This is a genomic window from Terribacillus saccharophilus (genome assembly GCF_002272745.1).
Lineage (GTDB): Bacteria > Bacillota > Bacilli > Bacillales > Amphibacillaceae > Terribacillus > Terribacillus saccharophilus_B.
Genome location: NZ_NPBD01000007.1, coordinates 57,672 through 519,044 on the forward strand (window position 1 = coordinate 57,672; position 461,373 = coordinate 519,044).

Annotated in this window: 431 protein-coding genes, 4 pseudogenes, 4 riboswitches and 3 other annotated features (2 of these 442 running past the window's edge); of the genes and pseudogenes, 286 read left to right on the forward strand and 149 right to left on the reverse strand. The window is 42.5% G+C overall.

Annotated elements, in window-relative coordinates:
- A protein-coding gene (locus tag CHH58_RS07620) for a peptidoglycan D,D-transpeptidase FtsI family protein (protein ID WP_095227316.1) crosses the window boundary here: on the reverse strand, positions 1–43 show its start. It extends 2,012 nt beyond the left edge of the window; the window shows 43 of its 2,055 coding nt (coding positions 1–43); its start codon is at positions 41–43; its stop codon lies beyond the left edge, outside the window.
- A 142-nt stretch (positions 44–185) separates the two neighbouring features.
- Here CHH58_RS07620 and CHH58_RS07625 point away from each other — a divergent pair, with 142 nt between their 5' ends.
- The 9 genes from CHH58_RS07625 (at position 186) to CHH58_RS07665 (ending at position 11,037) form a co-directional block, all read left to right on the forward strand.
- Positions 186–554: a DUF956 family protein gene (locus CHH58_RS07625; RefSeq protein ID WP_095262288.1), complete on the forward strand. Its 369-nt coding sequence runs from the start codon at positions 186–188 to the stop codon at positions 552–554.
- A 383-nt stretch (positions 555–937) separates the two neighbouring features.
- Positions 938–1,903, forward strand: coding sequence for a mannose/fructose/sorbose PTS transporter subunit IIA (locus CHH58_RS07630; protein WP_095262289.1), 966 nt, complete (start codon positions 938–940; stop codon positions 1,901–1,903).
- Between the two features lie 41 nt (positions 1,904–1,944).
- On the forward strand, positions 1,945–2,745 hold the full coding sequence (locus CHH58_RS07635; RefSeq protein WP_249275118.1) for a PTS mannose/fructose/sorbose transporter subunit IIC: 801 nt from the start codon (positions 1,945–1,947) through the stop codon (positions 2,743–2,745).
- 18 nt (positions 2,746–2,763) lie between these two features.
- Entirely contained in the window at positions 2,764–3,675 is a 912-nt protein-coding gene (locus tag CHH58_RS07640) for a PTS system mannose/fructose/sorbose family transporter subunit IID (RefSeq protein ID WP_095262291.1), read from the forward strand.
- 411 nt (positions 3,676–4,086) lie between these two features.
- Positions 4,087–4,263: a class II bacteriocin gene (locus CHH58_RS18910; protein ID WP_430980836.1), complete on the forward strand. Its 177-nt coding sequence runs from the start codon at positions 4,087–4,089 to the stop codon at positions 4,261–4,263.
- 832 nt (positions 4,264–5,095) lie between these two features.
- Entirely contained in the window at positions 5,096–7,279 is a 2,184-nt protein-coding gene (locus CHH58_RS07650) for a peptidase domain-containing ABC transporter (RefSeq protein ID WP_095262293.1), read from the forward strand.
- Positions 7,280–7,801 (forward strand): HlyD family efflux transporter periplasmic adaptor subunit, encoded by a 522-nt coding sequence (locus tag CHH58_RS07655; protein WP_095262294.1) that lies wholly within the window; start codon positions 7,280–7,282, stop codon positions 7,799–7,801.
- Positions 7,802–8,454: 653 nt separating this feature from the next.
- On the forward strand, positions 8,455–9,471 hold the full coding sequence (locus CHH58_RS07660; protein ID WP_095262295.1) for an oxidoreductase: 1,017 nt from the start codon (positions 8,455–8,457) through the stop codon (positions 9,469–9,471).
- A 150-nt stretch (positions 9,472–9,621) separates the two neighbouring features.
- On the forward strand, positions 9,622–11,037 hold the full coding sequence (locus CHH58_RS07665; RefSeq protein ID WP_095262296.1) for an amino acid permease: 1,416 nt from the start codon (positions 9,622–9,624) through the stop codon (positions 11,035–11,037).
- An 81-nt stretch (positions 11,038–11,118) separates the two neighbouring features.
- On the opposite strand, the gene CHH58_RS07670 is transcribed toward CHH58_RS07665, so the two are convergent.
- Positions 11,119–11,823, reverse strand: coding sequence for a DUF421 domain-containing protein (locus CHH58_RS07670; protein WP_095227328.1), 705 nt, complete (start codon positions 11,821–11,823; stop codon positions 11,119–11,121).
- Between the two features lie 368 nt (positions 11,824–12,191).
- On the opposite strand from CHH58_RS07670, the gene CHH58_RS07675 reads away from it, so the two are divergent.
- Genes CHH58_RS07675 through CHH58_RS07685 form a run of 3 tightly spaced genes read left to right on the forward strand, consistent with a single transcriptional unit; the run spans position 12,192 to position 16,378 of the window.
- Positions 12,192–14,039 carry a beta-glucoside-specific PTS transporter subunit IIABC gene (locus CHH58_RS07675; RefSeq protein ID WP_095262297.1) on the forward strand — a complete coding sequence of 616 codons (1,848 nt, stop codon included), beginning with the start codon at positions 12,192–12,194 and terminating at the stop codon, positions 14,037–14,039.
- A gap of 5 nt (positions 14,040–14,044) precedes the next feature.
- Positions 14,045–15,499 carry a glycoside hydrolase family 1 protein gene (locus CHH58_RS07680; RefSeq protein ID WP_095232022.1) on the forward strand — a complete coding sequence of 485 codons (1,455 nt, stop codon included), beginning with the start codon at positions 14,045–14,047 and terminating at the stop codon, positions 15,497–15,499.
- Positions 15,500–15,529: 30 nt separating this feature from the next.
- Positions 15,530–16,378 carry a BglG family transcription antiterminator gene (locus CHH58_RS07685; protein WP_095227340.1) on the forward strand — a complete coding sequence of 283 codons (849 nt, stop codon included), beginning with the start codon at positions 15,530–15,532 and terminating at the stop codon, positions 16,376–16,378.
- A 166-nt stretch (positions 16,379–16,544) separates the two neighbouring features.
- On the opposite strand, the gene CHH58_RS07690 is transcribed toward CHH58_RS07685, so the two are convergent.
- On the reverse strand, positions 16,545–16,928 hold the full coding sequence (locus tag CHH58_RS07690; protein ID WP_095227334.1) for a RidA family protein: 384 nt from the start codon (positions 16,926–16,928) through the stop codon (positions 16,545–16,547).
- Positions 16,929–17,033: 105 nt separating this feature from the next.
- On the opposite strand from CHH58_RS07690, the gene CHH58_RS07695 reads away from it, so the two are divergent.
- The 6 genes from CHH58_RS07695 to CHH58_RS07720 all read left to right on the forward strand — a co-directional run bounded on the left by CHH58_RS07695 (position 17,034) and on the right by CHH58_RS07720 (position 23,601).
- Complete coding sequence (locus CHH58_RS07695) at positions 17,034–17,372, forward strand: winged helix-turn-helix transcriptional regulator (RefSeq protein ID WP_095232385.1); 339 nt, start codon at positions 17,034–17,036, stop codon at positions 17,370–17,372.
- 535 nt (positions 17,373–17,907) lie between these two features.
- A complete protein-coding gene (locus CHH58_RS07700; RefSeq protein WP_095232023.1) occupies positions 17,908–18,906 on the forward strand; it encodes a LacI family DNA-binding transcriptional regulator in 999 nt (332 codons plus the stop codon).
- Between the two features lie 114 nt (positions 18,907–19,020).
- Complete coding sequence (locus tag CHH58_RS07705; RefSeq protein ID WP_249275065.1) at positions 19,021–19,992, forward strand: substrate-binding domain-containing protein; 972 nt, start codon at positions 19,021–19,023, stop codon at positions 19,990–19,992.
- Positions 19,993–20,070: 78 nt separating this feature from the next.
- Positions 20,071–21,576, forward strand: coding sequence for a sugar ABC transporter ATP-binding protein (locus CHH58_RS07710; protein WP_095262298.1), 1,506 nt, complete (start codon positions 20,071–20,073; stop codon positions 21,574–21,576).
- A 1-nt stretch (position 21,577) separates the two neighbouring features.
- Positions 21,578–22,555 (forward strand): ABC transporter permease, encoded by a 978-nt coding sequence (locus tag CHH58_RS07715; RefSeq protein ID WP_249275066.1) that lies wholly within the window; start codon positions 21,578–21,580, stop codon positions 22,553–22,555.
- Positions 22,556–22,566: 11 nt separating this feature from the next.
- Entirely contained in the window at positions 22,567–23,601 is a 1,035-nt protein-coding gene (locus CHH58_RS07720; RefSeq protein WP_095232026.1) for a Gfo/Idh/MocA family protein, read from the forward strand.
- A 121-nt stretch (positions 23,602–23,722) separates the two neighbouring features.
- Here CHH58_RS07720 and CHH58_RS07725 read toward each other — a convergent pair whose 3' ends face one another.
- Complete coding sequence (locus tag CHH58_RS07725; protein ID WP_093880861.1) at positions 23,723–24,337, reverse strand: GntR family transcriptional regulator; 615 nt, start codon at positions 24,335–24,337, stop codon at positions 23,723–23,725.
- A gap of 218 nt (positions 24,338–24,555) precedes the next feature.
- On the opposite strand from CHH58_RS07725, the gene garR reads away from it, so the two are divergent.
- The 4 genes from garR (at position 24,556) to CHH58_RS07745 (ending at position 29,130) form a co-directional block, all read left to right on the forward strand.
- Positions 24,556–25,449, forward strand: coding sequence for a 2-hydroxy-3-oxopropionate reductase (gene garR / locus CHH58_RS07730; RefSeq protein ID WP_095262299.1), 894 nt, complete (start codon positions 24,556–24,558; stop codon positions 25,447–25,449).
- Positions 25,450–25,453: 4 nt separating this feature from the next.
- A complete protein-coding gene (locus CHH58_RS07735; protein ID WP_170937610.1) occupies positions 25,454–26,887 on the forward strand; it encodes a four-carbon acid sugar kinase family protein in 1,434 nt (477 codons plus the stop codon).
- 61 nt (positions 26,888–26,948) lie between these two features.
- Positions 26,949–28,265 carry a gluconate:H+ symporter gene (locus CHH58_RS07740; protein WP_095262300.1) on the forward strand — a complete coding sequence of 439 codons (1,317 nt, stop codon included), beginning with the start codon at positions 26,949–26,951 and terminating at the stop codon, positions 28,263–28,265.
- Positions 28,266–28,290: 25 nt separating this feature from the next.
- Positions 28,291–29,130, forward strand: coding sequence for a class II fructose-bisphosphate aldolase (locus tag CHH58_RS07745; protein WP_095232030.1), 840 nt, complete (start codon positions 28,291–28,293; stop codon positions 29,128–29,130).
- Between the two features lie 262 nt (positions 29,131–29,392).
- On the opposite strand, the gene CHH58_RS07750 is transcribed toward CHH58_RS07745, so the two are convergent.
- The gene (locus CHH58_RS07750) at positions 29,393–30,019 is read right to left on the reverse strand and encodes a GntR family transcriptional regulator (protein WP_051748261.1); all 627 of its coding nucleotides are present in this window, start codon (positions 30,017–30,019) and stop codon (positions 29,393–29,395) included.
- Positions 30,020–30,263: 244 nt separating this feature from the next.
- Between CHH58_RS07750 and CHH58_RS07755 the strand changes: the two genes are divergently transcribed.
- The 6 genes from CHH58_RS07755 to CHH58_RS07780 all read left to right on the forward strand — a co-directional run bounded on the left by CHH58_RS07755 (position 30,264) and on the right by CHH58_RS07780 (position 37,082).
- Positions 30,264–31,538 (forward strand): four-carbon acid sugar kinase family protein, encoded by a 1,275-nt coding sequence (locus tag CHH58_RS07755; RefSeq protein WP_095262301.1) that lies wholly within the window; start codon positions 30,264–30,266, stop codon positions 31,536–31,538.
- Between the two features lie 10 nt (positions 31,539–31,548).
- Entirely contained in the window at positions 31,549–32,133 is a 585-nt protein-coding gene (locus CHH58_RS07760; RefSeq protein WP_212551792.1) for a class II aldolase/adducin family protein, read from the forward strand.
- 91 nt (positions 32,134–32,224) lie between these two features.
- On the forward strand, positions 32,225–33,496 hold the full coding sequence (locus tag CHH58_RS07765) for an SLC13 family permease (protein WP_095232034.1): 1,272 nt from the start codon (positions 32,225–32,227) through the stop codon (positions 33,494–33,496).
- A gap of 65 nt (positions 33,497–33,561) precedes the next feature.
- A complete protein-coding gene (locus CHH58_RS07770) occupies positions 33,562–34,953 on the forward strand; it encodes a homoserine dehydrogenase (protein ID WP_095262302.1) in 1,392 nt (463 codons plus the stop codon).
- A gap of 338 nt (positions 34,954–35,291) precedes the next feature.
- The gene (locus tag CHH58_RS07775; RefSeq protein ID WP_249275067.1) at positions 35,292–36,395 is read left to right on the forward strand and encodes a hypothetical protein; all 1,104 of its coding nucleotides are present in this window, start codon (positions 35,292–35,294) and stop codon (positions 36,393–36,395) included.
- A 54-nt stretch (positions 36,396–36,449) separates the two neighbouring features.
- Complete coding sequence (locus tag CHH58_RS07780) at positions 36,450–37,082, forward strand: copper homeostasis protein CutC (RefSeq protein ID WP_095262303.1); 633 nt, start codon at positions 36,450–36,452, stop codon at positions 37,080–37,082.
- A 42-nt stretch (positions 37,083–37,124) separates the two neighbouring features.
- Here CHH58_RS07780 and CHH58_RS07785 read toward each other — a convergent pair whose 3' ends face one another.
- The 3 genes from CHH58_RS07785 to CHH58_RS07795 all read right to left on the reverse strand — a co-directional run bounded on the left by CHH58_RS07785 (position 37,125) and on the right by CHH58_RS07795 (position 40,951).
- Positions 37,125–37,721: a pyroglutamyl-peptidase I gene (locus tag CHH58_RS07785; RefSeq protein ID WP_257000931.1), complete on the reverse strand. Its 597-nt coding sequence runs from the start codon at positions 37,719–37,721 to the stop codon at positions 37,125–37,127.
- A 15-nt stretch (positions 37,722–37,736) separates the two neighbouring features.
- On the reverse strand, positions 37,737–39,722 hold the full coding sequence (locus CHH58_RS07790; RefSeq protein WP_095262304.1) for a S9 family peptidase: 1,986 nt from the start codon (positions 39,720–39,722) through the stop codon (positions 37,737–37,739).
- A gap of 101 nt (positions 39,723–39,823) precedes the next feature.
- Entirely contained in the window at positions 39,824–40,951 is a 1,128-nt protein-coding gene (locus tag CHH58_RS07795; RefSeq protein ID WP_095262305.1) for an amidohydrolase, read from the reverse strand.
- A gap of 188 nt (positions 40,952–41,139) precedes the next feature.
- Between CHH58_RS07795 and CHH58_RS07800 the strand changes: the two genes are divergently transcribed.
- From CHH58_RS07800 to CHH58_RS07840, 9 genes are all read left to right on the forward strand, one after another.
- On the forward strand, positions 41,140–41,586 hold the full coding sequence (locus CHH58_RS07800) for an Lrp/AsnC family transcriptional regulator (RefSeq protein ID WP_095227356.1): 447 nt from the start codon (positions 41,140–41,142) through the stop codon (positions 41,584–41,586).
- Between the two features lie 15 nt (positions 41,587–41,601).
- On the forward strand, positions 41,602–42,660 hold the full coding sequence (locus CHH58_RS07805; protein ID WP_095262306.1) for a M42 family metallopeptidase: 1,059 nt from the start codon (positions 41,602–41,604) through the stop codon (positions 42,658–42,660).
- A gap of 64 nt (positions 42,661–42,724) precedes the next feature.
- Positions 42,725–43,573 carry a M55 family metallopeptidase gene (locus CHH58_RS07810; RefSeq protein ID WP_095262307.1) on the forward strand — a complete coding sequence of 283 codons (849 nt, stop codon included), beginning with the start codon at positions 42,725–42,727 and terminating at the stop codon, positions 43,571–43,573.
- A 34-nt stretch (positions 43,574–43,607) separates the two neighbouring features.
- Positions 43,608–44,534, forward strand: a complete 927-nt coding sequence (locus CHH58_RS07815) for an ABC transporter permease (protein WP_095262308.1) — start codon at positions 43,608–43,610, stop codon at positions 44,532–44,534.
- Position 44,535: 1 nt separating this feature from the next.
- Complete coding sequence (locus CHH58_RS07820) at positions 44,536–45,480, forward strand: ABC transporter permease (protein ID WP_095262309.1); 945 nt, start codon at positions 44,536–44,538, stop codon at positions 45,478–45,480.
- Positions 45,481–45,488: 8 nt separating this feature from the next.
- On the forward strand, positions 45,489–46,511 hold the full coding sequence (locus CHH58_RS07825; protein ID WP_170937556.1) for an ABC transporter ATP-binding protein: 1,023 nt from the start codon (positions 45,489–45,491) through the stop codon (positions 46,509–46,511).
- Positions 46,508–47,464, forward strand: a complete 957-nt coding sequence (locus tag CHH58_RS07830; protein WP_095232043.1) for an ABC transporter ATP-binding protein — start codon at positions 46,508–46,510, stop codon at positions 47,462–47,464. The genes CHH58_RS07825 and CHH58_RS07830 overlap by 4 nt, the downstream gene beginning before the upstream one ends.
- A gap of 21 nt (positions 47,465–47,485) precedes the next feature.
- A complete protein-coding gene (locus CHH58_RS07835) occupies positions 47,486–49,087 on the forward strand; it encodes a peptide ABC transporter substrate-binding protein (protein WP_095232044.1) in 1,602 nt (533 codons plus the stop codon).
- A 73-nt stretch (positions 49,088–49,160) separates the two neighbouring features.
- Positions 49,161–49,529 (forward strand): DUF3899 domain-containing protein, encoded by a 369-nt coding sequence (locus CHH58_RS07840; protein WP_095232045.1) that lies wholly within the window; start codon positions 49,161–49,163, stop codon positions 49,527–49,529.
- Positions 49,530–49,622: 93 nt separating this feature from the next.
- Here the strand turns inward: CHH58_RS07840 and CHH58_RS18360 are convergent, their stop codons facing one another.
- The 3 genes from CHH58_RS18360 to CHH58_RS07850 all read right to left on the reverse strand — a co-directional run bounded on the left by CHH58_RS18360 (position 49,623) and on the right by CHH58_RS07850 (position 51,565).
- Entirely contained in the window at positions 49,623–49,766 is a 144-nt protein-coding gene (locus CHH58_RS18360) for a hypothetical protein (protein ID WP_164072082.1), read from the reverse strand.
- A 16-nt stretch (positions 49,767–49,782) separates the two neighbouring features.
- Complete coding sequence (locus tag CHH58_RS07845) at positions 49,783–50,820, reverse strand: tetratricopeptide repeat protein (protein WP_095232046.1); 1,038 nt, start codon at positions 50,818–50,820, stop codon at positions 49,783–49,785.
- 208 nt (positions 50,821–51,028) lie between these two features.
- Positions 51,029–51,565, reverse strand: a complete 537-nt coding sequence (locus tag CHH58_RS07850) for a PadR family transcriptional regulator (protein ID WP_095262311.1) — start codon at positions 51,563–51,565, stop codon at positions 51,029–51,031.
- Positions 51,566–51,829: 264 nt separating this feature from the next.
- On the opposite strand from CHH58_RS07850, the gene CHH58_RS07855 reads away from it, so the two are divergent.
- From CHH58_RS07855 to CHH58_RS07905, 12 genes are all read left to right on the forward strand, one after another.
- Entirely contained in the window at positions 51,830–52,591 is a 762-nt protein-coding gene (locus tag CHH58_RS07855; protein ID WP_095262312.1) for an alpha/beta family hydrolase, read from the forward strand.
- Positions 52,588–53,478, forward strand: coding sequence for a COX15/CtaA family protein (locus CHH58_RS07860; RefSeq protein ID WP_095262313.1), 891 nt, complete (start codon positions 52,588–52,590; stop codon positions 53,476–53,478). The genes CHH58_RS07855 and CHH58_RS07860 overlap by 4 nt, the downstream gene beginning before the upstream one ends.
- A 133-nt stretch (positions 53,479–53,611) precedes the next feature.
- Positions 53,612–53,788, forward strand: a complete 177-nt coding sequence (locus CHH58_RS18365; protein ID WP_170937557.1) for a hypothetical protein — start codon at positions 53,612–53,614, stop codon at positions 53,786–53,788.
- Between the two features lie 133 nt (positions 53,789–53,921).
- The gene (rlmH, locus tag CHH58_RS07865; protein WP_093726097.1) at positions 53,922–54,401 is read left to right on the forward strand and encodes a 23S rRNA (pseudouridine(1915)-N(3))-methyltransferase RlmH; all 480 of its coding nucleotides are present in this window, start codon (positions 53,922–53,924) and stop codon (positions 54,399–54,401) included.
- A 138-nt stretch (positions 54,402–54,539) separates the two neighbouring features.
- On the forward strand, positions 54,540–55,124 hold the full coding sequence (locus CHH58_RS07870) for a hypothetical protein (RefSeq protein WP_095262314.1): 585 nt from the start codon (positions 54,540–54,542) through the stop codon (positions 55,122–55,124).
- A 560-nt stretch (positions 55,125–55,684) separates the two neighbouring features.
- A complete protein-coding gene (locus CHH58_RS07875; RefSeq protein ID WP_095262315.1) occupies positions 55,685–57,166 on the forward strand; it encodes an ATP-binding protein in 1,482 nt (493 codons plus the stop codon).
- On the forward strand, positions 57,150–59,795 hold the full coding sequence (locus CHH58_RS07880) for a Z1 domain-containing protein (RefSeq protein WP_095262316.1): 2,646 nt from the start codon (positions 57,150–57,152) through the stop codon (positions 59,793–59,795). The genes CHH58_RS07875 and CHH58_RS07880 overlap by 17 nt, the downstream gene beginning before the upstream one ends.
- A 26-nt stretch (positions 59,796–59,821) precedes the next feature.
- Complete coding sequence (locus tag CHH58_RS07885) at positions 59,822–60,844, forward strand: PD-(D/E)XK motif protein (protein ID WP_095262317.1); 1,023 nt, start codon at positions 59,822–59,824, stop codon at positions 60,842–60,844.
- A gap of 3 nt (positions 60,845–60,847) precedes the next feature.
- Positions 60,848–62,659: an AIPR family protein gene (locus CHH58_RS07890; protein ID WP_095262318.1), complete on the forward strand. Its 1,812-nt coding sequence runs from the start codon at positions 60,848–60,850 to the stop codon at positions 62,657–62,659.
- A 472-nt stretch (positions 62,660–63,131) separates the two neighbouring features.
- On the forward strand, positions 63,132–64,895 hold the full coding sequence (locus CHH58_RS07895; RefSeq protein ID WP_095262319.1) for a DNA cytosine methyltransferase: 1,764 nt from the start codon (positions 63,132–63,134) through the stop codon (positions 64,893–64,895).
- 398 nt (positions 64,896–65,293) lie between these two features.
- Positions 65,294–66,304, forward strand: a complete 1,011-nt coding sequence (locus CHH58_RS07900) for a DUF3883 domain-containing protein (RefSeq protein WP_170937558.1) — start codon at positions 65,294–65,296, stop codon at positions 66,302–66,304.
- Between the two features lie 128 nt (positions 66,305–66,432).
- Entirely contained in the window at positions 66,433–69,009 is a 2,577-nt protein-coding gene (locus tag CHH58_RS07905) for a Z1 domain-containing protein (RefSeq protein WP_095262321.1), read from the forward strand.
- A 500-nt stretch (positions 69,010–69,509) separates the two neighbouring features.
- Here CHH58_RS07905 and CHH58_RS07910 read toward each other — a convergent pair whose 3' ends face one another.
- Positions 69,510–70,100, reverse strand: a complete 591-nt coding sequence (locus CHH58_RS07910) for a TetR/AcrR family transcriptional regulator (protein ID WP_249275068.1) — start codon at positions 70,098–70,100, stop codon at positions 69,510–69,512.
- Positions 70,101–70,318: 218 nt separating this feature from the next.
- Here CHH58_RS07910 and CHH58_RS07915 point away from each other — a divergent pair, with 218 nt between their 5' ends.
- Positions 70,319–71,425 carry an NAD(P)-dependent alcohol dehydrogenase gene (locus CHH58_RS07915; RefSeq protein WP_095262323.1) on the forward strand — a complete coding sequence of 369 codons (1,107 nt, stop codon included), beginning with the start codon at positions 70,319–70,321 and terminating at the stop codon, positions 71,423–71,425.
- Between the two features lie 241 nt (positions 71,426–71,666).
- Here the strand turns inward: CHH58_RS07915 and CHH58_RS07920 are convergent, their stop codons facing one another.
- From CHH58_RS07920 to CHH58_RS07935, 3 genes and pseudogenes are all read right to left on the reverse strand, one after another.
- Complete coding sequence (locus CHH58_RS07920) at positions 71,667–72,116, reverse strand: SMI1/KNR4 family protein (RefSeq protein WP_095232055.1); 450 nt, start codon at positions 72,114–72,116, stop codon at positions 71,667–71,669.
- Between the two features lie 15 nt (positions 72,117–72,131).
- Positions 72,132–73,719, reverse strand: a pseudogene (locus tag CHH58_RS18610) (T7SS effector LXG polymorphic toxin).
- Positions 73,720–74,030: 311 nt separating this feature from the next.
- The gene (locus CHH58_RS07935) at positions 74,031–74,993 is read right to left on the reverse strand and encodes a bile acid:sodium symporter family protein (protein ID WP_095232057.1); all 963 of its coding nucleotides are present in this window, start codon (positions 74,991–74,993) and stop codon (positions 74,031–74,033) included.
- A gap of 535 nt (positions 74,994–75,528) precedes the next feature.
- Between CHH58_RS07935 and CHH58_RS07940 the strand changes: the two genes are divergently transcribed.
- Positions 75,529–76,989: a sensor histidine kinase gene (locus CHH58_RS07940; protein WP_249275071.1), complete on the forward strand. Its 1,461-nt coding sequence runs from the start codon at positions 75,529–75,531 to the stop codon at positions 76,987–76,989.
- An 86-nt stretch (positions 76,990–77,075) separates the two neighbouring features.
- On the opposite strand, the gene CHH58_RS07945 is transcribed toward CHH58_RS07940, so the two are convergent.
- Entirely contained in the window at positions 77,076–77,786 is a 711-nt protein-coding gene (locus CHH58_RS07945; RefSeq protein WP_095262324.1) for a class I SAM-dependent methyltransferase, read from the reverse strand.
- A gap of 109 nt (positions 77,787–77,895) precedes the next feature.
- Here CHH58_RS07945 and CHH58_RS07950 point away from each other — a divergent pair, with 109 nt between their 5' ends.
- Entirely contained in the window at positions 77,896–78,678 is a 783-nt protein-coding gene (locus tag CHH58_RS07950; protein WP_095262325.1) for a DUF2268 domain-containing protein, read from the forward strand.
- 88 nt (positions 78,679–78,766) lie between these two features.
- Here the strand turns inward: CHH58_RS07950 and CHH58_RS18370 are convergent, their stop codons facing one another.
- Positions 78,767–79,060 carry a hypothetical protein gene (locus CHH58_RS18370; RefSeq protein WP_095260199.1) on the reverse strand — a complete coding sequence of 98 codons (294 nt, stop codon included), beginning with the start codon at positions 79,058–79,060 and terminating at the stop codon, positions 78,767–78,769.
- Positions 79,061–79,320: 260 nt separating this feature from the next.
- A riboswitch (glycine riboswitch) is annotated at positions 79,321–79,399 on the forward strand.
- 121 nt (positions 79,400–79,520) lie between these two features.
- Between CHH58_RS18370 and CHH58_RS07960 the strand changes: the two genes are divergently transcribed.
- On the forward strand, positions 79,521–80,867 hold the full coding sequence (locus CHH58_RS07960) for an amino acid permease (protein ID WP_095262326.1): 1,347 nt from the start codon (positions 79,521–79,523) through the stop codon (positions 80,865–80,867).
- 449 nt (positions 80,868–81,316) lie between these two features.
- Here the strand turns inward: CHH58_RS07960 and CHH58_RS07965 are convergent, their stop codons facing one another.
- The 5 genes from CHH58_RS07965 to CHH58_RS07985 form a co-directional block, all read right to left on the reverse strand.
- Positions 81,317–81,790 (reverse strand): SMI1/KNR4 family protein, encoded by a 474-nt coding sequence (locus CHH58_RS07965; RefSeq protein WP_095262327.1) that lies wholly within the window; start codon positions 81,788–81,790, stop codon positions 81,317–81,319.
- A gap of 401 nt (positions 81,791–82,191) precedes the next feature.
- Positions 82,192–82,650: a DUF600 domain-containing protein gene (locus CHH58_RS07970; RefSeq protein ID WP_095262328.1), complete on the reverse strand. Its 459-nt coding sequence runs from the start codon at positions 82,648–82,650 to the stop codon at positions 82,192–82,194.
- Positions 82,651–82,686: 36 nt separating this feature from the next.
- Positions 82,687–82,944: an Imm30 family immunity protein gene (locus tag CHH58_RS07975; RefSeq protein ID WP_095262573.1), complete on the reverse strand. Its 258-nt coding sequence runs from the start codon at positions 82,942–82,944 to the stop codon at positions 82,687–82,689.
- Positions 82,945–83,018: 74 nt separating this feature from the next.
- Complete coding sequence (locus tag CHH58_RS07980) at positions 83,019–83,429, reverse strand: immunity protein YezG family protein (protein WP_095262329.1); 411 nt, start codon at positions 83,427–83,429, stop codon at positions 83,019–83,021.
- A 15-nt stretch (positions 83,430–83,444) separates the two neighbouring features.
- Positions 83,445–85,100, reverse strand: coding sequence for a T7SS effector LXG polymorphic toxin (locus CHH58_RS07985; protein WP_170937559.1), 1,656 nt, complete (start codon positions 85,098–85,100; stop codon positions 83,445–83,447).
- 253 nt (positions 85,101–85,353) lie between these two features.
- Between CHH58_RS07985 and CHH58_RS07990 the strand changes: the two genes are divergently transcribed.
- From CHH58_RS07990 to CHH58_RS08000, 4 genes are all read left to right on the forward strand, one after another.
- On the forward strand, positions 85,354–86,037 hold the full coding sequence (locus tag CHH58_RS07990; protein ID WP_095232066.1) for a hypothetical protein: 684 nt from the start codon (positions 85,354–85,356) through the stop codon (positions 86,035–86,037).
- Between the two features lie 185 nt (positions 86,038–86,222).
- Positions 86,223–86,351, forward strand: coding sequence for a hypothetical protein (locus CHH58_RS18755; protein ID WP_255220207.1), 129 nt, complete (start codon positions 86,223–86,225; stop codon positions 86,349–86,351).
- A gap of 78 nt (positions 86,352–86,429) precedes the next feature.
- Positions 86,430–86,939, forward strand: a complete 510-nt coding sequence (locus CHH58_RS07995) for a hypothetical protein (protein WP_095232067.1) — start codon at positions 86,430–86,432, stop codon at positions 86,937–86,939.
- A gap of 726 nt (positions 86,940–87,665) precedes the next feature.
- Complete coding sequence (locus CHH58_RS08000; protein WP_095232068.1) at positions 87,666–87,869, forward strand: helix-turn-helix transcriptional regulator; 204 nt, start codon at positions 87,666–87,668, stop codon at positions 87,867–87,869.
- Positions 87,870–87,884: 15 nt separating this feature from the next.
- Here the strand turns inward: CHH58_RS08000 and CHH58_RS08005 are convergent, their stop codons facing one another.
- Genes CHH58_RS08005 through CHH58_RS08015 form a run of 3 tightly spaced genes read right to left on the reverse strand, consistent with a single transcriptional unit; the run spans position 87,885 to position 90,968 of the window.
- Positions 87,885–89,099, reverse strand: a complete 1,215-nt coding sequence (locus CHH58_RS08005) for an ABC transporter permease (RefSeq protein ID WP_170937560.1) — start codon at positions 89,097–89,099, stop codon at positions 87,885–87,887.
- Positions 89,086–89,781: an ABC transporter ATP-binding protein gene (locus CHH58_RS08010; RefSeq protein WP_095232070.1), complete on the reverse strand. Its 696-nt coding sequence runs from the start codon at positions 89,779–89,781 to the stop codon at positions 89,086–89,088. Before CHH58_RS08010 ends, CHH58_RS08005 begins: the two co-directional genes overlap by 14 nt.
- Positions 89,782–89,783: 2 nt before the next feature.
- Positions 89,784–90,968, reverse strand: coding sequence for an efflux RND transporter periplasmic adaptor subunit (locus CHH58_RS08015; protein ID WP_095262332.1), 1,185 nt, complete (start codon positions 90,966–90,968; stop codon positions 89,784–89,786).
- A gap of 206 nt (positions 90,969–91,174) precedes the next feature.
- Between CHH58_RS08015 and CHH58_RS08020 the strand changes: the two genes are divergently transcribed.
- The 6 genes and pseudogenes from CHH58_RS08020 to CHH58_RS18615 all read left to right on the forward strand — a co-directional run.
- Positions 91,175–91,423, forward strand: coding sequence for a hypothetical protein (locus CHH58_RS08020; RefSeq protein ID WP_095232072.1), 249 nt, complete (start codon positions 91,175–91,177; stop codon positions 91,421–91,423).
- A gap of 64 nt (positions 91,424–91,487) precedes the next feature.
- Positions 91,488–92,954, forward strand: a complete 1,467-nt coding sequence (locus tag CHH58_RS18375; RefSeq protein WP_095262333.1) for a hypothetical protein — start codon at positions 91,488–91,490, stop codon at positions 92,952–92,954.
- Positions 92,929–93,453, forward strand: a complete 525-nt coding sequence (locus CHH58_RS18915; RefSeq protein WP_430980837.1) for a stage II sporulation protein M — start codon at positions 92,929–92,931, stop codon at positions 93,451–93,453. The genes CHH58_RS18375 and CHH58_RS18915 overlap by 26 nt, the downstream gene beginning before the upstream one ends.
- A 591-nt stretch (positions 93,454–94,044) precedes the next feature.
- Positions 94,045–94,773: an ABC transporter ATP-binding protein gene (locus CHH58_RS08040; RefSeq protein WP_095232076.1), complete on the forward strand. Its 729-nt coding sequence runs from the start codon at positions 94,045–94,047 to the stop codon at positions 94,771–94,773.
- 87 nt (positions 94,774–94,860) lie between these two features.
- Entirely contained in the window at positions 94,861–95,028 is a 168-nt protein-coding gene (locus tag CHH58_RS18380) for a hypothetical protein (protein ID WP_170937561.1), read from the forward strand.
- A 92-nt stretch (positions 95,029–95,120) separates the two neighbouring features.
- A pseudogene (locus tag CHH58_RS18615) lies at positions 95,121–95,564 on the forward strand (DNA/RNA non-specific endonuclease); the annotation flags it as partial.
- Between the two features lie 95 nt (positions 95,565–95,659).
- On the opposite strand, the gene CHH58_RS08050 reads toward CHH58_RS18615, so the two are convergent.
- The gene (locus tag CHH58_RS08050) at positions 95,660–95,857 is read right to left on the reverse strand and encodes a hypothetical protein (RefSeq protein WP_095262335.1); all 198 of its coding nucleotides are present in this window, start codon (positions 95,855–95,857) and stop codon (positions 95,660–95,662) included.
- Between the two features lie 182 nt (positions 95,858–96,039).
- Between CHH58_RS08050 and CHH58_RS08055 the strand changes: the two genes are divergently transcribed.
- Complete coding sequence (locus tag CHH58_RS08055; RefSeq protein ID WP_095262336.1) at positions 96,040–96,480, forward strand: GNAT family N-acetyltransferase; 441 nt, start codon at positions 96,040–96,042, stop codon at positions 96,478–96,480.
- A gap of 78 nt (positions 96,481–96,558) precedes the next feature.
- On the opposite strand, the gene proS is transcribed toward CHH58_RS08055, so the two are convergent.
- A complete protein-coding gene (proS, locus tag CHH58_RS08060; RefSeq protein WP_095262337.1) occupies positions 96,559–97,995 on the reverse strand; it encodes a proline--tRNA ligase in 1,437 nt (478 codons plus the stop codon).
- 40 nt (positions 97,996–98,035) lie between these two features.
- Positions 98,036–98,253, reverse strand: a binding site (T-box leader).
- 143 nt (positions 98,254–98,396) lie between these two features.
- Between proS and CHH58_RS08065 the strand changes: the two genes are divergently transcribed.
- The 8 genes from CHH58_RS08065 to CHH58_RS08100 all read left to right on the forward strand — a co-directional run bounded on the left by CHH58_RS08065 (position 98,397) and on the right by CHH58_RS08100 (position 107,349).
- Positions 98,397–99,080, forward strand: a complete 684-nt coding sequence (locus tag CHH58_RS08065; RefSeq protein WP_249275072.1) for a hypothetical protein — start codon at positions 98,397–98,399, stop codon at positions 99,078–99,080.
- Between the two features lie 243 nt (positions 99,081–99,323).
- Complete coding sequence (locus tag CHH58_RS08070; RefSeq protein ID WP_095262338.1) at positions 99,324–101,021, forward strand: methyl-accepting chemotaxis protein; 1,698 nt, start codon at positions 99,324–99,326, stop codon at positions 101,019–101,021.
- Positions 101,022–101,163: 142 nt separating this feature from the next.
- On the forward strand, positions 101,164–101,862 hold the full coding sequence (locus tag CHH58_RS08075; protein WP_095262339.1) for a response regulator transcription factor: 699 nt from the start codon (positions 101,164–101,166) through the stop codon (positions 101,860–101,862).
- Positions 101,859–102,833, forward strand: a complete 975-nt coding sequence (locus tag CHH58_RS08080) for a sensor histidine kinase (protein WP_095262340.1) — start codon at positions 101,859–101,861, stop codon at positions 102,831–102,833. Before CHH58_RS08075 ends, CHH58_RS08080 begins: the two co-directional genes overlap by 4 nt.
- Before the next feature lie 57 nt (positions 102,834–102,890).
- On the forward strand, positions 102,891–103,817 hold the full coding sequence (locus CHH58_RS08085) for an ABC transporter ATP-binding protein (protein ID WP_095232088.1): 927 nt from the start codon (positions 102,891–102,893) through the stop codon (positions 103,815–103,817).
- Positions 103,810–104,502 carry an ABC transporter permease gene (locus tag CHH58_RS08090; protein ID WP_095262341.1) on the forward strand — a complete coding sequence of 231 codons (693 nt, stop codon included), beginning with the start codon at positions 103,810–103,812 and terminating at the stop codon, positions 104,500–104,502. Before CHH58_RS08085 ends, CHH58_RS08090 begins: the two co-directional genes overlap by 8 nt.
- Positions 104,503–104,809: 307 nt before the next feature.
- On the forward strand, positions 104,810–106,084 hold the full coding sequence (gene codB / locus CHH58_RS08095; RefSeq protein WP_095262342.1) for a cytosine permease: 1,275 nt from the start codon (positions 104,810–104,812) through the stop codon (positions 106,082–106,084).
- Positions 106,081–107,349, forward strand: a complete 1,269-nt coding sequence (locus CHH58_RS08100) for a cytosine deaminase (protein ID WP_095262343.1) — start codon at positions 106,081–106,083, stop codon at positions 107,347–107,349. Before codB ends, CHH58_RS08100 begins: the two co-directional genes overlap by 4 nt.
- A 63-nt stretch (positions 107,350–107,412) precedes the next feature.
- On the opposite strand, the gene CHH58_RS08105 is transcribed toward CHH58_RS08100, so the two are convergent.
- From CHH58_RS08105 to CHH58_RS08125, 5 genes are all read right to left on the reverse strand, one after another.
- A complete protein-coding gene (locus CHH58_RS08105) occupies positions 107,413–107,907 on the reverse strand; it encodes a hypothetical protein (protein WP_095262344.1) in 495 nt (164 codons plus the stop codon).
- Positions 107,908–108,232: 325 nt separating this feature from the next.
- Positions 108,233–108,529, reverse strand: a complete 297-nt coding sequence (locus tag CHH58_RS08110; protein ID WP_095232093.1) for a DUF4176 domain-containing protein — start codon at positions 108,527–108,529, stop codon at positions 108,233–108,235.
- 90 nt (positions 108,530–108,619) lie between these two features.
- Entirely contained in the window at positions 108,620–109,264 is a 645-nt protein-coding gene (locus tag CHH58_RS08115; RefSeq protein ID WP_095262345.1) for a DUF443 family protein, read from the reverse strand.
- A gap of 9 nt (positions 109,265–109,273) precedes the next feature.
- Entirely contained in the window at positions 109,274–110,857 is a 1,584-nt protein-coding gene (locus CHH58_RS08120) for an LXG domain-containing protein (RefSeq protein ID WP_095262346.1), read from the reverse strand.
- 20 nt (positions 110,858–110,877) lie between these two features.
- Entirely contained in the window at positions 110,878–111,156 is a 279-nt protein-coding gene (locus tag CHH58_RS08125; protein WP_095262347.1) for a YwqI/YxiC family protein, read from the reverse strand.
- 485 nt (positions 111,157–111,641) lie between these two features.
- Here CHH58_RS08125 and CHH58_RS08130 point away from each other — a divergent pair, with 485 nt between their 5' ends.
- The 10 genes from CHH58_RS08130 to CHH58_RS08175 all read left to right on the forward strand — a co-directional run bounded on the left by CHH58_RS08130 (position 111,642) and on the right by CHH58_RS08175 (position 117,776).
- Positions 111,642–112,058, forward strand: coding sequence for a YwqH-like family protein (locus CHH58_RS08130; RefSeq protein ID WP_170937562.1), 417 nt, complete (start codon positions 111,642–111,644; stop codon positions 112,056–112,058).
- Complete coding sequence (locus CHH58_RS08135) at positions 112,055–112,339, forward strand: YwqI/YxiC family protein (RefSeq protein ID WP_095227442.1); 285 nt, start codon at positions 112,055–112,057, stop codon at positions 112,337–112,339. The genes CHH58_RS08130 and CHH58_RS08135 overlap by 4 nt, the downstream gene beginning before the upstream one ends.
- Positions 112,340–112,351: 12 nt before the next feature.
- Positions 112,352–112,657, forward strand: coding sequence for a hypothetical protein (locus CHH58_RS08140; RefSeq protein ID WP_095262348.1), 306 nt, complete (start codon positions 112,352–112,354; stop codon positions 112,655–112,657).
- Between the two features lie 314 nt (positions 112,658–112,971).
- Positions 112,972–113,310 carry a chorismate synthase gene (locus CHH58_RS08145; RefSeq protein WP_095227446.1) on the forward strand — a complete coding sequence of 113 codons (339 nt, stop codon included), beginning with the start codon at positions 112,972–112,974 and terminating at the stop codon, positions 113,308–113,310.
- Positions 113,311–113,313: 3 nt separating this feature from the next.
- Positions 113,314–113,616, forward strand: coding sequence for a WXG100 family type VII secretion target (locus CHH58_RS08150; RefSeq protein ID WP_095260223.1), 303 nt, complete (start codon positions 113,314–113,316; stop codon positions 113,614–113,616).
- The gene (locus CHH58_RS08155) at positions 113,613–114,320 is read left to right on the forward strand and encodes a DUF5081 family protein (protein ID WP_095262349.1); all 708 of its coding nucleotides are present in this window, start codon (positions 113,613–113,615) and stop codon (positions 114,318–114,320) included. The genes CHH58_RS08150 and CHH58_RS08155 overlap by 4 nt, the downstream gene beginning before the upstream one ends.
- Positions 114,321–114,629, forward strand: coding sequence for a hypothetical protein (locus tag CHH58_RS08160; RefSeq protein ID WP_095235385.1), 309 nt, complete (start codon positions 114,321–114,323; stop codon positions 114,627–114,629). It abuts the gene before it with no gap.
- 3 nt (positions 114,630–114,632) lie between these two features.
- Positions 114,633–116,399 carry a hypothetical protein gene (locus CHH58_RS08165; protein ID WP_095262350.1) on the forward strand — a complete coding sequence of 589 codons (1,767 nt, stop codon included), beginning with the start codon at positions 114,633–114,635 and terminating at the stop codon, positions 116,397–116,399.
- 3 nt (positions 116,400–116,402) lie between these two features.
- Positions 116,403–116,885 carry a hypothetical protein gene (locus CHH58_RS08170; RefSeq protein ID WP_095260225.1) on the forward strand — a complete coding sequence of 161 codons (483 nt, stop codon included), beginning with the start codon at positions 116,403–116,405 and terminating at the stop codon, positions 116,883–116,885.
- Between the two features lie 252 nt (positions 116,886–117,137).
- Complete coding sequence (locus CHH58_RS08175) at positions 117,138–117,776, forward strand: Bax inhibitor-1/YccA family protein (RefSeq protein ID WP_430980832.1); 639 nt, start codon at positions 117,138–117,140, stop codon at positions 117,774–117,776.
- A gap of 998 nt (positions 117,777–118,774) precedes the next feature.
- Here CHH58_RS08175 and CHH58_RS08185 read toward each other — a convergent pair.
- Positions 118,775–119,668: a fructose bisphosphate aldolase gene (locus tag CHH58_RS08185; protein WP_095262352.1), complete on the reverse strand. Its 894-nt coding sequence runs from the start codon at positions 119,666–119,668 to the stop codon at positions 118,775–118,777.
- Positions 119,669–119,934: 266 nt separating this feature from the next.
- Between CHH58_RS08185 and CHH58_RS08190 the strand changes: the two genes are divergently transcribed.
- The 10 genes from CHH58_RS08190 (at position 119,935) to CHH58_RS08235 (ending at position 132,458) form a co-directional block, all read left to right on the forward strand.
- Complete coding sequence (locus CHH58_RS08190; RefSeq protein WP_170937563.1) at positions 119,935–121,680, forward strand: sensor histidine kinase; 1,746 nt, start codon at positions 119,935–119,937, stop codon at positions 121,678–121,680.
- Positions 121,658–122,824, forward strand: a complete 1,167-nt coding sequence (locus CHH58_RS08195; RefSeq protein WP_095262354.1) for a response regulator — start codon at positions 121,658–121,660, stop codon at positions 122,822–122,824. The genes CHH58_RS08190 and CHH58_RS08195 overlap by 23 nt, the downstream gene beginning before the upstream one ends.
- A gap of 5 nt (positions 122,825–122,829) precedes the next feature.
- Positions 122,830–124,095: an ABC transporter substrate-binding protein gene (locus tag CHH58_RS08200; RefSeq protein ID WP_095227466.1), complete on the forward strand. Its 1,266-nt coding sequence runs from the start codon at positions 122,830–122,832 to the stop codon at positions 124,093–124,095.
- A 176-nt stretch (positions 124,096–124,271) separates the two neighbouring features.
- On the forward strand, positions 124,272–125,741 hold the full coding sequence (locus CHH58_RS08205) for a glycoside hydrolase family 68 protein (protein WP_095262355.1): 1,470 nt from the start codon (positions 124,272–124,274) through the stop codon (positions 125,739–125,741).
- A 107-nt stretch (positions 125,742–125,848) separates the two neighbouring features.
- Positions 125,849–127,384 carry a glycoside hydrolase family 32 protein gene (locus CHH58_RS08210; protein ID WP_095262356.1) on the forward strand — a complete coding sequence of 512 codons (1,536 nt, stop codon included), beginning with the start codon at positions 125,849–125,851 and terminating at the stop codon, positions 127,382–127,384.
- A gap of 211 nt (positions 127,385–127,595) precedes the next feature.
- The gene (locus tag CHH58_RS08215; RefSeq protein ID WP_095262357.1) at positions 127,596–128,819 is read left to right on the forward strand and encodes an NRAMP family divalent metal transporter; all 1,224 of its coding nucleotides are present in this window, start codon (positions 127,596–127,598) and stop codon (positions 128,817–128,819) included.
- A 21-nt stretch (positions 128,820–128,840) separates the two neighbouring features.
- The gene (gene pxpB / locus CHH58_RS08220) at positions 128,841–129,563 is read left to right on the forward strand and encodes a 5-oxoprolinase subunit PxpB (protein ID WP_095262358.1); all 723 of its coding nucleotides are present in this window, start codon (positions 128,841–128,843) and stop codon (positions 129,561–129,563) included.
- 13 nt (positions 129,564–129,576) lie between these two features.
- Complete coding sequence (locus tag CHH58_RS08225) at positions 129,577–130,350, forward strand: LamB/YcsF family protein (RefSeq protein ID WP_095262359.1); 774 nt, start codon at positions 129,577–129,579, stop codon at positions 130,348–130,350.
- Positions 130,343–131,290 carry a biotin-dependent carboxyltransferase family protein gene (locus CHH58_RS08230; protein WP_095232113.1) on the forward strand — a complete coding sequence of 316 codons (948 nt, stop codon included), beginning with the start codon at positions 130,343–130,345 and terminating at the stop codon, positions 131,288–131,290. The genes CHH58_RS08225 and CHH58_RS08230 overlap by 8 nt, the downstream gene beginning before the upstream one ends.
- A 379-nt stretch (positions 131,291–131,669) precedes the next feature.
- On the forward strand, positions 131,670–132,458 hold the full coding sequence (locus CHH58_RS08235) for a DUF6270 domain-containing protein (RefSeq protein ID WP_095227479.1): 789 nt from the start codon (positions 131,670–131,672) through the stop codon (positions 132,456–132,458).
- A gap of 94 nt (positions 132,459–132,552) precedes the next feature.
- Here the strand turns inward: CHH58_RS08235 and ahpF are convergent, their stop codons facing one another.
- Together ahpF and ahpC are read right to left on the reverse strand one after the other, a co-directional pair.
- Positions 132,553–134,082: an alkyl hydroperoxide reductase subunit F gene (gene ahpF / locus CHH58_RS08240; RefSeq protein ID WP_095262360.1), complete on the reverse strand. Its 1,530-nt coding sequence runs from the start codon at positions 134,080–134,082 to the stop codon at positions 132,553–132,555.
- Positions 134,083–134,096: 14 nt separating this feature from the next.
- Positions 134,097–134,660 (reverse strand): alkyl hydroperoxide reductase subunit C, encoded by a 564-nt coding sequence (gene ahpC / locus CHH58_RS08245; protein ID WP_095227483.1) that lies wholly within the window; start codon positions 134,658–134,660, stop codon positions 134,097–134,099.
- Positions 134,661–135,059: 399 nt separating this feature from the next.
- Here ahpC and CHH58_RS08250 point away from each other — a divergent pair, with 399 nt between their 5' ends.
- The gene (locus tag CHH58_RS08250; RefSeq protein WP_095262361.1) at positions 135,060–137,045 is read left to right on the forward strand and encodes a methyl-accepting chemotaxis protein; all 1,986 of its coding nucleotides are present in this window, start codon (positions 135,060–135,062) and stop codon (positions 137,043–137,045) included.
- Between the two features lie 487 nt (positions 137,046–137,532).
- On the forward strand, positions 137,533–139,164 hold the full coding sequence (locus CHH58_RS08255) for an alkaline phosphatase (protein ID WP_095227487.1): 1,632 nt from the start codon (positions 137,533–137,535) through the stop codon (positions 139,162–139,164).
- A 42-nt stretch (positions 139,165–139,206) separates the two neighbouring features.
- Here the strand turns inward: CHH58_RS08255 and CHH58_RS08260 are convergent, their stop codons facing one another.
- Positions 139,207–140,241: a glycosyl hydrolase family 18 protein gene (locus CHH58_RS08260; protein WP_095227489.1), complete on the reverse strand. Its 1,035-nt coding sequence runs from the start codon at positions 140,239–140,241 to the stop codon at positions 139,207–139,209.
- 133 nt (positions 140,242–140,374) lie between these two features.
- Here CHH58_RS08260 and CHH58_RS08265 point away from each other — a divergent pair, with 133 nt between their 5' ends.
- Positions 140,375–141,004, forward strand: coding sequence for a DUF2306 domain-containing protein (locus tag CHH58_RS08265; RefSeq protein ID WP_170937564.1), 630 nt, complete (start codon positions 140,375–140,377; stop codon positions 141,002–141,004).
- On the opposite strand, the gene CHH58_RS08270 is transcribed toward CHH58_RS08265, so the two are convergent.
- On the reverse strand, positions 141,001–141,306 hold the full coding sequence (locus CHH58_RS08270; RefSeq protein ID WP_095227491.1) for a DUF3784 domain-containing protein: 306 nt from the start codon (positions 141,304–141,306) through the stop codon (positions 141,001–141,003). The genes CHH58_RS08265 and CHH58_RS08270 overlap by 4 nt on opposite strands.
- An 80-nt stretch (positions 141,307–141,386) precedes the next feature.
- Between CHH58_RS08270 and CHH58_RS08275 the strand changes: the two genes are divergently transcribed.
- From CHH58_RS08275 to srtB, 3 genes are all read left to right on the forward strand, one after another.
- On the forward strand, positions 141,387–142,274 hold the full coding sequence (locus CHH58_RS08275) for an EamA family transporter (protein ID WP_095227493.1): 888 nt from the start codon (positions 141,387–141,389) through the stop codon (positions 142,272–142,274).
- Between the two features lie 219 nt (positions 142,275–142,493).
- Positions 142,494–144,686: an acid phosphatase gene (locus CHH58_RS18760; protein ID WP_283162803.1), complete on the forward strand. Its 2,193-nt coding sequence runs from the start codon at positions 142,494–142,496 to the stop codon at positions 144,684–144,686.
- Positions 144,687–144,797: 111 nt separating this feature from the next.
- Entirely contained in the window at positions 144,798–145,568 is a 771-nt protein-coding gene (gene srtB / locus CHH58_RS08285) for a class B sortase (RefSeq protein ID WP_095232120.1), read from the forward strand.
- Between the two features lie 226 nt (positions 145,569–145,794).
- Here the strand turns inward: srtB and CHH58_RS08290 are convergent, their stop codons facing one another.
- The 3 genes from CHH58_RS08290 to CHH58_RS08300 all read right to left on the reverse strand — a co-directional run bounded on the left by CHH58_RS08290 (position 145,795) and on the right by CHH58_RS08300 (position 147,660).
- A complete protein-coding gene (locus CHH58_RS08290) occupies positions 145,795–146,076 on the reverse strand; it encodes a hypothetical protein (protein WP_095262363.1) in 282 nt (93 codons plus the stop codon).
- Positions 146,077–146,315: 239 nt separating this feature from the next.
- Complete coding sequence (locus CHH58_RS08295; protein ID WP_249275073.1) at positions 146,316–146,768, reverse strand: MarR family winged helix-turn-helix transcriptional regulator; 453 nt, start codon at positions 146,766–146,768, stop codon at positions 146,316–146,318.
- A 25-nt stretch (positions 146,769–146,793) separates the two neighbouring features.
- Entirely contained in the window at positions 146,794–147,660 is an 867-nt protein-coding gene (locus CHH58_RS08300) for a helix-turn-helix transcriptional regulator (RefSeq protein WP_095262364.1), read from the reverse strand.
- A 130-nt stretch (positions 147,661–147,790) separates the two neighbouring features.
- Between CHH58_RS08300 and CHH58_RS08305 the strand changes: the two genes are divergently transcribed.
- Positions 147,791–149,731: a glycoside hydrolase family 127 protein gene (locus CHH58_RS08305; RefSeq protein WP_249275074.1), complete on the forward strand. Its 1,941-nt coding sequence runs from the start codon at positions 147,791–147,793 to the stop codon at positions 149,729–149,731.
- A 26-nt stretch (positions 149,732–149,757) separates the two neighbouring features.
- On the opposite strand, the gene CHH58_RS08310 is transcribed toward CHH58_RS08305, so the two are convergent.
- Positions 149,758–150,654, reverse strand: a complete 897-nt coding sequence (locus tag CHH58_RS08310) for a manganese catalase family protein (protein WP_095232122.1) — start codon at positions 150,652–150,654, stop codon at positions 149,758–149,760.
- Between the two features lie 12 nt (positions 150,655–150,666).
- Positions 150,667–150,888 (reverse strand): YuzF family protein, encoded by a 222-nt coding sequence (locus CHH58_RS08315; RefSeq protein WP_095227504.1) that lies wholly within the window; start codon positions 150,886–150,888, stop codon positions 150,667–150,669.
- Positions 150,889–151,058: 170 nt separating this feature from the next.
- Between CHH58_RS08315 and CHH58_RS08320 the strand changes: the two genes are divergently transcribed.
- Both CHH58_RS08320 and nhaC (CHH58_RS08325) read left to right on the forward strand, forming a co-directional pair.
- Positions 151,059–151,769 carry a DsbA family oxidoreductase gene (locus CHH58_RS08320; RefSeq protein WP_095227505.1) on the forward strand — a complete coding sequence of 237 codons (711 nt, stop codon included), beginning with the start codon at positions 151,059–151,061 and terminating at the stop codon, positions 151,767–151,769.
- Positions 151,770–152,084: 315 nt separating this feature from the next.
- Positions 152,085–153,521, forward strand: a complete 1,437-nt coding sequence (gene nhaC, locus CHH58_RS08325; protein WP_249275075.1) for a Na+/H+ antiporter NhaC — start codon at positions 152,085–152,087, stop codon at positions 153,519–153,521.
- Positions 153,522–153,559: 38 nt separating this feature from the next.
- On the opposite strand, the gene CHH58_RS08330 is transcribed toward nhaC (CHH58_RS08325), so the two are convergent.
- On the reverse strand, positions 153,560–154,282 hold the full coding sequence (locus tag CHH58_RS08330; protein WP_095232124.1) for a DUF421 domain-containing protein: 723 nt from the start codon (positions 154,280–154,282) through the stop codon (positions 153,560–153,562).
- Positions 154,283–154,398: 116 nt separating this feature from the next.
- On the opposite strand from CHH58_RS08330, the gene CHH58_RS08335 reads away from it, so the two are divergent.
- The 4 genes from CHH58_RS08335 to CHH58_RS08350 all read left to right on the forward strand — a co-directional run bounded on the left by CHH58_RS08335 (position 154,399) and on the right by CHH58_RS08350 (position 158,920).
- Positions 154,399–154,953 (forward strand): DUF3267 domain-containing protein, encoded by a 555-nt coding sequence (locus CHH58_RS08335; RefSeq protein WP_095227509.1) that lies wholly within the window; start codon positions 154,399–154,401, stop codon positions 154,951–154,953.
- Positions 154,954–155,152: 199 nt separating this feature from the next.
- Positions 155,153–156,190, forward strand: coding sequence for a polysaccharide pyruvyl transferase family protein (locus tag CHH58_RS08340; protein WP_095260261.1), 1,038 nt, complete (start codon positions 155,153–155,155; stop codon positions 156,188–156,190).
- Between the two features lie 156 nt (positions 156,191–156,346).
- Positions 156,347–157,762, forward strand: coding sequence for a YfcC family protein (locus CHH58_RS08345; protein WP_095227512.1), 1,416 nt, complete (start codon positions 156,347–156,349; stop codon positions 157,760–157,762).
- 18 nt (positions 157,763–157,780) lie between these two features.
- Positions 157,781–158,920 carry a M20 metallopeptidase family protein gene (locus CHH58_RS08350; protein WP_095260262.1) on the forward strand — a complete coding sequence of 380 codons (1,140 nt, stop codon included), beginning with the start codon at positions 157,781–157,783 and terminating at the stop codon, positions 158,918–158,920.
- Positions 158,921–158,958: 38 nt separating this feature from the next.
- On the opposite strand, the gene lacD is transcribed toward CHH58_RS08350, so the two are convergent.
- Genes lacD through pfkB form a run of 3 tightly spaced genes read right to left on the reverse strand, consistent with a single transcriptional unit; the run spans position 158,959 to position 162,803 of the window.
- Positions 158,959–159,951 (reverse strand): tagatose-bisphosphate aldolase, encoded by a 993-nt coding sequence (gene lacD, locus CHH58_RS08355; RefSeq protein WP_095260263.1) that lies wholly within the window; start codon positions 159,949–159,951, stop codon positions 158,959–158,961.
- Between the two features lie 13 nt (positions 159,952–159,964).
- Positions 159,965–161,875: a fructose-specific PTS transporter subunit EIIC gene (locus CHH58_RS08360; protein WP_095227518.1), complete on the reverse strand. Its 1,911-nt coding sequence runs from the start codon at positions 161,873–161,875 to the stop codon at positions 159,965–159,967.
- Positions 161,865–162,803 carry a 1-phosphofructokinase gene (gene pfkB / locus CHH58_RS08365; RefSeq protein WP_095227520.1) on the reverse strand — a complete coding sequence of 313 codons (939 nt, stop codon included), beginning with the start codon at positions 162,801–162,803 and terminating at the stop codon, positions 161,865–161,867. The genes CHH58_RS08360 and pfkB overlap by 11 nt, the downstream gene beginning before the upstream one ends.
- A 123-nt stretch (positions 162,804–162,926) precedes the next feature.
- Here pfkB and CHH58_RS08370 point away from each other — a divergent pair, with 123 nt between their 5' ends.
- Together CHH58_RS08370 and CHH58_RS18920 are read left to right on the forward strand one after the other, a co-directional pair.
- Complete coding sequence (locus CHH58_RS08370; RefSeq protein WP_095262365.1) at positions 162,927–163,709, forward strand: MurR/RpiR family transcriptional regulator; 783 nt, start codon at positions 162,927–162,929, stop codon at positions 163,707–163,709.
- A 20-nt stretch (positions 163,710–163,729) separates the two neighbouring features.
- A pseudogene (locus CHH58_RS18920) lies at positions 163,730–164,035 on the forward strand (nucleoside triphosphate pyrophosphohydrolase).
- 462 nt (positions 164,036–164,497) lie between these two features.
- On the opposite strand, the gene CHH58_RS08380 reads toward CHH58_RS18920, so the two are convergent.
- Complete coding sequence (locus CHH58_RS08380; protein ID WP_095262366.1) at positions 164,498–165,415, reverse strand: LysR family transcriptional regulator; 918 nt, start codon at positions 165,413–165,415, stop codon at positions 164,498–164,500.
- A gap of 126 nt (positions 165,416–165,541) precedes the next feature.
- Between CHH58_RS08380 and CHH58_RS08385 the strand changes: the two genes are divergently transcribed.
- On the forward strand, positions 165,542–167,548 hold the full coding sequence (locus CHH58_RS08385) for a YhgE/Pip domain-containing protein (protein ID WP_095262367.1): 2,007 nt from the start codon (positions 165,542–165,544) through the stop codon (positions 167,546–167,548).
- A gap of 97 nt (positions 167,549–167,645) precedes the next feature.
- A complete protein-coding gene (locus CHH58_RS08390) occupies positions 167,646–168,278 on the forward strand; it encodes a pentapeptide repeat-containing protein (RefSeq protein WP_095227528.1) in 633 nt (210 codons plus the stop codon).
- A 25-nt stretch (positions 168,279–168,303) separates the two neighbouring features.
- On the opposite strand, the gene CHH58_RS08395 is transcribed toward CHH58_RS08390, so the two are convergent.
- Positions 168,304–168,795, reverse strand: a complete 492-nt coding sequence (locus tag CHH58_RS08395) for a MepB family protein (RefSeq protein WP_095227530.1) — start codon at positions 168,793–168,795, stop codon at positions 168,304–168,306.
- A gap of 206 nt (positions 168,796–169,001) precedes the next feature.
- On the opposite strand from CHH58_RS08395, the gene CHH58_RS08400 reads away from it, so the two are divergent.
- From CHH58_RS08400 to CHH58_RS08450, 11 genes are all read left to right on the forward strand, one after another.
- Complete coding sequence (locus CHH58_RS08400) at positions 169,002–169,712, forward strand: FadR/GntR family transcriptional regulator (RefSeq protein ID WP_095227532.1); 711 nt, start codon at positions 169,002–169,004, stop codon at positions 169,710–169,712.
- Between the two features lie 123 nt (positions 169,713–169,835).
- Entirely contained in the window at positions 169,836–170,552 is a 717-nt protein-coding gene (locus CHH58_RS08405) for a (Fe-S)-binding protein (RefSeq protein WP_095227534.1), read from the forward strand.
- A 15-nt stretch (positions 170,553–170,567) separates the two neighbouring features.
- Complete coding sequence (locus tag CHH58_RS08410; protein WP_095232132.1) at positions 170,568–171,998, forward strand: LutB/LldF family L-lactate oxidation iron-sulfur protein; 1,431 nt, start codon at positions 170,568–170,570, stop codon at positions 171,996–171,998.
- On the forward strand, positions 171,995–172,702 hold the full coding sequence (locus CHH58_RS08415; RefSeq protein WP_095262368.1) for a LutC/YkgG family protein: 708 nt from the start codon (positions 171,995–171,997) through the stop codon (positions 172,700–172,702). Before CHH58_RS08410 ends, CHH58_RS08415 begins: the two co-directional genes overlap by 4 nt.
- Before the next feature lie 152 nt (positions 172,703–172,854).
- Positions 172,855–173,727, forward strand: coding sequence for a DUF4352 domain-containing protein (locus tag CHH58_RS08420; protein WP_095232134.1), 873 nt, complete (start codon positions 172,855–172,857; stop codon positions 173,725–173,727).
- A 230-nt stretch (positions 173,728–173,957) separates the two neighbouring features.
- Positions 173,958–176,144, forward strand: a complete 2,187-nt coding sequence (locus CHH58_RS08425) for an alpha-galactosidase (protein WP_095262369.1) — start codon at positions 173,958–173,960, stop codon at positions 176,142–176,144.
- A 112-nt stretch (positions 176,145–176,256) separates the two neighbouring features.
- Positions 176,257–178,590, forward strand: coding sequence for a GGDEF domain-containing phosphodiesterase (locus CHH58_RS08430; protein WP_095262370.1), 2,334 nt, complete (start codon positions 176,257–176,259; stop codon positions 178,588–178,590).
- Between the two features lie 171 nt (positions 178,591–178,761).
- Positions 178,762–178,871, forward strand: a riboswitch (SAM riboswitch).
- A gap of 81 nt (positions 178,872–178,952) precedes the next feature.
- Complete coding sequence (locus tag CHH58_RS08435) at positions 178,953–179,978, forward strand: methionine ABC transporter ATP-binding protein (RefSeq protein WP_095227546.1); 1,026 nt, start codon at positions 178,953–178,955, stop codon at positions 179,976–179,978.
- The gene (locus CHH58_RS08440; RefSeq protein WP_095220339.1) at positions 179,969–180,631 is read left to right on the forward strand and encodes a methionine ABC transporter permease; all 663 of its coding nucleotides are present in this window, start codon (positions 179,969–179,971) and stop codon (positions 180,629–180,631) included. The genes CHH58_RS08435 and CHH58_RS08440 overlap by 10 nt, the downstream gene beginning before the upstream one ends.
- Before the next feature lie 5 nt (positions 180,632–180,636).
- Positions 180,637–181,497 carry a MetQ/NlpA family ABC transporter substrate-binding protein gene (locus CHH58_RS08445; RefSeq protein ID WP_095227548.1) on the forward strand — a complete coding sequence of 287 codons (861 nt, stop codon included), beginning with the start codon at positions 180,637–180,639 and terminating at the stop codon, positions 181,495–181,497.
- Positions 181,498–181,500: 3 nt separating this feature from the next.
- Complete coding sequence (locus CHH58_RS08450) at positions 181,501–182,706, forward strand: M20 family metallopeptidase (protein WP_095262371.1); 1,206 nt, start codon at positions 181,501–181,503, stop codon at positions 182,704–182,706.
- A 135-nt stretch (positions 182,707–182,841) separates the two neighbouring features.
- Here CHH58_RS08450 and CHH58_RS08455 read toward each other — a convergent pair whose 3' ends face one another.
- On the reverse strand, positions 182,842–183,129 hold the full coding sequence (locus tag CHH58_RS08455; protein ID WP_095227552.1) for a hypothetical protein: 288 nt from the start codon (positions 183,127–183,129) through the stop codon (positions 182,842–182,844).
- A gap of 256 nt (positions 183,130–183,385) precedes the next feature.
- Between CHH58_RS08455 and brnQ the strand changes: the two genes are divergently transcribed.
- Positions 183,386–184,699 carry a branched-chain amino acid transport system II carrier protein gene (brnQ, locus tag CHH58_RS08460; RefSeq protein ID WP_095232138.1) on the forward strand — a complete coding sequence of 438 codons (1,314 nt, stop codon included), beginning with the start codon at positions 183,386–183,388 and terminating at the stop codon, positions 184,697–184,699.
- 37 nt (positions 184,700–184,736) lie between these two features.
- On the opposite strand, the gene CHH58_RS08465 is transcribed toward brnQ, so the two are convergent.
- On the reverse strand, positions 184,737–185,156 hold the full coding sequence (locus CHH58_RS08465; protein ID WP_095232139.1) for a DUF4064 domain-containing protein: 420 nt from the start codon (positions 185,154–185,156) through the stop codon (positions 184,737–184,739).
- A 155-nt stretch (positions 185,157–185,311) separates the two neighbouring features.
- On the opposite strand from CHH58_RS08465, the gene CHH58_RS08470 reads away from it, so the two are divergent.
- The 3 genes from CHH58_RS08470 (at position 185,312) to CHH58_RS08480 (ending at position 187,396) form a co-directional block, all read left to right on the forward strand.
- Positions 185,312–185,701, forward strand: coding sequence for a YfmQ family protein (locus tag CHH58_RS08470; RefSeq protein ID WP_095227558.1), 390 nt, complete (start codon positions 185,312–185,314; stop codon positions 185,699–185,701).
- Positions 185,702–185,881: 180 nt separating this feature from the next.
- Positions 185,882–186,244, forward strand: coding sequence for a GNAT family N-acetyltransferase (locus CHH58_RS08475; RefSeq protein ID WP_141235093.1), 363 nt, complete (start codon positions 185,882–185,884; stop codon positions 186,242–186,244).
- A gap of 99 nt (positions 186,245–186,343) precedes the next feature.
- Positions 186,344–187,396 carry a tetratricopeptide repeat protein gene (locus tag CHH58_RS08480; RefSeq protein ID WP_095262373.1) on the forward strand — a complete coding sequence of 351 codons (1,053 nt, stop codon included), beginning with the start codon at positions 186,344–186,346 and terminating at the stop codon, positions 187,394–187,396.
- A 435-nt stretch (positions 187,397–187,831) separates the two neighbouring features.
- On the opposite strand, the gene CHH58_RS08490 is transcribed toward CHH58_RS08480, so the two are convergent.
- Positions 187,832–188,680, reverse strand: a complete 849-nt coding sequence (locus CHH58_RS08490; RefSeq protein WP_095260275.1) for an N-acetylmuramoyl-L-alanine amidase — start codon at positions 188,678–188,680, stop codon at positions 187,832–187,834.
- Between the two features lie 103 nt (positions 188,681–188,783).
- Between CHH58_RS08490 and maa the strand changes: the two genes are divergently transcribed.
- On the forward strand, positions 188,784–189,347 hold the full coding sequence (gene maa, locus CHH58_RS08495; RefSeq protein WP_373554074.1) for a maltose O-acetyltransferase: 564 nt from the start codon (positions 188,784–188,786) through the stop codon (positions 189,345–189,347).
- Between the two features lie 73 nt (positions 189,348–189,420).
- Positions 189,421–190,560, forward strand: coding sequence for an ROK family transcriptional regulator (locus CHH58_RS08500; RefSeq protein ID WP_095227568.1), 1,140 nt, complete (start codon positions 189,421–189,423; stop codon positions 190,558–190,560).
- 37 nt (positions 190,561–190,597) lie between these two features.
- On the opposite strand, the gene CHH58_RS08505 is transcribed toward CHH58_RS08500, so the two are convergent.
- From CHH58_RS08505 to CHH58_RS08515, 3 genes are read right to left on the reverse strand one after another with little or no spacing between them, the layout of a single operon-like run.
- Positions 190,598–191,629, reverse strand: a complete 1,032-nt coding sequence (locus CHH58_RS08505; RefSeq protein ID WP_095262374.1) for an aldose epimerase family protein — start codon at positions 191,627–191,629, stop codon at positions 190,598–190,600.
- A complete protein-coding gene (gene galT / locus CHH58_RS08510; protein WP_095227571.1) occupies positions 191,626–193,119 on the reverse strand; it encodes a UDP-glucose--hexose-1-phosphate uridylyltransferase in 1,494 nt (497 codons plus the stop codon). Before galT ends, CHH58_RS08505 begins: the two co-directional genes overlap by 4 nt.
- A gap of 13 nt (positions 193,120–193,132) precedes the next feature.
- Positions 193,133–194,305 (reverse strand): galactokinase, encoded by a 1,173-nt coding sequence (locus CHH58_RS08515; protein ID WP_095227573.1) that lies wholly within the window; start codon positions 194,303–194,305, stop codon positions 193,133–193,135.
- A gap of 177 nt (positions 194,306–194,482) precedes the next feature.
- On the opposite strand from CHH58_RS08515, the gene CHH58_RS08520 reads away from it, so the two are divergent.
- From CHH58_RS08520 to CHH58_RS08575, 12 genes are all read left to right on the forward strand, one after another.
- On the forward strand, positions 194,483–195,487 hold the full coding sequence (locus tag CHH58_RS08520) for a LacI family DNA-binding transcriptional regulator (RefSeq protein ID WP_095262375.1): 1,005 nt from the start codon (positions 194,483–194,485) through the stop codon (positions 195,485–195,487).
- A gap of 164 nt (positions 195,488–195,651) precedes the next feature.
- Entirely contained in the window at positions 195,652–196,878 is a 1,227-nt protein-coding gene (locus CHH58_RS08525; RefSeq protein ID WP_095232392.1) for an extracellular solute-binding protein, read from the forward strand.
- Positions 196,879–196,935: 57 nt separating this feature from the next.
- On the forward strand, positions 196,936–198,192 hold the full coding sequence (locus CHH58_RS08530) for a carbohydrate ABC transporter permease (protein WP_095262376.1): 1,257 nt from the start codon (positions 196,936–196,938) through the stop codon (positions 198,190–198,192).
- Positions 198,189–199,037 carry a sugar ABC transporter permease gene (locus CHH58_RS08535; RefSeq protein WP_170937565.1) on the forward strand — a complete coding sequence of 283 codons (849 nt, stop codon included), beginning with the start codon at positions 198,189–198,191 and terminating at the stop codon, positions 199,035–199,037. The genes CHH58_RS08530 and CHH58_RS08535 overlap by 4 nt, the downstream gene beginning before the upstream one ends.
- Before the next feature lie 15 nt (positions 199,038–199,052).
- The gene (locus tag CHH58_RS08540) at positions 199,053–201,113 is read left to right on the forward strand and encodes a beta-galactosidase (RefSeq protein ID WP_095262377.1); all 2,061 of its coding nucleotides are present in this window, start codon (positions 199,053–199,055) and stop codon (positions 201,111–201,113) included.
- 97 nt (positions 201,114–201,210) lie between these two features.
- On the forward strand, positions 201,211–202,077 hold the full coding sequence (locus tag CHH58_RS08545; RefSeq protein WP_095227581.1) for an SDR family oxidoreductase: 867 nt from the start codon (positions 201,211–201,213) through the stop codon (positions 202,075–202,077).
- Between the two features lie 110 nt (positions 202,078–202,187).
- Entirely contained in the window at positions 202,188–202,616 is a 429-nt protein-coding gene (locus tag CHH58_RS08550) for a hypothetical protein (RefSeq protein ID WP_095227583.1), read from the forward strand.
- A gap of 478 nt (positions 202,617–203,094) precedes the next feature.
- Positions 203,095–204,039 carry a 5-dehydro-4-deoxyglucarate dehydratase gene (gene kdgD, locus CHH58_RS08555; RefSeq protein ID WP_095227585.1) on the forward strand — a complete coding sequence of 315 codons (945 nt, stop codon included), beginning with the start codon at positions 203,095–203,097 and terminating at the stop codon, positions 204,037–204,039.
- A gap of 3 nt (positions 204,040–204,042) precedes the next feature.
- Positions 204,043–205,509, forward strand: a complete 1,467-nt coding sequence (gene gucD, locus CHH58_RS08560) for an alpha-ketoglutaric semialdehyde dehydrogenase GucD (protein WP_095227587.1) — start codon at positions 204,043–204,045, stop codon at positions 205,507–205,509.
- 107 nt (positions 205,510–205,616) lie between these two features.
- Complete coding sequence (locus CHH58_RS08565) at positions 205,617–206,936, forward strand: MFS transporter (RefSeq protein WP_170937613.1); 1,320 nt, start codon at positions 205,617–205,619, stop codon at positions 206,934–206,936.
- An 18-nt stretch (positions 206,937–206,954) separates the two neighbouring features.
- Positions 206,955–208,319, forward strand: coding sequence for a glucarate dehydratase (gudD, locus tag CHH58_RS08570; RefSeq protein WP_095262378.1), 1,365 nt, complete (start codon positions 206,955–206,957; stop codon positions 208,317–208,319).
- A gap of 104 nt (positions 208,320–208,423) precedes the next feature.
- Positions 208,424–209,134, forward strand: coding sequence for a FadR/GntR family transcriptional regulator (locus CHH58_RS08575; RefSeq protein WP_245840406.1), 711 nt, complete (start codon positions 208,424–208,426; stop codon positions 209,132–209,134).
- 236 nt (positions 209,135–209,370) lie between these two features.
- Here CHH58_RS08575 and CHH58_RS08580 read toward each other — a convergent pair whose 3' ends face one another.
- Positions 209,371–210,552 carry a CynX/NimT family MFS transporter gene (locus tag CHH58_RS08580; RefSeq protein ID WP_249275078.1) on the reverse strand — a complete coding sequence of 394 codons (1,182 nt, stop codon included), beginning with the start codon at positions 210,550–210,552 and terminating at the stop codon, positions 209,371–209,373.
- Positions 210,553–210,679: 127 nt separating this feature from the next.
- Between CHH58_RS08580 and CHH58_RS08585 the strand changes: the two genes are divergently transcribed.
- On the forward strand, positions 210,680–211,603 hold the full coding sequence (locus tag CHH58_RS08585; RefSeq protein ID WP_095232151.1) for an alpha/beta hydrolase: 924 nt from the start codon (positions 210,680–210,682) through the stop codon (positions 211,601–211,603).
- 159 nt (positions 211,604–211,762) lie between these two features.
- Here CHH58_RS08585 and CHH58_RS08590 read toward each other — a convergent pair whose 3' ends face one another.
- Positions 211,763–213,175: a hypothetical protein gene (locus CHH58_RS08590; protein ID WP_249275079.1), complete on the reverse strand. Its 1,413-nt coding sequence runs from the start codon at positions 213,173–213,175 to the stop codon at positions 211,763–211,765.
- A gap of 428 nt (positions 213,176–213,603) precedes the next feature.
- On the opposite strand from CHH58_RS08590, the gene CHH58_RS08595 reads away from it, so the two are divergent.
- A complete protein-coding gene (locus CHH58_RS08595; RefSeq protein WP_095232152.1) occupies positions 213,604–215,499 on the forward strand; it encodes a beta-glucoside-specific PTS transporter subunit IIABC in 1,896 nt (631 codons plus the stop codon).
- Between the two features lie 23 nt (positions 215,500–215,522).
- Positions 215,523–216,962 carry a glycoside hydrolase family 1 protein gene (locus tag CHH58_RS08600; RefSeq protein ID WP_095232153.1) on the forward strand — a complete coding sequence of 480 codons (1,440 nt, stop codon included), beginning with the start codon at positions 215,523–215,525 and terminating at the stop codon, positions 216,960–216,962.
- A gap of 92 nt (positions 216,963–217,054) precedes the next feature.
- Here the strand turns inward: CHH58_RS08600 and CHH58_RS08605 are convergent, their stop codons facing one another.
- From CHH58_RS08605 to CHH58_RS08620, 4 genes are read right to left on the reverse strand one after another with little or no spacing between them, the layout of a single operon-like run.
- Complete coding sequence (locus CHH58_RS08605) at positions 217,055–218,122, reverse strand: ABC transporter substrate-binding protein (RefSeq protein ID WP_095227599.1); 1,068 nt, start codon at positions 218,120–218,122, stop codon at positions 217,055–217,057.
- The gene (locus tag CHH58_RS08610; protein WP_095227601.1) at positions 218,119–218,925 is read right to left on the reverse strand and encodes an ABC transporter permease; all 807 of its coding nucleotides are present in this window, start codon (positions 218,923–218,925) and stop codon (positions 218,119–218,121) included. The genes CHH58_RS08605 and CHH58_RS08610 overlap by 4 nt, the downstream gene beginning before the upstream one ends.
- Positions 218,918–219,727: an ABC transporter permease gene (locus CHH58_RS08615; RefSeq protein ID WP_095232155.1), complete on the reverse strand. Its 810-nt coding sequence runs from the start codon at positions 219,725–219,727 to the stop codon at positions 218,918–218,920. The genes CHH58_RS08610 and CHH58_RS08615 overlap by 8 nt, the downstream gene beginning before the upstream one ends.
- Entirely contained in the window at positions 219,717–220,814 is a 1,098-nt protein-coding gene (locus tag CHH58_RS08620; protein WP_095227605.1) for an ABC transporter ATP-binding protein, read from the reverse strand. Before CHH58_RS08620 ends, CHH58_RS08615 begins: the two co-directional genes overlap by 11 nt.
- Before the next feature lie 163 nt (positions 220,815–220,977).
- Between CHH58_RS08620 and CHH58_RS08625 the strand changes: the two genes are divergently transcribed.
- Positions 220,978–221,271 carry a hypothetical protein gene (locus tag CHH58_RS08625; RefSeq protein WP_095232156.1) on the forward strand — a complete coding sequence of 98 codons (294 nt, stop codon included), beginning with the start codon at positions 220,978–220,980 and terminating at the stop codon, positions 221,269–221,271.
- 225 nt (positions 221,272–221,496) lie between these two features.
- On the opposite strand, the gene CHH58_RS08630 is transcribed toward CHH58_RS08625, so the two are convergent.
- The 4 genes from CHH58_RS08630 to CHH58_RS08645 all read right to left on the reverse strand — a co-directional run bounded on the left by CHH58_RS08630 (position 221,497) and on the right by CHH58_RS08645 (position 224,410).
- On the reverse strand, positions 221,497–221,682 hold the full coding sequence (locus CHH58_RS08630) for a hypothetical protein (protein ID WP_095227609.1): 186 nt from the start codon (positions 221,680–221,682) through the stop codon (positions 221,497–221,499).
- A gap of 98 nt (positions 221,683–221,780) precedes the next feature.
- Positions 221,781–222,212, reverse strand: coding sequence for a hypothetical protein (locus CHH58_RS08635; protein WP_095232157.1), 432 nt, complete (start codon positions 222,210–222,212; stop codon positions 221,781–221,783).
- Between the two features lie 103 nt (positions 222,213–222,315).
- On the reverse strand, positions 222,316–223,542 hold the full coding sequence (locus CHH58_RS08640) for a glycosyltransferase family 4 protein (RefSeq protein WP_095262380.1): 1,227 nt from the start codon (positions 223,540–223,542) through the stop codon (positions 222,316–222,318).
- Positions 223,543–223,678: 136 nt separating this feature from the next.
- Positions 223,679–224,410: a glycosyltransferase gene (locus CHH58_RS08645; protein ID WP_095227614.1), complete on the reverse strand. Its 732-nt coding sequence runs from the start codon at positions 224,408–224,410 to the stop codon at positions 223,679–223,681.
- A 90-nt stretch (positions 224,411–224,500) separates the two neighbouring features.
- Between CHH58_RS08645 and CHH58_RS08650 the strand changes: the two genes are divergently transcribed.
- Positions 224,501–225,589, forward strand: coding sequence for a glycosyltransferase family 4 protein (locus tag CHH58_RS08650; RefSeq protein ID WP_095227616.1), 1,089 nt, complete (start codon positions 224,501–224,503; stop codon positions 225,587–225,589).
- On the opposite strand, the gene CHH58_RS08655 is transcribed toward CHH58_RS08650, so the two are convergent.
- From CHH58_RS08655 to wecB, 3 genes are read right to left on the reverse strand one after another with little or no spacing between them, the layout of a single operon-like run.
- Positions 225,568–226,401, reverse strand: a complete 834-nt coding sequence (locus CHH58_RS08655; RefSeq protein WP_095227618.1) for a dTDP-4-dehydrorhamnose reductase family protein — start codon at positions 226,399–226,401, stop codon at positions 225,568–225,570. The two genes, CHH58_RS08650 and CHH58_RS08655, sit on opposite strands and share 22 nt — an antisense overlap.
- The gene (locus tag CHH58_RS08660) at positions 226,401–227,387 is read right to left on the reverse strand and encodes a polysaccharide biosynthesis protein (protein WP_095227620.1); all 987 of its coding nucleotides are present in this window, start codon (positions 227,385–227,387) and stop codon (positions 226,401–226,403) included. The genes CHH58_RS08655 and CHH58_RS08660 overlap by 1 nt, the downstream gene beginning before the upstream one ends.
- Complete coding sequence (gene wecB, locus CHH58_RS08665) at positions 227,380–228,471, reverse strand: non-hydrolyzing UDP-N-acetylglucosamine 2-epimerase (RefSeq protein ID WP_095262381.1); 1,092 nt, start codon at positions 228,469–228,471, stop codon at positions 227,380–227,382. Before wecB ends, CHH58_RS08660 begins: the two co-directional genes overlap by 8 nt.
- Positions 228,472–228,639: 168 nt before the next feature.
- Between wecB and CHH58_RS08670 the strand changes: the two genes are divergently transcribed.
- From CHH58_RS08670 to CHH58_RS08695, 6 genes are all read left to right on the forward strand, one after another.
- Positions 228,640–229,134, forward strand: coding sequence for a hypothetical protein (locus CHH58_RS08670; RefSeq protein WP_095232160.1), 495 nt, complete (start codon positions 228,640–228,642; stop codon positions 229,132–229,134).
- A 113-nt stretch (positions 229,135–229,247) separates the two neighbouring features.
- The gene (locus CHH58_RS08675) at positions 229,248–230,459 is read left to right on the forward strand and encodes a glycosyltransferase family 4 protein (RefSeq protein WP_095262382.1); all 1,212 of its coding nucleotides are present in this window, start codon (positions 229,248–229,250) and stop codon (positions 230,457–230,459) included.
- 11 nt (positions 230,460–230,470) lie between these two features.
- Complete coding sequence (locus tag CHH58_RS08680; protein ID WP_095232162.1) at positions 230,471–231,373, forward strand: NAD-dependent epimerase/dehydratase family protein; 903 nt, start codon at positions 230,471–230,473, stop codon at positions 231,371–231,373.
- An 89-nt stretch (positions 231,374–231,462) separates the two neighbouring features.
- Entirely contained in the window at positions 231,463–232,086 is a 624-nt protein-coding gene (locus CHH58_RS08685; protein WP_095227630.1) for a DUF1796 family putative cysteine peptidase, read from the forward strand.
- 12 nt (positions 232,087–232,098) lie between these two features.
- Positions 232,099–232,992 (forward strand): NAD-dependent epimerase/dehydratase family protein, encoded by an 894-nt coding sequence (locus tag CHH58_RS08690; protein ID WP_095232164.1) that lies wholly within the window; start codon positions 232,099–232,101, stop codon positions 232,990–232,992.
- 91 nt (positions 232,993–233,083) lie between these two features.
- On the forward strand, positions 233,084–233,422 hold the full coding sequence (locus CHH58_RS08695) for a hypothetical protein (RefSeq protein ID WP_095227634.1): 339 nt from the start codon (positions 233,084–233,086) through the stop codon (positions 233,420–233,422).
- Positions 233,423–233,453: 31 nt separating this feature from the next.
- On the opposite strand, the gene hisA is transcribed toward CHH58_RS08695, so the two are convergent.
- Both hisA and CHH58_RS08705 read right to left on the reverse strand, forming a co-directional pair.
- Complete coding sequence (hisA, locus tag CHH58_RS08700; protein ID WP_095227636.1) at positions 233,454–234,209, reverse strand: phosphoribosylformimino-5-aminoimidazole carboxamide ribotide isomerase; 756 nt, start codon at positions 234,207–234,209, stop codon at positions 233,454–233,456.
- Between the two features lie 76 nt (positions 234,210–234,285).
- A complete protein-coding gene (locus CHH58_RS08705) occupies positions 234,286–235,803 on the reverse strand; it encodes a glycosyltransferase family 2 protein (protein WP_249275080.1) in 1,518 nt (505 codons plus the stop codon).
- A 258-nt stretch (positions 235,804–236,061) separates the two neighbouring features.
- On the opposite strand from CHH58_RS08705, the gene msrA reads away from it, so the two are divergent.
- From msrA to CHH58_RS08750, 9 genes are all read left to right on the forward strand, one after another.
- Entirely contained in the window at positions 236,062–236,730 is a 669-nt protein-coding gene (gene msrA, locus CHH58_RS08710) for a peptide-methionine (S)-S-oxide reductase MsrA (protein WP_249275081.1), read from the forward strand.
- Entirely contained in the window at positions 236,724–237,455 is a 732-nt protein-coding gene (locus CHH58_RS08715; RefSeq protein ID WP_095227638.1) for a GNAT family N-acetyltransferase, read from the forward strand. Before msrA ends, CHH58_RS08715 begins: the two co-directional genes overlap by 7 nt.
- A gap of 73 nt (positions 237,456–237,528) precedes the next feature.
- Positions 237,529–238,350, forward strand: a complete 822-nt coding sequence (yidA, locus tag CHH58_RS08720; protein ID WP_095227640.1) for a sugar-phosphatase — start codon at positions 237,529–237,531, stop codon at positions 238,348–238,350.
- Positions 238,347–239,225, forward strand: coding sequence for an aldose 1-epimerase family protein (locus CHH58_RS08725; RefSeq protein ID WP_095262383.1), 879 nt, complete (start codon positions 238,347–238,349; stop codon positions 239,223–239,225). The genes yidA and CHH58_RS08725 overlap by 4 nt, the downstream gene beginning before the upstream one ends.
- Before the next feature lie 105 nt (positions 239,226–239,330).
- Positions 239,331–241,406 (forward strand): Na+/H+ antiporter, encoded by a 2,076-nt coding sequence (locus tag CHH58_RS08730; RefSeq protein ID WP_095232166.1) that lies wholly within the window; start codon positions 239,331–239,333, stop codon positions 241,404–241,406.
- A 197-nt stretch (positions 241,407–241,603) separates the two neighbouring features.
- Positions 241,604–242,788 (forward strand): NupC/NupG family nucleoside CNT transporter, encoded by a 1,185-nt coding sequence (locus tag CHH58_RS08735; RefSeq protein ID WP_095227646.1) that lies wholly within the window; start codon positions 241,604–241,606, stop codon positions 242,786–242,788.
- A 107-nt stretch (positions 242,789–242,895) separates the two neighbouring features.
- Complete coding sequence (locus CHH58_RS08740) at positions 242,896–243,753, forward strand: VOC family protein (RefSeq protein ID WP_095232167.1); 858 nt, start codon at positions 242,896–242,898, stop codon at positions 243,751–243,753.
- An 83-nt stretch (positions 243,754–243,836) separates the two neighbouring features.
- Entirely contained in the window at positions 243,837–245,030 is a 1,194-nt protein-coding gene (locus CHH58_RS08745) for a hypothetical protein (protein ID WP_095227650.1), read from the forward strand.
- 98 nt (positions 245,031–245,128) lie between these two features.
- Complete coding sequence (locus tag CHH58_RS08750) at positions 245,129–246,919, forward strand: solute:sodium symporter family transporter (protein WP_095227652.1); 1,791 nt, start codon at positions 245,129–245,131, stop codon at positions 246,917–246,919.
- Between the two features lie 139 nt (positions 246,920–247,058).
- On the opposite strand, the gene CHH58_RS08755 is transcribed toward CHH58_RS08750, so the two are convergent.
- The 3 genes from CHH58_RS08755 to CHH58_RS08765 all read right to left on the reverse strand — a co-directional run bounded on the left by CHH58_RS08755 (position 247,059) and on the right by CHH58_RS08765 (position 252,182).
- Positions 247,059–248,051, reverse strand: coding sequence for a glycosyltransferase family 2 protein (locus tag CHH58_RS08755; RefSeq protein ID WP_249275082.1), 993 nt, complete (start codon positions 248,049–248,051; stop codon positions 247,059–247,061).
- 13 nt (positions 248,052–248,064) lie between these two features.
- The gene (locus CHH58_RS08760) at positions 248,065–249,759 is read right to left on the reverse strand and encodes a DUF6044 family protein (protein ID WP_257000882.1); all 1,695 of its coding nucleotides are present in this window, start codon (positions 249,757–249,759) and stop codon (positions 248,065–248,067) included.
- A gap of 68 nt (positions 249,760–249,827) precedes the next feature.
- Positions 249,828–252,182: a putative bifunctional diguanylate cyclase/phosphodiesterase gene (locus tag CHH58_RS08765; protein ID WP_170937567.1), complete on the reverse strand. Its 2,355-nt coding sequence runs from the start codon at positions 252,180–252,182 to the stop codon at positions 249,828–249,830.
- 126 nt (positions 252,183–252,308) lie between these two features.
- On the opposite strand from CHH58_RS08765, the gene purT reads away from it, so the two are divergent.
- From purT to CHH58_RS08780, 3 genes are all read left to right on the forward strand, one after another.
- The gene (gene purT / locus CHH58_RS08770) at positions 252,309–253,481 is read left to right on the forward strand and encodes a phosphoribosylglycinamide formyltransferase 2 (protein ID WP_095227658.1); all 1,173 of its coding nucleotides are present in this window, start codon (positions 252,309–252,311) and stop codon (positions 253,479–253,481) included.
- Positions 253,468–253,809, forward strand: a complete 342-nt coding sequence (locus CHH58_RS08775; RefSeq protein WP_095227660.1) for a n-acetylglutamate synthase — start codon at positions 253,468–253,470, stop codon at positions 253,807–253,809. Before purT ends, CHH58_RS08775 begins: the two co-directional genes overlap by 14 nt.
- A gap of 166 nt (positions 253,810–253,975) precedes the next feature.
- Positions 253,976–255,301, forward strand: coding sequence for an MFS transporter (locus CHH58_RS08780; RefSeq protein ID WP_095234487.1), 1,326 nt, complete (start codon positions 253,976–253,978; stop codon positions 255,299–255,301).
- Here CHH58_RS08780 and CHH58_RS08785 read toward each other — a convergent pair.
- Positions 255,298–255,651, reverse strand: a complete 354-nt coding sequence (locus CHH58_RS08785) for a hypothetical protein (RefSeq protein WP_095227664.1) — start codon at positions 255,649–255,651, stop codon at positions 255,298–255,300. The genes CHH58_RS08780 and CHH58_RS08785 overlap by 4 nt on opposite strands.
- Before the next feature lie 182 nt (positions 255,652–255,833).
- Entirely contained in the window at positions 255,834–256,685 is an 852-nt protein-coding gene (locus CHH58_RS18765) for a methyl-accepting chemotaxis protein (RefSeq protein WP_095262385.1), read from the reverse strand.
- Between the two features lie 362 nt (positions 256,686–257,047).
- Between CHH58_RS18765 and CHH58_RS08795 the strand changes: the two genes are divergently transcribed.
- Together CHH58_RS08795 and CHH58_RS08800 are read left to right on the forward strand one after the other, a co-directional pair.
- Positions 257,048–257,776: an AzlC family ABC transporter permease gene (locus CHH58_RS08795; protein WP_095262386.1), complete on the forward strand. Its 729-nt coding sequence runs from the start codon at positions 257,048–257,050 to the stop codon at positions 257,774–257,776.
- The gene (locus CHH58_RS08800) at positions 257,773–258,096 is read left to right on the forward strand and encodes an AzlD domain-containing protein (protein ID WP_095232171.1); all 324 of its coding nucleotides are present in this window, start codon (positions 257,773–257,775) and stop codon (positions 258,094–258,096) included. Before CHH58_RS08795 ends, CHH58_RS08800 begins: the two co-directional genes overlap by 4 nt.
- A gap of 43 nt (positions 258,097–258,139) precedes the next feature.
- Here the strand turns inward: CHH58_RS08800 and garD are convergent, their stop codons facing one another.
- The 3 genes from garD to CHH58_RS08815 form a co-directional block, all read right to left on the reverse strand.
- Positions 258,140–259,669 carry a galactarate dehydratase gene (gene garD, locus CHH58_RS08805; protein WP_095227695.1) on the reverse strand — a complete coding sequence of 510 codons (1,530 nt, stop codon included), beginning with the start codon at positions 259,667–259,669 and terminating at the stop codon, positions 258,140–258,142.
- A gap of 124 nt (positions 259,670–259,793) precedes the next feature.
- Positions 259,794–261,152: an MFS transporter gene (locus CHH58_RS08810; protein WP_095262387.1), complete on the reverse strand. Its 1,359-nt coding sequence runs from the start codon at positions 261,150–261,152 to the stop codon at positions 259,794–259,796.
- Entirely contained in the window at positions 261,149–261,376 is a 228-nt protein-coding gene (locus CHH58_RS08815) for a hypothetical protein (protein ID WP_095262388.1), read from the reverse strand. Before CHH58_RS08815 ends, CHH58_RS08810 begins: the two co-directional genes overlap by 4 nt.
- A 351-nt stretch (positions 261,377–261,727) precedes the next feature.
- Between CHH58_RS08815 and CHH58_RS08820 the strand changes: the two genes are divergently transcribed.
- From CHH58_RS08820 to CHH58_RS08835, 4 genes are all read left to right on the forward strand, one after another.
- Complete coding sequence (locus tag CHH58_RS08820; protein ID WP_095262389.1) at positions 261,728–262,549, forward strand: amino acid ABC transporter substrate-binding protein; 822 nt, start codon at positions 261,728–261,730, stop codon at positions 262,547–262,549.
- Complete coding sequence (locus tag CHH58_RS08825; protein WP_095227703.1) at positions 262,536–263,234, forward strand: amino acid ABC transporter permease; 699 nt, start codon at positions 262,536–262,538, stop codon at positions 263,232–263,234. Before CHH58_RS08820 ends, CHH58_RS08825 begins: the two co-directional genes overlap by 14 nt.
- Before the next feature lie 12 nt (positions 263,235–263,246).
- Positions 263,247–263,993, forward strand: a complete 747-nt coding sequence (locus CHH58_RS08830; RefSeq protein ID WP_095227705.1) for an amino acid ABC transporter ATP-binding protein — start codon at positions 263,247–263,249, stop codon at positions 263,991–263,993.
- A 118-nt stretch (positions 263,994–264,111) separates the two neighbouring features.
- The gene (locus tag CHH58_RS08835) at positions 264,112–264,879 is read left to right on the forward strand and encodes an SDR family NAD(P)-dependent oxidoreductase (protein ID WP_095227707.1); all 768 of its coding nucleotides are present in this window, start codon (positions 264,112–264,114) and stop codon (positions 264,877–264,879) included.
- Positions 264,880–264,895: 16 nt separating this feature from the next.
- Here the strand turns inward: CHH58_RS08835 and CHH58_RS08840 are convergent, their stop codons facing one another.
- Positions 264,896–265,858, reverse strand: coding sequence for a LysR family transcriptional regulator (locus CHH58_RS08840; protein ID WP_095262390.1), 963 nt, complete (start codon positions 265,856–265,858; stop codon positions 264,896–264,898).
- Between the two features lie 127 nt (positions 265,859–265,985).
- Here CHH58_RS08840 and CHH58_RS08845 point away from each other — a divergent pair, with 127 nt between their 5' ends.
- Positions 265,986–267,029: a 2,3-butanediol dehydrogenase gene (locus tag CHH58_RS08845; RefSeq protein ID WP_095227711.1), complete on the forward strand. Its 1,044-nt coding sequence runs from the start codon at positions 265,986–265,988 to the stop codon at positions 267,027–267,029.
- A 40-nt stretch (positions 267,030–267,069) separates the two neighbouring features.
- Here CHH58_RS08845 and CHH58_RS08850 read toward each other — a convergent pair whose 3' ends face one another.
- The 3 genes from CHH58_RS08850 to CHH58_RS18770 form a co-directional block, all read right to left on the reverse strand.
- Complete coding sequence (locus CHH58_RS08850) at positions 267,070–268,002, reverse strand: aldo/keto reductase (protein WP_095262391.1); 933 nt, start codon at positions 268,000–268,002, stop codon at positions 267,070–267,072.
- Between the two features lie 117 nt (positions 268,003–268,119).
- A complete protein-coding gene (locus CHH58_RS08855) occupies positions 268,120–270,318 on the reverse strand; it encodes an MMPL family transporter (RefSeq protein ID WP_095262392.1) in 2,199 nt (732 codons plus the stop codon).
- 73 nt (positions 270,319–270,391) lie between these two features.
- Positions 270,392–271,000, reverse strand: coding sequence for a TetR/AcrR family transcriptional regulator (locus tag CHH58_RS18770; RefSeq protein WP_095227717.1), 609 nt, complete (start codon positions 270,998–271,000; stop codon positions 270,392–270,394).
- Between the two features lie 111 nt (positions 271,001–271,111).
- Here CHH58_RS18770 and CHH58_RS08865 point away from each other — a divergent pair, with 111 nt between their 5' ends.
- Together CHH58_RS08865 and CHH58_RS08870 are read left to right on the forward strand one after the other, a co-directional pair.
- Positions 271,112–272,047: an alpha/beta hydrolase gene (locus CHH58_RS08865; protein ID WP_095227719.1), complete on the forward strand. Its 936-nt coding sequence runs from the start codon at positions 271,112–271,114 to the stop codon at positions 272,045–272,047.
- A 162-nt stretch (positions 272,048–272,209) separates the two neighbouring features.
- Positions 272,210–273,694 carry an aldehyde dehydrogenase family protein gene (locus tag CHH58_RS08870; protein WP_095262393.1) on the forward strand — a complete coding sequence of 495 codons (1,485 nt, stop codon included), beginning with the start codon at positions 272,210–272,212 and terminating at the stop codon, positions 273,692–273,694.
- Positions 273,695–273,765: 71 nt separating this feature from the next.
- Here CHH58_RS08870 and CHH58_RS08875 read toward each other — a convergent pair whose 3' ends face one another.
- From CHH58_RS08875 to pepT, 3 genes are all read right to left on the reverse strand, one after another.
- Complete coding sequence (locus CHH58_RS08875; protein WP_095227723.1) at positions 273,766–274,371, reverse strand: alpha/beta hydrolase; 606 nt, start codon at positions 274,369–274,371, stop codon at positions 273,766–273,768.
- A gap of 14 nt (positions 274,372–274,385) precedes the next feature.
- Positions 274,386–274,838 carry a MarR family winged helix-turn-helix transcriptional regulator gene (locus tag CHH58_RS08880; RefSeq protein ID WP_095227725.1) on the reverse strand — a complete coding sequence of 151 codons (453 nt, stop codon included), beginning with the start codon at positions 274,836–274,838 and terminating at the stop codon, positions 274,386–274,388.
- A gap of 96 nt (positions 274,839–274,934) precedes the next feature.
- Entirely contained in the window at positions 274,935–276,170 is a 1,236-nt protein-coding gene (gene pepT, locus CHH58_RS08885) for a peptidase T (RefSeq protein ID WP_095227727.1), read from the reverse strand.
- Positions 276,171–276,280: 110 nt separating this feature from the next.
- On the opposite strand from pepT, the gene CHH58_RS08890 reads away from it, so the two are divergent.
- The 3 genes from CHH58_RS08890 (at position 276,281) to CHH58_RS08900 (ending at position 279,749) form a co-directional block, all read left to right on the forward strand.
- A complete protein-coding gene (locus tag CHH58_RS08890; RefSeq protein WP_095227728.1) occupies positions 276,281–277,378 on the forward strand; it encodes an NAD(P)/FAD-dependent oxidoreductase in 1,098 nt (365 codons plus the stop codon).
- Between the two features lie 55 nt (positions 277,379–277,433).
- Positions 277,434–278,399 (forward strand): alpha/beta hydrolase, encoded by a 966-nt coding sequence (locus CHH58_RS08895; RefSeq protein ID WP_095227730.1) that lies wholly within the window; start codon positions 277,434–277,436, stop codon positions 278,397–278,399.
- A 99-nt stretch (positions 278,400–278,498) separates the two neighbouring features.
- Complete coding sequence (locus CHH58_RS08900; protein WP_095227732.1) at positions 278,499–279,749, forward strand: MDR family MFS transporter; 1,251 nt, start codon at positions 278,499–278,501, stop codon at positions 279,747–279,749.
- A gap of 122 nt (positions 279,750–279,871) precedes the next feature.
- Here CHH58_RS08900 and CHH58_RS08905 read toward each other — a convergent pair whose 3' ends face one another.
- Positions 279,872–280,840, reverse strand: a complete 969-nt coding sequence (locus CHH58_RS08905; RefSeq protein ID WP_095227734.1) for a cation diffusion facilitator family transporter — start codon at positions 280,838–280,840, stop codon at positions 279,872–279,874.
- A gap of 18 nt (positions 280,841–280,858) precedes the next feature.
- A complete protein-coding gene (locus CHH58_RS08910) occupies positions 280,859–281,167 on the reverse strand; it encodes an ArsR/SmtB family transcription factor (protein WP_095227736.1) in 309 nt (102 codons plus the stop codon).
- Between the two features lie 481 nt (positions 281,168–281,648).
- Here CHH58_RS08910 and CHH58_RS08915 point away from each other — a divergent pair, with 481 nt between their 5' ends.
- The 3 genes from CHH58_RS08915 (at position 281,649) to CHH58_RS18650 (ending at position 285,473) form a co-directional block, all read left to right on the forward strand.
- Positions 281,649–283,238: a SulP family inorganic anion transporter gene (locus CHH58_RS08915; protein WP_095228139.1), complete on the forward strand. Its 1,590-nt coding sequence runs from the start codon at positions 281,649–281,651 to the stop codon at positions 283,236–283,238.
- A 164-nt stretch (positions 283,239–283,402) separates the two neighbouring features.
- Entirely contained in the window at positions 283,403–285,322 is a 1,920-nt protein-coding gene (locus CHH58_RS08920; RefSeq protein WP_170937568.1) for a S8 family serine peptidase, read from the forward strand.
- A gap of 40 nt (positions 285,323–285,362) precedes the next feature.
- Positions 285,363–285,473 (forward strand): hypothetical protein, encoded by a 111-nt coding sequence (locus CHH58_RS18650; RefSeq protein ID WP_249275120.1) that lies wholly within the window; start codon positions 285,363–285,365, stop codon positions 285,471–285,473.
- A 189-nt stretch (positions 285,474–285,662) separates the two neighbouring features.
- Here CHH58_RS18650 and uvsE read toward each other — a convergent pair whose 3' ends face one another.
- A complete protein-coding gene (gene uvsE / locus CHH58_RS08925) occupies positions 285,663–286,619 on the reverse strand; it encodes a UV DNA damage repair endonuclease UvsE (RefSeq protein ID WP_095234508.1) in 957 nt (318 codons plus the stop codon).
- A 191-nt stretch (positions 286,620–286,810) separates the two neighbouring features.
- On the opposite strand from uvsE, the gene CHH58_RS08930 reads away from it, so the two are divergent.
- The 5 genes from CHH58_RS08930 (at position 286,811) to CHH58_RS08950 (ending at position 290,753) form a co-directional block, all read left to right on the forward strand.
- Positions 286,811–287,323, forward strand: coding sequence for a DUF4178 domain-containing protein (locus tag CHH58_RS08930; RefSeq protein ID WP_095227742.1), 513 nt, complete (start codon positions 286,811–286,813; stop codon positions 287,321–287,323).
- A 23-nt stretch (positions 287,324–287,346) separates the two neighbouring features.
- Positions 287,347–288,015, forward strand: coding sequence for a PspA/IM30 family protein (locus tag CHH58_RS08935; RefSeq protein ID WP_095219141.1), 669 nt, complete (start codon positions 287,347–287,349; stop codon positions 288,013–288,015).
- A 96-nt stretch (positions 288,016–288,111) separates the two neighbouring features.
- Positions 288,112–288,753, forward strand: coding sequence for a DUF4247 domain-containing protein (locus CHH58_RS08940; protein ID WP_170937569.1), 642 nt, complete (start codon positions 288,112–288,114; stop codon positions 288,751–288,753).
- A gap of 26 nt (positions 288,754–288,779) precedes the next feature.
- A complete protein-coding gene (locus CHH58_RS08945; RefSeq protein ID WP_095227746.1) occupies positions 288,780–289,175 on the forward strand; it encodes a DUF350 domain-containing protein in 396 nt (131 codons plus the stop codon).
- Positions 289,176–289,193: 18 nt separating this feature from the next.
- A complete protein-coding gene (locus CHH58_RS08950) occupies positions 289,194–290,753 on the forward strand; it encodes a polyamine aminopropyltransferase (RefSeq protein ID WP_095227747.1) in 1,560 nt (519 codons plus the stop codon).
- Here the strand turns inward: CHH58_RS08950 and CHH58_RS08955 are convergent.
- Positions 290,747–291,190: an Lrp/AsnC family transcriptional regulator gene (locus tag CHH58_RS08955; RefSeq protein ID WP_095219145.1), complete on the reverse strand. Its 444-nt coding sequence runs from the start codon at positions 291,188–291,190 to the stop codon at positions 290,747–290,749. The genes CHH58_RS08950 and CHH58_RS08955 overlap by 7 nt on opposite strands.
- Before the next feature lie 214 nt (positions 291,191–291,404).
- On the opposite strand from CHH58_RS08955, the gene CHH58_RS08960 reads away from it, so the two are divergent.
- From CHH58_RS08960 to aguB, 4 genes are all read left to right on the forward strand, one after another.
- Positions 291,405–292,016 (forward strand): YitT family protein, encoded by a 612-nt coding sequence (locus CHH58_RS08960; protein WP_095227749.1) that lies wholly within the window; start codon positions 291,405–291,407, stop codon positions 292,014–292,016.
- A gap of 60 nt (positions 292,017–292,076) precedes the next feature.
- Entirely contained in the window at positions 292,077–292,892 is an 816-nt protein-coding gene (locus CHH58_RS08965; protein WP_095262395.1) for a DUF2785 domain-containing protein, read from the forward strand.
- Between the two features lie 77 nt (positions 292,893–292,969).
- The gene (locus CHH58_RS08970) at positions 292,970–294,001 is read left to right on the forward strand and encodes an agmatine deiminase family protein (protein WP_095227753.1); all 1,032 of its coding nucleotides are present in this window, start codon (positions 292,970–292,972) and stop codon (positions 293,999–294,001) included.
- A 5-nt stretch (positions 294,002–294,006) separates the two neighbouring features.
- Positions 294,007–294,882, forward strand: coding sequence for an N-carbamoylputrescine amidase (gene aguB / locus CHH58_RS08975; protein WP_095227755.1), 876 nt, complete (start codon positions 294,007–294,009; stop codon positions 294,880–294,882).
- 50 nt (positions 294,883–294,932) lie between these two features.
- Here the strand turns inward: aguB and CHH58_RS08980 are convergent.
- The 5 genes and pseudogenes from CHH58_RS08980 to CHH58_RS09000 form a co-directional block, all read right to left on the reverse strand.
- Positions 294,933–295,175, reverse strand: a pseudogene (locus CHH58_RS08980) (YnfA family protein); the annotation flags it as partial.
- 90 nt (positions 295,176–295,265) lie between these two features.
- Positions 295,266–296,165, reverse strand: coding sequence for a glycine betaine ABC transporter substrate-binding protein (locus CHH58_RS08985; protein WP_095228141.1), 900 nt, complete (start codon positions 296,163–296,165; stop codon positions 295,266–295,268).
- A gap of 19 nt (positions 296,166–296,184) precedes the next feature.
- Positions 296,185–296,934 carry an ABC transporter permease gene (locus CHH58_RS08990; protein WP_095227757.1) on the reverse strand — a complete coding sequence of 250 codons (750 nt, stop codon included), beginning with the start codon at positions 296,932–296,934 and terminating at the stop codon, positions 296,185–296,187.
- 13 nt (positions 296,935–296,947) lie between these two features.
- Entirely contained in the window at positions 296,948–297,919 is a 972-nt protein-coding gene (locus CHH58_RS08995) for an ABC transporter ATP-binding protein (protein ID WP_095219153.1), read from the reverse strand.
- Positions 297,920–297,932: 13 nt separating this feature from the next.
- On the reverse strand, positions 297,933–298,616 hold the full coding sequence (locus CHH58_RS09000; RefSeq protein WP_283162805.1) for an ABC transporter permease: 684 nt from the start codon (positions 298,614–298,616) through the stop codon (positions 297,933–297,935).
- Positions 298,617–299,030: 414 nt separating this feature from the next.
- Between CHH58_RS09000 and CHH58_RS09005 the strand changes: the two genes are divergently transcribed.
- From CHH58_RS09005 to CHH58_RS09015, 3 genes are all read left to right on the forward strand, one after another.
- On the forward strand, positions 299,031–300,050 hold the full coding sequence (locus CHH58_RS09005; protein ID WP_095227759.1) for a PTS transporter subunit IIC: 1,020 nt from the start codon (positions 299,031–299,033) through the stop codon (positions 300,048–300,050).
- A gap of 104 nt (positions 300,051–300,154) precedes the next feature.
- Positions 300,155–301,102: a bile acid:sodium symporter family protein gene (locus CHH58_RS09010; RefSeq protein WP_249275085.1), complete on the forward strand. Its 948-nt coding sequence runs from the start codon at positions 300,155–300,157 to the stop codon at positions 301,100–301,102.
- A gap of 109 nt (positions 301,103–301,211) precedes the next feature.
- The gene (locus CHH58_RS09015) at positions 301,212–301,955 is read left to right on the forward strand and encodes a ZIP family metal transporter (protein ID WP_095232186.1); all 744 of its coding nucleotides are present in this window, start codon (positions 301,212–301,214) and stop codon (positions 301,953–301,955) included.
- 195 nt (positions 301,956–302,150) lie between these two features.
- Here the strand turns inward: CHH58_RS09015 and CHH58_RS09020 are convergent, their stop codons facing one another.
- The 5 genes from CHH58_RS09020 to CHH58_RS09040 all read right to left on the reverse strand — a co-directional run bounded on the left by CHH58_RS09020 (position 302,151) and on the right by CHH58_RS09040 (position 306,790).
- On the reverse strand, positions 302,151–303,479 hold the full coding sequence (locus CHH58_RS09020; RefSeq protein ID WP_095262396.1) for an ABC transporter substrate-binding protein: 1,329 nt from the start codon (positions 303,477–303,479) through the stop codon (positions 302,151–302,153).
- A 20-nt stretch (positions 303,480–303,499) separates the two neighbouring features.
- Positions 303,500–304,312: a carbohydrate ABC transporter permease gene (locus CHH58_RS09025; protein WP_095232188.1), complete on the reverse strand. Its 813-nt coding sequence runs from the start codon at positions 304,310–304,312 to the stop codon at positions 303,500–303,502.
- Positions 304,309–305,232, reverse strand: coding sequence for a carbohydrate ABC transporter permease (locus CHH58_RS09030; RefSeq protein ID WP_095232189.1), 924 nt, complete (start codon positions 305,230–305,232; stop codon positions 304,309–304,311). The genes CHH58_RS09025 and CHH58_RS09030 overlap by 4 nt, the downstream gene beginning before the upstream one ends.
- Entirely contained in the window at positions 305,229–306,353 is a 1,125-nt protein-coding gene (locus tag CHH58_RS09035) for an ABC transporter ATP-binding protein (protein ID WP_095232190.1), read from the reverse strand. Before CHH58_RS09035 ends, CHH58_RS09030 begins: the two co-directional genes overlap by 4 nt.
- Positions 306,354–306,538: 185 nt before the next feature.
- On the reverse strand, positions 306,539–306,790 hold the full coding sequence (locus CHH58_RS09040; RefSeq protein WP_095227770.1) for a GlsB/YeaQ/YmgE family stress response membrane protein: 252 nt from the start codon (positions 306,788–306,790) through the stop codon (positions 306,539–306,541).
- Positions 306,791–307,042: 252 nt separating this feature from the next.
- Here CHH58_RS09040 and CHH58_RS09045 point away from each other — a divergent pair, with 252 nt between their 5' ends.
- Positions 307,043–307,855: a glycerophosphodiester phosphodiesterase gene (locus CHH58_RS09045; RefSeq protein WP_170937570.1), complete on the forward strand. Its 813-nt coding sequence runs from the start codon at positions 307,043–307,045 to the stop codon at positions 307,853–307,855.
- Between the two features lie 37 nt (positions 307,856–307,892).
- On the opposite strand, the gene CHH58_RS18385 is transcribed toward CHH58_RS09045, so the two are convergent.
- A complete protein-coding gene (locus tag CHH58_RS18385) occupies positions 307,893–308,033 on the reverse strand; it encodes a hypothetical protein (RefSeq protein WP_164072087.1) in 141 nt (46 codons plus the stop codon).
- 196 nt (positions 308,034–308,229) lie between these two features.
- On the opposite strand from CHH58_RS18385, the gene CHH58_RS09050 reads away from it, so the two are divergent.
- From CHH58_RS09050 to CHH58_RS09065, 4 genes are all read left to right on the forward strand, one after another.
- The gene (locus CHH58_RS09050) at positions 308,230–308,556 is read left to right on the forward strand and encodes a MerR family transcriptional regulator (protein ID WP_038563668.1); all 327 of its coding nucleotides are present in this window, start codon (positions 308,230–308,232) and stop codon (positions 308,554–308,556) included.
- Positions 308,557–309,053: 497 nt separating this feature from the next.
- Positions 309,054–309,161, forward strand: a riboswitch (SAM riboswitch).
- Between the two features lie 94 nt (positions 309,162–309,255).
- Positions 309,256–310,065, forward strand: coding sequence for a MetQ/NlpA family ABC transporter substrate-binding protein (locus CHH58_RS09055; RefSeq protein WP_095227774.1), 810 nt, complete (start codon positions 309,256–309,258; stop codon positions 310,063–310,065).
- 12 nt (positions 310,066–310,077) lie between these two features.
- Positions 310,078–311,091, forward strand: a complete 1,014-nt coding sequence (locus CHH58_RS09060) for a methionine ABC transporter ATP-binding protein (protein WP_095227776.1) — start codon at positions 310,078–310,080, stop codon at positions 311,089–311,091.
- Entirely contained in the window at positions 311,088–311,750 is a 663-nt protein-coding gene (locus CHH58_RS09065) for a methionine ABC transporter permease (RefSeq protein ID WP_095227778.1), read from the forward strand. The genes CHH58_RS09060 and CHH58_RS09065 overlap by 4 nt, the downstream gene beginning before the upstream one ends.
- A gap of 40 nt (positions 311,751–311,790) precedes the next feature.
- Here CHH58_RS09065 and CHH58_RS09070 read toward each other — a convergent pair whose 3' ends face one another.
- Together CHH58_RS09070 and CHH58_RS09075 are read right to left on the reverse strand one after the other, a co-directional pair.
- A complete protein-coding gene (locus tag CHH58_RS09070) occupies positions 311,791–312,789 on the reverse strand; it encodes an inorganic phosphate transporter (protein ID WP_095227780.1) in 999 nt (332 codons plus the stop codon).
- A 13-nt stretch (positions 312,790–312,802) separates the two neighbouring features.
- Positions 312,803–313,420 carry a DUF47 domain-containing protein gene (locus tag CHH58_RS09075; RefSeq protein WP_095227782.1) on the reverse strand — a complete coding sequence of 206 codons (618 nt, stop codon included), beginning with the start codon at positions 313,418–313,420 and terminating at the stop codon, positions 312,803–312,805.
- 185 nt (positions 313,421–313,605) lie between these two features.
- On the opposite strand from CHH58_RS09075, the gene CHH58_RS09080 reads away from it, so the two are divergent.
- Positions 313,606–313,902, forward strand: coding sequence for a HesB/YadR/YfhF family protein (locus tag CHH58_RS09080; protein WP_095227784.1), 297 nt, complete (start codon positions 313,606–313,608; stop codon positions 313,900–313,902).
- 39 nt (positions 313,903–313,941) lie between these two features.
- Here the strand turns inward: CHH58_RS09080 and CHH58_RS09085 are convergent, their stop codons facing one another.
- Positions 313,942–315,186 (reverse strand): M20/M25/M40 family metallo-hydrolase, encoded by a 1,245-nt coding sequence (locus CHH58_RS09085; protein ID WP_095227786.1) that lies wholly within the window; start codon positions 315,184–315,186, stop codon positions 313,942–313,944.
- A gap of 211 nt (positions 315,187–315,397) precedes the next feature.
- Here CHH58_RS09085 and CHH58_RS09090 point away from each other — a divergent pair, with 211 nt between their 5' ends.
- The 13 genes from CHH58_RS09090 (at position 315,398) to CHH58_RS09150 (ending at position 327,468) form a co-directional block, all read left to right on the forward strand.
- Positions 315,398–316,207 carry a basic amino acid ABC transporter substrate-binding protein gene (locus tag CHH58_RS09090; protein ID WP_095262397.1) on the forward strand — a complete coding sequence of 270 codons (810 nt, stop codon included), beginning with the start codon at positions 315,398–315,400 and terminating at the stop codon, positions 316,205–316,207.
- Positions 316,208–316,287: 80 nt separating this feature from the next.
- Positions 316,288–317,001, forward strand: a complete 714-nt coding sequence (locus tag CHH58_RS09095) for an amino acid ABC transporter permease (protein WP_095219170.1) — start codon at positions 316,288–316,290, stop codon at positions 316,999–317,001.
- Positions 316,940–317,662 (forward strand): amino acid ABC transporter ATP-binding protein, encoded by a 723-nt coding sequence (locus CHH58_RS09100; RefSeq protein ID WP_095227790.1) that lies wholly within the window; start codon positions 316,940–316,942, stop codon positions 317,660–317,662. Before CHH58_RS09095 ends, CHH58_RS09100 begins: the two co-directional genes overlap by 62 nt.
- Positions 317,663–318,039: 377 nt before the next feature.
- Positions 318,040–318,816 carry an ABC transporter ATP-binding protein gene (locus tag CHH58_RS09105; RefSeq protein WP_095227792.1) on the forward strand — a complete coding sequence of 259 codons (777 nt, stop codon included), beginning with the start codon at positions 318,040–318,042 and terminating at the stop codon, positions 318,814–318,816.
- The gene (locus tag CHH58_RS09110; RefSeq protein ID WP_095227794.1) at positions 318,803–319,618 is read left to right on the forward strand and encodes an ABC transporter permease; all 816 of its coding nucleotides are present in this window, start codon (positions 318,803–318,805) and stop codon (positions 319,616–319,618) included. The genes CHH58_RS09105 and CHH58_RS09110 overlap by 14 nt, the downstream gene beginning before the upstream one ends.
- Positions 319,619–319,628: 10 nt before the next feature.
- A complete protein-coding gene (locus CHH58_RS09115; RefSeq protein ID WP_095227796.1) occupies positions 319,629–320,636 on the forward strand; it encodes an ABC transporter substrate-binding protein in 1,008 nt (335 codons plus the stop codon).
- A 172-nt stretch (positions 320,637–320,808) separates the two neighbouring features.
- Positions 320,809–321,609, forward strand: a complete 801-nt coding sequence (zupT, locus tag CHH58_RS09120; RefSeq protein WP_095219175.1) for a zinc transporter ZupT — start codon at positions 320,809–320,811, stop codon at positions 321,607–321,609.
- Between the two features lie 68 nt (positions 321,610–321,677).
- Positions 321,678–322,628, forward strand: a complete 951-nt coding sequence (locus tag CHH58_RS09125; RefSeq protein ID WP_095262398.1) for an aminopeptidase — start codon at positions 321,678–321,680, stop codon at positions 322,626–322,628.
- 115 nt (positions 322,629–322,743) lie between these two features.
- Positions 322,744–323,868, forward strand: coding sequence for an ABC transporter ATP-binding protein (locus CHH58_RS09130; RefSeq protein ID WP_095227802.1), 1,125 nt, complete (start codon positions 322,744–322,746; stop codon positions 323,866–323,868).
- A gap of 72 nt (positions 323,869–323,940) precedes the next feature.
- A complete protein-coding gene (locus CHH58_RS09135; RefSeq protein WP_095227804.1) occupies positions 323,941–324,459 on the forward strand; it encodes a YfiT family bacillithiol transferase in 519 nt (172 codons plus the stop codon).
- Positions 324,460–324,564: 105 nt separating this feature from the next.
- Positions 324,565–325,350: an SDR family oxidoreductase gene (locus CHH58_RS09140; RefSeq protein WP_095232198.1), complete on the forward strand. Its 786-nt coding sequence runs from the start codon at positions 324,565–324,567 to the stop codon at positions 325,348–325,350.
- A gap of 31 nt (positions 325,351–325,381) precedes the next feature.
- Positions 325,382–326,281, forward strand: a complete 900-nt coding sequence (locus tag CHH58_RS09145; protein WP_095227808.1) for an NAD(P)/FAD-dependent oxidoreductase — start codon at positions 325,382–325,384, stop codon at positions 326,279–326,281.
- Between the two features lie 317 nt (positions 326,282–326,598).
- Positions 326,599–327,468 carry a sugar phosphate isomerase/epimerase family protein gene (locus tag CHH58_RS09150; RefSeq protein ID WP_095234845.1) on the forward strand — a complete coding sequence of 290 codons (870 nt, stop codon included), beginning with the start codon at positions 326,599–326,601 and terminating at the stop codon, positions 327,466–327,468.
- A gap of 280 nt (positions 327,469–327,748) precedes the next feature.
- Here the strand turns inward: CHH58_RS09150 and CHH58_RS09155 are convergent, their stop codons facing one another.
- Genes CHH58_RS09155 through CHH58_RS09170 form a run of 4 tightly spaced genes read right to left on the reverse strand, consistent with a single transcriptional unit; the run spans position 327,749 to position 332,919 of the window.
- A complete protein-coding gene (locus CHH58_RS09155; RefSeq protein ID WP_095234844.1) occupies positions 327,749–328,900 on the reverse strand; it encodes a mannitol-1-phosphate 5-dehydrogenase in 1,152 nt (383 codons plus the stop codon).
- A complete protein-coding gene (locus CHH58_RS09160; protein ID WP_095219183.1) occupies positions 328,900–329,331 on the reverse strand; it encodes a PTS sugar transporter subunit IIA in 432 nt (143 codons plus the stop codon). The genes CHH58_RS09155 and CHH58_RS09160 overlap by 1 nt, the downstream gene beginning before the upstream one ends.
- 2 nt (positions 329,332–329,333) lie before the next feature.
- Entirely contained in the window at positions 329,334–331,418 is a 2,085-nt protein-coding gene (locus CHH58_RS09165) for a BglG family transcription antiterminator (RefSeq protein ID WP_249275121.1), read from the reverse strand.
- 22 nt (positions 331,419–331,440) lie between these two features.
- Positions 331,441–332,919 (reverse strand): PTS mannitol transporter subunit IICB, encoded by a 1,479-nt coding sequence (locus tag CHH58_RS09170; protein ID WP_095227816.1) that lies wholly within the window; start codon positions 332,917–332,919, stop codon positions 331,441–331,443.
- 316 nt (positions 332,920–333,235) lie between these two features.
- Between CHH58_RS09170 and motA the strand changes: the two genes are divergently transcribed.
- The 3 genes from motA (at position 333,236) to CHH58_RS09185 (ending at position 335,786) form a co-directional block, all read left to right on the forward strand.
- Complete coding sequence (gene motA, locus CHH58_RS09175; protein ID WP_095227817.1) at positions 333,236–334,039, forward strand: flagellar motor stator protein MotA; 804 nt, start codon at positions 333,236–333,238, stop codon at positions 334,037–334,039.
- The gene (gene motB, locus CHH58_RS09180; RefSeq protein ID WP_095227820.1) at positions 334,036–334,848 is read left to right on the forward strand and encodes a flagellar motor protein MotB; all 813 of its coding nucleotides are present in this window, start codon (positions 334,036–334,038) and stop codon (positions 334,846–334,848) included. The genes motA and motB overlap by 4 nt, the downstream gene beginning before the upstream one ends.
- 131 nt (positions 334,849–334,979) lie before the next feature.
- Positions 334,980–335,786, forward strand: coding sequence for a hypothetical protein (locus CHH58_RS09185; RefSeq protein WP_095227822.1), 807 nt, complete (start codon positions 334,980–334,982; stop codon positions 335,784–335,786).
- Here the strand turns inward: CHH58_RS09185 and CHH58_RS09190 are convergent.
- Both CHH58_RS09190 and CHH58_RS09195 read right to left on the reverse strand, forming a co-directional pair.
- The gene (locus CHH58_RS09190; protein ID WP_306452910.1) at positions 335,778–336,569 is read right to left on the reverse strand and encodes a histidinol-phosphatase HisJ family protein; all 792 of its coding nucleotides are present in this window, start codon (positions 336,567–336,569) and stop codon (positions 335,778–335,780) included. The genes CHH58_RS09185 and CHH58_RS09190 overlap by 9 nt on opposite strands.
- Before the next feature lie 130 nt (positions 336,570–336,699).
- Complete coding sequence (locus CHH58_RS09195; RefSeq protein WP_095227826.1) at positions 336,700–337,632, reverse strand: nucleoside hydrolase; 933 nt, start codon at positions 337,630–337,632, stop codon at positions 336,700–336,702.
- A gap of 98 nt (positions 337,633–337,730) precedes the next feature.
- Here CHH58_RS09195 and CHH58_RS09200 point away from each other — a divergent pair, with 98 nt between their 5' ends.
- Entirely contained in the window at positions 337,731–338,675 is a 945-nt protein-coding gene (locus CHH58_RS09200) for a fumarylacetoacetate hydrolase family protein (protein WP_095227828.1), read from the forward strand.
- A 34-nt stretch (positions 338,676–338,709) separates the two neighbouring features.
- Here the strand turns inward: CHH58_RS09200 and CHH58_RS09205 are convergent, their stop codons facing one another.
- Positions 338,710–338,964 (reverse strand): HPr family phosphocarrier protein, encoded by a 255-nt coding sequence (locus CHH58_RS09205; RefSeq protein WP_095227830.1) that lies wholly within the window; start codon positions 338,962–338,964, stop codon positions 338,710–338,712.
- 629 nt (positions 338,965–339,593) lie between these two features.
- On the opposite strand from CHH58_RS09205, the gene argC reads away from it, so the two are divergent.
- The 7 genes from argC (at position 339,594) to queF (ending at position 346,321) form a co-directional block, all read left to right on the forward strand.
- Positions 339,594–340,631, forward strand: coding sequence for an N-acetyl-gamma-glutamyl-phosphate reductase (gene argC, locus CHH58_RS09215; RefSeq protein WP_095262400.1), 1,038 nt, complete (start codon positions 339,594–339,596; stop codon positions 340,629–340,631).
- Positions 340,632–340,645: 14 nt separating this feature from the next.
- Entirely contained in the window at positions 340,646–341,869 is a 1,224-nt protein-coding gene (argJ, locus tag CHH58_RS09220; RefSeq protein WP_095262401.1) for a bifunctional glutamate N-acetyltransferase/amino-acid acetyltransferase ArgJ, read from the forward strand.
- Between the two features lie 13 nt (positions 341,870–341,882).
- The gene (argB, locus tag CHH58_RS09225; RefSeq protein WP_095227838.1) at positions 341,883–342,683 is read left to right on the forward strand and encodes an acetylglutamate kinase; all 801 of its coding nucleotides are present in this window, start codon (positions 341,883–341,885) and stop codon (positions 342,681–342,683) included.
- A complete protein-coding gene (locus CHH58_RS09230; protein ID WP_095227840.1) occupies positions 342,676–343,854 on the forward strand; it encodes an acetylornithine transaminase in 1,179 nt (392 codons plus the stop codon). The genes argB and CHH58_RS09230 overlap by 8 nt, the downstream gene beginning before the upstream one ends.
- A 124-nt stretch (positions 343,855–343,978) precedes the next feature.
- Complete coding sequence (gene purU / locus CHH58_RS09235; protein ID WP_095227842.1) at positions 343,979–344,878, forward strand: formyltetrahydrofolate deformylase; 900 nt, start codon at positions 343,979–343,981, stop codon at positions 344,876–344,878.
- A 13-nt stretch (positions 344,879–344,891) separates the two neighbouring features.
- Positions 344,892–345,782 carry a ribokinase gene (gene rbsK / locus CHH58_RS09240; protein ID WP_095262402.1) on the forward strand — a complete coding sequence of 297 codons (891 nt, stop codon included), beginning with the start codon at positions 344,892–344,894 and terminating at the stop codon, positions 345,780–345,782.
- Positions 345,783–345,823: 41 nt separating this feature from the next.
- Positions 345,824–346,321 (forward strand): preQ(1) synthase, encoded by a 498-nt coding sequence (gene queF, locus CHH58_RS09245; RefSeq protein WP_095227846.1) that lies wholly within the window; start codon positions 345,824–345,826, stop codon positions 346,319–346,321.
- Positions 346,322–346,777: 456 nt separating this feature from the next.
- Here the strand turns inward: queF and CHH58_RS09250 are convergent, their stop codons facing one another.
- Positions 346,778–347,785 (reverse strand): NADP-dependent oxidoreductase, encoded by a 1,008-nt coding sequence (locus CHH58_RS09250; RefSeq protein WP_095232209.1) that lies wholly within the window; start codon positions 347,783–347,785, stop codon positions 346,778–346,780.
- A gap of 135 nt (positions 347,786–347,920) precedes the next feature.
- On the opposite strand from CHH58_RS09250, the gene CHH58_RS09255 reads away from it, so the two are divergent.
- From CHH58_RS09255 to CHH58_RS09265, 3 genes are all read left to right on the forward strand, one after another.
- Complete coding sequence (locus CHH58_RS09255; protein WP_095232210.1) at positions 347,921–348,358, forward strand: DUF2188 domain-containing protein; 438 nt, start codon at positions 347,921–347,923, stop codon at positions 348,356–348,358.
- A 140-nt stretch (positions 348,359–348,498) separates the two neighbouring features.
- Positions 348,499–349,410 (forward strand): DUF1002 domain-containing protein, encoded by a 912-nt coding sequence (locus tag CHH58_RS09260; protein ID WP_095227852.1) that lies wholly within the window; start codon positions 348,499–348,501, stop codon positions 349,408–349,410.
- 37 nt (positions 349,411–349,447) lie between these two features.
- Positions 349,448–349,834, forward strand: coding sequence for a RidA family protein (locus CHH58_RS09265; protein WP_038563793.1), 387 nt, complete (start codon positions 349,448–349,450; stop codon positions 349,832–349,834).
- Positions 349,835–349,869: 35 nt separating this feature from the next.
- Here the strand turns inward: CHH58_RS09265 and CHH58_RS09270 are convergent, their stop codons facing one another.
- Complete coding sequence (locus CHH58_RS09270; protein WP_095227854.1) at positions 349,870–351,093, reverse strand: MFS transporter; 1,224 nt, start codon at positions 351,091–351,093, stop codon at positions 349,870–349,872.
- Between the two features lie 234 nt (positions 351,094–351,327).
- Between CHH58_RS09270 and helD the strand changes: the two genes are divergently transcribed.
- On the forward strand, positions 351,328–353,640 hold the full coding sequence (gene helD / locus CHH58_RS09275) for an RNA polymerase recycling motor HelD (protein WP_095262403.1): 2,313 nt from the start codon (positions 351,328–351,330) through the stop codon (positions 353,638–353,640).
- Positions 353,641–353,671: 31 nt separating this feature from the next.
- Here helD and CHH58_RS09280 read toward each other — a convergent pair whose 3' ends face one another.
- The gene (locus CHH58_RS09280) at positions 353,672–355,105 is read right to left on the reverse strand and encodes an anion permease (RefSeq protein ID WP_095227858.1); all 1,434 of its coding nucleotides are present in this window, start codon (positions 355,103–355,105) and stop codon (positions 353,672–353,674) included.
- A gap of 306 nt (positions 355,106–355,411) precedes the next feature.
- Positions 355,412–356,272 (reverse strand): NAD(P)-dependent oxidoreductase, encoded by an 861-nt coding sequence (locus CHH58_RS09285; protein WP_095227860.1) that lies wholly within the window; start codon positions 356,270–356,272, stop codon positions 355,412–355,414.
- Between the two features lie 103 nt (positions 356,273–356,375).
- On the opposite strand from CHH58_RS09285, the gene CHH58_RS09290 reads away from it, so the two are divergent.
- The 3 genes from CHH58_RS09290 (at position 356,376) to CHH58_RS09300 (ending at position 359,337) form a co-directional block, all read left to right on the forward strand.
- Positions 356,376–357,374, forward strand: a complete 999-nt coding sequence (locus CHH58_RS09290; protein ID WP_095234102.1) for an LLM class flavin-dependent oxidoreductase — start codon at positions 356,376–356,378, stop codon at positions 357,372–357,374.
- Positions 357,375–357,437: 63 nt separating this feature from the next.
- Positions 357,438–357,549: riboswitch (SAM riboswitch) on the forward strand.
- A gap of 103 nt (positions 357,550–357,652) precedes the next feature.
- Complete coding sequence (locus CHH58_RS09295) at positions 357,653–358,672, forward strand: LLM class flavin-dependent oxidoreductase (protein WP_095262404.1); 1,020 nt, start codon at positions 357,653–357,655, stop codon at positions 358,670–358,672.
- Between the two features lie 74 nt (positions 358,673–358,746).
- Entirely contained in the window at positions 358,747–359,337 is a 591-nt protein-coding gene (locus CHH58_RS09300; protein WP_095227866.1) for an NUDIX hydrolase, read from the forward strand.
- Positions 359,338–359,375: 38 nt separating this feature from the next.
- Here CHH58_RS09300 and CHH58_RS09305 read toward each other — a convergent pair whose 3' ends face one another.
- Positions 359,376–360,605 (reverse strand): aminopeptidase, encoded by a 1,230-nt coding sequence (locus CHH58_RS09305; protein ID WP_095262405.1) that lies wholly within the window; start codon positions 360,603–360,605, stop codon positions 359,376–359,378.
- 54 nt (positions 360,606–360,659) lie between these two features.
- Positions 360,660–361,166 (reverse strand): hypothetical protein, encoded by a 507-nt coding sequence (locus tag CHH58_RS09310; RefSeq protein WP_095262406.1) that lies wholly within the window; start codon positions 361,164–361,166, stop codon positions 360,660–360,662.
- 108 nt (positions 361,167–361,274) lie between these two features.
- Between CHH58_RS09310 and CHH58_RS09315 the strand changes: the two genes are divergently transcribed.
- A complete protein-coding gene (locus CHH58_RS09315; protein ID WP_095262407.1) occupies positions 361,275–362,027 on the forward strand; it encodes a 2OG-Fe dioxygenase family protein in 753 nt (250 codons plus the stop codon).
- A gap of 19 nt (positions 362,028–362,046) precedes the next feature.
- Positions 362,047–362,556 (forward strand): GNAT family N-acetyltransferase, encoded by a 510-nt coding sequence (locus tag CHH58_RS09320; protein ID WP_095262408.1) that lies wholly within the window; start codon positions 362,047–362,049, stop codon positions 362,554–362,556.
- Between the two features lie 6 nt (positions 362,557–362,562).
- On the opposite strand, the gene CHH58_RS09325 is transcribed toward CHH58_RS09320, so the two are convergent.
- Positions 362,563–363,111 (reverse strand): histidine phosphatase family protein, encoded by a 549-nt coding sequence (locus CHH58_RS09325; RefSeq protein ID WP_249275087.1) that lies wholly within the window; start codon positions 363,109–363,111, stop codon positions 362,563–362,565.
- Between the two features lie 119 nt (positions 363,112–363,230).
- Here CHH58_RS09325 and CHH58_RS09330 point away from each other — a divergent pair, with 119 nt between their 5' ends.
- The 5 genes from CHH58_RS09330 (at position 363,231) to CHH58_RS09350 (ending at position 372,843) form a co-directional block, all read left to right on the forward strand.
- A complete protein-coding gene (locus tag CHH58_RS09330) occupies positions 363,231–364,196 on the forward strand; it encodes a ring-cleaving dioxygenase (protein WP_095260548.1) in 966 nt (321 codons plus the stop codon).
- A gap of 190 nt (positions 364,197–364,386) precedes the next feature.
- Entirely contained in the window at positions 364,387–366,180 is a 1,794-nt protein-coding gene (gene ade, locus CHH58_RS09335; protein ID WP_430980834.1) for an adenine deaminase, read from the forward strand.
- Positions 366,181–366,319: 139 nt separating this feature from the next.
- Positions 366,320–367,645 carry a Na+/H+ antiporter family protein gene (locus CHH58_RS09340; protein ID WP_095262410.1) on the forward strand — a complete coding sequence of 442 codons (1,326 nt, stop codon included), beginning with the start codon at positions 366,320–366,322 and terminating at the stop codon, positions 367,643–367,645.
- A 62-nt stretch (positions 367,646–367,707) separates the two neighbouring features.
- Positions 367,708–369,108, forward strand: coding sequence for an amidase (locus tag CHH58_RS09345; protein WP_170937571.1), 1,401 nt, complete (start codon positions 367,708–367,710; stop codon positions 369,106–369,108).
- A 180-nt stretch (positions 369,109–369,288) separates the two neighbouring features.
- Positions 369,289–372,843, forward strand: coding sequence for a 5'-nucleotidase C-terminal domain-containing protein (locus CHH58_RS09350; RefSeq protein WP_095262412.1), 3,555 nt, complete (start codon positions 369,289–369,291; stop codon positions 372,841–372,843).
- Between the two features lie 42 nt (positions 372,844–372,885).
- Here the strand turns inward: CHH58_RS09350 and nhaC (CHH58_RS09355) are convergent, their stop codons facing one another.
- The 3 genes from nhaC (CHH58_RS09355) to CHH58_RS09365 form a co-directional block, all read right to left on the reverse strand.
- Positions 372,886–374,283: a Na+/H+ antiporter NhaC gene (gene nhaC, locus CHH58_RS09355; RefSeq protein ID WP_095262413.1), complete on the reverse strand. Its 1,398-nt coding sequence runs from the start codon at positions 374,281–374,283 to the stop codon at positions 372,886–372,888.
- 105 nt (positions 374,284–374,388) lie between these two features.
- Positions 374,389–375,816, reverse strand: a complete 1,428-nt coding sequence (gene aspA / locus CHH58_RS09360) for an aspartate ammonia-lyase (protein WP_095227886.1) — start codon at positions 375,814–375,816, stop codon at positions 374,389–374,391.
- A 25-nt stretch (positions 375,817–375,841) separates the two neighbouring features.
- Entirely contained in the window at positions 375,842–376,837 is a 996-nt protein-coding gene (locus CHH58_RS09365; protein ID WP_095227888.1) for an asparaginase, read from the reverse strand.
- A gap of 159 nt (positions 376,838–376,996) precedes the next feature.
- On the opposite strand from CHH58_RS09365, the gene CHH58_RS09370 reads away from it, so the two are divergent.
- Complete coding sequence (locus CHH58_RS09370; RefSeq protein ID WP_095232223.1) at positions 376,997–377,326, forward strand: helix-turn-helix domain-containing protein; 330 nt, start codon at positions 376,997–376,999, stop codon at positions 377,324–377,326.
- A gap of 32 nt (positions 377,327–377,358) precedes the next feature.
- Here CHH58_RS09370 and CHH58_RS09375 read toward each other — a convergent pair whose 3' ends face one another.
- Positions 377,359–378,192, reverse strand: coding sequence for an ABC transporter ATP-binding protein (locus tag CHH58_RS09375; RefSeq protein ID WP_095227892.1), 834 nt, complete (start codon positions 378,190–378,192; stop codon positions 377,359–377,361).
- Between the two features lie 226 nt (positions 378,193–378,418).
- Between CHH58_RS09375 and CHH58_RS09380 the strand changes: the two genes are divergently transcribed.
- The gene (locus CHH58_RS09380; RefSeq protein ID WP_095262414.1) at positions 378,419–378,982 is read left to right on the forward strand and encodes a nitroreductase family protein; all 564 of its coding nucleotides are present in this window, start codon (positions 378,419–378,421) and stop codon (positions 378,980–378,982) included.
- Positions 378,983–379,021: 39 nt separating this feature from the next.
- Here the strand turns inward: CHH58_RS09380 and phnE (CHH58_RS09385) are convergent, their stop codons facing one another.
- The 4 genes from phnE (CHH58_RS09385) to CHH58_RS09400 all read right to left on the reverse strand — a co-directional run bounded on the left by phnE (CHH58_RS09385) (position 379,022) and on the right by CHH58_RS09400 (position 382,467).
- Positions 379,022–379,834 (reverse strand): phosphonate ABC transporter, permease protein PhnE, encoded by an 813-nt coding sequence (gene phnE / locus CHH58_RS09385; RefSeq protein ID WP_095227896.1) that lies wholly within the window; start codon positions 379,832–379,834, stop codon positions 379,022–379,024.
- Entirely contained in the window at positions 379,831–380,622 is a 792-nt protein-coding gene (gene phnE, locus CHH58_RS09390; RefSeq protein ID WP_095262415.1) for a phosphonate ABC transporter, permease protein PhnE, read from the reverse strand. The genes phnE (CHH58_RS09385) and phnE (CHH58_RS09390) overlap by 4 nt, the downstream gene beginning before the upstream one ends.
- A complete protein-coding gene (gene phnC, locus CHH58_RS09395; RefSeq protein ID WP_095262416.1) occupies positions 380,619–381,401 on the reverse strand; it encodes a phosphonate ABC transporter ATP-binding protein in 783 nt (260 codons plus the stop codon). The genes phnE (CHH58_RS09390) and phnC overlap by 4 nt, the downstream gene beginning before the upstream one ends.
- Before the next feature lie 136 nt (positions 381,402–381,537).
- Complete coding sequence (locus tag CHH58_RS09400) at positions 381,538–382,467, reverse strand: phosphate/phosphite/phosphonate ABC transporter substrate-binding protein (protein ID WP_095232225.1); 930 nt, start codon at positions 382,465–382,467, stop codon at positions 381,538–381,540.
- A 172-nt stretch (positions 382,468–382,639) separates the two neighbouring features.
- Here CHH58_RS09400 and CHH58_RS09405 point away from each other — a divergent pair, with 172 nt between their 5' ends.
- Positions 382,640–384,217 (forward strand): bifunctional metallophosphatase/5'-nucleotidase, encoded by a 1,578-nt coding sequence (locus tag CHH58_RS09405; protein ID WP_095262417.1) that lies wholly within the window; start codon positions 382,640–382,642, stop codon positions 384,215–384,217.
- A 375-nt stretch (positions 384,218–384,592) separates the two neighbouring features.
- Positions 384,593–385,447 (forward strand): 3D domain-containing protein, encoded by an 855-nt coding sequence (locus CHH58_RS09410; protein WP_095227903.1) that lies wholly within the window; start codon positions 384,593–384,595, stop codon positions 385,445–385,447.
- A gap of 95 nt (positions 385,448–385,542) precedes the next feature.
- Here the strand turns inward: CHH58_RS09410 and CHH58_RS18775 are convergent, their stop codons facing one another.
- On the reverse strand, positions 385,543–385,671 hold the full coding sequence (locus CHH58_RS18775; protein WP_255220708.1) for a hypothetical protein: 129 nt from the start codon (positions 385,669–385,671) through the stop codon (positions 385,543–385,545).
- A 109-nt stretch (positions 385,672–385,780) separates the two neighbouring features.
- Between CHH58_RS18775 and CHH58_RS09415 the strand changes: the two genes are divergently transcribed.
- The 10 genes from CHH58_RS09415 to CHH58_RS09455 all read left to right on the forward strand — a co-directional run bounded on the left by CHH58_RS09415 (position 385,781) and on the right by CHH58_RS09455 (position 396,244).
- Positions 385,781–386,932 carry a DEAD/DEAH box helicase gene (locus CHH58_RS09415; protein WP_095227905.1) on the forward strand — a complete coding sequence of 384 codons (1,152 nt, stop codon included), beginning with the start codon at positions 385,781–385,783 and terminating at the stop codon, positions 386,930–386,932.
- A gap of 54 nt (positions 386,933–386,986) precedes the next feature.
- Positions 386,987–387,198: a binding site (T-box leader), on the forward strand.
- Positions 387,199–387,230: 32 nt separating this feature from the next.
- Positions 387,231–387,475 (forward strand) — a binding site (T-box leader).
- A 65-nt stretch (positions 387,476–387,540) separates the two neighbouring features.
- On the forward strand, positions 387,541–388,944 hold the full coding sequence (gene trpE, locus CHH58_RS09420; RefSeq protein ID WP_170937572.1) for an anthranilate synthase component I: 1,404 nt from the start codon (positions 387,541–387,543) through the stop codon (positions 388,942–388,944).
- Entirely contained in the window at positions 388,925–389,527 is a 603-nt protein-coding gene (locus CHH58_RS09425; protein ID WP_095262418.1) for an anthranilate synthase component II, read from the forward strand. Before trpE ends, CHH58_RS09425 begins: the two co-directional genes overlap by 20 nt.
- Positions 389,508–390,527, forward strand: coding sequence for an anthranilate phosphoribosyltransferase (trpD, locus tag CHH58_RS09430; protein WP_095262419.1), 1,020 nt, complete (start codon positions 389,508–389,510; stop codon positions 390,525–390,527). Before CHH58_RS09425 ends, trpD begins: the two co-directional genes overlap by 20 nt.
- A complete protein-coding gene (gene trpC, locus CHH58_RS18390) occupies positions 390,524–391,306 on the forward strand; it encodes an indole-3-glycerol phosphate synthase TrpC (protein ID WP_170937573.1) in 783 nt (260 codons plus the stop codon). Before trpD ends, trpC begins: the two co-directional genes overlap by 4 nt.
- Positions 391,303–391,911 carry a phosphoribosylanthranilate isomerase gene (locus CHH58_RS18395; protein WP_170937574.1) on the forward strand — a complete coding sequence of 203 codons (609 nt, stop codon included), beginning with the start codon at positions 391,303–391,305 and terminating at the stop codon, positions 391,909–391,911. The genes trpC and CHH58_RS18395 overlap by 4 nt, the downstream gene beginning before the upstream one ends.
- 5 nt (positions 391,912–391,916) lie before the next feature.
- Positions 391,917–393,122, forward strand: a complete 1,206-nt coding sequence (gene trpB / locus CHH58_RS09440) for a tryptophan synthase subunit beta (protein ID WP_095232399.1) — start codon at positions 391,917–391,919, stop codon at positions 393,120–393,122.
- Entirely contained in the window at positions 393,115–393,894 is a 780-nt protein-coding gene (gene trpA / locus CHH58_RS09445) for a tryptophan synthase subunit alpha (protein WP_095262420.1), read from the forward strand. The genes trpB and trpA overlap by 8 nt, the downstream gene beginning before the upstream one ends.
- Positions 393,895–394,092: 198 nt before the next feature.
- On the forward strand, positions 394,093–394,992 hold the full coding sequence (locus tag CHH58_RS09450) for an ABC transporter ATP-binding protein (RefSeq protein WP_095232400.1): 900 nt from the start codon (positions 394,093–394,095) through the stop codon (positions 394,990–394,992).
- Positions 394,985–396,244, forward strand: coding sequence for an ABC transporter permease (locus tag CHH58_RS09455; RefSeq protein WP_095232231.1), 1,260 nt, complete (start codon positions 394,985–394,987; stop codon positions 396,242–396,244). Before CHH58_RS09450 ends, CHH58_RS09455 begins: the two co-directional genes overlap by 8 nt.
- 83 nt (positions 396,245–396,327) lie before the next feature.
- On the opposite strand, the gene CHH58_RS09460 is transcribed toward CHH58_RS09455, so the two are convergent.
- The 4 genes from CHH58_RS09460 to CHH58_RS09475 all read right to left on the reverse strand — a co-directional run bounded on the left by CHH58_RS09460 (position 396,328) and on the right by CHH58_RS09475 (position 399,784).
- On the reverse strand, positions 396,328–396,756 hold the full coding sequence (locus tag CHH58_RS09460) for a VOC family protein (RefSeq protein ID WP_095227919.1): 429 nt from the start codon (positions 396,754–396,756) through the stop codon (positions 396,328–396,330).
- Between the two features lie 131 nt (positions 396,757–396,887).
- Complete coding sequence (locus tag CHH58_RS09465) at positions 396,888–397,652, reverse strand: NAD-dependent epimerase/dehydratase family protein (RefSeq protein WP_095262421.1); 765 nt, start codon at positions 397,650–397,652, stop codon at positions 396,888–396,890.
- 3 nt (positions 397,653–397,655) lie between these two features.
- Positions 397,656–398,111: a methylated-DNA--[protein]-cysteine S-methyltransferase gene (locus tag CHH58_RS09470; protein ID WP_095227923.1), complete on the reverse strand. Its 456-nt coding sequence runs from the start codon at positions 398,109–398,111 to the stop codon at positions 397,656–397,658.
- Between the two features lie 53 nt (positions 398,112–398,164).
- Positions 398,165–399,784: an ABC-F family ATP-binding cassette domain-containing protein gene (locus CHH58_RS09475; protein ID WP_038563882.1), complete on the reverse strand. Its 1,620-nt coding sequence runs from the start codon at positions 399,782–399,784 to the stop codon at positions 398,165–398,167.
- 299 nt (positions 399,785–400,083) lie between these two features.
- Here CHH58_RS09475 and CHH58_RS09480 point away from each other — a divergent pair, with 299 nt between their 5' ends.
- Positions 400,084–402,264 carry a DNA topoisomerase III gene (locus tag CHH58_RS09480; protein WP_095262422.1) on the forward strand — a complete coding sequence of 727 codons (2,181 nt, stop codon included), beginning with the start codon at positions 400,084–400,086 and terminating at the stop codon, positions 402,262–402,264.
- 33 nt (positions 402,265–402,297) lie between these two features.
- On the opposite strand, the gene CHH58_RS09485 is transcribed toward CHH58_RS09480, so the two are convergent.
- Positions 402,298–402,948 (reverse strand): LysE family translocator, encoded by a 651-nt coding sequence (locus tag CHH58_RS09485; protein ID WP_095262423.1) that lies wholly within the window; start codon positions 402,946–402,948, stop codon positions 402,298–402,300.
- A 125-nt stretch (positions 402,949–403,073) separates the two neighbouring features.
- Between CHH58_RS09485 and CHH58_RS09490 the strand changes: the two genes are divergently transcribed.
- The 10 genes from CHH58_RS09490 (at position 403,074) to CHH58_RS09530 (ending at position 411,016) form a co-directional block, all read left to right on the forward strand.
- Positions 403,074–403,478, forward strand: coding sequence for an NUDIX hydrolase (locus tag CHH58_RS09490; protein ID WP_095262424.1), 405 nt, complete (start codon positions 403,074–403,076; stop codon positions 403,476–403,478).
- Positions 403,479–403,582: 104 nt separating this feature from the next.
- Positions 403,583–404,821, forward strand: coding sequence for a cytochrome P450 (locus CHH58_RS09495; RefSeq protein WP_095262425.1), 1,239 nt, complete (start codon positions 403,583–403,585; stop codon positions 404,819–404,821).
- A gap of 209 nt (positions 404,822–405,030) precedes the next feature.
- Positions 405,031–406,284, forward strand: a complete 1,254-nt coding sequence (locus CHH58_RS09500; RefSeq protein ID WP_095227933.1) for an alcohol acetyltransferase — start codon at positions 405,031–405,033, stop codon at positions 406,282–406,284.
- A complete protein-coding gene (locus CHH58_RS09505) occupies positions 406,284–406,997 on the forward strand; it encodes a DUF6320 domain-containing protein (RefSeq protein WP_095232237.1) in 714 nt (237 codons plus the stop codon). Before CHH58_RS09500 ends, CHH58_RS09505 begins: the two co-directional genes overlap by 1 nt.
- 413 nt (positions 406,998–407,410) lie before the next feature.
- Positions 407,411–407,713: a flagellar basal body rod protein gene (locus tag CHH58_RS09510; protein WP_095227937.1), complete on the forward strand. Its 303-nt coding sequence runs from the start codon at positions 407,411–407,413 to the stop codon at positions 407,711–407,713.
- A 17-nt stretch (positions 407,714–407,730) separates the two neighbouring features.
- Entirely contained in the window at positions 407,731–407,895 is a 165-nt protein-coding gene (locus CHH58_RS18400) for a hypothetical protein (RefSeq protein ID WP_164072093.1), read from the forward strand.
- Between the two features lie 21 nt (positions 407,896–407,916).
- Entirely contained in the window at positions 407,917–408,540 is a 624-nt protein-coding gene (locus CHH58_RS09515) for a PspA/IM30 family protein (protein WP_095227939.1), read from the forward strand.
- An 87-nt stretch (positions 408,541–408,627) separates the two neighbouring features.
- A complete protein-coding gene (liaF, locus tag CHH58_RS09520) occupies positions 408,628–409,347 on the forward strand; it encodes a cell wall-active antibiotics response protein LiaF (RefSeq protein WP_095227941.1) in 720 nt (239 codons plus the stop codon).
- Complete coding sequence (locus CHH58_RS09525; RefSeq protein ID WP_095227943.1) at positions 409,344–410,387, forward strand: sensor histidine kinase; 1,044 nt, start codon at positions 409,344–409,346, stop codon at positions 410,385–410,387. The genes liaF and CHH58_RS09525 overlap by 4 nt, the downstream gene beginning before the upstream one ends.
- Complete coding sequence (locus tag CHH58_RS09530; RefSeq protein ID WP_095227945.1) at positions 410,384–411,016, forward strand: response regulator; 633 nt, start codon at positions 410,384–410,386, stop codon at positions 411,014–411,016. The genes CHH58_RS09525 and CHH58_RS09530 overlap by 4 nt, the downstream gene beginning before the upstream one ends.
- 335 nt (positions 411,017–411,351) lie before the next feature.
- Here the strand turns inward: CHH58_RS09530 and CHH58_RS09535 are convergent, their stop codons facing one another.
- Both CHH58_RS09535 and CHH58_RS09540 read right to left on the reverse strand, forming a co-directional pair.
- Positions 411,352–411,987, reverse strand: a complete 636-nt coding sequence (locus CHH58_RS09535; protein WP_170937575.1) for a YpmS family protein — start codon at positions 411,985–411,987, stop codon at positions 411,352–411,354.
- Between the two features lie 14 nt (positions 411,988–412,001).
- A complete protein-coding gene (locus tag CHH58_RS09540; protein ID WP_095227949.1) occupies positions 412,002–412,907 on the reverse strand; it encodes a GDSL-type esterase/lipase family protein in 906 nt (301 codons plus the stop codon).
- Between the two features lie 486 nt (positions 412,908–413,393).
- Here CHH58_RS09540 and CHH58_RS09550 point away from each other — a divergent pair, with 486 nt between their 5' ends.
- A complete protein-coding gene (locus CHH58_RS09550; RefSeq protein ID WP_095227951.1) occupies positions 413,394–413,645 on the forward strand; it encodes a hypothetical protein in 252 nt (83 codons plus the stop codon).
- A 7-nt stretch (positions 413,646–413,652) separates the two neighbouring features.
- Here CHH58_RS09550 and rarD read toward each other — a convergent pair whose 3' ends face one another.
- Positions 413,653–414,573 (reverse strand): EamA family transporter RarD, encoded by a 921-nt coding sequence (gene rarD / locus CHH58_RS09555; RefSeq protein ID WP_095227953.1) that lies wholly within the window; start codon positions 414,571–414,573, stop codon positions 413,653–413,655.
- 173 nt (positions 414,574–414,746) lie between these two features.
- On the opposite strand from rarD, the gene cls reads away from it, so the two are divergent.
- The gene (cls, locus tag CHH58_RS09560; protein WP_038563923.1) at positions 414,747–416,186 is read left to right on the forward strand and encodes a cardiolipin synthase; all 1,440 of its coding nucleotides are present in this window, start codon (positions 414,747–414,749) and stop codon (positions 416,184–416,186) included.
- A 31-nt stretch (positions 416,187–416,217) separates the two neighbouring features.
- A complete protein-coding gene (locus CHH58_RS09565; RefSeq protein WP_095219259.1) occupies positions 416,218–416,757 on the forward strand; it encodes an acyl-CoA thioesterase in 540 nt (179 codons plus the stop codon).
- A gap of 40 nt (positions 416,758–416,797) precedes the next feature.
- Here the strand turns inward: CHH58_RS09565 and CHH58_RS18780 are convergent, their stop codons facing one another.
- Both CHH58_RS18780 and CHH58_RS09575 read right to left on the reverse strand, forming a co-directional pair.
- Positions 416,798–417,625 carry a methyl-accepting chemotaxis protein gene (locus tag CHH58_RS18780; protein WP_283162807.1) on the reverse strand — a complete coding sequence of 276 codons (828 nt, stop codon included), beginning with the start codon at positions 417,623–417,625 and terminating at the stop codon, positions 416,798–416,800.
- A 100-nt stretch (positions 417,626–417,725) separates the two neighbouring features.
- Positions 417,726–419,330 carry an HsdM family class I SAM-dependent methyltransferase gene (locus tag CHH58_RS09575; RefSeq protein WP_170937576.1) on the reverse strand — a complete coding sequence of 535 codons (1,605 nt, stop codon included), beginning with the start codon at positions 419,328–419,330 and terminating at the stop codon, positions 417,726–417,728.
- A 240-nt stretch (positions 419,331–419,570) separates the two neighbouring features.
- Between CHH58_RS09575 and pdxK the strand changes: the two genes are divergently transcribed.
- The 3 genes from pdxK to CHH58_RS09590 all read left to right on the forward strand — a co-directional run bounded on the left by pdxK (position 419,571) and on the right by CHH58_RS09590 (position 424,028).
- Positions 419,571–420,380: a pyridoxine/pyridoxal/pyridoxamine kinase gene (pdxK, locus tag CHH58_RS09580; protein ID WP_095262427.1), complete on the forward strand. Its 810-nt coding sequence runs from the start codon at positions 419,571–419,573 to the stop codon at positions 420,378–420,380.
- Positions 420,381–420,446: 66 nt separating this feature from the next.
- On the forward strand, positions 420,447–422,339 hold the full coding sequence (locus CHH58_RS09585; protein WP_095262428.1) for an ABC-F family ATP-binding cassette domain-containing protein: 1,893 nt from the start codon (positions 420,447–420,449) through the stop codon (positions 422,337–422,339).
- A 450-nt stretch (positions 422,340–422,789) separates the two neighbouring features.
- Positions 422,790–424,028 carry an aminopeptidase gene (locus CHH58_RS09590; protein ID WP_095227961.1) on the forward strand — a complete coding sequence of 413 codons (1,239 nt, stop codon included), beginning with the start codon at positions 422,790–422,792 and terminating at the stop codon, positions 424,026–424,028.
- A gap of 43 nt (positions 424,029–424,071) precedes the next feature.
- Here the strand turns inward: CHH58_RS09590 and recQ are convergent, their stop codons facing one another.
- From recQ to CHH58_RS09605, 3 genes are all read right to left on the reverse strand, one after another.
- Positions 424,072–426,192, reverse strand: a complete 2,121-nt coding sequence (gene recQ, locus CHH58_RS09595; RefSeq protein WP_095262429.1) for a DNA helicase RecQ — start codon at positions 426,190–426,192, stop codon at positions 424,072–424,074.
- 115 nt (positions 426,193–426,307) lie between these two features.
- Positions 426,308–427,639 carry a hemolysin family protein gene (locus CHH58_RS09600; RefSeq protein WP_095227965.1) on the reverse strand — a complete coding sequence of 444 codons (1,332 nt, stop codon included), beginning with the start codon at positions 427,637–427,639 and terminating at the stop codon, positions 426,308–426,310.
- A 119-nt stretch (positions 427,640–427,758) separates the two neighbouring features.
- Entirely contained in the window at positions 427,759–427,938 is a 180-nt protein-coding gene (locus CHH58_RS09605; protein ID WP_095219278.1) for an SE1832 family protein, read from the reverse strand.
- A gap of 63 nt (positions 427,939–428,001) precedes the next feature.
- Here CHH58_RS09605 and CHH58_RS09610 point away from each other — a divergent pair, with 63 nt between their 5' ends.
- Complete coding sequence (locus CHH58_RS09610; protein ID WP_095234126.1) at positions 428,002–428,841, forward strand: GNAT family N-acetyltransferase; 840 nt, start codon at positions 428,002–428,004, stop codon at positions 428,839–428,841.
- 36 nt (positions 428,842–428,877) lie between these two features.
- Here the strand turns inward: CHH58_RS09610 and CHH58_RS09615 are convergent, their stop codons facing one another.
- The 3 genes from CHH58_RS09615 to CHH58_RS09625 all read right to left on the reverse strand — a co-directional run bounded on the left by CHH58_RS09615 (position 428,878) and on the right by CHH58_RS09625 (position 432,574).
- A complete protein-coding gene (locus CHH58_RS09615) occupies positions 428,878–429,939 on the reverse strand; it encodes a bifunctional 3-deoxy-7-phosphoheptulonate synthase/chorismate mutase (RefSeq protein WP_095262430.1) in 1,062 nt (353 codons plus the stop codon).
- A gap of 318 nt (positions 429,940–430,257) precedes the next feature.
- The gene (locus tag CHH58_RS09620) at positions 430,258–431,466 is read right to left on the reverse strand and encodes an MFS transporter (RefSeq protein WP_095227971.1); all 1,209 of its coding nucleotides are present in this window, start codon (positions 431,464–431,466) and stop codon (positions 430,258–430,260) included.
- Between the two features lie 13 nt (positions 431,467–431,479).
- A complete protein-coding gene (locus CHH58_RS09625) occupies positions 431,480–432,574 on the reverse strand; it encodes an AI-2E family transporter (protein WP_095227973.1) in 1,095 nt (364 codons plus the stop codon).
- A 172-nt stretch (positions 432,575–432,746) separates the two neighbouring features.
- Between CHH58_RS09625 and CHH58_RS09630 the strand changes: the two genes are divergently transcribed.
- The 6 genes from CHH58_RS09630 to CHH58_RS09655 all read left to right on the forward strand — a co-directional run bounded on the left by CHH58_RS09630 (position 432,747) and on the right by CHH58_RS09655 (position 439,115).
- Positions 432,747–434,465 carry a phospho-sugar mutase gene (locus tag CHH58_RS09630; RefSeq protein WP_095262431.1) on the forward strand — a complete coding sequence of 573 codons (1,719 nt, stop codon included), beginning with the start codon at positions 432,747–432,749 and terminating at the stop codon, positions 434,463–434,465.
- Between the two features lie 259 nt (positions 434,466–434,724).
- Positions 434,725–435,513, forward strand: a complete 789-nt coding sequence (locus CHH58_RS09635) for a TerC family protein (protein WP_095227977.1) — start codon at positions 434,725–434,727, stop codon at positions 435,511–435,513.
- A gap of 119 nt (positions 435,514–435,632) precedes the next feature.
- Positions 435,633–436,088, forward strand: coding sequence for an OsmC family protein (locus CHH58_RS09640; protein WP_095227979.1), 456 nt, complete (start codon positions 435,633–435,635; stop codon positions 436,086–436,088).
- Positions 436,089–436,118: 30 nt separating this feature from the next.
- Positions 436,119–436,532, forward strand: a complete 414-nt coding sequence (locus tag CHH58_RS09645) for a Fur family transcriptional regulator (protein WP_038563964.1) — start codon at positions 436,119–436,121, stop codon at positions 436,530–436,532.
- A gap of 110 nt (positions 436,533–436,642) precedes the next feature.
- On the forward strand, positions 436,643–437,662 hold the full coding sequence (locus CHH58_RS09650; protein WP_095260365.1) for a metal ABC transporter solute-binding protein, Zn/Mn family: 1,020 nt from the start codon (positions 436,643–436,645) through the stop codon (positions 437,660–437,662).
- Between the two features lie 208 nt (positions 437,663–437,870).
- Complete coding sequence (locus tag CHH58_RS09655; RefSeq protein ID WP_095219287.1) at positions 437,871–439,115, forward strand: aminopeptidase; 1,245 nt, start codon at positions 437,871–437,873, stop codon at positions 439,113–439,115.
- Here the strand turns inward: CHH58_RS09655 and ligD are convergent, their stop codons facing one another.
- Positions 439,116–440,900 carry a DNA ligase D gene (gene ligD / locus CHH58_RS09660; protein WP_170937577.1) on the reverse strand — a complete coding sequence of 595 codons (1,785 nt, stop codon included), beginning with the start codon at positions 440,898–440,900 and terminating at the stop codon, positions 439,116–439,118.
- Between the two features lie 94 nt (positions 440,901–440,994).
- Between ligD and CHH58_RS09665 the strand changes: the two genes are divergently transcribed.
- Together CHH58_RS09665 and CHH58_RS09670 are read left to right on the forward strand one after the other, a co-directional pair.
- A complete protein-coding gene (locus CHH58_RS09665) occupies positions 440,995–441,843 on the forward strand; it encodes a Ku protein (protein ID WP_095260367.1) in 849 nt (282 codons plus the stop codon).
- A gap of 149 nt (positions 441,844–441,992) precedes the next feature.
- Positions 441,993–442,952 (forward strand): acyltransferase family protein, encoded by a 960-nt coding sequence (locus tag CHH58_RS09670; protein ID WP_095262432.1) that lies wholly within the window; start codon positions 441,993–441,995, stop codon positions 442,950–442,952.
- Between the two features lie 34 nt (positions 442,953–442,986).
- Here the strand turns inward: CHH58_RS09670 and CHH58_RS09675 are convergent, their stop codons facing one another.
- On the reverse strand, positions 442,987–443,724 hold the full coding sequence (locus CHH58_RS09675; RefSeq protein WP_095219291.1) for an AraC family transcriptional regulator: 738 nt from the start codon (positions 443,722–443,724) through the stop codon (positions 442,987–442,989).
- A 224-nt stretch (positions 443,725–443,948) separates the two neighbouring features.
- On the opposite strand from CHH58_RS09675, the gene CHH58_RS09680 reads away from it, so the two are divergent.
- The 3 genes from CHH58_RS09680 to CHH58_RS18405 all read left to right on the forward strand — a co-directional run bounded on the left by CHH58_RS09680 (position 443,949) and on the right by CHH58_RS18405 (position 446,160).
- Positions 443,949–445,598 (forward strand): ABC1 kinase family protein, encoded by a 1,650-nt coding sequence (locus CHH58_RS09680; RefSeq protein WP_095262433.1) that lies wholly within the window; start codon positions 443,949–443,951, stop codon positions 445,596–445,598.
- A 2-nt stretch (positions 445,599–445,600) separates the two neighbouring features.
- Positions 445,601–445,906: a phasin family protein gene (locus CHH58_RS09685; protein ID WP_095227993.1), complete on the forward strand. Its 306-nt coding sequence runs from the start codon at positions 445,601–445,603 to the stop codon at positions 445,904–445,906.
- A 113-nt stretch (positions 445,907–446,019) separates the two neighbouring features.
- On the forward strand, positions 446,020–446,160 hold the full coding sequence (locus CHH58_RS18405; RefSeq protein ID WP_170937578.1) for a hypothetical protein: 141 nt from the start codon (positions 446,020–446,022) through the stop codon (positions 446,158–446,160).
- A gap of 31 nt (positions 446,161–446,191) precedes the next feature.
- Here CHH58_RS18405 and CHH58_RS09690 read toward each other — a convergent pair whose 3' ends face one another.
- Positions 446,192–447,208 (reverse strand): serine hydrolase domain-containing protein, encoded by a 1,017-nt coding sequence (locus tag CHH58_RS09690; RefSeq protein ID WP_095262434.1) that lies wholly within the window; start codon positions 447,206–447,208, stop codon positions 446,192–446,194.
- A 144-nt stretch (positions 447,209–447,352) separates the two neighbouring features.
- On the opposite strand from CHH58_RS09690, the gene CHH58_RS09695 reads away from it, so the two are divergent.
- Positions 447,353–447,661 carry a YwdI family protein gene (locus CHH58_RS09695; protein ID WP_095262435.1) on the forward strand — a complete coding sequence of 103 codons (309 nt, stop codon included), beginning with the start codon at positions 447,353–447,355 and terminating at the stop codon, positions 447,659–447,661.
- Positions 447,662–447,678: 17 nt separating this feature from the next.
- Positions 447,679–448,047, forward strand: coding sequence for a DUF423 domain-containing protein (locus tag CHH58_RS09700; protein ID WP_095227999.1), 369 nt, complete (start codon positions 447,679–447,681; stop codon positions 448,045–448,047).
- A gap of 29 nt (positions 448,048–448,076) precedes the next feature.
- Here CHH58_RS09700 and gerQ read toward each other — a convergent pair whose 3' ends face one another.
- Complete coding sequence (gene gerQ / locus CHH58_RS09705) at positions 448,077–448,577, reverse strand: spore coat protein GerQ (protein ID WP_095234133.1); 501 nt, start codon at positions 448,575–448,577, stop codon at positions 448,077–448,079.
- Positions 448,578–448,823: 246 nt separating this feature from the next.
- Positions 448,824–449,570 carry a hydrogen peroxide-dependent heme synthase gene (gene hemQ / locus CHH58_RS09710; RefSeq protein WP_095228003.1) on the reverse strand — a complete coding sequence of 249 codons (747 nt, stop codon included), beginning with the start codon at positions 449,568–449,570 and terminating at the stop codon, positions 448,824–448,826.
- A 261-nt stretch (positions 449,571–449,831) separates the two neighbouring features.
- Here hemQ and pta point away from each other — a divergent pair, with 261 nt between their 5' ends.
- Positions 449,832–450,806, forward strand: coding sequence for a phosphate acetyltransferase (gene pta / locus CHH58_RS09715; RefSeq protein ID WP_095228005.1), 975 nt, complete (start codon positions 449,832–449,834; stop codon positions 450,804–450,806).
- Positions 450,807–450,921: 115 nt separating this feature from the next.
- Positions 450,922–451,725, forward strand: coding sequence for a PAS domain-containing protein (locus CHH58_RS09720; RefSeq protein ID WP_095262436.1), 804 nt, complete (start codon positions 450,922–450,924; stop codon positions 451,723–451,725).
- Positions 451,726–451,751: 26 nt separating this feature from the next.
- Here CHH58_RS09720 and CHH58_RS09725 read toward each other — a convergent pair whose 3' ends face one another.
- Entirely contained in the window at positions 451,752–452,573 is an 822-nt protein-coding gene (locus CHH58_RS09725) for a lipoate--protein ligase family protein (protein ID WP_249275088.1), read from the reverse strand.
- 185 nt (positions 452,574–452,758) lie between these two features.
- Between CHH58_RS09725 and CHH58_RS09730 the strand changes: the two genes are divergently transcribed.
- Both CHH58_RS09730 and CHH58_RS09735 read left to right on the forward strand, forming a co-directional pair.
- Positions 452,759–454,054 (forward strand): HD domain-containing protein, encoded by a 1,296-nt coding sequence (locus tag CHH58_RS09730; RefSeq protein ID WP_095232256.1) that lies wholly within the window; start codon positions 452,759–452,761, stop codon positions 454,052–454,054.
- Positions 454,055–454,066: 12 nt separating this feature from the next.
- Positions 454,067–454,570 carry a YwgA family protein gene (locus CHH58_RS09735; RefSeq protein WP_095260369.1) on the forward strand — a complete coding sequence of 168 codons (504 nt, stop codon included), beginning with the start codon at positions 454,067–454,069 and terminating at the stop codon, positions 454,568–454,570.
- 38 nt (positions 454,571–454,608) lie between these two features.
- Here CHH58_RS09735 and CHH58_RS09740 read toward each other — a convergent pair whose 3' ends face one another.
- Positions 454,609–455,343: a hypothetical protein gene (locus CHH58_RS09740; protein ID WP_095260370.1), complete on the reverse strand. Its 735-nt coding sequence runs from the start codon at positions 455,341–455,343 to the stop codon at positions 454,609–454,611.
- Between the two features lie 207 nt (positions 455,344–455,550).
- Between CHH58_RS09740 and CHH58_RS09745 the strand changes: the two genes are divergently transcribed.
- Positions 455,551–457,503: an ABC transporter permease subunit gene (locus CHH58_RS09745; RefSeq protein ID WP_095262437.1), complete on the forward strand. Its 1,953-nt coding sequence runs from the start codon at positions 455,551–455,553 to the stop codon at positions 457,501–457,503.
- A 54-nt stretch (positions 457,504–457,557) separates the two neighbouring features.
- Entirely contained in the window at positions 457,558–458,058 is a 501-nt protein-coding gene (locus CHH58_RS09750) for a YwhD family protein (RefSeq protein WP_095262438.1), read from the forward strand.
- 45 nt (positions 458,059–458,103) lie between these two features.
- On the opposite strand, the gene CHH58_RS09755 is transcribed toward CHH58_RS09750, so the two are convergent.
- Positions 458,104–460,005, reverse strand: a complete 1,902-nt coding sequence (locus CHH58_RS09755) for a transglycosylase domain-containing protein (RefSeq protein ID WP_170937579.1) — start codon at positions 460,003–460,005, stop codon at positions 458,104–458,106.
- A 43-nt stretch (positions 460,006–460,048) separates the two neighbouring features.
- Between CHH58_RS09755 and CHH58_RS18410 the strand changes: the two genes are divergently transcribed.
- The 3 genes from CHH58_RS18410 to CHH58_RS09765 all read left to right on the forward strand — a co-directional run.
- On the forward strand, positions 460,049–460,189 hold the full coding sequence (locus tag CHH58_RS18410; protein WP_170937580.1) for a hypothetical protein: 141 nt from the start codon (positions 460,049–460,051) through the stop codon (positions 460,187–460,189).
- 132 nt (positions 460,190–460,321) lie between these two features.
- On the forward strand, positions 460,322–461,149 hold the full coding sequence (speE, locus tag CHH58_RS09760) for a polyamine aminopropyltransferase (protein WP_095262439.1): 828 nt from the start codon (positions 460,322–460,324) through the stop codon (positions 461,147–461,149).
- Between the two features lie 54 nt (positions 461,150–461,203).
- A protein-coding gene (locus tag CHH58_RS09765) for a DUF1934 domain-containing protein (protein ID WP_095232261.1) crosses the window boundary here: on the forward strand, positions 461,204–461,373 show its 5' portion. The gene runs 271 nt beyond the window's last position; 170 of the gene's 441 nt are visible here — the first part of the coding sequence; it begins with the start codon at positions 461,204–461,206; the stop codon falls past the right edge of the window.

A 461,373-nucleotide genomic window follows, 5' to 3' on the forward strand; every position in this document is an offset into this window, starting at 1 on the left:
GGAAAGGAAGCAATGCGCGCTTTTTCCTCCTTTTTTTGGTCATAATGTTCTTTGCCTCCAATTTTTCCATAATGATTCCATTATATCATTGGCATAGTATTGCTTCATCATAGTTCTGAGTTTTTTTTGCATAAACTAGCAATGCATGTATAATTATCATTAGTAAGAGAATTGGGGGAGATTAAATGGTCCAATCAATCAATACAAAAGTCGATTTAGTTATAGATGCAACCTCACATAGAATGTCGGAATATGGGAGAATCATGATCGGAGATAAAGGGTTTGAGTTCTTCAATAAACGTGATGCTCGTAAGTTTATTCAGATTCCTTGGGAAGAAGTTGATCTTGTGATTGCTTCCGTGCTGTTAAAAGGAAAATGGATTCCGCGTTATGCTATTAAAACAAAACGAAATGGAACATATACATTTTCTTCTAAAGATCCGAAGAGAGTTCTCCGGGCGATGCGTGAATATGTAGATCCGAACCATATGGTAAAATCGTTAGGTTTCTTTGATGTAATTAAACGCGGTGTGAAGAGTAAAGTTATAAAGTAGCATATTTTAAATTGTCAGCTAGTAAGAATGTACTAAATTATTAGCTTTGAAGTCTTGTAAGAAAAAAAACGATGTGCTACAATATTTTTGGAAGCTCACTAAAGAACTCAGGTGCTTTATTTTTTTAATGCATAATTAAAGCGCTTGCAAGATAAAATTAAATAGCTATCGCAATTATTTTTTACGTGTTACTGATTCGATCAGGCATGAGTAAAAAAGTATTGATTTAAAACGAAGAAGGGTTTTTCTATTCCGGTATCTTCTTTTAATCTGCTTTTTACTCATGCCTTTTTTATTGTTTTTCATCGAATAAGTAATCGCTTTAGACGAGCTGACCCATGTGTATTCCAGCTTTAACAATAATTCTAACAGGAGGTAAAAAGATGGTAGGAATTATCATTGCCACGCATGGTGAATTTGCTACTGGTATCTTACAATCCGGGACGATGATCTTCGGAGAACAGAAAAATGTAGAAGCTGTTACATTGATGCCGAGCGAAGGACCTGCTGATGTAAAGTTGAAAATGGAAAAAGCAATCGCCTCTTTCGACAACAAGGATGAAGTATTATTCTTAGTCGATCTTTGGGGTGGAACTCCTTTCAACCAAGCCAACAGCTTGATTGAGGGACACGAGGATAAATGGGCGATTGTAGCTGGTTTGAACCTGGCAATGCTGATTGAAGCTTTTGCATCGCGTTTCTCCATGGAGACTGCACATGAGATTGCTTCGAAAATTTTAAGCACTGCGAAAGAAGCGGTTCAAGTAAAACCGGAAGCATTAGAACCGGCAGCTCCTGCTGCTGCAGCAGGTCCATCCAATACAGGTGCCCCTGGTACGTTTGAATACGTATTAGCGCGTATTGATACACGTTTACTTCACGGTCAAGTGGCGACGGCATGGACGAAAAATACACGGCCTACACGTATCATCGTCGTATCTGATGAGGTAGCAAAGGATGATCTTCGTAAGAAATTGATCCAGCAGGCTGCTCCTTCAGGTGTAAAGGCGCACGTTGTTCCGATCAATAAAATGATCGAACTTGCAAAGGATGATCAGCACTTTGGCGGTCAGCGCGCACTGCTTCTTTTCGAGAACCCGCAGGATGCGCTAAGAGCAGTAGAAGGCGGAGTGCCACTGAAGACAATCAACGTTGGTTCGATGGCTCACTCCCCTGGTAAAGTTCAGCCAAATAAGGTGCTTGCTTTTGGCCAGGAAGATATTGATACTTTCGCTAAGCTGAAAGAAAAGGGTCTCAGCTTCGATGTACGTAAAGTACCGGGTGATTCCAAAGGCAATATGGACGAGATTTTGAGAAGGGCGCAAGCGGAGTTAAACAAACAAAGGTAATCCTGACTAGCATATAAAAAGGAGGATGAATGATCATGGATTTGACAATGATTCAAATCATATTAGTTGTTATCGTGGCATTTTTAGCAGGTGTCGAAGGAATCTTAGATGAATTCCACTTTCACCAGCCAATCATTGCCTGTACGTTAATCGGCTTGGTTACAGGAGAACTTGTACCATGTCTTATCTTAGGCGGAACCTTGCAAATGATTGCTATGGGATGGGCAAATATTGGTGCGGCTGTAGCGCCGGATGCAGCATTGGCATCCGTGGCATCTGCAATTATTTTAGTCTTAGGCGGTCAAGGTGAAGCAGGCGTTATTCCTGCAATTGCAATTGCAGTTCCGCTTGCAGTTGCAGGTTTGCTTTTGACAATTATCGTCCGTACGCTTGCTACAGGGATAGTTCATTTAATGGATGCTGCGGCAAAGGAAGGAAACTTCAGAAGAGTTGATATGTGGCATATTATTGCCATCGTTATGCAAGGTCTGCGTATTGCAATCCCAGCTGCATTAATTGTAGCGATTGGCGCAGCTCCGGTTAGAGACTTGCTTACAGCTATGCCAGCTTGGCTGACGGACGGTTTGGCTGTCGGCGGGGGAATGGTAGTAGCCGTTGGTTATGCGATGGTTATCAACATGATGGCGACAAGAGAGGTTTGGCCATTCTTCGCGATTGGTTTCGTCTTGGCGACAATCCCTTCCATCACACTTCTAGGTCTTGGTGGTATCGGTGTAGCACTTGCACTTATTTATCTAGCACTTACGAAACAAGGCGGTTCAGGTGGTGGCGGAAACGGCAACACTGGAGATCCGTTAGGCAAAATCATCGATGACTATTAAGAAGGAGGAGGAGAAAAAATGGCTGAACAATTGAAGTTATCCAAAAAAGATCGCGTTGCTATTTGGTGGCGTTCCACTTTCATTCAAGGCTCCTGGAACTACGAGCGTATGCAAAACGGTGGCTGGGCATTTTCCATGATTCCAGCAATCAAAAGATTATATAAAACAAAAGAAGACCGTGCTGCAGCATTGCAGCGTCACTTGGAATTTTTCAATACACATCCATACGTTGCTTCACCGATCATCGGGGTGACGTTAGCGCTTGAAGAAGAACGGGCTAATGGTGCACCAGTTGACGACAAGGCTATTCAAGGTGTTAAAGTAGGAATGATGGGACCGTTGGCAGGTATCGGGGATCCAACCTTTTGGTTCACAGTGAAACCAATCCTTGGGGGGTTAGCTGCATCACTTGCTTTGACTGGTAACATTCTCGGTCCAATTCTTTACTTTGTTCTATGGAATCTGATTCGTATGGGATTCACTTGGTATACTCAGGAACTTGGTTACAAGGCTGGTTCCAAAATTACCGAAGATTTATCTGGCGGACTGCTGCAGGATATAACCAAGGGCGCCTCGATTCTTGGGATGTTCATATTAGGTTCACTGGTTAACAGATGGGTATCAGTCGCATTCGCGCCAACTGTATCGGAAGTTCAACTCGACGAAGGTGCTTATATCGACTGGGATGAATTACCGGCAGGCTCGGAAGGCATCAGGACTGCTCTGGAACAACAGGCCGCCGGCCGATCATTAAGCGAAACAAGTGTCACAACCTTACAAGACAACTTGGACAGCTTGATTCCTGGTTTGGCAGGACTATTGATAACGCTGCTTTGCATGTGGCTGCTTAGAAAGAAAGTTTCTCCGATTGCGATGATACTTGGATTGTTCGCAGTGGGTATTGTCTTTCACGTAATTGGCTTGATGTAATGAACAAATATGGAAGTACCTCCTGAAGATGTATGCTGCAATAGCAGGAGGTGCTTTTTAAAACAATATAATGGAAGTACTAAAATGAATTACTACATGTAAATAAATTTCAGGTGTGATATGTATACAGTTCGGTTTGTCGAACTGAAAGTTTAATTGTAGAAAAAATGAGATAGATAGGTTTTTAAAGTACCGTTATATGACGGAAACACACAAGAGAAACATCAGATAAGAATAGTATAAATTCTATTCTATTAATTTCTGCAACGTAATTACTTCTAAGTATCAAATGATATCAATGGAATTAATTTTACATATTTACTAATTTGTGATAAAATTTATTTGGAAGAAAATTCAAATAAAAGGGGACTAATAAACATGCAAAATCTAAAAGAATTGAGCATTATGGAAATGCAACAGATTTCTGGCGGGGCCCAAGCTAGACAAGAGGGTGGGGGTTCAAAGACTAGATCATATGGTAATGGGGTTTATTGTAACAGAAGTAAATGCTGGGTTAATTGGAATGAAACTACTCAATCGGTAGTTAAGATATCAATTGATGGTTGGGTAAAATCATTCAGAAGATGAACTTTAAAAAAAGATAAATCATATTGATATTGATAATCTCACTCCATACGTAAGCTATTGTGGAGTGAGATTAAGAATACCTATTATGTCATAGTCTGCGGGTCTCCATTTGTTTAGATTGTATTGTGCAGGCAATTGGTTAGTTAGAGCCAAGTATTGATTTGATAGTACTCTTATTCAATTATTATTGTAGCCTATCAGTGCTCGCAAATTTTCTTATTACAAGAAATTAAGCTCTTATTTAATGCATTTAGTGCCAATAATTATCAATTATCTATTAACCGTACAAGTTGCCTTTTCCTTCATACTTCTTATAACAGCCTCTCAAGTTTGTAAGTACCTCTTTTAATAAGTAAAGAATAAACCCCAACTTTTTCGTAAGAATTTAATGGGCAACAATATGCATTAAAAAATATTATTGGTAAGGTTAATATTTTTTGACTTAATTCATTTCTTGTTATATTTCTCATTTATAAAACACCTTTACGTTCTTCATTGGTTCCTTATTCTTGATTTAATTCTTTAAATTAAATAGAAACAAATAAATGATGGAATTAGATTAGAAATAAGCTACTTTTATTACACCAGAAAGCGACCAAAATAAACACACATAATTGGAGGCATCAAAAGCTTTTCTAGCTTTTCTATCTCCTCAATATTACATTTAATCTTTAAATAATTGGAGAGAATAGAAAGTGAGTTATTAAAACGATGATGACTAATTGAACTTTTCGATATATTTTATTTTGTTGCTATAAAAACAGACTTTGTTTAGAATATGTGAATTTTGAAAGTTAATAAATATAAAACTTGAGACTGATGGAGTAAACCAATGAATTTTAGAAGATATCACTGTGTAAAACAACTGGATGAGACAGATTGTGGCGCAGCATGTTTAGCTACAATCTTAAGGCATTATGGATCAAAGAAATCCATCACAAAAATTCGAGATATTGCAAGCACCGATACTGATGGCACTAATGTATTGGGTATGATAGAGGCAGCTGAAGCTTTAGGGTTTTCATCAAAGGGTTATAAGGCTGATAAATCCGTATTTGAACAACAGCTATCTCTTCCGGCCATAGCACATGTTATGTTAGAGGGGAAGCTGTTACACTATGTTGTTATACATAAGGTTAAGAAAGAAAAAATCATAGTTGCAGATCCAGGAAAAGGTTTAATTACTTACAATAAAGAAGATTTTTTTGACATTTGGACAGGGATCTTAATCTTCATGGTGCCAAGTGAGAATTACAAAAAACAAGTAGATGAAAGTAATGTGCGAAGGGATCTTTTTAAATTAGTTTTTAGTCAAAAATCTATTATAGTACATACTGCAATTGCATCATTTATAATTGCGATATTTGGTATACTGGGTACTTTCTTTTTTCAAACGATTATTGATCAAATCTTACCTAATGGTTTGGAAAACACTTTACATATTATTTCAATAGGACTTATCGTAATGTACATATTTCAGGTAGTATTATCAGCCTTTAGACAGTACTTATTGATCTTATTAGGACAAAAATTAAGCATATCTATTATGTTAGGTTACTTTAAGCATGTATTAAAGTTGCCTATGAAGTTCTTTAGTACAAGAAAAGATGGTGAAATACTGGCTAGATTTACAGATGCTAGTAAGGTAATTGATGCAATTGTTAGCGCATCTTTATCTTCTGTACTTGATATACTAATGTTGATAATTGTTGGAGTCGTTCTATATATTCAAAACAGCTCCTTGTTCTTTATAACATTATGTTTGATTCCTTTGTATATTATTAATGTTTGGCTATTCATTAAACCCTATGAAGATATTAATAACAAGGAGATGGAGAATAACGCTCAACTTACTTCTAAGATTGTAGAAACTCTCAGAAGCATAGAAACAATTAAAGCATATAATGCAGAAGACTCTATGTCCAATGAAACAGAGAAACGTTTTGTCAGATTACTAAAGTCATCCTATAAGCATGATGTAATCGACAATATACAAAATTCTCTTAAGATGTTTTTAGACTTAGCAAGTGGTGCACTTATATTATGGATTGGTGCCATACAGGTTATGGAAGGAAATATAACCATCGGTCAGCTAATTACATATAATGCATTATTAGCTTATTTTCTAAATCCGTTACAAAATATCATTGGACTTCAATCAACGCTTCAATCAGCTACTGTCGCTTCTAAGCGGCTAGGAGAGATTTTAGATGCAGAGCCAGAAATACAAGAATCTAAATTTACAGTCACTAATCCGGCTTTAATAAGCGGCGGAATAGTATTAGATGATGTTAATTTTAGATATGGAACCAGGGAAAAAGTTTTAAAAAATATATCCTTAAATATTGCAAGAGGAGAGAAAATTGCTTTTATTGGAGAAAGTGGCTCTGGAAAATCTACACTCACAAAACTCCTTATGAATTTCTATCAAGCCGAGTCAGGAAGTATTTTATTTAATGGTTACAACATAAAAGATATAGATATTATTGCACTTCGGGAGACAATAAGCTTTATTCCACAGGAGCCTCACTTTATACAAGGAAGTATCCTGGAGAATTTACTTATGGGGAACACAGAAATGATAAGCTTTGAAGAAGTAATAGAGATTTGTAAACAAACAAATTTACATGATTTTATTAACGATCTACCGAGAAAATACGACACCATCGTCGATGAAGATGGGGCGAATTTTTCTGGCGGCCAGAGGCAAAGATTGGCTATTGCTAGGGCTTTATTACGTAAACCTAGCATTCTTATCATGGATGAATCAACAAGTAGCTTGGATTCAACAACTGAACAGGGAATTACCAATATGGTCTATGACCTTGCCGATAACATAACTACTATTATGATTGCACACCGTTTAAGTACTGTAATGAGGTGTGGCAGAATTGTGGTTATGGAGAAAGGAGAAATCATAGAACAAGGATCCCACGATGACCTCTTAGATAGAAAAGGAAAGTACTTCGAATTGTGGGAAAACCAAATGCCTTACAAATTGGAGGTGACTTCTTAGGTGAAGCGCTCTTTCTTCAGTATTAATGATCTAAGCGAAAGTAGAGAAATTTATGAGTCTAAGCCTAAGGCAATTGGTCTTATCTTTTTATACGTACTTATCGCCATGATAATTACAGGTGTATTTTTTAGTTTTTATTACAAAAGAGAAGTAACTATAGAAGTGAGAGCTGATATTAACTATGCTGAAGTTAGCAGGACTGATAAAGTACTGAAAGCTAAGATATATATACCAAGTCAAGAAATAGCTAATATCTCTGTTAATGATGAAGTTAAAATTTTTATTGAGAATACTAATCAGACTTTCAATAGTAAGATTGAGAATATAAGTCCAGATAGTATAAACAATCAAGAAGGGCAAATGTTTTATATAGCGGAAAGTATTTTAGAAAACAAAGAAACTTCACAAGATAATGAAGTTGCAAAAATTACAACAAATGAGAAGCAAAACAATGTTTCAATTATAGTCGATTCTAAAAGATACATTGATTACATCCTTGTTTTGTTAAATTTTAGTAATTAGTTAATTAATTTATTTTTTATTATTTTGAACTAAAAGTGTATGACTAATAAGGATTTTTTAAATGCTCCTTTTCAAGTGTGAAAATATTAAAAATGTTCAAAGACTAGCTCTGAACTCAGAAGGACTAAGGCTTCTCTTTTATAATTTTTCTTATATAAATGAACATAATCCTCGATAGCTAAGGTCAGTTCTTTATAAGTTGAAATCTTCTTCACATAATGAAATTAATTTTTTCAACGTACTCCAAACTGCTTTTTGCACCGAGCCCATCTGGTATTTCTATATTTCCTCTGAAAGTGTATTGGGAGATACAGTCACTATGCAGGAGAGATGTTATGAGTCTATTTCAAGATCTCCAACAATAATATTCATGACGATTGCACTATAATTCAGTTGGTACAAGTAGTTCGGTTAAATCGTCACCCAAATCCAAGATAACACTGAGATACAGTTTCTCTAGTTAAAATTTCATCCCGGTATACCTTTCATTAGGTAGCAAGGGCTTTTCTTACAGTAGATAGCAAATTACTGTATAGTTCTAAATTTATTTATACTTTTTTCGAGCTACTTATGGATATCGGTTGCTGCTTCAGGAGGCGCTTTTTCATCGTTATCAGGAACATTACATACTAATTTAATACAGGAGGCTGCTTATGCTTACTATCGGTTATATCGGAAATGGAAAAAGCACGAACAGATATCATCTGCCATTCGTTCTACAAAGAGAGAATATAAAGGTTAAAACAATTTATCGAAGAAATCCTAACCACGATAATTGGGATAAGCTTGCAGGAGTAACCTACACTTCAGATTTAGATGAATTACTGAATGACAAAGATATTCAGCTCATCGTAATTTGTACAAAACATGACAGCCATTACGAATACGCAAAACTTGTATTGGAACATAACAAGCATTGTTTGGTTGAAAAGCCATTTATGGAAACTTCAGAACAGGCAAAAGAAATTTTTGCAATGGCAAAAGAGAAGGGATTACTTGTACAGGCGTATCAAAACAGACGTTTTGACAGTGACTTTTTAACTGTTCAAAAGGTTATCGAAGAGGGGAAAATAGGGGACTTGCTTGAAGTGGAAATGCATTATGACTATTATCGTCCCGAAATACCTGAATCCGCGCATTCCTTTGATCCGGCTGAGTCCTATTTATACGGACACGGCTGCCATACACTAGATCAGGTTATCAGCTATTTTGGCAAGCCAGATCATATCCATTATGATGTCAGGCAATTATTAGGACAAGGAAGAATGAATGATTATTTTGATCTGGATTTATATTACGGCACGCTAAAAGTATCCGTAAAATCCAGTTATTTCAGACTGAAAGAAAGACCTAGCTTCGTCGTTTATGGTAAAAAGGGAAGCTTTGTGAAAGAAACGAAAGATCGTCAAGAAGAACATTTGAAGCTTTTTTATATGCCTGATAACAAGGATTTTGGAATCGACACACTAGATCATTATGGTGTTCTGACATATGTAGATGAAGAAGGTACCATCCGCGAAGAAAAAGTAAAATCTGTAGATGGAGATTATGGAAGAGTATATGATGACATTTATGAAGCTGTTATTAATGGTAAAGAAAAGACTATTACGGATGAGCAGACTGTGTTGCAGATGGAAATGTTGGAGACTGGGGTTAAGAACTTAAAGTAAAATGAAGTACGAATAATATGGAAAAAGAGGAGTTGGCACCAGCTAACTCCTCTTTATTATGTGTTGATCGACACCCGGGTATCCTTTAAGAATCGTTTCCTCATTAAAGCAGATAATAACTCCATACATCACGACTTTGAGGAGAAAATTATGGAGAAAAAAAGCAAAGGTTTGTCTGCTACGCAGTTAACAATGATGGCGTTGGGGAGTGTAATAGGAGGTTCATTCTTCCTTGGTTCATCGGTAGCCATCCGGGCAGCGGGGCCTTCCATTATCATTGCTTATATTTTGGCGGGTGTATTGGTTTACTTCATCTTGTATGCTTTGTCAGAGATGACGGTGGCCAATCCTTCCATGGGATCATTCAGCACCTTTGCTGCTCAGAACCTTGGGCAAGGAGCAGGATTTGTAGTTGGCTGGCTTTATTGGACGGGAACAATTTTGTCTATGTCGAGTGAGGCTACCGCAATCAGTATTTTATTCCGGCAGTGGTTCCCCAATGTCTCCATCGCGTTACTTGGGGGATCGGTTATTATTGGCGTGACGCTTATTAATTTATTGGGTGCTGATAAACTTGGCAAGCTGGAGAGTGCGCTCTCTGGTGTTAAAATATTTGCCATCATCTTCTTTATCGTTACAGCTATTGTATTGATCTTTGGATGGCTTCCAGGATCAGGACCGGTTGGAGCAGGAGCGCTGACCGATGAGCCGCTGATGGCGGGTGGTCTCCGTGGTCTAGCCGGAAGTATGCTGCTAATCGTTTTTGCTTATGCAGGTTTTGAAATTATCGGACTTGCTGCCTCTGAAGCGGAGAATCCACGTGAAACAATTCCAAAAGCAATTCGTTATACAGTTTTTTCTCTAGTGGGTCTTTACGTCCTCTATGCTGCTGTATTGCTGCCGCTTATTCCAACTGCATCACTGAATGAAAACACCAGTCCGATGGTTGCTTCCCTTAATCGCTGGGGCATTGGCTGGGCAGGAACTGCTATTAACATCGTTCTTATTTCAGCCATTCTTTCAGCGATGCTGGCAGCCATCTTTGGACTAGGCAGGATGATTCGATCCCTTACTGAGGAAAGACATGCGCCGAGCTGGCTAAGAGATAAAGGAGATGTCCCTTATCGCGGGATTTTGTTTTCCGGACTTGCTATGCTGGTGGGGTTGGGATTTGGTCTTATGTTTCCAAGAGCATATTTAGTCTTAATCAGTACCGGAGGGTTTGCGTTAATCTTCACTTACGCCGTCATCATGGCAAGTCATATTCGCCACCGTAAAAAGCACGGCTGTCCACCGAATGGTATTTGCCAAATGCCGGGGTTTCCCTATAATTCCTGGATAGCTCTAATAAGCATGATTATCGTTTTGCTCTGTATGCCGTTTATTCCAGGACAGGAAACGGGCTTGATTTCCGGGATTGTCATGGTTGTATTTTATACGCTTGTTTATTTGGCTGTACGATCACGTAATCGAAGAAAAGCAGCTTTTGGTCCGCCTCTGCAAAACCTGGTCACCGAATTTTCCGAAGAACTGACTGAGGATGATGAGGGAAAAGAGAAAGAATGAATGGATTAAAGAAACCGCCGTATCCTAAAGGGACCGGCAGTTTTTTTGCCTTAATATAGATGGAAAATGTGACCTCAAAAACTAGCGATACAAGAAAACATTTAAATTCTCATTCTTATCAGTTGTAGCAAGCAGTACGTTTTTTACTTCTGTCTGGTACGCACTGTTCAAATAAGACACAATCCACGCTTCATCCTTTGTGGTTTCTGCTAATTCTTCATAAATAATTTTCCCATCTTTTATGATTGTTCGTGGCAGATAAAAAGGCTGCACTTTTATCTGCATCGTTTCTGGTGTGACCGGTTCATATTTAGGATCTAGAAAGAAGGAAATTCTTCCTTCCGCTTCCCAAAGTGCTAGAGCCACTTTCTTTATATCCACTACTTTTCCTTTTCTTAATTCTTCTAATAGAACGTCTATCGATATTCTGGCATGACGTAAACCTTTATAGAGAATCTCTCCATCCCGAACAACTGGGATAGGCTTATGATTGATTAATTTCCGAAACCAAGGCCATTTTAAGATAAGAAATATCCCTCCCAAGTATAAGACCACCAATACGATGGTTGTAACAATGGATCCTTTGAGTCCGAGTTCTTCATCGGATAAAGGATGGGCAATAATATTTCCAACAACTAATGCAATGACAAAATCAAGGAGTCGCAGCTGCGAGATAGACCGCTGACCAAGAACTTTAGCAACGATCAATAAAAAGACAAAAGAAACGACCGCTCGAAGTACCCATTCAAAAGTAGTAAGTGTTTGCTGGCTATGTAAAAAATCCAAATAAGGCACATCCTTTGTCCGAAGGGACTACATAATTTCATTCATTATTACTATTATCTCCCGTTGAATCCATGGGTATCCTTTAAGTTTATGGAAGCGATGCAGTGGTTCTTGTGCTTCAATCAGGAAGTATTATCTTTAAGCTGTCTTACATTTTTGGATAAACAAAACAGGTTTCTATAATTATCACCAATAAAATGTTGACGCTTACATTTTTGTGTTTTATACTGAAGTCAGTTAAATAAAACCATTAGACATGTGACTGGTAATGCAGGCAGGATCTAATTCGGCAAGATTTATTCATTTGCCGTATTAGGTCCTTTTTTGTTTTCTTTCTACCCGTCGCATCGAGAAAGAGAGGGTTAGGAATGGATTACAAACAAGTCGCAACAGACGTTTTGCAACATATTGGGGGCAAGGAAAATATCGCACATCTTGGGCACTGCTCGACGCGTCTGCGTTTCTCGCTCGTCGATAACAAGAAGGTCGATATCAAGGCGCTGGAAAGTACACCAGGTGTCATCGCTGTCCGCATGACAGCTCAATGCCAGGTAGTTATCGGTAATGATGTGGTAGAGGTTTACAATGAGCTGCAGAAGCTTGTTGGGGATGTTGGCGGGGAAGAAGCTGCGGATCAGCCAAAAGAGAAGAAGAAGATCGGCGCTACAATTCTTGATTTCATTGTCGGTGTGTTCCAGCCGCTAGTACCAGCTATCGCCGGCGGCGGTATCCTGAAGTCATTATTACTTGTGCTTGCTTTGGTTGGGGTCTTGGATAACGAAGGACAAACGTATCAAATCCTTAACATGGTTGGGGATGCGCCATTGTACTTCTTGCCATTGCTAGTTGCGGTTACAACGGCTAATAAACTGAAGGTCAATCCGCTTGTGGCGTTATCAGCAGTTGGTGCCCTTATTTTGCCGAACATGACAACGATGCTTACAGAAGGTGCACAGCTGTTTTCATTCAATCTGCAAAATATCGCGTATGCGTATCAAGTGTTCCCAGCTATCCTTACAGTCCTGTTCTACGCACAAATGGAAAAGCTGTTCACGCGCTTCTCACCAAAGCCGATTCGGATATTCTTTGTACCGATGATGTCGCTAGTGATTACGGTGCCGATTGCGTTACTACTGCTCGGTCCTGCTGGTTTCACATTCGGTCAGGGCTTCGCAGCTGTTATTCTTTGGGTGTATGAATATGTTGGCTGGCTTGCAGTTGCATTGCTAGCTTGTGTGCTGCCGTTCATGGTCGCAATGGGAATGCACAAAGCATTGCTGCCTTACGCGCTGACTACATTGAGTGGAACTGGTCGTGAAGCACTTTACATGCCTGCTTCTCTTGCACATAACATCGCAGAAAGCGGCGCCTGCTTTGCCATTGCATTGCGCACGAAAGATAAACGACTACGTACAACGGCTGTATCTGCTGGCATATCGGCATTCTTCGGAATCACAGAGCCTGCGCTGTACGGTGTTACATTGCAAAACAAAAAGGTACTCGCGAGTGTTATGATAGGAGCATTCGTAGGCGGTACATTTGTCGGTATCGTTGGATTGCAGGCATTTGTAGTAGTCGGACCTGGACTTGCCAGCATGAGTATGTTCCTGTCTGAGGATCTGCCGCGAAACATCCTGTATGCAGCAATCGGATTCGTCCTATCGTTCGTCGTTGCCTTCATCGCTGCGTTCATCCTTGGTAAAGACAAAGAACAAGTGCAGCCAGAACAAGAGAAATTCGCAGAGAAAATCGCAAGAGGTGAGACTTTCACCAGTCCAGTAGCCGGTAAAATGATACCGCTATCACAAGTGCAAGATGAAGTATTCTCGTCCAAAGCAATGGGAGAGGGAATCGCGGTTGTCCCATCTAAAGGCGAGCTTTACGCACCGGTAGACGGAGAAATCTCGATGATCTTTGAAACAAGCCATGCACTTGGCATGAAAACAAAGACTGGAGCAGAGATATTGTTCCACGTGGGACTAAACACCGTTCAACTTGGCGGCGAGCACTTCACACCGCAGGCCAAAGTCGGAGATCAGGTAAAAGCAGGCGATGTGCTGCTCACATTCGATCTTGAGAAAATCAAAGCAGCTGGCTTTGATCCAGTTACACTCGCCATCATCACCAATACCGACAAATATGATGTTCAAATCAACAAACAAGAAAACGTTACCCGTCAGGATAAGCTGATGGTTATCACCCAACTAGGAGGCTGAAACAGATGACATTTTCAAAAGATTTCTTATGGGGCGGCGCTATTGCCGCTAACCAGGCAGAGGGTGCTTGGAATGTAGACGGCAGAGGCATGAGCGTAGCGGATGTAGCCAGCTACCGTTCGGATCTTAGTCTAGATGATTACGAAGGACATTTAGCGATTAGTTCGGGGGTTGTCCAAAAGGCAATGGACGATCCGACCGATAAATATTATCCTAAACGCCGCGGTATCGATTTCTACCATCATTACAAAGAAGATTTGGCGCTGTTCGCTGAAATGGGCTTTAAGGCACTGCGTATCTCTATCGCCTGGAGCCGCATCTTCCCAACAGGAGAGGAACAAGAGCCAAACGAAAAAGGCCTACAGTTCTATGACAATCTGTTCAAGGAAATGAAAAAGCACAACATCGAGCCAATTGTGACACTGTCCCACTATGAAATGCCATTGGCACTCAGCGTGAAATATAACGGCTGGGTTGAACGAAAAGTGATCGATGATTTTGTCCGCTTCTCAAATGTGTGCTTCAATCGCTATAAAGATTACGTGAAATACTGGCTCACGTTCAACGAAATCGACAGCATTAACCGCCATCCTTTCACAACAGCAGGCATTATTCCGGATAAGTGCCCAGAAGGTAAGGAAGAAGAGCAGGTATATCAAGCGCTGCATCACCAGTTTGTCGCATCTGCCCTTGTCACAAAAGACTGTCATGAAATCATTCCAGGCAGTCAGGTCGGCTGTATGCTGACGAAGCTTACAACATATCCAAACACTTGTAAGCCAGAAGACGTGGAAATCACGCTCAAGAAGAACCTGCAGAACTACTTTTATGCAGATGTACAGGTATTCGGGGAGTACCCGCGCCTGACACTGAAGAAGCTGGAACGTAAGGGTATCCAAATTCAAATGGAAGAAGGCGACTTGGAGATTCTGAAGGAAAACACAGTCGACTATCTATCCTTCAGTTATTACATGTCCCTGACAGAATCCGCAAAAGACGGTTTGGAGAGAGCAGCTGGTAACACGGTAACAGGAGTCAAAAATCCGTATCTTCCAGCTACCGACTGGGGCTGGCAGATAGACCCCGTTGGGTTGAAGATTAGTTTGTTAGAGCTTTATGATCGTTATAGAAAGCCGCTCATCATCGTCGAAAACGGCATGGGCGCTAAGGATGTAGTGGAAAGCGATGGCAGTATCCATGATGATTACCGCGTTAACTACTTCCGTGAGCATTTCCGTCAAATGAAGGAAGCAGTCGAAGAAGGTGTCGAGCTGTTCGGCTACACTAGCTGGGGTTCAATCGATATCATCAGTGCCGGCACATCACAAATGTCGAAGCGCTACGGCTTCATTTACGTCGACCAAGATGACGACGGCAACGGTACACTCGAACGTACCCGCAAGGATTCCTTCTATTGGTACAAAAAAGTGATTGAGAGCAACGGGGAAGACCTCGACTGATAGATACACCGCAGAGGATAGGTGATGCCGATGATTAAGATCAAAAAAGTGCTCAATTCCAGCGTTGTGCTGGTAGAGGGTGAGGAAAAGCAAGAATATATCCTATTCGGCAAAGGAATCGGCTATGGCCAAAAAGCCGGCAGCATCATCAAAGAGGATCAGGCTGACCAGACTTTTATGCCGATTGAAAATGCCAAGGCCAAGGAGTTTCTGCGTCTTTTGGACTCCATTCCGCAAGCATTTATCGACCTGACACAGCAGATCGTCCATCACGCCGAGCAGCAGCTCGGCACAAAGCTGAACACCGGCATTTATTTCACGCTTATGGATCATTTGCATTTCGCGGTTGAACGCTATAAAAAGAATATTAATATCACGAATCGTGTGTTCTGGGAAATAAAGAATTTTTACCAAGAGGAATTTGAGGTAGGCACGTACGCCCTACAGTTGATCAACAAGCGGTTCCAGATCGAGCTGCCGAAAGAGGAAGCAGCAAATATCGCCTTCCACTTAATCAATGCTCAAGGCGAAAAGCAGGAATCCAACGACGGGATGAAATACGCTAAAATGATTGGCGGCATCGTCAACCTCGTCAGATATGCCCTGCAAATTAAAATGGACACTGACAACATCCATTACGGCCGCTTCATTACACATGTGAAATTCTTCGTCGAGCGCTTCTACGCAGACAGTATGCTCGACGACCCAGAAAATCTATTGTTCGAACAAATCGCCAACCTGTATCCACAAGCCATGGACATCGCCTTCAAGATCGAGAATTACATCTCACAAGTTCACGGCACGATGCTGCCGAAGGAAGAGCTTGCGTATCTAGCAGTGCATATTCATCGATTGGCATCATATCAGCAGTTGAAATAAAAAAAGAACAGTAAATACTCAGAAACCCGACCTAATGCAAATCTTCCCATACAGATTTGTAACATAGGACGGGTTTTCTTCTAGCTGGAATGCTCTTATCCCAGTCTCTTACTCATGTAAAAGTAATATATAACTCTCGACACATTCATATAATACAATAGCTTATTTATTCGGTGTGTGCGATAGCTGAGATTTCAATCAACTGCTCTGGAAATGCCAGGTAGGTTACGCCGATGAGGCTGCCTGCTGGCCGGTGAGTATCTAGGTATTCCTTGAAGAGGTTGATAACAGACTCGGTATGCGCTTGGGGATTAGTTAAATAGATTTCCACATAAGCAAGGTTGGACTTTGTGGCATTCAATTCTTTCAGTACACGATCAAGGTTTTCGAGCGTTTGTCGCGTCTGGGCTTCGATATTGTCCTCGCCAATGAATGTGCCGTCCTCATTATGTGAAAATTGGCCTGAAACGTAAATCGTACCGTTCACGCTGTAGCCTTGACTGATACCGTGATCCCAAAGGTTGTGATTATAAGTTTTAATATCCTTCATATTTTTCTCTCCTTTTATTTGAATTAAGGTAAGTATAGAATGAATAGGAAAAGGAAAATAGTACGCACTTTTTTGATAGATACTACCAGAAAGGATAGTGTTCATATGGGTATGGCTGATTATAAGGGGAAGGGGAATGTCCAGGAGACGCCTTTTGGTTATACGCTGTCCGTTGTTGGAGGTAAGTGGAAAATGCTTATCCTTTATCTATTGGCAGAAAATCAACCCGTTCGTTTTAATGAAATGAATAGAAAGCTAGAGCCAATCACTTATAAGATGTTAAGTTCCCAGCTTAAAGAATTGGAAGCAGATGGGATGGTCACACGAAAAGAATTTCCTCAAATTCCTCCTAAAGTGGAGTACAGTCTTACCCCTAAAGCAGAAACGCTATTACCTGTATTGGAGCAGTTATGTGAATGGGGAGAAATAAACCGTAATCATTAACTCCTTTCTGCATAGCTGTACGAATGACAGGTATTGTTTCAAAAGATTGAGTGAAGTTGATATGCAAATCTTTAAATAAAGAGCAGCCGATCACATAATATAGAAAATCCATATTGAAGAGAGCCCCTTCTGTGAGAGCAGAGGGGCTGTTCGTTTACTACATACATTTGGATTATGTTGAAAGTAGATACATTACATAGCAAATGGAGAGTGCCAATTCAGGATAAAACGACAGATCTTAAAACCCTGCAACATGTAAGAAGACCTAAATTCCTTTCTGTTTGAAACGGAATTTAGGTCTTCTTTTCTTTTTAAGTAAGAGCATTCAATAAACTATAATCCCCAATTACAGACTTCGTACTCATTTCCAAATCACTGATAATGTAATCCGTTACAAAATCAGCATATACCTATGAATGCACCCATATCGTTAAAGTATAAATAAATCATAGCAACTTGAGTAAAAAGTTCTTTGAAAAATGTAATCGATTTCATTTAGGCGCATACAATGGTTCTTAGGAAAGTAGGGAAAAAGTTGGCGAACATTCAGGAGGTTGCAAAACAAGCGAGAGTTTCTGTTGCAACGGTATCAAGAGTACTCAATGGACAAAATACTGTATCTGAAAAAACAAGAAAAAAAGTGGAAGAAGCAATAAAGAAGTTAAATTATGAACCTAGTATGTTGGGGAGAAATCTAAGAAATTCGGAAAGTCGGCTTTTCTTAATCTTAATTCCATCGATCTCCAATCCATTTTATTTAGAAATAATTAAAGGAATTGAAGCAGTTGCCATTAGCCAAAATTATAATATTCTTTTATGTGAAACAGATTCGAACCCTGAAAAAGAGAATATCTTTTTCGATCTTGTTCGAAAAAAGATGGCTGATGGACTTATCTCAATGGATCCTACTGTAAATATAGAAACACTGAAAAATCTCTCCGAGAAGCATGCAATTATCCAATGCAGTGAGTATGAAGAAGGGAGTGGAATTCCTTATGTGACGATAGATAACGAGGAAGCTTCTTACCGGGCGGTTAAGCATTTAATTCAAATTGGCCATAAAAAAATTGCCTTAATAAACTCTGATGAAAAATACTTATACGCACGGCAGAGAAAAATGGGTTATCTAAGGGCTTTAGAGGAGTATGGGATCACTTTAAATAGTCAGTATATTATTCTTACCCAGCATTTGGACTTTGAGAATGGCCAGCATGCAATGAGAAAGATATTGAATCTTCATGATAGACCGACTGCTGTATTTTCTGTATCAGATCTTTTGGCTATTGGAGCACTTAAAGAGATAAATACTTTTGGATTGCAAGTACCAAGTGATATTGCCGTAGTGGGTTTTGATAAAATTGACTTTTCAAATATGACGAATCCAACCCTTACAACCATTGCCCAACCGATGCACAAGATGGGAACTGTTGCAGCAAAAATGCTGATTGATAAGATGAATGGAAAAGAAGTGGAAAGTATCATATTAGATCATGAACTCGTGGTAAGAGAATCAACATCAGGTCAATCCATCTAATATTAGCTCTCTGCTATTAAAGAGGTTAATAGCAGAGAGCTGACCTTAGATGTGAGATGTAATGTAACCGGTTACAAATCACGTATAAGGAGCGTTTTTTCAAAAAATAAAGGGGTGAAAGATTTGAAAAAATGGCTGGTCTCCATGTTAGCTTTCGTTACAATCTTTGGTTTGGTTGCATGTAGTAGTGATACTGGGAGTTCCGATAGTAAAGAAGATGACACACTGAAAATTGGTATATCCTTACCATCTGCAACACATGGTTGGATGGGAGCATTAATTGATAGTGCTGAAAAGCAGGCAAAGGCACTTAAGGAAAGTGATGATATTGAGTATGTGATGACAAATGCTGCTGATCCAAACAAGCAAGCTAATGATGTCGATGATTTAATTGCTCAAGATGTGGACGTTATTGTAATGCTTCCTATTGAATCTGCAGCACTTTCTCCTGTAGGACAAAAAATCAAGGATGCAGGAATTCCGTTAGTTATTGTTGATCGCGAGCTTGAAAATGATGCGGCTACTGTAGTTGTGAAAGGTGATAATGAAGGAATTGGTGTTAATGCAGGAAAGTACTTCGTCGAAAAGTTAGAAGGAAAAGGGAAAGTGGTTGAAATTACTGGTCCGCCAAGTTCAGTTACAGAGCAGCGTGGTGCAGGCTTTAAAGAAGCAATGGAAAGTTCAGATATCGAAGTCATTGCTTCACAAAGCGGGGATTTCTCAACCGAAAAATCATTAGAAGTTATGCAAAATATTTTACAGGCAAATCCTCAAATTGACGCTGTGTTTACACAGGATGATGGAATGGCTCTTGGTGTTATCCAAGCTATCAAAGAAGCTGGACGTACAGATATACAATTTGTAACAGGTGCAGGTGGTGGAAAGGCTGTATTTGAAGATATTCAAGCAGATGGCTTAATTTCAGCAACTTTCCTATATTCTCCTACTATGGTGGAGGACGCAGTGAAAATTGCAGGAGACATTGCAAAAGGAACTGATCCTGCAGAATCAATGGTAGTAAAAGAGGCTACTCAAGTTACAAATGATAACGTTGATGAGTTCTATGATCCAGATTCTAAATTCTAAATAGTTGATAGGAAATACAATGATGGTGGGTGATGATTGTATTTCCTATTTTCTTTTAAGGGAGGGATAATATACGCCATGACTAAAAGTCCTTTCATGACAATGAACAATATTGATAAATCATTTAACGGCGTTTCAGTGTTAAAAAAGGTAACTTTTCATGTTGCACAGGGTGAGATACATGCACTCTTAGGAGAAAATGGTGCAGGTAAATCTACGCTGATGAATATCTTAGGCGGAGTCCATCCATTTGATAATGGCTCTATACAAATTAATGGTGAAGAAGTAAAGATAACAAATCCAAGGGCTGCCCAAGAATATGGTATTAGTTTTATCCATCAAGAGCTTAATGTCGTGTCTGATCTAAGAGTCTACGAAAATATGTTTTTGGGTTCAGAAATTCGCACTAGATACGGATTTCTAAAAGTAGATGAGATGTGTCAAAAAACAAATGAAATACTAGCAAAGCTTGGCGTAGATATCGATCCAAAAGAATATGTAAGAAATCTAGAAACCTCCTACAAACAATTAATTGAAATATCCAAAGCATTATTACACAAATCCAAACTGATTATTATGGATGAACCAACAACTTCTTTAGCAGAACATGAAGTTAAACGATTATTTGGATTGATGAATAACTTAAAGCAATCTGGTGTGTCTATTATTTATATCTCTCATAAGTTAAAGGAAATCAAGGAAGTTTGTGATAGATATACAGTGCTTCGTGATGGCGAGCTTGTTGGTAATGGGAGTATGGAAGAGGAGAATTTAGATACGATAACAAAACTCATGGTTGGTAAATCTATTTCCCAAGAGCGATTAATTCAAGACCATACCTTTGGTTCAGAAGTGTTAGAAGTGAATAACTTATCAAGTCCAGGGTGTTTTAGCAACATTAGCTTTACTCTTAAAAAAGGGGAGATAGCAGGCTTTACTGGCTTAGCAGGAGATGGGAGAACGGAGCTTTTTGAAAGCTTATTTGGTTATCGAAAAACATACACCGGTGAAATCAAAATAAATAATCAGCTGATAAAAATAGATCATCCACGTAAAGCAGTAAAAGCAGGATTAGGACTTGTACCGAAGGATCGAAAGGAAAATGCAATTATTAAAGATCTAAGCGTTATTCATAATATGAGTTTATCATCTATCGGACACTTTGAGAGAGTTGGTTTTATCCAAGATAAACTGGAAAAGGAAAGATTTCAGTACTATAAGGAAAAGTTGAATATTAAAGTACACAACCCACGCATTACGATCGATAAGTTAAGCGGTGGAAACCAGCAAAAAGTCATTATTGCTAAATGGTTAGAGGTTGATACGGACATTATTATTTTCGATAATCCAACACAAGGAATTGATATTGGGGCAAAACAAGAAATATATCATCAAATCGTCTCTTTAGCCGAACAAGGCAAGGCCGTTATTATCTTATCTTCGGAAGCACCTGAGATACTTAAGATTTGTCATCAAATCTATGTGATGTTTCAAGGGGAAATAACAGCAAGATTTAAGGGAGAAGAAGTAACAGAAGACGAAATAATGAGTTATGCAACTGGCTCAAAAAGGGAGGCGAAGTAAATTGGCTAATACTAAGATGGTCAAAGAACAAAAGCCGCAAATGTCTACTATAAAAGGCAGACTCTCGTGGCTGTGGTCTGAGTACAGCGTTATCATTGCCTTCATTATTATTTTTATTGCAGCATCGGTTTTGAGTCCTAGATTTCTAGATATGAATAATCAGCTCAATATATTAATGCAAGTATCTATTATTGGAATAGTAGCTTTAGGTATGACTATTGTCATGTTGTCAGGTGGTATTGATCTTTCAGTGGGTTCTGTGCTTGTATTGGTCGGTGTTGTTACAGTTTTAGCTTTAAATGCCACAGGAAGTATTTGGATTGCCTTACTAACGGCATTTATAGTCGGATCATTTGCAGGTTTCTTGAATGGAGTAATGGTGGCTAAAGGAAGAATTGCGTCGTTCATTGCGACCCTCGGAATGATGGCGGCTGCCCGCTCTATTGCCTTGTATATTGCTGAAGGTGGCAGTATTTCAGGGGAAGTTTCAGGGTTCACTGCAATTGCTAATAACAATTTGTGGATTTTTGATTATCCCATTCTTATCTTCCTTATCATGACGATACTTGTTTATATTTTAATGCATAAAACACGTTTCGGACGTCATGTATACGCCATAGGAAGTAATGAGAAAGCTGCCCTTCTTTCAGCCATTCGAGTAGATCGGATAAAAATTGGTGTCTATAGCTTGGCAGGCTTACTAGTGAGTATAGCAGCTATTATTGAGACATCTCGACTGAACTCCATTTCTTCTTCTAGTTCAGGAGTCCAATATGAACTAGATGCGATCGCTGCAGTAATAATTGGTGGTACAAGAATGACTGGTGGACGCGGAAAGATCATAGGTACATTTTTTGGAGTGCTCATCTTAGGTATTCTAAATAATATGATGAATTTAATGAACGTATCTCCGCATCTTCAAGGGTTTGTTAAGGGCTTAATCATTATTATTGCAGTAGTATTCCAAAAGAGAGAGTAGGAGGGATTGCTATGGGTATAAAAGTGGGTATTATCGGGTGTGGCTCGATCACTAAATTACGCCATGCACCTGAATATAAATCTAATCCATATGTGGATGAGATTGTTTTTTTCGACCGGAATGCAGATCGCGCTATAGAGCTTGCAAATGAATTTGGTGGGAAAGTTGTTCAATCAGTGGAAGAGCTATATGCCGATTCTGCTATTGATGTAATTAGTGATTGTTCGACTAATGAATATCATCATATCTATTCTACCAATGCACTATTAAGTGGCAAGCATGTCTTATGTGAAAAGCCAATTTCTTTAACTATTGAACATGCTAATAAAATAGTGGCAGCTCAGAAGAAAGCCGGAAAGAAATTAATGGTTGATCACAACCAACGATTTAATCGTGCGCATCAAAAAGCAAAAGAAATTATTAGTAATGGAGAACTTGGAAAAGTACTAACTTTTAAAACAACCTTTGGACATTCTGGACCTGAACAATGGGGGGCAAATAAGTCAAACTCTACATGGTTTTTTAAGAAAGAAAGGTCTGGCCATGGAGTGGCAGGAGATTTAGGCATTCATAAAGTGGATTTAATCCATTACATTTTAGAGGATGAAATCGAGCAAGTCAGTGCTTTTCAAGGTGCTCTTGATAAAGTGAATGAGTACGGAGAACCCATTGAAGTGTGTGATAATATTGTATGCACTTTAAAGACAAAAAAAGGGCGTATAGGTACAGCTTCTTTTTCTTGGACATATTATGGAGAAGAAGATAATAGTACGACTATCTATTGTGAAAAGGGAATACTCAAGATTTATCAAAATGAATCCTACCAATTAGAAGTAATAAGAGAAAACGGAGAGAAGGAACATTATAAACTTGAAAGTATCCAAACAAACAATAAACAAACGAATAGTTTTGTGATCGATGCTTTTATTGAATGTGTACGACTCGATCAGGACCCACTGGTATCAGGAAATGACGCATTATCTTCATTAAAGGTGATTTTGGGCATTTTAGAAGCAGCAGAAACAAATCGGGTTGTTACTATTTAAATAATATAGCTCTTATAGCGGAGCCACCCCAAGGTGTGCTTACAGCGACAATATCCAAGGCCATAATTGCTGATTTATCTCATTGTAATTAAAAGAGAACCGTTGACTCGCGGTTCTCTTTTTAATTTTGACTATTGATTAGATGCAGGCAGAAGTCGAGGTCTTTCTCCAAATGCTGTTTCATTAATTCTTCCGCACGTTCAGGCAATCGGTCTCTAATTGCATTATATATATCTTCGTGCTCCTCAATAAGAAAAGGACGATTGTAAAATACTACTGTCTTACGGAATAAGTAGATAATACTCTGCATGCGGTTAATTGTATCTATCAACTTATCGTTACCGCTGGTTTGAACAATGATCTGATGGAATCTTTCGTTAGCATCCATGATCTCATCATAAGAACCATTTTTTCCTATCTCCACACATTCAGCCAATGTTGCTAATTGCTCAGCGGAAGAATAGGTGGCAGCACAGCGTGCACTATATCCTTCCAAAAGCATACGTACCTGAAAAATGTTTCTTAGATCTTTGTCAGTCGGTTTTACAACTTTTTTATTTATGATTAGTCCTTCGTATTCCAACCTTTTAATTGCATCACGGATTGGCGTTCTACTGAAACCAAGATCTGTGGCTAACTTTTCCTCTGTAATTTTTTCTCCGCTTAGCAACTGACCATTCAATATCTTATCCCGAACTAATTCATAAGACTGTTGCACGGCTTTCTTCTTATCCATATTTATATTTCTCCACCTTAAGTTTCCCATCAGATAAAACCAGTTGGGTTTAACATCATCATATCAAATCTCAGTAAAAAGACAAATTTACCATGAAATAAAACGAAATTAAAACAAATGTATACAATAAAAGGTTAAATTGTATACAAAATTATCTAATTATGTTTAAATTGAGAATGCAAACGTATTCAATATTTTTCGGAGGCGAATAAATCATCATGAAATCAAACATTGGCTTTATTGGACTTGGAATTATGGGGAAACCGATGGCATTGAATTTAATAAAAGCAGGTCAAAATGTAACCGCTTTTGATATTAATAAGACGGCGGTCGAACAGCTGGTTGCAGAAGGAGCAAAACCAGCTCTATCTATCCAGGAAGCTGTGGAAAATAATGATATCGTCATTACTATGCTACCTAGTGCAAAGCACGTAAAAGATGTTGTGTTAGGTGAAAACGGTGTAGCTTCATTTGCTAAAGCGGGGACAATTGTCATTGATATGAGCTCACTTTCTCCAGTTGACAGTGTGGAAATCGCAGCTGCATTAAAGGAAAAAGACATACGTATGATGGATGCACCAGTCAGCGGAGGAGAGCCAAAAGCAATTGATGGGACTCTATCTATTATGGCTGGAGGAAAAGAGGCAGATTTCACAGCAACAAAACACATCTTTGATATTGTGGGAGCTGAAACTGTTCTTGTTGGAGACAATGGAAGCGGTGTAACTGCAAAGCTAGCAAATCAAATAATTGTTAACTTGAATATTGCAGCCATGTCTGAAGCTCTTGTACTGGCAGCAAAAGCAAATATTGATATAGAGAAGATGTACCAGGCAATCAGAGGAGGCCTTGCTGGAAGTACCGTACTTGATGCGAAGGTTCCATTAATTCTCGATCGCAACTTCAAACCAGGCGGCCGAATAGATATTAACTTAAAAGATATTACCAATGTTATGGATACAGCGCATAGCATCGGTGTTCCGCTTCCGCTCACAAGTCAGCTGCTTGAAATTTTCCATGCACTGAAAGCAGACGGAAAAGCAACGGACGACCACGGTGGAATTGTGCAATATTACGAAAAACTTGCTCATGTAGAAGTAGGGAGGAAGTAACGTGATGGCAGAGCAAACCAAACGTCATATTGACGATCTTAAGCGTCTTAGAAAAACAGATAAATCTAAAGCGAAGCAGATGCTGGATGAAGCACTGCAATCATTTAACAAGAAAATCATCGTATTGGATGATGATCCTACAGGAGTACAAACCATTCATGGTATTTCGGTGTATACGGATTGGACGGTAGAGAGTATCCGTGAAGGGTTTAAAGAAAAAAATAGTATGTTCTTTATCCTTACCAATTCCAGAGCATTTACAGCTCAAGAAACAGAGCTGGTGCATCAGGATATCGCGTCATCTGTCTCAAAGATTGCCAAAGAAGAAGGTAAAGAATTTATCATTATAAGTCGCGGTGATTCTACTCTAAGAGGCCACTATCCGTTGGAAACTGATGTACTGAAACAAACGGTAGAAAAAGTAAGCGGTGACAAATTTGATGGAGAAGTCATCTTTCCTTTCTTTAAGGAGGGGGGGCGCTATACGCTCGATAATATCCATTATGTTCAAAATGAGGACAGCTTGATTCCAGCTGGTATGACCGAGTTTGCAAAAGACCGGACATTTGGCTTTACTCATTCGCATCTTGGTGAGTGGGTGGAGGAAAAAACAGAAGGAGAATATCAGGCGGACAAGGTTACTTATCTATCGCTGGATATGATTCGGGCAATGGACATTGATGCCCTTACGAATCAATTAATGCAAGTAAAAGATTTCAATAAAATCGTGATAAATGCAGTTGAATATACAGATGTGCAAATAGCTGTGACGGCCCTGATACGCGCGATGAACGCTGGCAAGAAATTCATGTTCCGTACCGCAGCATCACTCACAAAAGTAATCGGTGGCGTTTCTGACCGTGCACTCTTATCCAAGCAAGATCTGATTACAGAGAATGAGAGTAATGGCGGACTCATCTTGGTAGGATCACATGTGAAGAAAACAACGCAGCAACTTGAACAACTAAAGAAATTGGATGCACTTCATTTTATCGAATTCAACACGCATTTAGTATTAGAGAATGAGGCCTTCAGCGAGGAATTCAATCGCGTGTTGAAAGAGGCAGAAATGCTTATCAAACAAGGTAGAACAGTTGCTGTTTATACCCGAAGAGAGCGTTTAGATCTTGGACCGGACAAAAAAGAAGAAGAATTGCAGCTGTCTGTGAAAATCTCAAAAGCTGTTACTAATATTGTAACGTCTTTAAGCGTACGCCCAAGATTTATTGTTGCAAAAGGTGGTATCACCTCTAGCGATATTGGCGTGAATGGTCTTGCGGTGAAACGCGCGACTGTAGCAGGACAAATTAAGCCTGGTATTCCAGTATGGGTAACTGGAAAGGAAAGTAAGTTTCCAGGCATCGCTTATGTTATCTTCCCGGGGAACGTTGGGGAGGTCACTACGCTGAAAGAAGTAATTGAGGAACTGGCGTACTAACATCATAGGGCAGTACACTCTCATAATAGGGTGTGCTGTCTAACAAACAAGGAGGTACACTATGCCAATTGTGTATATATGTATCGGAGTGGCATTGCTTCTGCTGCTTATTACAGTCTTTAGATTAAACGCTTTTATATCGCTCGTAATTGTAGCGCTATTAGTAGGTATCATGGAAGGTATGCACCCTGTTGAAGCATTGGAGTCAGTAAAAAATGGGATTGGCTCTACGCTTGGAGACCTCGCGCTTGTATTAGGTTTTGGGACCATGCTTGGGAAGCTGATGGCTGATTCAGGTGGAGCTCAGCGTATAGCAGACACGTTGATTGCGAAGTTTGGACAGAATAAGGTGCAGATGGCATTAGTCATTACGGCATTTATTGTAGGAATTGCTATGTTTTATGAAACCGGATTCATTGTCATCATCCCGCTTGTTTTCACAGTGGCAATTGGCGCTAATCTCCCGGTTTTATACATTGGAATGCCTGTTGCAGCAGCATTGATCACCGTGCACGGATTCGTTCCTCCTCATCCCGGACCGACAGCAATTGCAGTTATCTTTGATGCAAAAATCGGCATCATGCTATTGCTTGGTCTGATTATAGCTATACCTTCTATCTTTATAGGTGGTGTGCTTTATACACGTATGTTTAAAATGGAAAATCTGCAAAGCGATATTCCTAAAAAACTATTCAACTCAAAACGTCTTGAAGATGATGAAATGCCAGGTTTCGGGATTAGTATCTTCACTGCGCTGATTCCAGTTATTCTAATGTTCATTTATGCGTTTATGGAAATTTTTTATCCAGAGTCCGGCTTACTGGAGTATGTAGGATTCATCGGAGATCCATCTATTGCATTGTTAATTGCCGTTATCCTAGGAGTGTTCACTTTTGGTCTGAATAATGGGCGCTCGATTGAGGATGTCATGAATACGATAGCGGAATCAATTGCCTCCATTGCAATGATTCTATTGATTATCGGTGGCGGCGGAGCTTTTAAACAGATCTTGATTGATAGCGAAGTAGATCAGTATATTGCAGGTTTTATGGAAGGATCAGGATTTTCGCCAATCATTTTAGCATGGTTGATTGCTGCTGTTCTGCGAGTGTCGCTGGGATCAGCAACTGTTGCTGGACTTACAGCGGCAGGAATCGCTGCACCATTAGCTGGCGCTGGAGTAAGTCCGGAATTGATGGCATTGGCAGCAGGTGCGGGTAGCATCACTTTCTCCCATGTTAACGATGCTGGCTTCTGGATTTACAAAGAGTACTTTAATTTGTCTATCGGTAAAACGATTAAGACATGGTCTGTAAGCGTTACGATCATCTCTGTTATCGGTCTGCTATGCATTTTACTATTAGATTTGTTTATGTAATAGGCAGAAAGAAAGGAAGATAAATATGTTATTAGATACAAAAACAATGCTGCAGAATGCGCAAAAAAACGGTTATGCCGTTGCAGCCTTTAATGTTTATAGCTTAGAAACAGTACAAGCTGCTATTGCAGCAGCCGAAGCGACGGGCAGTCCAGTCATTATTGCGCTGGGAGAACGCTATGTGCCAACAGTAGATATAGATGGATTTGCCGAAATGGTAAAAGGTCTCGCTCGTAAAAGTTCTGTCCCAGTTAGTTTGCATTTGGATCACGCTTACGAAAAAGAAACTATCATTCGGGCAATTCGTGCCGGATTTAATTCGGTGATGTATGACGGTTCAAAACATAACCTTGAAAATAATATAAGATATACAAAAGAGATAGTAGAGATAGCTCATTTAGCGGGAGTATCGGTGGAAGCAGAAATTGGGTCTATGGCAAGAGGAGCGTTTTCTGATGAGGAAGAAGGAACAGGATCACTTACTGATCCGAAATTAGCAGAGGAATTTGTCAAAGCAACAGGTGTGGATTTCTTAGCAGCAGCTATCGGTACGGTCCATGGAATGTATCAAGGGGAGCCAAATATTGATTTGGAACTGCTTCAAGATATACGAAAACGGGTTGATATTCCGTTAGTCTTACACGGTGGATCCGGCACTCCTCATGAAACGATCCTGAAGACAATCAATTCAGGGATTTGCAAGATAAACGTCAATACGGAAGTATCCATTGCTGCCGTCAATCACTTGAAAAACCTTCTAGCAAACGAAGATACCATGCATTTATCAGTTGTGATGGAAGCTATCCAATCTGAAATACAACCTGTCATGGAAGGATTCATCAATCTATTTGCGAATAATAAATAAGTGTTTGAAGAAATACCTCTGCTGTAGTTTTGGCGGAGGTATTTTTTAGTTTGTAATGCTATTAATGTAAGAAGACCTAAACCCTTTTTTGTTTGAAAGGATTTAGGTCTTCTTTTTTTTATGGATATCATTATAGCCACTAGAATATTTTAATCTGTAATCACTAAAGTGATTTATCGATTATTCGTATGATAAAACATAATACTCTTATCAGGTAGTCAGTATATATTACTATCCACAATGAAGGATACTGACTTTGCAGTTAGTATAAGCTTTGAAAATAATACTTCTCAGTATTTGAGATGTGCTCTTTTAGCTGAGTTAAAGCGACGTCAATATTACCTTCAATTATTTGATCAATAAACAAAAGGTGTTCTTCTGCTCCGCCAAGCGTTCTTTTTTCGGTATAGAAGTCTTGGGTGCGAACTCGCTGAAAGTCATCAGAAATACCACTTAAGAATTTTATAAGGTACCTATTACGACACATTGAATTTATATAATTGTGAAATTCATAGTCTAACTGGTGAAGCTGTTTATAGTCCTTGTTCTCAATATTAATACTGAATTCATTTTTATATTTTAATAATACTTCGGAATCTAGATGAGGAAAAGCCAGTTCAAATGCAACGGGTTCAACAATATGTCTTGCTTGGAACAATTCTTTGATGATCTGAGTGTTTAAGGTAGTAACGAATGTCCCTTTTTTTGGAATGATTTGTACTAAATTTTCATTTTCCAAAGCGTTTATTGCTTCTCTCAATGGTGTTCTACTTACACCAAAAAGCTCAGCTAACTTAGTTTCCTCTAAGTATTCACCCTCGCTAAGTTCATTATTTAGAATTTTAGTCTTCAATAATGTATAAACTTTTTGCTTTAAGCTTTGTGTCATCCTGTTCACCCAAATCTAATAGTTAACCTCAAAATACGGTCATCTAATTGTATCATATTTTACATTATTTATAAAAACGAACTTTGAATCAAGTCGGAAAAGAACTTTGTAAACTTTTGAAAAACCTGACTGTGTAAATAAAGAAAGGGTTTACATACTTAAACCTTACTGGTATTATACATGTATATTCTGTGTATACACAAGGTATATCGCATGAATAGTAATTGACTGGGGTGATAGATAATTGGTTAAAATCGGAATTATTGCGGATGATTTTACAGGCGCTGGTGATGCTGCCTCATTCTTAAAATTAGAGGATGCAAATTGTATTTTGATTAATGGCGTTCCTAAAGAAGATTATGAACTTGATAAAAATATTGATGTTGTTGTAATTGCGTTAAAGACAAGAAGTGTTTCTAAAGAGGGAGCAATTAGTGAGGTAAATAAGGCATACGATTTTCTGAATAAGTTTGGTACGGAGATGATTTATTTTAAATATGGTTCGACATTTGATTCTACAGCTGAAGGAAATATAGGACCGGTATTGGATGATTTACTGGATAAGATGAATCTGAAATATACGCTCATTTCTCCAGCCTTACCAATAAATGATCGAAAAGTAGAAGATGGAATTTTATACGTAGATGGTTTACCAATTGACCAAACACATATGAGATTTCACCCACTAAATCCAATGGATGAAAGTGATTTAAAGATCTTAATGGAAAGACAGAGTAGATATAAAGTATTTAAATTAACCATTTCTCAGATGGAGGACTTTTTATCAGATCCAGAAACCTTCGATAAATATATAGAAGAAAAAGCTAAGGAAAATGAAAAGTTTTATCTTGCTGTAGATTATTTTAAAGATGAACACGGCCCGATAATCGCTGAATTATTCAAAGATATAAAGTTGTTCAGCGGCTCTTCTGCCTTGCCGGCCTGGTTATATAAAGCGGCAGTCAATTCCGGAAAAGACGTTGTTCCTGCAGACTATTCTGCTAATGAAAATATATCAGCTCCACTTAAAGGCGGGGTATTAGCTGGTAGTTTATCTCAAGCTACTCAAAAGCAGATAGCCAGCTTTATAGATGAAGGCTATGCTAATTATTTAATCCAATCAAAAGAATTGCTAAGCTCTTTTGACACAGTGAAAAAGGAAATTATAGATTTTATTGATGAAAATATAGAAAAAGTATTTATCATCTATAGTAAAAAAAATAAAGATGTTGATCCAGAGATTCATAATAAAGTAGGTACTCTTGTGGAGAAAGTATTGTCATTTGCAGGGGAGTATGCAATAGACAAAGGGATCAATAACTTAGTCGTTGCGGGGGGAGAAACATCTGGAGCTGTAGTGAAAGTTATGAATCCTAATAGCTTTTATATCGGAGATGTTATCAGCCCGGGAGTACCAGTTTTAATACCGGATCATCAGCAGAATCTGAAAGTTGTTTTAAAATCCGGGAATTTTGGCGGAGTGAACTTTTTTGTAGAAGCATTATATAAAATGAATTGAGGGAACGCCAGTGGATGATAAATTGAACAAAATGATGAATGATGCCATTTGGGTCGGTGAAAATTTATTCTCAAGAGGTAAAGTAAGCGGCTCTGCTGCGAATTTGAGCTTCAAATATGAGGATAAGATTTACATTACTAGAAGTGGATCTTGTTTTGGGAGGTTAGACCAAGATGACTTTGCCATCTTGTCGATGGATGGAACAGTATTGAATCAAATTAAACCAAGCAAAGAGTGGCCCTTACATTTAGCATTATTCCAAAAAGATCAATCGGCTGAAGCAGTAATCCATACGCACAGTACTTACGCAACGTATTGGTCTTGTCAAAAATGGGATGGTGTATCTGATTTAATACCGACTCCTACGCCGTATTTAAAAATGAAGGTTGGCGAGGTAGGATTTGTTCCATATGCGCCTCCAGGGACAGAAGAACTATTTGAAGCATTTAGAAATTCGCTAAAAAAGACAAATTGTTATTTACTCGAAAATCATGGACCGATTTTAGCAGATAAAACGATGTTAGAAGCGTTTTATGCTATAGAGGAATTAGAAGAAGCTTCAAATAATGCATACTTACTTAAAACAACAGAATAGGAAATAGGTATAACTTTTACTTTTGGGTGTTTCACAGAATTCAGTATTGCATAGTGAAGAGAAGATATTACCAACTTGGGGGGAAATAAATATGGGGATTGAAATGTTAACAATTATTTCAGTAGCTGCACTACTATTGATGTTTGTTATAAATGCGAAATTACCTATTAATATGGGGATACTTGGTTTCGTTGCTGCATTTATTTTAGCAACGATTACAGGAGTAACTGAAGATGAGATCTTTGGAGAATTTCCAGTAAACTTATTTATCATTTTAACCGGGGTTACCTATTTCTTCGGTATCTTACAAGATAACGGCACAATTGATTTAATCACAGCATCTTCTTTGAAATTAGTAAAAGGAAGAAGGATGCTGATTCCCTGGATAATGTTCTTACTGGAACTACTATTGACGAGTATTGGAACGCAGGGAACTGCAGCTATTATCATTGTTGCACCAATAGCTTTACGCTTGGCACATAAGATTGGATTTAATCAGTTAGGAATGTCCTTGATGGTTGCCTGGGGGATGGTTGGAGGAATCTTCTCACCATTAAACGTTATGGGTATCATCGTTCGCGGGGTAGTCGAAGAAAGTGGAATTTCATTTAATGCCAATACACTATACTTACTTTCTACACTATTTGCAGTAGGATTAGCTTTCCTTACATTTCTCATCTTTGGTGGATTTAAAAGAAGAAAAGCAGATCAGACAAGTGAAATTTCTGAAGATAATGCAGAGTTGCAAGCAATTTTGAATCCAACTATTGAAGTTACACCGTATCGCATCGTTTCTTTACTAGCATTAGGGGCTTTAATCACTTTGGGTATGGTCTTTGAAATGAACATGGGGTTTGCAGGTTTAACGCTTGGTCTAATACTTGCATTATTTAATCCTGCACGACAAAAAGAAATTGTTAGTAAAATTCCTTGGAGCATCATCTTAATGGTTTCTGGTATCGTAACGTATGTTGGAGTTTTGGAGCAAATCGGTGTAACCGATTACATTACGCACTTGGTTTCAGAGGTAGATAATCCGTTATTGGCTATATTGGTGACATGTTATATTGGCGGTATTATTTCTGCTTTTGTATCAACGACAGGTTTCCTTGGTGCTGTAGTTCCTTTATTGATTCCAATGTTAGCTACTGGAGATATCTGGGTTATGGGTGCAGTTGCAGCTGTTTGTATCGCTTCCAGTATCGTTGATATCTGCCCGTTCTCAACCACTGGAGCAATCTTTGTAGCCAATGCGCAAGGTGAAGCAAAAGCAACATTTTATAATCACTTGTTAAAAGCTTCCATCTTTATCATTGCTGCCGGTCCTCTCGTAGCGTGGATTGTATATGTAGCATTTTTCTAAGATGTGAAATGAGATCGATAAGATAAAAGTGCTGTGAAATATAAGTAAAGCGGAGGTAGAAAGTAATGGATTATACAAAATTACTTGATTATGATAAAAAGATTAAGCTAGGTATCGTTGGAGCTTCTCAAGGATTTGGTTATACATCGTTAGTACAGCTTAAAAATGTAAATCAGATTGATGTTCGGATTGTTTGTTCAATAGATATTGAAGCAAGTTATAATGCATTAATTGAAAGCGGATACAACAAAGAAAAAATCGTAATCTGTCATAATGCAGAGGAAATGAAGCGTACGGACGAAAGTGAAATAATTGTTGTGGATGATTACAAATTGGTTCTGGAATCAGGAATCTCTTCTGTATTAGAAGCAACTGGAAACATGGATGTTGGAACTTATATTGCGGAAAATGCATTAACACATGGTATCAATGTGTATATGGTTTCTAAGGAAACGGATAGTTTCAGCGGAACTTATTTTAACCAATTAGCACATGAAAATAACACTGTTTATGCTCTGGTAAATGGAGATCAGCCCCGCAATCTAGTAGATTTATATTCTTGGGGGAAACTGCTCGGTCTAAACATTGTAGCAGCTGGTAAATCTAGTGAATATGACTTTGTATTTGATAGAGACTCTGGAAAACTCACCTATACAGATGGAAAAGAAGTATATCATGATAAGCCAGAGATAATGAATGCATGGGAATATGAAGATACAAGTACGCTGCAGCAAAGATTTGAATCTTTAAAAGAACTTACTGGAACAATTGCTGCAGATGTTTGTGAAATAAATTTAGTATCTAATGTTTCTGGTTTATTGCCAGCAGCTCCAGGACTTAATTATCCAATCGCAAAAGTGAACGAATTAGCTGAAATCTTTGTACCTAAAAAAGATGGCGGGATATTAGATCGTTCTGGAGTAGTGGATGTCTTTTATCAATTAAGAGAAAAGAATGAACCTAGTTTCGCAGGTGGTGTTTTCATCGTTTTTGAGCTTACCAACAACGAAATTATGGTTGATTTATTAAGAGGTAAAGGTCACATCATTAGTAAGAGTGGAAAGTACGGCTGTATTTATCAGCCATACCACATGATGGGACTGGAAGCACCATTATCAATCATACTTGGAGAACGTCTGGGAGTAGGGACACGTCATGATACACGACAAGTTTCCGTTATGGCAGGGGTTGCCGAGGAAGATCTAAAAGCAGGAAATACTTTTACAGTATATGGACATCATCATGAAATAAAAGATGTTAAGCCACAGTTATTTGAAAGAAATGAAGCGAAAGATGCTGTTCCGTTCTATCTATTAAATAATATAACCCTGAAAAATGATGTGAATAAAGGTGAGGTGATTGGCTTCGAAGATATTGAAGTTGATTCGACTCAAAAAAACACATTTGACGTATATCAAAAAGGATTATCTTTAGAAGTTGGGGTAAAATCCTTCTGAAATTGATTATTATGCAAAAAAAGGACTGCACATCTGTACTATACGGAGATGCAGTCCTTTTTAAATTCAAGCTTTTGGCTCTGCATCAATGACAGTTAAGAATTTATTACTCCAAATAGCCTCATGATGATTTAATATCTTTTGCGCCAGCGATGAAATACGATCGATAGATTAAAGAAAAAAGGTTTACTTAAATTTTCTTGTGGTAAGTTGAATGAGCAGCTTTTGATTTAAAATTGATAGTTTCTGATCTTATAATAGAAACATAGTAAAGGTTTCATTGTATGGTGTAGAACCACCTGCAACATGAAATACTCTTAAACAACAGGTGGGATAAAGTGAAAAAACTAATTATGGCAGGTGCTTGCCTTGCAGTTATTCCGGCTTTATTGTTATCAGGCTGTTCGCAGGAAGCAACTTCGCAAGACCAAGAGCCAGAGTCAAAAGAAAAGTCAGAAATGAGCTCGGATGAGCAGGCAGCAAGTTCTCCGGAATCTGCGACAGAGGCAAACTATCAAGCTATTAAACCTTCTGAGGCAGCTAAACCGCTGGAAAGTCATTATACAGAAACACAGCTGGCGGAAATGCCAACAACAGAGGCGCATGGGGATGACACGAAGAGAAGTGTTCCTTTAGGTCAAACCTTGGAAAAGGGAACGGAAGATGAAACAGAAGGACCGCTTCAGAAAAATAGAATAGTTTCTTATTATGGTCATCCTGATTCTACTAGCATGGGGATTCTCGGAGAATACAGTCCAGAGGAGTTAATGGAGAAATTGAAGGACCAAACAAAGGCTTATTCAGAACTGGACCCTGAGAGACCGGCTATTCCAGCAATTGAATTGATCGCAACGGTTGCCCAGCGAAATCCTGGGGAGGATGGGCTTTATATGCATGCGACAGCTGATGAGGATATTGAAAGATATGCGAAGTTAGCCGAAGAGAATAATGCGCTGCTGATCCTCGATGTTCAATTAGGTCGAGACAATATTATGAATCAAGTGAAATCATTGGAGAAATATTTGAAATTGCCTTATGTTCACTTAGCCATTGATACAGAATTTCATGTGAAAGAGGGGCAGGTTCCCGGAGAAAATTTGGGGCATGTTGATGGTGAGAATGTACAGGAAGCAATTGACTATGTATCAAATCTAGCGTCTGAGAATGAACTTCCTGACAAGCTTGTCATCGTCCACCAATTTGCAGACATCATTATCAGCAATAAAGAAGCTATCCATCCCACAGAGAACGTGGAAGTGGTGCTGAATAATGATGGCCATGGCATTGCAGCTTTAAAACGATCAGGTTATCATCAGCTTGTACATAATCAGCCTATCCAATATGGCGGATTCAAGGTATTTTATCAGAAAGACGAACCTGTCATGACACCGGAAGAGGTTCTGGAACTAGATCCTGCACCTGCATTTGTTAATTACCAATAGTGATACTACGATTGAAACACAGCTAGTCATATTATAAGTAAGGTGGATATACATATGCTTAAAGAAGTCTGCGTAGAGAATTTCACGAATGTCCCCGAAGTCATCGCTAAAGGTGCTGACAGGATTGAACTGTGTGACAACCTTGCGGCAGGAGGTACCACAGTGAGCCACGGTGTAGCGGAAGTGACGATTACCTATTGCCACGGTAAAAACATCAAGGTTATGAGCATGGTAAGGCCAAGAGGCGGTAATTTTGTTTTTAGTAAAGAAGAAGTGGACATGATGAAGCGAGATCTAGTTCATTTAAAGGAATTAGGAACAGATGGCGTTGTGCTTGGTTGTTTAAACGACACTGGCTGGATTGATGAAGATGCTATGATCACCTTACTGGATGTAGCAAAAGGACTGGACATAACCTTTCACATGGCGTTTGACCAAATAAGTACTGAAAATCAACTTAAAGCGATTGATTGGCTGGCGGAACACAGGGTACAACGAATCCTTACCCATGGAGGTCCGCTAGATAAGAAGATTGAAGAGAATTTAGTCAGGTTGAAGGAATATATCGACTATGCAAATGGCAGAATCATTATCCTTCCTGGTGGAGGAATTTCTACTAAGAATCTTGATTTGATCACATCTACATTAAATGTAAGAGAAGTACATGGGACAAAAATAGTTGATTGAAAAACAGCCCCTTCTGTGAAAACAGAGGGGCTGCTTTTAGTTCTAGATTTCTCCAATAATAACCCGCACAGCCTCTTCTAAATCCTTCACTGACCAAGAAGGCAGCTTAGGATTGGTCAATGCCAATTCATGATGTGCTGGTATATGCACGAATCCTGAAATCATATCCAGCTTATTTGTTTCGATATGATGTCTGACTGTGTACATTGTTTGGTTGCATAAATAGGTGCCTGCGGTGTTGGAAATCTTCGCAGGTAAGTTATGTTCCTGCAGTTTTGCCACCATGTTTTTAATTGGCAAGGTCGAAAAGTAGGCATCAGGTGCATCCTCTAGTATTTTTTGCCCGTCATACTGATTTCCAGCATTGTCTGCTTCTCCGTCCATGCAGTTTATCGCTATTCTTTCCGGTGTAATTCTATTTCTACCGGCAGCTAGCCCTAAAGAAATGACAACAGAGGGCTGATGATCTTCTATATGTTCTAAGATGACGCTGGACGTTTTTGTGAAATCTACGGGGAGCACCTTGCCGATTATCTTGTTCCCGTTTATTGTTTCTCCGTCTAGGTTGCGGACAATCACTTCTGTAGGATTTGATTTCATCCCCAAAAAAGCTTCAAATCCAGTGAGTAAGATGTTCAATTTTACTTCTCCTTTTTATTTCAAATACTGATCGAACCAGTCCGTTATTTCATTCAAGCGAATAATACGTAAACCAGGATCTCCGCTTCGTGAAAGCTCATGATTTGATTCTGGAAAACGTACAAACCGTGTAGGTTTCTTTTGTTGTTTCAATGCCAAATACAATTGTTCGGCTTGTTCAATCGGGCAGCGATAATCATTTTCGCTATGCAAAATGAGCAGTGGTGTTTCCACATCTTTTACATATCGAAGCGGGGAGATTCTCCATAGCTCCTCGGGGTCTTCCATAACAGTTGTCTTGTGCTCCCATTCAGTAAAGTAGTGGCCGATGTCACTCACACCATTGAAGCTGAGCCAGTTACTAATCGAGCGTTGCGTAACTGCCGCTTTAAATTTGTTCGTATGGCCGACAATCCAGTTCGTCATGAAGCCGCCATAGCTTCCACCAGTTACACCTAAGCGTGATGAATCAAGCCACTTATAGTTTTCCAAAGCATAATCTACAGCGACCATTACATCGTCATAGTCAATGCCCCCATAGTCTCCGCGAACGGCATCGACAAATTGCTGTCCATAGCCATGACTACCTCTTGGATTCATGAATAGGACACCATAACCTTTTCCGGCAAGCACCTGAAACTCGTGCATGAAAGCATGACTGTACATCGCGTGCGGACCGCCATGAATTTCTAGGACAAGTGGATACGTTTCGCCATCCTTGAAGCCTGTTGGTTTCATAATCCAGCCTTGCAGCTCGGTTCCATCATTGGCTTTAAAACGGAAGTCCTCTGGAATTGATAATTCTTTTGTTTGAAGTAACTGCTCATTAATTGATGTTAAACGTTGCTCTTCATTCCCAGATAAAGTTGATACAAATAGATCGCCAGGAATACCGGTCTGACTTACTGCATACACAAATCGGTCTTGATCCTTATCGGTACTGAACGCATAAACCTGACGTTTCCCATCAACAACTGTGCTAATTTGTTTATCTAACGTCACTTGATATAAGTTAGTTGATCCTAGTTCACTAGCTAAGAAGAATAGGGCGTCATTTGTCTTGCTCCAGATGGCGCCAGTACTTGCAGTTCCTGTGCCCATATCATTAATCGCAACATCATTGCACTCCGCATCCAATTCACTCGTTAAACAGGTGAGTTCTTTTGTTGCAAGATCCAGCGACCATACTCTAGTAAGCGTGGCTCCTTTGTATTCCAAATCATCACCTAATAAAGACAGCTTTGTTCCATCCGGAGAATAGTTCGGCGTGTAGAATCTTTTATCGCTGCTCGTAAGTTTTTCTGTGTTATTCGTAGTCAAATCTAACTGATAAATATCCGAGAAAAACGTCTGCTCAGGATCCTCTGAACGGTTGGCGCTATATGCGACATGCATTCCATCTGGTGAAAATGCAGGAGAATGATGATCATATTGACCGTCAGTTAGTAAGGATTCTGTACCAGTTTGCAAATCTATTAATACGAGGTGCTCGAAGGTTTCGTCCGAAAAACCTTTCGCATCTGATTTGTATTTCAGATTCGTTGTAATGTAAGGCTTTAGTTTTTCATCTCTCTTTTCCTGTTTTGTTTCTTTTTCCTTAAAGCTGTCTGATGCGGTTAACGGTACGGTAACGAGAATCTTCTTACCGTCGGGTGACAATACAGGCTGAGAAGCACCTCTTTTAAAAGTGGTAACCTGACTGGCTTCCCCACCATTAAAAGCAATTTTCCAGATTTGCTGCTTCTTGGAGCGATTAGATACAAAGAATATATATCGCCCATCAGGGGACCATCTCGGCTGTACATCTGAGAAATTACCTTGGGTAAATTGAGTGATTTCCTTTGAGTCCACGTGCATTAGGAATAGATTTGATTGGTATTTTTCTTTGTCGTTAATTACTCGTTTCACAAAAACAACCCAACTACCATCTGGAGATAGCTGCGGATCCGATATAAATGAAAAATCGAATAAATCTTGTGCTGAAAGACCGTTTGTTGTCATATTTTGCTGCCTCCTGTCCCGGAACATCTATTTATTTGTCGTGATATGGGACAAGTTTCTCAAAATAAGCTTTGCCTATTAAGAAACTTGTCCACGCATTCTTATACTAATTCGCCATTTATATAGGTTTGTACTGCTTTATTTCTCAAATCGAATGGGTTGCCGGTCCAGAGAACAAAGTCAGCATCCTTGCCAACTTCAACTGAACCAACTCGATCGTCTACGCCTAGATGCTTCGCCGCATTTAGTGTAATAGCTTTAAGAGCCTCTTTTTCTGGCAGACCATATTTAACAGCTAAAATCGCACTTGTCATTAGATGCTCAATCGCAATTACAGGATGATCGGTTGTGATGGAGAATGGTACAGATTCTTCTGCTAGTGCCAACAGTGTATTCCAGCCTTTATCGGCCAGCTCTATTTTTGAGCGAGGTGTCATTGTCGGGCCTACTGACACACGAATGTCGTGTTTAGCGATGAACGGTGCTATTTGATGTCCCTCTGTGCAATGCTCAATCGTTAAATCAATTTCAAATTCCTTTTTTAAGCGTAGAACAGTGACAATATCATCAGCGCGGTGGGCATGTACACGAAGCGGTATTTCTTTATTCAATACTTTGACGATATGCTCTAAGCCTAGGTTTCTGGCTGCTTTTCCTACTTCGCGATCTTCCTTATATGTTTGTGCCTCAATAAATTTCTCGCGAAGAATGGCTGCGATTCCCATTCTAGTTGTCGGCATTCTACCTTTATCACCGTGGAACCGTTTTGGATTCTCTCCTGTTGCTGCTTTTAGACCTGAAGGATTACGAATGACCATTTCATCTACGATTGTCCCTGTCGTTTTTAACACACACATTTCTCCGCCAATTACATTGGCACTCCCAGGCATAACTTGGACTGTGGTAACACCTGAACGCCTGGCATCTTCAAATCCTCTATCCAGTGGGTTTATTCCATCAATTGCGCGCACCTGTGGCGTGGCTGCAGCGCTCGTTTCATTGAAGTCATGTCCTTCTTTTCCTATTCCTTCTTCATGTACACCTAAATGGGTATGTACATCAATTAATCCTGGAGTAAAGTATGTACCGCTAGCATCAATGATTTCATATCCATCTGGAATGCTGGATGTATCTATAGAAGTGAATTTGCCGTCCTTTATTAAAATCGTTGTACCGCTAAATGTCTTTCCTGTTCCGTCTACACCAGATACATTTGTTATGGCCTTCATACAATAACCTCCATAAATATCTAAATTATCATTGATTTCTGAAAATTTATCCAATATAATACCCTCTATACCTAATTCCTAATTACGATATTAAATCAATTTTCGAATATTGTAAATGTTCTTCAATGTAAGGTTATGTATCAAAAAGGGGAGTATAATAGTAGAAAAGTCCGAAAGTAGGAAGAGTAGTGGAGTATCAAATCGATGAGTTAGACCGCGGTATTATCCGAATGTTATCCAAGGATGGCCGCTTAGCTTTTTCAGAAATAGCAAGTGAATTAAAAGTAACGGAGAAGACAATCAGACTTCGTTACAAAAATTTAGTGCAGCATAACATCATTGAAGTAGTAGGCGTAGTGAATCCAATCGCACTCGGTTTAAAAGCTGGAGCGATTATTCAAATAAAAACGAAGCAAGGAACGATTACAAAGGTAAGAGAAGCGCTTAGCACGATAAAAGAAGTTCGCTATATAACGATGACTAGCGGAAACTATCAGCTGCTGATTCAAATTAATGTCCGAAGCCAGGAAGATATAAAGGACTGTATGCTCAAGCTGGACGGTATCGAAGGAATCACTGAAATCAATACGATCATTCAATTAGAAAACTATAAAAATACATTCGAATATCTATAGAAAGGAGCTGCTCGCTTGATTGAATTAGTAAAGAAGCTAACAAGTCTGCAGGGCCCAAGCGGCTACGAACAGGAAGTTAGTTATTTTCTAAAAGATTATCTAAAGGATAAGGTAGATGAAGTGGTGATAGATCCTATTGGTAATGTCATCGCCAAGAAGAAAGGTACAAGCCCAGGACCTAGCATTCTGTTAACAGCTCATATGGATGAAGTCGGTTTTATTGTGAAAAAGATAGAAACAAACGGATTTCTGCGATTTGAAAAGCTAGGCGGTAATGATGATCGGAATCTTGTGGCACAGCCGGTAAAGGTACTAGGCGAGGAAGGTCATATCAATGGAGTGATTGGAACACTTTCTGCACACTTTGCTAAATTTGATGACGCGCAAAAGGTGAGAAAACATAGTCAGCTATACATAGATGTTGGAGTAAGATCTTATCAGGAAGTACTAGAAATGGGCATTGAAGTAGGGGCTCCTGTTACTTGGGGTTCTGAACTGCAGACCATCGGAACTGCTGAAAAACCTAGGATACGTGCCAAGTCACTAGATGATCGTGCAGGGTGTGCCGTTATTCTACAAGTCTTAGAAGAAATAGAGCAAGATTTCGCAGGTGAGCTCATTTGTTTATTCACAGTTCAGGAAGAAGTCGGATTAAGAGGAGCAAAAACAGCATCCGAACATATTGATGCAGATGTTGCTATCGCAATTGATACAACTGCAGTGAGCGATACGTTTGAGCAAACGATGGATCAGACTCTCAGCTTAGGAAATGGGACCGGAATTAAGGTGATGGATGCAAGTTTAATCGTTCCGAAAACAATGAAGAAGCTGCTCGTTCAGCTGGCAAAGGAAAGAAACATTCCTTATCAACTAGAAGTGTTTACTGGAATTGGGACAGACGGCGGGGCAGTCACTTACGCCAACAAAGGCATTCCAACAGGGGTGTTATCGATTCCTTCTCGTTACACACATTCAAGCATCGAACTTATCGACTTAGGCGATCTTATCGCAACCAAGGATTTAGTCAAAGCCTTTGTAAAGAGTCTCGATGAACAATCACGTTTCCCTTTCTGATCTACATATTTTTTTAAGTTAATTAGTTAGAAAATTTATAATAATCATTCAAAGGCGGGTCATTATGAAAATATTTATTTCAGCAGATATGGAAGGCATCTCAGGTGTTGCAACCAATCAGCAGTTAAAAACAAATTCTGAATACCAGCGTTTCAGAAAGCTTATGACAGCGGATGTGAATGCGGCAATAGAAGGAGCCTATAATGGCGGAGCAAAAGAGGTGGTTGTTGCTGATGGGCACGGCAATATGTCGAACATACTGGTGGAAGAGTTAGATCCACGTGCAAGACTTGTTTCTGGTAATAACCGCGTCATGTGTCAGCTGGAAGGCTTGGATGAAACGTTCGATGGGATTATGTTCGTTGGACATCATGGACGTGAAGCTGGATCAGAACGTACAATCATTAGCCATACACTGGCAGGTATCTGTGTGAATGAAATGAAGATCAATAACCGAGTTGTTGGTGAGACGGAAATGAACACACTAGTTGCAGGCGGCTTTAACGTACCGGCGATTTTCATTAGTGGCGATGATGCGTATGTAAAAGAGGTGCAAGAGACATTGCCCGATGTGAAAGGCGCTGTAACAAAACGCGCTGTTGACCGGTTTGCAGCCGAGCTGCTTCACCCAGAGGTTGCCCGCAAAGAGATCCGCGAAAAAGCAGAACTATCAGTCAAAGAAATCAAGAGCTTTAATCCGCAAACAGTGGAGGGGCCTGTGACCTTTAACATCGAGTTTAAAGGGCCGCAGCAGGCAATGATGACGACAACACTTCCTACAGTGGAACTGACTGGTCCACGAAGCATTCGTTTTACTTGTGATGACGTTGTCACAGCATACAAGCATATGTGGGGCTGTGTGATTATTGCAATGACAGCGACAAATGGTGTACTTGGCAGTGTGAATGCGTAAGTGTAACAGCTAGAAAAATAGTGGAGGTGAATCCGTGTATATTGTAAAACGAATACTTATCATGCTGCTTACAATATGGGTCATTGCGAGTTTAACATTCTTGATCATGAAATTTATACCTGGTGATCCATTCGCTTCAGATGCAGATGTGCTTCCGGAGGAAGTATTACAAAACATCAGGGCTAAATACAACTTGGACGAGCCAATAGCAGTGCAATATGTGCTGTATATGAAGGATTTAGTGACATTTGATTTAGGGTTCTCCATTCAATCCGAAACAAGATCAGTAAATTCTATTATTGCTGATGGTGCACCAGCTTCCGCCTTACTCGGGCTGCAGGCTTTAGTCATCGCCTTAGCTCTAGGCTTGCTGTTGGGGATTGTAGCTGCTTTGAATCATAACAAAGTACTCGATTATGCTTCTATGTTTATTGCGATAATCGGTATATCAGTTCCGAGCTTTATCTTGGCACCGCTGCTCATCAAGTATTTTGCCGTGGAGTGGGGGATGTTACCTGTTGCGTCGTGGGGAACATGGCAGCATTCCATTTTACCAACGTTAGCATTAGCTGCGACACCGCTTGCTGTTATCGCGCGGTTTATGCGTTCCAGTATGCTCGAAGTAACCAACCAAAACTATATCAAGACAGCAGACGCCAAAGGGCTATCAAAAACAAAGCTAGTCATCAGGCACGGCATCCGAAATGCTATCTTACCGGTTATTTCTTTCATTGGTCCATTATTTGTCTCCTTAATTACCGGAACATTCGTTATTGAGAAAATATTCGCAATTCCGGGTATCGGACGCTATTTCGTAGATAGTATTTTCAACCGGGACTATCCAGTAATCATGGGAACAACAATCTTCTTCAGTGTATTGCTGGTGTTAACGTTATTCATCATTGATATATCGTACCGTTATATTGACCCAAGAATAAAACTAACGAGTGGAGGGGAGTAAGATGGAAGCTAAACGTGTGAATGATTCCCTTTTTCGCCCCTTATCACCAGAAAAACGTGGACATGACCCTATCCAGCGCCCGAGCATGAGTGTGTGGAAGGAAACAATTCTTAATGTATTAAAAAATAAGATGGCAGTGCTTGGCTTTACCTTGCTTCTCGTCATTGGATTTTTTGCAATAGCTGGCCCGCATATGGTTCCATTCGACCCGGCGAAACAGGATTTGGTGAACACCAATGTTGCACCAAACAGTGAGCATTGGTTTGGATCCGATGACTTAGGACGAGATGTATGGTCAAGAACTTGGTATGGAGCTAGAGTATCGTTAACAATCGGGCTCATTGCCGCAGCAATTGATATTATCCTCGGGGTAACAATCGGAGGTATCTCTGGTTATATGGCCGGCCGAAGCAAGTTCGGTGACCGAATTGATAGTATCTTAATGCGAATTGTTGAAATTCTGTACGGTATTCCTTACCTATTGATTGTCATTCTACTGATGGTAATTATGGAGCCAGGTATTACCTCTATCATTATTGCGTTATCTGTTACCGGCTGGGTAGGGATGGCCAGAATAATACGTGGTCAAATACTCCAGCTGAAGTCACAGGAATATGTGTTAGCTGCCCAAAAGATGGGGACCTCCCACCCCAAAATCATTTGGCGGCATTTGATTCCAAATACAGCAGGTATCATCATCGTGAATATAACCTTTACGATACCATCCGCAATCTTTGCTGAATCATTTTTAAGCTTTCTAGGGTTAGGGGTTCAGGCTCCTTTTGCCAGCTGGGGAACGATGGCGAATGATTCCTTAGGCGTTATTCTTAGCGGGCAGTGGTGGCGACTCTTTTTCCCAGGCTTTATGATTGCCCTCACCATGTTTGCCTTTAACGCATTCGGGGACGGCCTGCAAGATGCACTTGATCCGAAAGCAAATAAATAGGAGGTGAGATGTTGGAACGTTTACTAGAAGTGAATAATTTGGAAGTTAGTTTTAAGACATATGGAGGAGAAGTGCAAGCCGTCCGGGATGTTTCCTTTCACGTTGATAAAGGAGAGATCCTAGCGATAGTCGGAGAAAGCGGCAGTGGGAAAAGTGTTACCGTGCAATCCATCATGGGCCTGATTCCAACTCCGCCAGGCAAAATAAAGAACGGTGAAGTGCTTTTAGAAGGGCAGGATCTTTTAAAACTATCCAAGCGAGATATGCAAAAGGTGAAAGGCTCGAAGATTAGTATGGTCTTTCAGGATCCAATGACTTCATTGAATCCTACGATGAAAGTCGGAAAACAAATTGCAGAAAGTATTACAACGCACCAAAACATAAAGGGTCAAGAAGCGAAGGAAAACGCGATTGACATGATCCGTCGTGTTGGTATTTCAAATCCTGCGGAACGCTATGAGCAGTATCCGCATGAATTCAGCGGCGGGATGCGCCAGCGGATTATGATTGCCATTGCACTGGCCTGTCATCCAAAGGTACTTCTGGCTGATGAACCTACGACAGCATTGGATGTAACCATTCAAGCGCAGGTTTTAGATTTGATGAAGAATCTAAAAGATGAAATGGACACTTCTATTATATTGATTACCCATGACCTTGGCGTTGTAGCCGAGACGGCGGAACGGGTTGCTGTCATGTACGGCGGCATGATCGTCGAAACAGCTCCGGTAAATGAATTATTCAATAATCCAAAGCACCCATACACATGGGGTTTGCTAGAGTCGATTCCAGATATTGATGCAGAAGATAAAAAGCGCTTAGTACCAATCGAAGGAGCACCGCCTGATTTATTTTCTCCTCCGAAGGGCTGTCCGTTTGCGCCGCGTTGTAAATATGCCATGGACGTGTGTGTCGAAGAAATGCCTCCTGCTTTTTCGATCAAGGATGGACATGATGCGAAATGCTGGCTGAATGATTCCAGATCACCAGCCCTCAAAGAATTAGTTGCAGCAGGGAGGCAGTTCTCATGACAGAAACGATCATCCAGATCGAGGAAATGAAGAAATATTATCCGATAGGCAAAGATAAAACGGTGAAATCGGTCGATGATATCTCTATCGAAATAAAACGTGGAGAAACATTTGGTCTCGTAGGAGAAAGCGGCAGCGGGAAATCAACGCTTGGTAAAACGATAGTTGGCTTGGAAGACCCGACATCAGGAAAGATCGTCTACAATGACCTGGATTTAAGTCAGTTAAATAAAAAGCAAAAGAGACAGATAAACCGGGAAATTCAAGTCATCTTCCAAGACCCGCACGCTTCTTTAAATCCGCGGATGCGTGTTGGCGACATTATTGCTGAAGGGATTGATGCGCATAAATTAGCGACAGGCAAAAACCGGCAGGATCGGGTGTATGAGCTATTAGAAAGAGTTGGGCTGCAGCCAGAGCATGCAAAACGCTATCCGCATGAATTCAGTGGAGGACAGCGGCAGCGGATTGGTATTGCCCGGGCGCTAGCGGTAGAACCGAAATTCATCGTAGCAGATGAACCGATATCAGCACTCGATGTATCGATTCAAGCACAGGTTATCAATCTACTGGAAGATTTAAAAGAACAAGAGGATTTAACATACTTATTCATTGCCCATGATTTAGGCATGGTCAAACACATTAGTGACCGAATTGGTGTCATGTACTTAGGGAAAATGATGGAGCTATCCGACAGTGATGAACTGTTTCACGATCCGCTTCATCCTTATACTAAAGCGCTATTATCTGCTATTCCTATTGCAAATCCCGAAGCTGAACGACGTGAAAGAATTGTGTTAGAGGGCGACCCGCCAAGTCCAGTAGATCCGCCAAGCGGCTGTCGTTTCCGAACCAGATGTCCATTTGCGATGGATGTTTGTGCCAAGGAAGTGCCAGAGTGGCGAGAAGTGAAAGAGAAACACTGGACAGCGTGTCATCTTTACAATAATTAAAATTTGAAGGGGGAAAATGTTATGAAAAAATGGCTAGTAGGTATGCTCATACTTGTAATCGTTGCTGCAGGCTGCAGCAATGGCAGTTCAGGAGGAAGCGGAGCTGACATTGCACAAGAAATCACAGTGAATGCAATGAGTGAGCCGCCAGATTTGGATCCGGCACTTGCAACAGATACGACGTCCGGCTGGGTATTGGATCACGTATTTGAAGGTCTTTATACGAAGGATGAAAGCGGAAATCCAGTACTAGGAGCTGCTGAAAATGTAGATGTCTCCGAAGACGGAAAAACATACACGTTCACTCTTCGTGACGATGCAAAATGGTCCGATGGAAGCAACGTAACAGCACAAGACTTCGAGTACGGATGGAAACGAGTTTTAAATCCGGATACAGGTAGCTCCTTTGCCTTCTACATGTACTATATCAAAGGTGCAGAAGCATACAACAAAGGTGATGGCGCGGTAGAAGACGTTGGTATCACTGCACAAGACGATAAGACACTCGTAGTAGAATTAGGTGCACCACTTGAATACTTTGACGAACTATTAACTATGTGGACATTCTATCCAGTAAAACAGGAGCTTGTGGAAGAAAATAGCTCATGGTCTGCAGAAGCAGATACGTATGTAAGTAACGGACCATTCAAGCTGACAAAATGGGCGCATGACAGTGAAGTTGTCATCGAAAAGAATGAAAACTATTGGGATAATAGTGTTGTAAAACTAGATAAAGTAACGTACAAAATCGTCAACGACGCAACAACTTACTATCAAATGTTCAAAACAAATGAGCTGGACTTGATCCAAACATTGCCATCAGATGTTCTTGATCAAGAAAAAGAATCAGAAGAATATAGTGAAGTGCCATACTTCGGTACGTATATGTACATGTTTAACGTAGAAAAAGAACCATTTACGAATGAGAAAATCAGAAGAGCATTCACGCTTGCGGTTGATCGTGAAACACTAACACAAAACGTAACCAAATCAGGTGAAACACCAGCATACGCATTTGTACCACCAGGTGTGGAAACGCCAGAAGGTGATTTCCGTGAAACTGGCGGCGAATACTTTGAAGAAGATGCAGCAGAAGCGAAACGACTTCTAGAAGAAGGTATGGAAGAAGAAGGCTGGACAGAACTGCCGGAAGTATCCATCTCTTATAACACTGCTGAAAACAATAAGAAAATAGCCGAAGCTGTACAAGCAATGTACAAAGACAATCTTGGCGTTGATGTGAAGCTTGAAAACCAAGAGTGGAAAACATACCTGGATACAACACAGCAAGGTAACTTCCAAATGGCTCGTATGGGCTGGATTGGCGTACTAGTAGATCCAGTTGTTATCCTCGATTACTACTTGGGTGACAGCCCGAACAACCGGACAAACTGGGTAAATGAAGAGTACGACCAGCTTATGGCCGATGCCAAAGTAGAACAAGACCCAGAAAAACGCTATGACTTATTGCACCAAGCAGAAGCTGTATTAATGGAAGATCTGCCGTTTAACCCAATCTACCATTATACTAACAACTACCTAACATCACAGAACTTCGAAAACATTGTCTATCCGGTAAACCGTTATCCTTACCTGAAATGGGCAGAAAAAGTATCTGAGTAACAAACTGAACTGATGGAAAGCGGGATCTCTGGCAGATCTCGCTTTCCGTTACATAGTAAAGGAGTTAATAGATATGAAGTGGAAAATTTCATTGTTCTTCTTAACCATTCTCGGCTGGTACATCGCAACATTAGCTGTTCCTTTTTCACTAGCAAATTTATCTAATATCGCATTCTTGATTGGCCTTATATTAATCATAATTGCAGCAATAGCACTCATACTACATACAGGATTCCTAACTCCATTGATCCAAGGCTTCAAAATTATTGGTGAACGGATGGTCCTTAAATCACGCTCCGCAGAAGAAGCAGATAGCCAAATAAAAAATGATCCCAAGATGCAATCATTCAAAGCTAATGTAGCAGCTCGTATTACGCAGAGCACCTTTATCGTAGGAGCTGGCTCAATTCTTACTTCTGTAATTGGTATACTTATGCTGTAACTTAGAAACACAATCCATTGGAATTGGTTATAAACATATTCTATTAATCTATGAACAAAAAAAAGACCCCATATAGGGGCTATTTTTCCTTCTTTATTTATCTAGTATATTGAAGGAAAGTATAGCGCTGCCAAAATCACCTTTTTTATCTGCTAAGCCATCTTGATTTGAATAACCGATCACACCACTGATAATGATAGTTCCAATTAGAATTACGGAAAACATTACTTTTTTCATGAGATCGCCCTCCTACTTAGATTAAAGCCAAGAGATAATATTTTGTTGCGAGTTCATATTGCTTACTATCAGTATAATACTGCGCTAGTTCCTTTGAAAAGAGCCTAACGTTAAACTTATCGTTAACTTTTTGGAAATAGTCTATACCCTCCTGCCAAACACTTTCAAAGTTATGTCTGTCTTCATACTTTTTATGAAGCATGGCAAATTCCCATTTCATCTTCGTATCATCATTGTCGAGACTCTTTTGAAAGCCTTCTGAGTAGGCTTGTTTCGCTTTCGTAGCTTGATTGGTCTTCCAATAGGAGTCTGCTAACAGATACAGGACGTTTAATTCAATACGTTCTTGTTTTCCCGCCAACGCATCCTCCAGATAGCGAATAGCAGTTGCCGGCAAGCCACGTGTGACATATAAGAGTCCTAGATTTAGATTAGTAGAAGCTAAGAGACTTTGATTTTCGATTCTTTTACAAGTAGATAATGCTCTATGAAGGTGTTCTTCTGCCAACTCGTAATCTGACATATCCAGATAGTTCATGCCTTGCACTAACTCAGTTCGAGCAAGTAAGAAATTGAGTGGCTCAAGTGATTTGAAGTTTTCAACAGCCCTAGCTGCATGTACAGCAGATAAAGTTGTAATGTCGAGGAAGTAATAAACCATAGCCTTAATAAGATGAAATTCTCCTATTTTTGCAGGTTCCATAGAGGGACTTACATATTTTTCAGCTTTCTCCAAACATACTAGTGCATCCTGGTACTGCTTTTCAAAGTAATAGATAATCCCTTCAGCAAAGAAGAGCTGGTATTTCTGCAGCTCTGTGAAATTCCCATCGTATTCCCGAGCTTTCACTAGCGAATGCTTACTCTCTTGAAAATCCCTCTGAATAGCATAGTAACGGCTTTCAAGCAAAAGATAGGTAACCAGTGTTTCAGCATCATAATCGTCGGTGTGTTTATTCAATTCTTCGTAGATGCTGCGTGCAGCTTCTTTCTTGTCAAGTTGGATACTTACTGACCAATTATCCAGATGACCTGCAATATCAAGGCTTTCCATATACAATGCTCCCTTGTAATTGAATATAAGAATAGTTTACCATTATTTGGCGAAATCTGTATTGGGAATGATTTCCTTTGTTGATCTACTATATTTATAGTTTCAATCAAGAGATTTCTCGCTTTAGGAAAGTAGAAAAGAAACTTATGCCAGCACATCTCTAAAAAAGAAGCGTTGCAGCTATATTTCTGGTAGCTGCAACGCTTCATTAATGCTGCATATTTTCCTGGATGTATTGCTTTGCCCACTTGCACCATTCCAAGTACATTTCGGAATACTTTATGCCATATTCAACGGTTAATATCGTGCCAACAGAATGTTCTTCTTGGCTAGTAAAGTGTTTCTTCCACTCTTTCGTCATACGTAATGTTTTTTCCTCTCTCGCTATTACTTCATCCAATAAGTTGTTAATGTCTTCGGCGGATAAGAAAGGGAAAATAGTCGTCTTTATTAAGAACTCATCCTTGATCTTTGCAGGCTTTAAAGGTTCTTCCAACGCCCAGCGTATTAGTTCCTTTTTTCCTGTATCGGTAAGCGAATAGATTTTTTTATTTGGTAGGGTTCCCTGAACCACTAGTTCATGTTGTATTAAGTTGTTGTCTTCCATTTTGTGCAGTTCTGTATAGATCTGGCTATGCGTCGAATTCCAAAAATAAGTCATACGCTGCTTAAATATTTTCACTACATCATATCCAGTTACGGGTTCTTTCGCGATGATTCCTAACAACGCGTAACGTAGGCTCATAAAACATCAATTCCTTAAGATTTGTCTATTTAAAGAAATTATAGCATATCAACTTGACCAAAGTATGGAGCGTCTATTACTATATCTATAGTTTCATATGTCTAAAATGACATATATATAGTGGGTATCCACAGGAATATCCATATGACCTTAATCAGGTTGAAGGAGATATTCAGAAATGACTCATAAAAAAGGAAGATCGTTCTTTCATAATAGGTAGCGGATCGCTGTCAGCTAGGATGAATCTGGAATGGTGAGGTTGAAATGATGAAGAAGCTTTTGAATAAGAAAATACTAATTATTACGTTAAGCAGCTTAGGTATACTTGTTGTCTTGGGATTGGCGTTATTCTTAATGTGGTCGCAAGATACATATAGTGCGATAGATTCCTCAGAGGCTGCAATAGAGGAAGACATACAGTTAGAAGATGGATGGTATATCGATAGAGCTGAACATGCGGACAAAGGGATCATTCTTTATCCGGGGGCAAAGGTTGAGCCAGAAGCATATGCCTACCTAGCACAAGAGCTAGTAAAGCACAATATAACCGTCGCTATCCCATCTGTTCGATTGAACTTACCCATACTCGATGTTTCCAAAGCAAATGAAGTAATAGAAGAAGAGAAAGAGATAGAATGGTATATTGCAGGGCATTCCATGGGAGGTGCTGCAGCAGCTATGTACGCAGATCAAAATATGGAGAGCATAAAAGGACTGATCCTGCTTGGTGCATATGCAGCAGAAAATGATGAGTTACGTGATTCTGAACTACCTGTACTTTCCATCAGCGGGACTGAGGATGGATTGAGTACACCTGAAAAGATAGAAGAATACAGCGCTTATTTGCCACAAACATCAGACTTCACAGAAATTCCTGGCGGCAATCACGCCTATTTCGGCGTATATGGCAGCCAATCTGGTGATAAGGAAGCACAGATCACAGTGGGGGAACAACAAGTCATTATAGTAGATACGATTGTTGAATGGATGGAAGATGTCTCTGTTACTGGAGAAGGAGACAAATGACAAAACTAAAAATCTACAGCATCATAACTACAGTTATTGTACTAATTGTTCTATTACAAGGTTCCCTAGTTACGAAAACAGGATCAGGTCAAGGATGCGGCACCACATGGCCGCTCTGTTTCGGGGATGTTATCCCTTATAACCCTACACTGGAAACAATCATTGAATACACCCACCGATTGATATCCAGCACCGCGGGATTACTAGTTTTAATTCTATCATTCTGGTCTTGGCGTAAACTAAAGCATATGAAAGAAATAAAGTTCTTTGCCATTCTAGCTTCAGCTGCCATTATAGTACAAGGCTTAATGGGAGCAGGGCAGGTTGTATTCGGACAGCCGCCATTAATAATGGCATTGCATTTTGGCTTCTCAGCAATCTCCTTAGCAGCCGTTTTTGCCATAACGCTGTTTACATTCGAAACACCATCTACCAAAGTCGCCATACAAGTCGGGAGGAAGCTTAGACGTTATATCGTCTTCATTACTGTCTACGCTTACGCGGTCATCTATACAGGGGCATTCGTAAAGCATATGGAAGCGTCCGCCGTCTGCAAAGGGTTTCCATTATGTAATGGAGAAGCCGTTTTGTTCAGCCAAGGAACAGTTGTATTCGCGCAGATGTTCCATCGCATAGCAGGGATGCTGTTAACAGTCCTTATCGCTGTGTTTGTTGTATGGGTATTAAAACAGTACAAGCATCAACGTCTATTAGTAATTCTTAGTCTAATAAGTCTGCTTCTAATAGTCGTCCAGCTTATAAGTGGTATAGGTATGGTATTCACCTCGAATCAAAACTTAACGTTTGGATTAATGCATGCGCTGGTGATCTCTATCTTCTTTGCTTTGTTTGTTTATACCATCGTGATTACTAGAAGAAATAAATAATGTTGAAACACATAGAAGAGCCCTACCTGGTTAAAACAGGAGGGGCTTTTTTGCTGGAAATTAAGATAGTCTATTTCGTATATATATAGACTTTATCATTGGAATTCTAGTACTAGACTGGAGGTATATATGTGTGAGAACGCTCAGCATTCTGATTGTTATCATAGCCGTTATGCACATCAGCAACCTTATTAACGTAACCCTCTTGGATGGAGAATGGAGCGGAATTGTTATCTGGCTCTCAACTCTTCTATTCCTCATTAGCATGGCCGTGTATGGCAGAGAAGTGAATAGAAATCGGAAAAAGTAATTCTGAATTAGGAGACGATCCCTCAAAAGACACGAAATCCACTCCACCATTCTTCATAAAACACTGTGTAAACTCCGCCAATCAGCTATATAATGACAGATAGAGACAAATTGGACGGAAAGAAGGCAAACAAATGAAAATCACCATCATCAGCGTCGGCAAACTAAAGGAAAAATACCTCAAGCAAGGCATAGAGGAATACACCAAACGCCTCGGCGCCTACGCCAAAGTCGACCTAATCGAAGTACCCGACGAAAAGGCCCCTGAAAACCTGAGCGAAGCAGACATGCAAATCGTCAAACAAAAAGAAGGCGACCGCATCCTGTCGAAAATCGGCCCCGACGACTACGTCATTTCCCTGGAAATAAAAGGCCAAATGATCACATCCGAGCAACTCGCGTCGAAAATTGACAGCTTGGCCACGTACGGGAAGAGTAAGATTGTGTTTGTGATAGGTGGATCCTTGGGATTAAGTGAAGAAGTTATGCAGCGGAGCGATTATGCGCTGTCATTTTCGAAGATGACATTTCCCCATCAGTTGATGAAGTTGGTGTTGGTTGAGCAGGTTTATCGGGCTTTTCGGATTATTAAGGGGGAACCATATCATAAGTAGAGGCAAATATTTAAGAAGCATAAATTATAAAGGAAATGCTTTTTCCAACGTCAAATATCATGAGTAGATACCCATAATGGTTGGTGAGAATTATATATTTCAAGATGCTTCTGTTTTCTAACTTAAGGGGGAATAAGTATGTCACGAATACCAATTGGACCAGTTATTAAAGGTGTTAAAAAAACAGGGAAATTCGTTAAAGACAATAAAAAAGAGATTGGAGCATTTATAAGTGTTGTAGGTAGTGTTGGAGGAGCAGCAATAAAGTGGAAAAAAGAATCCAAAACAGAAGACAAATTGCATCCAAGACATAATAGTTATTTACATTATAAAACTAAAATACTAACGGAATTGGATAGTCAAAATAGGAATGAACTTTTTCGATATATAGATGAAATCGAACAGTTTATTCAACAGATAAAAAATGAGAAAAAAAGGGAAATTGGCGTAAAAAAGCCTATACATAAAAAAAGAATTAATAATTGGAATGATATTCTTATTCAAATTAAAGATAAAATGTCTACAAAAGATTATCTTGAATTTATTAAAATTTATAACAACCCAAGTTATCAAAGTGAATATTTTAGTGGTTTTGAGGGACATGTAGAGAAATTCAAAAAGCTCAATAATGTAGAAAACTATGATGATTTATTGAAATATATTGCAGAAATTACCAGTAGGGATATTGAAAAAATCAAGAAAGATTTTTTGCTAAAATACTAATAATACATGGAATATCAAGCCAACATGGTTAAAATAAAGGGCTGAAGGCTGCTACATGATTCCAGTGATTTATCGAAAGGGAAATACAATACAGTATAGGCATACTTTTTGTATGAATTTCTTGAGCTTTCTCTGAGCAGAAAAGATAAGGAAGGTACAAGAAAAGTGCAATGTGCATATTAACTTAACGGATGCATGAGTTAAAGAAATGATCGCTACAGCGGTCATTTTTTTTAGCTAACGGGGGCTTAATGAATAAGGAATAAACCTAAGACTAAATTATGCAAGTTAAATACGCTACTTATAAATTTCAGTTCTTTACATATTTATATATTTATAAAACATACTGTAATGAATAGCCTTATTCATCATAGCAAATGACACTGGTTTTTAAATAGTAAAGGGTAAAAAGTTATTATTTCAGGAACCGAATCATCCAGAAACAATTCGCTACCTGCAAATAAAGTATATGGTGAAGGGTTAAATCCAATATCAACACTTTATTCTGTTAATTTTTGCTATAATTATGATGAATATTGTTACGAAACGGAGTTTTATAGATGAATATAGTTCTGACAAGACCATCAGCAGCGCCTGTGATACAGGCACTTCGTTCTATTGGATATAATGCAAGCACAGCTATTGCCGATCTAGTAGATAACAGTCTGGATGCTAAGGCATCATCTATTAAAATAAATTTTACTTATATTGAAACAGATGGAATGATTACCATATATGATAATGGTTTCGGTATGACTGAAGAGATGCTTCAAATTGCCATGAGTATTGGTTCCAAGGACCCGAGAGAGTATAGAGGAGCAAATGAACTCGGCCGTTTTGGCATGGGGTTAAAAACGGCTTCTTTTTCACTTGGGAAGCGATTGAGTGTTTTGACAAAAAAAGATGGACTTTATAATGAGAGATGCTGGGACCTTGATCATGTATCAGAATGCAATGAATGGCAGCTTTTTACCAGTATTCCTGAAGAAGTCAAATTGCAAATGGGGGATATAAGGGAAGAAAGCGGCACAGTTGTCTGTATTGATAAGCTTGACCGCTTCATGGGGGTTGGACGAAAGCGTAAATTAAAAGAAACGAGCTTCTATAATAAAGTTTCCCGTATTAATAGACACCTGGAATTTGTCTTTCACTCTATACTGGAGAAAAAAGAAGTAAGCATGTTTATCAACGGTAAAGAGACAGAACCGTGGGATCCATTTATGAAATGCCATCCGAATACACTGGAAGGCGAAATGCAGATCCTTAGGATTAATGATAATAGAATCAAAGTACAGTATTTTATCTTGCCTCATGCCTCCCATTTAACAGAGTCTGAATATAAGAAGGTGGGCGGTTACAAAGGCTGGCGCGATCATCAGGGATTATATATATACCGGGAAAACCGTCTTCTATATTTTGGCGATTGGATGGGTCTGTTTCCAAAGGATGCAGCCTCACAGCTGGCCAGAGTGCGCATTGATCTTCCCAATGCAGCCGATTCGGACTGGCAGGTCGATATAAAAAAATCAGGCATTAATCTGCCTGAAGACGCTAAAAGAAGACTAGAAGCTATTTCATCCATTGCACGAAAAGTTTCAAGGGATATTTTCTATTTCAGGACACAGTCTGGTCCTAGGAATCTTTCTGTAAAGGGCAACTTAAACACATGGGAGCAGTCGGGAAGCGAGGATGGCCCACAGTTTATTTTAAACCGGAATCATCCGATTCTTTCTGAACTGCTTAAAAATCTGGATGATGAAAATGCAAAGCTATTAAACTTATATTTGAAATTTGTACAGCTTGGCTCTCCAAGCAATATTATAGATTCTCCAAAGGTTCCAGAAGAAGAAGTGCAGGAGGTACCGGACAGCCAGAAAGAATTGGTGGTCCAATTTGCTTCTTCTATGATGCAGCTGAATGTGGCTGAAAATGAAGAACAGCTGCTGAATATTTTGTTAACACAGCCTGCATTTGATGGACTAAACCGTGCAACATTAAAAGCAATTACATCGGAGGCGAACTTGATTGTCAGCAATGGATAATAAGAGTCTGTTTGAACAGGCATTTACCACAAATTATTATATGTTAAAAAGTCACTCTGCAAATTCAGAAGAAGCTGGAGAAAAAGCATTGGACTTAGCGAGATTACTGGCATCCGGAATTGCCCCAATTGACGATGCAACATTTCAAAAGTGGTCTCTTGAAATGTTCATGAAATATAAAGTTGGTTTAGAGGTTCGAAAGGATTATGTTATGAGGAACTCTAAAGAAAAAAGCTGGTTTGAGCCTAAAATGTCCGCAAGCGGTTTTTTCTGGAACAGGTACCGAAGATATCTCTCCGATTTGAAAAAATGGCCGCTTGAGGCAGTTACTACCATTGATGAAACAACCAATCAGATCATGGCTTCTATCGGAAATCCAAAGTCAATGGAACCATTCGATAAACGCGGCCTTGTATTAGGGTATGTCCAGTCGGGGAAAACAGCTAACTTTACTGGTCTGATTAATAAGGCTTATGACGTCGGGTACAAGCTTATTATTGTTTTATCAGGAATCCATAATGATTTAAGAGCTCAGACACAAATTCGTCTGAATGAAGAGGTAATCGGGAACCGGACAGATAAAGATGGAAATCCAATAGGAGTTGCCCAAATATACGCAAATACGGCTGATCATATTATTTCTTCCTGGACAACAGAAGATAATGATATCAAGTCAAGCCGAAGAGGTACGAGCAACCTAAACTCACCAACAATAATGGTTGTTAAGAAAAATAAAACAGTACTAGAGTCACTTCGAGACCAGTTAATTAATCATCGTGATTTATATAATCTGGATATTCCCGTCTTAATTGTTGATGATGAGGCAGACCAGGCATCAGTTGACACTTCCAATCCAGAGAAAAATGAAGATCCCAAAACGATCAATCGCCTGATCAGACAGATTCTTGAAGTGTTTAAGCGAAAAGCTTTTGTTGGCTATACAGCAACACCTTTTGCTAACCTTCTTATCAGTAAAGAAGGAAGTACAGATGAAGAAGGCGATGACTTGTATCCGAAAGATTTTCTTGTCGGGCTGCCAAAGCCGAGGGAATATTGCGGGCCCGAGGAATACTTTAATGTGGAAGAGGATGCCGAAGATACTCGGCCAAGTCTGATCCGACATTTGCGACAGGAAGACCTTGATGTATTTACAACAATTAAAAAGAAATCCGACGCAGATAAATTCGAAGAAGTTCCTCCGCAAATGCATGAAGCAATGCTTGAATTCCTGCTCGTAATTGCCATCCGCAATCTGAGAGGACAAGGAAAGAAGCATAATTCAATGCTCATTCACACTTCCCGCTTTAAGGATGTCCAGTCAAGTGTAAAAGATGAAGTAGCCCGTGCTTTTGATGCTATATCAAAGCAGTTGCAGTATAATCCGGAAAGCAGTTTGATTGCGGAGCTGCAGGAGCTTTATGAAAATGATATTCTCCCAACAAGCAGAGATTGGCCGAATGAAAGTCATCCGGAATTTAGCTGGAATCAAGTATATGATGAATTGAGGAAATGCTGTGAAAGCATACAGGTTTTCGAAATTAATGGTAACAGCCGGGATGCTTTGGATTACCACCAATATAAAGAAGAAGGGTTAAATGTCATCGCTGTTGGCGGTGACAAATTGTCCAGGGGATTGACGCTTGAAGGCTTAAGTATTACTTATTACTTCCGAAATTCGCTAATGTATGACACTCTCATGCAGATGGGACGCTGGTTTGGCTATAGAAAGGGCTATATGGATCTCTGCCGCATCTATACATCAAATGAAATTGCATCGAATTTTGAACACCTGGCCATTGCGATGATTCAGCTTCGGCAGGAGTTCGACCGTCTGGCTGCAATGAAGAAGACACCTTCTGAATATGCAGTTAAAATGCTTAGTCATCCAACAATGAAGCTGACAAGTCCGCTGAAAATGAGAAATGCAGTGTCTTCAAATGTTATTTATGCCGGCACCCTACAGCAGACAAGGCTATTTGATCCGAGTGAAGATGTAATGAAAGGAAACATGGATGCGGCTGTTAAGCTCGTTAATAAGCTTCCTTTAACAATAACGACATACAGAAAAACCAGCTTTTACTCAGCATCTGGTGTGAACGCAGAACATATCAAGGAATTTCTGTCAGATTATCAAACAGCTGACAGTAATATTGTAAATTCTGTACTAATTGCTGACTATATTGACAGAGTTAACAAAGAAGGAGAATTAACAGATTGGACAGTTTCAATTGTAGAAGGTGAGCCTAAATCTACTTCAGGCTTATCAGAATATCCAGTTACATTAGGTAAAATCAATTTGAAATCTGCTTCAGCTTTAGGAAATAATGTTACTCAGCCTGAAAGCAAGGATCAAACAAGAGACATTAAAGCTATTGTGTCTCCAAACCATGAATACATGGATCTGGACTATGAGGAGATTAAAGGGATAAAAGATCGTATGGAAAAAAGAAGAATGCGAGACAAGGTGAAAGGGTTAATGTTAATTTATCCTCTGCATCCAGAAGTGCAGATCTTTAACAGTCTAGATGTGGAATTCTCCTCAAAATTAGTGCCAATTGGAATTGCCTTTTCCTTCCCTGGGACGGAAATAGAAGATAAAGGGGTCTACCAGACAAATAAAACGGTATAAATAAACTTTATTTAAGGAGAGTACCTGTGTTGAACCTAAAAATAGAGTTTGAGCAGATGATACAAGAACTTAAAAGTCAGAACGAGAGTGAAGTTTATAAATTGAATGTCCTGACTTATGAGAATCCAATTATGTTTGCGGGAATCGATCCCGTCAATCATCATCGTCAGCTGTACATTGATTTGGGTACAGAAGGATGGGACGAAGAACAGGAAAATGCATTGCCGAAGTGGAGGGGAATGTCTGTAAAGGTAGAATATCTTGAAAAACTCTCCCTCTTAAAAGAGCATCATTTCCTTGTTATCAGACAAGAGGATGAACAAAGTCCGGAGATATTTGAAGTTGTACTGCAGAACCTCGCTGAACATCTGGTAGCGGCTGAAGAAGACTCTCTCTTTTCAACCGTCTATAAAGTACTTGATCGATGGAGAACCTTCTTTCAGCGCGGAGGGTTTAAGCAGTTATCTGAAGAACAGCAGCGTGGGTTATTTGGAGAATTATGGTTTATCAATGAATGGTTGGACAAGCACCCTGGCCAGCCGCCTCTTATAATCGAGCAATGGGAGGGGCCGACGAAAGGCCGCATTGATTTTAAAGGAACCAGGTGCGGACTAGAAATCAAAACAGTTATTGAAAAATTATCAAAAACGATTAAAATATCAAATGAGAACCAGCTAAAGATCAATGAAGCCGTATCTTCTATTTATATCTATATATGTTTTCTTGAGCAAAGCCGCACACATGGGCTTTCTCTTCAGGAGCTGGCAGGACAGGTTCGTGCCAAGCTTGCAGAAAGATCTGAAAGAATCGCACTCATTTATAGCGATTTATTGACTGATCTGGGGTTTAGGGAGGAAGAATATGGAAATGTGCTATATTTTATGGAAAAGACAGAGGTTTACGAGGCTGGTAAAGATTTTCCCCGCCTAATAAAGGAACATCTGCCAAAAGGAATTTCACATGTAAGCTATAATATTGATCTGACTCATTGTTCAGAATATGAGAAGGATCCGGAAACCATATATCAAATGTTTAGAGTGGAAGGGTAAAAAATGATAGAGACAAGACAAAGAAAAGAATTTCTGCTCGAATTTATGGAAGATCTGGAAGAAAAAGCGATCAAATCCGGTAGCTATCAGGTCCCTTTCCTGGAAAAAATGATTTCCTTTATGGACAGACCAGATGAACCTGAAATTCTGTTGCCTCCTTATAAGGATACTGGAAAAAACATTGCCGTAAATGCCTATTCTTATGATGAAGAAAATCAAGTATTAGATATTTATCTGGCTGATTATAACTTTGAGCAGAATGAAGAAGATCTGCTTTCCGTCAACATGACTGCTGTTGCTGAAATGGCCAATCGGGCAAAACGTTTTATTACAAATTCAAAGATTCTTCTTAAGACGATTGATCATTCATTGGAAGCCTATGATCTTGCTAAAGTCATTGATGAAGTAAAGAACAGCTTAAATGAGATTAATATTTTTGTTATCACGAACATGTACTATACTTCCAATAAGCCTGTAGAAATAACCATACCTGGTATTGAAACAGTTAATGTTCAAGTATGGGATATCGATCGAGTTCAGCAGCTGATTACTTCTGAGCAGGCTATTGAAACAGACTACATTGATTTTGAACGGGACTATGGTGAAACATTTGAAATGATGTTTGTCCCTGACCCCTCGAGCGGTGTGAAGGATTTTGAATGTTATGTAGGTTATATTTCTGCTGAGCTACTTGCTAAAGCTTATGATGAATGGGGGCAAAAGCTTGTTGAGCGAAATGTCCGTTCATTCCTTCAAGCAAGGGGAGGGACCAACAAAGGAATTCGCGATACACTAAAAGACCCTTTTCAGCGTATAAAGTTTGTTGCCTATAATAATGGTATTTCAACAGTAGCCCGTACTGGTGACTTTGAACCAGTAAAAGATGGTGTAAACCAATTTAAGATTAAAGGATTAAGCGGCTGGCAGATTGTCAACGGCGGTCAAACGACAGCTTCCATTCATAAAGCTTACAAGGATGGGATCAGCCTTAAGGATGTCTATGTTCAGGCAAAACTTACAATCCTACATGTTAATGAATCTGTTGAAAAAGATCAGCACCAGCTCGAAGATGAAATGATTTCACGCATTTCACAGTATGCCAATACACAAAACAAGATTAATAAATCAGATCTATTAGCCAATACACGTTTTATGTCTGATCTGGAGAAATTTTCAAGAAACATCTGGATTCCTGCAATTGATGGAAGAAGATCTGAAAGCAAATGGTACTTTGAACGTGCTAGAGGGCAGTATATGGTTGATATTAACAGGCGCAAACGAGGCAAAGAACAGACCGACTTTAAGAAGCAATATCCGAAAGATAAAGTCCTGACAAAAGTTGATATGGCTAAGTATTTCATGTCATGGGAAGGCTATCCTCATGTTTCCAGTAAGGGCGGAGAGGAAGCGTTTAAAAAATTCATGGATCTGAATAAGAGCTTCTGGAGCGGAAGTACCCTAGATAAGATAACATTTTCTGTCTATCAAAAACTAATTGCTCGAGCTATAATCAATCTTCGGGTAAAAGAAATTGTTGATGAAATGAAGCTAAGAGGTTACAAAGCAAACGTTCTTTATTATACTACTGCAATGATTCATCAGGTATACAGTGAACAGATTGATTTAGTTGGAGTATGGGAAGAACAGTCTCTTTCAGAAAAATGGGATGGTATCATTCGAATAATTGCAGATAAGACATTGTCCTATCTTAAAGAATCTGCCGGAGAGCGAAACGTTACACAATGGGCGAAGCAAGAAGCATGCTGGATTCAGTACAAAGAAACCTGTTCGCAGGAATTGAAAAACTTAATTTAATCATATCACCCTAATCCTTTAATAGAGATTCAGGGTGTTTTTCATTTAAGAGCCTATGGTGTCTTATAAGCTCGGCAATAGAATTGACTGCAGTGGTCAAAGTCCTGCTTGATTCCATGCTCCCAAATGCGCATTCATTACATTCCAGCCTTTTTTAAAATTGATTCACTTCCTGATCCCTGCACACATTTCCAGAGCCTTAGTGACAGCATTCTCCGGCATGGACTGGAACTTTATTGCTTTCATGTTATTGGAGCGCTGTGATTTTGTTTTATTCTTTAAGGCATATAATCACGTCGGTTTAGTGTATATTCTGAAATCTTACACATGACGACCCACATTACACCATTTGGCATTAATCTCAAAAAATAAATATGTTATAATTGAAAAGCTGACTAAAAATATATTTACGAACGTTTGTTCTTATATTAAAATATAGAAAGACTACTTCTTATTGAAGTGAGGTTTTATAATGAAAAAATTTAAAGTAATGGATCTTTTTGCAGGGGCAGGCGGTCTCAGCAACGGCTTTGAACAGACAGGCAGGTTCGAAGTGAAAGTCGCTGTCGAAATTAATGAGAACGCACGTAAAACCTACGAAATGAACCACCATAAAGACGTAATTTCATTTGAGGATATTACAAAGCTCCGATATACAGACGAAAATGCAGAAAGGATTGGTGAATTCTGTGATATAGATGTGGTGATCGGGGGACCGCCATGTCAAGGCTTTTCTAATGCTAATCGGCAGCAGAATACCTTAATTTCTTCGAATAATAATCTTGTTAAGGAATATTTGCGGGCGATCGAAGAAATTCGTCCTATAGCTTTTGTGATGGAAAACGTGAAAAGCATGGAGTCAGAAAAGCATAAGTTCTTTATGAGTGAAGGGGACGAAGTTGAACTTATTAAGCTGGAAATCGAGCCTGTGGAAGAACATATTAAGATCGGCAGAAGTACATATTATTCTGCTAACTTAAGAAATTTTCTTATGAATGCGTACGAACAGCGAACTGATTTAACACCTTTCATGATTAATAAAGACCTCTTCTCTAAATTAAATACACTTTTAAAGCATGCTAAAAAGCAATCGACCAAGGATTTATTGCACTTTATAGAGAAAGAGACAAACTATAAATTTTTTATGAAGGTGATAAATAAGCATTGGCTTAATCAGCATCGTGAATACTGGAATAGCCTCTATCAATTAGATTGGGCTGACTTGGGAGAAACGCTGAAAAATCTTATGAGCAAAAAAACTGAAGAAATTGCTTCATATGCAGATAAGCTTGAAAACATCATTGAGGCGCAGAAGGTAATACGCAAGATTTCAGAAGTAATTGAGAATAGAGTTTTGTTATTTGATATAGAAGAAAATCAGTATGATATTGAGATTATCATTAAATCATTTAATGTGTTTAATTATATTAAAAGAAAGTTTAGCAGCTTAGGCTATGCATTAAATGAAGATAAGTATATTTTCAATGCCGCTCATTATGGAGTAGCACAGGAAAGAAGCAGATTAGTTTTAATGGGAATAAGAGGCACTTGTTTAAAAACGGAAGATGTCATAACGCCTGAGCCATTATTTCATAACAGGGAAGAGTACAACAAAATCTATGATGCTATAGGTGACTTAGAAAACATATCACCCGGGGTAAATGTGAAAGATGATGAAATGGATAAGACTTCCCATCGACCACTGCTTGATAGTCCTCTAAATGATTACCTTAATAATATAGAAAAGATATATAACCATGTCAGAACTGAATCTCGTGAAGTAGCTCTGAAAAGATTTCAGGCTCTTAAAGAAGGCCAGAACTTTCATAATTTGGATGAATCGTTAAAAACAACCTACACAGATCATAGCAGAACACAAAATACGATTTATAGAAGACTTGCATATAATGAGCCTTCGGATACTGTACTTAATGCTAGAAAATCGATGTGGGTTCATCCAGTTATAGACAGAGCTATCAGTATTAGAGAAGCTGCTAGGCTACAATCGTTCCAGGATTCATATAAATTCTGCGGACCAAAGGACTCACAGTATCAGCAAATTGGTAATGCGGTGCCTCCATTACTTGCTAGGGCTGTTGCAGAGGGAATTTTGCTGTCTTTAGGTGAAGAGGTAAAGGAAAATATTAGAGAAATACTTTTGCCTAAACTTGTTGTTGAAAATTCGTTAAAAGAACGTGTACGTTCTGAAGTGAAAAGCTTGCGGGTAAAGGTCTAATTTAGACTTTTGCCTGTAAACTGTTTAAATATTCTCATACATAAATATTAAGTTTGCAAAAAAAACATAAGTTTGAAATAAAAAATAACCATCTCGAAATAAGGTGGTTATTTTTTATTTCATCCCCTATCTCTTATTATACTATCAAGAGCATTTTAGCGTTTGAATCTAACTGAAGATGATTGGGTTAAAGATTAAAAAGATAGTACAAATTAGTGGAAATTTAAGGATGCTTAAATTTTATTATAGATAATTAAACGTTTACTTAAACAAGTCTATTTATTCTTTTTATTTCTAATATAGTGGAATTGATGGGAATAATAACACTAGTATTTTATACTAATGATCGCGTTATGCTATACATATACAGAATAGGGGTGACAAGGAAAATAAATAATATGATATCATCATTTCTAATAGTGATGATTGTCCGTAGCGCATGTAAAAGAACGACAGTTCTGACGATACTGATGCAGCTGCTAAACCAGCAGACTCCTGAAGAAGTCATTCCACAATCATCAACATTAGAAGAGCCTGTAGCTGAAACCGCTTCAAAAAGGAAGACGCAGGGAGAAGGCGCCCTGAATACATTAGATATTACTGTAGCAGGAGAGTGTAATATGGAGAAAAATCATAAATTAGCTTTAATAGTAGCCTATTATTTGTCTAGGTTTTATGTTGATGAGAAGGATCGTACACCACTTGAAAACATTGAAATCTATACGGGAATAACAAGAGCATTTGATGAAATCGGAAAAAGGTTGAATGTCAAGCCGAAAACGATAAAGAATATGAGAGATCATTTTGATCCTTTACATGGACATAGAAAGGGGTGGCACCAAGACACTCTTGGTCCGTCTAAATTAGAAGTCTATGAGAAATTTAAAGATCTAAGTGAAGAAGCACTAGTTGCCATTGTAAGAGATATTATAGACGTTAACGGCTATAAAGACGAAATTAAACAGAACATAGATATATATACAGAAACTATTGATACAGATGATGACGATGAGCATAAATCAAAAAAGAAATTTGGTACACGTGGAATAACTGGTAAGAAAGCTGAAGAAATTTTCTTAAATAAATATAACGCTGGGGAAATTAATGGATTAAACTCTTCAATTATTGACTGCCGAGACAATGGCTGCGGGTACGACTTTGAGGTGGACGTTAAACCAAAAATTGTATTTGAAGTAAAGGGATTAGCAGGATCAAAAGGTGGAGTAAGTTTTACTGATAAGGAATGGAGCGTTGCAAAGAAGTTAAGAGATAACTTTAACTTGGTATTAGTAAGTAATGTGAATGATGAGCCTCTAATTCGAATAATAAAAGATCCGTATAAACATTTAACTGCTAAGAAAAGGGTGACTAAGACTATAGCAATAAGCTGGTCTGTTGATGAGGTATAAAAGGATGATTCGGAAAAAGGATTCATTGCTATCTTTTATAGTGAGATTTTACTAATTTTAATGGATGAAAATTCCTATTAATGGTAAAATTTAAGCTTTGACCACAAAGATATCGGGAGGTTTTATAAATGGACCAGCAATTATTTGCAGAAGAGATGGCCATCATTTCTGCTCAGATGTATTTAAACGGTAAAGACATGCTATCCACTCAAGAGACAGAGGATTTAATTGAGAAGGTTATTCAAGAAATATCCAAACATTCAACGTTAAAAGATGCTGATTTAGATATAGATCCTATTAGAAATGTACTTCAGAGCTACTTGAAAGATCACACAGAATACGACGATGAAGAAACTGTAATATTAACAAATGACGAAGATAGTGAAAACTGGCTTGAAGTACACCAACGTGATAACAAATGGGAACGATGGAGAAGATTCAGAAACCATCTAATTAGAACAAAAAAGCGTTCTGCCTTTCAAACAAACCAGCTTAATAAACTAACTCGCAGGATTCTTTCTAATATAGGTAACCCAGCATTGGAGAGCTTTGATAAAAGGGGCCTTGTAGTTGGCTATGTACAGTCTGGTAAAACAGAAAATTACATTGCTCTAGCTAATAAAGCCATCGATTCCGGATATAAGTTAGTAATAATCTTATCAGGAATTCACAATGATCTTAGAACTCAAACCCAAAAACGTGTAGATGAAGAGATACTTGGAATTGACACTGAAGATTTTAAAACAATTGTAGGTGTAGGGAAAATAAAAAGCTTAGCTATTAATTCCTTAACTCAACGTACTAATGAGGGTGATATAAATAGCGCTATAGCTGACTCTTCTATTCATCAGCTCATTACTAAAGAAACTCCTGCAATTATCGTTACAAAGAAAGTGGCTTCTGTGTTAGAGTCTCTAAAAGAAATCTTAAGCAAAGTTGATAAAGATCTACCAATCCTTATTATAGATGATGAGGCTGATCAAGCATCAATTGATGTAAAGTCTTCGAGTACAGATAGAAGTGACAGTACTTATGTACCTTCTACTATAAATAAGTTAATTAGAGAAAACTTCCTAATGTTTAATAAACGATCTTATGTTGGTTATACGGCGACACCATTTGCAAATGTATTAATTGATCATCGCATAGACCATCCTACTTACGGACGGGATCTGTTCCCTAAAGACTTTATTATAGACTTACCTAAACAAGAAGAATACTTAGGTCCAGATGAGCTATTTGGTTTCGAAGATGGAGAGGGCCTACCATCCTTAATTCAACCTATAGAAGACGATAAGTCAGAGAAACAGGTATATGATGCTACAGAAATGCCTGATGACCTGTCTAAAGCAATTAAATCGTTTATTATGTCTGCAGCAGTAAGACACTTGAGAGGGCAAGTGAAAGAACATAACTCCATGTTAATTCATATTAATAGATCTGTTGACGCTCATGATAAGATCGCTGATGTAGTTAAAAAAGAATTTGGTTCAATAAAGAACATGTTAGATAATGATGAGGATGAAATCATTGAAGATTTCCATGAGCTTTGGACAGATGATTATATTCCTACATTTAATAAAATGCAGATCTTTGATGAAATTGAACCATGGGATGAAGTGATTTCTGAGATAAAAAATGTGGTTTTCTTAATTAAAATAATGGTGATAAATGGCGAATCTAATGACAGTCTCGATTATCAAAAGAACATGGATGAGGGATTATATGTAATAGCTATTGGGGGAGATAAACTTTCAAGAGGATTGACGCTAGAGGGACTTACTATTAGTTATTATCTGCGCTCTAGCAAAACTTACGATACACTAATGCAAATGGGTCGATGGTTCGGATATAAAAAGGACTTTGAGGATCTCTGCAGAATTTATCTCTCTCCTAATTTAATCAAAGATTTTAAAGCAATTGCAGCTGCAAACTATGAATTTAGGGAATTACTTCAGGCAATGAAAAAAGCAGATAAAAAGCCAATTGAGTTTGGCTTACGAATAAGATCGCACTCTGTTATGGAAGTAACCAGCCTTTTAAAACTAAGAAGTGCTACAAGCAGCGTAGAGTTACAATCATATGCCGGTCGTAAACCACAAACTTTCAAATTTAATCCTAATGACGAGATAATAGATAAAAATTATTCCAGTACAGTAGAGTTTTTAGATAGTCTTTCTATTCCGGACCACAATCTAGGAAATAAAGGTAAGGTTCGGCTGTGGGAAGAAGTAGGGGCAGAAAAGGTCATCAATTACTTGAAAGAAATTGATGTTCCGGAAGATATTATATCCGGTTCTCCTGAAAGATGGCTAAAATATATTAATCACGAAATCTCGGTTGGGAAATTGAAGACATTTAGAGTTTTCCTTATGTCAAACCAATTAAAGGGTATTGATGGTGAAGTCGGTAAATATGAATGTATTAGGCCAGGGAGAAAGTTATATATCCACGAACCGGACTTAATTGATATCGGAGTATTGAGAAGTGGGTATGACTTAAAAGATATCAGTGACTATCTTGACGAAGACATTGATCTTATTCAAGAACCTATATTATTAATATACCCATTTGTGGTTACTGAGGACAAACAGCCTAAAAAGGAAATTAACCAAAATCTAATAGGTTTATCCATTGTATTCCCTGAAAGTGATACAAGGAATATAGAGTACACTATAAATACAGTCGAAACATCGGCTAAATAACTAACTTAAAAACAGGCGCATTGATCAGCGCCTGTTTTTTTCCATCTGATCTAAATTACAAAGAGAGACTTAAACTCAACCTTTAAAGGTAAAGCTTCTTAATAGCAATCTCTTCATAAATTTCTACTGTTTGTGTGATGTCTGTACAATGTGGTTTAGAATCAGTTGTACTCTACTTACATAATCAATAATGCTGAAATAAGCAATATGGTAGATAAAGAGAATCTATAGTTTAAGCCATATTCAAATCATAAATGAGCATAATATTAACTGTACAGAAAGAAGTGATTAGGTTATTCCTTATATTAAACTAAATATAATTTTGGAGAACCGAACTGGTAGATGTGAAAATTACCGAGATGTCCTAAAATAATACAAATTATAAATACTGTAAAAGAAATAACTCAGCTATTTTTTTGCTGGGGTGTTTTTATGTAGTAGTAATTTGTTTTAATTTATCTCCTTCGTATTGGATGGAAGGGGTTGAAATTACAACAATGCTACTTCTCAATTTCTTTCATCAAAGAAGAATGATAATGCAACAAATTAATAATCCTTCTCGCCATCTCAGAAGGCGTCGCATCATACCCAGCTTTGATCCACTCCAATATCCAGCCGTATATACCATAAGCTCTATAATGAGTGAAATAGTCTGCATTAATCTCAGATGCCTGATCTCCTATAAAAGAAAATCGATTCTGGAAGATATCCTTCAGTAACTCTAACAAAGCTTCACGGATTCCTGGTATCGGATCTTGAATAACCAGCAAGTCATAGTAATGGCTGTTATCCTTCATATACTGAAAAACATCTGTTTCATTTGGGTTCATCTTCGTTAAGTCGAGGATGGGATTATCCCGAACTGGCTTGCAGAATTCATAACAGAAACGCTCCATTTCCAGTTCGATCATTTCTTTGGCTAATTGTTCTTTGCCGTCGTAATGTACGTAAAAGGTAGTGCGGTTGTAATTGGCTTCGTCTACGATATCTTTTACTTTGACTTTGGAATAGCCTCTCTCTAAAACAAGCTTCTGAAATGTTGCTATTAAGGTAGATTTCGTGCGCTCAATTCTTCGGTCTGTTTTTGACATGATTTTCCCTCGCTAGATACTTTCTCTATGATAGATGAATTTTAGACAGTTTAAGTTTTTTGTTGAAAAACTATACAGTACTATCCTCATAGTTGAAAACCCATACATTTTCAATTTTTCAGTGATTGAAAGGCGGCTTTCTGATTCTTTATACTTAGGTTAATTATATTATAAATCTCTTTAATATAATTGAAAAATGTATAACTGGGGGAATTGGGATGGAAATTCAAGCAATGTTAACTACTGAAGAAAGCGATTTCAACAAGCAGACACTGCAGTTGGATGAGCCAAAAGCTGATGAGGTGTTGGTACGAATTGTTGCTTCGGGTGTTTGTCATACAGATGCAACAGTTCTTGATGGCTCGCTGCCAGTACCATATCCGGCTGTACTGGGACATGAAGGTTCAGGGATTGTAGAAAAAGTAGGCAGCAATGTTACTACTGTTGAACCAGGGGATCATGTCGTACTAGGATTCAGTTATTGCGGTCATTGTGATAACTGCCTGGAAGGTAATGCAGGTGGCTGTGAAAACATGATGGAGCTTAACTTTGCGGGTAAAAACAAATATGGTGTATCACCAATTCATAAAGAGGAACAAGAAGTGTCACAGTTCTTCGGCCAATCTTCTTTCGCTACGTACAGCACGGTAGATGAGAAGAACGTGGTGAAAATCGATAAAGAGGCTGACCTTCGTCTATTGGGCCCACTTGGCTGCGGTCTTATGACAGGCAGTGGTACTGTCTTGAACTCCCTTGCTCCAGAAGCTGGTACAAGCTTTGTTGTATTCGGTACAGGAGCTGTAGGTCTATCTGGTATGATGGCTGCGAAAATCGCTGGCTGCTACCCAATCATCGCTGTAGATATCCATGACAGCCGTTTGGAATTAGCGAAAGAGCTCGGCGCAACACATACAATCAACAGCAAAAACGAAGATCCTGCAGAGAAGATCAAAGAAATCACTGGCAAAGGTGCACATTATTCCTTGGAAACAACAGGTGTTCCAGAAGTAACACTAGCCGCAATCCGCTGTCTACGTGTGAAAGGCGAATGTGCTACAGTTGCCGTTGGTAAACGTGACCTGACTATCAACGTTACCAATGAAATCATGACAAAAGCTGTAACACTGAAAGGTGTTGTAGAAGGCGATGCTGTACCGCAATTGATCATTCCAAAACTAGTGAAGTTCTACCAAAACGGTCAATTCCCATTCGATAAATTGGTGAAATTCTATGAAATGGATGATATTCAGCAAGCATTCGAGGATTCAGCAAATGGGTCTACTATTAAGCCAATTTTAATTATTGATAAAGAATACCAAGCTTAATAGCTTGGTATTTCTGTATGGAGCTACGAATATAGAAGAGCTGATGAAAATCTATATTAGCGAGCTTGGGTAAAAGGCAAGGGAGTTCCCTTTCAGATTTAAGAAGATGCTCAGAGGTTAATGCCGCTGAGCATCTTTAATTAGTGAATAGCGGTAATTGCAACTGCTAAGGTGAGCTGTTATTAATAAATGAAAAATGAAATAAAAAGGAGACCTTTTAAAGGTCTCCTTAATTTCCTTCTTAAAAATCTTCTTCCCACGCTTCTTTTGCATCCGATAACCTCTGGGATAAAAACTCATAAAAATTTTCTGCCGTATTATAGTCGTCAAGCCCTCCTTGCTTATTCCATGCAATGACTGGGCACTCACCATTTTTCATATTGCTAGTATCTAAACAATAGCCATATTCATCTATATCTTCAATAACTATTAATTTTCCATTCATTCCTAGATCCCTATAATTCTCTGTTTCAATAACAACTGTAGCAATATTAGACTTAGCCACTCCTAAAATATCTACACCATATAAACCACCAGACCCATAATTATTTAAAAACCACTTATAACTTTCTGGTAACTTTAACTCTAGAGTATCTTGAATATAATCAATCTGTCTTTCATCTACTCCTCCAGTAAAATCATCTGGTTCCATATTTTTTTTAATAAAATCGGTTAATTCCACTTTATTCATTTAAAATTTCTCCTTTTAAAATTCACCTTTATCTATTTGTTTAGCTCTCCATCTCCAATATTTCGATCTGAAGTTTTCATATTGTTTTTTTAAAACAGGGTCATTTCTGAAGCTTCCTCCATTCTCTACTAAACCATGCAAAATTTTATCGTTCTTTATGCATACTACTAGGGAGCTCCACCATTGATCCAGGTTCTCTTTGGATTAAATGATGAAGTTCTATTTTTGTCCCATCTCTCCAGATTGGAGGTTTTCCACTTTTCATTAATTGATAATTTGACTTACCAGTTTTAGGATCAACTCTCCCGAAGTCAATATCTATTCTTTGATAAACTAGTCTGCTAGTATCCCTTACTTCCCCATTAATTTTAGTGGTTCCACTATACTCCACGGACTTATAGTTTTTATACTCTTTAGCCGCATCCTTAACCTCATCAACCTTCCCAGCCTTGGCATCAGGAAGTCCCTTACCTGCAGCCGTACTATCGGACAGGTCATCTATCCAACTTTTCCAAGAAGTTGCGCCAAATTCATAAACGTCTTTGTCGGCTTTAAGAGGTTTCCCAGTGGTGAATAGAAGTGCCATGGAATACTCACCTAAAGATGCATTAGGATCTGCAAGCGTTATTAAATCTCCAAGCACATAATTAAAGCCGCCAATCGTACCATCTTTCACTAATTTCTTGGCATCTTCCTGTTTAAGCTCCTTCAAATTCTCCCGATCCTTAGGAATGCGGGAAACAAATTCAAAGGATGTTTGGGAGACAGGGGAGTCAGAGTTTGGATTTATATATGCACGAATGATGCGGCCATCTGCTAGGATGAAATATTCTCCATCCCATTCAAATTGGTCATCTTGAACGGTCTTACTATCTTTGATTTGATCTTGCAGAGCCTTGTACTCTTGTTCCGTTATGGGGATCGGCTTGTCGCTTGTTAATGCTTGTCTGCCGTCAGCTTGTAGTTTGAAGTCTTTGTAGAAATTCTGCTTTGTCAGCTGTTCAGAGCTGTAGCTATCGACAGTAATATTATTCTTATCAATTGCATCCTTCAGCTTAGCCAAGTAAGTCTTCATCTGCTCAATATCCTGTACAGGTTTATCAAGCTTCTTAGTCGCTTTGGCGTCCATGTCATACATATTAGACAGTGTTTCCGATAATTTCTCTTTTCCCTTGTTGATGGAATTGATGAATGGTTCACTATCTACGGATGGTACATTCACAATGTCTTTCACATAAAGAAGCTGCTGGTTAATGTCGATTGACGTCGAGGTTAAGCTGGTTGAAGCTTTCATCAGTCTGCTCTTTAGTTCATCCTCTAAAAATTCTTCCCGAATAAATCCATGCTCGTCCGATTCGAAGGAAAGAACTTCTTCATTTACAGACGATAGTGTCTCTTCATATTGTATCAAAAAGCTATTCATGAACTCGAGGAATGGCTTGTGCGTTTCTTCAAAAAAAGAACGAATGGAGTCGGCGGTGCTGCCTTCAAAGCCATCGTGAAGTGTCGTAACACCGTTGAGGGCTTGTTTGACATGTTCGATACTTTGTTTGGCTGATAAATTTCTTTGTACTGTCAACTTGTTGTTGGATGTCCTGTACATCTAGATTTTTAATTGTCTTCACCACCTGATATAGCCGTTAGCTGTTCATTACTTGTAATTATAATAAAGGAAAAAATTGGTGAAAGGGGAAATGGAGAAAACACTTCCTTTTTACCAGCACTAAATAGTCGTTTTTTAGAAAAACGCGACAGAAGTTTTAGTAACTGTATTGGATAAGGTTGGTGGATAGTTTTATATAAGTTTGAAAGCAAAAAGGGAGGATGATTCTGAGGAAACTGCTTATTTTATTATCACGATCTCTATGGAAACATAATAAAAGCCATCCTCAAGTAATGAGGATGGCTTGTTCTTTAAGATATCTGTTGCTTAGCATCTGCTTCCTTCTCACTACTACCCATCTTCGCAAAAATATTAGCCAAAATAGAACCTGAAATATTATGCCAAACACTAAAGATTGCGCTTGGTACAGCTGCCAACGGCGAGAAGTGCGCTGTTGCAAGCTGTGCGCCTAATCCTGAGTTTTGCATGCCGACTTCTATGGAGGTTGTTTTGACTTTTGGCAGGTCCATTCGCAAGAGCTTGGCGAAGATGAACCCAAGCAGGTATCCAAGCACATTATGCAGGATGACTACGCCGAAAATGGCCAGCCCGGTCTGTGCAATCTGCTGCTGACTATTGGATACGACAGCTGCTACGATGCCGATTATGGCAACGGCTGACACAAGCGGCAGTACTTTTACGCTCGCTGTAGCTTGTCTGTTGAAGAAGCGCTTTACTAATAGACCTAAGACAATCGGGATGATGACGACATTCACGATGGAAATAAATAAGGAGACAGGACTGACTTCAATCCATTCACTCGCGAATAAAAGAATGAGTGCAGGTGTTACAATCGGCGCGAGAATGGTCGTGACTGCTGTTGCTGTGACAGATAATGGGACATCGCCTTTGGCCAGGAAGGTCATGACGTTAGAGGATGTTCCGCCAGGGCAGCAACCTACTAGAATGACTCCGACAGCCACTTCAGGGGATAATTGCAGTCCTTTTGCCAAAGCAAAGGCAAGCAGGGGCATGATCAAAAACTGTCCTGCTACTACGGCGAACACTTCAAAAGGCCGCTTTATAACGCCTTTAAAGTCATTTGCAGATAGTGTTAAACCCATTCCAAACATAATGATTCCGAGTAGCGGGGTAATAAAAGGAACGATCCATGTAAATCCTGCTGGCAGCATAAAAGCTACTACGGCAAATAAAATAACCCAATACGCAAAGGTACTTCCGACAAACTGACTAAATCGCTCTAACGTTTTCATCATCCACCTCTTCTTAACTGTTTGTGAGATTGTATAACAGATTTCGATAAATTTCAATATTGTAATTTTTCAGATATATAAAGAGGGATATGAATTTGTTAGAGAAAAAATGCTCTAACACTTGGATAATCAAGGAATTAATATAAGAGAGTGGAGCGCCTTTTGATTAGAAATGGGGGATTTTTGCTAGCAACCTTAGTTTTATTTAATCCTATCTCTAACAATATATTTATTACCTTACTGCTTATTTGTCACCTAAAATAAACCAAGGTAATTGTTTCCAATATTGTTTTTCTCTATTAACTCTCGAAGCTAAATGGAAGACATCTGGTATAATGTATGGGTATAAGTGTCCATTGGATATGAAGAAATATATGAGAATAGTAGCAACTGGTTAAGGGTTATAGCTCCTAATATATGTATTGGAATCTCTTCATTTCTAGTGTGCGAAGAAGAAAATAATGTAAATAACACATGTAAATACATAAAAATTCAATCCACGATGTGGATTTCAAGTAGTAAGGGGTTAGTCGGTATGATTATTGGTATATTAATATGTGCCATTGGTTTGCTGCCATTGTTTTTAGCATGGAGCATAAGCAAAGTTTACAATGAAACAAAGTTGTCGGTAGGGATGATCATTTCTATGATCTTAATCACAATCTGGCAGTTAGATATAGGAGTTCTTTATTTTAAGGACGTCTTGTCAGAAGAAATGGTTCTTTTCCTGTTCAAGCTGTTTCGTGCGGGGCCAACTTTCACCCTTCCTATGGTATTATATATGGCTTACTGGATTATCAACAATCAACCATCAGTAACGAGAAAAAAGAATTGGCTGACGAGAATGTCTTGTGCTCTTTTCACCAAAAAAGCACTTATTGGTTTCACAATATGGAGCATGGTTGTTTATTTCATAAGTTGGACGAACTTAGGGGTATCTGGGTTGGTCGTTGCTAATGAAGAGTTTACTGGTAATTACTACTTTCCTGAGTATGGGCCGTTTTTATGGATCTATTTCATGCACATGGCTGCTATTATTTTTTTCTTGTTAGTTGTATATGTATTGTCATTGAGAATTCGGAACTCACATTTTAAAAACTTCCTTATGGGATTTTCATTCAATGCATTGCTGCTTATTGTACTAGGAGTTCTAAACTTCATTCCTTTAACTGGCCTTCTAACAAGCAGCATTGGTGTCATTATATTTTCGGTGGGAAGCTTGCAAGTCTTCGTTAAGTTCAATGTAGACTTGAAGATTCACTCTTATGAATTAATGGAAAAACAGAAAAAACTAGATTATACAGGTCAGCTGACTGGCAGCCTGATTCATGAAGTGAAGAACACAAACTCTATTATTAAAAGTTTCTCAAGTATGCTGGACAAAAGTGGCGATTTAACGGAAAGAAATAAGCGAACGTTGGAGATGATAGGCAAATCATCCGAACATCTAGATCAACTGACAGATAATTATAGCGCGTACATGAAGTCTGCTGCTTTAACCCTTAAAACAGAGGATCTTGCGGAAATTATCCGAGAGTCTATTGACTTTTCAGCTGGGATACTCCAAGAAAACAAAGTCGAGTTGGAGTTCGCAAATATATATTCGCCTCTGAATGTTTATCTGAATAGGACAAACTTAAAACAAGTCTTTATCAATCTGATCAAGAATAGCGTAGAGGCAATACCGGAAAATAGGCCTGAAAAGAAGATAACAATCAGCACAGAAATTGATGAAAAAAATATCATCATACACTTTATCGACACTGGCAAGGGTATACCTCAAGAGAACTGGGTGAGTGTATTTGACCCGTTTATCTCATTAGGAAATAAAAAGCGCGGAATGGGATTAGGTCTTCCCTTTGTGAAGAAAATACTGATTGAACACTTAGGAGATATAAACGTAATCGAAAGTTCGCCGAATGGTACGCATTTCAAACTTGAAATACCACGAGAAGGAATGCTGAATGGTTGTAACTATCAAAACCCAATCGAATAATATCGATTCGATAATCCTTAGATTCATGAAGCATTTGATAATATGAAAAAGAAGCTCAACATTTTAGCGTTGAGCTTCTTTTAGTTTCAACTACATCTGTAAATGCGGAAACCCAATTTATCTTTATTTTGCTGCATGATTTCCTCATGTTTTCCCAATATCTCTAACAATGCATCATCGATAGTTTCAGATAGTGAATAATCAGCCGCATGCTGTTCATCAACCTGTTCTAATCTTGGTTCATATTTTGTTACATCTATTCGATGAAATTCAGCATCTCTAAAAGCTTTCACCCATTCCCCCTCTGTTAATAGTTGCGGGAAGCTGTAAAAATCCACAATCTGAGACCGTTCTTCTTCTGGGATAGACTGCTCCAATACAGTTTCGATCGCGAGTAATTTGCCGTTTTGTTTCAGCACTCTTTTGATCTCAGGAATTGTCGAGATAAGATTAGTAAAGGAAATGACGGATTCTGAGAGGACAATATCGAATTTCTTATCCGGGTAGGGGAGATTCTCTGTGTCTCCGACTTTGGCATCAATCGGTAAATCTAAACTTGAGAATCTTTGCTGGGCTTTCTCCACCATGATGCTGTTGTTGTCTAATGCACTAACACTGCAGCCGTATTGCTGAGCAAGATAAGCAGCAGTTTGCCCCGTACCGCAACCTACCTCCAGAAGTGCTGTATCGCCATTGATATTTTCCTTAGCTAAAATTTTCTTCGTTAACTGCAGTCCGCCGGGATGCGCGCCGCCTACTCCAAATAGTGCGAGACAATCAAGATATGTGTACTTCAAACGTAACCCCTGCCTTTGTATGACATCATTGCAATATGCTATGAATAGAGAAAAGTTTTGTGCCAATAGCCTTCATGCTGAATAAATTGGTGTTGTTAGGGGGAGGAAAATGAGCGTAATCAAAACGGATAAATGGCTGCTTGAGCATTATGAGGATCCAATAGCATTATGCGAGAAGCTGACAGAGCTTTTTGCTGATGCATCTGCTGATGAAATATATGATTACTTCATACGACATGGCATGTATCGCCCGTTAAAGAAGAAGAGTAAGCAGCTGGATAATAATGTTTGGGAAGTAGTAAAGCAGGATGAGGTTTTTCTGCAAAAGGAGTGGGAAGGTCCGGATATACCTATCTATATATTCCCATCAGATGAGCGTAATAAATGGATTCAAAAGCAATTGGGTGGTAAATCCGGTTTAGCATTCAGGGATAAGCTTTTTTTATTTATATCACCAGATAATACAGAAGACGAGATAAAAGCAATATTTACACATGAGTATAACCATTTATGCCGGCTGAATCGCTTTGATAAAAGTGAAGAAAAGTATACTTTACTGGATACGATTGTATTAGAGGGGATAGCTGAAAATGCTGTTAGGGAGAGATTGGGAGAGGAACTAACTGCAAGCTGGACATCGTTTTATTCTGATAAGAAAATCGAGAAGATGTGGTCTGATTATATTGTTCCGAAGCAGGAGCTTTTGCGCCAGGATTTTGAATATGAAGCCATTCTGTTCGGTCATCGAAAATATCCGAAGATGCTGGGGTATTGTGCTGGCTATTATGTAGTTAAAAGCTATATGGAAAGATATAGCTTATCCAGTAAAGACCTGCTTGTTGTCGATGCTAGTGTTATTACTGGAGATATGGAGTCTAGTGGACATGAATAAAGCCCGGATGCACCAATTCCAGGCTTTTTCATGCTGTCATACCCACTTTTCCGTGGAAATCAAATCTATATGGAAAACTGTTATATAGTTAGATCCAGAATAGAGAGATCAAGGCTATACCTGCGATAGCCCCTAAAGCTACTCCAAAACCAAAGCCAAAGCCACGGCCAAAACTGCGGCCAAAACCGCCGCCATAACCATTTCCATAACCTCCATAACCGAAACCGCCAAAATTTCTAGAGCGGCCCATAGGCTGCAAATAAACACGATCTCGGTCTACACGCTGGATGATTCCTCTATGAACTTTTCCGTCGTGGCAACGGATTTCAACTGCTTTACCGCTATATCTTTGGCATAATGAACGATATTGTCCAACTGACATATCTTCACCTCCATCATTTAAGGATACAGGGTATTATATGCCCTGGATAAAATATCGAAGGGTACATGTATCTTAGGGGTTTAGCGGAATCTTGGTGAACAGCATATAAAATGTTGAAAAGTAGCTGTAAGCGTTCATGACCAGCTGAGATAAAAATTAGATTTGACAAAAAATCTAACAAGGAATAGAATAATGACTATTCAACGGAATCTAAATAACTTAATAATAAAGCTATGAATGCTATGGATCACACTATAGCAGGAGCAGCTTCTGGAGAGACCGCTATTTACGCGGCGCCGAAGGGTTCACAATCTCAGGCAAAAGGACAGAAGAGTATCGGATATGTATTTGTGTTATGCTGCGCGCGCATGACCAATAGTATTTGTTATTCTTGTGATCAAGAGATTGGAGAACATCCAATCTCTTTTTTTATTGGGTTGAATTGAAGGAGGAGCTAGATTTGGCACAACAAGAGTTAAAGAGGGACTTATCCAATAGACATGTGCAGCTGATCGCCATTGGCGGTACGATTGGTACCGGATTATTTTTAGGTTCCGGAAAAGCGATACAGCTGGCAGGACCCTCGATTATCTTTGCTTATTTGATTGTTGGTATAGCACTGTTTTTCGTTATGCGAGCGCTAGGGGAGCTGCTGTTATCGAAGGCAGGCTATCAATCTATTACAGACATTGCCGAAGACTATCTAGGACCTTGGGCATCGTTTGTGACGGGGTGGACGTATTGGTTTTGCTGGATCATGACAGCGATGGCAGACGTTATAGCTGTCGGGGTGTATGTAAACTATTGGTTTGATATCCCGCAATGGATTCCTGCACTTATTTGTGTCGTCGTTTTACTAGGGCTTAATCTATTAACCGTAAAGCTATTCGGAGAATTGGAGTTTTGGTTTGCATTAATTAAGGTAGTGACGATTCTTGCGCTAATTGGAATAGGTATTGTTCTGTTGGTGATCGGATTCCAGACTGATGCAGGAACCGTTTCAGTTACAAATCTGTGGGAGCATGGTGGACTATTTCCGAATGGAATTTCTGGCTTCTTACTCGCCTTCCAGATGGTAGTCTTTGCATATGTCGGAGTGGAACTAATCGGGGTATCGGCTGCCGAAACAGCTAACCCTGCTAAGAACATCCCATCTGCAATAAATAAGATTCCATTACGAATTCTATTTTTCTACGTTGGCGCACTACTCGTTTTACTAATGATAAACCCATGGACAGAGCTGAATGCAGCCGAAAGTCCTTTTGTAAAGACATTTAGTTTAGTTGGCATCCCAATCGCTGCAGGCATCATCAACTTTGTCGTATTAACATCCGCAGCATCGGCAGGGAATAGCGGCATGTTCTCAACAAGTCGGACTTTATATAATCTAAGTAAGCAAGATCAAGGACCATCTCAGCTTGCTAAACTGAACAAAAAGCACGTCCCAGCGAATGCCTTATGGCTATCTGCCATTGTCGTATCAGTAGGGGCACTCTTAAGCAAACTCATACCAGAACAAGCCTTTGGAATTGTCACAAGCATTAGTGCCATCTGTTTTATTTGGGTTTGGAGCATCATTCTTATCTGCCATATTAAATATAAGAAAACACGCCCGGAATTGCAGAAGAAATCAACATTTAAGGCACCATTTACGCCGTTTGTGAACTATGCGGTGCTTGCGTTGTTTGCAGGAGTTCTGGTTATTATGCTGGTTGCTGATGAGACGCGGCCGGCGTTGTTGCTGACTCCGTTGTGGTTTGTTTTGTTGTTTGGGTTGTATTGGGGTAGGCGGAAGAAATTTATCTAGATTTAATTTTAGGAATGCTGATATAGCTGAATTAACCAAACAAGCATTCCTGCTTAAATTTAACGCTCAGATATGACTCTCTGCAAAATCATGTCATACGTTAGTTCTAATTCTGGGAATTGCTTAAGAATAATTCGTAATCCATTACCTTCCCCTCCAAATACTCGTGAAATATTTCTGTAGTTGACAATCAAGAGTTATTTTAGATTGTATAAAGATTATAAAAGTGCTTAGTTGATATTTTATTCACTGTCTGTGTAACATTTAACTCTTAAAACCAAATATTTATGCACAATGAGGGAATTTTCGGGTGTGCAACCTGGTTTCTTAGCTATTTAACCAGATCATATTATTTATGGAATAATAAGAAGAAAGCACTTGTTGTCTATTAGTACAAACAAGTGCTTACTTTTACAATAATGATTAACTTTTTAAATATGGATAAGTAATTATTCCGTTAACATATCTAGAAATGCTTCAAAGCTAACATTTATAAAATATGTCACAGGATTCAATTCCGATGACTCTTCATGGTTCCAAACTTTTACAGTTGGCTGTTCAGGGTTGTCTCGATAGTCTAAACAAACAAAGTCACCTGCAAAAAGAGCAGCAATTGGTAATAACTCAGTCCCAACTAGATCTTCGTCGAAAATTATTCTTTCATCTAATTGAGTTCTAACTACTCCTATATCGTAGAACTCATCGTCATTTGCCCCTGTTACTTTTAGGATGCACAGAAACCTATCAATAGCATAATTATGGTTATTACATTTAAAACTATCCTTTATAGGTGTACCACCATTATATTTTTTAATGAAATCTTTGTAGTTGTTTGGTAATTTAATTCTCCATTTGCTTTCTTTTTCAGAAAGCAAAGAATCGTCCGGTAAGGGGTGAATTATTGTTTCATCCTTGAAGTCCAAATTTAGGCCTCCACAATTATTATTTTCTATTTAGTCTCGTTATAATGAAGGGGGATCTAGCCGATTGTAAGCTTATTATCTCAAATTGTATCTAAGTTTTGCCGTGCTAAATCAGAGCAACAGCTAGTTTAACTTAGTTTTGCTTACTAAGACCTTGTGTATCTAACAGCGGGAGACTCTTGTATATGATAGAGATGTATTGAAGCATAACTAATTATGATTAAAGTATCATTTAATTTAGTGAATGTTCAAGAATAGTTACAATATTTTATGAAAAATCAAACTGAAAAGGAGCCCTTTGTATTAGAACTCCTATCTGGCATTGTCTATTCTGGTTGGTTACTAGTTCCAATACTTATCTTCTGAAAAGCTTAAAAACAGTGTGGAGTTGGCTGCATGGACTAACTGTTTTTCTTAATCTCTTCAAACCACGTATCAAAGCGTTCTTCAGGTAACAAATCATCTGCTTCTGAAAATGATTGATCGTAATTATATTTTGCTGTAAGGCTATTGTCTTTAACATTATAGTGCAACCTTATCTCAGCTGGCATATCTCTTCCATGTTCTTTGCATTTTTGGTATATTTCCTCCAAATTCTTGATGCCAATATCTAAAACAGCTTCCTGTCTATTGTCCGATGTATCATAAAGATACCCTTTTTTACTAGATGTAACTGCTTCATTAAGCTCATTCTTTAATACCACAGAGCCATCAATCTTATAAAACACATCAAATGTGAAAATTTCTGGCTCAAATGAGCAGTACATATAAATATCCTCTGCTTGGTTGTTAACATATTCAAGGCAGATTGCTACAATATCTGCTTGTAACTTAGAAAGGTGATCCTCAAAAACCTTCATAAGGAAGCTTTCCTAAGATGTTGTTTAATGTTCTTTTCATTCAATATCAACTCCTCTAGAGTCCTCTTTTGGGTGTATGATTGTTCGGAAATTGCGCTCAATTGCATGAATCAAACCAAACATTACTTCATCATTCTCAGTTTCATCATCAAATCCTTGGCATAGAAGAGGAATGTTGTTTCCGTCTTTCATTTTTAATATATTTTTTATAGCCTTTTCGAATTTCTCTACTTCTTGATCATCTCGTAATAGACGATTATCCTTTAGATTTTGCAGTTCGACTAAGATATCCAAATTAAGCTTCTCTAACTTTTCATCTATTATTATTAAAGAAACAGCCCTCTGTATATACAAGGGCTGTTAACTTTTCATTTTATATATTCGGTTTCCCATTTTTCCTGTTTTTCAACAGGGCTAATCTCAGAAAGGTCATCATATCCGTAATTTATTTTCATTTTTCCATTGCTATCTAAGATGTAAGTCAAGTGACTCCACGATTCTTGTTCTTGTTTTGAAAATTCTAGCCATAAGTTTGTGAAGCATGTATATAATTCATTTTCTAATCGATCAAAGTCATCTTCTTCTATGTTAAATATATCTATTATATCAAGGCTATAAATTGGTTTAGATTTATTTTCAGGATAGTAATAGAAAAATACTTTTTTATATCCTTCTCTGTACTCAGCATATAAATATATTTTATCCCATTCTTCAGGTATCATATCAACTAAAGTGTTTGCAATTTGTTGGTACATCAATTCCATGTTTTTTGTTTCCAATTTTATTTACCTCCCTTAATAATTGGTTAATCTCTCCGAATATTTCTTCCCCTCTATTGAGTAGTTTATCTTAAATTCAGTTGGTCGGGCAGAAGTTCCTTCGAATAATGGTTTAATTTTAACTTTTACCTCTTTACCTTCTGTTAATGCTTTTTTCCAAGCATTTTCAAGGGCTTTATAATCTCCTCTGTTTAATTTAGAGTCCATAGGAACTAAATTATCAATATTCCCTGATCCTTTAAAAATACTTGCAATTAAATGGCCTCCGTCATCCTTAGGTTTTCTATCCTCTTTTGCGACATTTCTTTGGGCATAATTATTACGTTTTGCTTTACCTAATGTAAGATTAGCTTCTACATCTTTTATTCTCCCATTGCCGTCAGTTTGATATTTATACCCCTCTTTGTTTGTGTATTCAATATCAGGTTTTAAGGCCTTTTTTCCATTCACTCTTGTAAATTGATCTCCATATTCAACTTTCGTAATAGCTTTAGAAGAGCTATTAAAGTTAATGTATTTTGATTCTTTTTTAACAGCAGACTTACTATCTATTATCTTATTAAGAGATTTTATACCATCAGAAACAAATCCGCTGCCCTTATCAATTATCTTCACTGGTTTACCTACAGGGAGAAACATAGCTAACGCAAATGCTTTTTCCCCATTAGTCGCCTCCGGATTCAAAACAGTAGCAAGATCCTCCGTAAAGAAATTCCATACTCCACCTACAGCGCCATACACAAACTCTTCTGTATCTGAAAGCGGTTTGGAACGTGGTTCTGGAATCTTATCAACAAATTCATATGACTCACCAGTATCATGCATGTAATGACGTATGATTCGTCCATCTTTCAGCGTGTGATAAGTACCATCCCACTCGTAATATTCATCTATCACATTCTTTTCGTTCGTAATATATGGATAAAGCTTGTTAAATTCCTCAGCAGTTATCTCCGCAGACTCACCAGTCGCAAGAGCATTCCTGCCTTTAGCCATCAGTTTAAATTCATTATGATAAGAGAAAAACTCACTGTTAAATTGAGTTATATTGAAATTTTCTACACTAATATTGTTCTTATCAATCGCATTCCTCAGCTTCGACATATACGTCTTCATCTGCTGCATATCATCCTCGGACTTATCCAGCTTGCTGGTAGCATTCGAGTCCATCTCGTACATATTATCAACTGTTTTAGTGATTCTCTTTTTCGCATCGGCAATGGAATCAAGGAATACGTCATCTTTTACATGTGATACGGATGCTAGATCACTGACACTATTAAGCTGCTGATTAATTGCGTCAGTTGTAGCAGATAGACTATCCTGTGCTTTCTGCATTTTATTGATCAGTTCGCCTTCTAAAAACTCCTGGCGGATGAACCCATTTTCATTCGGTTCGAAGGAGAGGACTTGATCACTGACGGAGCTTAGTGCCTGTTCATATTGTACCAAAAAGCTTTCCATGAATTCGAGGAAGGGCTTGTGTGCTTCTTCATAGAAGGAGCGAATGGAATCGGCAGTGTTGCCTGAAAATCCATCATGTAAAGTTGTGATGCCGTTTAGGGCTTGCTTGACTTGTTCCACGTTTTCTTTCGTTTTACTGATAAAATCTTTCGTACTGTCAACTTGCTGCTGAATGTCTCGAACATCTAGATTTTTAATGTTGTTCACCACCTGATTTTTCCGTTAGCTATTGTCCTAGTTTGATTATAATAAAGGAAAATTTTGGTGTAAGGGGAAATGAGAAAAACACATCGAATTTACTGGTAATAAACGACTGCATATAAGAAAAACAAGGCGAAAGTCTTATTTGAATAGTGTGAATTTAAGAAAAGGGGAAGGGTGGTTAATAGATTTCAAAATTATGTTCATAGACATTTCTATAAGGCTATTGGTAGAATGATTCAAATAAATGAGGGGTGGGATGGATTTGAAAAGGAAGTTAGGATGTTTACACGCGCATTATTCAAATATTGATTATATGGAAAATGCACTAGCTGCTTATGACGTTGAATTAATCCATTTTGTTGATCCTGCTTTAATGCATCGAGTCACATTCGATGATAATTTCAAATCAATGGACGCTCAAATTAAAGTGAAAGAGCAATTGGAATGGATTGCCCAATGTAATGTCGATGGTATTCTCATTACATGTACAAACTATATTGCACTCTTACAGGAAGAACAGCTATCAATATCAGTACCAATATTCAAAATTGATGAACCCTATTTTGAAATCATTAGTAATGTAAAACATCCTCAGATGATCCTTTTTACTAATCCCGCTACTGTGAATGGTACGATGGAACGTCTCAATCGCTATGCTGAACATCGTCAAAAAACATTAGATATTGATGTAATTGTTCTAAACGATACTTTTAAGTTGATAATGCAGGGTTTGAAACAGGAATATGATAGAGAGATTTCCGAGTTTATCAGCACGATTATTAAGGAAGGTAAGGTCATCTCTGTTGCCCAATTATCTATGGTGGATGCTGCCAAGGAAGTTGAGAATAAGACTTCTAGTCCTATTATTAATCCATTGGATACATTAATTACTTCCTTAGTTAGTCAGCTGAAATTACGGAAAATGACGCTCGGCATTTAAGAGATAAAAGGAAGCAATTTAGAATCAGGTTAGTGCATAAATTGAAGATTGCTGAAGCAAGTGTATGGAGGAAGTACAAAACCAAAGGCAGTCAAGATGATAAGGATGAGACTTCGTATAATAAGGAAAGGTGGGAGACCTGATGGCGGCCGTTTTACTCCGGGCAATTGCTGGCGGTGTTGTAGTTGCAATGCTACTTGTATGATCAATTCCTACTGGAGAATCAAGCTCCTGCAGCAGGCGTAGCCCTTGGAACACTTGCTAGTTTCTTTGGTATAAGCTTAGATGAAGATGATAATGAAACTGATGCATAATATAACTCCCCCCAATGTGCTTGATCGGGGGTTATGTTATGTTTGCACTATACAACAATCATTTAGGAGGAGTTATTTTTGAAATTCGAATATGATTTGGATATGGGGGATTATAGAAACTATTTAGAGCACTATTACCAGAACTCTACCGATTTTAAAAAGACATATCGTAATAGATTGGGGATGGGAATTGTTTCTTTATTGGTGCTGAACTGGTTTCTCTATCAAAGCGTTCCAGAGACAATTGTCATAGTCATTGGATTAGTATCTTTATTAATATATATTCTTAGTTTAAAGAAACTTTTTCTTTATTTCACAATAGAAAAAGATTTGAAGAAAGTGCAGAGTCAGATGTTTACAGGACATTATGTTGCAGAAATCTTAGACGAAAAGATTAAGATCCAAAATTACGAACACGTACATAATAAAGACGAGATTGAATGGGAAAAGATATCCACTATAGGAGAGAACGATTGGTATTATTTCCTCTATCATGAAAAGAGAGTTTCAATATTACCAATAACTCGTATGCCTGAAGATGCTCAACAATTCATAGAACGCCAGTTAAGAACTAAAAGTCAGAATTAATTCTCTCACATACATATATAAGAGGTCTAACATAATAGTGTAGCTAAGATACATTTGTATTATAAGAAGATACACGTTTGTAGTACGTTCCTAATAGAAAACATAATAAAGAGCACTTACCAAAATGTAAGTGCTCTTTATTATGTTTTTGTAAGGTTGACCTCTTTTTAGGACTTCTCTCTGTTGTTCACCTTTATTGTGACGTAATTATTCTTATACCAAGCAATGAGAGATGATGGATTATGCAACGGCAGCAGTTGCAGTAGGCTACGCAACATTACAATCAGGAGGATTAGCATTACCTGTTTACTCGATGCTCCTTCTTAATAGTGGTGTTATACAAACTCCACAAGTTGCATAGATACTCAATCTTTTATGAAGGAGTGTGATAATATGGAAAAGCTAATTACACTCATAAAGGCCTTAGGAGGACTTTTGACTGCTAGTGCATTGTTTTTGACTGCATTGAAATCTTTCCTCTCTCTCTTCATTTAACCTACAACAAATTAAAGAAGAAAATATCTTTTTTTAATTCTCCGCTAAAAGTTAAAGGAAGCCTGGATACTTATGTGCCAGGCTTTTTTATACCAGAAGTGTATGGAATACTTTAATTTATGCTATGTTGTAAATAGGTACAATCTTAATCGTCTTAGATTATTGGTCTTCTTTTAATAATAGGTTAGTATTTAAGTTACATATCGTAAACGAGTAAGAGGGAGGCACAAAATGGGTGTAGAGAACCATGTAAGAAAACTGAGACAAGAAAGAAAGATAACACAGGTACAGATGGCAGCTGATTTATCGACAAGTAGACAAACCATCATAGCAATAGAAAACAATAAGTATAATCCGAGCTTAGAAATGGCTTTGAGGATAAGTGATTACTTTGAATTACCTCTCCAAAAGATCTTCTATCTAAAAGATTCTTAGATTAATCCTAATTAATCATTCTCTTCTTAAAGCTTCAACAGGAACCAGCTTTGCAGCTTTATTTGCTGGCAATATCCCACATAAGATTCCAAATAAGACTAAAAACATAACAGCTATTACAATCAGCCAAGGAGATATAAGTATAGCCCAGTTAAAAACCATCGATAAGATTGTTATCATAGAGTAAGCTAAGATAATACCCAATACTCCTCCGATTAACGTTAGCATAGAAGATTCAACTAAGAATTGGAACATGATAACTCTCCGAGTTGCTCCTAGTGCCTTACGTATACCAATTTCATTCGTACGTTCAGTAACAGTCACTAACATGATGTTCATAACACCTATTCCTGCAACTAATAGAGATATACTGGCTATCCCACCTATTAAAAAGGTCATCGTTGTTGTGAGTCCTGTTATTCCTTTTTGTAGTTCTTCGAGATCCAGTACTTCAAACTGGCCTGTGTATTCTTCTCCCAAGTTTCTATTTAATACTTCTGTAGCAGCTGTGCCAGCTTTTTCTATAGTTTCTGTATCATAGGCCTCAACTTCAATATTATCAATAGTTGAGCTCTTATAAACATTTTGATATAGATTTAATGGCAATATAGCTTGGTTGGTATTTAACACTATTTCATCATCGGGGTTTTTATAGATACCTTTAACTTTCATCGGATAACCTGAAATATCTATAATATCGCCAATAACTTCTCCATCAGGGAAGTAACGATCTGCGAAATCCTCTGATATCAGAATAGAACTACCAATATTATTAAAATCATATGAGGTAAGATTTTTCCCCTCTATAATAGAATATTCATTAGTGGAATGCGTATCTTCTTCCAATCCAAGTATTTCTACGTCTATTGTGTCATTTTTAAAGTCATGAAGAGTAGCGGTTGTGGAGTTAGATAAAATAAGTGTCTTTATATCATCACTTCTTCTTAATTCTGTAATATCTTGTTCTGTTATAGTAGGGGACATTTCATAATCAATTTCTGAGGCATTATAATCCTCTTGCCTCGGCACAGGATTATAATTAATGGTAATAATGTTCTCTCCTGAATTCAGAAATTGTTTTGTCAATGAATTCTCAGCTATCTGACCTAAACCAATAATCACTGTAGTAGCACTTACTCCAATAATTAGTCCAAGCACTGTAAGAACGGACCTAAGCTTGTGTCCAATGATAGATTTAAATGCTATTCTTACGATCTCAAGAGGATTCATGAGAGTATTCCTTCTTTCCATCCGAGAGTAATATACCGTCGCTAACTACTATTTCTCTGTTAGTAGATGAAGCTATTGATCTCTCATGCGTAACTATTATTGTTGTAAGGCCCTCATCATTCAGTTCTTTAAATATATCCATAACTTCCGTACTTGTCTTTGTATCTAAAGCTCCGGTCGGTTCATCAGCTATTAAAATCTTTGGTTTGTTAGCAAGCGCACGTGCTATGGCCACTCTCTGTTTTTGACCACCCGACAGTTGAGAAGGGCGATAGTCTGTTCTGTCTCTTAAACCGAGTCTCTCAAGTAACTCAATTGACATTTGCCTACGCTTTCTTTTCGGAATGCCTTTGTATATTAGGGGTATTTCCACATTCTCCATGGCAGTCAAGCGAGGGAGGAGATGGAAGTTTTGAAATACAAATCCTATCACTTGGTTCCTTATTTGGGCTAATTGTTTCTCATTCTTATCTTTTACAGACTGATTATCTAATATATATTCTCCTGAAGATTGACTATCTAAGCATCCTATAATCTGCATCAATGTGGTTTTGCCTGATCCCGAAGCACCTGTAATAGCAACAAATTCACCTTTGTCTATCGTCAAGTTTATGTTATCTAAGACTCTTGTTGATTGTATGCCTTGAGTGAATTCTTTAGAGAGGTTTTTAAGTTTAATCATACTTATTCAACCTCCATTCCTTCACTGAATTCAGTACTTGCTTCTTCTACGATTACATCCCCAATCTTTACATCACCATGAACTTCTATAAATTCTCCATTGGCCATCCCTGTGGTCACATTTACTTTTTCTAGCCGATTATCCTTTAATGCTAATATGTAGTTCTTATCATCTATAGTGTTATATAAGGCTGAATCAGGTATAAACAGACCTTCTTGCTCATCTAAAGTTATTTCGATAGATACATGAAAACCTAACATTAAATTATCTTGAGAGTCTAGTTTACCTGTGAAGGAGAAAGTAGATAAATTATTTGTATTTGTATTATCTTCTTGGACTTCTATATTTTCATTTAAGGTTTCTGGTTTATCACTAATAGTGGTTATTTCGCCTTCCCAGGACTGATCTGGTGCTGCCTTAGCAGTCACTTTATACCGCATTCCTTCTTTAATCTGAGGACGTTGAAGCTCCGTGGCACTTCCTTCAATTACAAATGATGTATCCTTCATGATACTGATTAATGGTTCACTATTTCCTTCTAAAGCGCTTAGGGGGTTCTCATTTAATTCAGTCACTTTACCATCATCTTTACTGTAAACATTAAGATTCTCTATCTTTTCAATAGTACTATCCTTAGAATTATTAAGACTCTTTAAATCATTATCTTTTAGGTTAATTTGATGTTGTATATCCTCTAACTCATTCTTAACAAGATTTTTTTCTTCCGATTCTTGATCTTTCTCATCTGATTCTTCTTTTGATTCTTCCTCTGTTTCTCGTTCTATTTTTTCATATTGCACATTAAGTTCATCTTTCTTGTTTAGTAACTCATTGTATTCTAAATTCATTTTTTCAATTTGAAGCTCAATACTATTCACTTCACTCTGTAATTCTGGACTTTCGTAGGAGTAGAGTAATTGTCCTTTCTTCACATCATCATCTAAGTTCACGTTGAATGTAACTTTATTGGATATTGTGGAATCGAGGTAGTAATGCTCCTTGTGATTCTCTTTTACCACACCTGGGACTAACATGGTTTTCTTTAGTTTTTTACTCTCAACTTTGTAATACGGTATATCAGCAGCTGAACTCGAAGCTCTATCATTTGAGAATACAGTTAAAGATACAACGAGAAGCGAGATGATCAAACAAAATGGTACAGCTATCATTAAGATTCTCTTTTTCAACAAAATCCCCCCTTAAAGTAATTATGTCAAACCTAAATAATTTGCCTTAAAATGTCAATACGGGGATTTGTAACCATTATCTTGGTACCGTGATAAATGTATGATTTTAACAAATATTCAGATAAGTGGTTGACGGTCCACTTGTATATACCTTACCGTGTAGTTGTAGCTGCTACAAAAAATTCCCAGTAAGGAGGTGTATACATATGTTCGAAAAACTTAGTGTAAACTGGCTAATTATTGCAACATTTGGCGTATCCTCTGCAACAGCGGCAACAATTTCAGCTATTATTGTTAAGATGGTTGGTGGTGGTTTAACTTGGTCTAGAGCGATCGCTTTGATTGCTGCTACAGGAGTAGGTGCTATTGTTGTAGCCGGCATCGCAGCAGTTGGTTTTGCATGGCTCTCAAGTTATATCAATAAGAATGGTGAATCTGGGTTAACCCAGTGGTAACACTGGTAACAAAAACAAAGGCAACAGCTTAGCTTGTTGCCTTTGTCTTTTTAAGGAGATAAAGATGCCAATAAGACATAGACTTGAACTTTATAAACTAGAGTTAAGTGCCTTTTGGAGAGAATACAGTGTCATAGCAAAAATGAATTTATTTATCTATGTAGTCTTTTGTCTTACTATGTATTTTGCAATATATGTCGCAACAGTTTTCAATGTCGATACTTACATAATCCTAAATATATACTTGGTTCTCCTTGTACTGAATTTCTGGGGGAGAAAACACGAAATTAAATCCAATATGCTTAAAAGTGATAAAACTTTGAGCCTTTACACCACCCCCATAGATCCAATAAATATAATCAAGCAAAAAACACTTAAATTTAAACTCGCATTTATACTAGATAGCACTATAATGATAGCGCCTTTCTTACTTAGCTTACTATTTGCTGGAATTAACCCACTAGATATCCTTTCATACACAGTACTAGGCATAGCCATAGGTACAGTCGTAGCAACTATAAAAGAATTAAGCCTCATTTCCAACAAAAGAATCCAAAATAGCAATACCTCTATGATAAAAGGACTTTTAATCGGTGCAATACTTGGATTATTGGTTGTCCAAATCGAATTTATAATCCGGACTAGGGATAGTAGTATATTCAATTATTACCGAGACATATTTTCTTTTGATTTCTCGGCATTCTGGCTAGTGGCTCTTATTTTCCACATACCCATAACTATATTCAAGGATTATATGTACGTAACCAATTTTCGAAAGGAAATCAAGTCGACTCAGATTAATAATCAAAGAAAATCTGGTTATATATCAAATGAGTTTACTAAGCAGATCCGAATCTCAAACAGAGAAGGAAACTTCAATATCAAATTACTTAAAACCATCTCTATGTATGTTGGCTTCGTTATAACATTTTTCCTTGCGACCAGATACTTTAACACCTCATTCTTCTTAAGAGACGACACCTTATTTATGCTATGTATCGTTTTATTTAGCAGAAACGCAAAGATATTCTTCAATGCACGCCCGGTCTATAATGATGGGATCAATATACACAGTTATGTGTTTGCTAAGTATAATATGCGTCGTATCTTGTTCAGCAGAAGCTTAATAAATATCGTCACTGCTATCCTTACAAGTCTTCTTTTAATTGTTCCTATCTATGTTATATCCGGACTCTCGTTAAGCTTTTTGTTCATTTACCTAATGATAGGAACTCTGTTCGCAATAGCTATAACTTTAATGCAAGAGTTCTACGTATCCTTTAAGAGCCTGTATTTCACCACAATCGAACATGAGAATAAGGGATCAATGATAAAACGGGTAATATGGGAAGCAATTTTAATTATGATTCTGCTTTATGGATTTGTGTTTTCTAAGATAGTGAGTCCTAATAGTTTGACGGTCTACTTAACTTCATTATGTGTACTGTTAAGCCTTACGGCAATCTTATTTGCTTTCAAAATCTGGAGAGGGAACAATGAATTCTATGGTGAACTTAAAGAGTATTATTAGAGATCCATTTTACTTAAGCATAATTGTGACGACAGTTGTATTTACTTTAATTCTTATTTTTGGATACCGTTCAAATCTTAACAATATAGAAAGTGCAGATTATGAAATAACATTCTTAACATTAGTTTTGCACAATAGTCTTTTGAGCCTTCTAAACATAGTAGGTTTGCTTACCTTTGGTTTACTGAATATCTATACGCTTTTCTTGAATGCCTTTGAATTAGGTAACATCTTAAATTATTCAGTAAATACAAATGGACTTAACCAAACTTTAGGAGCATTTATACCTCATGCAATTTTTGAACTTCCTTCAATGATAATTAGCTTATCACTAGGGTTCGTACCAATATGTTTTATCATTCTAAAATCCATGGATCTTATTTCGTCTAAATACAGCATTAAGATGTTTATAAAACGATTGGTCATCTTTACATGTATCGTGCTTACGTTAAATATCTTAGCTGCTGTAGTTGAAAGTACTTTATCTTTACATCTATAGGGAGGGGACGTTTATGTCAGTCCAAAGACTTACCAAGATAGCTGGAAATCAATTGTTTTTGATGATGTTGATCTTACTCACATTATTTGTCTATACTGCATCTTTTCTGGAGCATAGTTCCATAATTAAGGAGCTTACTTCACTATATACATCTGAATCTGATTCGTCCGTCATTTCTGTAATGGAGATATTAACAGGCATGGAGTTCCATATAATAACTCGGTTTGTATCAGTTTTCTTCACGTTATACATATTCTCTTTCGGTCTCTGGTTAATTAGTAAATTAGATGAAATCATATTTAACGTTGAAAAGGAGTTAAAACTTAAACACTTCATTAAAGCTTATCTATACAGTCTTTACGTAGTTATTTTTGATTTACTCTTTCAGACTGTTTATATGGAGATAACAGGTAATGAAATTCCACTAGCAGTTCTACCGTATTATATGGCCTTCATCTTCTCATGTCAGTTATTAATCGTTTTATATCTAGTTGGATTTAAGAAACACAAGCTTTATATAACAACGTCTGTTTCTTTCCTTATTTTATTTGTCCTCGCTGGACTACTAATTTATTTTGGAGGGAATATGATTTGACACCAATCTTAGAAGTACAAGATATAAATAAGATCATTGACGAAAAGGTGATATTGTCCGAATTTAATATGGCAATTCAAAGTAATACGATTCATGCATTATTAGGACCTAATGGTGCTGGAAAAACGAGTTTATTAAAGGTGATTCTTGGAATAAATCAGTACAACAGTGGGGTAGTAAGATTGAACGGTTCGACACTGAATATCCCTTATTCTAAAGAGATCCGAAGATTGATTGGCTACCTTCCTGATGAACCAATGTTGACGAACCTACTTACAGGAATGGAAAATCTAAGTTACATGAATTATATCTATGGCAAACCAAAAAGTGATGGAGAACTGGCTTCAATACTCGATTCTAATGGTATTGGTGAAGCCAAGGATGTATTGGTAAAGGATTATTCTAAAGGTATGAAGCAACGCCTTTCATTGGCCATTATGGATTTATTCCATCCCATATTGCTAATCCTGGATGAGCCAACCTTAGGATTGGATATTGTAGGGGTTAATAATTTGAAGTCTAAATTGAAAAATTACCAAAAACAAGGTTGTACTGTATTGCTAACTACCCATGACATTCACTTCTGTCAGGAAATTGCTGACAATGTTACGCTGATTAATGACGGATGCAATATAGATCAGGGGGCCACAGCTGATTGGTTATCGAAGTATGACAATATCGAGCTTGCCATGATAGACAAGTTAAACCTTTCAAAAGAGGCGTAACCTGATCAATATACTCTCTATCTTATTGTCTCTGTTTATTCTCATTTTCAAAACGGCTTTCACTGGCTTTTAAAGGAGGGGAGAATAATGAATAACAAATTGTTACTTATTATCGTTGCTGTAGTTTCAATTATTATATTTGCTGTAGGAATGAACAATTTAGACTCTATTGCTTGGACGATATTGGCTTTTGTTGGTTTTATTGCATTTATCTTCAGTATAGGATTTTTAGTCTATAGGACTATAAAAAGATAGTTGAGCCACTTAATGTGGCTTTTTTTAATGTCTGTAAATGTATATCAGTAATCTTCGGGCACGTGGATAGGTGTATTAGCTTTTAAAGCCTCAATGTAATGGCTGATTCTCTCGGAGGGGTATCGAATGCTTATATATCACTCCACAAGAAAGTACGCTTAACCGACATAGTGATCAAGCGTATATGGAAAAAGTATCTGTGACGCAGGTGGAGCCACTAATTTCGAAGCCATTATCACCTATCGGGATACGGAAACCCAGATTCCTTCAAGTTATCAGTATACCTATACTTTGATGGGTAACGAGATCGTTGATACATTTGACAATGTGAATTCTGATGAAGTAAACGAAACACTCGGTTTAACAGGTTCCGAATCGAACAGTTCAAGCACAAGTGGTGATATTTCTAGTGTTGATACAACGGTAATGGACAGGTGACGATTAAAGAAGCAAAAGCAGCAGGGCCAATAGCGAGAGATCATTGGTTATACCCATATATGGACGATCGTAATAATGACGGGATGGTAGGTGAGTAAACCCCTAGTGGACGTATCCGTTTATAAAATTCACCTAAACGTAAACACAAATGTTTACTCTATAGAAGAGACAGTATTCTAGTTATCGATGTTACTTAACCACTCTGAATGTCTTGGGTTGGTCTTGACTGTTTTAAACAAAACAAGATGTGCGTGTGGGAACGCTCTGCCCGGAAAGCTTTAGCTTTATCAAATAGTCGAGTTTGCATCGTTTTAAGTTCTTTCTGAATGTTTTCTGCTAAAGATTCTAAAGCTACGGCTGCTTTTTCGTCTGCATCGCGAGCTTTCATCAAAGCTAGATTATTCTCCTGGAAGAGGTTTTTGGGTAATGAGTCCTTGGGATGCACTTTTGCAATGAACACTTTGTAAAGGACACGTAAAAAACACGTTGATGATGTAGCTTATAAAAAACAAGCTATTAAACAAAAGAGAGGTTCTACTAATCACTATTATGTTTAGTCTAGAGAAAAACGACATGAATAAGATGTTTATAGAACTTGCAATAAGGAATTCCAATCCGGAATACAATTTAGTATCCAGAAATAGAAAAACAATTACTATAGGAGATATCAAAACAGAATTTGTTAAAGCGCAATCCTATAAAATGAGTCGCATGCTCATCAAAAATGATCATAAGTATATTGGAATCGTTGATTTTACGATGAAAAATCCTTTAGATAATACACCTTGGATAGAGTCATTTGTAATTCATAAGAAGTTTCAGGGATCGAATACCTCCAAGCAAGCTTATGATTATTTTGAAAGTATATTACGCCGAAAAACGAATACGTGTCGGCTTGCGGTATATAAAAGAAATAAATCAGCTGTTTGTTTTTGGGTGAAGATGGGCTATACGCCGTATGAAGTGAAAGTGCGTGAGGGGAAGGTGTGTCTTTTGATGGAGAAACGATACTAATTCCGAATCTATTATGAATGGTGAAGTATAAAGAAAATGGATTGATCTATTTGATCAATCCATTCTTTGCTTTAGAAATCAATATGCACGAGCAAACCAAACTGTATGTTTTGCTTCCTTGCCGCAATGCAGGCAAGTGTTTTTTGTTGTTGGCGGGTTGAATGGAATGTTGCGTGTTGTGAATTTCGTTTCTTCTTTTACGCCTTCCTCACAAGCATCATCTCCGCACCAGCCTGCTAGAACCCAGCCAGGAATTTGACCATTTTGTTCGGACTCAGCCAGATGCTGTTTCAGTTGTTCCATAGTATCGATATGCGTATGGGAATGCTCTGCGCGGAATGCTTTTGCTTTCTCGAATAGTCGAGTTTGCATTGTTTGAAGTTCTTTTTGGATGTTCTCTACAACAGATTCTAAAGCTACGGCTGCTTTTTCATTCGCATCGCGAGCTTTCATCAAAGCTTGATTATTCTCTAGATCACGTGGTCCTAGTTCAATGCGTACAGGGACACCTTTTAGCTCCCATTCATTGAATTTAAAGCCTGGTGATTGATCTGAATCATCAAGACGAACGCGGATACCCTGTGCTTTTAGAGCTGCAAAGATGTCGTCTAACTTCTCCATGATTGCAGGGTTCTTCTTCCATGGACCAACAGGGATCAACACAACTTGTGTCGGTGCTATTCTCGGTGGCAAAACAAGTCCTTGCTCATCACCGTGAACCATGATAACAGAGCCAATCAAACGTGTAGACGTACCCCAAGACGTAGTGTGTACATGCGTATGCTTATTCTCTTTGTTCAGATATTTAATATCAAATGCTTCCGCGAATTTAGTGCCCATGTAATGGGAGGTACCTGCTTGTACTGCTTTTCCATCCTTCATCATTGCTTCAATGGAGAAGGTATCAACTGCACCAGCAAAGCGTTCAGATGGAGTCTTCTGCCCATCATAAACAGGAATTGCAAGTAATTCTTCAATGACTTCTTTGTAGACGTTCAGCATTTGCATCGTTTCCTTACGTGCATCTTCTTCATCTACGTGAGCAGTATGACCTTCCTGCCACAGGAATTCAGAAGTACGAATGAATGGAAGAGTTTTCTTTTCCCAGCGGAATACATTTGCCCACTGATTGATTAGTACTGGAAGATCACGATAGCTCTTGATCCAGTTTGAATACAGGTGACCAATCATTGTTTCAGAAGTTGGACGAAGTGCTAAACGCTCTTCTAACTTTTCTCCAGCAGCTTCTGTTACCCAAGGAAGCTCTGGTGAAAAGCCTTCAATATGATCTTTTTCCTTTTGGAAGAAAGATTCAGGAATCAGCATAGGGAAGTAGGCATTACGATGACCAGTCTCCTTAAACCGCTTATCCATCTCTTCTTTAATATGCTCCCAGATTTCATAGCCATCTGGCTTGAATGCAATACTGCCTCGAACCGGCGTGTAATCAATTAAATCAGCTTTTTGAATCGTATCAATATACCATTTTGTAAAATCGTTTGTCTTTTGGGACATTGTTTTTCCTCCTTAAAATATAAAAAAGCATAGAGAGTCCAGAAAGGACGTCTCTATGCTTAACAGACGTGGTACCACCTTAGTTCAACTTAATATGAGAGATTAAGTCCTCTATACGTTTGTAACGAAACGACTCGGTTAGTTTTTGTCTAACATCTCCGTGGCAGGGTTCAATAAGAAGAGGTGATATAGCTCTCATCCAAGGCTATATTTTCTGTTTCACAATCCTTATTTACTTGGTCACATCATTGATTGCTTATTTATAATTTAATATAGCAAGTTGTTAGAAGGAGTTCAATAAGTATTATGGCAAGATATATCAAAATATAAACAAGCACCCAGATTCCAATAACGAATACACTATAAACGTTAAATTGGATATAAGTATGGGGGATAAGTTCATGTACTATGTTAATAGAGGAATTCCTTATAACGTTCCAAATCATAACACTTATATAACACCAGAGGATGCTTATCTAAGGCAGCAAAATTACAATTACAATCCATCATTGGTTCAACATAATAATCAGCCAAAGAAATGTGTGACACAAAGAGAAGTTGAGTTGATGCGGAATGAACGAAGCCTTTGGGAAGAGCATGTTGCCTGGACACGAATGGCTATCATCAGTCTGACTTTCAATTTGCCGGATGTGAATTTTGTGTTAGCACGTCTTTTGAAAAATGCGGAGGATATGGGGAATATGTTCCGTCCGATTTATGGAGATAATGCAGCAAACATGTACGCAGCATTAATTAAAGAGCATCTCTTGATAGCGGCGGATCTTGTGAAGGCTGCAATCGCAGGCAATACACAGGCTGCAAATGAAGCAGAAAGAAAATGGTACGAAAACGCGGATAAAATTGCTGTTTTCCTTAATAGTGTAAACCGATTTCTGCCAGTTGAGCAGGTGAGAGAAATGTTTTATCAGCATTTAGCTTTAACTAAGCAGGAAGCTTTGTATATGATCAATAAGGATTATGAAAAGGACATTGCAGTCTATGATCAGATTGAAAAACAAGCAAGAGAAATGGCTGATATGATTTCGGATGCTATGATAAAACTATATCCGGATTTGAGAGGGTAAAGTCAGATTCCGGTCGGTAAAGAAGTGGCTGAATTTCAGCTGCTTTTTTTATTTTCTTCATAAGAAAAATTATCAATATATTATATTGGAATTATATTTCTACCAATTCCACAATTTACATGTTTAATTCTAGAAAATATAGCCGATATATGTTAAGCCACTGTAAACGGGAAACGCATCATAATTACATTTGCAGCTAATTTCACGAATGGTAGTGGTTAGAAAACTTCAGGAGGGTGACGAATGAGAGTCATCAATCGTCTTAAGCTTGGCACAAAAATAAATTTACTTGTGTTAACAGTAGTCCTACTATTCGCTGGAATTATCTCGTATGTGGTAATGAATAATATGACGCATGGAATGAAAGGAATTGCATTAGAAAAAGCTAAATCGGATTTGCAGCTTGCCGAAGAGTATATTGACGCAGTTCATCCCGGTTCCTGGGAAATTAGAGATGGTGCCTTGTACAAAGGCGAAACCAAAATGAACGACAACTTTGATCTTGTAGATCGGATAGGGGAATTGACAGGGGATACCGTAACGATATTTCAACAGGATACTCGGGTTGCTACGAATGTAATGACTGATGGGGAACGTGCTGTTGGAACACAGGTTTCGGCTGAAGTTAAACAAGCCGTTATTGAGAAGGAAGAAAACTATTACGGGGAAGCCGAGGTAGTCGGAAACAGTTATCAAACTGCCTATTCACCAATTAAAAATGATCAGGGAGAAGTTGTTGGCATATGGTATGTCGGGGCTTCGGATAGCATGGTTGCATCAAGTATTGCTGATTTCACAAAAATATTCATTGTTGTCTTGGTCATCGTTGTGATTTTAGCCATTGTGGTGGTATTGTTCTTCACCCGAGGTATTAAGAAAAGACTGAGCCGAATCTCGCAGGCGATGCGCAATGCAGGTAAAGGTGATTTTTCTGAAGTTGTTGAGGATTCATCAAATGATGAAATAGGACAGCTGACAATGAATCTAAGTGAGATGCGAGAGAACCTGTCAGATGTAATGAAAACAATCGCTGAGACATCCGATCAAGTTGCAGCCTCGTCTGAAGAGCTTACTGCCAGTGCAGAAGAAAGCTCTAAATCTGCTGAACTGATAGCAGCTGCCACTCAAACAGCAGCTAATGGCACGGAGCTCACCATGCATCATGTGGGAGATGTGGTAGCGTCTGTTGAGCATATGCAGGCACGTGTAAAGGAAGCGCAAAAGAACGGACAATCGATCCTAACTCTGTCAGATACTGCATCTCGTAATTCACAAGATGGAACAGAAGCAGTGCAATCTGTTGTAAAACAGATGAGTGAAATCAATAACTCCGTTACCGAAATTGGGTTGTTTGTTAATGGATTAGATAAAAAATCGAAAGAAATCGGGACAATCGTTAATCTAATAAGTGATATTTCAAACCAAACGAATCTACTGGCGCTGAATGCGGCAATTGAAGCCGCCAGAGCTGGTGAACAAGGCAAAGGCTTTGCTGTAGTTGCGGATGAGGTAAGAAAACTAGCTGAGCAATCGGCTAATTCTACACAGCTGATTGCTTCTCTCATTTCGGATATCCAAATAGAAACAGATAAAGCAGTTGCAGCCATGCAGTACGGTTCGGAAAATGTGGAAGAAGGCATCCGAAAAACAGAAAACGTAAATGATGCATTCCAGTCTATTAAACAGGCTATTGATCAAGTGACAAACAACGTTCAGGAAGTCTCTCAAACAATTGAAGGAGTGTCTTCTGGAAGTAAAAGCATTGTGGAAGTGATGGACAAAGTTAAAATGACCGCGCGTGAAAACGCCGAATCAAATGAAACAAATGCAGCTGCCTCCCAGCAGCAATCTGCGGCTATGGAAGAGATTTCTGCATCATCCGAAGCTCTTTCAGGTATGGCGATGGATTTACAAGCAGCATTGGGGAAATTTAGATTTTAAAGGAACAGCCTCCTGTATATAGGGGGCTTTTTTTTATTCATGGATAATGTATAAGATCAGAAATAAAACAAAATTACCTCTATTTTTCCCGTATACTGAACGTATATAAAAATGTGATACTTCGGGAGAAAGAAGTGAAAAAATGAATGAATCCATACTGCTAGTGGAAGATGATACACAAATTAATGAGATGGTCGCGTCTCATTTGAAGAGGGAAGGATATACTGTTTTCACCGCATTTGATGGTCAGGAAGCATTGGATCTGTTTGCGCAGGAAAGTGTAGATCTAATTATTCTTGATTTGATGCTGCCTGCTTATAATGGGTTGGATATTGTACAGCTGATCAGGCGGGAGAGCATGTTGCCGATTCTGATTATGTCGGCGAAGGACAGTGATGTGGATAAGGCGCTGGGGCTTGGATTTGGTGCAGATGATTATATAGGAAAACCATTTTCGCTCATTGAATTAACTGCGAGGGTGAAGGCGGCGCTGCGGCGGTCGAAGCAGTATAGTCTGCCAAATGAAGAGAAGGAGCAAGTTGTGAGTGTGCATGATTTGAGTATTGATTTGAGTAACTTCTCTGTCAGCAAAAAAGGAGAGCCTATTAAACTCACAGCGAAGGAATTCCAGATTCTAAGCTTGCTCGCGACAAGTCCGAATCAAGTGTTCACAAAGGGTCAGCTGTTTGAAAGTGTGTGGAAGGAAGTGTATTACGGAGATGATAATGTCATTAACGTCCATATCCGCAGACTGCGTGAGAAGATCGAGGATGATGCTTCTGCTCCTAAGTATATAAAAACGATATGGGGAATCGGCTATAAGATGGAGATGCATACATGATCTATTTTGTTGCTTTTTTGGTAGTGTGCTTAGGTGTTTTGCTGTTTTTGCATTTTCGTACAAAGAGGAAAATGAGCCAAGATCTGCAGTATATGACCAAAAAACTCACAGCTATCACTGAGACTGATTCTGCTGAGCGACTATTGTTAATGACGGATGATCAGGGACTGCGTGATTTGCTGAACGAGATTAATAGTTTACTAGATTATCATCAGGAATCTATGGCAGATCTGGCTCGTCTGCGGATATCCACTAATCGGATGCTTTCAAATGTTTCGCATGATTTGAAAACGCCGCTCACTGTCATTTCTGGATATATTGAGACGATTCAGCATGATAAGCAGTTTAGTGTACAAGAGAGAGAAGTCCTTCTGGCCAAAGTACAAGTAAAGGTCATGGAGGTTGCGGGATTGATTAATACCTTCTTTGACCTGGCGAAGCTGGAATCGGAAGATTGGCAGCTGGAGATGGAACGGATACAGCTGAACGAGGTTTGCCGAAAAACAATACTTGGCTATTACGATACCCTAACAAGTAAGGGGTTTGCTGTACATATTGATTTGCCGGAGGAGTCGATACATATAGAAGCAGATCCGGCTGCGCTGACTCGGATTCTAGAGAATCTATTGTCTAATAGCATTCGCTACGGTAAAGATGGAAAAACCGTTGGCATGACTTTGCGTCAGGATGAGGAGAACGTCTACGTAGATGTGTGGGATAAAGGAAAAGGCATACAGGAAACTAATAAAGATCGGATATTTGAGCGGCTTTATACAGCGGATGATGCAAGAACTTCTACAGCACAGGGCAGCGGCCTTGGTTTGATGATTGCCAAGCGTTTGACAGAGCAGATGCAGGGACAAATCCATTTCACCAGTATACCGTATACGAAAACCACCTTTACACTTACATTCCCGAAGCCGAAATTAGACGATTACAGCAAACTTAAGAAAGTCGTAAGGATTCCGTAAGTGGAATGACAGTTTCCTTTGGTAAAGTGAAGGAAATCAACGAAAAGGGGTTAGCGTATGACATATGCTATTAGAACGCATCAGCTGACAAAGGGGTACCGAGGGAAGGACGTTGTTTCCAATGTCAGTATGAATGTAAAGCGCGGCGAAATATATGGTTTTCTTGGCCCGAATGGCGCGGGAAAAACAACCATTATGAAAATGATGACCAGTCTCATTAAACCAACAGGCGGGGATATAGAGGTGCTCGGGACGAGGCTGCAAGCCAATTCTCATGAAGTACTCAAACGGATAGGCTGTATTATTGAATATCCTATTTTTTACGATAAGCTATCTGCCAGAAAGAATCTAGAAATCTATTGTGAATATATGGGCTACTACAAGAAGGATGCTATCTCTGAAGCTTTAGCATTAGTGAATTTGAAGAACGTGGAAGATATCCCAGTTAGAGAATTTTCTCTTGGTATGAAACAGAGATTGGGAATTGCAAGAGCGATTGTGACAAAGCCAGAGTTGTTGATCTTGGATGAACCGGTGAATGGTTTGGATCCGATCGGCATGCAGGAGCTTCGGGATTTGTTTTATAAGCTCAGCAGGCAGTACGGTGTTACGCTGTTAATCTCCAGTCACATACTTGGGGAAATCGAACATATTGCAGATACAATCGGGATTATCAGGGAAGGCAGATTAGTTGAAGAAACAGCCATGGCAGAAATACGCGGCAATCACACAGAGCATATCGAGCTTTCGGTATCCGACTATCCTAAAGCAGCTTATGTATTAGAGCATGAGCTACAAGCGATTAACTTCCAAGTGAAGGAAGAAGAAGGTCTGATCAACGTCTACGATCCTGCAATCTCCCAGAATGATATTATACTGGCGATGGTTCGCAATGGCGTAGACATCAGCAAGATCAACAATAAAAATCTATCACTGGAAGGCTATTTCATGCAGCGGATGGAAGGGAGCAAAAAACATGCTTAATCTTATGAAGTTAGAAATGAAAAGGATGAATTTCCTTAAGATAGGTGTGACATTCCTTCTCATTAACGCAGGAATATTTGGTATCCTTCTATTGCTTGGTGTCGATGCCGAAATAACAGCCGAGTCTATTTCCGCCGCAGATGAAATTATGATGTTTATTGAGATTATGGCGGTGGCTGCATTTGTTATTTATGCCTCGGTTCTGCTATCGAACATGATCATTGAGGAGTTTAAGAGTAAAACGATAACAGTCCTGTTCACCACACCTGTTAGTCGGAAGCAATTGCTCCTGGCAAAAGTCCTCGTCATAAGCTTGTTAACCTTTGTGCTGTTTCTTGTGTCAGTATATCTGCTGGCGATTCTTTTCAGCCTTCTGAATAATTTGTACGGGATCTTGTGGTTTTCATTCCCGTTGAATCTCTTATGGGAAAACACAGTGCATCTGTTGGTAACAGGAGTTGCGGTGGCAGGGATGGCGCTTATTCCATTATTCTTTGGGATGATGAAATATTCTGTACCAGCAACTATCACATCTTCTATCTTGATCATTGCTATTTTATCCTCTTCGATTAATAGCGATGGCACAAATTTGTTCTCTTTCACTGCTGTGCCAGTAGTGCTTGGTATTATCGGGTTTATCATAGCTTACTTAGTCATAAGCAAGGCGGTAAAGAAAGATTTTTGATCTGCTGGTGAATATAGTAATAGTAGTTGTCGCACTCATAAAATTACTTTTTCTATTTCACCTGTAAGATGTATTGCATATTGACTTTCCTCAAAAACATTGTAATAATATCTTTAATTGAATACTGGTACCTTTAATTCAGTCCCGTGAGGCTGACAAGGACATTCGGAAACTATGCGGAGTATTAGGGATAGCTATACCCTTATATCCTCATGTTTAAAGAGGCTTCCTGTCAGTGATGGCAGGAAGCCTCTTTTCTTTTTTCCTCGGTACCAGTTTTAGTCTTACTAAAACAGGAGGAATTACAATGGAACAGAAAAAGATAGATCATGATTTTTCATTAAAGGCAGTACCCTTATCAAATCGAAATGGTTTTTGGAGAATGCTCATGGTAATGCTTGGGTTTACCTTCTTCTCCGCGAGTATGATAGCAGGAGGAACTTTAGGGCTAGGGTTATCGATGACGCAATTCATATGGATTGTACTTGCGGGAAATTTGATTTTAGGTATATATACAGGGGCGCTCGCTTATATTTCGGCTAAAACGGGCCTCTCCACGCATTTATTGACACGATATGCATTTGGTGAAAAAGGATCCTATTTATCTTCCTTCCTATTGAGCGCTACACAAATTGGCTGGTTTGGCGTCGGGGTGGCGATGTTCGCTGTACCAGTTCAAAAGGTGACAGGAATTGATACTACTTTATTGATTGTTATTTTTGGATTATTAATGACAGCTACAGCTTTCTTCGGAATGAAAGCTTTAACGATTTTAAGCTTTATCGCTGTTCCGGCAATAATTGTCTTAGGTGGATATTCAGCTTTTGGAGCAGTGAATGATATTGGTGGGGTGGATGTGCTTATGCAGCATAAGCCAACTGAAGCGCTCGGTGTAGCGGCAGCACTAACAATCGGTGTGGGATCGTTTATCAGTGGGGGGACGTTAACGCCTGACTTTACTCGATTCGCAAAAAGCCCAAAAGTGGGAGTCTCTACAACGGTTATCGCATTTCTTATAGGAAATTCCCTTATGTTCGCGTTCGGTGCAATTGGCGCAATCGTTACAGGTCAGTCGGATATTGCAGAAGTGATGTTCATGCAAGGGCTTATCATACCGGCAATTATCGTCTTGGGCTTGAATATATGGACGACAAACGATAACGCGATCTATGCTGCAAGTCTGGGAATCTCCAACATTACTAAAATCAAGAAAAACAAAGTGGTTATAGTAAATGGTATTATCGGCACAATCTTGGCTATGTGGCTGTATAACAACTTTACAGGTTTTCTTACAACATTAGGGTCTGTGCTGCCGCCAATCGGTGCCATCTTGATTGCAGACTACTTCATTGTACGACGCGGGAAGTATCCAGCGTTTGAAACGATGACATTTAAAGCAGTAAACTGGAATGCAATGATTGCCTGGGCTATCGGAGCTGGTGCAGCGAAGTTTCTGCCTGGTATCCCGCCATTAAACGGGTTGATTGGTGCGGCGGCAGTATATGTAGTTCTTTCAATCATTACAGCAAAAGCAGCTGAAGCGAAACTAAATCTTAATATGGAAAAGGTGACAGAATCATGATTATTACAAATGCGAAACTAAGAAATAGAGAAGGCCTCTGGCAAATACAAATCACAGAAGGAAAGATTGAAAGAATCGCGCAATCTATCGAATCAAACCGAGATGAGCAAATCATGGATGTGCAGGGCAACCTAGTACTGCCGCCATTTATTGAACCGCATATTCACCTAGATACGACGCTAACTGCAGGCGAGCCGAACTGGAATGAAAGCGGGACGCTGTTTGAAGGGATTCAGCGCTGGTCAGAGCGGAAAGAACTGCTCACGCTGGAGGATGTAAAAACACGGGCGAAGCAAGCGTTGAAATGGCAGATCGCGCAGGGCATTCAGCATGTACGTACGCACGTCGATGTGACAGACCCTGAATTAACAGCTTTAAAGGCATTGCTTGAAGTAAAAGAAGAAATGGCATCTTATGTCGATCTGCAGCTCGTTGCTTTCCCGCAGGAAGGAATTCTATCTTATCCAAATGGTGAGGAACTGCTGGAAGAGTCCCTTCGCATGGGAGCAGATGTTGTCGGCGGGATCCCGCATTATGAGTTTACGAGAGAGTACGGCGTAGAGTCTCTGCAGACAGCATTTAAATTAGCCGAAAAATACGACCGTCTCGTTGATATCCATTGTGATGAAATCGACGATGAACAATCCCGTTTTGTTGAGGTAGTAGCAGCAGAAGCCCATCGCTACGGCATGGGCGAACGAGTGACAGCTAGCCATACAACCGCTATGGGCTCTTATAATGATGCATACACATCTAAATTATTCCGCCTGCTGAAATTGTCCAATATCAACATGGTGGCGAATCCTTTAGTCAATATTCATCTGCAAGGACGCTTTGACACATATCCTAAACGAAGAGGGATTACAAGAGTGAAGGAGCTTCAAGAGGCCGGAATCAACGTCAGCTTTGGGCATGATGATATCTTTGATCCTTGGTATCCATTAGGAACAGGTAACATGCTGCAAGTACTGCACATGGGGATTCACGTAACGCAGTTGATGGGCTATGATCAAATCGTTAACAGCATTGATATGATCACGACTAACAGTGCAAGAACACTTCATATTGAAGAGAAATACGGCATTGAAGAAGGAAAGCCTGCTAATTTGATCGTGTTGGAAGCTGAAAATGAATACGAGGCGATTCGGAAGCAAGCTGCTGTTCTGTATTCTGTAAGGAATGGTGAGGTTATAGCGGAGACTAAGCCGAGGGAAACGACTTTAACATTTGGTGAAAAAGTGGAGAATGTCACATTTAGAAAGTAAAAGTTTTAAAGTTAGGCTTATACAAGGATAAGAGATTGGATAATTTCCAATCTCTTATTTATTTTAACCTGCTTGGCTGGCCTGTACCGCCGGCTTGCCCTGAATGTATTTCCTAAATGCAAAACGAACGATTGGTCCAACAATAAGAAGCTGTAAAGGCAGCGCGAAGATAAAGTTTTTCAGTGTAATTGTTCCGTAGCTACTAAGCCATGATGAGCCATCTAACCCATTGGCGGCATAAGAAGAAACAAGTCCGAATACGGACATGAAAAGCACCATTCCGACAACCATACAGCAGGAAAGCACCAAAATTGCCGGTAGCCGCTTGGATTTATCAAAAGGTAGTGAAAATGCGACTTTATGAGCAAGCGGACCAACAATAAAGGACTCTAATAGGAAAGCAATGACAAATCCCATTGCGAATTGCAGAAGCATTCCCTGTAGAGAAATCACACCAATTAAGTCATTAACAATCAAATTATACATCGTCATTCCCAAGACCATCCCCACACACATCATAAGTCCAAAAATAATCTTCTCTTTCTTGGTTGTAGGCAAAATATCTTCATCCCCTCTGTGTAAAAGCACTTGCAAGTATATCGAGGGGAGGGGGTATGACATAAGTGAACTTTTTGTGAACATTATGGAAGGGATGAAAGCTTATATTACGCGTATTGAGTTTAAAATTATAGGAGAGATATGGGTTTAAACTAATGAATTATATATGCTTGTGCTTGGAATTTTAGTGTCTTTCATTTCTAGTTGCTAGGCCATTTCACTACTAATTTTCCGAGTTCTCTTGAGAGCAGTCAATAAAGAAGAAAAAAAGATTTAGTAAAAAGACAAATGAAGCACCAAGAAGATCTTGTGCTTCATTTGTCTTTTATTTTAGTGGCCCACTAACAATGCCTTTTTGAATCTCATTTTCCTTAAGCCATTGATTATACAAAGTCTCAAATCGTTCTTCATCACTATCCTTAAATCCTTCAAAAACTACTTCATCAATATTCTCTTCATTAAAGTAAAGAACGGCGTCAGCGACTAAACCTTGAGGGTATACAGAGGCTGAGTAATCAAACATCTTTTGTTCCCCTTCTAACTCTATAATGGGGCCGCGGTTCAGAATCATGAGTTTACTTGTACCTTCTTTTAAAAAGACGATTGATCCGATTGGGAGCATAGTTATTCCTCCAATATTTTGTGGATTAGTATGTAACACCATCTTAGCTGCGTAAATTACATTAATATACGACAAGAAATAGCATAACTTCTAATTCTGTGTCTGAAATTTTACCTTTATGTTCCCAGGCCAAACAGCAAATAAATTACCCATAGTGAGTAAAAACAAGGTAATCATATAGAACACTAATATAATTGTATTTCCATAAGAGACATATGCATAAATCATACCAATGACAAAAGCCAAAATGAAAATATAGTATAGTATATATCCTAATAAGAATTTTAAATCTCTAAATTTCACAATTAATTGTGTATCTTCCACATCGGCTCCATCTATATGACGTAATAGATTTTCCTGATTTCTTTTACTTATATGACTTCTTAATAAAAGTATTAGCAACGTAGTAATGCCAATGATTATTAAAGAAAGAGGAATGGAGATATTTACATCAAAACGATTCATTATAGGTCTTAATAAATTGGCAATAGCTAAACCGATAGCTATTGCAAGTATATTTACATAACTGCCTTTTTCTTTAGTGCTACGTTTAACAACGTTATTTAATATGTCTTGGTTTGTAATTTTGTACGCCTTGTGAGGGAAAAACCAAAATAAGAAGGGTATATATATAAGCCACTTTGGATTGTCCTTATCTAAGATATAATAGTCATTATCGATAGTTATGAGATTGTAACGCATTTTTTTGTATACAAAGTTAGCTTGTGCATTCATATATTTTCTTTATCCCCAATTCATCGGATTAATTGCATTAAAACCACTACTGATTGCTTCTCCTATATCTTTAGTTGTTTCAGCTATGGAATCTATGGCATCGCCTGCGGCATCTTTTGTGCTTTCCCATGCTTGATCTATCTTACCACCCACATAATCTAAACCATCCTGTAGTCCTAATATATTATTATCGTAAAAGTAGTTGAATCCACCTACAAGCACTGCACTAACTGCAACCCCACCTAATACAGCCCATCCAGCTGGATTTGAACCTAACAAGAATGCTGTTGCAGCTGTACCAAGAAATGCGCCTGCTGAACCTAGGCCCAGAGAAGCTGAATTGTGAACTAGAGCCTCTCCGAAACTTTTATCCTTTTGATTCATATCCTCATACATACCTACTCCAAAACCAACTGCCATGATTCCTCTACCAAGCCATTTCCCGCTATTCGTTATTGCTTGACCAGTATTCTTTAGGGAGTCTGTGAAGCCTGCTGTATTTGGATTTACCATGACAAATGTATTGGGTACATCAGGGCCTTTGGTGCCAGTCATAACAGTGATAAATCCGCCGAGTTTTGTTGTTGTCCTTCCAACCTGTTGCAAGACATTGGCAAGAAAATCATTAGAAAAGTCTTTTTGCATTTTTTCTTTATTTTCATTAATGTAATCAAGTACGGAATCAGGGACATCTTCTTCCAATTCCTCTTCTTGTAACGTGACTTTCGTTTTCGATGCAAGCGTGTATATATCATAATATTCTTCTCGTGTTATATTCCCCTGCTGGAGATCTGTTAGAGCATGATCTAATAAGACACGAAAGCTCTCATGCATACCATCTGACTTGTGATCTTTTGCAGCTGCAATCGCAGCCATAGGAAGATACTTAATATTATCCTCGGTAATCTCTACATTTCCGTCTCCATAACTTTGCTGAATGACGCTTTGATAAGCATCCATATCCTGCAGGGATACGGTATTGAAGTCATTTATCGATATAGCGCCACTACTTAATCCGGTTGTCATTTCGGATAGATACTTTTTCATTGTATCTAGATCACTTTGTGTTTCTTGCAGGTGAGATGCGTGTTTACTATCGAGTTCGCCTAGATCAGTAATCACTTCGTCTATCTGGCGTTTGCCTTTTTCAATATACGTTTCAAAGTCAGAATAACTAATTTGTGCTACAAACCTAATATCCGCCACACTAGATAATACTTGATTCATATTCTCTGAGACACTAGCAACTTTTGATTTAGCTCTATCTAGTCCGGGGTGCAGCTCATTGTCTAAAAAGTCTTCACTTATGTATCCTTGATGGCTGGATTCGAAGGTTTGAACGTCATTCTTCATATTTTCCAGCCTGTTTTTATAATCTTCCATAGATTGAAGCAGGAAGGTGAGAAAGGGGGTGTGAATTTCGTTGTAGTAAGAACGGATAGCCTTGCCTGTTTCTCCTTTTAAAGCATCATCTAAGCTATAGAGATTCTTGACTTTTTGCTGCAGGTTTGATAGTTGTTCGGAAAGCACGTCTAAATCTATCTTGGACGTTTCTATACCTTTGTGAATTTCCTTTACTGCGAACTCTTTCAACGTACTTCCTCCTCGCTTGTTTACTTTAAAGCGATGTTATTGCCAAGTGCTTGATCTAATTCGACTAGCTCCTGTACTGCTGCTTCCGTCGCTGCTATGTTATCTTGAAACAGCGTAATGAACTGACCGAGAAGGTTTTCGTATTCTTGCTTGATTTCGTTGTAAACGTCACTCATGCGTATGTCTCTATTACCGTCCATAGTTTCGCCGAGCTGTTTTTGTAATGCTTGCAGGGCATCGCTCATTTCCTGGATGCCTTTTTGAGCCTCGGCTTGGTTAATTTTTATTTCTCCGCTCATGGAAGGGCTCCTTTCCATAAAAACTGCTATTTTTACCCTAACGAATTTAATTTCCAATTTGTAGAGTATTAAGTACCTTTTTCCTCAAATAATTACCGTCTGTGACTAGGGAAATAGTTTTATATGCTCATTTCTTGTCTTGGAACGCTAACCTATTACCCGTTTTGGTGGATAAATATTACAAATAATTACATAAATTTGATTTGAGATAATTTAGAACGGGAAAAAAGTGTGCATGTGGGAGGGGTAAAATTCTAATAAGGATGCGGAGTTCGAATAATCTTCCGAACCAATAGAGAGTTTTACATGGTACGAAGCTAGATACGGTGTGTTTCATATCTGAAATTCACAACCTTTTTACCATTACAATTCGGTCGTATTTTGGAAAAACAAGGCAGAAGTCTTACAGATTTTTTGCTGGAAATCCTTTACTGTAGTATTGATAAGTTATTGAGCGGTGATGTAAAGCAAGGAGGATGATCAGAATGTCATTAGCTTCCATAGATAGTCAAATCCGTAGTATGAATAGTTCAATCAATGGGTTGCGTGGGCAAGTGCTCCAAAAGCAAGAAGAAGTGCGGCGTCTTGAACGTGCGATCTCGGAAATCTCCGGTCTGCAAGGAGATTATGAAGAAAGCAGGAAATATTGGCGGGATATCGATTTGACAGCCCAGACGTGGAGGGGAGAACTTGCTGATAAGTTTGATGCTTTCCGTAACGGAGAGCTGTCGGCTAGCTTTACTGATGTGTCTCAAGATGAAGTGCAACGAGTTCTGGCGTCTCTAGAACAGGCGAAGGGTATGCTTGTTGCTGAGATTGATTCATGTCAGATGCAGATGGCAACGAAACAAAGTTCATTAGATCGGCTGCGTGCAGATAGGAAGAAGGAACTGCAGTCATGAGTGAGATTAAATTAAAAGCAGATCTTGTCCAGCAGAAACTGACGGACCTCCGAAATTCCGTGTCTGATTTCCAATCTGGAAAATTAGATAAAGGCAGTGGTCGAGAGATGCTTGATGTCCAGGCTAAGATCAATGATATTAATGTATCGCTGAATAGTCTTATACAAGAATATCAGCAGATGGCTCTGCAGCATGTAGAGGCAAGCCAAGATGCTGTGGATTCCCTCGAGAAATTTGAACAGACAGTGGCTAAAGCAATTGATGCCCTTACCATAGGATAGGAGCGATCACGCATGGCGATTCATGTGAAACGTAACACAGGTATGATGGGTGGATTAGCTAGGGTTGCTTTATATGTAGATGGGCAGCATACTGCAAAACTCGGCAATGATGAGGGTACGACTATCAGCCTTGGTGATGAGCCTAATGTGGAGGTAAGAATCAATATGACTGCATTACTTCTTTTTATAGCTGCCATGGTCTGCTTGATTATAGGTGTCATGATTGCACCCATAGTAGCTGCAGTGGCAGTTGTGCTCTTTTTTGTCTGTATCATTTATGGATCGAAAAATTGGTTCCAGTTAATAAATGATAAGTAATAAAATATGAATCTGCTTGTGATGTTTCAACGTAGATAACTTATGCCAGTGAGTACCTTTGAAGTACATATTCACTGGCTTTTGTTGTTTTATTGGATGTTTGTATCTTTTTTCCTGTATTACTTCAATCTCTGTATAACAAAAGACTTGAATCTGCATTTTTCTTGTTAGTAACTTTGACGCATTTTAAGAGTGGGTCGTTGATACAGGCGCGATTCATAATAGAATGAATGAAGATAAGTGGATATAAATGTATTTTTAATTAACTTGCTGGGATATAGGTTGCAAATCTGGAGGCAGGAAGGACTGAGAAAATGGCGTTTTTATGGTTCAAGACAGACACGGAAGCAAAAAGAGACGACTACCTTAAGTTGTATAACGAGCTGGAAGAAGTGAAAGCAGAACATGACAAGCTAGTAAGCGAAGCGGAGTCTTATTTTTCTTCCTATAAAGGTACTGTGCCATGTATGGCGCAGGATGCAATTCCGAGTAATGACTTTATGCCGGCGCAGGAACGGCTTAATAAAAAACTGACGGAATACTTGGATAACGAGAAAGAATATCGAAGTAAGCTCGTCACGGCGAGTGATCGAGCATACGAACGGTATCTTCATTATAAGCGTAAAGCCATGGAAGAAGCGAAGGAGGACTAAGCTATGGCGAAGGATTTATTGATCGATCAAGCTGAATTGGAAACAGCCAAGTCATCGGCAGCAAAGCTGAAGGAATCCCTTGATAATACCTATGCACAAGGAGAAACCTTGCTTTCGCTCGTACAAGGATCCAATTGGGAAGGGAAGTCACGTGACAGCTTCCTGGCTTACTTGGAGCTGCTGCTTCAGTATCATGCTGATCTTAAGGATGCTGCTTCTTTACAAAAGAAAGCGCTGGATAATATAGAGAACTATCAATCTGATTTCCAAAACCATAACTTGGTGAAGGAAGTGAAAAGCCTATGACGCAGACAGATATAGATACCTTTCATGTAACCGAGCTCTATTTACTCGCTGCGGCCTTTGATGCGGAGGCTTTATTTGGTTTGCCTGATAAGAAAATCTATCAGCTGCAGGGAGAGGAACCTTGGAGCCGGGCTCATAAGCGTTTGATTCAAAAAGGTATTTTCACGGAAGAAGGCAAACTGACGAAATCGGGTGCTGTAATCATTAAGACATTGTATGAATACTTCTTCAGCCAAAAATATGTGCGGATCAACAACCTCATGTTCGCGTTCCGGGAGAAGCAGGCGGAAGAAGTGATCATTCTCGTGGAGACGGCAGAGAAGACGTACAAACTCTATGTGATGGCCAAGCCGCTTGTACTGAAGCTCCTCAGCGAAAAAGTCCCGCTTCTGAACCGTGAACCTGCCGAAGGAGAAACAAATTTCCTGCGGCGCGAGCTGCCAGATGAGGAAAAGGCTGCGATCAATGAGCTCGGTGTGACCAATGATATCGCCAATATTGAACTTTTTCATCCTCGCGTGAAGCCGCAGATCGCCAGCAATCCGAATCACTATCAGCAATGGCTTGTGCTCTCTATGGACGACAAGTTGATTATGATTGATACGACTGAGAAGCAGTACTATCACGCAAGCCAGTACTGGTTTATGAAGGTGTTATTTGATGCATTGGACTTCCCGTATCGACAAAAAGAGGGGGTAAGATAGATGGCGACTACTGGTAAAATCACGGTTGATCCGATAGAGATTACAGATATCTATAAGCAGCTCATGGCTATAATGGAGGATTTACAGTCGAACGCTGTGCCTGCAATCGAGAATATTAAAAACACGAAATTTTATCAAGAAGGAAAAGCGATGGAAGCAATCGAAGCTTATCCCGAAGCGAACGAAAAGTTCATGGAGCTGCAGGATCACTACGCACGTATCTCCTCCTTGGTGATTGAAACGCTGAACACGATGATCGAGACAGACGAAGCTATCGCCTTGAAAATCATCGATGCATTGGAGGTGTAATGCGTGGATGTAAAATACCGAAGCAGTCAATGGGATAAGACAAAAGATAGTCTGCGTAACTTGATTGGTCTTGGTGTCTGGGGCAAAGGCATGATTGATACGATGAAGGACATCACTGACAACTTGGACGAAGCAAGTGAGAAGGTGGCGAAGTATGATTCCGATGGTGTTGTCTCGTTCTCTTATACAAGCGATAAGGATAAGTATCAGCGATTGTTCGAGGACTTCAAAGTGCTGGAGGATTTCAGTGGAAATGTAGGGGATATTGTAGAGGATACAATCGATCAGCCATTTTATGAAGATATCGATGCATTTGTCCAGAAAGTACGAGATTCTTCCATCTCCAACTACACGACCTCGAACCATATCGGTGCGACGGAAACGATACCTATCTCTTATTACGGCTCCTATCAAGAATACGAAACGGAGAAAACAGAAATCAACATCGATGATATACTGAGCGGAGATAACTATTATGCCGATCAAATTAAGGCTTCCTTTGAGGAATGGAAAGTGCAGAACCCGGATGAAGACATCAGCTACGAAGATTACCGCACCGCTGCCGTCAATACACGTGCCTTTGAATACGAATCCATTGAGGACGGGCAGTTTACAAAAGAGTTTTGGGTGAACATTGCAGCTTTAGTCGTTATCGTTGGTGTGACAGTTGTTTGCCCGCCAGCTGGTGCTGTACTAGGAGCAGCTTATGCGACGGTGGAGATGGGAAGTGCTATTTCTGGTCAGGATTGGGCTTCTGGACGAGAGCTAGACACTTCGGAACGATGGACGAGGGGTTTACTTGCGCCGCTTGATGTCCTGCCAATAGGGAATGCGGTGACCAGCTTTGCTGGAACGACACGTACGACAAGCAAGGTGATAGATTTTGGGGGATTGTTAAATAAAACTAAGCTTAGCTCCTCCCTCACCGATAACATTGCTAGTCAAACGTCACAGGTAATGAGATTAGTAGAGACAGCAGGTCAGCAGACTTCCACAAGATTAAGGAGTGCTGCTCACACGGTTACTAATACTACAAACATTCTAAAAAACAAACTAGGTGAAGAAGCCGTTAGAATCGCGCAAATGGGAGATGCGGGTATTACTAGAGTATTAAATGTTTTTCCTCAAGTTGGCGCTGTAACGGATAACGGAGTGATGTTTGCATCTCCTGGTAAATTTAATAAACTGGAAGAGAGCACTGTGAAGGTAGTGAATAGTCTTGGGCTATCTTCTAAGGGAACGAATAGTGATCTTCTTACTTCTAGTGGAAGGTTTATTGATCAGAGCTTAGAATCCAATTACGCAATTTACCTTGCGCGAAAAGCTAAAGAAGGTAAACCTCCTAGAGATAGGTTAGAATGGAAAGAAGCAAGAGATTACTGGTTAAATGATTCTCCTATGGCGAGAGGAAATAAGTTTAATAAAACTGTAAGAAGTAGAGATATATACGACTATCATGAGATTCATCTGGAAAATGGAAAAAGACTAGATTCATATGACCCTTTTGCTGAAGAGATAATCTCAAGAAAAGCAACTGATCTAGACACAATCGATGAAAAAACTTATAGAGAATATCTAAAAGAAATGAATACAAAATACTCAGCGGGTACAAAAATTCGTTCAAATGCATATCCGGATTTAGATGGTAGGCAATTAGAAGGAAAATTAATATTGGAAATACCAGCGACGAATAAGAATATTGTGGATATTGAAAGGTACGAACAAATAGCAAAAGAATACGGAATAGAATTAAGATATATGGAGGAGTAGAAAATGAGCTTAGAGATGAAACCTGAAATCAAGGTTGCTTTGGAAAAAATTAAATTTGTTGATAGATATAAATTATTATCTGGAAAATATCAAAATAATTCTAATGATGTAGATGATAAGCTCGAAAGATATGATATAGAAGATGTAAAAGCAATAATTAAGAAGCTGGGATATGATGCTGAATTTGATAAGAAAGAGAAATTTTTCAAAGTAGGAGTCTTAGATGAATCACCAAATTATAAGATATGGTTTAATATAATTTTAGAATATGGAATGACAGAGTTTATTTGGGTAGTTTATCATCATGATGAGGTTAGATTAGGTAGTCCTTGGAGTGTTTACTCTAGATTTTTGGTTGATCCAAAGGAAAGAATAAAAAAGCCCGTTTATAACAGTTATGAAGAATTAGAACAGATATTAAAGGAAGCATTTTCAATGTATGATGATTTTAAAGGCGAGTTAATTAACCTGTATAATGAACAATAGAATAGTAGCTGAAAACAAAGCTGAACCTTGAGGTGCTAAAGTCATCTCAGGGTATTTTTATGTTATCGAATTTTAATAGGTGTATATAAAGAAAGCGATACAAGAGGCGGAAAAGAACTGGCTCAATTTGAAGTCAATAAGCTGGATTAGTTATTAGTTTACTTATTACTTTTACGGACATTAAATTTGAAACCTTTATAAGAATGTAGCGTATACAACCTAACAATATCTTTAGAAACTGGAGAGATGAACTTGGAATACGCAATATCAAATCAAAAAACAATCATGCAGAAGGTGCTGCAGACATTCTTGATGACGCTGTTGTTGGCAACGCTCGGAATATATGCTGGTCATTTTGTGCCGCCTGTTCTCATTCTGCCATTAATCATAGTGGAATTAGGTATGCTGATTGCTGCCTTCTGGCTTAGAAGGAAGAAGGCTGTCAGCTATACGTTCATTTATATCTTTGCCATCATTTCAGGTATCACGACATACCCGGCAGTAGCGTATTATGCTTCAATTGGTGGAGCCAATATTGTCCTGTATGCTTTCACGACGACGTTTGTCATCTTTGGAGTAATGGCGCTGGTAGGGGTTAAATCGAAAAGAGATTTCTCATTCCTTGGGGGATTCTTGTTTGTGGCCTTGATTGCGTTGATCGTTACAGGTTTGATCGGAATTTTTGTTCCATATAGTGATGCGACACTATTGGCCTTCTCGGGCATTGGCTCTGTCGTATTTTCGCTTTATATCCTGTATGATTTTAATCAAATGGCGAGGAACCATGTTACAGAAGAGATGATTCCGCTAATGGCACTGAATTTGTATTTGGACTTTATCAACCTGTTCATGAACTTACTGCGATTCCTGGGCATCATGTCTGAGGATTAAATAAGAAATGCCAGAGCTTCTATAGCGTTTCTGGCATTTTTTGCTGGCAAGATAAGACTATAAAACCTTGATAGATTGAAAATCAAACTCTATTAAAGAACTTTAAAATAAGAAGAGAGAGTGGTTAATTACACAGCTTTTAGAGACAGATACAAATTATCCTGAAAAGTCTATATAAGAGGAGAAAATTAAAATGCTATCTCTCCTTAAGGTCTGCCTTCTTGTATTTCCAAATTATGTATCGGATTTAGTGTAAGAAACAAGCAGCTGTTCCGTCAACTGGAATTCTTATCGGTTAATCTGGATATGTCTTTTGAGATTCATTTCCCGCATGGAGGCATTTTCAGTGAAAGTCTATTATGGAATGTGAAAAAGGACATATTCTAACTCTTATCCATTCTTGATATATTAGTATTACATATGGAAATTTTTGTGTATTTACTGCTTATCAATGGAGGGTTTACATTGGCGAGAAACAAAAAAAAGAAAGAAAAATAGGCCAGGCCCATCTAAGTGGCAGAAAGAGAGCATACGAAGATATAAGGAAGAGAGCAGAAGAAAGGAACGCAGAACTGCATACATAATGGTACCACTTATAGCAGTCTTAGTGATACTGGATTTATACGGGTATGACCTGTTTTATTATTATAATTGGAATCCTGCTATTTTGGATGCTATTTATTTAATTGCTGATATTGTATACATTCTGTTAGTTCTAGCAGTTAGTTGTGTATTGATTTGGTTGTTATTCAAATTGATTAGATTTCTATTCAAGAAGGGTCTTGCTGATAAAAACCTTATTAATATCCGGATGGTCTTACTGATATTATTTATTGGAGGGTTGAGCTTATTCCTGATTTTTTTGTGTCTTCATTGGACGGTGGCTCTCGTACAATCGATAATATGAATGCATGTAATGATCAAGTGTAAAGGTTTGGATAAAGAAAGTGAATAAAACGAAGATAAGGCCGGAAAGCTGCAGCTTTCCGGCCTTGTTATTACTTCTTATTAACAGATGCATCATAAATCGTATCTACCGCATCCTTCAATGCTGCATCAAAATCAGCCTGAGACTGATTTGCGTTTAGCTCTGCTGCTAATGCGCGAGAGAAGCTGGCAATCAGATCTTCATTTTCCTTCAGTTTTTCATTTGCTTCGTCACGGGAATAACCGCCGGATAGAACAACAACGCGGACAACGCGTGGGTGCTCGGTCAGTTCTTTGTATAGATTCGCTTTCGTCGGGATGGAGAGCTTGAGCATCACGTTTTCTTCCTCAGTCAAGTCGTTCAGGTGGCGGAAGATTTCGTCTCGAAGAATTTCTTCGCACTTTTCTTTGTCCTCACTATGGATATTCACTTCTGGTTCGATAATTGGGACAAGTCCAGCTGCGATGATACTTTTTCCGATTTCGAATTGCTGGTCAACAACAGCCTTAATGCCGCTGACATTAGGTTCCTTGATAACGGAGCGCATCTTCGTTCCGAAAATATTTCGTTCGGAAGCGCGGCCAAGTGTTTCGTTCAGATTATCAATTGGTTTCATGAGCTGAACGCCATCTTTTTCTTCTTCTAAGCCTTTATCGACTTTTAAGAAAGGTACGATTCCTTTTTCTTCCCAAAGATAGTCGCCAGTGTGTTTGCCTTCGATCTCTCGGTCCATCGTCTGTTCAAATAGAATAGCTCCTAGAATCTTGTCTTTGTTAAATGAAGGGGAAGTGATGATACGTGTACGCATGTCGTGGACGAGCTTGAACATCTCGTCTTCGTTTGAATAAGCATCTTCAGTTATACCGTATTCTGCCAATGCTTTCGGTGTACTGCCTCCGCTTTGATCCAAGGCTGCGATGAAGCCTTTACCGTTTTTAATGATATCAAATTGCTTGTCGTTCATATTTGCCACTCCTTTGATTCGTTTTTTAGCTGAAAAAATACTCCATGTTCACTGTTCCCTTTTATCCAGTGTTTTAACATTAAATGTTTGATAGGGTTTCCAAATCGGGATTTACGGGCTGCAGGAGTTCATTTGAGGAAGTAAAATCGGTGTTTCGCTGTCTAGCGGGACTTTTTGGTATAACTTAAGTTGGATTGACGGTCGATTGGGCATGTTATAGGGTGAGTTTGACTATTTTAACGGACGGTATGGAAGGAAGGGCATTCATGAGCATTAGGACTCGGTTATTCATCATGTTGCTCTTATTAATCATTTTGCCTTATTTTCTCTTTGTAATTTTTATTTATGAGAATAGCAAATCGAGTATCGAGGAGCGGGATTTGGCAAGAAGCCGAGAGGAGCTAAACGAGAGCAGAGCGGATTTGGAGCAGTACGCAGAAGAGATGGTCCGGCTACCTTACAGCTTGTTCAATATGCCGGAGGTGCAGCAGGTACTGAAGAATGGCATGCTGGCGGAAACGACAGAACATGTGCGGGCATTTGAAAATAGTGTGGAGACTTACGCGGCAACTCGGCCGGATATCCGGCAGCTGCGATTTTATTTTCAACAAGATCAGCAGTCACTGACTGTTTACCAATCAAATGTCAGTGCTCCAAAGCCTGCTCCGGATTATCTGGAGCATTTGCCATTCGGGGAGATGAACAAGTTAAAGGAATCCTACATGCTGGAAACCCCGCATGAGCTGGTGAATGAAGACAAGGTGGCAATCGTTCCGGAATCAGACAACACAGTCGTGCTGCCGATCCACCATAGAATAACGGATGTCCTGAGCGGGAAATTTCTTGGTTTCCTGACGACCGATATAGAGGTATCATCTTTTTCGCGCCTGCTTGAGGCTGTCACAAGAGAAGCGGGGACTCAGGTGTTGCTTGTGAATGGAAATGAAGAGATCGTCTACAGCAAGGATTTGAAACAGATAGGCAATATTATGGACGAGTCTCAATTATCGGAGGAGGGGGAGAATATTGTCCTTCGGGAGGAACTGGGTGAACCTTTAGGAGACTGGCAACTGATCAAGGTTACATCAAAGGATGAGTTGTTCCGTGATGCGAGGGAGACTGCCTGGACGAATATTGTGTTAGGTATTGGCGTTGTGCTTTTAGGGACTGTACTGGTCCTCGTCGTTTCGCGTGTGTTTACAAAACCGATTATTACATTAAGTGAGCAGGTGCGATCCATAGAGGGCGGCCAGATGAACGTTCAGCTTAAAACAGAACGGAAGGATGAAATTGGACATCTGGCTGCGCATATGCAGGAGATGCTGAATCGAATTGATTCTCATATCGCGCGTGAATATAAGCTTGAGCTAGAGGCGAGAGAGAGTCAGCTTAGAATGCTCAAATCACAGGTGAACCCACATTTTCTCTTTAATGCATTGCAATCCATCGGAGCTGTTGCACTGCGGTCAGGTGACCGGGAGGTGTACAAGCTGCTCGTATCCTTATCCAAAATGATGCGGTATGCATTGCAGGCCGATCAGCTCGTACCGGTGCGGGAGGAGCTTGGCTACATCGACTCCTATATTATGCTTCAAAAGGAACGTTTCGGAGCAGATTTACCAATCACTATTAAAGTGGAGAAAAGCATACAGGAATACAGGATACCGAGCATGCTGCTGCAGCCGCTTGTTGAAAATTATTTTAAGCATAGCTATGAAACTATGCGAGATAAAAGCAGCTTTATCCTAAATGGAATGGAAAGAGACGGATTGCTGGTATTCAGCGCGACTAGCTACGGTGCAACAGTAAGTGCTGAAGAGATTCGGCTGCTGCGGGAGGGAGTTGCTGGCGGAACAGGTCTGCAAAATATCGCGGAGCGTCTGCATCTACATCATGGTGATAAGGCAGCGTTTCAACTTGATAATTTAGACGGAAAAGGGTTTGGGGTCACGATTTGTATTCCGGTAGAGGAGCAGGGAGGTCAGAAGTATGAAGGCGTTACTCGTGGATGACGAAAGAAATGGGCGTGAGGTGCTGCGTACGCTTGGTGAGTGGGAACAGAATGGAATAACTGTTCTACTAGAGGCGAGTGACGGGAAAGAGGCGCTTGAGCTGATTGCATCGGAGCAGCCGGACATCATTTTCACTGACATCAAGATGCCGCGTATGAACGGAATCGAACTGATGGAGCAGCTGCATGCTGCTGAATTCCGAGGAAAATGCATCCTTGTAACGGGTTATGATGACTACCAGTTCATGCGGAAGGCTATTCAGTTCAACAGCTTTGATTATTTGCTGAAGCCAATCGATCCGGAGGCTTTTACAAAGGTGTTGGAGAACGTGACGCAAGCCATCATCGCGGACAAGCAGTCTTTGGAAAACGAAGCGGAGGTTCTGGGGGATGCCAGGCGACTTCTTCTCGAACAGCAAGTATCAGCATTATGTACTGGGGAACTGAACGATTTCTCCATCTTACAGGAAATTTTGCCGCAGAAAGAAAAGATCGATATTACATTGCTGTCTTTTTATCATATGCATCAGCCAGCCCCAATACTGGATACCTTAAGGCATGAGCTGCATCGATATGCAATTGGTGATGTATTCCGTTTCCGGCAGGAGGAGAACATATACATCGTTCTGTCTGCAGCTGACCATTGGCTACAGATAGAGAATTGGCTGCGTCAGCATTTGGATTTACCAGTGCGGCTTGTCCAAAAAACGCTGCATGCTCTGGAAGAGATCTCTACCGTATTCGAGCATCTTACAGTGGAGCTAGCGGAGCATCGTTATCGCACAATCAAAAGACTTGAAGAGCTGGAAAGTGAACAGCGCGGCCAGGACATTGTCGCTTATGTGCAGAGCTACTATATGGAGGATGTGAGCCTGGAGCGATTATCAAAGCTCTTTTTCCTGTCAAAAGAGCATATCTCCCGTAAATTCAAGCAAGAGACAGGATTGACATTATCCCAATATGTAACAGATTGCCGTATGAAGCAGGCGAAGCAATGGTTAGATAAAACTAACAAAACCATGTATGACATAGCCCGGCTGCTTGGTTATCAAGATGAAGTGTATTTCTCTAAGCTATTCAAAAAGGAGATTGGGTTAACGCCTACTGCATATAGAACTCAGCGTAATGAGCGGGGGGCGCGGTAATTATCATGAGGAAGAAACTGTTCTATGGTCTTTTTACAGTCCTTTTGCTATTGCTTTCCGCCAGCAGTATGCCGCCGGAAAAAGAGAAGAAGCAAGCAGAGAAAACGGTCAGCCTTACAATTCGTAATCCAAAGGTGGAGGTTGCTGCCGAGTTTGTGGACATGGTTAGCATATATGAAAAGACACATCCGCATGTTCGCATCCAAGTAGAAACTGTTGGTGGTATTTCAGATGATTTCTCTGATCTGAAAACACAAATGGCAGTAGGGGAAGGTCCTGATATCTTCACCAATGTCGGCTATACTGCTACAGAAGAGTGGATTCGTTACTTGGAGGATCTGAGCGAGGAATCGTGGGTAGCTGATGCTCGCGATGGTACACTCGATCCCATTACCGAAGATGGGAAGGTGTATGGTATGCCGATGAATATCGAAGGGTTTGGCATTATTTATAATAAGGCGTTATTCCAAAAAGCGGGTATCAACGAGCTTCCTGATACGTATACAGAGCTGGAGAAAGCGGCGTCTCAGCTCGAAAAAGCGGGTGTGACACCTTTTGCGAATGGCTATTACGAGGAATGGAAGCTGGGGCATCATTTAACAAGTTTAGCTTTCTCTGAGCAATCTGATCCCGAAGCGTTCATGTTGGACCTGGCAGAAGGTAAGGCGAGCTTTACGGATAATAATAGCTTTCAGAACATGCTGCGATTTCTGGATCTGACACTTGCTTACGGAAAACCGCATGCTGCAACAACAGATTATTACGCTGAGATGGAAGCGTTCCAAAAAGGAGAGGCAGCCATGATTGTGCAGGGGAATTGGGTCGAGCCGCTGTTGGCAAAACAAGCTCCGGATTTGGATGCAGGAATGTTTCCGATACCACTTGATGACGGAGGAGATGCGCAGCTAGTCACGGGTGTGCCGAGTTATTGGGTCGTCAACAAGCAATCCGGGGCAGCTGAAAAACGGGAGGCAAAGCGTTTCCTGAATTGGATGGCAGAATCGCCAGTAGGGCAAGCATATCAAACAGAGCAGCTTCGCTTCATCTCCGCCTTCCGTTCTGTTCAGCCGCCCGAAACAAACCTGAGTGGAGATGCTTGGGTACAATATAAACAACAAAATCGCCGTAACTTCAACTGGTCCTCCTACCCACCGCCAATGAAGGATGCTTTTGGCCGAATCCTGAAACAATACGTAAATGAAGAGATGTCCAAGCAGGATACATTGCAGGACTTGGATCATGCGTGGCAGCAAAATAGTTCATCTCACTAGTGTAGAAGTCCCTCTATTAGGAGGGACTTTTTGTGTGGATATCAATTTTAGACAAAAAGAAGATCAAGATAAGCCATCCCTGTTTTTGTTTTCCTATCCTATACTGAGCTCGTAAGGCAGGTTTGCCAAGACTTGTCATACACGGGATTAGCAATCATACATAGGAGGAATACGGGATGAAATTTCGGAAACGGGCGTTAAAAGCAAGTGTCGTTTCACTGAGTGCAGCGTTGGTGCTGGGAAGCAGTCTGACAGTGGCTTCGGCAAACAATGAGGGTGGAAATGTGAAGCCGTACAAGGATTCATATGGCACATCACAGATCACACGTCAAGACATGAAGGAAATGATCGGGCAGCACGGGGACGAACGGTATACCGTTCCTAGCTTTGATGCTTCTTCAATTAAGAATATTAAATCAGCTACAAAGATTGATGAAAATGGTAATGAAGTCAAAATGGATGTATGGGACACATGGCCGCTCCAAAACCCGGACGGTACAGTGGCAGATTACAATGGATACCAAATTGTTTTTGGGCTAGCTGGTGATCCAAAAGACGCAAGTGATACCTTCATCTATATGTTCTATAAAAAGTCAGGCGATGATTCTGTTGATGCATGGAAAAATGCCGGTCGTGTATTTGATGATAATGATAAATTCAATGGCGACAAGATTCTGGCTGGTCAGCAAGAGGAATGGTCTGGTTCGGCTGCCTTCATCGACGGAGAAATCCGATTGTTCTATACAAACCGCGGCGGCTTTGATGAAAGCCAAGGTATTTTCGGTAAACAAACATTGACGACTGCACAAGTGAACGTCTCTGAAAAGGATGCAAGCAGCTTGCGGGTTGACGGCGTAGAGGATTATAAGTCCATTTATGACGGCGGTAACGGGAAGACATATGAAAATGTGAATAAAGCCTTTGAGGATCGTAATTTCGCGAACAATCACACACTGCGTGATCCGCATTACATTGAAGATAAAGGTAAGAAGTACTTAGTATTCGAAGCAAATACTGGTACTGAATATGGCTACTCTGGCGAAAATTCTCTCTATAATCGTGCTTACTACGGCAATGGTATGAAGTTCTTCCGAGATGAATTCAAGCAGCTGCAAAACAGTGATAAGAAGTCTACGGCGGAGCTTGCTAACGGTGCAATTGGTATTGTGGAAATCAATGATGATTACACATTGAAAAAAGAAATGAAGCCGCTTGTTGTTTCCAATACAGTTACAGATGAGATCGAGCGTCCGAACATCTTCAAGAAAGATGGCAAGTTCTACTTGTTCACAAGTACGCGTGGTGCCAAAATGACTATCGATGGCATTGATGATGAAGACATCTATATGCTTGGATACGTATCTGGCAGCTTAACCGGTCCATATAAGCCAATGAACAAATCAGGTATTGTCCTTCATCAGGACTTAGATCCAAATGATTTGACTTGGACGTATGCACATTATGTGATTCCGCAAAAAGAAACGGATGACTTCGTCGTAACTAGCTATATGACGAACCGAGGTTTCTTCCAGGATCATAAGTCTACATTCGCACCTTCATTCCTGCTAGATATCGACGGTAAACGCTCTTCCGTAGTTGAAGATGGTATCTTGGAGCAAGGTCAAATCACGTACGATGAGGAATAAATCATAATCAGAAAAGGAAATGTCAGCATGATGGCATTTCCTTTTCATTCATTTCTAAATAAAAGTGTGGTGACGATACGTTGAATAGATTTAGAAAGAGGTGGACGATGCTTGGTGTGATGATTTTGCTCGTTGTGGCGGTGATTGCAGTTTTTGTGCTAATGAACGAGAAAAAGACTGAAAAACAAAACCCCGGGAAGGCGCAAACTATCTCTTATCGACCTGATTTTCATTTCAGTTCACCTGACAAATGGAAGAATGATCCGCAGCAGCCGATTTATTATCAAGGCAAATACCACTATTATTATCTCTACAACAAGAACTACCCCGATGGCAATGGCACTGAATGGAGGCACGCAACTTCAGAGGATCTAATCCATTGGGAGGATCATGGAGTCGCAATTCCGAAATATACGACAGATAACGGTGATCCGTGGACGGGGTCTGTCGTGCACGATAAGAACAATACAGCCGGGTTTGGTGAGGATGCACTTATTGCGATTGTTACGCAGCCGACGGGAGAATCAGGACAGCAGGAACAGTATCTCTGGTACAGCACAGATGGAGGGAATACCTTCAAGCAGGAAAGTGAGGATCCGGTACTTGCAAACCCTGGTACACAGGATTTTCGTGATCCAAAAGTGATATGGAATGAAGAAAAGAATAATTGGATTATGCTTCTGGCTGAAGGAGATAAAATTGGATTTTATGAATCTGCTGACTTGAAAGCCTGGACATTCACTGGAGATTTTCAAACAGAAGGAATTGGCGTACTCGAATGTCCGGATCTATTCCAGTTGCGCGCACCAGATGGTACGGTTAAATATGTACTTGGTATGAGTGCGAATGGAGAGGGGAAAGGTGAACCGAAAACCTACGCCTACTGGACTGGAGACTTTGACGGTGCAGCTTTTACGCCGGATGAAGATAATCCAAAATGGCTTGATTACGGTTTTGACTGGTATGGCGGAGTCACCTTTGAAGACGGACCATCAGAGGATAAGCAAGCGAAGCGGTATGCACTTGCTTGGATGAATAACTGGTCATATGCTGATCAAACACCTTCGATGAAATATGATGGATTCAATGGTACAGACTCCATTGTCAGGGAGATTACGTTGCAGCAAGATCAGGATGGTTATTATCTTGCTTCCCAGCCGATTGCTGCGCTGGATCAGCTTTTTCAATCCACGGACACAGTTGAGAATATAGGGCTTCAAAATGAAACGCAAACCTTGGATATCTCAGCGGAGACATATCGATTGGATGCTGACATTTCGTGGACAGAAACTCCAAACGTCGGGTTACGCCTGAGGGAATCGAAAGATCACTCCCGACATCTGGATGTGGGGATCGCCGTTGATGGGGCATATTCCTATGTGAATAGAAGGCACATTTCTAATCCGGATCAAGAAGGATCCTATCAGGAAAGCAAAGCACCATTTGATGCTGAAAAGAAGCAGGCGCATCTAAAAATTCTCGTAGATAAAACAAGTGTAGAAGTGTTTGTTGATGATGGGGAAGCTGTGCACAGTAATGTGGTATTTTCGCTTCCGCAAGATCAAGCGATTAGCTTATTTGCAGAAGAGGGCAGTGCTAAATTTGATAATATTTCTATAAAGAGATTAAACGAAACACAATAATAATTTTTGAAAAGGCCTTTTACAGGCCTTTTTTATATTATGCAAAATATCTTTTGTTATTTATATTTCTGTGTGAGGTTATTTTACATCTTGTGTAAGCAATTATCTTCGAGTTATAATGATTATTGTTTATTAAATATTTATGATAATGTATGGAAAGCAGTACATACTACAGATGATTTGTAAGAATCGTTACATAAGGGGGATTTACATGGCATCAAATGAAAAAGATTCAAAGCAGCAGCAGTCTTCTTCCAAAGGAAAATGGGGTGTCCTGTTAGGAGCTGCCTTCTTGATGGGCTCATCGGCAATCGGCCCAGGGTTCCTGACACAGACAGCTGTCTTCACTGAGCAATTATTAGCCAGCTTCGGCTTTGTTATTCTTATGAGCATCATTTTGGATATTGGGGTGCAGTTGAATATATGGCGGATTATCGCTGTTTCTAGAATGCGTGGTCAGGATATTGCGAATAAAGTATTGCCAGGTCTCGGTTACTTCCTTGCTTTTGCTGTAGCATTAGGCGGACTAGCATTTAATATCGGAAACGTCGGCGGAGCAGGACTAGGTTTGAATGTTATCTTTGGTTTGGACGCTCGAATTGGTGCTATTATAACTGGTATTATTGCAATTGGTATTTTCCTTTCCAAAGAAGCGGGAGCCGCAATGGATCAGATTGCCCGTATTCTTGGAGTCGTAATGATTGTTTTGACTTTGTACGTGGCGTTCCAAAGTGATCCGCCTGTCGGAGAGGCAATAACACGTACGTTTGCACCGACAGAACTTGATGTATTCGCCATTATCACACTTGTAGGTGGTACAGTCGGTGGTTATATCACATTTGCTGGTGGTCACCGACTGTTGGATGCAGGTATTTCCGGGAAAGAAAACCTGCATCATGTGACGAGGAGTTCGGTTACAGGTATTTTAATTGCTTCGATTATGCGGATATTCCTGTTCCTAGCTGTATTGGGTGTGGTAGTGACAGGTGTGAAATTGGATGCATCTAATCCTGCGGCCACAGTTTTCCTGGAAGCCGCTGGAACAATTGGATATAAGATGTTCGGTCTTATTTTATGGGCTGCTGGTATTACGTCTGTAATTGGTGCTGCATATACATCTGTTTCTTTCTTGAAGACATTATCAAAGCGTGTAGAGCGTCATCAGAAACTTGTGACAATTGGATTTATCATCATTTCAACGATTATCATGGTTTTAATAGGGCAGCCAGCAACATTGCTTGTCATTGCAGGTGCAGTGAACGGTTTAATTTTGCCGATTGGTTTAGGTGTACTATTAATTGCAGCCTATAAGAAATCAATCGTTGGGGATTATAAGCACCCATTGTGGCTCACAATCTTTGGTGCGATTGTGTTTATCGCAACGGCCTACTTGGCAATTGTTACGCTGATTGATAAAGTGCCGCAGTTGTTCTAAATCGAGAAGGAGGTCCTAAAAATGAAGCTTACCTATCATCCGCTAGGAGATACGGGCATTCAGCTCGTTTTCGGACAGACGATCTCAGAGGAAACAAATCAGAAAATCCGGTTGTTCGCGGAGCTGCTTAAGGCGGAGCAAATCGAAGGCATTATTGAATGGGTACCAGCTTATACGACTTTATCCATTTTTTATCGTCCTGATAAGATCCGCTATCAAGCGCTATTGGAACAACTGGAGCGTCTATATGAGAATATCCAAGGAGGAGTGGCAGATGCTGCTTCTCTTGTTTATGAAATTCCTACCTATTATGGTGGGGAGACAGGTCCTGATTTGAATTTCGTTGCGGATCATAACGGTCTGTCAGTCGATGATGTCATTCGCATCCATTCCAGTCAGGATTATTTGATTTATATGATGGGATTTGTACCAGGTTTTCCGTATCTGGGTGGCATGTCAGAAGAAATTGCGACACCGCGCCGTCGGGATCCTCGCCCGAAAATTGCGGCGGGTTCTGTTGGGATTGCAGGATCACAAACAGGTGTATATCCGCTCGAAACTCCCGGAGGCTGGCAGCTCATTGGTCAGACCCCAGTGAAATTATATGATCCAGAACGTGAACAGCCGATTCTCTTAACTTCTGGTCATTATTTGCGGTTTGTTCCGATTTCGAAAAATGAATACGACTCGATTGCCGAAGCGGTTCGTCTTGGGGAATATAAGATTAACAGTAAGAGAAAGTAAGGAGGGGACTGGTATGAAGACGATTGATTTGAACAGCGATTTGGGCGAGAGCTTTGGTGCCTTTACAATCGGTAATGATCAGGAAGTATTGAAATATATATCATCCGCCAATATTGCGTGTGGATTCCATGCGGGTGACCATAATGTCATGCTTGAAACAGTTAAAATTGCAGCAGAACTAGGCGTAGGTATCGGTGCTCATCCAGGATTTCCTGACTTAGCTGGGTTTGGGAGACGGGAAATGAAGCTGTCTCCGGAAGAAATCTATAACCTAGTTGTTTACCAGGTAGGAGCAATCCAAGGAGCAGCGAAGGCTTGCGGTACCTACGTTCAGCATGTGAAGCCGCACGGAGCACTATATAATATGGCATCTAAAGACTCTGCTATTGCTGAAGCTATCGCGAAAGCAGTCCATGCAGTTGATCCGAAGCTGGTGCTGTTTGGTCTGGCAGGCAGTGAGCTTGTACGTGCAGGAGAGAAAGCGGGACTAAGAGTTGCGCAGGAGGTTTTTGCTGACAGGACCTATCAAGCAGACGGCACGTTGACACCTCGTTCTCAAGCGAATGCTATGATTCACGATGTGACAGTAGCGGTTGATCGTGTCATTCGTATGATTCAAGAAGGAAAAGTGACTGCTGTTGATGGAACGGATATAGCTATTCAAGCAGATACGATTTGTGTACATGGTGACGAACCGGAAGCGCTGCGATTCGTCCAGCAGCTCCGCGAAAGACTTCAGGCAGAACAAATTACGATTCAGAATATTGGAGTCGGGCATCATGAGTAAAAAGCTATTTCAAGTGATCAAGCCCGGACTAATGACGACGTTTCAGGATCTTGGCCGTACTGGCTACCAGGAATATGGTGTGGTTGTCGCGGGTGCAATGGATGACTTTTCGCTGCAAATTGCCAATCTGCTTGTTGGAAATCAACGTAATTTGGCAGGACTGGAAGTAACAATGATGGGGCCTGTTCTCAAAGTACTAGAGGATGCCGTCATTGCGATAACTGGTGGGAATTTGTCGCCTAGAGTGAATGGTCAGCCGGCTCCGATGTGGAAGAGTTTTGCCGTGAAAGAGGGTCAGCTGATTGAATTCGGTCAGCCGCTGGAAGGGATTCGTTCTTATATCAGCGTGGCGGGCGGATTTGACTTGCCGGCAGTGATGGGCAGCAATTCAACGTATTTGAAGGCGAAAATCGGCGGTCTGAACGGACGTGCTCTTGAAAAGGAAGATATTCTGTATGGTAATGAGAATGTTCAGGCAGTAACGGGGAGATCCCTTCATTACGATGAAATACCTAAGTACCATAAGGAAGTCGCTGTACGAGTCGTCTTAGGACCGCATCAGGATGCCTTTGCAGATGAGGCTATCAAAACATTCCTGTCATCCAACTATGAGATCACTCCTCAGTCAGACCGTATGGGTTATCGTCTCAAAGGACCTGAACTGACGCATAAAACCACCGCTGATATAATCTCGGAAGCCATTCCGCTGGGCGGAATTCAGGTGCCTGCCAATGGTCAGCCGATTATTTTAATGGCGGACAGGCAGACAACAGGGGGATATACAAGGATAGCGACAGTGATTTCTACGGATATTCCGTTGTTAGCGCAAGCAGCGCCGGGAGCGCACATTCGTTTCAAAGAAGTCGGAATGGATGAAGCGCAGGAGCTTTATTTCAAAAAACAAAAAATTGTTAGTGTACTTGAGAAGATAATTCTGTAGGAGAAGAAGATGTTTGCGGACATCTTCTTTTTCTGTGAAGATAATGCACGGAAATATAAATAAAAGCTAGGATTAATCAGCGTATAACTTATCAATGGTGTAACAATGATAGTAATGTGATCTGTGGTGGGTTTTGCAGCTGGATTGCTAATGATATCGAGTGGAATTTGCGAGAATGTCTAGAGAAATGATGTGCATTGTATGTTGTGTGCTTTCTCCCAGTCGTTCTGAGCACCTTTGCTGACATCCTATCCATAGTAATCACATGACAGAAAAGGCATTCCCTATGCTCAGAAAATAAAATAGCTATACAGAATGTATCAACTAATCTCTTTTTAATCCGATATATAAGTAATAATTGTATTTTAAGGAGAAAATAATGACAATTAAAATAGCCAGTTATGGCTCTTGTATCACTAGAGATAATTTCAACTCCAAATTGAATAAAAACTATAAAGAGAGGTATGAATGTGTAGCGACCTCTTTGCATGCATCTTTAATAAGTCTTTTTTCACAGGAATTTACCTATGACGGGACTAAAATTGATTTTATTGATGAAGAAAATGTGCATAATGAGGCTGATAAGCTTAAGACCATAGAAGAATTAACCAAAAGTTTCTTTCATGATTTAAAAGTAAAACAGCCGGATTATCTGATTATGGACTTCTATACAGATGTCTTTTTAGGGGTGTTCTTCTCGCAAGATCGTTTTTTTACAAACAATGGTTATATTAGCAAGACTTCATTCTTTAATGAACTGCCGGAAAAGTTCCATTTGAAGATTGAAAGAAGTCCTTCTGACTATTTTGGTTTATTGTTGCCATCAATAGCTAAATTCATGGATTTCTTAAAAAAGGAAGTACCAAATTGCGAAGTGATCATTAATAAAGGGAGATTCAGCAATCGTTTGTTAGATTCAGAGGGCAAAGTTTCCTATCTGCCTTCTTATCAACATTATAATGATATTTGGGATAAGCTTGATAACTATATGATTTCAAAGTATGACTTGAAATTTATAGAGCTGGATCATCAGAAGTACTACATTTCTCCGAAGCCAACTATCGGTTGGGATGTATTCCAATTACATTATCATGATAATTATTATCATGATTTTCTTGAACAATTGAATACAGTTACTCAGATTGATAAAAATGCAGAGGTTAATTGAGGTTTACTAAGACTAGTGTGTTTTGTCTGTGAAAGAAAATTATATCAAGAAATAAGCGTGCGGCTGACCACAGCTGCACGCTTTCTTCTATTAATTAATTCCGAATTAAATAATCAAATGCACCAAGCGATGCGGTCGCACCAGATCCCATAGAAACAATAATTTGTTTATATGCAGTATCTGCACAGTCTCCTGCTGCAAATAGGCCAGGGACATTCGTTTGACCGTGTTTATCGACGATGATTTCTCCCATTGGAGTGCGCTCAACGACGTCAGCGAGGAATTCTGTATTCGGTACAAGGCCGATTTGGACGAAGACACCTTGCAGGGCAACGTGTTTTTCTTCGTTTGTGTCGCGTTCAACGTAGGTGATACCGTTGACGTTTTCGTCACCAGTGATCTCCGTTGTTTGGGCGTTTGTAATGATAGTTATGTTTGGCAGGCTATAAGCACGCTTTTGCAATACTTCGTCTGCTTTTAATGAATCGGCAAATTCAAGAACAGTAACATGGTTTACGAAACCAGCCAAATCAATGGCGGCTTCGATACCGGAGTTACCGCCGCCGATGACAGCGACGTCTTTTCCTTCGAATAACGGGCCATCGCAGTGTGCACAGTAGGCAACACCTTTGTTCTTGAATTCCTGCTCGCCAGGAACGTTGATATTACGCCAGCGCGCACCTGTGGAGATGATGACGCTCTTACTTTTCAGTGTCGCGCCGTTTTCCAGCTCAAGCTCGAACAAATCGTTTTTGGCGATTTTCGTTGCCTTTTGCAGGTTCATCACATCGATGTTGTATTCTTTCACATGCTCTTCCAGGCTTGCGACAAGCTTTGGACCTTCTGTTTCCTTAACAGTAATGAAATTCTCGATGCTCATCGTATCCAATACCTGACCGCCAAAGCGTTCCGCTACGATACCAGTGCGGATTCCTTTGCGGGCAGCATAGATAGCTGCGCTGGATCCAGCTGGACCGCCGCCGACAACAAGAACGTCATATGGATCTTTGTTATCGAACTCAGATGCGTCTGCACTAGAGCCCATTTTTGCTAGCATTTCTTCAAGAGTCATCCGGCCGCTGCCGAAGTTCTCGCCGTTCAAATAAACAGTCGGAACTGCCATGATGTTCTTGCTTTCTACTTCTTCCTTAAAGGCTGCACCATCGATCATCGTGTTTGTGATGTTCGGATTCAGTACGCTCATCACGTTCAATGCTTGCACGACATCAGGGCAGTTGTGACAAGTCAAGCTGATATAAGACTCAAAGTGGAATTCACCTTTAATGTTCTTGATCTGGTTGATCAGCTTCTCATCAACTTTTGGTGCACGACCGCTTACCTGCAAAAGAGCGAGGACGAGCGAAGTAAACTCATGGCCAAGCGGAATACCAGCAAAAGCAACGCCAGTATCCTCGCCAACACGGTTCACGGTGAAGCTCGGGGTACGTGTAAGTTCTGCTTTTTCGACTGTGATCTTAGACGACATAGCTGCAAGCTCTTCAACTAGAGCAAGCATTTCCTTAGAAACGTCGTCTGCACCAGCGCTTACTTTAAGAACGATAGGGTTCTCCATAAGCGCCATGTATTGGTTTAATTGAGCTTTAATGTTTGCATCAAGTACCATATTCAACGCACTCCTTAGATTTTGCCTACAAGATCCAAGCTAGGTGTTAGTGTTTCAGATCCTTCTTCCCATTTCGCAGGGCAAACTTCACCTGGATTCTGGCGCACGTATTGTGCTGCTTTGATTTTGTTCACAAGTGTGCTAGCGTCACGGCCAATTCCGTCTGCATTGATTTCAACAGTTTGGATTACGCCATCTGGATCGATGATGAATGTACCACGATCAGCAAGACCAGACTCTTCATTCAAGACATCGAATTGACGAGAGATTGCTTGTGATGGGTCACCAATCATTGCATATGTGATTTTACCGATTTTTTCAGAGCTGTCATGCCAGCCTTTATGTACGAAGTGTGTATCTGTGGAAACGGAATATACCTCTACACCAAGATCTTTAAGTGTGCCGTATTGTCCTTGAAGGTCTTCTAGCTCAGTTGGGCATACAAAGCTGAAATCTGCAGGGTAGAAGCAAACTACGCTCCACTGACCTTTGAAATTAGCTTCTGTAACTTCGATGAATTCACCGTTTTTGTAAGCTTGTGCTGTAAATGCTTGTACTTCTTTGCCGATAAGTGACATAAAAAAATAGCCTCCCAAAATAAATTAATAACTAGAAACTTAGAATTACTTAGACATAATCATTCTAAATTTATATTTATTAGTAAGAGTAGAATACTAGAAGAGTTGTGTCAAGGGATTATGTGAAGTCTGTCACAATGGAAATAGCGGAATTACGCAGTTTCTCCGCTATTTGAAGGTATGGTTAAATTTATGTGACATTAATACTGGATGAGAGTTTTATATAGCTCATAGATGTTGAGCTTTTGTCAGTTGGTTCTCTTTTTTGAGAAGATGAGAATAAGTTATTGGTAATTATTGTTTCTAAAGATATTGTCTTTTGATATCTAACTTCCCCCTCCATTAGCCGATAAAGAAAATAACAAGTTGTTAGCAGCTTAGTAAATTAGGGGGAATACTATGAAACGCATCTTAGAGAAGAGCAGAGTACGGCTTACTATTAGAAATAAGCTTATCTTTTCCTTCATCATCATTCTACTTATACCCAGCATTCTGATTGGTTTCTTGGCGTATCAGAGTGCAAAGAAGGAGCTATCAGCTCAATTGATCGGAAGTGCATCCAGTAACGTAGATGTACTGAACAGTATGATAGACGATACAATTCAGCCAAAGATACATGATATTGAGTTCTTTTCCAGTCAAATCAGATCTGAGTTATATGATGGTATGGAAAGCCCGGAGATACGGCAAAAATTAGAACAATATGCGGAGCTGCATCCCGAAATTGAGCTGGTATATGTCGGAACCGAAGAAGGGTTGATGATTCAGTCCCCAGACCTGGAGCTTGCAGATGATTATGATCCGCGTGATCGTCCTTGGTATCAGCAGGCGGAAGATAAAGCCGGCCAAGTGGTCATAACAGAACCATATGTATCTTCCTCGACTAATACGTTAGTAGTAACTATTGCACGGACAACCGAAGATAACAGCGGTGTCATCGGTATGGATATTACATTAGGTAATTTGGAAGAGACATCTAAGAAGATACACATTGGGAAAGAAGGATATACTTCTATTCTAGATCAGGCGAAACATATCATCGTCCATCCGACAGAAGAAAAAGGTTCTGAAGCAACTGCTGATTATCTTGTCCGGCAATTTGAGAAGGAAAATGGACAATATCACTTCGTGCAGGGTGCTGACAAACAGGAGCTTGTTTACACGACGAATAAACTGACAGGCTGGAAGGTTGCTGGTGTGATGTCTGCTTCTGAGATAGATGATGCAGCAGCACCAATTCTATATACGATGTTAATCGTATTAGCCGCAGCACTCATTGCTGGAGGGTTCCTTGTCTTTGGTGTTGTCCTTTCTATCATTAAACCGTTAAATAAGCTGAAGCAGACTGCTGAACAAGTGAGTGGCGGCGATTTGCGTGAACGGATAGAAATCCATTCTAAGGATGAACTAGCTGAGGTTGGAGAGGCATTCAATACGATGACGGATAACCTGAGCAGTTTGATTCAACAGATTGATACTGACTCTGGTCAGCTGGCAGCATCATCAGAGGAGCTGCTGGCAAGCTCAGAGCAGACGACCTCTGCAACCGAGCATGTAACGACAACATTGCAGGAGGTAGCGGGAGGAGCAGATACCCAGCGGGTGCACGTCGAACAGAATGCGCAGGCAATAGGTGAAATTGCGATCGGCATGGACCGCGTGGCAAACAGCTTGACTGCGGTATCGGATTCAACGAAGCAGGCAGCGAGCTTAGCCGAGGACGGAGAGTATTCCGTCAATCAAACAGTTGAACAGATGAAACATATCTATGCTTCTGTGAATGAATCGAATACTAGAATGCAGGAGCTTGAGACAAGTTCTAAGAAAATAGGAAGCATTACAGATGTGATAGTTGGTATTGCTGATCAGACGAATTTGCTGGCTTTGAATGCAGCTATAGAAGCTGCACGTGCTGGGGAGCAGGGCAAAGGCTTTGCTGTAGTTGCTGATGAAGTAAGGAAGCTAGCTGAGGAATCACAGCGCTCGGCAATGCAAATCACAGATCTCATTCAGCATATCCAGTCTGATACAGTGCAGTCTGTCAAAGTGATGGCGCAGACAGCACGATACGTAGAAACAGGACTGCAGGCCACAGATGAAACGACGACAAAGTTCAGCCAAATTAAAGACAGCATCTTTACAATATCCCCGCAGATCGAGGATATCTCCTCGATCACCGAGCAAATAGCAGCAAGCGTCCAGGAAATGACTGCTAGTGCAGAAGAGCTTGCAGCTATTGCAAAAGAGAATGCTGCGGCATCGGAGACAATGGCAAGTACGACAGAAGAGCAACTAGCCTCTATGGAGGAAATCACAGCATCAGCACACGCCTTGTCTAATTTGGCCGAGGAGTTACAGGAATTACTGACGAAGTTCAAATTATAAATCGAAAAGCGACCCGGAAAGGGGTCGCTTTTTTTATAGAAAAGAGTGGTATGACACTTAGAAGAAGTATCTAACGATATTAGGGTAAACATTTTGGTTCAAAAAATATGTTGATATGACATTAACTATGATGATTTTTGGATAGGTAATTATAACTGGAATATAATAAAGGTGAGATTGGATGGGTGAATTATACTACTCTAAACATTCTCTTAAAAAAAGGGGATATTGATGATTATATACAGATGAAGTCAGTATTTATATTATCAAAAATAAGGATAAATCCCTATTATAAAAGTATTCATCTTCAATTAAATGCCCTTTTTCTTACATATTACCCATTATATTAATTAACGATAGCTTTATATATCATTAACATCCCATTAACAATCAGCCTATACAATTACTCTCGTACACGAACTAATTCTATTAACTTTTAGTTGCGTTAGTGGAGGTTATTATAACTTATGATATGGGGGAATGAGAGATGAAGCTAAGCAAAAAATTACTTGGTATGACGTTAGCGGGGACACTGGCGGTCGGTTCAATCGGTTTGACGAACTTGGAGCGGGAAGAGGTAGAAGCGAAAAAGGATCCGAAGGTGAAGAATGTCATTGTACTCGTTAAAGATGGTGTGAGCTCTACAACAACAACGCTATCGAGATGGTACAAAGGTGATGATTTGGCAATGGATCAGATGGCATCTGGTGGTGTGCGTACATATTCTGCTGAATCTGCTGTTACGGATTCTGCTCCTGCCGGTACGGCGATGGCTACTGGTAATAAAACGAATGACAAATTTGTCGGAGTCCTTCCGGAGAAGATCGCTTCTCCAGGAGTGGATGAAAATCTGGCAGATGACCCGTATCGTCCAGTGACGAATGTGCTGGAAGGGGCGAAGCTGAATGGTAAAGCGACGGGTATCATTTCAACATCCGAAATTCAGCATGCAACTCCTGCAGCTTTTTCATCTCATGCAGACCATCGTTCGCAATATGATAATATCGCTGAACAGCAAGTCTACCAGAATATCGACGTTGTCCTTGGCGGCGGAAAGGAATCCCTTGAAAACGGCAACCGTGATGATGGTGAGGATCTGCTGGGGGTAATAGATGACAAGGGCTACGATTATGTTGAAACAAGAGATGACTTGCTTGATTCCAGATCAAAGAAAATTTGGGGCTCGTTTGCACCAGCTGCACTAGCTTACGATATGGATCGGGAAGCAACAAAGCCGGAAGAACCAACATTGGCAGAAATGACGAAGAAAGGCATTCAGACATTGTCTAAAGATAAAGATGGTTTCTTCCTAATGGTAGAAGGCAGCAAGCCGGACTGGGCAGCGCATGCTAATGATCCTGTCGGTATGATCAGCGATACATTGTCATTTGATGATGCAGTCAAAGAGGCATTGGATTTCGCGAAGAAAGATAAGAACACGATGGTCATCGCTGTTTCTGATCATGGTAATAGCGGAATCTCTATCGGAAATGAAAATACGGACGGCACATATTCTTCTACACCAGTATCTGCCTATGTGGATCCGTTGAAGGAAGCAACTATGACGCTGGAAGGTGCTATGTCTCAGTTGAATGAAGATGGATCCAACCGATTGGAAGTTGCGGAGCTTTATGGTATTACAAACCCGACTGCAAAAGAAAAAAGAGCTATTAATAAATCGGAAGATCTTGGAGGAACATTGGTAGACCTTCTGGCGCAACGGGCAAACCTTGGTTTCACAACTGGCGGACATACGGGTGAGGATCTGTTCCTATATTCCTATGGCCCTGGAAAACCGTCTGGCATAATCGAGAATACGGATATTGCACATAGTGCGGCTGACGCGATGGGCTTCAAGTTGGATAAGCTGAGCAAGAATATGTTTGTTGAGGCAGAAGAAGCGTTTGGTAAGTGGGGCGAAGTGAGCATCGATTCTTCCGATGCAGCGAACCCGGTATTGGTCATAGATAAAGGACGTAAAAAAGCAGAATTCCCTGTGAACAAGAATGTCGTTATTGTAAATGATCGTGAATATGAACTGGACAGTGTAACAGTTCAGAGCGGCGGTAAGTTCTATGTTCCGAAGGATGCTGTGAAGATTGTGAAGAAAGCGAAGTAAATGGAAAAAACAGCAATCAAGGTTGAAGCCTTGATTGCTGTTTTATTTTGTTCCTTTATCGATAGCTTTCCAGAAAGATTCAGTCTCATGTCCCATTGCATACACAGATACACCTGCAATGCCATATATGTTGGTGAGAGAAGATTTTTTCTGCAATGAATCCTCATCTTCAAACCAGACGACGTGCTCCTGATTTTCCTCGGTATAATTGAAATGCTTGGATGCAGTTTCTTCATTGGTTATAGGTTCTATATCGTAACTTTCTATCGTCGAATGAATCTCATCCCAATCAATCAATTTATTCTGATCTGGGTTAGATAGATTCCAATCGTAACCGTATGACGGTACACCCATAATAACCTTATCGGGGTTGATTGATTCTGTAGCAAACGTTAGTATTCTTTTCATCCAATCCAAACTTGCTACAGATCCTGGATCACTCCAAGAACCATTTTCATCATACGTCATCACTTGTACATAATCAGCATATTCTCCGATTTCTTCATAGTTATATGGCCAGCTCCAATCATCGGCTGGATCATCGATATCTTTTGCTGGCACTGACACCATCGTTTGTATGTTATGCTCTTTGAGCGCTTTAGCTGTATCCTTAATGAGGTTAGAGTAGAGGTCCCGATCCTCTGGATAGATGGCTTCGAAATCAATATTAATGCCAGTAAAATCATTTTCTGCAGCAAGCTGTACTAAGTGACCAATGAATTTGCTTTTTGCTTCTTTGTCATTCATCACAGCATGTGCCAAGTCCGGGTCGAAATCAGTTTTACCGAAGTTCGATAGCACAGCATAGGTGTCGATATCATGCTGCTTCGCATATTTGAGCTGGTTTTCTGGTGCTTCACCAGAGAGATTGCCATCGGTTTCAAAAGCGTATGTATCCATTGCAATGGTATTGATATATTCATGGTATTCTTTCAGAGACTGATAGGATGATTCCTCCGAAGTGGTATAACCGAGGACCATCTTTTCGTTTGGCTGAGCATTCGTTTTTAACTGGCTATAAATGAGTCCTCCTGCCGCAATTAGCAGAATGAGCCCAAGAATTACATACTTCTTCATGATGTATCCTCCGTATTGTAAGTGGGAGATTATATTACCATGTTTTCTGTATTGTGTATAAGAATGCATTGCCATTTAACTGATAGACATATGATATCCTTAAAATAATCCCAGAATAAAAAAGGAGTAGCCCATGTCCATACGAACTTTTTACAAAATGCTGCTTCTGTTCATTAGCATTTATATCATTTATACATTAGCAGATAACTATATCTTCGATAATCGTGCCTCCTTTTTTCTTGAGCAGAAAATAGATCTGCGTGATTCTTTTCATCTGCCTCTCTGGCTGGATGTCATGTATGTACATGTGTTTGTCGCTTGCCTGGCGACCCTGAGTGGAGCAGTGAACTTTTCAAGGGGATTGGCTTGGCATAAACGTAAGTTCCATCGCATCAACGGCTATGTGTATGCTGTTTCAGTGTTGCTTGTGTCTTTGACATCAGGTTATCTGGCTCCTTATGCAACAGGAGGCAAGCTGGTTAGTGTACCGTTCAATTTGGTGAATTTGTTTTGGCCGATCATGATTATAGTTGCTATTGTCCATGCCAGGAAAGGCAGACTGGACAAGCATCAGAATTGGATGATTCGCAGCTATCTGTTCTGTTTTACAAATATGTTCATTCATATGATTTCTTCTGTTCTATTTAAGGCAGGGTTGGACTATACGCTAAGTTATACCATTGGGGTCTACGGTTCAATAGTAGTGAACTTAGTTATAGCAGAGGCTATTATCCGTTATCTGCGACGAAAAAAGATGATTTAGTCACGGTCGAGTAGAAAATAATTCGTTACGATCATTTGTATGCTGATTATGAGAAGCAGTACTCCTATAAATAACAGGCTGCTATAAGTTTTTTCCATGAAAAGCAGCGTACAGACCATGCTCCAGACACCATACAGAAATATTGAAATACCGTTGAATGCAGCAAATTGCTTCCTATTCTTTATTCGGCTTTCTGCTTCACTTGACCATCCGGCGAGAATTTTAAAAGCATGTTTTCTCCAAATTAGGTAGCTTAATATGGAAAAGAAGCAAAAAAGGGAAAGAGCTAGTGTAAGTTTCATGTATGATAACCTCCTTTAATTCGTTACAGAATGCTAGAGTTTCTGGCATGATGGTAAAAAGATGCAAAAGGAGAGATAAGATGGCCGTTAAGATAGCACCTTTATTCGTCCTGTTTGCAGCGATACTCTGGGGGACAACTGGTACGGCTCAGGCATTTGCCCCAGCTGCAGCCCACCCGATTGCGATTGGAGCTGCAAGGCTTGCGGTTGGGGGCGTGTTTTTGCTTTTGGTTACCTTACTGCTCGGAAAATTAAATGTAAAAGACTGGCCTATCGGGCTGACTCTTCTCGCAGCGTTTTGCATGGCGTGCTATCAGCCGCTGTTCTTTTCTGCAGTCCATCAGACTGGCGTGGCTGTTGGTACCGTCATCGCAATCGGGAGTGCGCCGATTCTGTCTGGATTGTTGGAGGCGGTATTTTTCAGAAGGCGACCGAGCTATACATGGTGGGGAGCGACATTGTTGTCTATTGTAGGCTGCATGCTGCTGTTTCTGACTGGAGATACAGTAGTGATGAAGCCGATGGGTATCCTGCTTGCGCTGGGAGCAGGTCTGGCCTTTGCAGGCTATACCTTGCTGAGCGGGCAGATTGTACAAGGCAAAGGCCCGCTTGAGACAGTGGCAGTAATCTTTGGAATCGGTGGGGTTTTCCTTATGCCGTTCCTTTTCCTATTTGATATGCAGTGGATTTTGCAGCCAAGCGGGGTGGCAGTGAGTCTGCATCTCGGTATTGTTGCGACAGCAGCTGCCTATTTCTTATTTTCGAAAGGTCTGCAGTATATTCCTGCCTCCTCAGCAGTATCGCTTTCCTTGGCCGAGCCGTTTACGGCTGCGGTCTTAGGTGTCGTGTTAGTAGGCGAGGAACTAAACCTCCTATCTTGGGTAGGCATTGGAATGCTATTGGGAGGTATTATCCTAATTGCATTCGCTCCTAGAAAGAGGGAAGCTGGAGCAATTTTGTTCTTTTAGAGACACGAAGCACTCGAGAACTTTTTTTACAGTAGCTTACTGGCATCAATATGCAATATGTGACAGGACTATACATAGAACCTCTGTCTAAATATGTAAATCTAGTACGTAATTAAAGGATTTTTTTATAAAAATACAATATCTTATCAATCAATTAATACTAGCATTACAACTTAACATTAGAATCATCTTGTAGTACTAATGTTGAGGAGTGAGCAAATGCCAAGAAAGCGCAACGAAAAAAGTGATAGAAAGAAACGAAAGTCCACAATTCCTGTTTTAGTATTAACGGCAGCTTTTTGTTTCCAAGGAACTAATTCTGTTTCAGCAGCTAACAGTTTGAACGAATCTGCAATTGCTCCAAAAGAAGCCGCATATGGCTATTATGTTGACACTTATGCAAATAATGATAAGGCCAATATGACCCCTGAATCTAATTCCTCTATTGGTGTGCTTTCTAAGTTTCATGATATTTGGGAACCTGGATCTTCATGGAATAATGGCACAGTAATGAATGAAAATGTACATAATCAAAATATAGCGAAGTCTATTTCTATTACACAGAATCGTACGGATGAAGAGGCCAAAATGGCCTATCTAGTCGATCGGCGACATCAGAATTATAGCGCGATTACAGGACTTGGTTCGTACACTGATAATTTTATAGCTGGCGCTAATGCAGGGACGACGATTCCGGATGAGATCCCGGAAGACGCGACAACAGTAGGGTATGATGACGGAAGTAATAACAACGGAGTTTGGGCTGACGAAGATAGCAGCCTCGGGAGTATGGTGAAATTAATAAATAACATACGCTGGACTGGGGCATCGACCTCTAATGCGAAAGCCTACTACAATTACCAACGACCGTTTCGTTGGAGTGAAGAGGTAAGTGTAATTCCTACACTTGTTCCAAGAATAAAGGATGATCCTAGCAGCGATGGCGGATTCCCGAGCGGACATACAAATGCAGCCTATCTTGCATCTTATGGCTTTGCTTATGCAGTACCAGAGCGATATGAAGAAATAATGACAAGAGCTTCTGAGATGGGCAATAGCAGAATCGTAGCCGGTATGCATTCACCGTTGGATGTTATTGGCGGAAGAGTGATGGCAACAGCTGTTGCTGCGTCTGCGTTGAATGATCCTAATAACAAGGGTGTGAAAGAAGCTGCCTACGCGCAGGCGCATGAAGTGTTGCTTACGCAAGAAGGAACTTCTCAAGATAACTATAGCGATTATGAGACAAATAAGAAGAACTATACGGAGCGTCTTACATATGGATTCGAACAAATTGGAGATACAACAAAGCCAATGGTAGTGCCGAAAGGTGCCGAAGCTTTGATTGAGACTCGCTTCCCATACCTAGATGATGCACAACGACGCTGGGTATTGTATACAACAGGTTTACCGTCCGGATATCCTGTACTGGATGATACGGAAGGCTGGGGAAGATTGAACCTCTTCGCTGCTGCAGGTGGTTATGAAGCATTTGAAAATGATGTTACGGTATCAATGGATGCTTCCCAAGGCGGATTTAATGAGGCCGACACATGGAAAAATGACATTGAGGGCTCTGGAAAATTAACAAAGTCAGGTACAGGTGCCTTAACATTGTCTGGAAATAACGCATATACCGGAGGCACGTTACTGGAAGAAGGAACTTTGGCTGCGAATTCAGGTTCCGCTTTTGGTGAGGGTGAAGTCGTGAATACGGAAGGAACGCTAATTGAGAACGTGTCAAGCGGTGTGACGATTGGCAATAACTTCACGCAGTCAGAAGCAGGTACATTAGAGCTTACAATCGGAAGCAATGAAGAAGTGTTTGATATTAATGGTGAGGCAACATTTGGCGGAACGCTAAAACTAAACTTTACAGATGGGTTTATCCCTGATGCAGATACACCAATCATTTCTTATGATGCATTGGCAGAGAAAAGTGCCTTTTCTACTGTTGAAATCACAGGGCTGCCGGATAATTATGAAGTCTCTTACGATGCAAATGCAATATATATTGTAGACAGCAATACCAAAGAGGAAGAAGAAAACAATACTCCAGTGGTACCGCCAGCCGAAACAGGAGATGACAACAATCCTTCTAAGGATCCTGTAACGGAACCAGAAGACGATAACGTTTCCACTGAACCAACTGAAGAGACAGAGAAAGAGGAAAATCCAGTAGATTCAACTACTGAAAATGAAGACAAGAAAACACCTGTTAAATTAGAAGAAACGAATAGAGGAAATAACAATTCCGTAAAACCGGTAACTTCAAGCAAGGTTAATGAAGATATGGTGGAAAACCCTAAAACGGGAGATGACACGAACATAATCTTGTATGTTGGATTACTAGCAGCATCTGCCATTGCAGCTGCCGTCGTTGTTTGGCAAAGGAAATTCAGAAGAAGATAATTAGATCTATTCATGTGCCCCTTGTAGTAAAAAGGCAAGCAGTTGTCATAAGCTTCAAGGGGCATATTGCATTTTGAGGAAAACAATACTGAACGATAAAGGTACTGATAGATCATGAAGAAAAAGGAAAAGAAAAAAATGAGTTGGCCACAAAGGATAATTCTTCTTGCTTGTTTAGCGGTGTTTTTATTTTCTCTTATTAAGTTAGGGGGAATTGGCTTTGAGTATGTTCAAAGTGAACAAGTAATGAAGGAAATCCAAGAGCAGTATAAAGGCAATCTTCAAGAAAGCAAAGCAGTAGCTTCTGAAAATCCAGTACGTCCGCAATTTCAAAATCTCTTAGACATCAATCCTAGTATAGTGGGCTGGTTAACAATTGATGATACAAAAATAGACTATCCTATACTACAAAGTTCCGATAACAATCACTATTTAAATCGGAATTATAAAGAGGATATATCTAAATCAGGCAGTATCTTTATGGATTTTCGAAATCAAGCAGAATCCCTGAATAGACAAACAATTATTTACGGTCATCAGATGAAAGACGGTTCGATGTTTGGGCAACTGGATAAGTTTTTAGATGAGGATTTCTTCTCTCAACATAAAGAATTTGAATTTGATACGATTTATGATAGCTATCAAGTAGAAGTTTTCTCAGTATATGTCACAACTACAGATTTTAATTACATTGAAACCGAGTTTTCTAATGATGAAGAATACATGGATTTTTTAGGAGTAATAAAAGAAAAATCTAAAATACAGACAGACATCCAAGTGACAGAAAAGGATAACATTATTACCTTATCTACATGTAATGATTTGCAGGATCCGGAAGATGGCAGGTTAGTGCTGCACGGGAAATTAACGAAGACTAATTGAGATCCTGCTCGAAGCACAGGCAATCGGTTTTTACTAAAAGGAGCGAGTAAAATCGCTCCTTTCTTTTTTTCTGCTGCGTTATAGATCTTCATCATCAGTTCTATCACTATTGTTGGTCTTGGTTTTGATGCTGCTGTCGGATTCTGCATGGGCAGGTAGATCATTGGTGTCAGGAGGTATCGTTTTTGTTGTATGCATTGGGAAGGAGAAGTGGTTGTAGACCATGTTAATTCACCAGACCCAGAAGATAAGATAAGACGTGTTTAACGTGTATGGTTAGATAGGCAAGCAAGGCGGACACGACAATTGCAAAAGGAATACTCCATGCAGCAGGAAGTTCCATATTGTGCCAGATGAACATTTGAAATTGTTCGAAACCAAATGTGTTTAAAAAACCGGCTAATAAGGTGAGAACGATGACGGTGATAAATCCGCCATAAAGAATAGAAAACACAAGAATGGCCGGTGACAATAATAACAAACGAAGTGATTTAGGATACTTCAGCATCTATTTCATCTCCTTGTCATTTTGTGAACATAAATGAACGCGTGATACTTGATGTATTGCTGGTCTCAAGCTTGGTTGCAGTGGAAAGACGGCGGGGCTATTTTGTTTTGTAGAGAATGTTCACTCCTTATACTTTAATTGTAATATATTTTAACTTTTAAAACATATTACAATTAAAGTATATTGTTTGCTGTCCTGTCAATAGGCATAAAAAAAGATCTCCAGCTCGGAGATCTTTTTCAGATAATGATTTTTTGCAGTAAAGCATTTACTTCTTTCAGGACCGTAGTCATCTCCTGCAGTTTTTTTGACTGGAATTTCAAGAAAAGGTCTTCGACTTTGGAGTGGCCATCTGCGGTAAGAACCATCATTACAACTCTTCGGTCTTTATCTTCCCGTTTTCGTTCCACAAGACCCATTTTTTCCATTCTGTCACACATGGATGTAGCTGCACCCGGCGTAATGTGAAAAAGATCAGAGATAGCAGTGACTTTCATGCCATCTGTAAGCTTCAGTTGGAGCAAAAGGAGTAAATGGTTCTCGGAGAGTGCTTCGCCTTCTGTCAGCAAATTGATGAATGCTCTTGATTTTTGCTGGATACCAAGTATGGAGCTCATGATGTTTTCTATATCAGCTGTCGTATGTTTTTCTGTCATGCTATCACTGCCTAGCTGTGTATTTGTTACTTGCATTATAGCGTACCTGCAAAGATGTTAGCTAGGCTTTACTCATGTCCTGTCTGTACTGGCTTGGTGATAAGCCGTATTTCGCTTTGAAGCTTTTCGAGAAATAACCTTGTCTTGTAAAACCCACTTCTTCCGCTATTTGCTGTAAAGACCAGTCAGTTGTTAAAAGCAGCAGGCGTGACTGATGTAAGCGGTAAGCGGCTAAATAAGCAAGCGGAGTACAAGCGAAAGCTTGTTTCATACATCTGACCAAGTAGTTTTCGTGTACGTGAAAGTGCTTTGCCAGTGTTGCATTTGTGATGTGTTCGTTATAGTGCTGCTTGATATACATCTCAACATGTTCAGCTAATCGCAGTGATGTGTGCTGTGGCATTGGATTATAAGACAGGTGCTGCAGTACTTGCATGAACAATTGCTGTGTTTCCCAAAAAGCGAAGGAGCGTGGCTGCGTGGTGGATTGCAGCAGATTTTCTACCGTATCGTACAGGACATGCCGGTGCGGTATGTGCTGATATTTCGGCAGATGTATTGTTGTTTGCTCTGTATGGTAATGCAGCGACGTTATCGCCTCAGTTGACGAGATATTGGTGCAAGCAGACTGTTCCATCCAGTAAGATGGGCTTTGCATATGCAGCCAATAGAATGTGGTATCTGATGCACAGCGAGCTGTTGAATAATGATACTTGTTCGGTTCAAGAATTAATGCTTCACCGGCAGCAATATTCCATTTCAATGCTTCTTCTCCAATGCATAAAGTGCCCTCTCGAACGAGGATGATATCGAAGAATCCTAGGTTTCTTCGCGCAGGATGCTGCTGTCCTTTGTGAAATGTCGTACTGTTTCCTTCCACGAAATATGGCAGTGGTGGAGCTGAGAATGATAGATAGGATTTCTCCATTTCCGTGTCGCCGCCTTTTGGGTGAAATAGTGTAAAACGAAGTTGAATCTGGTTCTATATCACTTCTATTGTAGATGCTAAGCTTTACTTTGAAAACGCTTAACTTAAATGTGCAGGAGGAGTGTGCGATATGTGGATTTCAAGTGTGAATATGAACCCAAAAGTGACTGTAGAAGATGCATTCTGGTCGAACTATAAGCAGCTTGTAGCTGAACAGGTGATTCCGTATCAATGGAAAGCGCTGAATGATCAGCTTCCGGATACCGCTCCGAGCCATGCTATCGAAAATTTCCGCATTGTGGCGGGGGAAGCAAAGGGCGACTATTTTGGCACTGTCTTTCAAGATAGTGATGTAGCGAAATGGCTGGAGACGGTCGCTTATAGCTTACGTAGCTTTCCAGATTCAGAATTGGAAGAAGCGGCGGATGATGTCATATCGTTAATGGGAAGAGCGCAAGCGGAAGATGGATATTTGAACACCTACTATATGCTCGTGGAGCCTGAAAATCGCTGGACGAATTTACGAGATAACCATGAACTGTATTGTGCAGGTCACTTGATTGAAGCAGCAGTTGCTTATTATGAAACGACTGGTAAACGTGCATTCCTGGATATTGTGGAGGACTATGTAGAACTGATCCGGAGTACGTTTGGAAGAGAAGATGGAAAACTGCAAGGCTATTCGGGGCATCCGGAAATCGAGCTGGCATTGCTTCGGTTATTCGATACAACAGGTAAGCGCGAGCACCTGGAACTAGCAGCATATTTCATCGAGCAGCGCGGGCAGGAGCCGCATTACTTCGATATGGAAAAAGAGCAGCGCCAATCCCTAGGTGCCCCACCAACGTGGAATGACCAGAATACCAATTTTGGACTCGGTTATGCCTATATGCAGGCACATCTTCCGGTGCGGCAGCAGCAGGAAGCAGTCGGACATTCCGTGCGAGCGATGTATTTATATGCAGCTATGGCCTATCTCGCACGGCGGACAAATGATGCAGAGCTGCAAGCGGTATGTGGTGCCTTATGGGATGATGTGACGAACCGGAAAATGTATATAACAGGGGGTCTCGGCTCAGCTGTTAATGGGGAGGCATTTACAGATGCATACGATTTGCCAAATGATAGTATGTATTGTGAAACATGTGCATCTGTCGGACTTGTCTTTTGGGCAAAGCAGATGCTTTTGCTATCACCAGATAGGAAATATGCGGACGTGCTGGAACGGGCAATTTACAATGGAACAATCAGCGGGATGGACTTGGATGGTAAGCGATTCTTTTATGTAAACCCACTGGAGGTGAATACGTACCAAGCTGGGCGTAAGGATCAGGAGCATGTAAAACAAGAGCGGCAGAAATGGTTTGCCTGTGCGTGCTGTCCGCCGAATCTTGCTCGACTGATTGCATCCATTGAGGACTACGCGTATACGCAGACAGAGGATACCTTATATACACATCTCTATATTGCAGGTAGTGTGGAAACAAAGATAAAAGAGCTGCCTGTTAAGCTGACACAAAGTCATCAGTATCCATGGGATGCTGGAATTAGCGTGACGGTAGAGGGAAAAGGAATATTCAAGCTAGCTTTTCGGATTCCTGGCTGGTGTGAGAGTGCGACGGCTTCCGTCAATGGAGAGGCTGTTGCGGCTGATGATTTGGTGAATGGTTATCTTGTATTAGACCGAATTTGGGAGAGCGGTGATCAGGTTGAGCTGTTTCTGCCGTTGCCAGTGATGCGTGTATACAGCAATACGAAAATTGGAATGAATCAAGGGCAGGTTGCCTTGCAGCGCGGACCGATCATCTACTGTCTGGAGGAAGTGGACAACGGTAAGAGTCTTGCTGGATTGAGGATTCTGCGGGAGAGCGAAATCACTGCAGCGTTTGAGAAAGACTTGTTAAACGGAGTCGTGATTTTAGAGGCAGACGGGTTCAAAGCATCAGAATCAGAAGAACTATACCAGAGTCATGCGCCTGCTTTGGAGCCTGTAAGATTACGTGCTATCCCTTATTTTTCCTGGTGTAACCGACAAGCTGGAGAGATGCGTATTTGGACACATGAAAATTAAAAAGAGGCTGCCAAATAACGGCAGCCTTATAAGTTCTCCATTAATCGCTTTGCAATCCGGGCATAGTCATCCCGGTCGATTCCAGGAGCGAATTCCTCCGGCAACTCCTCGAGATCCGGAATCGGGCCTCCGCGCGGCGAACCTTGCTTGACAACAAGCTGACTGCCGTTCTCCGGATTTTCTCCTTTCCATATTTTTCGGATGTCTGCATATTCTCCCATGTCATTCCAGGTGAATAGGATATTTCCGAGTCCTTGCTGCTCGAATTTACGAGCATGGTCAAACTTGGTGTTGGATAGATCCGGAATCGGAACTAGTTTGGAAACATCCACACCTGTGGCTATCTCTAATGCTTTAGCATACGCCAATACATGCGTACCGCCGCGCACGAGCAAGTACCCGATCATTTCCCGGGCTGTTTCGTGTTCTGTCATTTCATAGACGCGCATTTTATGAGTCCTAGCACCGCATTCCAAAAAGAAGTTATGCAGTAGATCCAGTACGAGATTCCCACTGGAAAATACATTATCACCTGTCCAAGGTCTGCCCATCGAGTCTCCGGCCAATGCAGTTTGTGCTGTAGCGATGAAGTGATATGTATTACGACTGTCTTTACCAGTTCTTAGAGGCGTAACATCAGGATCGCCGGTATAGAATGTATTGCCGCGGGATAAGAGATTAATCGTATTGGCAACAAGCTCCACATGTCCAAATTCTTCTGCTGTGATACTTGCAACTAAATCATAAAAGGGCTTCAGCTTCTTTTTGTTACGAAAGTTGAATGATTGATACATATAGTTATTTAAGGTCGACATTTCGCCGAACTTTCCGCCGAGCAGCTCCTGAACGGCAGCAGCAGCGTTTGGATCGCCGTGTTCCGGTATAGGTAAATCGATGGCGAGTCTGTTTTCGCGTTTGATCATCTGCTTTCCTCCTTATCCTCTTGGTATAACCCAGACAATTTGAGCAGTACGGATAAAAAAGGATGACCCGCCCGACTCGACGACAATATGATCTGGTCGCACTGTTGTCAGTTTTCCTGTAACAGAACCGCGCACAGTTTCTACAACAATTTGCTTGGTTCTGACTCCTTGTAACGTTTGATACACATATGGATCGACGCTGCTCACATAGGTTGTCTGCTGAGGTTGATTCATGCTGATCGCTCCTTTATAGGTAGAAACGCTATACTCTATGCGGATGAAGGATGTCCCCATGCATATTCTTCATAAATGGGTACAATACGATGATGCTAATTACAAGCATCTATTTTTGTGGATTGCCGGCTCTGTGCTAAAATCATTTTAATGTGAAAAGGGGTGTCACGATGAAAATTGAAGTATGGTCAGATTTTGTCTGTCCTTTCTGTTATATAGGTAAACGAAGGCTGGAACTTGCGCTAGAACAATTCGAGCACAAGGATAGTGTAGAAATAGAGTTTAAGAGCTTTGAGCTGGATCCGCATGCTGGAGTGTACAATGGAAAAAGTATTCACGAAGCACTTTCAGAGAAGTACGGCATGTCAATCGAGCAGGCGAAGGTGAACAACCTGCAAATCGGGCAGCATGCAGCTGAAGTTGGGCTTACATTCAACTTTGATGAAATGAAGCCGACGAATACATTGCATGCACATCGCTTGGCTAAATTTGCAGAAACAAAAGGCAAAGAAAAAGCTATGACCGAGAATCTGTTGTATGCGTACTTCACAGAATCAAAGAACCTTAGTGATAAAGAAACGCTCCTGGATGTTGCAGAAGCTTCTGGATTGGATCGCAAAGAGGCAACGGAGATTTTGGATAATGAATCACTTCACTTGGATGAGGTAAGAGGTGACGAACGGATGGCGCAGCAATACGGCATCACAGGTGTTCCTTTCTTTATCCTGAATAATAAGTACACAATCTCTGGTGCGCAGCCGATGGAAACATTCGTTGGCGCTTTGAATCAGGTGTGGAAAGAAGAGAACGAACAACCGAAGTTTAAAGATTTCGGATCTGGTAATGCTGGTGTGTGCACAGACGATAACTGTTCTATATAAGAAAAAAGACCTGCAGGGATGCAGGTCTTTTTTTATGTACTGGAAAAGCGAAGGAGGGGTTTTCAAAGTGATGAGGGCTATTAAACGGAAGATATAGCATCATATTGGAGCATATTTAAGAACACGCTACGTATCTTCGTGTCTGTCAAACTGAACGGAGTCTATGCAGTATAACTGCGACTAATGCCGTTTTCATCCAATATAGATATGCTGTAGCATTATAGAAGTGAGTTTTAAGAAAGAGCTGAACGGGTAGGTAAACAAAGTTATTATACGTTCAGCAAATATACAGCCTCTGGCTGAAGGAGTGGTTGGTTGGAAACCGATAATAAAAAAACTGTTAAGAAACCATCTTTTATGTATGCATTAATGATGCTGTTATCGATTGTGGCAGTAGTATCAGTTGGAATTTTGGCTTTTGATGCACCGATTCAAATACTGATGTTTATCAGCATGCTAGTCATCATCCCTTATATGATGGGGCTGGGATTCAACTATCAGCAGATAGAGAAATCCATGGTCAAATCTATGAGTAAGGCATTGATGCCAGGAATCATTTTGCTGACCGTCGGCATTTTAATCGGTGCATGGATCGCATCCGGAACGGTGCCTACTTTGATATATTATGGCGTGCAAGCAATTACACCGCAGTTCTTCTTGGTGACGACATTGCTGTTCTGTTCCCTTGTATCTGTTGCAACAGGTACTAGCTGGGGAACGGTCGGTACAGCCGGTGTTGCTATGATGGGTGTCGGGACGGCACTCGGTATTCCGATAGGTTTGACAGGCGGAGCAATCGTCAGTGGTGCATTCTTCGGTGACAAGATGTCTCCATTATCCGATACGACTAACCTGGCACCTGCTGTAACTGGCGGTGAATTGTTCCGCCATATCAAGCATATGCTTTGGACGACAGTACCGTCCTATATTATTACCGCAGGTATCTTTACGTTCATAGGACTGCGCTACCATGGCAATGGTTCTGACTCAGGTGAAGTGAATCAGCTGACATCATACTTGGCTGATAATTTTAATTTGGGGATCGTTCCATTGATTCCGATTGTTGTGCTGATTACCTTACTGATGATGAAAAAACCAGCTATCCCAGCTATATTCGCAGGGGCTGCAGTTGGCGGGATTATCGCCATCTTCTATCAAGGATTCAGTTTTGTAGACACGTTGGCTACATTCTATAGTGGCTATGCTGTGGAATCTGGTATTCCTGTCGTTGATGAGCTGCTGCAGCGTGGCGGATTAACGAGTATGCTTGAGCTGATTGCATTATTCCTATTTGCCCTCGGTGTGGGCGGAATGCTGGCTGATGCAGGTGTGCTTGAAGCATTGATAGCTTCCTTCGCGATGAAGATTAAGCACACAGGTGTATTAACGGTGGTTACTGTCATCGTCAGTTATGTCATGCTTGCAGTTGGCGGCTCGGTGTATTTCTCGACGGTCATGGGCGGTACGCTGATGCGGCCAATCTTTGATAGATTGAACTTAGAGCCTGAGAACCTGTCCCGTATCCTGGAGGATACAGGCACACAGGGAGCACCGCTTGTTCCTTGGACCGGCGGCGGTATTTATACTGCGGGTGCTCTTGGTATTGCAACAGTGACCTATTTGCCATTCTGTTTCCTTGCCTTCATCACGCCGATCTTCACGTTGTTCTACGGAATTACTGGTTTGACAATGAAGGAAAAGAAACAGCCGAACAAGAAAAAAGATACAAAAATAAAAGTAGCAGAAGCATAATAAGAAGTGAGCACTACCTTGACAGGGTAGTGCTCTTTTTAATGTTTGATTGGCGGAACATTCAGCTTCCTATCCTTCAAACTAATATGAAGGCTGTTTGGATGTGACATGGATGCGAAGAATACTTGATTCATACCAATGATGTTTTGCTCAGCCAATTGCTTTCTTAGCCATTCTTCGTCCAAATTGAAGTGGGTCAAGGTATCGTTATGGATGTAACCATCCGAAATGACAGGAAAGGCAATGGCTGATGGATGCTGCTGAAGCTTCAAATCTTCCCTTGTTGCAGGCAGTTTATTCGGTTTTTTTAAGACACTAAGTGTCCCGTTTGGTTCGACTATTGCTGTTTCTACATCACGTACATCAAAAACGTCCTTCTGTCTCAGCATGAACAATATATTGTCGATAGAATATTGGATTTTTCTCATATTTTCATAAAGTAAAATCCCGTCTTGAATAACGATAGTAGGGCCGAGTGTAAGCAGGTTGCCAATTTTACGATTAGAGATCTTCCACTTCACGATAGCCTTTTGAAATAGACCGATGAGGATGATAGCAACGGCTGTGGGAAAATGTTCTATTTCTGGATCAGCGATATCAGCGCCGACGAGTGCCCCTAATATAACTATGATCATAAAGTCAAAGACTGGCATTTCACCTATTGCTCGTTTCCCCATGAACAAAGTAACCGCTAGCATGAGTGGAATGATGGTAATGATCCGAGCGAGGACAATCAAATTATCGTGTATAAGTTCCGTCATAAAGATGCTCCTTTCTACCATTTAGCCTTGCCAGTCAGCTTTGATGGCAAACTGTATATCCCAATTTATTGAAACGAAAATGTCACTGATACGTAAGAGCTGGGGAGGTGTTTAACATGCAAAAACGAGAAGTATTATTTGATATGAGGAAATTGCAAAAGCAAGCGACATACCTGACATTTGGATTGATGCTTACAGCCAGTTTTATTTATTTTATTATTCATGGATTTGAATTTTATATAAGCTTACCTATGATTGCCGTCACTTTTCTGCTCATGTTAATTGGTATAGTTCTGCACGAGCTCCTTCATGGAATCGGCTTTATTGTATTTGGGAGAGTAAGGTACAGCCAGGTTAAATACGGCTTTTCCTGGAAAGACGGAGCTGCCTATGCACATTGCATGGAACCTATAAAAGTAAGTGCATACCGTGTTTCTTTGCTTTTACCGGTAATCGTTACAGGACTGCTTCCATTATTAATTTCGTATATCGTCGGAAATGGAGTACTTCTTGCTGTTTCAGTGATCCTGACAGCTGGAGGCATAGGTGATTGGCTTATATTCCGCAGCTTGAGGAAGTATAAAGCAAGCCAGTTCGTAAAGGACCATCCAACAAAGGTCGGCTACTTCATTTATACAGACAGCGCTGATGAGAGCGAGAAAACAAGATGACGGTCTTACGTAATTATAAGATTTCTGAGCGTAATGGCTTGTTGGGTTACGTTTACCAGGATCGTTGGAATAAACAGGTATATTTAGATGCGAACGAATAGTAAATGGTAAAAATTGAGACGCTGCTTAGGCATAAATTCTTTTGATTCGGGGTATTGAAGAGTATGGACAAAGAAGCATTGCTTAGGAGGCGTTTAATATGACGATACAACCAATTGACACAACTAATATTGCAAAAGGCATCGGGCCGAATGTTTCGCCGGAAGCTTTTACTAATGATAAACGTAAGGTATTCCTATTCGGTTCGCCGAGCTATACAAATATCGGAGACCAGGCAATCGCCTATAGTATCGAGAAATTCATCCAAAGCCGGTTCCCTTATTACGAGTACATTGAAATAATGGACTATGCGACAGATGAGGGGATTGAGTTTGTTAAAGATATCATCCAGGAAGATGATATCGTCATGTTCACAGGCGGCGGAAATCTAGGCAGCTTGTACTTGGATATAGAAGAAGATCGCCGGAAGGTCTTCGCTGCTTTCAAGGATTATAAATCCATCTCCATGCCGCAGTCTGTATTCTTCGAAGACAATGAGCATGGTGAGCAGGAGAAAAAGAAGACCCAGGAAGCATATCATCAAAACAAAAATCTGGTCATTGCTGCCAGAGAATCGCAAACATTGGATGTAGTAAGGAATACATTCGATTCTGAAGTAATGTACACACCTGATATGGTAATGTCTCTCGATATTGTTCCGCGTGAGCAGGAGCGGGAAGGAGTTATGTTCTTCCTGAGAGCTGATAAAGAAAAGGTGATGGAAGAAGACTTTGTTTCCGAGCTAATGAAATGGACAAAGAAATTTGGATCTGTTGATCGTACAGATACAGTTCTCGATGAAAACATCGTACCAAACATTGATTATGCAGACAGAGAGAAGCATTTTATCGAGATGCTTGATCTGATCAGCTCTAAAAAATTAATTATTACTGACCGCTTGCATGCGATGGTCTTCTCCATCATCACGAAAACACCTTGTCTTGTTTTCGGGAATAGCTACGGTAAAGCGAAGCACTCCTATCGCGACTGGCTTGACTCTATCAACTTTGTTGAGTATACAGATTCCAAAGACGTGGAGTTGTTGGAACAGATGGTAGAGAAACTGATGAAGGCAGAACCAAATGAAGTGGATTTGCGCAAAGACTTTATACCGTTGGTGGACTTCTTCCGCAGCTAAGGGAAAAGCTAGAATCTTAGGATTCTAGCTTTTTTTATATCCAGTGCATAATCAATCCATAAATTTTATTAATATACGGTTGTATTATTATATGAATCGTTGTATATTTATTAAACAATATACAACGAAGATTCGTCCTTAAAGGAGTACAGCCAGATGAACAGCTTACAAGATTCGCAGCAGCAGGCTGCTAAGAAAAAGAAACCAAAGCATTTTAACGTTTACGTCATGATCTTTGCATTCATTATCGTGGCAGCAATTTTAACATATATTATTCCAGGCGGAGCGTATGACCGAGTGGATCAAGATGGCCGCAGTGTCATCCTTCCAGAAACATTCCATTACATTGATGGAGAAAGTGTCGGTCTTCTCGGCATATTTAATAGCATTCATACCGGTATGGTGAATGGTGCCAATATTATATTCTTCGTCTTGATTGTCGGTGGAGCATTTGGGATTTTCACTGCTACTGGAGCACTTGATGCTTTTATTTATATGCTGTCGAGAAAGATGGCGAATAAAGAGAAGCTGCTTATCCCTGTATTGATGCTGTTCTTTGCAGCGGCAGGCGCACTAATGGGAATGTCAGATGAAACAATCGTATATGTCGCAATTTTAGCCCCGATGGCTATAGCGCTTGGATTTGATGCATTGACCGGATTTGCGATTGTTGTACTCGGTGCAGGTGTTGGATTTACGGCGGCAGTCATGAACCCGTTCACAGTCGGGATTGCACAAGGTATTTCTGAACTGCCAACTTTCTCCGGAATCGGTTTCCGGATTGTTCTTTTCGTTATCCTATATCTCGCAGCTGTCTTCTATGTAATGCGTTATGCGAGTAAAGTGAAAAAGAACCCAGAGCTTGGAGAATACGGAAAGTTCGGCAGAAAAGCTGATACTTCCGCGCTTAACAAGACACAGAAGCTGACTACTCGTCACAAGCTGGTACTATCAGCCTTCTTGATCAATTACGTAGTATTGATTATTGGTGTATTGAAATATGGTTGGTATATTACAGAGATCGCTGGATTATTCCTATTGTTCGGCGTGGTTATGGGTATTCTCGGAGGAATTTCTTTCTCTGGTATTGCAGATAACTTCATACTCGGAGCAAAAGACCTGCTTGGCGGGGCGCTTATCATCGGATTTGCTCAGGCCATCTTAGTTATTTTCAATACTTCAGGTATGATGGACACGCTACTGTATCATGCTTCCAACGCGCTTGGAATGATTCCGGCTGCACTATCTGCAGTTGGTATGCTGTTCCTGCAGATGGGCATCAATTTCTTCGTTCCGTCCGGAAGCGGACAAGCTGCTTTAACAATGCCGCTTATGGCGCCATTGTCTGATATGATTGGTGTTACGAGACAGACAGCTGTACTTGCCTATCAGTTTGGAGACGGTATCTCCAATACGATCTTGCCAACAGGCAATATTATCGCATTGCTTGCAATCGCGGGTATCGGCTATGGAAAATGGGTGAAATGGTTCCTGCCATTCTTCCTTATTCAAATCGGCATTGCCATTATCGCTCTTATCATAGCTCAATTAATTCAATACGGACCGTTTTAATAGAAGGAGTAATAGATTATGGAATTAGAGAAATTAGTAGAGCAGGCAATCCAAGATCGCCGGCATATTCACCAATACCCAGAACTATCAGGAGAAGAATACGAGACAGGTAAATACGTACGTAACAGACTGGAAAAGCTAGGCATCGAGATTCTAGATTTTCAGCCGCCAAGTGTAGTCGGTTATGTGAAAGGCACAAAAGGAGATAAGACAATCGCGCTTCGTGCAGATATGGATGCACTTCCGATTGTAGAAGAAGGGGACAAGCCTTATATCTCCAAGCATCACGGGGTTTCCCATATGTGCGGACATGATGGGCATACAGCTATCCTGCTTGCTGTAGCAGAGTGGATGACGCTGCATAAAGAGGAAGTGGAGCCGAACGTCGTGCTTTTATTCCAATCCTCTGAAGAGGCGTCTCCGAGCGGTGCAGATAAGCTGATCAAAGAAGGTGCATTAGAAGGCGTCAGCAGCATCTATGGCATCCATGTCGATGCTGGTCTGGAAAAGGGCCAATTCGGCACTCGTCCTGGCGCCATGATGGCATCTGTCGATGATTTCGAAATAAAGATTCAAGGCTCTGGCGGACATGCATCTACGCCGCATCTAACTGTAGATCCGATCTATATCGCAACACATGTGATTCAAGCGCTGCAAAGCATTGTCAGCCGTAAACTGAATCCAATGGACGCTAGTGTCATTTCTGTTGGGAAGATCGAAGCTGGCAACACATACAATGTCATTCCAGATTCAGCTAAAATCATCGGGACGATGCGCTCCTTCTCTACAGAAGCAGTACAGACGATCCAAGAACAGATTGTCAAGCTGACAAAAGGCATTTGTGAATCATTTGGTGCTACAGCGGAAGTTAACTTCATCATTGGCACACCGCCGCTTATCAATGATGAAAAAGAAGCAGCTTTTGCAGAAGAGCTGCTGCAGAAGACATTCGGTGCAGAACGCTATGAAGAATTGGAGCCAGTTATGGGCTCTGAAGATTTCTCCTACTACTTACAGGAGATCCCGGGGGTATTCGTAAAGGTCGGTATGCAAGGAGAGAAGAGTCAGTATCCACATCACCATCCGAAGTTTGAAATTGATGAAGATGTGTTTGGGGATGCGATCAAGGTGTTCCAGCAGTTTATTTTAAATCAATAAGTAAAAGGAGCATATGGGATAGCCCATATGCTCCTTTTTTATGCGAGTATTTCAGCCTGTTTCCAGGATGTCGCAGTTTGTTTTAATACTTCATTTAACGCTTCTACATTTTTTCTGCCTTCCTGCTGCAGCCACTGTTTTCCTGCATCTTCACCGTCACGGCCGAAGATGGCTACGCTATCCTTCCAGGTTGCCCGGCCACATAATACACCGTTAAAGCTGGAACCTGCTTCTTTTGCAAAACGTAACGTCTCTTGGAAAAGGGAAGCACTAACGCCTGCACTCAAGAAGATGAATGGCAAATCAGTTGCCTCGCTTTGCTCTTTGAAATAGCGCTGTGCTTCTTCGCGGGAGTACACAGGTGTTTCTTCAGAGAATCCTTCTACATAGGACATGTTTACTGGAACTTCGACTTTTAACACATCCACCTTGTATTGAGATTTTGAGAATTCCTTCATCATCTCATTTACTTTATGCGGTTTTACTTTAGCGTACTCCCGACCTTTTACATCATCATTGTGCGCGTCATAAGAGACGAGCTCCAAGAAGAAAAGAATATCCTCTGCCTGACATTCAGATCCGAGACGTTCCACGAAGATATGCTTCTTTTCGTTAATGCTTGGATCTTCATCTACATCATAATACAAAAGGAATTTCACTGCATCTGCACCCTGTGCCTTAATTCGCTGAACAGACCAGTCATCGAGAATATCTGGCATGCGTCCCGGCTGAGTCGTATCGTAGCCAGTTTTTTCATAAGCAAGTAGCAAACCGGCACTTTTATCACGTTTCTGTGCGGCTGGCAAACCATACTCAGGATCCAGCAAGATAGAAGTCGCATATGGTGTGAGTTCCTCAGAAATCAGTTCTTTAAAAGATACAATTGTATCGTCTCCCTGGTCATTCGTGCTTTCCTGTTGCAGCATCTTTTTTAAGGAGCCTCGCTGATCAATGGCGAGGGCGCCAATAATACCATTTTCGTCTGATAGTCTTTCAAGTGCTTCTCGTTTAGCAGGTGTTAAATTTAACATCTTAGCAGCTCCTTTAAGCAGATAGTTTAGTAGAAAAAAGGGCAAGAATATCTTCTGAGTTAGTCGCATGATGCAACTGATCGATCGTTTCCTGATGTACCAGCATTTTAGAAACCTCTGATAAGTAATACAGATGATTGGAGGCAGTTCCTGCTGGGATGAGCATGCTAATCACGATTCGGATTGGCTGCCCATCTAATGCTTTCCATTCGACTCCGTCAGCCAGCTTAAAGATGATGATTGCTGGTTTCAGAACTTCACTGCGCTCGGTATGGGGGATAGCGATACCTTGTTCCATGCCGGTTGTACTTGCTTTTTCTCTCTGGAGAAAGCCATCTACAATAGCGCCTGGATCTGTGATGATACCGTGCTGCTTCGCTGTTTCAGCGATTTGCTGAAATACTTCTATTTGAGTAGCTGCTTTCACATCCACCTTGATTGTGTCGAGAGACATAATCTGACTGATATCTTGTACTGGTAAAGCTGTTTTTTCTGTAACAGCTGCTGTCTCAGCAATAGGTGTTTCCTTCACTTTGTTTTTAGCAGCTGTACGCTTTTGATCCATTCCAATCAAGAAGCCGCTTACAACTGCACCAGCGAGGATGGCCAGTATCCAAAGGAAAGGATGTGTAACGATTGGGAGCACGATAAATCCGCCGTGTGGAGCTGGTACCTGTACTTTAAATACGTAAGTCAAAATTGCTGCGATAGAGGAACCGATCATTAGAAACGGAATGACCTTTAGCGGCTTTTTCGCTGCAAATGGAATGGCTCCTTCTGTGATATGCGTAGAGCCCAGCAGGAAGTTGACCAGTCCTGCACTGCGCTCACTTGTGCTGTAAGCTTTACCGGCAAATAGCGTTGCGAAGCCAGTAGCGATCGGCGGAACGATACAAGCAGCTGATACACCTGCCATGAAGAAGTAGTTTCCATCAGACAGCAGTGCAGTTCCTGTTACGTAAGCTGCTTTATTAACTGGGCCACCCATATCGAATGCGCACATAATTCCTACAATAAGTCCTAATACAATTGGATTGGAGTTTTGGAAGCTTGCTAGAAAATCCATCATTGCTTGGTTGATCCAACCCATCGGAGCTGAAATGAACCACATTGCAAAGCCGGCAATGAAAATACCGAAGACAGGGAATAGGAAAATCGATTTCAAGCCATCAAGCTGTTTTGGCAGAGCTTTGAACAAGTAACCTAGTCCGAGAATGATATAACCGGTCATAAAACCGCCGATAATACCGCCCAAGAAACCAGTACCATTCGTGAAAGCTATCATCCCGACGATGAAACCGATAATCAGACCAGGCCGTTTGGCTATCGATTCAGCAATATAAGCACATAGCACCGGTACCATCAGGTTCATGGCAATGCCGCCAATTGTGTTCATATAATAAGCGAACTCGTTATACTGCGAGCTTTCTGGGTCAGCAGAGTGGATACCGAACATGAGAGAGATGGCAATCATGACACCGCCTGCTACGACAATCGGAAGCATATGAGAGACACCGTTCATGAGGGATACGTAGATACTGCGTATAACAGATTCTTTTTGCTGCGGTTCGGAGCTGCCTGCTGAAGCAGCACGCTGTCCATCTTTATATATAGGCGCTGTCTGGTTGATGATGCTATCAAGCAACTTATCTGGCTCTTTGATTCCCTTGCTGACAGCCACATTGACAACCCGTTTACCAACAAAGCGATCTCGATTTACATCTTTGTCAGCAGCGATGATGACGCCATCTGCTGCATCAATATCAGCTTGTGTCAGTGCGCCTTGTATACCGTCCTGACCATGTGTTTCTACTTTTATGGAGATGCCGCGTTTTCGTGCAGCTTCTTCCAAGGCTTCTTTTGCCATAAAAGTATGGGCAATACCGGTAGGACAGCCGGTTGCAGCAATAATTCTATACGTCATGCTTAACACCCCATTTTCTATTTAATTGAATTTGACTTGCTAAGTAAGGAATATCATTAAGATCAGATAAACCTGATGTGAAAGCTGTGGAAGAGCCAGCAGCTGTTGCATAAACCAAAGCTTCTTCCTCGGAATCTCCTAGCATTAATTTGCCGGCAAATGCAGCAAGCATCGTGTCACCAGCACAGGCAGTGTTCACTATCTTGCCTGAAGGAGCATTGACAGCTAACTCCTGTGTGCTGTCACAGTACAGGGCACCTTGCGCGCCGCAAGATAAGAGGACACGCTGAGCACCTCGCTTCAGCAGCTGTTCGGCAGCTTTTTGCAGTTCTGCCTGATCTGTATGATCGGAAAGATTGAACCAATTTGCTATTTCTTCATCATTTGGTTTGATAAGATAAGGCTCATATGCAAGGCAGTCCAGTAACACCGGGGAGCTGATATCAAGAACCAGCTTGACTCCTTGCTGTTGGGCAATTCGGGCAATGTCGAGATGAATCTGATCGTCAACACCGCGAGGAAGGCTGCCCGAAACAAATAGCCAATCACCGTTCTTAAGCTTCTTTATTTGTTCAAGCAGCTGCTCTTGTGCCTCCCTTGAAATGACAGGCCCTCTGTTAACCGCTTTGTATTCCAAGCTCTCTGAACGGACGAAAGTATTAATACGAGTTATCCCATCTACATTTATGAATGCGGTTTCAATTCCGGAGGCTTCAAGCTCTTGTTCAATGAAATCTCCGGTAAAACCGCCTAGGAATCCGGTTGCCATATTAGAAATGCCAAGCTTCTTCAACATAAATGATATATTGATGGCTTTTCCATTCGGCTGATACTCTTCAAATATGCTTCTGTTTACGACGAAAGGATCAAAAGAGGTAAACTCTGAGAAAAGATCGATCGCTGGATTCATCGTGCATGTATAAATCATCCGCATCACTGCCTATCTGTGTTTTTCTTACAAATTAATTATGGCATGCCTTTCGATGTAAATGTTTTCAACATTCACTGATTTCGCTACAATATTAGTAAACGTTTACACGGGGGAATCGTCATGAATGAGGCCTTTCTGACGCGGGTCAGCCGACATACAGAGAAAATGAGTGAGGCGGAGCTTTATCTAATCCGCTATATAAGGGAGAATCTTAATACAATTCCTAAGTTATCTATCGTACGGTTAAGTGAAGATGCTAATGTTTCCACGGCTACCATTGTTCGTACAATGAAAAAACTTGGTTATAACGGGTTTACCGATTTTAAAATCCGGCTGAAGGATGAGAATGATCAGAACCCAAACTTTTCAATTATTGAGCAAGTGGATGAAGAAATAAAAGATGCCATCTTAAAGAATGAACAAGAGGTGATGCGAACAATCGAAATACTGAATAGCGGGTTAATAGAAGATACTGTACAAAAAATTCGTCACAGCAAGCGCGTTATATTATTCGCAAGAGGTTTTTCGGAGCTGATCGCAAAGGAAATGGAAGTGAAACTGCAGCTGTTGAATAAGTATGCAGAGCTGCATGATGATCCAAATATTATTCGGACGAAAAGTAAGAGGCTGGAAGAAGGGGATTTAGTCATTTTTGTTTCGCTGAACGGGTATACCGAAGAACTAGTGGATGCGGCAAAAAGCTGTCAGCAAAATGATACAAGTATGATCGCCTTGACTTGTAACAAAAACAGTCCGCTTGCATCGCTAGCTGAATTAACACTAACTGGCTATAAGTCAGAAACATCTTATTTCCCGGATTATGAGGTTAGGTCGAGACTTCCGCTTCAGGTGATTTCGAGAATACTGCTAGATGCTTATGCTATTCGTGCAGGAAAGTCCTAATTTACAGAAGGGAGAGATGTATGCCAATATATAACAAGCTTGTACGAGATAATATTCCAGCGATAATTCAGCAAGCAGGGAAAGTACCTAAGACTACAGTGCTTGATCAAGATAGGTATGTGGAAGAATTAAAAGTAAAGCTGTTAGAGGAAAGCAAAAGAACATAACGAGGTTGTAGAAGAAGCGGCTGATTTATTGGAGTACTGCATGCGCTGCTTGGAGCAAAGGACATATCACTAGAAGATATAGAAGGCGTGCGTAAGCAAAAGAAAGAAGAGTGCGGCGGATTTAATGAGAAAATCTTTTTGATAGAAGTTAGTAAATAGTCTTAGGGCAGATACTATGAATTATAAATTGGGATACAAATATCATTCTTTTTCCAGGCATCTAAGCAAGTATCTGCAATTGGCAGGGCTGAGCGTGTAGAGTGCGAAATTATAAAAAGGACTCCAGCTGATTAGAGCTTGAGTCCTTTTTATTAGAGCTCTGATATTCTCTAGCAAATCAACCCGATAAGAAGGCTTGCCGTTCTTCAGCATCTGGGTATCTGATCAGTTTCGTTGTTTTATCCCAGCGCTTAAGTACCATGTACATTTCATCCGCTTGGCTGACTGGGCAGCGAAGATTTGCTTCCCCGTGGATGAGAAGCAATGCGTTTCTAACTTTTGTACGTGTGCAATTGAGTGATCATCTCTTCAGTGATGTGTATCCCATGCTTATTAGATGCATTCCCTCATGGGCTATCGTCTATTCTCATTTGTCCGAGCAGTAACTCCTGTATTTCTTCATTAGCTGCTTAGTAGGGCTGCAGTTTTTCGCAGTTCTTTTTCTAGGGTCTTGAAGTAATCAGATAAGAAAATCTGAAATCTCTCTGCAACTGGACTAAGATATCTTCTGGTGGACCAAGCCAAGCCTATTGTACGTTCGCAGATAGGATCCTGCAGGCGAATGACAGGTAAGTGGGCGGTTTTATTTCCGATTAATGAAACGGAGGGAATGAAAGCTATACCTAGGCCCTTGTTTACCAGTTCTCCAATGACACCGGGTTCGTCTCCTTCAAAGGCAATATGAGGCTGGAAACCAGCTAGCTGGCAATACTTGTCTGTTAAATTCCGAATGCCATAGCCTTCATTCATGCTGATAAAGGCTTCATTACGAAGCTCGTATAGTGATATATGGCTTTTTGTTTCTAACCAGTGACGGGGAGGAGCAATCAACAATATTTCTTCTGTCATGAGCGGCTGCCACTTGATATCCTCAGCTTGTATAGGAACAGAGGAGATGCAGAAATCGAGTTCGCCGCTACGTAGCTTTTCCGTCATTATAGGTACGGATTGCACGTATTGTTTGAAATGGACTTGAGGTTCGTCTCCTAAGAATCCACTGATCAAATCAGGCAATACACGTGGAATAGTGACAGAAAGCCGAATCGTATGATCTGTTTTTTGATTGAATTCACTCAGCTCCCGCCGTGCTTCTTGTAGCTCATGAAGGGCGGCATCAACGCGCCGGAGAAATATCCTGCCGTTTTCATTCAATTTAATTTGCCTGTTGTATCGCTCGAAAAGCTTTACTCCTAAATCCTCCTCCAACCGGCTGATTGCTTTACTGAGTGAGGGCTGTGCGATGTTCAATGCTTCTGCAGCATGTGTCATATGCTCTAGTTCGGCAACTTTTTTAAAGTAGTGCAGCTGTAGTAATTCCACGTTCATCCTTCTTTCGGATAGTCTAAAAGCTATTATCTATAATGATATATATATTATACATTATGCATCAGAGCCGTTATGCTATTTAGATGCTCAATATTTCACAAAGTAAAGGTGAGGGAAATTATGAAAGGATTAAAATTAGGCTTTTTTGATATAAAGCGGATGTTTCAGCATAAGCACGGGCGAATTGCACTTATTTTCTTGTTGATTATTCCGGTCATTTACGCTTCGTTGTTCCTCGGCGGCTACTGGGATCCATATGGTCATATCGAAGATTTACCGGTGGCAGTGGTTAACCAAGACGATGGCGCCAGCATGGATGGGGAAGAAATGCATGCAGGTGATGATTTTATTAAAGAATTGAAGAAAAGCAAGGCATTGGACTTCGATTTCGTTTCAGACCAGAAGGCAGAAGACGGACTGGATGATGGCAAGTATTATATGAAAGTGACCATCCCAAAAGACTTTTCTGAGAAAGTGACAACCTTGATGGATGACAAACCCGAACAAGCGGAGCTTACTTATGAAGTCAATCCAGGAAAAAACTTTGTAGCTGCACAGATCAGTTCTTCTGCGATGGAGGAAATGAAAACAAAATTGGCTAGCAGTATTACGAAATCGTATGCTGACAGTGTGTTCACAAGCTTCCATGAAGTAGCAACCGGATTGCAAGATGCCGGTGATGGAGCAGGTGATCTCAACAAAGGGATTACAGATGAGCAGAGCGGAATGAAAGATCTGCAAAATGGTATCGGTGATGTGAAGACTGGTGCGTCAGACTTAGCGGACGGTGCAGATAAGCTGGCAGGTGCTGAAGGCAAACTTTCTGACGGTATTGGCAGTCTGCATACAGGTGCATCTGATTTGGCGAGCGGTTTAGGTCAATTGGATGAAGGAGCATCCTCCTTACAGACAAATACAGATAAGATAGCTGATGGCTTGGCAGATTGGAAAGCTCAAAGTGATAAGCTTTCGGATAGCCAGGACTCGTTCACGTCTGGATCTGAGGACTTGAGCAAACTGGTTGCATCATATATGAAAGAACATCCAGAGCTTAAAGATGATAAGACATTCCAGCAAATAGTGGCAGCATCTGATCAGCTGACGGACTCATCTGCTAAATTAGCAGATGGTCAGCAGCAGCTCGGTGAAGGTGCAGATAAGCTGGCTGGAAGTGAGCAGAAATTAGCGGATGGTATGGATACATTCAGCGAGAAACTAGGGTCTGCTGTCAGCGGAGCAGATACGTTAGCTAGCGGCGCAGCAGATTTGAATAATGGCTTTGACGATTATTCAAAAAGCTTCGGATCCTTGCAGAGTGGTGCAACGCAGCTGGCTTCTGGTACAAACGAACTTTCAGATGGAGCAGCACAGCTTGACGACGGTATGAGTAAGCTATCCGATGGTTCTGATGAGCTTGCGACTAGCCTAAAAGATGCGGCTGAGAAAACAAGTAACATCCAGTCAAGTGATGCACTGACTACTATGTTCGCTGATCCAGTTAAGCTGACTGAAAAACAGTTGTCAGATGTACCGAACTATGGTGTTGGCATTGCGCCGTACTTCTTGTCACTTGCCTTGTTTGTTGGTGGTTTGATGGCGGCTAACATTCTGCCGCTTGGCAGAAGAGAGGATATGCAAGTATCCGGTACGGTACAATTCTTCAGTAAACTGACACTGGTGTATGTTGTGGCAATTGTACAAGCCGTAATACTCGATTTGATCTTCTTGTTCGGATTCCAAGTTGATGTGAAGAGTATTCCATTGTTCTTCTTGTCCAGTATCGTCGTGTCTATGACGGTCATGACAATCATTCTTACGCTTGTGACGTTATTCGGCAACTTAGGGAAATTGCTGTCCATTGTGCTGCTAGTTGTTCAACTGGCAACCTGTGGCGGAACCTTCCCAAGTGAGTTGTCTGTGTCTGCATTAGCATCTGTCGGTAAATACTTGCCGATGGCACATTCCTTGCATAGTTTGCAAGAAGCAATCACGCTCGGTGACTGGTCGGTACTAGGTAATCAGCTTGTCGATCTGTTGATTTATCTAGTTGTTGTCGGTGTTATTGGATGGATTGTTTCTCATCTGCAGCACAGACCGAAAAAAGAGAATGAGCTGGAAGCAGCTTGATGGAGAGCTCGCCTTTTAAGGCGGGCTTTTTCTATTGACACCGTATGATAGACTGTAAACAGCAAATGGAATGAATCCAAAGTAAAGGATAGAGATCATGCAGATTGATAAACCGAAATTAGCGATGGAATTGCCTGAAAAAAGGATGCACGATATCTTCTTTGAAGAAGAACCAGAATTGGAAATGTGTCAGGTGCAGCAAGCAGATTTTGCGAATGAATCAGTGGATCGGCTGCGATTGTCGAAGGTAGTGATTCGCAATAGTCGTTTCAACAATACTGACTTTACCGGAATGGATCTGCTGGATGTGCGGTTCGAGAATTGTGATTTTTCCAATGTGAAAATGAGTAAGTCTTCCATTCATCGAGTGGAATTCAACGGCTGTAAGATGCTTGGAGCCGATATGACTGAGTCTAGTCTTGGTAATGTTTCTTTCCGTAATTCATTGGTGAATCTTGTTTCATTCGGCCAATCCAAGATGGAAAAAGTGATATTTTCATCCTGTGGACTGCAGGGAGCGGATTTCTATGCTAACCGAATGAAAAGGATAGAGTTTACTGATTGTGATTTGAATGAAGCGAACTTTGAACAGACAGCTCTCAAAGGAATTGATCTGAGCACAAGTAGTTTCCAACAGTTGACCGTATCTATTGAAAATTTGAAAGGCTGTATCGTTTCTCCTAATCAAGCAATCCAATTAGCGTCACTAATCGGACTTGTGATAAAGTAAAAAGCTTCCCGAGTGGGAAGCTTTTTTAATTGAAGTACAAATCCTCTAGTCTGTCTCGATTATTAGGGTTATCTGATAAATCGATAAAATAATCGTGCTGCCATTTTTGAGTTTGTGCAGCTGTTTTATTTAATTCATTTTCCCAAGAAGGGTATACGCGTGTAGCCATCTTTCCTTTGGTAGTTTCACTGCTCAAAATTCCTTTTTTTAATAGAGTGGATTTTGGGAATATAAATTGACCTTTCAAATTGTGATCTATTATTGAAATGATAACTTTATCAGGGCTTTCTGAAAAACTATAAGGTTGATTCTTATTATTTTCATCTTTTTCCCAAAACACTACAAAGTATCCTCTTTTTTTAGGTGTTGCTTTGGCTAAACGGCTTCGATAGCTATGGTTCTCAATTTGGAACAACATGCCCTCATAATCCTTATTATGATCTTCTGAAATTACATTAGTAATTTCAGAAAGATGAAGATTGGAAACAATGCTTTCTATGAACAACTTAGATAACAATTTAATCCCACCTTGTTTATGTACATTCCTTTGAGTATACCAATATTTTTCGAGAATCAGATAGCATTTATTTCCATATTCTTAAGTTTGCATAATAAACTTCAAAACGGATACTTGCAAAATATAATTGTGATCCACTAATGACCTGATTACATAATGATATTTAGGAAAGTTTCCGTTTATAATGAGAGAGAGGTGACACCCCAATGAAATATAACCAAATTAAACCGAAGAAAATATATGAACAAGTAGCAGATGAGCTGCTTGCTTTAATAAAGAATGGTGATTTAAAGCCCGGCGAGAAGCTCGACAGCGTAACGCAGCTTGCTGAGAATTTTAAAGTAGGCCGTTCAGCGATACGAGAAGCGCTGGCCACACTTCGTGCGATGGGCTTAGTAGAAATGAAGCAGGGTGAGGGTACTTACGTGAAGGCGTTTGAGCCAGAGGGAATTGTTTATCCGCTTCAACATGCGCTGCTCATGAGTGGAGAGGATCGGGCAGAGTTGATGGAGGTTCGTAATATACTGGAAACAGGTATTGTAGCATCTGCCGCACTGAACCGTTCTGAGGAAGATTTGGAACATATGGAAAAAGCACTTGAGGAGATGAAGACATATACGGGGGACCCGGAAAATGGTGAGAAAGCTGATCTCGCTTTTCACATGATTATTGCTCGTGCAGCGAACAATAAGCTGCTTCTCCGTCTTATGCATCATGTATCGGATTTAACAGCGGAATCCATGCGCGAAACAAGGCAGATCTGTTTATTTGGAGAAGATGCAGCGCCCGAGGAATTGAATAAGCAGCATGAAGTAATTCTGGATGCAATTCGTGCGAAACAACCAGAGCAAGCAAGACTGGCTATGGTGGCGCACTTGGAATATGTTGAAGGAGTACTGCGTAACTATATGGAATAGGATGAGCCGCCGACTAGGGGCGGCTTTTTATATACACAGGAGTTGGAAAATGTAAGCGGTTGTAGTATGATGAAAGCAGAAATTATACAGGTCATCTGATGACCATATCTGTGGGGTGGCGGTATGAGAGTTACACTATTTGCGACATGTATTGTGGATATGTTTCAGTCTGATGTGGGGATAGCCACAGTTGAAGTGCTGGAAAGGCTCGGCTGTGAAATTGTGTTTCCGACGGGGCAAGTATGCTGCGGACAGCCGGCATATAATTCCGGGTATGTTGAAGATGCCAAAAAGGCGATGAAGAAAATGATTGCGACATTTGAGGATGCCGAGGTTATCGTTACACCCTCAGGATCCTGTGCCACAATGTTCAAGGATTACCAGCATGTATTCCGGGATGATCCTGAGTGGCGTCCGCGTGCAGAAAAGCTGGCAGATAAGACGTATGAGCTGACGGAGTTCATCGTGGATGTTTTGAATATAGAGGACGTTGGGGCAAAATTGGAAGGAATTGCGACTTATCATCCGTCCTGCCATATGACGCGGCTGCTTGGAGTGAAGGATGCACCGATGAAGCTGCTGTCACATGTAGAGGGCCTGGAAATGAAATCGCTTCCGAATGCACAGAATTGCTGTGGCTTTGGCGGAACTTTTTCCGTGAAGATGGGTAATATCTCAGAACAGATGGTTGATGAAAAAGTAGACTCGGTAACCGAAACAAAAGCTAGCTATCTGATTGGAGCGGACGGCGGCTGTCTGATGAATATCGGGGGAAGAATGCAGCGCCGCGGCAAGCCGGTCAAAGTGATGCATATCGCTGAAGTGCTAAATAGTCGGTAAGGGGGAGGGAAAAGCATGGCGATGAAAATAGGGAATGAGAAATTCAAGGATAATGTGAACAAGCAGATGGAAGACACGTTCATGCGCGGTGCAGTTGCTGGGGCTCAGGAACGCCTGCGAACAAGGAGACTAGATGCGGCTGAAGAACTCGGTAACTGGGAGGAATGGCGGTCTCATGGGGAAGAGATACGTCAGCATACACTTGATCACCTCGACTACTATTTACAGGAGCTTTCCGAAAATCTGCAAAAGCGCGGCGGGCATGTATTTTTTGCTGCTACTGCAGAGGATGCGAATGACTATGTGAAGAGTATAGTGAAAGAAAAACGGGCCAAGAAAATTTTGAAGGCCAAATCAATGGTCACAGAGGAAATAGGTTTGAATGATGTATTAGAACAGGAAGGCTGTGACGTCATTGAAACAGATCTTGGCGAATACATTCTGCAGCTGGATGACCATGATCCGCCTTCACATATCGTGACACCTGCGCTTCATAAAAACAAAGAGCAGATCAAGGAGGTTTTTACCGAGAAGCTGGACTACAAGCTTACCTCCAAACCGGAAGAACTAGCACTCCACGCCAGGGAGAAACTGCGCCAGGAATTCCTGCAAGCAGATATCGGTATCACAGGATGTAATTTTGCCATTGCAGAATCTGGTTCTGTCGGCCTGGTCACTAATGAAGGAAATGCAGGGATGGTGTCTGATTTACCAGATACGCAGATTTGCGTCATGGGGATGGAGCGAATCGTACCTACATTTGAGGAGTTCGAAGTACTGGTCGGCCTGCTGACGAGAAGTGCAGTCGGTCAGAAATTGACGAGTTATATTACGGCATTGACTGGTCCGCGAACAGCAGAAGAGGTTGATGGTCCATCCGAGTTTCATCTTGTCATCGTGGATAACGGGCGTTCCGGTATTCTCGGAACCGAATTCCAATCGGTACTCCAATGCATTCGCTGTGCAGCATGTATCAACGTTTGTCCGGTATACCGCCATATCGGTGGCCATTCCTATAACTCCATTTATCCAGGACCAATCGGGGCGGTGCTTACCCCTCTGTTGGGAGGATATGATGATTTCAAGGAGCTACCATATGCATCTACACTCTGTGCGGCCTGTACGGATGCTTGCCCAGTAAAAATTCCATTGCATCAGCTACTGCATCGTCATCGACAAGTGATCGTCGAGCGGGAAGGACGCGCACCGATTTCTGAGAAGATGGCTATGAAAGCATTCGGAATTGGGGCTTCCTCCAACCCGTTGTACGCAGCTGGATCGAAGATGGCGAGCTCTGTCATGAAGCCTTTTACGAAGGATGAAACCATTTCGAAAGGACCAGGTCCGCTGAAGGCATGGACCGAAATTCGAGATTTTCCTGCTCCGAATAAAGAACGATTCCGTGACTGGTTCAAGCAGCACGAAAAGGAGAGTGGCAAGGCATGATACAGAACCGGGAAAGATTCCTTGCAAATGTCGCCAGCCGCCTCAGTCGTACAGAAGTACTGACAGAAAGACCATCGCGAAACTGGAATTATCGACCGCAAGATAAAACGCTGACTAATAAAACACAGGATGAGCTTGTAGACATACTTCGCGATCAATGCCGGTTAATCCATACCGAGCTGATTGAGACTGATTCGCATGCCCTGCCAAATGTGCTGGAGGAAACCGTGGCTGCTTATGGCGGCGGACCACTGGCCATTTGGCAGGATACTCGTTACGATACGTTCGGTTTACGGGAACAGCTTCAAAGATGGCCGGAACAAGGAATCGATGTACATGAATGGGATCCTTCTATTGGCCATGACAACATTGGAATTGTGGAACAGGCTAATATTGGCATAACATTCAGCGATATCACTCTTGCTGAATCAGGGACAGTCGTACTCTTCTCGGGTGAGGGGAAAGGCCGTATGGTGAGCCTGCTGCCACATAAATATATTGCACTCGTACCGAAAAGCACCATCGTCCCACGGATGACACAGGCTGCTCAGCTTATCTCAAAGCAAGTTCAGGAAGGGAAAGCTATTGCATCCTGTATTAACTTCATCACTGGTCCGAGCAATTCCGCAGATATCGAAATGAACCTGGTTGTTGGGGTCCATGGACCTGTGAAGGCGGCTTATATAGTAATTGAAGACAGGTGAAAAAAAGACACGGTTAAGTTAAATTGTGTCTTTTTCTTTATTCTGCTTAAATTAGTAACTAACCCCTTTAAAAGTATATATTTTCAAAATGATAGATGGTAAAATAGGCTTACATACATATTGTGTGAAAGAGAAAAAGGGGATAAGAGTACGTGAAAAAGTTATTATTTGGTAGTGTGTTGGTCTTATTATTTATTTTAAGTGCTTGTGGCGGGGAAGAAGCTACGAAAGTAAAAGAAGAAAAAAAAGCGAGTGCAGCAGAGACAACAAGCGTATCCGAGCTTGAAGAGATGGATTGGGAAAACATGACAGAAGAGGATTGGGATAAGGTCAATCTTTCTAAGAAGGATTTTAAGAAACTTCTCGATGCAATGTCTGAGCCGGATGAAGATGGTGAAATTGCAATCAGTTCTGCTAAATTGTCAAACGACGAAACTATTGAAGTGGAATTCAATAATTCGGATGGTGAAACACTTGAGAACGGGATGACAGCTGCTATCATGGATGCGTTTTTCCGTGAGTTCTATAAGCATTCCGTGTATTACAATGAGAAAGAACCAACAATCATATTCACTGATTTAACAGGTTATACAATCATGGAAAATGACAAGCCCATTGAATATGATGAAGAAAATGCATCAAGTGACGGAGTAGATCTAGGAGAATTTAAACTAGGTGATAAGGTAGATGTTGCTGGTACTATCATCACATTAAGCAATCCAGCCTATACAGATGAGCGTAACGAATATGAAGAAGAGCCGGCAGAAGTGCTAAGCCTCGATGTAGCGGTTCAAAATGCTACAGATGAAGATCTGTATTTCGATACGTATGATTTCCAAGTTTACGATGCAGACGGAACATTGATGGAAACCTATGCGCTTGATTATTTAACGGCGGATATTAAACCTGGAAAGAATACATCAGGAAAAGGGTTCTACGCTGTTAGCGGAAAAGGACCTTACGAAGTGTATTATACAGACTTTGTAACGGATGCAACTGCTAAATGGACAATTGAAGTGAAATAACTTAGAAGGCTATCCTAAGGGGTGGCTTTTTTGTTTGAAAAGAACTTTTAAAGCTTGTTTGGTAGCGCTTTCTTTGTTATGGTTATCTTGTTAAATTCAGATAGAAAGACAATGACTGATAATCTTTAATAGATAATCAGAAATATTTTAATATGAAGTTTTATAGCATAGAAGCAGCGAAGAAAAACAGTATATGTTACCAACTAAAAGTTCAAAGGGGTAGAAAAGCGATGGCGATTAGATACGATGAAGAACAGCGTACTTTTCATCTGCAGGGAAAATCAACTAGTTATGTTATGCAGCTGGAGCGAGATGGTTATTTGACGCACCAGTATTGGGGGAGGAAGATCAGGCAGTTTCGTAATAGTAATCGGCAACAGTACATAGATCGTTCTTTCTCACCTAATCCATACCATCGAGACAGGACTTTTACGTTGGATGCTTTACCGCAGGAATATCCGCAGTATGGTAATTCAGATTTTCGGAAGCCGGCCTACCAGATTCAGTTAGAAAATGGATCGACGGTGACCGATTTGCGTTACAAATCACATCGCATCTTCAGCGGCAAGCCGAAGCTTGCAGGGCTTCCGGCAACTTATGCTGGTCAAGAAAGCGCAGAAACGTTGGAAATTACAATGGAGGATGATTTGCTTCAGTTGGAAGTAGTACTGCTCTATACAATTTTCAGTCAGTATGATGTGGTCGCGAGGTCTGTTCAATTCTGTAATAACGGTAAACAGAAGCTAAAGCTCTTACAGGCTGCTAGTGCAAGTGTAGACTTCCATCGGTCAGACTTTGACATGCTGACTATGCCGGGAGCATGGGGAAAGGAAAGGCATCTCGAAAGACGTGCTCTGCAGGCAGGTATTCAGTCTACAGAAAGCACACGCGGAGCAAGCAGCCATCAGCAGCATCCGTTTATCGCTTTAATGGAGAAGCACGCAACAGAAGAACAGGGAGAAGTGTTCGGATTCCATCTTGTTTATAGCGGTAATTTCCTGGCCCAGGCAGAAGTAGATCAGTTTGCTACGACTCGAGTGACAATGGGTATCAACCCGTTCGACTTTACGTGGGTCTTGGAACCAAATGAAACATTCCAAACACCGGAAGCAGTGCTTGTTTATTCAGCGGTTGGTCTAGGAGGGATATCGCAAACACTGCATGGATTTTATCAGCAGCATTTAGTAAGAGGGGAATACAGAGATAAAGAGCGTCCGATTCTGATTAATAACTGGGAAGCGACGTATTTCGATTTTGATGCTGATAAAATTGAGGGAATCGCTAAAGCTGGCAGTGAGCTCGGAATCGAGCTTTTCGTATTGGATGATGGCTGGTTCAAAAAACGGAACTCAGATTCCACATCATTGGGAGATTGGTTCGTCGATAAAACGAAGCTACCGAATGGACTTGAGGATTTGGCGAAACGTGTGAACGAATTAGGCATGCAATTTGGACTTTGGTTTGAGCCGGAAATGGTTTCTGTGGACAGTGATTTGTACCGTGAGCATCCAGACTGGTGTCTGCATGTCCCGGATCGCTATCGTACAGAAAGCCGTGATCAGCTCGTGCTCGATTTTTCGAGACAGGACGTTCGACAGGAGATTATCAAAAGAGTTGCAGACATCTTGGAAAGTGCCCCTATCACTTATGTGAAATGGGATATGAACCGGCATCTGTCAGAAGTTGGGTCATCCTTGCTACCTCATGAACGCCAACGGGAAACGGCGCATCGTCATATTCTTGGTGTCTATGAAGTGATGGATGAGATTACCTCGCGTTTTCCGAATGTTTTATTTGAGAGCTGTTCAGGAGGCGGCGGCCGTCATGATCCGGGAATTTTGTATTATATGCCGCAGGCTTGGACAAGTGATAATACAGATGCTGTTGAGAGGCTTAAGATTCAATATGGTACAAGCCTGCTTTATCCGATTGCCTCGATGGGTTCTCATGTATCGGATGTGCCGAACCATCAAGTGCACCGATTTACATCGTTGGAGATGCGGGGAGACGTCGCAATGGCAGGAAATCTAGGGTATGAGCTAGATCTCACAAAGCTTACTAGCGAGGAGAAGGAGATTGTCAAACAGCAGATTACTTCTTATAAAAAGATTCGCAGGCTCGTTCAGTTTGGGAGATTCTATCGTTTGAAAAGCCCGTTCGAAGGCAATGAAACTGCCTGGATGTTTGTGGATGAAGACAAAACTGAAGCTTTTATTTGTTATTATCGTGTGCTGGCTGAGCCGGCAGCACCGCTCGCTTCTTTGCGAATGAAGGGGTTGGACGGTGCCAAAGACTACCGGATCATTGGCACAAGTGAAATATATAGCGGTGGTGAGCTGGAATACAGCGGTATTCGTATACCTACAGACCTTATTGGAGACTTCGTAAGTTATACCTGGCATCTAAAAGCTGAATAGCATTAAAAGTCGCATTTTAGATGCGACTTTTTTATTTTGCTGTATAGGAAAACAGGCTCGGTTATCGTATACTTTAGCTACTATTTTAAACTAACAAGAGAGAAGGCAGCTGTTGGAGAAGACAAATAAGAGAAACATCAAAGCATATACAACCTTTGTTTTTATATTCCTGCTTTTTTCTGCAGTTTATTTATTTCTATTTCGCCAGGAACCCCGGGAACTTGCGCTAGGTTCAGGTCTCTTCGCAATCATCGGTTCCGGTCTGCCGGCATTTTGGGCCTTTCGTGCTTATCAAGCAGCAGAGCGGCAAATGCGGCGGTTTTGGCTGTTTCTATGCTTTACGCTGCTAGGCTGTCTAATAGCCACAGTGAGCTCCTATTTTTATAATTTTCATATTGGAATGAATGACATTTTGATAGCAGCATCGGATATATTTTGGAATGTGTCGATTATCTTCTGTTTATTTTCATTCCTGTATCTGATTAAACAAAAAGCGGGCGAAGTGACAATTTATGAAGTTGTCTATGATGCTGTGATCATCATTGTTGCTGCGGCTTGTTTGAGTTGGGAATTTTTGATGAAGCAAACTTGGGTTCAATTGACCCAGGATGGATTCATCATACAGCTTTTCGCCATCAGTCACCCAGCTGGCGATTTGATTGTACTGTTTTTCTTGATTTGTGTATTCAATGCTCTCAGTTATCAGCGTTTGTCAAAGGCATTAGCATGTATCTATGTTGGCTTTTTGCTTTTCTTGATCTCAGATACCATCTTTTTGTATTTGGGTTCACAAAATATGTATTACTTCGGACATCCCATTGACTGGCTCGGGACAGCAAGTTTGCTTGTAATTGGCGGTGCAGCTTACTTTGCGGATGATCTTGACGCACTTAGCAGGCAGGAATCCCGAACTGCAAGCACGCCGCTATTTTCAGCACGACTATGGTTTTCCAATGTCAGCGTTCTGGTTTTACTAGCACTTATCGTAGCCAGAGGAGGCGGATTTGATTTAATAGCGCTTGGCTGTATCGTTTCTACATTACTGATCATCTTTCGACAAATGCATACGATGTTCCAGAACAGAAAACTCATGCTTGAACTGGAAGGTAAAGTACTGGAGCGAACAGAAGAGCTGTTTCAAAAAAATAAGGAATTGGAAGCCTCCATCGAACGAACGGAATTCCTGGCTGCTCATGATCCGCTGACAGGGCTCCCGAACCGTCGTGAATTTGACCGGATAGCATCAGAATGGGTAGCAACGGAAAAAAGCGGCTTTTCCTTGCTCTTTTTGGATATGGATCGATTCAAGTGGGTGAATGACACGATGAATCATGGTGCCGGTGACTTGCTGCTCAGGCAGGTAGCAGAACGAATGCAAGAGAATCTTGTGTCGGGTGCAAAAGTATTCCGCCAAGGCGGGGACGAATTTCTAATTTTGTTGCCTGTTACAGAAATTCCTGAGATAGAAAAGGCTGTATGTGACTTAATACAAGCAATCGAACAAGCATTTTATCTCCATGGAAATGAAGTATTTGTTTCAGCGAGTATTGGAATCAGTCTATATCCGCAGCATGCTGAAGATGTCGAACCATTGACTATTAAAGCAGATACTGCCATGTATGCAGCAAAGAAAAGTCACGGTAAGCGTTGGCTCTTCTATGATGAGTCGGCTCTCCCTGCTGAACAATCGAAGCTCGAACTTGAGAAGGAAATGCGATATGGACTGGAAAGAGGAGAGTTCCGCCTTCACTTTCAGCCGCTTTATCATTTAGACACAGATACTGTATCTGGAGCAGAAGTATTGATGCGCTGGGAGCATCCAGAGCGAGGGCTGCTATTTCCAAATACATTCATTCCGCTTGCTGAGGAATCTCGTTTCATTATTCCACTTGGAAGATGGATGATCCGAGAGGTGTGCAGGCAATGGCGATGCTGGAAAAGACAAGGTTATGAGTCAATTAGTCTTGCTGTAAACATTTCTGTCAATCAATTTCTTCATCCCGATTTTCTCACAGAATTAGAGGATGCGCTGCGTGAATATGAGGTGGATCCGGCTTTTCTTGAATTGGAAATCACAGAAAATATCCCATTTAGTGACTCCTACGCCATAGCTGTTTTGGAACATATCAAGCATCTTGGTATTCGTATCAGCATTGATGATTTTGGGACAGGCTACAGCTCTCTTCAGTACATCCAGCGCCTGCCTGTTCATACATTGAAAATCGATCGTACTTTTGTCTGCGATATGATGCACGATCGCAATAATAAAGTGTTGGTGGAGACAATTTTGCTTATGGCAAAGCAGCTCGATCTGGAAGTAATCGCTGAAGGGGTCGAGGAACAGGATCAGCTACAGTTTCTGAAAGAAAACGGCTGTACATTAGTGCAAGGATATTTGATTGGAAAACCGATGGAGGCAGTGGTATTTCGTTCGAAATGGCTGTAAATCCTAAGAGTAACTTTTAGTCAGCATTGTGCTATGTTTGAAAGGCTGCATGTAAGCAGCTTTTTTTGTATAGACAAAGAAAAGAAAAAAGATTTTTCAAAAAATGAATTGACATTCCATTGGTAAACCCATAACATGGTAATCAAATCTTACAACTACATACTTGTTTTATTCTTATCCAGAGAGACCGAGGGATCAGGCCCTATGACGTCTCGGCAACGGGTTTACACAAATACCGTGCCAATTCCTGCAAACGCCTATGAGCGTTTGGAAGATGAGAATGGGGAAGTTTCATACGTGGAGCCCTCTTTTTTCTGGATAAGGAAAAAGAGGGCTCTTTTGCGTTGATGGGAGGAAAAGTGATGATTACGTTCAAGGATGTTTCAAAGACATTCACAATTGGTAAGCGGGAGGTGCATGCTGTCCGAAATGTGAATCTCACAATCGAGGAAGGCGAAATATTTGGCATTATCGGTTTCAGTGGTGCTGGTAAAAGTACATTGCTTCGGCTAGTGAATGTGTTGGAGAACCCTACGGCTGGAGCTGTGGAAGTGCAAGGTGTGGATTTAGCTAGTCTTCGTCCAAACGAAGTCAGGAAAGTACGCCGAAGGATTGGGATGATCTTTCAGAATTTCAATCTGTTAACCTCGCGAACTGTTGCTGGTAATGTTGCTTATCCTTTGAAACTGGCAAAAATGCCGCGAGCAAAAATAAAAGAGAGAGTCGAAGAACTTCTCCGTTTCGTTGGACTGTCGGATAAAGCAAAGGATTTTCCGGAACAGCTGTCGGGAGGGCAAAAGCAGCGAGTGGGCATTGCTAGGGCTTTAGCTACTTCGCCGGATATTCTGATTTGTGATGAAGCAACCTCGGCATTGGATCCTGACACAACCGGAGAGATACTCCGACTCTTAAAAAAGGTAAATAAGGAATTCGGCATTACAATTCTACTGATTACACATGAAATGCATGTGATTCAGTCAATCTGTGACAAGGTTGCTGTTATGGAAGATGGAGAGGTCATTGAATCAGGCGGAGTATTTGATACATTCACAAGTCCTGTCCATCAGACGACGAAGCGTTTCATCCGCTCCGTTCAGCAAGATCTTCCTTCTCCGTCATTATTGGATGAGTGGCGGCAAAAAGGCGGGAAGCAGCTGTACCGTATCATCTTTAAAGGAGAGGTGGCCAGCGATCCCGTCTTATCTCGGGTGACTAGGAAGCACGATATTGACGTGAACATCGTCTATGGTTCCGTCCAAGAGATTCAGGCTAAATTCTACGGCAATTTACTTGTCAGCTTTGATGGAGACGAAGGAAAAACGGTCAGTGCAGTGAAGGAATTAGAAGAAATCGTACAGATAGAGGAGGTGGATGTAGCATGGGCGTAGATTGGCAGACTTTTTGGCCTCGCATCGTTGAAGCAACTGGTCAGACGATCCTTATGGTAGCTGTCACTTTGGTGATTGGTTCCATTTTCGGTATTATTATAGGTCTTTTACTTTTTGTTACACGAAAAGGAAACATCTTGGAAAATGCTTTTCTTTATCAAATTATTAATTTTCTAATCAACATTATCCGTCCGATCCCATTCATTATCTTTTTAGTTGCGATTAGTCCGCTGACCAGAGAGGTGATCGGAACGACCATTGGAACATGGGCGGCTATTTTTCCGATGAGCATTGCAGCAGCATTCAGTATCGCGCGGGTTGTGGAAAACAACTTCATAAGTATCGATCCTGGTGTGATCGAAGCTGCCAAGGCCATGGGAGCTAGTCCGCTTCAGATCATTTATACCATACTGATTCCTGAAGCACTCGGTCCGCTCGTTCTCGGATTGACGTTCATTACAATCAGTCTGATTGATTTCTCCGCGATGGCAGGAACTGTCGGCGGAGGAGGTCTCGGACATGTGGCGATGACATATGGATATCAACGATTTGATACGAGCGTCATGATTGTTACAGTCGTTATTTTAATTGTGCTTGTCCAGCTTGCCCAATGGGTTGGTAATACACTTTCAAGAAAAATTTTAAGGAGATGATCGACATGAAAAAAGCTCTACTTGGAATCGTTTCGTTAGCGTTTGTGTTTATCCTTGCAGCATGCGGGAGCAGTTCAGCAGATGGCAGTCAAACAGTTAAAATCGGTGTGACAGGGTCCGATGGTGACCAATGGCCAATCCTGAAAGAAAAGGCGAAGGAAGAGGGAATCAATATCGAACTCGTGGAATTCTCCGACTATACATTGCCAAACCAAGCATTGGCCAACGGTGAAATCGACATGAACTCATTCCAGCATATCGCCTTCCTAAGTCAATATGCCAAAGAAAATGGTGATACTATTGTACCCATCGGTTCGACAGTCATTGCCCCAATCGGAGCTTATTCAGAGAAAATAGATAGCCTTGATGAATTGAAGGAAGGCGATAAGGTTGCTATCCCGGATGATCCATCTAACCAAGCTAGATCACTGCGAGCTTTGGAAGCAGCTGGCGTTATTAAATTAGCGGATGACTTCGGCCAGTTCGGAGATCCATCCAAGATTGTAGAAAATCCGAAGAACATTGAGATTGTACCTGTTGTTGCTCAGCAAACACCACGTGTTTTGCCAGATGTAGCAGTATCTTTTATTAATAATGGTATTGCAGGTCAGGCTGGTCTTAATCCGAAAGAGGATCCGATTTATCTGGAGAATGCTAATGATGATAGCATCACACCGTTTGTAAATGTTTTTGCGGTAAACAAAGAAGAGGAAAATAATGAAACGTTCCAGAAAATTGTCGACCTATATCAGGATGAAGCAGTGAAGGAAGCAGTAGAAAAGGATACGAGCGGTGGCTCTATCGTAGTTGATGTGCCGAAAGAAGAATTGCAAAAGCATTTGAAAAGATTACAGGAGGAGGAATGAGTTATGAGTAAATCTATCACTGAGGTAAGCCGCGTGGCAGTGCATTTAGACGCAAATGGGGAAAAGTATATCCAGACAAGTCAGGCCATCCATGCTAAACCGGAAATCGGCAACCAGGAGTTTTTTGCCAGTGAAACGCTTGCTGCATTGCTGGAAGAAGCGGGATTTCAAGTAGATAAAGGAGTAGCAGGGCATGAAACAGCATTTTATGCGTTGAAGGATAGCGGAAAACCAGGTCCGCGTGTTGCTTTCCTTGCCGAATATGATGCACTGCCAGGAATCGGGCATGCTTGCGGTCACAATATTATCGGCACTACTAGTACGGCGGCTGGCATCGCATTGGCAGAAACATTGGAACAGACTGGCGGTAGTGTAGCGGTTCTCGGCACACCTGCTGAGGAAGGCGGCCCAAACGGCAGTGCCAAAGGAAGCTTTGTAAAACATGGGTTGCTAAAGGATATTGATGCTGCTTTAATCATTCATCCTTCTGGCAGAACGAGTGTTACTGGTGAATTTCTTGCTGTCGATCCCCTTGATTTCCATTTCTACGGAAAGCCAGCTCACGCTTCCGGTTCACCAGATAAAGGAATCAATGCTTTGGATGCCGTTATTCAGCTTTTCAATGGAATCAATGCATTGCGTCAGCATTTACCGCAGGATGTGCGCGTGCACGGCATTATTCCAAACGGTGGGGATGCACCGAACATTGTACCGGAATACACATCTGCACGCTTCTTTATCCGGGCAGAAACATGGACAAAAGCACAAGCTGTTTCCGAGAAAGTTAGAAATATTGCTCAAGGGGCGGCATTAGCTACAGGAGCTAGCGTCAAGATAGAAAGATTCCAAAATGAAGTGAAGGATTTTGTCCTGAATCCGGTGCTGGACCAGGTGCTCAAGGAAGAATTGGAGAATGTAGGAGAATATGTTCATCTGAAGAAAGGCAAGGGACGGGGTTCGACAGATACAGGTAATATCAGTTATGAGATACCGACTGCACATCCCTATATTCAAATTGGACCAGAAGATTTGATTGGCCATACAGAGGAGTTCAGGGAAGCTGCCCGTTCGGAAATTGGTGATGCAGCCGTATTAAAAGGTGCCAAAGTATTAGCACATACAGGTTACAGGTTGTTAACAGACAAAGAACTCCTGAAGCAAGCTAAAGCTGCTTTTGAAGAGAGTAAGGCTAGAAAACAAGTTAAGTGATGAATGACCCGTCAGAAATTCTCTGACGGGTCTATTATTTTTGTATGCTCCCAAGGTGTCCGTCTGCGGCTAATTCCCCCAGAGTAGAAACAATTGTACTGCGGTTCACAGCGCTGCCTCATGGCGAGGTATTTTTTATGAAAAGTCCCGCTTCTCTCTCCGAAAAACTGTCCAAGTTGTCTTTGTAGCGGCATAACTGCCAATGGCTGCATAACCATAAAAATAACCCATGAAAATACCAGCAATCAAGTCATGCGGGTGACTGTAAAAAATCGAGAGTGCCAGTCCGATTAGAATGGCGATGGTAGGCACATACTGCTTTGGTAACGGTAAAAACAGTTTAAGAAGTTGTGTGAGGACAAGTGTTACTGGGATGCCAATAACAGAATCCCAAAAGTTTGTCTGAATGTTAGGGAAGTCCATAATCATGTTCCTTTTATGCTTATTGTCGGGAACAACCTATAAATTATTCGTATAAGGCTTTAATATAGCGGATCTTCTGTTTGAAAAATTTTGTTATACATATAATTACAGAAGATTCCTAACAAAAACTCCTTGAATGTTGCACAATTCAGTATTATACTAACCAGTATTGTGTCAGAAAATCTGACGAAAATTATGATTACATCAATATTTTGTTATTTATCAGACTATTCGAATAGTTAGTGGAGGTTTTTTTGTGTCAAAGAAAGTACCAGGTTCATTTACCGTCATCCTTGGTTTGATGCTCTTTGCTTTGTTCTTTGGAGCGGGTAATCTGATTTTCCCGCCGATGCTTGGGCAGCAAGCCGGTGAAAATATATGGATAGCCAATGCAGGATTTCTTGTAACAGGTGTAGGCTTGCCGCTTATTGGTATCATTGCTTTCGTCTATTCAGGCGAAAGAGATCTTATGGCATTATCGAGCAGGGTGCACCCAGTTTTCGGGATTGTCTATACGATCATACTATATCTTGCAATCGGACCGTTCTTTGCGATACCGCGAGCAGGGAATGTATCCTATGAGATTGGTTTAAAACCATTCTTATCTGCTGACCCTGGTCCGCTTCCGTTGGTTGTGTTTACTGTTCTTTTCTTTGCAATTACTTGCTTGTTATCGTTGAATCCTACCAAGATCATCGATGTTATCGGGAAATTCCTGACACCAATCAAGCTGGCTTTTATAGGCTTGCTTGTTATCGTCGCTATTATTTTCCCAATCGGTAAATTCCATGCACCTCAAAGTGAGTATACGGCAAATGCTTTCTTTAAAGGTTTCAAGGAAGGCTATTTGACTTTAGATGCGCTAGTGGCTTGTGTGTTCGGAATCATCATTGTCAACGCTTTGAGGGATAAGGGGATAACAAATAAAGGTTCAGTTATGAAGGTCTGCTTGTTAGCAACTGCTCTTGCGGCCGTTGTACTGGCAGTGATTTATACAGCACTTTCCTTTATGGGTGCATCCAGTGTCAGTGAGCTTGGTTATTTGAGTAATGGTGCAGAGATTCTTGCTGATGTATCCGATTATTACTTCGGGTCATGGGGCATAATTTTCCTTGGATTGATGATCACAGTTGCCTGTCTTACGACAAGCGTTGGTTTGATCACATCCTGTTCGACGTTTTTCCATGAATTAATGCCGCGTATTTCCTATAAGACATTCGCTGTTGTGCTATCTATATTCAGTGCGATTGTAGCGAACATCGGTCTTACTGAACTAATTTCAATTTCAGTCCCAGTATTGATGGCTATTTATCCGATTACGATCAGTCTGATGTTCCTTACATTTCTGCATCCACTATTCGGCGGAAAGAGGGAAGTATATATAGGCAGCCTTGTACTGACATTCTGTGTAAGTATCTTTGATGGTTTCAATGAAGCGGGACTGCAGATAACTGCAGTTAATGACCTTTTCCAAACGGTACTGCCTTTCTATGAAGTAGGTCTTGGCTGGGTGGTACCTTCCATCATCGGGGCTTTGCTTGGATTGCTTGTATCAAAAGTTAGAAACTAATAGAAAAAAGTCTTCTCCGGAGTCGGAGAAGACTTTTTTATGCAGATCTTTTTTTCAGCATACCGCCTGCAATGAATAAGAGCACAGGAATGATAACCGTAGCCAGAGATAAAACTCCCGCGCTGAATAGTGTTAATGCGGCACCTTTAGGTCTTTTAGGAATGATGGTATAGCCTATTAATACAATGATAGCAATGATGGCTATATATATAGTAGGAAGAGCAAAGAATATTTGCAAGGCAGACATGGTTTCAGCAGCCATTTCATCAGGGCTGAAAGAAGGAGTCTCCTCGGAATCAAGTGTTCTTTGATACTTTGGGTCGTTTTCAAGATAGCGGGCCACTGTCTGTTCCATGGATTGATTTTGAGGCAAAGTGATCGTGAAGAAAAGACTAGCGATAAAGATTAAAACCAATAAAACCAATGAAATCATCGTTAACATTTTTGGTGTTTTCATATGTTATTACCTCCATTTTCCAGTATAAGTTTTGAGAACCATTAAATGAATAGGACGGAAGGCGTATCTGTCATTTTCTTGTCAAAAATGAAGAAGAACGTTTACTGAAATTGTGTTATTATAAGCACGATTAATTGGAATCGAGGCGAAAAGATTTGTCGTGGGTATTTATAGTCTTATTGATTGTAGCTAGTTTGATTAAAGTTTTAGCGGCATCCTTACCGAGTGGGGTTGTGGATAAAGTAGGAAAGAGATTTCAGCTTCATCCGAAGCTGTCTTATGATGTAACTGTCAAGAGGGATGGCGAGGTCCTATCAGCTGAAGTGGCACAGCTTATTATTGATCAATTCAATGAAGCCAGCTTCTTAGAAAAATACTATTACGCCCCTGCCCCTGAAGGTGTACCGTTTGAGATAGAAACAAAGCAAGGACGTTTTTTGGTATATCCATATACTGACAGAGTAGATGTATTCAAATATCAGAAGAAGAAGGTTTCATCCTACAGCTTGCGCTCCCAAACAATGCAAGGACAGGCTGTAAATTGATTAAGCTTTTAATAGATAAAAACAGGGAGCGACGTGTACAGGATGATAATCAGGAAACTGGCTGGATTCTGTGCTGATCCAGTCGGCTGCAGCTTTCTATCAAGAGGCATGGCAAGTGAGCTTTGCCGATATTGCTCCTAATTTGTCCGTCATAGTAGATATTCAGTTTATCAGGGCCTAGTGAAGCTGGACGAAAAGAGTCATATGGCCGGTTTGGTGTATGGATACACATCAAGGCCGGGGCAATATTATCATGATCTGCTGAGACCGGCACTGCAAGAGAATGGCAAGTCGGATTGGCTGGATGATTGCTTCGAATTAGTGGAGCTAGTAGTTGCTCCCACTGTACGAGGATCAGGGATCGGAATCGCTCTGCTTAATCAGCTGCTAACTGCAGCACCAAACAAAATAGCTGTCCTAACCACACGTGAGAAAAATATCAGAGCAATTCAGTTTTATAAACGGAACGGATGGGAATTGCTAAAAGATTCTTTTTATCTGAATGAGAAAGCATATCGAATATACGAGAAAAAACTAATATGAACCGATTCACCAAAGGGTGGATCTTTTTCTTTCTGAACGCCTAAACATTACCAAGAAATCTACCGATGATTCAGATATGAATAGAAAGAGGGTGAGCCGATGTACCAGACAGATATGAAAAGCGCCGAAATATTTAACAAGCTGCTTGATAAGTTATACGTAAATATTAAAACGGAACAGATCAGTGCTGCAGAGAGTATTCGCAATGAAATAACTGCACGGGAAGCTGCAATTCGCGATGAAAAGCTGCTTGCAAAAAGTATGCTGTACGATGCTCGCTTGGAGATGCTGAAAGGTGATTTGGATAAAGGAGAAAAGCTGCTCGAGGGCGCTACTGATGCATTCGCGCTCACCGGCGAAAATCTTTACTACTACCATTTCTTCAAGGGCTTGTTGCTGTACCGGCAAACTAAGCTACAGGATGCAATTGTCGAATTTGAACGTGCGGAACCGTTTTTGTCGGTGCAAATCGACCATCGGGAAGTGTCTGACTTCTATTATAAATTGGCAATTACGTACTATTATATGAAAATGACTGCTTTTTCAGTCTTGAATGCCGATAAAGCTATCGAATCAGCTCTTCGTTACGATCAGAAATTACAACTTGGAAAATGCCTCCTGCTCCAAGGGTTGAATCATATGCATATGACTGACTTCCGGAAAGCGGAGGAACTGTTTCAAGAAGCTCTAAAGCATGATGTGTCCGAGTCCGAATTGCAGCTGCCTATGTATATCCATCACAATATTGGGGTGCTGTATTTCAAGCAAGATCAGCTTGAGAAGGCAATGGGGCATTTCGAAAAATCTATGCATTACAAGCATCCAGAATATTATTTGGAGAGCTTATATTACGTGACTGAATGCTGCTTCCGACTTGGCTTGAAGAATCGTGCGATGGAGCATTTTACTGAGGGGTTTGCTTTAAGTAAGAAGCGGGATGAAGATGCATATAAATGGATGTTTGCCATGCTTCATAAACAATATGTCGATAAGGACAATTTCGAAGTAGTGTGGCGGGAGGGTATTGAATACTTCCAATCCATTGAAGATGAAAATAATGTGCGGCATTTTTCTGAACGGCTGGCTAAATATTACACAAAGAATCACGATTTTGAAAAAGCATCCAGATATTATCTTCTGGCTTTAAAATAGAATAATGCTAGAAAAGGAGATTGCTTCGTGCAGTCTCCTTTTGGTGTATTGGGATAGTTTTCCATGCGGGTATCAAACTATGAAATTGGAAGTAGTAGCTCATTGGGATGTGTATCAGGGTGTAGAAAGCTAAGGTTGTGGCATAGGTGATTAACCAATTCGTAATAGGCATCTGCAGGAACAGACACAAAAGCAGCATACGAGTACAATCAGCAAAATCGGCGCACCAAGTGCGACGACGGAGAAGCCAATGAACATTGCTTGCCATATTGGTAATCCATGCCGAAATAATAAGAGAGTCCGGTAAGTATGGCTAAAATGAAATCCACCAAGTATTTCAAGTCTTAATCCCCCCTGTAACCTCCAATTATACGATTATATAAAAAAAAGTAGTGTGAATATTATGTAAAAAGCCGCCGTAACGGCAGCTCTGGTTTAGCTTGCATATTCTTTGATTCCTTCTGCAATCGAACTGGCAACTTTATCTTGGTAACCTGCATCGTTAAGCAGCACGGCATCAGCAGGGTTCGAGATAAATCCCGTTTCAACGAGTACAGCTGGCATGGATGTGTGGCGCAGTACATAAAAATCAGCACTATGTGTGCCCCTATTTTCATTATTTGTGTTTGATACTAGTGCAGATTGTATGCTGGAAGCCAGCTGTTTCCCGCTGCTGCTTGCTCCGTAATAGTAAGATTCCAATCCTTTTGCTGACGAAGAAGTAGCGCTGTTGGCGTGGACGCTTACAAATAAATCTGCTTTCCAGTTATTCGATAACGTTGCTCGCTCCGGTAATGGAATAAAAACATCCTCACTGCGCGTCATTTTTACATCATATCCATTAGCAAGTAATCTGCGCTGCAGTTTCTCCGAGATAGTCAGGGCAACCCATTTTTCCATCGTATCATTTCCGATTGCACCAGGATCTTTGCCGCCATGACCGGGATCGATAACTATTTTGTGAATAGGCTGCCCGTTTGATGATTCAGCGGGAGTGGCTGTTTCTTTTTTCGCTTCTGTTACATAATCCAAGCTGAGATAACCTGTTTGGCTGTCAATGGTTATCTGTCCCCAGCCATCTCCTCTGTCGATATATTGGAACTTGGTGCCTGCTGGGAACTTGCCGATAATGGTTGCATCCGTCGAAGGGGCAGCTCTGATATTCAGGTTTGCAGTCGTCTGTCCAATATTGGAATCGCTAGCGTTTGCTTGGGTGGGCAAGATCAGTAAAAGTGCAATGAGTATAAATAATAGAGGCAGGGCAACTTTGAGGCGGGTGTGCATAGTAATTCTCCTTTGCGATATAATAGAATCAGTATGGTCAGTGTTTACGAGATTTATAACAATAGATATATAAAGTAAGAGATTATTAAAAGGGGTGAAGATAATGTTGAAGACAGAAAGAGAGAGAATGGTGGCAGGGGAGCTTTATCGTCCTTCCGATAAAGAGCTGACAGACAGACGTATGGAAATACGGGAATTAATCCGTAAATATAATGATACAACAAGCTATGAGCATGCCGAGCGAGCAGATTTATTACATCAGATACTTGGCTCATCAAAAGGCAAAGCCTACATCGAACCGACTTTTCGCTGTGATTATGGGTACAATATTCATCTTGGAGAGAGCTTCTATGCGAATTTTGATTGTGTGATGCTGGATATTTGTGAAATCCGTATCGGTGATAATTGCATGTTGGCACCAGGCGTACATATATACACCGCTACGCATCCATTGCATCCGGTAGAACGTAATTCCGGCTATGAACTGGGCAAGCCGGTGACAATCGGAGATAATGTCTGGATCGGCGGACGTGCTGTCATCAATCCTGGTGTTACAATCGGAGATAACGCGGTTATCGGATCAGGTGCAGTCGTCACAAAAGATGTCCCTGCAAATACTGTAGTCGGGGGAAATCCAGCAAAGGTTATTAAGAAAATAGAAATCTAGAAGATTAACGCGGAAGTCAGCTTTGTTCGAATGATGATATACTAAAATTACTACTGATAGTGGAGCGGTTTATATGCAGCGTGGCACATTTCAATTAATGAAAACAGTGAATAGATCTTTGATCCTCAACAAGATTCGTATAGCAGCGCCAATATCGCGAGCAGATATAGCAAAGGAGACAGGCTTGACACCACCTACAGTCAGTATTATCGTCAAGGAACTGATTGAACAAGGTCTAGTGGAGGAAAGCAAGCTCGGCTCCTCGAGCGGCGGCCGTAAGCCTACCATGCTTCATATCCGGACAGATGAGTTGTTCGTCATCGGTGTTGATGCTGGTCCTGGTACAATCGACTGTATTTTGACGAACCTTACAGGAGAGATGCTGGGGATCGTCTCTCATCCGCTTAGTGTGCATACTAATAGCGAGTTTTTATATCAAGTTTTACAAGCTATTGAACAACTGCTTGACCAGCATAGTATGCAAACAGAGCAGATTATAGGTATCGGAGTAGCGATGCATGGAGTCGTGGATGCAAAAACTGGTGTATCTCTCGTAGCTCCTCTCTTAGGATTACATAATATTCCTATCAAGCAGGAGCTGGAAAATAGATTCAGCATTCCGGTGAAAGTGGATAATGATGCTCGGGCAATGGCGCTTGGGGAGTCATGGTTTGGCGGTTATGATATGCAGGATAGTATGGTAGCTGTTAATGTTGGACGTGGAATTGGTGCAGGAATCATTATCGGAGGAAAGCTTTTTCACGGAGCAGCAGGGCTGGCTGGTGAGCTAGGACATATGTCTATCGATCCAAATGGAGAAAAATGTGCTTGCGGGAACCGTGGTTGCCTTCAGACACTTGCAAGCGGTCCATCTATCGCGAGCAGAGCAAGGATGGCGAGTGGGGAAGCTGTTTATCACGCAGCAAGTGCTGGAGATGAAGAAGCTCAGATCATTCTGGAGCAAACCGGTAAGATACTAGGGATTGGTCTGATCAATTTAATTCATCTATTGAATCCTGATCGAATTATTCTTGGTGGAGGTGTGATGGAGAGTGCTGAGTTTCTCCTCCCTCCATTGAAAGAAGAGGTTGCGATCCGAGCATTGACGGAACAAGCTGCTCAGACTGAGATAATGGTAAGTAAACATGGTAAGTATGCGACGGCATTAGGGGCAGTGGCGCTGCAATTGGTTGATCTGTTTGCCCCGGTATAATAAAAGCAGCCAATCTATCGATTGGCTGCTTTTATATTTATTTGGTTGTAAAAGAGAATACAGTCTCTTTTCGGTACTCCTCACCTGGCTTTAAAATGAGATCCGGGAAACCGTCATGATGCAAGGCTGCAGGGAAAGCTTGTGTTTCAAAACAAATTCCTAGGTGCTTTTCCGACTTGCGTTCCTTTAGTTCCAATGAATTATCCAGGCCGTTACCTGTGTATAAAACGAGACCAGGCTGGTTCGATTCGATAGTCATCAGTCGTCCGCTTTCTGGATCATAGAGCCCGGCTTTTGGTTTCTCATTGTTTGTGAACAAGAAATAGTGATCGATGCCTGCTCCGGCAATACGAAGCTGATTATGCGGTGTGCTGAATACTTCCTGTAACGGTTTGAATGATCGCAAATCGAATGGAGAAGCAGCTGTATCCAGCAGTCTTCCTGTTGAAATCAGCTCTTCATCCAACTCCGTGTACTGATCACTTGCGACCAATGCCTGCTGCGTGGCAACGGTCCTTTTCAGGCCGCCGCTGAGATTGAAGTACGTATGGTTTGTCAGAGTGACAGGAGTTGCTTTGTCAGTTGTTGCTTTATAAAGAATCGCCAGTTTATTGTCCTCTGAAAGGGTATAAGTGACATTCACCGTCAAATTGCCTGGATAGCCACCTTCGCCATCCTTACTAGTATGATATAGTCGAAGACCGTTAGTTTCATTCTCTTCAAAAGGTTCTACTTCCCATAGTACTTGGTGAAACCCCTCAGGACCGCCATGCAAATGATGTTTCCCTTCATTTGCTTCCAGTTGAAATGTTTCATTATCTAATTCAAATTTAGACTCTTGTATTCGTCCGGCCACCTGGCCGATTAAGGCTCCGAAATAGTTAGGGTTATCTTGATAATCCTGAAGATTTCGATAGCCTAATACGATATTTTCCAAGTTTCCGTCTTTATCAGGAACTTCTAGGGAAGTAATGATGCCTCCAAAGTTCAGCACTTCAAGCCGCATCCCTTTTTTATTAGTTACAGTGTACAAGTCCCATCCATCCTGAAGCGCAGTCTTTTCGATCATGAAGACACCACTTTCTGATTGAGTTTTGAGATAAAGCGCTGAAAAGTTGTATCGTCCTTGAAGACACCAGCATCCTCCAATACACGGACGAATTTCTTGCCAAGTTCTTTTTGTACAACTTCTTTTGCATATTGTTCGTTGTGAAGGAAGCCATGTTTCTCCCGCAATTCCTGAGCCCATTCTTCGTGCGGAGGGTCCACTACATCTGCTTTTCCAGTGAGGAACTTATAAATTGTTTCAAGCTCCGTTTTCAAGCGTGGTGGCAAAACAGCAAGACCCATCACTTCAATCAACCCGATGTTTTCTTTTTTAATATGATGCACATCTGCATGCGGGTGAAAGATACCTAATGGATGAGTAGCTGTCGTACGATTATTGCGTAGTACAAGATCCATTTCATACAATTCATCACGCATTCTCGCGATTGGAGTGATTGTATTATGAGGCGTGTCATCTGAATAAGACAGGATGGACGCATCTTCATCATCGTAATCACGCCAAAACGCTAGAATGCTTTCTGCTGCTTTCACAAGTTTTTCTTGATCATTCGCCTTGAGCCGGATGACCGTCAGCGGCCATTTGAGCACAGCTGCGCTAACATCTGGATGCGCATGAATCGGGAAGGTGTAGCGTTCTTCCGCATTGGTCATGGCAAAGGTATAGCGTCCAGCTTGATAATGATCGTGGGAGAGAATGGATCCCCCTACAATCGGCAAATCGGCATTTGAACCGATGAAATAATGAGGGAACTTCTCCACAAATTCAACCAGTCTGCGGAATGTATCTGCATTAATTTTCATATCCCGGTGTTCATCTGAGAGTACAATGCTGTGTTCATCATAATAAACATAGGGAGAATACTGGAAAAACCATTTTTCCTCTCCTAATGACAATTCAATTACGCGGTGGTTGGAGCGTGCGGGATATCCGATTCTGCCACCGTAGCCTTCATTTTCTCTACACAGCACACAAAGAGGGTAGGAATTATCCTGTTTCGTCATCCGCTCGCGCTTGATTTGCTCTGGATCTTTTTCAGGTTTGGACAGGTTGATAGTAATGTCCATTTCGCCGTATTCCGTCTGTGTTTTATACGAAATGTTTTTCTTGATGCGATTCATCTGGATGTAATTGCTGTTCTTGCTAAGATTATAAAAGTAATTTGTTGCTTGATCTGGTGATTTTTTATAATAGCGATCAAATAAAGTTTGAACAGTGGAAGGGCGAGGCATGAAGCAATTCATCAATGATGCAGCAAGCATCTCCTTCTCATCCAAAATGTTATCGATAATATCTTCTTTCACGGCATATTCGATGATTCGATCTACTAAATCCGGTATAGAATCGGAGCTTGTTAGAATCTTATGTGCCGGATATGTTGTTATCTTCAACAAGTGCATCACTTGGTTGCGTACATAGATGATGTCTCGTTCCTGTATCAAATCTTCCTTACAAGTCTGTTCCAATAAAGTCTCAATATCTGAATAAATCATATGAACACATCCTTTATGCTAGTTCCTTTGCACCGTCACCGATTGTTGCGGTATAGAAGGTTGCTTCATATCCGATTTTTTCTTTATAGTGCTTCTGGATACCTGCTTGAACAGCATCCGCTTTATCTTTTTCCACTAGTGCAATAGCACAGCCGCCGAATCCAGCTCCGGTCATCCGAGCACCTAGAACGCCATCCTGTGCCCAAGCAGCTTCAACAATCGTATCGAGTTCCTGTCCTGTCACTTCATAGTCATCCCGCAGTGAACGATGCGAATCATTCATCAATTCCCCGAATGCAGCCAAGTCATGCTTTTGAAGTTTCTTTAGTGCCTCAATTGTGCGGTTGTTTTCATATACAGCATGGCGGGCGCGTTTGATGTGAACGGGATTGCTGATTAATGTGTGGTACTGTTCAAAAGTATCGGGTGTTAGCTCTCCGAGACTATTAATCTTCAGTTCTTGCTGCAAATCCTGCAAAGCAGCTTCGCATTCTGATCGGCGTTCGTTATACTTTGAGCCGGATAATGTTCGTTGTTTATTCGTATTTGCAATCAAGATAACGTGTTCAGACAGGTCCACAGGTGCGTGCTCGTAATCCAATGTGTTGCAGTCAAGCAAAATGGCGTGGCCTTGTTTGCCCATTCCGACCGAAAATTGGTCCATGATACCGCTGTTTACACCGATATATTCATTTTCCACCCGTTGCCCAAGCTGTACAAGCGGAATTCGTTCCATTTCCAGTCCGTATATACTATTAACCAATACGCCTGTGACTAGCTCAATGGAAGCTGAAGAGGAAAGCCCAGCTCCGTTCGGTATATCTCCATAGAAAAGGATATCCATGCCAGATGTTATTTTGTCTGTAGTTTGCTGAAGAAAAAGCAGTACGCCTTTTGGGTAATTGGCCCAATCATCTTCAGATCGATAGGCAAGGTCATCTAATGTCCGTTCAATGATACCGTTTTCAGAAAAGTTCATGCTGTACAATCTGAGTAAGTTGTCACTGCGTTTTACAGTTAAAGCATAAGTACCATAGGAGATTGCTGCTGGAAATACATGTCCGCCATTATAATCAGTGTGCTCGCCAATCAGATTTATTCTGCCGGGAGCAAAGAACTGGCGTGGTGTTTCAGCAGTTTGGAAGATTTCTTGAAATGAAGCTGTTAAATTCGGCTTAGACGTCATTACGATTCCTCCTAAAGAGACTTTATTAATTTAATTAACTAAGTTAGAGATAGTGTACTACAAGGCGAAAGTGGAAGCAAGAAATACTTCGATACAGATGTTAGTATAAAGTTTTAGTAAAAAGTTTACTCAAATTAGTTTTTCTGTCATAATTCAAAGCAGAAGAGGTGAGAGGTTTTGGCGACAATCAAGGATATTGCGAATGAAGTGGGATATTCTGTTTCGACAGTCTCCAGAGTGCTGAATCACGACGACAGTCTATCTGTGACTGAAGAGACGAAGGACAAGATTTTCGCTGTGGCAGAACGGCTGAACTACCGGAAGAAAGAAGTTCATATGCGCATTAAACAAATAGCGTTTCTCTACTGGGTAACAGATACAGAAGAGCTGGAGGATGTCTACTTCAAGACGATGCGTAAAGCGCTGGAACAATGTGCAAAAGAACGGAATGTTGAATTGACCTTGTATAAAAAAGAGGATGGGATAGAATCTGTCCCGGATACGATCCAAGGTTTTCTGGCAGTAGGGAGCTTTACTAAAGCAGAGCGCAAAAAACTTCAGGTTCTAAGTAGGAATGGTGTTTTCATAGATTCAGCACCAGATCCGGATCATTACGATGCTGTACGTCCGGATCTAGAATGGATGACAAGAAAGCAGATAGACCATTTATTGCGGCAGGGGCACCGGCAAATCGGCTTCATTGGAGGAACTTTTCAAAACCCGGATACGTTGGCGGATGAGATGGATCTTAGAGAGAAGGCCTTCCGGTCCTATATGGAGCAAAAAGGTATACTAGTTGATCAATCTGTTCTCTGCAGGCGTGGTTTCAGTGTTGAAAATGGATATGGTTTAATGAAAAAGGCAATTGATGAACTGGTGGTTTTACCGAGCGCATTTGTTGCAGCAGCTGATCCGATTGCTGTTGGTATGCTTCAGGCATTAAATGAAGAAGGTATCGCTATTCCTGGACAGGTAAGTGTAATCAGTATCAATAACATCAGTGTTGCAAAATATGTTTCACCTCCGTTGACGACCATCCGTATCGATTTGAGTGAAGTGTGCAAGACAGCTATTGATTTGCTTCTGGAACAAATACTGGGTAAGCGGACATTATCTAAAACGGTACTAATTACTGGAGAGATTGTCGAAAGAAAGAGTACTTTGACGAAAACGACTGACTAAAAAGGTCGTTTTTTGTTTGCGTAAATTATTTACCTTATATAAGTAAAATAATTGTTTACTTCAGATTACTACAATGCTATCTTTAAAGTTGTAAACGCTTTCAATAAAAGGAGTGGGGTCGGGTGAAAAGGAAAAAGCTAGTGCTTGGCTTAGTATCTGGATTGATGACAGGAGTTTTGTTGGCTGGATGTGGACCGCAAGAGAGCGGGGCAGATGGAAGTGAGTCAGAGAAAAGTGACAAATTAGTTATTTGGGAAGATAAAGAGAAAGCCATCGGTATCGAAGACGCTGTTGCCGAATTTGAGAAGGAACATGATGTGACAGTAGAAATTATTGAGAAAAACTATGCACAGCAATTAGAAGATTTACGCCTGGACGGCCCAGGAGGGTCAGGACCGGATGTATTCACAATGCCAGGAGATCAAATGGGATCGGCTGTAACAGAGGGCTTGGTGAAAGAAATAGCTGTAGATGAAACACTCCAATCCACTTACACGGAGTCAGCCATGCAGTCACAGATCGTTGATGGCAAAGTGTATGGTCTTCCGAAAGCTGTTGAAACGACGATGCTCTACTATAATAAGGATCTTATAACCGAAGAAGAACTGCCGCAGGATTTGGAGGGGTGGTTCAATTATTCCAAGGAAGTTAGAAAAGGCGAGCAATACGGCTTTCTTGCACAGTTTGATCAGACGTATTACGCCAATAGCGTGCTGAGTGGTTATGGTGGATATGTCTTTGGTAAGAACAGCGATGGTACATTCAATCCGGAAGATATCGGACTGAACAATGAGGGATCTGTAGAAGGAGCGAATGAAATTAAACGTTTCTACGATGAGAAGATCTTCCCGGCTGGTATGGTAGGTGAGCAAGGTATCAATGTAATCGAATCGCTGTTTACAGAAGGAAAAGCTGCCGCTATCATTTCAGGTCCATGGAACCTGGAACCATTTGAAACAGCCGGAATCGACTATGGCATTGCTTCCTTACCGAAGCTATCAAATGGGGAGAACATGCGCGCTTTCATCGGAGTTAAAAGCTATAACGTAAGTACTTTTTCAAAGAATGCCGAGTTGGCAGAAGAGCTAGTTAAGTATTTGAGTAATGAAGAAGTTTCGAAGGTTCGTTATGAAAAGACAAAAGAAGTTCCGGCAGTGAAAGCGCTGGCAGAGGATCAGGAAGTAATGGAAAGTGATGCTTCCAAGGCTATCGCGGAACAATCACAGTTCTCTGACCTCACACCTGGTATACCAGAAATGAATGAAGTATGGAAACCTACGGATGCTGCACTGCAGACAATTGCGACCGGAAAATCTGAGCCGCAAGAAGCGCTTGATCAGGCGGTAAAATCTATTGAAGGTCAAATAGAGGCAAATCACGGCGGAAAATGATAGGGACGCGCCGGCATTGTGCCGGCGCGTATTTCCTATGTACGAGGAGGAATAGTCATGCAGCATCGTAAAGTAGCATTGTTGCTCTCGATCATACCAGGTTTCGGTCAGTTTTATCATCGGCAATGGCTGAAAGGATTATTGTTTCTGCTGGTAACCGTTTCTTTCTTTGTTGCATTTAAAGATCTGTTGAATATGGGACTGTGGGGTATTGTCACGCTTGGGACTGAGATTCCGAGGGACAACTCTATTTTCTTACTGGCAGAAGGACTCATAGCGTTGATTGTCATCTTCCTAGGTTTGATTGTCTATTATTTGAATCTGCGGGATGCCTATAAAACAGGTGTTATGCGAGATAACAAGCAGACACTGTATACACTTCGGCAGCAGTATCAGCACGTGCTGTTCAAGGGTTATCCGTATTTGATTAGCGGACCGGCATTCCTGCTGCTATTATTCGCTGTCGTTTTCCCGATCCTTTTCAGCTTCGCGATCGCCTTTACGAATTATGATTTATATAATTCACCACCAGCTAAACTGGTCGAATGGGTCGGGTTTAGTACATTCAAGGAAATCTTCACTGTCGACATTTGGCGTTCAACTTTCTTCGATGTACTTGCATGGACGGTAGTCTGGACAATTGTAGCGTCAACGCTGCAAGTGGCATTAGGAATCTTTCTTGCAGTGGTTGTAAATCAAAAAGAAATACGTTTCAAGAAATTGTTTCGTACGATCCTTGTATTGCCATGGGCAGTTCCTGGTTTCGTCACCATCTTGATTTTCGCAGGCTTATTTAACGACAGCTTCGGAGCAGTCAACAACGATATCCTTGCCGTACTCGGCATCGATGCAATTCCTTGGCTGACAGATCCGAACTGGGCGCGATTTGCACTGATCATGATGCAAGGATGGCTCGGTTTCCCTTATATTTTTCTCGTGACAACAGGTGTGCTGCAATCGATACCTGAGGACCTGTATGAAGCGGCGACAATCGATGGGGCGTCTGCCTTTTCGAAGTTTCGCCACATCACTATGCCAATGATTCTATTATCGATCTCACCCATCATCATCACGCAATTTACGTTCAACTTTAATAACTTTAATATTATCTATCTGTTTAATGCGGGAGGTCCGGCGGTTCCGGATTCCACTGCTGGCGGTACAGATATTTTAGTTTCATGGATTTATAAACTGACGATGCAGTCCAGCCAATATGCTTTAGCAGCTGCCCTGACTATCATGTTATCTGTTGTTGTCGTATCCATTGCGTTATGGCAGTTCCGAAAATCAAGTACATTCAAGGAAGGAGCATGAGCATGCGCAATCGATCTCGTTTGATTCGCCTTACACTTTCCTATGGTGTGCTGATTGTTATGTCGATTATGATTCTATATCCGCTTGCGTGGACAATTGGCGCAAGCTTCAATCCTGGTAACAGCTTAATCAGTACATCCATCATTCCGAAAAATCCAACATTGGCACATTATAAGGAGCTATTCGAAGGCTCCGCTTCCCTGCCTTATGGGCAGTGGTATGTGAATTCGGTAAAAATCAGCTTTTTCACTATGGTTGGTGCCATCATCAGTGTATCGTTTACAGGCTATGCCTTTTCACGCTTCCGTTTTAAAGGCAAGAAAAACACATTGACCGTCTTTCTGCTGCTGCAGATGATTCCGCAATTCTCTGCGCTTATTGCACTTTTTGTGCTGGCGCAGATGCTGGATATGGTCAATAGTCATTGGCTGCTGATTCTACTGTATATTGGTGGCTTGATTCCGATGAATACCTACTTAATGAAGGGTTATATGGATTCGATTCCGATGGAGCTTGATGAAAGTGCGCGGATTGATGGCGCCAGCTTCACCCGGACATTTTGGCAGATTATCATGCCATTATCGAAGCCGATGCTTGCGGTTGTCGCTATGAATGGGTTCACTGTGCCATTAGGAGATTTTGTCTTATCCTCCGTCATACTGCGAAAGACAGAAGCTTATACGCTTCCGATCGGGCTATTTAACTTAGTAAATGAAGTAATGGGGGCGAGCTACACGACCTTTGCTGCCGGAGCTATTTTGATCAGTATTCCAATCGCCATCGTCTTCTTGCTGCTGCAGCGGAACTTTGTTTCCGGACTGACGACCGGCGGAACAAAAGGATAACCAGAAAAGGGAGAGATGAAAATGAAACAATCGAAGCGCGAGTTAAAAGCACCTTTTTTACTGCATGGAGGAGACTATAACCCTGATCAGTGGCTGAAGTATCCCGAAGTTCTGAAAGAAGACATCGATTTGATGCAATCGGCACATACAAATACCTTCTCGGTCGGCATTTTCGCTTGGAGTGCATTAGAGCCTGAAGAGGGCTTGTACAATTTTGAATGGCTGGATAAGATTTTCGATGACATACATTCTTTTGGCGGTAAAGTAATTTTGGCTACTCCAAGCGGCGCGCGTCCTGCTTGGATGTCCAAAAAATATCCGGATGTACTGCGGGTCAATGCAGAGAGAGTAAAGCAGCTGCATGGCGGCAGACATAATCATTGCTTCACTTCCCCGACGTATTTGGAGAAAACAGAGAAGATAAACCGGAAGCTGGCAGAGCGGTATGGAAAGCATCCAGCTCTGCTGCTATGGCATATCTCCAATGAATATAGCGGCGACTGCCATTGTGATAATTGCCAGGCTGCTTTTCGTGAATGGTTGAAAGAAAAATACGACGGAAATCTAGAAGCCTTGAACGATGCCTGGTGGGGACCGTTCTGGAGTCATACGTTTACAGATTGGGAGCAGGTAGAATCCCCTTCGCCAAACGGGGAGAATGGTGTACATGGACTGCGATTGGATTGGCGGAGGTTCTCGACAGATCAAACTGTCCGTTTCATGGAAAATGAGTTAGTTCCAATACGCGAGATAACACCTGATATTCCCGTTACCACAAATTTCATGGCGGACACACCTGATCTGATTCCATTCCGCGGACTGGATTACAACCGTTTTGCGGATAAAATCGATGTAATCAGCTGGGATGCGTATCCGACATGGCATAATGACTGGGAAACAACAGCGGAGCTTGCGATGAAGGTTGGATTCATTGATGATTTATACCGGACGTTGAAGGATCAGCCATTTTTGCTGATGGAAAATACACCGAGTGCTGTCAACTGGCATCCAGTGAACAAAGCGAAGCGGCCAGGCATGCACATCCTTGCTTCGATGCAGATGCTAGCTCATGGCTCAGACAGTATTCTCTATTTCCAATGGCGTAAATCACGAGGCTCGACAGAAAAGTTTCATGGGGCGGTCGTCGATCATGATCGTTCTCCGGATAATCGAGTATTCCAAGAAGTTGCAGAGCTGGGCAAGAGAATGGAAAAGCTTGCAGCCCTGCAGGGAACGTATCGTGCAGCGGAAGTGGCATTCTTATATGATTGGGAAAATGACTGGGCGTTAGAAGATGCGCAAGGATACGGATTGGATTCCAAGCAGTATATTAAGACGATGCATGCACATTACCGCCCATTTTGGAAACAGGACATTCCTGTGGACGTCATTATGAAAGATCACGATTTCTCAAAATATAAGCTTTTAGTTGTACCGATGCTTTATATGATGAATAACCAGACTGCAGAAAAACTCGAGGTATTTGTGAAAAATGGTGGAAAGCTTGTTATGACGTACATCAGCGGCGTGGTAAATGAGCATGATCTTGTGCATAATGGGGCATGGCAGGATAAGCTTACAGGTATTTTCGGATTACGGCCATTAGAAACTGATACACTGTATCCGCGAGATCGCAATCATGTACTTTATAGAAGCAAATATTATGAAGTAAAGGATTATGCGACAGTGCTTGAACTCACCGGTGCGAAGACTTTAGGAGATTATGAAGAAGATTTCTATAAGGGGACATCAGCTGTTACCGAGCATGCCTACGGCGAGGGAATTGCTTATTATATCGGTGCTAGATTAGAAGATGCATTCCAGGACGACTTTTATGCGGAACTGCTGAAAACAGAGCTGATCAACTCGCCAGTCGGAATTACGAAGCAAGAAGGGGTATCCATTCAAGTGCGCTACAATGAAGACTCTTTGTTTGTCTTTATCATGAATTTCAGTGAAGAGACAAGAGATATACAGCTGGATCAACTGTATGACGACGTGCTGGATGGAGGGAATGTAGAGGGAGATATTCAACTGGATTCCTATGAGGTGAAAGTACTTCGTGTCAACAAGTAAAGGCAAAGCTTGATATTTTTACTTTCGGTTCTACGTTTCATAGATATGAAGATGTGGAAAGGTATTGTATCAATCAAGATACAAAGGAGACTTTTCTATGGAACCGAAAGATATGATGAATGGCTCAACTAGTACTCACCAGCAGGACCGTCAGCCGGGTATTGAAGCAAAGATGGATCCACTGCCGCATCAGCCGCTCGATTACAAAGGAGTCGGCAGATTGGAAGGAAAAGCTGCACTTATCACCGGCGGTGATTCCGGAATCGGCCGTGCTGTTGCCATCCTTTATGCGAAAGAAGGTGCGGATGTCGCGATTTCCTACCTCGATGAAACGGAAGATGCTGAAGAGACGAAACGTCTTGTGGAAGCAGAAGGCAAGCGCTGCTTGCTGCTGCCAGGTGACATCAAGGATGAGGAGCATTGCATCAGCTTAGTCGAGAAGACAGTTGAGGAATTTGGTAAAATCAATATTCTTGTAAATAATGCAGCTATTCAGTATGTGCGAGAAGATGTGCTGGAAATCTCTTCTGAACAGTTTGAGGAAGTATTCCGTGTTAACTTCTTCTCCCAATTCTATCTGACGAAAGCAGCTGTGCGTCATATGAAAGCAGGAGATTCTATCATCAGTACGTCTTCCATCAATGCTTACCGCGGCAACCCTATGTTCATGGACTATTCTGCGACAAAAGGTGCTATCACAGCTTGGACGCGCAGTATTGCACAAAGCCTTATTAAGAAAGGCATCCGTGCTAACTCTGTTGCACCAGGTCCAGTCTGGACGCCGCTCATCCCGGCTACTATCGGGGAAGACCAGATTGAGCAGTTCGGACAGGACAGCTTGATGGGCCGTCCAGGACAGCCTTCCGAGCATGCGTGGCCATATGTGATGCTTGCATCTGATGAAGCTTCCTATATGACTGGTCAAGCAATCCACATTAATGGAGGATCTTATACATCTTCCTGATACCCTCAAAACCCTGTCCATCGGACGGGGTTTTTTGTTTGCTTTTTAGAAGGAAAGGGAAAAGATTCCTACTACTAAATAAGCAAATTATTCTGGAAGGAGGGATGGCCATGTATATCAAATTCCATGATGAGGATCACGAGATCAAATATCAGAATTTGCGTGCTGGCATCGGGAATGGGGAAGTATTACAGCATAAAGGCTGCCTTGCTGTTCTATATCTAATGGCGGGTGACAGCAGGCTATACAAGCTATTCAAACCATATTTCAAGTTTGACTACTGCCAGTTTGATTACCGTAAGATGCTGGCTGATTATGAGTTGGAAGGGGATTTACAGAAGCTTGCTTCACTTGGTGCCCATCTCTTTGATGGCCAGGTAGAAGTAACACCAATGTTGCTGGATGGATTGCAGGAGGATCGAGTATGGTTCCTTGCATGGAATGCTGTCATGATGCGAAAGTTCGGTACAGTTACAGGCTACGAAGTACCTTCAAACAAGTTCTTTGGCGGATTCGTTCATGAAGATTTCAGTGTTTAGAAAAGAGCTTTCATTTCGATAGGAAACAAAATAAAGGAACAAGCATTTAATAAATGCTTGTTCCTTTATTTTGTTTCCTTTGATGTATTTAGATCCTGCACTATTCTTTGTCCCTTTGACTGAACTGCTTGTCTATGTAGGGGAACCTTCTTATGCAAAAAAAATTCCAATGAACGAATTCATTGGATGCAAGTTGAACATTTTTGTAACAGATTAAGATATGGGGGGGTAATTGTTGTATAACCGATTGGAAGCAAAATGAAACCATATATCTGAATCAAATATGGGTAGGGATTATGTCCCTTTTTATGTGCTGTATTTTATAGGTTTCTCCTGATGTTTTGATTAGAGAGCGTTTTTAACTTTAGTATTATTTTCTTCTGCATTTTTATATACATAAAAGGGTATTTGCACATTTGTTTATTTGTAATACAATTAAACAAACGGATATGATAACGCTTACTTTAGGAGGTACGCTATGGGACAATCAACAGGGATAGCCAAAGGTATTCTAGGGTTTCCGGTGGCACCATTTACCGAAGCTGGAAAGCTTGATGAACAAGCAGTGTATGAGAATGTCCGCTTTCTTGTAGAGGAAGGCTTGGATGCCATTTATATTGCTTGTGGATCAGGAGAATTTCAGTCACTGGATAAAAAAGAGTATGAAGTGATGCTTGATACAGCGATTGAAGCAGTTGCTGGCAAGGTTCCGATTTATACAGGAGTCGGTGGTAATCTCCGCACTGCTGTTGAACTTGCAGTAATATCAGAGGAAAAAGGTGCTGACGGATTTTTGCTGCTTCCTCCTTATTTAATACAAGGGGAGCAGGAAGGACTTTACCAGTATGCAAAAGAAATATTCGAGAGTGCCCCAGATCTGGATGCGATTATCTATCAGAGAGATAATGCTATCTATTCGGTTGAGACAGTCAGGCGGTTGGCAGCTTTTCCACAGTTAAAGGGGTTTAAGGATGGCGTCGGGAATATGGAATTAAACATTTGTCTGACGCAGGAATTCAAAGGAAGACTGGACTTCCTGAATGGTATGCCGATGGCGGAGGTTACAATGCCTGCGTATGTGCCACTCGGAATAACGACCTATTCATCAGCTATTTCAAATTATATCCCGCATATTTCCCGGATGTATTATGATGCGCTGTTAGCAGGAGACCAAGATATGCTGGATGCATTATATGCTGATATCATTCTCCCAATCAACAGCATACGGAAACAGCGAAATGGCTATGCTGTTTCTTTGATTAAAGCAGGAATGGAGATCATCGGCTTGCAGACAAGAGGGTATGTTCGTCCTCCTGTTGTGCCCGTAACTAAAGAGCACTTTAACGAAATGGAACAGATCCTTTCGAAAGCGCTGGACAAATACCCGCGCAAGGAGAAAATCTCAGAGATAAAGGAGAGCTAATACATGGCGACAAATGTAACAACGAATGTATACCGTAACTTTATCAATGGTGAATGGCAGGAATCAGAATCAGCAGAGCAGATCACGGTCATCAATCCAGCAGATACCAGCACTCCTGTCGGTCAGATCCAGAGTTCCACAACGGCAGATCTGGAAGCGGCTGTGGAAGCAGCGCATGCAGCACGGAAGGAATGGCGGAGCATATCCGGTGCTGCTAGAGGTGAGTTCCTTTATCGGGCTGCAGCTATTCTGGAGGAACGCACCGAAGAGATTGCTGTAACTGCAACAAAAGAGATGGGGAAAACATTGCCGGAAGCTCGCGGCGAAACGCAGCGCGGCATTGCCATCCTAAAGTATTATGCGGCGGAGGGGATGCGGAAGACAGGTGATGTGATTCCATCGACTGATCCTGGAGCCTTCATGTATACAACACGCGTTCCTTTAGGGGTTGTAGGTGTGATTGCTCCGTGGAATTTCCCTGTTGCAATTCCTATCTGGAAAATGGCTCCTGCGCTTATCTACGGCAACACAATCGTGTTTAAGCCGGCTTCTGAAACTGCTATTACGGCAATCAAGATAACCGAGTGCTTTGAAGCAGCAGGATTTCCAAAGGGAGTTATCAATCTTGTGACCGGTGCGGGTTCTGTGATCGGGAAAGGCTTGGTGGAGCATCCAAAGGTCAATGGTATTACGTTCACAGGATCCAATAATGTCGGAAAAGGCATTGGCTTAACCGCATTGGAGAGAGGCGCCAAGTATCAGCTGGAGATGGGCGGAAAAAATCCAGTCATTGTAGCTGCTGATGCAGATATTGAACAGGCAGTGGATGCAACAATCAGCGGTGCATTCCGTTCTACCGGCCAGAAATGTACGGCAACAAGCAGAGTTATCGTAGAAGCACCAATATATGATGCGTTCCGGGATAGGCTAATTGAAAAGACGAAAGAGATCACGATTGGTAACAGCCTCGAGCAGGATGTATGGCTTGGACCGATTGCAAGTAAAGCGCAGCTGGAAAACTGCCTTCACTATATCCAAAAGGGTATTGAAGAAGGAGCTAAACTTATCCTAGGCGGCGAGCAGCTCACAGATGGAGATTATGCGAAGGGCTTTTACATCCAGCCGACTATCTTTGAGGATGTTACCAATGACATGGTGATTGCGCAGGAGGAGATTTTTGGCCCTGTCATCGCTCTGATCAAAGTGGATTCAGAGGAAAAAGCAATAGATGTGGCGAATGATGTGAAATTCGGGCTGAGTGCATCTATATTCACGAAGAATATAGGGCGATTCCTGCGTTTCGTTGAAGATATGGAAGCAGGGCTTGTACGTGTTAATGCAGAAAGCGCTGGGGTAGAGCTGCAGGCTCCATTCGGCGGGATGAAGCAGTCAAGCTCCCATTCGAGAGAGCAGGGAGAAGCTGCGAAAGAGTTCTTTACGAGCATCAAGACTGTATTTGTCAAAGGATAGAGGGCTACCTTAAGCCCTTTTTCCTTCCGAATTATTGATAACGCTTACAATAGAGCGGAGGAATGAAGCATATGGATAAAGTCAGAGATAACCTGCAGAATTCACAGATGAAAAAAACGAAGGTCCGTTGGTTTATCGTCATGATGTTGTTCCTAGTCACATCCGTCAACTATGCTGACCGAGCAACGATCAGTATTGCGGGAGATGCACTGCAGTCAGATCTTGGATTGAATGCTGTCAGCATGGGCTATGTGTTTTCCGCATTCGGCTGGGCTTATGTGGTCGGGCAGATACCTGGCGGAATATTGCTCGATAAGTTCGGTTCCAAGCTTGTCATTGGTATGAGCATCTTGTTCTGGTCGATCTTCACTTTGCTGCAAGGAGCAATCGGATTTTTTGCCGCAGGAACAGCCATAATCGTCTTGTTCGCACTGCGTTTCCTTGTTGGATTTGCTGAAGCACCATCGTTTCCAGGTAACAGCCGGGTTGTGGCAGCTTGGTTCCCGAGTAATGAACGTGGAACAGCATCGGCTATCTTCAATTCAGCTCAGTATTTCGCACTTGTCATCTTTTCACCGCTGATGGGATGGCTGACATACAAATTCGGCTGGGAATATGTTTTCTATGTAATGGGAGCTATTGGTATCGCTTTGGCATTGGTTTGGCTAAAAGTAATCCGTAACCCGCGTGAGCATCCAAAAGCGAACCAAGCGGAAATCGATTATATTGAAGCTGGCGGCGGAGTCGTGGATATGGATCAAAAAAAGGAAGATACAGGTACAAAGGAGAAACAATCTCAATGGCCATTCATTAAACAGCTATTAAAAAAGCGGATGCTAATCGGTATTTATATCGCGCAGTATTGTATTACGACACTGACCTACTTCTTCCTGACTTGGTTCCCTGTCTATTTAGTCCAAGGTCGTGGCATGTCTATTCTAGAAGCTGGATTCATTGCTTCCCTTCCAGCTATATGCGGTTTCCTAGGGGGAATCCTTGGCGGGATGTTCTCAGACTTCTTGCTTCGGAAAAACCTTTCCCTGACCATTGCGCGTAAAACGCCGATCATCATCGGAATGTTGCTTTCCTGCAGTATGATCATCTGTAACTATGTGGATGCGGAATGGCTTGTGGTTGTCATTATGTCTCTTGCTTTCTTCGGAAAAGGCTTTGGAGCATTAGGGTGGGCAGTCGTGTCGGATACATCACCAAAGCAAACAGCAGGTGTCAGCGGCGGACTCTTCAATACATTTGGGAACATTGCTTCCATCACAACGCCGATCATCATTGGTTACATCGTTAATGCAACAGGTTCTTTTAATGGTGCACTTATATTTGTTGGTGCCAATGCACTTGTTGCTATCCTAAGCTATTTGTTCATTGTTGGAAAAATCGAGCGTGTGGAATTAGAAGCGCCAACAAAATAATCGGAAGGGGATAGGAACATGAACCAAGTTTCAGAGAATATAAAAGCAGAGAAAGCTAAACACGTGCCAGCTGTTACGGAAATGCAAGTAATTCCGGTGGCTGGTCGGGACAGTATGCTGCTAAATTTGAGTGGTGCACACGGTCCTTATTTCACACGTAATATTGTTATTCTCAAGGACAATACAGGTGCTGTTGGTGTCGGAGAGGTGCCTGGAGGAGAGAAAATCAGGCAGACGCTGGAGCAGGCAAAAGCCTTTGTAATCGGAGAATCAATCGCTTCTTATCAAGCGATCCTCAATCAAGTAAGACAGCAATTTGCTCATCAAGATGCAGGCGGCCGGGGTGAACAGACTTTCGATTTGCGTACGACAATCCATGCGGTGACAGCACTGGAGGCTGCGCTGCTCGACTTGCTTGGTAAGTTCCTGCACGTTCCAGCCGCTACACTTTTAGGGGAAGGGCAGCAGCGAAGCGAAGTGGATGTACTTGGGTATTTGTTTTATATAGGTGATCGTGGACAGACTGACCTGAAGTACAAGGAGGAGCCTGATGCAACATCGGAATGGTTCCGTTTGCGAAATGAAGAAGCATTAACACCAGAAGCCATTGTGCGTCTGGCTGAGGCAACTTACGAAAGATATGGGTTTCGAGATTTCAAGTTAAAGGGCGGCGTTTTGGCTGGTGAAGAGGAGATACAGGCCATTGAAGCATTAGCCAAGCGGTTCCCAGATGCCCGGATTACACTTGATCCGAATGGAGCATGGTCACTGGATGAAGCAATCCGTCTCTGCAAAGGAAAGCATGATATCCTCGCGTATGCAGAGGATCCTTGCGGGGCAGAGAATGGCTATTCCTCCCGTGAAATTATGGCCGAATTCCGGAGAGCTACCGGACTGCCTACAGCGACGAACATGATTGCTACTGACTGGCGTCAGATGGGGCACGCCATCCAATCACAGGCGGTAGACATTCCGCTTGCCGATCCGCATTTCTGGACGATGCAGGGCTCTGTTCGCGTAGCACAGATGTGCCATGAATGGGGACTAACCTGGGGCTCGCATTCCAATAATCATTTTGACATATCTTTGGCTATGTTCACACATGTTGCAGCAGCTGCGCCTGGGAATATCACTGCTATCGATACACATTGGATCTGGCAGGATGGGCAGCGATTGTCGAAGGAGCCTTATGAGATTATCGAAGGAAAGTTAGCGGTGCCGGATAAACCTGGTCTGGGTATCGAGATTGATATGGAGCAGGTAGAAGAAGCTCATAAGCTGTATAAAAGTATGGGACTTGGTGCCCGCGATGATGCTGCTGCTATGCAATATTTAATTCGGGATTGGAAATTCAATAACAAGAAGCCTTGTCTTGTTCGATGATAGATTTGGAGCCGCATCTTTTTGGGCGGCTCTTTTGTATGCGTTTGTAATTTTGTGCCATTCCCAGTATCATAGGTTTATCACATACAAAGGTGTTGGACATGATGGAGAGAGACCCATTGCAAATGAACGTGGAGCACGTGAACAGAAAAACATTATCCAAGCAAGTGGTGGAACGGATTTTGCATCTGCTATCGAGCGGCCAGCTGAAGCCAGGGGATAAACTGCCGACCGAAGCGGAATTCATCACAATCCTTGGGGTTAGCCGTACTGTTTTACGCGAAGCCTTGAGTGCATTGGAGACCCTCGGCATCATCACGCGCAAAACACGGGAGGGCACTTACTTCAATCTGAAGGTTGGCTCGGCACCTTTTTCCGATATGCTTAATTTAGCAAGCGATAATATTCAAGCGATTATTGAGGCAAGAATTGTTTTGGAGCTCGGACTTATCACTATCGCAACGGAGAAGATTACCGACGAACAGCTGGAAGAACTTTATGAAACGATTCTGGAAATCGAGGAATCTAAGGATAATAACTATGGTCAAGCAGATAAACGATTTCACCGGATCATTGCTCTAAGTGCGAATAACTTGATTCTCGATGGTATGATTCACTCACTTCTTTTATATCATGCGAAAATCAATAACCATATCATTGTTCGGGAAAAAGAAAAGACAGTAGCACATCATAAGCGTATATATGAAGCTTTAAAGGAAAGAGATGCATACAAAGCACACACAGCAATGTACGATCATCTGCGCTTCGTACAGAAGAAGATTCTTGAAGGGCAGCAGGAGAAAAAAGGGGAATAAAAAAGAAGCAGTGGATCCGCAGCCACTGCTTCTTTTTTTATTTTATTCGTTATCGGATTCTTCTTCATTCAATTCAAACAGATGATCTAAGTATGGCTCTAGCTCGAATGTATTTTCCTCGGCATATGTGGTGAAAACGTCTTTTGTTAATGAACTCATGATTTGAATCCTCCTTGTGATTGGGTTTGTAGTAATAAGATACCCAATCTAGCAAACTGCTAATCATCCAATTTTAGTCAGGAGGCAACTTTTTCTTGTTTGAAGTTCCGTTTGACGGAGAGGAACTGCATCACGATCATTAATAGATTCACAGCTATCAATACAAAGATGGAATAAGAGAAGCTTCCGGTCATATCGTTGACAGCTCCTAAAATAATAGGACCGAATGACCCGATGATATACCCAACTGCCTGCACCATGGCAGACCAGGAGGCAGCCGCCTGATGGGTAGTAGTTACATCAATCGGAAGCAGCAGATTCATAGCGAACAAACCGCCAGCACCGAGACCGATGAAGCAAGCTGCCAGCCAAGGAAGGAAGGATAAGAAAATCATTCCAAAACCGATCAGTTCGAATATGGCGGCCGTCACAAGCCAGAACAGACGGCTTGGAATCTTCTTCAGCAGATAAGGTACAGCTAAGTTAGCTGGTACTTGCAGAACCATAAAAATGACGAGCAGGTTGGCTGCATACACTTTGCTGTACCCCATATTTTCTACGATGGGGGGAAGCCAGGCAGTCAATGAATAGAAAATGAACGCCATACCGCCGAAAGAGAAGGTGAGAAGCCAGGCATTCCACTGGTTCCATGGTAATTTCTCTGCACCGCCGAATGTTTGAATTGCCCTGTCTTTCTTCTTTTGAGGCAATACGACGAGGACCCAAATGACGATTGCCAGCAGTGCTAATAATGACCAGGCAGCCAAAGCGATTTGCCAGGATTCGAATAGATGCTGAATAGGTGCTACGCCTCCAGAAGCCATACCAGCACCAACAGCCAGAGCTGCGGTATAAATACTTATCATGATCGCACTATTATTAGGGAAATATTTTTTTATGAAACCTGAAAGCAACGGACCTGCAGCTGCAATACCGATTCCTGCCAAGAAAGCCGTAATCAGCAGGAAGAAAGAAGTATGGGTGAAAAGACGAATGATGGTACCGACGCCAATGACGGCTAATGACCAGCCAATCACATATTCAAGCGAAAAACGATTGGCCAATTTGGCAGCAGCCGGCGAAAAGACGCCCATACATAAAACAGGTATAGAAGTGAGCAGGCTTGCACTGGATGCATTCATATGTAATTCAGATTGAATGATTTCAATAAGCGGTGAAATAGAATTAATTGCCGGACGTAAATTAAGTGCTGCTACGAATAAAGCGATGCCTAACCAGATATACGTTGATTTTTTCACATGCTGTACCCCCATCAGTTTCGAATTATCTTATTGTAAACCTAGACTAGTGTTGCTGCAATGCACCGATGTTTAAATTGCAGTGAGATAGTGGAAAAATGAATAGGAATAGATAGGGGGAATTATCATGGGATTGAATCCAAAAATAGAGGCATTTTTAAAAGAAGTAAATGCCCAACCGATACCGCTTGAATCGGTCTCACCTGAGCAGTTTCGCAATCAGGCAAGAATGCAGGATGATGAATCGAAACAAGAAGTGGCTAAAGTAGAAGACAGGCAGATTGAATTAAATGATCGGAAGCTGCCAATTCGTATCTATCGTTCTAAAAATAAGACACAGCCTGCACTTGTCTTTTATCATGGTGGCGGCTGGGTTGTTGGCAGCATTGATTCGCATGATGCTACTTGCCGCGAGATTGCCAATTTGGCAGACTGCACAGTAATCTCGGTAGATTACCGTCTGGCGCCAGAACATAAATTCCCGGCGGCAGTAGGAGATGCTTATGATTCCTTCCAATGGATAGCCGCCAATGCAGACCAATTAGGAATTGAACAAGACAAAATAGCTGTCGGAGGAGATAGTGCAGGCGGGAATCTGGCAACAGTTGTATGTCTGCTGGCAGAAGAAAGAAGCGGACTAAAACCTGTATTCCAATTGCTTTTATACCCATCTACAGGCTATATCGGAGAAGAGCCAGCATCCTTACAGGAGAATGCAGAAGGATATTTATTGACCAAACGTTTGATGAATTGGTTCCGAAGCCATTATTACAGGACAGAAGCAGATCGTTCTCATCCATATGCATCGCCAGTTCATTCTGAGTTTCTGCATACATTGCCGCCTGCAGCGATTCTGACGGCTGAATATGACCCGTTGCGGGACGAAGCACGGGCTTATGCTGAACAGCTAACGCGGGAGGGTGTCGATGTTTTTGTGAAGAATTATGAAGGGCTGATTCATGGATTTGCTGGTTTTACAGCTGAAGTAGAAGAAGCGTATCAAGCTGTGGCAGAAGGAGCTGCTCAGTTGAGAGAAGCTCTGTATAAATGAACGTAATGTACCGTTACCCTTCCTAGTTGATGCTGGAATAAATCTCAAATAATAAAAACATTGTAATAGAAAAACCGTACTTAAATTTTCAAATAGAAAATCTTACTTAGTACGGTTTTCTATTTGGTTAAAACACTTATGTCTAATTCTCTGTATCTCTTACAGTAACCAAATTCCGATGGTGGTAGATAGTAAAAGTCCGGTAACGACTGGGATAAAACATTGCCGCACTAATTCCATCACCGGCACCCGTGCAAATCCAGCGATCGCTACAATTGAGGACCAGGCAATCAGCGTGCCGCCGCCAACCCAAACCGCTCCCATTTGCCCAATTGCAGCAAGCGTAGAGGCATCCATACCGACAGCAGGTGCTAGGGCGCCTGAAAGGGCTCCGACGAGAGGGAGTCCGGAAAAGCCTGAACCGTCCAGTCCAGTTACCATGCCGACTATTAGCAAACCGAAACCGGCGAAAATTGGGTTCTCCGGAATATAGTGCTGACCAGCCTCTACTAAATCAAAGAGAAAGGAAGGAGCCTGCCTAACATCTTCCAGACCGAATATCCTGGCAGATATTTCTCCGCTTCCTAAAAAGAAGAAACCTGCAATCGGAATAACCGGTCCCATTGCCCGAAAAGCAAAGGTAAATCCATCTACCAAGTGATCACTCACATTATGCAAGGACTGTTTCCAATTGTAAGCGATCGCTGCTGCAATCATGAGCAGGATAGCAGCACCTCCGATTAAAGCAGCGCCAGCTCCGCCCTCAAGAGAAGCGGTATTGCTGAAGGCCGCATAGGCCATGTAGATAACGACAACAAGAAAGGCTGCGGGCACCAGAATCGCAAACAAGATACTGAACCTCGGGTTCTTATCTGAATGAGCTTTACTAGACGCCTCGTTCCCGTTCCATCTTTCCAGGTGTACAATGGAAGGAGAAGAGATTTTTTTTCGAATACGGAAGTAGGCCAGTAGCAGGGCTGTGATACCGGTAATAAGCGATAATATAAGCGCTTTGTCTGCTACAGCAGCAGTATCTACACCAGCTGCTGTAGCACTCAGCATCGGTGCAATTTTAATAATATAGTCAGAAGAAAGCGCCATACCCTGGCCGGAAATCGCCATTGCCACACCGGTTGCTAGTGGCGGCAGACCGGCTTTGATAGCAACAGGGAGCAGAATTGCACCTACGAGCGGCACTGCAGGTGTAGGCCAAAAGAATAGGGAAATACAGTACGTAATGAATGCCAATACCCAAAAGGAAGTATGGCCGTTAGTCATAATATAACCAAAAGGGCGAATCATCCGCTCATCAGCCCGCAATGCTTTTAAAGACTGCAGCAGAGCAGTCATAACGGTAATAATTAAGAAGATATTAAATAGCTCTGAGGCAGCTGTGAGACTTGCGCTGAAGGTTGCCTGCAGTCCCTCTACAAGCGTCCCTGTGTACATCCAACCCACTAAGAAGGTCATCAATAATGATGGAACCAGCACATTCTGCCGAAAAAGCATCGTTAAAATAATTAAAAGTGTTCCTGCCAAGTACATCCAATGGGCCATCGTCAAGTCTGTCAAGCGGGTTCCTCCTTCATCTCATCATGTGCCATAGCCTATGTAAGACAGAAGGTACCGGTGACTATTGCTTAATTAGATCGTGTAAATGATTGTGAAGATTTCCTTACGTGCGTAATGTACGAAAGCGAACGAAGGAAACAACGATATCCATCATAACGAATAAAAAATATAGATTGAAAGCGTTGACAATAATCCGCTTACATGATAAATTGAGTGTGTAATACAAAACAACAGCATACAACTATCCTTTAGGATTGTTACTGATAAGCAGGCAAAACCTAAATTATATTCCGAAGACAGAGTCAACTCTGTGCACGGGGTGTAGTTTGGGTTTTTTTGTGTACCAAACCTAAGCTTATCAAAGAAAAAAGGATAAAGGTGGCACCCTTTATCCTCATCACATAATATCCCCGAATGGAGGGTCTATCATGAATCATCGTAAAACAGCAGACGAAATTTTGCAATTAATTGGCGGAGAATCAAATGTTCAAAGTGTCATCCATTGTATGACACGCCTTCGCTTCAACCTGTACGATAACAGTAAAGCAGATCGGCAGGCGTTGGAGCAAGTGGACGGTGTTCTTGGCTCTAATATCAGCGGCAGTCAGTTCCAGCTGATCATTGGCAATGAGGTGCCGAAAGTGTATAAGGAAATCATCTCAAATAGCAATTTAAGTGAGTCGAAGAGTACGGAAGGCGAATCAAAACAAAAGAAAAATGTAATCAGCTCTATCTTCGACGTCATTTCCGGTGTATTCACACCGATTCTGCCAGCTATCGCTGGTGCCGGTATGATCAAGGGTATTGCAGCTTTGCTGGTGACATTCGGCTGGCTGCAAGAAGCCTCCCAAACGTATCAAATTCTAACTGTAATAGGAGACGGTGCATTCTACTTCCTGCCGATACTGCTGGCAATCAGTGCAGCACGTAAATTCGGGTCTAATCCGTATGTGGCAGCTGCGATAGGAGCAGCCATCCTGCATCCGACGCTAACAGCTATGTTCGCAGAAGGAGGATCCATCTCCTTTGTCGGATTGCCAGTAACAATTGCAACCTATTCATCTACGGTTATACCAATCTTGCTGGCTATCTGGATTGCATCTTATGTAGAAAAATGGGTTGACCGTATAACACATGCTTCTTTGAAGCTAATCGTTGTCCCATCCGTAACATTATTAGTCGTAGTGCCAGTTACCTTGATTACAGTGGGGCCACTTGGAGCTATCGCAGGTAACTATCTTTCTACGGGAACAAACTTCTTGTTCCAAAATGCTGGAATTATTGCCATGATCCTGCTTGCAGGTACGTTCTCGCTTATCATCATAACTGGTATGCATTACGCGCTTGTACCGATCATGCTGAATAATATGGCAGTAAATGGATATGATTACATGATGCCAGCCATGTTCCTTGCCAACTTTGGGCAAGCTGGTGCTGCATTCGCGGTTGCAATGAAATCCAAAAACAAGAAATTCAAGTCGTTGTCCTTCACAACTGCTTTGACAGCAACAATGGGTGTTACAGAGCCTGCTATGTACGGGGTTAATATGCGATTGAAGAAACCATTCGTTGCAGCTTTGATCGGTGCTGCTGCCGGTGGAGTACTATATGCACTTACAGATGTGAAAGCTTACATCGTTGCTGGTATGGCAGGACTTCCAGGTCTTCCGACTTTCGTAGGTCCAGAGTTCATCTTTGCTATTCTTGGCCTTGTCCTAGCATTTGTTGCAGCAGCTGTTGTGACGTGGATCATCGGATTTGAAGACGTCCTTGCACCAGTTGAAGAAACAACAACAGAAGAAAAAGCAGTGAATACAGCAGAAGAAACAGATTCAGAGAAAGCATCTGAAGTCATCGCTAGTCCGCTGACAGGAGAGGTTCGCCCGCTTGCAGAAGTCAGTGATCCGACATTTGCACAGGAAATCATGGGTAAAGGTACAGCAATCTTCCCATCAAAAGGTGAAGTTGTATCTCCAATAGATGGTGAAGTAGTTACATTATTTGCAACAAAGCATGCTATTGGCTTAAGAAGTACAAATGGCGCAGAAGTACTGATTCATGTTGGTATAGATACGGTGAAATTGAATGGTGAGCATTTCACAGCTCATATCGCATCAGGCGATAAAGTCCAAAAAGGACAAAAGCTGGTATCCTTCGATATAGAAGCCATTCAAGCTGCAGGATATGACGTCATTACACCGGTTATCATTACAAATACAGCTGAATATGAAGATATCACAGCACTTGCAGAAGACACTGTTAACAGCGGTGAAGCAATACTGGATTTGGCAGTTCCTGCAACTACATCAAAAGAAGCATCCTAAATCATAAAAGGGAGAGATAGACTATGACAAATCAAACAGCATTTCCACAAGGATTCCTATGGGGCGGCGCAACAGCTGCTAACCAAATGGAAGGAGGCTTCCATGAAGGCAATAAGGGCTTGAATATCGCGGATGTACTTCCAGGCGGAAAAGAGCGTCTGCGCATTTTAGCAGAGCCTGGATTTGATTTCGAAATCGATACGGATAAATACACGTACCCGAACCATGAGGCAATCGACTTCTATCACCGTTATAAAGAAGATATTGCGCTATTTGCAGAAATGGGCTTTAAGGTATTCCGTATGTCCATTGCTTGGACTCGTATTTTCCCGAAAGGCGATGAACTTGAGCCGAATGAGGAAGGACTTGCATTCTATGATCGTGTGTTCGATGAGCTGCTTAAACACGGTATTGAGCCGGTAGTTACAATCTCTCACTATGAGATGCCAGTTAACCTAGTAAAAGAATATGGCGGATGGAAGAGCCGTGAGGTTATCACTTTCTTCGAGCGTTATGCAAAAGCTGTTTTAGATCGTTATAAAGATAAAGTGAAATATTGGATGACATTCAATGAAATAAATAGTGGACTTATCATGCCTATCATGAGCCTTGGTTTCTCTATCCAGCCTGGTGAGCATAAGTATCAGTCAGTGGTTCAAGGGTTGCACCATCAGTTTATTGCCAGTGCAAAAGCTGTCCAGTACTGCCACGAAGTAAGTCCGGAGGCACAAATTGGCTGCATGATCATCTATGCACCGGTATATGCGTACGACAGCAAGCCGGAAAATATCTTCTATGCAGATCAGGAAGCTCGCCTGTTTAACAACTATTGTGGAGATGTGATGGTGCGCGGTGCTTATCCAGCTTTCGCTAAACGTTTCTTCAAAGAACAAGGCGTGGAGCTGCAAATTGAAGAAGGTGACTTGGAAACAATTCAAGCAGGAACAGTTGATTATATCGGTTTCAGCTATTACATGTCCCGTACAGAGAAAGAAGAAAAGAGCGAGGAAGAGAAGTCACAGGGCAATATCATGTCTGGAGTGAAGAACCCGTTCCTAAAAGCAAGTGACTGGGGCTGGGAAATCGATCCGTTAGGTCTGCGTATTGCAATGAATGATATGTATGATCGCTATCAAGTGCCGTTGTTCATCGTGGAAAACGGACTTGGAGCGTATGATAAAGTTGAAGCAGATGGAAGCATCAACGATGATTACCGCATCGATTATCTTCGCGATCATATTGCAGCGATGGGAGAAGCGATTGAGGATGGCGTGGACTTGATGGGATATACAAGCTGGGGCTGCATCGACTTGGTAAGTGCTTCTACAGGAGAGTACTCTAAGCGTTATGGTTTCATCTATGTCGATAAGCATGATGATGGGAGCGGTACACTGGAGCGGAGTCGGAAAAAATCGTTCCATTGGTACAAAAATGTAATTGAAACAAATGGTGCACAACTGTAAGCTGATGAAAACCTTATCCAGATTAACTGGGTAAGGTTTTTTTCTGTTAAGAGTCTATAGAAAAAGGCATGCGCCAGAGCGCATGCCTTTGCCTATTCCATCTTGAATTTCAGGAATAATTCATTATATCGAGCCAGGTTTTCTTTGCCGAGGTTCTCATATACTTCGAGACGATCTGTCAATTCTGGCGGCGGATAAAAGCGTTCATCATTGACCATTTCCTCCGGCATATATTGCAATGCTTCTTTGTTCGGAGTGGAGTAACTCACATACTCTGTATTCTGTGCAGCAATCTTTGGATCGAGCATGAAGTTGATGAATTCATGCGCAGCATCAATATTCTTGGCTGTTTTCGGAATGACCATGTTATCGAACCATAAATTGGAGCCTTCTTCTGGTACGACATAGTCAAGATCCTCATTTTCAGCCATGATCTCAGAAGCATCCCCAGACCATGTTATTCCAATCGAAACTTCACCGGATGCCATCAGTAGCTTGTTCTCATCCCCAAGCAGTGCTCTGACATTCGGTTTTAGGCTGACGAGTTTGTCATATGCTTCTTGTAAATGTTCTGGGTCTGTATCGTTAAGGGAGTAATGAAGGCTGTTCAACCCCATTCCCACGATTTCACGCGCACCATCAATCAGCACAATTTTATTTTTTAAGGCAGGATCCCAGAGATCCTCCCAGCTGTTAAATTCGATACCGTCAATTTGCTTTGTATTGTACACGATGCCAACAGTTCCCCAGAAATACGGTACAGAATACTCATTTCCAGGATCAAACGCCAGATCCATGAACCGTGAATCAATATTTTTCAGGTTCGGTACCTTGCTATGATCAATCGGCAGCAGCAAATCCTCTTCCTTCATTTTTTCAATCGTATACTCGGAAGGAACTGCAACATCATAGCTTGTTCCACCTTGCTGAATTTTTGTCATCATTGCCTCATTTGAATCGAATGTTTCATAGACGACGGTAATACCTGTTTCTTTTTCGAACTCGTCAATTACTGCTGGATCAATATAGTCGCCCCAGTTATAAACGGTAAGCGTGTTGCTACCTGAGTATCCTTGTGACGCATTCAAGCGCGAAATCGCAACGAGCAGAATAGCGCTCACAGCAATGATTACAACGGCTAAACGTATTAGCTGCTTCATTTGAGCACCTCCAGATCAGGCGATTTCTTGCCACGTCGGGTAATGAAATAATAAACAACGACTATCAGCATCGTAACAAGGAAAATGATTGCTGAAAGTGCATTGATAGACAAGGAAATACCTTGTCTAGCTAGGGAATAAATCTCAACAGACAATGTTGTGAAACCATTCCCTGTTACAAAGAACGTAACAGCAAAGTCATCAAGTGAATAGGTAAGCGCCATGAAAAAGCCGGCGAATATACCTGGAGTGATATAAGGAATCACTACCTTTGTGACGACTTCCCAGCGTGACGCCCCGAGATCTCTTGCTGCATCAAGCAGAGAAGGGCTCATCTCGGACAGCTTCGGCAATACCATCAAGACAACGATCGGGATGCTGAACGCAATATGCGACAGCAGCACCGAATAGAAGCCGAGCTGGATACCTGCAATCGTGAACAGGATCAGGAAGGATGCACCAATGATAACATCAGGACTGACAATTAAGATATTGTTCAATGACAGCAGGGCATTCTTTGTTCTGCTGGAACGTATTTTATAAATCATCATCGCTCCAAGCACACCGATGACCGTTGAGATCAAAGCGGATAGAAGGGCAATAACAATGGTATTCAAAACAATGATCAAAAGCCTAGTATCTTGGAACAGCTCTTTGTACCAATCAAATGTGAAGCTTTCGAAATTATACATATTGCCGCCGCTGTTGAACGAGTAAAATATCAAGTAAAAGATAGGCAAATACAACAGCGCAAACATAATGATGAGAAAAATCCGTGACAGGGGAGAAATTCTCTTATCCACGTGCTCTCCTCCTTTTCGTTCCGGTTGCGAACATGATGATGAACATGAAAATGATCAGGAAGACAGCAATGGTCGATCCCATGCCCCAGTTCTGTGTAACTAGGAATTGTTGCTCTATTGCCGTACCAAGGGTAATAACTTGGCTGCCAGCGATAAGCCGAGTAAGCATGAACAATGACAGAGCTGGAATAAACGTAATCTGACATCCTGCTTTCACACCATCAATCGTTAATGGGAAGACAATCCGGCGGAACGTCGTCCAGCGTGATGCTCCCAAATCATTCGCTGCATCAAGATAAGTTGGATTCAATTTATCCAAAGCATTGAAGATAGGCAGAATCATGAATGGAATGAATATATAGACAGAAACAAATACAAAGCTGAAATCTGTAAACAGAAGCTGCTTCGATCCAATTCCGATTGTTTCCAAGAATTTATTCGCCATTCCGTATGTTCCAAAGATGCCGAGGAAAGCATAAGCTTTCAATAGCAAGTTGATCCAGCTTGGTACTATGATCAATAAGAGCCACAGCTGCTTATGTTTCAATTTTGTCAGCAAATAAGCTATTGGGTAAGCAAACAGCAGTGTGATTAGCGTAATCAGGAAAGCATACCAGAAAGAGCTTAACGTCATCTCCAAATAGATAGGCGTAAAGAAGTTTCGATAGTTGGTTAAGGAAAAATTACCATCCAGATCCTGAAAAGAGTAATAAAGCACTAATAAAATCGGTGCAATGACGAAGAAAGCGACCCAAATGACATAAGGTATGGTATACAGGTTGCGAGTCGCCTTATTCTCCATCGTCGTACGCCTCAAGTCGTTTATCGAATTCTTCCTCCGTCTCATTCAGACGCATGACGTGAATAGCTTCCGGCTCGAAGGCAAGTCCGATTTCCTCTCCTACAACAGCTTTCTTCGTGGAGTGAACCAGCCATTCGTTACCAGCATCATCGTAGCTGGAGATTTCGTAATGGACCCCGCGAAATAGCTGGGAATCCACTTTTACGCGCAGGTTTCCGGCTTCCGCGCTTGTTATATGCAAATCCTCGGGTCGGATGACAATTTCAATGGGCTCGTTCGGCTGCAGACCTTGGTCAACACAAGCGAAACTTTTGCCGGTGAACTCCACTTCGTAATCCCGAATCATCCGGCCATCAACAATGTTGGATTCTCCGATAAAGTCAGCCACAAAACGGTTAATAGGCTCATCGTATATATCAGTTGGTGTGCCGCTTTGTTCTATTTTGCCGTTATTTAGGACAAATATCTCATCCGAGAGTGCGAGCGCCTCTTCCTGGTCATGCGTTACGAAGATGAACGTGATGCCTAGACGCTGCTGCATCTCACGTAATTCGTACTGCATTTCTGTACGTAATTTCAGGTCAAGAGCGGATAATGGTTCATCCAGTAAAATTACTTCGGGTTCGTTTACGACAGCACGTGCAATGGCAACACGCTGACGCTGCCCGCCGGACATTTCACTGATTTCCCGCTTCTCATAACCAGCCAGGTTAACAAAACGCAAGGCTTCCTTCACCTTTTCGTCGATTTGCGTCTGAGGCATCTTTTTGATGCGCAGGCCAAAAGCGACGTTTTCATATACATTTAGATGAGGGAATAGAGCATAATCCTGAAATACTGTGTTCACAGATCTTTTGTTGGCAGGGATTTTATTCAAAGGTTTTCCATCGAATAGCATCTCTCCGGAAGTTGATTCTGTGAACCCAGCAATTAGACGCAAAATCGTCGTTTTTCCGCACCCGGAAGGTCCAAGAAGGGTATAGAATTTGCCGCGCTCGATTTCAAAGCTGACATTGTCCAAAACGGTGGTATCTTTATCGTACTGCTTCATTACATTGTTGAATTGAATGATCGGTTTCTTTGTCATTGTCATCTCCCTTGTTTCTTTTCCGTATTTTGATTCTAAAAATCTTGACGTACCATTATACGACAAAAAAAGACACGTTGAATAGATTTTTTTTTACATGGAACATTTTGCAGTATGATACGTATATGTAGAAAACCGAGTACGTATAGAGAGGAAGAAATGTATGTCTGCAACGAGAACTATGAAGCTAATTACAGGAATACTGGAAGCAATCCTGGCAATTCCTGTCCTTGGCGCTATCATCATTGTATCCAATGGGTGGATGCCTTTAGTCATCATGCTAGTGCTTCATATCATTACGCTTGTGCTTGCTGTCCGAGTTCAAGGGCCGCTTGCTGGAAGTATCGTCGGAATTGTCGCAGCCGCTCTTGGATGGATACCTTTCGTTGGCTGGATTCTCCACGCAGCAGCTGCAATTGTATTGCTGGTAGAGACTTTCTCCAGACGGCTGCAGTGACGATAATAATAGCATATCCAAAAACGTAAAAGACTGCCGTCTCTTAAAGCAGTCTTTTTTTACCCTGAATTCAAGTTTTATAAGATAACAGGAAGGATGAAGATGTAAAGGTGCTTAAAGAAAATGTCATCGTTCTGAAGCCAGCTGACAATTGTCTGGGATATTTGATATTGCAATGAATTTTAAAAAAAGCGACATACCGTTTCCGGAATGTCGCTTTAATGCTTATAGATATGGAGGGAATGGAGGGTCTTGAGGGGAAAGGAATGATCCTCCCCAGCGTGTGCCACCTACACAACAGACCTGGCAATCATTGTTTTTGTCTTTGTTAGAGTCCTTGTTATCATTTTCCCGGTTTGATTGAGCTGTTTCCATATAGCTTCCATCTTGGTATTTGTATTCTTTCGCCATTTGCTCACCACCTTTCCTGAATATTGTATGAACGAGGTATTTGTACAGGCACGGCGAATGTAGGAGGGGAAGAGATATTTAATTATCTCTTCTGTTATTTAGCCGGTGAAGGCGATGCCGTAAAAACTTTCGGGTCCTACCCGGACAGTTCCGAGCAAGTTGGAAGTAACGAACGCTGTGTACGTCAGCTGACCGCCGGCTGGGGGTGGTACGTTGAAATCGGCAGCAATAAAGGTGAACGCCTGCGGACCGAGAATTTCAAGATCCAAGTTGGATGAAGCAGAAAAGACGACTGGATCTGTCGGTGCCGTTCCCCGTACAACTGTGATTGTTACAGATGTAAGCGCTGGAAGAAGCGGAAGCTGTAAGGATATGATTCCGCTCATCTGAACACGAATAGGTGTCGTTGCGCCCGTAGTGATGAGCCCGATTTGACCGAATAGCTGCGGAGTGCCGAGAGTGACTGGGATGGAAATGGATCCGGAAGTGCTTGCATTCTGTGATGTTCTGGCATCAAGTACGGTAACCATGGATGTGTCCTCCTTTCAAAAAAGAAGATACTATAAGATATGAATGAAATTTTATTTTGTAGAGGACAACCAACCTGATGCAAATTCATCGATTTTCTCAATTTTAAACGGGAATTGCTTTCTTATATAAGTTTTCAGTGTTCTTGCCCATGTTCACGAGAGACCATTGCTGGTTTGCCCATGCCTGAGCCTGATTAGCTATTTGCTTACGCAGATTATCATCCTCGAGAAGACGTGCTAGCTGATGGGCAAGACTTGCAGGATTGCCAGCTTCAGATACAAGTCCTGTTACGCCTTCTTGTACCATCTCAGGTAACCCTCCTGCATCGCTCACGACGACAGGGATACCAGAAAGCTGAGCTTCCATGACGGAATGCGGCTGGGTATCCTGCAGACTTGGTAGAACGAAAATATCTGCTAACTCCAAGATATCTTTCACGTTGGTAACTGATCCAAGCAAACGAATATCTGACAGTAGTCCTCTGTCTTCCATCGAATCGGTGAATTGTTTGATTGCTTCCTCGAATCCATCGCCAAGAAACCAGCATTCCCAATCTGTTGTGTGCCTTTTTAACTGGTATAAGGCTTCAATCAGGATGTGGACTCCTTTTAGCCGGACAAGCCTGCCGACAAATAAGATGAGGGGCTTGGTTTTAGCAGGTATATTGTCTAGTTGAGGCGGCGTACTGCGAAAAGATGTTATATCCATCCCATAAGGAAACTGGACAAAACGGTTTTCTGGAATTCGATGCTGTTCGATTAAGCTGTTTTTCGTAATATCAGCTTGTGTATGGATGAATTCACTGACATGACATCCTATATGTTCTAGGTGCTCATGGTATTGGTATTCAAAGCTGCTATATAGTTCCTCGGCCGATTTGGTTGGATATATACCTTGAAGGGCAAGGAAGATTTCCTTTGTCAAATAGCCATGGACGCTTGTGACGAGAGGGGTATGTGTCGGTTTTACTCGTTCCATAGAGCTAGCAGCTATTACATCCTGCGCGTGGATTACGTCGTATTGAGATAGACCAGTAGCGAGCGCTGTCAGTTCAAGGCTGTAACGGAGGACTTCCGTTGTATGAACCCAAGAACCAGATTCCAGGTTGGGGTAGGTTGCTGCTATTTCCTCTTCAATATAGGGGCGGACATCGGCTATTTTGAAGGGGGCCTCCTGACCGAGAACACGGTATTCTGACAGTGATTCTGTCTGTGCTAGAACATCGACTTCATGGCCGAGTCTCGTCAGTTCATGCCGAAGGTTATTCACCACTGTCCATAGCCCCCCGACATGGGGCATTGGATAATAAGAAACAAGCAGGATTCTCATGTTCACCAGTCCCTTTAGATTGATTTACGATGTCTTTTCATAAGTTCAACAAGACGGGCATCCGGAATACTATAGCCGTCAGGCGCCCGTTTTATAAGCGCGACTATTTGTCTTTTCTGCATGACTGAAGCCTCCTTTAATGGAAGGATGCGTATTTCTCCAGGTATTCGTCCAGAATCGGTCGATAATATTCTTCAATCGTCTTAATTTCATGACGGATTCGAGGCTGAAATCTGGACGTTCCTGATTCTTCATGTGAACGGAAATGAATGAGCACTTGGTCTATATAATGCATGTGGACGCCATTAAGCAGCATCCGGAACCAAAGGTCATAATCATGGGTATATAGAAAGCCAGGATTAAAGGTTCCAGCAGTCTCAAATACATCCTTTCGGGCGACAATCGTACAACCGTTGACAGGGTTTTCTGTACGGAATGATTCATAAACTTCTTTTGCATTGTCGACAGGAGAGAATCGCTTTCCGCACCATTCAATGAAAACTTGATTATCTTTATCTATCAAATGATAGTTTGCAAAGCTTACAGAAGCATTGTTTGCTAGCATATAATCCATCTGGACTTGGATTTTGTGAGGAAGGAACATGTCATCGGAACTGAGCCAAGCAATGTATTCACCTGTGCATATTTCAATTCCATAATTCAGAGCAGTGGCTGTGCCGCCGTTCTCTTTACGTACATATGTGATGTGATCCAAATAAGGCTGTATTTTTTCCATTTCTGATGTGGAACCATCATCAACTACTAAAACTTCGATATTCGGATATGTTTGATCCAAGGCACTTTGAATGGCAATAGGTACATACTTGTCATTATAAAAAGGGATGATGATTGTAACTTTCGGCAGCATTGCTGCTTCCTCCTAATTATCATAATTTTTCTGTCTCCAACATAGGCATAGTAAGGATGAATATTGCACGTCTAGTGAAGGAGGCAGAACATGAAGGTGTTATTTGTATTTTACGTACCAAGCGGGGGCGTAGAGACGCTTAATCGGCAGCGGAGAGCAGCCCTGGAGCTGGAGGGCATCTCTTCGCACTTTTTGTATTACGGAAAACGTCGTGAATTGGTCAATGATCATGGTGCTCCTTTGTATATAACCAATGAGGATGCAGAAATAAAAGAGATATTTGATGCAAACAACTTCGACGCTGCAGTCGTGACTTCAGACTTCTTGAGTTTCCCCAGATTCAGACGACTCGGATTCAAGGGGAAACTAATATTGGAAGTACAAGGGTTTGGACCAAAGGAACTCGCATACTCCCAACTGCAGATGGCTGTACCGATTGTAAATAATTATGCAAATGCGTTACTGCATCCGAAGACGGAACACATTGCCGAAATATATGAGCAATTTTACCCGCATACGCCTACATTCGCATTTGACAACTGCTTTGATTCAGGTGGATTTCCCTACATTGACGGCACCTCTGCTGAAAAGCCGATCGTTGCATGGATTGGAAGAATTGAAGATAACAAAAACTGGCGTGAGTTTCTTCAAATTGGCCGCAAGCTGCTGTCAGAACTTCGCCCGGACTTGCAGCTATATATGTTCCATGACCCTTCTTTAGCAGATCCAAATGAAAACATTGCTTTTGAACAGATGCTGGATGACTTACAATTACGAAGCCATGTTTCCATTCTTCCAGATGTACCTCATACCGATATGCCATATTATTTTTCTATGGTCGGTGATTCAGGCGGTTTTCTTTTGGCAACATCGAAAGTTGAAGGAGCAGGGTATGCGGTTTTGGAAGCGATCAGCTGCGGCTGCCCGGTGTTGACAACGGATTCTGATGGTGTACGACGGGCAGTGATCCACAACCAAACAGGGAAATATTATCAGATAGGTGATCCTGAATCTGCGCTGAAAGAAGCGAAGGAACTCATGACGAATACGGAGCAGCGTGCTTATATCCGTGAGAATGCCCGCATTCATGTAAAAGAGAGATTCGGATATGAAGCATATGCGGATTCTTTCAAACAAATGCTGCTGGCTCTAGGTCTTCAGGATACTAATAAAGGATAAATTTGTTTTTGTTCTTCCAGCATGTCACGGAATGTTGGTACAGCATATGCAGGTGAATTCCTTGTGTTCAAAATTGTCCGATCTAACTCTTGTACGGCATCCGGAATGATCTGGATGTCGTCTTTTTGGTATATCTCCTTGAATAGCAGGAGCAAATCGTACTTGCTGATTTTAATTGGCGGACAGAGATGAAACAGTCCGCTCGTCTCCTGATGGATAAAGAAATCAGTTGCTTTAGCCAATTCGAGTGTTGTGACGCCATTCCAATAGACCCTTTCGAATCCTTTGATTGTACCGCTCTGGTTCATGAACCAATGGAAGAGTCCGATTCCATCTTTTTTCAGTTCTGGGCCAATGATAGAGGTGCGAATTGTAAGGTGTGGATTTGCCGTTATTTCTCCAAGCTGCTTGGTTTGAGCATAAACGGAATTCCCGTCACGAAAGTCTGACTCTGTATATCCGCCTTTCTTACCGGAAAACACACAATCGGTGCTGATTTGGATCAAGCGACCCTTTTTTCGGCTCATGAAGGCAGCAAGCTGATGTGGAAGCAGGCTGTTGATACGGAAGGCCAATAGCGGATTTTGCTCTGCAGCTTCATTCAGAATACCGGTACAGTTGATGACGATATCTGGTTCAAGAGAATTAATCAGCTGCTCTAAGGCAGATGTGTCGACAACATCAAGATATATGCTGTCCTTATCCGTTCGATCGCGGGAAGTATAGAACACATCATAATCAGCCTGTTTGCGCAAATAGCTGTACATTACATGCCCTGCCATACCCTTTCCGCCGAGGATAAGTATTTTCATTAAATAAAACCACCTTTGGCAAGCATGGTTTTTATCTCGTCCAGAGATAAAAGGTTCTGACTAGAGTTATAATTTGTTATTTCCACTTTTTTATAGTCTTTGTAATATTTTTTGATATCCTCTGACTTGATGTCAGGAAGAATGACGAAATAACGATCATCGTAGAGAATGGCAGAATGACTTTCATTCACTGTCAGCAGCAGCTCGTGGATTTTCTCACCAGGACGGATACCCAATATTTCGAATTCAATTTTCTTTGCTCCGGATGCCTCCATTAAAACTTTGGCCAGATCTGTGATTTTGATAGCTGGCATCTTCATGATGAAGATTTCTCCTCCAACGGCTTCGAAAGTCGCTTTGAAAACGAGCTTGATAGCATCCTCTACAGTTAGAAAGAAGCGGGTCATTTCCGGATCGGTTATCCCGATCTTTCCTTTTTGTCGAATTGCCTTCTTAAATACATGAATGACACTGCCATTTGTCCCGAGTACATTCCCCCCGCGGATACAAACGAACGTTGTATTGGCGTGAAGCGTATTAGCGTGTGTAATTAGTCGCTCACCCATGGCTTTTGATAGTCCATAGAAGTTAGCTGGATCAGATGCCTTGTCTGTAGATATATAGATGACTTTATCGATCTTATGATGAATGGCTGCATCAATGACATGCTGGGTCCCGATTACATTGGTCTTTAATGCCTCCAGCGGCTGATCTTCACAAACAGGTACATGTTTGAGTGCAGCCAGATGAAATAGATAGTCTACTCCGTCTGTTGCTTCGATCAAGGCTTCGCGATCGCGAATATCCCCGATCTTGAAGTGAAGCTTCGGGTTATTATCGAATTCCTGTTTCATCGTAAACTGATGGGATTCGTTGCGGGAAAATATGCGGATCTCCTTGGGATGGTGCTGCAGAAGCTGCCTTACAAGCTCGTATCCCCACGAACCTGTACCCCCTGTAATGAAAATCGTCTTATCCTTAAACAATTTCCAAACCTCCTAAAAGAATTTTAATCACTTTATCCGAGACATGCAGGTCTGCATATCCTGAAGGAAACTCCCAATTTTTTGAGGCCGATGCCATTATCGTTGCACAGCGTTGGATAGCTTCGGCGCTGATACCAGATACCATATTGCTTCCGCACGCTACGGTTTCGGGACGTTCGGTCGTTTTTCGAACCGTTACAGTCGGTGTGTGGAATAGACAGCATTCTTCTTGTACAGTGCCGCTGTCAGTCAGAGCCAGATATGTGTGCTTTTCAAGTGTGACAAAATCAAAAAAGCCGAAAGGTTCATGGAATTCGACGAGTGGACTAAGTGTCAATTCGTCGGTTTTGGTTATCTTAGATTTTGTACGCGGGTGGATGCTGCAAATCATTCGTTTTTGAAACTTCTCAGCTGTTTCACTAAGGCCCAGCAGGATTTCTCGAAGCCTATCAATGTGATCGACATTTTCTGCTCGATGGATGGTTGAAAGCAGATAATCATTCTTTTTCAGCTTGAGTTCTTTCAGAATCCGACTGCTTCGGATGCCAGACTCATAATGTTTCAATACTTCATAAATTGGATTGCCAGATACGATTACACGTTTTGCAGGCAGTCCTTCTCGGAGCAGGTTTTCTCTGCTGCCCGGTGTATAAGGGAGATTCAGAGTTGAGATCGCATCAATCACACGACGGTTATTCTCCTCTGGAACTTCTAAATCAAAACAACGGTTTCCAGCTTCCATGTGAACGACAGGTATTTGCATTCGCTCAGCAAGCAGTGCACTTAAGGCGCTATTTGTATCTCCAAGAACTAATACTTTATCAGGAAGTTCCTGATTCAGGATGATCTCCAGTTCCTGATACATAGTGGCCAGCTGTTCTCCTAATGTCTGCTGGCTCTGGGACAGTATATAGTCCGGTTTGCGGATTTGCATTTCGTCAAAAAATACATCACTTAAGGTTGAGGTGTAGTTCTGGCCCGTATGAACGAGAATATGCGAATCTGCAAGTTTATCAAGCTTTTTGATGATTAGTGATAATCTAATAATTTCCGGACGTGTACCTAACACAGTTAAGACCTTCACAATTAACCTCCTTCGAAATCAAATTTTTCTTTCATAAGCGTAGTTTCGTAGATTAGTATATGGAAGCTTAGCCAAAAGGATTGGATGGAAACACAGAGCAAGTGTTTTTTTCGTTTGGTGGCAAAGGTGAATCATGCTCATATACTGGCAGTGGAAAGGATGATAATAGTGTCAAAACAAATTCCTACACGTATATATCGCAGGAGGAAGGAAGGCCCATACTCTGGCGGTACCATCTGGGGAGGTGCTTTATCTCCTGGCAGAGGATTCCCTACTTCATTTCTGACTTCTGCTGTAACTCCGATTGAAATAGTGGAAGAAGCACAGCCAGTATCACTGACAGAGATTGGGCCGATTCCTTCAGTAGAGGATACGCCTATACCTATAGTGGATATGGCGCCAACTCCAACTCCAGTAGCTGAGCTTCCTGTAACAGAGGTAAATGATATTGTTGAACCAGCGGTAGTAGCAGGACCTGCGGAGGAAGCTCAGGTACCGACCCCGCCGAAGCTTATTCCTGCCTCACCTGTTCCATTTCAGCCAGATCACATACATGGTTTCCAAACAGAATTGAATGCTGATGGGACTAGAACGATCTTAATCAAAAACAGTCGTATAACCATACCGGATTCAGACATACTTGCTGTCATCCCTGATAGATAGGAGCTTCCTGCTGAGGCAGGAGGCTTTTTCTTATACCAGGCACATGCTTTTGTATGAACCATATACTGATAGAGCTTATAAGCGGGTGTTTTTAACGTAATGGAGGTAAAAGGATGAAAATTTTACTGGCAACATATTGGTCCATTCCGCATCTTGGAGGAGTCTGGAAATATTTATCTCAGTTGAAAAGCCGATTGGAAGAGTTAGGGCATACCGTTGATATTATGGGGTACGGAGGGGAGAACACATATGTTCAGCTTTCCGGTGGTAAGACAGTACCTCGGGATCGCTGGTCTCCTTATGTGTACAGCATTCTTAAGAAAGAGAAATTTCCAAAGGTCTATCACAACCATCTGGTGGAATATACCGAAGTTCAGCGATACACGTTTGAACTTGCAGCGGCAGAATTTGGTCTGAGCGAATATGACATCATCCACACACACGACGTCATTTCTACCGTAGCGATCGATCGGGTGCGACCGGAGGGGGTGCCGCTTGTAGCTACCTTGCATGGTTTGGTATCCCATGAAATCAGGCATCAGCTGCAGACAATTCATAAATCTCCTACATCTGAACTGGCACGGCCCTATTTTGACGAGATTGAAAGATTGGGAGCTTCCAGTGCTGACGTAACAATAACGGCAAATGATTGGCTGCAGGAAATAATGATCGAGGAATTCGGAGTACCTAAAGAACAATTTGAAAAGCTTCATTATGGCTTCACTGTTGAGCAATTCCTAGAAGAGCAAGCTAAACCTACTTCCATTCAGTCTCCTCCTGATAAGAAAGTAATTGTTTATGCAGGAAGATTGATAGAACTAAAAGGTTTGGACTATTTGATTGATTCGCTGGCTTCATTGAAGGACCGAGAAGATTGGGTTTGCTGGATCATTGGAGAAGGAGATTGGAAGCAGCATCTCGAAGCGCGTGTGAATGAGCTTGGTATGCAGAAACAAGTACTGTTCCTTGGTAAGAGGGAGGATGTCCCAGTTCTATTGAAGCTTGCGGATATTTGTGTACTCCCTAGCCTAATGGATAACCAACCGTTGAGTGTGATTGAGGCACAAATCAGCGGGAAAGCAGTTATCGTCACAGATGCAGGAGGACTTCCTGAAATGGTGAATCACGGAGTGACTGGCTTGATAGTGCCAAAAGCTGATACAGCTGCGCTGCTGAGCGCAATCCAGACACTGCTGGATGATGATGCGTATCGCCAGATCCTTGGAGAGCAGGCACGTGAATGGGGAGTGGACCACTGGTCGATGAAAGCTGGTGTTGATCGTCTTCTGGAAATCTATAAGCGGTTTGTGGCAAGCGGCGATTAGGGAGGACGAAGATGAAAGCAATCGTGACTGGAGGAGCGGGGTTCATTGGTTCCCATCTTGTTGAAGCACTGTTGAATGAAGGAATCGATGTTGTTATCTTGGATGATCTTTCTGCAGGTGATGAGGTGAACATACCACAGGATGTGAAGCTATATCAGTTCGATGTCAAAAGTGCAGATGCGTACCGAGCAGTTATCGAGGAACAGCCGGATGTCATGTTTCATCTTGCTGCCCAAGCAGATGTAACGAAAAGCATTCTTACTCCTGTTCATGATGCAGATGTCAATATCGGCGGCACGCTCAATATGCTGGAAGCGAGCCGGACTGTAGGGGTGAAAAAATTCATTTTTGCTTCCACGTCTGCTGTTTACGGTAATATCCAAAAGCACTTAATTAAGGAAGAAGACATCCCGAATCCGATTTCTTTCTACGGTATTTCAAAATTGTCAGCAGAGAAATATATTCAGCTATTCCATCGGTTCTATCAGTTGCCCTATGTAATCCTGCGCTACGGAAATGTGTATGGATCTGGACAAAAGCCGAAGGGAGAAGGTGGTGTTGTAGCTGTCTTTTCCGAGAAGCTGAAACGGAAGGAACCGATTACGGTTAACGGAGATGGTTCTCAATCCCGGGACTTTATATTTGTAAGAGATATCGTAACTGCCAATCTTGCAGCCATGCGTCAGCAGCAAAATGGAATTTTTCATGCCAGTACTGGTAAAAGTACCAGCATTCTGGACTTGGTGGAATGTTTTAGACAGTTGTATCCTTCTTTGGATGTTCAATTCAAATCAGAAAGGGCGGGAGACATTTCTCATAGCTGCCTTAGCAACGAAAAAGCCATGAAACAACTAAGTTGGAAGCCTGATACAAATGTGGTGGAAGGCATAAAAAGGACCTGGCATCAGATTTAATTCTCCATGGATTGGACAGTTTGCTCTTCCGTAATATACGGGAGGCGAATTATATAAGGTAGGGGAGATTACGTAAGGAGTGATGCCAGTTGGGAAATGAGCTGATAAAAGGCGGCTACGATGCGGTGTTCAGTTTGGGCGACTTATGTGTTGGGGCAATACAGTTGCAAAAGAATAATCTTCGTCCATTTTCTGGTCCTCTAGACTGGATGGGAACACCATTGTTGCCTAAAGTAACACAGTTATTCGAAAAACGGTTTGCCGACTTCATGCTTCAAGAGAACCTGCGGATTGTCGGTAAGGCCACAGAGCAAATGCTGCTTGTGTCGGATGACAGGAATTATGTTATGTCCAACCACGATTTTGATACGACGCATAACAGCTTAACGCATTTGCCAATGTACCCGCAGGTTAAAGAGAAGCTGGATCGTCGAGTCAACCGACTTTTGGAGAAGTTGATCACGGCCCAGCGTATTTTGTTTGTCAGGACAAATGCCACTTTGGAGGAAACGGCAGAGCTTGAGCGAGTACTCCGCACGATTATTGCCAATGATTTTCGAATCTTGGTTGTGAACCATAGTCCTGTCTCAGGTATTGTCGAGAAGCACTGGCCAATCAATAATGTCTACAGTGTGGAGCTGCCGAACATTGAAATTTGGGAAGGGAACAATGCGCTCTGGGCGCAGCTGTTTCAGGATGTCCATCTTATCTGATAGGAGGCGCGTATGAGTAAGCGGATCTTAATTACAGGCGCAAGTGGATTTACAGGGCGACATGCAGTACAGCATTTTCTAGACAAAGGCAATACCGTTGACGCAGTTATTCGGAATACGAAGCTGGACATGAACCAAGAGGCATTGCATACCCATTCCCTTGACCTGAGTGATAAGGCTGCTGTTCATAAATTGATGGGGGACACGAAACCGGACTATGTCCTCCATCTTGCAGGGGAGAACAGTGTGCCTGCATCTTGGGAAACGCCGTTCAAAAGCTGGCAGGCAAATGTGGATTCAACGCTTCATCTCGTTGAAGCTGTACGGGCCCTTGGACTATCGGCGCGTGTGGTTATTGCCGGAAGTGTGTTGCAGGATGAACTAAGCAGTGCAGCATCGCCGACTCATCCATACAGTCTTACGAAAACGATGCAGACTACTGTTGGGCTGGCGTGGCATAATCTTTTTCAAGTCGATGTGATGATCGCCAAGCCTTCCAATATTATTGGACCTGGAGTTTCGAACGGTGTTTGTACATTATTTGCGAAACAGTTAAGAAAGCTGCAAGAATCCGGGAAAAAAGATTTTCAGATTGGTAATGCAGCGGTGACACGAGACTTTATCGATGTCAGAGATTTGGTCACAGCTTACGAGACACTATTTCTCGAAGGAACAGCTGGAGAAACGTATGAAATTACTTCTGGACGCTGGGTTTCCTTAGGTGAAATACTGTCACTGCTCCGCCAAGTGAGCAGCTTTGACTTTACCATTCAGTCTGAAACAGAAGAAGCAATGGAAACGAAGCTGCCAATGAAGTCGGAAAAAATAAGGGCACTCACATGGGAGCCAAACCGCTCTTTGGAAACTTCTTTGGCGGATGTATGGGAATATACGGCACAGCAATAGAATGTTCACAGATTCTTTACATGAAAATCGCCTCGTATGAGTTGTATGTAAAGTGCGCATGCCCTATAGTGAACCCATAGGAGGTGTTTATATGGGCATTTTTGATTCCTTCAAAGAGCTTATCGGCAACAAGATAAGTGACATAGCACCAGAAGAGCTTGTAAATAAAGCGGGTGAGCTGCTGAACGGTGAGCAAATTACCGAGCAAGCACAGCAAGCTGTCGACCAAGTGACAGAAGCAGCAGGCGCTGATAATTTAGCAGATCAGGCTGCTGAACTGACAGAACAAGGGACAGCATTAGGTCAGGAAGCGGTTGATCAAGGTACAGAAGCTGCACAAGGCTTAACAGACCAGGCGAATGATGTCGTCGGAAATCTGACTGAGAAAGCACAGGGTTTCCTCTCGAATTTTACAGATAAACTGAAATAAAAAAAAGACCCTTCCGATTTTCGGGAGGGTCTTATTTATTTTCCTTGGCTACTACAGCTTCCATAGGAATATCGCCGCCGAATAAATCTAGCGCGCTGCCGATGGTATAGCACATCTGATCATTTGTCAGCTGACGGAAAAGGTCGATATCGTCGAGAGAACGGATCCCTCCAGCGTAAGTTGCTTTGATTGGCATATGTTCAGCTAAATGTGATACAAGCTCCTCTTGAATACCATTCCGCTTTCCTTCTACATCAACTGCATGGATGAGAAACTCATCGCAAAATGCCGCTAGCATCTCTAAATTAACCGCATTGACTTCAAAGCTGCTTCGCTTCGTCCAGCGATCCGTTGCAACAAACCATTTCCCTTCATGGTATGTGCAGCTTAGATCAATGACGAGCCGTTCTTTGCCGACAGCTTTATTAATTTTACGCAGCCGATCTTCATCAAGCATGCCGTCATGGAAAATATAAGAAGTGACGATAACATGGCTAGCTCCGGCTTCAAGAAAGTCTGCTGCATTCTCCGGTCGAATGCCTCCGCCAATCTGCAAACCTTCAGGATAAGCTTTTAAGGCTTCCATTGCAGCCAACTCATTACCAGGACCGAGCATGATGACATGCCCTCCGGTAATTTGTTTTTCCTTGAAAAGATCAGCATAGTAGGCTGAATCATGAGCGGATACGAAATTTTCAACAACATGATCACTTTCAGCTGTAATTGACGAGCCGACGATTTGTTTCACTTGTCCATTATGTAAATCAATGCATGGCCGGAACAACAAAGGAATCCCTTCTTTCTGTCTATTGCTCCAAGTATAAAGCAAACAGACTGCCTAAGAAAAGGGCAGCCTGTCAAATTCACGCGCGGTGTCTGCCGCGCAAAGTCCAGATCTGATAGATCATAATGCAGGACATGAATATGGTCAATCCAGTGAGTCCGATCCAGCCGGCCATCAAGTATGGATTCGTCGCTTGCTGGACAGCCTCGCTTGTCAGGTAATCCCGGAAATAGTAGCAAGCGAAAACGGCAATGCTAATGAACAACAGCAAGGCAAGGACACCTTGCAGAAGTTTGCTTCTCGTTTTACCTGCCTCTGCTTGATACTGATTAGCCCAGCCATCTTTTTTATCGTTTGACAGTTTTTCAGCCCAGACTTGTGCAAAGGTCATCAAATTGACCCATAAGTAAAGCTCCGGGCTTATCAGCAGGAAGGCAAGGATAATGTCTATGGGTCGATGCATCGGTGTCTTCAATGCCAGGATTGTGTTGAGAACCGAAGCAAGTGCGATTGGTATCAACCATACCCATGACCACAGGAATTGATCTGTTGCAATGGCAGCTCCCAAGAGAAGAACAAAGAGTACGCGCACAAGCAAATCCATCATCGTCTTTAGCTGCGAACGCCATAAATAACCAGTATGCCTCGTTTTCAACATCAAATCGCGATCAGTTAGCAAATTTACAGTGCCGGAACTCCATTTTACCCGCTGATTTCGGAATGTATGATAAGAGCGCATGGCATCAACAAAGCAGCGAGCATTCGGACTGATGAGTGTTTTCCATCCGTTTTTCTGAAGCTGCCAAGTGAGCAGCATATCCTCAACATCTGTGTCATTCTGCCAAGGTCCATCCAGCTTGTTGCTCTGCATTACCTCATACAAAGCTTCTGGTCGGAAAAGGGTAGCCTGGCCGCCAAGCACATACGTGCTTCCGCCGCGGTATTGTAGACTGAGAAGCCAGCTTGCCATATCCTGCTTTTGCTGATGTGTCCACCATCTGGACATAGCACCGCCATACTCGCCGCTAGCAAGCTTTTCCTCGTAATAAGGATCATCCTTGGATAGCAGGCTTTTCTTTTTCGGCATTCGCATTGTATATTTCGCCATCACACCGCCTATATTCCGGGAACTCATCATTCCATCCCATAAGTGCTGCAAGGCACGCGGTGCTAATCGGCTGTCAGCGTCCATTCCGAGGATGCCCTTGACAGAACGCTGATAGGCAATTTGGTAATCAGTCCGTTCCATTTCGTAAATGTCCATGTTGTCTCCATAGATAGCTTTCCAAACGGCGTTAAGCGCTCCGACTTTTCTCTGTTTATTGTTTTCTGTTACGATTATTTCAATAGATAATCCGAGTTCTTCACCGGTTTCTTTAGCTACTTCTTCAGTCCGGTCGGTGCAATTGTCTGCTACTACAAAAACGTCAAGCTCAACTCCGCTTGGCAGCACCTGCTCTTTCAAGCCTGTCAGGCAGTCGTGAATCGATTTTTCTTCATTATGGGCGGGTATGAACGCTACGATCCGCGGACGCATATACGTACGCTTGATACGTGGCAATGCACGTGTTTCCATGCTGCCAGGAATTGTCATCATCTTACTTTCTTCCTCCTTTTTCTATAACGAGCAGTCTTACAGGAAGTTAACACGTGTTGTGGCATTCTTTAAAAAATAGTATTGCTATTGCTTCTAAACTGGTTCATAAGTCACATGATAGCATAGTAAAACCTCGTTGGAATGATGATTCGTTAGTCAAATAAAGGGAATATTCGCATGAGAAGCTCAACTTCTAGCGAATGGTGTGGAATTTGTTTACAGTTCTTATTCTCTATTATAGAAGGAGTAGATAGGTAAATGGACATAAACATAGCGGCTATTGAACAGTACATGTTAGAAGAAAAACGAATAGATACACTTGTATTTGGAATGGGATGTTTCTGGAGTCCAGAGGCAAATTTTGGGCAGTTGCCAGGTGTACTCCGTACAAGAGTCGGCTTTGCAGGCGGAACGAAATCGGATCCGACTTATCGGCAGATGGGAGATCACACTGAAACGGTTGAAGTTACCTTTGATCCGGATGCAATTTCACTTGAAGAGCTGCTGCGCAAATTTTGGAATGATCATAATCCGAACCGGCCAGCGTATAAAGAAAGGCAGTATATCAGCCTTCTGCTGTATCGGAATGCAGAACAGAAAACAATAATGGAAGCTGTAAAACAGCAGCTGGAAGTTGAACGAGAAGATCCGATTTATACAGAAATAGCTCCCATGCATGATTTTACCGAAGCAGAACCACATCATCAGAAGTACTACTTGAAACGTTTTAAAAGGGCGACGGAGCAGCTTATGGTGAACTTTCCAGACGAAGCAACATTCCATGCCTCTACAATCACATCGCGTTTAAATGGATTTGTCAGGGAATACGGTACATTGGCATCGATCAAGGAGGAAATAGCGCAATGGAATATTTCTGAAGATGAGGTTATTGAACTTCAGAAACTGCTGGATGAGTTGAAATGGTAGAGACTACGGCTCATTTTCAGCTAGCGCGTTTTTCGAACCAAGTCGATATCGAGCAACTAGAATCAGCTTCCGTAGACGAATTGCACAAGCTGCTTGAACATGCGCATAGTGTCATGGGTAAAAGCTCCTCTGTCCATACTCGAGTAACTGTATGTACAGAAGATAAAAATTATGATACCCTTCACGCACTTTTGACTGATTATGGATATGATTTATTTGCAAGGAAATACCTGTATCGCAAACAGCTGGCAGAGGAGCAGCGGCTTCCATTTAATTATCGTTGGGAAGCTATCGGAATGGGTGAAACGAATGAAAAAAGATTTCTGGAGATTTGGAAGTCTTGTATGGAACAGTCCGCTAATCGCGCCTCTACACGTTCTATAGAGAATCAGCTGGATGATGTTAAGGGCCTTCTTGGCGAGAAATGGCAAACTAGCTGTCGAATCATCTTTCAGGGCAATATCCCAATTGCCATGACGATACCGCATCTGGAGCCGGGAAGAGATGGAGAAGGTCGTATTTATTATATCGGCACCGTGTCTGCAGCTCGCGGGAAGGGTTTAGGACAGATCGTCCATGCGGCCAGTCTTATGATGCTGAAAGAGATGGGCGCTGTCATATATGAAGGCAGCACCCATGCAGATAATTTGCCGATGCAGCGCGTATTTGAGAAGAATGGCTGTAAAGTTATCAGGAAAATTGCAACTTACTATAAAGGTTTATAGCACCGAAGCACGTCCACTTTCGATATACTAGTAAAGAGATACATAGCAATAAAAAAATAAAGGGGGATGAAGTATGTATAAGCTTGTAGCAATAGATATGGATGGAACGTTATTGAATGATCAGCATGAAGTGACAATGGAAGTGCATGAGACACTCCAGGAAGCGAAAAAGCTCGGGGTTAAAATTGTTCTGTGTACAGGCAGACCAATTCATGGTGTTTACCGTTATTTAGAAGAATTGATTCTGAATGAGGACGGAGATTTTGTCATTGCCTTTAACGGAGCACTTGTTCAGAATGCTCATACAAATGAAGTAGTATCGCAATTATCTTTATCTTACGATGACTTCATCGACTTACATCAGCTTAGTTTGAAACTTGATACGCCGATGCATTACTTTGACTCTAAATTCTTATATACATCGAACCGAAATATCAGCAACTATACAGTTCTGGAGTCCTTTATGACGAAGATGCCGCTGCATTATCGCGCTGTCGATGAAATTCCCCGGGATGTGCTTGTTCCGAAGGTAATGTTTATTGATGAGCCGGAGCGGTTGAGCGAGACAATAGCCAATGTGCCGGATGAATGGAAGGGTCGTTTCACGATGGTGCAAAGCGCACCATACTTCTATGAAATACTTCATCCGGAAGCTAGCAAAGGCAGCGCAGTGAAACAGCTGGCCGAGCAGCTTGGAATCAAGCAGGAAGAGGTTATGGCAATTGGAGACAATGGAAATGACTTATCCATGATCCAATACGCCGGCTGCGGAGTGGCGATGGATAATGCCATTCCGGCTATAAAGGAAGCTGCTGATTTTATTACGACTTCCAATAATGCGCATGGCGTTGCAGAAGCAATTCGAAAGAAGATTTTGCAGGTGGGACAAGCATGATTCGTCTCGAAAATGAAGCGCTGATAGTGGATATTGCAGAATTGGGTGCTGAAGTTAGAAATGTGCTGCATAAAGATACGCAGCTTTCCTATATGTGGAGCGGCGATGCTGCCTATTGGGGCCGCGTTTCTCCTGTTCTGTTCCCGATTGTCGGGCGGTTGAAGGGTGGGCAGTATACAGCGGAAGGTAAGACATACGAGCTTTCCCAGCATGGTTTCCTGCGGGATGCTGTTTTTCAAGTGTCAGACGCACAAGCCACTGCTGTTACATTTGCTAAAGAATCGAACGGAGAATACCGAGATGTGTATCCTTACGAGTTTCGAGTGGAAATTCGTTACCGGCTGGAAGCGGATCAGCTGCATGTGGACTGGAAAGTGAACAGTTTGGAAGAGGAAGATACGATGTACTTTTCTATAGGTGCTCATCCAGCTTTTCGCGTCCCGCTTCAATCAGGTGAACATGCCGCTGATTATAAGCTTCACTTGAAGCCAGTACAAGACAAACAAATCACAACTTATGAATTGGCTGATGGATTAATCCAAGAGAAAGAACAGCCGGCTGTATTGCCGGCCGTGCCGATTCAGGCAGCACTTTTCGAGAATGATGCCCTTGTTTACGATCATATCAAAGAAGTGCGTCTCCAATCCAGTGCAGGAAATGGTGTGGCTGTCTCACTGTCAGGCTTTCCGTATGTCGGAATATGGTCCAAATATGATGCCGTATCAGGTACGATGGCTCCTTTCGTATGTATCGAGCCGTGGTTTGGAATTGCTGATACAACGGATTCAAAAGGAGTTTTATCACAAAAGGCAGGGATACAGAAGCTTGCTCCGGACGCAGAGTTCAACAGTTCTTATCGAATGACTTTCTTCTAATTTAAAGATCGCTCCCTTCAGGTAGCGGTCTTTTCTAAACGAGTGAAAATGAGTGAATTAACGTAAACTAGCTAATATTATTTGAAAGTAGGTTTGGCACACAGCATGAGTTTCTTTACAGCATTGTTCGTATTATTATTAGCGGTCCTCCTTTCGACTGCAGTCAGTAAAATATTGCCTCTGCCGCTTGCACTAATCCAGATTATCCTTGGTTTGGCCGCATCTATACTTCCCCTACATTTATCACTTGAATTCGAGCCTGAATTATTCATGATTTGTGTAATTGCTCCGCTCCTATTCAGTGAGGGTCAAAAAGCATCTCGAAAAGAGTTATGGCAGCTGAGGACGCCAATTATACTGCTAGCTTTTGGACTTGTTTTTCTTACAGTCGGACTAGGAGGCTATTTGATCCACTGGCTTATTCCATCCATGCCTCTGGCCGTTGCATTCGCATTGGCTGCAACGATATCACCAACGGATAATGTGGCAGTAAAATCAATTACGCGTGGATTGAAGCTGCCATCAAATGTAATGCCGATATTAGAAGGAGAATCCTTGCTAAATGATGCAGCTGGAATCGTATCTTTCAAAGTGGCGCTTGCTGCTGCGCTGACTGGTGTCTTTTCGTTCGGGGGAGCATCAGTAGAATTTTTGTTCGTCTCAATCGGTGGCTTGGTCATCGGTGTAGTAGCTGGATATGTGATCGTCACCATCCGGCTGCAGCTGATGAAATATGGCTTTCAGGATGATTCCATGCTCATTGTCCTGCAGGTGATGACGCCATTCTTCCTATATGTACTAGCAGAAGAGGTGCATGTTTCCGGGATTCTGGCCGTGGTAGCCGCTAGTATCATTCATGGTATTGAACGTGATCGTCTGCAGCAGACGACAACCAAGCTGCAAATCCTATCCAATAATACGTGGACAATTGTAGAGTATGTATTGAATGGTCTTGTTTTCGTCCTATTAGGGTTTCTATTACCTGAAGTGTATCAGGGAATTCAGGATACGGACGAAATCGGTATGGGTAGGTTGTTTGGAGTTATTATCATCGTCTTTATCGCTTTGTTCGTTATCCGTTTCCTATGGGTGTACAGCTTGTACAAACCTTTTACAACACTTCCAAAAAGCAGAATGGAGCGTTTTATGTCCAGGAACTATCCGAACAAAGTAATTGCAGAGGATACGGAAACCGTCGGGCGCGCTTATTATGCGCTCATTATGGCTACGAGCGGAATTCATGGAACAATTACACTGGCAACTGCTTTGTCCATTCCTTTTTATTTAGATAATGGCTCATTGTTCCCAATGCGAAATACGGTATTATTCGTCGCAACAGGAGTGATACTGCTCAGCCTGATTTTTGCGGCTGTTGGTTTGCCGATCATGATTCCGAAGCCGACAAAAAGAGATGACGGGCTGCTTCCCTTTAAAGAGGTGTATCGCCTTATCCTTAAGCAGACGATTAATCAGCTCCAGGCAGACGCTGTCCGGGAAACACAGCTGGCTGTAAACGTGGTAGTGCGTGATTTGGAGGAGCAGCTTGTCGACCTGGAAAAAGGTATATTGCAGGATCCGAACAAGCAGACAATTGAATCCTTGATTAAAGTCGGCAGGGAAGCAGAACATAGACGCATTAAAGATATGGGAGCAGGAAATGTCGTTTCTGAGGAAGCTTATCAATTATACCAGGTACTTAGCACCCAGCCAGAGCAATACCTTGTCAATACTACCTTCAGCAGGTTTAAACGAGCATTCCAGATTGCGAGGACCCGGCGCAAGTTCCGTAAGCAATGGAAAGAAAACTGGAAGCTGCATGCAGAACAGATCCTAAGCAAAAATCCGGAGGTTGGCAATGAGCTGAAACAGTTGCGAGCTGCTGGCGCTCAAGCAGCTATTGATGCGATAAGGGAGCAGACTAATTCTTCAAACCGTCATGAATCCTTGATTGTGACACAGTTATACAATAAGAAACTAGCCGGACGCTATCGTTCCTTTGAAAGCAATGAAGCATTTCAAGAGCAGCTTCATAAGTTTCGGATGCGTGCAATCCGGATGGAAAGAGATGCAATTCATGAATATATACAAGAAGAACGTATATCTGTGGCGACAGCAGCTAAACTAAGAGAAGCTGTCACTTATGATGAAATGGTCGTTTTAAGCGTAGATTCATCCCATTAATCTGCAGCCTTGTCTTTCATATGACAAGGCTGTACACTTGGGTTAGTAGTTAGAATATTGTTAATAGAATTACTTTTAATTTAGTTCTACGTAATGTGTAATTAATATGGCATAATAGGACTCGTTGTGAAATATATGTTTTACTTTGATGATTAACATCGTCGCAGTTTTGGCTATATACGCGAAAGGGGAACAACATGAGTTATATTATCGGCATCATCGGTTTATTCGTGTTTCTAGGATTAGCTTGGATTGCTAGTTCGAATAAAAAAATGATTAAGATTCGCCCGATCATTATCATGATCATCCTACAGCTTGTACTTGGATTCATTCTATTGAATACAGAAGTAGGTAACTACTTGGTAAAAGGTATTTCAGATGGGTTCAATCTATTGCTTGGCTACGCAGCTGAAGGAATTAACTTCGTCTTCGGTGGATTAGTGAATGTAGAAGAATCCGCATTCTTTATGAATGTGTTGCTGCCGATTGTATTCATCTCGGCATTGATCGGTATCCTTCAATATTGGCGGATTCTTCCTTTCTTCATTAAATATATCGGTCTTGCGCTTAGCAAAGTAAATGGTCTGGGAAAACTGGAATCCTATAATGCTGTTGCATCAGCGATTCTAGGTCAGTCAGAAGTATTCATTTCTTTGAAAAAACAGCTTGGCTTGCTGCCGCGTCATCGTCTGTATACGCTTTGTGCATCTGCCATGTCCACTGTTTCTATGTCTATTGTTGGATCGTATATGACAATGCTAGATCCGCGTTATGTAGTAACAGCGCTAGTATTGAATCTGTTTGGCGGATTCATCATCGCCTCTATCATCAATCCTTATGAAGTGGATCCTAAGGAAGATATGATTGAGGAAGAAAAAGGCGAGAAGCAATCCTTCTTCGAAATGCTCGGGGAATATATCATGGATGGTTTCAAAGTAGCTATTGTTGTTGCTGCAATGCTGATTGGTTTCGTTGCGCTAATTGCTATGATTAACAGTATCTTCTCAGGAATTTTCGGCATCAGCTTCCAAGACTTGCTTGGTTATGTATTTTCTCCATTCGCATTCCTTATGGGTGTCCCTTGGTCAGAAGCTGTTGATGCAGGAAGCATCATGGCTACGAAGATGGTATCCAATGAATTCGTAGCGATGCAGATTCTATCTGGTGGAGACTTTGTTTTGAGTGATCGCGTTGTCGCCATCGTATCTGTATTCCTTGTTTCCTTTGCGAACTTCTCTTCTATCGGTATCATTGCTGGTGCGGTGAAAGGTTTGAATGAAAAACAAGGAAATGTTGTAGCGAAATTCGGTTTGAAGCTGCTTTACGGTGCTACACTTGTTAGTTTCCTATCTGCAACGGTTGTTGGTCTATTAATGCCATAAATAAGAGGAACACCACGTAAACGTGGTGTTCTTTTTTTGTTACTTGACGTAAATAGATATCTAAAATATACTTACTTACATAAAGTAAGTTAAGAGGGGGAGCTTGTATGCACTACCAACAACCACCACAGACATACATTGGGCAAGTAAAATTACGTGTGGCAGATTTGGCACAATCTGTTGCCTATTATACAAAAGTGATTGGTTTACACATTATAGAAGAAGAACAAGGAAAGGTAACGCTTGGAACTGGAAACAAAATTCTGCTTTATCTGGAGGAAGGTCAAAACCTTCAAAGCATGCCGGAGCGGCATGCAGGTTTGTATCATTTTGCCTTGCTTCTTCCCACCAGAGCTGATTTGGCTGATGTTGTAAAATTTTATGTGCTGAATCGAGTGCCCTTTGGAGCATCAGATCATGGGGTTAGTGAAGCCGTTTATCTAAATGATCCCGATGGCAATGGCATTGAGATTTATGCGGACAAACCAGACAAAGGCTGGAAATGGATCGATGGAGAAATTCAAATGACAACAGATCCGCTTGATGGCGATAGTTTATTAAAGGAAGCATCTAAAGAAGAATGGAATGGTCTTCCGGATGGAACTGTCATGGGCCACATTCACTTATATATGCGTCATCTAGGTGAAGCTGCTGCTTTTTATAACGATGTACTTGGCTTCCAGACAGTCGTTTCTAGCTACCCAGGCGCTTTATTCGTATCGACGGGAAATTATCATCATCATATTGGCCTTAATACATGGCATGGTGCCAATGCACCTTCTGTTAATTCAGATGAAGCAGGCATGGAATGGTTCACAATTGTCTTCCCGGATGAAGAGAAACTTCAGGCAGCGATTAAAAGGGCAGAGTCAGTTGGATCACCGATAAAACAAGAAATGAATAGTTACACACTTATAGATCCGGTAGGGTCAAAAGTAAGATTAATCGTACACGGGCATAATTAAAGACACACAACAGCAGCTGCTGTTGTGTGTCTTTTTATTTCTGTGCCATAATAATGGGAACGAAAAATAAAAGGAGTTTACGGATGACACAACTAATACAGAAGCTTAAGCAATTTCTTCCTGCAGAAGTGCAGGTCGCAACTGAAGGAAATCTGCTGCGCCTTTTGACAGCAGAAGGAAAGCCATGCGGTATTGTAGATGTAGATGAAAATGAGAATCTTATTGGGTTTGACTTGCAGATGATGCTGCCAGATGAAGAAGGCAGCGATGCTCGTGTACTTGCACAGCAGTTTGCTGCAGCTTTTTATCCGGAAGCAGCCGAAGTAATTCAGCAGGATTATGCTGCACAGAGCCAGAGCACGTTAATCCGTTTGGCTGAAAAAGATGCAGTCCACCATTTACCGATACCTGGTGCAGGATTAGCTGTAGAGATCCATGATTCGGGTTTTGTTACGGCAGCGCAGCTATATCGGAATACATATACATTGATTGATAGTGATGAGTTGATAGATGTGACGGAGGCAAAACAAAAACTGCTTGCCGAAACACCTATTGTGGTTGCAGTGGAAGGTGGAAGTACATTATATAAGCTTTCGGATCAAGCTATTGGCGTGCATGCAGACGGTACAGTATTATTCACCGAACTCCCGCCGGTTCTCGCAGATATCGAGGCTGCAGACGACCATAAGGATTGGGCAAGCTTAATGGGGATAACAAAGGACTTTGTAAACTATTATAACGAAGATGGTGTACAACTTTGGGCGGAAAAAGATCTTGTAGATAATCAGCCTATTAATGAAATCCCTGATCAAGTTACGGTCCGAAAGAATGAGGAAGTACAGTTTTATTCAGGAGCTACGCCATGGAATAAAGACAGGAGATATACAGAGGAGGAGCTTAAGCAGCAAGCAGTACTTTTTCTTTCAGCTGTAACAGATCAGCCGCTTGGGGAATGGAAGCATGCTGGAGAGCAGCTGGCCCCGGATGCTTCTATTGAGGACGAGCTTGAACCAGCATATATTTTTCTTTTTGCTTACACCAAATCAGGTATTTCTGTAGAAGGAGTAGAGGCTAGCATTCACGTTGGAATATATTCTGGACTCATTAGAGAGTGCATAGTAGACCGTGTACCAGATGCTGTCAAAGCTAAAAAACAATTGATTTTTAGTGAGCAAGCAAAGCAGCAGCTGGATGATTTGCTGCAGCTTGAGTTAGCATGGGTTGAACTCCAAGAGGCAAGTCAATATGAGCTCGTATATGTTCGGACAGATAGATAATTAAAATAAATTGATAAATAGGTTTTCAGGAGCATGATAACGGTTACTTAAAAGAAGCCTGACAAAATTCGGGCTATACTTACATAAAGGGTGATCGCATGTTCAGTATTGGTGAAATCATTTTTATTTTGCTTTCTTGTGCTTTTTTCATGGCGCTGGTCGCTGTGGTATCCTACTATATGACGAAAGGGAATGTCAGTACGGCAGATGAATATTTCCTGGCAGGGCGCGGTTTGACAGGGGTGTTCATAGCAGGCTCCCTGCTGCTGACGAATCTATCGGCTGAGCAGCTGATAGGATTAAACGGACAGAGCTTCACGAATAATATGTCGGGCATGGCCTGGGAAGTAACAGCTGGTCTTGCAGCAATCATCATGGCAATCTTCCTGCTGCCGAAGTTCCTTGGAATTGGCATTTCCACCATACCGGAATTCTTGAGCAAACGGTATGATGAGACTGTCCGGCGATTGACCGTTATTTTGTTCCTGCTCGGGTACATGTGTGTGACGATTCCTTCCATGCTCTACTCTGGCGGTGTATCCGTCCTTCAATTATTCGATTTACCGGAACTTCTTGATATTACATATACACAGGCATTGTGGATGACAGTGTGGTTTGTCGGTATTGTTGGGGCAGTATATGCAATTTTCGGCGGCTTGAGGGCTGTAGCAGTATCTGATACGTTGAATGGAATTGGTTTGGTCATCATCGGCTTTCTCGTTCCAATACTAGGCTTTATTTTGCTTGGTAAAGGAAATATGGTAGATGGGATGAAGCACATTGTCCAGAATAGTCCCGAGAAGCTGAATGCTATCGGCAGCAGTACTGATAATGTTCCATTCTTCTCTATTTTTACAGGTATCCTTTTTGCTAACCTATTTTATTGGGCATTAAACCAATACGTTATCCAGCGCGCTTTAGGTGCGAAAAACCTGGCAGAAGGACAAAAAGGTGTCCTATTTACGGGTTACTTGAAACTTCTAGTCCCGATATTCATGCTTATACCTGGTATCATTGCTTTCCATCTGTATGGAGATTCCATACAGAATGGAGATTTGAGCTACCCGACACTTGTCAGTGATGTTTTACCGGTATGGATGCTCGGCTTTTTCCTGGCTGTACTATTCGGAGCTGTTCTGAGCAGCTTTAACTCTATCTTAAATAGTGTCGCTACGTTGCTGGTGCTTGATATCTATCAGCCTGTATTCGAACCAGATGCTTCTGATGAGAAATTAATTAAGGTTAGCAAGATTCTGGGCATTATCATTGCCCTCGTATCCTTCTTTGTTGCACCATTTCTCATGTACGCACCAGATGGCTTGTGGAATCTGATCCGACAGTTTACTGGATTCTTTAATATACCTATCCTTGTTATTGTATTGATGGGAATGATCTTTAAACGCGTACCAGCTGCAGCTGCGAAAGTTGTAATTATATTTCACGTTGTCGCTTACTATATGATGGTGTGGGGCTTGCGGCAGATATTCGATTGGGATCCTGGTATCAACTATATCCACGTATACGGAATCTTGTTAGCTATCGAGGTCGTGTTCATGCTTATCATGGCAAAAATAAAACCATTGAAAGTGATCAAACCAGTCTTTTATGCGGAAAATGGGGAAGATCATCTTGTTCCTTGGAAGCACGCCATTCCTGTATCCATTACGTTGATTTTCTCGATTATCATTTTCTACGTCATCTTCTCGCCAATCGGATTGGCTTACGAGGAAGCAGCGGTTTCGAACTGGTTCTGGCCGGTTATCGCCATACTCATTGCGGCAAACGTCGTTCTCTATATCGTATCTATTAAAACTTGGCATCAGAAGTATCATAATTATGTTGGAAAGCAAACGGAGACTGCCCGTAAAGCACGACTAAGCGGGGATTGATAAAAGCAAAAAAGCCACTCAGATGAGTGGCTTTTTTATTGCTACTGAGCACACAGCAGCAAATAAAACAGAAATATTTTGGGGGTATCCTGTTTGTAAGATAGTCTAACAGAAAAACTGCATCAATGCAAAATATTTGTTAAGTTTTCGTAAAGTGCGTGCTATCTTGCGGATGCAATTGTTTCAAGATGCTATCGATTGTATATAAGGGGCGCTTTTTCACTTCTGCAAAAATTGTACCAATATACTCACCGATAATGCCAATGGCCATGAGTTGCAGACCTCCGAGCAGCCAGATAGAAATAATCAAGGAAGTCCAGCCGGCATCTGGCTCCCCGAATACTTTCTGCATAGCAGCATAACATGCAGCGAGCAAGCTAATAAGAAATAGGCCGAAGCCAACTGCAGCAATGAGACGGATAGGAGCGATGCTGAAGGAGGTGATACCTTCAAATGCAAAACTGAGCATTTTTCTCAGAGGGTATTTTGTTTCTCCAGCGAGTCGCGGCTTTCGTTCATAAGTCACGATATCAGATCGAAACCCTATTTGTGGAATGATGCCCCTAAGGAATAGTTTGGATTCGTTGTAGCGACTTAGTTCTGTTAAGGCTCGGTTATTCAGCAGTCGATAGTCGGCATGATTGGAAATGAGCCGGATTCCGAGCATCTCCATTGTCCGATAGAAGAGCGAAGCAGTGTTACGCTTGAAACCAGTATCCGATGTGCGGTCATTTCGTACGCCATACACAATTTCATAGCCTTCCAGATAACGCAGTACAAAAGTCCGGATAACAGAGATGTCGTCCTGCAAATCTGCATCCAATGTGATGACGCAATCGGAATAATCCTTCGCATGGAGCATCCCGGCAAGAAGTGCCCGCTGATGTCCTGCATTAGCTGCGAGCTTTATTCCCGTGACGAACCGATTGGCTAGATGCTCTATTTTGATCAGCTGCCACGTATGATCTTTGCTGCCATCATCTACGAACAAGATACTGCTTGCAGGTGATATAAGTTGCTCCTGCATTAAGGCGGCTAGTGTCGATGAGAGCTTGGAGCAAGTATCCGTTAAAATTTCTTCTTCGTTATAACAAGGAATCACTAATGTAAGAACAGGCAAAGATGTAGTCAATGGATTCCCTCCTTTATGGTTGTACCCGGTATAGGTGGACTTTCCAAGCAGAGTCGGGATGCTCGAAACTTCGTTCAAAATGCAAATCATTGTCGATAGCATTTTCGATCAAAACAGAGGACAAGACGTAAGCTCCGCCCAGTTCCCGTAAAGCTTTTGCATTCAAATCAAGATCGTGGATGGTGCGATTGGAGTCTTTCCGAAAGTCATAGTGCTTTCCAAGCTCTGCCGAAAAAATATACAAGCGGCTGCCCCATTCATCGAAATAACGTGTCAGGTTCTTGCTTTTTGCCAATTCTCCAGCTATCACTTCACGGAATTGATGCTTGTAGCTCAACGGGATAATGTTGTTGTATGTATCGACAGTGTAGAAACCGTTGTATTGGGCGATTGCAGGATGCAATCCGATGCTTGCCACCTTATATGTGTCTTGTGGCTGGCCGATATAGTCACGGATTTCCTCGAATTGATCAACAGCATAAAAGGCTTCGACAGAAGGTGTGTGCTGATGCAGACCATAAACAATTTCTTCGTTTGATAGAGCCAATATGACAAGCTGGAGACAGAGACAAGCATACACAAAAACTCGTATGCTGCGTTTTCCAAGCTGCCATAGCAGATAACAAGCCAACCCGAAACTAACATAAATAACGAGTGGACGAAGGAAATGAAAGCGGGCGAAATTGAATGCAGAAAGCAGATCGATATGCTCTTTCGGTATTCTCCAAATCTTATTGAACCAAAGGGCGTACCAAAAAGATAACAGCAAATTAAATCCTGTCAGGCCAAGATAAATGTTCATTGGTCTTGTACGACCTCGGCTGAAGAGAACCAGAAATAAAGCGATCACCAGCACTGGCAGGATAACGAAGGTATGGAGGGTCATTACGTGATTATGTCCCAACGTGAAATTTTTCCAGAATAAGCGGAGCGTTTGAACAAAATCCTGTCTGGAGGAAACGAATTCAACACGATGCATCGTTTCGGAACCAGCAATCATCGTATAGACTAGCCGGTAGTCCGTTGCCAAGAAGACAGCAGTCATCCATATGATGCTTGCCAAGAATAGCAGATTCAGTCTGCGATAACGAAGCAGGTCGATCAGCCATACAATTCCCATAAGGGCAAGGAAGAAGAAGAATCCTAGAACGAAACTAGCGTATAACGGTAATAAAGTAATAGCAGTCCAATGCACCCAATTCGCTTTTTTGGATCTGATAGATAGGAAAGCCCAAAGCGCTAAAGGGTGTCCCATGGTGCTAAGCATGCCGGACGGCCAGAATGGTGTCAGAGCGAATGCAAGTGAAACGAGAGCTGCAATCCAGTGTGCTTTAATATTCCGGATGACGTGGGTACGGAGCAGTAAATACATCCCAAGAAATGCAATCAGTCGGGTAAGCAGCTGGCTGATTGCATAGGCAGTCATTGTCGGAAACCAAGTGTGCAGCCAAACGATAAGTGTCCATTCTGTACCGAGTGCATCCCGAGGCAGCCCGCCGATAATCTGAGGGATGACTGCATGGACGCCGCCAAACATCTGCCCGCTTGCAGCAAGTACTTTATACCAGGCAAGATTGGAGTCGAGATTGTCATGGACCCGTATATGGGCATCATCTCCCAGCAGGAATAGGGGAGAGACGAAGATGAGTATCGCTGCCACGCATAGCAGGATTGCTTTTCTGTCTGCATAATTCCACAATATTCCCACATCCTCCCAAAGTAATGCTGTTAGTATGCGGCAGCGGGTAAAGATATATACAAAAAATACCCGGAATGCTAGGCATCCGCGGGTATATGCATAATATAAGATGACTCGAAATCAGATTGAGGTAGAGGCTTGGAAAACAGATAACCTTGTACCTCTGTGCAACCAAGCCCTCGAAGTGCTTGCAGCTGTGCTTCCGTTTCGACGCCCTCAGCTATAGTATGAAGCTTCAGGTTTTCAGCCAGAGACTGGATAGTGGCAACAATTGATTGATTATACTCGATATGTTGAATGAACGTTTGATCAATTTTTAATATGTCGACTTCGAGTTTATCCAGATAGTTCAAGGAACTATATCCTGTGCCGAAATCATCGATGCTAATTTTAACTCCTGTTTCGCGCAATTTTTGGAGGATGGAATTTATTTTGTTTTCATTCTGCATGACAACGCGTTCTGTGATTTCCAGTTCCAGCAAGCTGCCATTCAGATTGAAATGATTCAGTTGATCTCGGAAGAAACTTGAGAAATCATCCTGCAGGAACGTAATAACAGATACGTTGATGGAAATGCAAGGAATAGTGCATTCGTCTGTTTCTTCTCGCCATTTCGATAAGCAAGCCATTACCCGCTCAATGACACTGCGCTCAATTGCGACTATTAGACCGCTTTCCTCGGCAATCGGAATGAATATATTCGGAGGAATGAAGCCGCGTTCGGGATGGTTCCAGCGCAGCAGCACTTCTGCTCCGGTTATTGTATGTGTGAAGCTGTGGAATTTTGGCTGAAAGTACAAATCAAAAGCCTGTGTTTCGATCGCTTCCTGCAGCTCATGCTCGATCTCGAACCGAAGCACCTGTTTTTCTGCCATTTCCGGCTGAAAGACAGTGTAATTATTTCCACCTTTTTCTTTCGTTTGATACATCGCAATATCAGCGTACTTATAGAGGTTATCCATGTCTTCTGCATGCTCCGGGAAGGAAGCAATACCAATACTGGCTTGCAAAACGTGCTCGTAATCCTGAAGCCGCATTGGCTGTCGGAACTGCTCGACAATGTATTGAGCGAGTCGAGTTGCGGACTCTCCGGGTACGATGAGCAGGAATTCATCTCCTCCAACCCGGTTGACTGTGCCTTTTCCATCTAAAATTCTATTCAAGCGAGCTGCTGTTTCCACTAGGACCTTATCGCCAAAGGAATGTCCAAAAATATCATTGATTCGTTTGAACAAATCGTAATCAATTAACAGAATACTGAAGGAGGTTCCTTTGTCTGCGTATTCCTGCATCTGTTGCTGCATCAGACGGCGATTCGGCAGTTTGGTCAGATCGTCATGATAGGCAAGAAACTCAACTTGTTTGGCTGTCTCTATCGTCTGCGATATGTCCTTGATAACGAGAAAGTAACCAACAATATGATGCTTCACAATAGTAGGTATGCCAGTCACATGAACATCTATTTGTTCGCCGGAACGGCATATTTTAGTGTTCCATTGATGTGATCCGCCATTACTAAGGATATTAAGGTGATCCTGAAATATCTCCTTATCAAGGAACAGAGCTGCTGCATCCATTCTTTTGATAGCATCCTCATTAAAACCGGTCAAAAATTCACTTTCTTTATTAGCATGCAGAATCGAACCATCCTTCTCAACTGCTAATACAGCATTAGGATTGTCATTAAACAGAGATTGATAGAGCTGATGTGTCGTCACTAGTGCCCTGTTCCTATAAAGCAACGGAATAACTGTCAAGACTGTATTAGAAAATAAAACGATAACAGTAGGTAGCATGAAATAAAGGCTATAAGACAGTGCTGATTGATAAGAAGTGAAAGCTGCAAAGATGCAATAACCTAAACCGACAATAGCAATTCCAGACATCAAACTTCCGAATAGCAACAGCGGCTTGCTCCACTTCATTTGTTCTCCATTCGTATACATATTAAGAAAACGGAATAAGGTGAATATAGTCGATTGTGTCAACACCATCGAAGTAAGTACTTCCACTAGGTAGACATCAAGCAAATTCGGATACAAGGAAATCGGTGTTAACATATGTAATAAGTAAATCAAGGCGGCTAAAAGAAGGCTGATAAGCAAATCATGCCTGGTATTTCCTATCGGACTGCGTACGACACGCAGAATAAGAGCGCCGCTAATGGAACTTAAGAGGAAATTGACAATGAAGAAAAGCCATGTCGCTTGAGGAGCAGAGCCCGCATCAATCGATAGGGTAAACGAATATGTAGCCAGTACGGCACTTAAGCCAGTTCCTAGTGATACTAAAGTGACTTTCCATGTACTGACGGCAGTCCGCATCATATGCTGGCTTACATATAATACAAGCCTGGTGAGTACGCTTATGAGCAATACGCTAGTGATAGTGTAGAGAAGATGGATACCCGGTATATCAATGAACGGAAGCAACGTTTTTCCTCCTGCGAAAAAAGTAAGGATTACCTGAATTGGACAGGCATGGTAACATAAGTTTATCAGATAAAGTCGAATCATGGCGCAAAACTTTTTACTAATTGCAACTCAGGAGGCGATAGTATGTATCAAACGAAAAAACTGCTGCTGCTCGGATCAGGAGAACTGGGAAAAGAGGTTGTAATCGAAGCGCAGAGGCTTGGCGTAGAGACAATTGCAGTGGACCGGTACGACGGGGCTCCGGCAATGACTGTTGCCGATCGCAGCTATGTTATTGATATGCTGGATCGTGAAAAGCTCAGACAGATAGTAGAATGGGAAAAACCAGATTTTATTGTTCCGGAGATTGAGGCAATCGCAACAGATGAATTGGTTGAATTGGAGAAGGAAGGCTATCATGTCGTACCGACTGCAAAAGCTGCACAGCTAACAATGGATCGGGAAGGCATCCGCAGATTTGCTGCTGAAACTTTGGATATTCCGACAGCTGGCTATCGTTTTGCAGATACATACGAGGAATTTCAAGAAGCGGTGGAGAAAATCGGTTTTCCTTGTGTCATCAAACCTTTGATGAGTTCATCTGGCAAAGGACAAAGTGTCTGCCGGAAACCGGAGGATATCGAGCGAAGCTGGCAAATTGCCATGGAAGGCGGAAGAGTGCAGAAACCGCGTGTCATCGTAGAAGAATTCATTCACTTTGATGCGGAAATCACACTGCTGACAGTTCGGGCGGTGAATGGTACCTTCTTCTGCGAGCCAATTGGGCATGAACAGGAAAATGGCGACTATATCGCTTCATGGCAGCCTCTTCAGCTGACAGATTCACAGCTTGAAGAAGCACAGGAGATAGCAGAGCGTATCACAGCAGGATTAGGTGGCTACGGTTTATTTGGAGTAGAGCTCTTCCTAGCAGGGGATCAAGTATATTTCAGTGAAGTATCGCCGCGTCCGCATGACACTGGAATGGTGACGATGGTAACACAGCAACTGTCCCAATTTGCATTGCACGTGCGAGCAATATTAGGCTTGCCGATTACAGAAATCAAGCTGTTGCAGCCTGGTGCAACCAGTCCGTTAAAAGCGGACACAGCTTTGGAATCCTATCATATATCGGGTTTAAGAGAAGCACTGCAAGAGCCCCAAACGCAGATTCGTGTCTTCCGCAAGCCATCGACAACAGTAGGCCGCAGAGTTGCAGTAGCTTTATCCACTGCTGAAACAGTGGAAGAGGCAAGAAAACACGCTGTACAGGCGAGAAATCGGCTTAAAGTGGAGGTTCAGGATGAATTATCATAACCTGACTTTCCGTGCCGTTACGAATACAGATAATGGAGAAACATCCAATGAAACTACCTTTCATTATCAGCAAGAAGGGCAGATTCTTACTGCAGCTTATGCGGGAGGATCTATTCTCGAAGGTAGGCTGATTGGATTGGTGGAATCAGATGGTAAGCTTCGTTTCCGTTACCATCATATTAACGATCAATATGAGCTGCGGAGCGGGCAATGTGTCTCTATACCAGAAATTTTAGCAGATGGCAGAATCCGTCTGCATGAACAGTGGCAATGGATGTACGATGACGAGTCGACAGGGCATTCCATTGTGGAACAAGTAGCGGAGTAATAGATTTACGAAAAGACGTGAAGGCAGCGAACTGCTTTCATGTCTTTTTTTTACACGTCAAACTGAACATCCCTAGATGGAACTTTTCAACAAACTGTTATTTTTTTGTAAATAGGCGTGCGAGTAAACAAGCATAAGGTATAGTGGAAGAAAAAGGAGGTTACTTATGGAAAGTAAACGTTTAAGGAAGAAACCCAATCAAAACAGGGGCCTCGGTTTTTTACTGTCTTTGCCTATTTTATCTTGGGCTTTATATGACTTTGCCAATACGATCTTCTCTTCTAATATTACAACTATCTTCTTTCCATTTTATGTGACCGATTCAATCGGTAATACTGCAGAAATGGAGCAGCTTGGAAATACACTGATTGCTTATGCGAATGCGCTAGCTAGCTTCTTTCTAGTCATCTTCTCACCATTATTCGGTGTGTGGATCGACAAGACTGGTTATAAACAGCGATATATCATCCGGTTCGCGGCTGTTTCGATTCTGTGTACAGTTTTAATGGGGGTATTTGCAGGATGGAATACGGAAACAACACTTTGGGGACTTCCAGCTCCGTTTGTAGCAACTGTACTTGTGTTTGTCCTTGCGAAGTTCTTCTATAACAGCAGTCTTATATTCTATGATGCAAAAATCAGTGATTTGGTACCGCGGAATCGTCTATCGACATTATCGGGTTTCGGTGTAGCAGTTGGTTATATGGGGACGCTTGTCGGCTTACTTGTTTATTTTTTACTTGATGACGGTTATGAATATGTTTTTCTTGCTACGGCGGGTCTGTATTTCGTGTTTACACTACCGCTTGTGTTCTTCCTCAAAGAAAAGAAATCGGTACAGAAGCAGTCTAGTATCAGTCTATTAACTGGTTATAAAGAGATTATCGCCACCTTCAAGGAAATACGAAAGCATCAATCTATTTTACGATTCATGGTAGCTTATTTCTTTGTCAATGATGCGATTGCTACAACCATTGCGGTCATGAGCGTTTATGCTGTAACAGTTGTTGGGTTCAGTTCTGAACAGTTCATTATTCTTTATCTTGTATCAACGGTAACAGCAATCATAGGTTCCTTCTGTTTCGGTCAGATAGCTAATAGGGTAGGGGCACATCGTTCGTTTTCATTTGTGGCTTTGATTATGGTAGTAGCTTTGACGGTAGGAGTATTGGCAACTGCACAATGGATGTTCTGGATAGCAGGCAGTCTATTCGGAATTGCTTTGGGATCGATTTGGGTTACTTCGAGGATTTTAATTGTGGATCTCGCTCCAGTTGAAAAACAAGGACAGTTCTTTGGTCTGTTCGCATTCTCGGGAAAAGTATCTTCCATTATTGGACCGATGATTTATGGAAGTATTACGCTTGGCTTGAGGGGTTACGGAGACTTGGCAAGCAGAATTGCATTGACCTCGCTCATCGTACTCACACTGATAGGTCTGCTCGTCCATGTGGCAAAAAAGAAGACTCCGGACAGGATGGCGGCGCGTTAACGCGTTCGCCATTCCTCCAGTGAATCTACGAAGGTGCCTGAAAAATGCACGCTTCTTGCGATATTGAAAAGCTGTACTTTCGCTAAAATAGAAATTGGATTGATGATGACAATATTACGGAATCCGAGCTCATCATATAACTCAAAAGCATCAGCAATTCTATAAACCAGATTCTGCTTTATTACATTCAAATGAATAAGATCAACAATTAAGTCATATTCGGTTGCTTGGATAGACCCGAATGTTTCATAAAGTGTCTCCATGAATGCTGCAGATTCATTATTTGTAAAGAACCCTTCTGCTGTTATATGAAGTACTTTTTCTTTGTCATCAATCGTAAATTTGTACATACTGAATTACTCCCCAAACATCATTCCTCAACGGGATTTAAGCGTACTAGCTTTGCCGAATTATGTCAATTAACCATTTCTCCTCTATATACCAAGACAGTTAAATTTCTGTAAATAATACTTGTGAGTATTATACTAGTCTCGGATTCTGCAGATGAAAAATCCCGCAACAATGCGATTCTTTAAATAAGGGAGCTAAGCTTATTTGCTTGTTTATCCAGATTCTGGGCTGCTTGCTCCAGGGTATAAAGTTCTTCTATAACCTCGTGCACGCGAGTTTTCCCTTCCATACTCCGCTGTTGAGCCTGATGCGAAACAGATTCAATTTGTTTAATATGCTCGGTCATCTTCCCCATGTTTTCTTGAGCCTGCTTGGTTGCTTCTGCTGCCTGTGATGCCAGTTTCCGTACTTCATCCGCTACAATATTGAAACCTCTGCCATGCTCGCCAGCATGTGCTGCTTGAATAGCAGCATTCAACGCTAATAAATTGGTCTGGTTTGCAATGTCCCTAATAGTTTGGACAAGTGATTGAATGGAGTCTGCTTGTTTGATTAAGGCTTCTGTTGCATCAATATTAGCAGTCGTCGAAGCAACGATGGACTGTATTGAATCAGCGGCACCATTGTTTTTTTCGATTCCAGAAGTCGTACGGGCACGAAGGTCAATGGCCATTGGCTGCAGGTCAGACGTGATCGTTTTAGTTCCAATTTCCCGTGCTGTAATGTCAGTTGCAACTTTCAAGACAGCTTGTACACTGCCATCATCACCATGGACGGGCATGTATGTAGCTTCCAGCCAGATAATATCTCCATTCCTGGCAATTCGCATAATCTTGTCTTGGAAAGATTGACCGCTGCGCAGTCGATTCCAGAACTGGTTATAATCTGTGCTATTAGAAAAATCTGATGTGCAAAATTGCCTGTGATGCATACCAGGAAGCTCTGTCTGTGCATAGCCAATAGTTGCAGCAAAATTCTTATTTGCCCATAATACTTCGCCAAATGGTGTGAACTCTATCATAGCTAAAGACATCTCTGCTGCGGCTAGGACAGCATTATTATCCAAGACTTGTGTTGTTAATAGCGGATTAGTTATTATTGGAATCTTCTCCTGTTCTTTATGAAACTAAGTATTTATACCCAGATTTGAGGTTAAGAAAACCTTTTATACTTATATATATATCCCGCCTAAAAAAGTTAATTTTGATTAGTAAATTGCTTTATTATCAATAGTACATAGAGAAGTCCTATGGGAATATGTAATCTTGACTAGTTACATCCTAGTCTATCTAGAAAATAAAATAGGATTTGAAAAAACTTTACATTATTCCCATCAAGTAGCTTCCTTTGATATACTGACTACCAATACTAGAGAAGTTTGAAGGTGAGAGCAGAATGGCTGATGTGCATGCATCGATTGGAGCGGAAGAAAACAATGATATGACTTTTAGACAGGGAGCGAGGGATTGTATCCCTACACTACTTGGGTATATCAGCATCGGGATTGCAGCTGGAGTAGTCGGTGTTGCAGCAGGACTGAGTGCGCTGGAGGTAGTGTTATTAGCAGTGCTTGTATACGCTGGGTCAGCCCAATTTATATTTGCTGCATTAGTGCTTAATGGAAGTCCAGCTGCTGCAATCATATTAACGACCTTTATCGTGAACTTACGCCATTTTCTTATGAGCGCGACAATGGCGCCGCATTTTATACAGTATTCTGTTTGGCAAAACATTGGATTTGGTGTGCTGCTGACAGATGAAACATTCGGTGTAGCTTCTGGCAAGGTGCAGCTGAAGCGAGGAGTGACGGCAAGCTGGATGAACGGGTTAAATGTGACGGCTTATATATGCTGGATTATTTCTTGTGCTGTTGGTGCATTATTTGGAAACTGGATATCAGATCCGGAGGCATTTGGTCTGGATTTTGCACTGACGAGTATGTTCATAGCATTGCTTGTCCTGCAGCTGGATGCAATTGAATCTACAAAGATAAATCACTATATTCGACTAATACTATGTATTGTCATTCTGATGGTTGGCTTCTCATTCTTCGTCAGTTCTCATATGGCTGTATTGCTTGCGACCATTCTCGGCGCAACGATTGGAGTGGTGACGGAAAAATGAACGTTTCTTTATCCATGTTGCTGCTGATTGCTGCATGTGCAGCAGTGACGATAGTGCCGCGTGTATTGCCATTTTTAATTATCAGAAATCTGAAATTGCCGGTGCTTGCCCTGAGGTGGCTGTCCTATATACCTATATGTATACTGACTGCACTTGTTGTCTCGAATGTTCTAGGAGAAAGCGGACCGCTTTCTTTTGATTGGCAGGTCATAGCAATCATGATTCCTACTATTCTTTTCGCACTTTGGACAAAGAGCTTATTATTTACGGTAATAATTGGCGTTGTGCTCATGGCTGCTTTGCGCTTTTTTATAGCATAAAAAGAAAAAGACCCGACGCCTTATGCATCGGGACTTTTTTCTGTCATGTTACAGGTGCTGGATTGAACAGAGCCAGGTCGTTATGGGTGTCCCAATGGTCTGCCCAAGTCTGTTTTCTGCCACTTGCTACATCGAGTATAAAGTGGAAGATTTCCCAGCCGACTTCTTCCAATGTTGCTTCACCGGTAGCAATTGTACCGGCATTGATATCTATTAAATCTTTCCATTGCTCGTGCAGGGCTGTACGTGTCGATATTTTTACGACCGGAGCCATTGCCAGACTATATGGCGTGCCGCGGCCAGTTGTGAAGAGCTGCATGTGAATGCCGGAAGCAAGCTGGAGTGTACCGCAGACAAAGTCACTGGCAGGAGTGGCAGCAAATAGTAAACCCTTCGTTTCAGCGCGTTCTCCGGGTGCGAGAACATCGGTAATTGTGCTTTGTCCAGACTTTGCGACAGAACCTAACGCTTTTTCTACAACGTTGGATAATCCTCCTTTTTTGTTTCCCGGAGACGGATTGGCACTTCGATCTGCCTGACCGGATGCGAGATAGCGGTCATACCAGTCCATTTCCCGAACTAGCTTTTCGGCGACTTCCTTACTATTAGCCCGAGGTGTGAGCAAGTGGATTGCATCTCGCACTTCCGTCACTTCGGAAAACATCACAGTTGCACCGGCACGGACTAGCAGATCCGATGCATAACCTACGGCAGGGTTCGCAGTGACACCGGAGAACGCATCACTTCCGCCGCATTGTGTTCCAATAACCAATTCAGAAACAGGACAAGTTTCTCGTTTCCGCTTATTCAGTGTGACCAGCTTTGCTTCTGCTTTTTCTATGATTTTTGCCACCATTGCATGAAAGCCTTGCTGATCTTGCAGCAAGATAATATCCTCGTCTTTTCCGCTAGGGTTGACTCGTGATGGAATGAGTTTCTCACAGCCAAGACCGATGACTAGTGTCTCACCGCCAAAATTCGGATGACGGGCCAAGTTTTGGACAGTGCGAATTGGAATAATTGCTTCCGGCGCCTGAATAGCAACCCCGCAGCCATACGCATGATGAAGACCGACAATGTCATCGACATTTGGATAGTTTGGAAGGATATCCTGTTTCAGTCGTTTGACTGCATGATCCATGACACCGACAACACATTGGACACTAGTTATAATGCCAAGTATGTTTTTAGTGCCGACGGAACCATCGAGATTACGGTAGCCTTCAAATGTATAGCCTTCCAATGTAGGCAGAGGGTCAGCAGGAGCAGGGGAGAGAGAGAGTTCATCCAACGGCGGTGGCGTCGGCAGGAGCAAGTGTCGTTCCTGAACCCAGCTACCAGTGGTAATATCTGTTGTAGCATGCCCAATTACTTCACCGTAGCGGATAACAGATTCGCCTGTATGGATAGGCTGCAAGGACAGCTTGTGACCCTGGGGAATGTGCTCCTGCGTAACAATGTTACCTGCAAGCGAAGTACCAGCAGCAAGACCACCATCAGCAACAGCGATAGCAACATTATCTTGTTCATGTACTTTAACAAAATAAGGGTTAGTCGTGGATTTCAATTGTATTCCTCCTATTTGTAAGCGATTTCAATTAGAAGCAATAAAAAAAGATGGGACTATTTGTTATTTTGTTTAATTGTATGACCATTAAAGACAACTGTCAATAGAAGCTGGAAAAAGCAGCCGAAAATCATACCGCTGCTTTTTCTAGCTGTTTTGAATAGATAGCTGTAACTAAGAATGCCAGGCCGGTGATGACAAGGACTATCATTAGGATCCGGAAACCGGGCAGAGATAAGTCAGAACCGAAAACTATCGCTAAGACAACAGAAGAAAGAATTGATCCGAGATATCTGCATGTCTGGAAAAGACCGGAGCTTGTCCCGACAATAGTTTCGGGGGAAGCGTCAAGCATTGCTGCTTGCAAGGTGACATTACCGATGCCGTAGCTGATGCCAAGAAAAATGAGGACAGCACCGATGTTTCCGAGAGTAAGGTGCTGGGATATGACAGCTAATGCTGCAGTTCCGCCAATCATGAGCACAGCCCCGACAATGGTTGGAATACTTGTACCGGAGCGGTCGATCCAGCGTCCCATCAGGAATGACACAAGTGTACTTGCACCAGAAAGGAAAATCATCATCAGACCGCTCGTCTTCAGGCTGTAATGCAAGACATCCTGGAAGAAACTCGGCAGTCCGAAGAAGAGACTGTAGTTAAAGATATTCAATAGTATGAACTGGATGTAGACGAGTGTCAGTTGTTTGTTGCTCCGCAATAAACGGACATCAATAAAAGGGTATGCTGTACCCAATTCGCGCACAATAAATGCTGCTAGAAATATAATCCCTATTCCTAAGGATAATAGATGGATACCGTGCTCAAAAGATAATAGAAAGTATAAAGAAAAGCTCATACCGATTGCAAAAAGGATAATTCCTATGCTGTCGAGTTGTTTCCAAAACTCCCGGAAAGTATAGTGTGTAGTTTCAGGATCCTTAGGGACAGCGAACCAGGTGAGCAGGAAACTAAGCAGAATGAATGGGGCATTCACTGTAAAGATTGACTGCCAGCCTGCAAAGTCGATCAGAAATCCGCCGGCGGTTGGACCAAATGCTGACATGGAGGAAGTGAAAATAGATAGAATGGCAAGTGCTGACGCTTGTTTTTCATGAATATGTGTACGCACAAGTGCCATACCGGCTGGATAAATGGAACTGCTGCCGACTGCCTGGAAAAGCCGCATGCCTAATAAAATAAGGAACGTGCCTGCAAATGGAGCGCCGACAGCAGAAATGGCAACAAGCAGCAGTCCGATTAAAAGCATCTTACGCCGACCAATCAAATCCCCAATCTTGCCGGCGATGGGGACAACAATGCTGCTCGCTAAATAATAGGAAGAAATAAGCCAGGAAACTGTTGCAAAACTGAGTGAGAATTCGTGTTGAATAGCGTGAAGAGCTAATGAAATCATCGAGGAATTCAATGGATTAAGCATTGTACCTGTTGCAATAGCTGTCAGGAAAAGGCCGCGTTGTTTTTTGTTCATTCCACCATACCGAGAAAGAGATCTGCAGTCCGCATATGGGCAATGTGAGGGGAAATGATTTTACAAGCAGCTGTAAGGGCTTTTTTCGAGATGCGGGTTATAGCATCAGTATTAAAAAAATGATTATTCTCCAATAGCTTGTCCATGCTAGGTAAAATGGCGATCCATTTTTGTAAGTCAATTAGTTCTAATGCTGTTTTACTGAAGTTAATTGTATTTGTCATTCCTGTTACCTCCAACTTTCGCTCTGCTGTTAATTTGACCATTCTTCTGTTTCTTTACACATGTTAGCTTTCATGTACATTCTTCCACACGGGATTGATGCATTTAATTTTTCATTTTCGATAAATATGTTCCATCCATTCGCTAGCTGGGTATTGTAACTTTGAATAACCGTTTAGATATAAGTTTGTGATGGGGAATTAAGCTGAATGATGAGGCGCAGATACGTTTATAATAAGCGATAGAAGGGTGATTTAATCCTGATTAGTTTACTCAGACTTATTTCTTTACTTTTCCTGTGGATGGCCTTAAACTGATGAAAGTTAAAAATTATAGAAAAGTGGGTTTGGTACATGAAGAAAGCACTATTAGGTCTACTATTTATGTCGATATTTGCAATTCTTGCTGCCTGCGGTAACGGAGATGATTCCGCTTCCGATTCTGGCGAAAATGGCAGTAATGGCGATTTGTGGCAAGAAGTTCAAGATAAAGGTGAAATTACAGTCGGAACAGAAGGAACATACGCGCCTTTCACATTCCATGATGATAGCGGTGAACTTACAGGATACGATGTGGAAGTGATGAAGGAAGTCGGTAAGCGTTTGGATCTTGATGTGAAATTTGAAGAGACACAATGGGATTCCATGTTCTCTGGTTTGAACAGTGCTCGTTTCGATGTGATTGCGAATCAAGTGGGTAAAGGGGAAGACGACGAACGCGTTGGGCAATATGATTTCTCTGATCCTTATACAAAATCCCAGTCCGTTGTCGTAACAGCTGCAGATAACAATGACATTACAGCAATCGAAGATGTTGAAGGTAAAACATCTGCACAGTCTTTAACAAGTAACTATAATGCAGTGGCCACAGAAGCTGGTGCACAAATCGAGGGTGTAGAAGGATTGGCACAATCGATTCAGCTGATTGAACAAGGACGCGTTGATCTTACTTTCAACGATAAACTTGCAGTCCTTGACTATTTGAACAATACAGAAAAGGATGCTCCAGTAAAAATCGCTTTTGAAACTGGAGAACCAAACGAGACGTACTTCACTTTCCGCAAGGACAGCGGTGAAATAGTCGAACAGTTCAACAAAGCACTTGATGAGATGCGTGAAGATGGTACTTTAGCAGAAATCTCAACGAAATGGTTTGGCGAAGATGTTAACAAGTAATATGGTATTCGGCGGGATTGTCATCCCTTGGGAGCTGTTGCAGCAGTCATTCTGGCCGATACTGATTGAGGGGATCAAAGTCACGATCCCCTTGACTCTTATTTCGTTCTTTTTTGGTATCATCATCGCACTCATCACGGCATTGGTAAGGATCTCAAATATCAAGCCTTTGCGGTGGATTTTTTCTGTCTATGTTTCTGCTATCCGCGGAACACCTCTGCTTGTTCAGTTGTTCATCATTTTCTACTTACTGCCGGAATTAAATATTATGATTGATCCGTATCCGACAGCTATTATTGCGTTTTCCTTAAATGTCGGGGCTTATGCTTCTGAAATCTTCCGAGCATCTATTCTCTCTGTTCCTAAGGGGCAATGGGAGGCAGGCTTTACAATAGGGATGACTTACCGGAAAACGTTGTTTCGTGTCATTCTGCCCCAGGCGTTACGAGTTTCCGTACCGCCTTTATCCAATAGCTTTATTGGCTTAGTGAAGGAAACGTCATTAGCATCTCAGATTCTCGTAACCGAGCTGTTCCGTAAATCTCAGCAAATTGGTGCGACGAATCTGGATCAGATTGTTTACATCTATATATTGGCTGCCTTCATTTATTGGATTATCTGTTTCGTCCTGTCGCTGGCTCAGCATCGACTCGAACGCAGATTAGACCGCTATACAGCAAGGTAAGGAGGGGTAGCTATGCTAGCAGTGAAAGGTTTAAAGAAAACTTTCGGTACAAATACAGTACTGAAATCTATTGATATGCAAGTCGATAAAGGAAAGGTAATAGCAATACTTGGACCATCCGGTTCCGGAAAGACAACCTTACTTCGCTGCCTGAATGCACTGGAGATACCAGATGAAGGTATTGTTGGTTTTGAAGACCATCAAGTGGATTTCAGCCAAGAGGTCAAACAGCAGGAATTGATTAAGCTGCGTCGTAAATCAGGTATGGTATTCCAATCTTATAATCTATTCCCGCATCGCACCGTTCTGGAAAATGTCATGGAAGGACCTATTCAGGTTCAGAAACGGGACAAACAAACGGTAAGAGCGGAAGCAATTGAATTGCTTAATAAAGTAGGATTGAAAGATAAGAAGGATCTTTATCCGTATCAGCTATCTGGCGGACAGCAGCAACGGGTCGGGATTGCCCGTGCGCTTGCAATCAAGCCGGAACTTATGCTTTTTGATGAACCTACTTCAGCACTTGATCCGGAACTGATTGGAGAAGTACTTCGAGTAATGAGGGATCTGGCGAGCGAGGGCTGGACAATGGTTGTTGTAACTCATGAAATCAAATTTGCCCAGGAAATCGCGGATGAAGTCATCTTCATAGATGGTGGCGTCATTGTTGAGCAAGGACCGCCAGCAGAAGTGCTGTCTCATCCAAAAGAGGAACGTACCCAGCGCTTCCTGCATAGAATTTTGAATCCGACAGAGTAACAGGAGAACATCATGTTCTCCTGTTTTTTTGTTAAATTTTAAGCATTCTAGTTGAAAATAGTAATATAGTTACCGATAATAAGTAGGATAGTACATATTCTGAGAGGGGACTTAAGAGATGGAATTCAAAGATAAAGTGGTACTTATAACAGGAGCAGCAGGCGGAATCGGGATCGCTGCTGCTAAGAAGTTCGCAGCAGAAGGAGCTAAACTTGCTCTTGTTGATCTTTCACAGGAAGCGCTGGAGAAAGCTGCAGCATCCATTGATGCAGAGAAAATCTTGTTGGCAGCAAATGCTGCGAAGGAAGAAGACGTAATAGATTATGTTCAGAAAACCAAGGAGCATTTCGGAAGTATCGATGTGTTCATCAATAACGCTGGAATCAATGGAGAATTCAAAAATATCGTTGATTCAACTGTGGAGAACTTAGAAAAGGTATTGGCTGTCAATGTAGTAGGTGCCTTCCTTGGATTGAAACATGTATTGAAAGTGATGACAGAACAAAAAAGCGGCGCTGTCGTAAATACCGCTTCCAACGGCGGATTGCTTGGTGCTCCAGGTATGAGTGCTTATATTGCTTCGAAGCACGCACTTATCGGTATCAACAAAACAGCAGCTTTGGAAGTGGCAGACTATGGCGTACGTGTAAACGCTGTTGCTCCATCTGGTGTGGATACAGCAATGATGCGCTCTATTGAAACAAATGCTGCTCATGGACATGAAGAAGAAGCTAGAAAAGGCTTTGAAGCGAGTGTACCGATGAAGCGCTATGCTACTGCGGAAGAAATTGCTGATTTGATGTTATTCCTATCTTCTGAAAAAGCATCATTCATTACTGGTTCTTATTACCGAATCGATGGCGGACAAGGAACAACATCTGCTTAATTTTAAAACACGCCTGTCATATGGCAGGCGTGTTTTTTATATGTGTGTATAACGATGGATCCGAATTAGCATGTAACTCTTCTTTAGCGAGGATAGTTTCTTCCAATTCGCGTAAAAATGTTCTAGCTACGCGGGAAAGTGTATTGTTTCCGTGGTACACATAGCCGAAGGAATAGGTCTGAAAGAAAGGCGGAGCAAAATGGAGCAGTGTGATGTCTTTGCTTCTTGATAGTTCGGCATCGGTCCGGAAGGCATAGTCGAAGCCAATGTTGATAGCTGTTTCATTCTCTACCATATTTCGTATGGTCTGTACATTGTTCGTGGTGAACAGGATATCATATTGAAGCGATTTGAACTGGCGCATAAATGCCTGTATGTAAGCATCATTATAAAGTACAATCGGCTGTTTAAGGAGCATCTCTTCGGTGACTAATTCTTCCTTAGCCAAAGGATGTTGGTTATTGACGGCTGTCACCATATGCCCATCAAGTAATTTCTTGAAGACGAGATTACGGTATTTTTGGACTTCCTTTTCTGTATAAATGACAAGTCCGATATCGACAGCTTCTGCCTCTACTTTTCTCATGATGCGTTGTGATGTGTGCTCAAATAGAGAAGCTTTAATATTTGGATGAAGCTTGCGGAAATTTGAAAAAAGCTCTACCAGAATCTCCATAGGTCCGGGAAAGCTTGCAATTTTCAGTTCTCCATTTAGTGATTCCGTGTATGTCTCTGCTTCTTCAGTGAATTCCTGCAGCTTCTCTAAGACAGCCTCCGCATGCTGTATAAGCTTACTACCTTCCTCAGTTGGCGTCGTGCCTGTACGCGAACGACGGAAAAGGCTGATATTCAATTCTCGTTCCAGGTTGGTCAGCGCCTGGCTCAGTGCAGGGAGTGTTACATGCTGTTCGGCAGCAGCTGCTTTTAATGATCCTGATCGTGCGATAGCTACTATATATTTCAATTGTTCGATAGTCATGTCTATCCCTCATTCGTTTAGTTAAGCAAACGTTTATTTAAGTTAAATAACCCGAAATTTATTATATCATTTTCCAGCAGTATACTAGGAATGTAGAAAGAAATGCTGTAAAAAGGGGATGGAACAAATGAAAGCATTACGTTGGCATAATCAGAAGGATGTTAGAATGGAAGATATTGAGGAACCTGTTATCAAACCGAATCAGGTGAAAATGAAGGTTAAATGGTGCGGTATTTGCGGAAGCGACTTACATGAGTATCTTGGTGGACCAATTTTCATTCCAGTTGATAAACCGCATCCACTGACTGGTGAAGTGGCTCCAGTGACAATGGGACATGAATTTTCTGGTGAAGTAGTCGAAGTAGGACCAGAAGTGAAAGGTTACCAGGTTGGCGATCGTGTTGTTGTGGAACCAATCTTTGCAACACATGGACACCAAGGTGCATATAACTTGGACAAGCAAATGGGATTCCTCGGACTTGCTGGCGGTGGCGGCGGTTTGAGCGAATATGTTGCGGTTGATGAAGAGCTTCTGTTCAAGCTTCCGGATTCTTTAAGCTATGAGCAAGGCGCATTGGTAGAGCCTTCTGCAGTTGCGTTGTATGCTGTACGTTCTAGTAAGGTAAAAGCTGGGGATAAGGTAGCTGTATTTGGTTGTGGTCCAATCGGGTTGCTGGTTATAGAAGCTTTGAAAGCAGCAGGTGCAACTGAAATTTATGCAGTTGAATTATCACCGGAACGTCAAGCAAAAGCGGAAGAGTTAGGTGCGATTGTCGTCGATCCAGGTAAGGTGGATGATACAGTTGAGGAAATCAGAAGATTGACTGATGGCGGTGTAGAAGTTGCCTTTGAAGTAACGGGCGTACCAGTCGTCTTGCGTCAGGCGATCCAGTCTACTGATATCGGCGGTGAAACGATGATCGTCAGCATCTGGGAGAAACCAGCCGAAATCATGCCGAATGATATTGTTATTCAGGAACGTTCCATTAAAGGTATCATTGGTTATCGTGATGTATTCCCGCAAGTGCTTTCCTTAATGGAAAAAGGCTATTTCTCAGCTGAGAAGCTAGTCACAAAGAAAATCAAGCTGGATGAAGTGGTTGAAGAAGGATTCGAGAGCTTGATCAAAGAGAAGAACCAAGTGAAGATCCTTGTTCAATCTGAACAATAAGAAAGAAAAAGCGGATGCATGAGCATCCGCTTTTTTTATCTTATCTAAAGATCTTGTCGATTGCTTCGATATCATCTACTGACAGTTTGACGTCGAGTGTTTTCAGGTTATTTAGTACTTGTTCCGGACGTTTTGCTCCAGGGATGATTGCATCAATGCTGTCTCGTGTCAGATACCAAGCCAGCACGACATGAGCAACCTCTGCATCCTTCTTAGAAGCGATACCCCGCAGTTGATCTACTTTTTTCAAATTTTGCTTGAACGCTTCACCTTGGAACAGTGGATCATTCGCACGCAAATCATCAAACTTCGTATTTTCGTCGTATTTACCGCCAAGCAAGCCAGAAGCAAGCGGGAAGTAAGGCACGAAGGAGATATTATTTTCAGTTGTATACGGAAGAAGATCGTTTTCTGCACCGCGTTTGAACAGATTATATTCAGACTGCAATACATCTACATAACCATCAATGTTAGCTTCCTTCAGCTGTTCGATTGAGAAGTTGGAAACACCAATGCTTTTGATTTTGCCTTGATCCTTCAATTCCTTCAGTGCACCGACAGCTTCCGCTTTTGGTGTACCTTCGTCAGGGAAATGGATGTAGAACAAATCAATATAATCTGTTTGCAGACGTTTCAATGCGTTATCCACAGAGTCCTTCAGGAATTGCGGAGAGTTGTCCATCAATGTTTCGCCATTGATAATTTTGTGAGCAGCTTTGGTTGCGAGTACGATGTCATCCCGTTTTCCGCTTTCCTTGATAACCTGACCAACAAGCTCCTCAGATCTTTCCGGACCGTAGATATAAGCTGTATCAAAGAAATTCATCCCATTTTCAATCGCTTGGCGGACAACCTCCTTGCCTTGTTCCTCATCTAGATTTGGATAGAGGTTGTGGCCTCCGACTGCATTCGTACCGACTCCGATCGGGTTAACATACAAGCCGGATTTTCCTAATTGCACACGTTCTGTCATTTCTCGCTCAGCTCCTTTTTTAAGTCTGTCTTAACTGTAGCAAATTCACATGGTGGTATGGAAAAGATTTGCTTGAATAAAACAGAAACCGGGACAGCTATGCTGTCCCGGCTATTTTTAGCCATGTGCCTTTTGTTCATTCTCTTCTGTTTGCTGAATTCGCTTCTTCCAAGGCCAGAACGCCCATTTACCAAGAATTGCAGTAATAGCAGGTACAAGGAAAGGACGGACAAGGAAAGTATCGAGCAATACACCAATTGCAGTAATTGTTCCGAAATGGACAAGTATTTGAATAGGCAGTGTTGTCAATACAGCGAATGTTGCTGCCAGAATCAACCCGGCAGACGTGATAACACCGCCGGTATGGGCAACACCGTCTGCAATAGCTTGTTTAAGCGGCATCGTCTTACTGCGTTTCCAAATGCTTGAGATCATGAATATATTATAGTCTTCTCCAAGCGCAACGATGAACACGAAAGCATACAGCGGGATGAAGCCTTGAATTGCTTCGACACCGAATCCGTAATGCAATATAAGCCAGCCAAGCCCCAATGCACTGAAGAAAGAGAGCAAAACGGTTGCGACCAAATAGATTGTTGCCGTTACAGATCGCAGATACGTGAGTAATAACAGGGTGATAAAGCCGATAACGATCGGAATAATCCACTTTTCATCATGCTTTGTCACTTGCTGTGTATCATACTGTTCTGATGTCTGACCACCAATCCAAACACTATCAGTATTACCGGTTGTATCCGATACAGTTTCTCTTATGTCAGGAATGTGGGCCATTGCTTCATTTGAGTAAGGATTTTCATCCAGCTCGAGTTGGATGCGTATCAACTGATCGTTTGATTCTGACTGCTCCGGATCCATAACAGTAGCTACATAAGGCAGCTCTTCTAGAGCAGCACGGACAGCTTCTGGATCATCTGTCTCAGTAATAACAGAAACAGGTGCGAGTTCACCGGCATTGACGTGATCTGTCAGTATTTCAAAGCCTTCTTTTGACGGCATATCATCCGGGAAAGATGACAGCGTATCATACGTGTACGTAATACGGGATGAGATTCCGGCAAGAATTCCAAGAACTACGAGTGTAGCAATGGCTATCTTCCATGGGTGACGGATGACAAGTCTGCCCACGCTATTGCCAATTTTATTATGTGGCTTCTTCGTACGAACTGGCTTTCCTTTTTCTTTCGCGCGTTCTTCCTGCATATCCTCAGTTCTTGGAATGAACGGGAAGAAGGATGCACGTCCGATGATTGTAAGCAATGCTGGCACGAGCGTAAGACTTGCAAGCAGCATGATGAAAATGGCGATGCCGAATGGAATAGCAAACCGGTTAATTGATCCATAATCAGCAACAAGCAGTACTAGCATAGCAACGATGACGGTTAGTCCGCTCATTGCAATTGCACCGCTAGCAGATGATAGGGAACGAACAATTGCTGTTTTCTTACTCTTCATTTCCCATAGATTTTCCCGGAAGCGGGTGATCAGGAACAAGCAGTAATCGGTACCAGCACCGAAGAGCAGTACGGTCATGATCGCAAGCCCTTGAGAATCAAACGAAATCAATTCGGCTTTTCCTAATGCACCAAGAATCGGGCTGATAACTAAATAAGCAAAACCTACGCCGATAAGCGGCACGAGCGCCAGTATCGGAGATCGATAGATAACGAGAAGGAAGATAAGTACGATCAGTACGGTTCCAAACAGAAGCGTCGTATCTCCTTGAGAGAAGAGGCCGACAGCATCAACGGAAATACCAGCAGGACCAGTTGCTCGGACAAGCAGATCGCCGCTATTCAAGTCTTGTTCAAACGGGTTCTGCGTGAATGCATCATTTGCTGTATCTTGAATTTTTTTAAGACCAGCTTCGACTGTATCTGTTGCTGTTCCGTTATCAAATAGGATTGGCATGACGAGCGTCGTACCGTCATCGGAAAGCTGTTCTTTTAATGCTGGCAGGGGGATATCCTGAAATGGTGTTACGGTCGCTGCTTCAATGTCAGCCTCCTGCAAATCAGCACTGAACTGCTGGATCGATTGCAAGTCTTCATCTGTAAGGCCATCCTCCTGATACCAGGTAAGCAAGGCGGGCAGACCGCTGTTATCAGAGAATTCTTCTTCAATAATACGGGCAGCTTCCTCACTGTTTGTGTCATTGAGGAATGTTTCGGCTTGCTCGTCCTCCTGTGAATTTGCTTGCGGTAAGGTTAAATTTAATACGAGGGCAAGGACAATCCAAGCAGCCAAGATAATCCACCGCCCAGATTTGCCGCTTATAAAAGCGCCTAATTTTTGCATGAATGGTTCCTCCTAAATAATTTATCAACTGATAAGTTATACCCAAAAAATAAAAGATTATGCACATAATCTTTTATTTTTTCTGGATTCCATCAAAAAGTATGTCTACAAGCATCTTTGATTTCTTGTCTGCGAACGCACGCCGGGCTTCATGATCCTCTTTGGATGGAGGCAGAAAGGACTTCATCATCTCGAGGACGAAAAAGGTTAGCTCCATCGGGGGAACGGTAGGTATCGTTTTGATGTCACCTTTGGCAATTCCTTCTGTCAAAGTCTGCATCACAGGATTGAAGTAACTGCGCAGCCACCAGTCCTGAATCGTTTTCCGATGTTCTTCATCAATCTCGTATTGCAAATCATGAAACATCTGTGTCATGTCACCTTGATGGTTCATAATCATAAAATAGGCTATTTGACGAATACGATCCTTGCTGTTGGCGTGATCCTGAAGTACATGTGTCATCGCTTCCTCCGTCTGAACCATAATGGAGCGGACGACTTCCAGATATATAGCCTGCTTGTTAGGGAAATGATGATATAAAGCAGGCTGGGTAATCCCGCATTCCTCTGCTATCCGGCGAGTTGAAATTGACCGGTAGCCATGTGTCATGAAAAGCCGTTCAGCTGTCGCGATAATATTGCGCTGGGTTTGTTCAGCGGAAACTTCTTTTTTTCTAGCCATAGTGCCTGCCCTCTTTAATAACTTATCACTTGATAAGTTAACTCATTTTGTTTAGAAAAGCAATGATTGTCTTACTTATTGTAAAATAGAATATAAAAAGGGGGTAGTGATATGGGGAGAAAAGGGTTATTTCTTTCCGTTGCCGGCTTAATTGGAGGGTACACAGCGCTTGTTGCGACACTTGTGAACAAGGAACTAAGGCAAATGAAAGCCTTCACGGAGGAAGAGACGATCAGCCGGGAAGTGGAGGCTGGGCGCTACAACAAAGCTGCTTATGATGCAATGCGTAAAGAGGAGTTCAGTGTACCTTCAGGTGAAGGAAAGATTTACGGTACACATTATGTAGGAGATCCCGATTCCCGGCATGTAATGGTCATCTCGCATGGAGTAGCTGTAAACAAATATAATTCCATTAAATACATGAATGTATTCCTGGCCCTAGGTTTCAATGTCGTATTGTACGATCAGAGAAGACATGGACTTTCCGATGGCAAAAGTATTACGTATGGCTACCAGGAAAGGCATGATCTTGCCCGGGTGATTCAATGGACGAAGGAAAGATATGATTACGACTTGAAGCTTGGTGTGCATGGCGAATCAATGGGGGCAGCAACTGCTTTGCTTTATGCAGGCACAGTGGAAGATGGAGCTGATTTCTATATCGCTGATTGCCCTTACAGTGATTTTGCAGAACAAGTCGCCTATCGATTGAAAGTCCAATTCCATCTGCCGCGGCAAGTGTTTCTGCCAGCTGCAGAATTAATCGTGCGTAAGTTGGATGGCTACCGTTTCCAGGATGTCTCTCCGATTCACTCGGTCGCGAATATCGAGAAACCGGTTCTTTTTATCAGTAGCTTGCCAGATTCCTATATTCCCGTACAAATGACGAAGGATTTATACGCGAAGAAACAAAGTGGCTACAAGCAACTGCATCTGTTTGAAAAGGGTGACCATGCGATGTCACTAGCCGATAATAAGCTGGAATATGAGCAAGTCGTAAAGCAGTTTCTGCAAGAGATCAACATAAAAGCTCAGCCTGTCAGCTGAGCTTTTTATATGTCGAAATATAGCGTACTATTCTTCTGTGCTATCAATTGCTTTCCATAACCTTCAGATGCTACCATAGCTACTGTAAGCGGTTTCCTATAGTCTATCATCTTGCATCACGACGCTTAGACAAAACTAGAATACAATCTGAGGAGGATTTCTATGAGTCAATTAGCAGCAGGTATGCACGAGAAAGTGGAGCGTTTTCTGAATGGGACGAAGAAGCTGTATATCAATGGGGAGTTCGTAGCGAGTGCGACAGAGAAGACTTTCGATTCGTATAACCCAGCAACTGGCGAAGTACTCGCGACTGTTTATGAAGCGGGGGTAGAAGATATCGACCGTGCAGTGAAGGCAGCGCGACTTGCATTCGATGAAGGCCCTTGGTCGACGATGACGGCAGCAGAACGAAGCAGAATCATGTACAAGCTAGCTGACTTGATGGAAGAAAATGCAGATGCACTTGCCCAGCTCGAGACATTGGACAATGGGAAACCGATCAGGGAAACGAGCAATGCGGATATTCCGCTGGCGATTGAACATATGCGCTACTATGCGGGCTGGTCGACTAAGATTGTCGGACAGACGATTCCCGTCAATGGCCCATACTTCAACTATACAAGGCATGAAGCACTCGGTGTGGTAGGACAGATCATTCCATGGAACTTCCCGCTATTAATGGCGATGTGGAAGCTTGGAGCAGCTCTCGCAACCGGCTGTACAGTTGTACTGAAGCCTGCCGAGCAGACGCCATTGTCTGCACTATACTTAGCAGAACTAGCAGAGAAAGCAGGTTTCCCAGCTGGTGTTCTCAATATCGTACCTGGATTCGGGGAAACGGCAGGTCAGCCGCTAGTCGATCATCCTCAGGTTGATAAGATAGCATTCACGGGATCCACAAGCGTCGGGAAACAAATCATGGCGAATGCTTCCAAAACGTTGAAAAGGGTAACATTAGAACTTGGCGGTAAATCACCGAATATTGTTCTGCCAGATGCAGATCTAACAAAGGCAATTCCTGGTACATTGAACGGTGTAATGTTTAACCAAGGACAAGTCTGCTGCGCTGGGTCACGTGTTTTTATCCAGAAAAAGCAATTTGATAATGTGATCGCGGATATGGCTTCTCATGCAGAGAAAATAAAGCAAGGTGCTGGTATTCATGCAGATACAGAAATCGGTCCGCTTGTATCATTGGAGCAGCAAGAGCGAGTGCTTGGCTATATTGAGAAGGGAAGAAATGAAGGAGCAGAGCTCATCACTGGAGGCAGTAAGCCACAAGAGCAAGGCTATTTTGTTTCGCCGACAATCTTCGCTGATGTACGTGATGAAATGACAATCGCCAAAGAAGAAATCTTCGGGCCAGTCATCTCAGCGATGCCTTATGATGATTTGGATGAACTAATTCGCCGCGCCAATGCCAGTGAGTACGGTCTTGCAGCAGGGGTATGGACGCAGGACGTCACAAAAGCACATTATATTGCAAACCGTCTTCGGGCTGGAACAGTATGGGTGAACTGCTACAATGCTTTCGATGCTGCCTCTCCTTTCGGCGGATACAAACAATCTGGTATCGGCAGAGAAATGGGCTCGTACGCGTTGAATAACTATACAGAAGTAAAGAGTGTCTGGATCGGGATGGAATAATGTAAAAGAGCCTGCGCTAGTTGGTGCAGGCTCTTTTAATACACAAAAAAAGCATAGCCAAAGGCGTATGCTTAAAAGTGTTTACGATACCATGCAGCAGCTGCTTGGACCTCTGTATGGGTCAGGCTGTGACCGTTACTTTCCCAGTGAATGGATGCGTCAGCACCAGATTCCCCAAGCATCTGCTCAAGCTCTATTGCTTCAGATCTCGGGCAGATTGGATCGTTATCTCCAGCAGTAATGAACACAGGTGTTCCTTGCTGCTGGGCAAGTGTGATATTTCGTCTTGGTACCATTGGATGATGCAAGATTGCTCCTTTGAGTGAAGCAGTGTAATGATAGAGGAGGCTGGCGGCAATATTTGCACCATTGGAATAACCAATTGCGATAATATTGTCTCGATTGAATTCGTATTTCTCCGCTGCTTCATCTAGGAAGCTGCGCAGTTCTTCCGTGCGGAAAATCAAATCCTCTTCATCGAAAACACCTTCGGCCAGACGTTTGAAGAAGCGCGGCATGCCATTTTCGGAAACATTTCCCCGTACGCTCAATACGGCTGCATCAGGATCAATCATGTCGGCTAGCGGCAAAAGATCCTTTTCCGTTCCGCCAGTACCGTGCAGCAGTAAAAATGTCGGTTTGTCTGCTTGTTTAGCAGCTTTGAAAACGTGTATCATGTTTATTCCTCCTTTTATTTGTCAGTCGAATTACCCTCAGCATACAAGCCTAATGTTTTAATATGTTCAATGACTTGGGCTTTTTCATCATCGTCAAGACCTGCTAAAATGCTGTGGATCGCTTGTTCATGCTTCGGAAAATAGTCTTCCATGAAAGCGCGTCCTTTTTCCGTCAAAGTTGCGAACGTGATGCGTCGATCGTCAGGACAGGGGCGTCTTCTGATCATTTCTTTTTGCACAAGACGATCTACTACATAAGAAATGCTGCTACTGGATAACAGGACTTTACTGCCAATTTTCTGGATCGGCTGATCTCCTTTATGGAATAGCAGTTCCATCACAGCGAATTCCGTCAAATTGATTCCTTGCTTCTTAATATCTTCCTCGACCCGTTTCTTAATGGACTGGAGTGCTCTTGTCAGTACAATGAATAACTTCAACGATAAACCTACGTTATCAGATGCCATAGTCTTTCACGCTTCCTTTTTATCTCGAATTCGAGATAATTATATGCAATAAATGAAAGAATGTCAATAATGGGGAGCCGGAAACCGGCTCCTTGTTTATTTTGCTTGTTCTTCATACAGTTTTGCGATTTCAATGATAACCTTTGTTGCTTTTTCCATATTGTCGACGCTAATATATTCAAACTTGCCATGGTAGTTTTCGCCACCTGTAAAGACATTTGGTGTTGGCAAGCCTTTATAAGAAATTTGCGACCCGTCTGTCGCACCGCGAATTGGTTTGATCACTGGTTCGATGTCCAGGCGCTTCATCGCATCTGATGCGATATCAACGATTTCCATGACTGGTTCGATTTTCTCGCGCATGTTGTAATATTGGTCATGCATATCAAGTTGGATGCTCTTGTCGCCGTAGTCTGCTTTGATTTCGGCAGTGATTTCTTCAAACAATGCTTTTTTCGCTTCAAATTTGTCTCTATCATGATCCCGAAGGATATACTGCAGCTTTGTCTGTTCGACGTCTCCTTGGATAGAAAGCAGGTGGAAGAATCCTTCACGTCCTTCTGTATATTCTGGTGCTTCATCCTCTGGCAGCTTCTCATGGAATTCCATAGCGATCTTCATGCTGTTTACCATCTTGTTTTTGGCTGTTCCTGGATGTACGTTGTTACCGTTGAAAGTAACTTTGGCTTGTGCACCATTGAAGTTTTCATACTCCAATTCACCTAGCGGACCGCCATCCATTGTATACGCGTATGTAGCACCGAAAGCTTCTACATCAAATTTATGCGGTCCACGGCCGATTTCTTCATCTGGTGTGAAGGCAACGCGGATTTTGCCATGCTTGATTTCTGGATGCTGAATCAAATATTCCATAGCCGTCATAATTTCTGCGATACCTGCTTTGTTATCTGCTCCAAGAAGCGTTGTACCATCTGTCGTCATGAGCGTATGTCCTTTATAGCCAGGCAATTCAGGAAATTCAGCTGCGGACAGAATCACATCAAGCTCTTCGTTGAGTGTGATATCATTTCCGTCAAAATTCTCAATTACTTGCGGATTGACATTGTTACCAGTGAAATCTGTCGCTGTATCAACATGTGCCATAAAACCGATAACTGGTACATCTTTGTCCGTTGTAGCCGGCAGTGTTGCCATCACATAGCCATTTTCGTCAATTGTGACTTCTTCCATTCCAATCTGTTTCAGCTCGTCAACAAGCATATTTGCTAGCTCAAGCTGTCCCGTTGTAGAAGGGGTCGTTTCGATATCTTCATTTGATTGTGTATCCACTTTTGCATATGTAGTTAGGCGGTCGATCAATGTTTGTTTCATCAACTTCATCTCCTTGGAGTTTATATTACTAGTTTAGCATGAAAGGTATACACTGAAACAGGTGCTGCATGCGTGTATAATAGGGAGAAAAAGAAAATGGGGGAAACGTTATGCATATTGTCGTTGTGGGCGGCGGAATTGCCGGAGCCAGCACAGCCTATCATTTGGCCAGATCAGGAGCCAAAGTGACGATAGTCGATTCAAAAGCAAAAGGGCAGGCTACCGCTGCTGGAGCAGGTATCATTTCTCCTTGGCTGTCAAAGCGTGTAAGAATTAAACCTTATTTCAGCTTAGCCAAAGCAGGCGCTATCTATTATCCTGAGCTGCTTGAGATGCTGAAGGAAGATGGTCAGCAAGATGTGAGTTATAAGCAAGTGGGAGCATTGTATGTGAGTGCGAGTGATAAAAGGCTGGATGAACTGGAAAAACTTGCTTACAAACAGCGGGTTGAGACACCTGAAATCGGGGAAATTAAAAGACTAAGTGCAGAAGAAGCGCGGGTTAAATTTCCACCATTGCGAGAAGATATGACAGCTCTCTTTCTTGAAGGCGCCGCACGCGTTGATGGACGGCAGCTGCTTCAAGCTTTACTGGAAGCAGGAGAAAAACACGGTGTTCGGTACGTGCAGGGAGATGCGACTTTGCTTCATAAAGGAAACAAGGTCACTGGTGTACGAGTTAACGAGGAAACAATTGAAGCAGAAACTGTTGTTGCTGCTGCTGGAGCGTGGATCAACAAGCTGCTGGAACCGGTTAATATTAAACTTCCGGTAGAGCCGCAAAAAGGGCAGATCATGCATATGCATGTCGACGCTGATACAAGCAACTGGCCTGTCATCCTACCGAAAAGCAGCCACTATCTGCTCGGCTTTGATAACGGAAAGGTTGTGGCGGGTGCTACGAGAGAAGTGGGCTCTGGTTATGATACAAAGCAGACGGCTGCAGGTATGCAGGAAGTGTTACGGGAAGCATTGAAGGTTGCGCCGGGTCTTGCAGATGAGGAAGTGACGGAATTCCGCATCGGTCTCCGTCCAGCAGGTCCGAACCCATACCCAATTCTTGGTCCAGTGAAGGATGTTGACGGACTTCACTTGGCTGCAGGATTTGGTCCTGCTGGGCTCAACCTTGCACCATTTTCAGGAAAGTTGGTAGCAGAGGTAATACTTGGACAGACGCAAGACTTGGATATTACACCGTATTTATTATAAGCTAATAGTAGCATGAAACAGCATATGAGCGGACAGAGGGGAGGAAAGAGATAGCATGTTGCGGAGAAAAAGAGCTTGGGTTCTGGGTGTCATCATTTTGGCAATCGGAATCCTGCTCCTCATCGGCAGTCTCTTTTCTTCTGAGATTAGAGCATTTATGGCAATTGATCAAAGCAATAAACAGCCGAATATACCCGAGCCGGAAAATGTCGTAGCTGTGAAGGATATTGCCTATCCGACCGAAAATTATGATGGCAAATTAGACTTCTATTATCCTGAAGAGGCCGAAGGAAAGCTCCCGATCGTCATCTATATCCATGGAGGCGGATGGATTGGGGGCGACAAGGAAGCCCAAAATCCATTCACGATGTGGATTGCATCAAAGGGCTACCTGGTAGTGAACGTAAATTACGGGCTGGCACCGGAATATAATTTTCCGACACAGCTTTATCAATTGAACGATGCTATCAGCTTTGCATTGCGGGAAGCACCCCGTTACCAAGGTGATACGGAACAAATATTTATTGGCGGGGGATCAGCGGGTGCAAACCTTGCCGGCATGGTTGCAGCAATGGCTACCAATCCAACTACAGAATCAGTGATTGGCGAGAATTCAGCACTTCAGCCGGATCAGATTCGGGGTACACTGCTTTACAATGGTGTATTGAACTTGGAGGATGCTCAGCAGACGGGCTTCAACAATATGACGACATTCTTGTGGTCATATACAGGTAATAAAAATTATTCGCATGACCCGCGGCTGCGAGATATGTCTCCCGTCTTTCAGATTACGGAGGATTATCCGCCTACTTTCATTTCATCAGGTGAGTCTGATAAACTGCACCCCCAAAGCGTGGAGATGGCAGATGAACTAGAGAAGGAAGGGGTGGAAGTAGAGAGGATGTTCTTTGACACTTCCCATCCGGCTGCCGGTCATGAATACCAGCGAAAATTATATTTGGAAGAAGCGCAATACAGCTTTGATCACATGATCGACTTTTTGCAAGCACATTCGGAATGACCTCAGGTTAGAGCCTGGGGTCATTTTTTATTTTAATACTCCATGGAATTTCCTGTAAAATGTCTATATAATTAGAAAATATAGAAAAGGGGGAATACGATGCGATTTAGGGATTTTCATCCAAATATAAAGATAAGGCTAGTGGAATCCTTCGTGTCAAGCTTGATTGGAAGTATGGTGACCCCATTTATGACCATCTACTTGGCGATGCATTTCGGAGCGAAAGTGGCAGGTCTGCTGCTGCTTGTCAATGTATTCCTCGGAATCGGGATGTCCTTGCTTGGCGGTTACTTTAGTGATTTATTCGGACGGCGCAAAATCATGCTGGTAGCTGAAACACTCCGGCTGGTAGCATTTTTTATGATGATGGTTAGTAATTCGCCATGGTTCGAATCAGCTGAGATAACGTACGCGATGATCATGCTGAACAGTATTTGCTGGGGATTGGCTGGACCAGCTAATGACGCCATGCTGATTGATGTCAGTACACCAGATCAGCGCCGTCTTATTTATTCTATTGGATATTGGGCTAGTAATTTATCCATCGCCTTGGGTGGTATCGCTGGAGCCTTCATGTTTGAGAACTTTTTATTCCAGTTATTCATGGCGCTGACGATCACCGCAGCAGGAACGTTGTTTGTCGTCTACTTCTTTATAACGGAGACGCATTTTCCAAAGAAAGTGGAGGTCAAACCGTTACAGCACGTGACACAGATTATTGGGACCTATCAATCGGTCATGCAGGATCGGCTATTTGTCTGGTTCATTGCCGGCGGAATTCTGGTCCTGAGCATGGAATTCCAGCTGACAAGTTATATCGGAATCCGATTGTCGGAAGAAATGCCGACACAGCAATTCTTGTTCTGGGAAATAGATGGCGTAAAAATGATGGGTTTGTTGCGAAGTGAAAATACGATCTTAGTTGCCTTGCTTGCCTTATTTGCTGCCAAGCTTATTGTTGGGATGAAGGACAGATTCGTTCTCGTTGCCAGCTGTCTTATCTTTACAATGGGGTACGCGGCGCTGACATTTTCGAATCATATTTGGATGCTGTTCATCATGATGGCAGTACTAACAATCGGTGAGGTATTCCGGGTGCCAGTGGAGCAGTCCTATATGGCAGCAATTCCGCCGGATGACAAGCGCAGTGCATACATGGCATTCGGAGGTCTCCAGTACAACCTCTCCATGTTGATTGTTTCCTTGACTGTTACACTTAGCGGATTTCTATCATCGATCACGATGGGGATATTACTTACCATGATTGGTCTGGCTGGTACTTTCATTTTGTATATGATTACCCCGCAGCTCGATATTAGAAAGCTGGAAGCGGAACAAAAAGCAGTCTAGATGTAAGTGGTTATACATAAAAACTTCCCAGAAAGCGTTCCTAACATTAGGGCGCTTTTTCGTATTTAGGAAAAAGCAATCCAAATTACAGAAAAAAAGACGAGGATATAATCCCCGTCTTCTCAATGTTCATGGACATGTGTATGGTTGCCGGCGTCATGCTGGCACATGAGTGATTCCTCATGCGTGTGGGCTGCTGTTTCCATTTGGATCGTCACATGACCGATTCCTAAATGCTCTAGATCATGCTCAATTTTCCGCAGCATTGCTTGGCTTTGCTCGACTAGCAAGTCACCTTGCACTACAGCGTGACAGGAAAGGGCGTTCTGACCGCTGGTGATGCTCCACACATGCAGATCATGAATGGAAATTATACCGGGCGCTTTCTCGATACAATCAATGATTTTACTCATTTCGACATTCCGCGGCGTTCCTTCCATCAGCACATGAATGGCATCCTTTGTTACACGCCAGCCACTTATAATCACTAGGGCAGCTACAATGACACTTGCGACTGGGTCGGCCCAATTCCAGCCGAACAGAAGCACGAGCAATGCGGCAGCGATAGCGCCGACAGATCCGAGCAAATCGCCGATGACATGCAAGAAGGCTGCGCGTACGTTTAGATTCTCACTCGTATCACCGCGCATCAATATCCAGGCAACTAGAATATTAACAAGGAAACCGATGACAGCAATGATCAGCATGCCCCCGGAAGCAATCTCTGCAGGTTCGCGGAAACGCTGGATTGCTTCATAGAAAATGTAAAGGGACACAAGGATGAGCGTGACTCCATTGAATAAGGCAGCCAAAATTTCAAATCGCTTATAACCGTATGTCTTACTGTAATTAGCTACTCGCTCACCGAGTATAAAGGCAAACAGACCGACTCCGAGAGATACAGCGTCACTTAGCATATGACCAGCATCTGACAACAAAGCAAGACTATTCGTCAGGAAGCCTCCTATTGCTTCAATTAGCATGAATCCAGCTGTCAAAATAAAACTAATCAGTAAGGCTTTTTTATTCGCATTATGTCCGTGATGGTGGTGATGATCATGTCCATGATCGTGTGCATGTCCGTGTCCCATACATATTCCTCCGGTTAATTAGTTATGGCAGGCGTGGTTGATAGCTTCTGTCAGTAAATCGATGACATGCTTGTCATCGTGGGAATAATAAATCGTCGTGCCTTCCCGCCTCGATTTAACGAGCCGGATTTTTTTCATTGAGCTCAGCTGATGAGAGACAGTGGACTGATGCAGCTCGAGCTTCTCTGCGATTTCATTTACGCTGTATTCCTTATCGAGCAGCAAGTGCAGGATTCGGATTCTAGTTGGATCGCCGAGGGCTTTAAAGATTTGCGAAACATGCGTCAATCGCTCTTCTGTCAGCTCCAAATGTGAATCGTACTTCATATGCGGACGCTCCTCTTATTTGCTTATATGCGTATATTAGCATATATAAATACTCTAAGCAAATTCTAATCTTTCTCTTATATATAAGAATTCTAACAATCTAAAGAGGAGATTAGGTTGATAACTAGCATCAGAACGTGTGATTAGTAACGGGCAGAAAGGGACAGGCAGAAAGTATTGGCAAAATAATAAGCTTACAAACATTTTACAAACAAGCCTATATATAACGACGTTTACTAAGATTTTACGAACCTAGCTTCTATGTGAGCAGGAAGATAGTTAGTATTAAGAAACTAAAGAAAGCAAGGTCTCATTTATGAGAATAGCAATATTTATAGCCTATGGGTACGATATACAAATTTCGGCATATGTCGAATACTTAATTCCAATGAATCTGTAAAGGAGGTTGCAGCAGGAAGCTTCTTGCAATGTATGCAAACTAAAAAAACAAAGTGACAACAAAATGAAGGGTAGTGATGAAATGAAAAGGCTTGGAAGATACAGCGGTTATAATCTGCAGGCGCTGCGTCGGGATATCATTGCGGGAATCATTGTTGGTATCGTGGCCATTCCGCTTGGGATGTCTTTTGCTATTGCCTCGGGAGTAAATCCTGAATATGGTCTGTATACAGTCATCATCGGCGGTCTGCTTATTTCATTGCTGGGCGGATCGAGGTTCCAGATAGGAGGACCAACTGGAGCATTTGTTCCAATTCTCTTAGGTGTTGTCATTCAATTTGGCTATCAGGATCTTTTGGTGGCAGGCATAATGGCTGGAATATTGCTCGTCATTTTCGGTCTGCTCAAGCTCGGAAGTTTGATTAAATTCATCCCACGTCCAGTAGTAGTTGGTTTTACAGCAGGAATCGCGGTCATTATCTTTTCTGGGCAAATCGGGAATTTCACGGGGATTCAGGCTGAACAAGAAGAGGGATTCCTCCCGAAAATGCAAGCACTGCTTGCAGCCGCGGATACAATCAATCTATACAGTCTGATCATTGCAGGTGTGTCCCTTGCTGCCATTCTTCTCACGCCTAAGGTCTTACCGAAAGTACCTGGTGCGCTCGCGGGGTTGATACTATCGACAGTTGTAGCAGTCCTATTTCTCCAAGGACAAGTGGCAACCATCGGCAGTGTGTATGGTGATATACCGAGCCAGCTGCCGCAGCTTCAGTTACCCGCTTTTACATTGGACAAGATTCTCTACCTGCTGCCATCTGCAGTGGCCATTGCCCTGTTGGGCGGAGTGGAATCACTCCTATCGGCAACAGTTGCAGATAATATGGCGAAAACAAAACATCACAGCAACCGGGAATTAATCGGTCAAGGAGTGGCGAATATCGCTGTTCCGCTATTCGGTGGTATTCCAGCCACTGGAGCAATTGCCCGGACCGCAACAAATATACGGAGTAATGCCTTCTCGCCTGTATCCGGAGTGGTGCATTGTGCTTTTGTCCTGATCATTCTGCTTCTTCTCGCTCCTTATGCTTCTGCCATTCCGCTAGCCAGTATGGCACCGATTCTTATGGTTGTTGCTTGGAACATGAGTGAACGTAAAGAAGTAGCCCATATTATCAGAATGCGTACATTCGATTCCTTCATCCTGATTGTTACCTTCGCGTTGACGGTACTTGCTGATCTGACTGTTGGTGTCGGCTGCGGACTATTGCTTGCCTTTGTTGTTTTCGTCAAACGTATGAGCACTGTGCTCTTTGTAAAAGACGAACAAATCCATGTTAAGGAAACAGATGGTGTGCGGATGTGGCAATTTGAAGGTCCATTGTTCTTCGGATCTACCGATATCCTGGAGGAAGTAGTAGAAAAGACAATAAATGAAGAACCAGATTCCCTTATCCTTGATCTGCAAAAGGTTTCTTATATGGATACATCCGCTGAAGCTGCCCTGCATAAACTCGTCGATCACTATGAAGCTGATGACAAACAGTTGCTTTTCCTTGGTGTTCATGGGCAGCCGGAGCGCTTGCTTCATAAGACCGGGCTGCTAGCTAAGGTCGGAGAAGAATATACCGTGAATAAGAGAGAGGAAGCTGTACGGATTTGTACCTCTTGAATATTTCAACTTGAGAATCAAGCAATTTATGCTCTTATTAGGGCATAGGTTGCTTGATTTTCATGTCAGCAGCTTTTTATATAAATCACTTCAGTTGCTTTTATGTTTGAATGATTTCAGCCGATATAAAGGAGAGAATCTACATAGTTGAGGGGAAACTAGCAATGAATAAGCTTTTGAGAAGAAAAGTCGTATCTGTATCACTATTAGTAGGATTGACTTTATTTCCTGCACATCATTCCTATGCTGAGGAAGAAAAACAAGTCATTGTCGTCTATGAAAATAAACAAGGAGAAGAAGCAGTTCGGGAAAGTGATGCTGCAATAGAGGAGCAGTATGAACAATTATCGGCTGCAGCAATCTCAGCGGATACAGAAACAATTGATGCATTGAAAGAAGATCCTGATATTAAATATGTAGAGCCTGACAGTAAGATTAGTATTTCAACTAGCGATGTGGTTGACCAGTCTGAAGCGCCGATTCTGGATCAATGGAATCTCACTTCCATTCAGGCTCCAACAGCTTGGGAAGATGGCTTAACAGGTAAAGGTGTCAAAATTGCCATTATGGATAGTGGAATTTATCCGCATCAGAATTTGCATATAACAGGAGGCTATTCGACTGTTGATTACACAACATCCTACGAGGATGATGAGGGGCATGGTACTCATGTGGCTGGTATTATTGGGGCAGAGCATGACGAGCATGGAACAGATGGCATAGCGCCGGATGCGGATCTTTTTGCCGTTAAAGTGCTGGATGATACAGGGGAAGGATATCTTTCCGATTTGTTAGAAGGAATAAATTGGGCTATTTCGAATAATATGGACATCATTAATCTGAGCATGGGGACTGCGGATAAAAGTGATGCACTTGAGGATGCCGTACAAAAAGCGTATCAAGCTGGAATCCTGTTAGTGGCTGCTAGTGGAAATGAAGGAGCTGGTCATTCACTGGATTATCCTGCTGCTTATGAACCTGTCATTGCTGTTTCTGCTACCGACTCGAACGACAATATTGCCTCGTTTTCTTCTGTTGGTGATAAGGTGGAATTTGCAGCTCCCGGAGCAGATATCCAAAGTACATATCTTGGTTCTGGTTATCGAGTGATGAGTGGTACGTCTCAGGCCGCGTCGCATGTTTCGGCCATGCTCGCGTTGTTGAAACAGCAGTTTCCTGATGATACCAATCTGCAATTGAGAACGCGTCTCCAGCATTACAGTAAGGATCTGGGACAGGAAGGAAGAGACGCACTCTATGGTTATGGATTAATTCAATTTCCTGCTCCAGTACAGGAGGAAGAGCTTGTCTCAAATGATTTAGAAAGAAGTAAGTCAGAAGGTGCAAGAGATGAAGTGAAGGAAGAAAAAGTTACAATCGAAGAATTGCGTTTTTTGGCAGATGATCTGAAACTGAGAATAGATGAACTGGCAGATTTGTTTGCCGCACATGGCTTAGATTTTTACAACTACCATAACCTCAACGAAGTAAATGACGTAATCTATCAAAATATAAATGAAGTGTCTGTTCATTTCCTCTTAGAAAAAGCGGGAATGGATCGAGAGCAGCTTGATAAGCAGCTTGCTGCTGAAGATCTAACGCTTGATGATTTTAATACCATTGAAGAACTGTCAGCGTATATAAAGGAATTTGAGCAGCATACCGGAAACGGAGAAAACCAAGCGGGTACATCTGAAGGGAATGATGAAGAAGTTGATACAACTCAGGATATTCCCATGACTGACGATCAGACTGATGAGAATCCAGTCAATGTACCAGTTGAAGCTGACTCTACCGAAAAGGAGAAAGTTGATTTAGGAACTGTGCTACAGCAGGCTGACTCTGCCGAAAAGGAGAAGATTGATTCAGGGGTTCAACAGGTTGACGAACCCAATAGGGAAACAGACGAGATTATTTTTACACATAAATCGGCTGGCAAAGCAGATCAAGAAGACCAACAAGGAAAGCATCTGCCGGATACTGCCTCCCCAATCGGCAATATGATAGCGATAGGGGTCATGTTAGCAGCGGCCGGTCTGGTACTTTATATAAGGAACCGAAGGACCAAATTCAGAAGCAGGTAATGGAAGCTATCAATTGGATTATCCAGAAGACCTCGACAAAGTGATTGCTGTTTCAGCTTCTGACTTAAAAAGTAAGATTGCCTCCTTCTCCTCAGTTGGTAGTAAGTTGGAACTATCAGCGCCAGGAGCAGATATAATAAGCTCCTTTTAGGTACTTATTATGCGATGATGAGCGGAACCTCCCAAGCAACACCTCATGTATAAGCAATGCTGGCGCTATGAGCAATATCCGAATGATACGAATGATCAGCTACGCCACGTATACTGCGCTATAGCAAGGACCTAGGAGCAATCAAAGTTAAATGAAAACAGGCATTCCGCTGATGGAATACCTGTTTTCTTATAATTCTACTGTAGCTTCGCCTATTCTTTTCACACCCCGTATGCGAGCGACATCTTCTGCCAGCTGTAACGCGGCTTTATCCTTCTGTTTTGCTTCAATCATGAAATCCACTGATTGGCCAATTTCTTTTAAATGCTTAATTAAAGGCATCAGGAATTCTACATCCACATAGTCAGCATGACTGCGATATGCCTTCTCTGACTTAGGTGAAGAAGTATGGATTTTTGGCACATGTTTACGGTCTTTCCATGTAGCCATAAAACGCGGAAGAATCTCTTCTAATGGCTCCTCTTCTGTATGATTTGCCATGTAATGATGGATATCGAACATCATTGGGATCTGGTGTCTCTCACATACTTCCAATGTTTCAGTTGTTGTATACGTCTTGTCGTCGTTCTCCAACGTCATTTGTCTCTTAATCGGATCGGGAAGCTGTTTGATGTTTTCGTGGAAACGCTCCAGGGCAAGTTCTTTGTTTCCATATGCACCGCCGACATGGATGTTGATATATGCTTCGTCTTCTAATCCCATAGCAGTCAGCATATTGTAATGGTATTGCATATCTTTGACAGCATTTGAAGTAATATGCGGTTTATCGCTTGTAAAAAGGGTAAACTGATTCGGATGAAAGCTTACGCGGATGCCGTATTCCCGCACTAGCCGTCCAATCTCCTCATACAAGTCAGTGAAGGGCGAGATATAATCCCATCCAACTTCCTCGTGGGTCGCGAGTGGTGCAACGGAGGAAGAAAATCGGTAAAGCTTGATTTGATGGGCAATATTGTAATGGAGGATACGGATTGTACGCTCCAGGTTTTCCTTAGTAATAGCATGAAGCTGTGCCAATCTTTCTTTTTTTTCTAGCTTAGACCATCTGGCGAATGTCATAGTCTTTGCTGGTGATGCTTCATATAAATTCAATGCAGTAGATACGTAGCCGAAACGGATGATCATACAATTTCTCCTTTGTGACAATCTGTAGTTATTTTCCCCTTCTTTTGATTCTGATAATCCTGTTTTGCATAGTAAGTCCATGCATGTCCGGCTGTACACCTGTATAATTAGATATAAGCAGGAAAAAAGTTTGAAACCTTCTGTATCCCTGCACGTATATAAGATACAAGATAAGAGGATGGTGAAAGGTTTTGGGTATTCTTTCCCGTATATTCAAGAAAAAGTCCCCTGAGCGCCCTGCTGTAAGGGAACGTCATGCACTATCCATCCAAGTGGGTGACATCGTCGAATACGACTTGGTCACCTACGAAGTAGTCGGAAAAATCACTTCCCGACAAGGGAATTATGAATGGTTCGATTACCAGTTGGTGGAAGGGGATACGACCATATGGCTATCGGCTGAAATGGATGATGAACTGGAACTGGGAATATATAAAAAAATCCCGCTTTCGGTATCAAAACCATATCCGAAGCAGCTGACGCATGAAGGCCGGACTTACTTCCTTGATGAGCAAGGTGAAGCTAGAGTCGTCGGTGAAGGAAGAAGCCGTAATGTGAACGGCTCGATCGTCCATTTTGCGGATTATTTTGATGAGGATGAAGAACATTTCCTTGGCCTTGAAGGCTGGGGGAGCGAAATTGAAGTCAGCTATGGCTATGAAATCAAACCGCGTGAAATTAAAATCATTGCGGGTTCAAATTAAATTAATTAAAGGAGAGAATTATTATGTTTAAATTTTTTAACCGTGTAAAAACAGTCGTAAACTCAGAATTGAATGCAATGCTGGATAAAGCAGAAGACCCGGTGAAAATGCTGGATCAGTTCATGCGTGACATGGAAGCGGATATTCGTGAAGCGGAAACTGCGGTAGCGAAGCAAATTGCTAATGAAAAGATGTTGAAACGAAAATACGATGATGCCAAGGCTATGGCGGATAAACGTCAGCAGCAAGCCGAGACAGCAATCGAAGCTGGTAATGATGATTTAGCGCGCCGAGCTCTGGAAGATAAGCAGACGCATCAGCAGACAGCTGATTCACTTTACGCATCTTGGGAGCGCGCATCCAGCGATGTTGCGTCTATCCGTCAGAAATTGGATGAAATGAAAAAAGAATATGCTGAAATGAAGCTGAAGAAAGATTCCTTGAAAGCACGTGCGGAATCTGCCAAAACACGTACGAAGATGAACCGTACAATGTCCAATATTGGCAGTGACGAGTCCCGCGGCGGTTTCGAACGTATGGAAGAAAAAGTATTGCAGTATGAAGCAGAAGCTGAGACGAGTGAGGATATGTCCCGATCCAATCGTTCCTTAGATGATGAATTCGCTGCACTTGATAAGAATGGTGTCGACGATGAGTTAGCTGCTTTGAAAAAGAAAATGGGTAAAGAATAAGCAGCCATTGCCATCGGCAGGCTGACCCTTGCGTGAGCAAGGGTCTTCGTCTGTCTTGCTTTACATATGGAATTCGATAAGAAGGGAGGAGCCTTCATGAAATACTGGCTGGCTGGTTTTTGCCTTGTATTTGTTCTTATTTTGGCTGGATGCGGTAATTCCGATGAGCAAACTGCTTCTGTCAGTGATATACCGGATGAACCAGATAAGGAGACTGTTACTTCTGAGTTTGAGAATAGTGTAGGGGAATCAATCGAAACATTAATTGATAATAACTTCTATTTGCTTGATGTTGTTTCCGGTGAAAGACGCGGAAGTGCAAATGTATATGCAACGCGCCTGTATACAGTGGACGAATTGGAAGAACTGTTCAAGCAAGCCGAAGGACCGGATGAAATCAGCGACAAGAAGAACGGACAGCAGATAATGATTTACGACGATGTCTTCATTACCTTGAAACAAAGTGAGGAAGATGAGGATGTCACATTGATAGAAGTAGCTGACCGGACATTTGTGCGGAATAACTACTCACCGAACTATTTAAATACATTCTTTACATTTGCTCTGTTGAATTCCCTCTTCGGCAGTAATTGGAGCCAGAACAGAATGGATACTTGTCAGAGCGGTGGCTGTTATGGCGGCTACACGTCGACTTATCGGTCGAATGATGATGGCGGCGGCAGTACAAGACGCGGTACGTCTAACTATCGAGGTGGCGGACCAGATGCGGGTAAATAAACAAACCTATAAGGAGGCATAGAATCATGAATCCATTTTTATCGACTTTTCTATACTTTATCATTGCAGTTGTGATCGTTATCATCGGACTTATCATTTTTGAAATGATCACACATAAGTACAGGGACTGGGAAGAAATTGAAAAGGGCAATACAGCTGTGGCTTTATCGATAGGCGGTAAGATCATCGGAATCTGTCTTGTACTGTCATTCTCTATTTATCACAGCAGTGAACTTTGGGAAACCCTTATCTGGGGCGCTTATGGTGTCGTTCTGCAGATGATTGCCTACTTCGTATTTGAAGGTGTAACACGGCGCTTTTCTGTTCAATCCAAGCTAAAAGAAAACAATGTCGCAGTCGGAATTATATCCTTAGCGGTTTCTGTTGGGCTTGGGTTCGTCATCGGTGCGTCCATTACGTAAGCTAAAAGCAGTTCGGAGATGAAAGACATGCAGCAGAAAGTAACAAATAAAACCTCATTCATTTATTGGGCTTCCGGTATCGTTTCCATTTGCGGTATTATATTTGAAGTCTTGTTCGGGGCTCTTGGGTCCTATATTCTCGGAGATGGTGTGAAGCAATATACACTCACCATCTCTTTGTTTTTGACTGGTATGGGGATTGGTGCCAGCATAAGTGAACGCGTGACAAAGCGACTTATTCTAGCATTCATTTATATTGAATTTTTCGTTGCTCTGATCGGGGGCTTTTCGAGTTTTACAATGTTCGGAATCACAGCATATACGCCTGACGGAACAGATGCGTTCTATCTTTATTTCGTCACCATTCTTGTTGGTGCGCTGACCGGAGTAGAGCTGCCGATTCTCATTAGGAAAGCGAATGAGATCGGGGAGACAATCGGCCGCAGTACAGCACGTGTCCTTTTCAGTGATTATGCAGGTGGTCTTATTGGTGGGTTGCTTTTCGCCTTCTTATTGCGCCCGCAGTTCGGAATCGTCAAATCAGCTTTTCTAGTTGGCCTAGTCAATTTAGTAGTGGCACTGGTCGTCCTTTGGTTATTCCGGGAAGAAGTGAAACGGTTTGCCTTGCATGTAGCAGTGGGTGTAGTCATCGGAATTCTGCTTATACTTGGTGTCTTTTTTGGAGAAGCAACTGCATTTTCGTTCGAACAGAAGCTTTACGAGGATCCAATCATTCACATGGAACAAAGCCAATATCAGAAAATCATACTAACTCAGGATGGAGATGATCTACGGCTGTATTTGAATGGCGGATTGCAGTTCAGTTCGTTCGATCAGCATCGCTACCACGATGCGCTTGTCCATCCGGTCATGTCCCAAGCCAAACAGCATGATCACGTGCTCATACTTGGGGGCGGGGATGGCTTAGCGGCGAATGAGATACTGAAATATGATGATGTTCAGGATATTACCCTAGTTGACCTCGACCCTGCTGTTACAGAAATGGCTAAGTCTGAGTCAAGGCTGCTCGACTTGAACAATCGCTCGCTGCTGAATGACAAAGTCACCATCCATAATCAGGATGCCTTCACTTACTTAAAGGAAACGGACCAGGTCTATGATGTCATTATCGTCGATTTGCCCGATCCGAATGATGAGAGCTTGAACAAGCTGTATACCGAAGAATTCTACTCTCTGGTGCGCAATCACATGCATCCAGAGGGAGCGATGATTGTCCAAGCGACTAGCCCGGTGTTTGCGACCGAGTCTTATTGGACAATAGACGAAACAATTCGTGCAACAGGGTTGGAAACGGAAAATTTACATCTGGATGTGCCGAGTTTTGGCAACTGGGGATTTGTCATGGCCAGCAGAAATCCAATCGATCCAGAAAATCTAGAGGTTACCGTACCGACAGAATACTTAAAATCGTCTATGATTCCTGGAATGACAGAATTCGGTAAGGATGAGGATAAGGAAATCACCAATGCTGATGGGGAGGAAGTGACACTTCGTCCTAACACATTGGTTGATCCTCATTTGATCGAAATCTATCAACAGGAATGGAAGCATTACTGATCTTCCCTTGGCAGCAACGCTCGATAAGCTACCGGGGATGTCAGCACAGTTGATGTATTGAATGCCCCATATGGAATCAGCCGGTCGATCAATTCCCGCATGCCATTCATGTCAGGGACTGCTGCCTTCAGCAAATAATTGATCGGTCCGGTCACCCGGTGGCATTCTAGTACAGCTTCTTCTTTTGCAATCAGATTTTCAAACTCCAAATGAGGAATCTTCAATTCACTAACCTGGATGAACAGCAGAATATCCAGTCCAACCTTCGCATGCGCTACTCGGGCTGTGTAATGCTCGATGACACCGCGCTCCTCAAGCCTTGCTATCCGTTCTGAAACACTCGGTCTGCTCAGTGCGAGCTTCTTGGATAATTCGCTTATTGTTATCCGGCCGTCATGCTGCAGCAGCTCCAGCAGTGTACGATCGATGTGATCCATATGCACCCTTCCTTTCACATTGCAGGTGATCCTTGCATATAATTTTCATTATGAACCTCGAATCAAGATATTACCTGCAAATATCTATTCATTTCTTATGTTATTTATTCTAACATAAAAAGTGAAGAAACAGGATGACGTGAATTTAAGCGCTCATATTGTCCATTGTGGGCGTGTTTCAACATGGATTTTAACTTGGAGAGGAGCAATTCGTTTGCCGCAAAAGTATCTTAAAATTATTCTCGGCTGTTTCCTAGCCAGCATTGGTCTGTATATGCTCAAAAGCGCAGAGCTGGTGACAGGAGGAACAGCAGGGCTTTCCTTAGGGTTATCATATCTAATGTCTATGCCTTTCGGTATCGTCTTCTTTATTATCAACATTCCATTCTATATCTTTTCATTTATCAATATGGGATGGCGTTTTACGGTAACTACAATTCTATCTGTATCAATCCTGACGTTATTCTCATTTCTCCATCCGTTTTATCCCGCTATTGAACTGCCGGGCATCGTTTCAGCTGTGGCTGGCGGCCTGATTATCGGATTTGGCTTGATCATCCTCTTTGCGAACCAAGCATCATTAGGAGGAGCCAATATCCTCGCTTTGTTCCTGCAGAAACGCTTCGGAACAAATCCTGGAACGATAAATTTTATCTTTGATTTCTGTGTTGTTATGGTCAGTCTTTATTCAGTAGGTCTTATCAAAGGCATCTATTCCATTGTTTCCATAGCAGTTACTTCATTTGTTATCAGCTACTTCAAAGAGAAGTTCGCTAAACCATTACCAAAACCGAATGCAGTACCAGTTGCGCAAGCAGCAGAGTGAACGAAGGAGAAATCCTTCGTTTTTTAATGGTATAATTTGGTCGGTGAGGGGGGTGGTGGAATGGAAAGAGAAGTCTTAAAACAAAAGCTTACAGAACTAGCTGAAACCGAAAAAACATCAGCTCCTATAGAGGATTTATTATTTTCTATGCTGCCGTATATCGGTGATTTGGATCCAATCTTACGTGATAGGTTGATTTATGGATTGGCGAGCAAATGGATAACACAAGGACTAGTTTCGCCAATCACGATGAATCAAATCCTGGATGAGCTCCTGACAGGACGATACCTTTACAAAGAAGAAAAATTCACTAGAAGTTTTACAACATTATGGATTGCAGCTATTCTTTACCGACATAGAATGGAAGCGTTTCTGTCTGCGGCTGTAATTGAACGAGTCTTCCAAGCGCTTCTCACCTATATCCAGCAGGAGACTGTTGGAGAAGGTTATGATGAAACATACGGGTGGGTGCATACGTTAGCGCATGCTGCTGATGCATTAGATGAACTGATTCAATTGGCTGAACTGACAAATGATCAGCGTCAGACAGTTGCAGAGGAGATTATTAATAAGATGGCTTTCCCGTATAATGCCCTTTCACATGAAGAGGACGAGCGTATGGCGTTTGTGATTCATTCTGCTTTACGGAATGGATTGCCACCGGATATAGTTGGATGCATGGTAAAGGAAAAGGCATCTGAAGTCATTGCTTTCTGGCCTGAAGTCACCGAAGCTGACCTGTATATCCGCGCGAATTATAAGCAGATCATCCGCAGTCTTTACTTTCGTCTATCTGACTTCCCATCACTGAAGAAAACGTTACACGGATGTGAACAGTTATTTTCTGGTATCTATCATAAAAAGCCTTCTTCCTGATTGTTGTTCAGGTGCTTTTGTTATATGATATTCCGGAAAGTCTGTTTTAAAGAATCTATAATAAAGAGTGATGCGAAATGGAAAAACATTTAACATATACAATGCCTCCTGAATGGGAGAAACATGAGCGTACGCTGATCAGCTGGCCTGTGAAAGATTCTATGGTATACCCAGAGGATTGGGAAGCCGTATGTAAGGGTTACGCAGAACTTATTCTTGCGATTGCGGAATTTGAGCCGATCACCGTATTGGTGAACGCAAAGGATCGTGATACTGCAGCTGTTTATGTGGAGAAAGATGAAAATGTAACATTGCTTGAGGTTTCTCATAACGATGCGTGGCTTCGAGATAACGGTCCGACATTCGTCCGGGATGAGGCCGGCAAATTGGCTGGTGTGAACTGGCGTTTTAATGCTTGGGGAGAAAAATACTTTCCTTGGGATCTAGATGATGCGGTAGCTCCGGCTGTTTTGGATCACTTTGGCGTGAAGCAACTGGATGCACCAATAGTGTTAGAAGGTGGATCCATTCACGTTGATGGGGAAGGGACACTGATTACTACAGAGGAATGCCTTTTGAACCCGAACCGAAATTCAGATCTTTCCAAGGAGGACATCGAAGCATATCTTCGTCAATATCTCGGCATTGAGAAAGTGATTTGGCTGAAACGCGGTGTAGCTGGAGACGAAACGGATGGACATGTCGATAATATCGCTTGCTTTGCAGCACCAGGTAAACTGCTGTTGCAAGTGACAGATGACCCTGAAGACGAGAATTATGAAATCACCCAAGAGAATCTTCGCATTCTCGATGAAACAAAAGATGCAAGAGGACGTCAGATTGAAGTGATCGCTGTTCAGCAGCCACCGAAGGCTACCTGGAACGATACGCGTTTGACATTGAGCTATATCAATTTCTATTTTGTAAACGGAGGAATCATCCTTCCTGTTTTCGGTAATACAGCAGGAGGAACGGATGAGCGGGCAATCAAGCTGCTGCAAGAGCAGTACCCGGATCGCCGAATTCGTACAATTGATGGACTAGCTATCATCAAAGAGGGCGGAAATGTACATTGTACAACACAGCAGATGCCTGCAGTGAAGGAGTGAAGTAATTGAGAAAGGTAACATTAGCAGCAACACAGATGGCATGTTCCGGTGTCGTGGAAGAGAATATCGCGAACGCTGAGAAACTCGTACGCCAAGCAGCAGCTCAAGGTGCGAATGTCATCCTGCTGCAGGAGTTGTTTGAAACACCATACTTCTGTCAAAAGGAAAAACCTGCTTACTATGCGTTTGCAACAGAACTGGATCAGAACAAAGCAGTGCAGCATTTTAAGCAAGTAGCGAAGGAGCTTGGAGTAGTACTGCCGATCAGCTTCTATGAGAAAAAGAACAATGCGAACTATAATACAGTAGCTATGATCGATGCTGATGGCTCTGTGCTTGGTATCTACCGAAAAACACATATTCCTGATGGACCTGGTTATGAAGAGAAATATTACTTCTCCCCTGGGGACACTGGTTTCAAAGTATGGGAGACGAAATTTGGAAAAATAGGCGTGGGCATTTGCTGGGATCAGTGGTTCCCGGAAGCAGCTCGCAGCATGGCGCTTCAAGGAGCAGAAATCCTGCTATATCCAACAGCGATAGGTTCAGAGCCTGAGGATGCTAGCATTGACTCAAAAGATCATTGGCAAATGTGCATGCGCGGACATGCAGCAACCAATCTAATGCCTGTTTTGGCATCAAACCGGATTGGTGTGGAAACCGACGAAGATTCCTCTATCACGTTCTATGGTTCTTCCTTTATCGCTGGACCGCAAGGGAACTTGCTGGCGGAAGCAGGACGTACAGAAGAAGAGATTCTGACTGCTACATTCGATTTGGATGAGCTGGCTATGCAGCGTGTGGAATGGGGACTTTTCCGTGACCGTCGTCCGTCAATGTACCGCAATATTCTGAGCTCCGATGGCTCAACAACCGTATAAAATGAAAGCTGCCAGCATAAGCTGGCAGCTTTTTTAATGTCACGCGCCCAAAGCATGACCGCGAAACCTGCTATACATAATCCGGCACCAATCCAGTCGTACACGGTGTTTCCTTGTCAATGAACCATCCCCATAGGATGGACCATACAATGAAAACACCACCATATGCGCAAATGCACGACCAAATGATGGGATATCTGGAAAGTGTCTATCACCCCGTACATGACCAAGGCATTGCTGCGGAGAAAACCAAGATAACCTGGGCGGCCATCATGAAGCCACATCCAGATCAAGTACCCGCCGCCAAATTTCGGTTTTCCTTATGTGTACTAAATCTATGGTACCTAAGTCACATAGAAAAAACGACCCTATAAGGGTCGTTTTTAGTCTTTTAGTAAATTATTTTCGTCGAGGAAGTCTTTGGCTACACGTTCTACACTCTTTTGTTCGATATCCACTTGGTAGTTCATTTCACGCAAGGAATCCTCTGTTAGAGCATTTTGGAGAGGCTCCAATAATTCCGTGATCTCTGGATATTCATCCAGTGTTTCCTGGTTGATGGTAGCAGCGTAATTATAGGAAGGGAAAAACTGCTGATCATCTTCCAATATTTTTAGATCCATGGAATTAATCTGTGGATCAGTTACAAAAGCTTGAGTGACATCAATTTGATCATTTGCCAATGCTGTGTAATAAAGACCGATCTCCATTTCACGGATATTGGAATCAGGAACCTGGAATCCATAGTAATCTTGCAATCCAGGCATACCATCTCTCCGATTTTTGAATTCTGTCTCCATTCCAAATTGGAGGTTATCAGGATTTTTTTGCTCATAAGCTGCCAAATCACTTAAAGAGTCAATGCCTAGCTCATCCGCTTTTTCGCGTTTCATAACCAATGCGTAAGTGTTGTTAGCATCAGTTAAGTTTGTCCAGGCAATGCCGTTTTTCTTATCCAATTCCTTAACCTTTTGCATCGCCTCATCTTTATCTGAGATCGGCTCTTGATCCAAATAGGTGACAAGTGCTGTACCAACATACTCCCATGACATATCGACTTGGCGCGTTTCGATTGCTTGACGCATAGCAGAGGAGCCTAGATTTTGAATTTCTTCGACATTATAACCGTTATCTTCTAATATGAAGGCCGTCATTTTGGCTATTACGAGCTGCTCAGTAAAAGTTTTTGCTCCTACGGTAATGCTTTTCCCACCAGGTCCGCAAGAGCTTAGTACGACCAGCAGAGCCATTAATAAGGTGAATAGAGTTAATCGTTTTCTCATGAATTCAGGTATCCTTTCCTTACGAATTTTGCGCTTTTCTGGCAAGTCGGAGTCCCTTTGGCACTAAAGCAAACTGCAGCCATTTGAACAGATAGTCAATCACGATGGCAAGCAGCGTGACAGGAACAGCTCCAGACATTAAGAAAGCATTATCGAAGAGGCGGATACCAGTGAAAATCCATACACCCAGACCGCCGGCACCGATTAGATAAGCAAGTGCAGCTGTTCCGATATTGATGACCAATGCTGTACGCACTCCTGCGATAATGGAGGTGAGTGCATTCGGCAGTTCTATTTTCCAAAGGATCTGTGCATTGGTTAGTCCCATACCTTTGGCTGCATCAATCATATTGTCATCAACGGAATCAAGGCCAGCAATCGTATTTTGCAGAATAGGCAGCAGGGAATAGACGAATAAGGCAACTACTGCTGCGCTGATTCCAATACCTAGGAAGCCCATGGCTAATGCAAGTACAGCTAAGCTTGGGATCGTCTGCCCAAGATTTGCGATGCCTACAATCAGCCATTCAGATTTACGGAACTTAGGCCGTGTAACGAAGATGCCTAGTGGTACTGCAAGCAGCACAGCAGCAGCTCCTGAAAGGAGTACAATCGTAATATGTTCACCGAGTAAGCGTAGGAAAGTATCTGGCTGTTCCCAGATTTTGCTGAACATATTGTTAGCGAATGCCCAAACAAAGAAAGCGATGAGCAGTGCCCAGAAGATAAGCTTGATAATCAAGGCGATGGTTTTATTTGTCCTATCCATGATTACAGCCCCCTCAGACGCTCTCCTTGATCTCACGGTGCAAGAACTGCTCGATCAAGTCTAAAGTAATACTTCCTTTGCGTGTACCATTGTCGTTCTCTACAATCAGCTGGTCAGCTTCCTGGTTTAAGATCTTCGATATAGCCACTCGCAAGGAAAGGTTCTCGTTGATATTCTGAGAATCAGGAGATTCCATGACAGGCTTTAGTGTCAATGCATTTGCAAGATCTCTCACTGTATACAGACTCATGCTCTTCAGCACACGGTCTTGACCGACAAACTCTGCAACAAAGCTGTTGGCTGGTTTGTTAAGCATTTTTGCTGGCTCCGCGTATTGCATCATTTTTCCACCCTTAAGAAGTGCAATTTTATCTGCCATCTTGACTGCTTCGTCAATGTCATGGCTGACAAAGAGAATGGTTTTCTTTAGTTCCTTCTGAATCTGCAGGAATTCCTCCTGAAGGTGAGTACGGATGATTGGATCAAGTGCGCCGAAGGGTTCATCCATTAGCATAACCGGCGGATCTGCTGCCAAAGCACGGGCTACGCCGACACGCTGCTGCTGTCCTCCGGAAAGCTCATGTGGGTATCGTTTCCGATATTCATCAGGTTTCAAGCCTACAAGTTCCATTAGCATATTGAAGCGATCACGCATTTTTTTTCTGTCCCAGCCTAGCAGGTTTGGAACAATCATTGCATTGTCCTCGATATTCATATTGGGGAATAGTCCGTTGGATTGAATGACGTACCCAATATTGCGGCGCATTTCAATCTTATTGGAATGTCGCACGCTCTTACCGTTGAGCATGATGTCGCCGTCTGTGATGCTCTCCAGCTGGTTCACCATCCGAAGCAAGGTCGTCTTTCCGCAGCCAGAAGGACCCAGCATAATAACCAGTTCACCATCTTCGACTGTAAAATTCATATTCTCAATAGCTTTTACATTGCCGTTGTATACCTTTGTTACATCGTTAAAATGTATCATAATGTCACCCTTATTATTTTTTAACACCCTTAGGCGTAAATATATTTTCGATTAAGCGAAGGAACAAGTCAGCAATCAATGCTAAAACAGCAACCGCAATTGCTCCTGCCAGAATCATCGTGTTGTTCGTACGAAGGATTCCTTGATAGATAATGCCGCCAAGACCTCCAGCACCGATTAATGTAGCGATGGCACCGACACCGATATTCAAAACGGTAGCAGTACGGATACCAGCCATGATTAATGGCATTGCGTTTGGAAGCTCCACTTTGTAGAGACGCTGGAATGTAGTCAGTCCAATACCATTTGCCGCGTCGCGAAGATCAGGATCGACATTGCTGATAGCTGTGTACGTATTCCGGATAATCGGCAGCTGTGAGTAAAGTACAAGTGCGATGACAGCCGGTAACGTACCGATTCCTTCGTTAATGAGTGAAAGAATTGGAATCATGATTCCAAATAAAGCGAGACTTGGAATAGTCATCATGATAGAAGCAATTTGGAGAATAGTGGAGGCTGCGTATTTATTGACGGAGCAATAAATACCTAATGGGACACCGATCACAATCGCGATGATAATTGCTAAACCAACAAGCTTGATGTGATCCCATGTATATCCAAGTATAAATGTAAAATTACTAGTGAAATATTCGATTAAATCCGTAATGGGAGGGCACCTCCTAAATTTGTCATGCAAAGGTTCTTGTCAGACTTTTGCTACCTATTGTTATACCCAGATAAACCAACATCCTAACATGAAAAAATAACCATTACAAAGATAGGATTAACTTATAACACTAAGTATGATGGAGTAAACAGGAGGAAAATAGGCTTGAGGGTAGCTGAGCATACTAAATCAAGGGATTTCCTTCTCGACATAAGCTGAAAGTTTTGGCTAAGAAAAAATATAAAAAACTGAAAATTAAATAACATTATAAAAAATATATTTACTTCCTCCTAAAAATGATGTTAGTATATCTAAATACTAATATGTACTCATTTAATATGTACTAGAGTGTAAGGAGTCACGCCCTTATACACAAAAAAAGAGAGAATGGAACACTAAATAGTCAGAATTTAATAACTATTTTGTGGAGAGGGAGCGAGAAAAATGAAGGAATACTTTATCGAGCGAATGTACAAAGCATCACAAGGAATGGCGAATGCAGTCCTCGTGACCCTCGGTATTGGTTTATTGATGGAGACTTTTGGTGAATTTTTAAACTGGCCGACATTAATTGCTGTCGGTACTGTTGCAAAAGCGTTGTTAGCACCAGCTTTAGGTGCAGGAATCGCTGTTCAGCTAGGTGGTAATACGTTGGTTGTCTTCAGTGCTATGATCAGTGCGACTATCGGCGGAGCTGCAATGACTGTAGGCGGTGACGGTTTACTGACATCGATGGTATCAGGACAGCCGATCAGTGCTGTGCTTGCTGCTGTCGTTGCAACATTCGTAGGTAAACGGGTAGCAGGGAAGACACCGCTTGATATGATGGCTATCCCGTTTGCAGCAGTATTTGTAGGGGGTATCGCTGGAGCAGGACTCGCAGCAGTTACAACACCGCTGCTAACATGGATGAGCGGACAGATTGCCAACTCTGTTACTGGCTCACCGCTACTGGCATCGATCGTCATTTCATTAGTTTGGAGTATCTTGTTGATGACACCAGCTTCATCAGCAGCTTTGGCGATTGCATTGCAGCTGGATCCGGTATCCAGTGCGGCAGCTTTGATCGGTTGTACGGCACAATTTGTCGGATTTACATTCATGAGTATCCGTCAGAACGATTTAGGTGGTTTCCTGGCACAGTTTGTCATTACGCCAAAAGTACAATTTCCTAACTTAATAAAGAATCCTGCGCTCGTCATCCCGCCATTTGTAGCAGCAGTTGTTTGTGCACCGATTGCAACAGTGCTGTTAGGATTTACAACATCCTACGAACTGGCTGGATTGGGCTTGAATTCATTCATTGCTCCGCTTAATATCTTGGCCAGCCAAGGCTGGGAAGCTTTCTTGATCTACTTAGTAACAGGCGTCATCATGCCGCTAATCATTTCACTTGGTCTTTATCATGTGATGAAATCGATCGGGTGGGCTAAGGTTGGCGATTTGCGTATGGAAATTCAATAATAAAAGCCGCAGCTGATGAGCTGCGGTTTTTTATTTATCATGCAGCTATGAATATTATTGATATACTGAAGGGAGATATAAAATGAGAAAGAAGGCTATCTTTCATGGATCAATTGAATCGTGTACTTGCAAGATACATGCCTTTTCTGACCCCTGCAAGCGTACTGGCGGGTTTTCTCTTCGCGGATTTCCTCCATTATGGTGAGGCATTGGTGCCTTGGATATTTGCATGTATGACATTCGCAGGAAGCCTCTCAGCCAATTTTAACAGTCTTCTGCATGCTGTTAAAAGACCAGGACCGATGCTGCTTGCTTTTGGTGTGCTTCATTTCATCATGCCTTTAATTGCACTTGGCTTTGGTCATTTGTTCTTTCCTGAAGATGTAAACACAATCACGGGGCTTGTGCTGCTCACAGCCATTCCGACTGGTATTACTGCATTTGTCTGGGTTGCCATGCAGAAAGGAGATATAGGTCTTACATTATCGACAATACTCTTAGGAACATTGCTTTCTCCTATACTAGTTCCATTAATTCTGCATCTCTTGGTGGGAGGCGATGTCCAGCTGGAGGTACTTCCGATGATGGAAGGCTTATTATGGATGATCGTCATACCTTCGATAGCAGGCATGTTTGTTAATCAACTCTGCAGCAAAAGTGTCACGAGCGCATTAAGTAAGAATCTGGCGCCTTTCTCGAAAATAGGTCTCATAGCTGTTGTTTCCATTAATGCATCCGTAGTCGCTCCTTACTTGAAGGGAATGGACATGACGGTAATAGGGATTGTATTGCTTGTATTCTGTTTATCATTTACCGGCTATCTGTTAAGCTGGCTTCTCGGTAAATTATTCCGTTACGATAGAACCGAGATCGTCAGTGTAACCTTTATTGGGGGAATGCGTAATATCAGCGCGGGTGTGGTTCTTGCTGTGAGTTTCTTTCCAGCACCTGTCGCTATCCCGGTTGTAATTGGGATGCTGTTCCAGCAGGTTTTGGCAGCAGTATTTTCCAGCATTCTGAAAAAATATGAACCACAGCAAGCAGCTGCTTGAAAGAAGACCGTTCAAACGGTCTTCTTTTCTTTATATGGAATACTTCACCTATGTTTAATTTCTTCCTATTATGGCAATGGCTCTACATGACACAGAAAGGAAGATGCATATGTGGGAAGCTATTTTATGGGGAGCCATCGCTGGATCTGCCAGTTTAATCGGTGCAGCTGTACTGATGCTTGTTCCCGTAAAGAAGCGAATTATCGGGTTTATCATGGCCTTAGGTACAGGGGCGCTGATTGGTTCTACCTCCTATGAGCTATTGGAGGAAGCATATGAAATCAGCGGCGGCTTGCAGGAAGTGGCAATCGGATTTCTTGGAGGAGCAGTTATCTTTACTATATTGGATATCGTTATATCTCGTAGCGGCGGGAAGAATCGCAAAAGCAGCCGTCTGCACGAGACACATAAGAAAGACGAGAAAGGTTCAGGGCTAGCAATATTCGCAGGTACAGTAATGGATGCGATACCGGAATCAGCCATGATCGGCTTGAGTTTGGCGAGCGGGGGAGGTGCTAGTACTGCTTTGATCGTGTCCATTTTTATCAGTAACTTTCCAGAAGGTCTTTCCAGTACTTCAGGGATGCAAAGCAGCGGATATAGTCGAAAGCGCATCATCATTATGTGGATAGCCGTAATCGTGATCTCTGCTTTGAGTGCACTAATTGGAGCTGTATTACTTCAGGATACAAGCGCTAGTACAAGAGCGATACTTAATTCATTTGCAGGTGGAGCAATTATTGCTATGGTTGCATCCACTATGGCACCTGAAGCATATGAAGAGGGCGGTCCAGCTGTAGGGATTGTAACAGCAGTAGGGATGTTCATCGCCTTTTCCTTGGCGCATGTTTAAGCATAGTTTATACAGGGGATATACAAACAAAAGAATGGAGGCGTTTCAACATGAAAAACCTTATTCGGAAAGCGATTAAGTATGGACCTGTCGTCTATCCTATCGTTAAGAAAATTATCAATAAACGCAAAGCGAAGCGTTCTGGTAGAGCTTCGTATTAAAAAACGTGAGAGCATATTGCTCTCACGTTTTTCTTTATCTGCTGCGACTGCCTTTTTCAAGAACAGTGTCCACCTCGGCTGCTGCTTTATCTAATGCAGCTTTTGGATCTTCACCTTGGTATAGACTCTCCATACCAGTTACAATCTGCTGACGTGCTTCTGGGAAGATGGAAATTAAAGCACCTTGTGTTGCTGTACTTGGCACTGTATCGTGCAGCTGGTCGACAGTTACTTTTAACTGTGGGTATTTTTCCCACTCTTGTTTTACGATATCTTCTTCATAAGCAGCTGGGTTAATGGCGAAATAGCCAGATTCAACATGCCATTTTGCCTGAACCTCTGCTGTTGACAAGTATTTCATGAAGTCCCAAGCAGCTTGCTGCTGATTCTCTTCTATATCCTTCGCCATCCAGAGGGAAGCTCCCCCGATGATAACGCCTTGCGGATCAACATTATCCGGGTGCGGCAGATATGCTACGCCAACTTCGAAATCGGCATTATCAACGAGTCCTTTGATACCGGCAGAAGAATCAAGCATCATTGCCATAGTGCCAGTTTGGAAGGATGCCCGCATATCATCCCAATTTTGACCGCTGTTATAAAAAGTTCCTTCCTCGTACATACCACTTATTAATTCAAATACCTTCTGACCTTTTTCATCGTTGAATGAAGCTTTTGTTGCTCCGCCTTCGCGTCCATTTTCATTATCGACGAACATGCCGCCCTGTGTGGCAAGTAATTCCTCGAAGAACCAGCCATAATTCAAAATGGAAAGACCATATTGTGACGTCTTATCTCCTTCTTTAATCGTTAGCTTTTCTGCAGCTTCCTTTAGCTCGCTGTAAGTGCGTGGCGCTTGCTCAGGATCAAGGCCAGCTTCCTTGAATGCATCCTTGTTATAGGCAAGCACAGGAGTGGAGGAGTTAAATGGCATAGAATACTGCTCGCCATCCACTTGATAATAGGAGGAAATATTCTCTTCCCATTGTGATGTATCGTAGTTTTCTTCATCGATGAATTTCTGTACAGGCTGGATATTTCCGCTGTCTATCATTTGCTTTGTACCTGCTTCAAAAATCTGTGTAACTGCCGGAGCATCTGCAGTACCCGCAACAGTATTCAATTTTGTCAAAGATTCCTCATATGAACCTTGATAAACCGGCTTTACAGTATATTTATCCTGTGAGCTGTTGTATTCGTCTACGATTTCATTGACACTTGCTTCTAATTCTCCGCCCATGGCATGCCAGAAGATGATTTCTGTCTTGCCATCCTCCGTTGTACCGCTCGCAGAATCCGTACTGGAACAAGCGGTAAGGAACAGTACAAATAAAACAGATAAACCAGCTAATAGTCTTTTCATCAATATAACCTCTTTCGATTTTATTTGATTGCACCTTGTGTGAGACCTTTTTGCAGTTTTTTCTGTCCGGCGAACAACAGCAACAGCGTAGGCAGGATTACGATGACGACGCCAGCCATGACGATACCCCAATCGGATGCGATTTCTTGTGTTTGCAGCTGCTTAAGCCCGATCTGGACGGTTCTTGCCGATTCTGTGTTTGTGACTAACAGCGGCCAAAGATACATGTTCCAATTGGTCAGAAAGCTGTAAATACCTAAGGTGATTAAGCTCGACCTGCTGACGGGCAGGATGACATTCCAAAAGAAACGAAATCTGGAAATACCAGCTACCTGAGAAGCTTCATAGAGTTCCTGGGGTATTGTCTTGAAGTGCTGGCGTAATAGAAAGGTTCCGAATGCTAAAGCAAAGAAAGGGATTGTCAATCCGAGATAGCTGTTTGTCCAACCTAGGCTTTGTATTGTCATGAAATTCGGTACCATCGTCGCTTCCCAAGGTATCATCATGGTTGAAATAAACAAGAAGAAGACGAAGTCCCTGCCTTTGAATTTTATGAAAACAAAGGCAAAGGCAGCTAAACTGCTGACTAGCAGCTGTCCGCCCATAACGATGGCAGAAGTGACGAAACTGTTGAGCAAATAGGTTAGCAGAGGCACTTTTTTAAAAACCTCTAAGTAATTATCCAATGATAGACTGCTAGGAAGAAGCTGTCCGCCCATAACTTCTCCGCCATCCATGAAGGAGATGCTGAAAGCATAGAAAATCGGGAACATCATGATGATCGCGCAGATGACCAGGACGGTATAAAGGCTGATACGCTTTGCAAGAATCATTGGTAATGCACCTTCCTCTCGCCAAGCTTAAACTGCAGTGCTGTCAGCAGCAGGACACAGAAGAATAGGATGACTGCCTGTGCACTCGCCGAGCCGACATCATTATTGATGAAGGCATCCTTATAGATGGAATAGACGATTACATTCGTTGATTCTACCGGTCCGCCCTTGGTAAGAATGTCAATTTGCCCGAATGTCTGAAAAGCGTTGATGAACGATACTGTCACGATAAAGAATAATGTAGGGGACAGCATGGGCAGTGTAATTCGGCGGAGCTGATAAAGATAACTTACACCTGCTACTTTTGCATTTTCGTATAGGTGGGTATCGATGTTCTGTAATCCGCCCAGTATGATCAGATAAGCGAAGCCTGCATTCATCCACACTGTGGATAAAGATACTGCGAGCAAGGCATAATCAGGATTCTGCAGCCATTGGATGGCTGGAAAGCCTAACCACTCGGCAATTCTGCTGAATACGCCGATTGATGGATTATACATGAACATCCAAATGACACTAGAAGCGGCAACGCTCATCCCCATTGTTGAGGAAAACAACGTACGGAATATACCAATTCCTTTGATTTTTTCATTTGTCAGCAATGCCAGAAAGAGAGCAAGCAGGATACCTGCAGGCACTGTGTATAGCACAAAAAGAATGGTAGCTTTAACGCTGCTCTGAAAACTGTCTGAGCTTACGATATACTGGTAGTTTTCTAATCCGACGAATTCGAAGGGTCCCATTTGATCAGCTAGAAAGAAACTCAAGTATATGGTTCGGAACATCGGGTAAAAAACGAACACGCCGAACAGGATGATAGAAGGAAGCAAATAGAGCCAGCCCTCCAGGAAGGCGAATAGGTTCCGCTTTGGTCGGCTTTCTTGAGATGGAACAGGTAGCAATTCCCGGGCGTCGTTCATCTGAGTACCTCTTTGGCTGTCTGGTTTGGCTGTCCATCATTGGCTGCCCATAGAAGACGTCCATTGTCTTTTGAAAAGAGGTGGATAGCATCTAAGTCGAAACGGATTGGTATCCGGTCCCCAACAGAGAATTGCCATTGACCGTTCCATCGGGCAATCCATTGCTCTTTGGCATTATCCAAGATGAAGGTGATGAGTGTCTCTGTACCAAGTACCTCAGTATTAACGACCTCTACCACAGCATCTGCTTGCTCCGGAGCGGAAAACAGGATGTGCTCTGGTCTGATTCCGATCTGAACATTTTTGCTCGCTGCTTTCACATTGCCTTTCATCGGGTTAGGCAATGTGCAGTGGGGTGATAGAACGATACCGCTTGGAGAAACGTCAGCTTCCATTACATTCATGGCAGGTGATCCGATAAATGATGCAACGAATGTGTTGGCAGGCTGATTGTAGATATCAAGCGGTTTGCCGATTTGCATGGCTTCACCTTCATGAAGGATCATCATCCGGTCAGCCATCGTCATCGCTTCGGTCTGATCATGTGTGACATAGATCATTGTAATTCCCAGCTTCCGCTGTATCTGCCTGATTTCTGAGCGCATCCGGGTTCGGAGTTTCGCATCGAGATTCGATAATGGCTCATCCATCAGACAAAGAGGAGCTTGCGTCACAATTGCTCTTGCGAGGGCAACCCGCTGTCTTTGGCCGCCTGATAACTCACGTGGTTTACGTTTTAAGTATTCAGCCAAGCCGAGCATGTCGGCAGCTTCCAGACAGCGGCGTTTTTGTTCCTCGCGTGAGATTTTCTTTGTATGTAAGCCGAAGGTGATATTTTGTTCCACATTCAAATGCGGATACAGTGCATAATTTTGAAAAACCATAGATAAATCCCTTTTATTCGGTGGTGCATCATTCATTCTCTTGCCATTCACAAACAATTCCCCGTCCGTTATCGGCTCGAGACCAGCTATCATTCGGAGAATTGTGCTCTTCCCGCAGCCTGAAGGACCGACAAGGACGAAGAACTCGCCTTGCTGCAGTTGCAGATCTACTTGCTCAATTACATTTTTTTTGCCATCATATGATTTTTTCAAACCGGCCAGCTCTACATGTGTCATAATCTGCTCCTTTCTGCGAATTCATCTATACTATAACGAGTGAAAATTGAGTTAACGTGAAGTGTAGGTGAAAAAGCATTTACAGAGAAAAGGAGAACGGCTGTTTATTTTACAAAGCTCATACAATCTCGGAACAAAAAAAGGACTTGCAGGCAATATTGCCCGCAAGTCCTTTTGTGTTTCTATTACTTTCTACGCATTTTGCGTAAGATTAGGCTTAATACAAAGACGAAGATAATGGCACCGATTAGAGCAGGAATGATTGCTATTCCTGCCAGGTCAGGGCCGAAGTCTCCAAAGATAAGTCCGCCAAGCCATGCTCCGATAATACCAGCAATGATATTACCAATGATGCCACCTGGAACGTCACGTCCAAGGATTAAGCCTGCTAGCCAGCCGATAATACCACCGACAATTAGATATAAGATAAAACTCATAATAACTACCTCCAAACAAGTGATGTGATTTGTTGTGTTCTAGTAGTAGCATTCCCGAACTTGCAAGATTGCAAACATCGTATGTTTACATGTTCTTAAGATAAGCTGCATCATTCTACACAGGAGCTCAACATCCCCTTAATAAAAGGTCGTTATATTGAAAGTACAAAGAAGATGAATAAAGATCACCGTCCAATTCTTGTACTTTAGTACAAAGATTACAATCCAGATACCTACAGGGAGATGATCCGAATGATGAATCAGATTAGTCCATCGTACGAGTCCGTAACTACAAGATCGCTTGATAGTCAGTCCGTGCAAAATGGTATCCTGCCTGTCATCGCTCATCGCGGTGCTTCCGGATTTGCACCTGAAAATACAATTGCAGCCTTTGACTTGGCCGTAGAGATGCAAGCCGATTTCATCGAGCTGGATGTTCAAATGACAAAGGATGGTCAGCTTGTCGTCATACATGACACTTCAATCAATCGTACAGCTGCTGATGCCCCGGAAGAGATTGTATATGTGAAGGATCTTGCATTTACTGCCTTACAATCTTATGATGTAGGCGCTGGATATGATTCCGTATATAAAGGTCAGCGCATCCCGCTGTTAGAAGATGTAATCAGAAGGTATAAAGGAAAAACAAAATTCCTAATCGAATTAAAGTCACCAGAACTTTACGATGGAATAGAGGAAGCAGTTGCTGAGCTGCTGGAAAGATATGAATTAGCTAATGTTCTTTATGAAGAAGTGATTCTGCAATCTTTTAACTTCGGATCCGTTGCATATCTGTCGCAGCTGTTGCCGCAAGTTCCGCTTGGTGTACTAACGTCAAGAAGTGCAGACCTTACAAATCGTAAACTTGATAAAATATCTACGTATGCAGATTATGTGAATGCACATTTCACTAATGTTACGCAGGATGATACATTGGTTGGCAGGGTTCATACACGTGGCATGCGGATTATGCCGTGGACAATTCGGGCGCCAGGGGAAGTTCAGCCCTTAATTCGAGCAGGTGTCGATGGTATCATTACAGACTATCCAAATTACGTGAAATAAAAAAAGGAGACCTGTTTCGCAGGTCTCCTTTTTCATGTCATCTATTCTGAACGAGTCGAAGCAGTTCGAATGCTCTGTCTCCTGCAAGGGCTGCAAGATCCTCCCAGCACTCATCGCGCTTCAGGTCGAGTTCTACAATCTGTTTGGCTAAATCAAGGGCTTCCTGATCAAGTGCCACGTGTCTGACGCTCCTTTCTGTGTTTCCTTTTTACTGTTACGCTCAGTATACTTATAGCCGAATAACTTTGCATCAAACATGTCAGTGATGCTGACGAACTATTTTGTTGTTTGTTAGGTTTCCTCACACAACACTAGGATGAATGGATAAATACGGTATAATGTGGAGTAACAGCACATGGTGATGAGGTGAACAGATGAGTAACGAACCTTCTTACAAGAACAGAAAAGTGATCACAATAGGTATTGTGAGTGAACTGACTGGTCTGACTGAACGAAAAATTCGTTATTACGAGGAACGCAAGCTCATTTTTCCTGAACGTTCAGCGAAGGGAAATCGCAAGTACTCTTTTTCGGATGTAGAGCAATTGATCGAGATCGCCAACAAAAGGGAAGAGGGTGTGCAAACCTTCGAAATTCGTCAGCAGATGCTGAGAGACAAGAGGAAAGAAGCGGAACGAGAAAGCCGCCAGCAAATGCTGCGAGGGCAGATCAACGCCCGCTTTGGTATACAAAGAGAGTAAGTGTGTGTACGTATGTGTTGGGAGGCCTTGTACACAGAAAAGCCGGATGGTTTATCATCCGGCTTTTATCATGTCATAAAAAAATGCACTTTACCGTCCGATAATCTATGTTGTTGCATGCTGTGAATTGCACCATTTACATATCGTAATTTTAAAGAAAATTAGTACACTCGAAGTAAAAAAATCAGATTACACAATAGATTGAAGGTAATCCGTCGAATTCGTCATGATTCACATTGGAGGAAGCATAATCTAAGGGATTTACATATGATAGATGTAAACTTCTGTCGGCTTTTGCAGCTTGATCAATCGCTTGTTTTAAAGATTTGTGGTCAAATATTCTCATCCCCTTCAGCTGAGTCAAGTGTCTGCGTACTTTCCTGCTAACCTAATACAAAAAAACAGATTGATTTTTCTATAAATTTTAAAATTATATTGACAATAACTAGATTGGAAGGTAAAGTAACAAACAGATCAACAACAAAAGTATAATGAAATTCTTATCAAGAGCGGTGGAGGAACAGGTCCTATGAAGCCCGGCAACCAGATCGATGATCTAGGTGCTAATTCCTGCAGACGGTGAAAGCCGTACTGAGAGATAAGAGAATTAGTGCATACGAATACCATGCGCCTCTCTTAATCTAGAGAGGCGCTTTTTTATTGTAGTTGATAACAGCGAAGAAAAAAGGGGAGAGCAACATGAAAAAAATCTTAAGCTTTGGACTTATCGGATTATTAGCATTATTCTTAGCAGCATGCGGCAATGATAAATCTGCTGCACTAGCAAATGACAAAATATTGGTCGGCGCCAGCGGTGGACCTCATGAGCAAGTGATGGAGAAAGTGAAAGAACTAGCAGCTGATGAAGGTATCGATGTAGAAATTAAAACATTCAATGATTACAATACACCAAACAGTGCGTTAGATGATGGAAGCCTGGATGCAAACAGCTATCAGACACTTCCTTTCCTAGAAGATCAAGTAAAGAATCAAGGATATGAACTAAAAGAAGTATTTAAGACACTTACGTTCCCTATGGGTATCTATACAGATAAGATTTCGGATATTTCCGAATTGAAGGAAGGCGACAAAATCGCTGTACCGAATGATCCTGCCAACGAATATCGTGCGTTGAAACTCTTTGAAACAGCAGGAGTATTGAAAGTAGATCCCGAGGCCGAGAACTCCGCAACAGCTAAGGATGTCGTAGAGAACCCACTGAACCTGGAAATCGTTGAATTGGATGCATCCCAGCTGCCAGCTCAGCTTCCGGAAGTAGCAGCAGCAGCAATCAACACGAACTTTGCAATGGGCGCAGACTTGAATATCAATGATGATGCTATCTTTGCAGAGGAATCAGAAAACAATCCATGGTCTAACTACTTTGTTGTAAGATCAGCGAACAAGGACGATGAGATTGTGAAGAAGCTTCAAGAGATTTACCAGTCTGATGAAGTAAAACAGTTTGTAGAAGATGAATTCCAAGGATCCGTCGTTCCAAGCTGGTAAGGGGGAAGCAATATGATTGAACTGAAAAATGTATCGAAGACCTTTACCACAGGCAAGAAGAAAGTGGAGGCGTTGAAAGACGTCTCCTTGAAAATCAATAAAGGTGAAATCTATGGCGTAATCGGATTCAGCGGAGCAGGGAAAAGTACCCTGATCCGCTGTGCCAATTTACTGGAGCGTCCCACTGAAGGCGAAGTATTCATCGACGGTATAGATCTTACTAAACTTAAGAAATGGCAGCTTCGTAAAGCAAGAGGGAAAATCGGAATGATATTCCAACATTTTAATCTGCTCTCTACAGCAACAGTTTATGAAAACGTTGCTAGACCGCTGAAGCTAAGTAAAGTGCCGAAGCATGAAATCAAGGAACGTGTTGATAAATATCTGAAGATTGTAGGCCTAGATGAAAAGAAAAATGTCTATCCGGCCCAATTATCAGGTGGTCAGAAGCAGCGGGTAGCTATCGCAAGAGCACTTGCTCAAGAACCGGAAGTGCTGTTAAGTGATGAAGCAACAAGTGCTTTGGATCCGAATACGACGTCTTCCATTCTGGAACTGCTGCTCAGAGTGAACAAGGAACTTGGCATCACAATCTTCCTGATTACACATGAACTGGATGTCATCCAGCGTATTTGCGATCGTGTTGGTGTTATGCACCATGGAGAGCTGGTGGAAGAAGGATCCGTAATTGATGTCTTCACCAAACCGCAACACCCGCAGACGCGGAAATTTGTCTTTGATGACGCGAATTTCCAAGTTCCGGACAGCGTGAAGAAAGGACTTTCTGCTACAGGGCGTCTCGTTTCACTGACGTTTATCGGAGAAGCTTCGAATGAGCCGTTTCTTGCAGCGATTACAAAGAAATTTGAAGTTGTCCCAAGTATACTAGCCGGTGGAATCGATCAGCTGAAAGCTAGCTCCGTTGGTAAATTGCTTATTCATTTGCAAGGAGATCCAGCAGAAGTGGAGAAGGCAATATCGTACTTGGAGTCGCAGCAAGTAACGGTTGAGGAGGTGGCGTCATGATTGAGTTCTGGACAGAATGGGGAACTGACATCACCGAGGCGTTTTGGCAGACACTGCTAATGACAGGTATTTCTTTAGCTATTTCAATCGTAATTGGATTGCCATTAGGTATTTTGCTGGTCATGACAAGAAAAGGCGGACAAGCAGAGAACCGAGTATTTTATTCAATAGTGAATACAATCATCAATGTTATCCGATCTATTCCTTTCATCATCCTTTTGTTCTTGCTTTTGCCTCTGACAAGAGCCTTGGTCGGAACTACAATAGGTGTTGAAGGAGTTATCCTTCCACTCGTTGTCTATACAGCGCCTTATATTGCTCGTTTAATGGAGTCAGCATTACTTGAAGTGAATAAAGGAGTCATCGAGGCTTATGAATCGATGGGGATTTCCACAACTAAAATTATTTGGAGCGTCATTATAAGAGAGGCCAGATCAACAATGATCCTTGGTCTGACGATTGCAACCATTGGTTTGATAGGGGCAACAGCAATGGCAGGGCTTGTCGGTGCTGGCGGTCTTGGTGATTTGGCATATCAATATGGACACTTGCGTTTCGAGCCTGTCGTTATGTATGTCGTTATCATCATCCTGATCATACTTGTACAAGCAATGCAGACATTCGGAAACGTGTTGGCAAGACGTTTGCGAAAAGATTAAAAAAGCACGCTTGGTTAATCCAAGCGTGCTTTCATTATATTTAAAAGAAAATGTTCAAGATGTAATAAATCAGACCACCCAGACAAGCTGTGATCGGCAGAGTAATGAACCACGTGATGACCATGCGTTTCGCAGTACCCCAGTTAACACCTTTACGTCGGTGAGCTGTACCAACCCCCATGATAGAGGAAGAAATAACATGCGTTGTACTTACTGGTAAGTGAATGAAAGTAGCACCGAAAATGATGAACGCTCCAGTCAAATCAGCTGCAACGCCGTTCACTGGACGAATTTTCATGATTTTACCGCCGACAGTCTTGATGATTTTCCAACCACCTATTGAAGTACCAAGCCCCATAGCAGTTGCACAGGCTGCTTGTACCCAGAATGGGATATCAGATGTTGTATGCAGACCTGCTGTAATTAACGCCATCGTGATGATCCCCATTGCTTTTTGGGCATCATTCGTACCGTGGGTGAATGATTGCAGTGCTGCAGTAAAGATCTGTACCCGACGGAAATTCTTGTTCGTCTTCGGTAAGTTTTTTTCTCGGAAAATCAGCTTAATGATGTTATATAAAATAAAACCTACAACAAAAGCCAGAATCGGAGAAATGATTAATGCTTGAAGGATTTTTAGAAATCCGTCTACATTAAGAATAGCAAATCCGCTCGACGCAATGACTGCACCTGCAAGAGAACCGATGATGGCATGAGAAGAACTACTCGGGATCCCGTAATACCATGTAATCAAATTCCATGCGATCCCTGCAATTAAGGCAGCCAAGATAACGACAGAGCCGTTGACGATGTCGTTTGGATTTGCGATATCACTAGTGATTGTTTTAGCAACTCCAGTAAAGGTCATAGCACCAACAAAGTTCATAACTGCAGCCATAATGATTGCGTGTCTTGGTTTTAAAGCCTTTGTAGATACAGATGTTGCGATAGCATTGGCAGTATCATGGAACCCATTGATAAAATCAAATGCAAGGGCGAAGATGACGGTTAGAATAGTTATTACTAATAAAACATCCATTGTTGTTTACGCCTCACGAATTCTTCATGATGATGGTTTCAAGATTGTTCGCAACAGACTGGCAGCTGTCAGCAATTTCTTCCAGGATGTAGTACAACTCTTTGTACTGAATCACCTTGATTGGATCTTTTTCGTTCTGGAAGAGCTGTTTCAAGGATTTACGGAAGATCGTATCACAGTTCTGCTCGTGCTCCTTGATTTTGATTGCATGCTCCTGAATTTCTTTTAGTTTGTTGTGAGAAAGTAAATCGATTGTAATTAAGATTTCTTTTGAACAAGCACGAATTTCTTCTGTAAATTGGTCGATGAAGCTATCGGAAGAATAAATACCGTATGTATCCATCATTCCAGAGAATTCTTCTATTCCATCAAGTACATCGTCCAAGCTGTTCGTCAGCTGAAGGATGTCTTCGCGTTCGATAGGTGTAATGAAGGCATGGTTCAATTCTTTGATGATCGTATGTACAAGCTGATCACCTTTTGTCTCAAATTCCTTCAATTTATTGGAGAACTCGGATAAAGTTGCTGCATCTTTCACTTTATACGTAACAAAAAAGTCAGCAGTCTCATCAATATTCTTTGCTATATCAGCTAAAAGCAAAGAGAATTTGTCTTGTTTCTTCTTGAACATTACAAAACCTCCGAATGGTGTTTGAATAGGGTTGTTCCTGGGAACATATAATGATAATTTTTTGTAAACTATCCTCTAGAGATTGTAAACTTTTTATTAATAATTATCAACGTTTTCGTTAGATTTTTGTCGTATGAGGTACACTTTGTCACTATTTGTTATAGTTGTATAGAAGGGGTGAAATTATGCAGATCTCCATTACAAAGCCCGCATCAAACTGGTTTGTTCAAGAAATGGACCTTGAACCGGGCAGTGCTGTACGTTTTTATGTTCGCTATGGCGGGATTGGCGGCATTATAGAAGGGTTTTCACTTGGCATTTCCGCGGAACAGCCAAATGATCCAATTATGACTGAGGAAGTACAAGGAATCACATTCTTCGTCGAACGTTCTGATGCATGGTATTTTGAAGGGGTAGACTTGAGCGTTAAGTATTCACGTAAATGGGACGATATCCAATACGAATATCCTCCGCATAATTGAAAAAATGAGCAAGAGCCAGTATAGGCTCTTGCTCATTTTTTAGTTTCGGATAGGAAGCAGTGGTGCGACAGAATCTTTTATGCCAACCATCCCAAGCAGGGCAAGCAAAATTCGCTGCGGTCCGTAGAAGGCATCAGTCGGATCGAAGAATTCCTCCAGCGTATGGTGTCCGCCGCTGTTACCGCCACCGCCGAGTGTAAGAGCAGGAATACCCAGGCTGATTGGGACATTTGCATCGGTACTAAGCGGTTCTTCTCGTTCGACCTCAATTCCGAGAACTTCAGCCGCCTGCAGTGCAATATGACGAATCGGGGCATCTTTTGGCTGGCTGCCTGCAGGTCTGTCTCCGACGAGCTCTGTCGTAACTGAAATGCTGCCTGGCTGCTGTCGTGCTTCGCCTTCAGCCTGTGCTGCTTCCTCAATAATTGCAAGTGCGTTAGACTCCAGTTCTGCTAGAGCTTCGCTGGAAACAGAGCGTAAATCCAGCTGGAATCCTGCATGTTGGGCAATAGTATTGATGGATGTACCGCCATGAATCGTGCCGACATTGTATGTTGTCTTCGGATCTTTAGGAACGGTCAAATCTGCTAATGCAGCTATAGCGCGACCTGCTGCATGGATGGCGCTTGAAGTGCCAAAGTCACCAAAGCTATGTCCGCCTTTTCCTTTGAAGGTTACATTATAGCGCTTGCTTCCGACACCACAGTAAATCAAGTCGCCAGGGGATCCTGGCTCTACAGAAATGAAGCCATCCACATATGTATTGTCTCGGAAATATGCTTTCATACCGCGTAAATCACCTAAACCTTCTTCGCCGACATCAGCGAGGAAGACGATATCTCCTTCTGTTTCGATCTTATTTTCTTCCAAAGTACGCAACAAGGTCAGTAAAACTGCCAAGCCGCGTCCGTCATCACCGATTCCAGGAGCGTAGACGATTCCATCTTCTATTTTGGCTTTCACATTTGTACCAGCAGGGAAGACTGTATCCAAATGAGCTGCAATGACAACCGTGGGTCCGCTACCGCTGCCTTTTCGTATGCCATATACATTTCCTTCGTCATCTGTTTTTAAGTCTTCCAAGCCGAATGCTGCCAGTTTCTCCTTAAAATAAGATGCACGAATTTCTTCTTTGAATGGAGGTGCCTCCACTTCCGTTACTTCTATCTGATCCTTTGTCGTCTGTTCATTATCCTGTTTGAGAAAATACAGTGCGTCACGTACTTGCTGCAGATCCAGAAGCTGTTCGAATTCCTTTGCGAATACCTTGCTGGTTGATGTCATATATTCCCCTGCTTTCCTATGGTATACGTGTACTGTAACACAAAATCTCAATATACTGACAATTTAAACTGCGTAAATAGTCGAAAAGTAACGATTTGTTCTAATTTTATATTTACAAGGCATAAGATGTTATGTAAAATAAGTGCACCGGAATGAATAATTATAGATTTTATTGCAAGTTTACAATATAGATAGAAAAGGGGCATCAACTATGAAATCAGTAAAAAAGCTCGTGGCAGCAGCTGGACTTGTTAGTGTTTTATTCTTAAGTGCATGTATATCTAATAACGAATCAAGCGGTTCTGGTGCTGAGGAAAAGCTTACTATCGGAACAGAAGCGACTTTCGCTCCTTTCGAATCCATGGAAGGTGATAAAATTGTTGGATTTGATGCAGATTTGCTAGACGCAATTATGAAAGAAGCAGGAATCGATTATGAATTCCAAAACACTGGCTGGGATCCAATGCTTGTCGGAGTAGAGAATGAGACGCTGCAAGCTGGAATGGCTGGTATCACAATAACGGATGAAAGAAAAGAAACGTATGACTTCTCCGCTCCTTATTTCGAAGCAACACAGGTTATCGCTGTACCGGAAGGAACGGATATCCAATCAGGTGAGGATATCAAAGGGATGAGAATCGGAGTACAGAACGGTACGACTGGTGATGAAGCTGCACAGAAACTCGTTGGGGAGAACAGCAGTGATCTTTCTAAGTACGATTCATCAGCAGCAACCATGATGGCTTTGCAGAACGGTGACGTAGAGGCTGTAGTGACAGATATCGCAGTAGCTCAGCATTATGTAAAAAATAATCCTGATGCCAACATTACTCTAATTGAAGATGAAGATAATTTTGAGCAGGAATATTACGGAATGCTGCTTCCGAAAGACAGCGAGCATAAAGAGAAAATAGATGAAGCGATCCAAACGATTATGGAGAATGGAACGTATGAGGAAATCTATCAAGAGTGGTTTGAAGGCACACCGGATATTGAAGCACTGGAAAGCGCACAGCCATAAGAAGAATCATATAGCGTAACGACAACAACCGTTACGCTATATTTACGTTTTGATTTATTAGCTATACTGAGGTGAGAGAAATGGATTTTAGATGGGAAATCATTAGTGAATATTTACCTTTCTTTATGAGAGGGCTCGGATATACAATCCTGGCGTCCTTGATTGGATTCCTCGTTGGAGCTTTAATTGGTTTAGTGATCGGAATGGGTAAAAGCTTGTCTAACCCAATACTTCGGCTGCCGTTCATTTGGTATGTGAATATTTTCAGAGGTACCCCGCTGTTAGTACAGATCTTTTTGATCCACTTTGCGGTGATGCCGATTTTCATTAAGCCGCCGGAGCCACTTATATCATTAATTGTTGCATTAGCTTTGAATTCTGCTGCTTATATTGCAGAAATCTTCCGCGCTGGTATCAACTCCATCGATAAGGGGCAGCGGGAAGCTGCATACAGTCTTGGAATGAACCATGCACAAGTGCTTCGGCATGTCGTGCTGCCGCAGGCATTTAAGCGGATGATTCCGCCGCTTGGCAACGAATTTATTGTGTTGGTGAAGGATTCTTCGCTTGGAGCTGTCATTGCTGCACCGGAACTTTTCTATTGGGGAAGAGTAGCAGTTGGAGCGTATTCGAGAGTCTGGGAGCCGTATTTGGCCGTTGCCGTTTTATATTTCGTTGTTTGTTTAGTATTATCATATGTACAGAGCTTTTTAGAAAGGAAGTATGCGACAGATGATCAGCGTAAAAAACCTAAAAAAGTCGTTCGGCGATCTCGAGGTGCTGCGGGACATTAACGTCGAAATAGAGGAAAAAGAAGTAGTCGTCGTTATCGGTCCTTCCGGTTCCGGGAAGTCCACTTTCATTCGGTGTCTCAACCGGATTGAGGATATTACGGGTGGTCATGTTTATATAGAAGGAACTGATATTTCTCAGAGAAAAGTGAACATCAATAAAGTGCGGACAGATGTAGGTATGGTATTCCAACAGTTCAACTTGTTCCCTCATAAGACAGTACTGGAAAATATTATGCTTTCTCCGATGGTCGTCCGCAAGTGGAAAAAGAAGGATGCGGAAGAAAAGGCATTATCACTGCTTCGAAAAGTCGGTTTGGAGGACAAAGCGGGTGTATTTCCGGAATCTCTTTCCGGAGGACAAAAGCAGCGTGTGGCTATTGCCCGCGCTTTATGCATGGAGCCGAAGGTGATGCTGTTCGATGAACCAACATCTGCACTTGATCCAGAAATGGTCGGAGAGGTGCTTGAGGTCATGAAGCAGCTTGCGAATGAAGGCATGACAATGATTGTTGTAACGCATGAAATGGGCTTTGCGCGCGAAGTTGGTGATCGAGTGCTGTTCATGGATGGCGGTTATATTGTAGAGGAAGCGAAACCGGAGGAGATTTTCAGTAATCCGAAGGAAGAACGGACAAAGGCTTTCTTAAGTAAAGTATTATGACAGAACAGCCAGTGCATCTACGCACTGGCTGTTCTTTTTGTAAAAAGGGCGTCATATTTTCTTACAAGTTTGCTGTTATCCTATATTCCCTATGCTAAAGTAAGGGTAAGGTTTTCGGGTAACAAACGAACTGTAACCAATAGGCAACATTCGTCATGTTCTCGGTTAATCCCTCTCATTTGCAAGCAGAATGCATTGTTCGGCTTGTCTTACAGCTTGTACAGGTGATATGTTGCGTGGCATATCCGACTGTGCAGGCTGTTTTTTTTGTGCTTTTTGCAGAAATAAGGAAAATTGTGCTGGACATGCTTTAAATTTGTAATCATTTAGCACACTCCTGCGTATGATGGGTCTATAGAAATGACAGGAGTGGCGCAATGTATAAATTAAAGGTCGTAGATGCTAGCAAGATATTCAGACGCGACGGACAGGAAGTTGTTGCATTGCAGGCGACAACAATGCAAATACCTGCTGGACGCTTTGTCAGTATTATTGGCCCCAGTGGCTGCGGCAAGTCGACACTCTTTAATATGATTGCCGGGCTTATCAAACCGACCACTGGAAAAATCCTTTTGGATGGGCAGAATATTGTCGGTAAGAGTGGTTATGTTGGTTATATGCTTCAAAAAGATCTGCTGCTACCATGGCGGACAATCTTGGATAATGTGATTCTCGGCTTGGAAATCAAGGGTGTTTCGAAGCGGGAGGCAAGAAAGAAGGCACAGCCATTACTAGAAAGATATGGTTTACAAGGCTTTGAAAACAATTATCCGCCGGAGTTATCAGGCGGTATGAGACAGCGGGCAGCATTATTGAGAACGCTGCTGTATGACCAGGATGTTATCCTGCTTGATGAGCCATTCGGCGCGCTGGATGCGCAGACGAGACTGCAGATGCAGGGGTGGCTGCTCCGTATCTGGGAGGATTTCCAGAAGACTATTCTATTCATCACTCACGATATAGATGAAGCTATTTACTTATCAGATGATATTTATGTTCTGTCCCATCGCCCCGGCAAGTTGAAGGCAAAGATTCACGTGGAATTGGAACGCCCGCGCGGGGAAGAGACATTGCTGTCGGACAATTTCATATCATTAAAGCAAAAGTTGCTGGATTTGCTTAGAGAGGAACCGAAAGACAATGGTACAACCTGAAAAGAAACGATACATTGAGGACGAGAAGAAACGCCAGCAGCGAATGAAGCGGATCGTGTTTGGCGGTCAGTTTGGTCTTGGGATACTGGTGATTGTATTGTGGGAGGTTCTGACACGATACGAAGTGATGGATCCTTATTATTGGAGCAGTCCAAGCACAATCTATGAAACTGCCAAGGTAGCTTTTTTGGAAGGTACGCTTTGGGATGATTTGGTCTATACATCGCTTGCAACACTCGCGGGCTTTGCGTTAGGAACAGTATTTGGTTCTTTTATTGGTCTGTCTTTTTGGTGGTCTGCTTATTATTCCAGAATATCGGAGCCATATCTGATTGCGTTTAATGCCATTCCGAAGCTTGCGCTTGGTCCAGTCATTGTCATTCTGTTTGGCATCGGGTTCTTTTCCAAAGTGATGCTTGCATTCCTGATGACCGTCATTGTCACGGCGCTGGCTGCTCATAGCGGCATTAAAGCAATTGATAAAGATCTGGAAAAGCTGCTTTATTCCCTAGGAGCGAAACGCAGACATGTCTTTACAAAAGTAGTTGTCCCGACAACGATGCCTTGGATTGTCAGCAGTCTGCGAATCAATATAGCATTGGCGCTTGCGGGTACAATTGTCGGAGAATTCATAAGTTCCCGCCAAGGAATCGGCAGGATGATCCTTTATGCAGGACAGATTTTAGATATTGACCTTGTTTGGGTAGGTGTCGTTGTATTGTCTCTGTTGTCTATGCTCATGTACGCAGGGACAGTCAGTTTAGAAAAGTTATTGCTTCGCGGTCAAGAGCCGAAACAATAGGAGGTGTCCAATGAGTAAAATGCGGTTGTTTGGTGTAATTTGTTTGGCGGTTTTGCTTGGTATCCTGGCAGGATGTACGGGTGGCGGTGAGGAAGAGAAGCTGAAGAAAATTACTATTGCAGAACCAGTGCATTTGACTGGCTACCTGCCGCTGTATGCAGCCATCCATGAAGGATATTTTGAGGAAGAAGGACTGGACGTAGAAGTAGTAACCGCAACTGGCGGAGCACATGTGACAACCGTTGTAAGCGGAGATGCCTGGGGAAATATTGCTGGTCCGGATTCGAATGCCCTTGCTAATATTGATTCTAATGACCCAATCGTATCAGTTGTCAACGTTGTTAACCGTGCCAATGTCTACTTGATGGCAGGCGGAGACACACCTCCTGCAGGAGCATCAGAGGAAGAATTGGCAGCTTACCTGGAAGGAAAGACGATTGCAGCTGGGCGTTATGGCGGCAGCCCTAACCTGTTGACGCGTTATTTGATCATGGAACTTGGCATGGAGCCAGGCAAAGACGTTTTGCTTGAGGAGCCTGCCGATGCAAGTGCAGTCGTATCGTTAGTCGAGAATGGTCAGGCGGATATTGCTAATGGAGCGGAACCTCAAATATACGATGGTATTGAAAAAGGGGTCTGGAATGAACCTTTCTATGGGTTTCCTAGTTTAGGAGATTATCCGTACAGTGTTATTAGTGTAAAGCAATCTACTATTGATGAGGATCCTGAAACTGTCCAGAAATTTGTAGAAGCTATTACAAAGGCTTTAAAAGCGGTGGATGAGGATGAAGAGCTGGCGATGCGGGTATTAAAGAAGGAGTTTCCTACAACAGAGGAAGCAAGTCTGCAAGCATCACTAGATCGAGCATATGCTGATGAACTATGGAGCAAGGATGGCTATATAACGGAGGAAGCAACAGATAAGACGATCGATGTAGTGACGAAGACAGGTGTATACAAGGGAGATTATAAATACGAAGAGCTGGTTAATATGGAGTTTGTCGAGGCATTGGAATAAATTGTGGCTGGCAATTGATGCCAGCTTTTTTCTTGGAAACTTAGGCAGGGCATCGCCATATAGTATGGATGGAAAGGGCTTTTTCATGTTTAAAAGTTTCTACTAGGAAACTTTATTGTTATAGTGCATAATAAGAGAAATAGAGAATGACAGCAGAACAAGGAGGGCAATGATGGACGAAAATGTATTACTAGCCTTAGGATTGACTTTGATGGCTGGCCTTGCAACAGGTATAGGCAGTCTGATGGGATTTTTCACCTCTACAACAAATACAAAATTTCTATCACTCAGTCTCGGTTTTTCTGCCGGGGTAATGATTTATGTCTCTATGGTCGAAATATTCATTAAAGCGAAAGATGCTTTAACTGGTGCCATGGGCATCCAGGCAGGTAACTGGGCAACTGTTGGGGGATTCTTCGGCGGAATGCTCCTCATTGCCTTAATTGATAAATTGATACCGAAGCAATCCAATCCGCATGAAGGCAAGAAAGTCGAAGAGATGGATAATCCAACACAGAATCAGGCCTTGCTCAAAATGGGTACTTTCACTGCATTGGCTATCGCCATCCATAACTTCCCAGAAGGTATTGCTACCTTTACGTCCGCCTTGCAGGATCCTTCACTTGGGATAGCGATTGCCATTGCTATCGCCATCCACAATATTCCGGAGGGGATTGCTGTTGCAGTGCCAGTCTACTTTGCGACGGGTAATAAGAAGAAGGCTTTCGGTCTTTCATTCTTATCGGGTCTATCAGAACCAGTAGGTGCGGTTCTTGCTTACCTTGTTCTGATGCCGTTCCTGAACGATATCATGTTTGGAGTTATCTTCGCCGCTGTAGCAGGAATCATGGTCTTTATCTCACTTGATGGCCTGCTGCCAGCTGCCAAGAAATACGATGAAGGACATACATCCATTTATGGATTAATCAGTGGCATGATGGTGATGGCTGTCAGTTTGCTTCTATTCATCTGAATCAGAACCCGTTTGCTTAAGCAGGCGGGTTCTTTGTGTATAATAGGAAGAAACAGGAGGGATACCCTATGGGAAGTAAACTAGTGGAGAATAGCAGGAATGTATTGAGCAGCAGTCTGGCACTGAAAAAAGAAGAAACCTTGCTTATCGTAACAGATGACAGTAAGAAGGAACTGGCCGAAGCACTCTATGCAGCTGGCAGATCAATCGGGTCGGAAACATTGCTGCTTGTTATGCAAGATAGGGAGAAGTCCGGTCAGGAGCCTCCGAGCGGTGTGGCAGAAGCAATGAAGCATTGTGATGTGGCTGTTTGTATTACGGAGCATTCCCTCACACATACACAGGCAAAAAAAGACGCAGTAGCAGCTGGAGTTCGCGTGGCGACGATGCCTGGTATTACATATGATATGTTTTTGGAAGGCGCAATAAGTGCAGATTACAATACAGTTGAAAAAATGACCTTTGAAGTAACGGAAAAATTAAGCCAATCAAAGCAAGTAACAATCAGAAAAGATAGGGAGGAGCTGAGCTTCTCTATCAAAGGTCGCAGCGGCGTACCAAGTACCGGTATTTACCGGGAAAAAGGGCAATCCGGAAACCTGCCTTCTGGTGAAGCATTCATTGCGCCCTTGGAAGGTACAGCTTCAGGACGTATATGGATCGATGGCTCAATTTCCGGCTTAGGCAAGCTGGATGAACCGATACTCCTTACAATGGAAGAAGGGCGTTTGATAGCTGCTACCGGCAGGCAAGGGGAGATGCTGCTGCAAATGCTTGGAAATGGTGATGGCCGCAATGTAGCTGAATTCGGTGTCGGAACGAATGACAAAGCCCGAATCACTGCCAACGTCCTGGAGGATGAGAAAGTATATGGGACGATTCATATTGCTTTTGGCAGCAATAACACCTTTGGAGGCATGATAGCTGCTGGTGTCCACATTGATTGTGTTGTGAAAGCTCCGACAGTTTATTTGGATGATACATTACTTTTGGAAGAAGGACACATGAAGCGTAGCTAAAGCTGCGCTTCTTAGCATACCGCACAATAAAAGCGCTTACATTTTGTGCAAGTGACAAATGGAAATAAAAGACGAAACAAGGTAAAGTAAAGATATATAAAAGGAGGCGCTTACATTGGCTAAAATACAGTTGAAGAATATCCAGAAAGTCTATGATAAGAACGTTATGGCAGTTGAAGATTTCAACTTAGAAATAGATGACAAAGAATTCATCGTTTTCGTTGGTCCCTCCGGTTGCGGGAAATCAACGACTTTACGTATGATTGCTGGTCTGGAGGAAATCTCAGGCGGTGACTTCTATATGGACGGAGAAAAAATGAACGATATCCCGCCAAAGGATCGGGATATCGCAATGGTATTCCAAAACTATGCGCTGTATCCACATATGAACGTATATAATAATATGGCATTTGGTCTAAAGCTGCGTAAATTCAAAAAGGATGAAATTGATAAGCGCGTCCAGGAGGCCAGCAGGATTCTTGGTTTGACAGACTACTTAAACAGGAAGCCGAAAGCCCTTTCCGGTGGTCAGCGTCAGCGGGTAGCGCTCGGACGTGCGATTGTCCGTGATGCGAAAGTATTCCTCATGGATGAGCCGCTTTCCAACTTGGATGCGAAACTGCGGGTACAGATGCGAGCTGAAATCCAGAAGCTGCACCAACGCTTGCAGACTACCACTATTTACGTAACACATGACCAAACGGAAGCGATGACGATGGCAAGCCGCCTTGTTGTCATGAAAGACGGCATCATCCAGCAGGTAGGTGCACCGAAGGACGTTTATGATAATCCAAATAACATGTTCGTAGGCGGCTTCATCGGTTCTCCATCTATGAACTTCCTCAACGTGACGATCCAGGATGGCAAAGCAAAGCTTGGCAATGTCACATTTCAGCTTCCGCCGGCTAAAAAGAAAATGCTGCAGGAGGCAGGCTATGGCAACGGAGAGGTCGTGATGGGAATCAGACCGGAGCATATCCACGATGCCGATTATGAAGAAAGCCTCGCTCATGCTCATGAAGTGGAAGCAACAATCGATGTAGTCGAATTGATGGGTGCTGAGAGCTTCCTTTACGCAGACATGGCTGGTCAGGAATTCGTTGCTCGTGTTGATGCCCGTTCGGATATCAAGGGCAAGGATAAGCGGACGCTATTGTTCGATATGGAGCAAGTACATTTCTTCGATAAAGAGACAGAAGCCCGAATTACCGAAGCAAACGCTGCTTCACAAGTATCCTGATAAGTAGACTGTGCCCAATTGGGTACAGTCTTTTTTATGGTAAGATTATCTAAATTAATGAAGGGGATGGGTTTGATGGACAGAAGATTTCCTATCGGTCAGTTTCAACAGGAAGGCCCTATTTCGGAGGAGCAAATAAAACGATGGATAGAGGAAATAAGTCAGCTGCCAGAGCAGGTCATATCGCTAGTAAAGAGGCTGTCAGAATCAGAACTTCTGCATACATATCGGGAAGGCGGCTGGAATATTAAACAGATTGTGCATCATATAGCTGATAGCCACCTCAATTCCTTTATCCGTTTCAAATTGGCGTTGACAGAAGAAAATCCAATCATTAAGCCATATGAAGAAGCAGAATGGGCCAAGCTGCCAGACTATGACATGCCGCCTCAATTTGCTTTTGAGCTGCTTGCATCCATCCATCGTAAATGGGTTGTCCTGCTGCGTTCGCTTACTGCTGAACAGCTGGAGCGAACATTTCAGCATCCGGAATCCGGTGAAGTGAGCTTAAAGGAGAATATCGGAATCTATGCTTGGCATGGTAAACATCATTTGGCTCATATTCGCTTGGCGCTGGTAAGCCAGGACTAACCATGGAAGAGTATCCTACACGGATACTCTTTTTTATTAAACGGGGTTTTACTTCGGGATTAGTAAGGAAATAACTAGTAGATAGATGAAGGAGTGGATGACGGGATGGATGCATCTTTGAATGGGAAAGTAGCGGTTGTGACTGGTGCTGGATCTGGTATTGGAAAGGCAGCTGCAATTATGCTCGCTGAAAAGGGTGTTCGGATAGGGCTGTTTGATATGGACGCTTCTGCTGTAGAGAAAACAGCAGCTGAAATCAAGACTGCTGGAGGTACGGCGATAGCAGCCAAGGTCGATGTAGCAGATAGCACACAGCTGCAGCAAGCGTATAAGCAAGTGCTTGAAAAGTTCGGACAGCTGGACATCGTCTTTGCTAATGCGGGCATCAATGGAACACTTTCTCCTATTGAACATTTACCTGAAGAAGATTGGGACAAGACGCTCGGAACGAATGCGAAGGGGACATTCTTGACGGTCAAATTCGCTATCCCTTACATGAAAGAACATGGCGGGAGTATTATCATTACCAGTTCGATAAATGGAAATCGTACGTTCTCGGGTTTCGGGATGAGTGCGTATAGTGCCTCAAAAGCAGCAGAAACTGCCTTCGGTAAAATGGCTGCATTGGAGTTATCAGCTTATCGTATCCGTGTTAATGTTATTTGCCCAGGTGGAATCGAAACAAATATAGAAAAACGGACGAAGAAGGATGAGGAGCATCTGGCAGAAGTAACAATTCCCAAAATCTTTCCCAAAGGTCAACACCCGTTAAAAGGGGAGCCCGGAAAGCCAGAGGACGTAGCTTCTATTGTCTGCTTTCTGGCATCCGATGCATCTGGTCATATGTCGGGAAGTGTTCTTTATGCAGATGGTGCAGAAACATTGCTATAGGTGCATTTTTCAATTTTTAGGAGGCAAGTAAATGTATGATGTAATTATTGTGGGCGGCGGAATTGCAGGTATTCAAGCTGCTATCCAGTTCGGCAGATACAAGCGTGATGTACTAGTTTTGGATAAGCGAAATGACGGAAGATCGCATTGGTGCAAAAGCTACCATAATTTGATTGGCTGGCCTGATGGTGTTTCAGGAAATCATTTGCTGGAGCTTGGCAGGAAGCAGATCGACTCGTATGGCTGTATAAAGATCGAACAGCAGGAAGCAGTAGAAGTGGAGAAATGGAAGGAAGGTTTCACTGTTAAAACAGCAGATGGCCATACGCATGATACAAAACTTCTGCTCTTTTCCACAGGAATAACAGATCGGATACCAATCAAAGAACTATATCCGCTGCTTGGTACGGATGTGTATGTGTGCCCTGATTGCGATGGCTACGAAATCAGCGGAAAGCGGACTGTTGTTGCTGGTACAGGAGAAGCAGGGGCTCATTTAGCTATTATGCTCGCTTACTGGTCAAACGATATTGTCTTTGTGAATCACGAGCAGGAGCCCGTGTCAGAGGAAACGTTCGAGGAATTGAAAAAGCACTCGATCGAATACTATGATCAGCCGATTCAGGAAGTTGTACTAAGCGAAGATGATAAATTGGAAGGCTTCTTAGTGAATGGCGAGAAGCTGTGGGCAGAGAAAGCCTTTGTCGCCTTCGGTAAAAATCGTGTGAACAGCAAGCTGGCAGATTCATTGGGTGTGGAGCTTCATAAGAACAAGCATATCGAAAACAATCCCCGCACAAAGGAAACAAGCGTCGAAGGTGTCTGGGCAGCAGGAGATGTTACGGTGCATTCCGAGCAGGTCAGCATCGCAATGGGCGATGGCATGCAGGCAGCTATCTGGATGCAAAAGCGTTTGTTGAAGACAAAATAAAAACTGATTATAACGTGCCTGATTTCAGATTCATTCTGTGGTCAGGTTTTTTCATGCGTTCAATTTCAAACAACTATTCTCGAAATGGACCATAAGGGCGGGAAATAGTACTGCCAGCTTCTATAAAATACTAGATACTATTATCAAAGTAACGTATAACTGATTTAATCCTTTTTATAAATTGATTGGTGAGAGAGACTGAATTGGTGTGCTCTTAATTATCAAGCATGCATTTTATAGGCATTTCTTTACTGCGGATGTTCAGTGCTAACAAAGCATTATTTTCTTGAAACAGCATTCAAAAGGAGCGAAATAAAATGAAGTTTTCTCTTTATTCAGTAATGACACCGGATATCAAGCCAGAAACACTGATTGCATACTTAAAAGATACCGAATACACAGCTGTAGAGTTGCGGTTCGGCGAAACACCGGCTGACTTTAAGAGTGAAGAACCGAGTTACTGGAGGAATAACCTGTGTACAATTTCCCCCTCGATAACGGATAATGACATACAAATTTTAAAAGATAAAGCAGAAGATAGCAGCATTAACATACTAAGTGTACTTCCATACTTAACTGCGGGTGACTTGGAGTCAACAGAACACGCTTTGCAGACTGCTAAAAAACTAGGGGCTTCCACTATCCGCTTAGGAATTCCTACTTATGATCGTTCCCAGCACTACAATGATTTATTTAAATCTGCAGCTGCTTATTTAAGCGAAGTAGAACAGATGTGTAAACAATATAAAGTGAAAGGATTAGTGGAGACGCATCACCACACAATTGCACCTAGCGCAAGCCTGGCTTATCAGTTGGTTTGTTCATATGATCCTGATCACATCGGAGTTCTGTATGATCCCGGCAATATGGTGCACGAAGGGTATGAGAATTACAGGATGGGGCTAGAATTGTTAGGTGAATATCTTGCGCATGTACATGTCAAAAATGCAATCTGGCAAAGGGGACACACAAACATGGATGGAACTGTTGATTGGTCCGTGCAGTGGGCACCAATCGAAAAAGGAGCTGTGAATTGGAAACAAGTACTCCTTGATCTAAAAGCAGTTGGGTACGATGGGTATGTCGGTATGGAGGATTTTAGTGCATCCATGCCTACAGTAGAAGCGATCAAACACAACATTGAATCAGTTCAACAATTTATTGCGGAAAATGAAGGAACTTACTAATTGAGTGAAAGAATTATTCTGCCAGTTTAACAAGAAAGATTAATAAACATGGTAAGAGGTTTGTTTATTATGGATCTTATATCCTGAAACCTCCACATGATGGCTCGGGTTTGTGTAAAGGCATGCAGAGGTCTTGAAGATATTTACAGTCAATTTGAGATGCATTTGAAGTGAATGAAATATATAACGTAAAAAAAGAGGGTCTATCCGTTCAGAATGGAACGGAAAGATCCTCTTTCTCTTAAACAACTGAAAAACGTCTGTTTTGTATGGTCACGCTTTATGCTCTGTCTTTTTGTTGTTCATATTTTTCAATTGCTTTTGCAACTAGTTCGCTGTCTTTAGGCTGCTCGCTAATATGTGACAGAGTGGAAGCTGCTCCTTCAGACTTGATGCGTTCCTGCAATTCTTTCGCTTCATCGTCGCCTTCTGGATCGAATACCAATGCATAAGCGATAGTCGTAAGTAGTGCCTCAGCTGATTTGCCTTGCTCTAACAATGATTGTGCTGGGTAGACTAATCTATCCTTTGGACCAAGCTTGCGGATTGGACCGCGACCCACGCGTGTTACCATATCAGAAATATACGGATTCTGGTAACGCTGAAGGATTTTTGTAATGTAGTGAGTGAGGTCTTCTTCCTCGAAGCCCCATTTTTCCTGCAATAAGGAGCTAGTTTCTTCTAATGCCTGTTTAGCCAGATTCAGAATCTCTTCATCTTTAATGGCATCAATGATGGTGTCATAGCCTTTGGCATATCCAGCATAAGCGATAGCAGCATGACCTGTATTAACTGTCAGAAGCTTTCTTTCAATATAAGGCTCCAGGTTATCAACAAAGGTAATCGCTTTGATATCTGGAAGTTCACCCTGCCAGTTTTTCTTTTCCACAACCCATTCGAAATAAGGCTCTACTTGTACTGTTAGCAAATCCTGCTGCTCCTGAATTGGAACAATCCGATCGACAGCCGCATCGCAGAATGCTGTATAGCTTTCTACATTTTCCATGTCCTGTTTATCGATATGAGAGATGACGAACTCGCGTAGCTGGCTGGAGCCACGGATCATATTCTCACATGCAATAACATGGACCGGTTTAGGCTGTTTTGCACGCTGGACAAGTCCTTTGGCAATTACAGGTGCAACATGCGGCAGGATAGATGGGCCTACTGCAGTCGTAACAATATCAGCTTCTGCGATTGCTTTGATGACAGCTTCTTCTTCTGTGGCACTATTTAAACCAGTAACACCGGTTATCGTTTCAGAATGTGCTTCTTCCTGTGCGTAGACGACTTCATATTGCTGCTTTTCCTTCAAAGCAGAGATAATGTCACTGTTTACATCAGCAAAAGTAACATGTACGTCGGCGTGAGAAAGAAGGGCACCGATAAATCCTCTGCCGATATTGCCGGCACCAATGTGTACGCTCTTCATTACGCATCAACCTCAGAGAACATATCAATGATTTCTTGCTTGCTTGTTGCATTCACAAGCTTTTCGATGTTTTCCTCTTCTGAGCAAACGATAGCAATTTGCGAAAGGATATCCAAATGTTCATTGTTTTTACCGGCAATACCAAAAACGAGCTTCACTTCATTGCCATCGAATGTAACGCCTTCTGGTGCCTGGATGATAGAGATACCGGAAGCGATGACCTCGCCCTTAGCATCTTCTGTACCATGCGGGATAGCTACGAAATTACCCATGTAAGTTGACGTCAATGCTTCTCGTTCGATCATTTTATCCACATAAGTTGCATTAACATAGCCATTATCCACAAGAATTTGGCCGGCTTTCCGGATAGCATCTTCCTGATTGTCCAATTTAGTGTTCATTAGAATATTTGCTTCTTGTAATACTTCCATGATTACCCTCCTAAGTGATCTGTGAATTGTTGGATGTGGGCAGTGAGCAGCTGCGCCAATTCCTTGCTGAGTGCATCCTGATCCGCAGAACGAATCATGTGCTGAACATGCTCTTCTAAAATAAGGATACTGATTTTACTAAACAGCTCGTAACAGCTTAAAGGCAAATTGTCCGGTGCAGCAAGGATGAAAAGGCGGTCAGCCTCCATCACTTGATTGTCCATCCCCTTGATCATAATAGGGGAGGATAGCGCCATCATCCAAAATGCAGGCTGCTCGATTTCTGTACTGCGGCTGTGATACAAAGCCATCCTTGTATCAGGGATACCCATTCCTCCGAGCTCATCTCTTTGTTGGAGAAGGGAAGCAAGTGTCCCGTGCTTTTTTATGACAGCGTGGTCAGCTGCATGTTGATCAATATGAGCGAACAAATCTGTCTGCAATTGATATGTCCCATTGATCATAAAGTTATTCCATAAGGTGTGGCTCACCGCTGTCAATGTCTGCAATTCTTTTAGTTTTGAATCGAAAGCTGAAACTGTCGGAAATGCTGCTGGCATCTCTTTTGCAGGTGCTGCCTGCTTTCTTTTTTTATATATAGTCGGGAGTTCCTGCTGGATGAATGCATCCACTCGTTTGACATCCGGTCCAGGCAACAGTGGATTGACAAGCAAATACTGGCGGTGGAACTGGTCAAGGCTGATTGTTGAAATAAGCAAATCAAAGCTTTCCAACTCCATATCCTTCAGCTCCAGGAAAGACGACAGCGACACTTGTGTAATCTCTGGGAATTCATTCTGCAGCCTGCTAGCAAGCATTTTAGAAGTACCGATTCCGCTTGCGCAAACGACTAAGGCATGCAATCTTTGTCTGCTGCGCTGCCGTTCTCTTGCAGAAGCGAAGTGCAGTGCCAGAAAGGCAACCTCGCCCTGTCCGAAACGAAAAGTCGGAAATACAGTTTCAAGAGCTTCTCGAACTGCTGTTACAACTTCTTGATAATCTTGTTCGATCTTCTCTGTAAGCGGATTGTACGTTTGAATTCCTTCCCTTGCCCTGCTGATGGCTGGTTCAATATGGGCCAGCAATCCAGTGGTGAAAGTTTCGTCCTTTTCCAAGTGCGGCAGCTGTATCGTAGCAGCAACCAACTGAATGAAAGCTTGTACTTGCAGCTCGAATAGCGGATCAGAGCGATGTGTCGTTTCATTCCGCTTCGCTCCTTGTATTTGTACAGCAATATAACCGATCTCCGAAGCTGAAAACGTAATAGAGAAGGTGTTTTCCAATTCCCTGCTTAACGCTGCCGCAATCGTATATTCTTCCGTTTTTTGTAAAGATTCCAATAGCGGCGGGGAAAGAATGACAAATTTAGCCTGCTGTATCCTTTGGATCGTAATACTTATATAAGTAATAAGTGCAACATAAGCATTATCAGCAATGGAATAAGATAGCTTGGTCAAATGATCCATTACATATTTCTCTACCGTTGTCATACGCTGATCCTTAATGATATTTTGAAGGAACTGGTGCAAATTCTGTTCTTCATGATCATTGGTAAACGTATAAATAGATGCTTGATCCAGCTGCTCCATCATGAGCTGGACGAGTACCTTCCTTTTTTCGTTCTCTTCACCATCGAGCTCAACTCCAACACCGCGGCGCCTTATGATGGACAGTGAATAATCGACTAGCCTGGATTCCAATGCATCCAAATAAACGGATAAGGCCGTCTTCGATAATTGCACTTCATTTGCCAAATAAGCTACTTTAACAGGTTCACTAGCTTCAACCAGTAAATAAAGCAAATGGAGCAGCCGCTCTTCCTGGGTCGTATCTACCTCGACCGCATCACGCAGCTGCTCTTGCAATGCCTCCATTTGATCCCTTTCTCCTTCAACCCGAATACCGGATCCAGTAACACGCAGCAGGGACAGCTTATTTTCAGCAAGTGTTCGTTCTACTTGCTTCAATTCCCGGTGAATAGTTCGAGAGCTGACATGTAATAGCTCTGCCAGCTCTCGAATGGAGATGAATTGGTTTCTGGAACGCAGCAATTGCAGGATTATTCTTCTTTCTCTGCTGCTAACCATTTCCAAATCAATCACTCCTTACTTATTGATGCTTCTTAAGGTTCTCGATCAGTTCTGCGTACCTCGGACTGTTCAAGAAGTTTTCCACTGAGATATGCTCAGCGTCCGGACGTTTGTTGCGGGCACGGTCCGTCAGATTCTTCTGTGTGATGACGATATCAGCGTCATCCTGGATATTGGAGATGGCTGCATTATCTACCTTGATTTCGGTCAAGCCAGCATCCTTCATCTTCTTACGCAGAAGGGAGGCGCCCATTGCGCTCGATCCCATTCCAGCGTCACAGGCGAATGTAATTTTGTTTACATTGCTGTAGTCAAAAGAATCGCTGCCATTATCTACATGCTGTGTGTTTGTTTCTACTGCTTCATCTGTTGCGCCAGCTGATTGGTTGATACCGACTGCAGCTGCAGGTTTGGTACCTTTCATTTCTTTAGACTTCGCAGTTGCTTCTTCGATATTCGTATCTGCAGCAATTGGGCTGCGTTTTAGAATGACAGCAGAGATTGCGAACGATACGGCAGTTGCACCGATAATACCGATTGCCAAGCCAAGGTAATCACTTGGGTTACCCATTAGGAAGATGGCAATAACACTACCTGGTGAAGCTGGAGAGCGAAGACCAACATCTAATAGAGAGAATAGAAGAGTTCCTGTTACACCGCCGCCAATTGCAGCAACGATAAGGAAAGGCTTCATTAAGATATACGGGAAGTAGATTTCGTGAATTCCCCCGAAGAAATGGATGATCGCTGCACCTGGTGAAGATGCTCTTGCGCTTCCTGTACCGAAAAACATGAAAGCAAGCAGAATTCCTAGTCCCGGTCCTGGGTTTGCTTCAAGCAAGAATAGGATGGATTTTCCTACTTCTGCGGATTGTTCTATTCCAAGCGGTGTGAAAACACTATGGTTGATAGCGTTGTTCAAGAACAAAACTTTCGCTGGTTCGATCAAAACGTTTACAAGTGGCAGAAGACCAAGTCCAACGAGCCAGTCAACACCAGATGCCAATACGTTTGTTAAACCTTCAAGAAGCGGACCTACAAAATAGATTGCACCGATAGCGAGTGCACCACCGATGATACCTGCAGAGAAGTTATTGACTAGCATTTCGAAACCAGAACGTACTTTAGAACCGACATACTGATCAAACAATTTGATGGCATATCCGCCGAGCGGACCCATTGCCATTGCTCCTAAGAACATCGGTGTATCCGGAGAACCTACAATTGCACCCATTGTAACAATTGCCCCGACGACCCCGCCTCGAAAATCGTGTACGAGACGTCCACCAGTGAAACCGATCAATAGTGGTAATAGATAAGTGATGGACGGACTTACAATTTGTGCGATTGTTTCATTTGGAAACCATCCGTCAGGAATGAATAAAGCGGTAATAAGACCCCAAGCAATAAATGCACCGATGTTTGGCATAACCATGCTACTCAAATATGAGCCAAACTTTTGAACACGAGCGCGGACACTGGCTTTTTCCTGTGCCATGCTTTTTCCCCCTTTTATATGTGAAAAAATAATGAATAAAGTAGTGCTTGCTTCTATCTTACGCCCGATGTATGCGATTTCACAACAGAAACAAACACCACCTTTGTCACGTGTCTTCCTGCCAACTGTGTCTAATGCAATGTTTTTTACTTAGGTAAAAGGCCGCAGACTATACTGTCGAATATAATTATGACACTTTTGTTACTGATATCCTTCTCTGTTGGAAAAGAAACGTAAAGTTTATGAAAAAGCATACAGATTTTATAATTGCATCCGATATTAATGGTAATCAAACTTTTTTAGGAGAATGGAATATATGGATAAATCATCAATCATTGGTGTTATATTGGGCTTGGTTGCCGTCGGAGTCGGTATGGTATTGAAGGGTGTAAGTCCTGCAGCACTTGTTAACCCAGCTGCCATACTAATAATCATTGTCGGAACAGCAGCTTCTGTTGTACTGGCGTTCCCGGGAAATGAATTGAAACGCTTCCCTAAGCTGCTTGGTGTTGTATTTAAGAATAAACAGGAATTCGATACGAAAGAGCTTGTCCGTATGTTCTCGGAATGGTCTCAGATCAGCCGGAAAGAGGGACTGCTGGCATTGGAGAACAGTGCTCGCGATGTAGAAGATGACTTTCTTCGTAACGGGTTAAGCATGGCAGTTGATGGAGAATCACCTGAATATATTCGTAATGTTTTAAATGAAGAGGTTGATGCACTGGAAGATCGGCATGCTATTGGTGCTTCCATTTTCACGCAAGCAGGAACTTATGCACCTTCATTAGGAGTTTTAGGAGCTGTTATCGGTCTTATTGCGGCACTTGGTGACATTTCCGATATTGATAAGTTAAGTCACGCTATTGCGGCTGCCTTTGTTGCAACATTGATGGGGATATTCACTGGCTATGTTATTTGTCACCCGATCGCTAACAAATTGAAACGGAAAACACAGCAGGAAGTGCAGCATAAGCTGCTGATGGTTGAAGGTATCCTTTCTATCCTGGAAGGTGAAACACCACGTATGCTTGAACAAAAGCTGCTCGCTTACTTGCCTAGTAAGGAGAAAGCTGAATTCGCCGAATCCGAATCCGAGTCACAAGAGGAAGTGGCAGTATGAGCCGGAAGCGCAAGCACAAAAAGCATGAAGAACATGTGGACGAATCCTGGCTGCTACCGTATGCCGATCTGCTGACCCTGTTGCTGGCGCTTTTTATTGTCTTGTTTGCAACCAGCTCGATCGATGCGCAGAAGTTCGCTAAGTTATCTGACTCATTTAGCAGTATCGTACATGGTGGAGAAGGGTTGTTGGAGTCCAATACAAGTATGACGCCGGGAAATGAAAATAGCTCTACTGTCATCGATCAGAATAATGAGGAAGAAAAGAAAGAGGAGACTGTAGCATCTGAAGAAGCTGACAAAGAGAAAGATAAGGAAGCTGACTTGGAAGCAGCCGAACAAGAAGAGCTACAGAAGATTCAGGAGAAAATCGAGACATATATCAAGGATAAAGATCTGAGTGATAAGTTTTCCACTGCATTGACGGATGAAGGCTTGCTGCTGACGATCAACGACAATGTCTTGTTCAATTCAGGCAGCAGTGAGGTCAGCGTAAGTGATGAAGAGATTGCAAGAGAAATATCTGACTTGCTTGTAATGGATCCGCCGCGAGAAGTAATTATCAGCGGCCACACGGATGATGTGCCAATTAGTACATCATCGTACAATTCCAACTGGGAGCTCAGTGTGATGCGTTCTGTCAATTTTATGAAAGTCGTATTAGAAAACGAGGAGCTTGACCCGCGCTGGTTCAGCGCAAAAGGGTACGGAGAGTACAAGCCGATCGCTTCAAACGATACAGCAGAAGGCAGGGAAAAGAATCGCCGAGTGGAAGTGCTTATTTTGCCTCGAGAAGCTGAAACAGAGTAACAGTCCTTTAAGGGCTGTTATTTTTAGTATGGAATGAAAATGCTTACATAAGAATAGGGAAATAAGGTAGGATTGAGTTAGGGAAATTTGTGAAATACTAGATATAGTTAGGAAAGAACGGAGGAATTCGGATGATCACGAAAGAGTCATTACCGCAGCAGGTGAGTGAAGCGGCTGAGCGAAATCGGCAGCAGGATGATGAACGTATGGATGTTTGTCCTGCAGTCTGCAAGGATAATCACATACCGGTGCATTATTATTTTACATTTATGCCAAGCAATGAACGGTTGCTTGTTGCAGAAGACGGCAGGGTGCCTGCACAGCATGAAGTGGAGGACCTTGCCGCGCGTTATTATAGTTATATGACCAGCGTACAGATGATACGGAGGTTGACTTCTGATAATGGAGTCAAATTGACGGATAAGCGCTATCATTCTTTTCGCCAGCTACTGGAGGCTGTGGAGAAGAATGTTATGCATTTGGCTACGGATATCATAAAGCAGGCTTTCTCCAGATTTTTTGAGTTATTGGATACAATTCGGCAGGAGCAGCAGGCCATACTGAAGCATACAGCGGAAGCCGAGAAGCTGATGAACGATACGATCAGCAAGGGAACATTCACAACTGCAGAGCAGGAAGTGATGGAACAGCATGTAAATAAGATCGTTCAGGCACAATTTACGATTGCGCAGAAGAAAGAGGAGACAGCAGCCAGTCAGGCAGAAGTATTTGAATTTTTCAAAGAAGAAATGTGGCTCGATCTGAAGCTGATGACTTATTATGTAAGACTGCGAGTCCTGAGGAAAGAATTATGGAGTGAAGAAGAATCCTATATGCAAAATCCTGACAATCCAGCATTGGTGCCAGAAAGCCAGGATGAGCAATTTAAAACATTTATTAAGCAGAAACTGCGTAATGAAAAGAACGTGTTAGCTTAAAGGCAAAGGTACAGCTCGCGGTTCGCGTTTATCAAATTGGCAGATATGCGTGAAACCGCATTGTCTGGCAATTTGTGCAGCCTCTTTTATACCAGCCCCGACGGTTTCTGCTTTATGGGAATCCGAGCCGAGTGTAAGGATTTTTCCGCCTAAATCATTGTATAGCGAAACAATCTGTGGCGTAGGCAGGGCCTCACTTAAGGAGCTCCGCATTCCGGATGTGTTAATTTCAATACCGATACCGCGTTGTATCGCTTTTTCTAAAATCGCGGCAATTTGATCTCTATGTTGTTCGAATGTATAAACATTATGTCCTTCTTGGACTGCGTACCGCTTCATCAAATCGATGTGAGCAAGTACGTCGATATCAGCATCTGAAACGAGCTTGTACATTTCAGCGAAGTAGTCATCGTAGAAAGTGTCTTCATTCGCACGTAGATGAAGACGCAGCTTCTGGTTGCCGATATTATGAACAGAACCCATGATAAAATCAAATGGAATCGAACTGAGCTCTGTCTGGTACACATCCATCATCAGATGTGGTTCGCATAGTTCGATTCCCATTTTGATTGTAAGTTGGTTGCCATAGGAATCTTGTGAGTCTTTAATATCTTGCTGATATTTGGCGAAATCCATATGACCGTATGTTGGTGCAGATGGATTTACGGAAAAATGCTCGGTGAAACAGATTTCTTTGATTCCTTTGCTAATTGCTTTTTCACACACATCCTGCATGATAGCTTTGGAATCGATTGAGTTATTCGTGTGGTGATGGTAATCCATATACATAATCTCTAATCTGCCTTCTTTCCGTTCGTACTTATTTGGTTATCCACATGTGGATAACAACCCCGGAATAGTATAACAAATTTATTGTATATATGCGATACCAATTATATGAAACTGCGGTTCATTATGCTTTCATCAATGACAGGATGTAGGAGAAGAAAGCATCATGATCCACGTCATGAACCAATTGAATTTCTTTCCCGTTTTTATCCTCATATGTACGTCCTTGTGAAGGGCCATCAGCCTCTACACTGACATGAACAGGCTGTTTTTTAACTAAGGAACTATTACCGACAGAAGCCGTCGTTAGTACATCCCATAGGTAATACGTTGAGTTTGTTTCGAAGTGAACGAGCGGCGGTACAGCAGCATAGCTCTGACCGACAAAATCCACACCTTCATGCTTGCGGTTGCGTGCCCATTCTTCGCGAATATCCACAGTAAGAGGAACTTGATTTGTACTCTCCAACGCTACCATATCAATTAGTATGTCACTTTTCCAAACAGTGTCCATTGCTTCCGGATCCCAGAAGGCATTCCATTCAGCTGTTCCATCATGTTCTGGTTCTTCCACATTACCTGTTGGAAGCAAAGTCCCGCCCATCCATACGAGCTTCTCGATATGCTGTTCAATTGACGGATCCATCTCTAATGCTCGTGCTAAATCAGTCAGTGGTCCGATGAAAATAAGAGTCGTTTTCTCTTCTTGAGCTTTTAATTTATCTATGATATCCAAGTGGGCAGGTTTTTCTGCAACCTTTGTGCGTACTGGAAGATGTTCATTCAAAATTGGCAAAGCATCAACAAAGAAGGCATGCATTCGCCAGTCCTTAGGAAATGGATTTTTACCTCGGGAAGTAGATGCAGCAATTTCGAGTGTGTCCGGATTACCGAAGCGATCATTGATTTTTCGACTAGCTGACAGTGCAGGCTCCAAATAGCAATCTGCTGGAATAACGGAACAGCCAATGAGGCGCACATTCTCCATTTTTAGTAAGAGATATAGCGAAATCAGATCATCAACTCCGCCATCATGATTCAAATAGACGTTTTTCATTTTATGACTCCCTTTCTTCTATGCTGTCTGACTTTCTTACTATATCATAGAAAGAGAGAGTCAATTTTGAGTATTCGCATAAAAAGGAGAGGGTTTGGATGAAGCTAGTAGCTTATAAAGTTGGCAGAGACCTTAATCCGTATCGGATCGGAAGCAGAGTAGAAGGGCGTATTATCGACCTGCAGGAAGCATACCGGAACTATTTGCTGTCAGAGAGCGAGATAGATTTAGCAATGACAGTCGAGAGTTTGCTCCCTGCCGATCCGAATGCTTTCTACAGTATGGGTCCGCATGCAATGAAGCGTGCATTCCGAGCGGAGGCATTTGCACTTGCAGAAGGACTGGAGGAGGTCCAGTTTAGAGTGGAAGAAATCATACTCGGACCACCTGTGCCGAAACCCGGTAAAATCATTTGTGTTGGTCTGAATTATAAAGACCATATTGAAGAGATGGGACGGGAGCTGCCAGAGTATCCAGTTCTTTTCGGTAAATTCGCTAATGCGGTATGTGCGCATGACCAGGGTGTATACCATTCCAAGCTGACTGAGAAATTGGACTATGAAGGAGAACTCGCAGTAGTAATCGGGAGAAGAGCACAAGAAGTAACGGAGAGTGAGGCAATGGACTACATAGCAGGGTATACTGTTGCCAATGATGTGTCGGCACGTGACTTGCAGCGCCGGACTCCGCAATTCCTTCAAGGAAAGACTTTAGATCGCAGTGCTCCGATGGGTCCGCATCTTGTCACTGCGGAAGAAATCGAGGACGTATCCAATCTTGCGATCCGTACGTTTGTGAATGGGGAAAAACGGCAAGATTCCAATACAAAGCATCTGATTTTTTCGGTACCTCATTTGGTTTCTTTCATCTCAGGCATCATGACGTTGGATCCAGGTGATGTTATCATGACAGGAACACCGAATGGCGTTGGGTTCGCGATGGATCCGCCACAGTTTTTAAAAGACAGAGATGTTGTTGAAATTGAGATTGAAGGAATCGGTCAGCTTCGGAACACGATTATTCCAAAGCCAGCCCGTATCTAATAGAAAAGCCAGCTCCGATATCGGAGCTGGCTTTTTATTTTTTGCTGATTTCCACAGGCAAGCCATTACTTAGGAATACATCCCGCATTGCCTTTTTCGCTTCTTCGGCGTCTTCACCGTATATCTCTAAGCGGAAGAAATCAGATGTCAGTACACTATTGGAGAGCCCAAGCATACTTTTGGCATCGACCACTTTATTATCCATTACTAATACAATACTTGATTTGAACTGGTTTGCAGTCTGATTAATATCTACTGCAGCATGGATGAGTGTTTTCTTTGATCGCATAAATCATTCTCCTTTGTCACCATTTGCCATACCAAATTTTACATCAGTAGCAGAAAAGTGCAAGATTAACTTATTGGTAGCGCTTACAACGATTCTTGATAGCAGTATAACATATTGTACAGTGAGTGCAATGATTTTAATAAGCATATGCAAGAAAGCGCACAACAGTTGCGCTTTCTCTATTATATTCAAAGTTCTTTTCGCTCTAGGGGAAAGGCTTCGAATTAACATCAGTTGATTCATCTGCTGTAGTTAATAGCCTCTGTTTACCTTACTCAAAGGCGTATACTTCTGACCAAGCTCAAGTACCTTCTAAAAATTGAAGAGGTAAATGCTGCTGTCCCTTCTTTATATAAACCACTTATGGTCTTGCTGACCAGATCAGATAGTCATGTATAAAGAATTCATTTATATATGTTCTCATCCGTAGAATAAAAGATATAAATAAATAACTCTACCAATATTGACGAGAAAATTATCCCCAAAAGATGAATGTATATATAGCTTGTAAGGTTGCAAGGGAAAGAGATGGCAGCAAGTTCATAATTTTCACCTTACCTATTGAATAAAAATACATGTTAAAGTATAATTACTAACTAATTCGTACTTGTTTATAGGAGGTTACGTTCGTGAAAGTCGCAATAATAGGCGGTACAGGTTATGGAGCGGTAGAATTACTCAGGCTTTTGCATATACATCCTTATGCAGAAGTGAAAGCAATTATATCTCATTCCAATGCGGGGAACTCATTGACAGCATTGTATCCGCATACGGATGGGTTTGTAGAAGGAACAATGGAAACTTTTGATATTGAAGCCTTGAAAGAACATGTGGACTTTGCATTTTTCGCCGCTCCTCCTGGGGTGAGCAGAGATCTGCTTCCGGAGCTTGCAGAAGCCGGTATCCGCTGTGTGGATTTAGCGGGTGATTTCCGCTTGAAAGATCCAGCAGTATACAAGGAATGGTATAAGCTAGACGCTGCATCAGCTGATTTGTTGGAGAGAGCGGTTTATGGACTGCCTGAGCTGAATGGCGAAGAGATTGCAGGAGCTGCTTTTGTTGCTAACCCTGGTTGTTATCCTACAGCTACATTGCTCGGTCTGCTGCCGGCAGTACATAATGGTCTGATTGATCCATCTTCCATTATCATTGATGCCAAATCAGGCCTTTCCGGAGCCGGCAAGTCTTTGAGTTCTGTAACGCATTATAGTGAGATAAATGAAAATGTAAAAGCTTATAAGTTGGGCGCGCATAAACACATCCCGGAGATAGAACAAGTTTTAGCAGGAGTAGGCGGTACACAACAGGCTGTTACCTTTTCCACACAGCTTGTTCCGATGACGAGGGGAATTCTCGCAACTATTTATTCTGATCTTAAAACGGACTTATCAGAAGCTGAATTATTAGAATCATATGAAAACTATTATTATAAACACCCATTTGTGCGAATCAGATCACAAGGTGAATGGCCGGCGACAAAAGAAGTGGCTACAAGTAATTTCTGTGATATCGGATTGCATGTGGATAGGCGGACAAACAGGCTGACTATCGTATCGGTAATTGACAACCTGGTAAAAGGGGCGGCAGGTCAAGCCATTCAGAATATGAATATCATGCAAGGCTGGGAGCAGACTGCAGGATTGTGGATGCTGCCGGTTTATCCATAAAGGAGAGGGATCAGATGATAAAGACAGAACAGGCGATATATACAGTTATTGAAAACGGCAATATCACCAGTCCGAGCGGATTCCAGGCCGGCGGGGTCGCAATTGGTCTCCGCAAGCATAACAAGCTTGATATGGGATGGGTCTATACAGAAGTTCCAGCAACCGCTGCTGGAGTATATACATTGAATTCTTTTCGGGCAGCTCCGCTGCTTGTAACAGAAGAAAGTATTCAGCAAGAGGGGAAGCTGCAGGCAATTGTAGTGAATAGCGCCAATGCGAATGCATGTACAGGAGAAGAGGGTTTGGCAAATGCTTATGCGATGCGCAAAGCTTTCTCAAATCAGCTCGGGATTAAAGTACAGCATGCGGCGGTAGCATCAACTGGACTGATTGGTGTCCAGCTGCCGATGGATAAGATAATGACGGGGATTCATTCAATTTCTGGAGAAGGCAAAGCGGATGATTTTGCTCAGGCCATTCTTACGACAGATACATGTACAAAACAGCTTGCAGTCAGTGTAGAGATTGATGGGGTATTAATCACGATTGGCGGAGCTGCAAAAGGATCTGGCATGATTCATCCGAATATGGCCACTATGTTAGCCTTCGTGACAACGGACGCCGTCATTCCAGCTGATGTACTGGAGAATCAGCTGCGGAAGACGACGGATAAATCCTACAATATGATTACAGTAGATGGAGATACCAGCACAAATGATATGGTGCTTGTGCTGGCAAACGGAAAAGCAGGCAACAAGGAGCTAAATCCAAATCATCCGGAATGGGAGAAGTTCTGCGCTGCTTTCCAGTATGTTTCACAGGAATTGGCAAAGAAAATCGCCCGTGACGGGGAAGGCGCGACAAAGCTAGTTGAAGTTCGTGTAAAACAGGCGCAAACACCAGAAGAGGCACGGAAAATCGGGAAAGCGGTCGTTGCTTCTAGTCTGGTGAAAGCGGCGGTATATGGAGCAGATCCGAATTGGGGCCGAATCATTACTGCAGCGGGTTATAGCGGTGCTGCTTTCTCTCCTCATAAAATCTCAGTTTGGCTTGGGGATGTGTTGGTCGTACAGGAAGGAACACCCGTATTATTTGATGAGACGGAAGCTAGCGAATATCTGAAGCAGGATAGTGTTGTGATCACGATCGATTTACAGGAAGGAACTGGGGAAGCGACTGCCTGGGGCTGTGATTTGTCATACGATTACGTCAAAATCAATGCTTCTTACCGAACGTGAAGGGGGCAGCGAAATGAATTTTCTTATTATAAAATGTGGCGGCAGTATTATCGACCAGCTTCCGGATAATTTCTATGATAATATCGCTGCTATTCAAAAGCAGGGTGATTGGAAGCCTGTCATCGTCCATGGAGGCGGTAAGCTGATCAATGAACTGCTGGAACAAACAGGGGTGAAGACGGAATTCGTCGATGGTCTGCGGGTGACAACCGAAGAGGTGCTTGATGTTGTCGAGATGGCGCTTAGCGGAGCAGTAAATAAGTTTCTTGTCCGTAAGCTGATGAGCAGAACGGATGCGTATGGTGTCAGTGGTCTGGATGGTAAGCTACTTTATGCTGAACCTGTTGCGAATGCAGATAAACTCGGACTTGTCGGTAATGTGACAGAAGTGAATACGGCACTTATTGAGCAGATTGTCTCACAAGACAACATCCCGGTCATTTCCCCGCTTGCTGGCGGTGAGGGTAATTCGCGATTTAACATCAATGCCGATTTAGCGGCATCAGCTATCGCGCGAGCCTTGAATGCGGAGCTATGTTTCATAAGTGACATCCCGGGCATTTATCGGCAAGTGAATGGACAGAAGCAGATGCTAACGAATGTAACGGACAGTGAATTGAAACAAATGATGGCTGAAGGGTTGATTAAGGATGGTATGATCCCGAAGGTGCGGGCAGCCCTGGAAGCATTGGAGCATGGAGCGGGAAAAGTCACGATCGTCAACGGACTATCAGATGACAGTTTGCTGCAATTAGTGGAAGGGAAAGTCGCTGGTACTACCATAACATTATCGGAGGAGGCACATCATGTCTGAAACGAATGCAGCAGTATCTTCTGTCATGCCGACTTACAGCAGATTTCCGATTTCTATTGCAAAAGGAGAAGGAAGCTATGTCTGGGATGCTGATGGTAAGCAATACCTGGATTATACTGCAGGAATCGCTACTTGTAATTTAGGTCACGCCCCCGCAACAGTCAAGGAAGCTGTCAAGGAACAGCTAGACACCATTTGGCATTGTTCCAATCTATATCGTATACCGGTGCAAGAGCAATTAGCGGAGCTTTTGACTGCCCATACTTTTGCTGATCAAGTATTCTTCGCCAATAGTGGTGCAGAGGCAAATGAAGCAGCAATCAAACTGGCGCGCAGCTATGCACAGAAGGTGAAAGGAACGACCGGCTTTGAGGTTGTTACTTTCAGTCAATCATTCCACGGCCGTACATTAGCGACGTTGGCTGCAACTGGCCAGGAAAAGATTCAAAAGTATTTCGCACCGCTGACAAAAGGTTTCCGCCATCTACCTTATAATGATGTTGAAGCACTTGATGAGCTAATCGGTCCGGATACATGCGGCGTATTATTGGAGCTTGTCCAAGGAGAAGGCGGCGTTATCCCGGCTGATTCTGTCTGGGTAAAGGAAGTGGAGCGCCTTTGTAAGGAGCACGATGTACTGTTTATGCTGGATGAAGTACAAACTGGAGTCGGACGTACCGGCACGCTTTATGCTTATGAGCAGTACGAGCTGGAACCGGATGTGCTGACAACCGCAAAAGGACTGGCTTCAGGTATTCCGATTGGGGCTATGCTGGCAACAGGTAAAGCAGCTGCGGCATTTGAAGCGGGTAGTCATGGCAGCACTTTCGGAGGCAATCCGGTAGCAGCAGCAGCCAGCAAGTCGACATTGGAAGTAATTGCGAATCCTCAATTTCTGGTTGAAGTTCAAGAGACCGCTGACTATTTCCGCAGTGAACTGGAGAACATCGCAGCTGCTTCAAGTGCATTTACTGATGTACGTGGAAAAGGACTGCTGCTTGGTCTTGGTACAACAGGAAAAGCAATTGACCTTGTCAATCAGGCGCGGGATCTCGGTTTGCTCGTGCTAGTAGCAGGGGAGCATGTACTTCGGATTTTGCCGCCGCTTAATACGAATAAAGCAGAAGTTGATTTCTGTATTGAAACATTGAAACAGATTGCTGGTGAATAAAGCTTCTCTCCACTCATACAATACATACGATTCCAATCATTTGGAGTCGTATTTTTTTGTCAGAATTCCCTGTTGTAGAAACAAGATACAATCGTTAAGATAGAAGAATATTAGGAGGTTAGTCATGGCCGTACATTATCTAGAAAAAATCAAAGCTTTCCAGCAGCAGAATGAAAACAGATATCGGATCGTCATTTCCTGTCCTGATCAGCCGGGGATTGTTGCAGCGGTTTCCGAGTTTCTTTATAAACAGCAAGCAAATATTATGGAATCAAATCAATATACAACAGATCCTGATGGAGGAAGCTTCTTCCTTCGGATTGAATTTGAGTGCCAGCAAGATGGCGACACACAGCAGCAGCTGGAGCACGGCTTCCAGCAAATAGCGGACCATTTCAAAATGGAGTGGCAGCTTGTGCGCGTGCGGGATCTGAAGAAATTAGCACTCTTCGTCTCAAAAGAGCTGCATTGCCTGCAGGAGATTCTTTGGGAATATGAAAGCGGACATCTCATGGCCGATCTTTCTGTGATCGTTAGCAATCATGAAGACGCACGGGAACTGGCGGAATCCTACAATATACCTTTCTATCACATTCCTGCAAACAAAGATATCCGCCAGCACGCAGAGCAGCAGCAGCTTGAGCTATTGGAACAATACAACATCGATACCGTCATTCTTGCAAGATACATGCAGATTCTGACGCCTGTTTTCCTAGAGAATTATAAGAACAATATCATTAATATTCATCATAGCTTCCTCCCGGCCTTCATTGGAGCAAAACCATATGAGCGTGCCTTTGATCGCGGTGTGAAACTGATCGGTGCAACAAGTCATTATGTGACTTCTGATTTGGATGAAGGTCCAATCATCGAACAGGACATTCACCGGGTCAATCATAAGGATAAAGCGGAAGATTTGAAACGTGTCGGCCGTCTTGTCGAACGCAGTGTGCTTATGCGGGCAATTAAATGGCATGTAGATGATCGGGTAATTGTCTTCGGCAATAAAACGATCGTATTTTAAAGGGGGACTAGCTATGTCGCAGCAACCGAGAATAACGATAATTGGCAGCCTCAATATGGATTTGACAGCCACTTCAAATAAACGCCCTGCAGCAGGAGAGACGATACTTGGTGAACGTTTCGAGACCTTTCCTGGTGGCAAGGGTGCCAATCAAGCCGTAGCTGCAGTGCGGCTTGGAGCAGATGTTACAATGATCGGCATGGTCGGTAAGGATACTTTCGGGAATGAATTAACGCAGGTTCTCCGTCGGGAAGGTGTAGAGACAGAGCACATAGGAAGAGCCGACACGTCATCTGGTGTTGCTGTCATTCAGGTAGTGGATGGAGATAACAGCATTACTGTCATTCCTGGAGCTAACTTTCACCTTACACCAGAGTATATTGAGACAAAACGAGATGTTATCCAAAACAGTGATATTGTCCTCATACAGCTTGAGGTTCCGTTAGAGACTGTAGCGGCAGCGGCGAAGTGCTGTAATGAGGTAAATGTGCCTTACATACTCAATCCAGCTCCAGCACAGTCGCTTCCTGAAGAGATTATCAATCAGGCTGCCTACATTACGCCGAATGAATCGGAAGCGGCAATCCTATTTGAAGATGCGGATAAAGCATTACAGAAATATCCCGACAAACTTGTCATTACAAAAGGTGAGGAAGGCGTTGTCTACAGTGGTGGGCATGTGGCAGCATTCCCTGTGTCTGCAGTAGACACGACAGGTGCAGGTGACACATTCAATGCAGCACTCGGACTAAAGCTGGCAAGAGGCAGTTCACTGTCAGAAGCTTGCAGCTATGCAAACGCAGCAGCCGCCTTGCAGATCGGATCACACGGTGCGCAGGCCGGAATGCCGACGGATGCTGAGGTCATCGCCTTTATGAGACAAAATGGAGAAAATCCTTTATAATAAGAAACGCTTGTGCAAAAAAGCAACAAGGAGGAATACAAATGGCAGGAAGAAATCCTGAAGAAATGGAAGACGTAACATTGCTTGGTAACCAAAACAATGTCTACGATTTCAATTACAAACCTGAGGTTCTCGAAACCTTTGATAATAAACACACATACCGTGATTATTTCGTGAAATTCAACTGTCCGGAATTCACGACGCTATGTCCAATTACGAACCAGCCTGATTTCGGTACGGTTTACATCAGCTATATTCCGGATGAAAAAATGGTGGAAAGCAAATCACTGAAGCTGTATCTATTCAGCTTCCGTAACCATGGAGATTTCCATGAAGATTGCATCAACATCATCTTAAATGACCTGAAAGAACTGATGAACCCACGCTACATCGAAGTATGGGGCAAGTTCACACCACGCGGCGGAATAAGCATCGATCCATACGTCAACTACGGCCGTCCAGGCACGAAGTATGAGCAAATGGCAGATCATCGCATGATGAATCATGATATGTATCCGGAGAAAGTGGATAATAGATAAAGAAGAAAGGCATCTCTTGATTGAGATGCCTTTTCTTTTCCAGAAGGATTATAGGGTTTCTTATTTCTGATGTAAAATCAGGATAAAACAAAATAAACATAACAATCAAACTCTACAAGATTTGATTACTGTTGTTGCTGTCTGAGTGATTTTTAGTGTCGATTTTAGCTTCTTCTGTACTCCTGCGATAATCATCTATGGTATATTTTTTTGATGTCTTGTTACGAATAATGCAATCAATACAACGAGAGCAAGGATGCTGAATAATATTATAAATATCATAGCAGAACATCTCTCCTTCTGAAATGAAGTGTGATAGGATACGCTTCAGATTAGATTTATTATACAGTATATGTTTGAATATTCTAAATTCTAACAAGTGAACTATATTATATGTTTGGTATAATAATTAAAAAAGCTAGTGAAGCCATACGGCGACACTAGCTTTTTGTTATGTTATTCCGTTTCTGCTACCTTCACTAACTGCTTACCAAGGTTCTCACCCTTAAACAGTCCAAGAAATGCGTCAGGCACATTTTCAAAACCATCCACTATATTTTCTTCAAAGGTAAGCTTGTCTTGGCTGAACCATTCAGACAACTGTTTCTTACCTTCAGCATAGCGGTCGCTGTAGTCACCTACGATGAAGCCTTGCATTTTGGCTTTGGATTTAACGAGATAGCCGTGAACGCGAGGTCCTTGATCTTCTTTCTTATTATAAGAAGAGATGCTGCCGCAGAGCGGTATGCGTGCGTGCGCGTTGAGCAGTGGGTAAACTGCGTCAGATACGGGTCCGCCGACGTTGTCGAAGTAGACATCGACGCCGTCTGGGCATGCTTTCTCCAATGCTTCCGCTACATTGTCTTCCTTATAGTTGATTACTTCATCCGCACCGAGTGTGTTTTTCACATACTCAAGTTTTTTCGGAGAGCCGGCGATACCGACAACACGTGCACCGAGGATTTTAGCAATTTGGACAACGGTTGAACCGACTGCACCAGCTGCGCCTGAAACGACAACTGTTTCACCAGCTTTTGGTTCACCGATATCAGTCAAACCAAAGTATGCTGTAAGACCAGGCATGCCCATCACACCTAATGCAGTGGAAATCGGTCCGAGCTCTGGATCGACTTTTTGCAGAATCTCTGGATTCGCCGCATTGTAGCGAGCCCATGGAAGGTTTCCAAGTACATAGTCACCTTTTTGTAATTGATCTGATTTTGATTCGGTCACTTGACCGACGACACCGCCTGCAATAGGAGCGTCCAGTTCATATGGCGGTACATAAGATTTTGTATCGTTCATTCGACCGCGCATATATGGATCGACACTGATATAGATGCTCTTGATAAGCACCTGTCCTTCTTCAAGTTCTGGTATTTCTGTTTCAACAAAACGGAAGTTCTCTTCTGTTGGAGTGCCTTCCGGACGTTTAGCTAATTGAATTTCTTCATTTTTTGCCATATGCGTCATCTCCTTTTAGGTAATAGGGCAATTGTAAGACGGGAAAACTGCTCGTACAACTCTTTTGCTTATAGGGTTTCATAGAAGCAACAGGGGGAATAGTATATACATAAAAAACGCAAAGGAGTTTTTAGCATGCCATGGACGATGGACGATTATCCTGCTTCGCTTAAAAATCTGGACAAGCCAGTAAAAAAGAAAGCCATAGAAATTGCCAATGCGATGGTGGATGAAGGCTACGACGAAGGCAGAGCTATTCCCATTGCGACCAATCAGGCCAAAGAGTGGAAGTCGAATGCTTCTGACAAGGAAGTGAAGGACTTTCTGAAGAACGATGATCCGACAAAACGTGACTCAAATGCTTCACATAGTAATCCGGATTTGATTGATAATGCAGAGGAAGTTGTTCCGCATGAGGATGGCTGGGCAGTACAATCAAAAGGATCAAAACGGCCGTCACAAGTCTTCGATAATAAACAGGACGCAATTAAACGAGCGAAAGAGATTGCAGATAATAAAGGGACAGAGACGATTATTCATAAGAAAGATGGTTCTGTTCAGAAGCGTTCTTAGTCTTGGGCTGTATCACCTGTGATACAGCTCTTTTTGTATGTCCGCTTTTTCTGCTTGTGTAGGATAATGCTTTATTTATTCCTAGAAAAGCTTATAATGAGGAAAGCAAGACCATAATGAAGAAAAGGTGGATCATTTCCATGAGAGGGTTAACCAAATGCATAGCGGCTTGTTTCGCAGTTGCTTTGATGTTCAGCTTTGCCTTTTCCGATGTTGTATCCGCAAGTACAGGAAAGAACACGGATAGTATCAATGAAAAATTCGGCTTGCCGATTGTTGTAGTTGGAGATTCATTATCAGAAGCACAAAAAGAACAAGTCAGAGAAGACCTGGGTGTTACAAATACGGATAATATAGAAGAAATTCCGGTTACAGCCGATGACATCGTAAAATACATAAATGGAGATGCTAATTCCAGAATGTATTCTTCAGCGATGATCACAAGAGAAGATGAGGGACATGGGCTGGATGTTCAAATCGTTACACCTGATAATATCACGCAGGTGACGGTAGATATGTACAAAAATGCTTTGCTGACAGCTGGTATCGAGGATGCGACAGTAGAGGTAGCTTCCCCGGTAAAGGTTAGCGGACATTCTGCTTTGACAGGCATCTACAAAGCGTATGATACAGCTGATGGCAATCTGGATCCGGAGCGGACAGAAGTAGCCAATGATGAGCTGGATCTAGCTACAGATCTTGCGCAGAAGGAAGGCTTGGATAACGAAAAGGTTACCCAGCTCTTAACTGATATCAAACAGGAAATAGCCGAGCAGAATCCTGCAACACGTGAAGATGTCGAGCAGATCGTAACAGATCAGCTGAGCAAGCTGGAAATCAGTCTAAGTGATGAAGATCGACAGCTGCTAATCGACCTTTTCGATAAGATGCGCGAGCTGGATATCAATTTCGATGGCGTGAAATCACAGCTTGATGATATCGCTACTACAATCCAGGACAAGATAGATGAAGTGGCTGGAAATGATGGTTTCTGGCAAAGTGTGAAGGATTTCTTCAAGTCGATAGGTGACTTCTTCAAAAATCTGTTTTAGACTTCGTAATGAAATCTATTTAAATAGGAGAGATACGATGCGTAACATCATTCAAACTGACAAAGCACCACAAGCGATCGGACCTTATTCTCAAGCGGTGGAAACTGCAGGAACGGTCTATATTTCCGGTCAAATTCCATTAGATCCGGCAACAGGAGAAATGGCAGGTACGATCGAGGAACAGACAGACCAGGTAATGAAGAACTTGTCCGCTATTTTGGAGGAAGCAGGATTGTCATTTGATCAAGTCGTCAAGACAACGATCTTCCTTACATCCTTAGATGACTTTGCGGCTGTGAATGAAGTATACGGGCGTCATTTGTCCGAGCCATTCCCGGCACGAGCAACAGTAGAGATTTCCAAACTTCCTAAAGGGGCGAACGTTGAAATCGAAGCGATTGCCGTCCGAAGCTTTAATATGTAAGAAAAAAAGATTGCCGAACATATCGGCAATCTTTTTTAAATGGAAGAAGTTCGTGTTTTTGCACGAGCATTCCGGATGTGAGCAGTGAGCAAGGTAATGCCGCAGATAATGAGCAGTGCACTTGTCATGTAAAATACAGCTGAAAAGCCGAAGTAACCAGCCATCATACCGCCCAGTATCGGACCGATGAAGTTTCCGAGGAAGCGGAGACTGTTATTATAACCGAGTACTTCTCCTTGCATCGTAAGCGGAGCTGCTTGCCGGATATAGGCGACTCGTAAAGGAATGATTCCGCCGATCGCCATACCGAGGAGCAGGCGGACGACAGCGAGTTCCCAAACGGAGCCGACCAAAGCGCCAGGTATATAAACGATCCCAGCAGCAAAAATAAGTCCAATCAGAATCTTCACATACCCGATACGGTCGCCAAGCTTCCCCCAAGTCCTTGTCATGAGCAGATTGCCGAGACCGGCCGCTGAAAATGCGATACCAGAGTAGAATGCGATATTCTCAGGTCCGTGCAGCTCTTGTACATACAAAGAAAGTATCGGCTGGACACTGAAGTTGGCAATCTGAATTAATGAACTTAAGATGAGGACGACTAATAAAATCGGGTCACGCAGAATATGCGCCAGCACTTCCTTTGAGGTGTAGTGTGACTTTTCGCCTTTTTGAATCTTGACTGGATATTCCTTTGTGCCGAAAGTGACCAAGATAGCAGAGGTGAAGACACTTATCGATACAAGCAGGAAAGTGCCATGGAAGCCGATACTGTCTGCAAGAATTCCGCCAATCAGCGGGCCAAAAAGCATACCAGTGATACTACCGGTTTGTAAGGTACCAAGCACTCGTCCGGCAATGTGGCTAGGTGTTTGTGTTGAGATAAATGCTTGAGATATACCGATGAAGCCTGTGAAGATTCCCATGAATACACGAAGCATGAATAGCTGCCAAACATTTTCGGTGAATCCGAGCAGGAGAATGGAAACCCCCATGCCGAAGGAAGATATGATCAGAATCAACTTTCGTCCATGCCGGTCGCCGAGTTTCCCCCAGAAGGGCGAGCAGATGAATGCGGTAACAAAAGTTACCCCGAAAATGATACCTGACCAACTCTGAACCTCCCGTTCAGATAATGTGCCGAATGATGAAATATATAAGGACAGAAATGGCATGATCATACTCAGGCTCGCCGAAATGAAGAAGTTGGCAAACCACATGATAAACAAATTACGCTTTGCGAGCTGTTCGTCTGTCATGAATGAAAAACACTTCTTTCGCGTTAATATTTCGATTCCCTAACTAATTATACACACGAATAGAAAGGATATGCAAAAGGATAGCTTGAAAATGACAGGATAGAGAAAAATTGCAGGGGAACAATGAACATGGTAAAATAGAGGATGTTCTGCTAATATAACATAATTTGGCAAACCATTTAAAATTATACATCATTTATATATAAATGTCAATTGTTTTGGAGGGACGTCGCTATGACAGAAGATGAAAAGGATTTGAAGGACGAACAAGCCCGTGTGGCCAGCGTCCAAGAGACGATCGAAAAGAAACGGGAAAAAACAGCAGGCCTAATACAAGGTCTGAGAGAAAAAGTAATCGATCTGCGTAAGAACTTCTGGGAGGATGTAACGGTAAACCTGGATGAAGCGGATGATGTGAATGAAACACAGGCTAGCTTGAAGCAGCAAGCAGAGCTTTTAGGTGAACGAGAGCGGACACATCAGCAGATTCATAATGAAGTGAAGACGCTGGATCGGCTGCAGCGCAATCCTTACTTTGGTCGTATCGATTTCAGGGAAGAGGGCACTGATCACAACGAAGAAATCTACGTAGGCTTAGCGAGTCTAATGGATGAGAAAGAAGAGGATTTTCTTATTTACGATTGGCGTGCACCAATCTCCAGTATGTATTATGACTTCTCACCTGGTGGTGCTTCATATGAAACGATCGAAGGTAAGATACAAGGGGACATGACACTTAAACGCCAGTTCATCATCCGCAACGGAAAGCTTGAAGCCTTGTTCGATACTGGAGTAACGATCGGCGATAGCCTGCTGCAGTACGTTCTGGGCGGTAACGCAAGTACGGAGATGAAAAGTATCGTAGCTACGATTCAGAAAGAGCAGAATCAAATCATCCGCAATGAATCAGCAGCTAATTTGATTGTACAAGGAGCAGCAGGCAGCGGAAAAACATCGGCTGCACTGCAGCGTGTTGCGTACTTGCTCTATCATTATCGCGATCGCATCACAGCTGAAAATATTGTGCTGTTGTCGCCGAACCCACTGTTCAACAGCTATGTCTCCAATGTCCTACCAGAGCTTGGCGAAGATAATATGAAGCAAGCCACTTTTTATGCACATATGGATGCTCAGCTGGAAGGCAGAGAGACAATCGAGACACCATTCGAACAAATGGAGTATATGCTGCTTGCTTCTGGAGAGGAAAAAGAGCAGCGACTGGCTGGAATTCAGTATAAAGCAAGTCTTGATTTCAAACGGTATATCGATGACAAGCTGGAAGAATTCAAACAAGCTGGGCTTATCTTTAAAGATGTCAGCTTCCGTAAGCAGCGCATTGTGAGCAAACAGGAAATCCAATCCTATTTCTATAGTCTATCCAATACTTTACCAATTTCGAATCGAGCAGAGCTGACCGCAACTTGGATTGTAGAAAAGCTGCAGCTTTGGGGTGAGTGGGAAACAAGGAAAGATTGGGTGCGGGAAGAAGTAGAGCTGATGGAGAAGGAAGACTATGTCCAAGCCTTTTCCGAGCTTCAGAAGAAAGACCGCACAGATACAGATGACTTTGAGGAGAATAAGCAGGAAGAAGAGATCCTTCGCAAGTGGGTTGTCGAACGGAAGCTTCGCCCATTAATTAAGAAAGTGCGCAAGCATGCCTTTATCAATGTGAAAAAGTCTTACCTGCGTATGCTGACAGCCGAAAGACGACCGGAAATGCCAGCATCATGGACGGAACTTTATGAAACAACCAAGCAAAATCTCATTCGCAAGTACATGAATTGGGAAGATGTGACGCCATTTGTCTATTTCCGTGATAAGGTGCTTGGTGATCGTTCGGATAAAACAATTCGTTATGTGCTTATTGATGAAGCGCAGGATTATTCTGCTTTTCAATTCGCTTATTTACAGCAGGCCTTCCCTAATGCGAGAATGACATTGCTTGGTGATATCAACCAAGCGATTCAGGCGCATGCTCTGACAGGGGAGAATGTACTCTCTGGTAATACAGCTGACAGCCATCGGATCGAGCTATGGCGCAGCTATCGGTCGACAAGACAGATAGTCGACTTCACGAAGGAGCTCCTTGAGCATGCCAAGCAAATCCAGCCATTCAACCGGGATGGAGATCTGCCGACACTGACGAAAGCAAGTGATGATACTGTAAGACGCCGACTAGTCTTGGAGAAAATCCGTTCTTTGCAGGAATCAGGCTATGAAACAATTGCTGTTATCGCTAAAACAAGCAAAGAGAGCAAAGAAGCGCATAACTGGATCAAGGAAGAAATGGAAGCTGATCTGATTACAGAGACAACTTCCCAATACAAAAAAGGTTTATCGGTTATTCCGGCTTATTTGGCCAAAGGTATCGAGTTCGATGCGGTTATACTGTATGATGTCTCAGATGAGGCGTATGGCCATGAATCAGAACGCACTTTACTTTATACAGCTTGTACGCGAGCGATGCATGAACTGCATATGTACAGCGTTGGCAACTTGAGTCCGTTTATCGAAGCAGCAGATGCTGCTACTTATACAAGCAAATAAAAACAGGAATCCATAAAGGATTCCTGTTTTTTTACCATAGACCAATCAGTTTCCACCACAGTCCGCCGATACCGATCCAGACGACAAGATGAATGATGGAGATGAGGAAGCCGAGCCCCCACCATTTTTGCTGGGTGACGAAACCTGCGCCAAAGAATACCGGTGCAGGACCACTGCCGTAGTGTGTCAAACAGCCAAACAAGTTACTGAAGAAAGCTAACAATAGGGCTGACAATAATGGCGGTGCACCAGCTGCAACAACTACTGAAAGGAAGGCTGCGTACATAGCGCTCACATGCGCTGTGTTACTCGCAAAGAAATAATGGGAGTAAAAGTATACAATCGCCAAGATAAGCAATGCGACAGGCCATGAAAGTGTACTTACAACATTCCCCATAATGTCACTGAACCAAGGCACAAGACCAAGTTCGTTCAAGTAATTCGCCATCATAACAAGCACAGCAAACCATACAAGTGTATCCCATGCACCTTGTTCTTGTTTGATATCAGACCAAGTCAATACTTCTGTCAGTAATAGAACGACAAGTCCGATGAATGCTGCAGTCGTAGAGCCGATTCCGAAGCTCTCGCCGAAAATCCACAATACAAGGAGAAGCAGGAATACGCCGATCATATACCATTCAGAACGCTTTAGTTTACCCATGCTTTGTAATTTCTCTGTTGCCATTTCAGTCGCCTTCGGTGTCTCCTTGATTTCAGGAGGATACAGCTTGAAGATGACGAAAGGAATAACGATCAAACTGATGATACCAGGTACGATGGAAGCAAGAATCCAGCCTCCCCATGAAATTGATTGACCAGTAACACTCTCAGCAGCACTGGCTGCCAATGGGTTTGCTGCCATTGCTGTCAGAAACATTGCTGAAGTGATCCCGTTTCCTTGGTAGGATGCAAAAGTCAGGAAGGAACCGATTTTACGCTCCGTACCATCCCCGCTTTTAGAACCATATGAACTTGATAACGACTGGATGATTGGGAAAATGATACCGCCCGCACGAGCAGTATTAGATGGCATGGCCGGTGACAGAATCAAGTCACTGCCGATCAACGAGTAAGACAAGCCTAAAGTCTTTTTACCGAATAGACGTACGAACAAATAGGCAATTCTGGATCCGAGACCAGTTTTGATGAAACCTCTGGAAATAAAGAATGCAATGACGATGAGCCAGATTGTACTATTCTGGAATCCGCTCAACGCTTCTTCTAGTCCAAGTGTCTTCGTTAAAACGATAGCCGTCAGCGAAAGGATAGCGACACTGCCCATTGGCATCGGTTTAATGATCAGACCGATGATCGTAGCGACGAAGATAGCAAATAAATGCCATGCTTCTGCTTTTACACCGTCTGGTGAAGGGACGAACCAAAGAATTACGCCGATCAAAACAGTGATTAGGAGCGGAATCCATTTGACCTCCCGTTTTGGTTTGTTAGTTGAATCAGCCATGATGAAGACCCCTTTAGAAAGTTATTAAATTAATAAAAACATAATTATCTTAGCATAAAAATATTGATATGAAAGTATTGTTCTAGCAGAGTGACTGTTTTGGATTGATTTAAAAAATTTAATAAATCAAACAGATAATAATGATTATAATTTAGTGAAAATAGGCAAAAAAAATACTTCACACAAATTAAGTATCTCAGAGCTAGATACCCTGGGCCTCTTGTTAATATGCCAATGTTAATTAAAAATAATAGATGAGAATAAAAAAAGAATCCGAAAAAATTCGGATTCTTTGTCTAATATGTGTCAATCTCTTGCTAAAAGTGCGTAAACAGCAGCGACATCCTGTTTGCCATAGCCGTTCTTTTTCGCTAATGCATACAGTTCTTTAACACTGTTTGTCATTGGAAGAGGAGCGCCTGCTTCATAAGCTGTTTCGGATATCTGCTGCAAGTCTTTGTATGCATGCTCCAGAGGGAATTGCGGATCAAAGTTCTGTTGGAGAATCGTATCCCGTTTTCCTGCTTGGATATCACTTGTAACAGGCAGGGCAAGCAATACATCCATCAGATGCTCCCGATCAAGACCGACTGCTTCCCCGAAGCTGATTGCTTCAGATAGACCAGTAAGGGACTGAACAAGCAGCATATTCACTGCCAGCTTAGTAGATGAGCCATTACCATTGACTCCCATATGCTGGATGCTTTGTCCCATTTTCTCAAGAAGCGGGGTGATCTCTTTGACATCTTGTTCGTCTCCGCCAACTAGAAAGTGCAGTTTACCTTGCTGCGCCGGAGCCTTTGAACCTGATACGGGTGCATCAACAAAACGGATATGATGTGCACGAGCGGCTTCAGCCATTTCTTTTGTGAACGCAGGTTTTACGGTACTGACATCCACCCATAGACTATTCTCCTTCATGCCACTGAAAAGTCCATTATCTCCAGAAGCAACTGCTTTGACAGCAGCTGGATCTGTCAGCATCGTAAATACGATATCTGCTTGTTCTCCGACTTTCTGAGGAGATTCTGCCCAGACAGCACCTTTGTCCAACAGTGTTTGTGCTTTTTCTTTTGTGCGATTATAGACTACTAATTCTTCGCCCTTTTCGAGCAGATTTGCTGCCATGTTTTGTCCCATGATTCCTAATCCGATGAATCCGATCATATGAGCACCATCCTTTTTTATCAGTCAATTCTAGCATACAGAAAAACGGATTGTTTTTAAAAGTCTTTCGCACAGGATATGATACAAAGAAGGAGTGGATAGAATGAAGCTTAGTATATTGGATCAATCCCGAATTAAAGAAGACGGCAATGCGACAGAAGCATTGGAAGAAACAGTGCGGCTGGCGGAGCTTGCTGATCAGCTTGGTTACACACGCTTTTGGGTATCCGAGCATCATGCTGGCAGCCTAGCTCATAGCAGTCCAGAGCTTATGATGGGACATCTTGCTGCTAAAACAACTCGTATCCGAATCGGATCAGGCGGTGTTATGCTGCCTCATTATAGTGCGTATAAAGTGGCTGAAAATGCAAGATTGCTCGAAGCACTTCATCCAGGAAGGATTGATCTTGGCATCGGGCGTGCCCCTGGTGGGATGCCTGCGGCAAAAAGGGCGCTGCAGGAGCATAAGTCTGTGCCGGAGGATTGGTATGATCGGCAAATACGTGATTTGCTTCATTATTTGGATATAAGAAAAGAAGAAAAGCCTCGGTTCGGAGATCTGGTAGCAATGCCGAACATTAACACTGCTCCGTCTGTCTGGCTGCTGGGCGGAAGCGCAGGCAGTGCCGGTCTTGCTGCATATTATGGAATCGGGTTCGCTTATGCCCAATTCATACGTGGAGATAAAGATGCAACAGTGCTGGATGTGTATCGAAAAGCCTTCCAAGAAGGAATGCAGCAGCCGCAAATGATGGTAAGTCTATTTTTGTTCTGTGCGGAGACGACAGCAGCTGCACAAGCGCTGGCGAAAAGCCATGAGGTTGCATCGCTGCTTCAGGAACAGGGGAGACCAGTCAAAGGGATGTTGCGCCCGGATAAGGCAGCAGACTACAAAATGTCTCCTTATGAAAAAGAGCGTCTAGAGGACAATCGTCCAACAATGGTAATTGGGACACCAACTGAGGTGCTGCAGCAGCTAGCCGAGCTGGAAGACTATTACGGCGGGGAAGTGGAGTTCATGCTCACCAGTCCAGTTTATGAAGAGAAAGTAAGACAAGATGGGTTCCGTCTTTTGATGGAGGCATATCAGCATCAGGCGTAGCAGTTATTCTGTTTGAATCAGACACTGCTAATCTGGTATAGTAGGAAGTACAATTCATAAGAAATCTTATAACGAGTGGTGGAGGGAAAGGCCCGATGAAGCCCGGCAACCCACTGCAGGATGGCAGTCCTGCAGGAAGGTGCTACGACCTGCAGCAAAAGCTGCGTGATAAGATGACGACGGCTGCAATACAGAGCTTCTTCTCATCGAAGAAGCTTTTTTAGTAGAAATTATGTGTCGTTCGGTAGGATTTCCTATGTGCAAAAGGAGTAATAACAATGAAATATGCATACTGGCAGCCAGTTTCAAGCAGCTGGCTGCGTCATGTGGAGGATGGAGGACCGCTTAGCCTGTCAGATGTGAAGGAAACTGCGCATACGGCTGAAAGCTTAGGATTCGATGCGGTCTTCCTGCCAGACACCTACCTATACCAAGGAAGAAATGCTAATCAGCAGCTGAACTTTTGGGAAGCTGCTGGAGCTATTGCGGAGGCAACCGATAAATTGCACATCATGGCAGCAGTCCGGCCAAGCATCGACCAGCCTGTGGAAGCAGCGAGGCAGGCGGTAATGATTGATCAAATTAGTAATAGCCGTTTTTCACTAGCTGTCGTTTCTTTCCTGCGCGAAGAGGAGCAAAAACGCCTAGATGGTGATGTTGCGGGATCAGAGGATTTCTATATGCAGACAGAGGAATTCTTTGAAGTGCTGCGCGGAGTTTGGACTGCTAGCAGTTACACATATGATGGTTTGTACTATCAAGTAAACCATGTAGATTATTTGCCGGCAGGAAAAAGCAAAGAGATTTCTCCATTATATGCAGGTGGAGAAAGCGACTATTTGCGGCAGACAATTGCTGAGACATGTGATGCATATGTAATGAAGGGCGGCTCCGTACAGGAAGTGGCCAGTATGATCGCTGATATGCAAATCCGCCGTGAGGCAGCTGGCAAATCTCCATTTACCGAATTCGGCATGACAGCTTATGTCATTTGCCGTGAAACGGAGGAAGAAGCTTACCGGGAATGGGAAAGAATTACCGGTGGAGATTATGAATCATATGTAACAGAGGAAGAGCTGGCACAAAAAAGCAAGATTAGTGACGATGCCGTTTCTGCGAGAGGGCTGCGGCCACATCTAGTTGGAACCCCGTTACAAATTGCACAGCGGATACTTGCATACGAGCACGCTGGTGTCAGTCTTCTGCTGCTTCAGTTTTCGCCGCATATGCAGGAGATGGTGCGGTTCGCGAAAGAAATCATGCCACTAGTCGAGGAAATGCGCGATAACTCGATCTGATTGGGAATATAAGGTAGACAAGCCTAGAGATATCGCTTACATTAGTAAAAAAGGAAAAAGTATGGGGGCAAAACATGGAGCTATTGACGATTTTCGATGAGCAGCATCGGGAGCTTGGGGTGAAAGAAAGAGAGGAAGTCCATCGTGATGGAGACTGGCATGAGACTTTCCACTGCTGGTTCGTAGAACATGATGGTACAGAACTATACATTTATCTACAGCAACGTTCTTTCAATAAAAGTGAATTTCCCGGGAAATACGACATTACCGCAGCTGGTCATCTGGAAAGCGGCGAAACGCCTGTGGTCGGAGGCTTACGTGAAGTGCAGGAAGAATTGGGTGTAACGCTCCAAGAGAGCGATCTTTTTTATAAAGGAATTATTCAAGAAGAATTATTCGCCAAAAATTTAGTCGATCGGGAGTTCTGTCACCAATTCTTCTACTATTTAGAGGAACTGCCGGATATTCTTTTAAACGAAGAAGTGGTACAAATCGTACGGATGCGTGTAAATGATTTGGAAAAGCTCGTAGAGGGAAAAGCGGCAAGCGTAGAAGCGGAAGTTGTTGCAGGAGCTCCACGTCAGCGGATCGAGGTAGCGCATGAAGAACTTTGTCCTCATCAGCTTGGCTATTACCGAGAAGTACTCATGATTTGCCGTACATAGTAAAAGGAGCAGTGTTACGCTGCTCCTTTTCTGTGTCCTTAAAAAGCCCAGTTTCCATTTTCGAAGATAGCTTCAGTTGTTCCATCTGCCGTTTCGCCTGTGATGGATAATTCTCCGGAACCAACCATAAAATCGACATGCGTCAGACTGTAGTTAAAGCCGATTTCCATCAATTCTTCTTTTGATTTATTGCGAGCATCCTTTACGCACATGCCAATTGCTTGTCCGAGAGCCAAATGACAGGAAGCATTCTCATCGAATAATGTATTATTGAACACGATCCCAGACTGTGAAATTGGTGATTGGTGCGGTACTAGCGCAACCTCTCCAAGGAATTGTGCCCCTTCGTCTGTTTCTAGTAAATTCTTCAATGTTTCATAGCCTTTTTCCGCTGTGAAGTCTACCACTTTTCCTTTCTCGAAGGTAAGGGAGAAGTTCTCCAGCAATGTACCTGCATAATTCAATGGTTTCGTGCTGCTGACTGTTCCGTTTACTCCTGTCTTTACAGGGATGGTAAATACTTCTTCTGTAGGGAGATTCGGGATATATGTAGAGCCATCTTCTTTCATAAATTCGGCGCAAGTCCAGAAGGAATCAGGATGCAGTTCAATCGTCAAATCTGTTCCAGGGCCCGTATAATGTAGCTTGCGATAGTCACGTGCATTTAAATGGTCAGCATTCTTTTTCATAGCTGCAACATGCTGTTCCCACAACTCAACAGTATTTTCCTTATCAGAGCGAGTTGTGAAGAAGATAGCATCCCATAGCTTATCAATAGCTGACTGCCCTTGTGAATCAGGGAAAACAGATTCGGCCCATTCTACAGTTGGCACCGAGGCAATTAGCCAGTTTACACGGCCATTCGTTTTGTGGGCTTGATAGCCTTGTCTGGCAGCGCCCATTGCTTTCGTATAACGGGCAACTCTTGCAGAATCGATTCCCTCAAAGAGAGATGGATTCGGTGTTTTGAGCTCCAGGAAAGCAGTATCCGCTGCAGCCAATTCTTCATACACACGGCCGCGGAATGGTGTGTAATAATCCAAATCTTCTTCTTTCGCGTGCTTTACCTTCGCTTTTGTAATGTTATCATCCTGATAATCGACAATAACATCTCGTAATCCGGCTTCGTATGCTTTCTCAGCTACCACCTTTGTAAAAGGAGCAGCAGCTAGATCAGCTACAATCATCAAATCCTGTCCTTGTTTTACTTTCAAGCCGATATGCAGCAATAGCTCGGCATATTTTTCTAATTTCTGTTCGAATTGCATGTCAAAATCCCCCTTTAATCATACTATCTTCATCATTTTACCAGAAAATTATGACTAGAGCCGATACTCGAGCGAGAATTTTGCGATCGGCTCAAAATGGGCCGAATACTTGATATGGTGCGGGAAGATCCAGCGTCTGGATAGCTGTTTCCTGGCACTGGTCAAATCAGTGCTGGCGCCGCTCCAGAATGCCTGCCATACAAACTTTGTGCAATAATTCCAAGTAGGGTCTGCCAAGGCGCGGCTAAAACGGTATCCTTTCATCAAGCTGATGGAACGTTTAGCCCACTCTGCTGCACCAGACGGATCTATTTTTGGCCGGAGCAGCGTGATCGTACCGCCATGACGGTGACGGGACAGGTATGATGTCAATGATTCGGTAATACCGCCAGATGGATGCGCATGGAAAATTCGTCCATCACTTCCAACGATACCGGCATGACTGAAGAAGTAGGTGGAAGGACCAATCGAGCTGTATAGTACATCACCGGCCTGCAGCAGCTTTTGAATAGTGGAAGCTGTCTGAAAGAGCTTTTCAAATTCTGCTTTGGATTTTCTCATACTAGGTCACTCCTGTTCAAATGTCACAAAATCGCAAACGAAAGCATGTTCCTTTATCTCTGCATGTATTATGATAGAGAAAGATTAAAGATTTGTGGAGGTTTAAGCATGAACGCATTAGAGAAACAAGGGTACAGCATATATGATTTACAAAAGGATCTAGCATATGAGGGGATGGAACAGGATTTAGCTGAAATACAGGCTGTTTTCGATACACTGCCGGCAGACAGCTATGCGTTGGATTTAAATCGTTACCGCCGCTATTCACGGGCAATCATCTTCGATAAGGATAACCGTTTGGAATGGCTGCCGGGTATCGAACGGGAAAACGGAAGCATGGCCCAGTATTTCCAAGGACGCTTTAACCCGGAGTACGTTGATTCTTACCGTGAATTCCCATCCCTTCCGGATCATATATTGGAAAACAAATTACTGCAGAAGATCATCATGCACGACTATCACGAAACTTTCTGGCGTAAAGAGGATTTAATTTTGCCGGTTCACGCGGGCATTCATTTCGTAAAGCTGGAAGTGACAGAAGATGGACAAGAGGGTGTATCTTCCCCGAACCTGATTCATCAAGATGGCGAGCCGTTTACATTTGCTCATCTTATTAAACGCGATAACGTTGTTGGAGGTCTTAACATCATTGCGACTCCTGCTTGTGCAGGAAAGCTGCCTGAAGATGCGGACTCCAGTCAATTCCATGAAAGCTTTGAAATACATAAGCCGTTGGAATCCTACGGCGTGCATGATGAGGCAGTTAGTCATTATGTCAGTCCAATCAAAAAAGGGGAAGCGGATCGCCCTGGTGTACGTGCGATTCTATTGATCGATTTTCAGCCAACTGTATTAGCTTAATTCCAATAGGGGGATCAGGATGACAGTTACTATACGTGAAGCAGAAAAAGCTGACTGTAAGAGAATCGGTGAAATCAGTATGCTCAGTTGGCAGTTTGCTTATAAGCATATATTGCCGGCTGACTATTTAGCTGCTATTTCTCCGGAAGATAGAGCAGTTCGGTTTGAAAGGGTGCTGGAATCCAGATCCTTACTTCTTGTAGCAGAAGCAGGCGAAACGATTGTTGGCTTCATTAGCGGAGGCAGATGCCGGGATAGTGTACATTCTGATTACGATGGTGAGGTATACGCAATTTATCTTGATCCCGATCATACGAAGCGCGGGATTGGAAAGCTGCTTATGCAATCATTGGAGAAGCAACTAACAGCTGAAGGGATGACGGGCGTTGTCGCTTGGATGCTTGTCGGCAATGAGGCAGGCTATTTTTATGAAGGCTTAGGCGGAGAGAAAATTGCCGAAGATAAGCTTCAGATTGGTGGAGTCTCTTACCCTGAAGTTGCATATGGATGGAAAATAGCGGACAGATGATGTCCGCTATTTTTGTATGGATACAGGCTCTGCTCGGATGTATTGCTGTTCATCAAAGGTAAGCTTCCAGATAGCAGGCATCTGCAGCTGTTTCCAGAAAGCATAATCGAATTGATTGTCATAATGACCCATCGTCAGCACCATCAGATTTCCATGCGTTCCGATGGCGACCCGTTTACCGGGATAAGCAGCTAGTATATCCTGGAAGGCATCAATGCCTCTTTTTCTCGCAGCTTGGTTCGATTCTCCTCCTGGAAACTGATATTCTTCGTTTGACCATAAACGAACAATTGCTCCCTGGAAATCTTCAACCGGATCAGCAGCAATTTGCCGCTCTCGCAGTCTTTCATCCAGCACAGCAGTAGAGGCATCACTCACAATTGTTTCCCATGCACGCCGATAGGGACTTGAGATATATGTATCTACTTGTTCAGCTGCTAATAGCTTATGAACTATCTTCGCATCACTGTAACCTTTTTCAGATAATGTCCGATTTCGTTCATCAGTTGTATAAATGGCATGCGCATGACGCACAACATAAAGTGTTGTCAGCATGAGTACCCTCCTTTACTTTATTCTACCAATATTGGAAGGAGGGATTTGCATTTTTATTTGAACTAAGTTACATTTTGTAAGTAACTAATAAATTGTATGTTTAGGGGGCGAAGCAGATGATGGAGCTTCACGGTATTCACCACGTTTCAGCCATAACAGCAAACGCAGCGAATAACTATGATTTTTATACGAGAATAATGGGAATGCGCCTTGTCAAAAAGACAGTCAACCAGGACGATACGTCAATGTATCACCTTTTTTATGCTGACAAACTTGGAAGTCCGGGAACGGATTTGACCTTCTTCGAAATTCACCGTGCTGGCCGCACGTATGCTGGAAATAACAGCATTTCCCTTACATCCTTGCGTGTCGCATCAGATGAAGCTATTCATTATTGGGCGGAGCGTTTAGAAGAATATGATATCCAGTCACAAGAAGTTGAACTGCAGGAACGAAAGGTTCTATTCTTTGAGGATCCAGAAAAACAGCGGCTTATGCTCGTTTCTGATGAACAGAACGAAGGCGTGACAGCAGGTATTCCTTGGGAAGGTACAGATGTTCCGGCGGAATTTGCCATCATTGGACTTGGACCAGTTAAGCTGACTGTACCAGAACTTGCACCGACAGAGCGGGTATTGCTTGAATTAATGGGCTTCCGCAAAAAAACAGAGGCTCAGCTTGCTGATGGTACGAATTTACATATCTACGAAGTTGGCCAAGGCGGCACAGGCGCTGAAATAATGGTAGAAGTTGTACCTGGATTACAGCGGGAGCGTCCCGGACGCGGAAGTGTACACCATGTAGCTTTCCGTGTGAAAGACAGGGAAGAACTGGAGCGGGCGAAGAAAATCCTTTATGCAGCTCACTTGCCGAATTCTGGACTGGTAGACCGTTATTACTTCCAATCACTATATTTCCGGGAACCGAATGGTATTTTGTTTGAGCTTGCAACAGACGGACCTGGATTCGCTACGGATGAAGATCCGGATGCTTTAGGTGAGACGCTGGCACTTCCGCCGTTTCTCGAAGGTGAGAGGGAGAGTATTGAAGCTAGACTGACACCGCTTGATACGAAAAAGAAATAACAGCTGGAAACCGCCTCTGAAGGCGGTTTCTTTGGGTTTCAGGGTTGACGCGTATAGCTGATGTATGATTTTATATATAGAAATAAATGCTTATAGGAAAGTGAGTTTCCCGAGCCTGAGTTCCATGGCGCCGGGCATTTTTTTACCCGTTTATGGGCATAACGTATAAGGATAATAGGAGTTGAACACAGTGGGGAAAAGAACGAAATTATTTGAAGCAGCAAAACGATTGGGTGAGGTTGCATTAGGAAAGCGTCCCGCTGATTTGATTATCCGAGATGGTGTGCTAGTCAACGTATTCACAGGAGAACTGCTGGAGCATACCGATGTTGTCGTTTCAGGTGATCGGATAGCATTAGTCGGTAAAGCAGTGAAGGAGCATGAAGGACCGGATACAAAAGTGATAGAAGCAAATGGACAGTACATAGTTCCAGGTCTGATCGATGGCCATATGCATGTGGAGAGCACGATGCTTTCTGTGACGGAATTTTCCAAAGCAGCACTTGCAAAAGGTACAACGACGGTATTCATGGATCCTCATGAAATTGCGAACGTGTTCGGTATTGAAGGTGTTCGTTATATGCACGAAGAAGGGCAGCAGCAGCCATTGAAAGTGTATACGACGTTTCCGTCATGTGTACCGGCAACTGATGATTTGGAAGATGCCGGAGCAAGCCTGACTGTGGAAGATATACAGGAAGGTCTAACGTGGGAAAATGTCCAAGGACTGGGAGAAGTGATGAACTTCCCTGGTGTAGTGCATGGAGACAGTAAAATGCATGGCGAAATAGCTGAGACGATTAAAGCAGGGAAGACAGTTACTGGCCATTTCCCTTCAGAGGATCCGTATGCATTGCAGGCATATATCGCAGCAGGTGTTACATCCGATCATGAGACGATTGCCAAAGAAGATGCATTGGCCAAGCTTCGGGCAGGTCTGCATGTTCAGATTCGTGAAGGATCAGCATGGCGCGATGTCAAAGAAGTAATTAAGGTAATCACGGAATATAACGTAGACACACGCAATATATCCTTGGTGACAGATGACGTTTATCCAGAAACATTGATTACAAAAGGTCATATGAACCATGTTGTCCGTCGTGCGATCGAGGAAGGGCTTGATCCTGTAACAGCAATCCAGCTGGCAACGATTAACTCAGCTCGTTATTTTCATATGGAAAATGACATCGGCAGCATCAGTGCCGGTAAATTCGCAGACTTGCTTCTTATAGAAGATTTGCAGCAGATGGAAGCATCCACTGTCATAGCAGATGGAAGCATCCAATTTGAAGATGGAGAACTGCAGCAAGCATTCCCAGCGTATACGTATCCGGATACTGTGCGAAGTTCCGTCCATCTAGCACGTGAAATGAAAGCTGACGATTTTCTTCACCGTACAGATCGTTCAAATGGTGATGTGAAGGTAAATGTCGTCAAAGCAATTGAAGGAAGTGCGCGGACAGAGAAGATGACGGCCACTTTGCAGGTGCAGGATGGAGCAGTACAGATTGATAAGGAACAGGACATTATCCATTTAGCATGTATCGAGCGGCATAAAGGAACCGGACAAATATCCAATGTTTTTGTCCATGGCTTCCATTTCCAGCATGGAGCGGTAGCTTCGACAGTGGCACATGATAGTCATAATCTGCTTGTCATGGGTGTGGACCGTGAAGACATGGCCATTGCTGCAAACCGTCTGGCAGAAATCGGCGGCGGACTAGTTGCTGTACGGAATGGCGAAGTATTAGCAGAATTACCGATGCCGATTGCCGGGCTCATGTCTGATCAGCCATTGGAAACAGTCGTTGAACAAGTAAGTAATCTCGTGAAAGCCTGGGAAAACCTTGGGTGCAGCATAACAGATCCGATTATGACGTTTTCCCTGATTGCCTTGGCGGTTATTCCAGAAATTCGTGTAACAAACCGAGGCCTTGCAGATGTCACCACATTCGAATTGATTGATGTAGTTATATCGGATTAATCAGAGGAAACCAGCAGCAATGCTGGTTTTTCTTATGTCACGAATATTCCGATTAATCCCGAATTCATTGACAAAAAGTTGGAACATCTGTTATTGTACTTTAATACTTTACCATAATAAAGCGATGGAGGAATTTGAAGTGAACGCAGTTGTTATAGCAGTTATCGCAGTGCTGGTTCTCAGTTTACTGCGAATCAATGTCGTTTTTTCTTTGATATTAGGCTCCCTTATCGGCGGATTAGTCGGTGGGCTTGGAATAGATGGGACGCTTACAGCGTTTACAGATGGTGTAGGAGGAGGCGCAAATGTCGCTTTAAGCTATGCAATGCTCGGTGGATTTGCCGTCGCAATTGCTAGCACAGGTCTTCCAGAGGCGATGGTGAGAGGAATCATATCCATCAGCGGGAAAAAAGATACTGCGTATGCTAAAAAGCGTACACGTGCACTTATTCTTATCCTGATTCTGATTATGGCTTGTTTTTCGCAGAATGTAATTCCAGTGCATATCGCATTTATACCATTATTGATTCCGCCGCTTTTGAAGATCATGAATGAATTGCAAATTGATCGCCGCTTGACGGCTACCATTCTGACATTCGGTTTGGTTACACCATACATGCTGATACCAGCAGGTTATGGTCAAATATTCCATGATATTGTAGCAACAAATATGACATCAAGTGGATTAGAAGTGAGCTCGGACCAAGTGACAAAGGCGATGATAATTCCCGCACTTGGCATGGTAGTAGGTCTAATCATTGCGTTATTCACTTATCGTAAGCCAAGAATGTACCAAGATATCGATTTGCCAGTCGCAGATGAAGTGAAAGAAGAGAATATTCAACTGAAGTCTAGTGCGCTAATTTTCTCAGTAGCAGCTATTGTTGCAGCATTAGCTGTCCAAATTTGGACTGATTCGATGGTATTTGGTGCCTTAGCAGGTATAATCGTGCTTTATATAACAAGAACGGTGAAATGGAAAGAAGCAGATACGATTTTAACTAACGGTATGCGACTGATGGCTTTCATCGGTTTTGTAATGATCGCAGCTTCCGGCTTTTCCAGTGTTATCGGTGCTACAGGCGATGTGGAATCTCTGGTCCAGGATGCAGCAGCTGCCATTAACGGCAGTCAGGCTCTGGGGGCACTAATGATGCTTGTTGTTGGATTACTTGTAACAATGGGTATTGGATCTTCCTTCTCCACAGTACCGGTCATTGCGACTATCTTTGTCCCGTTGGCGATTGAGTTAGGTTTCAGTCCAATGGCAATCATTGCGTTGGTTGGAACAGCAGGTGCTCTTGGAGACGCAGGATCACCGGCCTCTGACAGTACGCTAGGGCCAACATCCGGCTTGAATGCGGATGGACAGCATGATCATATGTGGGATACAGTCGTCCCGACATTCCTACACTACAATCTGCCTGTTATTGCACTAGGCTGGATTGCCGCGATGATCCTTTGATGGTTGAACGCTGGACATGCTAGCGTTATGATACGTGTAGAGGATAAAAAGGGGCGATGAATGTGGAAGGCAAAACAGTACGCGAACTAGTGACAGCTATTAAAGATAAGGAAATCTCTCCTGTTGAGGTAGCTTCCTATTATTTGGGTCAGACAGAGAGTAAAAATGGCGAAATCAATGCGTTCGTTACCATGAATGATAAGTTGCTAGCAGAAGCGAAAGAGGCTGAAGCAGCAGTCATGCGTGGGGAAGAGACAGGGCTTCTGCATGGTATTCCAGTCGGGATCAAAGATCTTACACCGGTAAAAGGTATGCGTACCACTTTTGGCTCACCGGCTTATAAGAATCATATCGCTGATCGGGACGCTACGATCGTCAAGCGTCTACGCCAAGCAGGTGCTTTGATCATGGGCAAGACGAACACGCCTGAATTCGGTCATAAAGGCACGACGGATAATATGGTATTCGGTGCGACTGTGAATCCATGGGATCATTCCAAGACAGCAGGCGGATCCAGTGGGGGTGCCGCTGCAGCTGTTGCTGCAGGAATGGTGCCGCTGGCAGAGGGAAGTGATGGAGGAGGTTCTATTCGTATTCCTGCTAGCTTGTGCGGCGTATTTGGCTTTAAGCCGACATATGGCCGTATTCCGATGGATAATAATCTGGGGAATGTATTCGGATCCAGTTCTCCGTTCGTCAATCATGGACCGCTCTCGAATAATCCAGATGATAGTGCGCTTTTCCTTGAGGCAGTTCAGGGCCCGTCCACGACGGATCCTTTCAGTCTGCCGCTTTTAGACAGTCATATAGGCTCTTCTTATTTAGAGGAACAAGCCCAAGGTTTGCGTATCGCCTATACACCGGATTTTGGAATGTATGCTGTTGATCCGGAAGTAAGAGAGGTTATCGAAGCAACGTTCGATAATTGGCGGGCGCTCGGTATGTCCGTTGAAATTGTAGATCTTAATTTCGATATGGACAGACAGGAGTTCAATGGATTCTTTACAAGCATGTGGTATGCGTCTTCAGCAGCAGGCAGTGCTAAATTACTTGAAGAGCATCCTGAATGGGTGTCCGATTCCTATCGCGATATGATCGAAAAAGGCAAGCCATTAATGGCCTCAGATTATCGTGCATACGAACGAAATCGCTCGACAGTTTGGAATAGGCTGCAGACAGTGCTGCAGGATTACGATTTGGTACTATCGCCGACTCTGGCAGTTCCAGCCTTCGACTATCACTTATTAGGACCGTCTGTCATTGATGGGCAGCAAGTGAAGGAAGACGCAGACTGGATGATGACACATGCTTACAATGTGACTGGTCTTCCGGCAGGTTCCCTGCCAGCAGGTCTATCATCAGGACGTTTGCCGATCGGCATGCAGCTAGCTGCTAACCGATTCCAGGATGCCCGTGTGCTTCGTGCAGCTAAGGCTTATATGGATGCCTATCCACTACGTTAAAAAAGCAGCTTAGGCTGCTTTTTTTCTCTTTGCTTTAAATATCCCGGTTGCTTTACAGAAAATTAACCAGAATCATGCCTATCCTCCTATATCAGGAAATTGGGATTCCCGCTAGTATGGTAGATGACGGAGTTCGCCAGTATTTGCCGAACTTACTAATATTTTGGGGGAATCATGTAGATGGGCAAAAGGATCATATCTGTTTTTGCAATAGTCACACTTATTTGTTCTGGGATTTTGCCGAGCTTCTCTTCTGGCGTACAAGCTGCAGAACGTGTTGCGGCACCTATTCTATCGGAATATGTAGAAGGAAGCTCTTATAATAAAGCAATTGAGCTTTATAATCCGACAAACGAACCAATTGATCTTAGTCAATTTGAGCTGGCAGGATATTTCAATGGTAATACAGAAGCTACTGCTTCTCTGACCTTGTCGGGAACATTGGAATCTGGTGATACATATGTGATTGCTAACCCGCGTGCGAGCGAAAAATTGCTTGCAGCAGCGGATCAGACGAACGGGAGCGTCATAAACTTTAATGGAAATGATGCAGTCGCTCTCCAGCAGGATGGCGCCGTTTTGGATGTAGTTGGCGAAATCGGGAATGACCAGGATACAGCTAAAGATATAGGCCTTATCCGATCCGCTGATGTGACTGAAGGCAGCACAGTCTTTGTTTCAGAGCAATGGGAGGTAACGGAGAAGGATACATTTGATACAATCGGCTCTCATGGACAAGAGCAGCCTGGTGAGGATCCTGAAGAAGAGCCAGAAGCAGGCACAGTCCAGCCAATCGCCGATGTGAAAAGCAAGACTGGTGAAACCGTAACAGTGGAAGGAATTGCTACAGCAGATAATGCAAGTATCGGCGGAGGGAAGTTATCTACATTCCTTCAAGACGACACAGCTGGTATCAATATCTATCATACGGATGCAGCTGCTTTCCCCGACATTAAGGAAGGCGACCTTATCCGCGTTACTGGGGAAATTACGAGCTATAAAGGGTTGACTGAAATAGAACCAGCAAAAGATGGTATTATAATCGATTCCGCTGGTAATGATATACCTTCACCTAAAGAGATGACGATCAGTCAGCTTCAGAATGAAACAACAGCCGAACCAGCAGAAGGAGAGCTTGTCCAGGTAAACGGCTATATCAAGGATATTCCTAGTAGCCCAGCTGGTGGTGGCTACAATGTTCAGTTTATCAATGAAAACTATGAATCTGTCACATTACGTATTATGGAATCTGCTTTGGATATATCGGCTATTGAAGAAGGAAAGTGGTACTCTGTTACCGGTATCCTAGGTCAATACGACAGCTATCAGATCCTGCCTCGTAAGCAAGAGGATATGCAGGTAGCTGCCGAACAGCCAGAAGCACCTAAGACAGAAGGTACGTACAAAGCAGTTGTAGAATCTGTGACTGACGGAGATACGATCCGCCTTCAAGCCCCTGTTTTAGGATCCGATCGGGTTCGCTTTGTAAATGCGGATACACCGGAGACATTCCATGCGATCAAAAATGAATTAGACCAGAACCAAATGGATCATGGAAAAGCTGCGTCTGATTATTTGAAGTCCAAGCTCTCTGCAGGCGAAGAAATTACCCTTAAAGTGGGAGAAGAGCCTACTGATAATTATGGACGTTTGCTGGCACAGGTTATCACAGATGAAGGCGAAAATATGAATCTCGAATTGGTGAAAGAAGGACTGGCAGTCACTTATTTCATCTCTCCAATCGGGGATACAGACGAATATGACACTTTCCAACAAGCTGTGGCAGAGGCAAAAGAGCAGGAAAAAGGTATTTGGAATCCTGATTCACCACTTGAGGAGCTTCCGTTCAAATTCCGGGCCCGCTATGATGGCAGCGGCTTGGATAAATATGTTGGAAACTCGGATACAAAGGAATATGTAGTTCCAGCTGAATGGGAATCTATTCCGGTAGAGAAGCGAATCTTTTTCTGGACGGAAGAGGATGCCATTGCGGAAGGCTATACAGCAGCAGATGCAACTGAGCCTCCAGCAAACGAAGATAACCTGGCCGTACAGCTGCTTGGGATGAACGACCTTCACGGCAAGATTGATCAGCAATACGAACTCGATATAAACGAAGATGGAACAATGGATGGTACATTCGGACGTATGGATTATACTGCTGCAGCTATTAAGCAGCGTGAAGCAGAGAATCCAAATAGTCTACTAGTGCATGCAGGAGATATGATCGGCGGCAGCTCTCCTGTATCAGCTCTACTTCAGGATGAGCCAACAATCGAGATTATGGAAGCGATGGGCTTTGATGTCGGGACTATCGGCAACCATGAACTTGATGAAGGAACAGATGAGCTTCTGCGTATCGTGGAAGGCGGGGAGCACCCGAATGGGACTCCTGGATATGATGGTACGGACTTTGCGACACTTTGTGCAAACTGTGTTTACAAAGACAGCAACGAAACGATTCTTCCTGCTTACAGCATTCAGGAAGTAGACGGAGAAAAAATCGGATTTATTGGAGTAAATACGACAGCATCACTTGGTATGGTTATGCCAGAAGGAATTCAGGACATTACCATTACGGATGAAGTGGAAGCAGTCAACAAAGCAACCAAAGAACTAAAGGAACAAGGCGTAAAGGCTATTGTCGTTCTGTCCCATATGCCAGCTGAGCAGAGTGGAGACAGCGCTACAGGTGATGCAGCTGACATGGCGAATGCGGTAGACGACGAGGTTGATATTATCTTCGTAGCCCATAACCATGCTGTTGTTAATGCGACTGTAGATAATAAGCTTATCGTTCAAGCATCCGAATATGGCAAAGCCTTTTCTGATGTAGATGTGGAAATTGATCGTGAAACAGGTGATATCGTATCCAAGCAAGCTGAAATCGTCTGGGCAGATCAAGCCGCCTACACACCAGATCCAACAGTCGGAGCTATACTGGCTAAATATGCTGAAGAAGTAGCACCAATCATGAACGAAGTTGTAGGTGTTGCAGCTAATACGATGACTGGCGGGTATGCTGTAAAAGGGGAAATAGGCGATAATGCACTTGGCAACTTGCTTGCCGATGGCATGAATGAAGCAATGAATAGTGATTTCGCTATGATGAATGGCGGAGGAATCAGGGATGACTTATTGGAAGGTGATATCACCTGGGGTGAGCTCTTCAATATTCAGCCTTTCAATAATACGCTCATGACATTCGAAATCGATGGAGCTGATTTGGAGCCTATATTGAATGCTCAAATCACTTCCTACGGCCCGGATTACAGCATAAGCGGCTTTACATATACATGGAATGGAGAAACGAATCAGGTTGTGGATATCAAGCTTCCTGATGGTTCACCTATTGAAGAAGATAAAGTATACACACTGACAGTGAATAACTTCATGGGTACATCATTAGGTGATAAGTATCGTCCAATCAGCGAACTCGGCCGTAATCCTGTAATGGGACCAGAAGATTTGGAGGCAACTGTGGCATATGTACGCAGCTTCGAAATGGAGCCCATCAGCTATGAAGCAGAGGGACGCATTTCCGAAGTGAGCGGAGATACACCTACTGAGCCTCCTGCAGAACCAGAGGAGCCGCCAGTAGATCCGGAAGAACCACCGACTGATCCTGATCAGCCGGATGGAGACGACGAACCGAATCATCCGATAGTGGAAATAGTCAAAGACATTATCGGAACTGTGTGGAATTGGGTGCAGAACCTGTTCTGGCGCTGGTAATGCAAAAACACCTTCAAGCAATAATTGCTTGAAGGTGTTTTTTTAGCTTTCTGCTGCTGTTTTTCCTTTGGTGTACCAAATGAACTTACCAGTGTAACCGTAGATGATAGCTAGTCCAATTGCTACAAAGCTCAGCCACATGAATGGCAGATAGGAGAACGTAGAAACTCCAAGGATACCAGCCATGTAAATGCCGTTGTCTGACCAAGGTACCATACCGGAAGTCAATGTACCGCCAACTTCTGTGTTACGGGACAGAACGCGGCGGTCAAGCTGCTGTCTGTCATACGTTTTTTCCATCATTTTTGGTGTCAGGATTAAAGCAACATACATGGCACAGCCGAGGACATTGCCTAAGAACGCTACGATTAAGGTTGCAACTGTCGTGTTACCTGCTGATACAAGTTTCTTTTCGAAAGTGGAAACAATTACTTGCAGGACACCGAGCTTCTCCAAAAGCCCCCCAAAACCGAGACCGAAGATGATAACCATTAAAGTATCGAGCATACCTAATACGCCGCCTCGGTTGAGTATGCCATCAATGAATGACACACCTGTATCAATTGAAAAACCACTATAAGCGGTGCCTAGTGCTTCTGCAAAATTCATTCCCTGGAACAGGGTTGCCCAGATTGCACCAAGCAGTGCACCTATAACGATAACCGGCATGGAAGGTTTCTTCATTGCCAGCAGAACAAGTACCGCTACCGCCGGCACTAGCATGTGTATTCCTATATCAAAATTATCTAGCAGTGCTGTTTTCAGCGAGTCGACCCTTGCTTGATCGATATCTTCTCCACCGTAAATGAAACCGGCCCCTGTAAACAGAATAGCAGTGATGATAAACGCTGGAATAGAAAGGAACAGCATAGCCCGCACGTGCTCAAGCACATCTACTTTGGATAAAGAAGATGCAAGTACCGTACTATCTGATAATGGGGATAGCTTGTCTCCAAAATATGCTCCTGACAGAACAGCTCCGGCTACGAGCGGCAATGGCATACCAAGACCTTCACCAATTGCCATCATGGCGATACCAGCTGTTCCAGCTGTTCCCCAAGATGTTCCTGTTGCAACAGACATGACAGAACAAATGATCAATGTTGCAAGCAGGAAGATACTTGGGTGTATAAATTCAAGACCATAGTAAATTAACGTCGGTACAACTCCGCCTGCAATCCATGTACCGATAAGTGTTCCCACTGCTACAAGGATCAATACAGCCTCTAATCCGTTCGAAATCCCACTCATAATAGATTTTTGTAAATCTTGATACTTGTGTCCTAGCCGTATGCCTAGAATGATAACTATAAACCAGGAGATGAAAAGAGCCAATTGGATTGGCAGATCAAGATAGACTGTAAAAGATAATACAAGCGCTAGAAAGATTCCTAGTACGATGATAATCTCTGTAATTGATGGTAATCTTGCTGCTTTCAAAACGAAACCTCCTAAAAATAATGAACCCGCTTACAAATGAAAGCGGATAATGATGCGCTCTGCGACCGATTTTTTTAAAAAACAGGTCGCACGCACATCCTCCTATTATCTATCAAAAAGCTCCTCACCTGCAATACCCGGTTTCGTCATTTCATAAGGATTCAAGATAATATCAAGCTCTTCTTCGGTTAAGACATCATGTTGCAGACAAAGCTCACGAATTGATTTGCCAGTAAGGATCGCTTCTCGAGCGATTCGAGCAGCAACTTCATATCCCAAATGCGGGTTGACTGCTGTTAGCAAACCAACACTTTTATCTACATATTCCTTCAGCAACGCTTCATTCGCTTCAATACCGATCAGGCAGTTATCTGTGAAGGAGCGGAAGCCGTTATTCATGATGCTGATGGACTGTAAAAGGTTGAACACAAGTACAGGTTCCATGACATTCAATTCGAGCTGTCCAGCTTCGGAGGCCAAGCAGATTGTATTATCATTGCCGATTACTTGGAATGCGATCTGATTGATTAGCTCAGCCATGACTGGGTTCACTTTCCCTGGCATGATAGACGAACCTGGCTGACGTGCTGGCAGGTTGATTTCATTCAGGCCAGCTCTTGGACCAGAAGCCATCAAGCGAAGATCATTCGCGATTTTGGACATGTTCATCATACAAACCTTCAGTGCAGCAGAAACCTCTGTATAGGCATCTGTATTCTGTGTCGCATCTACAAGATTTTCAGCAGTTACAAGTGGCAAACCGCTGTTGGCAGCCAAATATCCAACCACATGCTCGATATATTTCGGGTTTGCATTCAAACCTGTACCGACGGCTGTTGCTCCCATATTGACCTCATACAGATGCTGACGTGACTGTTTGATGCGTTTAATATCTCTTTCCAGCACACGGCTGTACGCTTCGAATTCTTGACCTAAGCGAATAGGCACAGCATCCTGAAGATGTGTACGTCCCATTTTGATGACAGAATCGAACTGTATTGCTTTTTTCTTGAATTCTCCCTGCATATATTCCATCGTATCGAGCAATCTCTCGAGCATGTTTAATGTCGAAATGTGAATTGCTGTCGGAAATACATCATTCGTTGATTGAGACATATTCACATGTGTATTAGGGCTTAAATGCTGGTAATCGCCTTTTTCGTGACCAAGGATCTCCAGGGCGCGATTCGTGATGACTTCATTAGCATTCATATTGATGGACGTGCCTGCACCGCCTTGGATTGGATCCACGATAAACTGATCATGCCATTGACCGCTTATTAGTTCATCTGATGCTTGAACAATTGCATTGCCAAGCCCTTCATACAACCGTTTTACGTCCATATTGGCGAGGGCAGCTGATTTCTTCACGATACCAAGTGCTTTGATCATTTCTTCATGGATGCGGTAACCCGTTATCGGGAAATTCTCTGACGCGCGCAGCGTCTGAATTCCGTAATACGCATCTTTCGTAATTTGTTTTTCTCCCAGAAAGTCTTTCTCAATCCGATAGTTCTCTTGTAAGTCTGCCATGACCTGAACCTTCCTTTTCACTAATTTAAGAGGGCCATATAGTAATATCTTCAGCGATCGGTGTTTCCATCATACGTTTAACTTCTTTAGGATCAGTGGATTGGCCCAATGCCCACATGAGTTTTGGTACAATTGCCTCTGTGTTCATATTGCTTGAACGAGTCACCAAGTCCTGGTTGATACGCCGGCCGACTTCGTAAATACTCATATCTTCGCCTTCCTCAAGACATTGAGTAGTGATGACGACTACAATGCCTCTTTCCACCAATTCGTTAATCTTGTGCAGAAGGTCGCGTCCTTCGAATGGAATACCGCCGCTGCCATAGCTCTCGATTACGATTCCTTTATACATTCTTCCTAAAGCATCTAACATCTCGGGCTTCAGGCCCGGATACAACCTTAATAAGAGTACATCAGTACAGAGGGAAGTATCAACGGTAAAAGGGACTTTTTCGCTTTGAATTTTTTTGTTATATTCGACCTCATCTTCATGGATGAAGGCGATGTAGGGGTAATTGATACTTTCGAACGCATCATAGCTTTTCGTCCGCAGCTTGATCGCCCGTGTTCCTTGAATAACGCGACCATCGAATACTACGTAAACACCGCCTACTTCTTCACAAGCAAAGCGGATGGCATCTTTGATATTTTTCTTGGCATCTGTTTTTTGGAACGTAATCGGTATCTGTGAACCGGTGATGACAATTGGTTTACTCGCATTCTGCAGCATATAGGACAAAGCCGCTGCCGTATAAGCCATTGTGTCGGTTCCGTGTGTGATAACAAAGCCATCGTAAGCATCATAATGATCTTTGATTGCCTCGGCCATCGTCACCCAATCCTCTGGTTGCATGTTTGTGCTGTCCAGATTCATAAGTGAGACTGTTTCCATCGTATAATCATTATCCATATTGGAAACAAAGCTTAACAATTCATTTGCATCTACAGCCGGTGATAGGCCGTTTGCTCCTTCGACTGATGCAATGGTGCCGCCGGTGGTAAGTAATAATAGCTTCTTCATTCCCTGCACCTCTTCTATCTATCTCAAATGTAATTCGCTAATTGCGTACTTTAAACCTAATTATAGAGAAGGGATTAGGGTTAATCAAGAATATATTATTCGTATCGCGTACGAAACGATGCTATAATAATAGGAAGATAATAGAGCGGGGGAAGTAAGATGAATCTGGATCGGCTATCAGAATTAAGGAAAAAGAAAAATTGGTCGCTGCAAGATACCGCAGACCGTCTCGGTATAGCAAAAAGCACATACGCAGGCTACGAATCCGGATATCGGCGTCCGTCATTTGAGGCATTGATTATGCTGGCAGACTTATTTGGTACAAGCTGTGACGATTTGCTGGGTCGTCATTTTGATAAGAAAATGGAGCTGACGGAGCGGGGAGATACGAAGCTGTCAGTTGATCAGAGGGAGCTGACCGAAAAGGAGATAAGCGGGGCGGTTGCGTTTATCCGAGTAACGAGGCAAATGGAAGAAAAGGCATTATAAAACGCGTTGCAGATAGCTGCAACGCGTTTTGTTTATGCTAAAGTTTTTTCCATGATACGCTCTGGCTCAACAGGAGACGCACTTCCAAGAATATTATAAGGCAAGCAGAGAGGCACTCCTGAACGGGGGTCGATAATCACATCAGCTTCGATGTTGAACACTTCCCGCAGGTTCTCTGCAGTAACAGTATCAACAGGTGAACCTTCGCAAATTACCTGTCCTTTTTTGATAGCAATCATGTGATCTGCATAACGTGTAGCATGATTGAGATCGTGTACAACCATGACGATTGTACGGTTTTCTTCACGATTCAGTTTATGCAATAGCATAAGCACTTCCAGTTGATGCGCCATATCGAGGAATGTCGTCGGCTCATCAAGGAAGAGTGTTTCCGTTTCTTGTGCCAATGCCATTGCAATCCAAGCGCGCTGACGCTGTCCGCCGGAAAGCTGGTCGACCGCACGCTGTGCGAAATCCTCCATTGCTGTCACTTCAATTGCCCATGCGATTACTTCCTTATCATAAGGCGTTAGAGTGCCGAACCCTTTCTGATGGGGGTAGCGGCCATATGCTACAAGCTCAGAAACTGTTAAACCCTCTGGTGCAACAGGATTCTGCGGAAGGATGGCAAGCTGCTTCGCGACAGCTTTCGTTGATTGCTTATGAATGCTTTTCCCGTCCAATAGTACCGTGCCGTTTTTCGGCTTCATGACACGCGCCATTGTCTTAAGTATAGTGGATTTGCCGGAACCATTAGCTCCAACAAGAGCTGTTATCTTTCCTTTGGGAATTTCTATAGTTAAATCCTTTACGATTGATTTATCTCCATAGGCTACTTCAAGTAATTCCGTTTGTAAACGTCCCATTACTGGTACCCCTTTCCTCTTCTCTTTGATGTGAGAATGAGATTCGTTATCATTTATATTGTCACAAAATAAAGGTCTGTTCAAGCGTTATTCAGAAACTTTCATAAAAAAGTAAGATTTTTTCCAGATAGATAGCACATTGACATTGTATGGAATATTCAGATATGATAATGATAATGATTTTCAATTAAAGAAAAGCACGGAGAATGGAAGAGGAGTGTTACAGATGCAATTAGAGCAGCTGATAAAAGATAGAAGATCCATTACGAATTATGATACTAGTAAAAGAATCTCTTACGAGGAGATACAGGAATTACTTGATATAGCAGTGTGGGTGCCAAACCATAAAATGACGCAGCCTTGGCGTTTTATTTTAATTGATGGTGAGACGAAACAAAAGCTGGGTGAAATCAATGCGAAGCAAGGGGCGAAAGGTGTCGCAACAGCTGAAGAAAAAGAGAAAAAAGCAGAGGCATTAAAAAAGAAGATTACTGATGTACCGCTATGGATTGCTGTCGTTTTAGAGGAAAATATACAAATGAAATTCCGTGAAGAAGATTATGCATCTGCTAGTATGCTAATCCAGAATTTCAGCCTGCTTGCATGGGAAAAAGGCATCGGAACAATCTGGAAGACGAATACATTGCTCGAGAATGCAGATGCGAGAGAATTACTGCAAATCAGACCAGGTGAGCGTAATATAGGACTCCTGCAGGTCGGTTTTATCGGTAAAGAACCGAAAGTGAAGCCAAGAGTGCCTGCAAGCGAACGTACAACTGTATTGAACTAAAAAACAGCGATTCTGCTTAAAGCAGAATCGCTGTTTTCTTTATACAATCTTTTTACGTAAGTAGCCGGAAATTAAGTCAATCGCAGATACCAATACAATGATACCAAGTAGAATGACACCAACACGCGGCCAGTTACGAGAAGTCAAAGCGAAAATAAGCGGAGCTCCAATACCACCTGCACCGATAATACCGAGGATGGAAGCCCCCCGGACATTCAACTCGAAACGGTAGAGTGTATAGGAGATGAATCCAGGCAGTACTTGCGGCAATACAGAATAGACAAGTACTTGGATGCGGTTAGCTCCTGTTGCGATCAAGGCTTCACGTGGACCGTGATCGATTGCTTCTACTTCTTCAGCAAATAGTTTACCTAGCATCCCGATGGAATGCAGGCCCAATGCGAGTACCCCAGCAAACGATCCAGGACCGACTGCTTTAATGAAGATAATCGCCAGAACAACCTCTGGGAATACCCGAATGAAGCTAAGTACGAATCGGCCTAGACCGGTAACAAAAAAGCCGGATTTATCTCGGCGACTCGCGGCCCAGAAACCGAATGGTATGGTAAGAATAGCTGAAATGAACGTACCAAGGATAGAGATAGCCAGTGTATCAATCAATCCGAAGATAAGACCTTCTTCTTCATTGACGAACGCCCAATCCGGATGGATGATACCATCGAAAATCGCCTTGGAAATCTGACCAGCAGTCTCCTTGATTTCAAATTCTTCTATTCCAGCAAAAGCCCAAACATAGATAGCAGCCAGGATGACTAGGATCAACACACGGTTGAAGATCTTTTTACCGCGGCCTTTTGGTTTATCGACAGTATGTGTAGGTAATTGGCTCATAGTAATTTCTCCCGTAGTTTGTTACTCACAAAATCGATGATCAAGACAACGGCAAGGGTTGCAATAATCAAAGTATTAACACGTGGATAATTCAAGAAACCAAGGTTGCTGTCATAATAAAGACCGATACCACCTGCGCCTACGAGACCCAGGATGGCAGCAGCACGGATATTTACCTCGAATGTATAGAGAACATACGAAACGAAATAGGCAGCAGCCTGAGGGATGATAGCGAAAGTGATCCACTGGACTTTATTCGCACCAACCGCTGTCATAGCTTCCATCGGTCCTTTGTCGATTCCTTCGACAGATTCATATGTCAATTTTGCGATAATCCCCACAGAGAAGATCGTCAAGGCGAAGATACCTGGAATCATACCTAAACCAAAAATTGCTACGAAGATAGCTGCAAGCAATAGCTCCGGAACTGTTCTGATCAAGTTCAGTATAAATCGTGCTGGATAAGAGATCCAAGGTATCCGGTTCACGTTGTTTGCACAAAGAAGAATGACTGGAACGGAGATGATAGCTCCGAATGTCGTTCCGATGACAGCCATGCGGATTGTTTCAAGCATCGGTTCGATGATTTTCTCAAAGTAGGCCCAATCGGGCGGGAACATATCAATGACAAGGCTGGCCATTTGATCACGGTTCGTAATCAAATCCATAAAGCTGGATCCGGTCTGAATATAACTTAGGGCAAGCAGGACTAGTACGATTGCCGCTGTCAGATAATGTTTAATTCTGGTTGGCGGTTTTGGAATCGTTTTTTTGGGAGGCTGACTCATTCGGCACCCGCTCCAACTGGACCTCGCTGCTGTTCTTTTTCCAGCTGCTGTCCGTAGATTTCCTGGAATTTCTCATCAGTTGCTTCTTCTACTGGTCCGTCGAATACAACTTCTCCCGCATTTAAACCGATAATGCGTGTAGCATATTGACGTGCGATATCGATGAAGTGAAGGTTGACGACGGTCGTAATACCGAGCTCTTGGTTGATCTTTTTCAAATCATCCATTACTTGTTTCGTTGTCAGCGGATCAAGAGAAGCTACTGGTTCATCAGCAAGGATGATTTTTGCTTCCTGTGCCAAAGCTCTGGCAATTGATACACGTTGTTGCTGTCCGCCAGAAAGCTGGTCAGAACGCGTATAGGCCTTCTCGACAATATTCACTCGATCTAGTGCATTGAGAGCCAAATTGACATCCTCTTTTGGGAATAAGCCGAATACAGTCCGCAGCGTGTTATGGTAAGCGACACGGCCGGAAAGGACATTCCGCAGAACAGTAGAACGTTTGACGAGATTGAAGTTCTGGAAAATCATGCCGATATCACGACGGATATGGCGCAAATTCTTTCCTTTTGCAGCTGTAATGGACTCATTATCAATCATAATTTCGCCTTCGGAAATTTCATGCAATCTATTAATCGAGCGCAGCAATGTAGACTTACCGGCACCGGAAAGACCGACAATGACAATAAACTCGCCTTTTTCGATAGTTAAGTTGATGTTTTTCAAACCTTTTACGCCATTCGGATATGTTTTCGAAACATTGCGAAATTCTATCACTTTCTATACCAACCTTTTTATGTAGTTTAATAGTAAAGCAGAAAAAATACAGTTAAGAAAAGATATAGTTACAGACAAAAGCCCAGCCAGTCTAAGGAAATCTCAGGCTGGCTGGATTGAAAGCTAGTTTATTCTATTATTCTTGTGCGAATTTCTCGGAATACTCGCGAACAACTTCGAATTTACTGTCATCAGATTTTACGTAACCTTCATGAGTGTAAACATCACGGATGATTTCCAAACCTTCCGGATCTTTACCGATGTTGATGAAGGCATCAGTGATTTTTTCTTTCCACTCGTCATTGATTTCAGGAGTAACTGCAATTGTATCATTCGGGATTTTTTCAGTAGTAGCAATTACTTTCGTATCTTCGAAGACAGTTGGGTAGTCAGCTTTAACGACGTTACGTGCATCCTGGAATGTTACTGCTGCGTCAGTGTCACCGTTCAATACGCTGATGATACCAGCATCATGACCTTTGACAGTGGTTGGAGTTAAGTCGGACTGAATGTCCAAACCAGCAGCATCAAGTGCACCAGCCGGCCATACATAACCTGCAGAGGATGTTACATCCTGAACTGCAATGGTCTTGTCTTTCAAGTCCTCAAGGGAGTCGATTCCAGAATCGCTCTTCACGACGAATTGTGCTAAGTAGAAATCTACTAGTTCGTCAGTTGGTGAACCGTCTTCTGGATTAACACCATAACGCTGAGACTGAAGGATAACTTCCGCAGCATCTTTGTCATGTGCTAATACATATGCTGTAGGCGGTAGGAAGCCGACATCTACTTGGCCGGAAGCCATCGCCTCAATGATAGTGTTGTAGTTAGTAGATACACTTACTTCAACAGGAATGTCCAGTTCTTCTTCCAGAAGATCTGCAAGCGGCTCTGCTTTTGCTTCAAGTGTCTCTGCATTCTGAGAAGGAACGAATTGCACACGCAATTCTTTCAAATCTCCGTTGCTGCCTTCGCCTTCTGCGCTAGAATCATCAGATCCGCACGCACTTAGCAACCCTGCTGCAAGAAATAGAGTCGCGCCAACACCTGCAATTTTCTTAAACATGATATACCCCCAAAAATTGTTTAATTTGCACTGCATGAACAACTATATCACGACTTGTTCCAATTTATGTTAACTTACTGTAATAAGAATGTAAAGATAGATTTGGCATGTTATGATAGATAATAGCAAAAACTGTTTTAATTCTGAAAAAGAGGTCGGAGGAATCATAAGTATGTCTGATAAAGTGACAAATATCACCATGCTCGTTACTAGTGATGTGCATGGAAATATCTTTCCTACAACATACCGGGATCACGAACCAGCTCCCCAAGGCCTGGCACGGGTAGCTACCTTAATTAAAAGAATAAGAGAAGAGAAGAAGCATGTTCTTCTCCTTGATAATGGGGATATGATACAAGGTACACCGCTAACGTATCACCATGCAAAATATCAAGCAGTTAAGGATAATCCGCTGATTCGCTGTATGAATGAGCTAAAATATGATGCTGCGGTAATAGGCAATCATGAGTTCAACTATGGCATGCCGTATTTGCAATCAGCAATTCAGCTTGCAGACTTTCCGTATCTTTGCGGTAATATCCTTGATGAGAGGAGAAAGGAACCTGTATTCGGAAGACCGTATGAAATCAAACAGATTGATGGTATTAAACTTGCGATCATTGGTATCACGACTCATTTCATACCAAACTGGGAAGATCCGAATCACATTAAGGGGCTTGCATTCGAGCATGTCCTTGAATCGACAAGAAGATGGGTGAAGGAAGTTCGGGAGAAAGAACAGCCTGATGTTCTGATTGTCGCTTACCACGGCGGATTCGAACGGGACCTCGAAACAGGAGAGCCGACAGAATCACTCACTGGTGAAAATGTAGGCTACGAAATTTGCCATTCAATAGAAGGAATTGATATTTTGGTCACCGGCCACCAGCACCGATCGCTTGCTGAAAAGGTGAATAATGTGACCGTTGTACAGCCTGGATCCAATGGTGCATTCCTTGGTGAAGTTTCAATTGCTGTCGAGAATGTACATAATAGTAGAAAACGCGTTGTATCAGAAGCGAAATTACATACGATTACGAATGAAATCGAGCCCGATGAAACAATTCTGAGACTAGTTTCTTCCTATGAAGAGGAAACACAGAAATGGCTCGACCAGCCGATCGGGAAAATAGATGGAGATATGATCATCCATGATGCATTTGAAACAAGGGTGAAGGAGACAGCATTTATCGAATTTATCAATAAAGTACAGATGGATGCAGCGAATGTTGCTATCTCCAGTACAGCATTGTTTCATAATGCGTCACCTGGATTCCCACAGAATATTACGATGCGAGATATCGTCTCTAATTATATCTATCCAAACACGTTGAAGGTGATTGAGATTTCTGGAGCAGATATGAAGCATGCACTCGAACTCTCTGCCACTTATTTCAATTTGGATCAAGAGGGTGAACTTGAGGTGAGCCGCTCCTTCCTGGAACCTAAGCCACAGCATTACAATTACGATATGTGGGAAGGAATCGACTATACATTAGATATCAGTCGTGAAATCGGAGACCGAGTACAAGAATTAACCTTCAAGGGCAACCCTGTCATTGCAGATGAGATGTATGAGGTAGTAATGAATAATTACCGGGCTGCTGGCGGAGGAGACTACGTCATGTTTAAAGGAAAGCAAGTGGTCAAGGAGATCACAACAGATATGACAGAGCTGATCGCAGATTACATCAGCAAGCGTAGTGTAATTGAAGCAACTTGCAACCATAATTGGGTAGTGAATAAGTGAAAAACAGGAGCTGCTGCTCCTGTTTTTTTATATAATTGGAATATAAAAGGGAATTAGTGAGCTCGTTTTGTAACATTTGTCCTAATAAAGCTGAAAAAACGACAAAAATTGAACGAGAAAAAGCGAATGCAAACAAAGTCAACAAGAAATCTAACTTTAATAACTTACAATTAATGGAATAAAACGAGCCCTTTTGTTACAAAAAAGCCCCTTAAAGCTTGGTTATCACTTGCTTTGTTACAGAAAGATTACAGTGTAACAATAGTATTGCTGTGAGCGCTGGCTGTAATATAACCTTAAACTTCCTGTAACCCACTGGGCTAAGCCCATGTGATACCATAAGTCCTGTTAGAAATTTAAGGAGGTAGACGACGTATGAAAAAAACAGTCGTATCTTTAGCTACAGGACTAGTAATTGCGGGGGCATTCAGTACAACAGCATCAGCTGCTGAATATAATGTTCAAACAGGGGACTCTCTTTGGAAAATCGCAGACAAATACGAAGTGAGTGTAGATCAGCTTAAAGAGCTTAACCAACTTGATTCTGACCTAATCTTTCCTAATCAAAAATTAACTATAGATAAAGAAACAAACCAGACAGACTCATACACAGTACAAAAAGGCGATTCTCTTTCTAAGATCGCAGGGAAGTTCAATATATCGGTAGGCGAGTTGAAATCTTGGAACAGCCTTAACTCCGATTTGATTGTAATAGGTCAGCAACTGGCGGTGACTGGCGGCGCTGTAACTGAAACAGCACCAGTGAAGCAGGAAGCTGCTCAGACAGAAGCTCCTAAACAAGAAGAAAAACAAGAAGCACCTAAGCAAGAAGAAAAGCAGGAAGCACCTGCACAAACAGAACAAAAAGCAGAACCTGCTAAAGAAGAAGCAGCTCCTGCCAAAGAAGAAAAAGCAGCTACAAGTACTAGCCAAGAAGCAACTAAAGAATTGTCAGTATCTGCAACTGCATATACTGGTCAATGTGAAGGATGCTCTGGTGTAACAGCTACTGGTATCGATTTGAATGCTAACCCGAATGCGAAAGTTATTGCAGTAGACCCTAGTGTTATTCCTTTAGGATCAAAAGTATGGGTTGAAGGCTATGGAGAAGCAATTGCAGGCGATACTGGCGGTGCAATCAAAGGTAATAAGATCGATGTACACGTACCAGATCAAGGAACTGCATTGAACTGGGGACGTAAAACTGTAACAGTAAAAGTACTAGACTAATACAAATAGCGTAACAGGTGGAGCAAATGGCGGTTTGCTCTGCCTGTTTTTATTTATATTATATTTTACCCGCGTGTGTGCAAGATAAACGCATATTATTTTAAATTTACAGACGATTTACTTGTCTCGTTGATGCTTTGAATATTTCCTTCACCTCGAAAAAGTCCGATAATGCTGAAACTGATGATCAGCAAGACAAAAATGCCGATCAGCCATTTTTGCATATAATTTCCCCCTCTTTATGTGTATACTAGTATCTTACAAACTTTTGGCGCGTACTTCTATGGAAACATCACATAATAAATATGGAAAAAGTATGAAAGAGGGAACAACATGAATATGTTCAATGATTTGAACTTACAAAATAGCCGTTTAGAAATATTACATAAATTAGGTTTGACAGAACCTACACCTGTTCAAAAACAAGCAATTCCAGAAATTCTGGCTGGAAAAGACGTGATTGCCAAAGCACAAACAGGTACGGGTAAGACGCTTGCTTTTCTGCTGCCGATATTGGAGATGCTGAAAATGGACAGCGCCGGTATTCAGGCGCTCATTCTTAGTCCGACGCGCGAGTTAGCTATCCAAATTTATGATGAACTGGCGAAGCTGATTCATCCGGAAGAAGAAATTGGCATACTGGCCGTTTATGGCGGACAAGATATCGTTAAGCAGCTTAAAAAACTCGAAGGCAGAGTGGACATCGTTGTAGCGACGCCAGGTCGTCTGCTCGACCATATGCGCCGCGGCACGGTAGATCTTTCACATGTACGGACGTTCGTTTTGGATGAGGCAGATCAGATGCTGCATATGGGGTTTTGGCATGATGTAAAGGACGTTGCAAATGCTTTGCCGAGTACGAAACAGACACTGCTGTTTTCTGCAACAATGCCGAAGGAAATCCGCCAGCTTGCATCTACCCAAATGCAGAAGCCGAAGGAAATCACAATTCAAACAACCAATGTGACACTAAAGGAAATCAAACAGATTGTCCTGGAAATGTCGGACCGTGAGAAGCGGAATGCATTGAAGGTGTTATTGCAGATGTATCGTCCATTTGCTGCAATTATTTTCTGCAGAACAAGAAGACGTGCTTCTGAGCTGCATGGATATTTGCATGCGCAGGGCTTTGAATCGGATGAACTGCATGGAGATTTGTCACAGGCAAAACGAGAACGTGCTATGAAGAACTTCCGGGAGTATAAGACACAGTTTCTTGTCGCGACTGATGTGGCAGCTCGAGGATTGGATGTTGAAGGGGTCACCCATGTATTCAATTATGATCTGCCAGAAGATACAGAGAGCTATATCCACCGTATTGGCCGTACAGGCAGGGCAGGCAGCACCGGGTTAACAGTAGCCTTCGTGACTCCTCGCGACAGTCATCAAATCAAACAAATTGAAAAAGAAACAAAACAGCGTCTGCCACGAAAAGAACTTGTTTTCGGAGAAAATGGTAAGCCTGATTTAATAGATGCAGAATAAATCCCCCTTGACAAATGAAAACAAGGGTACTACAATGAATCCAATATAACTGATACGTGAGCGAAGACGAAGAGTAGTAGCTTATGTGGTCACTTCAGAGAGCCGGTGGATGGTGGGAACCGGTGTGACACGTACGTGAATGGACTTCCGAGCACCATAGCTGAAATGACCAGTAGGCTGTGGCGGTAACTCCCCCGATAGCAGGAGCAAAGTGAGCTAGTGCGCTAGCTAACAAAGGTGGTACCACGGGTAATCTCGTCCTTTATTGGAGAGATTGCCCTTTTTTTATACACATACACATAAATCGTTGATGAAGAGGAGTACATGCTGATTGATTTGTACAGAGAGCCTGGTGTGGTGAGATCCAGGTCAAATTGGCAGCATGGAATGGACTTCAGAGAGATTCCTTGAAACATAGTAGGGGAATCCGGTTTCCTCCGTTACCGGGATAGGATATCAAGGCTAAAGCTTTCGTATCCGAATGAGAGGAAAGCAAAAGAGCTTTCAATAGAGGTGGCACCGCGGTGTAAAACCGTCCCCTATGCACATGAACCAATCATGTGCATAGGGGACGGTTTTTTTATTACAAAGAAAAGGGAGCGAGAAAGATGGCGGTAACGGATAGCATACGATTTCAGAAGAAACAATTGAACGGAGATACGCTCACACCTGTCGTGATTTACAAGCGGCTGGCAGGTGAAAAGAAGTTTTTACTGGAGAGTTCGGTACACCATACAGGAAAGGGCCGCTATTCCATCATTGGAGCTAATCCTTACAAAGAATTGATCGGTAAGGGAAGCGAAACATTGCTGAAGCTCCCGGAGAAGGAAGAGAAGCTGGCGGAAAAGCCATTAGAGGTTTTGAAGAAGCAAATAAGCGGATTCGAATTACCGCTCGAATTTCCTTTCTATGGCGGAGCTGTCGGATATATAGCATATGATTCGATTCGGCAATATGAAGTGATTGGAGAAGTGCCAGAAGATCCAATTGGTATGCCGGAAGTTCATTTTATGTTTTATGAGGACATTATCATTTATGACCATAAGCATCAGCAGATCACTTTGCTGGCGATTGATGGTGCGGGTATCCGCTCATCGGAAATGCTTCAAGCTAGGTTGGTGGAGATGGAGCGGGAGATTACGGCTTTCAAGGACATACCTGATGCGGTATTACAGCCAGTTGAATTCCGGCCTGAGACGGATCAAGCAACATTTTTGCAGATGGTGGAAGATGCCAAGGCATACATCAAAGCGGGTGATGTATTTCAAATTGTACTTTCGCAGCGATTGACAGCAAACTTCAAAGGAGATGCTTTTAGCTTCTACCGGAAGCTGCGAGCGAGCAATCCTTCACCGTATATGTTCTTCCTCGATTTTGAGGACTATACCGTATTGGGAGCTTCCCCAGAAAGCTTGATCAAAGCAAGCGGAAATAAAGTGACGGCTAACCCAATCGCTGGATCGAGGCCGCGCGGTAAAACACTAGCACAAGATGAACAGCTGACGACTGAACTGCTGGCAGATCAAAAGGAATTGGCGGAGCATAGGATGCTTGTCGATTTAAGCCGTAATGATTTGGGCCGTGTGTGTAAGGTAGGAACGGTCGAGCTGACAAAGTATATGACAGTGGAAAAGTACCAGCACATTATGCACATTGTCTCTGAAGTACAGGGAGAACTGGCAGATAATATGACTGGATTGGATGCACTGATTGCAGCCCTTCCGGCCGGTACTGTTTCCGGTGCCCCGAAAATACGGGCAATGGAATTAATCAATCAATTTGAAAAGAAAAAACGAGGGCTCTATGCCGGGGCGGTGGGCTATATAAATATGAACGGTGATCTTGATTTGGCATTGGCTATACGAACGATGATCATAAAAGACAGTAAAGCATATGTACAGGCGGGAGCCGGACTAGTGTATGACTCGGATCCCGAGACAGAATATCACGAAACGCTGCATAAAGCGAAATCTTTAACGGAGGTTGGATTACATGATTCTGCTGATCGATAATTATGATTCTTTTACGTATAATCTGTTCCAATATACAGCGGAGCTTGGAGAAGAAGTGAAGGTTGTCCGCAATGACGTCATCTCCATCCATGATATTGAAGAAATGAATCCAGAGGCAATCATCGTCTCCCCTGGACCAGGCAGACCGGAAGATGCAGGAATATGCGTCGAGGCAATCCGACACTTTGCTGGCAAAACACCGATACTCGGCATCTGTCTCGGACATCAGGCGATCGGTACAGCCTTCGGCGCAGACATTATCCGAGCGGGACAAATCAAGCATGGCAAGACATCAACACTTCGCTATGTGGGAGAACCGGCAATTGAAGGGATCATAAAGGATCTGCCGATCATGCGCTATCATTCTCTTGTCATTGATAAGTGCAGTGTTCCAAATGAATTGGAAGTTACCGCTTATTCAGAAGATGATGAGGAAATCATGGCCGTTCAGCATATCCGTTACCCAGTTTATGGACTGCAGTTCCACCCGGAATCGATTGGAACGGAAGCTGGTAAGGAAATCGTGAAGCATTATATTCAAATCATGAAAGAAGGGAAAAGTCATGGAACCATTATTGGCTAAGCTCACAAATACGCAGGCTTTGACTTATTCAGAGGCGTTGCAGGCATCCCGGGAATTGCTGGAGGGCAGTATGCCAGATGCTGTGGCGGGAGCATTTCTCTCCATGCTGCAAACCCGTGGGGAAACAGCGGATGAAGTAGCAGGTATGGTGGCTGCAATTCGCGAAAAAGCCCAGACGATTCCCCTTCAGGCAGCAAATGTGATGGATAACTGTGGTACCGGTGGAGATGGATCACAAAGCTTCAACATCAGTACGACAGCAGCTTTTGTCATTGCTGGAACAGGTATTACGATTGCTAAGCATGGTAATCGCAGTGTATCCAGCAGAACAGGCAGTGCGGATGTCCTGGAGAATCTGGGAATCCCTTTGTATCTGCCAGCAACCGAGATGACGCATTTGCTGGAGGAGAATGGCATCGCCTTTTTATTTGCACCTCATGTTCATCCTGGTTTGAAGCAGGTAATGCAGCTGCGGAAAGTACTGCGTATCCCGACAATTTTCAATCTGATCGGACCATTGACGAATCCGGTCCAGCTTGATTCTCAGCTGCTTGGCATCTATCGACGCGATATGCTTGAGATGATGGCTGAAGCACTCCATAAATTGGGACGCAAGAGGGCGATTGTCATTAATGGCGCAGGTTATATGGATGAAGCATCCCTTGCAGGAGAGAACCACCTTGTCCTCCTAGAGGATGGCAAGCAGACAGCCTTCACTCTTCATCCGGAAGAGGTAGGCCTGCCAGTTTGTCCGCTGGAAGCAATCAGGGGCGGTGATGCAGCGGAGAATGCAGACATTCTGTTAAGGGTATTGAATGGTGAGAGCGGTGTCCATAGAGATACAGTCGTATTAAATGCAGGTCTTGGTATATTTGCTAACGGAAAAGCAGCCTCTATCCAAGAGGGCATCCAGCTTGCTATGAAAAGCATCGATAGCGGAGCTGCTAGACAGAAACTGCAATACTTGATCGATTATAAGCAAAGGGAAGTGACCTCATGACATTCTTAGCAAGGATACTAGAAGAAAAGCGGACGGAAATTGCTACACTTAAACAAACATACCGGCCGACAGCGGCACAGCGTAATCCGATATCATTATATGAACGATTTCAACAACAAAAACAGCTCCAGGTTATAGCAGAAATCAAACGTGCTTCTCCTTCCAAAGGAATGATCAATCCCGATGTTGTACCTGCGGATCAAGCAAATATCTATGAATCAGCAGGAGCCGGTGCTATTTCAGTTCTGACTGATACGCCGTTCTTCAAAGGCACGATGGATGATTTGGCAGCTGTCCGGGAGGCAGTGGAGCTACCGATATTAAATAAAGATTTTATCTTAGATGAAATCCAAATCGATAGAGCAGCTGATTATGGTGCTGATGTGATTTTATTGATTGTTGCAGCATTGGAAAAAGATCGATTGCACGCTCTCTATCAATATGCAAAATCCAAAGAGATGGATGTGCTGGTAGAGGTTCACAATGAAGAAGAATTAGAACAAGCACAGAAACTTGGTGCAAATATCATTGGAATCAATAATCGGAATCTTAAAACATTTGAGGTAGATTTGGGTGTAACGGAACGATTAATAGAAAAGATTGATACCTCCGCAACGCTTGTCATCAGCGAAAGCGGCATAACGGTACCTGCTGATGCAACGCGTGTAGCCAAAGCAGGGGCAAAGGGTATCCTTGTAGGTGAAACGCTCATGCGAGCTTCCGATGTAGGAGCAGTATTGGAAACACTACAGGTTCCAGTCGGAGCGGAGCAGTTATGATCGTCAAGATTTGTGGTATCCAGTCGTTGGAGACTGGGCGCATAGCAGTGGAGGCAGGAGCTGACATGATTGGATTTGTTTTTGCTGACAGCAGACGTAAGGTATCGCCTGAGCAAGCAGCCCGCATCGGGAAAGAGCTCCCGGCACAGGTGAAGAAAGTTGGCGTGTTTGTCAATGAGCCGATCGAGAGCTTGCTGAACATAGCGGAGACGGCTGGCCTGGATTACATTCAGTTGCATGGTGATGAAACACCAGGCTATGTCAAAGCTATCAGAAAGCCTGTCATTAAGGCCTTTTCAGTAACTTCAGAGGATGACCTAAAGCAACTGACGGATTATCAGTGTGAATACTATCTGCTGGATAGTCCAGCAGAAGCGTATAGGGGAGGAAACGGCACAGCATTCGACTGGTCCCTGGCTAACTCAGAAACAATTCCGAGAGAAAAGCTCATTCTTGCAGGTGGTTTGCATAGCGGAAATGTGCAGCAAGCAATCCAAGAAGTGAGCCCTGTCGGCGTCGATGTCAGCAGTGGTGTAGAGACAGAGAGACAAAAGGATCCAATTAAAATAAAACAATTCATTACAGCGGCGAAGAAAGGACAGTGAAAAACATGGCAATATATCCGACAGAAACCGGACATTACGGAAGCTTTGGCGGCCGTTTCGTACCTGAAACATTAATGCCAGCTATCTTGGAACTAGAAAAAGCTTTCAAAGAAGCAAAAGAGGATCCAGACTTCCAAGAAGAGATGCGCTATTACTTGAAACAGTATGTAGGACGAGAGACGCCGCTTTATTATGCAGAACGCTTAACTGCAACTCTTGGCGGACCGAAGATATATTTGAAGCGAGAAGACCTTAACCACACAGGTGCGCATAAAATCAACAACACGATCGGGCAAGCATTGCTGACGCAGCGAATGGGCAAGAAAAAGGTAGTAGCCGAAACAGGTGCTGGCCAACATGGAGTTGCTACAGCGACAGTCAGTGCATTGCTTGGATTGGAATGCATTATCTTCATGGGGAAAGAAGATGTCAGACGGCAGGCATTGAATGTTTATCGGATGGAATTGTTAGGTGCGCAGGTCGTATCAGTCGATCAAGGTAACGGAACCTTGAAAGATGCAGTAAACGAAGCAATGCGCTACTGGACAGCGAATGTAGAAGATACGCATTATATCTTCGGTACAGCTGCAGGTCCGCATCCATTCCCGCAAATTGTCCGAGATTTCCAGCGGATCATCGGCGATGAATCCCGTAAGCAGATAATCGAGGCAGAAGGCAAACTGCCGGAAGCGATTGTTGCTTGTGTTGGCGGCGGAAGTAACGCAATCGGCATGTTCTACCCGTTCGTAGATGATCGTGATGTGAAAATGTACGGTGTGGAAGCTGGAGGCATGGGTCTGCCGACAGGTAAACATGCGGCTTCTCTTACAGAAGGAAAAGCTGGGATATTGCATGGATCATTATCTTACCTGCTGCAAAATGAGGATGGTCAGGTACAGGAAGCACATTCAATTTCAGCCGGATTGGATTATCCAGGTGTCGGTCCAGAGCACAGCTATTTAAAAGATGCTGGGCGAGTGACATATGATGCCGTTACCGATGAAGAAGCTCTGGAAGCTGTACGTCTACTATCCAGGACAGAAGGAATCATACCTGCTTTGGAAAGTGCGCATGCAGTAGCATACTGCAAAAAGCTGGCACCAGTGATGGATAAAGAGGATGTGCTGGTCGTCTGTTTATCAGGGCGCGGTGATAAAGACGTGAACACGATCAGGGAAGCACATGAAACAGGAGGGGATTCCTATGACTAAAGCGCAACTCGATAATGCATTTCTAACAGTATCTGAAGCTGGGGAGAAAGCTTTCGTACCATATATAATGGCAGGTGATGGCGGCTTGGAAAGCTTGAATGAACGCATTCGTTTTCTAGCGGACAGCGGCGCAACGGCTATTGAGCTGGGGCTGCCTTTTTCGGATCCAGTCGCAGACGGGCCGACTATCCAAGCAGCCGGAATTCGTGCATTGGAGGCTGGCACGACAGTTCAGGCAGTACTGGATGAGGTTGCAAAGGAAAAAGCCAGCCGCAATGTACCGCTTGTTATTATGACTTACTTGAATCCGGTCTTCGCTTATGGGGTGGAAGCCTTCGCTTCTGCATGTGCAGCAGCAGGAATATCTGGACTTATTCTGCCTGACCTGCCGCTTGAAGAGGAAGGACTTGTTGTCGAAGCCCTACAAAAGCACGAAATAGCGCTGATCCGTTTAGTAGCTTTGACAAGCACGCCGGATAGAATTCGGGCACTGGCTGAGCGCGCAGAAGGCTTCCTTTATGCCGTTACAGTAGCAGGTACAACAGGGGAGAGAGCAACCTTCGTCGATCAGCTGGGCACGCATCTGCAGGAACTGAAGGAAATTAGCAAGGCGCCCGTGCTGGCCGGCTTTGGAGTTTCTACGCCAGAGCACGTGAAGGAATTGAGCCAGTATTGTGATGGAGTGGTCGTCGGAAGTAAGATCGTAGCTGCCTTGCATCAAGGAGACAGACAGCAAGTTGCAGAGTTGATTAGGTCAATAAAGCAAGCATAAATGACTTGTTTCTTATATGTAGAGTGCAGAGAAATTCATGATTTTTCTGCACTCTTTTGTATTGACTAGGAAAACACATTTAAAAGATAAAGGGTCTTTGTTTAGCATTCACATCGACTTGGTTCATTCTTGAGATATAGTGAAACATTTCCAGTTCCCATCCGTACATGTAGATAAGAGGAGAAAGAAAGGATGGTTCTGGTGCTTCAATTGAAAGATGTGACCAAGAGGTTCGGCAAACATACTGCAGTGGATCAGCTGACGCTGACAATACCAGAAGGGGAGATGTTTGGCTTCTTAGGTGCTAATGGAGCTGGTAAAACAACTACTTTCCGAATGATACTTAATTTATTGGAGAATACGGAGGGGGAGATATTTTGGCATGGAAAAAAGATTACATACGCACAAAGTAATGAGATAGGATATCTTCCAGAGGAGCGCGGCCTTTATCCGAAGCTTACCGTAAAGGATCAGCTTGTATATCTTGCCAAGCTTAGAGGCATGGCGAAGGCAGACAGTGTCAAAGCACTGAAAAGCTGGCTGGAGCGGTTCAACATAACAGAGTATGAAAACAAAAAAGTGGAAGAGCTGTCCAAAGGGAATCAGCAAAAAATACAGTTCATATCTGCTGTTTTGCATAATCCTAGGCTTTTGATACTGGATGAACCATTTTCTGGCCTTGATCCGGTTAACGTGGAAATGCTGAAAAAAGCCGTTATCGAATTAAAACAATCTGGAACTTCCATCATTTTTTCTTCCCACCGAATGGAGCATGTAGAAGAATTATGCCGCTTCCTTTGCATCATGAAGCACGGCAAACCAGTCGTAGAAGGAGATTTGACTGAGATCAAGCGTTCTTTCCGCAAGAAGAACATAACCATTTCAGCAGACTATGACTTGAGCTTCTTGTCAGAAACAGCTGGTGTGGTGAAGTACCACCAGACGCAGCAGGGATGCAAACTTCAGATTGCTTCTTCTGAGGATGCACCTGTCGTATGGAAACTGCTGACCGAGAAGGGATTTGTCACTAAATTTGAAGTAGAAGAACCTACTTTGAATGACATCTTCATCGAGAAGGCTGGTGAATCATATGCGTAAATTTTGGATTGTATTTTCCCATACTTATTTATCACGTGTGAAAACAAAAGGTTACATTATATCCAGCGCGATCTTTTTGCTTATCATTTGCGGCGTTTTTTATATACCGGATATCATTGAGCGCTTTACCGGTGAAAGTGAAGAACCAGTAGTCGCGGTAATTGATGAAACAGAAAACCAGCAGCTTTACGAAGCATTGAGCAGTGGTGCTGAAGACTATCAGCCTATGTTATTCGATGGCAATGAAGACGAAGCCAAGCAGGCTGTTGAAAATGAAGAATATGAAGGGCTGCTCGTCCTGAATCAGTCAGAGCAAAACTTGCCACAGGCTGTCTTTTACGGTATGCAGCTTACAAACAGCACCAGCGATGATATGGAAGCACAGCTGCAGCAGATCAAAGTCGCACAGGCTGCTTCGCAGGCCGGCGTGGACGAAGCTGCTATGCAGGATATTTATGCGCCGGTTTCTTTTGAACGTCAGTCGCTTGATGAAGAAGCGAAGACGGAAGAAGAGCTGGCAGGATCATATGGACTTGTCTATATTTTAGTCTTCGCGCTTTATATAAGTGTTATCACTTACGGTATGATGATTGCAACAGATATCACAAATGAAAAATCATCAAGAGTGATGGAGATTTTAATCTCCAGTTCTTCACCAGTAAGTCAAATGTTCGCTAAGATTCTTGCCATTGGCATGATGGGACTCACTCAATTGGCATTGATTGCAGTTGCTGTGTATGTCATGGTCCAAATTCGCGGCCAGGAACTAAGTGGAGGCTTCTTCGATTTTATTGGTATAGCGAATGCTTCGCCAGTTACATTAACGTTTGCATTGATCTTCTTTATTTTAGGATACTTCCTATACGCTATCATCTGTGCCGGGCTCGGTTCGGTGGTAAGCAGGATGGAGGATGTCCAGCAGCTTGTAAGTCCGATCATCTTCTTGGTGATGGGTGCTTTCTTCCTTGCCATGTACGGACTTAACGCACCAGACTCGACAATAATCGTTGTTGCCTCCTACATTCCATTCTTTACGCCGATGATCATGTTCCTGCGTATCGGTATGCTGGGTGTACCATCTTGGGAAATAGCTTTGTCAATCGCAATTCTTATAGCGACAATTCTTCTCATCTCCTGGATATCAGCCAAAGTGTATCGCGGCGGTGTTCTGATGTATGGTAAGGGCGGTTCGTTCAATCAGTTGAAGGAAGCGTTGAAACTGTCTGGAAATATAAAGAATAAAAGTAAATAACATCTTCAGGTGAATAACCATATCTAAAAAAGGCTGTCGGGAATAGTTCCGACAGCTTTTTTGTATAAGAGTATAGCTCATGCTCAATTGTGTTCAGATTGTGTGTTAATCTGCCAAGTTACTCCAAATTTATCTTTAACCTGCCCGTATAATGTACTCCAAAAAGTTTGCTGTAGTTCCATGATTACTTGACCACCGACTGATAGCTTTTCAAACACATCCTTTGTTTCTTCCGGAGTGCTGGTAATAACAGCGATTCCTACTTGATCGCCTAGCTCGAGAGCCTGACCAGGGAATGTATCAGATAGCATAAGGTCGTAATCTCCCACTTTTAAATGCGCATGCAAAACAAGATCTTTCGCTTCAGCCGGTACTGGATGGTTAGGGTCTTCCGGCATATCTCCGAAAGTTTGTACATGTAGTACTTGAGCTCCCAAAGCATCCTCATATAATTTGACTGCTTCTTGTCCATTGCCATTTGTTACGATATAAGAATTGATTCCTTTTACCATCTTCAACATCCTATCTATTGTTTATTTTGCTCTCGTATGAATTTCGCTGTAAGTTGCAAGATTCCTTTACTATCAATGTAAAAAAGAACTATCCTGCAAGTCTGTCAATTAGACTGGCAGGATAGTTCAACTTATCTTCCAAAGTTGGTGAACATACCACCGATATAATCGGTCACATTCTCCATCTTCACATTTTCAATTTCTTCTCGGTAATCTTCAGGGTTGTCTTCTGGATCATAGCCGATTTTGGCTGCATCTCGATTATCAAAGTAATCATTATGCAGGGAAGACACGCCATAAAAGACACTCGTACCGATTTGTTCCGCCTCCAGACAGCGGACAATCAGCTGATTCATGTCACGCACGCTGATCCACGTATTCAGGTTGCGGTGTTCAGAAGGTTTCTCCAAATAGCTGCCAATGCGCAGACTAGCTGTTTCGATGCCGTGTTTCTTATTGTACATATTTGCCAGGTTCTCGCCGAATGCCTTGCTGGAACCGTAGTATGTATCAGGCAAATGAGACGCATCTGGACCAATCGATTGGTTGATAGGTTGGAAGCCGACAGCGTGGTTGCTGCTTGCGAAAACGATACGTTTAATGCCGTGCTTTCGAGCTGCTTCATATATATGGTAGGTTCCATTAAAGTTGTTTCGGTTGATTTGTTCATACGTGCTCTCTGTGGCAATACCGCCTAAATGGACGATGGCATCGACACCTTCTGCCAGCTGTTCGACTTCTTCTAAGACAGCGAGGTCTGCTTGCTGGAACAATCCGAGTTTATCTAGCTCTTCATCCTGTTTGATATCCGTCAAAACCAATTCGTAATCCTGGTGGATAGCTTTTACCAGATTTTTGCCGATATGACCGGCAGCTCCTGTTACAAGTACTTTCATCTGTCATCTGCTCCTTTGTTGTTCGAAATCCAATAGCCAGTTCTTACGCCACGGCTCCCAGCGGTAACCTGTTACAATCCCATTCCTGCCGACCACTCGATGGCAGGGGACGACAATGGCGAATGTATTTCGTCCAACAGCACTAGCTGCTGCCCGAACGGCTCGTCCATTTCCTGCATCTTCGGCAATCGTACTATAAAAAGCTGAACTACCATATGGTATCTGATTGACCTGTTCCCAGACTCGCTGCTGAAAGGCAGTGCCGTTCGTGGCTAACGGAAGCTGGAAACTGGTGATATCACCAGAAAAGTAGGCTTCTAGCTGTGTTCGAGCCAGTTCTGTAAGTGTATTATCATTGTTCGGCAGCGTCTCGCCGAATAAGATGCTTGTTATAAATTGATCCGTTGCAGTGATCTGTACATTACCTAAAGGCGTCTCGATATTACTTGTATAAGACATTATTGCCTCCTAAGAAACAAGCTCCAAAGCATAAAGCCTTGGAGCTTGATTGATTAGCTGTACATTGCTGCAATTTCTTTTTGCAGCTTTTTGTCAGATACATATTCATCATACGTCATTTCTTTATCCACAATACCTGTCGGAGTGATCTCGATCAGGCGGTTAGCGATACTGTTCACAAACTGTTGGTCATGGGAAGTGAACAGAAGCACACCTTTGAATTTGATCAAACCTTCGTTCAAAGATTGGATAGATTCAAGATCCAAGTGGTTCGTTGGTTCATCCATTACCAAAACGTTCGATTTGCTCAGCATCATCTTAGATAGCATACAGCGTACTTTTTCTCCTCCGGAAAGCACGTTCGCTTCTTTCAGTGCATCTTCACCACTGAAAAGCATACGGCCTAGGAAACCGCGCAAGAATGTCTCTGTCTGATCCTCCGGAGAGTATTGACGAAGCCATTCAACCAAAGTTAAGTTTACACCGTCGAAGTATTTGGAGTTGTCTTTCGGGAAGTACGATTGGGAAGAAGTGATACCCCATTTGTACTCACCAGCGTCAGGCTCCATTTCACCCATGATGATTTTAAGCAAAGTTGTTTTCGCGATTTCATCGCGGCCAACTAGAGCTAGTTTATCTTCACGACCGACTGTGAAGCTGACGTTATCCAGTACTTTGACACCATCAATTGTCTTCGTAATGCCTTTAACAGTCAGCACATCATTACCGATTTCGCGCTCTTGTTGGAACCCTACATACGGATAGCGGCGAGAAGAAGGCTTGATGTCTTCCAATGTAATGTTATCAAGCATCTTCTTACGGGAAGTCGCTTGCTTCGATTTGGAAGCATTCGCACTGAATCGCGCGACGAAGGCTTGAAGTTCTTTGATTTTTTCTTCTTTTTTCTTGTTCTCATCCTGTGCCATTTGTGTAGCTAACTGGCTGGACTCATACCAGAAGTCATAGTTACCGACATAAAGCTGGATTTTACCAAAGTCAACATCCGCGATATGTGTACAAATCTTATTTAAGAAGTGACGGTCGTGGGATACGACGATAACTGTGTTATCGAAATTGATCAAGAATTCTTCCAGCCATTGAATCGCCTGCAAATCAAGTCCGTTGGTAGGCTCATCCAGAAGCAGGACATCCGGGTTGCCGAACAAAGCTTGTGCAAGGAGCACTTTCACTTTCTCGGAACCAGTCAATTCAGCCATTTTTTTATCATGCAAAGATTCAGGAATACCCAAACCTTTCAATAGAACTGCAGCATCAGATTCTGCTTCCCAACCGTTCAGCTCAGCAAATTCACCTTCAAGTTCAGCAGCACGCATACCGTCTTCTTCAGAGAAGTCAGCTTTTGCATATAGTGCATCTTTTTCTTCAATGATTTTGAAGAGACGCTCATGACCCATCATGACCGTTTGCAAAACTTGGTGCTCTTCATAACCAAAGTGGTTCTGTTTTAGGAAGGCTAGACGTTCTCCGTCGCCGATTGCCACGTTACCAACCTGTGGCTCGACATCACCAGAAAGTACTTTCAAGAAAGTAGATTTTCCGGCACCATTCGCACCGATAACACCGTAGCAGTTTCCTGGGATGAACTTTATATTAACTTCTTCAAATAGTTTTTTGTCGCCATATTGTAGACCTACATTATTTACCGTTATCATGTATTCTTTTTCCTCCATGATCAAAAATGTCACGCATGCCTTTAGCTTACGGGATTTTTAGGTGTAAGTCAATGTTGGATATTTTGTAGAAAAATCAAAATACTGGATATGGAATTCGTTTAATTAGATAATAATGTAAGGTGCGATATGGATAATTACATTACTAATAAATCAACAAAACAATATTGCAAACAGTAAGTTGGGGCAGTGCGTTGGCACTGCCTTTGTCATGCCGAGCGCTCCCGAAAAAAGCCGCCATGTGCTACACTATAGGAAGTGATTCGAGAAAGGATGTTTTCATGGGTAAAACGGTTGTACTGGCAGAGAAACCTTCTGTCGGCCGCGATATAGCACGTGTTCTTGGTTGTACGAAGAAGACGAACAGCTATATGGAAGGAAAAGACTATATTGTAACGTGGGCGCTTGGTCATTTGGTGACATTGGCGGACCCTGAGACATATGACGATAAATATAAAACTTGGAAGATAGAAGATTTGCCGATGCTGCCGGAAAAGCTGAAGCTTGTTGTGATCAAGCAGACTGGCAAACAGTTCAGTACGGTGAAAACACAATTGAATAGAAATGACGTCAGTGACATTGTCATTGCAACAGATGCTGGTCGTGAAGGGGAGCTTGTTGCTCGCTGGATCCTGGAGAAAGCTCGTGTGAACAAGCCAGTAAAGCGTTTGTGGATTTCCTCTGTAACGGACAAGGCGATCAAGGACGGGTTCAAAAACCTTAAGAGCGGTAAGCAGTTTGAGAATCTGTATAAAGCAGCGGTAGCCCGTTCCGAGGCAGACTGGTATGTCGGATTGAATGCGACACGTGCTTTGACAACAAAATTCAATGCACAGCTATCCAGCGGACGCGTGCAGACGCCGACCCTCGCGATGATTCATGAGCGTGAAGAAGAAATCAAGAACTTCAAGCCAGAGACATTTTACGGAATTGAAGCCAAGACACAAAAAGGTTTGCGTCTACTCTGGAAGGATCAGAAGCATAACAGTACGCGTACGTTCTCCAAAGATAAGGCAGAGCAGGTACTTCAGAAGCTGAATCAGGTTAAGGGTACAGTGAAGGAAGTAGAGAAAAAGCTGAAGAAGAGTTATGCTCCTCAGTTGTATGATCTAACAGAGCTTCAGCGCGATGCGAACCGTCTGTTCGGCTTTGGCGGTAAGGAGACACTTAATCTCATGCAGCAGCTGTATGAGCGTCACAAGTTACTCACATATCCGCGTACGGACTCACGTTATCTTTCTTCTGATATCGTCCCGACACTGAAGGACAGAGTAAAAGCTGCAGGCGTTGGAAGCTACGGCCGTTTGGCTACTAAAATTACGAATGCACCAATCAAAGCGACAAAGGCATTCGTAGACGATAAGAAAGTATCCGATCACCACGCGATCATTCCAACAGACCAAAATGCGTATGGCGCTGACCTTTCGGATAAGGAACGGAAAATCTATGACTTAGTGATTAAGCGTTTCTTCGCCGTCCTGTTTCCGCCATTTGAATATGAGCAAACAACATTGACTGTTGAAGCAGCTGGGGAAACCTTTACTGCCAAAGGAAAAATCGTACAAAAGCAAGGTTGGAAAGAAGTCTATGCAAACCGCTTTGATGACGAGGAAGCTGACGACGATCAAACGTTGCCGAATGTAGAGAAAGGCGAGCAATGGTCACTTACGTATCGGATGACGACTGGCGAGACAAAACCGCCGGAACGTTTCACAGAAGGTACCTTGCTTCATGCGATGGAGAATCCGGTCCGCTTCATGGCTGGTGAGAACAAAGACCTTATCAAGACAATCGGCCAGACTGGCGGACTTGGTACAGTTGCAACACGTGCTGATATCATTGATAAACTGTTCAATACATTCTATATCGAGAAACAAGGCAAGCATTTGAAAATGACTTCCAAAGGACGACAGCTGCTTGAGCTCGTACCAGAAGACTTGAAATCACCTGCACTGACTGCAGAATGGGAAATGAAGCTAAGTGCCATTGCAGAAGGCAAGCTGAACCAACAGCAATATATTTCCGAAATGAAGCAGTATGCGAAAGAAGTGGTTACCGAAATCAAGAACAGCGAACACAAATATAAGCATGATAATATGACTGGTACACAATGTCCTGATTGCGGCAAGCTGATGCTTGAAGTGAACGGCAAACGCGGTCGTATGCTCGTTTGTCAGGACCGGGAATGCGGACATAAGAAGAATATCGCTAAAACGACAAATGCTCGCTGCCCGAACTGTCATAAACGTTTGGAACTCCGTGGCGAAGGAGAAGGCCAGATTTTCTTCTGCAAATGCGGACATCGCGAAAAGCTTAGTACATTCAACGATCGTCGCAAGAAAGAAAAAACCAATAAAGCGAGCAAGCGTGATGTACAGAAGTATTTGAAAAAGAACCAGCAAGATGATAGCTTCGCCAATACTGCATTAGCGGACGCTTTAGCTAAATTTAAGAAACAATAAACGAGGAAGACCTGCCAGATGGCAGGTCTTCTTTTAATACAAACGGGGAGAAGTACCTTCGGAAAAGGTAATTTTTCGTAAGACTTCATCCCAGACAATTTTTCCGCCGTAAATGAGGAAGACAAATCCAAACATTACATCCAAATATGATTGAAACTTTACGACAATCTTACGGATACATTTCATGCCGACAAGCAACAATGTCCCAACGTACCAGACACTGTTACCAAGCAGGAAGCAAATGATAATTAGAAAAGGATTATGCAACTGGTCGGTGCTAGCGAATTGAGGGAAGATACTTAAGAAGAACAGGCTGACTTTTGGATTCAGGAAGTTGCTCAAGAATCCCATTCGGAAAGCCTGCATGTTCGTGATGGTGAATGCTGCATTCTCATGTGCACTTTTTTGTCCGCGCATAAGATGGACAATCTTTTTGATTCCAAGATAAATTAAATAACATGCACCAAGCAGCCGGATAGCGGTGAACAGAATTACAGAATGCTGCAGGATTATTGATAAGCCGAGTAAGGCAAAGCTGATGTGGATGAGCAGGCTGCAGCGGTTGCCGAACAATGTCATGAATCCGAATCTTTTACCTTGTGATAAGGTGTTTCGTGTCATAAGCAGAAAGTCAGGACCAGGCGTTGCAGCCAAAGCGAATCCGAGCAGAATGATGTCAAGCATTGGAAAGCCCCCTTTTTCAAAGATTCTAACATTGTTGGTATGGAAAAAGATTGCACATAAAAAATCTTTATGGAGGCAGGAACAAACCCTTTTTTGATGGAATGAAATAGAAAGGGGGAATGAAAATGCCACCAAAACACATTGTCTCTGCAGCAACAATCGTGCGGAATGAACACGGCGACATTCTATTAATCAAAGGACCAAGACGCGGCTGGGAAATGCCTGGCGGCCAAGTGGAAGAAGGAGAAACACTTGCACAGGCAGCGATCCGGGAAGTGAAGGAAGAGAGCGGAATTGATATTGAATTGAACAAGTTCTGCGGTATCTATCAGAATGCAGAGAAAAGTATTTGCAACACCCTTTTCCTTGGTAAACCGATTGGCGGTGTTTGCACGCCTTCGAAAGAAAGTCTTGAAGTTGGCTATTTTCCATTGGAACAAGTTAAGGAAATGGTGACGTGGGGAAATTTTCTGGAACGGATCGAGAGCTGCCTCGATGAAGATCAACATCCTTTTTATGTAGCATTTTAATACATAGGAAGCACCTTGCTTAGGGAAAATAAGCAAGGTGTTTTTCGTTTCCAGACTGTGTTCCAAGGGAAAGAGACAAGCAAAACAGGGGAGGGTGACATTATATGTCCATGCCGAAGGAAGAAGGATTAGATCATAGTCTAGCTTTTTTAAAAGAAGGCTACGAATTCATCCTGCATCGGAGAAAGGGCTTTCAATCAAATGTGTTCGAGACTACCTTGCTCGGGAAAAAGGCTATTTGTCTTGGTGGGAAGGAAGGTGCTGCGCTCTTTTATGACCCAGATAAGTTCATTCGTGCTGGAGCAGCTCCGAATCGGCTTGTTAAAACACTATTCGGCAAAGGTGGTGTTCAGACGCTGGATGGGGAACAGCACCGTAACCGGAAGGCGATGTTCATGTCCATCATGACAAAGACACACCTGCAACAGCTCGATAATTTCTTGGAATTGGAATGGGAAAAGGCCAGCGATCAGTGGGAAAAAATCAATCAGATAACATTATATGAAGAATCGCAGAAGATCCTGATGAAGGCAGCATGTGATTGGGCGGGGGTTCCGCTAGATGATGAGGACAAAAGGACAGAGCAAATGCGAAACCTATTCGAATCACCAGCAGCCGTAGGACCTGCCCACTGGAAGGGGCGAACCTCTCGTTCTGATGCAGAGGACTGGATCGCCGGACTTGTCGAGCAGGTAAGGAACGGGAATCTGCATGCGACCAAGGAAGGCGCACTCCGTTTCTTTTCCGAGCATCGGGATAGTGACGGGAAACTTCTGCCGGAGAGGGTAGTTGCTGTAGAAGTGCTGAACATCCTGCGGCCCATTGTTGCCATTAGTATTTATATTGCATTTGCTGCACTTGCGCTGCATCAGTTTCCAGGAGAAAGAGAACGGCTGAAAAAAGGAGATGGCAGCATCCGCCGGTTCGTACAGGAAGTTCGCCGCTTCTACCCATTCTTCCCGGCTACCATGGCGAAAGTGAAACAGGACTTCGAGTGGGAAGGTTATCAATTCAAGGAAGGCACTATGACTCTGCTGGATTTGTATGGTAATAATCATGATCCGCATTTATGGGAACAGCCGGATCTATTCCGTCCCGATCGGTTCCTTGACTGGAAAGAAAGCCCGTTTGACTTTATCCCGCAGGGCGGCGGGGACTTTGACATGGGACATCGCTGTGCAGGAGAGTGGGTTACGATACAAGTGATGGAAGTGAGCGTTGATTTTCTCGTAAACCGCCTGCAATATAATGTACCGGAACAGGATTATAGCTATAGTCATTCCTCCATGCCAAGCATGCCGAAGAGTCAGATGATACTATCTGATGTTCAAAGAATGTCCTGAAAGCAAGAACTCCGTTGATTTTGTCAGTGGAGTTCTATTTTAGTTTGTAAAAAACTTCATATAAGGTAACCTGAAATAAATAGATAAAACATTATGATCTAGAATATAGTACAATTTTATGGTTATGTTTAAAATGAGATTGTCCTATTTGCAATATAGGCTCAGTCCTTAAAAATTTGAGAAACCAAGCATAAAGAGGGGATATTAGCATGGAAACAGAGTGGTACAAACTAGATAGTGCTGGTAAGCTTTATGCTTCTACTGTTTCTTCCAGGGTCTCCACTGTCTTTCGTCTTTCTGTAAGTATGTATAAATCTATCAACCCTGCATTTCTTCAAGAAGCTTTAGAGGAGACATTAGAAGAGATATCTTCTTTTAAAGTTATCGTAAAAAGAGGCGTATTTTGGTACTACTTCGAAAAAACATCAACTATTCCTACTGTATCTGAAGAGCATTATTACCCTTGTTCTAATCTATTTTTCAGAGGTCGCAACACATTTCCTTACAGAGTGCTTTACTATAATAAAAAAATCTCTTTAGAATTATCCCATATGTTGACGGATGGCACTGGAGGAATAGAATTTTTAAAGCTATTAATAAGAAACTACTTGAAAAGAGAAGGCGTTATTGTTCCCTGTGTAAGAAAAAAAATAAGTAACTTTAACTTTGATAACGCCTTTTTTCACCATTACGAAAAGATGGTTCCAAACTGGCAGGACACTCTGGATAAAGCCTATAAGCTTCCGTTAAGATTGGACAAAAGAGGCGTGTATCATGTTACAACTGGTAAATTAGAGATCAAAGAATTGAAGAACATAGCAAAGCAATACCAAACAAGTATCACTACTTATTTGTTAGCGTTATATGCTGAAATATTGATTGATATTCAAGCACAAAATTCGAAAACAAGAAAACCTATTACAATCAATGTACCTGTCAACTTGCGTAATTTCTTTGAAACGAATACATTAAAAAATTTCTTTGTCAGTGTTCCGGTAACGATCGATCCTCGTCTAGGTACATATAGTTTTGAGGATATCATTGAAACGATTAGTATAGAGCTAAAACGATATTTAAATGATAAACAGTTAAAAAGGTTAATTGCCCGCGGGGTGAGAGGAGAACGGAACTTTCTGCTTCGGGCGCTGCCTTTGTTTATGAAGGATTGGATTTCTCCAATGGTGCATGCCAGGTTCGGAGAAAACCTGTATACAAGCTCAATTTCCAATTTAGGAGTAATATCACTTGAAGAAGAATTAGAAAAACATGTTGAGCGGTTTGAATTTTATCCCCCGCCAAGTATCGGTAACAAGATAAAAGCAGGAGTAATAAGCTACAAGGATGATATGTATATTACTTTTGGTAATTTGTCGAACGATCGGCTAGTAGAAAGAATGTTCTTTAGAAAATTAGTTAAAGAAGGCGTACAAATAAAAATTGAAACAAACAGGAGTGCATATTAATGGCTTACTGTCCTAAATGCGGGGTCAGTGTTGAGAAGGACCAAGTTCCTTGTCCGCTATGCTTTACCTATATACCAAAAATAGTGAGCGATGAAGAATTGTTGGATGAAAATGGATTTCCTACATACTATAGTTTATATGAGAATCTAGTGAATTTTTTCATACGTGTTGTATATCGTGTTCTCTGTGTTTTGATGATCCTGGGTTTCCTCATTCCTACACTAATAGATGTCATATTGAATAAAGCGTTGACCTGGTCTTTATATAGCAACTTATCTATCCTTATAAGTTGGAGCTTTCTGTACGTTGCATTTGGCTATGTAAAAGGAACAAGAGATAAGATTATCGTCATATTGATTACTATATGCGTAGGGTTACTAGGATTTGATCTAATCAATGGATATGCAGGATGGTCTGTCGAGATAGCATTCCCACTCCTGGTTATGACCTTGTTATTGCTGGTAATAAATATAGCTATTTTTAAAAGGAATAGAAGCTGGTTTCGCCAAAGCGGTTATGTTATTTTTTCGATTCTTATACTCCTCATCGGAATAGAATTTATAGTAGGCAGATATTCAAATACGGATAATATTGTTTTTCATTCTGTGGATGAGCTTCTTCCGTCCACTTTATTAGGTTCTATTTTACTGCTGATATCGTATAGGATGCCTAAAAAGTGGGTAGAGAAGTTGAAGCGGAAATTTCATATTTAATTTAGATGTTTAGTTGAAAACCTAAAAATCTTATAAAGACGTTCGTAAATTTATCATGTTAATTTACGGACGTTTTTTTGTTTGTATTTTTTTCATTGGCTTGATACGCACTAGGAGCGATAAGGGCGTTCACGCAGGGCTTCCTTGCTTATTCCTCCGTTCTAACCGGAAACGGAACGGTCACCTCCGCCTTTCGTGATCTAGCTCCAGAAACCAGAAACTGCGATATAGGTGATAAATCCCTGCGTGGGGAAGGACGCCCACTCCGGGCTTTCTCGCCTATCCCTCCGTTTCTAAACGGATTCTTACGCCTTTCGTAAGACCAAAGTCTTACTCAAGTTATGGCTTGGGGTCGTTATGGGGGAGCGGGGATAGCGGTAGACTAGGAGTATGAAAGAAAGGAGAGAGGCTTGATGAAGAAGGTGCTATTGATCATCGGTGCGGTTATTGCTGCCGCAGTGCTCTTGGCGAATCTGGGCTCGCTGCTTGTGCTGGCCATCAGTGTGGCAATTGGTTATTACGGGCTAAGGAGGTTCATTCTTACAGATAGCGTCGGTGCCAAGATTGGCTGGGGTGTAGTAATTGGAATTGGTGTATGCATTTCACTTTCCAATCTGCCGGCGTTGATTGGGTTGGTTGCTCTAGCGGTTTTGTATTATTTGTACCGGGCTTGGAAGAAGGATAAGGAAGCTGAGAAGTTCGATTATACACTTTGATTGAAAGGAGGAGCATAGTGGACGATTACTTGGAGCAGCGGATACGTGTGCTGGAATTGGAAGTGGAGGAACTCAAGGAGAAGGCTAAGCCAAATCGGCAGGATAACACATGGATTTGGGCATTTATCCCGATTTTGGCACTGCTCATCCCAGTATTGGCCCTTGTCGGGGATATATTCTAAACAAAAAAAGGAGAGGTACACATGGAAAACATTTTTACTCGAATCAAACAGGCGGTAGCAGCAGATTTTCACGAAATCTTGGATAAGAAGGAAGAAAAGAATCCGACGGTTCAGCTTAGCCAATATATACGTCAATGCGAGCAGCAAGCGAAAAAGATTCGCGAATTGATCGAAAAGCAATATCAGCTCAAGCATGATTTCACGAAGGAATACCATGCGGCGCAGGCGATGGCGGATAAGCGCGAGAGACAGGCAAAACTTGCTGCCGAGCAGGGCGAAGCAGAACTTGCTGAACAAGCGCAGAACGAACGCGAGCAATATCAGGAGCGTGCAGACAAGATTAAAACGATGATGGAAAAAGCGAGCACTGACCTGCAAGAGCTTGAGAAGAAATACGTGCAGATGAAGCATAAGCTAAAAGATCTTTATGTAAAGAAAATGGAGTTCGCAGAGCGTGAGAATGTCGCAAAAGCGCATCGGAGCATGAATGAAATTTTGAAACATAAACCGGAATTCGAATTTGCTACTAACAAATTTAATGATTTGGAAGGTTATATAGACCGTTTAGAACGGAAAGTCGACGCGGATTATCGGAAAATGACGCTGGATGCCAAGCTTGCAGAGCTCGAGAAGAAATCTAGTTAAAATAGGCACATCATGGTAATCTAGGAAGGACACAGGCGGCTGTGTGCTTCCTTATTTACACTTGCCGCATGAAAGGAGTGCCTCGGAGTGAAGCCTAATGATATGATCCGCTGGCTGCTGATCACAGCAGCTGTCGTTTTTGTGGCTGAATTACTGCTGTCGGGGACAGGTGTGCTGATCGGAATTGGTTTGGGTATTCTGTTCATCTATCTTGGAAAGCGGCAGCTATCCGGTCGTAAAGGAACGATTTTGTTTTGGATAGGTATATTCATAGTCGCCATGAGTTTATTGCAATCATTCGCTTTTTATCTTGTACTGACAGCGGGTATCATCTATTACTTTACGAAAATCCATGACAGTACAACGAGTAAACCGCAAACTTATCAGCCTTCCTTTGATCAGGCCGCCTCAGAGGAGCAGGTATTCGAACAGAAGTCTCTATTCCAAAACAGCTGGTTTGGCGCTCAGTCTGCAGGCAGCAGCGTTTATGAGTGGCAGGATACGAATATCCAGTCCTTCATCGGTGATACAATCATCGATTTAAATTATACAGTGTTGCCAAAAGAAGAGGCAGTCCTGATGGTACGAAAAGTACTCGGAAATGTACGAATCATTGTTCCATATGATATTGAAGTGGATGTTCATCATTCAGTTGTTTACGGCTCAGTCGCGATTTTCGACCACAGAGAACAGAACTGCTGGAATAAAGTGATTCATATGCGTACGAAAGGCTATCAGCAATCATCCCAGCGCATAAAGATTGTTACGAGTGTAGTAGCCGGTAAGCTGGAGGTGGTGCGCGTATGAGTAATATCGTAAAACGCCATGTTGGCTTCGGCATGCTGTACAGTCTGCTTTTACTGGCTGGATTAGCTGTACTATACATTATCGATTTTCCGGTGGATGATTGGAAAGATATCTGGACGATGCATGAAAGCACCGTACCGTTTTTAATTGCAGCGCCGCTCTTTGTTCTTTTTTCTGGGGCTATTCTCGGATTGTTCTCCGGGCTGTATTGGCGTAAGCGCTGGCATCAGGCTACACGGGAAATGGAAAGTATCCGTGAAGGCCAGCAGCCATTAAAGAAACGCAGCTTCAGCATAACCGAGCTGCAGCAGACATGGGCTGAACTGGAACGTCTACAGACTTATATGAACGAACAGGCTAAGCTCGCACAAAAGCTGACGAATGAGCGGGTGATCGACCGCGAAGAAGAAGTTCAGCGTATTGTGTCGGAAGAGCGGAATCGCCTGGCAAGAGAGCTGCATGATTCAGTTAGTCAGGAGCTTTTTGCAGCATCTATGCTGATCTCTGCTTTGACAGAATCGGAGGAAGAAGAGACAGCGCTCTTTAAAGCACTGAAGCAGCTGGAGGCAATGGTTCAGCAATCACAGCTGGAGATGCGTGCACTGCTTCTTCACCTAAGACCGGCTGCGCTGAAAGGGAAGACAGTGCAGGAAGGAATGGAGCTGCTCTTAGAGGATCTGCGGGCAAAGGTACCCTTATCAATCGATTGGGAACTGGATACATTTCCTGTGGAAAAAGGTATCGAGGACCAGCTGTTCCGAATCGTGCAGGAGTCCGTATCAAATACGCTGCGTCATGCAAAAGCGGAAAGCTTGTCCATCAAACTTCTGCAGCGTGACAGCTTTATTATCCTGCTTGTTGCGGATGATGGCGTCGGTTTTGAAATGGGCACCGAACAGCCAGGAGCATACGGGTTACAAAATATGAAGGAGCGGGCTGCGGAAATCGGCGCTCATCTGCGGGTAGTAAGTGTGCCGAAGCAAGGCACACGCTTAGAGGTACGCGTTCCAATGCTTGACAGAGAGGAAGAAGAAGCATGATCAAGGTACTTTTTGTAGACGATCATGAGATGGTTCGAATCGGTGTTTCGGCATATCTATCCACGCAAGCCGATATCGAGGTGATCGGGGAAGCAGATAACGGAGAGGATGCAGTACAGCTGGCACTAGATCTGCGTCCGGATATCATCTTGATGGATCTTGTAATGGACCGTATGGACGGAATAGAGGCGACCAGGCAAATCGTAGCTGCTTGGCCAGAAGCCAAGGTAATCGTCGTCACAAGTTTCCTGGACGATGATAAAGTATATCCAGCCTTGGAAGCAGGAGCTGCCAGCTATCTGCTGAAAACATCCAAAGCTTCTGAGATAGCGAAGGCAATCAGATCTACATATAATGGCACAGCTGTCTTCGAGCCGGAAGTGACGAATAAAGTGATGGCACGAATGCGAAAGCCTCAAGCTCCCGTATTGCATGATACGTTGACAGCGAGGGAGCAAGAAGTACTGCTTTTGATCGCAAAGGGCAGGTCGAACCAGGAAATCGCCTCTGAGCTGTTCATTGCTTTGAAGACAGTCAAAGTACATGTCAGCAATATTCTGAGTAAGCTTGAAGTGCAGGACCGGACACAAGCAGCAATCTATGTTCATGAGAAGGGGCTTCTTCAGTGAAAATGAGTTGAGACACAAATGTTTCAGCAAAATGAAAACCCGAACTATAATGCGAATCTTCAACAAAGATTTGCATAAGTTCGGGTTTCTTTCGCGATAATTCATACTAGCGTAGGCAGAATACGGAGACTCCTCGAAAATACAAACCAATTTTCTTCGTGCGAAGCTTTCCTTGTCCTACGGGAACAGCACGAGCTGAAGACCCCGCAGTGGTGGTTTTTCCACGAGGAGGCTGAGGCCGTGCCCGTGGAAAGCGGAGTTTTCTGCCGAAGCGGTGCTCAGGAATATTGTTCGTTTTAGAGCAATATTTTAGTTATGTCCCAGCCCTGTTTTATTTACAAGCCGAAAGTATCATTCGGAATATACAGCTTGAAGCTGAGATTATCATTCGATAAATCAAATTGTTCTACTTCCACATGGAAATTGTTCTCTAATTCCATTTGGGTAACAGCAACATAGATGGATTCTTCATCCGGATTAATGGTTACCCACTCCGGCGTTTTATAATATCTATCTATATATTTGAGTACTTTATCATTCGGCAGTGAAAGACTGCCGAGTGAGATATCTCGTTGTACAAGCAACAGATCTCCGTTATCCTGTACCTGCGGCTCGAGCGTCATCTGCAGCGGAATCCGCACGCCGAATGCTGTAATACCTCCACTTAGCTCCACCGCATCATCACCTAGTACAACAGAATAATTATCGGAATTATCATTAAGCTCTTTATCGATATATGCATTTATCAGTTCATTGACATTTGCTTTTGTTGAGCTGATTGTGAACTCAGAGGAGTCAGAGCTGTCAAATTGTGCTTCTTTCGGCGGGTCGGGTGCTGGACTGAATGCCGGAAGGAAAATGAGCAGCAATAAAAGCAGCAGAATGATACCATTTGCGATAGCTAATATTTTAAAGTATTTCTTCCAGTCACGCTGCTTCGGTGGCTGAGATTCGTTCTTCCTGTTTTCCACGATACATCACCTGCCTATTCTTCGTCTTCCTGTATAACGGGTTTAATGCTTTCCAGTACCCGTTCTGCAACTTTTCCATAACCTATTTCATTTGGGTGGAAGAAGTCTTCTGATAATAAGTTTGCTGTTTCATTTTGGAATAAATCAGCTGTTTCGATATAATGCTGGTCGTTTTCTTCTGCGACTTGCTTGCCGATATCATTATAATCACTAATGATTGTACCGAGCTGATCCTCGATTTGAGGGAAATACTCCTCAAAAGGATTATAGAAGCCAATCAAATATACTTCAGCATCAGGATTCAGCGTATTGATTTTGTCGAATATTTCTTTCATTCGTTCCTCATAAGATGGCATAGCCGCGCTATAGTCATCATAATCCAATTCGGTGAAGTGATCCTTCGTCACTTTCATGATATCATTGGCACCGATTGTAATCAGGACAACATCAGCATTCTCAATGGAGGCTGATATGACAGGATCGTCCAGTCTTTTCAGCAGCTGATCTGTTCGATTACCGCGCTTACCAAAATTATCAATTTTCACGCGATCATCCGTCTGCTCAAAGGTCTGCTGAAGAATTCCGACATAGCCGCCATTCTCCGTCTCATCGCCGACTCCTTGGGTCAAACTATCACCAACAGCAGTAATATGCAGATCTTCCTTGATGAAGAGGCCGAGCGTATCCTTCAGCAATCGCTGGAAAGCATCTTTTATGTCTGAAGAATTCTCCGCTTCTTCTTCAGATGCAGCAGGGTCTTCATCAGGATTTCCGGGGGAATCAGTTTCACTTGGAACGACCTCTGTAGGAGCATTGGTGACTGTTGCTTTTTGATTAGATGCAGCTAAGACAATCACTGCGCCGATGACGATAGCGAGCAGAAACGATGCGATAATCAGGTAGATCTTTCTTCTTTGCAAGCATCATCACCCTCGTTTGGTAGAAATATAGTTACGTATTCCCGCTGTTAAATTCCTTAGACAGGGGTATACGGTAAAATACAATTGTAAATTGGATGTAAAATTATATCTTACTAGATTTAAAGGAAGTTGAATAGTGGGAACAGCTGGCACGTGATGTTTCACGAGATGGGTAGCTGGGAACAAAATCTATAAAAGCATGAAGGAGGAACATACTAAGAATACAGTGTTATCCCGAATAACGATGTGTCTGGCTGGTACGTGAAGATGGAAAATGTAGCACCGATGGAATACCATCGCAGATGATGCCGTTCTGGAAGCGGAAGGACTTGCTAAGGAAAGTGCGTCTAGCAAACTTGTCATCTATGATGCAAAACAGGAAGTTGAGGAAGAACGGCAGTTTTAAAAAAATACCGGCAGGAAATGCCGGTATTTTATAACCGTTTGGGCAGTTCGTGAATAAGCTGAACAGCAGGAGGTGCAGGTATGGATTTTTCCTTGCTGTTGTTAGCTTTTTCTGGAATTGCGCTGCTTAGTATCGGAGTACTGCGTCATTTCACGAAGAACCCGTTCGTTTTATTCATCCCAGCCGCTGTAACGGCTTTGCTGCTGCTTGTTACCAGTTTATTCTCCTTCTTGTTTCAAGAGGAGATCATCAAAGGGACATTATATATCTTTGCTACTATCTTATGTGGATTATTTGTGTTATTGCTTTTCTTGCCACCTTTTCGTAAATAAAGGTGGCTTATTTTACAGTTTGGGCTTGTTTGAGCTGCTTTGTGGTCAGACGCTTCAGCCGGATGCCCGAAATGGTATATAGGACTAGAGCGCCCCAAATACATGAAAAAGCAATCAGATGTGCATGCGTGAATGCTTCACCGAATAAAGTGACACCTAAGAGAAGCATGAGTGTCGGTCCGATATATTGAAGCAAACCTATTTGTGTTAAAGAAAGTCTGCGGGCTCCATGGGCGAACAGCAGAAGCGGTGCGGCTGTGGCAGCCCCAGATAAGAATAGTATAATCGCTGTACCTGTAGGAATAGGATCACTATGTGCTGCAGGCACAAAGAGCAGATACAAAATGGCCAGCGGGGTGACGAACATCGTCTCGATTGTCAGACCAAACATCGGCGGAATTGTCACGACTTTTTTCAGTAAGCCATAAACAGCGAAACTGATTGCCAGCAGGAATGATACCCAAGGAAATACACCATAACTGAAGGTCAGATAAATAACTCCAAGAGCGGCAAGGATAAAGCTTACAATTTGCAAGCGGGTGCTTTTTTCCTTCAGGACAATCATGGCAAGCAATATGCTGATGAGTGGATTTATATAATAACCTAAGCTGGACTGCAGAACATGTCCGGAATTTACCGCCCAGATAAAGACGAGCCAATTTAGGCTTACGGTCAAGGAAGCTGCGAACAGACCCCAGAATGCGCGTTTATCTGAAAATAAATCCTTTATTTGTTTGAAAAATGGCCGGATTTTACCTAGCAAAAGGACCACAAGTATCATCGTGACAAAGGACCAGACGATTCTGTGAGCCAACAGATGACCTGCATCTATTTCCCCTAGTAAATTCCAAAATAGCGGCAGTATGCCCCACATCACGTATGCGATTGCTGCATACACGACACCGGACTTGGATGATTGCGATTGCATGTTATTTTACGCCCCTCTTTCTATCTCTATATGATTTAAGTGTAAGGTTGGGTTTGACGCTTTTCAATACTTTTGTTCCTTTTGGAGTTACAAGAAGTTGTCAACGCTTTATGTGATACTATATATTAGTATGGGTAATTGGAAATATGCTACATATGAAGGGAGACGCTCATGTGCATATATTTGCGTATTTATTAGGATTATTAACTATCATAAATATTCTCCTGGCACTAGCGATTGTTTTCCTGGAAAGGCGCGATGCCAGTGTTACATGGGCATGGCTGCTCGTACTCGTTTTTATTCCGGTTGCGGGCTTCGTAATTTATTTGCTCTTCGGCCGCAAGCTCTCGGGCAAGATATTCACCTGGGATACAAAATCCAGACTTGGGGTGAAGAAACAAGTACAGGCCCAATTACGCGCCATTGAGGAAGATACATTTGTCTATAAACAGGAGGCCGTCAAGGAATACAAGGATCTTGCCTACATGCATCTGCGTAATGATGATGCGATTTTGACTCAAGGGAATGATGTGGAGCTGTTCACGGATGGCCAGAAGAAGTTCCATGCGCTGCTGCATGATCTTTCGCAGGCAAAGGACCATATCCACCTTTTGTATTATATTGTGCGAAGCGACAAGCTTGGCGAACGGTTGGCAGATGTACTGATTAAAAAGGCGCAAGAAGGCGTAAAAGTACGCTTCTTGTATGACGACATGGGGTCGCGAAGTATCAAGAAGAATTATGTTCGCAGGCTCGTGAAAGCCGGTGTTGAAATCGAAGCTTTCTTCCCGTCCTTCATTCCGAAGATCAATCTGAAGCTCAATCACCGAAATCACCGGAAATTGGCAATCATCGATGGAAAGGTTGGCTATATTGGCGGCTTTAACATCGGGGATGAGTATTTAGGTTATGATCGTAAATTCGGCTATTGGCGTGATACGCATCTGCGGATCACCGGAGAAGCCGTAAGAGCAATGCAGACACGCTTTATTCTAGACTGGAACCAAGCCTCCCGGCATGATATTGAGTATGAAGATCGCTATTATTTGTCTGAACCAGCCGGTAATGTGGGAGTGCAGATTGTCTCAAGCGGACCTGATTCGGAATGGGAGCAAATCAAGCATGGCTATATCAAGATGATTCTCTCTGCAAAGAAGTATGTGTATATCCAGACGCCATACTTCATACCCGATGAGAGTCTGGCAGATGCGCTGAAGGTTGCTGTGCTGTCAGGGGTAGACGTCCGGATTATGATTCCGAACAAGCCGGATCACCCATTCGTTTATTGGGCAACTTACTCGAATGCAGGCGACTTAATCAAGGCAGGTGCCCAAGTTTATATTTATCAAAATGGCTTCCTGCATGCGAAGACGATTGTTGTAGATGACAAGATATCTTCTGTCGGGACAGCTAATATTGATGTCCGAAGCTTCCGCCTGAATTTTGAAGTGAATGCATTTTTATATGATCAAAATACGGCAGGGGTATTGAAAGAAAAATTTGAAGAGGATATCCTATTATCAACACAGCTTTCACATAAACTATATAAACAGAGATCAAATTGGATCCGATTCAAAGAATCCCTTTCGCGTTTGATCTCCCCGATCTTGTAGCCTAAAGTATGGCGGAAAGAAGGAACCCATAGTGAAATCGAAACCATGTATCGCATCTTTGACAGTTAAAACGTCCCATGTACTTCCTCCTGATACGAACAGCCACGGTACGCTGTTCGGAGGAACGCTTATGGCTCATATCGATGACGTAGCGGCAATTGCTGCATACCGCCATGCTAGACAGCTTGTTGTAACAGCTTCAACCGACAGTGTAGATTTCCTTGCACCGGTAAAAGTAGGAGATACAATCTGTGTAGAAGCATTTGTTACATGGACGAATAATACCTCCATGGAAGTTTTTGTAAAAGCAGTAACAGAGGATTTGCGCACAGGAGATAGAAAGGTATCAGCAACTGCATTCGTGACAATGGTTGCGCTGGATGACAATAAACAGCCGATTGTAGTACCAGAAGTATTTCCGGAGAGCCCGGAAGAGAAGTGGCTGCATGATGGTGCGCCGCAGCGTGCTGCCTACCGTAAGGAACGGTTGAAACGCTCCAAGGAGATGGCAGTGGCATTCGGAACTGACTATCCATGGTATCGTAACGACGGTCGTAATTTCGAAGAATAATAAGTAAGACGAGCCTGCTTTCATGCTAGGCTCGTCTTTTTTATGTCAGGATATTCTTCTCTGCATATTCACGCAAGTCAGCGGCTGTTTTTGTCAGTGTTTCAATTTCGGTCATAAACTCAGTTACTAGTTTGGCTTCCTCTTGGGAAGAGCTTGCAATCTCCTGGAAGTCATTCTGCATCCGGTTGATGGAATCCTTTATTGCACGTAGTGTTTCTTCGATACTGACAGTTGCGTTCTTTGATTCAATACTGAGCTTGCGGACTTCTGTAGCCACAACCCCAAAACCGGCACCAGCACTGCCGACGCGCGCTGCTTCAATGGCTGCATTGAGGCCGAGAAGGTTCGTCTGCTCGCTGATACCTTTGATTGTTCCTGCGATATCTGTTATCTTGGCAGAGTGAGCCACCGTATTGCGTGTATTCTCTGAGATTTGCTCAGTCGTTGCGGACAGCTCCTCGGAATGGGCTGCGATATGCTGTATCTTTCCGAGTAAAGCATCGGTGGCGCTTTCCATACTGCTGATAATGTCTTTGAACAAATCTTGCTTAGCCGTAGTCACTGCACAATTTATCCCGCCGATCACATTTCCGGCGTCATCTTTTATCGGGATAGAAATACTATCAAATGGTACACCGAATTGCTCTTTCGGTACCTTTACAACAGTGACGCCTTCCGGATTGACTTGCTTGAACTGCTTGTAGTCTTCGGGTAGTGGTTCTCCAGTCTGATGGCGGAAGTTAAGATCTGCACTTGGAGAATAATACAAATATTGCTCAGCATCAAAAATAGTGATCATAGCATCCTCTCTAAGGATTGCTTTTATATATGGTACTGCTGTGATGATTGCTTCGATTTTCTTTTCCAATGTTATCCCCCTTGTAGCTATACATTTACATTCGTATCTATCGGAGGAATTCAAGTAATAGTTTAGCGTTTTCGTCCATAAAAAAAAGAGGAGCTGTATTTTACAGCTCCTCTTCCTCAAATGGTTGTATCCAATTATGAAATAATGCATTCAGCAGCTGATAATTATGTTCCAATTCCCGCTGATCTCCGTCATGTATCGTTAAATATTCAATCCGTTCGTAGAGACTGCGTATTTCCTGTTTTTGTTCTTCCGAAAGTACTTGTACATCCAGTACTAAAGATGTATTCAAATCCTTCGGCTCCAGTTTCTTCAGATCTTTACCGTATTCCTTATGGGGATTTGCCATCAGCTCCTGCGCTCTCTCACTGAGGAAGTAAGCCATGAAAAGATCTGCATCCTCTTCATATTCCTCATAAAGATAAATGCCGATCAACTGGTCTAGATGGCGGACATTGGTTTTATTTCGGACAAACTGGATCTGCTTTCGGTTGAACACATTTACCAAGATAGGCGCTGCATCCAAAACAGGATACCTGTACCAAGGTTTACGGGAGCGGATGAGATGGCGCTGATCAACTCGATGGGTCTTTCCATCCTCCAGATACTGTACCAGCGCATGATCCTCTAATTGTTCATCATCTGCGTACAGCAAAAGCATCTGTTCGTCTTTTTGCACAAGCTGCTTGTAATCAATGTACGTAAAAAAGGGCTTCTTTAATTGAGCTGATTTAGAAATACAAGGCAGAAAATGCTGCTTACCTATGTTCCACTGGCGCATCTTGCTATTGTTGAAGCAGAAATACTGATTTGATCCAGTTTTTATACCGTGTTTAGCTGCAGCGAAATGGTTAAGCGGCAGCACGTTCTTGAAGCGTTTTTGGTCTTCCTGGTAGAAATGCAATCTCCACTTATCAGCGGGAATCAAATCCTGCCGATGATGAATGATACCGAGAGGCTTTTTCCGATCAGATAACATATATGTTGCTGCCTGCTGAAGCTCTTCATTGGATTGCGTACGGATAAACTCAATCGTATCACTTCTATTTGACTTATCGAATAACAGCAGAGAGCTGGTCGTCGCCGCTCCTTTGAACCAGCCCATTTGAATATCGGTGTTAATGATTATTTCCAGGCTGCTATCTTGCAGAAGATACTCTTTGATTTTCGTTCCATACCTGGCATTCAAGAAGTCCGAGGGTACAATAAACGCAGCACGTCCATTTTCATCTAATTGATGCAGAGCTTTCAGTATAAATAGACCGTACAAATTAGTATATGTAGAAAGCGAAACGCCCATATTCTGCCGGAATAAGTTTAAGTAGATCTCCTTTTCATCTTCGTTTCGGAAAGGTATATAAGGAGGGTTGCAAATAATAGCGTCATACGTTTTGTCCCAGCCATCCACAAGAAAATCATGTTTATACAACTGAATAGATGAATGGGATGAGAAAAAGTCCCTGTTAGCTTCCAGAATCTTTAAGTCTTCATCGTATGCATCAATATTATATGTAGTTGGTATATCTTTGACTAGCTTCCCCAGACCGACAGCAGGGTCAAGCAGCCGAGTGCCTTGCAGATTATGAAGCACCCACTGTTGCATTATGTCTGCAATATTATCGGGAGTGAAATACTGGCCATAATGCCGACGATGGAGCGCGGAACTCTTATTTAAATATGATTCTTCCAATTCATACTCTTCCAACAGGGAACACCTCCTAAAAAAATAGGTAAAAACAACTAGATTCATTGTATTACAAATCCAACATAGTTTTCCAGTAAAAGGAGGGATATTGACGAAAAACCTTATATAAAGCAGAATTCAACCAAAGTTAACTCTTCTATTTTTACAGGTATGCAGGCTGGTTGATAGAGATGGAGGAAAAGGAGTATAATACAACCAGTGATAAAAAATGACAGCATGTGTGCAAAAGGGGTAACGGACATGAAAAAAGCATTAACAATTGCAGGCTCAGATTCCTCTGGCGGAGCTGGTATCCAGGCGGATCTGAAGACGATGCAGGAATTTGGCGTATACGGAATGTCTGCTGTGACGACTATCGTTGCAATGGATCCTTATAATAACTGGCACCATAAAGTATTCCCAGTTGATGTGAATACAGTGAAAGAACAGCTGAACACGATTGTAGTAGGAGCTGGTGTTGATGCGGTGAAAACAGGAATGCTAGGTTCTCCAGAAATCATCGAATTGGCTGCAAACATGATCAAAGAAAACAACATCCCAAATGTAGTCATTGACCCGGTTATGGTATGTAAAGGTGCGGATGAAGAGTTGCAGCCGGAAAACACAGTTAGTCTTCGAGAGAAACTGGTCCCGCTTGCGACAGTCATCACACCGAACTTGTTCGAAGCTGCTAAATTGGCACAAATGCCATTGATTCATTCTGTGGAAGAAATGAAAGAAGCTGCGCAGAAAATTCATGCGCTTGGTGCAAAATATGTCCTTGTAAAAGGCGGCAGCAAGCTTGAGGCAGATAAAGCGATTGACGTGCTTTATGACGGAGAAAGCTTCGAAATTCTTGAAAGCGAGAATGTCGATACGACTTATACGCACGGTGCTGGCTGTACAAGTTCTGCAGCTATTTGTGCACTGTTGGCAAACGGCAGCAGTGTGAAAGAAGCAATTTATGAAGCGAAGACATTCATTACAGAAGCGATTCGCGGAGGCTTCCAGCTTAATCAATACGTAGGCCCTGTCAATCATGGTGCCAGAAAGTCCATGCCACAGCAATAAGCAGGGATGGATGAGGAAAAGCCGCCTGTACGGGCGGCTTTTTCCTTGTCCGGGAAGGAGGAGCACATGCGTATTTTTAGTGTAGAAAATCTCACAAAAACATATGGAGATAAACAGCTGTTTCAGGAAATCGGATTCCATATAGAAAGTCGTGATAGAATCGGTTTGGTAGGTGTCAATGGAACTGGAAAGTCGACATTGCTGAAGGTCCTAGCTGGTATCGAAGGTTCAGATAGCGGAAACATCGACCACAGCAAAACTTTTCAGCTGGCTTATTTGGCTCAGGAGCCAGAACTAACTCCAGGTAAAACCGTGCTGGAGGAGGTTTTTAGCGGGACTATTCCAATCTTGCAGACAATTCGTGCATATGAGGAAACACTCTCAAGCTTGGAGCAGGAGCCGGATAACGCTAAGACTCAAAATCGGCTGTTTACCCTTCAAGCTAAAATGGATGCAGAAGATGCATGGGATGCAAGTACTCAGGCAAAAACAATTCTGACGAAGCTCGGGGTCGATTATTATACGACTTCTGTCGATACTCTATCAGGCGGTCAGCGAAAAAGGGTAGCGCTGGCGAAGGCACTTATTCAGCCTGCTGATTTGTTGCTGCTGGATGAGCCGACAAACCATCTGGATAACGAGACAATTGAGTGGCTTGAAGGCTATTTACCTAGCTATCCTGGAGCTATCATGCTCGTAACACATGATAGGTATTTCCTGAACCGGATAACGAGCCATATCTTTGAATTGGAGATGGGCAGTCTTTATCGATATGAAGGAAACTATGAAACATATTTGACGAAAAAAGCAGAGCGGAAAGCTCAGACGCTTCTGGATCAAGAGAAGCATCAAAATACATTGCGCCGGGAGCTTGCGTGGCTGCACCGCGGAGCAAAAGCACGGACAACCAAACAAAAAGCACGGATCCAGCGAGTAGAACAGATGAAAGAAACCAAATTCCAGACACAGGATAACGAGCTGGACCTACAAGTTGGAGCGGCCCGTTTAGGCAAGAAGGTGCTGGAGGCAAAAGACATAACGGTTCAATTCGGTGATAAACCGTTATTCAGTCATTTCGATTTCCTTTTCAAACCAGGTGATCGCATCGGTATCATCGGTCCGAATGGAAGCGGGAAGACATCCCTATTGAATACACTTGCCGGTAGAATTCAGCCGACAGCAGGGGAAGTGGAGACTGGAGAGACTGTTAAGCTGGGGTATTATACACAGCTTCAGCAGGACATGGATCAGCAGCTGCGCATCATTGATTATATCAAGGAAGTAGCAGAGGTCATCCATACCGCGGATGGAAACATCATTACTGCAGAACAGATGCTGGAGCAATTCCTATTCCCGCGGAATCATCAATATACGTATATCCATCGTTTGTCTGGCGGAGAGAGAAAAAGACTGTACTTGCTGCGTGTATTGATGCAGGAGCCGAATGTCTTATTCCTTGATGAACCCACCAATGACTTGGACACGGAAACCTTAGGCATTCTTGAAGATTATCTGGATAGCTATCCTGGTGTCGTCATAACGGTTTCCCATGACCGTTATTTCCTTGACCGCGTAGTGGACCAGCTAATTCTTTTCGAAGGTGCAGGAGCAGTCTCAACGTTCTATGGCAACTATAGCGAGTACTGGGAAAAGGTTCAAGAACAACCAAAACTGCAGCAGACAAAGCCGGAGCCAGCTCAAGAGCAGAAAGAAAAGAAAAAACAGAAGCTATCTTACAAGGAACAGCAGGAATGGAATTCAATAGAAGATGAAATTGCTAATCTGGAAGAGCGACTCGAAGCGTGTGCCGAAGGGATAACAGAGGCAGGCAGTAACAGTGAACGTGTCCAGGAGCTGTTTACCGAACAACAGGAGCTGGAACAGCAACTGGAACAAAAGATGGAGCGATGGGAAGCATTGTCTATGCTAGTGGAAGAAATCGAAAGTCAGAAACAATAGAAAAGCGTAAGAAACCGTTTAGAAACGAAGCGGTAAGTAAGGGAGCCCGGAGTGAGATGTTTTTCCTCACGCAGGGATTCATTGCTTACAGCGCAGTTTTTGGTTTCTGGAGCTAGACAACAATAGAAAAGCGGAGGTGACCGTTCAGAAACGGAGCGGTAAGTGAGAAAGCCCGGAGTGGGCGCTTTAACCCACGCAGGGTTTTATTGCTTACAGCGCAGTTTCTGGTCACCGCAGCTAGATCATGAAAAGCGGAAAAAGCCGTTTAGGAACGGAGAAGGAAGTGAGAAAGCCCGGAGTGGGCGCTTTAACCCACGCAGGGATTTATCACTTATACCGCAGTTTTTGGTCTTTGGAGCTAGACATATAGGCATATTTCGTGCCAATTTGCGCATACTTTACTAGAATGGAAGAATAGTCTGAATTCAATGACGGGAAGGATTGATTCCAATGCCAGATAAGAAATTATTAGAAAAATATGCAGAGATCGCCCTACGTACAGGTGTAAATATTCAAAAGGATCAGCCGCTATTTATCATGGCGCCGATTGATGGTGCGGAATTTGTCCGTTTGATTGCGAAGCGTGCTTATGAGCTGGGCGCAAGTGAGGTACATATCAATTGGTCAGATGATACCCTGATGCTTTTGAAATATACGCATCAATCCGAGGAAGTGCTCACAGATATCCCTGATTGGTTGGTAGAGCAGCGTGCTTATTACATGAAAAAGGGTGCAGCACTTCTGCAGATCCGCTCCACTGACCCTGATCTTCTCAAAGATGTGGATGGAAACAAAGTAGCGCAAGCAACGAAAGCTACCGCGCAAGCATTGCAGCATCTTCGCCATTATACAATGAATGATATCGTTCCGTGGACGATTATAACTATTCCGACAGATGCCTGGGCACAGAAGATCTTCCCAGGGAAATCAGCAGAGGAAGCAACGAAGCTACTTTGGGACTCTATCTTCAAAATTGTCCGTGTTGATCAGGACGATCCGATTCAAGCGTGGAAAGACCATAATGCTACGCTGCATAATGCCCGCGACGTACTGAATGGCAAACGATACAAAAAGCTTCATTTCAAATCTGAAGGAACCGATTTGAAGATAGGCTTACCAGAAGGTCATATTTGGAAAGGTGGTTCTTCTACTACCGAAAGCGGCACTGAATTCAATCCGAATATGCCTACTGAGGAAGTGTTCACGATGCCGCATAAATACGATGTTGAAGGAACTGTTACAAGTAAAAAACCATTAATTTATGATGGAAATACGATTGATAACTTCACACTTACCTTCAAGGAAGGTAAGGTTGTTGATTATAAAGCCGAGGTAGGTCAGGAGACATTGAAGCACCTGCTGGAAACAGACGAGGGAGCTTTGCGTCTTGGAGAAGTTGCATTGGTACCGCATGAATCTCCAATTTCTCAGTCTGGTCTCATCTTCTACAATACGCTATATGATGAAAATGCTTCCTGTCACGTTGCTTTAGGAAAAGCTTATCCGACTACACTGGAAGGCGGAGCTTCCATGAATGCGGAAGAGCTTGATAAGCATGGGGTTAACGACAGTTTGACACATACTGATTTCATGATTGGATCAGCAGACCTATCCATTGATGGTATTTTTGCAGATGACTCATCCGAGCCCGTTTTCCGTGACGGCAGCTGGGCAATCAAGTTCGACTAAATAAAAACCCGCATTACTGGACTGAACCAGTAATACGGGTTTTTCAATGTTCTAAGATACCTTGGTGCACGAGTACAGCACGGATTGCATGATAGTCGCACGCTACATCCATTTGTTCTTTGATTTCCCGAAGCTTTGGAAGTTCATCATGCTGCTTCAGTACATCTAGAACAGCTGTCTCCTGCTCTGCTGTGAAAAATTGCTGTAGATCGAGCGGTTCTCCATCAGCATAGGCTTTGAACAGATGATTGCTGACAGTCATCGGAGTCAAGCCACGCTCTTTCGCTATTTCTTCCATGGAACTGCCTTTCTCAAACGCTTCAAAGCTAATTAGATGACTTGGATTATCTTGCTTTTCCTGTAGCAATGGCTTTTGATCACGGTTAGGAGCCGTTGCTGTCTGCTCATGCTGTTTTAGCACTTCAAGGAACTGCTCTCCATACTGTTCCATCCGTCTTTCTCCGATACCTTTAATTTCAAGCATCTCACTTTGACTATGCGGAACGTATCGGCATAGCTCCTTCAGTGTCGCATCCGAAAAGATGACGTACGGAGGAAGTCCTTCTGCCTGGGCAATCTCCTTGCGTAATTCCCGCAATTCTTGGAATAATGCTTCATCATAATCCGCTTCGGCTGTCTCTGTCGCTTTAGCAATCTGCATCATTACTTTCTTTTCGCCTTTGAGAATTTGGACAGCTTCATCTGTAAGTGTCAGAACAGGATATTTATCATCGGTTGGTGCAAGGATCATTTCGGCTGAAAGATAATGGATGAATTGTGTGATATCTTTTTCCGTTCGGTTTTTCATGATGCCGTATGTGGAAAGACTCTCGAGTCCGAATTGCATGATTCGTTTGTCCTTGGACCCTTTTAGTACCTTTGCAACCAATACGGCACCAAAGCGCTCATTCATTCGTTTGACACAGGAAAGTACCATTTGCGCTTCTCGTGTCATATCTGTTTTTTCGAATTCATTCAGACAGTTGCTGCATCTGCCGCAATCCTCTGGTATATGAGGATCTTGGAAATAGTGAAGCATATATGTCTGCAAACAGCTCTGCGTATGGCAGTAATTCATCATCTGCTGCAGCTTCTGATATTCCGCTTGTGTATCGGATGATGAATTTTCAATTAGGAACTTCAGTAAATGTACATCCTGCCCTGAGAAGAGCAGAACACAGTCACTCGGTTCTCCGTCACGTCCTGCACGGCCAGCTTCCTGATAATAGGCTTCCATATTCATAGGCAAGGCATAGTGCAGTACATAACGCACGTTACTTTTATCGATTCCCATACCAAAAGCATTCGTTGCGATCATAACACTGACTTCATCTTGGATGAAGGAAGATTGTGCTGCCTGACGGTCTGCTTCGCTCATACCAGCATGGTATGTGGCTGTTTTGACTCCTTGCCGGTCCAGGAACAAGGAAAGCTGATCGACTAGCTTCCTAGTCGGTGCATAGATGATACCGGTATCCTGCTTGCGTTTTTGAATGAAATCCAGGATGTAGCGCTCTTTATCTGCACCTTTAACTACTTGGAAGCGAAGATTATCACGAGCAAAGCCTGTGCGAGTCGTGAAGTCTTCTTCGATATTCAACAGTCTCTGGATATCGTCTGCTACCTGTGGCGTTGCAGTAGCGGTCAAAGCCATTACAGGCGGTGTCTCTGTCAGTTTATCGAGTATGCTAGTAGCGGATCTATAGCTTGGACGAAAATCATGGCCCCATTGGGAAATACAGTGAGCCTCATCAAAAGCTATCAAGCTTATCGAAATACGGCGAACCATTTGCAGAAAACGAGCATTTTCCAGTCGTTCTGGTGCCACGTAAAGGAAGGTGAAGGCACCTTGTGCGGCTTGCTGCATCGTCCATTCCATTTCGGCAGCTTCCAGTGTACTGTTTATATAAGCAGCAGGTATATCCATTGCTGTCAGTGCATCGACCTGATCTTTCATCAAGGAAATAAGCGGAGAGATGATCAGTGCAGTTCCTTGGCGCATTAATGCTGGCACTTGATAGCAGATTGATTTTCCTCCGCCAGTCGGCATGATGGCTAACGTATTTTCATTTTTCATCACATGCTCGATTACTTCGGCTTGTCCTCTTCGGAAGGTGTCATAGCCATAATAATCCTTCAATATTTGCTGCGCTGTAGCTTCCACGTTCAAAATCCTTTCTTATTTCTCATTATGTACAGCATAACATGATTAGGTGCTTCATCGCTTTTTAGTCGGAAAAATAAGAAACTGCCTGTATAGGAACAGGCAGTTTCTTATTTTAAACAGTTGCCTCGCTATGAGGGCGTTTTAATTCAATTTTGATTTTTTCCAGTCGATTATCCCGTACAGATTCTACAGTGAAGAGCATGTTTTCATATTCCACAACCGTATCGGCATCTTCATCTGGAATCGATCCAATGCGGCTTAGAATGAAGCCGGCTATCGTATCGAAGTTCGGAACATCGATATCTGTATCAAAGAAATCATTGAATTCATCGATCTGCAGGGAACCGCTGGCCATATACGTATTATCATCGATACGGGTAAGTTCTCCTTCGATTTCATCGTATTCATCATCTATATCTCCGACAATCTCCTCAATCATGTCTTCCATTGTGACGATACCAGAGAAGCCGCCATACTCATCAATCAGGATTGCAAGATGATTATGTGTCTGCTGCAATTCTTTTAGAAGATCATCAATGTATTTTGTCTCAGGTACAAAATGTGCTTCACGCAAAATTGCTTCGAGTCGGACTCCATCGAATCCATACTCCCGTACTGCTTTGAAATAATCCTTCATGTTCAAAATACCGACGATTGTATCGCTGTCTGTCTGGTAGACTGGAATTCTGGAGTACTTCTGTTCCAGCAGAATATCTGCGAGCTCTTCTGCAGGGGTATCAATGCTCAGTGTGAATGTATCTGTCCGCGGTGTCATGATTTCGCGTGCTATCTTATCATCAAGGTCAAAAACCCCTTTGATCATGCCGAACTCATCCGCATTCAAGATACCTTCCTGCTGTCCAGTCTGAGCGAGAAGCTTGATTTCTTCCCTGGAGACCTTCTCAGCTTCTGCATCACTTCCTACACGAGTGATTTTCACAAGTACATTAGTGGAGAAGGAAAGGAATTTAACGAATGGCATTGCGATTTTACTGATAAATAGTATCGGTGTGACAGAGAATCTGGCAATCTTCTCCGCGTTTTGAAGGGCAACCCTTTTTGGGAACAATTCACCGAACACAAGTGTTACATAAGACAGCAAGATAGTGATGACCACAACGCTAATTTGCTGTGCGTAAGGGATATCTCCCAATACACCAGCGAATCGATTTGCAAGTCCGGTAGCAGCTGAGGCACTTGAGAAGAATCCTGCCAGCGTAATACCTACTTGGATCGTAGCGATAAACTTACTCGGATCAGCAATAAGTTTTTGCAGCAGGGCAGCTTTCTTATCGCCTTCATCTGCTTGCTGTGAGATGCGGTTCTTATTCAGTGAGACCAATGCAATTTCCGCTGCAGCAAAAAAAGCATTCAGTACTGTTAAAATACCAATCAATACGAGTTGGAGTAAAACTGGACTCCCAGGATCATCCGGACTATTCATGTATAAAATCTCTCCCTTAAAAAAATAAAAAATGCGTTTTCAATGTATCCATTATACGCTTTTTCTATGTGTAATCCAAATACTGTGCATGTATTGTAGTATATCCGGGAACTTGGGAATTATTCCAGTGTCCGGAGTTGCTGGCGAAGCGATTTTATCTCGATTTCCATCGCCTCTAGCTGTTTTTCCATGTGGGCTGCGCCCGCACCGCTTGATGCCAGTTTATCAGCGTCTGCCTGCACACTTGCATACGTCATTTTCAATTCAGCCAGTTTGGTTTCCAGCTCTTGTTTATTCATATCATCACCTCTACACTTAGAATAGAAAAGAAGAAGTCTAAACGTCAAGCAGGAGGGGAAAGAATGCGTTTTATTCTGGAGCAGGATGTGAATCGGTTGCTTGTGAAAGCTGAATCATTTTTATTGAAGCATGAAGCAGAGAATAACTTACTTTTGGGTTTGCTTGGCAGAATGGCTGAGGGAGAAGATATGGGATCGGTTTTTGGTTATGGTGAGGATCATGATAGGATTCGCATAGTCTTCTTGCATACTAAAGGGAATCGAATCATTCTTTCTCATGATACAGTATGGACTGATGAAGAAGCTGCCGAGCTGGCTCATCTTGTACAAACATTGACGCCCAATCTTCCAGGTGTCATCGGACCTGTGCAACAAGCCAATCAGTTTGCGCGTGCTTGGCAGCAGCTTTACGGAAAGCAGATTAAGGTCCATATGAATCAGTTCATTTATCAGCTCGATACAGTCAAGGATGCAGGTGTTGCCAGAGGGGAGATGCGTGCGGCCAATAACGATGATTTTACTCTGTTGCGTGATTGGCTTGTACGGTTCGGAGAAGTTACTGGTGAGGATATGACGGAGGAGCGAGCAGATATCGTGATCGGCAGGCTGATAACTCAAAAGCGGATGTATGTTTGGATGGTGGACGGAGATATCGTTAGTATGGCGGGGTGCTCGAGAGAAAGCCGGAATGGTATTGTCATTAACGCAGTTTTTACTCCGGAAGAACAGCAGCGAAAAGGGTATGCTCAAGGATTAGTAGCAGCACTTTCGGAGAAATTGCTTCATGAAGGAAAACAGTTCTGCTGCCTGTTCACAAATGCGGATGATCCTGGTCCTAACAAGCTATATCAGAAAATGGGCTATCGCTGCGTGGCAGAAAGCTCCGCAATCGATTTTCAATAAAAAAGGACCGTCACATAAGTGACGGTCCTTTTAGTTTTAAATCTTGGCTTGGAAAGCAGCAAGTTCTTTATAGAATTTATCGAATGCCGGAATATCCATTTGCTGACCTGCATCAGACAATGCAACAGCAGGGTTCGGATGAACCTCAGCCATTACTCCATCTGCACCGACAGCAAGTGCAGCTTTTGCACATGGAAGCATAATATCTTTTCGACCAGTAGAGTGTGTTACGTCAACCATGACAGGAAGATGAGTTTCCTGTTTCAGAATCGGAACAGCCGAAATATCAAGTGTGTTCCGTGTTGCTGTTTCATATGTGCGGATACCGCGTTCGCAAAGGATGATTTGACCATTACCTTCGGAGTGGATATATTCAGCCGCTGCAATGAATTCTGAAATTGTACCAGACAGTGCACGTTTAAGTAGGATAGGTTTGTTGGTGCGTCCTGCTTCTTTCAACAATTCGAAGTTTTGTGCGTTACGTGCGCCGATTTGGATCACGTCGACAAAATCAAGTGCTTTCTCGATGTCGTGCGGAGTTACGATCTCACTGATGACAGCCAAATCATATTCAGCCGCTGCACGCTTCAGAATTTCCAAGCCTTCTACACCTAAGCCTTGGAAGTCATATGGTGAAGAACGGGGTTTGAAGGCACCGCCGCGAAGTAATTTAAGTCCTTTGTCTTTCAAGGATTCCGCTACCGCAGCCACTTGGTCATAGCTTTCCACAGAACATGGTCCAAAGACGAAGCTTGCTTTACCGGTACCGACTTTTTCACCCTTCAAGTCAATAACTGTATCTTCGTTTTTATAAGCACGAGACACAAGCATTGGGCGCTTGTTTGCAGCTTCTTCTTCTTTCGTCTTAGCTTGCATGACAGCCTTGAAGATAGCGTCCATTGTGGATTCTCCAAGCACACCAGCTTCATTCTGTGCTTTCAGTTCTGCCAGAAGAAGTTTTTCAGACTGGCTGCGTTCACTTTCAGGAAGATCCTTCAGCTGCTGCTTAAGGCTTGCCTGTTCGTTCAACAATTTCAACAGCTCGAAATGTGTTTGTTCGTACTGTTTTTTCAGCTCCAAAACATTTGTAGTCTGCATAAGTAGATCCTCCTTGTAAGTATGGAATACCTTAAATTATTCTTCAATAGCCCATTCAGCCGGAATCAGTTATCTTGCAAGCTTGAATTCCCGGTTCCCGGGGAAATCCCTTGCAAACCGCTACCGTTCTGAAACGGGTTATGGAAGAGACACAACATCAACATCGCTATCCGAAATAAATACAATGTTGAAAATATTATCCCTATACTACATGCTTTTATAAATAAATACAAATGAAAGCTCCAAAGTATGCAGAAAAAAGGACGATAGTACCTATTTACCCGCGTTTGCCGATTTATCTCATTTTTGTTGTATTCTTTATAATTTATTTACATTAAGAGCAGGCTGCCGATCTCTTCGACGCTTGATCACAAAATCGGTCAACGTGAACAAAAATACGAGCAAAAACAGGAAACTCGACATTTGGAACAGAGTAGATGTCGAAACAAATTGATGCAGAAGGCCAAGGATAACAGCACTTAAGCCGATGCCAAAATCGATAGATGAATAGTACATCCCATTGGCTATGCCGCTTCTCTCGACATCTGTCTTGGAAATTGTCCACGCTTGCAAAGCGGGGATCATAGACCCATAACCGAGCCCGAACAAGGCACCGGAGACGATGAAGTACCAATTGGCTGATGCTATGCTGAGTATCCACATAGCAAGGAAAGCAACAACGGAACAACCCATTATTAGAATCCATGGTCCTTTGGAATCGAACAAGCGGCCTGTAAATGGTCTAGAAACTGTTGCGCATAAAGCATTGGCCAAATAAAAGAGGAATGTACCCGTAAGCTGCTGTTCCTGTCCAAAAAGAACAAGATAAGTGACGATGGAACCGTACCCGAATGACGTAAGGAATGTAATGAATACAGGATAGGCGCTTTTCTTTTCGATTAATGATTTAAAAAATGAAAATTTCGGCGGTTGGGCCTGGTTTCGTGACAATGCTTCCGGCTCAGCATAACGTGTTAGTGCCAGGAATAGAAAAGCAATCATGCCAAGTATGATAGATACAAATATGAGCGTCCGAAAATTATAGGTCTGATAGAGGAAGATGCCGACACTTGGTGCGATGATCATACCGATTGTAATAGAGAGACCGAAATAACCCATGCCTTCTCCGACACGCCTTCTCGGTACAAGATCAACTGCAGCTGTGCCGTTTGTAGTGGTGCTCCATCCCCAAGCAGCTCCATGCAGAAAGCGGAAAATTAATAGAAGCGTAACGATTTGAGTGAAGGGATAAAGAATTGCACAGACGAGCAAAAGGAAAGAACCGATCAGTATCGGCGTTTTCCTTTTCTTCGTCAGCAGTACATGACCAATGAATGGCCTGATTAAAATAGCGGCAATCGAGAATGCCGTTGTTACCAATCCAACCTCCAAGCTGCTGCCGCCAATGGAGGCAATATACGGCGGCAGATTCGGCAGCAGCATCTGGAAGCTCATAAAAGTGAACAAATTGCCCAGCAATAAGAAAATGAAGGCTTTTGTCCATAAGGGAGGCTGATTGTTTACCATAGATTACTACCTCCTATTCTGCTTGAATTCCAGCAGCAGATTTTTTCTTCATCCTAGAATCGACCCATTCATGGTAGAAGTGGGAGATGATAGTCTTGCAAACCGCATAGAATGGAATGACGAACAGTAGACCGAGAAAACCGGCAATGCTTCCGGCTGCCAGTATGAGTGTAATAACCGTCAGAGGATGGATACTTAGTGCTTTTCCCATGACATTCGGAGAAATTAGGTTTCCTTCAATCTGCTGGGCAATAAGCATGACAACTGCTGCTAAGATAGCTAATTTCGGCTCTTGGAAGAAAGCAACCAGAATAGCAGGTACTGCTGCTAAGTATGGTCCGAGAAACGGAATGACGTTAAAGACCAGTCCGATAATAGCGAGAGTGAAGGCATATTTAAGCCCAATAATCGCATACCCGATAAATAGCATCGTACCGACACACATTGCTACGATGAACTGACCTTGGATGAAGGATGCCAACGTATGGTTCAGGTCCTCCATCAGCTTCTTCACACTTGCACCTTTTTTCTTATCAAAAAATTTTGTTAAAAATGGAATTAATTTTTCTCCGTCTTTAAGCATAAAGAATAAGAAAAAGGGTATCAAAACCAATGTGAACAAGAAGTTAATCAGGCTGGAAATAAATCCAATCAGATAACCTGGAATATCCTGCAGGCTGGACTGTAAGTTTGATGCATAATTCTGGATTGATTCCTCAACTTGATCAGGCAACGCAGAGTGATTTTCCTCCCAATAGTCCACAATGGACGTTAGTTGGTTTGTGATACCTGGGATGTTATTCACCAATGCCTGATATTGATTTTGTACGATTGGAGCAGCGAACCGAAAGACGAGATATACCAATCCAATCAGGAGCAGGAATATCGTTAGGATGGCTACCCATTTTGGGAAGCGGATCTTCTCTAGAAGCCGCACGAGCGGTTTAGTGATGTAGAATAGAAGGCCGGCTGCAATCATCGGGAATGCAATCGCTCCTATGTATGTAGCCAGAGGCTGGAAGATGAAATCGACTTTCGCAATCAACAGTATAAGTGTGAAAGTCAGAACAGCGGCCACAAGGCCTTGGAACCATTTTTTCTGAGTCAACTTAGATCAGTATCCTTTCCAGTTATTGATATAGCCTAGCATAGCATAGCCAGGCTATGGCGTAACCCATTCCACAAGTATTTGTTAAATTTCCAGCAGGATGGGATTTCGCGCCATTTCCACTTATAATGTGGTAGGATATCACTATACTTATTTTTCAGGAGGAAAGCACATGGTTTGGCAAGATACATATAAAAAATGGAGTACATTTAAAGCACTTGATCCGAAATATAAAGAGGAACTGACGAAGCTCGCTGATGATGAAGCAGCTTTGGAAGATGCTTTCTATAAAGAATTAACATTTGGTACAGGCGGTATGCGCGGTGTGCTTGGTGCGGGAACGAACCGTATGAACATCTATACTGTTCGCAAAGCTGTAGAAGGATTAGCAGTATATATGGAAAAGAACATTTCTGATTACAAGAATCGTGGCGTGGCGGTTGCTTATGATTCCCGTTACATGTCTCCAGAGTTCGCGGATGAAACGGCACGTGTTCTTGGAGCACATGGTATTCGTGCGCATGTATTCGAGTCTTTACGACCGACACCGTTACTATCATTTGCCGTACGGCATCTGAAAGCTGCTGCTGGTATCATGATTACAGCAAGTCATAACCCACCTGAATACAACGGATTTAAGGTTTATAACGAAGATGGTGGCCAAATTCCTCCTGAGCAGGCAGAAGCTATCATTGCTGAAATTGCGAAAGTGGAAAACGAACTGGCTGTAGAAGTTGAAGAACTGGAAACTATCCGTACAAATGGCTTGCTGCATGTTATAGGAGAAGATGTGGACAGTGCCTACCTGCAGCAACTGAAAATGATCTCGAATATGTCTGATTCCGCGAAAGAGCAATTGGACAAGCTTCAAATCGTCTTCACTCCGCTGCACGGAACATCTCATGATCTAGTTTTGCGCGGCTTGGATCAGCTTGGCTTCCAAAATGTACATGTGGTCAAAGAGCAAGCGCAGCCGGATCCGGAGTTCTCTACAGTTGAATCTCCGAATCCTGAAGAACATCAAGCTTTTACACTTGCAATGGAGCAAGGGCAGGAAATTGGAGCGGATGTACTGATTGGAACTGATCCGGATGCAGACCGCCTAGGAGTTGCAGTACAGGACGGAAAAGGTGCATATCAAGTGCTGACAGGGAACCAGCTTGGTACTTTGATGCTGGATTATGTGCTGGAGAATGCTTCAGAAGGTGATCTGCGCAATGGAAAACTTGTCAAAACAATCGTAACGACTGAAATGGGCCGTGCGGTAGCAGCTTCATATGGCGTCGATACAATTGATACGCTTACTGGTTTCAAGTATATCGGAGAAAAGATAAAGCAATTCGAAACAACAGACGAGAAATTTTTGTTTGGTTATGAAGAGAGTTATGGCTATTTAATCGGTGACTTTGTTCGCGATAAAGATGCAGTTCAGGCTGCTATGATTGCTTGTGAAATGGCTGCCCACTGGCGCGCACAAGGCAAAACATTGCTTGAAGCATTGCATGTATTATATGAAAAGCATGGCTTCTTCCTGGAGGATCTTCATTCCATTACGCTAAAAGGTAAGGATGGCGCTGCTAAGATTGCCGCTATGATGGACGCTGTCCGTGCAGACACACCACAAAAGCTTGGTGGCCTGAATGTACTTGCAGTGGAGGATTATTCCACACAAACACGCCTTAATCTTGATTCTGATACAGAAGAGCAGCTGACGCTTCCGAAGGAAAATGTAATCAAGCTTTTCCTCGAGAAGGATAGTTGGGTGTGCTTGCGTCCATCTGGAACAGAACCGAAAATAAAGAGCTATTATGGCGTTAATAGTGCAAGCCGCGAAAACAGTTTAGAGCTGTTAGAAAAGCTGAAAGCAGATCTTGGCAACTACCTGCAATAAATTGTTGACATTCTTCTGATATTCCAATAGACTGAATGTGTGATAAGCGCAATATGCTTTTAAAGGGGAGTAGCTGTACAGTAAAGTCGTCATTCCGAGAGAAATCTCCGGCTTTATTGGCAACTCAGACGTTGTTAGCGAGACCTTTACCTTCTTGGTAAAGGTCTCGCTTTTTTTAAGTAAAAAGTGTTACGCCTTTACTAAGTTGGGGTATGATTGCAAAGATAATCGCATACTACACTTAAAGGAGCGTAACTACATGGATGCACAATTACTTTTTGAGTATGGCTGGGTTCTGATCGTCCTTGTCGGGCTGGAAGGTATTCTTGCCGCAGATAACGCATTAGTACTCGCAATCATGGTAAGGCATTTGCCTGAAGAACAACGTAAAAAAGCACTTTTCTATGGTCTAGTCGGAGCATTTGTTCTTCGCTTCGCCTCTCTATTCGTCATTTCCTTCCTTGTTGATGTATGGCAAGTACAGGCGATCGGTGCGGCGTACCTATTGTTTATTTCCATAAAAAATCTGTACGACAAATTCAGTGCCAAGAATAATGACGTGGCAAATAAGAAGCCGAAAAAAGAAAGTGGCTTCTGGATGACAGTTTTGAAAGTCGAACTTGCTGATCTTGCTTTTGCCGTCGATTCCATTCTTGCAGCAGTAGCACTAGCTGTCGCACTTCCGCCAACCGGAATAGGTAATGTAGGAAGCTTGGATACTGGACAATTCGCTGTCGTCCTAGCAGGTGGTATGATCGGTATCATCATCATGCGTTTTGCAGCGAATGTATTCGTAGATCTTCTCCATACAAGACCTGCTTTAGAAGTAGCAGCTTTCATTATCGTAGGCTGGGTTGGGATTAAGCTTGTCGTTAGTACGCTTTCCCACGAAGCACTAGGCGTACTGCCGCATGACTTCGCACACTCTACAGCTTGGAAACTTACATTCTACGGTATATTAGTAGCGATCGCCGTAATCGGCTGGATTGTATCCGGTAAGAACAAAGTGGAGCATAAGAAAGAGGATTCTGCTGAAGGAACTGAATAAAAAGGAAGACCTTCTACTTAATGGTAGAAGGTCTTTTTTTTGAACAGACATTTTGTTTTTCTAGCTCATAAGCGTTAAAATAGAAGGTAGTATACAGATAGCAGAAGGGGACGAGTACCATGTCAGAACATCATTTTCATTTAGCGGCAGCCTGGCCAGGAGGCAGAAACAGCTCTGGTTCGATTGAAGCAGGAAACCTGAAGACGGAAATCAGCATTCCGCCTGAAATGGGTGGACCTGGCATTGGTACGAATCCGGATGAGATGCTGCTCGGTGCAGCAGCTACTTGCTACATCATCACGTTAGCAGCAATGATTGAACGTGCTCATTTGCCGCTATCATCCATGAAACTGGAATCAGAAGGTATTGTCGACGAAACGAATGGTGTGATTACCTACAAGCGAATCATCCATCGACCTACAGTGTATTTGAAAGAAGAGGCGACAGATAAGCAATTCCAGATGCTGGAGAAGCTTGCCGTTAAGGCGGAAGAAAGCTGTATGATTACAAGAGCAATTAAAGGCAATGTGGAAGTCAGCTTAGAGGCAGACCTGAATATCGAGAAAAACTCTTAATAATCTTGCAAGATAAAGGACGGAAAGCGTATGAATAGTGAACGTGCGATGCATATTCTGAAAGAAAATGGCTTTAAACAGACAAAGCAGCGCGAAAAACTGCTGGATATTTTTCAGAAACGATCCCAGTATTCCGCGGTGACCGATCTTTGGAAAGAATTTCGTGAGGATTTTCCGAGTGCCAGTTACGATACCGTGTATCGTAACCTATATACAATGGCCGAACTTGGTATCCTGGAGATGACAGCAATTGACGGAGATAAACATTTCCGTTTTCACTGCAATATAGAAGGCCATCATCATCATTTTATCTGCAAACAATGTGGCATTACGAAAGCAATTGATGTCTGTCCGATAGCAGATGTGAAAACGGTGCTACCGGGTGGTTATACAATAGAAAACCATAATTTCGAAGTGTATGGCATTTGCCCTGCCTGTCAATAATTGATAGGCAGTATTTTTTTGTGGACGAAACGTAATTATTACCGTTTACAAATAGTAATGGTTACGATATAATCTCGATTAGAGCTTATATGTAACGGGAGGAAATCATTTTGAAGAAATCATTACTTTTAATCAGTACAGCCTTACTTTTAGTTCTGCTTGCAGCTTGTTCCGATGGCGGCAGTCAGGATAGCAGTGAAGACGGGAAAATGAAGATATATACAACGATTTATCCGATTCAGTATTTTGCTGAACGAATCGGGGGTGACCAAGTAGAAGTGGAGTCCGTGCTGCCGCCAGGTAGTGACGCACATAACTTCGAACCAACGTCGAATCAGATGGTGGATATTGCTAAATCAGATGCATTCCTTTATTCGAGTGATGAGCTAGAAACATATGCTAAAACGATTGCTGATGCAGTAGGAGACGAAGATGTTAAGATAGCGCAATTAGCAGATGGTATCAACTTACTTCCTTTCGACGAAGAGCATGATCATAGCCATGAAGCTACTGAAGAAGAACATGATCATAGTCATGAAGCTACTGAAGAAGAGCATGATCATGAAGAAGAAGAGGCTACAGAAGAAGAGCACGATCATGGCAGCATTGATCCACATTACTGGCTTGATCCAGAGCGTGCAAATCAGATGGCAGAGAATATGAAAAACACGCTTGTTGAGCTTGATCCAGATAATAAGTCGACATATGAAGACAACTATACAGCTGTAGCAGAAGAATTAGACGAGCTTGATCAGAAATTCCAGCAGGCTGTAGAAGGTAAGGATAACAAGAAGATCATCGTTTCCCATGCAGCATATGGATACTGGGAGGATCGTTATGGTATCGAACAAATTGCTATAACTGGTCTATCGCCGACAAATGAACCTTCACAGAAGGAACTGGAGGAAATTATCCATACTGCAGAAGATAACAAACTGAACTATGTGTTGTTCGAACAAAATATCTCGCCGAAGGTTGCAACCATTGTTCAAGATGAAATCGGAGCTGACGTACTCAGAATCCACAATCTAGAGACGGTGACAGAGGATGAAATTGATGCAGACGAAGATTACTTCAGTCTGATGAATAAAAATATCGAAACGTTGGAGCAAGCTTTGACGAACGAATAGAGGCTGGATAAAAGTATTTCAGCTATACGAAAACCCGAACTTTGACGTGAATCTTGCGTAAGTTCGGGTTTTTGATTGGTGCTCAGTAATATTATTGGTTTTTATGCAACAGCATATTGTTATGCCTCAGGTTCTCTTATGTTTCGTGAATATTCTAATTTTACGTTATAATAGGTGGGTATATTTGTTTTAATGGAGGAGTAATCAAATGAAAAAATTCGAAGAACAGCTACGCCAATTTGCCAAATTGGCTATCCAGACCGGTGTTAATCTTCAAAAAGGACAAGGATTACTGCTTGTTGCACCGATTGAATCAGTACGTTTCACACGAATGGTAGCGGAAGAGGCGTACAAAGCAGGTGCTAAAGATGTACATACAGAATGGTTAGATGATGAGCTGGTTGTCCAGCGTTATACACATGCTCCAATCGAAGCTTTAGAAAATGTACCTGCTTGGAAATTCCATGCTCGTAACGAAATGGTCAAGGATAATTACGCAGTTCTAAATATCCTTGGAGAGAATCCGGATCTTTTGGAGAAAGTAGATGGATCCAAAGTTGCGGCTTATATGAAAGCTGCTGGAAAAGGATTAACACCATATCGTGATTATATGATGAAAGATAAGATGCAATGGTCGATTGTTGCTTATCCGACTGTAGCATGGTCCAAGAAAGTGTTCCCTGAAAAATCGGTCGAGGAAGCACAGGAAGCAATGATGGAAGAAATCCTGCGCATCAGCCGTGTGACGGGAAATGAGGATCCGAATGCTGCATGGAAGGCGCATAATAAACAGCTGCACCTAGCTGCCGATTATATGAATAAGCAGCAGTTCACTAAATTGATTTATAAAGCAAAGGGCACTGATTTATCAATCGAGCTTCCGAAAGGGCATATTTGGAGCGGTGGTTCTGGTCCGACAGATGCAGGGGTCGATTTCAACGCCAATATCCCGACTGAAGAGGTATTCACAATGCCGCACAAGAATGGTGTAAATGGTACTGTATCCAGTACATTGCCATACAACTTCAATGGCCAGCTGATTGAAGATTTTCAGCTGACTTTCAAGGATGGCGAAGTAGTAGACTATAAGGCGGAAAAAGGCCAAGAAGCATTGAAAAACCTTCTGGAAGCTGATGCTGGTGCTAAACGACTTGGCGAGGTAGCACTTGTTCCGCATAAGTCTCCAGTTTCACAATCCGGTTTGATTTTCTATAACACATTATTCGATGAAAATGCTTCCTGTCACCTTGCATTAGGAAAAGCATATCCAACTTGTATTGCAGGCGGCAATGATATGACAGCTGCAGAACTCGAAGCAGCAGGCGTGAATGACAGTATTATGCATGAAGATTTCATGATTGGATCTGCTGATCTTGATATCGATGGCGTGAAAGAAGACGGCACTACTGTCGCAGTCTTCCGCCAAGGAGCATGGGCATTCGAATTCAAATGATCATACCAATTGGATAATAGAATCCAGCCTTTGGCTGTTCCTGGCTTCCTCATAGGAAGTGAAGGGGCAGCCTTTTTGGCGTATACGATCCGGCACAGTGAAAATGGTGAAGTCTTCAAGTGAGAGACCCTGTCTTACCTCCTCCCAAAATAATGGAGTACTGACAGTGCCACTGCTGCGTTTTCGGGCAGTGTATGGAACTGGCAGTGTTTTTCCCATCCCGAACTGGACGTAATCGATATACAAACGCTCCTGCCGATTTTTTTTCATTCTTTCGATTGTAAATAGATCTGGATGCTGCTGGACGAGCAATCTTGCCAAAGCTTCCGTGAAGGTGCCTGCTTGTTCGTAAGTAAGCTGGTTTTCTGGTAACGGGATGTACAGCTGCAAACCTTTGCTGCCGGAAGTCTTGATAAAAGTAGAAAGCTGCATTTGATCCAGCCATTCTTTAAGCAAATTAGCAGCCTTGATGGCCAGAGGAAGTGCATCTTCCGTTGGCGGATCAAGATCAATCGCGATTTCCCGCGGAAAATCATTTCCGATATGGTGAAATGGTGCATGAAATTCGATACTCCCATGATTAGCGAACCAAATCAAAGTCTGCAAATCTGGGCACTGCAAGGATTTCGTATCAGGTATAAAATCGGGTGCATAATCAGGTCTGTGCTTCTGATAGAAAAAGTCCGCTTCAATACCATCAGGGCAACGGATAATTGTCATCTCCCGTTTTATCATATGAGGCAGCATGAATGGAGCTACCGTCCGAATATAAAGCAGATAACGCAGCTTATCAATATGTGCTTCTTCCCAATATAGCTTATCCAGCTTGCTCAGCTCGACTGATTCCGGAAACTGGGCAAGATCTATAGCTGCTTGTTGCTCTGTGCAATCGGCAGCTGTCGCTGTGGGGGCTAAACTATGGAATCTAGGCTCGCGTAATTCTTCGTCCGCCTGCCCGAGACAATTTATTTTGGCACAAACTGCTGGAGGGAGGCGGAGGAGATTGTTTTCTATTTTTCCATTTTCCTTAAAAAAAGCAGTGAGTGTGTTTCGCTCTGCTTCTTCCATCCCATGCTTACATTTTCCGATTGGAACGAAATGACCTGTTCCATCTGCCAGCTGCGCATGAAAATAATCATTTTCTTTATCATAAGCAGTCAGGACTGCGGTGATTGTACGCCAATTCTTGATCTTGTACCAATCATGATGCTGTTTACCGGTCTTATATGTACTGGCTGAGCGTTTGGCTATGATGCCCTCACCTTGATGCAAAATGACAGAATCCATCAGTACTGCTGGGTCTAAGGAATAACTCACGTATTGTATAGCTCTTTTTTGATCATCGAATAGGTCTAGCAGCTCCTGCAATGCTTGTTTCCGGGAGGATAGCCGCCGTCTTTCCTGACTTTTCCCACCATCAACCAGCAAATCAAAAGCCATCAGCACTGCAGGTCGATTAGAAGTAACCTGTTTGATTCGATCGGCTGATTTTAATCGGCCGCGTGATTGGAGTAAGCCAAAATCTCCGCTTTGTGCATTTTTCGGCACGATCAGTTCACCATCAATCGAGAAAGGAATGTGCTTATCAGCTAATTGCTTCTGTTGCTCAGCATACGTGATGACCTCCGGAAATTGCTGGGATAAGTCGATTCCATTCTTGCTTGTCAACGTCACATTGTCAGTCGTAACTGTCAAAATGGCTCTAAACCCGTCATATTTTACTTCATATATCCATCCTTTCCCGACGGGACAGTTATCTCGATAGATCGGTTTCATTACTTGCATCGTATCTCGCTCCTTTCTCTTTAGTTTGAGGAAATACACTGGAATTAAACATGGAACAGACGTACAAACTAAGCTAAAAAGGAGTGAACAGTTCATGCATACGATGTGGAAGGGAACAATCAGCTTCGGGCTTGTGAATATTCCCGTAAAGATGCATGCTGCTACGGAGAATAAAGATGTAAAACTGCGGCAGCTTCATAAAGAGTGCAACACACCGGTCAAGTATGAAAAAGTTTGTCCTCATTGTGAGAAGGAATTACAGACGGAGGATATCGTCAAAGCTTATGAATACACGAAGAATAAATTCGTGGTTCTGGATGAGGATGAGCTACAGGCTTTGCAGAAAGAGCAGGAAGACAAAGCAGTGGAGATCGTCGATTTTGTCAGCTTGGAGGAAATCGATCCTATCTACTTTGAACGCTGCTACTATTTGTCTCCAAATGAAGGCGGAACAAAAGCATACAGTTTATTGCGGAAAGCACTTGAGGATACAGGGAAGATTGGCGTTGCCTCTATGGTCATCCGTTCGAAGCAGCAGCTAGCTGTCATCAGGGTGTATAAGAATGTACTAGTTGTGGAGACCATCCATTATCCGGATGAAGTTCGCAACGTCGCTGATGTGCCGAACATTCCTGCTGAAGATGCTATTGTCGATAAAGAGCTTAAGACAGCTAAGCTGCTTATTGAACAGCTCACAGCTACTTTTGATCCAGAGAAATACAATGATGATTACCGCGAAGCCTTGCTTGATTTGATTCAGGCTAAGCGTGATCATGAACAAGTCCATATCCCGACAGCTAAGAAACAGCCGAACAACGTAACGAATCTGATGGATGCATTGCAGGCATCACTAGATAAAGCGAAAAAGGATAAGCCTGCAGCCAAGAAGACAACCAGGAAGAAAACAGCAAGCCGACCTAAAAAGAAACCGGAAGCTGGATGATTATTCCTGTCATTTTACACATGCATGTCGTATATGACAGCGTCTTGACAGCTTGCTAACAAGTCAATGAAGAAAGGGCATATGCTATAGCGTTTCTGCTCCATGCTCCTTACTATGGAAGAATACATCCTGAAGAAGGAAGCGATAGTATGGAACGCGATGCATATTTTGATAATGCAAGATTGCTTATGATTGCCTTTGTGGTATTTGGACATTTAATTCAGCCGTATCAGGACATGTTGTTCCTGCAAATGAGCTATACATGGATATATACCTTTCATATGCCTGTTTTCATCTTTTTAGCTGGTTTCTTTGCCAGGGGAGCTGGGAATAAGGCTGCTGTTGAAAAGCTGGCGAAAAACCTGCTTTTACCGTTTCTGTTTTTTCAAGTCATCTACACGATTTACTACTTTATGATTGGAAAAGATGGCTGGATGGAGTCCATTCTTGTGCCGCAATGGGCACTGTGGTTTTTGCTTAGCTTGTTCTGCTGGCATATACTGCTGATTCCATTTAAAAGGATACGTCCTAGCCTCGGTATTCCGCTAGCTGTATTCATCGGTTTGTTAGTTGGATACTTTAATGAAATTGGAGGGGCATTGAGCCTTTCCAGGACGTTTGTTTTCTTTCCATTTTTCTTAATCGGTTATTGGGTGACAAAAGAGCAGCTTGCTGTACTTCGGCGAATGCCGATAAGGATAGGAGGCGGGCTTCTGCTAATTGCAGCAGGTGCTTTATTCTATCTTTATCCTGACATCCCGACTGACTGGCTGCTCGGATCGAAACCTTATGCAGTTTTAGGAGCCGGGGAAGCAGGAGGACTGATTCGGTTACTAGTTTATCTGTTCTCAGGATTTATGATGATTAGTATACTGGCGCTTATTCCAAATAAAGAGATGCCGTTTACAAAGTATGGACAGCGAACATTGTATGTCTATCTTCTGCACGGATTTTTCATCCAGTGGATTAGGGTGGATGACTTATTTGAGGTAAGTAATAGCCTGGATGTATTAGGTCTCCTGATTGTCACTCTAAGCATAGTAATGGTGCTTTCCCAGCGCTGGATGCTGCGAATATGGAAACCATTGATCGAGCTGAAAAGCCCATAAAAAAAACCGCACAGGTGAGCCTGTGCGGTTTTTTTTATATTGCGCGCGAGTCGCGGAATTGTTTTGGTGTCATGGATGTATAGAATTTAAATTGAGCCGTGAAATAGCTTTGGTTGCAGAAGTTGAACTTCTTAGCCAAGTCAGCAATCGATTGGTTTGTATGAAGCAGGAAATACTTAGCTTCCTCGATCTTCTTTTGGTTGATGAATTGCACTGTGGAAACACCAACTTCTTTTTTGAACAAATGGGAAAGGTAACTTGGATTCACATTGCAGTGAGAGCTGATTGCCTGCAAGCTCAGATCCTCCAAAATATGTGATTGAATATAGCCGATAGCTTCATTGATGATGTTGGAGTATTGTGTGGCTCTGCTTTTATTCAAGCCTTCGATAAAACGGACGAGCATATCATATTCTAATTCTGAAAGTTCCTGCTCTGTCTGGCAGTTCTCGATTTCAAGCATATAAGTCATATTAAGGCTTGATGCTACTTCTTGAGAAGCGCCGCCTCTCAAGATAGCGCGGGTGTACAGCGTGCAGATACTAATCAATTGGTTCTTTGCTGACCGTAACGGTTGGAAGGCATACTTCGGGCGTTCAGAAGTGGAAAGACTTTCGATTATAGATAATGCCCCGTTTAAATCACCATCGGATACAGCATCCATCAGCTGGTTTTCAAGCAGGTAAGAAGGGTACAAAAATTGTTTATTAGACTTGTTATTTTCGACGGAACGTTTTTCAGGCAGAACAGCATTTTTAGATATGCTAGACATACTATACCTCCGTTAAGGGTTATTGATATTACCATCAGTCTTATATATCAATATTGTAAGCGTTTTCCGAAGAAAAATAAACTGTTTTATTAAAAAATATTTATAAAACTGTTATTTTTACGTTTTTCGACACAGCCGCAGGTTAATAGACAAGCAAGAGAAGTACTAGCTATAATAGAGAATAGAAAGAAAGAAGGCAATTGTCTGAAAAAAGAGGTGTGCAAATGCGTGTCAAATCCACCCGTCGTATTATGTCTATCGTTTGGATGGTCATCCGATTTATGCTGCAGATCTACTGGTTTTATTTTCTGCATAGCCGCGTGTGGGACGAACAGGATAAACAGGAATGGGAAGCATTACTGACAAAGCAGGCGCGGGAGTATCGGAAAACTGCAGAGAAAAAAGGCGGGTTGCTGATCAAATTAGGTCAGTTTCTCAGTTCGCGTGCTGACTTGCTGCCAAAGATATTCATTCGTGAGATGGAAGGCCTCGTCGATAGGGTAAAGCCGACATCATTTACGCATTCGGAAGCAATATTAAAGGAAGAGCTTGGCAGCCGTTATGAGACAGAGATTGTGGATTTGAACCCTAAAGCTGTTGCTTCTGCCTCTATTGGTGAAGTGTACGAAGCATACTTGCAAAACGGTCGTAAGATTGCGGTTAAGGTCCAGCGGCACAATGTCAGACAGATATTCCATATGGATTTCAAAGCACTCCGAATCATTTTTTTTCTGCTCCGCAAATTTACGAGTATAGGAAAGAAATCGGATATGAAGGCTTTGTACGCGGAAGTAGTAACGATCATCAGCCGGGAATTAGATTTCCGGAAAGAACTGGAGCATGCAGATTATTTCAAGAAACGGTACAAAGGAAATCCGGATATCAAAGTGCCAGATTATTATCCGGAACTCTGCACAGGCAAAGTACTTGTGATGGATTGGGTAGAGGGACGGAAAGTGACGGATACAGATTATCTGGATGCCCAGAAGATCCCTCGTGAGCAAGTAGCTAAAGCACTTTTTCAATTCTTTTCTGATCAGTTTTTAAACAGCGGTATGTTCCATGCCGATCCTCATGCAGGCAATATCATGGTCCAGCCTGACGGGAAAATCGTACTGCTCGATTTTGGTATGGTCGGTGAAATCCGAGCAGCGGATACCGAATACTTACGGGAGGCTATTCAGGGAATTGTGCTAGATGATTATGAGGCCGTCATCCAAGCTCTCTACAATATGGAGTTTTTGCTTCCATCCGCAGATTCGGAGAAAGTGAAACGGATTATTAGGAAAACAGTGGATTTGTACAAGGGAGGTCAGCTTGATGTAGGAGACACGGAATCCTTCTTGCAGCTGATGGAGGAGCTGCAGGTAATTGTAAAGGAACAGCCAATACAACTCCCGGCAGATTTTGCCTTCCTCGGACGCGCAGTTTTCTTAGCAATTGGCCTTGTAGCTGTGATTTATCCGCAAGCGGATCTAGTAGAATGGGGAAAACCTGTCATCCTGCGCTGGATGAGAGGATCAAAAAAACATAGTTCCATCTATACTGGTATCATCACCAATTCACTTCGTCCATTCCTGTCGATGCCCAGAGCACTCGTTGACTGGCTCACTGACGGGGAGAAGCAGCGCAGCTGGGAAAGGGATAAGCAAAAGAACCAGCTACTGCACCATTTCTACTTCTTTTACACGATTCTGTTACTCGCCTTGACAGCAGGTTCGGCATACACGGGCATCCAAGGAATCATTCAGCATACATTATGGCTTGTCCTCGTTGGGTTTATCCTGACATTCATATTCTTTGGTCTATGGTTAATTCTCTTCATCAAGCATGTTCTGCTGCTAAGATCCATAAATAAAACTAGGAGGTTATGATAATGGCAGATTTGTTACGCAAAGGATTTCTTTTAGGTGTTGGTGCTGCTTTGGCTGGGAAGGAAAAGCTGGATGCTAAATTGAAAGAGTTAGTGGCAAAGGGAGAGATTACGCCACAGCAAGCGAAGGATTTGATTCAGCGTTTTGTAGATAAGGGAGAAGCGAAATCCAATGAGTGGAACGAGAAGAATCAAGAGAACATGCAGAAAAAAGTCAATGATCTAGGACTTGCTACAAAAGCAGATGTTGATGCTCTGAAGCAGCGGATCAGTCACTTGGAGCTGCGTTTGCAGAATAACGAGGATTAATAGATTTAAGTAGAAACTATTAATTTGTCGTGAATATTTTGAAAATTTGTTGTCATGCATACATTTCTCGATTAGAATGATGGTAGAGGTATAACCAGAGGAGGTAATTAGCAATGATTAGCTTTTTATCTTTAGTCGACCAAGTGGAACAAGAAATGAAACGCCCTTCCACAGCCACAGAATATGATTTTCTGAAATGGATGCATGAACAATATGTCGCTGAACAATCAGATATGCTGAAGCAAGCGCAATAACAGAAGACCCGCCATGTGGCGGGTCTTTTTATTAGCTGCCCAGGGAAGAACGTTTGTAAATGTCGCCAAGAAAGCTTTCCATTTGATGTTTGCCAGGATCCGTATTGATCATGCACATAAGCGCGTCTCCTTGTTCCGGTTTTCCTGCTAGCAGGCACTGAAATCCCTCTCCCCAGCCGAGCGCAGAATATTCCACAGCCCCCTCAGTAGTATCCAAGAAGACTCCCAAGCCAGCATAAGAAATCCCGCTATTCGAATGGAGGATCTCCTCCGCATCCTTTTTGTCAATGATAGCGGAGGAGTATCCCTTTAAGGACTCGTGTAATGCAACAACCAGCTTCATTGCATCTATCGGTGTTGTCCACAAACCGCAAGCCGCATCATACGGGTAGTAAGGATATAGACTAGGAATAGGGTTCAGATTCTGATGCCCATAAGCAAATGGGTGACGCAGAGAATCGTGGTAGTAGCTGTCCTTCATTCCTAAGGGATCGAACACGTATCTTTTCATAAGTGCATTAAAAGGCTGCCGATATGTATCTTCCAATGCAAGCTGTACAATCATATAACCTGCGTCACTATAGGAGAAAGCTGTGCCAGGTTCTAGTTCGGTCACGATGCGCTTTGCACATGCTATTGTTGTGCCTTCCAATAGCTCGGCTGTGCTGAATGAAGCTGAATCGAAAGGAATGGCTGGAAAACTGTGTTCCGGATCAATGATACCACCTTGATGCTGCAGCAGTTGCCGTAGAGTAGGTGTATTATAGTAAGTATCTTCTTCCAATTTCCACTTACATAGCAGGTCATTGACATGCGCGTCTAATAACAGCTTGTCCTTGGAAACTAGAGTAAGGACGAGAAAGGCTGTAACGAATTTACTGACAGAGCAAGCATGAAAAGCAGTGGAACTATCAATTGGTGTCCTTATCACTTGATTCCCATAACCTGCACAAAAGGATTGTAAAGAATGACCAGCCTCCATATAAGCCATACTGAAACCTGTAATTCCATTCGATAGCATCAGTTCTTCTATATCGTCTGTCTTCATTTCTTAACCTCCGATTTTGAATATGTTATGAACAGTATACCTGTTTTTAAGATAAAGGAACATGTGTTCTTGTTGGCGGGGTTAATTTTTGTCTTTTATATCTGTTATAATGCAGGTAGTAGCAAAACGATGGAGGTGTTCGAGTTGTTAAGTGAAGAAGCAGTGCTTCGGCATATGAAAGAGGAGCTAGAACGGGCATTAGACCATGATGATGTCCAAAAGCAGCGGGAGCACGTTCGGGCGGTTCGTTCGATGTGTGACTTGTTTTTGCAAAGTGAGCTTTCAGAGCGTCCAGTCAAAACGCAGGTGTCTAAACCGTCAGAAGCAGCAGTAAGCCCATCTGCAGCAGAATGGGCAGCAATGACAGGGGAATGGCCGGACCAGCAGACGCCCAAAAAAGCATTTGAAGAAGATGATGACGAATCGAACGGCAAGTCATTGTTCGATTTTTGATATAAAGGAGCAGAAAAATGAAAGCATTACTCATAATCGGAGCCATAAGTGGTTTCATTACTGTAGCGCTTGGAGCATTCGGAGCGCACGGACTAGAAGGAAGATTGTCTGAGAAGGCAATTGCCACGTGGGAGAAAGCAGTTCAATATCAAATGTTCCATACAGTGGTCATTATCGGGGTAGCATTATTGCTGCAGAAGATTCAAGTAGGAAGTTTGACGACTGCTGGAGGTTTCTTTATCGCAGGCATTCTGCTATTTTCAGGAACGCTTTACATATATGCTGTCAGCGGAATCACGATCTTTGCTATCATTACGCCAGTAGGCGGAGTGGCATTCCTGATTGGATGGGTGCTGCTCGGCTATTCTGCAATCAAATATCTATAAAAAAAACCTCTGCCGAAGCAGAGGTTTTTTTATCTTGGTGGATAAGTTGCCAGACCACCTGGATTTCCATACGGGTAGTTATAATTAAGCGGTTCATCGAATGTCACATAATCGAGATATACCATCAATAATAAGTAGCGGCGATTGTTCTCAGGATCACGAAGAATTATGTGATCACGTCCAGCAGCCTCAATCACGCCTTTGAAAATCTTTGCGTTCCAGCGGTCATTGTTTTCGAAGGTCATATAAACAGTAGCCAGTTTGTTTCGATTCAGACGCAAAATGTTCTCGATATAAGACTGCTCGGTTGGAAGTCCTGGTAGTGCTCCACCCGGGCCGCCTTGACCTTGTGATGGAACTTGCTGTTGCTGTTGTTGCTGCTGCGGGAAAAAAGGCTGGTTTTGCTGACGAGTTGGGTAGCTATAATTCGGGACTTGCGGATAAGTATAGGCTTGGTTTGGGCTCTGTTCCTGATACTGCGGAGTGCTTGGAGACTGGTTTTCTTGATTCGGGTTCTTACTCATTTTCATTCCCCTTTCCTATATCCTTTCAGAAGACACTCGGGCGGGCTGAAGCTGTGAAGGCAGTAATTGTGTATAAGACACGTTGTATTAGTATCGCAAGGAGTTTTTTCTTGCGCGCTGCAGCCTTCACAACCGTTATCGCCATACCTCATGTCAAAGGAACTCATGCCTGTTCTTTGACATGATATGAAGCCTGAAAGGGGAGTAGAACAAGGGAATAAAAAAAGCCGGACCAAATTGGTCCAGCTTTCATTAGATATGGAAGTAGGTGGATGCGGCTTCTTTATTTAGGATATTTCCAAAATAGAAGTCACCGAATTCGCCGTATCGTGCGCTTACTTCATCGAATCGCATTTCATATACTAGTTTCTTGATTGGCAGTGGATCGTGTGCGAATAATGTTACGCCCCACTCCCAGTCATCGAAACCAAACGAACCTGTGATAATCTGTTTGATTTGACCAGCATATTTACGGCCGGTTTTGCTATGCTCATACATAAGTTTCGAGCGAGCATCTTTTTCAAGTGAATACCAGTTGTCTTCATTCATCCGGCGTTTATCCATCGGGTAGAAACACATATAATCCCAACGAGGTAGAATTGGTTTTAAACGTGCTTGTACTTCTGGTTTTTGTTCGATATCAACACCAGGTTTGCTCATATATTTGGAGAGCTCAACAACAGATAAGTAAGAGAAGCTTTTCGTCATGAAAGATGCGATCTGCATTTTATCGAAAGCTGTTTCGATCTCCTGCAATTCATCCATTGTCGGACGCATAATCATAAACATTAGGTCAGCTTTATGACCGATAATCTTATAGACAAGCTGACTGCCGTTATTCGCTTCCTCAACTTGTTCCATATTTGAAAGCCAGTTCTGATATTCCTCGATTGCTGCTTGACGCACATCCTCGGAAGCCAGTTTCCAGCTTGTCCAATCCATTACACGGAAATCATGCAGGCAATACCAGCCGTCCATGGTTTCTACTGCTTCTGCCATGCCTAAACACTCCTTTTTCGTTCACATTCTTTGTATAGTGTAACACAAACGACATCACACCATGCTTATCGTTGCTTTCTTGTTCCCACTTCTATTATATCAACTGTTCAGCATGCTTCGTGTGTATACTTTGACAGAAATGGGAACATCTAAAAGGTCGGTTATTTTAATTAAAAAAATCAGTACCAGCTGATATGACTTTAAAAGTAAAACAAAAAGATTTACTATAGAAATGCAGACATATTCTAGGAGGGTTTTAGGATGAGTGATTTATTTCAAACATTGCGGGAAAAAGTAACAGGCCAAAATAAAAAGATCGTCTTGCCGGAAGGCTTGGACGAACGTATTTTGGAAGCAGCAGCAAAGCTTGCAGAAGAGGGGATTATTGCACCGGTTTTGATCGGCAATAAAGAGCAAGTGGAACAAAAGGCAAAAGAATTATCTATCGACTTGCACGGTGCAGCAATTCTTGACCCAGATACGTATGAGAAATTCGATGAGCTAGTTGCAGCGTTCGTGGAACGCCGCAAAGGCAAAGCGACAGAAGAAGATGCAAAGAAATTACTAAAAGATGAAAATTACTTCGGTACAATGCTTGTTTATACAGGCGAAGCTGACGGGCTTGTGAGCGGAGCTGCACACTCTACTGCTGATACAGTACGTCCAGCACTTCAAATCATTAAAACGAAGCCTGGAATTAAAAAGACTTCCGGTGCATTCGTAATGGTAAGAGAAAATGAGCGCTATGTTTTCGGTGACTGTGCTATCAACATCGCACCTGACAGCCAGGATCTTGCGGAAATTGCTGTAGCAAGTGCTGAAACAGCAGCTATGTTCGGTATCGATCCAAAAGTAGCATTGCTTAGCTTCTCGACTAAAGGATCTGCTAAATCTCCGGAAACTGAAAAAGTATCGGATGCGCTAGCGATTGCGAAAGAGAAAAATCCTAACCTTGTTGTAGATGGCGAATTCCAATTCGATGCGGCTTTCGTACCATCTGTTGCTGCGAAAAAAGCACCGGATGCTGTATTGAAAGGTGATGCAAATGTATTTGTATTCCCTAGCCTCGAAGCAGGTAACATTGGGTACAAAATTGCCCAGCGTCTAGGTAACTTCGATGCTGTAGGTCCGATCCTGCAAGGTCTGAACGCACCAGTAAACGATCTTTCCCGCGGCTGTAATGCAGATGATGTGTACAAGCTTACACTTATCACTGCTGCTCAGTCCGTAGAATAAGCATATAGGGGAGACGCCTTTCTTAAAGAAAGGCGTCTATTTTTGTTTGTTTTGTTATTACAGTCCAAGTATAGTAGAATAACCTTGTCTTAGATGTAAAAGGAGTGAGTATTTGTTGGGCAATGATATCCGCTATTCATCCGAAGTAACAGAGCAGTTTGTGAAGTACGCCATCGATTACGTAGGTGCAGGAGTGGTAATCACAGACCCCTCACTTCCTGATAATCCGATTATTTATACAAACAAAGGTTTCGAAGAACTTACCGGTTATCCTTCTGAAGAAATTATCGGCCATAATTGCCGTTTTCTTCAAGGTGAAGATACGAGAAAAGAAGATGTTGCAGCCGTCCGGGATGCGATACGTGATGAAAAGACTGTCGTGGTAGAGTTGAAAAACTACCGCAAAAACGGTGAAATGTTCTGGAATGAGCTGGAGATCTATCCAATTTATCTGGAAAGTGAGCAGAAGAATTTCTTTGTCGGTGTCCAGAAAGACGTGACACAGCGGAAGCGGAATGAAGAGCTTGTTTCCCATTACTTAGAGGAAGTAACCCGCTTATCCACGCCTATCGTTCCAATTACGGATACGACATCGATTTTACCATTGATTGGTGATGTCGATGATCGCAGACTGAATCAAATATTGGAACGTGTAGGTGAACATGTTCAGAAGTCAGGAGAGAGGAATTTCCTTCTTGATTTGCAAGGAATCAGCCGCTTTCATAGCGGTGTTCATAATGGTGTGCTGCGCCTGCATCAGCTGCTGGATATGATGGGTACCCGTCTCATAGTCACTGGCTTCCACCCAAAGATGGCTATGGAAAGTGTGCGCCAGGCAGATTTCAGTGATCAAAACATCACGTTTTATGCATCAGTTAAACAGGCATTAACCTTCTTGGAAAAAGAAGAAAACCGCTGAACCGATAATCGGTCAGCGGTTTTTTATTAGAAATTCTCATTACGGCTGCGCATCAGCTTCATCCGTTCTTGCTGCAGTTGGACTTCTTGAACTGTCATCTCAGAGGAAGGATTAATAGCTGTGATAGAGGCTAGTCCATCAACAATCCGCTTACAAACTTGTTCGCTAGTAAGGGGAACCTGGAGCAATTCTTCCAGTGATGCCATCGTTTCCGGCACTACAGCAGGGAAGGTGAAGCGAGTTTCCGCATCTTTTTTAGCTCTTTGATAAAATCCTTGAACAATTTCGGCACGTGACGCGCCGCTTCCATCTACACACAAGTAAATTTGAACAGCAGAACCGTCTTTTACTCTGCGCTGGGAGATACCTGCAAATTTCCGGCCGTCTATGCTCAAGTCATAGGTTCCAGGACAATAAGAACCGACTACCTCAAAAGCTTCAATTTTATCAGTAAGATCCTGGAAGATATATTGGATGAAAGAAACCATCGCTTGATAACCGTCATGGATTCCGATGTGCTTGGCATCCGGGAAAATGAAGGATAGATTGACAACCCCTTTATCCAGCAGCACAGCTAGTCCGCCAGAGTTTCGGACGACAGCTTTATAGCCTTTTTCCTGTAAATAAGATATTCCTTCTTTTATATAAGGAAGACGAGAATCAGGTATGCCGAGCATAATCGTGCGGTCATGAACCCAAAGTCTTGCAGTTGGCGGAGCTAGATTTTCTCCGACGGAAATGGCTAAGGCATCATCTATCGCAAAGGAAGCCATCGCCTGTTCCGGACCGTCTTCACCGGAATGATCGATAATGCGGAATTCAGGTGCTTTTAATAATGTATGTAACACGTAGAACGCGCTCCTTTTCAGCTGAATGGCATTAAAACGCCAATACATAGTATAGCAAAAAATAGGGTAGACAAGAAACGAGTAAAAATTACTTTTAGTTGTTTACGGGGGACCCGATATTTTATACACTAATTCTATTGGACAAAAAAATACGAGACAGAATGACATAAAGTGAGGCAGAGGAAATGGCGTATCGAGACGAAAAACTAGATGAAGAAAAAGTTTTCAAAGATCCTGTGCATCGCTATGTACATGTCCGTGACAGGGTGATATGGGATCTGATAGCAACGCCTGAATTCCAGCGGCTTCGCAGGATTAAGCAGCTTGGAACCTCTTATATGACGTTTCATGGAGCCGAACACAGCCGGTTCAATCATTCCTTAGGGGTTTATGAGATTGTCAGACGGATCGTGAACAACTTCGAGAACCGCAAGAACTGGAAAAAGGAACAGCGGCTGCTTCTGCTCTGCGCTGCTTTGCTCCACGATCTTGGTCATGGACCGTATTCTCATTCCTTCGAAAAGGTTTTCGGCTTGGATCATGAGGAATTCACCCGAAAGATTATCCTAGGGAATACTGGAGTCAATCATGTGCTGCGGAAAGTGAGTGCAAGTTTTCCGAAGAAAGTAGCTGAGGTTATCAATAAGACATATGGCGATAAATTAATCGTCAGTATCATCTCAAGCCAAATCGACGCAGACAGGATGGACTATTTGCAGCGTGATGCCTATTTCACGGGTGTAAGCTACGGCCATTTTGATATGGAACGTATACTTCGGGTAATGCGGCCCCGTGAGGATCAAGTCGTTATTAAAGAATCCGGCATGCATGCAGTAGAGGATTATATCATGAGCCGCTACCAAATGTATTGGCAAGTATATTTCCACCCGGTAACACGCAGTGCGGAAGTAATACTGACGAAAATTCTGCATCGTGCAAAAGCACTTTACAAAAGTGATTATACATTCAAGCTGCGACCGCAGCACTTTATCTCCTTGTTTGATGAAAATGTCACCTTGGAAGATTATATACGGCTTGATGAAAACGTAACATCCTTCTATTTCCAGGCTTGGCTTGAAGAAGATGATGATATACTAAGGGACTTGTGTGAAAGATTCCTGAATCGCAGACTTTTCAAGTATATCGAGTTCAATCCGCTTCTGCATGTAAAAGAGATGGTCGAGCTGTCCCGGCTCTTCAGTGAAGTCGGAATCGATCCGGAATATTATCTGATTGATGATTCTTCATCAGATTTGCCTTATGACTTCTATCGTCCAGGCGAGGAAGAAGAGCGTTTGCCGATCCATTTACAATTACCAAATGGAAAACTTAAGGAATTATCCCGCCAATCGGATATTGTCGAAGCGATTTCGGGTAAAAAACGAACAGACCATAAATTGTATTTCCCTCAGGACATTCTGGAAGCCCTGCCGGATGACAGTCAACAGAAGCAACGGATCTATGATATTTTATTCCAATAAGGAGGAGCAGCTATGCTAGCCAACCACGCAAATCTCCTGCAATTCTTTTCTTCCGTGGAAGAAGTGGTAGGAAGAAAGAAACTGCAAAAGATGATTTACATACTGAAGAAAAATGGTATTCCGTTCGGTGAAAAATATGAATTCCATCTATTCGGTCCCTATTCGGAGGAACTATCCCTGCGTGTGGATGAACTGAGCAACCTCGGTTTGATCAAAGAGACAAAAGAGGATAAAAGCAGCTATTTCCAATACCGTTATACAATTACGGAGGAAGGCCAACAGTTTCTCACACATTATGATAATCAATTCCCGGATTACCAGGAAGCTATCCGCCTGCTGAAAGAAAAAAGCTCTCGTTTCCTGGAGCTGGTTTCCACTATGCTGTACTTTGAAGAACTACCGCAAGAAGAAGTAGAAGATAAAGTACGGACAGTGAAAAAGAAACAAAATTATACCGATGAAGAGATGACCCAAGCTTGGGAATTCATCAGTTCATTGAAAAAACAGCAAGTTTGAAAAGAGCGAAGGATCCACGTGATCCTTCGCTCTTTTTCTTACACTAGTAATAACAATATGGTATAGCCGGCTGCACCAAGCAGGAAGCTTCCGATACTGCTTTCCTTTTCCTCAGGAAGCTCTTCTTTCAGTACATTCAATACGATACCGCCTGCAATGAAGGCATTGAGTATCGAGATTGCTACCTCGTTCAATTCGGTTAAAACGCCAATGAACCAGCCCAAAAGAATGGCGCCTGTAAGAAGTAATCTTCCGTACTTATCATAGATATGTTTGTGGTCACTCCGCAGACTCCGGTCATTGGTAATGAAGTGGACACCTAAAGCGAGAAAATAGAATAGCATCCCGAGGGGAGACTCATATTCTTCCCGTACCAGCAGGTAGCCGATAATAGCGTTATATAGAAAGAAAGAGCTGATATGCAGCCAGAAAACACCGGAACCCGCCGCTTCAGGATTTTTAAGTCTATCTGTCCGTTTAGAGACTGTCACCATTCTTTCCAACCCATAGAAAAGTACCAAACCTATTAGAGCAACAATATAAATATGGTGTTCTGCATAGCGCCAAACACTATCTCCTAGTTCGGTCTCCAATTGTTCCTGATAAGAATTTAACTCAGGGAGAAGATGTACGAACACATAAGCCGCAGCTATTCCCGCAGAAACAGATAGGAATTTACTCCGTGGTGTTTCCTTCAGAAAACTCATGTACTTAGAGAAGTAATGGATAAGTGCGAAACCTGCTGCGAAAATTAAACTAAGCCAAAAATACATAGAATCTTCCTTTCAAACTTTTCTGCGTAAAGTACTTTTCCCGATTCGAACTTGTCATAATCAGCTGTGAAGTTGGTTGGTCCTTAATCAGTTTGAACATTCTTGTTTAGTAATCTTACATTTTTGTATATAATTAACAGAATATTATAATATAATGGAAGATTGAAGAGGTAATAAAAATTGTAATAGGGAAGAAGAGTGGGAAGAATGCGAGCTGTCTCTTTTGTAGGTTATCTGTTTGTTGGTTTGGTTGGACTTGTCCTGATAAGCTGTGTCCCATCAATATTTATGCCAGATTCATCAGGATATTTCAGTGCGGTTGCTGTATTAGCTGAGCAAATACTGGACCCTTCCCGTTGGGTATATGACCAAGGGTATGGACGGATATATCCATTATTCGATTATCTTGCTCCTGCGATGTCTTATTCAATGACAATCCTAATTGGAGCATTGTTGACTGGATTTATTGGAGGGTTGCTGTTTGCAGTCGTTTCTTGTCTGCTGCCAAACAAAGTTGTTTTCCCATTTAAGCGGCTGGGTTATTTACTTGAATCCATCCCGGATGTCATTTTAGCTTTCGGTATCCAACTATTTGTTGTTTTCTTCTATAAACAATTCGGATTTTTATTATTCCGTTTCAGCTCTGTAGGACAAGAAGAAATCTATGTTCTACCGATTCTGATATTAGCGATTCTGCCTTTTGTGACCTTCTACCGTATCGTACTGTCTATGCTGGAAGAGGAACAGCAAAAGGACTATGTACTATTAGCAAAAAGCAAGGGGATGGGAAGAGAGGCTATTCTATTCCGTCATGTCTTACCGAATATCCTGCCATCTGCTTTCTTACATACAAAAGTCATTACTTGGGCTACGCTCTCAGCACTGCCTGCGATTGAATATTTGATGAATCTATATGGTATTACAAGTATTTTGAAAGAGTTGCTGCTGCAGCCAGGACAGAGTATCATTTTTTTCTTTATCCTAGCAGCATTCTTTGTGCCATTCTATCTCATCTATTCCACTGCAGAAATGATCTTCGGGGAAAAGTCACGAGTCTCCTCCGCACCTGCTTGGAAGGCGGCGCCGCTCTTTGGATCAAGGGACAAAGGAAGGCACATAATATTTGATAGGGCTTCAAATAATCAAAAGATTTATAGAAATCAAAAGTTTATGCTAGGTTTTATCTTGATTGCATTGCTATTTATCGGGAGCTGTATTTATACGCTAGCAGCGAATCCGATTATCAATGTAGATCAATATCAATATGATGATGCGGGTAATATGATACAGAAAGCGCCGTTTGGACCAGGAGAAGATTATTGGCTGGGGACTGATCGACTGGGCAGGCATTTGGATGATGTGCTGTTAGCAGGTGCAAAATATACAATCGGATTCGCTTTGTTAGTCACGGCATTGAGGATTGTAGGTGGGTTCTTGCTTGCCATTCCCTACGTCCTGCTAATGCCAGCAAGGATTCGAAAGTTCCTTGACAAACTGGTGGATGGATTACATTATGTGCCGCAATCTTTGTTAGCGATAATGCTTTTGACGCCAATTATTTCTCCGGACTCATTACTGTCATTTCCAGAGAAGATAATCTGGCAAATAGTGATTCTATTTCTATTAGTATTGCCGTTAACTACCATTCTGTTAGGAAAAGAAATACATCATTCCTTATCGAGTGCATACGTAACAAGCGGAGTTGTCCTTGGAGCGAGCCGCTCGCAGCTTTTAAGAAAACACGTGTGGCCGCAAATCAAAATTAGGTGTTACATCCTTTTCGGCCAGCAAACACTTCAAGTAATAGTCCTGTTCATCCATTTAGGTGTGTTTCAGTTATATTTCGGCGGTACGGTGCCAGGGGAAGAGGGTTTCTCTGGTGCTCCAGCCACTAGTGAATGGTCTTCTCAGATTTCCTTTCTCCGCTATATGCTAATGACGGGACAGGGCTTTTATACAATCAGTATCTTACTGGCATACCTTCTATTGATCGGCTGTATTCAACTGATGGTAGACGGATTGAAGGAGGTTGAGTTAAGGAGATTAGGGGTTAATCTTTCAAAGAAAGAAAAGAAATCAAATACATTTCTAACCGAAGCTTCTGCTTCAACTGTCGTCTCATCCGATGCTTTCCGTTTCCATGATAAACAATTGAATTGAAGTAATAATCCGACACATGCTACTATAGAAGCAAAAGTCGAGGGAGCGGTATACGTGGAAAAGAAGAAGAATAATGCTTTCACGATCATGAAGGATGACTCTACAGACGGGCATGGCGGATATGGTGTAGGATCAATCAGCCTGGAGAATATGAGCCCAGTCATCGTTGATCCAAATGAGAAAACGGCATATGTGGATATGGCGGCGATGCATGCCCGCAGTCAAGTGGAAAGACGTGTGCGTTTCCAGCATGAGAAGGAAAAGGTACAAGACGGGAAGCTGTATTGGATTGTCTGGGTGACAGTGCAAAATGGCGGCGATGGCCCATATTACTTTGGAGCTGCTGCCAGCGAAATTCTTGTCGATCGGCCGAATCGTATCGCCTACAAATCGATGCCGGAGCATGTGAAGCATATGGAGCTGTCCATGAAAGGCAAGTACGTGCTCGAGCATATGGATGAACTATCGAAGGGATTGCTGCTGGATTTCCTTAAGGAATATAAACCAGAATTCTGGAGCAGATCGCCAAAGGATCTGGAAAATCAACTGCAATAATAGAGAAAGCCGCTGCCTCCAAAAAGGAAACAGCGGCTTTCTCTATTAAAACAGCCAATCAAACCAGCGTTTGCGTCTATTCATCGGTTCTTCCTGATCTGGTTGGAGAGGGTACTCATCTAAATCGGGTCGGCAGTATAGCTTAGGTTCTGTACCCCGTACAAAATAAGTGAATCGGCGCTTTTCGCAATATGACGTGGAAAGAAAGCCGGAATCAGGATCGACAAACATACCTCGCACGCCAGCAGGAGGCCGGAAAGCTTTAATTGGTTCGCCCTGATGCGCCGCTTCCATAAATCCGGCCCAAATTTCCTTGCTGTATGCAAGCTCCTTTACTTTCTCCATGGAGCGGTTATTATCATAGCCAGTCCAAACGGCTGTTACCAGGTCAGGACTGAATCCTACCATCCAGCTATCAGTTGTTGTTGTTCCGGATTTGCCTGCATATGGCCGGCTTAGCTGATCCTTGATTGAGGCACCTGTGACACGCATATAGCTGCTGAGCGAGTCATCGAACATACCTGTCATCAGATCAGTGAGCACGAAAAGTCTTTTTTTATCCAGCTTGCTTTTGTCTTTTTGCGGTTTATGAGAATAGATAGTCTTACCGTTGCGATCGACGATTTTTTCGATTGTATAGCTTTCAACCTGTTTACCGCCATTTGCTATCCGGCTGTAGGCAACACCCATCTCTTCGACAGACACCGGTGAAGTTCCAAGAGCGAGGGAAGGAACTGCCTGTAATTCACTTGTGATACCGAGCTTCTTGGCATCTGCAGCGATCTTTTCTGCACCAATCATTAAATTCGTTTTCACTGCGTAAATATTATCCGACATCGCGATAGCTTCTACCATTGTGATTTCATCATTTGCATAATAGCCATGAAAATTACCAGGTGCATATTCTCCGCCATCCGGCAGTTCAAAGGTCGTCTCTTCGCTTCTTAACTGTGTCATCGGTGTAAAACCGTTTTTTAGGGCTGTGTAATAAACAAAAGGCTTAAATGCGGAGCCTGGCATACGTTTAGAAGTAGTAGCTCTGTTATACGTACTCGCTTTGTAATCAGTTCCGCCGACCATAGCTGTGATTGCACCGGTATCTGGATCTATAGCAATCGCTCCTGTCTGCAGTTCTGTATCAGCCGGAATCGTATCTGCTATTTGCGTCTCTAATTTAAGCTGCTGATCAGAATCCATCGTTGTATAGACGTGATACCCAGCTGTTGCAGCTTGATCCTCGTCCATCTCCAGAACATCGGCTAGTTCGTCTGTAATATAATCTTGGAAATAACCGGCACGTCTGACTGTTTCCCGTTCCTGCTCTGTTGAGAGCGATACAGCTGGAAGCGATTCGGGTTCAGTGATGTAGCCTTCATTCTGCAGCAGTCCATAAATATATTCCTGCCTTTCATCGGCAAGCTCTTTATTTTGAAAAGGAGAGTAGTAGGATGGACCTTTTGGTATACCGGCAAGCAGTGCAGCTTCAGCAGCTGTTAAACTGCCAGGATCTTTATCCATATAATAATCGCTCGCTGCTTGGATACCATACATCCCATGCCCGTAATAAATCGTATTTAGATATCCTTCCAATATTTCATCCTTCGAATAAAACATCTCTAAGCGGATACTGTATATGGCTTCCTTGAATTTTCGGGTCCACGTCTTATCATTCGTTAAGTAAAGATTCTTAGCATATTGCTGGGTAATGGTACTGGCTCCTTCAACCTTGGCCCCAGCCTTGATGTCCTGCAGGGCGGCAGCGAATATGCGTTTCCAGGCAAAGCCATGATGTTTGTAGAAGTTCTTGTCTTCTGCCAGAATAGTTGCATGGATCAAGTGAGGAGAGACTTCATCCAAGGTTATCCAGCGTTTTTGTGTGTTGCCGTACTGTTCACCGAGGATTGTGCTGTCATTCGCATAGAATGTTGTACTCCATTTATTTGTCATCGGAGGAGGCCCCATCAGATAACAGATGAGGAGCAGTCCGCCGATGGCAGTTATCACGCTTCCGAGAATGACGGCTGCCAGCCTTTTTGGCCTGAGCCACTTCTGCCAATTGGCTATCGGAATCCGAATCAAATCAATCGCCTGCTTCCTTCATGGTGTCAAAAACAGTATCGACATCCAGTAGGATAATAAACGTCGGAAAGGGTTGCTTTTTTTCGGATTTTCTCTATAATTTGATTGTTTAAAGCTATAAAAATGACCAACACTAGTTGCGAGATGATATAGGATTCTACACATAGAGGAGTTTTGACAGCTAATGGAACTTTGGTATACAGAAAAACAGACAGATAGCTTTGGTATCACAGCAAAAGTGAAGCGTTCACTGCATAGTGAGCAGACTGATTTTCAGAAATTGGACATGCTCGAGACCGAAGAATGGGGTAATATGCTGACATTGGACGGCATGGTTATGACTACAGAGCGTGATGAGTTCGTTTATCATGAGATGGTAGCGCATGTGCCATTGTTCACGCACCCGAATCCTGAGAACGTGCTGATTGTAGGCGGAGGAGACGGCGGTGTTATCCGTGAAGTACTCAAGCATGACAAAGTGAAAAAAGCGACACTTGTTGATATCGACGGCAAAGTTATCGAGTATTCCAAGAAGTTCTTGCCTTCCATCGCAGGTAAAATGGATGATCCTCGTGCAGATGTGCGCGTCGGTGACGGTTTCATGCATATAGCTGAAAGTGAGAACGCTTATGATGTCATTATGGTCGATTCGACAGAACCAGTAGGACCCGCATCTAACTTATTCACGAAAGGTTTCTATGCTGGGATTGCAAAAGCGCTCAAAGACGATGGTTTGTTCGTTGCTCAGACAGACAATCCGTGGTTCAAAGCTGACTTGATTTCACAAGTGTACAAAGATGTGAAGGAGATCTTCCCGGTAACAGAGCTATACACGGCGAATATCCCTACTTATCCTAGTGGTCTATGGACGTTCACGTTGGGCAGCAAGGTGCATCATCCGAAAGAAGTGAAGGAAGAACAGCTCCAGCCAATCGAAACGAAATACTATACACCAGAACTGCACAAAGCTGCTTTTGTCCTGCCGAAATTCGTACAGGACTTATTGAAATAAAAATGGAGAGACGCTTCCGTGGGGAGCGTTTTTCTTACTGAAGGGGAAAGGTGCATGCGCCAGACAAAAATTCCGGTATGGATCGAGATGAATACGGCAATAACGGAGGAAGATGATACCGAGTACACAACCTTACGAGCAGCTGGTACCTATTCCGTAAATGGGGGATTGACAGTCGTTAATTTCACCGAGGAATCCGAAGAAGTCGGAGAAACGAAGACGTT

Coding starts and splice junctions, on each gene's coding strand:
- CHH58_RS08145 (WP_095227446.1), top strand. CDS start 112,972: ATGGCGTTTTTATGGTTCAAGACAGACACGGAAGCAAAAAGAGACGAC.
- CHH58_RS08005 (WP_170937560.1), bottom strand. CDS start 89,099: ATGAATCCTCTTGAGATCGTAAGAATAGCATTTAAATCTATCATTGGA.
- queF (WP_095227846.1), top strand. CDS start 345,824: ATGGCAGGAAGAAATCCTGAAGAAATGGAAGACGTAACATTGCTTGGT.
- CHH58_RS08445 (WP_095227548.1), top strand. CDS start 180,637: ATGAAAAAAGCTCTACTTGGAATCGTTTCGTTAGCGTTTGTGTTTATC.
- argJ (WP_095262401.1), top strand. CDS start 340,646: ATGATAAAGACAGAACAGGCGATATATACAGTTATTGAAAACGGCAAT.
- CHH58_RS08225 (WP_095262359.1), top strand. CDS start 129,577: ATGAAGACGATTGATTTGAACAGCGATTTGGGCGAGAGCTTTGGTGCC.
- CHH58_RS09280 (WP_095227858.1), bottom strand. CDS start 355,105: ATGGCTGATTCAACTAACAAACCAAAACGGGAGGTCAAATGGATTCCG.
- CHH58_RS08840 (WP_095262390.1), bottom strand. CDS start 265,858: ATGACTATCGAACAATTGAAATATATAGTAGCTATCGCACGATCAGGA.
- CHH58_RS08535 (WP_170937565.1), top strand. CDS start 198,189: ATGAGCATGCGCAATCGATCTCGTTTGATTCGCCTTACACTTTCCTAT.
- CHH58_RS07850 (WP_095262311.1), bottom strand. CDS start 51,565: ATGAGCCTACGTTACGCGTTGTTAGGAATCATCGCGAAAGAACCCGTA.
- CHH58_RS09165 (WP_249275121.1), bottom strand. CDS start 331,418: ATGGTTAGCAGCAGAGAAAGAAGAATAATCCTGCAATTGCTGCGTTCC.
- CHH58_RS08990 (WP_095227757.1), bottom strand. CDS start 296,934: ATGGATAGGACAAATAAAACCATCGCCTTGATTATCAAGCTTATCTTC.
- gucD (WP_095227587.1), top strand. CDS start 204,043: ATGGCGACAAATGTAACAACGAATGTATACCGTAACTTTATCAATGGT.
- CHH58_RS09470 (WP_095227923.1), bottom strand. CDS start 398,111: ATGTCTTATACAAGTAATATCGAGACGCCTTTAGGTAATGTACAGATC.
- CHH58_RS08100 (WP_095262343.1), top strand. CDS start 106,081: ATGATTATTACAAATGCGAAACTAAGAAATAGAGAAGGCCTCTGGCAA.
- CHH58_RS07665 (WP_095262296.1), top strand. CDS start 9,622: ATGGAGAAAAAAAGCAAAGGTTTGTCTGCTACGCAGTTAACAATGATG.
- CHH58_RS08450 (WP_095262371.1), top strand. CDS start 181,501: ATGAGTAAATCTATCACTGAGGTAAGCCGCGTGGCAGTGCATTTAGAC.
- CHH58_RS08935 (WP_095219141.1), top strand. CDS start 287,347: ATGTTTAAATTTTTTAACCGTGTAAAAACAGTCGTAAACTCAGAATTG.
- CHH58_RS09040 (WP_095227770.1), bottom strand. CDS start 306,790: ATGAGTTTTATCTTATATCTAATTGTCGGTGGTATTATCGGCTGGCTA.
- CHH58_RS09270 (WP_095227854.1), bottom strand. CDS start 351,093: ATGACAGACGAACAGCTCGCAAAGCGTAATTTGTTTATCATGTGGTTT.
- CHH58_RS08675 (WP_095262382.1), top strand. CDS start 229,248: ATGAAAATTTTACTGGCAACATATTGGTCCATTCCGCATCTTGGAGGA.
- CHH58_RS07660 (WP_095262295.1), top strand. CDS start 8,455: ATGCTTACTATCGGTTATATCGGAAATGGAAAAAGCACGAACAGATAT.
- CHH58_RS08125 (WP_095262347.1), bottom strand. CDS start 111,156: ATGAGCGGAGAAATAAAAATTAACCAAGCCGAGGCTCAAAAAGGCATC.
- CHH58_RS08575 (WP_245840406.1), top strand. CDS start 208,424: ATGGAGAGAGACCCATTGCAAATGAACGTGGAGCACGTGAACAGAAAA.
- CHH58_RS08540 (WP_095262377.1), top strand. CDS start 199,053: ATGAAAATGAAACAATCGAAGCGCGAGTTAAAAGCACCTTTTTTACTG.
- CHH58_RS09265 (WP_038563793.1), top strand. CDS start 349,448: ATGCGTAACATCATTCAAACTGACAAAGCACCACAAGCGATCGGACCT.
- CHH58_RS08785 (WP_095227664.1), bottom strand. CDS start 255,651: ATGTACAAATTTACGATTGATGACAAAGAAAAAGTACTTCATATAACA.
- CHH58_RS08490 (WP_095260275.1), bottom strand. CDS start 188,680: ATGCACACCCGCCTCAAAGTTGCCCTGCCTCTATTATTTATACTCATT.
- CHH58_RS08680 (WP_095232162.1), top strand. CDS start 230,471: ATGAAAGCAATCGTGACTGGAGGAGCGGGGTTCATTGGTTCCCATCTT.
- CHH58_RS08945 (WP_095227746.1), top strand. CDS start 288,780: ATGAATCCATTTTTATCGACTTTTCTATACTTTATCATTGCAGTTGTG.
- CHH58_RS08640 (WP_095262380.1), bottom strand. CDS start 223,542: ATGAGAATCCTGCTTGTTTCTTATTATCCAATGCCCCATGTCGGGGGG.
- CHH58_RS08250 (WP_095262361.1), top strand. CDS start 135,060: ATGAAACGCATCTTAGAGAAGAGCAGAGTACGGCTTACTATTAGAAAT.
- CHH58_RS08295 (WP_249275073.1), bottom strand. CDS start 146,768: ATGCAAGTAACAAATACACAGCTAGGCAGTGATAGCATGACAGAAAAA.
- CHH58_RS08875 (WP_095227723.1), bottom strand. CDS start 274,371: ATGATACACGTTTTCAAAGCTGCTAAACAAGCAGACAAACCGACATTT.
- CHH58_RS09605 (WP_095219278.1), bottom strand. CDS start 427,938: ATGAATAAACAAGAGCTGGAAACCAAACTGGCTGAATTGAAAATGACG.
- CHH58_RS08230 (WP_095232113.1), top strand. CDS start 130,343: ATGAGTAAAAAGCTATTTCAAGTGATCAAGCCCGGACTAATGACGACG.
- CHH58_RS09095 (WP_095219170.1), top strand. CDS start 316,288: ATGGATTTTAGATGGGAAATCATTAGTGAATATTTACCTTTCTTTATG.
- CHH58_RS09305 (WP_095262405.1), bottom strand. CDS start 360,605: ATGCAATTCGAACAGAAATTAGAAAAATATGCCGAGCTATTGCTGCAT.
- CHH58_RS07680 (WP_095232022.1), top strand. CDS start 14,045: ATGACATTTTCAAAAGATTTCTTATGGGGCGGCGCTATTGCCGCTAAC.
- CHH58_RS08645 (WP_095227614.1), bottom strand. CDS start 224,410: ATGCTGCCGAAAGTTACAATCATCATCCCTTTTTATAATGACAAGTAT.
- CHH58_RS18360 (WP_164072082.1), bottom strand. CDS start 49,766: ATGAAAAAAGTAATGTTTTCCGTAATTCTAATTGGAACTATCATTATC.
- CHH58_RS09285 (WP_095227860.1), bottom strand. CDS start 356,272: ATGATCGGATTCATCGGATTAGGAATCATGGGACAAAACATGGCAGCA.
- CHH58_RS07790 (WP_095262304.1), bottom strand. CDS start 39,722: ATGACAACAAACGGTCTTTCAGCACAAGATTTATTCGATTTTTCATTT.
- CHH58_RS08200 (WP_095227466.1), top strand. CDS start 122,830: ATGAGGAAGAAACTGTTCTATGGTCTTTTTACAGTCCTTTTGCTATTG.
- CHH58_RS09585 (WP_095262428.1), top strand. CDS start 420,447: ATGCGTATTTTTAGTGTAGAAAATCTCACAAAAACATATGGAGATAAA.
- CHH58_RS09530 (WP_095227945.1), top strand. CDS start 410,384: ATGATCAAGGTACTTTTTGTAGACGATCATGAGATGGTTCGAATCGGT.
- CHH58_RS08435 (WP_095227546.1), top strand. CDS start 178,953: ATGATTACGTTCAAGGATGTTTCAAAGACATTCACAATTGGTAAGCGG.
- pepT (WP_095227727.1), bottom strand. CDS start 276,170: ATGAAACAAACATTGATCGACCGCCTAACTACATATGCAAAAGTGGAT.
- CHH58_RS07640 (WP_095262291.1), top strand. CDS start 2,764: ATGGCTGAACAATTGAAGTTATCCAAAAAAGATCGCGTTGCTATTTGG.
- CHH58_RS07835 (WP_095232044.1), top strand. CDS start 47,486: ATGAAAAAATGGCTAGTAGGTATGCTCATACTTGTAATCGTTGCTGCA.
- CHH58_RS08480 (WP_095262373.1), top strand. CDS start 186,344: ATGTACCAGACAGATATGAAAAGCGCCGAAATATTTAACAAGCTGCTT.
- CHH58_RS08320 (WP_095227505.1), top strand. CDS start 151,059: ATGAAAATTGAAGTATGGTCAGATTTTGTCTGTCCTTTCTGTTATATA.
- CHH58_RS07675 (WP_095262297.1), top strand. CDS start 12,192: ATGGATTACAAACAAGTCGCAACAGACGTTTTGCAACATATTGGGGGC.
- CHH58_RS09505 (WP_095232237.1), top strand. CDS start 406,284: ATGGCTTACTGTCCTAAATGCGGGGTCAGTGTTGAGAAGGACCAAGTT.
- proS (WP_095262337.1), bottom strand. CDS start 97,995: ATGTCCCAAAAGACAAACGATTTTACAAAATGGTATATTGATACGATT.
- CHH58_RS08940 (WP_170937569.1), top strand. CDS start 288,112: ATGAAATACTGGCTGGCTGGTTTTTGCCTTGTATTTGTTCTTATTTTG.
- CHH58_RS09380 (WP_095262414.1), top strand. CDS start 378,419: ATGCAATTAGAGCAGCTGATAAAAGATAGAAGATCCATTACGAATTAT.
- CHH58_RS08090 (WP_095262341.1), top strand. CDS start 103,810: ATGCTTAATCTTATGAAGTTAGAAATGAAAAGGATGAATTTCCTTAAG.
- CHH58_RS09405 (WP_095262417.1), top strand. CDS start 382,640: ATGTCTGATAAAGTGACAAATATCACCATGCTCGTTACTAGTGATGTG.
- CHH58_RS08515 (WP_095227573.1), bottom strand. CDS start 194,305: ATGACGTCTAAGCCGAATTTAACAGCTTCATTTCAAGAAATCTTCCAA.
- CHH58_RS08315 (WP_095227504.1), bottom strand. CDS start 150,888: ATGAATCAACCTCAGCAGACAACCTATGTGAGCAGCGTCGATCCATAT.
- CHH58_RS09115 (WP_095227796.1), top strand. CDS start 319,629: ATGAGTAAAATGCGGTTGTTTGGTGTAATTTGTTTGGCGGTTTTGCTT.
- CHH58_RS09170 (WP_095227816.1), bottom strand. CDS start 332,919: ATGGCACAGGAAAAAGCCAGTGTCCGCGCTCGTGTTCAAAAGTTTGGC.
- CHH58_RS07810 (WP_095262307.1), top strand. CDS start 42,725: ATGAAAATATTTATTTCAGCAGATATGGAAGGCATCTCAGGTGTTGCA.
- CHH58_RS07695 (WP_095232385.1), top strand. CDS start 17,034: ATGGGTATGGCTGATTATAAGGGGAAGGGGAATGTCCAGGAGACGCCT.
- CHH58_RS07895 (WP_095262319.1), top strand. CDS start 63,132: ATGAAAAAATTTAAAGTAATGGATCTTTTTGCAGGGGCAGGCGGTCTC.
- CHH58_RS08190 (WP_170937563.1), top strand. CDS start 119,935: ATGAGCATTAGGACTCGGTTATTCATCATGTTGCTCTTATTAATCATT.
- CHH58_RS08650 (WP_095227616.1), top strand. CDS start 224,501: ATGAAGGTGTTATTTGTATTTTACGTACCAAGCGGGGGCGTAGAGACG.
- CHH58_RS08505 (WP_095262374.1), bottom strand. CDS start 191,629: ATGATCGAAAAGACTGCGCTTCAGGATGGATGGGACTTGTACACTGTA.
- CHH58_RS08150 (WP_095260223.1), top strand. CDS start 113,314: ATGGCGAAGGATTTATTGATCGATCAAGCTGAATTGGAAACAGCCAAG.
- CHH58_RS08615 (WP_095232155.1), bottom strand. CDS start 219,727: ATGGAGAATAAGGCGACTCGCAACCTGTATACCATACCTTATGTCATT.
- CHH58_RS09315 (WP_095262407.1), top strand. CDS start 361,275: ATGAACGCATTAGAGAAACAAGGGTACAGCATATATGATTTACAAAAG.
- CHH58_RS08055 (WP_095262336.1), top strand. CDS start 96,040: ATGAATAAGATGTTTATAGAACTTGCAATAAGGAATTCCAATCCGGAA.
- CHH58_RS09755 (WP_170937579.1), bottom strand. CDS start 460,005: ATGACAAATAAATGGAGTACAACATTCTATGCGAATGACAGCACAATC.
- CHH58_RS09030 (WP_095232189.1), bottom strand. CDS start 305,232: ATGAACGACGCCCGGGAATTGCTACCTGTTCCATCTCAAGAAAGCCGA.
- CHH58_RS09255 (WP_095232210.1), top strand. CDS start 347,921: ATGCCATGGACGATGGACGATTATCCTGCTTCGCTTAAAAATCTGGAC.
- CHH58_RS09630 (WP_095262431.1), top strand. CDS start 432,747: ATGGTTTGGCAAGATACATATAAAAAATGGAGTACATTTAAAGCACTT.
- CHH58_RS07870 (WP_095262314.1), top strand. CDS start 54,540: ATGTCACGAATACCAATTGGACCAGTTATTAAAGGTGTTAAAAAAACA.
- trpE (WP_170937572.1), top strand. CDS start 387,541: ATGGCGGTAACGGATAGCATACGATTTCAGAAGAAACAATTGAACGGA.
- CHH58_RS08110 (WP_095232093.1), bottom strand. CDS start 108,529: ATGCTCCCAATCGGATCAATCGTCTTTTTAAAAGAAGGTACAAGTAAA.
- CHH58_RS09480 (WP_095262422.1), top strand. CDS start 400,084: ATGGGTAAAACGGTTGTACTGGCAGAGAAACCTTCTGTCGGCCGCGAT.
- CHH58_RS09100 (WP_095227790.1), top strand. CDS start 316,940: ATGATCAGCGTAAAAAACCTAAAAAAGTCGTTCGGCGATCTCGAGGTG.
- CHH58_RS08290 (WP_095262363.1), bottom strand. CDS start 146,076: ATGCTGAAGTATCCTAAATCACTTCGTTTGTTATTATTGTCACCGGCC.
- CHH58_RS08545 (WP_095227581.1), top strand. CDS start 201,211: ATGGAACCGAAAGATATGATGAATGGCTCAACTAGTACTCACCAGCAG.
- CHH58_RS09475 (WP_038563882.1), bottom strand. CDS start 399,784: ATGATAACGGTAAATAATGTAGGTCTACAATATGGCGACAAAAAACTA.
- CHH58_RS08455 (WP_095227552.1), bottom strand. CDS start 183,129: ATGGACTTCCCTAACATTCAGACAAACTTTTGGGATTCTGTTATTGGC.
- CHH58_RS07935 (WP_095232057.1), bottom strand. CDS start 74,993: ATGAAAACGTTAGAGCGATTTAGTCAGTTTGTCGGAAGTACCTTTGCG.
- CHH58_RS09370 (WP_095232223.1), top strand. CDS start 376,997: ATGAATCTGGATCGGCTATCAGAATTAAGGAAAAAGAAAAATTGGTCG.
- CHH58_RS09365 (WP_095227888.1), bottom strand. CDS start 376,837: ATGAAGAAGCTATTATTACTTACCACCGGCGGCACCATTGCATCAGTC.
- CHH58_RS08020 (WP_095232072.1), top strand. CDS start 91,175: ATGTTCGAAAAACTTAGTGTAAACTGGCTAATTATTGCAACATTTGGC.
- CHH58_RS07750 (WP_051748261.1), bottom strand. CDS start 30,019: ATGACACAAAGCTTAAAGCAAAAAGTTTATACATTATTGAAGACTAAA.
- CHH58_RS08160 (WP_095235385.1), top strand. CDS start 114,321: ATGGCGACTACTGGTAAAATCACGGTTGATCCGATAGAGATTACAGAT.
- speE (WP_095262439.1), top strand. CDS start 460,322: ATGGAACTTTGGTATACAGAAAAACAGACAGATAGCTTTGGTATCACA.
- CHH58_RS09045 (WP_170937570.1), top strand. CDS start 307,043: ATGATGAATCAGATTAGTCCATCGTACGAGTCCGTAACTACAAGATCG.
- CHH58_RS08305 (WP_249275074.1), top strand. CDS start 147,791: ATGTGGATTTCAAGTGTGAATATGAACCCAAAAGTGACTGTAGAAGAT.
- CHH58_RS08080 (WP_095262340.1), top strand. CDS start 101,859: ATGATCTATTTTGTTGCTTTTTTGGTAGTGTGCTTAGGTGTTTTGCTG.
- CHH58_RS18375 (WP_095262333.1), top strand. CDS start 91,488: ATGCCAATAAGACATAGACTTGAACTTTATAAACTAGAGTTAAGTGCC.
- CHH58_RS09105 (WP_095227792.1), top strand. CDS start 318,040: ATGTATAAATTAAAGGTCGTAGATGCTAGCAAGATATTCAGACGCGAC.
- CHH58_RS18770 (WP_095227717.1), bottom strand. CDS start 271,000: ATGGCTAGAAAAAAAGAAGTTTCCGCTGAACAAACCCAGCGCAATATT.
- CHH58_RS08465 (WP_095232139.1), bottom strand. CDS start 185,156: ATGAAAACACCAAAAATGTTAACGATGATTTCATTGGTTTTATTGGTT.
- CHH58_RS09325 (WP_249275087.1), bottom strand. CDS start 363,111: ATGCTGACAACACTTTATGTTGTGCGTCATGCGCATGCCATTTATACA.
- CHH58_RS07915 (WP_095262323.1), top strand. CDS start 70,319: ATGGAAATTCAAGCAATGTTAACTACTGAAGAAAGCGATTTCAACAAG.
- CHH58_RS09645 (WP_038563964.1), top strand. CDS start 436,119: ATGAATAGTGAACGTGCGATGCATATTCTGAAAGAAAATGGCTTTAAA.
- CHH58_RS08350 (WP_095260262.1), top strand. CDS start 157,781: ATGGAATTAGAGAAATTAGTAGAGCAGGCAATCCAAGATCGCCGGCAT.
- uvsE (WP_095234508.1), bottom strand. CDS start 286,619: ATGATCATCCGTTTCGGCTACGTATCTACTGCATTGAATTTATATGAA.
- CHH58_RS08115 (WP_095262345.1), bottom strand. CDS start 109,264: ATGAATGCACAAGCTAACTTTGTATACAAAAAAATGCGTTACAATCTC.
- CHH58_RS08595 (WP_095232152.1), top strand. CDS start 213,604: ATGAATCATCGTAAAACAGCAGACGAAATTTTGCAATTAATTGGCGGA.
- CHH58_RS09400 (WP_095232225.1), bottom strand. CDS start 382,467: ATGTTTAAGAAAATTGCAGGTGTTGGCGCGACTCTATTTCTTGCAGCA.
- CHH58_RS09640 (WP_095227979.1), top strand. CDS start 435,633: ATGTCAGAACATCATTTTCATTTAGCGGCAGCCTGGCCAGGAGGCAGA.
- CHH58_RS08270 (WP_095227491.1), bottom strand. CDS start 141,306: ATGAAACTTACACTAGCTCTTTCCCTTTTTTGCTTCTTTTCCATATTA.
- CHH58_RS07820 (WP_095262309.1), top strand. CDS start 44,536: ATGGAAGCTAAACGTGTGAATGATTCCCTTTTTCGCCCCTTATCACCA.
- CHH58_RS08955 (WP_095219145.1), bottom strand. CDS start 291,190: ATGGATCACATCGATCGTACACTGCTGGAGCTGCTGCAGCATGACGGC.
- CHH58_RS07970 (WP_095262328.1), bottom strand. CDS start 82,650: ATGAAGGTTTTTGAGGATCACCTTTCTAAGTTACAAGCAGATATTGTA.
- CHH58_RS07920 (WP_095232055.1), bottom strand. CDS start 72,116: ATGAATAAAGTGGAATTAACCGATTTTATTAAAAAAAATATGGAACCA.
- CHH58_RS09075 (WP_095227782.1), bottom strand. CDS start 313,420: ATGTTCAAGAAGAAACAAGACAAATTCTCTTTGCTTTTAGCTGATATA.
- aspA (WP_095227886.1), bottom strand. CDS start 375,816: ATGGCAGACTTACAAGAGAACTATCGGATTGAGAAAGACTTTCTGGGA.
- CHH58_RS18380 (WP_170937561.1), top strand. CDS start 94,861: ATGAATAACAAATTGTTACTTATTATCGTTGCTGTAGTTTCAATTATT.
- CHH58_RS08300 (WP_095262364.1), bottom strand. CDS start 147,660: ATGGAGAAATCCTATCTATCATTCTCAGCTCCACCACTGCCATATTTC.
- CHH58_RS09635 (WP_095227977.1), top strand. CDS start 434,725: ATGGATGCACAATTACTTTTTGAGTATGGCTGGGTTCTGATCGTCCTT.
- argB (WP_095227838.1), top strand. CDS start 341,883: ATGAATTTTCTTATTATAAAATGTGGCGGCAGTATTATCGACCAGCTT.
- CHH58_RS08630 (WP_095227609.1), bottom strand. CDS start 221,682: ATGGCGAAAGAATACAAATACCAAGATGGAAGCTATATGGAAACAGCT.
- CHH58_RS08895 (WP_095227730.1), top strand. CDS start 277,434: ATGTTGCGGAGAAAAAGAGCTTGGGTTCTGGGTGTCATCATTTTGGCA.
- CHH58_RS09330 (WP_095260548.1), top strand. CDS start 363,231: ATGGAGCTTCACGGTATTCACCACGTTTCAGCCATAACAGCAAACGCA.
- CHH58_RS09425 (WP_095262418.1), top strand. CDS start 388,925: ATGATTCTGCTGATCGATAATTATGATTCTTTTACGTATAATCTGTTC.
- CHH58_RS09250 (WP_095232209.1), bottom strand. CDS start 347,785: ATGGCAAAAAATGAAGAAATTCAATTAGCTAAACGTCCGGAAGGCACT.
- CHH58_RS08235 (WP_095227479.1), top strand. CDS start 131,670: ATGACAATTAAAATAGCCAGTTATGGCTCTTGTATCACTAGAGATAAT.
- CHH58_RS08260 (WP_095227489.1), bottom strand. CDS start 140,241: ATGAAGAAGTATGTAATTCTTGGGCTCATTCTGCTAATTGCGGCAGGA.
- CHH58_RS08335 (WP_095227509.1), top strand. CDS start 154,399: ATGCAAAAACGAGAAGTATTATTTGATATGAGGAAATTGCAAAAGCAA.
- CHH58_RS08795 (WP_095262386.1), top strand. CDS start 257,048: ATGGCTGATGTGCATGCATCGATTGGAGCGGAAGAAAACAATGATATG.
- CHH58_RS09110 (WP_095227794.1), top strand. CDS start 318,803: ATGGTACAACCTGAAAAGAAACGATACATTGAGGACGAGAAGAAACGC.
- CHH58_RS07990 (WP_095232066.1), top strand. CDS start 85,354: ATGGATTTGAAAAGGAAGTTAGGATGTTTACACGCGCATTATTCAAAT.
- CHH58_RS08010 (WP_095232070.1), bottom strand. CDS start 89,781: ATGATTAAACTTAAAAACCTCTCTAAAGAATTCACTCAAGGCATACAA.
- CHH58_RS08880 (WP_095227725.1), bottom strand. CDS start 274,838: ATGGCATCTGATAACGTAGGTTTATCGTTGAAGTTATTCATTGTACTG.
- CHH58_RS08910 (WP_095227736.1), bottom strand. CDS start 281,167: ATGAAGTACGATTCACATTTGGAGCTGACAGAAGAGCGATTGACGCAT.
- CHH58_RS08255 (WP_095227487.1), top strand. CDS start 137,533: ATGAAGCTAAGCAAAAAATTACTTGGTATGACGTTAGCGGGGACACTG.
- CHH58_RS08705 (WP_249275080.1), bottom strand. CDS start 235,803: ATGATGACAATTCCTGGCAGCATGGAAACACGTGCATTGCCACGTATC.
- CHH58_RS09020 (WP_095262396.1), bottom strand. CDS start 303,479: ATGAAAAGACTATTAGCTGGTTTATCTGTTTTATTTGTACTGTTCCTT.
- CHH58_RS09010 (WP_249275085.1), top strand. CDS start 300,155: ATGGATCAATTGAATCGTGTACTTGCAAGATACATGCCTTTTCTGACC.
- CHH58_RS08970 (WP_095227753.1), top strand. CDS start 292,970: ATGGAAAAACATTTAACATATACAATGCCTCCTGAATGGGAGAAACAT.
- CHH58_RS07720 (WP_095232026.1), top strand. CDS start 22,567: ATGGGTATAAAAGTGGGTATTATCGGGTGTGGCTCGATCACTAAATTA.
- CHH58_RS09680 (WP_095262433.1), top strand. CDS start 443,949: ATGCGTGTCAAATCCACCCGTCGTATTATGTCTATCGTTTGGATGGTC.
- CHH58_RS07940 (WP_249275071.1), top strand. CDS start 75,529: ATGATTATTGGTATATTAATATGTGCCATTGGTTTGCTGCCATTGTTT.
- CHH58_RS07855 (WP_095262312.1), top strand. CDS start 51,830: ATGATGAAGAAGCTTTTGAATAAGAAAATACTAATTATTACGTTAAGC.
- CHH58_RS18410 (WP_170937580.1), top strand. CDS start 460,049: ATGGCAGTTATCACGCTTCCGAGAATGACGGCTGCCAGCCTTTTTGGC.
- CHH58_RS08215 (WP_095262357.1), top strand. CDS start 127,596: ATGGCATCAAATGAAAAAGATTCAAAGCAGCAGCAGTCTTCTTCCAAA.
- CHH58_RS09050 (WP_038563668.1), top strand. CDS start 308,230: ATGAGTAACGAACCTTCTTACAAGAACAGAAAAGTGATCACAATAGGT.
- CHH58_RS09085 (WP_095227786.1), bottom strand. CDS start 315,186: ATGACATCAACCAGCAAGGTATTCGCAAAGGAATTCGAACAGCTTCTG.
- CHH58_RS09510 (WP_095227937.1), top strand. CDS start 407,411: ATGAAGAAGGTGCTATTGATCATCGGTGCGGTTATTGCTGCCGCAGTG.
- CHH58_RS07685 (WP_095227340.1), top strand. CDS start 15,530: ATGATTAAGATCAAAAAAGTGCTCAATTCCAGCGTTGTGCTGGTAGAG.
- CHH58_RS09015 (WP_095232186.1), top strand. CDS start 301,212: ATGTGGGAAGCTATTTTATGGGGAGCCATCGCTGGATCTGCCAGTTTA.
- CHH58_RS08565 (WP_170937613.1), top strand. CDS start 205,617: ATGAAAAAAACGAAGGTCCGTTGGTTTATCGTCATGATGTTGTTCCTA.
- CHH58_RS08835 (WP_095227707.1), top strand. CDS start 264,112: ATGGAATTCAAAGATAAAGTGGTACTTATAACAGGAGCAGCAGGCGGA.
- kdgD (WP_095227585.1), top strand. CDS start 203,095: ATGGGACAATCAACAGGGATAGCCAAAGGTATTCTAGGGTTTCCGGTG.
- CHH58_RS08340 (WP_095260261.1), top strand. CDS start 155,153: ATGACGATACAACCAATTGACACAACTAATATTGCAAAAGGCATCGGG.
- CHH58_RS08065 (WP_249275072.1), top strand. CDS start 98,397: ATGTACTATGTTAATAGAGGAATTCCTTATAACGTTCCAAATCATAAC.
- CHH58_RS07765 (WP_095232034.1), top strand. CDS start 32,225: ATGGGGATTGAAATGTTAACAATTATTTCAGTAGCTGCACTACTATTG.
- CHH58_RS09700 (WP_095227999.1), top strand. CDS start 447,679: ATGAAAGCATTACTCATAATCGGAGCCATAAGTGGTTTCATTACTGTA.
- CHH58_RS08275 (WP_095227493.1), top strand. CDS start 141,387: ATGGCCGTTAAGATAGCACCTTTATTCGTCCTGTTTGCAGCGATACTC.
- CHH58_RS08655 (WP_095227618.1), bottom strand. CDS start 226,401: ATGAAAATACTTATCCTCGGCGGAAAGGGTATGGCAGGGCATGTAATG.
- CHH58_RS07725 (WP_093880861.1), bottom strand. CDS start 24,337: ATGGATAAGAAGAAAGCCGTGCAACAGTCTTATGAATTAGTTCGGGAT.
- CHH58_RS08690 (WP_095232164.1), top strand. CDS start 232,099: ATGAGTAAGCGGATCTTAATTACAGGCGCAAGTGGATTTACAGGGCGA.
- CHH58_RS09525 (WP_095227943.1), top strand. CDS start 409,344: ATGAGTAATATCGTAAAACGCCATGTTGGCTTCGGCATGCTGTACAGT.
- CHH58_RS08635 (WP_095232157.1), bottom strand. CDS start 222,212: ATGGTTACCGTACTTGATGCCAGAACATCACAGAATGCAAGCACTTCC.
- CHH58_RS18765 (WP_095262385.1), bottom strand. CDS start 256,685: ATGTCTTTAGCTATGATAGAGTTCACACCATTTGGCGAAGTATTATGG.
- CHH58_RS08965 (WP_095262395.1), top strand. CDS start 292,077: ATGGAAAGAGAAGTCTTAAAACAAAAGCTTACAGAACTAGCTGAAACC.
- CHH58_RS09205 (WP_095227830.1), bottom strand. CDS start 338,964: ATGCGATCAAAGAAAACACTCATCCATGCTGCAGTAGATATTAATCAG.
- CHH58_RS09515 (WP_095227939.1), top strand. CDS start 407,917: ATGGAAAACATTTTTACTCGAATCAAACAGGCGGTAGCAGCAGATTTT.
- CHH58_RS08210 (WP_095262356.1), top strand. CDS start 125,849: ATGCTTGGTGTGATGATTTTGCTCGTTGTGGCGGTGATTGCAGTTTTT.
- msrA (WP_249275081.1), top strand. CDS start 236,062: ATGGACATAAACATAGCGGCTATTGAACAGTACATGTTAGAAGAAAAA.
- CHH58_RS08745 (WP_095227650.1), top strand. CDS start 243,837: ATGACACAACTAATACAGAAGCTTAAGCAATTTCTTCCTGCAGAAGTG.
- CHH58_RS08815 (WP_095262388.1), bottom strand. CDS start 261,376: ATGACAAATACAATTAACTTCAGTAAAACAGCATTAGAACTAATTGAC.
- CHH58_RS07625 (WP_095262288.1), top strand. CDS start 186: ATGGTCCAATCAATCAATACAAAAGTCGATTTAGTTATAGATGCAACC.
- CHH58_RS09195 (WP_095227826.1), bottom strand. CDS start 337,632: ATGAAAAACGTCTATTTGAATCATGATGGCGGAGTTGATGATCTGATT.
- CHH58_RS08370 (WP_095262365.1), top strand. CDS start 162,927: ATGAATGAGGCCTTTCTGACGCGGGTCAGCCGACATACAGAGAAAATG.
- CHH58_RS09620 (WP_095227971.1), bottom strand. CDS start 431,466: ATGGTAAACAATCAGCCTCCCTTATGGACAAAAGCCTTCATTTTCTTA.
- CHH58_RS08410 (WP_095232132.1), top strand. CDS start 170,568: ATGGCGATGAAAATAGGGAATGAGAAATTCAAGGATAATGTGAACAAG.
- trpB (WP_095232399.1), top strand. CDS start 391,917: ATGGCAATATATCCGACAGAAACCGGACATTACGGAAGCTTTGGCGGC.
- CHH58_RS08600 (WP_095232153.1), top strand. CDS start 215,523: ATGACAAATCAAACAGCATTTCCACAAGGATTCCTATGGGGCGGCGCA.
- CHH58_RS08825 (WP_095227703.1), top strand. CDS start 262,536: ATGTTAACAAGTAATATGGTATTCGGCGGGATTGTCATCCCTTGGGAG.
- rlmH (WP_093726097.1), top strand. CDS start 53,922: ATGAAAATCACCATCATCAGCGTCGGCAAACTAAAGGAAAAATACCTC.
- CHH58_RS07770 (WP_095262302.1), top strand. CDS start 33,562: ATGGATTATACAAAATTACTTGATTATGATAAAAAGATTAAGCTAGGT.
- CHH58_RS07900 (WP_170937558.1), top strand. CDS start 65,294: ATGATATCATCATTTCTAATAGTGATGATTGTCCGTAGCGCATGTAAA.
- garR (WP_095262299.1), top strand. CDS start 24,556: ATGAAATCAAACATTGGCTTTATTGGACTTGGAATTATGGGGAAACCG.
- ligD (WP_170937577.1), bottom strand. CDS start 440,900: ATGCAAGTAATGAAACCGATCTATCGAGATAACTGTCCCGTCGGGAAA.
- CHH58_RS07825 (WP_170937556.1), top strand. CDS start 45,489: ATGTTGGAACGTTTACTAGAAGTGAATAATTTGGAAGTTAGTTTTAAG.
- hemQ (WP_095228003.1), bottom strand. CDS start 449,570: ATGGCAGAAGCAGTAGAAACCATGGACGGCTGGTATTGCCTGCATGAT.
- CHH58_RS08345 (WP_095227512.1), top strand. CDS start 156,347: ATGAACAGCTTACAAGATTCGCAGCAGCAGGCTGCTAAGAAAAAGAAA.
- CHH58_RS09465 (WP_095262421.1), bottom strand. CDS start 397,652: ATGAAAGTACTTGTAACAGGAGCTGCCGGTCATATCGGCAAAAATCTG.
- CHH58_RS09200 (WP_095227828.1), top strand. CDS start 337,731: ATGAAGCTAGTAGCTTATAAAGTTGGCAGAGACCTTAATCCGTATCGG.
- CHH58_RS08870 (WP_095262393.1), top strand. CDS start 272,210: ATGAGTCAATTAGCAGCAGGTATGCACGAGAAAGTGGAGCGTTTTCTG.
- CHH58_RS18915 (WP_430980837.1), top strand. CDS start 92,929: ATGGTGAACTTAAAGAGTATTATTAGAGATCCATTTTACTTAAGCATA.
- CHH58_RS18760 (WP_283162803.1), top strand. CDS start 142,494: ATGCCAAGAAAGCGCAACGAAAAAAGTGATAGAAAGAAACGAAAGTCC.
- CHH58_RS09675 (WP_095219291.1), bottom strand. CDS start 443,724: ATGTCTAGCATATCTAAAAATGCTGTTCTGCCTGAAAAACGTTCCGTC.
- CHH58_RS08605 (WP_095227599.1), bottom strand. CDS start 218,122: ATGAAGCAGCTAATACGTTTAGCCGTTGTAATCATTGCTGTGAGCGCT.
- CHH58_RS09745 (WP_095262437.1), top strand. CDS start 455,551: ATGCGAGCTGTCTCTTTTGTAGGTTATCTGTTTGTTGGTTTGGTTGGA.
- CHH58_RS08995 (WP_095219153.1), bottom strand. CDS start 297,919: ATGATACATTTTAACGATGTAACAAAGGTATACAACGGCAATGTAAAA.
- CHH58_RS09140 (WP_095232198.1), top strand. CDS start 324,565: ATGGATGCATCTTTGAATGGGAAAGTAGCGGTTGTGACTGGTGCTGGA.
- CHH58_RS07845 (WP_095232046.1), bottom strand. CDS start 50,820: ATGGAAAGCCTTGATATTGCAGGTCATCTGGATAATTGGTCAGTAAGT.
- CHH58_RS08810 (WP_095262387.1), bottom strand. CDS start 261,152: ATGAACAAAAAACAACGCGGCCTTTTCCTGACAGCTATTGCAACAGGT.
- phnE (WP_095262415.1), bottom strand. CDS start 380,622: ATGAGTCAGCCTCCCAAAAAAACGATTCCAAAACCGCCAACCAGAATT.
- pfkB (WP_095227520.1), bottom strand. CDS start 162,803: ATGATTTATACATGCACGATGAATCCAGCGATCGATCTTTTCTCAGAG.
- CHH58_RS08405 (WP_095227534.1), top strand. CDS start 169,836: ATGAGAGTTACACTATTTGCGACATGTATTGTGGATATGTTTCAGTCT.
- CHH58_RS08140 (WP_095262348.1), top strand. CDS start 112,352: ATGGCGATTCATGTGAAACGTAACACAGGTATGATGGGTGGATTAGCT.
- CHH58_RS08310 (WP_095232122.1), bottom strand. CDS start 150,654: ATGATCAAACGCGAAAACAGACTCGCCATCGATTTACCTATACCGGAA.
- CHH58_RS08855 (WP_095262392.1), bottom strand. CDS start 270,318: ATGCAAAAATTAGGCGCTTTTATAAGCGGCAAATCTGGGCGGTGGATT.
- CHH58_RS09670 (WP_095262432.1), top strand. CDS start 441,993: ATGGAACGCGATGCATATTTTGATAATGCAAGATTGCTTATGATTGCC.
- CHH58_RS08135 (WP_095227442.1), top strand. CDS start 112,055: ATGAGTGAGATTAAATTAAAAGCAGATCTTGTCCAGCAGAAACTGACG.
- pta (WP_095228005.1), top strand. CDS start 449,832: ATGAGTGATTTATTTCAAACATTGCGGGAAAAAGTAACAGGCCAAAAT.
- CHH58_RS09550 (WP_095227951.1), top strand. CDS start 413,394: ATGGATTTTTCCTTGCTGTTGTTAGCTTTTTCTGGAATTGCGCTGCTT.
- CHH58_RS09600 (WP_095227965.1), bottom strand. CDS start 427,639: ATGAATAGTCCGGATGATCCTGGGAGTCCAGTTTTACTCCAACTCGTA.
- CHH58_RS09150 (WP_095234845.1), top strand. CDS start 326,599: ATGAAGTTTTCTCTTTATTCAGTAATGACACCGGATATCAAGCCAGAA.
- lacD (WP_095260263.1), bottom strand. CDS start 159,951: ATGTTAAATTTAACACCTGCTAAACGAGAAGCACTTGAAAGACTATCA.
- yidA (WP_095227640.1), top strand. CDS start 237,529: ATGTATAAGCTTGTAGCAATAGATATGGATGGAACGTTATTGAATGAT.
- CHH58_RS08170 (WP_095260225.1), top strand. CDS start 116,403: ATGAGCTTAGAGATGAAACCTGAAATCAAGGTTGCTTTGGAAAAAATT.
- rbsK (WP_095262402.1), top strand. CDS start 344,892: ATGTCGCAGCAACCGAGAATAACGATAATTGGCAGCCTCAATATGGAT.
- CHH58_RS08070 (WP_095262338.1), top strand. CDS start 99,324: ATGAGAGTCATCAATCGTCTTAAGCTTGGCACAAAAATAAATTTACTT.
- CHH58_RS07910 (WP_249275068.1), bottom strand. CDS start 70,100: ATGTCAAAAACAGACCGAAGAATTGAGCGCACGAAATCTACCTTAATA.
- CHH58_RS08075 (WP_095262339.1), top strand. CDS start 101,164: ATGAATGAATCCATACTGCTAGTGGAAGATGATACACAAATTAATGAG.
- CHH58_RS09460 (WP_095227919.1), bottom strand. CDS start 396,756: ATGGTAAAAGGAATCAATTCTTATATCGTAACAAATGGCAATGGACAA.
- zupT (WP_095219175.1), top strand. CDS start 320,809: ATGGACGAAAATGTATTACTAGCCTTAGGATTGACTTTGATGGCTGGC.
- CHH58_RS09160 (WP_095219183.1), bottom strand. CDS start 329,331: ATGGAAGTATTACAAGAAGCAAATATTCTAATGAACACTAAATTGGAC.
- CHH58_RS07740 (WP_095262300.1), top strand. CDS start 26,949: ATGCCAATTGTGTATATATGTATCGGAGTGGCATTGCTTCTGCTGCTT.
- CHH58_RS09500 (WP_095227933.1), top strand. CDS start 405,031: ATGGAAACAGAGTGGTACAAACTAGATAGTGCTGGTAAGCTTTATGCT.
- CHH58_RS08905 (WP_095227734.1), bottom strand. CDS start 280,840: ATGGGACACGGACATGCACACGATCATGGACATGATCATCACCACCAT.
- CHH58_RS08900 (WP_095227732.1), top strand. CDS start 278,499: ATGCGATTTAGGGATTTTCATCCAAATATAAAGATAAGGCTAGTGGAA.
- CHH58_RS08780 (WP_095234487.1), top strand. CDS start 253,976: ATGGAAAGTAAACGTTTAAGGAAGAAACCCAATCAAAACAGGGGCCTC.
- CHH58_RS09035 (WP_095232190.1), bottom strand. CDS start 306,353: ATGACACATGTAGAGCTGGCCGGTTTGAAAAAATCATATGATGGCAAA.
- CHH58_RS08530 (WP_095262376.1), top strand. CDS start 196,936: ATGCAGCATCGTAAAGTAGCATTGTTGCTCTCGATCATACCAGGTTTC.
- phnE (WP_095227896.1), bottom strand. CDS start 379,834: ATGAGCCAATTACCTACACATACTGTCGATAAACCAAAAGGCCGCGGT.
- CHH58_RS07630 (WP_095262289.1), top strand. CDS start 938: ATGGTAGGAATTATCATTGCCACGCATGGTGAATTTGCTACTGGTATC.
- CHH58_RS08985 (WP_095228141.1), bottom strand. CDS start 296,165: ATGAGAAAACGATTAACTCTATTCACCTTATTAATGGCTCTGCTGGTC.
- CHH58_RS08820 (WP_095262389.1), top strand. CDS start 261,728: ATGAAGAAAGCACTATTAGGTCTACTATTTATGTCGATATTTGCAATT.
- CHH58_RS08730 (WP_095232166.1), top strand. CDS start 239,331: ATGAGTTTCTTTACAGCATTGTTCGTATTATTATTAGCGGTCCTCCTT.
- purU (WP_095227842.1), top strand. CDS start 343,979: ATGGCCGTACATTATCTAGAAAAAATCAAAGCTTTCCAGCAGCAGAAT.
- CHH58_RS09590 (WP_095227961.1), top strand. CDS start 422,790: ATGCCAGATAAGAAATTATTAGAAAAATATGCAGAGATCGCCCTACGT.
- CHH58_RS08725 (WP_095262383.1), top strand. CDS start 238,347: ATGATTCGTCTCGAAAATGAAGCGCTGATAGTGGATATTGCAGAATTG.
- CHH58_RS08085 (WP_095232088.1), top strand. CDS start 102,891: ATGACATATGCTATTAGAACGCATCAGCTGACAAAGGGGTACCGAGGG.
- CHH58_RS07950 (WP_095262325.1), top strand. CDS start 77,896: ATGAGCGTAATCAAAACGGATAAATGGCTGCTTGAGCATTATGAGGAT.
- CHH58_RS09005 (WP_095227759.1), top strand. CDS start 299,031: ATGAAGGAATACTTTATCGAGCGAATGTACAAAGCATCACAAGGAATG.
- CHH58_RS08735 (WP_095227646.1), top strand. CDS start 241,604: ATGAGTTATATTATCGGCATCATCGGTTTATTCGTGTTTCTAGGATTA.
- CHH58_RS09260 (WP_095227852.1), top strand. CDS start 348,499: ATGAGAGGGTTAACCAAATGCATAGCGGCTTGTTTCGCAGTTGCTTTG.
- pxpB (WP_095262358.1), top strand. CDS start 128,841: ATGAAGCTTACCTATCATCCGCTAGGAGATACGGGCATTCAGCTCGTT.
- CHH58_RS08360 (WP_095227518.1), bottom strand. CDS start 161,875: ATGACGTATAGAATTATTGCTGCAACCGGCTGTCCTACCGGTATTGCC.
- CHH58_RS08865 (WP_095227719.1), top strand. CDS start 271,112: ATGGGGAGAAAAGGGTTATTTCTTTCCGTTGCCGGCTTAATTGGAGGG.
- gudD (WP_095262378.1), top strand. CDS start 206,955: ATGAACCAAGTTTCAGAGAATATAAAAGCAGAGAAAGCTAAACACGTG.
- CHH58_RS08585 (WP_095232151.1), top strand. CDS start 210,680: ATGGGATTGAATCCAAAAATAGAGGCATTTTTAAAAGAAGTAAATGCC.
- purT (WP_095227658.1), top strand. CDS start 252,309: ATGTATCAAACGAAAAAACTGCTGCTGCTCGGATCAGGAGAACTGGGA.
- CHH58_RS18910 (WP_430980836.1), top strand. CDS start 4,087: ATGCAACAGATTTCTGGCGGGGCCCAAGCTAGACAAGAGGGTGGGGGT.
- CHH58_RS07890 (WP_095262318.1), top strand. CDS start 60,848: ATGATAGAGACAAGACAAAGAAAAGAATTTCTGCTCGAATTTATGGAA.
- CHH58_RS08185 (WP_095262352.1), bottom strand. CDS start 119,668: ATGAACGACAAGCAATTTGATATCATTAAAAACGGTAAAGGCTTCATC.
- CHH58_RS08740 (WP_095232167.1), top strand. CDS start 242,896: ATGCACTACCAACAACCACCACAGACATACATTGGGCAAGTAAAATTA.
- CHH58_RS09290 (WP_095234102.1), top strand. CDS start 356,376: ATGAAGCTTAGTATATTGGATCAATCCCGAATTAAAGAAGACGGCAAT.
- CHH58_RS09055 (WP_095227774.1), top strand. CDS start 309,256: ATGAAAAAAATCTTAAGCTTTGGACTTATCGGATTATTAGCATTATTC.
- CHH58_RS08850 (WP_095262391.1), bottom strand. CDS start 268,002: ATGACAGAACGTGTGCAATTAGGAAAATCCGGCTTGTATGTTAACCCG.
- CHH58_RS09735 (WP_095260369.1), top strand. CDS start 454,067: ATGCTAGCCAACCACGCAAATCTCCTGCAATTCTTTTCTTCCGTGGAA.
- CHH58_RS18775 (WP_255220708.1), bottom strand. CDS start 385,671: ATGCAAAAATGGCTGATCGGCATTTTTGTCTTGCTGATCATCAGTTTC.
- CHH58_RS09655 (WP_095219287.1), top strand. CDS start 437,871: ATGAAAAAATTCGAAGAACAGCTACGCCAATTTGCCAAATTGGCTATC.
- CHH58_RS09740 (WP_095260370.1), bottom strand. CDS start 455,343: ATGTATTTTTGGCTTAGTTTAATTTTCGCAGCAGGTTTCGCACTTATC.
- CHH58_RS08205 (WP_095262355.1), top strand. CDS start 124,272: ATGAAATTTCGGAAACGGGCGTTAAAAGCAAGTGTCGTTTCACTGAGT.
- motB (WP_095227820.1), top strand. CDS start 334,036: ATGAGCCGGAAGCGCAAGCACAAAAAGCATGAAGAACATGTGGACGAA.
- CHH58_RS08390 (WP_095227528.1), top strand. CDS start 167,646: ATGCAGATTGATAAACCGAAATTAGCGATGGAATTGCCTGAAAAAAGG.
- CHH58_RS09125 (WP_095262398.1), top strand. CDS start 321,678: ATGGGAAGTAAACTAGTGGAGAATAGCAGGAATGTATTGAGCAGCAGT.
- CHH58_RS09060 (WP_095227776.1), top strand. CDS start 310,078: ATGATTGAACTGAAAAATGTATCGAAGACCTTTACCACAGGCAAGAAG.
- CHH58_RS08385 (WP_095262367.1), top strand. CDS start 165,542: ATGAAAGGATTAAAATTAGGCTTTTTTGATATAAAGCGGATGTTTCAG.
- rarD (WP_095227953.1), bottom strand. CDS start 414,573: ATGCAATCGCAATCATCCAAGTCCGGTGTCGTGTATGCAGCAATCGCA.
- ahpC (WP_095227483.1), bottom strand. CDS start 134,660: ATGTCACTTATCGGCAAAGAAGTACAAGCATTTACAGCACAAGCTTAC.
- CHH58_RS09185 (WP_095227822.1), top strand. CDS start 334,980: ATGATCACGAAAGAGTCATTACCGCAGCAGGTGAGTGAAGCGGCTGAG.
- CHH58_RS07735 (WP_170937610.1), top strand. CDS start 25,454: ATGGCAGAGCAAACCAAACGTCATATTGACGATCTTAAGCGTCTTAGA.
- trpD (WP_095262419.1), top strand. CDS start 389,508: ATGGAACCATTATTGGCTAAGCTCACAAATACGCAGGCTTTGACTTAT.
- CHH58_RS07860 (WP_095262313.1), top strand. CDS start 52,588: ATGACAAAACTAAAAATCTACAGCATCATAACTACAGTTATTGTACTA.
- CHH58_RS08950 (WP_095227747.1), top strand. CDS start 289,194: ATGAAAGACATGCAGCAGAAAGTAACAAATAAAACCTCATTCATTTAT.
- CHH58_RS07650 (WP_095262293.1), top strand. CDS start 5,096: ATGAATTTTAGAAGATATCACTGTGTAAAACAACTGGATGAGACAGAT.
- CHH58_RS09090 (WP_095262397.1), top strand. CDS start 315,398: ATGAAATCAGTAAAAAAGCTCGTGGCAGCAGCTGGACTTGTTAGTGTT.
- trpC (WP_170937573.1), top strand. CDS start 390,524: ATGACATTCTTAGCAAGGATACTAGAAGAAAAGCGGACGGAAATTGCT.
- CHH58_RS18370 (WP_095260199.1), bottom strand. CDS start 79,060: ATGTCAGTTGGACAATATCGTTCATTATGCCAAAGATATAGCGGTAAA.
- CHH58_RS08330 (WP_095232124.1), bottom strand. CDS start 154,282: ATGACGGAACTTATACACGATAATTTGATTGTCCTCGCTCGGATCATT.
- CHH58_RS08130 (WP_170937562.1), top strand. CDS start 111,642: ATGTCATTAGCTTCCATAGATAGTCAAATCCGTAGTATGAATAGTTCA.
- CHH58_RS08800 (WP_095232171.1), top strand. CDS start 257,773: ATGAACGTTTCTTTATCCATGTTGCTGCTGATTGCTGCATGTGCAGCA.
- pdxK (WP_095262427.1), top strand. CDS start 419,571: ATGAAAAAAGCATTAACAATTGCAGGCTCAGATTCCTCTGGCGGAGCT.
- CHH58_RS09730 (WP_095232256.1), top strand. CDS start 452,759: ATGGCGTATCGAGACGAAAAACTAGATGAAGAAAAAGTTTTCAAAGAT.
- CHH58_RS09145 (WP_095227808.1), top strand. CDS start 325,382: ATGTATGATGTAATTATTGTGGGCGGCGGAATTGCAGGTATTCAAGCT.
- CHH58_RS07875 (WP_095262315.1), top strand. CDS start 55,685: ATGAATATAGTTCTGACAAGACCATCAGCAGCGCCTGTGATACAGGCA.
- CHH58_RS09410 (WP_095227903.1), top strand. CDS start 384,593: ATGAAAAAAACAGTCGTATCTTTAGCTACAGGACTAGTAATTGCGGGG.
- CHH58_RS08695 (WP_095227634.1), top strand. CDS start 233,084: ATGGGCATTTTTGATTCCTTCAAAGAGCTTATCGGCAACAAGATAAGT.
- CHH58_RS08830 (WP_095227705.1), top strand. CDS start 263,247: ATGCTAGCAGTGAAAGGTTTAAAGAAAACTTTCGGTACAAATACAGTA.
- motA (WP_095227817.1), top strand. CDS start 333,236: ATGGATAAATCATCAATCATTGGTGTTATATTGGGCTTGGTTGCCGTC.
- codB (WP_095262342.1), top strand. CDS start 104,810: ATGGAACAGAAAAAGATAGATCATGATTTTTCATTAAAGGCAGTACCC.
- CHH58_RS08915 (WP_095228139.1), top strand. CDS start 281,649: ATGAAAAGGCTTGGAAGATACAGCGGTTATAATCTGCAGGCGCTGCGT.
- CHH58_RS07710 (WP_095262298.1), top strand. CDS start 20,071: ATGACTAAAAGTCCTTTCATGACAATGAACAATATTGATAAATCATTT.
- CHH58_RS07745 (WP_095232030.1), top strand. CDS start 28,291: ATGTTATTAGATACAAAAACAATGCTGCAGAATGCGCAAAAAAACGGT.
- trpA (WP_095262420.1), top strand. CDS start 393,115: ATGACTAAAGCGCAACTCGATAATGCATTTCTAACAGTATCTGAAGCT.
- CHH58_RS08625 (WP_095232156.1), top strand. CDS start 220,978: ATGTCTGCAACGAGAACTATGAAGCTAATTACAGGAATACTGGAAGCA.
- CHH58_RS09685 (WP_095227993.1), top strand. CDS start 445,601: ATGGCAGATTTGTTACGCAAAGGATTTCTTTTAGGTGTTGGTGCTGCT.
- ahpF (WP_095262360.1), bottom strand. CDS start 134,082: ATGGTACTTGATGCAAACATTAAAGCTCAATTAAACCAATACATGGCG.
- CHH58_RS09190 (WP_306452910.1), bottom strand. CDS start 336,569: ATGGATTACCATCACCACACGAATAACTCAATCGATTCCAAAGCTATC.
- maa (WP_373554074.1), top strand. CDS start 188,784: ATGTTGAAGACAGAAAGAGAGAGAATGGTGGCAGGGGAGCTTTATCGT.
- CHH58_RS08620 (WP_095227605.1), bottom strand. CDS start 220,814: ATGACAAAGAAACCGATCATTCAATTCAACAATGTAATGAAGCAGTAC.
- CHH58_RS09615 (WP_095262430.1), bottom strand. CDS start 429,939: ATGCAGACTACAAATGTTTTGGAGCTGAAAAAACAGTACGAACAAACA.
- CHH58_RS18395 (WP_170937574.1), top strand. CDS start 391,303: ATGATCGTCAAGATTTGTGGTATCCAGTCGTTGGAGACTGGGCGCATA.
- CHH58_RS08415 (WP_095262368.1), top strand. CDS start 171,995: ATGATACAGAACCGGGAAAGATTCCTTGCAAATGTCGCCAGCCGCCTC.
- CHH58_RS08400 (WP_095227532.1), top strand. CDS start 169,002: ATGAAATATAACCAAATTAAACCGAAGAAAATATATGAACAAGTAGCA.
- CHH58_RS07690 (WP_095227334.1), bottom strand. CDS start 16,928: ATGAAGGATATTAAAACTTATAATCACAACCTTTGGGATCACGGTATC.
- CHH58_RS09295 (WP_095262404.1), top strand. CDS start 357,653: ATGAAATATGCATACTGGCAGCCAGTTTCAAGCAGCTGGCTGCGTCAT.
- CHH58_RS09350 (WP_095262412.1), top strand. CDS start 369,289: ATGGGCAAAAGGATCATATCTGTTTTTGCAATAGTCACACTTATTTGT.
- CHH58_RS08500 (WP_095227568.1), top strand. CDS start 189,421: ATGCAGCGTGGCACATTTCAATTAATGAAAACAGTGAATAGATCTTTG.
- CHH58_RS08425 (WP_095262369.1), top strand. CDS start 173,958: ATGGCGATTAGATACGATGAAGAACAGCGTACTTTTCATCTGCAGGGA.
- CHH58_RS09690 (WP_095262434.1), bottom strand. CDS start 447,208: ATGAAGACAGACGATATAGAAGAACTGATGCTATCGAATGGAATTACA.
- CHH58_RS09155 (WP_095234844.1), bottom strand. CDS start 328,900: ATGAAGAGCGTACACATTGGTGCCGGCAATATCGGCAGAGGATTTATC.
- CHH58_RS07830 (WP_095232043.1), top strand. CDS start 46,508: ATGACAGAAACGATCATCCAGATCGAGGAAATGAAGAAATATTATCCG.
- CHH58_RS08845 (WP_095227711.1), top strand. CDS start 265,986: ATGAAAGCATTACGTTGGCATAATCAGAAGGATGTTAGAATGGAAGAT.
- CHH58_RS09495 (WP_095262425.1), top strand. CDS start 403,583: ATGTCCATGCCGAAGGAAGAAGGATTAGATCATAGTCTAGCTTTTTTA.
- CHH58_RS09230 (WP_095227840.1), top strand. CDS start 342,676: ATGTCTGAAACGAATGCAGCAGTATCTTCTGTCATGCCGACTTACAGC.
- CHH58_RS07795 (WP_095262305.1), bottom strand. CDS start 40,951: ATGAAGGCCATAACAAATGTATCTGGTGTAGACGGAACAGGAAAGACA.
- CHH58_RS08920 (WP_170937568.1), top strand. CDS start 283,403: ATGAATAAGCTTTTGAGAAGAAAAGTCGTATCTGTATCACTATTAGTA.
- CHH58_RS09485 (WP_095262423.1), bottom strand. CDS start 402,948: ATGCTTGACATCATTCTGCTCGGATTCGCTTTGGCTGCAACGCCTGGT.
- CHH58_RS09065 (WP_095227778.1), top strand. CDS start 311,088: ATGATTGAGTTCTGGACAGAATGGGGAACTGACATCACCGAGGCGTTT.
- CHH58_RS09665 (WP_095260367.1), top strand. CDS start 440,995: ATGCATACGATGTGGAAGGGAACAATCAGCTTCGGGCTTGTGAATATT.
- CHH58_RS08750 (WP_095227652.1), top strand. CDS start 245,129: ATGTTCAGTATTGGTGAAATCATTTTTATTTTGCTTTCTTGTGCTTTT.
- CHH58_RS09320 (WP_095262408.1), top strand. CDS start 362,047: ATGACAGTTACTATACGTGAAGCAGAAAAAGCTGACTGTAAGAGAATC.
- CHH58_RS08000 (WP_095232068.1), top strand. CDS start 87,666: ATGGGTGTAGAGAACCATGTAAGAAAACTGAGACAAGAAAGAAAGATA.
- CHH58_RS09300 (WP_095227866.1), top strand. CDS start 358,747: ATGGAGCTATTGACGATTTTCGATGAGCAGCATCGGGAGCTTGGGGTG.
- CHH58_RS08525 (WP_095232392.1), top strand. CDS start 195,652: ATGACAGGAGTTTTGTTGGCTGGATGTGGACCGCAAGAGAGCGGGGCA.
- gerQ (WP_095234133.1), bottom strand. CDS start 448,577: ATGAAAATGAGTAAGAACCCGAATCAAGAAAACCAGTCTCCAAGCACT.
- CHH58_RS08775 (WP_095227660.1), top strand. CDS start 253,468: ATGAATTATCATAACCTGACTTTCCGTGCCGTTACGAATACAGATAAT.
- CHH58_RS18405 (WP_170937578.1), top strand. CDS start 446,020: ATGATTAGCTTTTTATCTTTAGTCGACCAAGTGGAACAAGAAATGAAA.
- CHH58_RS08890 (WP_095227728.1), top strand. CDS start 276,281: ATGCATATTGTCGTTGTGGGCGGCGGAATTGCCGGAGCCAGCACAGCC.
- CHH58_RS09080 (WP_095227784.1), top strand. CDS start 313,606: ATGCAGATCTCCATTACAAAGCCCGCATCAAACTGGTTTGTTCAAGAA.
- CHH58_RS09375 (WP_095227892.1), bottom strand. CDS start 378,192: ATGGGACGTTTACAAACGGAATTACTTGAAGTAGCCTATGGAGATAAA.
- helD (WP_095262403.1), top strand. CDS start 351,328: ATGACAGAAGATGAAAAGGATTTGAAGGACGAACAAGCCCGTGTGGCC.
- CHH58_RS09415 (WP_095227905.1), top strand. CDS start 385,781: ATGAATATGTTCAATGATTTGAACTTACAAAATAGCCGTTTAGAAATA.
- CHH58_RS08715 (WP_095227638.1), top strand. CDS start 236,724: ATGGTAGAGACTACGGCTCATTTTCAGCTAGCGCGTTTTTCGAACCAA.
- CHH58_RS08195 (WP_095262354.1), top strand. CDS start 121,658: ATGAAGGCGTTACTCGTGGATGACGAAAGAAATGGGCGTGAGGTGCTG.
- CHH58_RS07780 (WP_095262303.1), top strand. CDS start 36,450: ATGCTTAAAGAAGTCTGCGTAGAGAATTTCACGAATGTCCCCGAAGTC.
- CHH58_RS08155 (WP_095262349.1), top strand. CDS start 113,613: ATGACGCAGACAGATATAGATACCTTTCATGTAACCGAGCTCTATTTA.
- CHH58_RS09455 (WP_095232231.1), top strand. CDS start 394,985: ATGCGTAAATTTTGGATTGTATTTTCCCATACTTATTTATCACGTGTG.
- CHH58_RS08440 (WP_095220339.1), top strand. CDS start 179,969: ATGGGCGTAGATTGGCAGACTTTTTGGCCTCGCATCGTTGAAGCAACT.
- CHH58_RS09070 (WP_095227780.1), bottom strand. CDS start 312,789: ATGGATGTTTTATTAGTAATAACTATTCTAACCGTCATCTTCGCCCTT.
- galT (WP_095227571.1), bottom strand. CDS start 193,119: ATGATTTATTCAGATATTGAGACTTTATTGGAACAGACTTGTAAGGAA.
- CHH58_RS09025 (WP_095232188.1), bottom strand. CDS start 304,312: ATGATTCTTGCAAAGCGTATCAGCCTTTATACCGTCCTGGTCATCTGC.
- CHH58_RS09310 (WP_095262406.1), bottom strand. CDS start 361,166: ATGAGAAAATCCAAAGCAGAATTTGAAAAGCTCTTTCAGACAGCTTCC.
- CHH58_RS08550 (WP_095227583.1), top strand. CDS start 202,188: ATGTATATCAAATTCCATGATGAGGATCACGAGATCAAATATCAGAAT.
- CHH58_RS08265 (WP_170937564.1), top strand. CDS start 140,375: ATGTCCATACGAACTTTTTACAAAATGCTGCTTCTGTTCATTAGCATT.
- CHH58_RS09490 (WP_095262424.1), top strand. CDS start 403,074: ATGCCACCAAAACACATTGTCTCTGCAGCAACAATCGTGCGGAATGAA.
- CHH58_RS07840 (WP_095232045.1), top strand. CDS start 49,161: ATGAAGTGGAAAATTTCATTGTTCTTCTTAACCATTCTCGGCTGGTAC.
- CHH58_RS09610 (WP_095234126.1), top strand. CDS start 428,002: ATGCGTTTTATTCTGGAGCAGGATGTGAATCGGTTGCTTGTGAAAGCT.
- CHH58_RS07905 (WP_095262321.1), top strand. CDS start 66,433: ATGGACCAGCAATTATTTGCAGAAGAGATGGCCATCATTTCTGCTCAG.